Source organism: Streptomyces sp. Z26 (genome assembly GCF_003665095.1).
In the GTDB taxonomy this organism is placed as follows: Bacteria; Actinomycetota; Actinomycetes; order Streptomycetales; family Streptomycetaceae; genus Streptomyces; species Streptomyces phytohabitans.
On record NZ_RCHV01000002.1, the window covers coordinates 5,443,187 to 5,904,559 of the forward strand.

General features: G+C 73.9%; 381 protein-coding genes, 1 tRNA gene, 13 pseudogenes, 2 CRISPR repeat arrays and 2 riboswitches (1 of these 399 running past the window's edge). Of the genes and pseudogenes, 223 read left to right on the forward strand and 172 right to left on the reverse strand.

All coding sequences use genetic code 11. The annotated features are described in order from the left end of the window. Positions 1-48: 48 nt before the first annotated feature. Genes D7M15_RS23570 through D7M15_RS23585 form a run of 4 tightly spaced genes read left to right on the forward strand, consistent with a single transcriptional unit; the run spans position 49 to position 4,997 of the window. Positions 49-1,554: an ABC transporter substrate-binding protein gene (locus D7M15_RS23570; RefSeq protein ID WP_121519337.1), complete on the forward strand. Its 1,506-nt coding sequence runs from the start codon at positions 49-51 to the stop codon at positions 1,552-1,554. Between the two features lie 16 nt (positions 1,555-1,570). Next, positions 1,571-2,503 carry an ABC transporter permease gene (locus D7M15_RS23575; protein WP_240649442.1) on the forward strand — a complete coding sequence of 311 codons (933 nt, stop codon included), beginning with the start codon at positions 1,571-1,573 and terminating at the stop codon, positions 2,501-2,503. Then, positions 2,500-3,339, forward strand: a complete 840-nt coding sequence (locus D7M15_RS23580; protein WP_121519339.1) for an ABC transporter permease subunit — start codon at positions 2,500-2,502, stop codon at positions 3,337-3,339. The genes D7M15_RS23575 and D7M15_RS23580 overlap by 4 nt, the downstream gene beginning before the upstream one ends. Beyond that, a complete protein-coding gene (locus D7M15_RS23585; RefSeq protein WP_121519340.1) occupies positions 3,336-4,997 on the forward strand; it encodes an ATP-binding cassette domain-containing protein in 1,662 nt (553 codons plus the stop codon). The genes D7M15_RS23580 and D7M15_RS23585 overlap by 4 nt, the downstream gene beginning before the upstream one ends. Here D7M15_RS23585 and D7M15_RS23590 read toward each other — a convergent pair. After that, positions 4,994-6,310: a cytochrome P450 gene (locus D7M15_RS23590; RefSeq protein ID WP_121519341.1), complete on the reverse strand. Its 1,317-nt coding sequence runs from the start codon at positions 6,308-6,310 to the stop codon at positions 4,994-4,996. The two genes, D7M15_RS23585 and D7M15_RS23590, sit on opposite strands and share 4 nt — an antisense overlap. A 346-nt stretch (positions 6,311-6,656) precedes the next feature. Here D7M15_RS23590 and D7M15_RS28605 point away from each other — a divergent pair, with 346 nt between their 5' ends. The 5 genes from D7M15_RS28605 to D7M15_RS28610 all read left to right on the forward strand — a co-directional run bounded on the left by D7M15_RS28605 (position 6,657) and on the right by D7M15_RS28610 (position 13,053). Further along, a complete protein-coding gene (locus D7M15_RS28605) occupies positions 6,657-6,833 on the forward strand; it encodes a hypothetical protein (RefSeq protein ID WP_165906319.1) in 177 nt (58 codons plus the stop codon). 145 nt (positions 6,834-6,978) lie between these two features. Continuing rightward, a complete protein-coding gene (locus tag D7M15_RS23595) occupies positions 6,979-8,175 on the forward strand; it encodes a radical SAM protein (protein WP_121521274.1) in 1,197 nt (398 codons plus the stop codon). Next, positions 8,172-9,626 carry an MFS transporter gene (locus D7M15_RS23600; protein WP_121519342.1) on the forward strand — a complete coding sequence of 485 codons (1,455 nt, stop codon included), beginning with the start codon at positions 8,172-8,174 and terminating at the stop codon, positions 9,624-9,626. Before D7M15_RS23595 ends, D7M15_RS23600 begins: the two co-directional genes overlap by 4 nt. Positions 9,627-9,673: 47 nt before the next feature. Next, a complete protein-coding gene (locus tag D7M15_RS23605; protein WP_121519343.1) occupies positions 9,674-11,917 on the forward strand; it encodes a prolyl oligopeptidase family serine peptidase in 2,244 nt (747 codons plus the stop codon). Between the two features lie 5 nt (positions 11,918-11,922). Beyond that, positions 11,923-13,053 carry a glycosyltransferase gene (locus tag D7M15_RS28610; protein WP_165906320.1) on the forward strand — a complete coding sequence of 377 codons (1,131 nt, stop codon included), beginning with the start codon at positions 11,923-11,925 and terminating at the stop codon, positions 13,051-13,053. A 77-nt stretch (positions 13,054-13,130) separates the two neighbouring features. On the opposite strand, the gene D7M15_RS23615 is transcribed toward D7M15_RS28610, so the two are convergent. The 6 genes from D7M15_RS23615 to D7M15_RS23640 are packed head-to-tail and all read right to left on the reverse strand — an operon-like array spanning position 13,131 to position 19,904. Then, a complete protein-coding gene (locus D7M15_RS23615; protein ID WP_121519344.1) occupies positions 13,131-13,727 on the reverse strand; it encodes a GAF domain-containing protein in 597 nt (198 codons plus the stop codon). Then, positions 13,724-14,584: a S8 family serine peptidase gene (locus D7M15_RS23620; RefSeq protein WP_121519345.1), complete on the reverse strand. Its 861-nt coding sequence runs from the start codon at positions 14,582-14,584 to the stop codon at positions 13,724-13,726. The genes D7M15_RS23615 and D7M15_RS23620 overlap by 4 nt, the downstream gene beginning before the upstream one ends. Continuing rightward, on the reverse strand, positions 14,581-17,844 hold the full coding sequence (locus D7M15_RS23625; protein WP_121519346.1) for an adenylate/guanylate cyclase domain-containing protein: 3,264 nt from the start codon (positions 17,842-17,844) through the stop codon (positions 14,581-14,583). Before D7M15_RS23625 ends, D7M15_RS23620 begins: the two co-directional genes overlap by 4 nt. Next, the gene (locus D7M15_RS23630) at positions 17,844-18,053 is read right to left on the reverse strand and encodes an aroma-sacti cluster domain-containing protein (protein ID WP_121519347.1); all 210 of its coding nucleotides are present in this window, start codon (positions 18,051-18,053) and stop codon (positions 17,844-17,846) included. Before D7M15_RS23630 ends, D7M15_RS23625 begins: the two co-directional genes overlap by 1 nt. Next, positions 18,046-18,768 (reverse strand): iron-containing redox enzyme family protein, encoded by a 723-nt coding sequence (locus D7M15_RS23635; protein WP_121519348.1) that lies wholly within the window; start codon positions 18,766-18,768, stop codon positions 18,046-18,048. The genes D7M15_RS23630 and D7M15_RS23635 overlap by 8 nt, the downstream gene beginning before the upstream one ends. Beyond that, positions 18,765-19,904 (reverse strand): radical SAM/SPASM domain-containing protein, encoded by a 1,140-nt coding sequence (locus D7M15_RS23640; protein ID WP_121519349.1) that lies wholly within the window; start codon positions 19,902-19,904, stop codon positions 18,765-18,767. The genes D7M15_RS23635 and D7M15_RS23640 overlap by 4 nt, the downstream gene beginning before the upstream one ends. 452 nt (positions 19,905-20,356) lie before the next feature. Between D7M15_RS23640 and D7M15_RS23645 the strand changes: the two genes are divergently transcribed. Beyond that, positions 20,357-22,312 (forward strand): BTAD domain-containing putative transcriptional regulator, encoded by a 1,956-nt coding sequence (locus D7M15_RS23645; protein ID WP_121519350.1) that lies wholly within the window; start codon positions 20,357-20,359, stop codon positions 22,310-22,312. 62 nt (positions 22,313-22,374) lie between these two features. Here D7M15_RS23645 and D7M15_RS23650 read toward each other — a convergent pair whose 3' ends face one another. Continuing rightward, a complete protein-coding gene (locus tag D7M15_RS23650; protein ID WP_121519351.1) occupies positions 22,375-23,451 on the reverse strand; it encodes a LuxR C-terminal-related transcriptional regulator in 1,077 nt (358 codons plus the stop codon). Positions 23,452-23,586: 135 nt separating this feature from the next. On the opposite strand from D7M15_RS23650, the gene D7M15_RS23655 reads away from it, so the two are divergent. After that, entirely contained in the window at positions 23,587-23,778 is a 192-nt protein-coding gene (locus D7M15_RS23655; RefSeq protein ID WP_121519352.1) for a hypothetical protein, read from the forward strand. 43 nt (positions 23,779-23,821) lie between these two features. On the opposite strand, the gene D7M15_RS23660 is transcribed toward D7M15_RS23655, so the two are convergent. After that, positions 23,822-24,265: a MarR family transcriptional regulator gene (locus D7M15_RS23660; RefSeq protein WP_240649723.1), complete on the reverse strand. Its 444-nt coding sequence runs from the start codon at positions 24,263-24,265 to the stop codon at positions 23,822-23,824. Positions 24,266-24,439: 174 nt separating this feature from the next. Between D7M15_RS23660 and D7M15_RS23665 the strand changes: the two genes are divergently transcribed. After that, complete coding sequence (locus tag D7M15_RS23665; protein ID WP_121519354.1) at positions 24,440-26,530, forward strand: MMPL family transporter; 2,091 nt, start codon at positions 24,440-24,442, stop codon at positions 26,528-26,530. A 19-nt stretch (positions 26,531-26,549) separates the two neighbouring features. Here D7M15_RS23665 and D7M15_RS23670 read toward each other — a convergent pair whose 3' ends face one another. Then, the gene (locus D7M15_RS23670) at positions 26,550-27,173 is read right to left on the reverse strand and encodes a histidine phosphatase family protein (RefSeq protein WP_121519355.1); all 624 of its coding nucleotides are present in this window, start codon (positions 27,171-27,173) and stop codon (positions 26,550-26,552) included. A 185-nt stretch (positions 27,174-27,358) separates the two neighbouring features. After that, a complete protein-coding gene (locus D7M15_RS23675) occupies positions 27,359-28,321 on the reverse strand; it encodes a LysR family transcriptional regulator (protein WP_121519356.1) in 963 nt (320 codons plus the stop codon). A gap of 114 nt (positions 28,322-28,435) precedes the next feature. Here D7M15_RS23675 and D7M15_RS23680 point away from each other — a divergent pair, with 114 nt between their 5' ends. Continuing rightward, a complete protein-coding gene (locus D7M15_RS23680) occupies positions 28,436-28,963 on the forward strand; it encodes a DapH/DapD/GlmU-related protein (RefSeq protein WP_121519357.1) in 528 nt (175 codons plus the stop codon). A 450-nt stretch (positions 28,964-29,413) separates the two neighbouring features. Further along, positions 29,414-29,971, forward strand: a complete 558-nt coding sequence (locus D7M15_RS23690) for a dihydrofolate reductase family protein (protein WP_121519358.1) — start codon at positions 29,414-29,416, stop codon at positions 29,969-29,971. A gap of 54 nt (positions 29,972-30,025) precedes the next feature. Here the strand turns inward: D7M15_RS23690 and D7M15_RS23695 are convergent, their stop codons facing one another. The 10 genes and pseudogenes from D7M15_RS23695 to D7M15_RS23745 form a co-directional block, all read right to left on the reverse strand. Then, on the reverse strand, positions 30,026-30,931 hold the full coding sequence (locus tag D7M15_RS23695; RefSeq protein WP_121519359.1) for a TIGR03620 family F420-dependent LLM class oxidoreductase: 906 nt from the start codon (positions 30,929-30,931) through the stop codon (positions 30,026-30,028). 226 nt (positions 30,932-31,157) lie between these two features. Then, positions 31,158-31,820 carry a dihydrofolate reductase family protein gene (locus D7M15_RS23700; RefSeq protein WP_121519360.1) on the reverse strand — a complete coding sequence of 221 codons (663 nt, stop codon included), beginning with the start codon at positions 31,818-31,820 and terminating at the stop codon, positions 31,158-31,160. A gap of 161 nt (positions 31,821-31,981) precedes the next feature. Beyond that, on the reverse strand, positions 31,982-33,490 hold the full coding sequence (locus D7M15_RS23705) for a cryptochrome/photolyase family protein (protein WP_121519361.1): 1,509 nt from the start codon (positions 33,488-33,490) through the stop codon (positions 31,982-31,984). A gap of 172 nt (positions 33,491-33,662) precedes the next feature. Then, positions 33,663-34,531, reverse strand: a pseudogene (locus tag D7M15_RS23710) (TauD/TfdA family dioxygenase). 84 nt (positions 34,532-34,615) lie between these two features. Beyond that, a complete protein-coding gene (locus D7M15_RS23715; protein ID WP_346428824.1) occupies positions 34,616-44,431 on the reverse strand; it encodes an amino acid adenylation domain-containing protein in 9,816 nt (3,271 codons plus the stop codon). After that, positions 44,428-48,522, reverse strand: coding sequence for a non-ribosomal peptide synthetase (locus D7M15_RS23720; RefSeq protein ID WP_121519362.1), 4,095 nt, complete (start codon positions 48,520-48,522; stop codon positions 44,428-44,430). The genes D7M15_RS23715 and D7M15_RS23720 overlap by 4 nt, the downstream gene beginning before the upstream one ends. Positions 48,523-48,832: 310 nt before the next feature. Then, complete coding sequence (locus D7M15_RS23725; protein ID WP_121519363.1) at positions 48,833-49,147, reverse strand: hypothetical protein; 315 nt, start codon at positions 49,145-49,147, stop codon at positions 48,833-48,835. Between the two features lie 390 nt (positions 49,148-49,537). Next, complete coding sequence (locus D7M15_RS23735; protein ID WP_121519365.1) at positions 49,538-50,593, reverse strand: transcriptional regulator; 1,056 nt, start codon at positions 50,591-50,593, stop codon at positions 49,538-49,540. A gap of 161 nt (positions 50,594-50,754) precedes the next feature. Next, a complete protein-coding gene (locus D7M15_RS23740) occupies positions 50,755-51,720 on the reverse strand; it encodes an amidohydrolase family protein (protein WP_121519366.1) in 966 nt (321 codons plus the stop codon). A 29-nt stretch (positions 51,721-51,749) separates the two neighbouring features. Continuing rightward, complete coding sequence (locus D7M15_RS23745) at positions 51,750-52,469, reverse strand: SDR family oxidoreductase (RefSeq protein WP_121519367.1); 720 nt, start codon at positions 52,467-52,469, stop codon at positions 51,750-51,752. Positions 52,470-52,601: 132 nt separating this feature from the next. Between D7M15_RS23745 and D7M15_RS23750 the strand changes: the two genes are divergently transcribed. After that, entirely contained in the window at positions 52,602-53,321 is a 720-nt protein-coding gene (locus D7M15_RS23750) for a TetR/AcrR family transcriptional regulator (RefSeq protein WP_121519368.1), read from the forward strand. Here the strand turns inward: D7M15_RS23750 and D7M15_RS23755 are convergent. The 6 genes from D7M15_RS23755 to D7M15_RS23780 all read right to left on the reverse strand — a co-directional run bounded on the left by D7M15_RS23755 (position 53,257) and on the right by D7M15_RS23780 (position 60,868). Continuing rightward, on the reverse strand, positions 53,257-53,502 hold the full coding sequence (locus tag D7M15_RS23755) for a hypothetical protein (protein WP_121519369.1): 246 nt from the start codon (positions 53,500-53,502) through the stop codon (positions 53,257-53,259). The genes D7M15_RS23750 and D7M15_RS23755 overlap by 65 nt on opposite strands. 166 nt (positions 53,503-53,668) lie before the next feature. Then, positions 53,669-55,363 (reverse strand): thiamine pyrophosphate-dependent enzyme, encoded by a 1,695-nt coding sequence (locus tag D7M15_RS23760; protein ID WP_121519370.1) that lies wholly within the window; start codon positions 55,361-55,363, stop codon positions 53,669-53,671. Then, positions 55,360-56,631, reverse strand: coding sequence for a cation:proton antiporter (locus D7M15_RS23765; RefSeq protein WP_121519371.1), 1,272 nt, complete (start codon positions 56,629-56,631; stop codon positions 55,360-55,362). Before D7M15_RS23765 ends, D7M15_RS23760 begins: the two co-directional genes overlap by 4 nt. A gap of 13 nt (positions 56,632-56,644) precedes the next feature. Next, entirely contained in the window at positions 56,645-58,087 is a 1,443-nt protein-coding gene (locus D7M15_RS23770) for a cytochrome P450 (protein WP_121521278.1), read from the reverse strand. Then, positions 58,084-59,217 carry an alpha-hydroxy acid oxidase gene (locus tag D7M15_RS23775; RefSeq protein ID WP_121521280.1) on the reverse strand — a complete coding sequence of 378 codons (1,134 nt, stop codon included), beginning with the start codon at positions 59,215-59,217 and terminating at the stop codon, positions 58,084-58,086. The genes D7M15_RS23770 and D7M15_RS23775 overlap by 4 nt, the downstream gene beginning before the upstream one ends. A gap of 10 nt (positions 59,218-59,227) precedes the next feature. Then, positions 59,228-60,868: an FAD-dependent oxidoreductase gene (locus tag D7M15_RS23780; RefSeq protein WP_121519372.1), complete on the reverse strand. Its 1,641-nt coding sequence runs from the start codon at positions 60,866-60,868 to the stop codon at positions 59,228-59,230. Positions 60,869-61,478: 610 nt separating this feature from the next. Between D7M15_RS23780 and D7M15_RS23785 the strand changes: the two genes are divergently transcribed. Further along, positions 61,479-62,264: a D-Ala-D-Ala carboxypeptidase family metallohydrolase gene (locus D7M15_RS23785; protein ID WP_121519373.1), complete on the forward strand. Its 786-nt coding sequence runs from the start codon at positions 61,479-61,481 to the stop codon at positions 62,262-62,264. 183 nt (positions 62,265-62,447) lie between these two features. Here D7M15_RS23785 and D7M15_RS23790 read toward each other — a convergent pair whose 3' ends face one another. The 3 genes from D7M15_RS23790 to D7M15_RS23800 form a co-directional block, all read right to left on the reverse strand. After that, positions 62,448-63,182, reverse strand: coding sequence for a C39 family peptidase (locus D7M15_RS23790; protein WP_121519374.1), 735 nt, complete (start codon positions 63,180-63,182; stop codon positions 62,448-62,450). A gap of 181 nt (positions 63,183-63,363) precedes the next feature. Next, complete coding sequence (locus D7M15_RS23795) at positions 63,364-64,044, reverse strand: peptidoglycan-binding protein (RefSeq protein ID WP_121521282.1); 681 nt, start codon at positions 64,042-64,044, stop codon at positions 63,364-63,366. 352 nt (positions 64,045-64,396) lie between these two features. Further along, complete coding sequence (locus D7M15_RS23800) at positions 64,397-65,386, reverse strand: helix-turn-helix domain-containing protein (protein ID WP_121519375.1); 990 nt, start codon at positions 65,384-65,386, stop codon at positions 64,397-64,399. Positions 65,387-65,767: 381 nt separating this feature from the next. Between D7M15_RS23800 and D7M15_RS23805 the strand changes: the two genes are divergently transcribed. Then, a complete protein-coding gene (locus tag D7M15_RS23805; RefSeq protein WP_240649443.1) occupies positions 65,768-66,313 on the forward strand; it encodes a hypothetical protein in 546 nt (181 codons plus the stop codon). Between the two features lie 110 nt (positions 66,314-66,423). On the opposite strand, the gene D7M15_RS23810 is transcribed toward D7M15_RS23805, so the two are convergent. Then, positions 66,424-68,031, reverse strand: coding sequence for an alpha-amylase family glycosyl hydrolase (locus D7M15_RS23810; protein WP_121519376.1), 1,608 nt, complete (start codon positions 68,029-68,031; stop codon positions 66,424-66,426). Positions 68,032-68,406: 375 nt separating this feature from the next. Between D7M15_RS23810 and D7M15_RS23815 the strand changes: the two genes are divergently transcribed. From D7M15_RS23815 to D7M15_RS23860, 10 genes are all read left to right on the forward strand, one after another. Continuing rightward, positions 68,407-68,715: a nucleotide pyrophosphohydrolase gene (locus D7M15_RS23815; protein WP_240649724.1), complete on the forward strand. Its 309-nt coding sequence runs from the start codon at positions 68,407-68,409 to the stop codon at positions 68,713-68,715. Positions 68,716-68,820: 105 nt separating this feature from the next. Beyond that, positions 68,821-69,285, forward strand: a complete 465-nt coding sequence (locus tag D7M15_RS23820) for a DUF6099 family protein (protein WP_121519378.1) — start codon at positions 68,821-68,823, stop codon at positions 69,283-69,285. A gap of 138 nt (positions 69,286-69,423) precedes the next feature. After that, positions 69,424-70,347 (forward strand): LLM class F420-dependent oxidoreductase, encoded by a 924-nt coding sequence (locus D7M15_RS23825; protein ID WP_121521286.1) that lies wholly within the window; start codon positions 69,424-69,426, stop codon positions 70,345-70,347. Further along, complete coding sequence (mmuM, locus tag D7M15_RS23830; protein WP_121519379.1) at positions 70,344-71,366, forward strand: homocysteine S-methyltransferase; 1,023 nt, start codon at positions 70,344-70,346, stop codon at positions 71,364-71,366. Before D7M15_RS23825 ends, mmuM begins: the two co-directional genes overlap by 4 nt. A gap of 21 nt (positions 71,367-71,387) precedes the next feature. Then, positions 71,388-71,576: a hypothetical protein gene (locus tag D7M15_RS23835; RefSeq protein ID WP_121519380.1), complete on the forward strand. Its 189-nt coding sequence runs from the start codon at positions 71,388-71,390 to the stop codon at positions 71,574-71,576. Positions 71,577-71,688: 112 nt separating this feature from the next. Then, on the forward strand, positions 71,689-72,912 hold the full coding sequence (locus D7M15_RS23840; RefSeq protein ID WP_121521288.1) for an arginine deiminase: 1,224 nt from the start codon (positions 71,689-71,691) through the stop codon (positions 72,910-72,912). A gap of 139 nt (positions 72,913-73,051) precedes the next feature. Then, positions 73,052-74,071 carry an ornithine carbamoyltransferase gene (argF, locus tag D7M15_RS23845; protein ID WP_121519381.1) on the forward strand — a complete coding sequence of 340 codons (1,020 nt, stop codon included), beginning with the start codon at positions 73,052-73,054 and terminating at the stop codon, positions 74,069-74,071. Positions 74,072-74,341: 270 nt separating this feature from the next. After that, positions 74,342-74,926: a hypothetical protein gene (locus D7M15_RS23850; RefSeq protein ID WP_240649444.1), complete on the forward strand. Its 585-nt coding sequence runs from the start codon at positions 74,342-74,344 to the stop codon at positions 74,924-74,926. A 181-nt stretch (positions 74,927-75,107) separates the two neighbouring features. Continuing rightward, positions 75,108-75,935: an enoyl-CoA hydratase family protein gene (locus tag D7M15_RS23855; RefSeq protein ID WP_121519382.1), complete on the forward strand. Its 828-nt coding sequence runs from the start codon at positions 75,108-75,110 to the stop codon at positions 75,933-75,935. Continuing rightward, on the forward strand, positions 75,932-78,268 hold the full coding sequence (locus D7M15_RS23860; RefSeq protein ID WP_165906321.1) for a bifunctional salicylyl-CoA 5-hydroxylase/oxidoreductase: 2,337 nt from the start codon (positions 75,932-75,934) through the stop codon (positions 78,266-78,268). Before D7M15_RS23855 ends, D7M15_RS23860 begins: the two co-directional genes overlap by 4 nt. A gap of 43 nt (positions 78,269-78,311) precedes the next feature. On the opposite strand, the gene D7M15_RS23865 is transcribed toward D7M15_RS23860, so the two are convergent. From D7M15_RS23865 to D7M15_RS23875, 3 genes are all read right to left on the reverse strand, one after another. Further along, complete coding sequence (locus D7M15_RS23865; protein WP_121519384.1) at positions 78,312-78,728, reverse strand: hypothetical protein; 417 nt, start codon at positions 78,726-78,728, stop codon at positions 78,312-78,314. Beyond that, on the reverse strand, positions 78,719-79,171 hold the full coding sequence (locus D7M15_RS23870; RefSeq protein ID WP_121519385.1) for a hypothetical protein: 453 nt from the start codon (positions 79,169-79,171) through the stop codon (positions 78,719-78,721). Before D7M15_RS23870 ends, D7M15_RS23865 begins: the two co-directional genes overlap by 10 nt. A gap of 146 nt (positions 79,172-79,317) precedes the next feature. Next, positions 79,318-79,623, reverse strand: a complete 306-nt coding sequence (locus D7M15_RS23875; protein WP_121519386.1) for a hypothetical protein — start codon at positions 79,621-79,623, stop codon at positions 79,318-79,320. 104 nt (positions 79,624-79,727) lie between these two features. Here D7M15_RS23875 and D7M15_RS23880 point away from each other — a divergent pair, with 104 nt between their 5' ends. From D7M15_RS23880 to D7M15_RS23890, 3 genes and pseudogenes are all read left to right on the forward strand, one after another. Next, positions 79,728-80,558: a helix-turn-helix transcriptional regulator gene (locus tag D7M15_RS23880; protein WP_121521290.1), complete on the forward strand. Its 831-nt coding sequence runs from the start codon at positions 79,728-79,730 to the stop codon at positions 80,556-80,558. Continuing rightward, positions 80,555-80,764: a DUF397 domain-containing protein gene (locus D7M15_RS23885; RefSeq protein ID WP_121519387.1), complete on the forward strand. Its 210-nt coding sequence runs from the start codon at positions 80,555-80,557 to the stop codon at positions 80,762-80,764. Before D7M15_RS23880 ends, D7M15_RS23885 begins: the two co-directional genes overlap by 4 nt. Positions 80,765-80,922: 158 nt before the next feature. Next, positions 80,923-81,131 (forward strand): annotated as a pseudogene (locus D7M15_RS23890) (DUF397 domain-containing protein). A gap of 40 nt (positions 81,132-81,171) precedes the next feature. Here the strand turns inward: D7M15_RS23890 and D7M15_RS23895 are convergent. The 4 genes from D7M15_RS23895 to D7M15_RS23910 form a co-directional block, all read right to left on the reverse strand. Further along, on the reverse strand, positions 81,172-81,528 hold the full coding sequence (locus D7M15_RS23895) for a DUF1801 domain-containing protein (protein WP_121519388.1): 357 nt from the start codon (positions 81,526-81,528) through the stop codon (positions 81,172-81,174). A 46-nt stretch (positions 81,529-81,574) separates the two neighbouring features. Further along, positions 81,575-81,790 carry a DUF3099 domain-containing protein gene (locus D7M15_RS23900; protein WP_121519389.1) on the reverse strand — a complete coding sequence of 72 codons (216 nt, stop codon included), beginning with the start codon at positions 81,788-81,790 and terminating at the stop codon, positions 81,575-81,577. Between the two features lie 31 nt (positions 81,791-81,821). Beyond that, entirely contained in the window at positions 81,822-82,643 is an 822-nt protein-coding gene (locus D7M15_RS23905) for a PaaX family transcriptional regulator C-terminal domain-containing protein (RefSeq protein WP_121519390.1), read from the reverse strand. Between the two features lie 165 nt (positions 82,644-82,808). Continuing rightward, a complete protein-coding gene (locus D7M15_RS23910) occupies positions 82,809-84,536 on the reverse strand; it encodes an AMP-binding protein (RefSeq protein ID WP_121519391.1) in 1,728 nt (575 codons plus the stop codon). A 119-nt stretch (positions 84,537-84,655) separates the two neighbouring features. Between D7M15_RS23910 and D7M15_RS23915 the strand changes: the two genes are divergently transcribed. Next, a complete protein-coding gene (locus D7M15_RS23915; protein ID WP_121519392.1) occupies positions 84,656-85,837 on the forward strand; it encodes an acyl-CoA dehydrogenase family protein in 1,182 nt (393 codons plus the stop codon). Beyond that, positions 85,834-86,247, forward strand: a complete 414-nt coding sequence (locus tag D7M15_RS23920) for a RidA family protein (protein ID WP_121519393.1) — start codon at positions 85,834-85,836, stop codon at positions 86,245-86,247. Before D7M15_RS23915 ends, D7M15_RS23920 begins: the two co-directional genes overlap by 4 nt. 92 nt (positions 86,248-86,339) lie before the next feature. On the opposite strand, the gene D7M15_RS23925 is transcribed toward D7M15_RS23920, so the two are convergent. Next, on the reverse strand, positions 86,340-86,750 hold the full coding sequence (locus tag D7M15_RS23925; RefSeq protein ID WP_121519394.1) for a VOC family protein: 411 nt from the start codon (positions 86,748-86,750) through the stop codon (positions 86,340-86,342). 200 nt (positions 86,751-86,950) lie between these two features. Here D7M15_RS23925 and D7M15_RS23930 point away from each other — a divergent pair, with 200 nt between their 5' ends. Further along, positions 86,951-87,970 carry a hypothetical protein gene (locus tag D7M15_RS23930; protein WP_121519395.1) on the forward strand — a complete coding sequence of 340 codons (1,020 nt, stop codon included), beginning with the start codon at positions 86,951-86,953 and terminating at the stop codon, positions 87,968-87,970. 27 nt (positions 87,971-87,997) lie between these two features. Here D7M15_RS23930 and D7M15_RS23935 read toward each other — a convergent pair whose 3' ends face one another. The 7 genes and pseudogenes from D7M15_RS23935 to D7M15_RS23965 form a co-directional block, all read right to left on the reverse strand. Continuing rightward, a complete protein-coding gene (locus tag D7M15_RS23935) occupies positions 87,998-88,834 on the reverse strand; it encodes an isocitrate lyase/phosphoenolpyruvate mutase family protein (protein WP_240649726.1) in 837 nt (278 codons plus the stop codon). A gap of 68 nt (positions 88,835-88,902) precedes the next feature. Continuing rightward, complete coding sequence (locus D7M15_RS23940; RefSeq protein ID WP_121519397.1) at positions 88,903-89,685, reverse strand: winged helix-turn-helix domain-containing protein; 783 nt, start codon at positions 89,683-89,685, stop codon at positions 88,903-88,905. An 86-nt stretch (positions 89,686-89,771) separates the two neighbouring features. Beyond that, positions 89,772-90,620 (reverse strand): SAM-dependent methyltransferase, encoded by an 849-nt coding sequence (locus D7M15_RS23945; RefSeq protein WP_121519398.1) that lies wholly within the window; start codon positions 90,618-90,620, stop codon positions 89,772-89,774. 161 nt (positions 90,621-90,781) lie between these two features. After that, positions 90,782-92,044, reverse strand: coding sequence for an ornithine--oxo-acid transaminase (gene rocD, locus D7M15_RS23950; RefSeq protein WP_121519399.1), 1,263 nt, complete (start codon positions 92,042-92,044; stop codon positions 90,782-90,784). Further along, complete coding sequence (ddaH, locus tag D7M15_RS23955; protein ID WP_165906322.1) at positions 92,041-92,856, reverse strand: dimethylargininase; 816 nt, start codon at positions 92,854-92,856, stop codon at positions 92,041-92,043. Before ddaH ends, rocD begins: the two co-directional genes overlap by 4 nt. Before the next feature lie 292 nt (positions 92,857-93,148). After that, positions 93,149-93,592: pseudogene (locus D7M15_RS23960) on the reverse strand (Lrp/AsnC family transcriptional regulator); the annotation flags it as partial. A gap of 103 nt (positions 93,593-93,695) precedes the next feature. Continuing rightward, positions 93,696-94,232, reverse strand: a complete 537-nt coding sequence (locus D7M15_RS23965) for an isochorismatase family cysteine hydrolase (protein WP_121519401.1) — start codon at positions 94,230-94,232, stop codon at positions 93,696-93,698. A 182-nt stretch (positions 94,233-94,414) separates the two neighbouring features. On the opposite strand from D7M15_RS23965, the gene D7M15_RS23970 reads away from it, so the two are divergent. Next, a complete protein-coding gene (locus D7M15_RS23970) occupies positions 94,415-96,310 on the forward strand; it encodes a glycoside hydrolase family 15 protein (protein ID WP_121519402.1) in 1,896 nt (631 codons plus the stop codon). A gap of 86 nt (positions 96,311-96,396) precedes the next feature. On the opposite strand, the gene D7M15_RS23975 is transcribed toward D7M15_RS23970, so the two are convergent. Next, complete coding sequence (locus D7M15_RS23975; protein ID WP_240649727.1) at positions 96,397-97,422, reverse strand: glycoside hydrolase family 43 protein; 1,026 nt, start codon at positions 97,420-97,422, stop codon at positions 96,397-96,399. A 380-nt stretch (positions 97,423-97,802) separates the two neighbouring features. On the opposite strand from D7M15_RS23975, the gene D7M15_RS23980 reads away from it, so the two are divergent. Beyond that, positions 97,803-98,213, forward strand: coding sequence for a Rid family hydrolase (locus D7M15_RS23980; protein ID WP_121519403.1), 411 nt, complete (start codon positions 97,803-97,805; stop codon positions 98,211-98,213). Positions 98,214-98,326: 113 nt separating this feature from the next. Here D7M15_RS23980 and D7M15_RS23985 read toward each other — a convergent pair whose 3' ends face one another. The 3 genes from D7M15_RS23985 to D7M15_RS23995 all read right to left on the reverse strand — a co-directional run bounded on the left by D7M15_RS23985 (position 98,327) and on the right by D7M15_RS23995 (position 100,525). Beyond that, positions 98,327-99,061 carry an SDR family oxidoreductase gene (locus tag D7M15_RS23985; protein WP_121519404.1) on the reverse strand — a complete coding sequence of 245 codons (735 nt, stop codon included), beginning with the start codon at positions 99,059-99,061 and terminating at the stop codon, positions 98,327-98,329. Positions 99,062-99,209: 148 nt separating this feature from the next. Then, on the reverse strand, positions 99,210-99,806 hold the full coding sequence (locus D7M15_RS23990) for a TetR/AcrR family transcriptional regulator (RefSeq protein ID WP_165906323.1): 597 nt from the start codon (positions 99,804-99,806) through the stop codon (positions 99,210-99,212). A gap of 74 nt (positions 99,807-99,880) precedes the next feature. Beyond that, a complete protein-coding gene (locus tag D7M15_RS23995) occupies positions 99,881-100,525 on the reverse strand; it encodes a TetR family transcriptional regulator (protein WP_121519406.1) in 645 nt (214 codons plus the stop codon). A gap of 237 nt (positions 100,526-100,762) precedes the next feature. On the opposite strand from D7M15_RS23995, the gene D7M15_RS24000 reads away from it, so the two are divergent. From D7M15_RS24000 to D7M15_RS24015, 4 genes are all read left to right on the forward strand, one after another. After that, positions 100,763-101,701: an alpha/beta fold hydrolase gene (locus D7M15_RS24000; protein WP_165906324.1), complete on the forward strand. Its 939-nt coding sequence runs from the start codon at positions 100,763-100,765 to the stop codon at positions 101,699-101,701. Between the two features lie 31 nt (positions 101,702-101,732). Next, positions 101,733-102,170 carry a hypothetical protein gene (locus tag D7M15_RS24005; protein ID WP_240649445.1) on the forward strand — a complete coding sequence of 146 codons (438 nt, stop codon included), beginning with the start codon at positions 101,733-101,735 and terminating at the stop codon, positions 102,168-102,170. A gap of 170 nt (positions 102,171-102,340) precedes the next feature. Beyond that, on the forward strand, positions 102,341-102,901 hold the full coding sequence (locus D7M15_RS24010) for a hypothetical protein (protein WP_121519408.1): 561 nt from the start codon (positions 102,341-102,343) through the stop codon (positions 102,899-102,901). Positions 102,902-103,129: 228 nt separating this feature from the next. Beyond that, positions 103,130-103,441, forward strand: coding sequence for a hypothetical protein (locus D7M15_RS24015; protein WP_121519409.1), 312 nt, complete (start codon positions 103,130-103,132; stop codon positions 103,439-103,441). A 96-nt stretch (positions 103,442-103,537) separates the two neighbouring features. On the opposite strand, the gene D7M15_RS24020 is transcribed toward D7M15_RS24015, so the two are convergent. The 3 genes from D7M15_RS24020 to D7M15_RS24030 all read right to left on the reverse strand — a co-directional run bounded on the left by D7M15_RS24020 (position 103,538) and on the right by D7M15_RS24030 (position 107,312). Beyond that, positions 103,538-103,885 carry a hypothetical protein gene (locus D7M15_RS24020; RefSeq protein WP_240649446.1) on the reverse strand — a complete coding sequence of 116 codons (348 nt, stop codon included), beginning with the start codon at positions 103,883-103,885 and terminating at the stop codon, positions 103,538-103,540. Positions 103,886-103,987: 102 nt separating this feature from the next. Then, positions 103,988-105,523 carry a gamma-glutamyltransferase gene (locus D7M15_RS24025; RefSeq protein ID WP_121519410.1) on the reverse strand — a complete coding sequence of 512 codons (1,536 nt, stop codon included), beginning with the start codon at positions 105,521-105,523 and terminating at the stop codon, positions 103,988-103,990. A 259-nt stretch (positions 105,524-105,782) separates the two neighbouring features. Then, a complete protein-coding gene (locus tag D7M15_RS24030; RefSeq protein ID WP_121519411.1) occupies positions 105,783-107,312 on the reverse strand; it encodes a UDP-N-acetylglucosamine 1-carboxyvinyltransferase in 1,530 nt (509 codons plus the stop codon). Positions 107,313-107,749: 437 nt separating this feature from the next. On the opposite strand from D7M15_RS24030, the gene acnA reads away from it, so the two are divergent. The 9 genes from acnA (at position 107,750) to dxs (ending at position 121,583) form a co-directional block, all read left to right on the forward strand. Continuing rightward, positions 107,750-110,467 carry an aconitate hydratase AcnA gene (gene acnA, locus D7M15_RS24035; RefSeq protein WP_121519412.1) on the forward strand — a complete coding sequence of 906 codons (2,718 nt, stop codon included), beginning with the start codon at positions 107,750-107,752 and terminating at the stop codon, positions 110,465-110,467. A 368-nt stretch (positions 110,468-110,835) separates the two neighbouring features. Beyond that, a complete protein-coding gene (gene ngcE / locus D7M15_RS24040) occupies positions 110,836-112,257 on the forward strand; it encodes an N-acetylglucosamine/diacetylchitobiose ABC transporter substrate-binding protein (RefSeq protein ID WP_121519413.1) in 1,422 nt (473 codons plus the stop codon). A 117-nt stretch (positions 112,258-112,374) separates the two neighbouring features. Then, positions 112,375-113,451: a sugar ABC transporter permease gene (locus tag D7M15_RS24045; protein WP_121519414.1), complete on the forward strand. Its 1,077-nt coding sequence runs from the start codon at positions 112,375-112,377 to the stop codon at positions 113,449-113,451. 1 nt (position 113,452) lies between these two features. Continuing rightward, on the forward strand, positions 113,453-114,394 hold the full coding sequence (locus D7M15_RS24050; protein WP_121519415.1) for a carbohydrate ABC transporter permease: 942 nt from the start codon (positions 113,453-113,455) through the stop codon (positions 114,392-114,394). Between the two features lie 272 nt (positions 114,395-114,666). Continuing rightward, on the forward strand, positions 114,667-115,887 hold the full coding sequence (locus tag D7M15_RS24055) for an ROK family transcriptional regulator (protein ID WP_121519416.1): 1,221 nt from the start codon (positions 114,667-114,669) through the stop codon (positions 115,885-115,887). Between the two features lie 173 nt (positions 115,888-116,060). Continuing rightward, the gene (locus tag D7M15_RS24060) at positions 116,061-117,143 is read left to right on the forward strand and encodes a substrate-binding domain-containing protein (protein WP_240649728.1); all 1,083 of its coding nucleotides are present in this window, start codon (positions 116,061-116,063) and stop codon (positions 117,141-117,143) included. A 155-nt stretch (positions 117,144-117,298) separates the two neighbouring features. Continuing rightward, the gene (locus D7M15_RS24065) at positions 117,299-118,078 is read left to right on the forward strand and encodes an ATP-binding cassette domain-containing protein (protein ID WP_121519417.1); all 780 of its coding nucleotides are present in this window, start codon (positions 117,299-117,301) and stop codon (positions 118,076-118,078) included. Then, positions 118,075-119,403, forward strand: a complete 1,329-nt coding sequence (locus D7M15_RS24070; protein WP_121519418.1) for a sugar ABC transporter permease — start codon at positions 118,075-118,077, stop codon at positions 119,401-119,403. The genes D7M15_RS24065 and D7M15_RS24070 overlap by 4 nt, the downstream gene beginning before the upstream one ends. Before the next feature lie 239 nt (positions 119,404-119,642). Further along, positions 119,643-121,583 carry a 1-deoxy-D-xylulose-5-phosphate synthase gene (gene dxs / locus D7M15_RS24075; RefSeq protein ID WP_121519419.1) on the forward strand — a complete coding sequence of 647 codons (1,941 nt, stop codon included), beginning with the start codon at positions 119,643-119,645 and terminating at the stop codon, positions 121,581-121,583. A 19-nt stretch (positions 121,584-121,602) separates the two neighbouring features. On the opposite strand, the gene D7M15_RS24080 is transcribed toward dxs, so the two are convergent. Next, entirely contained in the window at positions 121,603-122,487 is an 885-nt protein-coding gene (locus tag D7M15_RS24080) for an IS982 family transposase (RefSeq protein ID WP_121517663.1), read from the reverse strand. A 300-nt stretch (positions 122,488-122,787) separates the two neighbouring features. Here D7M15_RS24080 and D7M15_RS24085 point away from each other — a divergent pair, with 300 nt between their 5' ends. Together D7M15_RS24085 and D7M15_RS24090 are read left to right on the forward strand one after the other, a co-directional pair. Next, complete coding sequence (locus tag D7M15_RS24085; protein WP_240649447.1) at positions 122,788-124,293, forward strand: amino acid permease; 1,506 nt, start codon at positions 122,788-122,790, stop codon at positions 124,291-124,293. Between the two features lie 109 nt (positions 124,294-124,402). Further along, complete coding sequence (locus tag D7M15_RS24090; RefSeq protein ID WP_121519420.1) at positions 124,403-125,920, forward strand: glycosyltransferase family 39 protein; 1,518 nt, start codon at positions 124,403-124,405, stop codon at positions 125,918-125,920. A gap of 9 nt (positions 125,921-125,929) precedes the next feature. On the opposite strand, the gene D7M15_RS24095 is transcribed toward D7M15_RS24090, so the two are convergent. The 6 genes from D7M15_RS24095 to D7M15_RS24120 form a co-directional block, all read right to left on the reverse strand. Then, positions 125,930-126,343, reverse strand: a complete 414-nt coding sequence (locus tag D7M15_RS24095; RefSeq protein ID WP_121519421.1) for an NTP pyrophosphohydrolase — start codon at positions 126,341-126,343, stop codon at positions 125,930-125,932. Between the two features lie 128 nt (positions 126,344-126,471). Further along, the gene (locus D7M15_RS24100) at positions 126,472-128,601 is read right to left on the reverse strand and encodes a 3-hydroxyacyl-CoA dehydrogenase NAD-binding domain-containing protein (protein WP_121519422.1); all 2,130 of its coding nucleotides are present in this window, start codon (positions 128,599-128,601) and stop codon (positions 126,472-126,474) included. Continuing rightward, positions 128,598-129,812 (reverse strand): acetyl-CoA C-acyltransferase, encoded by a 1,215-nt coding sequence (locus D7M15_RS24105; RefSeq protein ID WP_121519423.1) that lies wholly within the window; start codon positions 129,810-129,812, stop codon positions 128,598-128,600. Before D7M15_RS24105 ends, D7M15_RS24100 begins: the two co-directional genes overlap by 4 nt. A 146-nt stretch (positions 129,813-129,958) precedes the next feature. Beyond that, on the reverse strand, positions 129,959-131,233 hold the full coding sequence (locus D7M15_RS24110) for a ribonuclease D (protein WP_121519424.1): 1,275 nt from the start codon (positions 131,231-131,233) through the stop codon (positions 129,959-129,961). An 88-nt stretch (positions 131,234-131,321) separates the two neighbouring features. Next, on the reverse strand, positions 131,322-131,999 hold the full coding sequence (locus D7M15_RS24115) for a response regulator transcription factor (RefSeq protein ID WP_121519425.1): 678 nt from the start codon (positions 131,997-131,999) through the stop codon (positions 131,322-131,324). A gap of 209 nt (positions 132,000-132,208) precedes the next feature. After that, complete coding sequence (locus tag D7M15_RS24120) at positions 132,209-132,877, reverse strand: DUF3000 domain-containing protein (RefSeq protein WP_121519426.1); 669 nt, start codon at positions 132,875-132,877, stop codon at positions 132,209-132,211. Between the two features lie 82 nt (positions 132,878-132,959). On the opposite strand from D7M15_RS24120, the gene hemE reads away from it, so the two are divergent. The 4 genes from hemE (at position 132,960) to D7M15_RS24140 (ending at position 137,519) form a co-directional block, all read left to right on the forward strand. Next, entirely contained in the window at positions 132,960-134,024 is a 1,065-nt protein-coding gene (gene hemE, locus D7M15_RS24125; protein WP_121519427.1) for a uroporphyrinogen decarboxylase, read from the forward strand. A gap of 70 nt (positions 134,025-134,094) precedes the next feature. Beyond that, entirely contained in the window at positions 134,095-135,519 is a 1,425-nt protein-coding gene (gene hemG, locus D7M15_RS24130) for a protoporphyrinogen oxidase (RefSeq protein ID WP_121519428.1), read from the forward strand. Between the two features lie 4 nt (positions 135,520-135,523). After that, positions 135,524-136,240 carry a hydrogen peroxide-dependent heme synthase gene (hemQ, locus tag D7M15_RS24135; RefSeq protein WP_121519429.1) on the forward strand — a complete coding sequence of 239 codons (717 nt, stop codon included), beginning with the start codon at positions 135,524-135,526 and terminating at the stop codon, positions 136,238-136,240. A gap of 253 nt (positions 136,241-136,493) precedes the next feature. After that, on the forward strand, positions 136,494-137,519 hold the full coding sequence (locus D7M15_RS24140) for a hypothetical protein (protein ID WP_121519430.1): 1,026 nt from the start codon (positions 136,494-136,496) through the stop codon (positions 137,517-137,519). On the opposite strand, the gene D7M15_RS24145 is transcribed toward D7M15_RS24140, so the two are convergent. Further along, the gene (locus D7M15_RS24145) at positions 137,486-139,126 is read right to left on the reverse strand and encodes an alpha/beta hydrolase (protein ID WP_121519431.1); all 1,641 of its coding nucleotides are present in this window, start codon (positions 139,124-139,126) and stop codon (positions 137,486-137,488) included. The two genes, D7M15_RS24140 and D7M15_RS24145, sit on opposite strands and share 34 nt — an antisense overlap. A gap of 206 nt (positions 139,127-139,332) precedes the next feature. After that, positions 139,333-140,076, reverse strand: a complete 744-nt coding sequence (locus D7M15_RS24150; RefSeq protein ID WP_121519432.1) for a peptidyl-tRNA hydrolase — start codon at positions 140,074-140,076, stop codon at positions 139,333-139,335. A 99-nt stretch (positions 140,077-140,175) separates the two neighbouring features. Between D7M15_RS24150 and D7M15_RS28785 the strand changes: the two genes are divergently transcribed. Continuing rightward, the gene (locus D7M15_RS28785) at positions 140,176-141,084 is read left to right on the forward strand and encodes an ATP-binding cassette domain-containing protein (RefSeq protein ID WP_121519433.1); all 909 of its coding nucleotides are present in this window, start codon (positions 140,176-140,178) and stop codon (positions 141,082-141,084) included. Beyond that, positions 141,081-141,749, forward strand: coding sequence for an ABC transporter (locus D7M15_RS28790; RefSeq protein WP_121519434.1), 669 nt, complete (start codon positions 141,081-141,083; stop codon positions 141,747-141,749). The genes D7M15_RS28785 and D7M15_RS28790 overlap by 4 nt, the downstream gene beginning before the upstream one ends. Before the next feature lie 83 nt (positions 141,750-141,832). On the opposite strand, the gene D7M15_RS24165 is transcribed toward D7M15_RS28790, so the two are convergent. The 3 genes from D7M15_RS24165 to zapE all read right to left on the reverse strand — a co-directional run bounded on the left by D7M15_RS24165 (position 141,833) and on the right by zapE (position 146,035). Beyond that, positions 141,833-142,873 carry an IS30 family transposase gene (locus D7M15_RS24165; RefSeq protein WP_165906359.1) on the reverse strand — a complete coding sequence of 347 codons (1,041 nt, stop codon included), beginning with the start codon at positions 142,871-142,873 and terminating at the stop codon, positions 141,833-141,835. Between the two features lie 443 nt (positions 142,874-143,316). Then, positions 143,317-144,750, reverse strand: coding sequence for an alkaline phosphatase PhoX (locus tag D7M15_RS24170; protein ID WP_121519435.1), 1,434 nt, complete (start codon positions 144,748-144,750; stop codon positions 143,317-143,319). A 160-nt stretch (positions 144,751-144,910) separates the two neighbouring features. Then, a complete protein-coding gene (gene zapE / locus D7M15_RS24175; protein ID WP_240649448.1) occupies positions 144,911-146,035 on the reverse strand; it encodes a cell division protein ZapE in 1,125 nt (374 codons plus the stop codon). Between the two features lie 66 nt (positions 146,036-146,101). Between zapE and D7M15_RS24180 the strand changes: the two genes are divergently transcribed. From D7M15_RS24180 to msrB, 6 genes are all read left to right on the forward strand, one after another. Beyond that, positions 146,102-146,995, forward strand: a complete 894-nt coding sequence (locus D7M15_RS24180; RefSeq protein ID WP_121519437.1) for a pyrimidine reductase family protein — start codon at positions 146,102-146,104, stop codon at positions 146,993-146,995. A 113-nt stretch (positions 146,996-147,108) separates the two neighbouring features. Continuing rightward, the gene (locus tag D7M15_RS24185; protein ID WP_121521302.1) at positions 147,109-147,582 is read left to right on the forward strand and encodes an indole-3-glycerol phosphate synthase; all 474 of its coding nucleotides are present in this window, start codon (positions 147,109-147,111) and stop codon (positions 147,580-147,582) included. 121 nt (positions 147,583-147,703) lie between these two features. Further along, entirely contained in the window at positions 147,704-148,162 is a 459-nt protein-coding gene (locus tag D7M15_RS24190; protein ID WP_121519438.1) for an Rrf2 family transcriptional regulator, read from the forward strand. A 268-nt stretch (positions 148,163-148,430) separates the two neighbouring features. Beyond that, positions 148,431-149,441, forward strand: coding sequence for a sulfite exporter TauE/SafE family protein (locus tag D7M15_RS24195; protein WP_121519439.1), 1,011 nt, complete (start codon positions 148,431-148,433; stop codon positions 149,439-149,441). A gap of 213 nt (positions 149,442-149,654) precedes the next feature. After that, positions 149,655-151,058 (forward strand): UDP-N-acetylmuramate--L-alanine ligase, encoded by a 1,404-nt coding sequence (gene murC, locus D7M15_RS24200; RefSeq protein WP_240649449.1) that lies wholly within the window; start codon positions 149,655-149,657, stop codon positions 151,056-151,058. Between the two features lie 129 nt (positions 151,059-151,187). After that, a complete protein-coding gene (gene msrB, locus D7M15_RS24205) occupies positions 151,188-151,595 on the forward strand; it encodes a peptide-methionine (R)-S-oxide reductase MsrB (RefSeq protein ID WP_121521306.1) in 408 nt (135 codons plus the stop codon). Between the two features lie 142 nt (positions 151,596-151,737). On the opposite strand, the gene D7M15_RS24210 is transcribed toward msrB, so the two are convergent. Further along, on the reverse strand, positions 151,738-152,940 hold the full coding sequence (locus tag D7M15_RS24210; RefSeq protein ID WP_240649450.1) for a DUF4185 domain-containing protein: 1,203 nt from the start codon (positions 152,938-152,940) through the stop codon (positions 151,738-151,740). Positions 152,941-153,127: 187 nt separating this feature from the next. Here D7M15_RS24210 and D7M15_RS24215 point away from each other — a divergent pair, with 187 nt between their 5' ends. The 6 genes and pseudogenes from D7M15_RS24215 to D7M15_RS24240 all read left to right on the forward strand — a co-directional run. Beyond that, a complete protein-coding gene (locus tag D7M15_RS24215) occupies positions 153,128-154,648 on the forward strand; it encodes an NnrS multi-domain protein (protein ID WP_127201789.1) in 1,521 nt (506 codons plus the stop codon). Between the two features lie 43 nt (positions 154,649-154,691). Further along, positions 154,692-155,354 (forward strand): LysE family translocator, encoded by a 663-nt coding sequence (locus D7M15_RS24220; RefSeq protein WP_121519442.1) that lies wholly within the window; start codon positions 154,692-154,694, stop codon positions 155,352-155,354. Between the two features lie 305 nt (positions 155,355-155,659). Continuing rightward, positions 155,660-156,931: a hypothetical protein gene (locus D7M15_RS24225; RefSeq protein WP_121519443.1), complete on the forward strand. Its 1,272-nt coding sequence runs from the start codon at positions 155,660-155,662 to the stop codon at positions 156,929-156,931. Between the two features lie 23 nt (positions 156,932-156,954). Then, a complete protein-coding gene (locus D7M15_RS24230; protein WP_121519444.1) occupies positions 156,955-157,425 on the forward strand; it encodes a hypothetical protein in 471 nt (156 codons plus the stop codon). Between the two features lie 420 nt (positions 157,426-157,845). Next, positions 157,846-158,922, forward strand: a complete 1,077-nt coding sequence (locus D7M15_RS24235; protein WP_121519445.1) for a protein kinase family protein — start codon at positions 157,846-157,848, stop codon at positions 158,920-158,922. Positions 158,923-158,976: 54 nt separating this feature from the next. After that, positions 158,977-159,123, forward strand: a pseudogene (locus D7M15_RS24240) (IS5/IS1182 family transposase); the annotation flags it as partial. Between the two features lie 8 nt (positions 159,124-159,131). Here the strand turns inward: D7M15_RS24240 and D7M15_RS24245 are convergent. Further along, positions 159,132-159,533 carry an ATP-binding protein gene (locus D7M15_RS24245; protein WP_121519446.1) on the reverse strand — a complete coding sequence of 134 codons (402 nt, stop codon included), beginning with the start codon at positions 159,531-159,533 and terminating at the stop codon, positions 159,132-159,134. Positions 159,534-159,799: 266 nt separating this feature from the next. On the opposite strand from D7M15_RS24245, the gene D7M15_RS24250 reads away from it, so the two are divergent. Together D7M15_RS24250 and D7M15_RS24255 are read left to right on the forward strand one after the other, a co-directional pair. Further along, the gene (locus tag D7M15_RS24250; protein WP_276314472.1) at positions 159,800-160,657 is read left to right on the forward strand and encodes a helix-turn-helix transcriptional regulator; all 858 of its coding nucleotides are present in this window, start codon (positions 159,800-159,802) and stop codon (positions 160,655-160,657) included. Next, on the forward strand, positions 160,654-160,839 hold the full coding sequence (locus D7M15_RS24255; protein WP_121519448.1) for a DUF397 domain-containing protein: 186 nt from the start codon (positions 160,654-160,656) through the stop codon (positions 160,837-160,839). The genes D7M15_RS24250 and D7M15_RS24255 overlap by 4 nt, the downstream gene beginning before the upstream one ends. 12 nt (positions 160,840-160,851) lie before the next feature. On the opposite strand, the gene treZ is transcribed toward D7M15_RS24255, so the two are convergent. Both treZ and D7M15_RS24265 read right to left on the reverse strand, forming a co-directional pair. Then, a complete protein-coding gene (gene treZ, locus D7M15_RS24260) occupies positions 160,852-162,639 on the reverse strand; it encodes a malto-oligosyltrehalose trehalohydrolase (RefSeq protein ID WP_121521308.1) in 1,788 nt (595 codons plus the stop codon). A 78-nt stretch (positions 162,640-162,717) separates the two neighbouring features. Beyond that, the gene (locus D7M15_RS24265; RefSeq protein ID WP_121519449.1) at positions 162,718-163,677 is read right to left on the reverse strand and encodes a GNAT family N-acetyltransferase; all 960 of its coding nucleotides are present in this window, start codon (positions 163,675-163,677) and stop codon (positions 162,718-162,720) included. A gap of 400 nt (positions 163,678-164,077) precedes the next feature. Here D7M15_RS24265 and D7M15_RS24270 point away from each other — a divergent pair, with 400 nt between their 5' ends. Next, positions 164,078-164,623: a DUF1707 and FHA domain-containing protein gene (locus tag D7M15_RS24270; RefSeq protein ID WP_121519450.1), complete on the forward strand. Its 546-nt coding sequence runs from the start codon at positions 164,078-164,080 to the stop codon at positions 164,621-164,623. A gap of 48 nt (positions 164,624-164,671) precedes the next feature. On the opposite strand, the gene treY is transcribed toward D7M15_RS24270, so the two are convergent. Then, positions 164,672-167,140 carry a malto-oligosyltrehalose synthase gene (gene treY, locus D7M15_RS24275; protein ID WP_121521310.1) on the reverse strand — a complete coding sequence of 823 codons (2,469 nt, stop codon included), beginning with the start codon at positions 167,138-167,140 and terminating at the stop codon, positions 164,672-164,674. 195 nt (positions 167,141-167,335) lie between these two features. Continuing rightward, positions 167,336-169,450 (reverse strand): glycogen debranching protein GlgX, encoded by a 2,115-nt coding sequence (gene glgX, locus D7M15_RS24280; RefSeq protein WP_121519451.1) that lies wholly within the window; start codon positions 169,448-169,450, stop codon positions 167,336-167,338. A gap of 260 nt (positions 169,451-169,710) precedes the next feature. Between glgX and D7M15_RS24285 the strand changes: the two genes are divergently transcribed. The 7 genes from D7M15_RS24285 to D7M15_RS24315 all read left to right on the forward strand — a co-directional run bounded on the left by D7M15_RS24285 (position 169,711) and on the right by D7M15_RS24315 (position 177,621). Then, positions 169,711-170,514, forward strand: a complete 804-nt coding sequence (locus D7M15_RS24285) for a Tat pathway signal sequence domain protein (RefSeq protein WP_240649452.1) — start codon at positions 169,711-169,713, stop codon at positions 170,512-170,514. A 146-nt stretch (positions 170,515-170,660) separates the two neighbouring features. After that, positions 170,661-172,019: a copper amine oxidase gene (locus tag D7M15_RS24290; protein WP_121519452.1), complete on the forward strand. Its 1,359-nt coding sequence runs from the start codon at positions 170,661-170,663 to the stop codon at positions 172,017-172,019. A gap of 100 nt (positions 172,020-172,119) precedes the next feature. Further along, positions 172,120-173,412 carry an SAV2148 family HEPN domain-containing protein gene (locus D7M15_RS24295; protein ID WP_121519453.1) on the forward strand — a complete coding sequence of 431 codons (1,293 nt, stop codon included), beginning with the start codon at positions 172,120-172,122 and terminating at the stop codon, positions 173,410-173,412. Between the two features lie 141 nt (positions 173,413-173,553). Then, positions 173,554-174,789: an acyltransferase family protein gene (locus tag D7M15_RS24300; RefSeq protein ID WP_240649453.1), complete on the forward strand. Its 1,236-nt coding sequence runs from the start codon at positions 173,554-173,556 to the stop codon at positions 174,787-174,789. Positions 174,790-174,994: 205 nt separating this feature from the next. Further along, positions 174,995-175,585, forward strand: coding sequence for a TetR/AcrR family transcriptional regulator (locus D7M15_RS24305; RefSeq protein ID WP_121521314.1), 591 nt, complete (start codon positions 174,995-174,997; stop codon positions 175,583-175,585). A 109-nt stretch (positions 175,586-175,694) separates the two neighbouring features. After that, positions 175,695-176,267: a TetR/AcrR family transcriptional regulator gene (locus D7M15_RS24310; RefSeq protein ID WP_121519455.1), complete on the forward strand. Its 573-nt coding sequence runs from the start codon at positions 175,695-175,697 to the stop codon at positions 176,265-176,267. A gap of 142 nt (positions 176,268-176,409) precedes the next feature. After that, on the forward strand, positions 176,410-177,621 hold the full coding sequence (locus tag D7M15_RS24315; protein WP_121519456.1) for a GDSL-type esterase/lipase family protein: 1,212 nt from the start codon (positions 176,410-176,412) through the stop codon (positions 177,619-177,621). Positions 177,622-177,740: 119 nt separating this feature from the next. Here the strand turns inward: D7M15_RS24315 and D7M15_RS24320 are convergent, their stop codons facing one another. Continuing rightward, positions 177,741-180,002 (reverse strand): MMPL family transporter, encoded by a 2,262-nt coding sequence (locus D7M15_RS24320; protein ID WP_240649454.1) that lies wholly within the window; start codon positions 180,000-180,002, stop codon positions 177,741-177,743. 221 nt (positions 180,003-180,223) lie between these two features. On the opposite strand from D7M15_RS24320, the gene D7M15_RS24325 reads away from it, so the two are divergent. Next, on the forward strand, positions 180,224-180,790 hold the full coding sequence (locus tag D7M15_RS24325; RefSeq protein WP_121519457.1) for a DUF1697 domain-containing protein: 567 nt from the start codon (positions 180,224-180,226) through the stop codon (positions 180,788-180,790). 112 nt (positions 180,791-180,902) lie between these two features. Beyond that, complete coding sequence (locus tag D7M15_RS24330) at positions 180,903-181,913, forward strand: NAD-dependent epimerase/dehydratase family protein (RefSeq protein ID WP_121519458.1); 1,011 nt, start codon at positions 180,903-180,905, stop codon at positions 181,911-181,913. Between the two features lie 48 nt (positions 181,914-181,961). Here D7M15_RS24330 and D7M15_RS24335 read toward each other — a convergent pair whose 3' ends face one another. The 7 genes from D7M15_RS24335 to D7M15_RS24365 all read right to left on the reverse strand — a co-directional run bounded on the left by D7M15_RS24335 (position 181,962) and on the right by D7M15_RS24365 (position 188,881). After that, positions 181,962-182,753: a sirohydrochlorin chelatase gene (locus D7M15_RS24335; protein WP_121519459.1), complete on the reverse strand. Its 792-nt coding sequence runs from the start codon at positions 182,751-182,753 to the stop codon at positions 181,962-181,964. Between the two features lie 54 nt (positions 182,754-182,807). Then, the gene (locus D7M15_RS24340; protein ID WP_121519460.1) at positions 182,808-184,175 is read right to left on the reverse strand and encodes a GTP-binding protein; all 1,368 of its coding nucleotides are present in this window, start codon (positions 184,173-184,175) and stop codon (positions 182,808-182,810) included. A 2-nt stretch (positions 184,176-184,177) separates the two neighbouring features. After that, positions 184,178-185,113 carry a sulfate adenylyltransferase subunit CysD gene (cysD, locus tag D7M15_RS24345; RefSeq protein WP_121519461.1) on the reverse strand — a complete coding sequence of 312 codons (936 nt, stop codon included), beginning with the start codon at positions 185,111-185,113 and terminating at the stop codon, positions 184,178-184,180. A gap of 86 nt (positions 185,114-185,199) precedes the next feature. Further along, positions 185,200-185,916, reverse strand: coding sequence for a phosphoadenylyl-sulfate reductase (locus tag D7M15_RS24350; RefSeq protein WP_121519462.1), 717 nt, complete (start codon positions 185,914-185,916; stop codon positions 185,200-185,202). After that, positions 185,913-186,113 (reverse strand): hypothetical protein, encoded by a 201-nt coding sequence (locus D7M15_RS24355; protein ID WP_121519463.1) that lies wholly within the window; start codon positions 186,111-186,113, stop codon positions 185,913-185,915. The genes D7M15_RS24350 and D7M15_RS24355 overlap by 4 nt, the downstream gene beginning before the upstream one ends. Then, a complete protein-coding gene (locus D7M15_RS24360; protein ID WP_121519464.1) occupies positions 186,110-187,807 on the reverse strand; it encodes a nitrite/sulfite reductase in 1,698 nt (565 codons plus the stop codon). Before D7M15_RS24360 ends, D7M15_RS24355 begins: the two co-directional genes overlap by 4 nt. Before the next feature lie 453 nt (positions 187,808-188,260). Next, positions 188,261-188,881 (reverse strand): GNAT family N-acetyltransferase, encoded by a 621-nt coding sequence (locus D7M15_RS24365; RefSeq protein WP_121519465.1) that lies wholly within the window; start codon positions 188,879-188,881, stop codon positions 188,261-188,263. Between the two features lie 297 nt (positions 188,882-189,178). Between D7M15_RS24365 and D7M15_RS24370 the strand changes: the two genes are divergently transcribed. The 9 genes from D7M15_RS24370 (at position 189,179) to D7M15_RS24405 (ending at position 197,773) form a co-directional block, all read left to right on the forward strand. Beyond that, positions 189,179-190,144, forward strand: coding sequence for a carbohydrate kinase (locus tag D7M15_RS24370; protein ID WP_121519466.1), 966 nt, complete (start codon positions 189,179-189,181; stop codon positions 190,142-190,144). Between the two features lie 191 nt (positions 190,145-190,335). Continuing rightward, entirely contained in the window at positions 190,336-191,418 is a 1,083-nt protein-coding gene (locus D7M15_RS24375) for a YihY/virulence factor BrkB family protein (protein ID WP_121521318.1), read from the forward strand. A 107-nt stretch (positions 191,419-191,525) separates the two neighbouring features. Further along, positions 191,526-192,944: an MFS transporter gene (locus D7M15_RS24380; RefSeq protein WP_240649456.1), complete on the forward strand. Its 1,419-nt coding sequence runs from the start codon at positions 191,526-191,528 to the stop codon at positions 192,942-192,944. Between the two features lie 22 nt (positions 192,945-192,966). Next, positions 192,967-193,596: a helix-turn-helix domain-containing protein gene (locus D7M15_RS24385; RefSeq protein WP_121519467.1), complete on the forward strand. Its 630-nt coding sequence runs from the start codon at positions 192,967-192,969 to the stop codon at positions 193,594-193,596. A 123-nt stretch (positions 193,597-193,719) separates the two neighbouring features. Beyond that, the gene (locus D7M15_RS28620) at positions 193,720-193,869 is read left to right on the forward strand and encodes a hypothetical protein (protein ID WP_165906325.1); all 150 of its coding nucleotides are present in this window, start codon (positions 193,720-193,722) and stop codon (positions 193,867-193,869) included. A 92-nt stretch (positions 193,870-193,961) separates the two neighbouring features. Beyond that, positions 193,962-195,167 (forward strand): ribosome small subunit-dependent GTPase A, encoded by a 1,206-nt coding sequence (gene rsgA, locus D7M15_RS24390; protein ID WP_121519468.1) that lies wholly within the window; start codon positions 193,962-193,964, stop codon positions 195,165-195,167. A 25-nt stretch (positions 195,168-195,192) separates the two neighbouring features. Further along, entirely contained in the window at positions 195,193-195,795 is a 603-nt protein-coding gene (locus tag D7M15_RS24395; protein ID WP_121519469.1) for an AAA family ATPase, read from the forward strand. Positions 195,796-195,917: 122 nt separating this feature from the next. Then, positions 195,918-196,484, forward strand: coding sequence for a hypothetical protein (locus D7M15_RS24400; protein WP_121521322.1), 567 nt, complete (start codon positions 195,918-195,920; stop codon positions 196,482-196,484). 170 nt (positions 196,485-196,654) lie between these two features. Then, positions 196,655-197,773, forward strand: coding sequence for an MFS transporter (locus D7M15_RS24405; RefSeq protein WP_121519470.1), 1,119 nt, complete (start codon positions 196,655-196,657; stop codon positions 197,771-197,773). A gap of 38 nt (positions 197,774-197,811) precedes the next feature. Here the strand turns inward: D7M15_RS24405 and D7M15_RS24410 are convergent, their stop codons facing one another. The 3 genes from D7M15_RS24410 to D7M15_RS24420 all read right to left on the reverse strand — a co-directional run bounded on the left by D7M15_RS24410 (position 197,812) and on the right by D7M15_RS24420 (position 199,187). Further along, positions 197,812-198,222: a PGPGW domain-containing protein gene (locus D7M15_RS24410; protein WP_121519471.1), complete on the reverse strand. Its 411-nt coding sequence runs from the start codon at positions 198,220-198,222 to the stop codon at positions 197,812-197,814. A 5-nt stretch (positions 198,223-198,227) separates the two neighbouring features. Continuing rightward, on the reverse strand, positions 198,228-198,461 hold the full coding sequence (locus D7M15_RS24415) for a hypothetical protein (RefSeq protein WP_121519472.1): 234 nt from the start codon (positions 198,459-198,461) through the stop codon (positions 198,228-198,230). 147 nt (positions 198,462-198,608) lie between these two features. Next, the gene (locus tag D7M15_RS24420) at positions 198,609-199,187 is read right to left on the reverse strand and encodes a metallophosphoesterase (RefSeq protein ID WP_121519473.1); all 579 of its coding nucleotides are present in this window, start codon (positions 199,185-199,187) and stop codon (positions 198,609-198,611) included. A gap of 121 nt (positions 199,188-199,308) precedes the next feature. Here D7M15_RS24420 and D7M15_RS24425 point away from each other — a divergent pair, with 121 nt between their 5' ends. Then, positions 199,309-200,874, forward strand: a complete 1,566-nt coding sequence (locus D7M15_RS24425) for an AlkA N-terminal domain-containing protein (RefSeq protein ID WP_121519474.1) — start codon at positions 199,309-199,311, stop codon at positions 200,872-200,874. A 68-nt stretch (positions 200,875-200,942) separates the two neighbouring features. Then, positions 200,943-201,422, forward strand: a complete 480-nt coding sequence (locus tag D7M15_RS24430; RefSeq protein ID WP_121519475.1) for a methylated-DNA--[protein]-cysteine S-methyltransferase — start codon at positions 200,943-200,945, stop codon at positions 201,420-201,422. Positions 201,423-201,456: 34 nt separating this feature from the next. Here D7M15_RS24430 and D7M15_RS24435 read toward each other — a convergent pair whose 3' ends face one another. Beyond that, positions 201,457-201,846: a PPOX class F420-dependent oxidoreductase gene (locus D7M15_RS24435; protein ID WP_121519476.1), complete on the reverse strand. Its 390-nt coding sequence runs from the start codon at positions 201,844-201,846 to the stop codon at positions 201,457-201,459. A 163-nt stretch (positions 201,847-202,009) separates the two neighbouring features. Between D7M15_RS24435 and D7M15_RS29215 the strand changes: the two genes are divergently transcribed. Next, a complete protein-coding gene (locus D7M15_RS29215; RefSeq protein WP_240649457.1) occupies positions 202,010-204,196 on the forward strand; it encodes a protein phosphatase 2C domain-containing protein in 2,187 nt (728 codons plus the stop codon). 84 nt (positions 204,197-204,280) lie between these two features. Here the strand turns inward: D7M15_RS29215 and D7M15_RS24450 are convergent, their stop codons facing one another. The 3 genes from D7M15_RS24450 to D7M15_RS24460 all read right to left on the reverse strand — a co-directional run bounded on the left by D7M15_RS24450 (position 204,281) and on the right by D7M15_RS24460 (position 207,430). Next, positions 204,281-205,393, reverse strand: a complete 1,113-nt coding sequence (locus tag D7M15_RS24450) for a DUF2637 domain-containing protein (RefSeq protein WP_121519477.1) — start codon at positions 205,391-205,393, stop codon at positions 204,281-204,283. A gap of 136 nt (positions 205,394-205,529) precedes the next feature. After that, the gene (locus tag D7M15_RS24455; RefSeq protein WP_121519478.1) at positions 205,530-206,423 is read right to left on the reverse strand and encodes a (2Fe-2S)-binding protein; all 894 of its coding nucleotides are present in this window, start codon (positions 206,421-206,423) and stop codon (positions 205,530-205,532) included. Positions 206,424-206,638: 215 nt separating this feature from the next. Next, positions 206,639-207,430 (reverse strand): hypothetical protein, encoded by a 792-nt coding sequence (locus tag D7M15_RS24460; RefSeq protein ID WP_121521326.1) that lies wholly within the window; start codon positions 207,428-207,430, stop codon positions 206,639-206,641. A gap of 345 nt (positions 207,431-207,775) precedes the next feature. On the opposite strand from D7M15_RS24460, the gene D7M15_RS24465 reads away from it, so the two are divergent. The 9 genes from D7M15_RS24465 (at position 207,776) to D7M15_RS24505 (ending at position 219,824) form a co-directional block, all read left to right on the forward strand. Then, complete coding sequence (locus D7M15_RS24465) at positions 207,776-208,948, forward strand: DUF3344 domain-containing protein (protein ID WP_240649459.1); 1,173 nt, start codon at positions 207,776-207,778, stop codon at positions 208,946-208,948. An 81-nt stretch (positions 208,949-209,029) separates the two neighbouring features. Beyond that, the gene (locus D7M15_RS24470) at positions 209,030-210,409 is read left to right on the forward strand and encodes a glycosyltransferase family 4 protein (protein ID WP_240649460.1); all 1,380 of its coding nucleotides are present in this window, start codon (positions 209,030-209,032) and stop codon (positions 210,407-210,409) included. Further along, the gene (locus tag D7M15_RS24475; protein WP_121519480.1) at positions 210,406-211,989 is read left to right on the forward strand and encodes an exopolysaccharide biosynthesis polyprenyl glycosylphosphotransferase; all 1,584 of its coding nucleotides are present in this window, start codon (positions 210,406-210,408) and stop codon (positions 211,987-211,989) included. Before D7M15_RS24470 ends, D7M15_RS24475 begins: the two co-directional genes overlap by 4 nt. Positions 211,990-212,132: 143 nt before the next feature. After that, positions 212,133-213,512, forward strand: a complete 1,380-nt coding sequence (locus D7M15_RS24480) for an O-antigen ligase family protein (RefSeq protein ID WP_240649730.1) — start codon at positions 212,133-212,135, stop codon at positions 213,510-213,512. Beyond that, entirely contained in the window at positions 213,509-215,356 is a 1,848-nt protein-coding gene (locus D7M15_RS24485; protein WP_206337413.1) for a lipid II flippase MurJ, read from the forward strand. Before D7M15_RS24480 ends, D7M15_RS24485 begins: the two co-directional genes overlap by 4 nt. A gap of 79 nt (positions 215,357-215,435) precedes the next feature. Beyond that, positions 215,436-216,167 (forward strand): polysaccharide deacetylase family protein, encoded by a 732-nt coding sequence (locus D7M15_RS24490; RefSeq protein ID WP_121521334.1) that lies wholly within the window; start codon positions 215,436-215,438, stop codon positions 216,165-216,167. After that, a complete protein-coding gene (locus D7M15_RS24495; protein ID WP_121519481.1) occupies positions 216,164-217,456 on the forward strand; it encodes a glycosyltransferase in 1,293 nt (430 codons plus the stop codon). Before D7M15_RS24490 ends, D7M15_RS24495 begins: the two co-directional genes overlap by 4 nt. Positions 217,457-217,470: 14 nt before the next feature. Then, complete coding sequence (locus tag D7M15_RS28795; RefSeq protein ID WP_206337414.1) at positions 217,471-218,628, forward strand: hypothetical protein; 1,158 nt, start codon at positions 217,471-217,473, stop codon at positions 218,626-218,628. Continuing rightward, positions 218,625-219,824 (forward strand): GNAT family N-acetyltransferase, encoded by a 1,200-nt coding sequence (locus tag D7M15_RS24505; RefSeq protein ID WP_121519482.1) that lies wholly within the window; start codon positions 218,625-218,627, stop codon positions 219,822-219,824. The genes D7M15_RS28795 and D7M15_RS24505 overlap by 4 nt, the downstream gene beginning before the upstream one ends. Positions 219,825-219,874: 50 nt before the next feature. Here the strand turns inward: D7M15_RS24505 and D7M15_RS24510 are convergent, their stop codons facing one another. Continuing rightward, on the reverse strand, positions 219,875-221,197 hold the full coding sequence (locus tag D7M15_RS24510; RefSeq protein ID WP_121519483.1) for a glycosyl hydrolase: 1,323 nt from the start codon (positions 221,195-221,197) through the stop codon (positions 219,875-219,877). Positions 221,198-221,289: 92 nt separating this feature from the next. On the opposite strand from D7M15_RS24510, the gene D7M15_RS24515 reads away from it, so the two are divergent. The 3 genes from D7M15_RS24515 (at position 221,290) to D7M15_RS24525 (ending at position 225,553) form a co-directional block, all read left to right on the forward strand. Next, positions 221,290-222,723, forward strand: coding sequence for an ATP-grasp domain-containing protein (locus tag D7M15_RS24515; protein ID WP_206337415.1), 1,434 nt, complete (start codon positions 221,290-221,292; stop codon positions 222,721-222,723). Next, a complete protein-coding gene (locus D7M15_RS24520; RefSeq protein ID WP_121519484.1) occupies positions 222,708-223,961 on the forward strand; it encodes an NAD(P)-binding domain-containing protein in 1,254 nt (417 codons plus the stop codon). The genes D7M15_RS24515 and D7M15_RS24520 overlap by 16 nt, the downstream gene beginning before the upstream one ends. Positions 223,962-224,101: 140 nt before the next feature. After that, entirely contained in the window at positions 224,102-225,553 is a 1,452-nt protein-coding gene (locus D7M15_RS24525) for an aromatic amino acid ammonia-lyase (protein ID WP_121519485.1), read from the forward strand. A gap of 41 nt (positions 225,554-225,594) precedes the next feature. Here D7M15_RS24525 and D7M15_RS24530 read toward each other — a convergent pair whose 3' ends face one another. From D7M15_RS24530 to D7M15_RS24555, 6 genes are all read right to left on the reverse strand, one after another. After that, positions 225,595-226,911, reverse strand: coding sequence for an alpha-glucosidase/alpha-galactosidase (locus D7M15_RS24530; protein ID WP_121519486.1), 1,317 nt, complete (start codon positions 226,909-226,911; stop codon positions 225,595-225,597). Further along, positions 226,908-228,005 (reverse strand): PfkB family carbohydrate kinase, encoded by a 1,098-nt coding sequence (locus D7M15_RS24535; protein ID WP_121519487.1) that lies wholly within the window; start codon positions 228,003-228,005, stop codon positions 226,908-226,910. The genes D7M15_RS24530 and D7M15_RS24535 overlap by 4 nt, the downstream gene beginning before the upstream one ends. Before the next feature lie 68 nt (positions 228,006-228,073). Further along, positions 228,074-228,973: a carbohydrate ABC transporter permease gene (locus tag D7M15_RS24540; RefSeq protein ID WP_121519488.1), complete on the reverse strand. Its 900-nt coding sequence runs from the start codon at positions 228,971-228,973 to the stop codon at positions 228,074-228,076. Next, positions 228,970-229,965, reverse strand: a complete 996-nt coding sequence (locus tag D7M15_RS24545; RefSeq protein ID WP_121519489.1) for a sugar ABC transporter permease — start codon at positions 229,963-229,965, stop codon at positions 228,970-228,972. Before D7M15_RS24545 ends, D7M15_RS24540 begins: the two co-directional genes overlap by 4 nt. A gap of 121 nt (positions 229,966-230,086) precedes the next feature. Continuing rightward, a complete protein-coding gene (locus D7M15_RS24550) occupies positions 230,087-231,403 on the reverse strand; it encodes an ABC transporter substrate-binding protein (RefSeq protein ID WP_121519490.1) in 1,317 nt (438 codons plus the stop codon). 355 nt (positions 231,404-231,758) lie between these two features. Then, on the reverse strand, positions 231,759-232,586 hold the full coding sequence (locus D7M15_RS24555) for an endo alpha-1,4 polygalactosaminidase (protein WP_121519491.1): 828 nt from the start codon (positions 232,584-232,586) through the stop codon (positions 231,759-231,761). Positions 232,587-232,926: 340 nt separating this feature from the next. On the opposite strand from D7M15_RS24555, the gene D7M15_RS24560 reads away from it, so the two are divergent. After that, positions 232,927-233,679: a DeoR/GlpR family DNA-binding transcription regulator gene (locus D7M15_RS24560; protein ID WP_121519492.1), complete on the forward strand. Its 753-nt coding sequence runs from the start codon at positions 232,927-232,929 to the stop codon at positions 233,677-233,679. A gap of 96 nt (positions 233,680-233,775) precedes the next feature. Here the strand turns inward: D7M15_RS24560 and D7M15_RS24565 are convergent, their stop codons facing one another. The 3 genes from D7M15_RS24565 to D7M15_RS24575 form a co-directional block, all read right to left on the reverse strand. Further along, positions 233,776-234,630 (reverse strand): class II fructose-bisphosphate aldolase, encoded by an 855-nt coding sequence (locus tag D7M15_RS24565; protein WP_121519493.1) that lies wholly within the window; start codon positions 234,628-234,630, stop codon positions 233,776-233,778. Next, positions 234,627-235,523 (reverse strand): sugar isomerase, encoded by an 897-nt coding sequence (locus D7M15_RS24570; RefSeq protein ID WP_121519494.1) that lies wholly within the window; start codon positions 235,521-235,523, stop codon positions 234,627-234,629. The genes D7M15_RS24565 and D7M15_RS24570 overlap by 4 nt, the downstream gene beginning before the upstream one ends. Before the next feature lie 232 nt (positions 235,524-235,755). Continuing rightward, entirely contained in the window at positions 235,756-237,558 is a 1,803-nt protein-coding gene (locus D7M15_RS24575) for a PucR family transcriptional regulator ligand-binding domain-containing protein (RefSeq protein WP_121519495.1), read from the reverse strand. Positions 237,559-237,898: 340 nt separating this feature from the next. On the opposite strand from D7M15_RS24575, the gene D7M15_RS24580 reads away from it, so the two are divergent. The 5 genes from D7M15_RS24580 (at position 237,899) to D7M15_RS24600 (ending at position 244,802) form a co-directional block, all read left to right on the forward strand. Further along, on the forward strand, positions 237,899-238,828 hold the full coding sequence (locus tag D7M15_RS24580) for an FAD binding domain-containing protein (protein WP_121519496.1): 930 nt from the start codon (positions 237,899-237,901) through the stop codon (positions 238,826-238,828). Next, positions 238,819-239,484 carry a (2Fe-2S)-binding protein gene (locus D7M15_RS24585; RefSeq protein WP_121519497.1) on the forward strand — a complete coding sequence of 222 codons (666 nt, stop codon included), beginning with the start codon at positions 238,819-238,821 and terminating at the stop codon, positions 239,482-239,484. The genes D7M15_RS24580 and D7M15_RS24585 overlap by 10 nt, the downstream gene beginning before the upstream one ends. A gap of 5 nt (positions 239,485-239,489) precedes the next feature. Next, a complete protein-coding gene (gene pucD / locus D7M15_RS24590) occupies positions 239,490-241,901 on the forward strand; it encodes a xanthine dehydrogenase subunit D (protein WP_121521336.1) in 2,412 nt (803 codons plus the stop codon). Positions 241,902-242,055: 154 nt separating this feature from the next. After that, on the forward strand, positions 242,056-243,567 hold the full coding sequence (locus tag D7M15_RS24595) for an NCS2 family permease (protein ID WP_121519498.1): 1,512 nt from the start codon (positions 242,056-242,058) through the stop codon (positions 243,565-243,567). A gap of 62 nt (positions 243,568-243,629) precedes the next feature. Then, a complete protein-coding gene (locus D7M15_RS24600) occupies positions 243,630-244,802 on the forward strand; it encodes an XdhC/CoxI family protein (RefSeq protein ID WP_121519499.1) in 1,173 nt (390 codons plus the stop codon). A gap of 97 nt (positions 244,803-244,899) precedes the next feature. Here the strand turns inward: D7M15_RS24600 and D7M15_RS24605 are convergent, their stop codons facing one another. Together D7M15_RS24605 and D7M15_RS24610 are read right to left on the reverse strand one after the other, a co-directional pair. Beyond that, positions 244,900-245,604, reverse strand: coding sequence for a transglycosylase SLT domain-containing protein (locus tag D7M15_RS24605; RefSeq protein WP_346428825.1), 705 nt, complete (start codon positions 245,602-245,604; stop codon positions 244,900-244,902). A 73-nt stretch (positions 245,605-245,677) separates the two neighbouring features. Next, positions 245,678-245,866, reverse strand: a riboswitch (cyclic di-AMP (ydaO/yuaA leader). A 543-nt stretch (positions 245,867-246,409) separates the two neighbouring features. After that, positions 246,410-247,486, reverse strand: coding sequence for an endonuclease/exonuclease/phosphatase family protein (locus tag D7M15_RS24610; protein WP_240649462.1), 1,077 nt, complete (start codon positions 247,484-247,486; stop codon positions 246,410-246,412). Between the two features lie 146 nt (positions 247,487-247,632). Here D7M15_RS24610 and D7M15_RS24615 point away from each other — a divergent pair, with 146 nt between their 5' ends. Next, entirely contained in the window at positions 247,633-248,799 is a 1,167-nt protein-coding gene (locus D7M15_RS24615) for a winged helix DNA-binding domain-containing protein (RefSeq protein ID WP_121519502.1), read from the forward strand. Between the two features lie 159 nt (positions 248,800-248,958). On the opposite strand, the gene D7M15_RS24620 is transcribed toward D7M15_RS24615, so the two are convergent. The 5 genes from D7M15_RS24620 to D7M15_RS24640 all read right to left on the reverse strand — a co-directional run bounded on the left by D7M15_RS24620 (position 248,959) and on the right by D7M15_RS24640 (position 255,361). Next, on the reverse strand, positions 248,959-250,284 hold the full coding sequence (locus D7M15_RS24620; RefSeq protein ID WP_121519503.1) for a M64 family metallopeptidase: 1,326 nt from the start codon (positions 250,282-250,284) through the stop codon (positions 248,959-248,961). A gap of 151 nt (positions 250,285-250,435) precedes the next feature. Continuing rightward, positions 250,436-251,278 carry a hypothetical protein gene (locus D7M15_RS24625; protein ID WP_121519504.1) on the reverse strand — a complete coding sequence of 281 codons (843 nt, stop codon included), beginning with the start codon at positions 251,276-251,278 and terminating at the stop codon, positions 250,436-250,438. Between the two features lie 204 nt (positions 251,279-251,482). Beyond that, positions 251,483-253,261 (reverse strand): glyoxylate carboligase, encoded by a 1,779-nt coding sequence (gene gcl, locus D7M15_RS24630; RefSeq protein ID WP_121521338.1) that lies wholly within the window; start codon positions 253,259-253,261, stop codon positions 251,483-251,485. Positions 253,262-253,469: 208 nt separating this feature from the next. Continuing rightward, positions 253,470-254,360, reverse strand: coding sequence for a 2-hydroxy-3-oxopropionate reductase (locus D7M15_RS24635; RefSeq protein WP_121519505.1), 891 nt, complete (start codon positions 254,358-254,360; stop codon positions 253,470-253,472). A gap of 137 nt (positions 254,361-254,497) precedes the next feature. After that, a complete protein-coding gene (locus D7M15_RS24640; RefSeq protein ID WP_121519506.1) occupies positions 254,498-255,361 on the reverse strand; it encodes a TIM barrel protein in 864 nt (287 codons plus the stop codon). A 313-nt stretch (positions 255,362-255,674) separates the two neighbouring features. On the opposite strand from D7M15_RS24640, the gene D7M15_RS24645 reads away from it, so the two are divergent. The 8 genes from D7M15_RS24645 (at position 255,675) to D7M15_RS24680 (ending at position 263,761) form a co-directional block, all read left to right on the forward strand. Beyond that, positions 255,675-255,947, forward strand: coding sequence for a hypothetical protein (locus D7M15_RS24645; RefSeq protein WP_121519507.1), 273 nt, complete (start codon positions 255,675-255,677; stop codon positions 255,945-255,947). Between the two features lie 110 nt (positions 255,948-256,057). Then, positions 256,058-256,381 carry a helix-turn-helix domain-containing protein gene (locus tag D7M15_RS24650; RefSeq protein WP_121521340.1) on the forward strand — a complete coding sequence of 108 codons (324 nt, stop codon included), beginning with the start codon at positions 256,058-256,060 and terminating at the stop codon, positions 256,379-256,381. A gap of 127 nt (positions 256,382-256,508) precedes the next feature. Next, positions 256,509-257,030: a 2-oxo-4-hydroxy-4-carboxy-5-ureidoimidazoline decarboxylase gene (gene uraD, locus D7M15_RS24655; protein ID WP_121519508.1), complete on the forward strand. Its 522-nt coding sequence runs from the start codon at positions 256,509-256,511 to the stop codon at positions 257,028-257,030. Then, positions 257,027-257,524: a hydroxyisourate hydrolase gene (locus D7M15_RS24660; protein WP_121519509.1), complete on the forward strand. Its 498-nt coding sequence runs from the start codon at positions 257,027-257,029 to the stop codon at positions 257,522-257,524. Before uraD ends, D7M15_RS24660 begins: the two co-directional genes overlap by 4 nt. A gap of 8 nt (positions 257,525-257,532) precedes the next feature. Beyond that, a complete protein-coding gene (pucL, locus tag D7M15_RS24665) occupies positions 257,533-258,498 on the forward strand; it encodes a factor-independent urate hydroxylase (protein ID WP_121519510.1) in 966 nt (321 codons plus the stop codon). Positions 258,499-258,644: 146 nt separating this feature from the next. Beyond that, a complete protein-coding gene (locus D7M15_RS24670; RefSeq protein ID WP_121519511.1) occupies positions 258,645-260,066 on the forward strand; it encodes an 8-oxoguanine deaminase in 1,422 nt (473 codons plus the stop codon). 459 nt (positions 260,067-260,525) lie between these two features. Next, positions 260,526-261,932, forward strand: a complete 1,407-nt coding sequence (locus tag D7M15_RS24675) for a nucleobase:cation symporter-2 family protein (RefSeq protein WP_121519512.1) — start codon at positions 260,526-260,528, stop codon at positions 261,930-261,932. 347 nt (positions 261,933-262,279) lie between these two features. After that, positions 262,280-263,761: an arylsulfatase gene (locus D7M15_RS24680; RefSeq protein ID WP_121519513.1), complete on the forward strand. Its 1,482-nt coding sequence runs from the start codon at positions 262,280-262,282 to the stop codon at positions 263,759-263,761. 25 nt (positions 263,762-263,786) lie between these two features. Here the strand turns inward: D7M15_RS24680 and D7M15_RS24685 are convergent, their stop codons facing one another. Beyond that, entirely contained in the window at positions 263,787-265,925 is a 2,139-nt protein-coding gene (locus D7M15_RS24685) for a SpoIIE family protein phosphatase (protein ID WP_121519514.1), read from the reverse strand. Positions 265,926-266,127: 202 nt separating this feature from the next. Beyond that, positions 266,128-268,188 carry a phospholipase C, phosphocholine-specific gene (locus D7M15_RS24690; RefSeq protein ID WP_121519515.1) on the reverse strand — a complete coding sequence of 687 codons (2,061 nt, stop codon included), beginning with the start codon at positions 268,186-268,188 and terminating at the stop codon, positions 266,128-266,130. A gap of 278 nt (positions 268,189-268,466) precedes the next feature. Between D7M15_RS24690 and D7M15_RS29220 the strand changes: the two genes are divergently transcribed. Further along, positions 268,467-269,735 carry a hypothetical protein gene (locus tag D7M15_RS29220; RefSeq protein WP_240649464.1) on the forward strand — a complete coding sequence of 423 codons (1,269 nt, stop codon included), beginning with the start codon at positions 268,467-268,469 and terminating at the stop codon, positions 269,733-269,735. Between the two features lie 39 nt (positions 269,736-269,774). Continuing rightward, on the forward strand, positions 269,775-270,392 hold the full coding sequence (locus tag D7M15_RS24700; RefSeq protein ID WP_206337416.1) for a M23 family metallopeptidase: 618 nt from the start codon (positions 269,775-269,777) through the stop codon (positions 270,390-270,392). 110 nt (positions 270,393-270,502) lie between these two features. On the opposite strand, the gene D7M15_RS24705 is transcribed toward D7M15_RS24700, so the two are convergent. The 4 genes from D7M15_RS24705 to D7M15_RS24720 form a co-directional block, all read right to left on the reverse strand. Next, positions 270,503-273,565 carry a BTAD domain-containing putative transcriptional regulator gene (locus D7M15_RS24705; protein ID WP_121519516.1) on the reverse strand — a complete coding sequence of 1,021 codons (3,063 nt, stop codon included), beginning with the start codon at positions 273,563-273,565 and terminating at the stop codon, positions 270,503-270,505. A 265-nt stretch (positions 273,566-273,830) separates the two neighbouring features. Then, positions 273,831-275,444, reverse strand: a complete 1,614-nt coding sequence (gene aceB / locus D7M15_RS24710) for a malate synthase A (RefSeq protein WP_121519517.1) — start codon at positions 275,442-275,444, stop codon at positions 273,831-273,833. A 491-nt stretch (positions 275,445-275,935) separates the two neighbouring features. Further along, a complete protein-coding gene (locus D7M15_RS24715; RefSeq protein WP_240649466.1) occupies positions 275,936-276,580 on the reverse strand; it encodes a response regulator transcription factor in 645 nt (214 codons plus the stop codon). Then, positions 276,571-277,710 (reverse strand): histidine kinase, encoded by a 1,140-nt coding sequence (locus D7M15_RS24720; protein WP_121519518.1) that lies wholly within the window; start codon positions 277,708-277,710, stop codon positions 276,571-276,573. The genes D7M15_RS24715 and D7M15_RS24720 overlap by 10 nt, the downstream gene beginning before the upstream one ends. 110 nt (positions 277,711-277,820) lie before the next feature. On the opposite strand from D7M15_RS24720, the gene D7M15_RS24725 reads away from it, so the two are divergent. Then, positions 277,821-278,441 (forward strand): DedA family protein, encoded by a 621-nt coding sequence (locus tag D7M15_RS24725; protein WP_121519519.1) that lies wholly within the window; start codon positions 277,821-277,823, stop codon positions 278,439-278,441. Between the two features lie 51 nt (positions 278,442-278,492). Here the strand turns inward: D7M15_RS24725 and D7M15_RS24730 are convergent, their stop codons facing one another. Continuing rightward, complete coding sequence (locus D7M15_RS24730; RefSeq protein WP_121519520.1) at positions 278,493-279,233, reverse strand: nucleotidyltransferase family protein; 741 nt, start codon at positions 279,231-279,233, stop codon at positions 278,493-278,495. A 273-nt stretch (positions 279,234-279,506) separates the two neighbouring features. Here D7M15_RS24730 and D7M15_RS24735 point away from each other — a divergent pair, with 273 nt between their 5' ends. Further along, complete coding sequence (locus tag D7M15_RS24735) at positions 279,507-279,815, forward strand: DUF5955 family protein (protein ID WP_240649731.1); 309 nt, start codon at positions 279,507-279,509, stop codon at positions 279,813-279,815. A 455-nt stretch (positions 279,816-280,270) separates the two neighbouring features. Here the strand turns inward: D7M15_RS24735 and D7M15_RS24740 are convergent, their stop codons facing one another. Continuing rightward, the gene (locus D7M15_RS24740; protein ID WP_121519522.1) at positions 280,271-281,140 is read right to left on the reverse strand and encodes an IclR family transcriptional regulator; all 870 of its coding nucleotides are present in this window, start codon (positions 281,138-281,140) and stop codon (positions 280,271-280,273) included. A 695-nt stretch (positions 281,141-281,835) separates the two neighbouring features. Here D7M15_RS24740 and allB point away from each other — a divergent pair. The 3 genes from allB to D7M15_RS24755 all read left to right on the forward strand — a co-directional run bounded on the left by allB (position 281,836) and on the right by D7M15_RS24755 (position 285,032). Further along, a complete protein-coding gene (gene allB / locus D7M15_RS24745; RefSeq protein ID WP_121519523.1) occupies positions 281,836-283,215 on the forward strand; it encodes an allantoinase AllB in 1,380 nt (459 codons plus the stop codon). After that, positions 283,212-284,450 carry an allantoicase gene (gene alc, locus D7M15_RS24750; RefSeq protein ID WP_121519524.1) on the forward strand — a complete coding sequence of 413 codons (1,239 nt, stop codon included), beginning with the start codon at positions 283,212-283,214 and terminating at the stop codon, positions 284,448-284,450. The genes allB and alc overlap by 4 nt, the downstream gene beginning before the upstream one ends. Positions 284,451-284,600: 150 nt before the next feature. Next, on the forward strand, positions 284,601-285,032 hold the full coding sequence (locus D7M15_RS24755) for a ribonuclease (RefSeq protein WP_121521346.1): 432 nt from the start codon (positions 284,601-284,603) through the stop codon (positions 285,030-285,032). 128 nt (positions 285,033-285,160) lie between these two features. Here the strand turns inward: D7M15_RS24755 and D7M15_RS24760 are convergent, their stop codons facing one another. From D7M15_RS24760 to D7M15_RS24775, 4 genes are all read right to left on the reverse strand, one after another. After that, positions 285,161-286,522 carry a GH1 family beta-glucosidase gene (locus D7M15_RS24760; RefSeq protein WP_121519525.1) on the reverse strand — a complete coding sequence of 454 codons (1,362 nt, stop codon included), beginning with the start codon at positions 286,520-286,522 and terminating at the stop codon, positions 285,161-285,163. Positions 286,523-286,653: 131 nt separating this feature from the next. Continuing rightward, complete coding sequence (locus D7M15_RS24765; RefSeq protein ID WP_121519526.1) at positions 286,654-287,601, reverse strand: carbohydrate ABC transporter permease; 948 nt, start codon at positions 287,599-287,601, stop codon at positions 286,654-286,656. Then, complete coding sequence (locus D7M15_RS24770; protein WP_121519527.1) at positions 287,594-288,622, reverse strand: sugar ABC transporter permease; 1,029 nt, start codon at positions 288,620-288,622, stop codon at positions 287,594-287,596. The genes D7M15_RS24765 and D7M15_RS24770 overlap by 8 nt, the downstream gene beginning before the upstream one ends. Positions 288,623-288,635: 13 nt before the next feature. Next, positions 288,636-289,901: a sugar ABC transporter substrate-binding protein gene (locus tag D7M15_RS24775; protein ID WP_240649732.1), complete on the reverse strand. Its 1,266-nt coding sequence runs from the start codon at positions 289,899-289,901 to the stop codon at positions 288,636-288,638. A gap of 233 nt (positions 289,902-290,134) precedes the next feature. Between D7M15_RS24775 and D7M15_RS24780 the strand changes: the two genes are divergently transcribed. The 4 genes from D7M15_RS24780 to D7M15_RS24795 all read left to right on the forward strand — a co-directional run bounded on the left by D7M15_RS24780 (position 290,135) and on the right by D7M15_RS24795 (position 293,769). Then, positions 290,135-291,439, forward strand: a complete 1,305-nt coding sequence (locus D7M15_RS24780) for an ROK family protein (protein ID WP_121519529.1) — start codon at positions 290,135-290,137, stop codon at positions 291,437-291,439. A gap of 52 nt (positions 291,440-291,491) precedes the next feature. Next, the gene (locus D7M15_RS24785) at positions 291,492-292,460 is read left to right on the forward strand and encodes a sugar kinase (RefSeq protein ID WP_121519530.1); all 969 of its coding nucleotides are present in this window, start codon (positions 291,492-291,494) and stop codon (positions 292,458-292,460) included. Between the two features lie 63 nt (positions 292,461-292,523). Next, positions 292,524-293,156 carry a bifunctional 4-hydroxy-2-oxoglutarate aldolase/2-dehydro-3-deoxy-phosphogluconate aldolase gene (locus D7M15_RS24790; protein ID WP_121521348.1) on the forward strand — a complete coding sequence of 211 codons (633 nt, stop codon included), beginning with the start codon at positions 292,524-292,526 and terminating at the stop codon, positions 293,154-293,156. A 70-nt stretch (positions 293,157-293,226) separates the two neighbouring features. Continuing rightward, on the forward strand, positions 293,227-293,769 hold the full coding sequence (locus D7M15_RS24795; RefSeq protein ID WP_121519531.1) for a GNAT family N-acetyltransferase: 543 nt from the start codon (positions 293,227-293,229) through the stop codon (positions 293,767-293,769). A 74-nt stretch (positions 293,770-293,843) separates the two neighbouring features. On the opposite strand, the gene D7M15_RS24800 is transcribed toward D7M15_RS24795, so the two are convergent. Genes D7M15_RS24800 through D7M15_RS24810 form a run of 3 tightly spaced genes read right to left on the reverse strand, consistent with a single transcriptional unit; the run spans position 293,844 to position 295,811 of the window. Further along, complete coding sequence (locus D7M15_RS24800; protein ID WP_121519532.1) at positions 293,844-294,671, reverse strand: SAM-dependent methyltransferase; 828 nt, start codon at positions 294,669-294,671, stop codon at positions 293,844-293,846. 34 nt (positions 294,672-294,705) lie between these two features. Next, a complete protein-coding gene (locus tag D7M15_RS24805; RefSeq protein WP_121519533.1) occupies positions 294,706-294,951 on the reverse strand; it encodes a DUF397 domain-containing protein in 246 nt (81 codons plus the stop codon). 2 nt (positions 294,952-294,953) lie between these two features. Beyond that, complete coding sequence (locus D7M15_RS24810; RefSeq protein ID WP_121519534.1) at positions 294,954-295,811, reverse strand: helix-turn-helix transcriptional regulator; 858 nt, start codon at positions 295,809-295,811, stop codon at positions 294,954-294,956. A gap of 213 nt (positions 295,812-296,024) precedes the next feature. Between D7M15_RS24810 and D7M15_RS24815 the strand changes: the two genes are divergently transcribed. The 11 genes and pseudogenes from D7M15_RS24815 to D7M15_RS24865 all read left to right on the forward strand — a co-directional run bounded on the left by D7M15_RS24815 (position 296,025) and on the right by D7M15_RS24865 (position 306,585). Then, positions 296,025-296,483: an ATP-binding protein gene (locus D7M15_RS24815; RefSeq protein WP_240649467.1), complete on the forward strand. Its 459-nt coding sequence runs from the start codon at positions 296,025-296,027 to the stop codon at positions 296,481-296,483. A 330-nt stretch (positions 296,484-296,813) separates the two neighbouring features. Next, positions 296,814-297,550 (forward strand): annotated as a pseudogene (locus D7M15_RS24820) (GntR family transcriptional regulator). A gap of 77 nt (positions 297,551-297,627) precedes the next feature. Further along, complete coding sequence (locus tag D7M15_RS24825) at positions 297,628-298,656, forward strand: sugar ABC transporter substrate-binding protein (protein ID WP_121519535.1); 1,029 nt, start codon at positions 297,628-297,630, stop codon at positions 298,654-298,656. A gap of 143 nt (positions 298,657-298,799) precedes the next feature. Continuing rightward, positions 298,800-299,786, forward strand: a complete 987-nt coding sequence (locus tag D7M15_RS24830) for a sugar ABC transporter substrate-binding protein (protein WP_121519536.1) — start codon at positions 298,800-298,802, stop codon at positions 299,784-299,786. Continuing rightward, entirely contained in the window at positions 299,783-300,835 is a 1,053-nt protein-coding gene (locus D7M15_RS24835; RefSeq protein WP_121519537.1) for an ABC transporter permease, read from the forward strand. The genes D7M15_RS24830 and D7M15_RS24835 overlap by 4 nt, the downstream gene beginning before the upstream one ends. Further along, positions 300,836-301,714, forward strand: coding sequence for an ATP-binding cassette domain-containing protein (locus D7M15_RS24840; protein ID WP_121519538.1), 879 nt, complete (start codon positions 300,836-300,838; stop codon positions 301,712-301,714). It begins immediately after the preceding gene. Positions 301,715-301,914: 200 nt separating this feature from the next. Next, positions 301,915-303,060, forward strand: coding sequence for an ROK family glucokinase (locus tag D7M15_RS24845; protein ID WP_121519539.1), 1,146 nt, complete (start codon positions 301,915-301,917; stop codon positions 303,058-303,060). After that, positions 303,057-303,776 (forward strand): hypothetical protein, encoded by a 720-nt coding sequence (locus tag D7M15_RS24850; protein WP_121519540.1) that lies wholly within the window; start codon positions 303,057-303,059, stop codon positions 303,774-303,776. Before D7M15_RS24845 ends, D7M15_RS24850 begins: the two co-directional genes overlap by 4 nt. Before the next feature lie 74 nt (positions 303,777-303,850). After that, positions 303,851-305,125: a 4-carboxymuconolactone decarboxylase gene (pcaC, locus tag D7M15_RS24855; RefSeq protein WP_121519541.1), complete on the forward strand. Its 1,275-nt coding sequence runs from the start codon at positions 303,851-303,853 to the stop codon at positions 305,123-305,125. Positions 305,126-305,138: 13 nt separating this feature from the next. Further along, the gene (locus D7M15_RS24860) at positions 305,139-305,795 is read left to right on the forward strand and encodes an MBL fold metallo-hydrolase (protein ID WP_121521352.1); all 657 of its coding nucleotides are present in this window, start codon (positions 305,139-305,141) and stop codon (positions 305,793-305,795) included. Positions 305,796-305,805: 10 nt separating this feature from the next. Next, positions 305,806-306,585, forward strand: coding sequence for an exodeoxyribonuclease III (locus D7M15_RS24865; protein WP_121519542.1), 780 nt, complete (start codon positions 305,806-305,808; stop codon positions 306,583-306,585). Positions 306,586-306,633: 48 nt separating this feature from the next. On the opposite strand, the gene D7M15_RS24870 is transcribed toward D7M15_RS24865, so the two are convergent. Further along, the gene (locus tag D7M15_RS24870; protein WP_240649734.1) at positions 306,634-308,472 is read right to left on the reverse strand and encodes an SGNH/GDSL hydrolase family protein; all 1,839 of its coding nucleotides are present in this window, start codon (positions 308,470-308,472) and stop codon (positions 306,634-306,636) included. Positions 308,473-308,899: 427 nt separating this feature from the next. Between D7M15_RS24870 and D7M15_RS24875 the strand changes: the two genes are divergently transcribed. Next, the gene (locus D7M15_RS24875; protein ID WP_121519544.1) at positions 308,900-309,340 is read left to right on the forward strand and encodes a DUF6278 family protein; all 441 of its coding nucleotides are present in this window, start codon (positions 308,900-308,902) and stop codon (positions 309,338-309,340) included. Here the strand turns inward: D7M15_RS24875 and D7M15_RS24880 are convergent. Next, positions 309,316-310,116, reverse strand: a complete 801-nt coding sequence (locus tag D7M15_RS24880) for a hypothetical protein (protein ID WP_240649468.1) — start codon at positions 310,114-310,116, stop codon at positions 309,316-309,318. The genes D7M15_RS24875 and D7M15_RS24880 overlap by 25 nt on opposite strands. 119 nt (positions 310,117-310,235) lie before the next feature. Here D7M15_RS24880 and ggt point away from each other — a divergent pair, with 119 nt between their 5' ends. Beyond that, complete coding sequence (gene ggt / locus D7M15_RS24885) at positions 310,236-312,083, forward strand: gamma-glutamyltransferase (RefSeq protein ID WP_121519545.1); 1,848 nt, start codon at positions 310,236-310,238, stop codon at positions 312,081-312,083. A 26-nt stretch (positions 312,084-312,109) separates the two neighbouring features. After that, positions 312,110-312,944: pseudogene (locus D7M15_RS24890) on the forward strand (IS5 family transposase). A gap of 70 nt (positions 312,945-313,014) precedes the next feature. On the opposite strand, the gene D7M15_RS24895 reads toward D7M15_RS24890, so the two are convergent. After that, positions 313,015-313,746: an SDR family oxidoreductase gene (locus tag D7M15_RS24895; RefSeq protein WP_121519546.1), complete on the reverse strand. Its 732-nt coding sequence runs from the start codon at positions 313,744-313,746 to the stop codon at positions 313,015-313,017. A 70-nt stretch (positions 313,747-313,816) separates the two neighbouring features. On the opposite strand from D7M15_RS24895, the gene D7M15_RS24900 reads away from it, so the two are divergent. Beyond that, the gene (locus D7M15_RS24900) at positions 313,817-314,674 is read left to right on the forward strand and encodes a LysR family transcriptional regulator (RefSeq protein ID WP_121519547.1); all 858 of its coding nucleotides are present in this window, start codon (positions 313,817-313,819) and stop codon (positions 314,672-314,674) included. A 223-nt stretch (positions 314,675-314,897) separates the two neighbouring features. Further along, a pseudogene (locus D7M15_RS29225) lies at positions 314,898-315,264 on the forward strand (IS5/IS1182 family transposase); the annotation flags it as partial. On the opposite strand, the gene D7M15_RS28800 reads toward D7M15_RS29225, so the two are convergent. From D7M15_RS28800 to D7M15_RS24915, 3 genes are all read right to left on the reverse strand, one after another. Continuing rightward, complete coding sequence (locus D7M15_RS28800; RefSeq protein ID WP_206337417.1) at positions 315,212-315,355, reverse strand: hypothetical protein; 144 nt, start codon at positions 315,353-315,355, stop codon at positions 315,212-315,214. The pseudogene D7M15_RS29225 and the gene D7M15_RS28800 sit on opposite strands and share 53 nt — an antisense overlap. Before the next feature lie 225 nt (positions 315,356-315,580). Next, positions 315,581-315,955 (reverse strand): VOC family protein, encoded by a 375-nt coding sequence (locus D7M15_RS24910; protein WP_121519548.1) that lies wholly within the window; start codon positions 315,953-315,955, stop codon positions 315,581-315,583. A gap of 32 nt (positions 315,956-315,987) precedes the next feature. Beyond that, a complete protein-coding gene (locus tag D7M15_RS24915) occupies positions 315,988-316,761 on the reverse strand; it encodes an SDR family oxidoreductase (RefSeq protein WP_121519549.1) in 774 nt (257 codons plus the stop codon). Between the two features lie 85 nt (positions 316,762-316,846). Between D7M15_RS24915 and D7M15_RS24920 the strand changes: the two genes are divergently transcribed. From D7M15_RS24920 to D7M15_RS24935, 4 genes and pseudogenes are all read left to right on the forward strand, one after another. Further along, complete coding sequence (locus tag D7M15_RS24920; protein WP_121519550.1) at positions 316,847-317,425, forward strand: TetR/AcrR family transcriptional regulator; 579 nt, start codon at positions 316,847-316,849, stop codon at positions 317,423-317,425. A gap of 353 nt (positions 317,426-317,778) precedes the next feature. Then, positions 317,779-318,112: direct repeats of the CRISPR family, unit length 29 nt; unit sequence GTGCTCTCCGCGCAGGCGGAGGTGAACCG. Between the two features lie 139 nt (positions 318,113-318,251). Next, a complete protein-coding gene (locus D7M15_RS24925; RefSeq protein WP_121519551.1) occupies positions 318,252-318,692 on the forward strand; it encodes a MarR family transcriptional regulator in 441 nt (146 codons plus the stop codon). Between the two features lie 83 nt (positions 318,693-318,775). Then, positions 318,776-319,663, forward strand: a complete 888-nt coding sequence (locus tag D7M15_RS24930) for an NmrA/HSCARG family protein (RefSeq protein WP_121519552.1) — start codon at positions 318,776-318,778, stop codon at positions 319,661-319,663. 591 nt (positions 319,664-320,254) lie between these two features. Next, a pseudogene (locus tag D7M15_RS24935) lies at positions 320,255-320,740 on the forward strand (IS5 family transposase); the annotation flags it as partial. A gap of 15 nt (positions 320,741-320,755) precedes the next feature. On the opposite strand, the gene D7M15_RS24940 reads toward D7M15_RS24935, so the two are convergent. Then, the gene (locus D7M15_RS24940; protein WP_121519554.1) at positions 320,756-321,709 is read right to left on the reverse strand and encodes an NmrA/HSCARG family protein; all 954 of its coding nucleotides are present in this window, start codon (positions 321,707-321,709) and stop codon (positions 320,756-320,758) included. Between the two features lie 28 nt (positions 321,710-321,737). Beyond that, positions 321,738-322,253, reverse strand: coding sequence for an SRPBCC domain-containing protein (locus tag D7M15_RS24945; RefSeq protein WP_121519555.1), 516 nt, complete (start codon positions 322,251-322,253; stop codon positions 321,738-321,740). Between the two features lie 164 nt (positions 322,254-322,417). Between D7M15_RS24945 and D7M15_RS24950 the strand changes: the two genes are divergently transcribed. Both D7M15_RS24950 and D7M15_RS24955 read left to right on the forward strand, forming a co-directional pair. Continuing rightward, on the forward strand, positions 322,418-323,374 hold the full coding sequence (locus D7M15_RS24950) for a LysR family transcriptional regulator (RefSeq protein WP_121519556.1): 957 nt from the start codon (positions 322,418-322,420) through the stop codon (positions 323,372-323,374). 330 nt (positions 323,375-323,704) lie between these two features. Next, positions 323,705-324,232, forward strand: a pseudogene (locus D7M15_RS24955) (recombinase family protein); the annotation flags it as partial. Positions 324,233-324,532: 300 nt separating this feature from the next. On the opposite strand, the pseudogene D7M15_RS24960 reads toward D7M15_RS24955, so the two are convergent. Then, positions 324,533-324,715 (reverse strand): annotated as a pseudogene (locus D7M15_RS24960) (IS701 family transposase); the annotation flags it as partial. A gap of 53 nt (positions 324,716-324,768) precedes the next feature. After that, positions 324,769-325,365: a TetR/AcrR family transcriptional regulator gene (locus D7M15_RS28625; RefSeq protein ID WP_165906326.1), complete on the reverse strand. Its 597-nt coding sequence runs from the start codon at positions 325,363-325,365 to the stop codon at positions 324,769-324,771. An 84-nt stretch (positions 325,366-325,449) separates the two neighbouring features. Between D7M15_RS28625 and D7M15_RS24975 the strand changes: the two genes are divergently transcribed. From D7M15_RS24975 to D7M15_RS25010, 8 genes and pseudogenes are all read left to right on the forward strand, one after another. After that, positions 325,450-326,208 (forward strand): SDR family oxidoreductase, encoded by a 759-nt coding sequence (locus tag D7M15_RS24975; RefSeq protein ID WP_121519558.1) that lies wholly within the window; start codon positions 325,450-325,452, stop codon positions 326,206-326,208. 325 nt (positions 326,209-326,533) lie between these two features. Continuing rightward, entirely contained in the window at positions 326,534-327,277 is a 744-nt protein-coding gene (locus tag D7M15_RS24980) for an ISAs1 family transposase (RefSeq protein ID WP_121521354.1), read from the forward strand. Positions 327,278-327,295: 18 nt separating this feature from the next. Continuing rightward, a CRISPR array of direct repeats spans positions 327,296-327,812; the repeat unit is 29 nt; unit sequence GTGCTCTCCGCGCAGGCGGAGGTGAACCG. A gap of 43 nt (positions 327,813-327,855) precedes the next feature. Next, a pseudogene (locus D7M15_RS24985) lies at positions 327,856-328,690 on the forward strand (IS5 family transposase). Between the two features lie 300 nt (positions 328,691-328,990). Beyond that, positions 328,991-329,833, forward strand: coding sequence for a nitrilase-related carbon-nitrogen hydrolase (locus tag D7M15_RS24990; protein ID WP_121519559.1), 843 nt, complete (start codon positions 328,991-328,993; stop codon positions 329,831-329,833). Between the two features lie 109 nt (positions 329,834-329,942). Then, a complete protein-coding gene (gene hydA / locus D7M15_RS24995; RefSeq protein WP_121519560.1) occupies positions 329,943-331,340 on the forward strand; it encodes a dihydropyrimidinase in 1,398 nt (465 codons plus the stop codon). Between the two features lie 64 nt (positions 331,341-331,404). Further along, positions 331,405-332,424 carry a TIGR03842 family LLM class F420-dependent oxidoreductase gene (locus tag D7M15_RS25000; protein ID WP_121521356.1) on the forward strand — a complete coding sequence of 340 codons (1,020 nt, stop codon included), beginning with the start codon at positions 331,405-331,407 and terminating at the stop codon, positions 332,422-332,424. A 105-nt stretch (positions 332,425-332,529) separates the two neighbouring features. Continuing rightward, entirely contained in the window at positions 332,530-333,771 is a 1,242-nt protein-coding gene (manD, locus tag D7M15_RS25005; RefSeq protein WP_121521357.1) for a D-mannonate dehydratase ManD, read from the forward strand. 157 nt (positions 333,772-333,928) lie between these two features. Beyond that, on the forward strand, positions 333,929-334,963 hold the full coding sequence (locus tag D7M15_RS25010) for a LacI family DNA-binding transcriptional regulator (protein WP_240649470.1): 1,035 nt from the start codon (positions 333,929-333,931) through the stop codon (positions 334,961-334,963). A 97-nt stretch (positions 334,964-335,060) separates the two neighbouring features. On the opposite strand, the gene D7M15_RS25015 is transcribed toward D7M15_RS25010, so the two are convergent. Next, positions 335,061-335,762 carry a TetR/AcrR family transcriptional regulator C-terminal domain-containing protein gene (locus tag D7M15_RS25015; protein ID WP_121519561.1) on the reverse strand — a complete coding sequence of 234 codons (702 nt, stop codon included), beginning with the start codon at positions 335,760-335,762 and terminating at the stop codon, positions 335,061-335,063. Between the two features lie 60 nt (positions 335,763-335,822). Here D7M15_RS25015 and D7M15_RS25020 point away from each other — a divergent pair, with 60 nt between their 5' ends. The 4 genes from D7M15_RS25020 (at position 335,823) to D7M15_RS25035 (ending at position 341,835) form a co-directional block, all read left to right on the forward strand. Continuing rightward, the gene (locus tag D7M15_RS25020; protein WP_276314473.1) at positions 335,823-337,538 is read left to right on the forward strand and encodes an FAD-dependent monooxygenase; all 1,716 of its coding nucleotides are present in this window, start codon (positions 335,823-335,825) and stop codon (positions 337,536-337,538) included. Positions 337,539-337,585: 47 nt separating this feature from the next. After that, a complete protein-coding gene (locus D7M15_RS25025; protein ID WP_121519562.1) occupies positions 337,586-339,448 on the forward strand; it encodes a gamma-glutamyltransferase in 1,863 nt (620 codons plus the stop codon). A gap of 95 nt (positions 339,449-339,543) precedes the next feature. Beyond that, positions 339,544-340,362 (forward strand): inositol monophosphatase family protein, encoded by an 819-nt coding sequence (locus D7M15_RS25030; protein ID WP_121519563.1) that lies wholly within the window; start codon positions 339,544-339,546, stop codon positions 340,360-340,362. Positions 340,363-340,389: 27 nt separating this feature from the next. Next, a complete protein-coding gene (locus tag D7M15_RS25035; RefSeq protein WP_121519564.1) occupies positions 340,390-341,835 on the forward strand; it encodes an NAD(P)/FAD-dependent oxidoreductase in 1,446 nt (481 codons plus the stop codon). Positions 341,836-342,037: 202 nt separating this feature from the next. Here the strand turns inward: D7M15_RS25035 and D7M15_RS25040 are convergent, their stop codons facing one another. Beyond that, positions 342,038-342,601: a TetR/AcrR family transcriptional regulator gene (locus D7M15_RS25040; RefSeq protein ID WP_121519565.1), complete on the reverse strand. Its 564-nt coding sequence runs from the start codon at positions 342,599-342,601 to the stop codon at positions 342,038-342,040. A gap of 104 nt (positions 342,602-342,705) precedes the next feature. Here D7M15_RS25040 and D7M15_RS25045 point away from each other — a divergent pair, with 104 nt between their 5' ends. Then, entirely contained in the window at positions 342,706-343,638 is a 933-nt protein-coding gene (locus tag D7M15_RS25045) for an NmrA family NAD(P)-binding protein (RefSeq protein WP_121519566.1), read from the forward strand. Positions 343,639-343,672: 34 nt separating this feature from the next. Here D7M15_RS25045 and D7M15_RS29230 read toward each other — a convergent pair. The 3 genes and pseudogenes from D7M15_RS29230 to D7M15_RS25055 form a co-directional block, all read right to left on the reverse strand. Next, positions 343,673-343,888, reverse strand: a pseudogene (locus tag D7M15_RS29230) (Clp protease N-terminal domain-containing protein); the annotation flags it as partial. Positions 343,889-344,158: 270 nt separating this feature from the next. Then, positions 344,159-344,344 (reverse strand): annotated as a pseudogene (locus D7M15_RS29450) (Clp protease N-terminal domain-containing protein); the annotation flags it as partial. Positions 344,345-344,350: 6 nt separating this feature from the next. After that, positions 344,351-344,578 (reverse strand): helix-turn-helix domain-containing protein, encoded by a 228-nt coding sequence (locus D7M15_RS25055; RefSeq protein ID WP_121521363.1) that lies wholly within the window; start codon positions 344,576-344,578, stop codon positions 344,351-344,353. Positions 344,579-344,796: 218 nt separating this feature from the next. On the opposite strand from D7M15_RS25055, the gene D7M15_RS25060 reads away from it, so the two are divergent. Continuing rightward, entirely contained in the window at positions 344,797-345,933 is a 1,137-nt protein-coding gene (locus tag D7M15_RS25060; RefSeq protein WP_121519568.1) for a glycerate kinase, read from the forward strand. A gap of 202 nt (positions 345,934-346,135) precedes the next feature. Here D7M15_RS25060 and pssA read toward each other — a convergent pair whose 3' ends face one another. The 9 genes from pssA to D7M15_RS25105 all read right to left on the reverse strand — a co-directional run bounded on the left by pssA (position 346,136) and on the right by D7M15_RS25105 (position 357,076). Beyond that, entirely contained in the window at positions 346,136-346,981 is an 846-nt protein-coding gene (gene pssA, locus D7M15_RS25065; RefSeq protein ID WP_121519569.1) for a CDP-diacylglycerol--serine O-phosphatidyltransferase, read from the reverse strand. Beyond that, positions 346,968-347,636 (reverse strand): phosphatidylserine decarboxylase, encoded by a 669-nt coding sequence (locus D7M15_RS25070; RefSeq protein WP_121519570.1) that lies wholly within the window; start codon positions 347,634-347,636, stop codon positions 346,968-346,970. Before D7M15_RS25070 ends, pssA begins: the two co-directional genes overlap by 14 nt. A 176-nt stretch (positions 347,637-347,812) precedes the next feature. Then, positions 347,813-349,018 (reverse strand): acyl-CoA dehydrogenase family protein, encoded by a 1,206-nt coding sequence (locus D7M15_RS25075; RefSeq protein ID WP_121519571.1) that lies wholly within the window; start codon positions 349,016-349,018, stop codon positions 347,813-347,815. Between the two features lies 1 nt (position 349,019). Then, positions 349,020-349,544 carry a MaoC family dehydratase gene (locus tag D7M15_RS25080; RefSeq protein WP_121519572.1) on the reverse strand — a complete coding sequence of 175 codons (525 nt, stop codon included), beginning with the start codon at positions 349,542-349,544 and terminating at the stop codon, positions 349,020-349,022. Positions 349,545-349,547: 3 nt separating this feature from the next. Next, positions 349,548-350,519, reverse strand: a complete 972-nt coding sequence (locus D7M15_RS25085; RefSeq protein ID WP_121519573.1) for a CoA ester lyase — start codon at positions 350,517-350,519, stop codon at positions 349,548-349,550. Then, a complete protein-coding gene (locus tag D7M15_RS25090) occupies positions 350,516-352,561 on the reverse strand; it encodes a protein meaA (protein ID WP_121521365.1) in 2,046 nt (681 codons plus the stop codon). Before D7M15_RS25090 ends, D7M15_RS25085 begins: the two co-directional genes overlap by 4 nt. A gap of 2 nt (positions 352,562-352,563) precedes the next feature. After that, entirely contained in the window at positions 352,564-353,970 is a 1,407-nt protein-coding gene (gene ccrA / locus D7M15_RS25095; protein WP_240649472.1) for a crotonyl-CoA carboxylase/reductase, read from the reverse strand. Positions 353,971-354,329: 359 nt separating this feature from the next. After that, positions 354,330-355,112 carry a TetR family transcriptional regulator gene (locus tag D7M15_RS25100; RefSeq protein ID WP_206337418.1) on the reverse strand — a complete coding sequence of 261 codons (783 nt, stop codon included), beginning with the start codon at positions 355,110-355,112 and terminating at the stop codon, positions 354,330-354,332. A 122-nt stretch (positions 355,113-355,234) separates the two neighbouring features. After that, complete coding sequence (locus D7M15_RS25105) at positions 355,235-357,076, reverse strand: 3-hydroxyacyl-CoA dehydrogenase (protein WP_121519575.1); 1,842 nt, start codon at positions 357,074-357,076, stop codon at positions 355,235-355,237. A gap of 584 nt (positions 357,077-357,660) precedes the next feature. Between D7M15_RS25105 and D7M15_RS25110 the strand changes: the two genes are divergently transcribed. After that, on the forward strand, positions 357,661-358,287 hold the full coding sequence (locus tag D7M15_RS25110) for a HEAT repeat domain-containing protein (protein ID WP_240649473.1): 627 nt from the start codon (positions 357,661-357,663) through the stop codon (positions 358,285-358,287). 119 nt (positions 358,288-358,406) lie between these two features. Continuing rightward, on the forward strand, positions 358,407-359,258 hold the full coding sequence (locus D7M15_RS25115) for a formyltransferase family protein (protein WP_121519576.1): 852 nt from the start codon (positions 358,407-358,409) through the stop codon (positions 359,256-359,258). Positions 359,259-359,542: 284 nt separating this feature from the next. On the opposite strand, the gene D7M15_RS25120 is transcribed toward D7M15_RS25115, so the two are convergent. The 3 genes from D7M15_RS25120 to D7M15_RS25130 form a co-directional block, all read right to left on the reverse strand. Beyond that, positions 359,543-360,172 carry a DUF6879 family protein gene (locus D7M15_RS25120; RefSeq protein WP_121519577.1) on the reverse strand — a complete coding sequence of 210 codons (630 nt, stop codon included), beginning with the start codon at positions 360,170-360,172 and terminating at the stop codon, positions 359,543-359,545. Then, positions 360,165-360,437 (reverse strand): hypothetical protein, encoded by a 273-nt coding sequence (locus D7M15_RS25125; RefSeq protein WP_121519578.1) that lies wholly within the window; start codon positions 360,435-360,437, stop codon positions 360,165-360,167. Before D7M15_RS25125 ends, D7M15_RS25120 begins: the two co-directional genes overlap by 8 nt. Before the next feature lie 260 nt (positions 360,438-360,697). After that, positions 360,698-361,306 carry a GNAT family N-acetyltransferase gene (locus tag D7M15_RS25130; protein WP_240649475.1) on the reverse strand — a complete coding sequence of 203 codons (609 nt, stop codon included), beginning with the start codon at positions 361,304-361,306 and terminating at the stop codon, positions 360,698-360,700. 177 nt (positions 361,307-361,483) lie between these two features. Between D7M15_RS25130 and D7M15_RS25135 the strand changes: the two genes are divergently transcribed. The 4 genes from D7M15_RS25135 (at position 361,484) to D7M15_RS25150 (ending at position 365,690) form a co-directional block, all read left to right on the forward strand. After that, positions 361,484-363,076 carry a peptide chain release factor 3 gene (locus tag D7M15_RS25135; RefSeq protein WP_121519579.1) on the forward strand — a complete coding sequence of 531 codons (1,593 nt, stop codon included), beginning with the start codon at positions 361,484-361,486 and terminating at the stop codon, positions 363,074-363,076. A 219-nt stretch (positions 363,077-363,295) separates the two neighbouring features. Beyond that, positions 363,296-363,805 (forward strand): pyridoxamine 5'-phosphate oxidase family protein, encoded by a 510-nt coding sequence (locus D7M15_RS25140; protein WP_121519580.1) that lies wholly within the window; start codon positions 363,296-363,298, stop codon positions 363,803-363,805. Between the two features lie 106 nt (positions 363,806-363,911). Continuing rightward, positions 363,912-364,697, forward strand: a complete 786-nt coding sequence (locus D7M15_RS25145) for a DUF2071 domain-containing protein (RefSeq protein ID WP_121519581.1) — start codon at positions 363,912-363,914, stop codon at positions 364,695-364,697. A gap of 177 nt (positions 364,698-364,874) precedes the next feature. Then, entirely contained in the window at positions 364,875-365,690 is an 816-nt protein-coding gene (locus tag D7M15_RS25150; protein WP_121519582.1) for an SAM-dependent methyltransferase, read from the forward strand. Between the two features lie 37 nt (positions 365,691-365,727). Here D7M15_RS25150 and D7M15_RS25155 read toward each other — a convergent pair whose 3' ends face one another. Then, on the reverse strand, positions 365,728-366,783 hold the full coding sequence (locus D7M15_RS25155; protein ID WP_121519583.1) for an Rv2578c family radical SAM protein: 1,056 nt from the start codon (positions 366,781-366,783) through the stop codon (positions 365,728-365,730). Positions 366,784-366,953: 170 nt separating this feature from the next. Between D7M15_RS25155 and D7M15_RS25160 the strand changes: the two genes are divergently transcribed. The 8 genes from D7M15_RS25160 to D7M15_RS25195 all read left to right on the forward strand — a co-directional run bounded on the left by D7M15_RS25160 (position 366,954) and on the right by D7M15_RS25195 (position 379,156). Then, positions 366,954-367,400, forward strand: a complete 447-nt coding sequence (locus D7M15_RS25160; protein WP_121519584.1) for an SRPBCC family protein — start codon at positions 366,954-366,956, stop codon at positions 367,398-367,400. 367 nt (positions 367,401-367,767) lie between these two features. After that, positions 367,768-370,365, forward strand: a complete 2,598-nt coding sequence (locus tag D7M15_RS25165; RefSeq protein WP_240649476.1) for an MFS transporter — start codon at positions 367,768-367,770, stop codon at positions 370,363-370,365. A 397-nt stretch (positions 370,366-370,762) separates the two neighbouring features. Continuing rightward, on the forward strand, positions 370,763-373,273 hold the full coding sequence (locus D7M15_RS25170) for a SpoIIE family protein phosphatase (RefSeq protein WP_121519585.1): 2,511 nt from the start codon (positions 370,763-370,765) through the stop codon (positions 373,271-373,273). Between the two features lie 62 nt (positions 373,274-373,335). Beyond that, a complete protein-coding gene (locus D7M15_RS25175) occupies positions 373,336-374,142 on the forward strand; it encodes a class I SAM-dependent methyltransferase (RefSeq protein ID WP_121519586.1) in 807 nt (268 codons plus the stop codon). A gap of 75 nt (positions 374,143-374,217) precedes the next feature. Beyond that, on the forward strand, positions 374,218-375,054 hold the full coding sequence (locus tag D7M15_RS25180; protein WP_121519587.1) for a M55 family metallopeptidase: 837 nt from the start codon (positions 374,218-374,220) through the stop codon (positions 375,052-375,054). Then, positions 375,047-376,378, forward strand: coding sequence for a M20/M25/M40 family metallo-hydrolase (locus D7M15_RS25185; RefSeq protein WP_121519588.1), 1,332 nt, complete (start codon positions 375,047-375,049; stop codon positions 376,376-376,378). Before D7M15_RS25180 ends, D7M15_RS25185 begins: the two co-directional genes overlap by 8 nt. A gap of 163 nt (positions 376,379-376,541) precedes the next feature. Continuing rightward, positions 376,542-378,572 carry a prolyl oligopeptidase family serine peptidase gene (locus tag D7M15_RS25190; RefSeq protein WP_121519589.1) on the forward strand — a complete coding sequence of 677 codons (2,031 nt, stop codon included), beginning with the start codon at positions 376,542-376,544 and terminating at the stop codon, positions 378,570-378,572. Between the two features lie 134 nt (positions 378,573-378,706). Further along, positions 378,707-379,156, forward strand: a complete 450-nt coding sequence (locus D7M15_RS25195) for a DinB family protein (protein WP_346428837.1) — start codon at positions 378,707-378,709, stop codon at positions 379,154-379,156. Positions 379,157-379,238: 82 nt separating this feature from the next. On the opposite strand, the gene D7M15_RS25200 is transcribed toward D7M15_RS25195, so the two are convergent. Beyond that, positions 379,239-379,652: a CBS domain-containing protein gene (locus tag D7M15_RS25200; RefSeq protein WP_121519591.1), complete on the reverse strand. Its 414-nt coding sequence runs from the start codon at positions 379,650-379,652 to the stop codon at positions 379,239-379,241. Positions 379,653-379,930: 278 nt separating this feature from the next. Continuing rightward, positions 379,931-380,992: an aminoglycoside phosphotransferase family protein gene (locus D7M15_RS25205; protein WP_121521369.1), complete on the reverse strand. Its 1,062-nt coding sequence runs from the start codon at positions 380,990-380,992 to the stop codon at positions 379,931-379,933. Positions 380,993-381,053: 61 nt separating this feature from the next. On the opposite strand from D7M15_RS25205, the gene D7M15_RS25210 reads away from it, so the two are divergent. The 7 genes from D7M15_RS25210 to D7M15_RS25240 all read left to right on the forward strand — a co-directional run bounded on the left by D7M15_RS25210 (position 381,054) and on the right by D7M15_RS25240 (position 389,902). Then, positions 381,054-381,965 carry an arginase family protein gene (locus D7M15_RS25210; protein ID WP_121519592.1) on the forward strand — a complete coding sequence of 304 codons (912 nt, stop codon included), beginning with the start codon at positions 381,054-381,056 and terminating at the stop codon, positions 381,963-381,965. 258 nt (positions 381,966-382,223) lie between these two features. Continuing rightward, positions 382,224-384,278, forward strand: coding sequence for a DUF5107 domain-containing protein (locus D7M15_RS25215; protein ID WP_240649478.1), 2,055 nt, complete (start codon positions 382,224-382,226; stop codon positions 384,276-384,278). Between the two features lie 482 nt (positions 384,279-384,760). Continuing rightward, positions 384,761-385,522, forward strand: a complete 762-nt coding sequence (locus D7M15_RS25220; protein ID WP_121519594.1) for a DeoR/GlpR family DNA-binding transcription regulator — start codon at positions 384,761-384,763, stop codon at positions 385,520-385,522. A gap of 183 nt (positions 385,523-385,705) precedes the next feature. Further along, on the forward strand, positions 385,706-387,055 hold the full coding sequence (locus D7M15_RS25225) for a sugar ABC transporter substrate-binding protein (RefSeq protein WP_121519595.1): 1,350 nt from the start codon (positions 385,706-385,708) through the stop codon (positions 387,053-387,055). Further along, a complete protein-coding gene (locus D7M15_RS25230; RefSeq protein ID WP_121519596.1) occupies positions 387,055-388,026 on the forward strand; it encodes a sugar ABC transporter permease in 972 nt (323 codons plus the stop codon). The genes D7M15_RS25225 and D7M15_RS25230 overlap by 1 nt, the downstream gene beginning before the upstream one ends. Continuing rightward, positions 388,026-388,916: a carbohydrate ABC transporter permease gene (locus D7M15_RS25235; protein ID WP_121519597.1), complete on the forward strand. Its 891-nt coding sequence runs from the start codon at positions 388,026-388,028 to the stop codon at positions 388,914-388,916. Before D7M15_RS25230 ends, D7M15_RS25235 begins: the two co-directional genes overlap by 1 nt. Beyond that, a complete protein-coding gene (locus D7M15_RS25240; RefSeq protein ID WP_121519598.1) occupies positions 388,913-389,902 on the forward strand; it encodes a zinc-dependent alcohol dehydrogenase family protein in 990 nt (329 codons plus the stop codon). Before D7M15_RS25235 ends, D7M15_RS25240 begins: the two co-directional genes overlap by 4 nt. A gap of 130 nt (positions 389,903-390,032) precedes the next feature. On the opposite strand, the gene D7M15_RS25245 is transcribed toward D7M15_RS25240, so the two are convergent. Both D7M15_RS25245 and D7M15_RS25250 read right to left on the reverse strand, forming a co-directional pair. Next, a complete protein-coding gene (locus D7M15_RS25245) occupies positions 390,033-390,839 on the reverse strand; it encodes a crotonase/enoyl-CoA hydratase family protein (protein ID WP_121519599.1) in 807 nt (268 codons plus the stop codon). Next, positions 390,836-392,611: an acyl-CoA dehydrogenase family protein gene (locus D7M15_RS25250; protein WP_121519600.1), complete on the reverse strand. Its 1,776-nt coding sequence runs from the start codon at positions 392,609-392,611 to the stop codon at positions 390,836-390,838. Before D7M15_RS25250 ends, D7M15_RS25245 begins: the two co-directional genes overlap by 4 nt. A 63-nt stretch (positions 392,612-392,674) precedes the next feature. Between D7M15_RS25250 and D7M15_RS25255 the strand changes: the two genes are divergently transcribed. Further along, positions 392,675-393,526: a PaaX family transcriptional regulator C-terminal domain-containing protein gene (locus tag D7M15_RS25255; protein ID WP_121519601.1), complete on the forward strand. Its 852-nt coding sequence runs from the start codon at positions 392,675-392,677 to the stop codon at positions 393,524-393,526. Between the two features lie 28 nt (positions 393,527-393,554). Further along, positions 393,555-394,478, forward strand: a complete 924-nt coding sequence (locus D7M15_RS25260) for an NADP-dependent oxidoreductase (RefSeq protein ID WP_121519602.1) — start codon at positions 393,555-393,557, stop codon at positions 394,476-394,478. 128 nt (positions 394,479-394,606) lie between these two features. On the opposite strand, the gene D7M15_RS25265 is transcribed toward D7M15_RS25260, so the two are convergent. Both D7M15_RS25265 and D7M15_RS25270 read right to left on the reverse strand, forming a co-directional pair. Then, positions 394,607-394,963: a VOC family protein gene (locus D7M15_RS25265; RefSeq protein WP_121519603.1), complete on the reverse strand. Its 357-nt coding sequence runs from the start codon at positions 394,961-394,963 to the stop codon at positions 394,607-394,609. Between the two features lie 78 nt (positions 394,964-395,041). After that, a complete protein-coding gene (locus D7M15_RS25270; RefSeq protein WP_206337419.1) occupies positions 395,042-396,007 on the reverse strand; it encodes a hypothetical protein in 966 nt (321 codons plus the stop codon). A 179-nt stretch (positions 396,008-396,186) separates the two neighbouring features. Between D7M15_RS25270 and D7M15_RS25275 the strand changes: the two genes are divergently transcribed. After that, positions 396,187-396,741: a DUF402 domain-containing protein gene (locus tag D7M15_RS25275; RefSeq protein ID WP_121521371.1), complete on the forward strand. Its 555-nt coding sequence runs from the start codon at positions 396,187-396,189 to the stop codon at positions 396,739-396,741. A gap of 107 nt (positions 396,742-396,848) precedes the next feature. Here D7M15_RS25275 and D7M15_RS25280 read toward each other — a convergent pair whose 3' ends face one another. Then, entirely contained in the window at positions 396,849-398,735 is a 1,887-nt protein-coding gene (locus D7M15_RS25280; RefSeq protein ID WP_121519604.1) for a family 16 glycoside hydrolase, read from the reverse strand. Between the two features lie 71 nt (positions 398,736-398,806). Then, positions 398,807-401,299, reverse strand: a complete 2,493-nt coding sequence (locus D7M15_RS25285; RefSeq protein ID WP_121519605.1) for a ThuA domain-containing protein — start codon at positions 401,297-401,299, stop codon at positions 398,807-398,809. 221 nt (positions 401,300-401,520) lie between these two features. Here D7M15_RS25285 and D7M15_RS25290 point away from each other — a divergent pair, with 221 nt between their 5' ends. The 5 genes from D7M15_RS25290 (at position 401,521) to D7M15_RS25310 (ending at position 407,316) form a co-directional block, all read left to right on the forward strand. Further along, a complete protein-coding gene (locus D7M15_RS25290) occupies positions 401,521-402,522 on the forward strand; it encodes a multicopper oxidase domain-containing protein (RefSeq protein WP_121519606.1) in 1,002 nt (333 codons plus the stop codon). Between the two features lie 218 nt (positions 402,523-402,740). Next, entirely contained in the window at positions 402,741-403,931 is a 1,191-nt protein-coding gene (locus D7M15_RS25295) for an aminotransferase class I/II-fold pyridoxal phosphate-dependent enzyme (protein WP_276314474.1), read from the forward strand. A gap of 187 nt (positions 403,932-404,118) precedes the next feature. Then, entirely contained in the window at positions 404,119-404,712 is a 594-nt protein-coding gene (locus D7M15_RS25300) for a TetR/AcrR family transcriptional regulator (protein WP_121519608.1), read from the forward strand. Positions 404,713-404,992: 280 nt separating this feature from the next. Further along, positions 404,993-406,258: a family 2 encapsulin nanocompartment cargo protein terpene cyclase gene (locus D7M15_RS25305; protein WP_121519609.1), complete on the forward strand. Its 1,266-nt coding sequence runs from the start codon at positions 404,993-404,995 to the stop codon at positions 406,256-406,258. Positions 406,259-406,431: 173 nt separating this feature from the next. Further along, a complete protein-coding gene (locus D7M15_RS25310) occupies positions 406,432-407,316 on the forward strand; it encodes a geranyl diphosphate 2-C-methyltransferase (protein WP_121519610.1) in 885 nt (294 codons plus the stop codon). Positions 407,317-407,375: 59 nt separating this feature from the next. Here D7M15_RS25310 and D7M15_RS25315 read toward each other — a convergent pair whose 3' ends face one another. Both D7M15_RS25315 and D7M15_RS25320 read right to left on the reverse strand, forming a co-directional pair. Then, positions 407,376-408,050 (reverse strand): VTT domain-containing protein, encoded by a 675-nt coding sequence (locus D7M15_RS25315; RefSeq protein WP_121519611.1) that lies wholly within the window; start codon positions 408,048-408,050, stop codon positions 407,376-407,378. Beyond that, positions 408,047-408,823 (reverse strand): MBL fold metallo-hydrolase, encoded by a 777-nt coding sequence (locus D7M15_RS25320; protein ID WP_121519612.1) that lies wholly within the window; start codon positions 408,821-408,823, stop codon positions 408,047-408,049. Before D7M15_RS25320 ends, D7M15_RS25315 begins: the two co-directional genes overlap by 4 nt. A gap of 330 nt (positions 408,824-409,153) precedes the next feature. On the opposite strand from D7M15_RS25320, the gene D7M15_RS25325 reads away from it, so the two are divergent. Next, the gene (locus D7M15_RS25325; protein WP_121519613.1) at positions 409,154-411,292 is read left to right on the forward strand and encodes a phage holin family protein; all 2,139 of its coding nucleotides are present in this window, start codon (positions 409,154-409,156) and stop codon (positions 411,290-411,292) included. 223 nt (positions 411,293-411,515) lie between these two features. On the opposite strand, the gene D7M15_RS25330 is transcribed toward D7M15_RS25325, so the two are convergent. From D7M15_RS25330 to D7M15_RS25350, 5 genes are all read right to left on the reverse strand, one after another. Then, positions 411,516-412,577, reverse strand: coding sequence for an acyl-CoA desaturase (locus D7M15_RS25330; RefSeq protein WP_121519614.1), 1,062 nt, complete (start codon positions 412,575-412,577; stop codon positions 411,516-411,518). 469 nt (positions 412,578-413,046) lie between these two features. After that, a complete protein-coding gene (locus D7M15_RS25335) occupies positions 413,047-413,952 on the reverse strand; it encodes an ATP-binding cassette domain-containing protein (RefSeq protein ID WP_121519615.1) in 906 nt (301 codons plus the stop codon). Further along, positions 413,949-414,701 (reverse strand): cobalt ECF transporter T component CbiQ, encoded by a 753-nt coding sequence (gene cbiQ / locus D7M15_RS25340; RefSeq protein ID WP_121519616.1) that lies wholly within the window; start codon positions 414,699-414,701, stop codon positions 413,949-413,951. Before cbiQ ends, D7M15_RS25335 begins: the two co-directional genes overlap by 4 nt. Before the next feature lie 6 nt (positions 414,702-414,707). Then, the gene (locus D7M15_RS25345; protein WP_121521373.1) at positions 414,708-415,163 is read right to left on the reverse strand and encodes an energy-coupling factor ABC transporter substrate-binding protein; all 456 of its coding nucleotides are present in this window, start codon (positions 415,161-415,163) and stop codon (positions 414,708-414,710) included. Between the two features lie 104 nt (positions 415,164-415,267). Then, positions 415,268-415,999 (reverse strand): energy-coupling factor ABC transporter permease, encoded by a 732-nt coding sequence (locus D7M15_RS25350; RefSeq protein ID WP_240649480.1) that lies wholly within the window; start codon positions 415,997-415,999, stop codon positions 415,268-415,270. 28 nt (positions 416,000-416,027) lie between these two features. Further along, positions 416,028-416,222, reverse strand: a riboswitch (cobalamin riboswitch). Positions 416,223-416,425: 203 nt separating this feature from the next. Here D7M15_RS25350 and D7M15_RS25355 point away from each other — a divergent pair. Continuing rightward, the gene (locus tag D7M15_RS25355) at positions 416,426-416,731 is read left to right on the forward strand and encodes a 4a-hydroxytetrahydrobiopterin dehydratase (protein ID WP_121519617.1); all 306 of its coding nucleotides are present in this window, start codon (positions 416,426-416,428) and stop codon (positions 416,729-416,731) included. A 200-nt stretch (positions 416,732-416,931) separates the two neighbouring features. Here D7M15_RS25355 and D7M15_RS25360 read toward each other — a convergent pair whose 3' ends face one another. After that, a complete protein-coding gene (locus D7M15_RS25360) occupies positions 416,932-417,585 on the reverse strand; it encodes a fasciclin domain-containing protein (RefSeq protein WP_121519618.1) in 654 nt (217 codons plus the stop codon). A gap of 139 nt (positions 417,586-417,724) precedes the next feature. Continuing rightward, on the reverse strand, positions 417,725-419,425 hold the full coding sequence (locus D7M15_RS25365) for a molybdopterin-dependent oxidoreductase (RefSeq protein WP_121519619.1): 1,701 nt from the start codon (positions 419,423-419,425) through the stop codon (positions 417,725-417,727). A 177-nt stretch (positions 419,426-419,602) separates the two neighbouring features. Between D7M15_RS25365 and D7M15_RS25370 the strand changes: the two genes are divergently transcribed. The 5 genes from D7M15_RS25370 to D7M15_RS25390 are packed head-to-tail and all read left to right on the forward strand — an operon-like array spanning position 419,603 to position 425,205. Beyond that, a complete protein-coding gene (locus D7M15_RS25370; protein ID WP_121519620.1) occupies positions 419,603-420,886 on the forward strand; it encodes an FAD-dependent oxidoreductase in 1,284 nt (427 codons plus the stop codon). A 56-nt stretch (positions 420,887-420,942) separates the two neighbouring features. After that, positions 420,943-421,668: a DUF1365 domain-containing protein gene (locus D7M15_RS25375; RefSeq protein WP_121521375.1), complete on the forward strand. Its 726-nt coding sequence runs from the start codon at positions 420,943-420,945 to the stop codon at positions 421,666-421,668. After that, on the forward strand, positions 421,665-423,005 hold the full coding sequence (locus D7M15_RS25380; RefSeq protein WP_121519621.1) for a cyclopropane-fatty-acyl-phospholipid synthase family protein: 1,341 nt from the start codon (positions 421,665-421,667) through the stop codon (positions 423,003-423,005). The genes D7M15_RS25375 and D7M15_RS25380 overlap by 4 nt, the downstream gene beginning before the upstream one ends. Beyond that, complete coding sequence (locus tag D7M15_RS25385; protein ID WP_121519622.1) at positions 423,002-424,348, forward strand: cyclopropane-fatty-acyl-phospholipid synthase family protein; 1,347 nt, start codon at positions 423,002-423,004, stop codon at positions 424,346-424,348. Before D7M15_RS25380 ends, D7M15_RS25385 begins: the two co-directional genes overlap by 4 nt. Continuing rightward, positions 424,345-425,205 (forward strand): DUF1295 domain-containing protein, encoded by an 861-nt coding sequence (locus D7M15_RS25390; protein ID WP_121519623.1) that lies wholly within the window; start codon positions 424,345-424,347, stop codon positions 425,203-425,205. The genes D7M15_RS25385 and D7M15_RS25390 overlap by 4 nt, the downstream gene beginning before the upstream one ends. A 328-nt stretch (positions 425,206-425,533) precedes the next feature. Here D7M15_RS25390 and D7M15_RS25395 read toward each other — a convergent pair whose 3' ends face one another. The 5 genes from D7M15_RS25395 to D7M15_RS25415 form a co-directional block, all read right to left on the reverse strand. Further along, positions 425,534-428,152: a DUF6185 family protein gene (locus tag D7M15_RS25395; protein WP_240649481.1), complete on the reverse strand. Its 2,619-nt coding sequence runs from the start codon at positions 428,150-428,152 to the stop codon at positions 425,534-425,536. Between the two features lie 325 nt (positions 428,153-428,477). Then, on the reverse strand, positions 428,478-429,239 hold the full coding sequence (locus tag D7M15_RS25400) for an anti-sigma factor (protein ID WP_121519624.1): 762 nt from the start codon (positions 429,237-429,239) through the stop codon (positions 428,478-428,480). Continuing rightward, positions 429,236-429,922 carry a sigma-70 family RNA polymerase sigma factor gene (locus D7M15_RS25405; protein WP_276314493.1) on the reverse strand — a complete coding sequence of 229 codons (687 nt, stop codon included), beginning with the start codon at positions 429,920-429,922 and terminating at the stop codon, positions 429,236-429,238. Before D7M15_RS25405 ends, D7M15_RS25400 begins: the two co-directional genes overlap by 4 nt. Positions 429,923-430,131: 209 nt before the next feature. Further along, positions 430,132-430,959 (reverse strand): aldo/keto reductase, encoded by an 828-nt coding sequence (locus tag D7M15_RS25410; protein WP_121519626.1) that lies wholly within the window; start codon positions 430,957-430,959, stop codon positions 430,132-430,134. Positions 430,960-431,097: 138 nt separating this feature from the next. Continuing rightward, entirely contained in the window at positions 431,098-432,924 is a 1,827-nt protein-coding gene (locus D7M15_RS25415) for an AMP-dependent synthetase/ligase (RefSeq protein WP_121519627.1), read from the reverse strand. A 504-nt stretch (positions 432,925-433,428) separates the two neighbouring features. Between D7M15_RS25415 and D7M15_RS25420 the strand changes: the two genes are divergently transcribed. Beyond that, the gene (locus D7M15_RS25420) at positions 433,429-434,340 is read left to right on the forward strand and encodes a sulfotransferase (RefSeq protein ID WP_121519628.1); all 912 of its coding nucleotides are present in this window, start codon (positions 433,429-433,431) and stop codon (positions 434,338-434,340) included. A gap of 37 nt (positions 434,341-434,377) precedes the next feature. On the opposite strand, the gene fdhD is transcribed toward D7M15_RS25420, so the two are convergent. Next, positions 434,378-435,262 (reverse strand): formate dehydrogenase accessory sulfurtransferase FdhD, encoded by an 885-nt coding sequence (gene fdhD / locus D7M15_RS25425; protein ID WP_121519629.1) that lies wholly within the window; start codon positions 435,260-435,262, stop codon positions 434,378-434,380. A gap of 216 nt (positions 435,263-435,478) precedes the next feature. Here fdhD and D7M15_RS25430 point away from each other — a divergent pair, with 216 nt between their 5' ends. The 20 genes from D7M15_RS25430 to D7M15_RS25525 all read left to right on the forward strand — a co-directional run bounded on the left by D7M15_RS25430 (position 435,479) and on the right by D7M15_RS25525 (position 458,223). Next, on the forward strand, positions 435,479-435,967 hold the full coding sequence (locus tag D7M15_RS25430) for a hypothetical protein (protein WP_121519630.1): 489 nt from the start codon (positions 435,479-435,481) through the stop codon (positions 435,965-435,967). A gap of 277 nt (positions 435,968-436,244) precedes the next feature. Further along, complete coding sequence (locus D7M15_RS25435) at positions 436,245-437,426, forward strand: ROK family transcriptional regulator (protein ID WP_121519631.1); 1,182 nt, start codon at positions 436,245-436,247, stop codon at positions 437,424-437,426. 278 nt (positions 437,427-437,704) lie between these two features. Beyond that, positions 437,705-439,231, forward strand: coding sequence for a sugar ABC transporter ATP-binding protein (locus tag D7M15_RS25440; RefSeq protein WP_121519632.1), 1,527 nt, complete (start codon positions 437,705-437,707; stop codon positions 439,229-439,231). 2 nt (positions 439,232-439,233) lie between these two features. Continuing rightward, on the forward strand, positions 439,234-440,241 hold the full coding sequence (locus tag D7M15_RS25445; RefSeq protein WP_346428826.1) for an ABC transporter permease: 1,008 nt from the start codon (positions 439,234-439,236) through the stop codon (positions 440,239-440,241). Beyond that, the gene (locus D7M15_RS25450) at positions 440,238-441,296 is read left to right on the forward strand and encodes a substrate-binding domain-containing protein (RefSeq protein WP_121519634.1); all 1,059 of its coding nucleotides are present in this window, start codon (positions 440,238-440,240) and stop codon (positions 441,294-441,296) included. The genes D7M15_RS25445 and D7M15_RS25450 overlap by 4 nt, the downstream gene beginning before the upstream one ends. A gap of 30 nt (positions 441,297-441,326) precedes the next feature. Beyond that, on the forward strand, positions 441,327-442,502 hold the full coding sequence (locus D7M15_RS25455) for a Gfo/Idh/MocA family oxidoreductase (RefSeq protein WP_121519635.1): 1,176 nt from the start codon (positions 441,327-441,329) through the stop codon (positions 442,500-442,502). Between the two features lie 95 nt (positions 442,503-442,597). Then, positions 442,598-443,608: a sugar phosphate isomerase/epimerase family protein gene (locus D7M15_RS25460; RefSeq protein ID WP_121519636.1), complete on the forward strand. Its 1,011-nt coding sequence runs from the start codon at positions 442,598-442,600 to the stop codon at positions 443,606-443,608. A gap of 360 nt (positions 443,609-443,968) precedes the next feature. Beyond that, a complete protein-coding gene (locus D7M15_RS25465) occupies positions 443,969-446,401 on the forward strand; it encodes a PQQ-dependent sugar dehydrogenase (protein ID WP_240649482.1) in 2,433 nt (810 codons plus the stop codon). Positions 446,402-446,520: 119 nt separating this feature from the next. Next, on the forward strand, positions 446,521-447,870 hold the full coding sequence (locus D7M15_RS25470) for a ThuA domain-containing protein (RefSeq protein WP_121519638.1): 1,350 nt from the start codon (positions 446,521-446,523) through the stop codon (positions 447,868-447,870). A 263-nt stretch (positions 447,871-448,133) separates the two neighbouring features. Next, positions 448,134-449,246 carry an inositol-3-phosphate synthase gene (locus D7M15_RS25475; RefSeq protein ID WP_240649483.1) on the forward strand — a complete coding sequence of 371 codons (1,113 nt, stop codon included), beginning with the start codon at positions 448,134-448,136 and terminating at the stop codon, positions 449,244-449,246. Then, positions 449,243-450,505, forward strand: a complete 1,263-nt coding sequence (locus D7M15_RS25480) for an SCO3242 family prenyltransferase (RefSeq protein ID WP_346428827.1) — start codon at positions 449,243-449,245, stop codon at positions 450,503-450,505. The genes D7M15_RS25475 and D7M15_RS25480 overlap by 4 nt, the downstream gene beginning before the upstream one ends. Next, complete coding sequence (locus D7M15_RS25485) at positions 450,502-451,404, forward strand: sugar phosphate isomerase/epimerase family protein (RefSeq protein WP_121519641.1); 903 nt, start codon at positions 450,502-450,504, stop codon at positions 451,402-451,404. Before D7M15_RS25480 ends, D7M15_RS25485 begins: the two co-directional genes overlap by 4 nt. Positions 451,405-451,499: 95 nt before the next feature. Then, positions 451,500-452,204, forward strand: a complete 705-nt coding sequence (locus D7M15_RS25490; RefSeq protein WP_121521379.1) for an EboA domain-containing protein — start codon at positions 451,500-451,502, stop codon at positions 452,202-452,204. Continuing rightward, on the forward strand, positions 452,204-453,058 hold the full coding sequence (locus D7M15_RS25495) for a TatD family hydrolase (RefSeq protein WP_121519642.1): 855 nt from the start codon (positions 452,204-452,206) through the stop codon (positions 453,056-453,058). The genes D7M15_RS25490 and D7M15_RS25495 overlap by 1 nt, the downstream gene beginning before the upstream one ends. A 2-nt stretch (positions 453,059-453,060) precedes the next feature. After that, positions 453,061-454,239, forward strand: a complete 1,179-nt coding sequence (gene eboE, locus D7M15_RS25500; RefSeq protein WP_121519643.1) for a metabolite traffic protein EboE — start codon at positions 453,061-453,063, stop codon at positions 454,237-454,239. A 113-nt stretch (positions 454,240-454,352) separates the two neighbouring features. Then, on the forward strand, positions 454,353-455,681 hold the full coding sequence (locus D7M15_RS25505; RefSeq protein WP_240649738.1) for a nucleotide pyrophosphatase/phosphodiesterase family protein: 1,329 nt from the start codon (positions 454,353-454,355) through the stop codon (positions 455,679-455,681). 142 nt (positions 455,682-455,823) lie between these two features. Next, on the forward strand, positions 455,824-456,939 hold the full coding sequence (locus D7M15_RS25510; RefSeq protein WP_121519645.1) for a sugar phosphate isomerase/epimerase: 1,116 nt from the start codon (positions 455,824-455,826) through the stop codon (positions 456,937-456,939). Between the two features lie 174 nt (positions 456,940-457,113). Beyond that, a tRNA-Leu gene (locus D7M15_RS25515) sits at positions 457,114-457,198 on the forward strand. A gap of 213 nt (positions 457,199-457,411) precedes the next feature. Then, entirely contained in the window at positions 457,412-457,741 is a 330-nt protein-coding gene (locus tag D7M15_RS25520) for a ribbon-helix-helix protein, CopG family (RefSeq protein ID WP_206337420.1), read from the forward strand. Then, a complete protein-coding gene (locus tag D7M15_RS25525) occupies positions 457,738-458,223 on the forward strand; it encodes a hypothetical protein (protein WP_206337421.1) in 486 nt (161 codons plus the stop codon). The genes D7M15_RS25520 and D7M15_RS25525 overlap by 4 nt, the downstream gene beginning before the upstream one ends. 680 nt (positions 458,224-458,903) lie before the next feature. On the opposite strand, the gene D7M15_RS25530 is transcribed toward D7M15_RS25525, so the two are convergent. From D7M15_RS25530 to D7M15_RS25540, 3 genes are all read right to left on the reverse strand, one after another. Beyond that, positions 458,904-460,367, reverse strand: coding sequence for an amino acid permease (locus tag D7M15_RS25530; RefSeq protein WP_206337422.1), 1,464 nt, complete (start codon positions 460,365-460,367; stop codon positions 458,904-458,906). Positions 460,368-460,425: 58 nt separating this feature from the next. Next, complete coding sequence (locus D7M15_RS25535; protein WP_121521383.1) at positions 460,426-461,004, reverse strand: MSMEG_1061 family FMN-dependent PPOX-type flavoprotein; 579 nt, start codon at positions 461,002-461,004, stop codon at positions 460,426-460,428. Positions 461,005-461,176: 172 nt separating this feature from the next. Further along, on the reverse strand, positions 461,177-461,373 hold the end of the coding sequence (locus D7M15_RS25540) for an ABC transporter ATP-binding protein (RefSeq protein ID WP_121519648.1). It continues 679 nt past the right edge of the window; the window shows 197 of its 876 coding nt (coding positions 680-876); its start codon lies beyond the right edge, outside the window; the stop codon is at positions 461,177-461,179.

Here is a 461,373-nt window from a genome sequence, read left to right on the forward strand (position 1 = left end):
GGACCGGCACCGGCACCGGCCGTGGGCCGACCGCCCGGAAGGCGCGGGGTGTTGGCCGCCGGGGGAGCGCTGGCGCTCGGCGGGGCGGGGCTGCTCACCGGCTGCGGCGGCGACACCAGGGACGGCGGCGGTGGCGACCGCTTCCGGGCGGCGTTCACCTCGGGCGGCTCGCAGGAGACCCTCGACCCGCACGTCGCGCCCAACTTCGTCGACCAGGCCCGCGCGAAGGCCCTCTACGACACGCTCGGCACGTACGCCGACGACATGTCCGTACGTCCGCGGCTGGCCCGTTCCTGGGAGAGCGACGCGTCGGGCACCCGGTGGCGGGTGCTGCTGCGCGAGGCGTCGTGGCACGACGGGAAGCCGGTGACCGCGAAGGACGTCCTCCACAGCTACCGGCGCGCCGCCGACCCGGAGACCGGCTCGCCCTCGCAGGTGCTGCTGTCGGCGATCGACTTCGACGCCAGCCGGGCGGACGGCGCGCGCTCCGTCGTACTGGTGCTGAAGGCGCCGAACTTCGCGTTCCCCACCGTCTTCGCGGGCCCCGGCACCGAGATCGTGCCGGACGGGACGACGGACTTCCGGAAGCCCGTCGGCTCCGGGCCCTTCACGTACGTCTCGTTCACCCCCGGCGGCACCGCCCGCTACCGCCGCTGGGCGGACCACTGGGACGGCGCCCCGCACGTCGCGGAGCTGGAGATCGTTCCCGCGAACGAGGAGTCGGCGCGGCTCAACGCGCTCCTCTCCGGCCAGGTGCACTACGCCGCCGACATGGCGGGCGCCTCCGTGGAACGGCTGCGGCAGGACGGCGCCACGCGCCTGCTGACCGCGGAACGGGCGACCGCGCAGCAACTCCTGCTGCGTACGGGCCGCGCGCCGTTCGACGACCCCCGGCTGATCCGCGCCGTACGGCTCGGCATCGACCGCGAGGCGCTGGTACGGATCGCGCTCGCCGGGCACGGCGAGCCGGGCGACGACCTGTTCGGGCTGGGCCTGCACGGCTACCCGGAAGGGCTCGCGCCCGAGGAGCGGGACGTGGACGAGGCGCGGCGGCTGGTGCGCGAGGCGGGCGCGGACGGGCTGCGGTTCACGGTGGAGACCAGCTCCGTGGACGCCGCGTGGGAGCCCGCCGCCGACCTGATGGCGCGGCAGCTCGCGGAGGTGGGGCTGCGGATGTCCGTCAACACCCGCGCCTCCAGCACGTACTTCAGCGAGATCCGCACGAAGGGCGTCGCCGCCTTCAACACCACCTCGACGCTGCCCGTCTCCGACTTCCTCCAGCAGCGGGTGCGCGGCGGCGCGGCGCGCAACCAGACGCAGTACGCCTCGGGGAGGTTCGACGCGCTCCTCGACCGGGCCCGTACCACCCGCGACGAGCGGGAGCGGCTCGGTCTGCTCGCGCGCGCCCAGCGGCTGGCGCGCGCCGAGTCGGGGCTGCTGGTCTGGGCGTTCTCCGACGCGAACGACGCGGTCGCCCGCTCCGTACGCGGCCTGCGCGCCGCGCCCCCCAACTCCCGCGACTGGGCCCGCTTCGACCGGGTCCGCGTCGGCTGAGGTGCGCGCGTACGTCGTGCGGCGCTGCCTGTTGGCGCTGCTCCAGTGCCTGGTGGTGCTCGTCGCCGTGTTCGTCGTGGGCACCCGGCTGCCCGGCGACACGGCGGACGTGCTCCGCGGTGAACTCGGCACGCCCGAACAGGTCGAGGCGCTGCGCGCCCGGCTGGGCCTCGACGAGCCCGCGCCCGCGCGCTTCGCGCACTGGCTCGGCCGTCTGTTCACCGGGGACCTCGGCACCTCCCTCACCACGGGCGTGCCCGTCGGGGACGACCTCGGCCGCCGCGCCGGGGTCACGTTGGCGCTGGGCGTGCCCGCGCTGCTGCTCGTCACCGTGCTGGCGCCGCTCGTGGGCACGGTGTCGGGCCTGCGCGAGGGCAGCCGCCCGGACCGGGCGTTGAACGCGGCCGCGCTGGTGCTGCACTCCGTACCGGAGTTCGTGCTCGGGCTGCTGCTCGTCGCGTCGCTGTCGCTGTGGGCGGGGCTGCTGCCCGCCACCGCCGTCGGCATGGAGCCGGGCGACCTGCTGGCGCGGCCCGCCGTACTGGTGCTGCCCGTCACCGTCCTCACCGCGCGCCACCTGTGCGACCTGGCCCGGCAGGTGCGGGCGGGCGTCGCCGCGCAGCGGCACGGCGCGGTCGCCGAGCACCTGCGGCTGCTCGGGCTGCGGGAACGTACGGTCGTGCTGCGCCACGTGCTGCCCGGCGCGCTGGGGGCGGCGGCGCAGCAGTACGCGCGCTGCGTGGAGGGGCTGCTCGGCGGCGCGGTGCTGGTGGAGGCGCTGTTCGGGCTGCGCGGCCTGGGCGACGGCTTCGTGGAGGCCGTGCAGAACCGGGACCTGCCGCTGGTGCAGACGTACGCGCTGCTGTTCGCCGGGACGGCCGTCGCGGTGAACCTGGTGGCGGACCTGGTCGCCCACCGGCTCGCGCCGCGCCGGGAGTTGACGGCGTGAGCGCGCCCGACGGGCCGTACGCGCCGCCCCGCGCGCGGCGCCCCCGCCTCCCGTGGGCCGCCCTGGTGCTGCTGGGCGTGCCGGTGCTCCTCGCCGTACTGGGGCCGCTGCTGTACGGGGGCGACCTCGCCCCGGCGGACGGCGCCCTGCCGTCGCGGCCGCCCGGCGGCCAACACCCTCTCGGCACGGACGTGTTGGGCCGCGACGTGCTGGGGCTCGTGCTCCGGGGCGGCGCGTCGGTGGTGGGCGGCGCCGTCGCGGCGCTCGCGGTGGGCATGGCCGTCGGGGTGCCGCTGGGGCTGCTCGCCGCCGGGCCGAGCCGCCGCCTGGACGAGGTCGTCATGCGTACCTCCGACGTCCTGCTCGCCTTCCCCGGCCTGCTGGTGCTGATGACGCTGGCCGCGACGGGCCACCGCGCGTGGGGCTGGCCGGTCGCGGTCGCCGGGCTGCTCCAGGTCCCGGCCGTCGCCCGGCTCGTACGGGGGGCCGCGCTCGCGCCCGGGGCCCGTACGGTCGTCGAGGCGTTGCGCATGCAGGGCCACGGCTGGGCGTACGTCCAACTGCGGCACCTGGTACGGGAGTCGGCCGGGCCGCTCGCCACGGACGCGGCCGGGCGCTTCACCACCGTGCTGTACCTGCTGGCGTCCGCCAACTTCCTCGGCCTCGGGCTGCCCGCGTCCTCCCCGGACTGGGCCGTGCTGGTCGAGCGCAACCGCGACGCCCTCTTCCTCCAGCCCGCGGCCGTCCTGGTGCCCGCCGGACTGCTGACGGCGCTGTGCGTGGGCGGCAACCTGCTGGTGGACCGGGCTCTCGCGCGCGGCAGGGGGCTCATGTGAAAGGGGAGTACGCGGGCGGCGCCGACGCCGTACCGCTGCTGGAGGTCGACGGGCTCTCGGCGCACGCCGCGTCGGCGGCGCGTCCGCTGCTCGACGGGGTCGGGCTGACCGTACGGCCGTACGGCGTCGTGGCCGTCGTCGGGCCGTCCGGCAGCGGCAAGACCACGCTCGGGCTCGCCGCGCTCGGGGCGTCGCGCGCCGGGGTGCGGCTGGCCGGGCGCGTACGTCTGCACGGCGCGGACCTGCTGGCCCTCGCGCCGCCCGCGCGCCGCGCGGCGCGGGCGGGCCGCGCCGCCCATCTGCCGCAGCACCCGGAGTCGGTGCTCGACCCGGTGCGCCGGGTGGACGGCGTGCTCGCGGAGCTGGCCGGGCTGGCGGGGGCGACCGGTGCGGCGGGTCGCGGCCGCGCCGCGCGCCGGGCCGCCGCCGCGGCGGCCCTCACCGCCGCCGGGCTCGACCCGGCGGCGGTACGGCGGCGCTTCCCGCACCAGCTGTCCGGCGGCCAGCAGCAGCGGGTGGCGCTGGCCTCCGCGCTGGTGACGGGCGCGCGGCTGCTCGTCCTGGACGAGCCCACGAGCGGCCTGGACCCGGACCTCGCGCGCGCCCTCGGCCGTACGCTCCGGGCGCTCGCGGACGACGGCGCGGGCGTCCTGCTGCTCAGCCACGACCTGCCGACGGTGCGCGCCGTCGCGGACCGGGTCGTGGTGCTGGCGGACGGGCGGGCGGTGGACGCGGGCGGTACGGCCGAGGTGCTGGGCGCCGGTACGGCCGGGGGCGCGCCCGCCGCCGTACGCCACCGGACCACGCGGGAACTGCTCGCGGCGGAGCGGCGTACGGCGGCGGGCGGCGCGGCTCGTACGGCGGCGGGCGGCGCGGCTCGTACGGCGGCGGGCCCGGTGGCGGGCGCGCCTCGGCCCGAAGGCGGCACGGCGGCGCGGGTCACGACGGAGGGGGTGACGGCGGTGGGGGTGGCCGTACGCCGCCGGTCCGCCGTACCGCTCGCCGGGCCGGTGACGTTGGCGTTCCCGCCCGGCAGCCGCACCGCGCTGCTCGGCCCGTCCGGCGCGGGCAAGACGACGTTCGCCCGCGTACTGGCCGGGCTGACCGCGCCCACCTCGGGCGAGGTGCGCGAGAACGGGGTGCCGCTGCCCGTCCGCGTCCACCGCCGTCGCGCGACGCAGCGCCGAGCCGTGCAGTACGTGCACCAGAACAGCGCCGACTCCTTCGAGACGCACCGTCCGCTGCTGCCTCAACTCGCGCACACCGCACGTCTGTTGCGCGGCCTCACCCCGGACGCGGCAACCGCCGAGGCGCTCGCGGCGGCGGAGGCGCTCGGCCTCGACGCCGCGCAACTCGCCCGCACCCCGGACCGGTTGTCCGGCGGCCAGCTCCAACGCTGCGCCCTGGTCCGGGCGTTGACGGCGCGTCCCGCGCTGCTGGTGTGCGACGAGGTGACGTCCGCGCTGGACACCGCCGCGCGGGAACGCGTACTCGGCGCGCTGCCCGGCCTGTTGGCCCCGGCGGCGACGGCCCTGCTCCTCGTCAGCCACGACGTGCCCGCCGTACGGGCCGTCGCGCAGGAGGCGGTGGTGTTCGCGGACGGGCGGTGCGTACGGCGGGGCCCGGTGGCCGAGGTGCTGCCCCCGGACATCGGCTAGACGCTGCTCGGCAGCACCGGGAGCGCCGCCAGCCTGCGGTGCAGGTAGCCGCCGCCCCACGTGAGGTCCGACAGCGGGAGGGCGGGCGTGAGACCGGGCCAGCGGGTGAGGAGCGCGGTCAGGGCGAGGGTCAGCTCCAGCCGGGCGAGGGCCGAGCCGGGGCAGTAGTGCGGGCCGAGACCGAAGGTCAGGTGCCGTCCGGCGGTGGCCCGTCCCGGATCGAGGGTGCCCGGGTCGGCGTGGTGGCGCGGGTCGTGGTTGGCGGCTGCGACGGACAGCAGCACGCCGCTGCCCCGGGGGATCACCGTGTCCCCGAACCGTACGTCCGCCAGCGCCACCCGCTTCGTGCTGAACGGGCCGGGGGTGTCCCAGCGCAGCAGCTCGTCCACCGCGCCCGCGACCCGCTCGGGGTCCTCGCGCAGGGACCGCTGCACCTCGGGGTGCTCCAGCAGCGCCACTGTGCTCATGCCGATCGCCTGCACGGTGCTGTCGAACCCGGCCAGCAGCAGCATCGCCAGCAGCGAGGCCACCTCGTCCTCCGCGGCGCCGCCCTGCTCGTGCCAGGCGGCGAGCGTGCGGGACACCACGTCGTCGCCGGGCGCCGCCGTGCGGCGGGCCATCTCCCCGCGGACGAACGCGTCGATGCGGGCGACGCTCGCCTCGACGGCGGCGGGCGTGTACCGGCCCTTGTCCGCGAGGCACGCCACCGGCTCGTACAGGGCGGCCCGTTCCTCCTCCCGTACGCCGAAGATCTCGCACAGCGACCGGAACGCGAGCGGCCGGGCGAAGGACTCCATCAGCTCCACCGGCCCGTCGCCGCGCGCCGCGTCGGCCGCGTCGAGGAGGTCGCGGGCGGCGGTCGCGATGCGCTCCCGGTAGGCGCCCATGCGCGCGGGGCTGAGGGCGGGGGCGGCGAGGCGGCGGATACGGGTGTGGTCCGGCGGGTCGTAGTTGACCAGCGTGACGTCGAGGGCGCGCCGCCGTACCTCCGGGTCGGGCGTACGGCCGCCGCTCAGCGACAGGCGCGGGTCGAGGAAACCGGCCCGTACGTCGTCCGCGCGCGTCACCAGCCAGGCCGGGCGGCCGGACGGCGTCCGTACCCGCGTCACCGGGCAGGTCTCGCGCAGCTCCGTGAGGATCTCGCCCGGCCGGGCCAGGAACGCGGCCCCCAGCGGCTCCGGCAGCGGTTCGGGGGCCGTGCCCCCTCCCGTGCCCGGCCCCGCTCCCGTACGTGGTTCCGGCCGCCGTACCGGGCAGCCCGGCGCGGCGGTGGCGGCGTCCGGCGGGGGTGCGGCGGCGGTCTCGGTGTCCATGCGCGGGCGTCCTCTCGCGGTCGCGTGGCGTGCGGCGGCCACCGTAGGAACGGGCGGTTGCCCGCCAGTTCGGGACCGGTCCGGTTTCGGTATGCGAGCGCCGCCGCCCGATGCCGCCCACCTGCCACCGGTCCACCAGCCGCCCGGCACGCCCCCGTACGCCCGCCGCACCGCTCCCGCCCACCGCCGCACGTCCCCGTACGACCCCCGCACACCGTCCCGACCTGCGGTCTTCACCGGGTGACAACCGGTGCCGAACCGGTGCCGAACCCGGCGCTCCTAACTTCTGGCCCGTCGGCGCCAAGCCGCCACCGTCGTCCCATCGCCCGTCGTATGGAGGACCAGCATGGCTGAGAACACCGAGCCCACCGAGGAGACCCCCGAGGTCGTCGCCCACTCCGCGTCCAGCGTCGCGTGGTGCGGCGTGCACCAGGAGGCGGTCGACGAGCCCGAGGTCGTCGCCCACTCCGAGGAGGGCGAGGACACCCCCTGGTGCGGCGTGCACCAGGAGCACAGCGTCTGATCCGGTCTCCGTGCCGGTCCTCCCCGTCCGCGGCGGCGTACGCGCCGCCGCGGCCGGGGGCCCGGGGCGTTCCCGCCCCAACGTTCCGCCCGCCGTCCTTCCCGGCGCAGTCCGTCCCCGCCACCGCCCCGACCCGGAGGTCGTCGTGTCCGGTACGCATTCCGTTGCCCTTCCCACCGCGGGGGCCCGCCTGATCCGTGCCGACAGGGGGTGGTGGTTCCTGGGCGGCGGCGGCTACGCGCGGATGAAGCCCGGCCAGGTCGAGTCGGACGGCACGCTGCGCCCGTCGGCCGAGCGCTACCTGCGGGAGGCCGGGCTGTACGACGTACGGCCCTACAACTCGTACTCCCTCACCGTGCTCACCAGCACGGACTGCAACCTCGGCTGCGGCTACTGCTTCCAGAACACCGCGCAGGACCCGAAGGGCGGCGCCCGGCCGCCGCGGATCAAGCACGCGCGGCTGACGCACGAGGCCATCGACCAGGTCATGGAGTTCACCCGCGAGCGGATGGCCGCCGCGGAGATGGACCGCCTCGCGCTGCTCCTCTTCGGCGGCGAACCGCTGCTCAACCCGAAGGGCTGCCGCGAACTCCTCACCCGCGCGGGTGAATTGGGGCAGCTGACCGCCTCGATGACGTCCAACGGCGTGCTGTTGACGCCGCTGATCGCCAAGGAGCTGAACGCCGCCGGGCTCAGCTCGGTGCAGGTCACCTTCGACGGCGACCGCGCCGACCACGACACCATCCGCATCAGGCGCTCCGGCGGCGGCACCTTCGACGTGATCATCTCCAACATCGCGCGCGCCATCGAGACGACGTCGCTGCGCTGGATGCTGCGCGTCAACGTCTCGCACCTCAACCAGCCCGGCATGGACGGCCTGTTGGAGCGCCTCGGCGAGAAGCTGGACCCGTCGCGCTGCGGCCTCCACTTCGCCCGCGTCGGCGACGTCGGCGTCGGCTACGCGAACAACCTGATGCACGAGGACGGCCTCGTCTCCGACTTCGTACGCTGGCACGCCCGCGCCCTCGAACTGGGCTTCTCCGTCGCCCGCCCCCGCGCCCACGTCCCCTGCCAGGCCTGCTCGTTCGCGGACGGCCGGTACGGCGCCGTCGTCAACGCCGACGGTGTGCTGGCGAGTTGCTGGGAGACGGCGGGCAAGCCCGGCATGGAGGTCGGGACCGTCGCGGACGGCTACCTCGGCGCCGAGGAGACCGAGGGCCGCTGGGTCAGCTGCCACGACCACTACCAGTACGACGAGGAGGCCGCGGTCCGCGCCTCGTTCCAGGACCGGGTCGACGCGGGCGTCCTGGACTGCCTGAACGCCGTGGGGCGGCTGGGATGAGAGCCGCCGGCGTCCTGCGGACCAACGCCGACTTCCGCCGCTTCTGGCTCAGCACGACGCTGTCCACGCTCGGTTCGCAGCTGTCGTTGCTGGCGTTCCCGCTGCTGGTGCTCTCCATCGGGGGCAGCGCGGCACAGGCCGGTACGGTCGCGACCTGCTCGCTGGTGACCCGTACGGTGCTGCGGCTCCCGGCCGGGCACCTCGCGGACCGCGTCGACCGGCGGATGATCATGGTCGGCGCGGATCTGGTCCGCTTCACCGCGCTGGCCAGCATCCCGCTGGTCGCCGCGGTGGACGAGCTGGGGCAGGCGCAGCTCCTGTGCGTCGCGGTGATCGAGGGGGCGGCCACCGCGGTGTTCGCGCCCGCGGCCACCATCGCCGTACGCGACGTGGTGCCGGAGAAGGACCTGACCGACGCGTTGAGCCGCAACCAGGCGGCGGTGGCGTCGAGTTCGCTGATCGGACCGTTCCTCGGGGGCTGGCTGTTCACGCTCGACCCGATCCTGCCGTTCGCGGTGGACGCGGGCACGTACGCGGTCTCCGCCGTACTGCTGCTGCGCATCGCCCGGCGGCAGCCCGAGGAGGCCGTCGGCGCCGAACGCGACAACCGGCTCACCGCCGGGCTGCGCTGGCTCGGCGGGCAGCGCGCGCTGCTCGCCGCGCTGGTCTTCGCCGCGGGCATCAACGTCGTCTCGGCGGCGGCGCAGACCACCATGGTGGTCTCGCTGCGCCAGAGCGGCGCCAGCGGCGCCGCGATCGGCGCGGTGATGGGCTGCGCGGGAGTCGGCGCGCTGCTCGGCGCGGCGGCGGCGGCGCGGCTGATCAAACGGATACCGGCGTCCCGGCTGTTCCTGCTCATCGGCTTCGTCTGGGCGCTCGGGCTGGCCGTCTTCTCCCGCACCGACGACCCGTGGCTGATCGGCCCGGTCCTGGTCGTCATCGTCTTCTTCAGCCCGCCCGCCGGGATCGTGGTGGGCCGCGCCACGCTGGTGCTCGCGCCGCGCGACCTGCTCGGCCGGGTCAGTACGGCCACGGGGCTGATGATGGCCGGACTCGCCTCCCTCGGCCCGGTCCTGGCCGGTTCGTTCGTCGACCGGCTCGGGGCGAGCAGCACCTGGCTGGCCCTGGCCGGCACCGCCGCGGTCGTCACCCTGCTGTCCGCGGTGCCGCTGCTGCGGGAGACCTCGCTCGACGACGACGGCACGGGCGGCGACGCGGGCGACGCGGACGCGGGCGGCTCGGCCGCCGACCGCCGCGCCGCTCCCGAGGCGGTCGGGCCGGTCGAGGCGCGCCCCCTCCGGGCCGCCGACGCCGAGCCGGAAGTCGTGCTGCACGCCGACGACGCGCGGCGGGCCGGGGACGTACGGGCGCCGGACGGCGTACGGGACGCGGACCGCGCGCCGGACGCCGCTCCCACCGACCCCCCGCCGGAACCGCGCGACGCCCGCTGACCCGCGCCCACCCCGCAGCGACCGAACGCCCTCCCTGGAGCGCCGCGATGACCGTGTCCCCGCCCCGCGACGCCGCGCCCGCGCAGGCCCGGCGCGGCTACCCGCCCGCTCCCCGCAGCGGCCCGGTGGAGGTGCTCCACGGGCGGCCCGTCGCGGACCCGTACCGCTGGCTGGAGGACCCGGACACCCCGGCGACCGCCGCCTGGCGCGCGGCCCAGGACCGGGTGTTCGCCGCCGAACGGGCGTCCTGGCCGCGCCTGGACGAGCTGCGCGGATGGCTCGCGGAACGGCTCGCGGGCGGCGGCGCGAGCCCGCCCGCGCCGCGCGGGGAACGGGAGTTCCACCTGCTGCGGGAGCCGGGCCGCGACCTGTCGGTGCTCGCCGTACGCGAGGGCGGCCGTACGCGCGTCCTCCTCGACCCGCTCGCCGCCGACCCGTCCGGCACGACCGTGATCGACGCGTGGGAACCGTCCTGGGAGGGCACGCGCGTCGCCGTCCAGACCTCCTCGGGCGGCACCGAACGGTCGCTGCTGCGCGTCCTCGACGTGGCGACCGGCGCCGTGCTGGACGGCCCGGTGGACCGGGTGCGCCGCTCGCCCGTGGCGTGGCTGCCGGGCGGCCGCCACTTCTACTACGTGCGGCGGCTCCCGTACGGCGGGACCGGGACCGGGACCGGGACCGAGCGCGGCGCGGCCCGGCGCGTCCTGCTGCGCGAGGTCGGCACCCCGGCCGACCGGGACGTGGAGGTGTTCGGCGCAGGGCGCCCCGCGACCCAGTACTACACGGTGGCCACCGCACCCGACGGGCGGCTGCTCGTCGTCGGCGCCAGCGAGGGGACCGAGCCCCGCACCGAGCTGTGGACCGCCGACCTGACGGCGTGCCCGCCGGACCGGCCCCGCCTGCGCCCGTTCGGCGGGCACGCCGACGGCCGTACCGCCGTACGCCTCCGCGCGGGCGGCGGCCCGCTGCTGCTGCGCACCACCGCGGGCGCGCCGCGCGGCCGGATCGCCGTGGCCGACCCGTACGAACCGGCCGACGCGTCCGAACCGGCCGAACCGGCCGACCCCGGCGCGGCTTCGGACGCGGCCCCGGACGGCTGGCGGACCCTCGTCCCGGAGGAGCCCGGCACGGTCCTCCAGGACGTCGCGGTGCTGGACGGCCCGGAGCTGCCGCGCCCGCTGCTGGCGGTCGTACGGACCCGGCACGCCGTCTGCGAACTGGCGCTGCGCGACGCCCTCACCGGCGCCCCGGCGGGCACCGTCCCGCTGCCCGGGCAGGGGACCGTCACCGGGCTGACGGCCCGTCCGGAGCCGGGCCACGAGGCGTGGTTCGCGTACACCGACCACGTCACGCCCACCACCGTCCTGCACTACGACGCCCGCACCGGCCGCCTGCGGCCGTGGGCCGGTGCCCCGCCCGCCGTGCCCGGCACGGACGGCGTCGCCGTCACCCAGGAGGTGGCGCGCGCCGGGGACGGCACGCCGGTCCGGCTGTTCGTGCTGTCGCCCACCGGCCGTCCGGACCGGCCGCGCCCGACCGTGCTCACCGGCTACGGCGGCTTCGGCGCCGCCATGACCCCCGGCTTCACCCCGCAGGCCCTGCCGTGGGTGCGGGCGGGCGGCGTGTACGCGGTGGCCTGCGTACGCGGCGGGGGAGAGGAGGGCGCCGAGTGGCACCGGGCGGGGGCGGGCGCCCACAAGGCCGTGTCGTTCGGGGACTTCGAGGCCGCCGCCGACCACCTGCTGCGCGACGGCTGGGCGGCGCCGGGACGCCTCGGCGTGCTCGGCAGCTCCGGCGGCGGGCTGCTGGCGGGGGCGGCGCTGACCCGCCGCCCGGAGGCGTACGCGGCCGTGGTGTGCGCCGCGCCGCTGCTCGACATGGTGCGCTACGAGCTGTCCGGGATGGGCCCGAGCTGGCGCGACGAGTACGGCAGCGCCGCCGACCCGGACGACCTGGCGCGGCTGCTGGGCTACTCCCCGTACCACCGGGTCCGCGCGGGCGCCCGCTACCCGGCGGTGCTGCTCGCCGTCTTCGACGGCGACTCCCGCGTCGACCCGCTGCACGCCCGGAAGATGTGCGCCGCGCTCCAGTGGGCGGGCCCGGACGGCGCGCCCGTCGTGCTGCGCGCCGAGAGCGGCGTCGGGCACGGCGCCCGCGGCGCCGCGCGCAGCGCCGGGCTGTACGCGGACGTGATGGCGTTCTTCGCCCGCCACCTGGGCCTCGACCCGGGCCCCGGGCTCCGTACGGGCGCCGACCCGGGTCGACCGGACCTCCGTACGACGAAGGGCTGACCGCGATGAAGGTGCTGCTGTGCCCGCTGGGCGACCCGGGCTACCTCTACCCGGCGCTCGCCGTCGGCCGTGAGCTGCGCCGCCGGTCGCACGACGTCCGGGTGTTGACCGGTACGGGCGGCGCGCCCGCGGTGGCCGCGGCGGGCCTGGACGCGTCGGTGACCGCCGACGCCACCGCGCTGTCGGTGTCGCACTGGACGGTGCGCGGGGAGGCCCAGTACGCCGAAGTGGCCGCGGAGGCACGGCGGTCGCGGCCCGACGTGCTGCTCACCTCGGTGCTGTGCCACGGCGCGCTGGTCGCGGCCGAGGCCGCGGGCGTGCCCGTGGTGGTCCTCGGTCTGGCGGCGCACCTGTGGCCGTACCGGGACGGGCCGGAGGCGCCGGACGCGCGGAGCCGCACCTGGCGGCTGACCGAGACGCTGAAGCACCACGCGGCCGTGCGCGACGCCGCCGGGCTCGCCCCCCGGCCCGGGCGGGCGCCGGACGCGCCGCTGCTGGGCGACGCGTTCCTGCTGCGCGGCCACCCGCTGCTGGAGGTGTCGGGCGCCGAACTCCCGCCGTCCGTACGGCACGTGGGCCCCTGCTGGTGGGAGCCGGACGCGCCGCCGGAGGCCGCCCCGCCGGAGCCGCTCCCGGACGACCGGCCGCTGGCGTACGTCCACCTCGGCCGTACCTTCGGCGGCGGCAGCCTCTGGCCGCGCCTCAACGCGGCGTTCACCGGGGGCACCCACCGGGGCGTCGTCGAACTGGGCCGCTCCGCACCGGCCGAGGCCGACCCGGGCGCCGACCTCGTCGTCGGGCGGCGGCCCTGGATGGGGCCGCTGCTCGCCCGCGCCGAGGTCGTCCTCACCAACGCGACGTCCGCCCCCGTACTGGGCGCCCTGCTGTACGGCCACCCGCTGCTCGTCGCCCCCAACGGCTCCGAGCAGCAGGTCCTCGCCGCCGCCTGCCTGCGCGCCGGGGTCGCCCGGCGGCTGCCCGAACCGGACGCCGGGGACGGCGCGTTGCGCGCGGCCGTCACGGCGGCGGCGGGCGACGCGGCGCTGCGGGCGCGGGCGGCGGAGGTCGGCGGTCTGCTCGCCGACGGCAAGAGCGAGGCCCGCGCCGCCGACGCGGTGGAGACCGCCGCCCGCTGACCCGTACGCAGCACGCCCCGACGGGCCGGTCGCCACCCCGGCGACCGGCCCGTCCTCGTACCGTCTCCCGCTCCGGGTCAGCCCCGGGGCGGCGCCCCCTCCAGCACGTCCCGCAGCGCCGACACCAGCTCCAGGCTCCGCGCCCGTACGGCGGCCGGAGCCGGTTCCTCGCGCCGCTCCGTGACGACCGCGAGGGCCGCCGCGGCCTGGCGGGCGAAGAGGGCCAGCAGGTCCAGTTCGGAGAGGCTGGAACGGGACTGCTCGGCCGGGTCCAGCACCTCCAGCACCCCCAGCACCCGGTCGTGGTGGGCGAGGGGCGCCGCCATCAGCGCGTCCGGCACGTAACCGGTGTCCTCCGCCACGTCCTTGGCGAACATCCCCTGCTCCCGCAGGTCGTCCGCGACCATCGGCTCGCCGGAGACGAGCACCCAGCCCGCCAGGCCGCGCCCCGCCGGGAAGCGGGACCCCACCAGGAACTCCTCGCCCTCCCCGGAGACCGCCTGGAAGACCAGCTCCCCGGCGGCCTCGTCGTGCAGCAGCACGGAGCTGGCGGCGGCCCCGAAGATGGCCCGCGCCGTCTCCACGACGGACTGGAGCAGTTCGCGTTCGGCGCTGCCGGGCCGGGTCGCGGGGGCCGTACTGGCCGCGGGTACGAGGCCGTGGGTCTGGCTCATGATTCACCTCGGGTTCCTGGGTCGCCGATGGTCACGTTCGCGGCGGAGAGGTAGAGCGCGTGCTTGATCTGGAACGGCGTCAGCTTCGGGTGGCTGCCGAGCAGGCGGGCGCACATCCCCGCGATGAACGGGGTGGCGAAGCTGTTCCCGGTCGTACGGATGGTCTTGCCGCCGGTCCACGCCACCCGCACGTTCTGGCCGGGGGCGAAGAACTCCACCGGCGGGGCCGGGTTGTAGAGGAAGAGGCCGGGGTCGTCCTCGCGGTGCGTGCCGACGGAGACGACCGACGAGAACCGCCAGGGGAAGCTCTCCACCGGTGTGTTGTGCGCGGACGCCACCAGCGTCGTACCGGTGAAGAACGCCTGGTCCGCGAGGGCCCGCAGGGACTCCAGGAACTTCGGACGGGTCGTGGACAGGCTCAGGTTGACCACGTCGAAGCCCTGGTCGACGGCCCAGCGCAGCCCGGTCAGGAGCGCGTCGCCGGTGCCGGTGAAGCCCTCCCCGAGGACCCGCACGCTGTACAGCGAGCAGCCCGGCGCCACCCGCCGTACGATCCCCGCGCACGCCGTGCCGTGGCCGCAGCCGTCGCCCTCGCCGTCGGGCAGCGGGCCGCTGTCCACGACGTGGGGGGCGCCGTCGGCGTCCGCGGTCACCTCGTACGAGCCCTGGAGCGGGCCGACCACCGGGTGCCCGGACTCCACGCCCGTGTCCACCACGCAGACCCGTACGCCCGTGCCGTCCGACCAGGCCCACGGGTCGGCCGGGACCTCCGGCACGGTGTCGGCCGTCAGGGTCAGTTCGTCGGGGGTGCGGTCGCGCAGGCTCCAGGTGAGCCCTCCTGCCGTCCCGGCCGTCATGGTGTCCCGCCTTTCCGCGCGTCCGTCGGACCGGTCTCCCGGCCCTCCGCCACGCTGCTCCCCGCCGCTCGCCCCGCCGGTCCGTCGACCGCGGTCCCGTCCCGTGCCGTCCCGTTCTCCGGCGTCCCGGCCGCCGCGGCGCTGTCCGCGGCGAACGCCGTCGCGCGGTCCGCGCCCAGCCGGTGCCCTTTCGCCGTGAAGTGCCGCAGCGCCGTACGGGCCTCGCGCGCCGCCTCGCCGGGCAGGCCCAGCGTGCGCAGCGTCCGCGCGAGGTCCAGGGCGGCGGTGCCGCGTACGACCGGCGAGTCCGTGTCGCCCGCGACGGCGGTGGCCCGTACGGCGCGGGCGCGCGCCTCGTCCGCCCGCCCGGCGAGCGCCAGGGCGCGGGCCCGCAGCCCGTGCGCGTCGGCGGACTCGGCGGGCGGCAGGTCCGCGTCCGCCGGGTCCGGCAGGGCCAGCGCCTCCGCCGGGTCGCCGCCGTCCAGCAGGGTCCGCGCCCGGTCCCGGGCGATGCCCGGGAGGGCGCCCTCGGCGCCGAGTTCGCGCCCCGCCCGCGCGGCCTCCGCGAGCAGCCCGAGGCGGCGTTCGGGCGTGCCCGCGAGGGCCTCGACCTCCGCCGCGAACAGCGGGATGAAGAGCGCGCCCTCCGCGTAGCCCAGCCCGTCGGCCAGCCGTTCCGCCTCCGCCAGCCGCTCCCGCGCCTCCGCGTACCGGCCCCGGAGCGCCAGCAGCACGGCCAACGGGCAGGTCAGCGTGGCCCGTACGGTCGGCCGCCCCGCGCCGTGCGCGGCCAGCAGCTCCGCGCAGCGCGCCACGGCGTCCGCGACGGGTGTCGGGCCGCGCCACAGGGAGATCCCGGCGGCGCCGAGGGCGAGGGCGCGTTCCGGCTCGGCGTCCGCCCGGTCGGCGTGCTCCAACGCCCGGCGCAGCAGCGCCTCGGCCTCCGCGTGGCGGCCGCGCCGCTGGCGGTCCTGGGCGAGGCGCACGCAGGCGCGGGCGACGCCCCGGTCGTCGCCCGCCGCCTCGAACAGCGGCAACGCGGTCGCGGCGACCTCGGCGGCGGAGCCGTGCCGGGGGTCGAGCGCGGTGAGCGCGAGCCGGGCGTGCGCGGAGCCGTACCGGTCGCCGGCGCGTTCCGCGTCGGCCAGCGCCCCGGCCAACAGCTCGCGCCCGCGCGCCGGTTCGCCGCGCGCGACCTTGGTCTCGCCGAGGCCCCGGGCGGCCTCGGCGGCGGCCGGTTCGCCGGGCGCGGCCAGGTCGAGGGCCTGGCCGAGCAGGTCGTCGGCCCACGGCAGGTCGGAACGGGCCAGGGCGGCCGTACCGGCGCGGGCGAGCAGCGCGGCGGCCCGGGCCCGCAGCGCGTCGGTGTCGCCGTCGTGGGTGCCCAGTTCGGCGCGCAGCCGGTGGGCGCGCGCGAGGTGGTTGCCGACGGCGGCGTCCGCGCCCGCGTGACGGCCGAGGACGCGGGCGGCGTCCTCGTGGTGCCGGGCGCGCACCTTCTTGGCCATCCCCCGGTACGCGGTCTCCTGCACCAGGCCGCTGCCGAACCGGAGTTCGGCCCCGGCGACCGGGCCGCGCCCGCCCGTCTCGATCAGCCGCCGCCGTACCAGCCCGCGCAGCGTCGCGGCGGACTCGCCCGGCACGCCGGGTACGGCGCCGTCGCCGGGACCGGCGGCCAGCTCCGTGAGGTCCGTACGGCGGAACTCGCGGCCCAGTACGGCGGCGAGCTGGAGCAGGGCGCGTTCCTCGGGCGGCAGCGCGTCGATACGGGCGCCGAGCAGCGCGTGCACGGTCACCGGCAGGTCGTCGTCGCCCTCGGCGGCCAGCGCCGTGAGGTGCTCCAGGTAGAGGGGGTTGCCCTCGGCGCGGTCCAGCGCGCCCTCCAGCACCCCGTGCCGGTGGGCCGCCACCTCGACGAGCCCGCCGGCGAGTTCGGCGGACTCCTCCCGGGTCAGCGGGGTGAGCATCAGGGAGGCGGCGCGCATCCGGCCGCTGCCCCAGCCGGGGCGGGTCTCCAGCAGCTCGGGGCGGGCGGCGCACACCAGGGCCACGGGGGCGCGGTCGAGTTCGTCGAGCAGCCGGGCGGCCATGTCGAGCAGCGGTTCGGCGGCCCAGTGGCAGTCGTCCAGGACGAGCACCACGGGCCGTTCCCGGGACAGGCCGTCCAGCAGGCAGGCCAGGGCCATCACGGTGTCGTCCGTGGAGGGGCTGGGCGTGCCGTCCGCGAGCAGCCCGGAACGCAGCAGCCGCAGCGCCTGGTCGGCCTCGGCGCGTTCCGCGCCGGGCAGCCCGGCGAGCCCGGCGTCCTCCCCGACGGTGTCGAGGATGTGCCGTACGGCCTCCGCGAGCGGCGCGAGGGTGCCGGTCTCGCCGTACGGGCGGCAGCGGCCCGCGCCGTACGCCGGGCAGTCCCGCAGCCACTCGCGCAGCAGCCGGGTCTTGCCGAGCCCGGCCTCGCCGTAGACGGTCACCAGGTACGACGCCGGGTCGGCCGCCAACTTGCCGAGCAGCAGGCGGAGTTCGGCGAGTTCCTGGGAGCGGCCGACGAACGGGGTGTCGAAGCGGCGCATGCGCTCCGGGTCGTCCTCGTGGAGGCCGAGCAGACGGCGCGCCGGGAGGGCGGCGGCGACGCCCTTGAGCGCCAGCGAACCGGCGGGCTCCGTGACGGCGGACGGGCCCGCCGCGTCCGCCGTGTCGGGCCCGATCAGGACCTCGCCCGCCCCGGCGTGCTGCTCCAGCCGGGCGGCGATGTTCACCACCTCGCCGGAGACCAGGGCCTGCCGCGCGGCGGGGTCGATGCCCGCCACGACCTCGCCGGTGTTGACGCCGATGCGGACGGCGAGCCGTACGCCGTGCTCCCGTTCCAGGTCGGCGTTGAGCACGTCGAGGCCGGTGACCATGGCGTGGGCGGCGGCCAGGGCGCGGCGCGCGTCGTCCTCGTGGCGCGCGGGTACGCCGAAGACGGCCATCACGGCGTCACCGATGAACTTCTCGACGGTGCCGCCGTGTTCCTCGATACGGGCGCGCATCAGCGCGAAGTACCGCAGCGTGACGGTCCGCAGCGTCTCCGGGTCGAGCCGCCCGGACAGCGCGGTGGAGCCGACGAGGTCGCAGAAGACGACGGTCACCACACGGCGTTCCTCGACGGCCGCCGTGTCCGCCGCGGCCTCGCAGGCGGCGCCGCAGCGGGGGCAGAACGCGGCGCCGTCGGGCGGCGGTTCGGGGCAGCGGGGGCACCGCACCGGGGCGGGGGCGGTCATCAGAACAGCGCTCCGCCCGCGATCTCGCCGTGCGCCTGCACCTCGGGCTCGGCCGCGTCCAGGCGTTCCTTGAGACCGAGCAGCAGCGTCAGTTCCTCGGCGCTCAGCCCCTGGAGCACCGCGCGCTGCTCGGGCGACAGGGAGTGCAGCGGGAAACCGGCGTCCTCCAGCGCGTGGAGCGGGCCGAGGGCGTGCGCGTGGTCACTCATGGGGGGTCTCCTGAACGGTTGGGGCCTCGGCGATCCGGTCGAACAGCTCGGCGAGCGCGGTGACCGTGTGCAGCGCGCTGACGGCGACCAGGGAGCGCTGGGCGGCGTCCAGCGGGAGCGTGCCGAGCAGCCGTGCCAGGTCGGCGCTGTGCCCGCCGTCGAGATCGGCGTGCAGCCGTACGGTCTCGAACGCGGCGGGCGGCAGCCCCGTGCGCCGCGCCAGCAGCCCGGCGAGGCCGGGGGCGGGGGCGTTGCCCTCCAGCACGGTCACGTAGCCGAGGAGGGCCACGGGGTGGGCGTACTCGATCCAGTAGTGCTGCGCGCCGACGAGCGCGGCGACCGCCGGGGGCGGGGTGGAGCCGGTCAGTTCCCCGGGCGGCCAGCCGGCGGCCTCGGCGTCGGACAGCAGCCAGTCGTCGTGGCCGCGTTCCTCCTCGGCGTGCGCCCGCAGGTACGCGGCGAGGGGCGCCGCCACCGGGTCGCCGGTGCGTTCCCCGCAGCGGTCGGCGGCCCGTTCCAGCAGCGGGACGGAGGCGCGGATGACCTGGTGCATGGCGCGCAGGTAGTGCCGGTAGCGGCCGGTGAGGCCGTCGTCGTCGCGCCACACGCGGGCGGCGGCGGTGCGCAGCACGGGCCGTACGAGGGCGAGTTGGAGGCCGAGGGCGGTGGCGTCGGTGGGCTCGGGGGCCGTGGGGGTGTGCGTCGGAACACTCATGCCGTGGCCTCCCGGGGGGCGCGTACGGCGCCGTCGCCGTCACGGCCACCGCCGCCGAGCAGCACCAGCGGCGCGTACGGGGCGCTGCCGTACCGCCGCAGCAGCACCGCCGCCCCCGCCTCGCGCTGGAGCCGCGCGCCGAGGGCGTCCACGGCCCCGGCCGCCGGGCGGGAGCCGGTCCGTACGGCGGCGGCCAGGTCGTCCCCGGCCAGACCGCGGCAGTCCGCGCACGAGGTGGTGCCGGAGGTGCGCAGGGCGCGCAGCACGGGGGAGTCCTGGCAGCGCCGCCGTACGTCCGGCCAGCCGTCCTCGGCGACGTGCCCGAGGCGCAGGTGCTCCGGTACGGGGCGGGTGTCGACCACGCGCTGGTTGCAGCAGGCGACCACCGTGCCGTCGAAGGCGACGACCGGCCAGGCGGCCATGGCGCAGGGCGAGGGCGCGGCGTCGGCCGCCGGAGTCCCGTCCGCCGCCGGAACGCCGTCCGCCGAAGTCCCGTCCCTCGTACCGCCGTTCAGCCCGCCGACGTTCGACACGGTGCCCGCGCCCGCCCAGGCGGCCGCCCGTCCAACGGGCCGCACGTGGTTCACGAGCATGGCCACCCGGTCCGCGAACTCGGCGCGCACGGCCGCCGTGATTTCCGCCAGATAGGGGTCGTCCACGGAATTCCCCGTGAGATGGAAACTCACGTCGATTCCGCTGTCCTCGAGGATGTGTACGGCGCGGAAAACATCGGCCCGCGGTATTTCCCGTTCGTGGAAGACGTCGAGGCTCGCGGAGAAATGCGCGACGTGCCGCAACGCCCGTAGGACGCGGTCGGGGACCCGGCCCCCGGACGCGAAGAACATGCCGCTGAGCACCGCCGTACGCGTCCCGGCCGCCGTCGCGCGCTCCGCGAGGTCGGCCACGAGGGCGGGCAGCAGCAGCGGCTCGCCGCCGGTGAGCATCAGGACGTCCGGGCGGTCCGCGGGCGTGAAGCCGCCGACGAAGCGGCGCAGCGCGGCGGCCGGGGTGTCCTCGCCGCGCGGCCCGGACGAGGTGGAGCAGTGTGCGCAGCTCAGCGGGCAGCGCCGGGTGAGCGTGGCGAGCAGCCCGGCGGCCGGAACCGGCCGCCGTTCGATGATCTCCGCCAGCCGCATCGTCACCTCCAACGGTCGCCTGGGCGTGCGGCGTCAGGGTGTGCGGCGCCGGTTCGGTCGCGGTTCGCGTCCGGTTCGGGGGCGGTACGCCGACGCCACGCGGCCCGCTCGCGAACCCCGGGTACGGCGTCCGCGCTCCGTGCTCCGGGGCTGCGGGACGCGCGTAGAGCCCGAACTGCGGGGCGTTACGGGAGGTTTTGCCGCTCCCTGCGACCTTTCTCCAGGTGGGTACGTTGCTGCATGCACCTTGAGCCACCCCCGCGCCCGTAGCTCCCCAACGGCCGTGTGGGCATGCTGTGAAGACCCAAGGAATTCCCCGGAATTTCCAGAGTATTCAGGGCACCTTCGTGGACCCGCTCGGGTCTCGACCGCTCATCGGAGGCTCTCGTGCACAGATATCCCGCTCCCGCCCGCCATGCCGACGACACCGGCTGGGGAAAGGGCTGAGGGAAATGGCCGGCACTTTCACGGAGAGCCGTACGCGGGAAGCGTTTCCGGAAAGTCCCCGGGAGCCGGACGGTGTCCCCGCCGACGCGACGTCCGCCCTCCTCCGGCTCGACCTCCTCGGCCCCCTGCGGGCGGCCCGGGGCGGACTGCCCCTGCCGCTCGGCCCGTTGAAGCAACGCCTCGTCCTGGCGGCCCTGCTCACCCGCCCCAACGCGCCGGTCTCCCTGGAGGAGTTGACCGACGCCGTGTGGCCGGACGACCCGCCGCGCACCGCGCGCAAGAACCTCCAGGTGTACGTGTCGACGCTGCGCCGCGTGCTCGACCCGCGCGACCTCGGCCGCCTGCATCACGGCCCCGGCGGCTACGTCCTGCACCTCACCGCCGACGAGTGCGACTCCCTCCGCTTCGACGAGCTGGCCCGCCGCGGCGACGCCGAGCTGCGCGCCGGGGCGCCCTGCCCCGCCGCCCGGCTCTACCGCGAGGCCCTCGACCTGTGGCGGCACGACCCGCTGTGCGACCTCGCCGCCCGCGCCGAGGTGCTGCGCGACGCCGTCGCCCGACTGCACTCCCGGCGCCTGGCCGTCTACGAGGCGTGGGCCGAGGCGCAGTTGGAGACCGGCGAGCCCGCCCCGGTCGCCGAGAGCGTCGGGGAGATGGTCGCCCGCCACCCGCTGCGCGAACGCCTCCGCTCCGCCCAACTCCTCGCCCTGCACCGGGTGGGCCGCCGTACGGAGGCGCTGGCCGCGTACGACGACTGCCGTCAGCAGCTCTCCCGCGAGCTGGGCCTGGAACCGGGCGCCGCCCTCCAGCGCGCCTACCGCTCCCTGCTGGAGGACGAGGCCGCGCCCCGTACCCGCGGCGCCCCCGCCGGGCCCCGGCTGCTGCCGCCGCCGCTCGCGGACTTCACCGGCCGCGACCGCGAGACGGAGGAGGTCGCCGCGCGCCTCGGCCGCGAGGGCGGGCCGCCGGTGCTGCTGACCGGTCCGGCGGGGGTCGGCAAGACGGCCCTGGCGGTACGGGTCGCGCACCGCGTCGCCGCCCACTACCCCGACGGTGTGGTCGCCGCCCGGCTGTGCGCCGAGGACGGCACCGCCCGCCCGTGGGCGTCGGTGCTGGCGGAGCTGGCCCGCGCCCTCGGCTGCCCCGAGCGGCTGCCCGCCGACCGGGAGGAGGCGGCGACCGTCTGGCGCTCCTGGCTGTCCGGGCGCCGGATCCTGCTGCTCCTCGACGACGCGCCAGACGCCGCCGCGCTCGCCCCGCTGCTGCCGCCCGCGGGCACCGCCGCCGCACTGGTCACCTCGCGTGGTCGGCTGCCCTGTCTGGAGCCCGCCGACCGGACCGAACTCCCGCCGCTCACCGCCGAGGAGGCCCGCGCGCTGCTCGCCCGGATCGTCGGCCGGGACCGGGTGGAGGCCGAACCGGCCGCCGCCGCGCGGATCGCCGCCGCCGCCGGGCTGCTCCCGTTCGCGCTGCGGGCGGGCGCCAACCGGCTGTCCGTACTGCGGCACATGCCGCTCGGCCGCTACGCCGACCGGCTGGAGCAACCGGCCGAGGCGCTCGACGAGTTGGCGTCCGGCGGCCTCGGCGTACGGTCCCGGCTGGCGAGCAGCTGGCACCGGCTGCCCGCGCCCGCCCGCGCGACGCTGTACGGCCTGGCGGCGCTGCCGGGGCGCGCGTTCACCCTGCTGGATGCCGCCCGCGCGCTGGGGCTGGACCCGCGCGGCGCGCAGCGCGCCCTGGAGGAGCTGATCGACGTCGGCGTGCTCGCCGCGCCCGACCTGCCGGAGTACGCCGCGTCGGTACCGGCGGAGTACGCCGTGCCCGAACCGGAGGTGGTCGCGCACGCGGCCGGGCCGTGGCCGGGCCGTCCCGAGGAGTCCGACCACTACGAACTGCCCTGGCTCACCCTGCTGTTCGCCCGCGAGCAGGCGGCCGCACGGGGCGCCCCGTGCCCGGCGTAGCCGCCCCCCGCGGCACCGGCCCGCCCCCGGCGGCGCCGACGGCCCGGCCCCGTGCCGGGCCGTCAGCCGCCGGGCTGGGCGGGGGCGGGGCCGGAGGACTCCACCCGGGCCAGGTACCCGGCCTGGAAGCGGCTGGCCGCGCCGAGCTGCTCCATGATCTCCGCGATGTGCTTGCGGCAGGTGCGCAGCGACATCCCCAGCCGCCGGGCGACCATCTCGTCCTTCATGCCCTCAGCGAGCAGCCGTACGATCGCCTGCTTCACCTCGTCCCGTACCGGGCTCTCCGTCCACGCCGGGTGGTACGGCTCCGCGAGCGACCAGGCGTGGTCGAAGGTCGCGCACAGGTACGCGACCGTGGACGGGTCCTGGATCACGACGGCCGCGTCCGGGTCGTCCTGGTGCGGTATGAGCACGGTCTCGCCGTCGAACGCGACCATCCGGCCGAAGAGTTCGCTGAGCGTCCTGATCTCCGCGCCCTCGTCGGTCATCCGGCGCGCGTACTCCTGCGTCGGCAGGTGGTAGCGGGCGGTGTGCTGGTAGAGGGTGCGCATCCGCACGCCGCGCCGCAGCATGTCCCGGTCGCGGATGTACGCCTGCTCCAGCAGCGCGGGGGAGCGACCGCCGCCGGGGTGGCAGGTGCGGACCTCCTGGGCGCACCGGATGGTCGCCTCGGTGATCATGCCGACGACGGTCTGGAGGTCGGTGACCACCGTCAGCGGGGTACGCCCCTGCCGCCGCCGCTGGCCCTCCGCGTAGAACGGGGTGAGCAGGGCGAGTTCGCCGCGCAGCCGGTCGATCTCGGCGAGCTGGCGCCGCAGCGCGGCCTCCTGCGGCGCGACCAGCGCGGCGATCGCCGCGTCCGGCGCGACCGGCACCAGCAGGTCGGGGTCGTCGGGCAGGCGGCGCAGGAGCAGCAGGCCGGTGAGCGTCGTCACCGCCGACGCCGTACGCGCCTCCGGCAGGCCCAGCGCCTCCCCGAGCGTGCGTGCCGCGCACACGCCGTGGTCGCTCACCCAGCGGAAGACGCGGACGGCGTCCTCGGACAGCTGCGCGACGGCCGTCGGGCCACCCCCGGTCACCGTCGGCCGTTCCCCCCGTTCCGGGTCCGGCGGCGGTCCGTTCTCCCCGTCACCGCTCATCCGGCCCCCTCGTCTCCCTCGACCGCTCGTCCCTGTCGGACACTCGTCCCTGTCGGTCACGCCTCATCTCCCGCACTGGTGAACATTGTTCAGTCGCACGGTGGAGTTCCCCATCCGCTCCCAGAAGGATTCATCGTGAAACCAATCACAGACGCGCTCTGCGAGCTCCGGGACCTCCTCGCGCGTCTCGCGGGTGCCCCCTTCCGGCCCGAGCGGTACGCCCCGGGCGACGACGGGACGTACGCGCGGGAGGTGCTCAACCAGCCGCCCCGACCCGTACGCGCCGTCGAGGACGGTGCCCCGCGCGCGCCCACCCCGCACTGGTGAGCGGTGCCGCCGGGGCGGCACCGCCGGGCCGTCGGAGGGGCCGTCAGGTGGGCGGGAGGCGTTCGCGGTCGAGGTTGTCGTTGAGTTCCGCCAGGAAGCGCAGCACGGTGCGGAGTTCGTCCGCCGTGAAGCGCGCCCGGGCCGCGTCGGTGTGCGTGGCGAGCGGGCGGAACGAGTCCCGGGCGACGGCGCGTCCGGCGGGCGCGTAGTGCAGGTGCACGACACGGCCGTCGGCGGGGTCCCGTACGCGCCGGATGTGCCCGGAGTCCTCCAGCCGCCGGAGGCAGGCGCTGACGGCGCCGGAGGTGAGGTTGAGGTGTTCGCGCAGCCTGCCGGGGGTGAGCGGGCCGCCCCGGCCGTCGCCGTCGAGGACGGCGACGAGCGCCTGCACGTCGGTGTGGTGCAGCCCCTGGGTGTGCGCGAACTCCTGGGCGACGCGGTTGAACGAGGCGTTCAGGCGGCGCAGTTGGACGGCGAACGCGTACAGGTCGGTGGGCGCGTCCGGGTCCTGTCCGGCGGCCGCGCGGGAGGGGGCGGGCGCCGGTTCGTCTGGGGGTGTCTCCACGTGCCCAGGATAATATCTCTCAATGATTGAGATACCTTGGTGGTGGCGGGGACCCGCTCCGCCGGGCCACCGCCCCCGCAGGCACCGAGGACGACCATGACCGCACCCCCGCGTTCCGCCCGCCGCCCGCCGCGCGGACTCCTGCCCGCCGTCCTCCTCGTCGTCTGGCTCGCCCTCGCCGGGGTCGTCGGCCCGTACGCCGGGAAGCTCGGCGAGGTCGCCATCAACGACCAGGCCGCGTTCCTCCCGCGCACCGCCGAGTCGACGCGGGCGCTGGAGCGGCAGGAGGCGTTCCAGGACGACCGCACCGTCCCCGCCGTCGTCGTGTGGACGGCCGACGACGGCACCGTGACCGCCGCGCAGCGGCGTGCCGCCGACCGGGTCCTCGCCGGACTGGCCGGACGCCCCGGCGTGACGGGCACGCCCCCGCCCGCCGTGCCCGCCGAGGACGGCGAGGCACTCCAGGGCGTCGTCCAGCTCCGCGCGGACCTGGGCGAACGTACCGGCGACGCCGTCGAGGAGATCCGTACGGCCGCCGCCCGCGTACCCGGCGCCGAGGCGCGGCTCGCCGGACCCGCCGCCACGCAGGCCGACCTGGGCGACGCCTTCGCGGGCGTCGACGGACTGCTGGTGGTGGTCGCGCTGTCGGTGGTGCTGCTGATCCTGCTGCTCGTCTACCGCAGCGTGCTGCTCCCGCTCGTCGTCATCCTCACCGCCGTGTTCGCGCTGTCGCTGGCGAGCGCCGTGGTGTACGCCCTGGCCGAACGGGACGCCGTCCGCGTCGACGGCCAGGTGCAGGGCATCCTCTCGATCCTCGTCATCGGCGCCGCCACCGACTACGCCCTGCTGATCTCCGCCCGCTTCCGCGAGGAACTGGCCGCGGGCGGCGACCGGTCGACGGCGATGCGGGCCGCCGTACGGCGCTCCACCGGCGCCGTCGTCGCCAGCGCCGCCACCGTCGGGCTGGGGCTCCTCACGCTGCTGCTCAGCGACCTGTCCAACAACCGCGCGCTCGGGCCCGTCGGCGCCGTCGGCATCGTCTGCGCCGTGGCCGCCGCGCTGACGTTCCTGCCCGCCGCGCTGGCGCTGCTCGGCCGCGCCGCCTACTGGCCGTCCCGCCCCCGCCGGGCCGCCGACCCCGCCGACCCCGGCACCTCGGGGCGCGGCGTGTGGCCGCGCGTCGCGGCGCTGGTGGACCGCGCGCCGCGCCGGGTCTGGGCCGGGACCCTCGCCGTACTGCTGGCCTGCGCCGCGTTCGCACCCCAACTCAAGGCGGACGGCGTCCCGTTGAGCGAGATCTTCGTCGACGACGCGCCGTCCGTCGCCGCCCAGGAGGAGCTGGCGGAGCACTTCCCCGGCGGCTCCGGCAACCCCGCCGTCGTCATCGCGGACGCCGCCGCGACCGAACCCGTCCTGCGGGCGGCGCGCGGCACCGCCGGGGTGTCCGCCGCCGCGCCCGCCACCGGACCCGGCGGACGCGAACCCCTCACCGTGGACGGCCGGTTCCTGGCGGACGTGACCCTCGCCGACCCGGCGGACAGCGACGCCGCGCAACGCACCGTCCAGCGCCTGCGCGCCGCAGTGCACGCGGTGCCCGACGCGGAGGCAGTCGTCGGCGGCTACACCGCGCAGCAGTACGACACGCAGCGCACCGCCGAACGCGACCGCGCGCTCATCGCCCCCGTCGTCCTCGCCGTCATCCTGCTCGTCCTCGCCCTGCTGCTGCGCTCGCTGCTGCTGCCGGTGCTGCTCGTCGTGACGGTCGCGCTCAACTTCGCGGCCACGCTGGGGGTTTCGGCGCTCGTCTTCGAGCACGTCCTCGGCTTCGGCGGTACGGACGCCTCGGTGCCGCTCTACGGCTTCGTGTTCCTCGTCGCCCTCGGCGTCGACTACAACATCTTCCTGATGACCCGCGTCCGCGAGGAGTCCCTGCGCCGCGGCACCCGCTTCGGCGTGCTGAAGGGCCTGACCGCCACCGGCGGCGTGATCACCTCCGCCGGGGTGGTGCTCGCGGCGACCTTCGCCGCGCTGGGGGTGATCCCGCTGGCGTTCCTCGTGCAGATCGCGTTCATCGTCGCGTTCGGGGTGCTGCTCGACACCCTGGTCGTACGGTCCCTGCTGGTCCCCGCGCTCGTACGGGACATCGGGCCGCGCGTGTGGTGGCCGGGAGCGCCGGACCGGCGGTGACCGTACGCGGTCGGCGGGGTCAGGGGGCGTCCGGCACGGGCACGTTGTACGCGAGGAGGGACCAGCCGCCGTCGTCGCGCCGACGGACCGTCGTCACCGCGCAGTTGGCCATCGACGGGAACACCCGGCGGTAGTCCGACGGCGGGATGCCGAGCATCGCGCACAGGCACAGCCGCAGCAGCGTGTTGTGCGCGACGACCAGCACGCCGCCCGGCCCCGCGGCCAGCTCCCGCAGCGCGTCCGTCGCCCGTGCCACCGCCGCCCGCGGGTCCTCGCCGCCGGGCAGCGCGACCGTACCCGGATCGCGTTCGAACGCGGCGTGCTCCGCGCCGAACGCCCGCCGCATCTCGTCGCGCGTCAGCCCCTCACCGCGCCCGAAGTCCACCTCCCGCAGCCGCGCGTCGGCCACCGGCGGTCGGCCCGTCGCCTCCGCCGCGGGCCCGGCCGTCTCCCGGCAGCGGCCCAGCGGCGAGCAGCGCACGGCCGACAGCGCGCCGCGCCCCGCCGCACCGGCCGCCCAGCGGCCGAGCGCGCGGGCCTGTTCGCGCCCGCGCGGGGTGAGGGCGACGTCGCTGCTGCCCGCGTAACGGTTCTCCGCGTGCCAGACGGTCTCGCCGTGCCGGGCGAGGAACAGCTCCGTCACCGGGCACCCCCGACGAGCGCGCGCTCCGCGAGCGCGGCGGGCAGCCAGTCCCGCGCGCGCAGCGCGCCGACGAGGCGGTGGTACGACTCCAGCATCCGCGGGTGCTCCCTCTCGCGTGGTTCGTTGGTGGCGCGTGCCCGCACCATGGCACGCCCGGGGCGGCGAGCCATGGCGCGGGCACGGGGCTAGTTCGTGCCCGCTGGTTCGGTTGTCCGGTCAGCGGCCCCCACCCACTCCGGCGCCCACACGTCCTGCGGGCACCGCGGGCCCGCGGTGCCCAGGTAGGCGCGCAGCGCGGTCAGTACGGGGTGCTGGTCTCCGCTGCGGAAGAGCAGCACGTGCGGGTAGACCGGGGTCGGGTCGCTCAGCGGGATGCGCCGGAGGTCGTGGGCCCGGGGCCACAGGTAGCGGTCCCCGCGCCCCACGAGGGTGGCCAGGGAGTTCGACTCCGCCAGCGTGTCCATCAGGGCCTCGGGACCGAAGTCGGGGCCGAGCGCGTCGATGCTCAGGCCGAAGGCTCCGGACAGGCTCCGGTAGAAGGCCGCCCATTCCGTGCCCGGCGTGATCCCCGGGATCCAGATGCGGTGACCGGCCAGTTCCGCGGGACGGACGTGGGTCGCGTCGGCCAGCGGGTGGCCGGGGCCGACCAGGAGCTCCAGGGGCGCGTCCATCAGCCGTTCGACGCTGATCCCGGCCGGGACCTGGTCGGCCGCCAGCGCACGGAAGGACGCGTCGACCGTCCCTTCGAGCACCGCCTGGGCGGCCTGGGCGGCGTTCTCCGAGCTCAGCCTGACCACGTCCAGTTCCCGCTCGGGATGGGAGCGGTGGAACCGGTAGACGGCCTGCGCCGGGGAGATACGGCGGTTGAGCACGTCGACGCGCAGGGGACGGCTCCCGGGACGCACGGCCTGCTCGGCCTGCTCGACGACCACCAGGACCTTCTTCGCGTACGGCAGGAAGACCTGCCCGTCCGGGCTCGGCCGCGAGCCTCGGGAGGTCCGCACCAGGAGCATGACCCCTAGGTGCCGCTCCAGGGCCGCGATCCGTTTGGAGACCGCCTGCTGGCTGATGCCCAACTCGTCTGCCGCGGCCTGGAAGTGCCCGGTCTCGGCGACGGTCACGAACGTCCGCAGCGCTTCGGCATCCACGTCGCCACCCTACTTCCACAACGAGAAGTTGTTACTGGGGCGGCGCGGAGTTGTTTGATCGCGTGCTCCGCGCGGTGGTGGGATCCGCGTATGTCCACTCGCACAGACCACGTCATGTATGTCCGGACACCCGAGTTCACGCGCCACGCGGAGCGGATCGCGGTGGTGACCGATGCGACGTCCCGGCTGAACGTGCTTCCGTTCAGCGACACGGAAGGCCGCGGAGAACTACTCTCAGTTGTCTTCGGCGGTCCGCTACCGCCGTCGGTGACGATCTACCCGCCGTTCTTCACCGAGTACGGGCTGAACACGACGTTCGGGGAGAACGTCTTCGTCAACCAGGGGTGCACCTTCATGGACAAGGGAGGCATCCGTATCGGGAACGGCGTCATGATCGCCCCGAAGGTCAGCCTCATCACCGGAGGCCATCCGCTGCCCCTGGGGGAGCGCCGCGAGTACCTCTCCTACGCCCCGATCGTCATCGAGGACGACGTCTGGATCGGGACGGCCGTGGTGGTCACGCAAGGGGTGACCATCGGCGCCGGTGCGGTGGTCGCCGCCGGCGCGGTGGTCACTCGCGATGTCCCCGCCGGCACCGTCGCCGCGGGAGTGCCCGCCCGGGTGATCAAGAAGATCGACTGAGCCCGGCCGAGCCGTACGCCCGGGTGCGCGGTACCTCGGCGGTCTGATCCTGATGCTTCGTCACCCCCGGCTCGCCGACCGGCAGGGGGAGCGCGTACGACCTCTGCCGCCCTCCAGCGCCGGTCGTCGTCGGGGCAGGCCGTGGGCCGATCGGCGCCGCACTGTGGAGGCGATCGTCTTCCGGTACCGCACCGGTACTCCTTTCGGAGACAAGGCTTGCTCCTCCCGCGCGATCCGAGGGGTGCTCAAGGCCCGTGGCATCACCGAGGTCCCTGAACGGCGTGACCAGCAGCACCGTCGCCGCCTGGTTCCGCAGGCGGGCGTCCGCCGAAGTCCGAGCCAGTGTGGTCGAGCGTTCCTTCGCCCGCCCCGAACAGCGGCGGGGCCCGGCTACGAGGCTCGCGATCGTCCCTCGCATTAGGGTGAGGACGGCGAGGAAGGGAGCCGGTCATGGCGAAGCTGGTCTACGCCTCGAACATGTCGCTCGACGGCTGCACCGAGGACGCGCGCGGTGCCTTCGACTGGGCCCCGCCGGACGACGACGTGTTCGTGTCCATCACCGGCCTCATGCGGTCCGCGCGTACGTACCTCTACGGGCGGCGCATGTACGAGACGCTCGCCGTCTGGGAGACCGCCCCCGCCCTGGCCGCGCGGTCCGACCTCACGGCCGACTACGCCGACGCGTGGCAGACCGCGGAGAAGGTCGTCTACTCCTCGACGCTCGCCGAGCCGTCCACCACGAGGACGCGGCTGGAACGGCACTTCGCCCCCGACGCCGTACGCGACCTGAAGAACGCCGCCACCGGAGACCTCCTGGTCGGCGGCCCGCACCTCGCCGCGCAGGCGCTCGCCGCCGGACTGGTCGACGAAGTGGCCCTGTACGTCTGGCCCGTCGTCCTCGGCGGGGGCAACCCGGCGCTGCCGACGGACGTACGCGCCGACCTCGTACTCGTCGACGAGCACCGGTTCGGCAACGGCGTCGTGCACCTGCGCTACGGCGTCAGCTGACCGCTCGGGGCACCGCCCGGCCCCGGCCGTGGGCCGGCCGGAGCCGGGCGTGCGTCAGCCGCCGACGAGGGCGGGCGCCAGCGCCCGCCAGTCCGCGGCGGGCACGTCGAACGGCGACTCCGTCAGCATCTGCACGCACACGTGGTCCGCGCCCGCCGCGTGGTGCTCGCGTACGCGCCGCAGGATCTCCGCCTCGTCGCCCCAGGCGATCAGCGCCTCGGCGAGCCGGTCGGAGCCGCCACGGACGAGGTCGCTCTCGTCGAAGCCGCCGCGCAGCCAGTTGTTGCGGTAGTTGGGCAGGCCGCTGTAGATCTCCAGGTGCGCGTGGGCGCGGCGCAGCGCCGTCTCGCGGTCCGTGGTGAGGACCGCCCCCAGCTCCACGGCCACGATCCGGTCCGGCCCCAGGGCCTCCCGTACGGCGGCGGTCTGTTCGGGCGTCACCAGGTACGGGTGGCTGCCGTCCGCCAGTTCGCGGGCGACCTCCAGCATGCGGGGGCCGAGGGCCGCGACGAGGACCGGCGGCCGGGGCTCCCCGGACTCGGCGGCGAGGAACGTCGCGTCCCCCATCGCCGTCAGGTAGTCCCGCATCGCGGCCACCGGCCGCGCGTAGGTGCCGCCGCGCGCCTTCTCCACCAACGGCCGGTGACTGACGCCGAGTCCGAGGACGAAGCGCCCGCCGTACGCGGCGGACAGCGTGCGGGACGCCGCGTTGGCGGCGACCGCGTCGCGCGCCCAGATGTTGGCGATGCCGGTCGCGACCCGCATCCGCCGTGTCCCGGCCAGCAGCAGTCCGGCGCCGGTGAACGCCTCCCTGCCGTACGCCTCCCCGGCCCACAGCGTGCCCCAGCCCTGCTCGTCCAGTTCGGCGGCGGTCTCGGTGGCCGCCGCCGGGGGCAGCGCGTTCAGGCCGTCGGTCCAGATCCCGACCGGGCCGAGCCCGGCCTCCTCAGCCGTCGTCACTCTCCGCCTCTTCCGGCCGGGTCCCGCAGGGCGGCTCGCTGCCGCCGGCGCCCCGGACCTGGCCCGACCGTACGGGTCGCCCGCGCCCGCGCACCAGAGCGCGGCGGCCGGACCGGGCGGCGTGTCGCGGACGACGCGACCCGGCTCGGCCGGGTCGACGCGCGGACGGGCCGGGACCCGCCCCGACCCGTCACGCGCGCGGCGCCCGACTCCCGTACCGTGCGGTTCACTTCCGCCAGTACAGGTGGTGCGTCACCCCGCTGGGGCTGGGCGCCACGTCGCGGTGGAAGCGGTCGAGCAGGTCGTCGGGGGAGTCCCAGAGGCGCACCCCGGTGCCCAGCTCCAGCGGTGACACCGCGACGTGCAGGGTGTCGACGAGGTCCGCGTCGAGGAACTGGCGGATGGTGGTGGCCCCGCCCCCGAGCCGAACGTCCCGGCCGTCAGCCGCCTCGCGGGCGCGGGCGAGGACGTCGGCGGGTTCGCCCGACACGAAGTGGAACGTCGTGTCGGACAGCGTGAACGACGGGCGCTCGTGGTGCGTCAGCACGAACACCGGTGTGTGGAACGGGGGTTCGTCGCCCCACCAGCCCTGCCACTCGTGGTCCTGCCAGGGGCCGCGCTGCGGGCCGAACTTGTTGCGGCCCATGATCTCCGCGCCGATGTTGTGGGTGAAGTCGCGGGTCAGGTAGTCGTCCAGGCCGCGGCTGCCGCCGGGTTCGGTGCGGTTGGGCCAGCTCGCGGTGGCGCCCGCCCAGGCGAACATCCGGCCGGGGTCGACGTGGCCGAAGGGGCGTTCCAGGGTCTGGTCCTCGCCCGCGGCGATCCCGTCGCTGGACACGTTGAAGTTCTGGACCCGCAACAGCTGGGGTCGGGGCGGGCGCTGGGACACGGTTTCCTCCTGGTGCACGGCGCCGGGTGGCGCGTACGCGTGACGGTGGTGAGTGGGGTGGACGGTCGTGCAGACTCCCCGCGCCCCCGGAACTCATCGCCGCCCCGCCCGCGTACGCCCCGAGCCCGTACGCCCCACCCACACCCCCGCCGTGCGGCCCCTCACGGCGGCCCGTCCCCGGCCTCCTCCCGCTCGCGCAGCAGCTCCGCGAGGTCGTTCAGCCGGTCCAGCTGGGCGGCCGGGCGCGCGGTCCGGTGGTTGTGGGCGAGGCGGGCGCGGTGGCGGTGCACGAAGGCCCAGTACCCGGCGGTGTACGGGCAGGCGCGCGCGCCGGTCCGCTCCGTGGGCCGGTACGCGCACGGGCCGCACAGGTCGCTCATCCGGTTGATGTAGGCGCCGCCCGAGGTGTACGGCTTGGTGGTCATCAGGCCGCCGTCGGCGTACTGCGACATCCCCACCACGTTCGGCAGCATCACCCAGTCGTAGCCGTCGACGAAGCTCCGGTGGAACCAGTCGGTGACGGCCGCCGGGTCCCAGCCGCGCTGGAGGGCGTAGCCGCCGAGCACCATCAGCCGGGGGATGTGGTGCGTCCAGCCGGTGTCGCGGACCTGCGCGAGGACCGTGCCGAGGCAGCGGGCGGTCACCGCGTCGGCGTCCAGCTCCAGGAACCAGTCGGGCAACGGGGCGTGGTGGCGCAGCGCGTTGCGGTGCCGGTAGTCCTCACCGAAGTGCCAGTAGAGGTGCCACACGTACTCGCGCCAGCCCGCGACCTGCCGTACGAACCCCTCGGTGCTCGCGAGCGCCGCGTCACCGGCGCGCCAGGCCGCCTCCGCCGCCTCGACGCACTCGGCCGGGTCCAGCAGGCCGAGGTTGAGGGCGGCCGACAGCAGGCTGTGCGCCAGCACCGGGTCCCCGGCCAGCATGGCGTCCTCGTGCGGCCCGAAGGCGGGCAGCCGGTCGTGGACGAAGCGGCGCAGCGCGGCGCGCGCCTCGCGGCGGGTCGCGGGGAAGAGGCGCGGCCCGTCGCGGCCGACGAACGCCACGTCCCCGTCCCGTTCCCACCGGTCCAGGTCGCGCCGCACCTCCTCGTCGATCGCGTCCTCGTCCGGGCGCCACGGCGCGGGTGCGCCGAGGGTCGCGGCGCCGCGCGGGGGCGGCTCGCGGTTGTCGTGGTCCAGGTTCCAGCGGCCCCCGGCGGGTTCGTCGCCCTCCATGAGGAGGTCGTGGGAGCGGCGGACCCCGCGGTAGAAGTCCTCCATGAGCAGCCGCCGGGAGCCGCGGCCCGCCGCCCACCGCGCGAAGTCGCCGTGCGGTACGAGGAATCCGCGGGCCGGGAGCACCGTCACCCGTTCCAGGTCCTCCGCGAGCGCCAGGGCGGCGCGGGACGTGGGGTGGAAGACGGTGACGTCGGCGTCGCCCACCGCCTCGCGGAGCCCCTCGCGGTACGTCTCCGCCCGTACATACCGCATGCGGTCGCCCAGTTCGGCGGCGCGGTGCCGCATCGCGGAGAGCACCAGGTGGGCCTTGGCGCGGTGGAACCGGCGGCGCCGGAACACCGACTTCGCCTCCACCATCACCAGCGGCGCGTCCCGCGCCGGGCCGCCGTCGCGCGGGTCGAGGAAGTGCGGGCCGAGCTGGTCCCCGAAGAACCAGTGTGCGGGCGGGGGCATGCGCGTCGACCTCCAGCCGGCCGCGGCCGGACTCCGTACGGTACGACCGCCGTGCCGCGGCCGTACCGTGTCAACGCGTGCGGCGGCCCGCCGTTGCGAGGTCCGCGGCGATTTCCGCGCCGCGTCGCCCGCCCGTACCAGCCGCCGCGTACCCGCCGGGGCGCCCGGTGGCTCAGCCCTTGAGCGGCCCGCCGTTGATCGCGACGCGGCGGCCGTAGCGCGTACGGGGGTAGTAGTCGTACGTCGCGTGGTGCTGCACGCAGCGGTTGTCCCAGAACACCAGCGTGTTCGGGGCCCAACGGACCCGGCAGCTCAGCATCGGGCGCTGGTTGGCGACGGCGAACAGCATGCCGAGGAGCGCGTCGCTCTCGTCGGCGGAGAGCTGCGGGACGCGGGAGGTGTACGCCTGGTTGACGTAGAGGATCGGGCGGTCGGTCTCGGGGTGCCGTACGACGAGCGGGTGCTCGTTCACCGGGACCTCGTAGTCCGGCGGGATGGTGTAGCCGCGGAAGCTCTGCGCGCCGTCGTGGACGGCGGTGAGGCCGTCGAGGAGGCCGCGCATCGTGGGCGACAGCATCTCGTAGGCCAGGTGCATGTTGGCGAAGAGGGTGTCGCCGCCGCTGCCGCCGTCGGGGGTCTCGGTGATGTAGAGCATCGAGCCGAGGGACGGTTCGAGGTCGGCGGTGCCGTCGGCGTGCCAGGCGTTGCCCGCGACGTTGGCGGCGGCGGCCGTGGTGCGGATGTCCAGCACGTAGGGGTCGCCCTCGGGCGGCGGCGGGTTGACGGGGCGCAGCTCGCCGAAGTGGGCGGCGAAGCGCTTGTGTTCCTCGACGGTGATCTCCTGGTCGCGGAAGACCAGCACGTGGTGGTCGAGGAACGCCGTCCGCACCTCGGCCAGTTGCGCGTCCGTCAGCCGCGCCAGATCCACGCCGGAGACCTCGGCGCCGATGACGGGCGTCAGCGGGGACACGGCGAGTGTCGCGTAGTCGCGCGGGGGCGGGTGGTGACGGCTTCGAGCGCTTCGAGTTCGTAGGGCTCCATCGCGTACTCCTCGGTGGGTGGGTCCGGCTCGGGGTCGGGCTCGGAGGGTCCGGCTTGGGGTGGGGCGGTCAGGGGCGGGGCCGGTCAGGGGCGCGGGTGCGCGGCGGTCTCCGGGCCGGGGGCCGCCGGGGTCGGACGCGACCGTGCGACGGCCGCTTCGATGTCCGCCGCGACGGTCGCGGCGTACGGCGGGCGGACGAGCCCGTAGTGCGTCGTGCCGAGCACCTCCGTGCCCGCGCCGTCCGGCAGGTGGGCGTGCCAGCGGGCGCGGCGCTCGCGCGGTGGGCCGAGCGGGGGCAGGCCCTCGACGGGCTCCCGGGCCAGCCACAGCCGGGTGGGTGTCGTGGTGATCCGGGGCAGCCGGTGGCCGTCCATGCTGCGGAGGTTGTCGAGGCAGCAGCGGGCGAGGCGGTCCGCGTAGGCGCGTCCGCGCGCACCCGTACCGTTCCCGTCCGTCCCGTCGCCCGCGCCGCTCCCGTCGCCGGAGCCCAACTCGGCGGCGAACAGGGTCTTCAGCTGGGTCTCGTCGTACTCCCGGTACACCGCGCCGCTGCCCGGCGACGGGGGGTCCAGCAGGTGCAGCGACCGCACCCGGCCGCCGTACGCCCCGGCTCCGCTTCCCGTTCCGTTTCCGTTCCCCGCTGCGGCTGCGGCTGCGGCTGCGGCTGCGGTCTCCGCCTCCGCCGCCATGCCCGCGGCCACCCACGCACCGAACGACCAGCCGGCCAGGTGGTGGCGCCACCCCGTACCGGGGAACCGGGCGTGCAGGGCGGCGAGATAGTGCCGGGCCCGTTCGTCGATGCTCCAGCGCGGGTGGTCCGGGTCGCGCAGCGCCGGGTCCGCGATCAGGGCGACGGTCAGCCGCGGGTCGAGCGCGGACACCAGCGCGCGGTACGCCTGCACGTCGCCGCCGACCGGGTGCACCAGGCACAGGACGTCGTCGCCGGTGCCCTCCTGCCACACCTCGACGGGTACGGGCGCCGCTCCCGGTGGGGGCGGGACCGGCGTGCCCGCGTCGGCTAGGCGGTCCAGGATCTCGTTGAGGCTGACGCGGTGGCTGAGCGAGGCGAGGTCGAGCTCGACGCCGAGGTGCTGCTCCACCGTGTCGATCAGGCTGAGCAGCAGCAGGGAGTCGGCCCCCATGTCGTACAGCGAGGCGTCCGGGTCGAGCCCGTCCAGGCCCAGCCATCCGCACAGCTCCGCCGTCACCAGCTCCCACGCGGAGCGTTCCGGCGCGGGCCGTTCCGCTCCCGCTTCCGCTCCTCGTTCCGCTCCCGGTTCCGTTCGCGGTTCCGGTTCGGGACGGGCGGGGCCGGTCGGCGCGGGTGCGGCGCCCGCGTAGAAGACGCGGGACGCCGCCACGTCCGTGGCCGACACCAGCAGGTGCGGCAGCCCCAGCCCGACCGCGCGGCCGAAGACCCGCTGCCCCTCCGCGACGGTCAGCCCCACCGACAGGTGCGCCTGGTGCCGCGCGTCGCCACCCAGGGCCCGTACGGCCATGCCCGTCTCCCGCCACACGTCCCACGCGAGGGTGAGCCGCGCGGTGCCGTCGCCGTACGGGGCGCTGCACCCGGTGGCGTACGGCGTGCTGGGCGGGGCGTCGTACGCCGGGTCGTGGTGGGCGAAGGCGTCGAGGAGCGCGTTCCCGGCGGCGTAGTCGAACTGCCCGACGCCGCCCAGGTGGGCGGACATGGACGAGCAGTAGACGGCGAGCGACGGCGCGTGCTCCGCGATCAGCCGCTCCGCCAGCAGCGCCCCGCGCAGCTTCGGCGCGAGGGCCCGCCGCATGGCGGCGGCGTCGCGGCGCGCGGTCAGCCCGCCCGCGCCGGTGCCCGCCGCGTGCACGACGGACGCCAGCCCGTACGGGCGCGCGGCGACGCGGGCGGCGATCCGGGCGGCGAGCGCGTCGAGCGGCTCGTCCGCGAGGTCGCCCGCGACGAGGTCCACGCGGTCGGCCCAGGGGGCCAGCGCCTCCGGCGGCTCCGGGCGGCGCGACAGCAGCAGCACGCGCCCGGCGGTGTGGGTGAGCAGCCACTCCGCGAGGGCGGTGCCCAGCCCGCCGGTACCGCCGAGCACCACGTGGTCCCCGCGCGCGTCGGCGGGCCACACGGCGCCGGTCCCGGCGGCGGGCCCGGGGTCCGTGACGGGGAGGACGGCCTGTTCCCACCAGTGGCCCCCGCGCAGCGCCAACTGCCGTGGCAGCGCCTCGCGTTCGGCCCCGGCGAGCAGCGCGGCCAGCTGCCGCGCCCAGCCGTCCGGCCCGGGTACGGCGACGTCCACCCAGTGCCCGTACGGCGCGCCCTCCTGCGGCGCGACCTCCGTGACCCCGGCCAGCAGCGCGCCCTCCGGCCTGGTGACGCCGCCGAGCACGGGCCGCGCCCCGTACGACAGCCACCACGGCCGCAGCAGCGCCGCGTACGGGGTGCCGCTCACGGCCCGTACCAGCGCGGCGGGCGTGTCGAGGCAGGCGCGGGACGCCCGGTCGAGGACGGCGGCGGAGACGGGACCGTCGAGGGCGAGGGGCAGCGCGTGCACCCAGTCGACGCGGTCGGGCGCCGCCGTACCTTCGCCGTCGCTGTCGTCGTTGCCGGGCGTGTCTCCGGCGAACGCGTCGAGCACCAGGCGGAGTTGGGCCGGGTCCACGGGGTCCGCGCGGAACCGGTCGGTGCCGGTACGGGCGAACTCCGCGCCCTCCGCCCCCTCGACCCGTACGACGCGACCGCCCGTGGCGGCGAACGCGTCGGCCAGCGCCGGGTCCGCGGGCCCCTCGGTGACCAGGACCACCGCGCGCGTCGGGCCGACGCCGGTGCCCGCGCCCGCTGCGGTGGTGGCGCGGCGCAGCCGCACCCACTGCGGCTGGTGCAGCCACTCGGCCTCGGGCCGCCGTTCCGGCACCGCGACCCCGGTGTCCGGCGCCCCCGCCGACCGTACGGACCCCGCGTCCCGTACCGCCCCCGCCGACCGTGCGGCCGCCCGCGCGAAGTCGTGGTCCGTCAGGTCGAACGCCGGGGGCGGGAAGTCCCACGGCGCCTGCGCCGGGCCCTCCGGCCACGCCACCGCGCGACCCGCCAGCCACACCCCGGCGAGGTCCGCCGCGGTCCGGCCCTCGGCGGGTACGGGTGGCGCGGACGTGTCCGCCTCGGCGCGGGTCGTGTTCTCCGTACGGAGCCAGGCGACGGCCGCCCGCGCGTCGGGGCAGACCGCGCCCCGGCGCAGCCGCCCGTGCGCGCGGCCCGCCTGGAGGTGGCGCAGGACCTGCCCGTACGCGTCGGGGCGGCGCTCCAGGTAGTCCGCGATCCGGGCGGCGTCCGCCCGGAGTTGGGGCTCACCGGCGGCCGACAGCACGAGCAGCGGCACGGCCCCGGCGACCCGCACGCCGCCCGTACCAGCACCCGCGCCCGCCGCCGCGTGCGCCGGGGCGACCGCCGTCGTGGGCACCGCGTCCGCCGTGGTGCCCGCCTCCAGCACCACGTGCGCGTTCGTGCCGCCGATGCCGAAGCTGCTCACGGCGGCCACCCGCTCCCGTTCCGGCGGCCAGGGCGCGGCCTCCGTCGGGACGTGGAACGGCGCGGGGTCGGGGCCGATCTCCGGGTTGAACGCGCGGAAGCCGGGGGTCGGCGGTACGACGCCGTGGTGCACCGCGAGCACCGCGCGCACGAGGCCCACCGCCCCGGCGGCGGCGCCCAGATGGCCGATCTGACTCTTCACGGAACTGAGCGCGCAGCTCTCCGGCGCGGTCGTGCCGAGCGCCTGCCGCAGCGCGTCCGCCTCGACGGGGTCGCCGAGCCGGGTGCCGGTGCCGTGCGCCTCCACGTACGCGACGTCCGCGCCCGTACGCCCGCTGCGGCGCAGCGCCGTACGGATCGCCGCGCGCTGGCCCGCGACGGACGGCGCGCTGTAACTGAGCTTCGCGGCACCGTCGTTGTTCACGGCGGACCCGGTGAGCACCGCGTAGACGGTGTCCCCGTCGCGCCGCGCGCGGGACAGCGGCTTCAGCACGAGCACGGCGGCGCCGCTGCCGCCGACGGTCCCGGCGGCGTCGTCGCTGAAGGGGCGGCAGCGGCCGTCGGGGGAGAAGATGTGCTGCGGGCGGTAGCGGTAGCCGTCCGACAGGGTGGGGTCGACGAGGACGCCGCCCGCGAGCATCACGTCGGCGTCGCCGCGCCGCAGCAGGTCCGCCGCGAGGTGCACCGCCACCAGCGAACTGGAGCACGCCGTCTGCGTGGTGAGGGCGGGGCCGGTGAGCCCGAGGTGGTACGCGGCCTTGGTGGCGAGGAAGTCCTTGTCGTGGTGGAGCGCCAGTTGGAAGCCGTCGGGGAGCGCGGCGGGGTCGCCCTCGCGCAGCATGGACTGGAAGTACGTGTTCTCGCCCGCGCCCGCGACCAGCCCGACGCGCACGGCGCCCGTGTCCCCGACGCCCGCGTGCGCGAGCGCCTCCACGCAGGTCATCAGCAGGTGCCGCTGCTGCGGGTCCATCAGCCGCGCCTCCTGCGGGCTGATCCCGAAGCGGCCGGGGTCGAAGGCGAGCATGCCGTCGAGCTGGCTGCGGGCGCCGACCAGGCCCGGGGACGCGTCGAAGTGCTCGATGCCGCTTCGGCCCGTGGTGACCAGGTCCCAGAAGGCGGCCAGGTCGGGGGCGCCGGGCGCCCGTACGGCCATCCCGACGACGGCCGTCGCCTCGTCCGCCGGGCCCGCTCCGTGCGCCGTACGGGTGCCGGTCTCCGTGCCCGTGTCCCCGGCCGTCCCCTCCGCGTCACCCGCGCCGTCCGGGCCCTGCCCGTCCACGAGGCGCGCCAACTGCCGTGGTGTGACGTGCTCGAAGAGGTCCGCGACGGTGAGCCGCAGCCCGAGCCCGGCGGTGAGGCGCAGATGGAAGCGCATCAGGTCGAGGCTGGAGGCGCCCGCCTCGAAGTACGTCTCGTCGGGGCCGACGGGTGACCCCGTCGCCTCCTCGAACGCGGCGACGAGCGCCGACTCCCTTACGGACAGGGCCTGTTCGCGCCCTCCCGCGCCGTGAGTCGTACGGTCCGGGGTGCCGTCCGCGTACGGTTCCCGCGCCGGGGCGCGCAGCGCCGCCTCGCGGTCCAGCTTGCCGCTCGGCGTACGGGGCAGCTCCGCGAGCAGCCGGAAGCGGTCGACGCGTACGTGCGCGGGCAGCAGCCCCGCCAGGTGTCGCCGCAGGTCGGCGGGGGTGGGCGCGGCGTCGTCGCGGCAGCGCAGGCACGCCACCAGCTCCCGCCCGTCGACGGCGACGACGGCCCCGACGACCGCCGGGTGGCGCAGCAGCGCGGCCTCGACCTGGCCGGGCTCCAACCGGTGGCCGCTGACCTTGAGTTGGTCGTCGGCGCGGCCGAGGAAGTGCAGCAGCCCGTCCGTGTCGAACGCGGCGCGGTCGCCGCTGCGGTAGAACAGCCCCTCGGCGTACGGGAGTCGGGTGAAGCGGCGGACGTTCAGGCCGTCGTCGTCGGCGCTCTCCGGCCCGCCCGCCCCGGGCTCCTCCAGATAGCAGGGGGTGTCGATCACGCCGCCGATGAGCAGCTCGCCGGGGCAGCCCGCCGGTACGGGCAGGCCCGCCTCGTCCACGACGTGCAGCACCGCGCCGTCGACGGGCGTGCCGATGGCGGGCCGGTCCGGCCAGAGCGCGGGGTCGCCGTCGAGCCGCAGGCCGCTGACGACATGGGTCTCCGTCGGCCCGTAGTGGTTGAACAGCCGCGCGCCGGGCATGCCCGCGAACCAGCGCCGTACGGCCGGGGTGCACACCAACTGCTCCCCGGCGGTCACCACTTCGCGGAGTCGGGACGGGTGGCGGCCCAGGTGCGCGCCGTGTTCGGCGAGCATCTGGAGGGCCACGAACGGCAGGTACAGGCGCTCGATCCCGGCCGACTCCAACCGCTCCAGCAGCGCCGGTACGTCCTGCCGCCAGCCGGGCCGCACGAGGTGCAGGCAGCCGCCCACGCACAGCGTGCCGAAGACCTCCTGGAACGACACGTCGAACGACAGCATCGAGAACTGCTGCGTCGCCGCCGCGCCGCCGGGCCCGTCCGAACTCTCCTGCCACCGCAGCAGGTTGCACAGTGTCCGGTCGTACACCCGTACCCCCTTGGGCGTCCCGGTCGAGCCCGAGGTGAAGAGGGTGTAGAGCGGCCGGGCGCCGTCGTGGGGGACGGGCGCGCGGGCGGGACCGGAGGTGCCCGGGGAGAGGGTGACGGTGAGGCGCGGCACACCGCCGGGGTCCACGGCGTCGAACGCCGAACCGCCGCCGTTCGCGGGCCCGTTCGCCGTCGCGTCGTCCGGCGGCAGCAGCACGCAGAGCGGTGCCGTACGGTCCAGGATCTGCCGCAGCAGCGCGGGCGGGTACGAGGGGTCGAGCGGTACGGCCGTCAGGTTGAGCCGGGCCAGGGCCAGCAGCGCCACCACGTGCGCGGCGGACGGTTCCATGAACAGCGCGACGTGGCACGGCTGTTCGCCGCCGGGCACGTCGTACGTGGCCAGCAGCTCGGCGGCGAGCGCCTCGGCCATACCGTCCAACGTGCCGTAGTCGACCGGCCCTTCGGCCGTCATCAGCGCCGGAGCGGCGGGCGTACGGGCGACCTGCCGGGCGAAGCCCTCCGCGACGGTGCTCCAGCCGGGCGCGCCCACCGCGCCGCGACCTGGCGTGGGCAGCGCGTGCCGGTGCCCCGCGACGACCTCGGCCGGGGTCGCGTCCGCGGTCGGGTCTCCGGTGAGCGCGGCCAGGCCCCGCCGGAACAGCGCGTCGGCGGCGGCCGCCTCCGCCTCGGTGAAGTGCTCCCGGGCGTACTCCCACAACAGCGCCAGCCCGTCGGGCCGTTCGACCACCGACAGCGTCAGGGGGCACTTGGCCTCGGCGGGCACCGGCCACCGCGGCGACGTGACGCAGCCGGGCAGCGTCAGCGCGCCGAAGTCGGTGTTCTCCAGCACGAAGAGGAAGTCGAACGGCGGCCCGCCGCCCGCCTTCCCGGGCCGCCCGTGCAGCACGTCGGCGAGCGCGACGTCCTGCCGTTCCAGCACCGTACGGGCGTCGCGGGCCAGGAGCAGCAGCTGTTCGCGCAGCGCGCCGAGCGGGGACACGGCGAGGGGGAGCAGCACGGTGTTGGCGAACATGCCGACGCTGTCCTCGAACTCCCGCACCGGCCGCTGGGCGACGGGCGCCGCGACCCGGAGCCGGGTGCGGCCGGTCACCCCGTACAGCGCCCACGCGTACACGGCGAGCAGCAACGGGAAGCGTGTCAGGCCCAGTTCGGCGCAGAGCCGGTCGAGGGCGTCACGCCCGTGCCCGGTCAGCTCCGTGTGCAGCAGCCCGGCACCGGGCTCCGCCGCCGGGTGGGCGGCGCGGAGGGCCGGGGTCTCGGTGGTGTCGGCCAACCGGGCGTGGTGGGCGAGGAGTTTGTCGCGCTGCGCGGCGTAGGCGGCGCCGGACCGCCACGCCTCCTGCCAGACGGCGAAGTCCAACGGGGTGGGCGCGGCGGCCTGTTCGGCCTCGGGGCCCGCCGCGTTTCCCGGGTGCCCGGCGCTGAGCGCGTCGGCGTACGCCCGTGACAGGTCGTGCAGCAGCACGTTCAGGGACCAGCCGTCCACGGCGACGTGGTGCAGATGCAGCAGCAGCGTCCCGCCCGCCGCCGTCGGGAGGAGCGTCGCGCGCAGCATCCGGGGCCGCGCCAGGTCGAACGGCTCCGCGAAGAACGCGTCCTCCGCCGCGCCCGAGCCCGCTTCCGCCGCGCCGTCGGGCTCCACCCACGGGTCGTACGCCTCGCCCACCACCTGGAGCAGCCCGTCCGCCGACGCCTCGAAGCCCGTGCGCAGCGCCGGGTGCCGCGCGCACAGCAGCCGCAGCCCCGTACGCAGCGCCGTACGGTCCACCGCGCCGTCGAGGGCGAACGCCAGCCGCACGTCGTACGCGCGCGAGTGCGGGGAACGCTGCTGGATCAGCCACAGGCGCTGCTGCTCGCCGGTCGCGGGCGCGCTGCGCGCACCCGCCGCGGTCACGGCCGGGTACGCGGGCCCGGTGTCGTCCCCGGCCGCCTCGACGGCGGCGGCCAGCGCGGCGAGGTCGCCGTCGAGTACGGCGCTCTGCGGCAGGTCGCGACCCCAGCGGCGCCGGATCTCGAAGCGCAGCCGCAGCGCCTTCAACGAGTCGCCGCCGCACGCGACCCAGGTGTCGCCCGGTCGCGGGTCGGGCAACTCCAGTACGCGGGCGGCCAGTTCCAGCACCTCGGCCAGTACGGCGCCGTCCCCGTCGGCCGTCGCCCCGTGCCGTCGCCCGTCGTCGTCCGGCCGCCAGGGCGGGTCCGTACGGGCCAGCAGCGCCGCCTGGTCGACCTTGCCGTTGGCGGTCAGCGGCAGCGCCTCCAGCCGGTGCAGCCGGTGCGGACGCATGTAGGCGGGCAGTACGGCTCCCAGGTGCCCGTCGAACTCCTCCCAGGTCAGCCCCGGGTCCACGACGACGAAGGCCAGCAGCTCGTTCGGCCCCTCCCCGCCGTCGTCACTCCCACCGCCGCCCGCGCGCCGCGTGCACACGTACGCCTGCCGCACCGCCGGGTGGGTACGTATCCGCTGCTCCAACTCGCCCGGCTCGACGCGGAATCCGCGCACCTTCACCTGCCGGTCCACGCGCCCGACGTACGTCACGTCGCCCTGCGCGTCGCGCCGTACGAGGTCCCCGGTGCGGTAGTGGAGCACGGGCCGACCGTCCGGCCCGGCGAGGTGGACGAAGCGCCGCGCGGTCTCCTCCGGCAGGTCGACGTACCCGGCGGCGACGCCCGTCCCCGACAGCAGCAGCTCGGCGACCTCGCCGGGGGCCGCCGTACGCGTGGTGCCCGGGACGACGAGGGCGGTGCCGGTCTCCGGGAGCGGGCGCCCGATCGGCACGACCGGCGCGTCGAAGTCGCGCGGGACGGGGTGGCAGAGCGCGAAGGTCGTGCACTCGGTCGGCCCGTAGACGTTGTGGAGCTGCGTGCGGCTGTCGGCGTTGTGGCGGTACCAGGCGCGCACCACACGGCTGTTGAGCTGTTCGCCGCCCACGAGCAGCTGCCCGAGGCCCGCGAAGCACGCGGGCACGGCCCGCACCACCGCGTCGAACAGCGCCGTCGTCACGAACGCCGTGTCGACCCGCTCCCGCAGCAGCGTCTCCGCCAGCCGCTCCGGCGACTGGACGTCGGCGTCCGGCACGACGACGCAGCAGCCGCCGGTCAGCAGCGGCACCCACACCTCGAAACTCAGCGCGTCGAACGCCGGGTTGGCGAGGCAGGCGTACCGCGCGCCGGGCTCCAGCCGTACGTAGCCGGGTCGGGCCAGCCGCAGCACGCCCGCGTCCCGTACGGCGACGCCCTTGGGGCGGCCCGTCGTACCGGACGTGTAGAAGAGGAACGAGACCTCCGGCGCGGTGACCGGCGGCAGCGGCGCCCCCGTACGCCCGTCCACGTCCGAGCCCTCACCCTCGTCCGCCGTCAGCAGCGCCGCCGACGCCACCGTCCCCACCCCCGGCGGGAGTTGGTCCGGCGCCGCCTCCCCGGTGTGCACGAGCAGCGCCGCGCCGGAGTCGGTGAGGACGTGGTCCCGCCGGTCCGGCGGGCTCTGCGCGTCCAGCGGGACGACGCGGGCGCCGAGCCGCAGCACCCCGAGCAGCACGCAGACCAGCTGCCAGGAACGCGGCAGCCCCACGGCCACGGCGTCCCCGTGCCGCACCCCGCGCGCCGCCAGCGCGGCGGCGACGCGCGCGGCGGTGGCGTCGAGGGCGGCGTGGTCGAGCGTACGGGCGCCGTCGCGGACGGCGGGCGCGTGCGGCGTACGTCGGGACTGCTCGTACACGGCGCGGGCGAGACCGGGCGCGGTGGCCGGGACGGACGGCGTGGACGGTACGGGGGTGGCGGGAGTGCGCATCATGCCTCGGGCGTCGTGGTGGCCGTCGCGGTCGGGGTGCCGAGCCGGGCGAGTTCCTCGGTGATCAACTCGGCGATACGGGGAACCCGTTCGCCCTCCAGCACGTCCCAGTGGCCGCCGTCCACCCGCTCGACGCGCAGCCCGGCACCGGCCCGCGCGTGCCAGAAGCCGCGCTGCTCCTCCTCCGCGGCGGCGGCCTCCGCCGGGTCCGCCGCGTCGGCGTCGGCCTGGACGAGGAGCAGCGGCGCGTCCGACGTACGGGGGGTGTGGTCGCGGGCGGCGGCCCGGTTCCGGTTGTACGTGTGGAAGTACCGGTCGATCTGCGCGTCGTCGATGCCCGGGTACATGCCGTTGAAGCGCACCAGCTTGTCCCGGAACTCCGCCGCCTCCACCGGCGCGAACGCCGCCCGCTTCGCCTCGTCGTCCGTCGCGTGCGTGTCCAGCAGCAGCACGGCGACCCGCCGGTGCCCGCGCGCCGCCAGCAGACGGCCCATCTCGTGCGCGACGAGCCCGCCGTACGACAGCCCGCACAGCACCAGGCTCTCGTCGGGGTCGGCGCGTACGAGCGCCAGATAGCGTTCCGCCATCGCCTCCACTGAAGTCAACGGCTCCTCACCGGCGTTGAGGCCCGGCGCCTGCACGCCCTGCACCGCGAAGCGGTCGGGGAGAGCCGTCGCCAACGGCAGGTAGCAGAAGGCCGTACCGCCCGCCGGATGGACGCACACCACGCGCCCGGCACCGCCGCCGTCGCCCGCCCGGAACTCGATCAGCGAGTCGTCGCCGGTCGGCACGCCCGTACGGACGCGGGCGGCGAGCCGTTCGATGGTGGGGTGCTCCAACACCTCCCGGATGGGCAGCTCGTGGCCGAGCTGTTCGCGGACGAGGTGCGCGACCTTGATGGCGGAGAGGGAGGTGCCGCCGACGGCGAAGAAGTCGTCGGTGATGCCGATGCCGGGGTGCACCAGCACCTGCCGCCAGATCCGGTACAGCGCCATCTCCACGTGGTCGCGCGGCGCCTGCGTGTTGACCTGCGCGGGCAGCGCGGCGCGGGCCCGTTCCAGCAGCGCCGCGCGGTCCAGCTTGCCGCTGCGGTTCAACGGCAGCCGCGCGAACTCCGCGAACCGCGCCGGGATCATGTGGTCCGGCAGCCGGTCCGCCAGCGCCGCCCGCCACTCGTGGTGCGCGAGCGGCGGCCCGTCGCGGCCCACCCCCGCGACCAGCACGGTGTCGCCCGCCGGTCCCCGGTCCGCGAGCACGGCGGCCTCGGTGACGCCGGGCAGCTCCCGTAGGGCCGCCGCCACCTCGCCCGGCTCGATGCGGAAGCCGCGCAGTTTGACCTGGTCGTCGGCGCGGCCCACGAACTCGTAGTTGCCGTCCGGGAGCAGGCGTGCCAGGTCGCCGGTGCGGTAGACGCGGGCGTCCGGGTGCGGGGCTCGGTTCGCCGCTCCGTCCGGGCCCGGCCCGTCGGCGAACAGGTCCGCCTCTGGCAGGAAGCGTTCCTCGGTCAGGTCGGGCCGGTTCAGGTAGCCGCGGGCCACCCCGGCCCCGCCGATGTACACCTCGCCGGTCACGCCGGGCGGCACCGGCCGCCGCCGCCCGTCGAGCAGGTGGATGCGCGTGTTGTCGACGGGGCGGCCGATGGGCGCCCGCCGGTCGAGGTCGCGCGGTTCGTTGTACGTGATGCTGTAGACGGTGGTCTCGGTCGGCCCGTAGACGTAGCAGATCCGCAGGTCCGGCAGGACCTCCCGGAGCCGGTGCAGCGTCCGTTCCGGCAGCGGCTCCGCGCCGGTCGCGAGCTGCCGCAGCGCGAGGCCGCGCAGCCGCGCCCGCGAGTCCTCGTCGATCCACGCGACGTACGACGCGGGCAGCCACGCGTGCACGATCGCGTGCGCGCGCAGCCACGCCATCAACTCCTCGGGGGAGCCGCGCAGTTCCTCCGGTACGAGGTGGAGCGCCGCCCCGGTGGTGAGCGGTACGAAGAGTTCGTGCACGGACGCGTCGAAGCCGATGCTCGCCCAGCAGGAGGAGGCTTCGTCGGGCGTCGCGCCGTAGTGGTGCAGCCAGTTGTCCAGGAGGTTGACAACGTTGCCGTGGGTGACCGCGACGCCCTTCGGGCGGCCGGTCGAGCCGGAGGTGTAGATCACGTACGCGAGGTCGGACGACCCGACCGCCACCCCGGGCGTGCCGTCGCCGTCCGCCGCCTCCGCCTCGACGGCCGCCAACGGCAGCACCGCCGCCGACTCCGGCCAGGCGTCGGCCCGTTCGCTTTGGTCGGTCCGTTCGCCCCGGTCGGTGAGGACCAGCGCGGGCGTCGCCTCCTCGACGATCACCGCGAGCCGCCCGTACGGCTGCCCCGGGTCCAGCGGCAGGTAGGCCGCCCCCGCCTTCAGCACGCCCCAGACGCCGACCAGCAGGTCGACCGTACGGCCGCAGTGCAGCCCCACGACGTCCCCGCGCCGTACGCCCCGACCCAGCAGCGCACGCGCCAGGCGGTCGGACCGCCGGTCCAACCCGGCGTAGTCCAGTCGTACGCCGTCCGCCACCACGGCCGCCGCCCCCGGCCGCTCCCGTACCTGCCGCGCGAGACGCTCCAACAGGCCGGGGGAGGCGGCGAGTCCGGTGGTACGTCCGGTGCCCGCCGCGCGCAGCCGTTCCCGCTCGTCGTCGTCCAGGAGGTCGTACTCCGCGACCGCGCGTTCCGGGTGCGCCGCCAACTGCCGCAGCACACGCGTCAGACAGCGGGCGTGCCCGCGTACGGTCTCGGCGTCGAACAGGTCCCGCGCGTAGTCGAGATGGCCCGTCACCCCGCCGTCCTCCTCGTGCACGGACAGCGTGTAGTCGAACTTCGCGGGCGCCAACTCCACGGGCAGCGGCTGCACTTCGGTCCCGTGCAGCCGTAGGGCGCCCTGCTGCGTCGTGCCCCACGCGAGCATGGTCTGGAACAGCGGCCCGTACGCCAGGCTGCGGCGCGGGTTCACCGCCTCCACCACCCGCTCGAACGGCAGGTCCTGGTGGTCGAGCGCCCCGCGCAGCGACGCCCGCACCCGGCCCAGCGCCTCGGCGCCCGTCGGCTCGCCGGACAGGTCGACGCGGTGGGCGAGGGAGTTGACGAAGAAGCCGATCAGCCGCGCCGCCTCGGGCCCGCGCCGTCCCGCCACCGGGATGCCCGTGACGGTGTCCGGCTCGCCGGACAACCGGGACAGCAGGATGTGCCACCCGGTCAGTACGGCCGTGAACAGCGTGCACCGCTCCCGGCGCGCGACGGCCCGCAGCGCGGCCGTGGTCTCCGCGTCGAGACGTACGGGCACCCGGCCGCCCCGGTGGCTCTGCCGCGGCGGTCGCGGCCGGTCCGCGGGGAGGGCGAGCAGCGCGGGGGCGCCGTCGAGGCGGTCCCGCCAGTACGCCGCCTGCGCGGCGGCCTCCGGGCCCTCCGCCCAGGCCCGCTGCCGGGCGCAGTGCGCGGCGAACGTCGTGGGGAGCGGCGGCAGCGGCTCCGTACGGGCGCCGCCCGCGTGCGCGCCGTCGGCGTGCGGGCCGTCCGCCCCGGTCTCCGCCCGGTACGCGTCGTACAGGGCGCCCACCTCGCCCAGCATGACCTCCATGGACCCGCCGTCGAAGACGGAGTGGTGCAGGGTCAGCAGCAGCGCGTGGTGCTCGGGCGCCAGGACCAGCAGCCGCCCCCGCGCCAACGGCCCGTGCCGCAGGTCGAACGGGATGTCGCACTCGTCACGCTGCCGGTCCGCGAGCCGCGCCGCCGGGTCGGGGTCGGCCGAGACGTCCTCGACCGCCAGCGCGAACCCGCTGTCCGCCGGTACGGTCTCCTGCCGCGCCTCGCCGTCCACCGTGACGAAGCGCGTGCGCAGGGTCTCGTGCCGGGCCGCCACGGCGTCCAGCGCGCGGGCGAGCAGCGCCCGGTCCAGCGGGCCCCGTACGGAGAACGCCATCGCCTCGTTGTACGCCGTCCCCTCGCCCTCCGTCTGCGCCAGGGTCCACAACCGCTGCTGTCCGAAGGACAGCGGGGGGAGGGCGCGGGGGCCGGGCGGCTCCGGCGAGGGCGTACGGGAAAGGGTGCGGGGCGTGCGTGTTGCCGACAAGAGCGGCCCTTCCGGCGTGCTGTGGACGGTCGGTTCAGGAGGTGGCCGAGCGCGGGTGGCACGGCCCCTCGTGAAGGCCGCCGGAGCCAATCATTGGACCGAGCTTTTCACCCTGTCAATGGTCGCCTTGGTCACTCTCCGTACGATCGGGGTGCGTCATGGCCCCTTTGCGTCATACGGCCGTCACGCTGCGGTCACGCCGAACGCCCCGCCGACGCGCGGTCGGCGGGGTGGTCGGGACGGTCGGGGCGGTGGTCGGCGGGCTCCGGGGGGCGTTTCCGCTGGGTTCCCGGAGCCCGTCAGCCGTACGTCAGGACGGCGAGCCCGGCTCGGAACCGGGACCGCGTTCGCGATGCGGGTCGATGTCGGTGTCCGGGGCGGGCAACGGGGGCAGCTGCGCCGGGTCGTCCGTCCGCAGGGCCGGGCCGTGCGGGGTGTTCGGACTCGCGAAACCGGGGCTGGCGAACCCCGGGCTGTCGTACCCGTGACTCTCGAACTCGGGGCTCGCGAAAGCCGGCGCGGAGAAGTCCGGGGTGGAGAACTCCGGCGTGAACGCGTCCCCGTCCCCGCCGCCGTCGGGCTGCCCCTGGGGCTGCTGCCGGGCGTCCTGCTCGTCCTGCGCCATCGTGCGACCTCCGAACCTGCGTGGGTTTGCCGGAGGCCCCGAAGGGCATCCGTGCCTCTCGAACGTCACGCCACGCGCACCCGCACCACGCGGGACACGCATGGCACACGGCTTCCCCACGGGGCGCCGTCCCGAACCCCGCACGGGAGACCTTCTTCTCCCCAACTCCCCCTCCACCGGCGCAAAACGGAGCATCACGCCCCCGCCGTCCACGTACCGTCCGCAGCACGCAAGGAGCCCGTTCCCGATGAAGCTCTTCGTCATCGCCGCACTGATCATGCTGATCGTCCTGTACGTGTCGATCCGCAACCGCCGCCGCTGATCCCCGCACCCGCACCCCGCACCCGCCCCGCCCCGCCCCGGGGCCGCGATCTCGCGGCCCCGCTCGCGTCAGACCGCCACGACGGCGGGAGCGACGACGCGTGCGCGCTCGTACAGGCCACGGGCGGCCTGGTTCTTGAGGTACGGGCGGATGTGCCCGCACATGCCCGCGATCCGTGCGTCGACCCGCCCGGACTGGACCATCGGGTAGTCGTCCAGGGCCGCGTGCCAGGTCTCGCACGCGGCCTCCAGGTGCCCGACGGCGAGTTGCCGTTCCGCGAGGATCGTGCGCTCCTTCACGCGGGTGCGCCGGTAGATGCCGTACCGCTGCCGGTCGGACTCCTGCATCGCCGCCACCGCGCCGTGCGTGTCGCCCAGTTCGAAACGCACCTGGCTCGTGTGGTAGCTGAGCGAGGCCGGATCGTACGAGCCGAACACCCTGCCGCGTGACTCCGCGCGTTCCATCGCGTGCTCCGCGCCCCTCAGGTGGGCGAGGGCGGCCCGCCGCTCGCCGATCTGGGCTGCGGCGTGGGCCTGTTGACCGGCGAGGAAGGCGCGCATACGGGGACCCGCCTGCGGCGAGGCCGCCGCGGCGGCGTCGGCGAGGCGCATGGCGACCTTCCCGTGCCGCAGGTCCACGGCTTGCACGCTCATGCCCCGCAGCGTCGTGCAGTACGTGAGGTGGTCCTCGGAGGCCCCGGCCAGTTCCAGCGCTTTGAGGTAGTACCGCTGGGCCAAGCCGTGCACTCCCTCGTCCACGGCCATGTAGCCGGTGAGGTAGCACAGGTCGGAGGCGGCCGACATCATCGCCTTGCGGACGTGCTCGGTGGCGTCGGCCCGGAGGTACGGGGCCACCGTGTTCACGAGGAAGGCCGCCGCCATCGGCCGGGCGTGACGGCCCCCGAACTGGTCGTCCAGTTCGGACACGCGCTCCGTCATGGCGACGACCATGTCCACCTCGGCCGTCCCGACCCGGCGTGTGATGCCGGTCTGCGCGGCCTCCATGCGCCCCACCACGTCCGGCCAGCCGGGAACGGTCACCGCGACGGAGAACAGGCCCGCGCTGAGAACACTGCGTCGTGCCGGGTCCACGTCCTGCCTCCCGAGGTCGACCGGAACCTGCACGCTAGCCGGACGGCCGATCGACGCGAAAGCGGGCGAAACCGGCCAGCCGTCGTGCCCGGGATTCGACAAGGGCCCCGATCTGCTCTTCGCGGTCACTACGGCGACCGCGCGTACCCCTCCGCCGCCCACCGTCCGGCCCGAGCCGCCCCCGGCCGGGGCGCTCAGCCCGTTGCCGGGTCGTCGGTCGTGCCGGTGCCCCGGTGTCTGTCCGTCCACCCCAGGACCCGCCGCGCCGTGCCGCCGAACAGCGCGGTCCTCTCCGACGGGGAGAGCTCCACGTGGTCGAGCAGGTAGTGGAGCCCCTGGGCGTACGAGTGGTAGCCGGGGTACCTCGGCACCTCCGGAAAGCCGTGGAGACGGCCGAAGACGCGGTGCTGGTCCGTCGCCCACATGCACCGGCCGACGCCGAACGCGTCGAGCACCCGTTCCAGCGGGGGCCGGAGGTCCGGGTACGGGTACGGCGCGGTCGACAGGGTGGGCGCGCCCGACAGCTTGACGGAGACGTTCGGGAGTTCCGCGAGCTTCAGGAGTTCCCCGAGGTCGTGCCACGGCGGGTCGTCGGCGGGCATGTAGGGCGGCTGGTGGAGCCCGAAGTGGTCGACGACGAGGGGGAGGGACGGGTGCGCCCGCGCCACCGCGGCCAGGTCGGGGAGGTGTCCCGGGCCCAGGAAGCACACCGGTACGCCGTGGGTCTCCGCGGCGTCCAGCATGTCCTCGTACGCCCCGGACCGCAGCCGCTCGATGTTGTCGGGCGGCCACGCCGTGGTGAGGCGCAGCCCCAGTACGCCGGGTTGCTCCGCGACGCGTGCCACCAGCCCCGCCGCTCCGGGGTCGGAGGCCGAGGGCCCGGCGGTCGACGACTCGGCCGCTCCGGCCGCGATCTCGTCGTAGTCGAGCACCGTCGCCAGACGGTCCGGGTGCCGGGCGACCGCGGCCCGGCAGCGCGCGGCGGGGGCGCAGTGGGCTTCGCTCATCAGGACGGCCGCGTCGACACCCGCGGCGTCCAACTGCGCCAGCAGCAGCTCGGTTTGAAGGTCCGCGAAGGACTCCTCGCCGTGCTCCCACGGGTTCCGCGGGCTCGGCAGATGCAGGTGCGCGTCGATGATCTCCGCGTGTGGTGCCTTCACTGTGGTGCCTCTCTTCGTCGGGAAGTCCGTTACGCGGCGCGGGAGTTCAGGCCGAGGCCGCCGGAGACGAGCAGGTCGTCGCCGGTGATGTACGCGGAGCCTTCGGACGCGAGGAAGGCGACCGCCTCGGCCACGTCGGCGGCCGCTCCGGCCCGGCCCAGGGGGACGTCCGCGCCCCAGGCGGCGACCGCTTCCGCGGAGATGCCCAACCTGCCGTACGCCGGGGTGTCGATCAGTCCGGGGCTCACCGCGTTGACGCGGATGCGGCGGGGGGCGAGTTCGAGGGCGGCGGCTCGCATCATCGGCAGCAGCGCGCCCTTGGCGGCCGTCATGGCGGCCCCCAGCCCGTCGCCGCCCGCGCCGACCGTGAACACCACGGACGCGCCCTCGTTGAGCAGGGGAAGGGCTTTCTGGAGGGTGAAGAAGGTGCCCTTGACGTTGATGTCGAAGAGGGCGTCGAAGGCGGCTTCGTCGACGGACGCGATCGGGCCGGGCCGGGAGACGCCCGCGTTGAGGTGGAGCAGGTCGAGCGAGCCGAGGTGTGCGCGGGCGTGCTCCACGGCCCGTTCGATGTCGGCGAGCGAGGCGGCGTCGGCACGTACGGCGACGACGTCCGGTGGCAGGTCGGCCTGGTCGACGCCGTCGCGGCCGGTGACCATGACGCGGTGGCCGCGTGAGTGGAGCAGTTCCGCGGTGGCCTTGCCGATCCCGCTGGTTCCGCCGGTGATGAGTGCTGTCTTCGCTGGCACGGCTCGTTCTCCTCGCTGGTGATCCGCCTGTCGACCTTCGTCGGCGACCTGAGTGGCAACCTACGCCTACCTGGCAGTGACTGCCAAGCATGCATGTGCTGCCAGTATGGCAGGCCACGCTAGGCTGGGGGCATGACGCAGGGGACACCGGCCGAGCAGGGGACGCCGGACAGGGCGACGGCGGGCAAGAGGACGGCGGCACCCACGCTGTGGGACCGCACGCGGCAGCTGGCCGTTCAGGAGATCCTGCGAACGGCGTTGCGCCTGTTCGACGAGCAGGGGTACGAGGCCACGACCATCGCGCAGATCGCCCGCGAGGCCGGTGTCTCCCAACGCACCCTCTTCCGCTACTTCGGTACGAAGGAGGACCTCCTCGGCGGCAACCAGGAGGAGTTCGTGACCCTCATGACGGAGACCGTCCGCGCACACGCCGGGGAGGGCGACGCGTGGAGCGCGTTGCGCGCGGCCTTCGAGAGCGCACTGTCGCTGCACGAGAGTCCCGAGGACGCGTTGCAGCGGTTCCGTCTGGTGCACCGCACCGACTCGTTGCGCGCGGGCTACCTGGGCAAACGCGTACGCTGCCAGGAGGAGTTGCTGCCCCTGGTCGAAGCCCGACTCGGTTCCTCGCGCGCGGACCGGGCGCGGGCCCGCGCCGTCGTCGCGACGTCCTTCGCCTGCTTCGACGCCGCGTCCGCGACCTGGGTCGAGAACGACGGGCGGGGCGACATCCTGGACCTGTACGACCAGTGCCTGGCGGCGGTCCGCGGCGAGGAGGCGGGGAACGGCGTCAGCCCCAGTGCCGCGCCACTTCCGTCGCCATCCCCGCCGCGGCCGTCAACGCGCCGCCGGTGAAGAGCGCCAGCAGGCAGCCGCTGCCCCCGCCCCCGCCGGAGCGCTTCTGCTCGGCGACGCGCTCGACCTCCGGCATACCGCCCGCGTGGTACGCGTCGCCCAGCTCGCGGCCCGCGCAGTAACCGCACTTCCACCCACCGAACGCGGCCTCCTCGCGGCCGCACTTCGGACACACCGACATGGCGTTCCTCCCCCGACGGTTCCCATCCCGGCGCACCAGGCTAGGGACGCGCACATCCCTCCGGTAGGTCGCGAACAAGCCGGTCGCGGAACGACGCGCGTCCGCCGTGCGCGTCACGGGCGCGGGCCTCGTACGCGAGCCCCGGGGAGGGCCGCCCGGAAACCGATCAGGTCCGTACGGAGCCCGGGTCGCCGCCCAGGAGCAGGGGCCAGACACTGGGCATCTCCCCGACGGGGACCTCGATCAGTGACGGTCCCCGCTCCCCGGCGGCGTCCCGCAACGCGCCCGCGAGGTGGTCCGGGGTGCGGGCGCGGACGCCGGGGACGCCGAACGACTCCGCGAGCCGGACGAAGTCGACCGGGGACAGGTCGCTGCCGAGGAAGCGGCCCTCGAACTCGTCGGCCTGGATGCGTCGTACGTTGCCGTACGCGCTGTCGTTGAAGACGACGGCCGTGACCCCGATGTCGTACCGCCGGGCGGTGGCGAGTTCCTGCATGTTCCAGCCGAAGCCGCCGTCGCCGTTGAGGGAGACCACGACGCGGTCGGGGTGGGCGACCTTCACGCCGAGGGCGGAGGGGTAGCCGTAGCCGAGGGTGCCCTGGTAGCCGGGGGTGAGGAAGGTGCCGGGGCGGTGTACGGGGTAGCCGACGGAGGCCAGATAGCCCACCTGCGTCAGCTCGTTGACGAGGAAGCCGTCGTCCGGGATCGCCTCGCGCAGCGCCCGTACCCAGCCCCACTGCGGTTCGACGCCGCGTACGCGCTCCGCGCAGCGGGCCCGTACGGCGGCGAGGTCCTCGGGCCGCCACCCCGGGTCCGTACCGGCCGCGCCGTCCCCGTCCCGCGCGGGCGCGTCCGGCAGGGCGGCGCGGATCTCCGCCAGCGCCACCCCGGCGTCGGCGCACAGGGTCAGTCGCGCGGCACGGGGCGCGCCGAGGTCGGCGGGATCGGCGTTCACGAGCAGTACGGCCGCGTCCGGCGCGGTGGGCAGCGCCGTACCGCGCGGTGACACGAAGCGGCTGCCGACGACCAGCACCACGTCCGCCCGCGGCAGCAGGGTGGGTGCGGCCAGGGCCGGGTACGCCAGCGGGTGGGCGGCGGGGATCGCGCCGCCGGCGTTGCGGCTCGTGACCACCGGTGCGGCCAGCGCCTCGGCCAGATCGGTGAGCGCGTCGCCCGCGCGGGCCGCCAGCACGCCGCCGCCCGCGTACAGCAGGGGCCGCCGCGCCGATGCGAGCACGGCGGCGATCTCCGCGACGGCGGCGGCCCGCTCCTCCGCGCCCGCGTCGGTGCCCCTACCCGTGCCGGTGTCACGGCCCGGTTCCGGTGCCACGTCCGCCTTCGCGGCCAGTACGTCCGCCGGCACGGTCAGCGCGACGGGCCGTGGACGCCCGCGCCGCGACTCCCGTACGGCCCGGTGGACGAGGCCCGGGATGCCGCCGGGGTCGGCGGCGCGGCCGGACCACTTGGTGACCGAGGCCAACGTCCCGTCCTGGTCCGGGAGTTCGTGCAGCATGCCCAGCCCGCGCCCGGCCAGGTGCGAGGGGATGTCGGCGGCCACGCACAGCATCGGGGACGAGCAGGCGTAGCCGGTGGCCACGGCGGGCAGCGCGTTGAGCACGCCCGGCCCGGGGACGACGAGGCAGACGCCGGGCCGGTCGCTCGTACGGGAGTACGCCTCCGCCATGTGGGCGGCGCCCTGCTCGTGCCGGGCGGCGAGGTACGTGATCGGGTCCGGGTCGCCGGTCGTACGAGCCAACGCGTCCAGTACGTGGTCGAGTTGCACGCCGGGCACGCCGAACACGTGCCGTACGCCCTCCCGCCGCAGCTGCGCGACGAGCGCCTCCGCTCCGGTGAGCCTCATGTCGGGACCGCCTCCTTGGCGTCGTGCTGTCCGGCGGAACCGCGGAACGCGGCCTCGCGCCGGTCCAGCCAGTTGAGGACCGGGACCGTCATCACGGTGGTGACGAGGGCGACGAGCACCAGGACGGTGAACAGCGCCTGGTTGACGATCCCGGCGGTGAGGCCGATGTTGAGGGCGATGAGCTGCATCAGTCCGCGGGCGTTCATCAGGGCGCCGACCCGGACCGCCACGTCGGGCCGTTCGCCGCGCAGCCGGGCCGCCGCCCAGCAGCCGCCGAACTTCCCGACGACCGCCAGCACGACCGCCCCGGCGCCGAACGCCAGCACCGCGGGGTCGCCGAAGACGTCGAACTCGGTGTTCAGCCCCGAGTACGTGAAGAACATCGGCACGAACACCACCTGCGTCACGGACTGGGTGGCGCGTACGACCCGTTCGGACTCCTCGCCGCCGGGCATGGCCATGCCGACGCAGAACGCGCCGAACACCGCGTACAGCTCGATGACGTCGGTGAACCAGGCCGCGCCGAACAGCACGGCGACCGTCACCAGCAGCCGCGTGTCGGGGTCCAGGCCCGGCCGCTCCATGGCCCAGGCGAGCAGCCGCCGCCCGACGAGGAGCAGCAGCGCCAGGAACAGCAGCGACCCGCCGACCGCCTTGACCACGGGCCCCGGTTCGCCCGAGGCCGCGCTCAGCACCCCGGCGAGCATGATCCAGGCGACCACGTCGTCGGTGGCGCCCGAGGCCAGGGACAGGGAGCCGAACCGGGTCCCGGCCAGCCCCCGTTCGGTGATGATCCGGGCGAGCATCGGGAACGCGGTGATGGCGAGGGCGACGCCGACGAACGCGGCGGTCACCGTGACCGACACGCCGTCGACGTAGATCGGCACGTGTCCGTGCGCGAAGACGGTCAGGCCCACGCCGAACAGCAGCGGCAGCAGGACACCCGCCGAGGAGACGGCGACGGCGGTCCCGGCCAGCCCGCGTCCCGCGTGCGCGCGGAAGGCGTGGCCCGCGGCGAACATCAACGTGACGAGGCCGATCTGCCCGGCCACGTACAGCACCGGTTTCAGCTCCGCGGGGAAGACGGCGTCGGAGGCGCCGGGCGCCACCAGGCCGAACAGCGACGGTCCGAGCAGCACCCCGGCGATCATCTCGCCGACCACCGGCGGTTGGCCGAACCGGCCCGCCACCCGGACGACGACCCGGCAGGTGAGCAGGATCACCACGGCGGCGGCGAAGAAGGCGGGGGCGAGTTCCGTGGGAGTCATGTCCTACGCCTCCTCAACGGCGGCCGGGCGCCGCGGGGGCCGGGCCCCCGGACGCCTCGGCGAAGTAGTCGCGGCACAGGCCCTGCCGCCGGGCGTCCCACACCATGTAGCTGCCGAGCACGAGCTGGGCGAGACTGCGCGGGACCGCGGCCCAGCGGTCGCCCTGACGCATGGCCGCGAGCCGGACCCGTACGGCGGGCGCGGGGGCGTCCGTACGGGGGACCAGCAGGCAGGGGCCGCGGCTCGGCAGCGACCGGGTGTGCTCCGCCGAGGAGCGCAGCACGAAGCGGCGCAGCACCTCCTCGGCCGCGACCCGCATGGTGAGGACGGCGAAACCCCGGGCTGGGCAGGGCCGGTTGGCCGTGACGCCGAACGGGATGTGGGCGGTGGGCCGGGTGGCGTCCGACAGCCACCGGTCGGGGTCGAAGCCGTCGGCGGCGAGGGCGCGCGAGCCCTGGTACTCGGGGTAGTTGAAGAGGAGTACGGAGCCCGTGGGGAGGGCGGGGCCGTCCTCGCGGGGGATCTCCCCGGTGGTGATGCGGTGGGCGACGCCGAACAGCGGGAAGTGCTGCATCGTCTCGCTGATCACCCGGTCCAGGAGGTCCGTGTCCGCCGGGCCGACCCCGTCCGTCCCGTTCACCGGGACGCGGTCCTGCACCTCCGGGTGGGTGGCGAGGGCCAGCAGCAGGTGCGCCATGCCCTCGGACATCTGCACGACGGCGGTGTTGAAGAACGTGCCCTGGAGGTACCACGCCCGCTCCTCGTCCGTCAGCAGCGCGGGCAGCGGCACCGGCGGCGGGTCGTGCGCGAGCCGGTCGCGCAGGTACGCGGTGAGCCGGTCGCGCCGGTCCATGTGCCGCAGCCCGGTGCACTTGAGGGCGGTGACGACGTCGTCGGCGTTCCCGACGATCAGGTCCCGCGCGTGGCGGGGGCAGGGCGCGCGGAAGACCACCTCGTAGTAGACCTCCGCCCAGACCGGCATCATCAGGTCGCGCAGCCGTACGGCGTGTGTCCGTTCCGTACGGGAGGTGGCGTCGCCGGGGCGGTGCGGTCCGGCGGTCTCGTCCAGCACCCGGCGGGTGCAGCGGGTGACGAGTTCGGTCCACTCCTCGCGGGACAGCCCGGCCAGGATCTGCCGGGTGGTGCGGGCCACGTCGTCGTAGCGCGGGCCCGCCTCCAGGTGTTCCTGGTGCACCTGTGGGCCGGGGGAGAGCCAGTACCAGAACAGGTCGGACAGGGCGGCGCCGCGGCTGCGCCCGTTCGCCGCGGGATGCCCGTACACCCGCTTGAACTCCCGCGCGGGCACCTCGCGTCCGGGCGCCGGGACGCCCTCCTCGCCGTTGACGAGGGCGAAGATGCGGACGCGCAGGGCGACCACGGCCCGCGGCAGCCACGACGGCAGGGTCGCCACCAGCGCCACGGCCACGACGGCGGCGAGCCACCCGGCGGCGGTCACGAGAGCACCCCGCCGTGTCCGGGGCCGTACGAGGGCCTGCTGGGCCACCCCGCACCCCAGCCCGGCGGGCGTACGAGGTCCGGGGTCAGCTCGTGCGACCCGGCCGCGCCGCACAGGGCCAGGGTGTCCACCAGCTCCTCGCGCAGCAGCTCCAGCATGCGGCGCACGCCCTGCTCCCCGTCGGCCGCCAGCGCCCACATCACCGGTCGGCCGACGCCCACCGCGCGGGCGCCCAGGGCGAGCGCCTTCACGATGTCCGTACCGCGCCGTACCCCGCCGTCCAGCAGCACCGGGACCCGGTCCCCGACGGCCGCGACGATCTCCGGCAGCAGTTCCAACGTGGCCGGAACGGTGTCCAGTTGGCGCCCGCCGTGGTTGGACAGCAGCAGCCCGTCCGCGCCGTGCCGTACGGCGAGCCGCGCGTCCTCCGGGTGCAGCACGCCCTTCAGCAGGATCGGCAGGTCGGTGATCGTGCGCAGCCAGGCGACGTGTTCCCAGGACAGCTCCGGGGACATGGCGATCTGGCGTACGTGTCCGCGCTCGCCGTCGCGCAGGTCGACCAGGTTCTCGCAGCGCATCCCGGCGGGCAGGTCGTGGAAGCCGTTGCGGCGGTTGCGTTCGCTCGCCCCGAGGACCGGGGAGTCGACGGTGACCACGAGGGCGGCGCAACCGGCGTCGGTGGCGCGGCGCACCAGTGCTTCGGTGATCTCCCGTTCCGGCTGGATGTAGAGCTGGAACCAGAGCGGCGCCGGGCCGCCGTCCGGGGCCGCCGCGCGCGCGGCCTCGGCGATCTCGCCGACGGCCACGGTCGACGCCATGCTGACGATCAAGATGGCGCCCGCCGCTGCGGCGGCCCGCGCGGTCGCCAACTCCCCTTCGGGCACGAGGAGTTTGTGGAACGCCGTCGGGGACAGCAGCACCGGCAGCTCCGTCCGGCTCCCGAGCAGCGTCACGCCGAGGTCGCCCACGGCCCGGCCGCGCAACGCCCGCGGCAGCAGCCGGGTCCCGGTGAAGGCCGCCTCGTTGGCCCGTACGGTGATCTCGTCGCGTGCGCCGCCCGCGATGAAGTCGGCGTACACGGGGTCGAGTTTGTCCTGTGCCGCGGCCTCGAAGTCGCGTACGGAGAACATCACCGCCGCCTCACCGCCCCGTACCGACGGAACCCGTACCGACGGCGCCCGGCGTCCCGCCGTCCGCCGCACCCGCCCGGTCGGCCTGGCGCGCGAAGAAGGCCGCGAGCGGGGCGCGGTGGGCGTCCGGGTGGTCCCACTCGTTCTCCAGGTTCTCGGCCACGTGGTGGGTGCCGAGCAGTTCGCCGCCCCGGTAGTGGCGGACCACCGGGTGCAGGTACGCGGCGTCGAACGCCTCGTCGGCGGCGTTCTGCGCGGTGCGGCGCACCGTGATGTCGAACGGGTCGACCTTGTCGTGGTCGGGCCCGTACTCCAGCGTCACCAGGTAGCAGTCGCCGCGCGCGGTGAGCGCGCCGTCGTGCGCGTACGCGACGGGCACCTCTTCGTGGTAGCGGGCCCGCTCACCGGGCTCCACCACGATCAGGTCCCCGAGCACGGCGAACTGCTGCCACAGTGCCGAACTCCGGTTGACCCGCGCCACGACGGCGTCGGTCAGCGCGGCCGGGTCCGGGTCGAGGTCGCGGTGCGGCCAGGGTGTGTCGTGGTGGCGTTCGTCGAGGATGTGGCCGAGGGCGCGCACGGCGTAGCGGAAGCCGTGGATGAAGCCGCCGGTGGACTTCTTGAAGTCGCGCTGCTGCATGAGGGTGCCCGCGAAGTAGAGGCCGGGGACGTTCACGGACTCGTACGCGGAGGTGAGCGCGGCGAAGCGGTCGTCGATGACCAGCTCCGGACGGCAGTCCGGGGCGAACACCGAGGCGTCGAAGCGGAATCCGGTGCAGACGATGACGCGGTCGTAGCGCAGCTCCTTCACCACCTCGTCGGCGCGGGAGAAGCTGAAGCGGACGCGGTACGCGGGGCCGTGGCCGTTGCTGCCGTCGCCGTCCTTCTCGATGGCCAGGACGTGGCCGTCCAGCAGGGCGTTCTGCGACTTGAGCTGGTAGGTGTCGAGGAAGTTGTTGTTCACGGCGCGGATGTGGCCCACGTAGTGCGTGTTCCAGGCCATCCGGATCGAGGACGGGCCCGCCACGTGGATCACGGCGGCCGTCTCCACGAGGTGGTCGGCGGTCTCCATGGCGGAGTTGCCCTTGCCGAGGATCAGCACGCGCTTGTCGGTGAACTCCTCGGCGTCCACCGACACGTCGCGGTACTCCTCGGCCGTTTCGATCCCCGGTATGTCGGGCGTACGGGACAGGCTCACGCCCGTGGCCATCACCACGCGCCGGGCGCGGTGCTCGTGCCCGTGCTGGTCGGTGACGGTGAAGCCGTCGCCGTCACGCGCGATCCGGGTGACGCGGGTGTCGTACGCGATGTCGAGGTCGGACTTCTCGGCGAAGTCGGCGAGGTAGCGGACGAGGTCGTCGGCGTGCGGGAAGTAGCGTTTGCTGTAGTGGCCGAACAGGAGGTCCGGGTCCGAGGAGACGAGGGAGTTCCAGTCCATGCGGAGGTTCAACTCCGGGTCGGACGTGCCGTTGTGGATCTTGTTGATGGAGATCAGCTTGCGGTGGCGGGGGAACGTGCGGAAGAACGTGCCGGCGGAGTCCCCGGCCTCCAGGACGCGGTAGCTGTGGCCCGCCTCCTTGAGCTGCCGGGCGAGCTGGAGTCCGGCGGGTCCGCCGCCGATCACGAGGTGGTCGAGGGGTGCGTTCTGCACGGTGTCGTCCTTTCGGTGGGTGGGGGCGCGGGCAACGGCCGTGTGCGTACGGGGTGCGCGCGGGTGCCGTGCGTGACGGCACGCGGGCGCGGGGCGGCGCGGTACGTGGCTGGTGCGGGATGGCGCGTGACGGGCGGCGCCGGGCGTACGGGACCGGGGCGACGGCCGGTTTCCGGGCAGGCGTGGCCGACGCGGCGGGTACGAGGGGCGCACCGGTGGTGGGTGGAGGGTGCGGTGACGGGGGGGGTGACGGGGGCCGGAGCCCGCGCGGGCCGGGGCGCGCGACGGGACCTGGCGGGGCCTGACGGTGCGTCAGGTGGAGCTAGGGGGCGCTGCCCCAGGCGGGGGAGGGTGGGGGCGAGGGTGCTCTGCGTGACGGAAGGGGCATGGCGGAACCCTTCGGGAAACAAGCGTTATTGAAACCTCAATGAGCACGGTAATAACGGGAGTTGGGCTTTGACAACCCCGCCTCGGCAGTCCCACGGGCCCCGTCGGAGGACGGCCGTTGCGGAGCGGGATCAACTATTTGTTGAGATTCCATTGACAGCGGACGGCGGGCCCGCGAAGCTCCGGCGTTGACCATGGCATCCACCGAGCGGAGTTCCCCCACATGACATCCCGTTCCAGCACGGTACTCGTGTCCGCCCTCGCCGGCGTCGGCCTGATGTTCGCCGCCCCGGCGTCCGCCAGCCCCGCGCCCACCGCTTCCCCCGCTCCCGCGGCCAAGACGGCCGCCAAGTCCCCGGCCGCCGTCGACGGCTGCTACACCTGGAGCGGCACCCTCAAGGAGGGCTCGTCCGGCGAGGCCGTACGGCAGCTCCAGATCAGAGTCGCGGGCTACCCGGGCTCCGGCGGCGACATCGCCATCGACGGCCAGTTCGGCGCCGCCACCAAGGCCGCCGTGACCCGCTTCCAGCAGGCGTACGGGCTGGGCGCCGACGGGATCGCGGGTTCGGCCACGTTCAACAAGATCTACGCGCTCCAGGACGACGACTGCTCGCCCGTCAACTTCGACTACGGCGAGCTGAACAACTGCAACTCCGACTGGTCCGGCGGCAAGGTCAGCGCCGCCACGGCGAAGGCCAACGCCCTCGTCACCATGTGGAAGCTCCAGGCCATGCGGCACGCGATGGGCGACAAGCCGATCACGGTCAACGGCGGCTTCCGCAGCGTCACCTGCAACAGCAACGTCGGCGGCGCCGCCAACAGCCGCCACATGTACGGCCACGCGGCCGACCTGGGTGCCGGTTCGCAGGGCTTCTGCGCGCTGGCCCTCCAGGCGCGCAACCACGGCTTCGGTGAGATCCTCGGCCCGGGTTACCCCGGCCACGACGACCACACCCACGTCGCGGGCGGTGGCGGCCAGTTCTGGTCCGCCCCCAGCTGCGGCATGTGACACCACGGCGGCACCGCACCACCCGTAGCACCAGCTTGACCCCGCATCACCAGCTCCACCCGCAGCACCGCTCCGGCCGGTCGTGAACCGCTCCCGAACCGGCCGGAGCGCGCACGCGGAACGGCCCCGGGCGACAGGACGTCGCCCGGGGCCGTTCCCCTACTCCCGTACGTACGCGGGTGGTCAGGCCGCGTAGCCCTTCGGGGGGATGAGGGTGGCGAGCTGGTCGAAGGAGAGCCAGTAGATCTGGTTGCCGCCGAACGACGCGGGGTCCGCGATGAGGACGGTGCGGTTGGCGTCGTCGTAGCCGATCACGCTGAAGTAGTGGTAGATCGTCTGGTCCGACGGGTAGCCGGGGGGCTGGTTGCCGGGCGGGGCGACGATGTTGGTGACCAGCGGGTAGTTGTTGTCGATGTCGAGGACGACGTCGTTCCACAGCAGGTCCTTCTGGGCCTGGCTGGGCGGGTCGTTCGGCATCTCCTTCGTCTCGTACCAGCCGGTGCCGAGGTTCGCGTTGAGCACGCCCGTGACCTGGCTGATGTGGTCCGTACCCGCCTCGGTGGTGCCCAGCTGCGCGGCCAGCGCGGACTGGCTCGGGGGCGCCACGCGGGCGGAGAGGGCGATGCGCGTGGCGGCGGGGCCGCACCAGTAACCGGTCTCCTGCACCTGGTAGTCGACGTCGAGGGTGTGCGCGCTGGCGGTGCGTACCCCGTCGATCCGCAGGCGGGTGCCGGGCTCGTTCTGCCCGCTGACGACGGCCGTACCGGCCCGTGAGCCATCGGTCAGCACCTGCACGGCGGGCGGGCGGCCCGTACCGGAGTCGGAGGCGGTGCCGGAGTCGGCGAGGGCGGCGCCGGGTACGGCGAGCGCGCCGACGGCGGCCAGGGCGACGGCGGTGGACACGAGTCTCTTGCGCATGGGGACTCCCGGGAGGGGTGTGGGGGACGGTACGCGGCGGACTTCACGGAACGGGTGCGGGTGCGGGTGCGGGTGCGCGTGCGGAACGTTCGCGGGTGCGGCCGTACGGAACGGAACGGGACCCGCCCGCCCGGACGCCCGCACGGGGCTCCGGTACGCGGACGGGTCCCGCGACGGTCCGTCAGGGGATCGGCGGCACCGTGGGGCCCTCGGCCGCGAGCAGGTCGCGGGCGAACTGCTCCCACTGCGCGTACCGGTCCGGGTACGCCGACCGCTGCACCGCCTGGCAGACCTCACCGGGCGGCCTGGTCTCCCAGTTCGCGATCTGGATCAGACCGGGGTTGCTGCCGAACGGGGCCACGCCGTAGAACGACTTCGACGAGGTGGGGACGTCGGTGATCTGCTCGGGCGTGCCCCAGCCGGTGCTCGGGCGCTGCTGGAATATGCCCAGCGAGTCGTGGTCCACGGGCACCAGGTAGTTGACGAACTTCGACTCCTGCATGGCCGTCATCAGCGCGATGACCTGGCCCTGCTCGGAGATGTTCGCACCCTTGCCGACACCGATGACGGTGCGGGCGTTGGCCAGCTCCTCCGGGCCGAGGTCGAGCGCCGTACGGAACGTCTGGCGCAGTTCGGAGTCCGGCGCCTGCTGGAGGGCCCGCGCGGTCGCGGCGTCGACCGAGCCGGTACGCGGCAGGCCGTGCCGCGCCTGGAACGCCTCCAGGCCGTGGCCGGGCGCCGCGGCGGACGCGGAGTGCGAGTCGGCGGCCTGGACGGTGCCGGGTGCGGAGAACAGCGCGCCGACGGCGACGACGGAGGCCGCGAGGGCAGTACGGCGGGAAAGGGAACGGGAAGTGCGCAACGCCACTCCTTCGGTAGGACGTCGAACGTCCCGGGCCGTACGCGCGTGCGCTCGCGCCCTCGCACGCACCGGAGTCCGCCCGGTCGTGGCCGACCGGCACGGCGGTGTTCGCGGGGGCGGTACTGCAACGTCGCGCGGGGCGGCCGTCGGGACGCAGAGCGGTGGGGGGATGCGTGTGCAACAGCGCGCACAGCTTCGGCTCGCGGGGAGCGCGGGCGCAAGGGATGAAAGCCCAGACTTACCACCGCGCCTGCGCCGGTGGTGACCCGGCGACCGTTCCCGTACGGGTGCCTCCCGCGTACCGCGTGCGTCCGCCCCGGTCACGTACCGCCCCGGTCACGTACCCGCCCGGTCACGTACCGCCGCGCCCGGCGCTGCGCAGCAGGGCGCGGCCCTCGGCCGTCGCCACGTGGAACGAACGGCCCGCCCTGCGGACCGTCGTGACCAGACCGGCCGCCCGCAGCACCTTCACGTGCTGGCTGACGGCGGGGTGCGTCACGGCCAGGGCGCGGGCGAGTTCGACGGTGGAGGCGCCCGTACGGGACGCCCGCAGCACGGCGGCGCGCGTGTGCCCGAGGAGCGGGCCCAGCGGACCGTCGTCCGGGCGCTCCGCGGCGGCGGGGCGGGACCAGTCCACGTCGTGCTCGATGGGGTAGACGAGGACCGGCGGGAGGTCGTCGTCGGCCAGGGTGATGGGCGTGGGCCAGCAGAAGAACGACGGTTGCAGGGTGAGCCCCCGCCCGTCCAGCCGCAGGTCGTGGTCCACCGGGTAGTCGGCCTCCAGCACGGGCGGACGCCAGCGGAAACGCGGCCCCAGACCGGCCAACAGCCCGTCCGTACCGCCGTCGAGGAGGCTGTGCAGCCGTACGATCCGGTCCGCGTCGACGTGCGCGTGGATGCGCTGCCAGAACGGGGCCAGCGCCTCCAGGTGGTACGTGTGGAACGCCTGCCCCAGCCGCCGGAGCGTGTCGCCGTCGCCGCCCGCCAGGGACTCCGCCCAGTCCGGCAGCCGCCGCGACGCGGCCACCCGCGACAGGTCGCTGCGCAGCCGGGGCGGAGGCGTGCGGACGAGGGTGTCGACGGCGGCCTGGAGGCTGTCGCAGTCGCCGTAGGTCGGCGTGAGAAAGTCGGGGGAGCAGCCGTGCGGCGGCAGGAGGGGGGACAGCAACCGGCAGCTTTCGGACAGCCGGGGTCTCGCCCATCGCCGCCACTCCCCGAACACCCGGGCGCCGTCCCGGCGTTGGAGGGTCTGCACGCTGTTGCTGATCTCCCACATGTGGTCCGGCCCGGAGGCGACCCGTACCCGCGCCAGGTCCTCGGACGTGAAGTACACGCGCAGCATCGGCCCGCCTCTCCCCCTGTGCTCCCCGTGCGCCCGCACCGTCCTGCCCGGTACGGACCGCCGCCGCCCGTGCCGCGTACGCGGGCGCCCGTACGCAGGCGTCCGTACGCGGAACGGCGCGTGCGGACCAGGCGACCTTTGCCGGGAGGGCGCTGTCAAGACCCCGTCGGGGACTCCGGTCAGGTCCCCGGAAGGGCGCGGCGGATCGCGGGCGCGCGGCGTCTTTGGCGTGCAGACGGATAGGCGTGCGGGCTTCGACCTTGTATTTTCCTGACGAACGGCCGTACGGACCGGGCGGTCTCGCCGGGACGTCGCGGCCGTGGCCGTGCCGGGCGGTCCTGCCGGTACGGGAGCACGCACCCCCACACAAGGAGACTTGTCATGCGCAAGATGATCCGAAGACTGGCCGCGTCCACCCTCGCCGCCGCCGTGGTCTTCAGCTTCCCCGTGGTGGCCAGCGCCGCCGAGGCCGCTCCCGCCCCCGCCGCCGCCCAGGCCGCGCAGCCCTCCGCCGAACCGGCCCCGCCCGGCGGCTTCCAGACCGGCCACTACCCCGAGGTCGACGCCCCCGCCGCGCCGCGCGCGGACGAGGCCCAGGTCGCGGCGTGGTCGTACCACATCACCGCTTCCTGCGCGGGCTACGAGGGCGCGATACGTCAGGGCGCCAACTACTGGGGCGAGGCCCAGGAGACGTCCGGCAGCGGCACCCCCGTCGAGTGCACCGGCGGCTACGTGCCGGACTGCGGCATCAGCAACGCCGTCGGCTGCAACTGGGGCATGGGCCAGCGGATCATGCTCTCCACCATGGTGAGCGACTTCGCGCTGCTCTCCGCCCACGAGTTCGGCCACAACTGGTACGGGCACTCGGACCCCGGCTGCGCGAGCTGGGCGAGCGCGTACGACGTCATGCGGCCGACGATGTGTTGACCTGCTGTTCCTAGCCGAACGGGGGCGGGTCGGGCGCGTGGAGCGCCCGGCCCGCCTCTCCGTTCACCCGGCGCCGGGGAGCGCCTGGGGAGCGGCCAGGGGGCACGCCGTCACAGGGCGAAGACGCCGTACCCGAAGCCCTCCGCCGCCACCCCCTCCGCCGTCAACGTCACCCCGGCCACCTCCAGCGGGCGCGCCGAGTCCGGGACGCCGCCCGGAACGGGCGCGGTGGCCGCCCGGCGGCCCGGGTTGACCACGACCAGGTGGGTGCCGCCGCGCCGGTACACGAACGGGTAACCCTCGTGCAGCACCTCCACCCCGCCCGCCGGACCCAGCGCGGGAGTCGCCCGGCGCAGCGTGACCAGGCGGCGTACGGCGTGCAGCAGCGACTTCTCGTCGGCGCGCTGCGAGGCCACGTCCGGGCGACCCGGGTCCGGGTCCAGCGGCAGGTAGTACGCGTCGGGCGGCGCCGTGGAGAAGCCCGCGCCCGGTGAGGCGTCCCACTGCATGGGCGTGCGGCAGCCCGCGCGGTTGTACCCCGGCTCCAGCGCGCTGCCCTCGTGGTCGGGCAGCCCCGGCACGTACCGCATGCCGATCTCGTCGCCGTAGTAGATGGCGGGCAGCGACGGCCAGGTGAGCTGGAACGCGAACGCGGCGGGCAGTTGCTCGCGCGTGCGCGGGCCGCAGGCCAGCCGTGAGTAGTCGTGGTTGGCGGTGGGCAGCGCGGTGTGGCCGGTGTCGCCGATACGGTCGCTCGCCGCGCGCCACGCGTCGGTGAACGCCCGGGTCGTGCCCCGCGCCTCGGCGTCGAAGAAGCAGCGCGCCTCGCCCCAGCGCGCGTGCTCCGTGCCCTCCCCGGTGCCCCACAGCGAGCGCATCGGCAGCCCGTCGGTCCCGCCGCCGAACTGGAGGAAGAAGTCCGCGTGGAAGCCCGCCGGGACCGACACGGCGGGGTCGCCCCACTCGGCGAGCAGCGCCGCGTGCGGGTGCTCCCGGTCCAGCCAGCCGCGCAGCTCCCGCCACAGCCGCCCCGTCTCCACATGCCCCGGGTCGTCCTTGACCAGGGACGACGCCATGTCCACGCGGAAGCCGGAGACGCCGGTCGCCAGCCAGTGGTCCATCACGTCGCGCAGCGCCCGCCGGTTGGCGCGCGGGCCGTCGGCGTCCACGGGCTGCCGCCAGGGCTGGGCCGGGTCCGTACGGGCGAAGCCGAAGTTGAGGGCGGGCTGCGAGTCGAAGAAGTTCGGCAGGTAGAAGCCGGGGCGGCGGCCCGGTGAGGGCACGTACGCGGCGGGCACGGCGGCGTCCTGCGGCGCCCACACGTACCGCCCGTCCGAGGGGTCGTCGGCCGCCGCCCGGAACCACGGGTGCCGGTCCGAGGTGTGCCCCGGCACCAGGTCCAGCAGGACGCGGATGCCGTGGGCCCGGGCGGCCTCGACGAGCGCGGCCAGGTCGTCGTCGGTGCCGTAGCGGGGGGCGGTGGTGAAGTAGTCGGAGACGTCGTAGCCCGCGTCGCGGAACGGGGAGGCGAAGCACGGGTTCAGCCAGACGGCGTTGACGCCCAGCCAGACGAGGTATTCGAGATGGGCGGCGATCCCGGCGAAGTCGCCCACGCCGTCGCCGTCGGAGTCGGCGAAGCTCTGCGGATAGATCTGGTAGAAGACGGCGTCGGCGAGCCAGGACAGCGCGGGGGTCCCGGCTGCGGTGCGGTTCGTCATGGCGCGGGGGTGCCTTCCGGTCAGGGGGCGGGCCGTTCAGGGGGGTGAGTGACCATCACCGACCGTACCCACGGGGTACGACAGCGACGCCCGGGAGCGGCGCCGCTCCGGAGCGTTCCGGCGCGGTGCGGCGCGCAACGGGGGCGCGTCGTACGGCGGTTGGGTTCCCGTGGGGTGTCCCCGTCGTACGTCGGTGTCTCCCGGACGGGTCCTGGCGGCGGCGGGGCGGGGGAGTGGTACTGGTAGACCTGGGGCGTGAGTGAACTTCCCGAGGCCGCGCCCTCTTCCGTACCCGCATCCTCCGCCGTACCGACGTCCTCCACCCCGTCCGCTCCGCCCGCCGAGGGGCACACGGTCGCCGCGCTCCAGCGCAGGCTGGCGGAGTTCGCCGTGGCCCGCGACTGGGGGCGGTACCACACGCCGAAGAACCTGGCCGCCGCGCTGAGCGTCGAGGCCGGGGAGCTGGTGGAGATCTTCCAGTGGCTCACGCCCGAGGAGTCGGCGCGCGTGATGGCGGACCCGGCGTCCGGCGCGCGGGTGGAGGACGAGGTGGCCGACGTCCTCGCGTATCTCCTCCAGTTCTGCGAGGTGTTGGGGATCGACGCGCTCGCGGCGCTCTCCGCGAAGATCGACAGGAACGAGAAGCGTTTCCCGGCACCGGGAAACGGTCACTCTATGGAATGACCGAGTTATTCACAGGTCCCGGATTATCCACAGATTTCCCAAACTCCCTGGCGTGTACGGCCGTTACTGGTCACGCTGGGTAGTGACCAGTGGAGGGGGACGACCATGGACGCAGCTCGCCTGATCGAGGCCACCAGGCACGCGCTCGCCCAGTGCGCGAGCCTGCCGGAGATCATCGCGGAGGCGTGGCAGGCACAGGCGCTGGTGGAGGCCGTCGGGACGCGGTTGGCCGTCAGCGGCCCGCCGGTGGTGCGCGCGGAGGCCGTCGCGCTGAGCGAGGCGGGCAAACGCGGCTGCGGTTCCCTTCAGATACCCGGGCAGCGCACGGAGGACGTACGGGCGGCGCGCCTGTCGGCGGTCCGGGAGCCGCGCTGCGTGCTGCTCCAACTGGGCGGCCTGCTCGGGGAGTCGGGCGTCGCGCTGGTCGGCGTGGCGGTGGCCGCCGAGGAGGAGGGGTTGTACTGGCAGTGCCTGGAGGCCATCGACGCCGCCGACGAGTCCGGCGACCGGGTCGCGGGCATGCTGCGCAGACTCGCGCTGCCGGAGAGGGGCGGAGGGGAGGAGGAGTGACGCGCCGCGTACGGTGCGCCGGGCCCGCCGCGTCCGGCACGACCGCCGCGCCTGCCGTACCAGCCGCGCCTGCCGTCCCCGCCGTCCCCGCCCGGGGCGAGGGGGCGCCGCGGGGGCGCGGGAGGCAGGATGGACCGCATGGACCTGCGTATCTTCACCGAACCCCAGCAAGGCGCCGACTACGACACCCTGCTCCGCGTCGCCAAGGCCACCGAGGAGCTGGGCTTCGACGCCTTCTTCCGCTCCGACCACTACCTGGTCATGGGCGACGGCGACGGCCTGCCGGGACCGACCGACGCCTGGATCACCCTCGCCGGACTGGCCCGCGAGACCAGCCGTATCCGCCTGGGCACGCTGATGACCGCCGGCACCTTCCGGCTCCCCGGCCCGCTGGCCATCCAGGTCGCGCAGGTGGACGCCATGTCGGGCGGTCGGGTCGAGTTCGGCCTCGGCTCCGGGTGGTACGAGGCGGAGCACACGGCGTACGGAATCCCGTTCCCCGGCGAGAAGTTCGCGCGGCTGGAGGAGCAGCTGGAGATCGTCACCGGGCTGTGGGGGACGCCCGAGGGCGAGACCTTCGGCTTCGAGGGCGAGCACTACCGCCTCGCGGACTCCCCCGCGCTGCCCAAGCCCGCCCAGTCGAAGGTGCCGGTGCTGGTCGGCGGTCTCGGTCCGAAGCGCACGCCACGGCTCGCGGCCCGGTTCGCCGACGAGTTCAACGTGCCGTTCGCGTCGCTGGCGGACTCGGAGCGGCAGTTCGGGCGGGTGCGCGACGCCCTGGCGGAGCAGGGCCGCAAGGCGGAGGACATGGTGTTCTCCAACGCGCTGGTGGCGTGCGTGGGCAGGGACGAGGCCGAGCTGGCCCGCCGGGCACGGGCCATCGGGCGCGAGGTGTCGGAGCTGCGGGAGAACGGGCTCGCGGGGACGCCCGCCGAAGTGGTGGACCGGATCGGCCGGTTCGGGGACATCGGCGCCTCCCGGATCTACCTCCAGATCCTCGACCTGCACGACCTCGACCACCTGGAGCTGATCGCCGACCAGGTGCAGTCCGCACTGGGATGACGGGGCCGGGACCGGGGCGCGACCCCGCGCCGGAGCCCGCGCCCCGGCCGGGCCCGTACGGCTCCCTGGCGCGGGCGCTGGCCGACGGACCGCTCCTGCTCGACGGCGGGCTCTCCAACGAACTGGAGGCGTACGGCTGCGACCTGTCCGACACGCTCTGGTCCGCGCGTCTCCTCGTCGACGACCCGGACCGGATCACGGCGGCGCACCGGGCGTACGTACGGGCGGGCGCACGGGTGTTGATCACCGCCAGCTACCAGGCGTCGTTCGAGGGCTTCGCGCGCAGGGGTCTGGACCGGGGGCGGGCGGCGGCGATGTTCGGCCGGAGCGTACGGCTGGCGCGGGCCGCCGCGGACGACGCCCCCGGCCCCGGCGCGGGTGCCGCGTCCGGCGGCGCCGCGGGGCCGGTGTGGGTGGCGGGGTCGGTCGGGCCGTACGGGGCGGTGCTCGCGGACGGCAGCGAGTACCGCGGCCGGTACGGCCTGACCGTACGGGAGTTGGAGCGCTTCCACCGGCCGCGGGTGGCGGCCCTCGCCGCCGCCGGGCCGGACGTGCTGGCCCTCGAGACCGTGCCCGACCTGCGGGAGGCGGAGGCGCTGCTGCGGGCGGTACGCGGCTGCGGCGTCCCGGTCTGGCTCAGCTACACCGTCGCGGGCGGCCGTACGCGCGCGGGCCAGCCGCTGGACGAGGCGTTCGACGTCGCGGCGGGCCGGGACGAGGTGATCGCCGTCGGCGTCAACTGCTGCGCGGCGGAGGAGGTCGACCACGCCGTGGAGATCGCCGCCGCCCGCACCGGCAAGCCGGTCGTCGCCTACCCCAACAGCGGCGAGAGCTGGGACCCGCGGCGGCAGGCGTGGCACGGCGCGGCGAGCTTCGCGCCCCGCCGCGTGCACGGCTGGCTGGCGCGCGGCGCCCGGCTGGTCGGCGGCTGCTGCCGCGTCGGCCCGCACGACGTCGCCGCGTTGGGGCGGGCGATGGCCACGACGGAACCACCGGGCGCGGACGCGGCCGTCGGCTGAGGCGGGGCGCGCGCACCGGACGTGCGCGGGGACGCGTTCCTGACCCGCCACCGGTGCGCCCCGGGCGCCGACCGCCCCGGGGAGAGCGCCGGAGCGCCCGGCCTGGTGGCGCTGGACCGGCTCGCGGACGCTGAGCCGCCGCGGCGCGTGCGCGAGGCCGTGTCCGCCGTGTCGGCGCGGGAGTCGGAGCCGGTCGGCCCCCGGCGGTGACCGGTACGGACCCGGGTGGCGCGGCGGCCGTACGGTGTCCGCCCGGTCACCGTACGGCCGCCGTGTGATGTACACGCTGGGCTACGCCGCCGACCTCGGACAGGATGGCTCCATGGGATTCCATGTCGACTCCGAAACCGGACGGCTCCGCCGCGTCATCCTGCACCGGCCGGACCTAGAGCTGAAGCGGCTCACCCCCACGAACAAGGACGACCTCCTGTTCGACGACGTCCTGTGGGTGCGCCGCGCCCGGCAGGAGCACGACGGGCTGGCCGACGCGCTGCGCGACCGGGGCGTGCAGGTGCACCTCTTCGGTGACCTGCTGGCCGAGACGCTGGCCGTCCCGGCGGCCCGTTCGCTGGTGCTGGACCGCGTCTTCGACGAGCGGGAGTACGGGCCGCTCGCCACCGGCCATCTGCGGGCCGCCTTCGACGCGCTGCCGCTCCCCGAGCTGACGCAGGCGCTCATCGGGGGCATGACCAAACGGGAGTACCTGGCCGGGCACGCGGAGCCGACGTCCGTGCGGTTCCACGTGATGGAGCTGGACGACTTCCTCCTCGCGCCGCTGCCCAACCACCTCTTCACCCGCGACACCTCGGCGTGGGTCTACGACGGCGTGTCCATCAACGACATGCGCTGGCCCGCCCGCCGCCGCGAGACGGTGCACTTCGAGGCCATCTACAAGCACCACCCGCTGTTCACCGCGAACGACTTCCGTTTCTGGTCCGAGGGCCACGTCTCGTACCCGTCGACCATCGAGGGCGGCGACGTGCTGGTGATCGGGAACGGCGCGGTGCTCGTCGGGATGAGTGAGCGGACCACGCCGCAGGCCGTGGAGACGCTGGCGCGCGGCCTGTTCGAGGCGGGCTCGGCGCGCACGATCGTGGCGTTGGACATGCCGAAGCGGCGGGCGTTCATGCACCTGGACACGGTGATGACGATGATCGACGGAGATACGTTCAGCCAGTACGCCGGACTCGGCATGCTCCGCTCGTACACCATCGAACCCGGCGCCGAGCCGCACGAGTTGAAGGTCACCGACCACCCGCCGGAGCACATGCACCGGGCGATCGCCGCCGCGCTCGGCCTGGACCGGGTGCGGGTGCTGACCGCGACGCAGGACGTGCACGCCGCCGAGCGCGAGCAGTGGGACGACGGCTGCAACGTGCTGGCCATAGAGCCGGGCGTGGTCCTGGCGTACGACCGGAACGTCACCACCAACACGTACCTGCGCAAGCAGGGCATCGAGGTGCTGGAGGTACAGGGCGGGGAGCTGGGCCGGGGGAGGGGCGGGCCGCGCTGCATGAGCTGTCCCGTCGAGCGGGACGCGGTGTAGGCGCCGAAGGCCGTGGCGGGTCCGGGCGGCGGGTCCGGTACCTCTCGCCCGGTTCCTGTCGCCCGGGGCGCTGTATAGCAATACGGTGTGACGTATATGCTTACGTCGTCGTCCCCGTCCGCGATCGAGGAGCCGTCCCGTGGCGATTGACCTCGCAGGCCGCCATTTCCTGAAGGAGGTGGACTTCACCCCGGAGGAGTTCCGCCACCTGATCGACCTCGCCGCCGAGCTGAAGGCGGAGCGCCGGGCGGGAACGGAGCGGCAGCGGCTCCGTTCCCGCACCGTGGCGCTGATCTTCGAGAAGGCGTCGACGCGTACGCGCTGCGCCTTCGAGGTGGCGGCGGCCCAGCAGGGCGCCGCCACCACCTACCTCGACCCGTCCGGCTCGCACATCGGCCGCAAGGAGTCGGCGCGCGACACGGCGCGGGTGCTGGGGCGGATGTACGACGCGGTGGAGTTCCGCGGCAGCGCGCAGGCGACGGTGGAGGAGTTGGCCGCGCACGCCGGGGTGCCCGTCTACAACGGTCTGACCGACGACTGGCACCCGACCCAGACGCTCGCCGACATGCTCACCATGACCGAGCACGGCACCCGCCCCCTGGACCGCACGCGGTACGCGTTCCTCGGCGACGCCCGCAGCAACATGGGCAACTCCACCCTGGTCACCGCCGCCCTGCTGGGCATGGACGTACGGATCGTCGCCCCCCGCGCGCTGTGGCCCCGCGAGCCGGTCGTCGCGCGGGCCCGCGCGCTCGCGGAGCGGAGCGGCGCGCGCGTCACGCTCACCGACGACGTGGCCGAGGGCGTACGCGGCGCCGACTTCGTCGCCACCGACGTGTGGGTGTCGATGGGCGAGCCCGCGGCGGCGTGGGACGAGCGGATCGGACTGCTGCGGCCGTACGCCGTGACCATGGACGTCCTCCGCGCCACCGGCAACGACGACGTGCGCTTCCTGCACTGCCTGCCCGCCTTCCACGACCTCGGTACGGAGGTGGGCCGTGAGATCCACGAGCGCTACGGGCTGGAGGCGCTGGAGGTCACCGACGAGGTCTTCGAGTCCGGGCACTCCGTCGTCTTCGACCAGGCGGAGAACCGCATGCACACCATCAAGGCGGTGCTGGTCGCGACCCTGGCGGGCGCGGGTACGGACGCGGCCTGACCCGCGAGCCCCGCTGGCTGGCCGGTCGGCCGCCGCGGCCCCGGCGGAGGCGCGCGTTCCGCGCGGACGGCCTCGTTCCACATGCCCGCCGTGCGTCCGGACACGGGGCGCCATGTCCCCCGTTGTCACCCCGGGTGCAGAGGTGGGACCGGTGAAAGTTCGTCAGCGGGCTGTGAGTCGGGGTGCGGGTGCGCCACCATGAGGCCGCTCGCCGGAACGGTTGATCCGTTCCGGCGACAGGCAGCCTTCCCCCCACGTGAAGGAGGCGACATGTCTCTGCTGTCGAACACGAGCCGTCGCGTCAGGATGTCCCTGGCCGCGACGGCGGCCGGTGGTCTTCTCGCCGCCGGTGCGGTGGTCGTCCCCGCCGCCGCGAACCCCGCTCCCGCGCAGGCCCCCGCCGCCACCCAGCAGGCGCAGACGAAGGCCGCGCTCACGCCGCAGGAGGTGCTGAACCGGGCCAGCACCTGGCTGACGGCGAACAACGGCGCGCAGGTCCCGTACAGCCAGACCCAGACGTGGTCGGACGGGTACCGCCAGGACTGCTCCGGCTACGTCTCGATGGCGCTCAAGCTCCCGGCGCCCGGCCCCAACACCGTGGGCCTCGCCGGTGACCGCGGGCTGACCACGCCCATCGCGCTCGGCAACCTCAAGGCCGGTGACCTGCTGATCGACGCGGACGGCTCGAACACCACGCGCCACGTGGTGATCTTCGAGAAGTGGACCGACGCCTCGCACACGGCCTACAAGGCGTACGAGCAGCGCGGCGGCCACGGCACGGACCACCGCACGCTGACGTACGGGCTGGACGCCGGCAGCGAGTACAAGCCGTACCGCCCCGTGAAGCTCCAGTGACGCGGGGCTCCTCCGGGAGCCCGTACGCGCCACCGCGACGCCCCGGACCCGGGCAGGGTCCGGGGCGTCGCCGTGTCCGGGGACGTGTACGGGCTCCCGTCGCATATCGCGCGCCGATGACGACAGTCACGGAACGGTGATACGTTCGCAGGGCAGATCCGCGTCCGAGAGGCAGGACAGCATGAGCCCGTTCACCGGTTCCGTGCCCGCCGCCGAGCGGTGGGAGCACCTGAGGGTCACCGAGGACGACGGCACCGTGACCGTCACCCTCGACCGGCCCGACAAGCTCAACGCCCTGACCTTCGGCGCCTACGCCGACCTGCGCGACCTGCTGGCCGAGCTGTCCCGTACGAGGCGGGCCCGCGCGCTCGTGCTCGGCGGTGAGGGGCGCGGCTTCTGCTCCGGCGGCGACGTCGACGAGATCATCGGCGCCACCCTCGCGATGGACACCGGCCAGCTGCTCGACTTCAACCGGATGACCGGGCAGGTCGTACGGGCGCTCCGCGAGGCGCCGTTCCCCGTGGTCGCCGCCGTGCACGGGGTGGCCGCGGGCGCGGGCGCCGTCCTCGCGCTCGCCGCGGACTTCCGCGTCGCGGACCCCACCGCCCGCTTCGCGTTCCTCTTCACCCGCGTCGGGCTGTCCGGCGGCGACATGGGCGCCGCGTACCTGCTGCCGCGCGTCGTGGGCCTCGGCCACGCCACCCGCATCCTGATGCTGGGCGAGCCGGTACGCGCCCCGGAGGCCGAACGCATCGGCCTGATCAGCCAGTTGGCCGACGAGGGCGGCGTACGGGACGCGGCCGACGCGCTGGCCCGGCGGCTCGCGGAGGGCCCCGCCCTCGCGCACGCGCAGACGAAGGCGCTGCTCACCGCCGAGTTGGACATGCCGCTGGCCGCCGCCGTCGAACTGGACGCGTCGACACAGGCGTTGCTGATGAACAGCGGGGACTACGCCGAGTTCCACGCCGCGTTCACCGCGAAGCGGCCCCCGAAGTGGCAGGGCAGGTGACGGCGCCCGGGGCGGGTACGGGCCCGGCGCGGGCCGCCCGCGTCGCCGTGATCGGCGGCGGCCCCGGCGGGCTCTACGCCGCCGCCCTCCTCAAGCGCCTCGACCCCGCCCGCGAGGTCACCGTCCACGAACGGAACGCCCCCGACGAGACGTTCGGCTTCGGCGTCGTCCTCTCCGACGAGACCCTCGGCGGCATCGAGCACGCGGACCCGGTCGTGTACGCGGCGCTCCGCGACGAGTTCGTACGTTGGGACGACATCCGCGTCACGCACCGCGGGCGCACCCTCACCTCCGGCGGCCACGGCTTCTCCGCCCTCGGCCGCCGCCGCCTGCTGGCCGTCCTGCACGCGCGCTGCCGCGAGCTGGGCGTACGCCTGCGGTTCCGTACGGAGGCGCCGCCCGCCGCCGAACTCGCCCTGGACCACGACCTGGTGGTCGCCGCCGACGGCGTGCACAGCGCCACCCGCCGCGCGCACGCCGACGTGTTCGGGCCGCGTCTGACCACGCACCGCTGCCGCTACGTCTGGCTCGCCGCCGACTTCGCGCTGGACGCGTTCCGCTTCGAGATCGCGGAAACGCCGTACGGCGTCGCCCAGTTGCACGCGTACCCGTACGAGGCCCCCGCGCCCGACGGCCCGACCGGCGCCCGGGACGGCGCCTCCACCATCATCGTCGAGATGCGCGAGGAGGTCTGGCGGGCCGCCGGGCTGGACACGCTCGACGAGGCGGCGTCCGCCGCGTACTGCGCGAAGCTGTTCCCCGAGACCCTCGGCGGACGCCCGCTGCGCGGCAACGACTCGCGGTGGACCGCGTTCCGCACCGTCGTCAACGACCGCTGGTCGCACGGGAACACGGTCCTCCTCGGCGACGCCGCGCACACCGCGCACTTCTCCATCGGCTCCGGTACCAAGCTCGCCGTCGAGGACGCCCTCGCGCTCGCCGCCTGTCTGGAGGAGCAGCCCGACGTACCCACCGCGCTCGCCGCGTACGAGGCGGAACGGCGCCCCGTCGTCACCTCCACGCAGCGGGCGGCGCGGGCCAGCCTGGAGTGGTTCGAGGACCTGGGCACGTACGTGGGGCAGCCGCCGCGCCGCTTCGCGTTCAACCTGCTGACCCGCAGCCGCCGGGTCACCCACGACAACCTGCGGCTGCGCGATCCCGCTTTCGTCGCCGAGGTGGAGCGGGAACAGGGGGTGCCGGAGGGCACGCCGCCGATGTTCACCCCGTTCCGGCTGGGCGGGCTGACGCTGCGCAACCGCGTCGTCGTCTCCGCCATGGACATGTACTCGGCGGAGGACGGCGTACCCGGCGACTTCCACCTCGTCCACCTCGGCGCCCGCGCGCTCGGCGGCGCCGGACTGGTCATGACCGAGATGGTCTGCGTCTCACCCGAGGGCCGCATCACACCCGGCTGCACCGGCCTCTGGAACGACCAACAGGCCGCGCACTGGCGCCGGATCACCGACTTCGTCCACACGCAGACCCCCGGCACCGCCCTCGGCGTCCAGCTCGGACACTCCGGCCGCAAGGGCTCCACCCGCCTCATGTGGGAGGGCATGGACGACCCGCTGCCCGACGGCAACTGGCCGCTCGCCGCCGCCTCCCCGCTCCCGTACCGGCCGGGCGTTAGCCAGACCCCGCGTGAACTGACCCGCGCCGAACTGGCCGCGATCCGCACGCAGTTCACCGACGCGGCACGGCGCGCCGCCGGTGCCGGGTTCGACCTGCTCGAACTGCACTGCGCCCACGGCTACCTGCTGTCCGGCTTCCTCTCCCCGCTGACGAACCGGCGCACCGACGTGTACGGCGGCGACCTCACCGGACGGCTCCGCTTCCCCCTGGAGGTGCTCGACGCCGTACGCGAGGTGTGGCCCGCCGACCGCCCGCTGACCGTACGCGTCTCCGCCACCGACTGGGCCGACGGCGGCATCTCCGCCGAGGACGCGCTCGCCGTCGCCGCCGCGCTGGCCGAGCACGGCGCCGCCGCCGTCGACGTCTCCACCGGGCAGGTCGTCTCCGACGAACGGCCCGACCACGGGCGCTCGTACCAGACGCCGTACGCCGACCGCATCCGCAACGCCCTCGGTGTGCCCGTCGTCGCCGTCGGCGCCCTCTCCTCCTGGGACGACGTCAACTCCCTGATCCTCGCGGGCCGCGCCGACCTGTGCGCCCTCGGCCGCCCGCACCTCTACGACCCGCACTGGACGCTGCACGCCGCCGCCGACCAGGGCTACGAGGGGCCGGGCGCCCCCTGGCCACGGCAGTACGCGGCGGGCAGCCGCAAGCCACCGACGGGCCGCACGGACGGGCCGAAGCCACGGCTCGCGCTGTAGCGCGGGTTGTCGTGGGGGCGTGCGGTGCTGTGGGGGTGTGGGGTCAGGGGCGGGTGCGGCGGGGGACGCACCAGTTGTCGAGGGTGTCGGTGAGCCAGGCGAGGCTGACGCGGTATTCGCGGGCGAGGCGGGTGGCGGAGGTGCCTGCTTCGTAGCGTGCGGTGACGTGGGTGCGGTCGCGGAGGAAGTCGGCGCGTGCGGCGCGTACTTGGGCGTGGGTGCGGGGTTGTGCGGCGCGGCCTTTGAAGACGTGGGCGGTGGGGCGGCGTTGGGTTTCGGGTTCGTGTGCGGGGCGGCGGGGGACGCCCCAGGTGTCGAGTTGGTTGCGTAGCCAGGTCGGGGAGACGCCGTAGTCGGCGGCGATCCGGCTGACGGGTTCGCGGGCGTGGTAGCGGCCGGTGATCGTCTCCCGGTCCGCGCGGGCCGCCTCACGCGCGGCGGGGTGCGACCTCAGCGCCACGGGACCACCTCCGTCGCCGCGTACAGGGGGTGTGCCAACCCGCCGATCCGGTGCACCACCGGCTCCGGCTCGACCCTTCGTACGTGCTCGGCGGTCCACCGCGTGGGGCGCGCGGTGAAGGCGTAGGCGCAGTCGGTGTCGGTGAAGGCGGCGAGGACGGGGACACCGTCCTTGAGCTGCCGCCGTGCCTCGTACTGCGCGGTCAAGTCGGCGGCCCAGGTGCGGAGTTCGGTGGGGCAGTCCGGTGCGGGTGTGGTGGTCTCGGTGCGCATGCCGGGCCGTACCCACGGGGAGGTCGTCGGGTCGGGATCCAGGAGGTCCGCGACGCGTACGGCTTGGCCCCGTAGCCAGCGCAGGGCGAGTACGGGGGAGAGGGTCCGGCACGTGGCGACGACGTACTCGGCGTACTCCCCGGTGCCGTAGACCGGACCCCGGGCGCGCACCTCCGCGCAGTAGCGGGCGGGAGGTCCGCCGTCGGTGGCCGAGCCCGCAACAGGCGTACGAGGTACGGGGGTTCGTGCCGCGTCCCAGGCCGCTCGGAGCCACCGGGGCCTCCGCAAGGGGGAACGACCGCGCGATGCCGGGAGGTTCACAGCACCTCACCCCGACTCCGGGCGTTGCAGCGGGCGTTCAGCGCACTGAGGCACTCCCTCGGGTCCGCCAGCCGCACCCCTTCCGGGGGCGCCTCCCACTCCCTCGGGTCCGCCAGCCGCACCCCTTCCGGGGGCGCCTCCCACTCCCTCCCGCCACCGACCGGCCGCAGCGCCCAGAACGGGCCGATGGTTCCGCGGAACTCACCGATCCGGTCCTGGTGGGTGGTGTCCACCACGAGCGTTCCGACGTTGGGCAGGGTGGGAGGTTCCTGCCGATGGGCAGGACCGGACTCACCGGACATGACCGCTCCTCTCCGTAGTGATTCCACTACCAAGCGGCATCAGGGTGACCTAGTCTGAGAAGCCGCTCAACGTGTCAGGAACGACAGAAAAGTTGGTGACGGCGTTGGTCAACCGCAAGGAGTTGCACCCCGACAGCAGTCCGCAGGCCGCTTTCGGCGCGCAACTGCGCAGAGCCCGCGAGGGGAAGGGCTGGAAGCAGGAGGATCTGGCCGCGGAGATGGAGTATTCGAGTACGCACATCTCGGCCGTGGAAACCGGACGCAAAATGCCAACCTCGCGGTTCTCGCGCAGCGCTGACCGGGCGTTGGGCGTCGGAGACCTGTTCCAGCGCAAGTGGCGCGAACTCAGTCACGGCATCCTGCTGGAGGGCTTCTCGGAGTACGTGGGGTACGAGGGCCGGGCGGTCGAGATCCGGCTGTACGAGATCGGCATCATCCCCGGCCTGTTGCAGACCCCGGACTACGCACGCGTGCTGGCGGACAGCGCGGTGCAGCGGGGCGCGATCACACCTGAACAGGCCGATGAGCGGGTGGCGTTCCTGCTCGAACGGCAACAGGCGCTGGAACGAACGCGCCCACCCATGGTGTTCGTGGTGATGGACGAGAGCTGCGTCCGCAGGACGATCGGTGGCTCGGCGCTCATGGAAGCGCAGTTGGAACGGCTGACGGAGTTCGCGGCCCGCCCGAACACGGTGCTCCAGGTGGCACCGTTCGACATGGGCGAGCGGCGCACGTTCGACCTACCCGTTTACCTCTTGACGCTCAGCGATAGGTCGATGCTTGCGTACGCCGAATCGCAGGCGCAGGGACATCTTGACCGGGAGACCTCGGGTGTCGTACCGATGCTGAACGCCTACCATCAGCTACAGGCCGAAGCGCTCTCCCAAGCGTCCTCCGTGGCCATGATCCAACAGTTACGAAAGGGCACCCCATGACGACTGAGACCCCGCGTTGGTTCACGTCTTCGTACAGCAACAACGGCGGTGCTTGCGTCGAGGTTGCCGCGAACTTCGTCGCGTCGCGGGGCGTGGTCCCGGTCCGTGACTCGAAGGTCCCGGCCGGCCCGGTGTTGGCCGTCCCCGCCGCTTCCTTCGCCGCGTTCGTGTCGGGCGTGGCGGGTGGAGAGTTCGGCGCGGTCTGAGACCGTCGCCCGTAGCCGCAGCGGAGCCCTGTCCCGTGTGGGACGGGGCTCCGTGCTGTCATCTCCGCCCCAGCGGGCGGGAGTTGAGGCCGTCTGTTCAGGTAGGTGCGAAGCGGCCTACGCTCGGACCTGAGCTTCTGCGACGGAAGGGCAATCCCGTGACGACCGAACCCCCGCGTTGGTTCACCTCTTCGTACAGCAGCAACGGTGGCCAGTGCGTGGAGGTGGCCGTGAACGTTGTCGCGTCGCGCGGCGTGGTCCCCGTCCGTGACTCGAAGTTCCGTCCGGCCCGGTGTTGGCCGTCCCCGCCGCGTCGTTCGCCGCCTTCGTGACGGCAGTGGCGGACGGCGGGTTCGGCGTCGTCTGAGGCTGTCGGCCGGAAGGTCTATGTCGGCTGGGACGCGGGCTCAGGCGTCGGCGTGCTTCCTCGACGCGGTGGCAAGCCGCGTCACGAGCTGGTCCGGGGCCGGTTTGTGCGGCGGGAAGGTGACGCCGGTCTTGCTCGCCGTGAGGCCCTTCGCCGCGATCTCCTCGGCATGCTCCGAGATCGCCGGGGCGAGGAAGTACACCCCGATCTTCTTGCTGAACGCCGCGTAGCTCGCCACGACCTTGCCGCGCATCCGGAACCCCGGCATGTCGTACGCCACCATCTCCTCCGCGTCCGGGAGGGCCTCGCCCAGGAGGTCTCGGAGGCGCTGGAGAGCCGGGCGGAACGCCTCCGGTGCGGCAGCGATGTAGGAGTCGTGGTCAGGGACGGTCGCCATGGCTGTGCCTTCCTCCGGGGAGAGGAAACTCTAGCCGTGCGGCCGGTCACCGTGCGGGGTCGTCGTCCTCGTCCCACCAACTGTCGTCCGGTTCCCGCCTGTTGCCGACGATCGCGGCCACCGGGGGGATCACCATCGCGACCACGCACATGCCGACCGCGACCGGGACCGACCAGAACCGGACCACGGACCACGCGCCGACGAAGAGGGTGAGGCAGACCGCCATCAGCGCGAAGTAGCGCCTGCGCCGCCGTGCGTACACCCCTCCACCGTACGCCCGCACCAGCGCCCCGCTACCCGGCCGCGCGCAGTTGCGCCGGGTAGCCCGCGCCCGCGTCGCGCAGCCGGTCGTGCAGTCCCGCGAAGACCCGCGCCGACCGTTCGCCTGGCCAGTCCGGCGGCAGCAGCCGCGCGGGCAGGCCGGGGTCGGCGTACGGCAGGCGGCGCCAGGCGTCCAGGGCCAGCAGGTAGTCGCGGTACGCGTCCTCCGCCGGTACGCGTCGCCGCCGCGCCCACGTGCGCAGCACCGGTTCGTGCGCCGCGAGGAACTCCTCGTGCAGTTCCCCGATCGCCGTCAGGTCCCACCAGCGGGCGACGGCCTCGCCGGTCGGCTCGAACCCGGCGTGCGTACCCCGGAACAGGTCGACGTACGGGGTGAGTTCGAGCCGTCGCAGCGCGTGCCGCGTCTCGTCCTCCAGGTGGGACGGGGCGATCCAGACGCCCGGCGCCGCGTTGCCGAAGCCGAGCCGGGCCAGGCGTGAGCGCAGGACGTGCCGCCGTCCGCGTTCGGTCTCCGGTACGGAGAACACGGCGAGCAGCCAGTCGCCGTCGGGTCGTGGCGGGGCGTAGATGCGCCGGTCGCCGTCCTCCAGCAGTTCGCGGGCGGCGGGCGAGGGCGCGTATCCGGCGGAGCCGCCGCTCGCGCGCGCGGACACGAGCAGTCCGCGTCGCTTCAGCCGCGACACGGCGGACCGTACGGACGGCGGGTCGACGCCGACGCTGCCGAGGAGGCGGATCAGCGCGGCGACCGGCACGGTGCCGTCCGGCGCGAACTCGCGCCCGTACGCGCCGTAGAACGTGACGATGAGGGAGCCGGGTGAAGGGTGCTGTGCCACGCGGTCACTCTAGGGACTGTCTGCTGACGAGCGTCGTCCCCAGCGGGGTGCCGGCGGTGGTCGGTGCGTGCGGCCGCAAGGCGGAGGGGCGTCCTCGCAGCGGGCTGCGTGGATGTTCCGACAACGCGGCGGACGTGCTGCCGGGCGCCTCCGGCAAGGCGGGATTCAGCAGGCGGGACCAGGGGCGGCACCGGGCGCCGTCCCGTCCGCGCGCAACCGGAAGCGCTGGAGCTTGCCGGTGGGCGTGCGGGGCAGGGAGTCCGCGAACACGATCTCCCGCGGGCACTTGTACGGCGTCAGCTCCGCCGCGGTGAACTCCCGCAGGCGGTCCGCGGTTTCACTCCCACGGGGGGTGCCGTCACGCAGCACCACGTGTGCCACGACGGACTGGCCGCGTCGCGCGTCGGGTCGTCCGACGACGGCCGCCTCCAGCACGTCGGGGTGGCGCAGCAGGGCGTTCTCGACCTCGGGACCGGCGATGTTGTACCCGGCGGAGATGATCATGTCGTCCGCGCGGGCGACGTACCGGAAGTAGCCGTCGGGCTCCCGTACGTACGTGTCGCCGGTGAGGTTCCAGCCGTCGTGCACGTACTCGCGCTGCCGCTCGTCGTCCAGGTACCGGCAGCCGACGGGTCCGCGCACGGCGAGCAGGCCCGGTTCGCCGTCCGGTACGGGCGTCACGCGGTCCGCAGCGACGACGCGCGCCTCGAAGCCGGGCACGGGGACGCCCGTACGGCCGGGGCGGATCGCGTCGTCGGCGGCGGAGACGAAGATGTGCAGCATCTCGGTGGCGCCGATGCCGTCGATGAGCTTCAGGCCGGTGCGTTCGTGCCAGGCGTGCCAGGTGCCCTCGGGCAGGTTCTCGCCCGCGGAGACGCAGCGGCGCAGCGACGACACGTCGTACGGTTGCCCGTCCCCGTCCGTCGCGCCCTCGCCGTCGTCCCCGTCCGCCCCGCCCGTCCCGCCCGTCCCGTCCGCCCCGGGCGTACCGAGGCGGTCCAGCATGCCCCGGTACGCCGTCGGGGCCGTGAACAGCACGGAGATCCGGTGCCGCCGCACCGCCTCCAGCATCTGCCCCGGCCCGTTCCACTGCTCCAGCACGGCGGCGGCGCCCGCCCGCAGCGGGAACACCACCAGCCCGCCCAGTCCGAACGTGAAGCCCAGCGGCGGGCTGCCCGCGAACAGGTCGTCCTCGCGCGGTCGCAGCACGTGCGCCGAGAAGGTGTCGGCGATCGCCAGCACGTCGCGGTGGAAGTGCGCGCAGCCCTTCGGACGGCCGGTGGTGCCGGAGGTGAACGCGATGAGCGCCACGTCGTCGGCGGCCGTCGGCACCGCCTCGTACCGGTCGGGGTGGTGCGCGGCGCGGCGCAACAGGTCGTCCGGGCCCTCGCCGCCGTACGCGGTCACGCGCAGCCCCGGTACGTCCGCCTTCACCAGGTCGTCGAGGGCGCGGGCGTCGCACAGGGCGTGGTCGACGCGCGCGAGGTCGCAGAGGGTGCGCAGCTCCTGGGGGCGATGCGCGGCGAGCACGGTGACCGCGACCGCGCCCGCCTTCATCACGGCCAGCCAGCAGGCCGCGAGCCACGGTGTGGTGGGGCCGCGCAGCAGCACGCGGTTGCCGGGGAGCACGCCGAGGTCGTCGGTGAGGACGTGCGCGATCCGGTCGACGTGGGCGCGCAGCTCCTCGTACGTCCAGTCCACGCCGTCGCCGGTGAACGCGCGGCGGTCGCCGCCGAGCCGCCCGAGGGTGCCGTCGAGGAGTTCGGCGCCGCAGTTGAGCCGGTCGGGGTAGTCCAGGCCGGGCAGCCCGAAGGTCAGCCGGGGCCACTCGCCGGGCGGCGGCAGGTGGTCGCGGGCGAAGGTGTCGACATGGGCTGACGGGCTGAGCTGCATGGCGGTCGTGCCCCCTTCGGCGGTGCGGAAGGCGGTGGTTCCCGGCGTGCCGGCGTCCCGATGAGCGTAACGTGTTGGTGACGACAGTCAACGGGCCGCGATAAGGAAGGGCGTTGCCGATGCGGGCGTTCGCGCTGGAACCGGAGCAGCAGGAATGGTGCGCGGAACTGCGCACGCTCGCCACCGAACGGCTCCGCCCCCTCACCACCGGGCACGCGGAGGGCGACGGCAAGAGCCAGGGCCCCGGCGAGGGCGACGGGCAGCGGCCCGGCGCGGGCGGCGTGAACCGCCCGCTGGTCGCCGCCCTCGGCGACCTCGGCCTCCTCGCCCGCGTCTTCCCGTCCGGCGGCGCCCCCGCGTCCGCCCTGGACCTGTGCCTGCTGCGGGAGTCCCTGGCGTACGGCTGCACCGAGGCCGAGACCGCGCTCGCCCTCCAGGGCCTCGGCGCGTACCCGGTGGTGCGTTCCGGTACGGACGCGCAGCGTGCCCGCTGGCTGCCGGAGGTCGCCGCCGGACGGGCCGTCGCCGCCTTCGCGCTGAGCGAGCCCGGCGCGGGCTCCGACGCGGCGGCGCTGACGCTGGCCGCCCGCCCGGACGGGGCCGGGGGCTGGCGGCTGACCGGCACGAAGACCTGGATCTCCAACGCCCCGCACGCCGACTTCTACTCCGTCTTCGCCCGCACCGGGGAGGCGCCGGGCGCGCGCGGCGTCACCGCGTTCCTGGTGCCCGCCGACCGGCCCGGCCTCACCGGCGAGCCGCTGGACATGCTCTCCCCGCACCCCATCGGCACCCTCCACTTCGACGCGGTGCCGGTCGCGGCGGCGGACGTGCTGGGCGAGCCCGGCGGGGGCTTCGGTGTCGCGATGCGCACCCTCGACCTGTTCCGGCCCAGCGTCGGCGCCTTCGCGGTCGGCATGGCGCAGGCCGCCCTGGACGCCGCGCTCGCCCACGCCGCCCGGCGCGAGGCGTTCGGCGGCACCCTCCGGGACCTCCAGGCGGTGTCGCACCAGCTGGCCGAGACCGCCACGCGCGTGGAGTCCGCCCGGCTGCTGGTGTACGCGGCGGCCGCCGCGTACGACCGGGGTGACGAGGGCATCGCCCGGCGCGCCGCCATGGCGAAGCTGCACGCCACCGAGACCGCGCAGTACGCCGTCGACACCGCCGTGCAGATCCACGGCGCCGCCGCCCTCCAGCGCGGCCACCTCCTCGAACACCTCTACCGCGAGGTCCGCGCCCCCCGCATCTACGAGGGCGCCACCGAGGTGCAGCGCTCGATCATCGCGAAGGAGCTGTACCGGTGAGCCTCCACCGCACCAACCCCGAGGGCCTCGCGCCCCCCGCCGGTTTCTCGCACGCCGTCACCGCCACCGGGAACCGGCTGGTGTTCCTCGCCGGGCAGACCGCGCTGAACGCGGACGGCGTGATCGAGGGCGACGGCCTCACCGCCCAGTTCGACCGGGCCCTCGGCAACCTGCTGGCCGCGCTCCACGCCTCCGGCGGCACCCCGGCCGACCTCACCCGCGTCACCGTCTACACCACCGACGTGGCCGCGTACCGCGCGCGGGCCGCCGCCCTCGGCCGGGTCTGGCGGGCGCACGCCGGGCGCGACTACCCGGCGATGGCACTGATCGGGGTCGTACGCCTCTGGGACGAGGAGGCGCTGGTGGAACTGGACGGCATCGCGGTGCTGGACGACCCGGCGACGCCGTAGCACCTGCCGCCCGGCACGCCCGCGCCCGCCGTACGGCCCCCGTGGCGTCGTACGGCGGGCGCGGCGCGCGGGCGGCCCTCCCGTGGGACCGCTCAGCCCTGGGCGGCGGACATGTCCATCCACATGAACTCCCAGAGGTGGCCGTCCAGGTCGTAGACCGCCCGCCCGTACATGAAGCCCTCGTCCATCGGCTCCCGCACGGCCTGGGCGCCGTTCGCCAACGCGCTGTCGGCGAGCGCGTCGACGACCTCGCGGCTCTCCACGCCCAGACAGACGGTGGACCCCGTCGTCTTGTGGGCGTCGGCGACCTCCTTCGTCGTGAACGTCTGGAAGAACGACTCGACGAGCAGCATCGCGTGGATGCCGTTGTCCTCGTCGATCACCATCGACGCCGCGTTGTCGTCGCTGAACTGCTCGTTGAAGGAGAATCCCAGCTTGGTGAAGAACTCCCGGGAACGGGCGAGGTCCTTCACGGGGAGGTTCACGAAGATCGCCTTGGACATCGTTCTTCTCGTCTCTCTCGGTGCCCGCTCCGCTGCGGGCTCACGAAAGGACAGACGGCCCTCCCGCGCAGAACTCATCGGTCCGCGCGGGACGATGTGTAGCAACACCGAAACGATGCGCCCGCAACCACTCGTTCCGGGCCGCCCGCCGGTGCCACGATGCCCCTTCGGGGAACCGACACTCTGGGGAACGACCTGCGATGACGACCACACGGGACAACCTGCTGCGGGGCTCGGGCGACGCGCGCGCCGGGCTGCTGCTGCTCCTGTACGGCGCGGTGGTGCTCGCCTGGACCGTCCACGGCGGCTGGACGGGGTCCGCGCCCCTCGGGGACCTGCTGCTGGTGCTCGTCGACGCGTCCGTGCCCGCGCCGCCCGCGTACCTCGGCCCGTACGAGTGGGTGGCCGCCGCGGCCCTGATCACCGTCGGCGTGCTCGGCCTGCGGGGCGCGCCCGCCGCGCGGGGCGGGGCCGTGCTGCTCGGCGGCCTGCTGCTGGCGCTGTCGCTGCGCGAGACGGCGGGGCTGCTGGACGCCACGTACCGCGAGTCGTTCTTCGCCACCGGCATGGGCCGGTGGGCGCTGGCCACCCGGGTGCTGGGGCTGGCCGTCGCCGTCGCGGTGCTCGTCCTGACGCTCTCCCCGCGCGGCCGGGGCGCGTCCCGGCCGGAGGGTCGCGAACCGGGCCCGCCGGAGGGGCGCGGGCACCGGGCGGCCGGTGTCCTGCTGACCGTGCAGGGGCTGGCGAACACGGGCTGGTTCGCGTACAACGCCCATCTGCTGTGGGACGCCGGGAAGCTGGGGCACGGCGGCTACGTGCGCGTCGTCGTCGACCCCACTGTCCTCGCCGACCGCGTCGGCTACGGCACGAACGTCACCTTCTACGAGGCGGCCCTCGCCTGCGCCCTCCTCGCGGTGGGCCCGCTGCTGGTGCTGCGCCCGCGTGCGGCGCGGGGCGCGGCGCTCGTCCTCGCGGGCATCCTGCTGTACGTCGCCGTGCGCGGTGTCGTCGCGCTGGGCACGGTCGGGGAGTTCAGCCCGTACCTCCAGGAGGACGCCGCCGTGCTGCGGCTCGCCACGCTCGCCTTCGCGCTGGTCACCGCGTTGGTCACGTTGACGAGCACCGCGCGGGCCGCCGACCCGGCGGACGTGCCCGGCGGCGCGTACGCCCCGCCCGCCCCCGGCGACCACGGTCAGCCGCACGTGGGCGCGGGGCGCTGACGGGCCGTACGCCGGCGCGTGGCGCGCTCAGCCCGCCGCGCCGCCCGGGGCTTCCCACGGCTCCGCCCACGACTGCGCCTCCGCGTAGTCCGGCACCGGTCCGGGGTCGGCGTCCGGGTCGCGCACCCACCGGGCCAGGTCGACGGCCTGCCGTACGGCGGCGCGGAACAGCGACGAGCCGCAGCTGACGCGCCGTACGCCCAGCTCGGCCAGCCGCTCGTACGTGTGCCGGGCGGGCGCGAACAGCACGTTCAGGGGCGTGTCCGGAACCCCCGCACCGGCCGCGCGCAGGCCGTCCACGAGCGCCGCGACGTCCGCGTCGGCCACCAGCGCGGGGACGAACACCCCGTCGGCGCCCGCCCCGACGTACGCGCGCGCCCGTGCCAGCGCGGCCGGGACGGTGGGCTCGGCGCCGGACCAGTGGGTGTCCGTACGGGCGTTGAGGAACAGTCCGGGTGCCGCCTCCCGCACCGCGCGCAGCACCGCGCACTGCCGGGCCACGGGGACGAGGGTGCCGTCGGGGCGGCCGTCCTCCAGGTTGATCCCCGCGACGCCCGCCTCCGCCAACTCGGCTGCGAGGTAAGCCACTTCGGCCGGGTCCGAGCTGAAGCCGCCCTCGACGTCGACGCTCACCGGCACGGGCAGCCGGGCCAGCCGCGTGCCCAGCGCCAGCGTCTCCGCCCGCGCCGCGCCCGCCCCGTCCGGCAGCCCGGCCGCCGCGGCGACGCCGAGGCTGGTCGTGCCCACGGCCTCGAAACCGGCGCGGTGCAGGGCGGCGGCCGAGGCGTGGTCCCAGGCGTTCGGCAGCAGCAGCGGCCGGTCGCGGTGGTGCAGCGCCCGGAACGCCGCCGCGCGCGACGGCACACCCCGACCCGCGCCCGTACGCGCACCCGCGCCCGTACCGGCGGCGCCCGTCGCGCCGTCCCGCGCGCTCACGCCCGGCCCCGGCCCGGCGCCGTACGGGCGTCGTCCCCGCCGCCGAGCGCCGCCAGCACCTCCGGCGCCACGCCCAGCGCGCCGAGCGCGTCCAGCCCGCGCGGGGTCACGCGCAGGGCCCGCGCGGTACCGACGCGCGCGCACCAGCCGTCCGCCAGGGCGTACGCGCACAGGGCGGCGCCCGCCTGCCCGGCGAGGTGCGTGCGGCGTTCCGTCCAGTCCAGGCAGGCGCGGGCGACGGGCCGCCCGCCGGGCCGGGGAGCGAACTCCACGCCCCGCCGCCGGAACCACGCCAGCCCCGCGTCCGTCACCGCGAACCCCGCCGACTCCGCCAGCAGACCGCGCCGCAGCAGCGCGTCGGTGAGCCCCACGCCGAGACCGCCCGCGAGGTGGTCGTAGCAGGTGCGGGCGCGGGCCATGGCCGCGTCGGCCGAGGCGCGCCGCAGCCCGCGCGGGCCCGGCGGTACGGGCGGTGGACCGGCGTGCGCGGCCAGGTCCTCGACGAGCTGGGCGAGGCCGGGGTCGGCGAGGCGTACGTACCGGTGCCGACCCTGCCGGACCTCCGCGAGCAGCCCGCCGCCCACCAGCCGGTCGAGGTGCCCGCTGGCGGTGGGCGCCGCCACTCCCGCCAGCCGCGCCAACTCGCCCGCCGTCCAGGCCCGTCCGTCCAGCAGCGCCAGGCAGAAGCGGGCCCGCGTCGGGTCGGCCAGCAGTCCCGCCAGCCGCGCGAGCGCGGGCGCGGAGCCGCCCGCCGTGTCCCCGTACCGTGGTGCGTCCATCCGCCCATGGTGCGCCCGGCACGTTTCGGCCGCCGCCGAACGGTCGCGGGCGGGGCCCTGGCGGAACGGTTCCGCGGTGGCGCGCGCTACGGCTTGCGGAGCAGGCCGCCGTACTCGTAGATGCTCTTGTCGCGTTCCGTCGCGCCCACGTACGGCGCCAGCTCCGGGTCCACCGCGGCGAGCGGCGGCTGGTCGGGGTCCGGGCGCCAGTCGACCAGGTTCACCAGGCCAGGGGCGACCGGCTCCAGCCCGTCGAGGAACGCGTCGACCTCGCCGGGCGTGCGCGTCCGCCAGGGGATGCCCTTGCCGGAGATGTGCGCGCTCATGGCGGCGCCCGTGTCCGGGTCGTCGGCCACGACCTGCGACAGACCGAGGTAACTGCCGGGCGCCGCGCGGTCGATGACGGTGCGCAGGACCCGGCGGGGGTCGTCCGCGTCGGTCAGGTGGTGCACGACGGAGAGGAACAGCACCGCCACCGGCTCGTCGAAGTCGATGAGGCGCGCGACGTCCTCGTGCGCCAGTACGGACTCCTGGTCGCGCATGTCCGCGGTGATCACGGAGGTGGTGTCGGCGGCGAGCCGCGCGTGCCCGTGGGTGAGCACGACCGGGTCGATGTCGACGTACACGACGTGCGCGTCCGGCACGAAGCGCCGCGCGACCTGGTGCACGTTGTCGTTCGTGGGGAGGCCGCAGCCCATGTCGAGGAACTGGCGGATACCGGCCTCCTGCGCGAGGTGGCGCACCAGCCGGTAGAGGAACTGCCGGTTCTGCCGGGCCACGTCCACGCACTGCGGGAAGGTCGGCAGGGTGCCGACGAGGAACCGCCGGTCGACCTCGTAGTTGTCCTTGCCGCCGAGCATCCACCCGTAGGCCCTGGCCGAGGTCGGCACTCCCTCGGCGCCCGGGGTGGCCCCGGTCCGGTCGTCGCTGGCCATGTCGCGTCCTCCGGCCGCTCGGGGCCCGGCGTCGGTCGGGCCCGCTTCCGTGCAGCCTACCCGCGTACGCCGTAGGGGAGTTGACGGGATGTCGGCCGCCGACGGTACGCGGCGCGGGTCAGCGCGGGCCGCCGGGGGTGCCGGGGCCCGCGCCCGAGGGCCTACTCCGCCAGCACCCGTTCCAGGGCGGTCAGCGCCGAGCGCAGCTCGTCCACCGTGATCGTCAGCGGCGGAGCCAGCCGGATCGTCGAACCGTGCGTGTCCTTCACCAACACGCCCTCCGCCAGCAGCCGTTCGCTGACCTCGCGGCCCGTGCCGACCGCCGGGTCGACGTCCACGCCCGCCCACAGGCCGCGTACGCGGTACCCGACGACGCCGCGCCCGGTCAGCGCCGACAGCCCCTCGACCAGTACGGCCTCCAGGTCCCGCGCGCGCCGCTGGTACTCGCCGGTGCGCAGCAGGTCCACGACCGCCGAACCGACCGCCGCCGCCAGCGGGTTGCCGCCGAACGTCGAACCGTGCTCGCCCGGCCGCAGCACCGCCATCACCTCGCGCCGCCCCACCACCGCCGACACCGGGACGATGCCGCCGCCCAGCGCCTTGCCCAGCAGCAGCAGGTCCGGCAGCACCGACTCGTGGTCGACGGCGAGGGTCGTGCCCGTACGGCCCAGCCCGGACTGGATCTCGTCCGCGATGAACAGGGTGTTCGTACGCCGGGTCAGCTCCCGTACGCCCGCGAGGTAGCCGTCCGACGGGATGAGCACGCCCGCCTCGCCCTGGATCGGCTCGATCAGCACGGCCGCCGTCGTCTCGTCGACGGCCGCCTCCAGCGCGGCCAGGTCGTCGTACGGCACGGTGCGGAAGCCGGGCGTGAACGGGCCGAAGCCGTCCCGGGCCGTGGGATCGTCGGAGAAGCTGACGATGGTGGTCGTGCGGCCGTGGAAGTTGCCGCCCGCCACGACGATCGTGGCCTGGTCGGCGGGGACGCCCTTCACCTCGTACGCCCACTTGCGGGCGATCTTGATGCCGCTCTCCACGGCCTCCGCGCCCGTGTTCATCGGCAGCGTCACGTCCAGGCCGGTCAGGGCGGCCAGGCCCTCCGCGAAGCCCGCGAGGCGGTCGTGGTGGAAGGCGCGCGAGGTCAGCGTGACCTGGTCCAGCTGCTGCCGGGCCGCGTCGAGGAGGGTGGGGTGCCGGTGGCCGAAGTTGAGCGCGGAGTACCCGGCGAGCAGGTCGAGGTAGCGCCGCCCCTCCACGTCCTCGACCCACACGCCCTCGGCGCGGGCCACGACGACGGGCAGCGGGTGGTAGTTGTGCGCGACGGCGGTGTCCTCGGCGCGGATCAGCTCCGCCGAGGATCGCGCGCCGCCGTCCGTGGGGCCGGAACCGTTCGCCGTACGGGAGGGAGCTGGGGTCGTGGTCATGCGGAACGGACCTCCTGGGTGCAGCACTTGATGCCGCCACCGGCCTTGTGCAGTTCGGACAGGTCGACGGGGACGGGGACGTAGCCGTGTGCGGACAGCTGCTCGACCAGCCCCTCCGCCTGCGGCGCGACCACGACGTGGCGGCCGTCGGAGACGGAGTTGAGGCCGAACGCGAGCGCGTCCTCGCGCGTCGCGAGGAGCGCGTCGGGGAACAGTCCGCGCAGCACCTCGCGGCTGCCGGGGGAGAAGGCCCCGGGGTAGTAGCAGACGTTCTCGTCGTCGAGGGCGAAGAGGGCCGTGTCCAGGTGGTAGAAGTACGGGTCGGTCAGGCGCAGCCCGACCGTCGGCACCCCCAGCAGCTCCTGTGCCTCGTGGTGCGCGGTGAGCGTGGTGCGGAATCCCGTACCGGCCAGCACCCAGCGGCCCGCGGGCACGAGGTCGCCCTCGCCCTCGCTGACCGTCTCGGGCATGTGCACGTCGAACCCCGCGGCCTTGAACCACGCCTGGAACGCGGCCGCCTCGGGCCGCCGTTCCTCGGCGTGGAAGCGCGCGCCGAGCACCCGCCCGCCGAGCGTGACCGCGCCGTTCGCGGCGAACACCATGTCGGGCAGGCCGGGCACCGGCTCCACGGTGTCCACCGTGTGCCCCAGTTCGCGGTAGGTGTCGGCCAGGCGCGTCCACTGGGCGAGCGCCAGGGCGCGGTCGACTCCGCCGTCGACCCGCATCCACGGGTTGATGGCGTAGCGCACGTCGAAGTGCCGGGGCTCGCAGAGGAGATAGCGGCGCCGGCGCGCGACACGGGAGGTCTTCACCAGAGGGCGTCCTCTCGTCGAAGGGATTGCCTCAACGGTAGGAACGCCGGGCTGGCGGCCACAAGCGGCGAGGATTGCGCGTACGCGCACGGATCGTGCGTCGCGGGCGCCCTCAGTGGCGCTTCTTTGCGTGCGGCCGACCACGGCCGCCGCGCGGCCCCGGTACGTCGCGCGGACCGGGGCCGTCGCCCGTCGCCCGTACGGGTGGCGGGCCGGGCGCGTCCGCCGCCGCGGCGGCGTCGGGGCCGGTGACACCGTCCGGTCCCGCGACCGCGCCGCCCTCCGTGCCGACGGGCAGCAGGTGGCTCAGCACGATCACGCTGTTCGTCCAGTGCACGAACGGCTCCGCCCGGATGCGCTCCAGCACCTCCTCGAAGTGCTCGATGTCGGCGGCCCGGATGTGCAGCAGCGCGTCCGCGTCCCCCGTGACCGTCATGGCGCCCACCACCTCCGGGTACGTACGGGCCACCTCCGCCATCCGGCGCGGCGGCGCCGCCCCCTCGCAGTGCACCTCGACGTACGCCTCGGTGCGCCAGCCCAGCGCGCCCGGCCGGACGAGCGCGGTGAACCCGGTGATCACGTCCGCCTCGCGCATCCGGTCGACGCGCCGCTTCACGGCGGCGGGGGACAGGTCGACCTCGCGGCCGATCTCCACGAAACTCGTCCTGGCGTTGGCCACGAGCGCCGAGAGGATCTTGCGGTCGAGGTCGTCGAGGGTGAGCGGCCGGTGCGTCATGCCGGAGTGGCTACCCAGCGCGGGGCCCGTCCGCACGGCCGGCCCGCGCCCGGGGCACGGACCGGCCGCCGTCAGACCCGGCCGCCGTCAGACGCGACCGCCGTCAGAACTCGATCTCGTCGGCCGGGACGACGGCTGCCCGCATGTTGCGTTCCATCATGGTGAGCGCCGCGGGGGCCAGGTCGTCGTGGATGTGCGCGACCGCGTCCTTCGGCACGCTCACCCGCAGGTGGCGGATGTGCGCGTCGAGAGCCGAGTAGAGGACGCACTGCTCCGTCACCTGACCGGTGAGGACCACGTGGTCCACACCCAGGCGCGTCAGCAGATAGCCGAGCGGCGTCTCGTAGAAGATCGAGTGCCGCGCCTTCACCACGAACAGCGAGTCCGCGTCCGGCTGGACCGGCCGGACCAGCTCGGACCGGGGGCCCGCCAGCGCCTTGTCGAGGATCTCGCCGTGGTGGGAGCGCCATTCGCCGAAGTTGTCGTTGACGTAGACGACGGGCACCCCGGTGGCCCGAGCCCGTTCGAGCAGGCGGACGACCCGCGGCAGCGCCGAGCGGACGGAGGGGATGAGCAGTTCCGCGTCCGCGTGCTCGTAGGTGTTGATCATGTCGATCACGATCAGCGCGCTTTTCCTCATGCCGCCGATGCTGCCACCCCGCCGCGGGCCGCCCCCGCAAGCCGGGGCGCGGGTGTCGGTACGGCGGGAAGCCGCCCGGTTCTGGCATACCGGTGCGGGGAACGCGCCCCGCGTACCCGCCCCGCCGGGGCGTGCCCCACCGGTGCCCGCCACCGGTGCGAACGGAGGAGGAACACCGCCGGATGAGCGAGCACTTCACGGACGACGACGCCCACCAGCCGTACCTGCCCGTCGCCGAACACGGACTGATCGGCGACCTGCGCACGGCGGCACTCGTCGGCACGGACGGGCGCGTCGACTGGTTCTGCGCCCCCCGGTTCGACTCGCCCAGCGTCTTCGGCGCGCTGCTCGACGCCGACCGCGGCGGCTGCTGGCGGATCGACGCGACCCGTGAGGTCGCCACCCACCAGCAGTTCTACGTGCCCGACACCAACATCCTGGTGACGCGCGTGCTCACCCGGGACGGCATGGTCGAACTCCAGGACTTCATGCCCGTGCTGCGCGCCCGCGACCCGGAGCATCGGCAGCGACTCGTACGGCGCGTCAGCTGCGTACGGGGCCGGATGCGGCTGCGTACGCGGATCACCCCGGGCTTCGACTACGCCCGCGCGCCGCACACGGCGGTCGCGCACGGGAACGCCGTGGAGTTCCGCTCCGGCGACGCGCGGATCACGGTGCGCGGCACCGTACCGCTGGAGGTCGTCGGTGAACCGGCGGCGGCGTGCGGGGAGTTCGAGCTGCGGCAGGGGGAGGAGGCGCTGTTCGTCCTGGAGTGCGGAGCCCCGGAGGGCGGAGCCCGGGCGGAGGTGACGTCGGGCGAGGTGGCCGAACTCTTCGACGGGACCGTGCGGTTCTGGCGTACGTGGCTCTCCCGGTCGGCGTACACCGGCCGTTGGCGGGAGACGGTGCACCGCTCCGCGCTGACGCTGAAGCTGCTCACGCACGAGCCGAGCGGCGCCGTCGTGGCGGCCCCGACGCTCGGCCTGCCCGAGGTGGAGGGCGGCGAACGGAACTGGGACTACCGCTACGTCTGGCCCCGCGACGCCGCCTTCTCGCTCTACGCGCTGCTGCGCCTCGGCTTCACGGACGAGGCGGAGGCGTTCGTCGCCTGGCTGACCCGCTGCCTCGGTGACGCCGGCGGTGACTCCGAAGCCGACGGGGACGGCGGCGGGGAGGGCACGGGGGAAGGCCCCCTGCGCGCGCTGTACTCCATCGACGGCGTGCCCGCGCCGGACGAGCGGATCCTCGACCACCTGCACGGCTACCGCGGCGCGTCCCCCGTACGGCTGGGCAACGGCGCGTCCGGCCAGTGCCAACTCGACGTCTACGGCGAGATCGTGGACTCCATCTACCTCTTCGACAAGCACGGTTCCGGCATCTCCCACCGGACGTGGCAGGACCTGCGCCGGGTGCTGGACTGGCTGCTGGAGCACTGGGACCGCCCGGACGAGTCGATCTGGGAGGCCCGTGTCGGGCGCCGCAACCACACCTTCTCGCGCCTGATGAGCTGGGTGGCCGTCGAACGGATGGTGCGCATGGCGCGCCGCCGCGGACTGCCCGCCGACCTGGAACGCTGGTGCCGCGTGCGGGACGAGATCCACGAGCAGATCATGGAACGCGGCTGGAACCCCGAACTGGGCGCTTTCGTGCAGGAGTTGGCGGACGAGGGCGGCGAGCCGACGGCCGTGCTCGACGCGTCGCTGCTCCTGATGCCGATGGTGAAGTTCCTGTCCCCGACCGACCCCCTGTTCACCTCGACGATGGACGCGGTACGGCGGGGGCTGGTGACGGACTCGCTCGTCTTCCGCTACGACCCCGACGCCGCGCCGGACGGACTGGACGGCGAGGAGGGCACGTTCTCGCTCTGCTCGTTCTGGTGGGTGGAGGCCCTGACCCGCGGCGGGCACGTGGACGAGGCGCGGCTGGCGCTGGAGAAGATGTTCACCTACTCCAACCACGTGGGCCTCTACGGTGAGCAGATCGCCGTCACCGGGCAGCAGTTGGGGAACTTCCCGCAGGCGTTCACGCATCTCGCGCTGATCAGCGCGGCCGTCAACCTGGACCGCGCGATGAGTTGAGCGCGGAGCTTCCAACGCGGGTGATCAGGCCTTGAGTTGGGCCGGTGGTCGGGCGCGGGCGGCACCGCCCGCGCCCGACCGGCGCGTCACTCGAAGAACTTGAGACTCCAGCCGGTGTCACTCGTCGGCCCCGGCACGTTCGCCCGCCGGTAGGTGGTGTCGCCCCACCAGGTGAACGTGCCGGTGTACCAGTAGCGGTTCCCCCACTCGTACGGCGTCCCCTTCGGCACCGCGTGGAACATCAGCGGGAACCGGGGCCCGGCGGGCGGGCTGGTGCCGATGTCGCCGTCGAGGAGGACGAACGTGTGGTGCCCGGGGCCGTTCACGTGCAGCGTCGGGTCCCAACCGGCCATCATGGTGTCGCGGTTGGAGCCGAAGAGGCAGCCGTTCGACTTGTACCAGTCCCAGACGTACGTCGGGTCGCCGCCCGCGCGCAGCCGCAGGTCCGCGAGGCAGTACTGCTCGCTCCAGCTCCCGTTCGCGGAGTAGACCACGTGCAGCTGCCCGTTCGGGTCCCGTACGGCCTCCGGCGCCTCGTTGATGAACGGGTCACCGACGACGCGTTCCCAGGGCTCGCGCGGCTGGGAGATGACGTATCGGGGGCCGGTCGGCGTGGTCGGGTCGCTCATCGCCACGAGGTACAGGTTCTGCTCCACGTTGGTGTCGCCCGCCCACCCCGACCAGAGGAACCAGCGCCGCCCCTCGAAGGTGAACAGCGTGCCGTCGACGGCCCACTTGTCGTCCGGCAGGGCCAGCTTCGACGCGGCGCCGTAACCGCTGTCCGGTCCGGCCGAGTGGATCACGTACATGCGGTGGGCCGGGCCGCGACCGGCGGAGAAGTAGATGTAGTAGCGCCCGCCGTCGCGGACGATCTCGGGTGCCCAGACCTCGCCCAGGTTCCCGGCGTCGGACCAGACGGTCCGCGCGGGCGCCCCGGCCAGCTCCTCGGTCGACGGCGCCTGGCGTACGACGATCGCGCCGCCCGTCGACTGCGCGGACACGTACGTACTCCCCACGCGGAGCACGCTGGGGTCGGCCGCGCGCAGCGTGGTCTGCCCGGCCTCGGCCTCGCCGGGGACGGTGAGGAGGGCGGCGGCCAGCAGCGCGGTGATCCCCGCGGCGGTCAGGCGGAGCGGCGAGCGGACGCGTCCGGTGCGGGTGCGTCCGATGCGGAGGCGTCTCGTACGGCTGTCTCTCGGGCGGGTGCGTCTCACGTCCACGGTCCACGGTCCTTCGCTCGGCTCCGGCGGGTGCGGAGCGGTGGGGAGAAAGGCGGTGCGCAGAAGAGGTGCGGAGGAGGTACGGGCCGAAGGGGCGTCGGCCGCGCCTCCGGGGTGCCGAATGTGCCGCATCGCGGCAAAGCACGACACTCGCAGCTTCCAGCGTTGTAACGGACATGTCAATACGCGCGGTGACGCCCGCTCGCGAGGGCGGCCCCGGCGCGCGGGAAACCCCGGTGCGTACGGGCGCCACGCCGGTCAGACTCGGGGCCATGACGGAGAAGATCACCCGTATCAACCCCGAGCCCCTGCACGAGATGCCCGGCTACCACCACGTCACCGTGGTCGAGGCGGGCCGTACGGCTCATCTCGCCGGGCAGTGCCCACTCGGCCGGAACGGCGACCTCGTCGGCCCCGGTTCCCCCGAAGCGCAGGTCGACCAGGTCGTCGCGAACGCGCTCACCGCCCTCGCCGCGGTGCGCGCCCGGCCGGAGCACGTCGTGCGGTCGGTCGTCTACGTACGGAGCGAGGACCGCGAGGTGCTCGCCGCCGTCTGGAGCCGACTGACCGCCTCCGCCCTCGGCTCCGCCTTCACCACCGCCAGCACGCTCCTGGGCGTCGCCCAACTCGGCTTCCCCGGACAGCTCGTCGAGGTGGACCTCACCGCGGCGCTGCCCGACTGACGCCGTACGCACGGCCCCGGGGCGCCGTGGCCCCCGCCGGTCCGGTTCGCGGTCCGGTTCGCGGTCCGGTTCGCGGTCCGGCGGGGGCTCGGCGCTTCTCGCGCCCGCGCGTCTCACACCTGCGCGTACCCGCCGTCGGCGTGGAACTCGGCGCCGTTGACGTAACTCGACGCGTCCGAGGCGAGGAACGTCGTCAGGGCGGCGATCTCCTCGGGGTCGGCGAGCCGACCGAGGGGGATGTCGGCCTCGGCCTGCCGGAGCACCTCCGACGGCACCAGCTCCAGCAGGCCCGCGGTGCGCGTGGCGCCGGGGGACACGACGTTGACGCGGAAGCCCTGGGCGCGGGCGTCGCGGGCCCAACCGCGGGCGAGGGTGCGGATGGCGGCCTTGGAGGCGCCGTAGACCTCCAGTCCCGGATCGGGCCGGGTCGCCGCCGTCGAACCGGTCAGGATCACCGAGGCGTTGTCACCGAGCAGGGGCAGCGCCTGCTGGACGGTGAAGATCGTGCCCTTGACGTTGGTGGCGAAGATCGAGTCGATCACCTCCTCCGTCACCTCCCCGAGCGGGGCGGCGGTACCGATACCGGCGTTGGCGACCAGTACGTCGACGCGTCCGGCCCGTTCACGCACGGTCTCGTAGAACGCGTCGAGCTGCGACGGCACCGACGCGTCGCAGACCACGCTGGTCACGCCGGACCCGAGCGCGGTGACCGCGGCGTCGAGCGCGTCCTTCCGGCGGCCCGTGACGAACACCGTGGCGCCCTCGTCGCGGAACGCGCGCGCGGTCGCGTACCCGATGCCGCTGCTCGCTCCGGTGACCACGGCGATCTTGTTCTCCAGCACGCCCATGGCGGCCTCCTCAAGTTATGAACCGATAGGTCCATAACCATAACCCGAATATGGACCGTACGGTCAAGATCGTGCCCGTGCGATGGCCGTACGCGTACCGGGGCGGTCGCGGGAACGGGTGGTACGGGTCGCGGTCGGCGCGGCGCCGCTACCGCGCGGGGGCGGGCAGCAGCCGGTCCAGGACGGCACGCGCCGTCGCGGTCAGCGTGTCGACGTCCACGCCGGTGCGCCCGAGGCTGAGGATGCCGAGCTGTGCGACGAGGAGCGCGCGAGCGGCCTCGGCGGGATCGACGTCGGGGTCGAGGTCGCCCTCGTTCCGGGCGCGCTCCAACGCCGCGACGAGGACGGTGGTGAGCGCGGCGTAGCTGCGGCGGGCCTCGGCGGCGACCTCCGGGGTGCCGGTCGCCAGCTCGGCGTTGCTGTTGGCCAGCAGGCAGCCCCGGCGCGCGGCCGCACCGGTCGGGTCGCCCGCCGGGCCGAGCACGAACTCGCGCACCACGTCGATGCCGCGCGCCGCGGAGTCCACGCGGGCGCGCAGGGTCGACAGGTTCGCGTCGTCGTAGTCGCGCAACACCCGGAGGAACAGGGCGCGTTTGTCCCCGAACGCCCCGTAGAGGCTGCCCTTGCCGAGCCCGCTGACGCGCAGCAGGTCGGCCATCGACGTCGCCGCGTAGCCCTTGTCCCAGAACTCGTCGCGGACGGCGAGCAGCACGCGACTTTCGTCGAACTCACGAGGCCGGACCATCCGTCCAGGGTACTGGTTCTGGACCGTACGGGCCGCAACGGATTCCGGGGCCGGGGGCTCGCGGTGCCGTGTGCTCAGTCGCCCGGCGCCGTGCCGGATGCGGGCAGGACGACGGGCCGCAGCAGTGCGGTGAGGTGCTCGGCCAGTGTCGCGGGGGCCATCGCGGCGACGGCGCCCTCGCGGATCACGTACCGGCTGAAGGTGACGCCCAGCAGTACCGCCGCGATCAGGTCGACGCGCGCGTCCACGTCGGGGCCGTCGAGCACGTCGCGGTACGCCGCCCTGCTGTGCTCCTGCATCGCCGAGTAGAGCCGGGTGGCCGTCGGGTCGTTGGCGGCGGCGCTGCGGATCAGGGCCACGAAGGGGTCGTCGGCGTCCGCGGTCTCCATGCGGTCCACGTACGCGCGCGCGATCCGTTCCGGCAGGGTCGCGGGGTCGCCCGCGAGGGCCGCGCCGAGCCGCTGCGGGCCGGGGATCGCCGCCAGGAACAGGCGTTCCTTCGTGCCGAAGTGGCGCATCACCAGGCCGTGGGTCACCCCGGCGCGGGCGGCGACGCGGCGGATGGTCATACGGCTGTAGCCGTGCGCGTTCAGCTCGGCGCGCGCCGCATCGAGGATCGCGCCGCGGCTCGCCTCCGGGTCGCGCCGCCGTCGCCCGGCGGGCGGTCCGGTCGCCGCGCGCCGCGTGGGGTCCGCGTCCCCGTCTCCGTTCGTGGTCACGCGCTTAGTGTACGGGTGGTCATTGGTGGTGGGCGCGTGCTAGCTTCGCTAATGACCAAGTGGTCATTAGCGGTGCCGCCCAGTCGCCGCGCGCCCCGACCGCGCTCGACCGGGCCGGGCCAACGGCCGTACGGCGTACGGGAGTCGGCGGCTCCGGCGGGCCGCGCCGCTCCGACCACGTACGACCGTCCCGTACGGGCGAGACCCGCACGGGCGCACGGAAAGCAGGGCAGCCCCATGGCTCGGACACCGGCACCACCCGTCCCCGCGACCCCCGCCCCGGCGGAACCCGCGCACCGCCTCACCGGCATGACCCGCCACGACGTCACCGTCGACGGACACCGCGTCAGCGTCCACGTGGCGGGCAACGGCCCGGAGACCGTCATGCTCGTCCCCGGCATACCGGACTCCTCGGCCGTCTACCGCGGCCAGGTCCCCGGCCTCCTCCGGGCCGGGTACCGGGTGATCGCGCCGGACCTGCTCGGCCAGGGCGACTCGGACCTGCCCGCCACCGTCGCCGCCTACACCGTCGCGCGGGACGAGCGGCGCCTGTGGGCCGTGGCCGACGCGCTCGGCGCCGACACGTTCCACCTCGTCGGGCACGACCGGGGCGCCGCGTCCACCTGGTCGATGGCCGCGCGCCGCCCGGACCGGGTGAAGTCCCACGTGGCCCTGTCCATCGGCCACCCCGGCGCGCGCGAGGCCGCGGGCTACGAGCAGAAGCAGCTGTCCTGGTACATGCTGCGGCTGCTCTTCCCCGACGCCGAGGAATGGCTCCGGGGCGAGGCCGAGGGCGAGGGCGGGCCGTGGTCCACGTTCCGCTGGTGGGTCGGTGACCACCCGGAGGCCGACGCCTGGATCAGCGACCTGGAACGACCGGGCGCCGTCACGGCGATGCTGGCCTTCTACCACGCCAACATCCACCCGGTGCACGGCTCGATGAGCCCCGTCCCCAGGGTCTCCGTACCGGTCCTCGGCATCTGGCCGACCGGCGACCGCTACAGCGGCCTGGAACAGCTCGCGCGCTCGGGGGAGTGGGTCGACGGGCCGTGGCGCTTCGAACGCCTCCAGGGCGCCGGGCACTTCCTCCAGCTCGACCGCCCGGACGCGGTCACGCGCCTCATCCTCGAACACACCGAGGCGTACCGGCACCGCACCCCGGCACCCGCCACCTGAACACCGGACGGGGCCCGGCCACAATGGGGCCGTGAGCCCCGCCCCGCATGCCCCCCGCCCCGCCGCCGACGGCGCCCGCCGCCCGTCGCGGTGGGCCCCCGCCCGCTGGAAGCCGGTGGGTCTGCTGCTCGCGGGCGCGCTCCTGGCCACCTGCTGCCACGCCGTACTGCGCTGGCCCCGGACCGACGTCGTCCACCGCAGCACGGACGCCGCCACCGGACGCTACGACGACGACTCGCGCCACCACGCGGGACTGGTCCGGAAGCGCACCCTCTCCGGCAGTACGTCGTACACGCTGGTCGTCGGCCGCGACCCGGGCCTCTCGTACGGGCACGCCCTGCCCGTCTCCCCGTACCTCGCGGAGCAGGGCGTCGGGGACACCGACTGGACGGCGGCGGGCGTCCGCGTCGAATTCACCACGGGGCACGCCCTGTTCGTCCCCGCGTCCGCCTTCACCCACGGCCGGTAGGGACGTCCGTGGGCGGCCACCAGCGCCGTTTGTTACCGACCGCGGACAAGATCAGGCGAACCGCGTGGGGCCCGCGGACCCTCTTACGGGGTGCAACGCAAAGCGGTCGCCCGACCGTCCAGCGGGAACGGGCGGAGGCGGCCGCGTGACCACCTGTAGGGGGATTCACCATGACCACTCGTCGTACCGTACGCGCCGCCGGGCTCGTCGCTCTCGCCGCTGCCGCGGCGCTCTCACTGACCGCGTACCAGAGCGGGAGCAGCGAGGCCTCCGCCGCCCCGGTGACGAAGGGCTCCGTCTCCGTGACCGAGGCGGGGGCACCGGTCGGCAGCGAGACCCTGGTCGACGGCAGCACCGCCGAGATCACGAAGCTCGGCGACCTGCACTACCGCGCCGAGATCGTCAGCGACGGCGCGGTGGTGGCCACGATGGAGGCGGACGGCCACGACGCCGGGCTCGACGCCAACGCCATGTACGTCGTTCTCGGCGTGGACGGAGAGATCCACTCCTGGACCGGTGGCGAGCACACCGGGGCGGGCACGCACGAGATCGCGGGCGGCTGGACCGCCGAGGTGACGAAGCTCGGCGAGCAGCACTACCGCGCGGACATCCTCGACGGCGAGGGCGCGGTGGTGGCCACGATGGAGGCGGACGGCAAGGACGCCGGGCTCGACGCCAACGACTCGTACATCGTGCTCAGCACGCGCGGTCTGATCAGCGCCCACGTGTAGGCACCCGCACGTCACGGAGGGGCCGTCCGCAGCACTGCGCGGGCGGCCCCTCCGCCGTGGTGCGGCCCGTCACGGTGAGGCGTCGGGGCACCGACCGGACTGCCGGTTTCGCGGTCGAAATGCCTGTTTGCCATTAAAAGTCCATTATGGAAGCCTTCCCCGGGCATGGCAGGCAGCAGACACCGGAGCCGCCGTCCGCAGCGGACGGGCGGCCTTGCAACCGTGGAGATGAGCAGCGTGGCGACTTCCTTGCAGCACCAACCGCACACCGGACACGACCACGTGCACGGGGAGGGCTGTGGGCACGTGGCGGTCCCGCACGGCGACCACGTCGACTACGCGCACGACGGTCATCTGCACCGCCCGCACGAGGAGCACGCCGACGAGTGCGAGGCCGGTGGCCATCAGGAGCACGCCGGGCACGACCACGTGCACGGGGAGGGCTGTGGGCACGTGGCGGTCCCGCACGGCGACCACGTCGACTACGTGCACGACGGCCACCGCCACGCGGCGCACGACGGCCACTGGGACGACCACTGACCCCGCCCCGCACTTGAAGCGTGAACACGCGTCGCGCCCCCACCGACCGTCGGACGGGGGCGCGACGCGTGTGCCGTACGCCCGAACCGCCGCCCGTCAGTTGCTCCCGGACGAGGCCGGCCCCACAGCCTCCATCCAGTCGCGGACCTCGCGAGCACCGCGGAGTCTCACCACTTCGACGCCGAGCCGCGCGGTCCCGGCCACCTGCCGGGAGTAACGCGGCCGGTTATCCCGGTACTTACGAATCGCCGTGCGCAGGAGCGATCGACGTCTGAAGAACGCTTTGCGCCAGGTCAGTCGACGGGCCTGCGCGCTGTCCTCGCGGCCGGTGAGCTGGCGCAGGCTCCGACGCACGATCCGGTACACGATCAGGGGGAGCGGGAAGTCGAGCCATACGAGTACGTCGGCGCGGTGCCAGACCACGTCGGCGAACTCAAGCGCCACAAAGCCCTCACCACCCGCTACAACAAACGCGCCCGCCACTAGACAGCCATGGGCACCCTCGCCTGCCTCCAACTCTGGCTCCCGTGACTTTGCGGACACGCCCTAGGCATGGATCGGGGGGAGGCCGTAGCGACTGACGGCCAGATATGTTTCCGGGGTGGCCGCCTCGAGAAGACCTTCGTCACCCGTCAGGTCGAGCTCCGGTTCCTCGGGACGGCGTAGTAGGTCGCTCCAGTCGCTCGTCGCTCCACGCTCGTAGGCTTCCCGGAGAAGGGAGCGCAGCCGGGGGCCGGCTTCCTCCCGCTGTTCGTGGACAATCCGCCGCTGGGTGAGTCGCAGCTCGTCCTGAGCGTCTTCGCTGCCCCGCTCGTCGACGGCCAGCTGATTCTCGGCGCGCAGCCCCGGGGTACGCCAAGTGATCGCGAGATCTTCCTCGTGGAGGCGCGCGCAGACGGCGAACAGCTTCCGGGACATACCGAGATGTACCTCGGTGCTGGGGATGCGACAGGTGAGGAAGTCGTCAATCCCCCAGGAACGGATCTGGGCACGTGGGAGGTGTGACTTGCCGTGAAGTGCCGCTCCGCGGAGGTCGGCCCGCATGGCGAGGTTGCTATCGTCCTTCTCCAGCGGCGTGGTCAGTCCGTAGCGTCGGTGGCGCGAAGCGCGGTCGGCCAGCACCGGCACCGTGCGCAACTGCGAGGGCGACGCGGAGCGCAGCGCCAGGTAGACGAGCATTTGGGCGCGGGCCGCGCCGATGAGCGCGTTGTCGTTCTCGCCGAGGTGGTCTTCGAGGTTGCCCTCGCCCACCGCTGCCTCGCCGTCGGGGGTGGATCCGGCCGGGGGAAGGGGTGGCTGGCCGGGGTGCAGCGCGTGGTCGATGGTCAGAAAGAGGTCGGCCCCAGGCCGCATGGCGGCTCCGACCAGGACGCTGCGGTGCGCGTACGAGCCCAGGACCTTGCTCCCGGCCTCCAGCTGCGCCCACCCGTCGCGCAAGGTTTTGAAGTCGCAGATACCGCCCTTGGCCTCGATCAGCCAGTACGCTTTCTCCGCCTCGTGCCGTCCCCACAGGTCCGGCAGCTTCCTCTTGGGGTCCTTGAAGGTGGCACTCAGGGCGGGGACGGGGCCGCCGAGTTCGAGGTGCTCGGTCTGCCCCAGACCCAGCAGCGAGCGGCAGACCCACTCGGTCATCGTCATGCCCAGCTGGTAGGCGGCAGCGCTCTTTGCGGTGCGCTCGGCGCCGTACGCGTAGACCGGGTTCAACGTCAGGCGCCGGCCCGTGGCACCCGGCACGCGGGGCTGATGCTCGAAGGGGTGCGCACCTAGATAGGCGTACAACGGGGCGACTCGGGCGACGAGCTCCCCATGTGTGTACTGCGGCTGGTTCTGCAGGTGCGGGGTGATGTCGCGGCCGACCTCAGTGGCCGCCTTGATGATCTCCCGCCACGTGGTGGTCGGGGCATACCAGCCGTCCGCCTTCGGGAACCCGTCCGTTGCGCTCCACGCCTTGTGCTCGGCCGTTCGCCACTGCTTCCTGGGCTTGGCCGCGGGCCCGTTACGAAACAGCACCGGTATGTCGAAGCTGTCGGCGTAGGTGAGTGGCGGCTCGTCGGGGACGTGGGCGGGGATCATCGGCGTCATGGGACAACCCTGGCACGAGCCTCGACGCCCCTGGGGCGGACGCTGCGAGGTTGCTTCGTGATAACTCTGCGTGAAGGCTGACGGCCGCTCAGGTCGGCCTGACGCGTCGTCGATTATGCAAGATCATCTTGCACATGTGTTGCACAAGGCACTGAAAAAACAGTGATCAGCGACGGGCCTGGAAGCTGAGTATTCGCAGCTCAGATGGCATGCTGCGGTGTTGTGCCCCTCGAGTCCAAGGGGCACAACACCCGGCCGATCAGATGTCGCGGAACGTCTCGATCTGCGCGCCCACCTGGTTCAGGCGCTCCGCCAGGTCCTCGTAGCCGCGGTTGATGACGTAGACGTTGCGCAGCACCGACGTGCCCTCGGCCGCCATCATGGCGAGGAGGACGACCACCGCGGGCCGCAGCGCGGGCGGGCACATCATCTCGGCGGCGCGCCAGCGGATCGGGCCGTCGACCAGGACCCGGTGCGGGTCGAGGAGTTGGAGGCGCCCGCCGAGGCGGTTGAGGTCGGTGAGGTAGATCGCGCGGTTGTCGTAGACCCAGTCGTGGATCAGCGTCTGCCCCTGCGCCGTCGCCGCGATGGCGGCGAAGAACGGGACGTTGTCGATGTTGAGGCCGGGGAACGGCATCGGGTGGATCTTGTCGATGGGCGCCTCCAGCTTCGAGGGCCGCACGGTCAGGTCGGTCAGGCGTGTACGGCCGTTGTCCGCCGCGTACTCCGGCGTGCGGTCGTAGTCGAGGCCCATCTCCTCCAGCACGGCGAGTTCGATCTCCAGGAACTCCACCGGCACGCGGCGCACGGTCAGTTCGGACTCCGTGACGACGGCGGCCGTGAGCAGGCTCATCGCCTCGACCGGGTCCTCGGAGGGGGAGTAGTCGACGTCCACGTCGATCCGCGCGACGCCGTGCACGGTGAGGCTGGTGGTGCCGATGCCCTCGACGCGTACGCCCAACTGCTCCAGGAAGAAGCACAGGTCCTGGACCATGTAGTTGGACGACGCGTTGCGGATGACGGTGACGCCCGGGTGGCGGGCGGCGGCGAGGAGCGCGTTCTCGGTCACGGTGTCGCCGCGCTCGGTCAGCACGATGGGGCGGTCGGGGGCGACGGAACGGTCCACCTGTGCGTGGTAGATGCCCTCGGTCGCGGTGATGTCGAGGCCGAACCGGCGCAGCGCGATCATGTGCGGCTGCACGGTACGGGTGCCGAGGTCGCAGCCGCCCGCGTACGGGAGGCGGAAGCGTTCGGTGCGGTGCAGCAGCGGCCCGAGGAACATGATGATGCTGCGCGTACGGCGGGCCGCGTCCGCGTCGATGGCCGCCATGTCCAGCTCGGCGGGCGGCACGATCTCCAGGTCGGCGCCCTCGTTGACCCAACGGGTGCGCACGCCGATGGAGTTGAGCACCTCCAGGATGCGGTAGACCTCCTCGATCCGGGCGACCCTGCGCAGCACGGTGCGGCCGGAGTTGAGGAGCGAGGCGCAAAGGAGCGCGACGCAGGCGTTCTTGCTGGTCTTCACGTCGATGCTGCCGGACAACTGCCGCCCGCCGACGACCCGGAGGTGCATCGGGCCGGAGTAGCCGAGCGAGACGATCTCGCTGTCGAGGGCCTCCGAGATGCGCGCGATCATCTCAAGGCTGATGTTCTGATTGCCTCGCTCGATACGGTGGACCGCGCTCTGGCTGGTCCCCAACGCCTCCGCGAGTTGTGCCTGTGTCCAGCCGCGGTGCTGACGGGCATCGCGGATCAAGTGCCCGATGCGGGCGAGGTAATCGTCGCTCATACAGAAGACGGTATCTCAGATGTGAGATAGAGGCGCCACCGGAGAGGCTGTTCGGGTGACCCGGGAGCGGTGGTGCCGCGTCGTCGCCGGAAGGTCAACGGGTGGCCGTACGGGTGCGGTTGGGGCACCGCGCGCCCGTCGCCGTCGGGCCCGTCGACCCGGGGGCGGCCCGGCGCGGTCGCGCCGTACCCACCCCCGTACGGTTCGCCGCGCCCGCGCCGGGTACCCGCCCCGCGGGAAACCATGCCCCTCCGGGGTCGCCGGGGCGACCGGCCGGGCGGGGCCGGGCATGACCGTGCGGTGGTCGTGTACTAGAGTTATCTCGACATCGAGATACCTGTCGAAGGCGCACACGCCACCGTCCGGTAGTAAGGCTTGCCTAACCAAGCCGCGCTCACCATAGCGGATCGGCAATTCATGCATTGAAGGAGACTGTCGTGTCGGCGAACAGCTTCGACGCCCGCAGCACGCTGCCGGTGGGCGACGAGTCGTACGAGATCTTCAGGCTGGACAAGGTGGAAGGCTCCGCACGCCTCCCTTACAGCCTCAAGGTGCTGCTGGAGAACCTGCTCCGCACGGAGGACGGCGCGAACATCACCGCCGACCACATCCGCGCGCTGGGCGGCTGGGACCCGAACGCGGAGCCCAGCCGGGAGATCCAGTTCACGCCGGCCCGCGTGATCATGCAGGACTTCACCGGCGTGCCCTGCGTCGTGGACCTGGCCACCATGCGCGAGGCCGTCAAGGAGCTGGGCGGCGACGCCGAGCGCATCAACCCGCTGGCCCCCGCCGAGCTGGTCATCGACCACTCCGTCGTCGCCGACCGCTTCGGCACGCCCGAGGCGTTCAGCCAGAACGTGGACCTGGAGTACGGCCGCAACCGCGAGCGCTACCAGTTCCTGCGCTGGGGCCAGACCGCCTTCGACGAGTTCAAGGTCGTCCCGCCCGGCACCGGCATCGTCCACCAGGTGAACATCGAGCACCTGGCCCGCACGGTCATGGTCCGCAACGGCCAGGCGTACCCGGACACCCTCGTCGGCACCGACTCGCACACCACCATGGTGAACGGCCTCGGCGTCCTCGGCTGGGGCGTCGGCGGCATCGAGGCCGAGGCGGCCATGCTCGGCCAGCCCGTGTCGATGCTCATCCCGCGCGTCGTCGGCTTCAAGCTCCGCGGCGAGCTGCCCACCGGCACCACCGCCACCGACCTGGTGCTGACCATCACCGAGATGCTCCGCGAGCACGGCGTGGTCGGCAAGTTCGTCGAGTTCTACGGCGAGGGCGTCGCCTCCGTGCCGCTGGCGAACCGCGCCACGATCGGCAACATGTCGCCGGAGTTCGGCTCCACCGCCGCGATGTTCCCGATCGACGGTGAGACCGTCAACTACCTCCGCCTCACCGGCCGTTCCGAGCAGCAGCTCGCGCTCGTCGAGGCGTACGCGAAGGCGCAGGGCCTCTGGCACGACCCGGCGAACGAGCCGGTCTTCTCCGAGTACCTGGAGCTGGACCTCGCCACCGTCGTGCCGTCCATCGCCGGTCCGAAGCGCCCGCAGGACCGGATCGCGCTGTCCGACGCCAAGGCGAAGTTCGGCAAGGACGTGCGGAACTACGTCAGCGACGCCGACCAGGACGAGGCGGGCAAGGAGTCCTTCCCCGCCTCCGACGCCCCCGCCGTCTCCAACGGCGTGCCGACCAAGCCGAGCCAGGTCACCGGCCCGGACGGCAAGGTGTACGAGATCGACCACGGCGCGGTCGTCGTCGCCGCGATCACCTCCTGCACCAACACCTCCAACCCGTCCGTCATGGTCGGCGCGGCGCTGCTGGCGAAGAAGGCCGTCGAGAAGGGCCTGACCCGCAAGCCGTGGGTCAAGACGACCCTCGCGCCCGGCTCCCAGGTCGTCATGGACTACTACGACCGCGCGGGCCTCACCCCGTACCTCGACAAGCTGGGCTTCAACCTCGTCGGCTACGGCTGCACCACCTGCATCGGCAACTCCGGCCCGCTGCCGGAGGAGATCTCCGCCGCCGTCAACGACAACGACCTGGCCGTCGCCGCCGTCCTCTCCGGCAACCGGAACTTCGAGGGCCGCATCAACCCCGACGTCAAGATGAACTACCTGGCGTCGCCCCCGCTGGTCGTCGCGTACGCCCTGGCGGGCTCCATGAAGGTGGACATCACCACCGAGGCGCTCGGCACCGACCAGGACGGCAAGCCCGTCTACCTCAGCGACATCTGGCCCTCCGAGCAGGAGGTCGAGGAGGTCGTCGCGGGCGCGATCGGGCAGGAGATGTTCGCGAACAGCTACGCCGACGTGTTCGCCGGCGACGCCCAGTGGAAGGCGCTGCCCATCCCGACGGGCAACACCTTCGAGTGGGACGCGGAGTCCACGTACGTCCGCAAGCCCCCGTACTTCGACGGCATGGGCGAGCGGCCCGAGCCCGTCGTGGACATCGAGGGCGCGCGCGTGCTGGCCAAGCTCGGGGACTCGGTCACCACCGACCACATCTCCCCGGCCGGTGCCATCAAGGCGGACTCGCCTGCGGGCACGTACCTCACGGAACACGGCGTGGAGCGCCGCGACTTCAACTCGTACGGCTCGCGCCGCGGCAACCACGAGGTCATGATCCGCGGTACGTTCGCCAACATCCGGCTGCGGAACCAGATCGCGCCCGGCACCGAGGGCGGCTTCACCCGCGACTTCACCCAGGACGGCGGGCCGGTCACCTCGATCTACGACGCCTCGCAGAGCTACCAGTCCCAGGGCATCCCGCTGGTCGTCCTCGCGGGCAAGGAGTACGGCTCCGGCTCGTCCCGCGACTGGGCGGCCAAGGGCACGCGCCTGCTGGGCGTACGGGCGGTCGTCGCCGAGTCGTACGAGCGCATCCACCGTTCGAACCTGATCGGAATGGGCGTGCTGCCGCTCCAGTTCCCGGCGGGCGCCACGGCGGAATCGCTGGGGCTCACGGGTGAGGAGACGTTCTCCGTGACGGGTGTGACCGCGCTGAACGACTCCATTCCGGAGACGGTCAAGGTGACGACGGACAGCGGCGTCGAGTTCGACGCGAAGCTCCGGATCGACACGCCCGGCGAGGCGGACTACTACCGGAACGGCGGAATCCTCCAGTACGTGCTGCGGTCGCTCATCCAGCGCTGACAGCCTGCGGATTCACCGGTCGTACCCGGCGCCGCGCCCCCTCGTCGGGGGGCGCGGCGCCGTCGTATGTCCGTGAGGTCTCAACTAGGGAAAGACTGATGACCTAAGTTGTCTTCGATCTTGCCCCCTCGGCGACGAGTGGACTATACCTGTCGGCACCTTGCGTGAGCCTCCACACAGCGGGCGGGTCCCTACGGCACGATCCAGCTGCACGCGATATCCAGCCAGACGCAGAAATCCAGACGCAGAATCCAGCTCCACACAGCATGACCCAGCTTCAAATGACCCGCGGTGCCGGACCTTTCGCCCGTCAGCGAGCCGACGGACCGATACACCGCCTGAGTCCTGGAGAAGGCGAGGACTTGAGCATGGGATTGACCTCCGATGTCAACCGTCGTGACGTGATCAAGCGCGCCGGTGCGCTCGGCCTGGTGGCGGTGCCCGGTATGACGGCGCTCTCCGGCTGCGCCAGCGGTGGCGGCGACGACAACAAGGACAAGGTCGACAAGGGGGAGAAGACCAAGGACAATCCGCTCGGCGTCAACGAGAAGGCCGGACTCGAAGTCGTCATCTTCAACGGCGGATTCGGTGACCAGTACGCGCTCGACGCCGAGAAGGTCTACTCCGACTCGTACGGCAAGGTCACCCACTCCAAGACGCAGAAGATCCGCACCAAGATGCAGCCGCGGATGGTCAAGGGAAACCCGCCGGACGTCATCAACAATTCCGGCGCCGAGAACATGGACATCGCCAGTCTGATCGACGACAAGCAGGTCTCCGACCTCGAAACGCTGCTCGATTCCCCGTCGCTCTTCGACCCGTCGAAGAAGGTGCGCGACCTGATGATGCCGGGCACCGTCGAGAAGGGCACGTTCGGCGACGACAAGATGTACCAGCTGAACTACGCGTACACGGTGTACGGCACGTGGTTCTCGCAGAAGGCGCTCGACGGGCTGGAGGTCGAGTACCCGAAGACCTGGGACGAGATGCTGGCCGTCTGCGCCAAGGCCAAGAAGTCCGGGATGGCGGGCTGGACGTACGCGGGCAAGCACCCGTACTACTTCGCGTTCACGATCTACCCGTTCATCGGGAAGATCGGCGGCCAGGACGTCCTCAAGGCGATCGACAACCTGGAGCCGAACGCCTGGAAGCAGGACGCCGTGAAGAAGGCGTTCGAGGCGTACTACGAGCTGCGCGCCAAGGACTACATCCTCAAGGGCACGCCCGGCATCGACCACATCCAGTCGCAGACCCAGTGGACCAAGGGGAACGCGCTGTTCATCCCGAACGGCTCCTGGGTGGAGAACGAGGCCAAGTCGACCACGCCGAAGGACTTCGGCATGACGGTCATGCCGCCCACCGGCCTCGACAAGTCCGACGCCATGCCGTTCGAGACGCTGTGGGCCGAGGCCAGCGAGCCGTTCTTCGTGCCCGCGAAGGCGAAGAACGTCGAGGGCGGCATGGAGTTCCTGCGCGTGATGATGGGCAAGGAGGCCACGCAGAACTTCACCAAGCAGGTGTCGTCGCTGACCTGCGTGAAGGGTGCCGCCGACGGCCTCCAGCTGAGCCCCGGACTGGCCTCCGCCAAGAAGGCGCTGGACGCGGCGGGCGACAACATCGTCAGCCCGCGGCTGCCCGACTGGTACCTCACGCTCCACAAGGAGAAGGTCGGCGGCGCCATCGCGGCGATGATGGCCGGTGACATCAAGCCGGACGAGGCGATGAAGCGGGCGCAGCAGGCCGCCGACGAGGTGGCCAAGGACGACTCCGTCAAGAAGTACAAGCGCTGATCCCTCCGCGCGCCGGGCCCGGTCCCCTCGACCGGGCCCGCCGCGCGGTCGGCGGACGCGGCGGATCAGCGGACCATCGGTTTCATCGGTGCCAACGGGAGTACGGAGCGGGGCGGCATGGCGAATGACGTGCGGGCAGTGGACACGGAACCCACTGGACCGGCACCACGCAAGGACGCGCGGCGCGCGTCCTTCGGGGACTACCTCCTGTTCGCGGCGACACTCGTGCTGCCGCCCCGGTTCACCCCGGAGCGGGTGAGATACGACCGGCGCTACCGCACGTTGGACAAGTACCGCTTCATCTGCTGGTTCCTGCTGGCCCCGGTCGTGCTCTACGCGGTGCTGGTCATCTCGCCGTTCTTCCAGGCGTTCTACTACTCGCTGACGGACTGGTCCGGATTCAGCAGCGAGTTCAGCTTCGTCGGCCTGGACAACTACGAGCGGATGCTCGACGACTCGGACTTCTGGGCCTCCGTCAAGAACAGCCTGCTGCTGCTGATCGTGGCGCCGTTGGCGACCCTCGGACTGGGCCTGTTCTTCGCGTTCATGCTCCAGGCGGGCGGTCGGCACCGTAAGTCGGAGGCGATCTCCGGTGTGCGCGGCGCGAAGTTCTACAAGGTCGTGTACTTCTTCCCGCAGGTGCTCTCGGTCGCCATCATCGGCGTCGTCTGGGGCGCCATGTACGACCCCATCACCGGCCCGATCAACGAGGTGCTGCGCACCGCCGGGCTGGAGTCCTGGACGCAGAACTGGCTGGCGAACCCGGACATCGCCATGCTGTGCGTGCTGTTCGTCCTCTGCTGGATGTTCATCGGCTTCTACGTGGTGCTGTTCTCCGCCGCGATGGGCTCCGTACCGAAGGACATCTACGAGGCGGCGCTGCTCGACGGCGCCAGCCGCCCGACGACGTTCTTCCGTGTCACGCTCCCGCTGATCTGGGACACCGTGCACACGGGCTGGATCTACATGGGCATCCAGGCGCTCGACGCGTTCGCCATCGTCCACATCATGACGATCAACGCGGGCGGTCCGGGTAACAGCACCCTGGTCACGCCGGTCTACCTCTACAAGAAGGCGTTCGACTCGGGCCAGGCGGGCTACGCCACGGCGGTGGGCGTCGTGCTGCTGATCATCACGATGATCTTCGCGGCGGTCATGATGCTGTTCAACAGGCGCGAGCGGATCGAGTACTGAGATGAGCGGGGAGATTCAGGTGACGAGCGCGACGCAGCGCACACGGGACGACCGGTCCGCCGACGTGGTCGGGAAGGCACCGGCCCCCGCCCCGGCGAAACCGGCGCGCGACGCCCAGGGCGTGACGCTGAACGTCTTCTCCAACGCCTTTCTCGTGCTGTGGGTGGTGATGGCGGCGGGCCCGCTGGTGTGGGTGATGGTCAACTCCCTGCGGGAGTCGTCCGACATCACCGGCAGTCCGTTCGGCTGGCCCACCTCGCTGAGTTTCGAGAACTTCACGAACGCGTGGTCCGACGCGAACATCGGCAAGTACGCGCTCAACTCCCTCATCATCCTGTGCGGTTCGCTGCCGGGCACGATGCTGCTGGGGTCGATGGCGGCGTACGTGATCGCCCGCTTCACCTTCCGCGGGAACCGCGTCGTCTACATGCTGTTCGCGGGCGGGATGATGTTCCCGATCATCCTGGCGGTCGTGCCGCTGTTCTTCGTCATGGACAACTTCGCGCTGCTGGACACCCGGCACGGGATCATCCTGGCGTACATCGCGTACTCGCTGCCGTTCACGACGTTCTTCATGACCTCCTTCTTCCGCACCCTGCCCGGCAGCGTCGCGGAGGCGGCGCTGATCGACGGGGCGTCGCACACGCGCACGTTCTTCCAGATCATGCTGCCGATGGCGAAGCCCGGCCTGATCAGCATCGGGATCTTCAACTTCCTCGGCCAGTGGAACCAGTACTTCCTGCCGCTCGCCCTGAACTCCACCGACCCCGACAAGGCGCTCCTCACGCAGGGCCTCGCGGAGCTGTCGGTGAACCAGGGGTACGAGGGCGACTGGGGCGCGCTGTTCGCGGGGCTGACCATCGCGATGCTGCCGATCCTGCTGGTGTACATGGTGTTCCAGCGCCAGGTGCAGGAGGGGCTGACGGCGGGCGCCGTGAAGTAGCCCGCGACGGCGCCGTCAACTAACGGACCCAAGCGAGGCACGCGTACCGACCGGGCTTCCGGCTCCGCCACCGGGGGCCCGGTCCGTTATGCCCGCTCACCCCGGTTTGTAGACCCACATATGAGCGACGACCCCGCTCAAGGTCTTGACGGGAGAGAACCCTTACGGCTGTGCTTAGGGTTCATATGTTGGAAACGGGTCGTACCCCACTGCCGTGGTGCGGCCGACGGGACGGTCGTCGTGCCGGCCGTCGAGGCGGGAGTGGTTCAGACGTGGAGACTCCGGGATCGCAGTCCTCGCTGCACCGGGCAAACTTGGAGCGGGTCGTGCGGGCCGTACGGCTGGCGGGCTCGCTCACGCAGGCCGAGATCGCCCGTTCCACGGGCCTGTCGGCCGCGACGGTCTCCAACATCGTCCGGGAGTTGAAGGACGGCGGCACGGTCGACGTGACGCCCACGTCGGCGGGCGGGCGGCGGGCGCGCAGCGTCTCGCTCTCCGGTGACGCCGGGATCGTCGTCGGCGTCGACTTCGGCCACTCGCACCTCCGCGTCGCCGTCGGCAACCTGGCGCACCAGGTGCTGGCCGAGGAGGCCGAGCCGTTCGACGTGGACTCCTCGTCGTCCGAGGGCTTCGACCGCGCCGAGGAGCTGGTCGAGCGGCTGATCGCGACCACCGGCGTGGGCCGTGACAAGGTCATCGGCGTCGGCCTGGGCGTCCCCGGCCCGATCGACGTGGAGACCGGCGCGCTCGGCTCCACCGCGATCCTGCCCGGCTGGACCGGGACCCGGCCGCGCGAGGAGCTGGCCGCCCGGCTCGGCGTGCCGGTGCACGTGGACAACGACGCGAACCTCGGCGCCCTCGGCGAGCAGGTCTGGGGGAGCGGGCGCGGCGCGGGCGACCTCGCGTACATCAAGATCGGCAGCGGTGTCGGCGCCGGACTGGTCATCAACGGGCAGATCTACCGCGGTCCCGGCGGCACCGCCGGGGAGATAGGGCACATCACGCTCGACGAGTCCGGCCCGGTCTGCCGCTGCGGCAACCGCGGCTGCCTGGAGACGTTCACCGCCGCGCGCTACGTGCTGCCGCTGCTCAACTCCAGCCACGGGCCCGACATCACGATGCCCAAGGTCGTACGGCTCGCCCGCGACGGGGACCCGGGCTGCCGACGGCTCGTCGCGGACATAGGGCGCCACATCGGCAGCGGCGTCGCGAACCTGTGCAACCTGCTGAACCCCAGCCGCGTCGTGCTCGGCGGCGACCTCGCGGAGGCCGGGGACCTGGTCCTGGACCCCGTACGCGACTCCGTGGCGCGTTACGCGATCCCCAGCGCGGCCCGGCAGCTGACCGTCGCTCCGGGGACGCTGGGCGGCCGTGCGGAGGTGCTGGGGTCGCTCGCGCTGGTGCTCAGCGAGATGGGCGACTCGACGCTGCTCGACTCGGCGGTCCCGGCGGGCGGCGCGGCCGCCCCACCCGCCGCGTCGGCTCCGGTGTGAGACCGCGCGGGTACTCCCCGTACCCGTTGTGCGTTCATGGTGATAACGAATGGCATCGTTGCCGTCTCGTTAAGGATTTACTTCTTGACGATGACAGTGGCTGCGAGTTGACTTCCAGCCACCTCGGCCGCAAGGACGCGGCCTCGTCAGGGAGGTTGACACCCATGAACGCAATGACGCGCCGCGTCGTCATTGGCACGGCCGCCATCTCGATGGCTCTGACCCTCTCCGCCTGTGGCGAAGCGGGCGGCGGGGACGACGACGGTGGCAGCGACAACAACTTGATCGGCCTGCTGCTGCCCGAGAACAAGACGACCCGCTACGAGACCTTCGACCGCCCGCTGATGGAGGCGAAGATCAAGGAGCTGTGTTCGGACTGCGAGGTCAAGTACAACAACGCCTCGCAGGACACCGAGCTCCAGAAGAGGCAGTTCGACGCGCTCGTCACGCAGGGCGTCAAGACGATCATCCTCGACGCCGTCGACGCCACCGCGACCAAGTCGTGGGTCGACCAGGCCGCGAAGAAGGACGTCAAGGTCGTCGCGTACGACCGGCTGGCCGAGGGTGACGTCGCCGCGTACGTCTCGTACGACAACGAGAAGATCGGCGAGCTCCAGGGCCAGGGCCTGGTCGAGGCGCTCGGGGACGACGCGAAGAACTCCAACGTCGTGATGATCAACGGCTCGCCCACCGACCCGAACGCCGCGCTGTTCAAGAAGGGCGCCCACACCGTCCTGGACAAGCAGGTCAAGAAGGTCGTCTACGAGCAGGACATCCCGGACTGGTCGCCGGACGAGGCCAACAAGAAGATGGCCGCCGCGATCACCTCGCTCGGCAAGGACGGCTTCGAGGGCGTCTACTCCGCGAACGACGGCATGGCCGGTGGCATCGCCACCGCCCTCAGCAAGGCCGGGGTCAAGGACGTGCCGCTGGGCGGCCAGGACGCCGAACTCGCCGGTCTCCAGCGCGTGGTGAGCGACCAGCAGAGCTTCACGATCTACAAGGCGATCAAGCCGGAGGCCGAGACGACCGCCTCCATCGCCGTCGCGCTGCACGAGGGCAAGGGCATCGACGAGTTCGCGCCCACCACCGTGGACAGCAAGAGCAAGGAGGGCATCCCCGCCAAGCTCTACGGCGCGAAGATCGTGAACAAGGACAACATCAAGGACACGATCCTCAAGGACAAGGTCTACAAGGCGAGCCAGATCTGCACCAAGCAGTTCGCCTCCGCCTGCAAGTCCGCCGGCATCCAGTGACCTGCCGCCCGCCCGCCACGCGCGGGCGGGCGTTTCCCCCGTGCCGTCGGCGGTGACCGCCCCGGTGCGCCACGACCACGTATGTCCATGGGGCCCGCCCCCGCCCGTACGCGCGTACGGGCGGCTGCGGCCCCGCACAGATCGGAGTTGGCCCAGTGCCGAACGAACCCGTGCTGGCGTTGCGCGGGGTCTCGAAGCGGTTCGGTGCCGTTCAGGCGCTCACCGACGTAGACCTTGAGATCCGTCCCGGCGAGGTCGTCGCCCTCGTCGGCGACAACGGCGCCGGCAAGTCCACACTCGTCAAGACGATCGCGGGCGTGCACCCGATCGACGACGGTGCCATCGAGTGGAACGGCAGGCCGGTCCAGATCCAGCGACCGCACGACGCGCAGGAACTGGGCGTGGCCACCGTCTACCAGGACCTGGCCCTCTGCGACAACCTCGACGTCGTCGCCAACCTCTTCCTCGGCAGCGAGCTGCGCACCGCGACCGTGCTGGACGAGGTCGCGATGGAGAAGCGCGCCAAGGAGCTGCTGGACACGCTGTCCATCCGCATCCCCAGCGTCCGTATCCCCGTCGCCTCGCTCTCCGGCGGTCAGCGGCAGGTCGTCGCCATCGCCCGCGCGCTGATCGGCGACCCCCAGGTGGTCATCCTCGACGAGCCGACGGCAGCCCTGGGCGTCGAGCAGACCGCGCAGGTGCTGGACCTGGTGGAGCGGCTGCGTGAACGCGGCCTCGCCACCCTGCTCATCAGCCACAACATGGCCGACGTGCAGGCCGTCGCGGACCGCGTCGCGGTGCTGCGCCTCGGCCGCAACAACGGTGTCTTCTCCGTGCAGGACACCTCCCACGAAGAGATCATCGCCGCGATCACCGGTGCCTCGGACAACGCGGTGACCCGTCGCCAGGCGCGTACGACGGAGGCGTCGAAATGAGTGACCTCAAGAAGACCGCGCCGGACCCGGAGACCCCGGCCGCCGACGTGAACGAGGACGTGAGCGGGGACGTGAAGGTGGCCGCCGTGTCGCCCACCGGCGCCGTCGACCCGCGGCTGCTCGTACGGGAGCAGGGCTTCAAGGGCTACGCGAACGACTTCGTCCGCCGGGTGCGCGGCGGTGAACTGGGCTCGCTGCCCGTCATCGTGGGCCTGATCATCATCGCGGTGGTCTTCCAGTCGCTGAACGACAGCTTCCTCTCCGCGAGCAGCCTCAGCAACATCGGCGTCTACACCGCGGGCCTGGGCATCATGGCCGTCGGTGTCACGTTCGTGCTGCTGCTCGGTGAGATCGACCTGTCCATCGGTTCGGTGGCGGGTGTCGGCGCCGCGCTGTGGGCCGTGCTCAGCGTCACGCACGAGATGAACGACTGGCTGTCCGTCGTCATCGCGATCGCCGTCGGCGGGCTCATCGGGCTCGTGCACGGCGTCTTCTTCGCGAAGGTCGGCGTGCCCGCGTTCGTCGTCACCCTCGCCGGGTTCCTCGGCTGGAGCGGCCTCCAGATCTGGCTGATGGGCGACGAGGGCACCATCAACACCCCGACGGGCAGCATCGTCGAGGACCTGTCCGGCTACTACTTCGCGGACAAGGCCGCCGCGTACGCCGTCGCGACCGTCGCCGTCCTCGCGTACCTCGGCTCGCTCCTGCTCGACGCCAAGCGCCGCCGCGCCGCCGCGCTGCCGCACCGCCCGACGAGCGAGATCGCGCTCCGTACGGGCGTCATCGCCGTCATCGCGTTCGCCGTCGCCTACGTGCTGAACGAGCCCGCGGGCGCCCGCGGACTGCCCCTCGCGCTGGTGATCTTCCTGGTCATCGTCGTGCTCGCGGACTTCGTGGCCCGCCGCACCACGTACGGCCGTCAGATCTTCGCCGTCGGCGGCAACGCGGAGGCCGCCCGCCGGGCCGGTATCAACGTCGACAAGATCAGGATCACCGTCTTCGGCATCGCGGGCACGCTCGCCGCGGTCGGCGGCCTGTTCATCGCCAGCCAGTCCGGTGGTGCCAGCAAGAGCCTCGGCGCGGGCAACATGCTGATGAACGTGATCGCCGCGGCCGTCATCGGCGGCACCAGCCTCTTCGGTGGCCGGGGCAACATCTGGTCGGCGCTGCTCGGCGCCCTGGTGATCATCTCGATCCAGCAGGGCCTCAACCTCCAGGGCATGGAGAGCGAGGTCCAGTTCATGATCACCGGCGCGGTGCTGCTCGCCGCCGTCGTGATCGACTCGGTGTCGCGCCGTACGCAGAAGACCGCCGGACGAACGTAGCCGGACCCCGCGGCACCCCCGGATCGCGTCCGTACCGTACCTGACCAGTACGGGCGCATGTGCCCGGCACCCTCGCGGTGCCGGGCACAGCCATGTCCGGAACGGCCGGTGGGCGCCCGCGTGACCGGTATCGCACGTTCCGCCGAACCAGCCGGATGAACACCCCGGCGGGCGGAACACTAGACTCGCGGAATCGCACACACCTCGCGGCACAGGCTCGACAGCACTAGGAGGCACGGGTGGCGCTGCTGACCCGCATCACGGGACCGCGCGATCTGGACCGGCTCAGCACGGAGCAGCTGGAGCAACTGGCGGAGGAGGTGCGCACCTTCCTCGTGGAGTCCGTCGCCAAGACCGGCGGGCATCTCGGACCCAACCTGGGCGTGGTCGAGCTGACCATCGCCCTGCACCGCGTGTTCCACTCGCCCGCCGACCGGGTCCTGTGGGACACCGGCCACCAGAGCTACGTGCACAAGCTGCTGACCGGCCGCCAGGACTTCTCCGCGCTGCGTACGAGGGGCGGCCTGTCCGGCTACCCGTCGCGCGCCGAGTCCGAGCACGACGTCATCGAGAACTCGCACGCCTCGACCGTACTCGGCTGGGCCGACGGCCTCGCCAAGGCCAACCAGCTGCGGCGCACCGGCGACCACGTCGCCGCCGTCATCGGCGACGGCGCCCTCACCGGCGGCATGGCCTGGGAGGCGCTCAACAACATCGCGGCCGCCAAGGACCGCCCGCTGGTCATCGTCGTGAACGACAACGAGCGCTCGTACGCCCCGACCATCGGCGGCCTCGCGGACCACCTCGCCACCCTCCGTACCACCGACGGCTACGAGCGCTTCCTCGCCCGCGGGAAGGAGGTGCTCAACCGGACGCCCGTCGTCGGCAAGCCGCTCTACGAGACGCTGCACGGCGCGAAGAAGGGCTTCAAGGACATGGTCGCGCCGCAGGGCATGTTCGAGGACCTGGGACTGAAGTACGTCGGCCCGATCGACGGGCACGACATCGCCGCCGTCGAGTCCGCGCTCCAGCGCGCGAAGCGCTTCGGCGGCCCGGTCATCGTGCACTGCCTCACGGAGAAGGGCCGCGGCTACCAGCCCGCCCGGCAGGACGAGGCCGACCAGTTCCACGCCGTCGGCGTGATCCACCCGGACACCGGGCTGCCCGTCAAGTCCTCGGGCGCCGACTGGACCTCGGTGTTCGGCGAGGAGATGGTGAAGCTCGGCCGCGAGCGGGAGGACGTCGTGGCGATCACGGCGGCCATGATGCGGCCGACGGGCCTGCACGCGTTCGCGGAGGCGTTCCCCGAGCGCGTGTACGACGTGGGCATCGCCGAGCAGCACGCCGCGGTCTCCGCCGCCGGTCTGGCGACGGGCGGGCTGCACCCGGTGTTCGCGGTGTACGCCACGTTCCTGAACCGCGCGTTCGACCAGGTGCTGATGGACGTGGCGCTGCACCGGTGCGGCGTGACGTTCGTCCTCGACCGGGCGGGCGTCACCGGCTCCGACGGCGCCTCGCACAACGGCATGTGGGACATGTCGATCCTCCAGTGCGTGCCGGGGCTGCGGCTCGCCGCGCCGCGCGACGCCGACCAGCTGCGGGCGCAGCTGCGGGAGGCCGTGGAGGTGGACGACGCGCCCACGGTGGTCCGTTACTCGAAGGGCGCCGTCGGCCCCGCCGTACCGGCCGTCGACCGCGTCGGCGGCATGGACGTGCTCCGCGCCGCCGGGTGCGACGACCCGGACGTGCTGCTCGTGTCCGTCGGCGCGCTGGCGCCCATGTGCCTGGACGTCGCGGACCTGCTCGACAAGCAGGGCATCTCGACGACCGTGGTGGACCCGCGCTGGGTCAAGCCGGTGGACGAGGCGCTGGCGCCGCTCGCGGACGGGCACCGCGCGGTCGTCACGGTGGAGGACAACAGCCGTGCCGGGGGCGTCGGTTCGGCGGTCGCGCAGGCGCTGCGGGACGCGGGGGTGGACGTGCCGCTGCGGGACTTCGGCATCCCGGCCCGCTTCCTGGACCACGCCTCGCGCAAGGAGGTGCTGGCCGAGATCGGCCTGACCGCGCCCGACATCGCCCGCCAGGTGACCGGCCTGGTGGCGCGGATCGGCGGCCGCGACGGCCGGTTCGACGGGGCCGGCGCGGAGACGGAGTCCGAGGCGGAGCGGGCGCGCGACTAGATGAATGAGTCCGATGTCTTCAGTGGTCGTAGGCGATCAGTGATCGTTTGATGGGTGCGCCGGTGGTCCAGTTGTGCCAGATGCCGGCGGCGAGGGCGAGGAGTCGTTGTCCGGTGCGGGCGAAGACTCCGGCCGGGGTTCTGCCGCCGTGTTGTTCGAGGCTGAGCTGGCCTTTGAGGGTGTCGATGACGGCTTCGATCCACTGGCGGACCCGGGCGATCTTCCCGTGCCGGACCGGTTCGTCCTTGCGGTCCGGCCGCACCAGGTGTGCGCCGAGCCGCTCGGCGACGAACGCTTCGAACTCCTTGCCCGCGAAGCCCTTGTCCGCGAGGATCACCTGCCCTTGGCGGACGAGGTGGTGTTCGCGTTCCAGGAGCGCGGTCATCACCTCCCGTTCGCCGAGTTTCGGGTTGGCCAGGCACCAGGTGACAGGCATGCCCTCGGCGGTGGTGACCAGGTAGAGGCGGAAGCCCCAGAAGAAGCGGGAGTGGCTGCGGCAGAAGCCGTAGCCGCAGTGCCCGGCCAGGTCGGAGCGTTTGACGGTCTCGCGGGAGGCCGCGCAGGGCAGCGGGGTGGAGTCGATCAGCCGCAGGTCGTCGTTCCAGGTCGGCACCTGCCTGGCCAGTGCCTCGATCACGCGGCTGATGAGCGGACCTGCGGCGTTGAGGCGCTTGTTGTAGGCGGACTGTTGGGGCAGGTAGCGGAAGAGGTGGCCGAGGCGGGCGTGGGCGAAGCGGATCCAGTGCCGGGTCGAGGGGAACCCGAGGAGGACCTGGGCCACGGCCAGGCACATCAGTTCGGCGTCCGTCAGCTTCGGCGGTCGCCCGATCCGGCGACAAGGCGCCACGTGGTCGTCGATGAACACGTACAGTGCCGCCAGAAGGGCGTCCAGGTTTGTCTTCACACACTGACCAACGGGCGCCCTTCGCCATGGTCGCGACCAGGACGGACATCGGACTCACTCATCTAGGCGGTGTCCTGGCCACCCGTACGACCGGTGTGACCGGGCCCGTCCCCGCGTACGGGGGCGGGCCCGGCCGCCGTACGGAGCCGTGCCCGTACGCCGCCCGCGCGGTCCGTACGGGGTCCGTCCCTCCGCGCCGGTGTAGCCCCTTCGTGTGAAGGAATCCTTCTTGGTGGTGTAGCGGCCGCCTCGTCCCCGTGTCGGGACGACGATGGCCGCCTGTCGACCACGGAGGTACGGATGGGCAAGGACATGGAGGCGGGACGCCGCGGGTCCGGAGGGCTGTTCCGGACCAAGAGCGTCGAGCAGTCGATCCGGGACACCGAGGAACCCGAGCACAGGCTGACGCGGTCGCTGTCCGCGTTCGACCTGACGGTCTTCGGTGTCGGCGTCATCATCGGCACCGGGATCTTCGTCCTCACCGGTTCCGTCGCGAAGGACACCGCGGGCCCGGCCGTGGCGATCTCCTTCGCCATCTCGGGCGCGGTCTGCGCCCTGGCGGCCCTGTGCTACGCGGAGTTCGCCTCGACGGTGCCGGTCGCGGGCAGCGCGTACACCTTCTCGTACGCCTCCCTCGGCGAGTTCCCGGCGTGGATCATCGGCTGGGACCTGGTGCTGGAACTCGCCCTCGCCACGGCGGTGGTGGCCGTCGGCTGGTCCGGGTACGTGCGGTCGCTGATGGACACCGCGGGCCTGGAACTGCCGACGGTGCTCCAGGGGCCGTCCGCGACCGACGGGTTCAGCTTCGACCTGCTGGCGGCGCTGCTGGTGCTCGTGCTCACCGTCGTCCTGCTGCTGGGCATGAAGCTCTCCGCGCGGGTCACGGCCGTCGTGGTGGCGATCAAGGTGACGGTGGTGCTGGTCGTCATCGTGGCCGGGGCGTTCCTGGTGAAGGCCGACAACTACAGCCCGTTCGTGCCCGAGTCGAAGGGGAACGTCAGCGGCTCCGGCTTCGACGCCCCGCTGATCCAGCTGCTGGCGGGCTACGAGCCCACGACCTTCGGCGTGCAGGGCATCTTCACGGCGGCGTCCGTGGTGTTCTTCGCCTTCATCGGCTTCGACGTCGTCGCCACGGCCGCCGAGGAGACGAAGGACCCGCCGCGCGACATGCCGCGTGGCATCCTCGGCTCGCTCCTCATCTGCACCGTGCTCTACATCGCCGTCGCCCTCGTCGTCACCGGCATGCAGAACTACACGCAGCTGAGCGTCGACGCGCCGCTCGCCGACGCGTTCAAGTCCACGGGGCACCCGGTGTTCGCCGGGCTCATCAGCTTCGGCGCCGCCGTCGGCCTCACGACGGTCTGCCTCATCCTGCTGCTGGGCCAGAGCCGGGTGTTCTTCGCGATGAGCCGCGACGGGCTGCTGCCGCGCCTCTTCTCGCGGGTGCACCCGCGCTTCGGGACGCCGTACCGCTCGACGGTGCTGCTGGGCGGGCTGGTCGCGGTGGTCGCCGGGTTCACCAGCATCGAGGAGCTGGCGAGCCTGGTGAACATCGGGACGCTGTTCGCGTTCTCCGTCGTCGCGCTCGGCGTGGTCATCCTCCGCCGTACGCGCCCCGACCTGCCGCGCGCGTTCCGTACGCCGTGGGTGCCGGTGCTGCCGGTCGTGTCGGTGGCCGCCTCGGTGTGGCTGATGCTGAACCTGTCGGGGGAGACGTGGCTGCGGTTCGGCGTCTGGATGGTGGTCGGCGTCGTCGTGTACTTCGCGTACGGGCGGTCGCGCAGCCGCATGAACGCGCGCGGTTGATCGCGTACGGCCGATGAACGCGTACGGCTGACGGCGCGTACGGGCGGGCCGGGTCCGGTGGACGGACCCGGCCCGCCCGTACGTCCGCCGCGGCAGTAGGTTGACCGGCATGCATGCACGTGCCGCCGAGTCGCGGGCTCCGAAGCCGGGAACGGGAACGGGGAAGGGACCGCGACCGGGCCCGCGGCTGCTCCCGGGGGCGGGGACGACCGCGCCCCGTACGGCGTTCTGGGCGCGGCTGCTGCCCGTACTGGCCGTGCTGGCCGTCCTCACCAGACTGCCGTCCTTCCTGCGTACGGTGTGGAACCCGGACGAGGGCTTCCTCGCCACCCAGGCACGCCAACTCGCGGACGGCGGCGCCCTCTACGACACCGTCGTCGACCGCAAGCCCCCCGTCCTGCCGTGGCTCTACCGCGGCGCCTTCGCCGTCTTCGGCGACGAGTCGCTGTGGCCGCTGCGCGCCGCAGCGGTGGTCGCCGTCGTGGTGACGGCGGCGTGCGTCGCGTCCCTCGCGCGGGGCCGCTGGGGCGACCGGGGGGCGTACGTCGCGGGCGTGCTGACGGTGCTCACGTCCATCGGGCTCAACCCGGAGGACACGCAGGCGGCGACGTTCGAGGTGTTCATGCTGCCGTGCACCGCCGCCGCCGTGTGGTGCGCGGACCGCCGCCACTGGGCCTGGGCGGGTGCCGCCGCCGCAGCCGCCACCCTCACCAAGCAGACGGGCGGCGCCGTACTGCTGCCGGTCCTCTTCCTCCTCTGGCACTCCCGCGCGGGAGTGCGGCCGCTGGCGCGCGTGCTCGCGGCGTACGCGCTCCCGATGGGCGCCGTCGCGGTCGCCTTCGGCGTCGGCCGCTTCGCGTACTGGACGGCGACCGGCTCCGGCTCGTACGCCTCCGTGGAGGGCGCCGTCGGCCTCGCCGTGCTGCGCGGCGCCGGGAACGCCAGCCTGCTCGTCGTCGCCTGCCTGCCGCTGCTCGCGGCCCTCGCGTACGTGGTGTGGGTACGGCGTCGGCCGCTCGCGGTGCCGGAGCTGTGGGTGTGGCTGGCCGCGTCGGGAGTCGCGGTGGCGGTCGGCTTCCAGTTCTACGGCCACTACTACCTCCAACTCGTGCCGCCGCTCGCCCTGTTGGGCACCGCCGCCCTGATGGAGCTGCGGCCGCGCCCGGTCACGGCGGCGCTCGCCGCGACGGCGGTGCTGGCCGCCGGGTACGTCGTCTGGGGCGTCGTCCTGCCGCGCCCCGAACTGGCCCACGCGCAGCGGGTCGCCGCCGAGCTGAAGGAGCGGACGGACCCCGGCGACCCCGTACTCGTCTGGGGCATGCACCCGGAGGACTACTGGCTCGCCGACCGCACCCCCGCCTCCCGCTTCCTCACGGCGGGCTTCCTCACGAACTACAGCGGCGGGCGCGGCGGCGTACGCGTGGCCGAGCGGTACGGGATGCCGGGCAGCTGGCGCGCGTTCGAACGGGACCTGGCCGAGCGGCCTCCGGAGGTCATCGTGGACGACTCGCGCGGGAAGCCGTACCGGCTGGCGCGCATCCCGACCCTGCGGAACCATGTCGCGGCGCACTACGAGTGGGTGACGACGGTCGACGGCGCGGTGTTCTACGCGCGCGTCCGGGACTGACCGGGCCGCCTACTCCGCGCCCCCGCGCCCCGCCTCCGGGCGTACCGCCCGCGGCCCGGCCACCTCGGCACCCAACTCCCGTACGCGCGCCCGCAGCTCCCGGTCGGCCGTCACCACGACGCAGACCCGGCCGGGCGCACCCGCCTCGGACCCCGCCGCCGCGCGGACCAGTTCCACGATCGCGTCGTCACCGCTCCCGGGCGCCGCCACCGTCCGTACGCCGGGCACCGACGGCAGCGCCCGCGCCGCGCCCTCCACGACCAGCACCACCTCGGCCGGTCCCGGGTGCTCCGCCGTACCGTCGGCGGCGTACGGCACGAGCCGGTCGCGCAGCCGTTCCGCCGCGCCGTACCGGTCGCGCCACCAGCCGTCGGGCACCGAGCCCACGACGTTCGCCGCGTCCACCACGAGGAGTGTCGCCAACCCGCCCGCCTCCCGCTCCCGCTCCCGTACACCGTGCCGTCCCGTTCCGCTCGCGGCCGGGTACGCGGCAGGGGGCACGCCCGCCGAGCGGACGCGCCCCCTGCCGTTCCTGCCGTACGGCGCGGGTCCTACGCCGGGACGCTCGCCACGCCCGGCTCCAGGAACCGCTTGCCCGAGACGCGCTCGCTGACACCCTCGCGGTCCAGGTACGGGGTGACGCCGCCCAGGTGGAACGGCCAGCCCGCACCGGTGATCAGGCACAGGTCGATGTCCTGGGCCTCCGCGACGACGCCCTCGTCGAGCATGATCCGCAGCTCCTCCGCGATGGCGTTCAGCGCGCGGTCGCGGACCTGCTCCTCCGTCAGCACGGTGTCGCCCGTCCGGAACAGCGCGGCCACCTCCGGGTCCAGCTCCGGCTTGCCGGAGTCGTACACGTAGAGGTTCCGCTTGCCGGCCTCGACGACCCGGCCGAGGTTCTCGGAGACGCCGAAGCGGTCCGGGAAGGCCGCGTTCAGGGTGCCCGCGACATGGTGGGCGACCGCCGGGCCGACCAGCTCCAGCAGCACGATCGGCGACATCGGCAGGCCCAGCGGCGCCAGCGCGCGGTCCGCGACGTCGACGGGGGTGCCCTCGTCGATGGAGCCCAGCACCTCACCGAGGAAGCGGGTCAGCACGCGGTTGACGACGAACGCCGGGGCGTCCTTCACCAGGACGGCCGTCTTCTTCAGCGACTTCGCGACCGTGAACGCGGTGGCCAGCGTCGCGTCGTCCGTACGCTCGCCGCGCACGATCTCCAGCAGCGGCAGCACGGCCACCGGGTTGAAGAAGTGGAAACCGACGACCCGCTCCGGGTGCCGCAGCTTCGACGCCATCTCGGAGACCGAGAGCGACGAGGTGTTCGTGGCGAGCACGGCGTGCTCCGGCACGACCGCCTCGACCTCCGCGAAGACCTGCTGCTTGACGCCCATCTCCTCGAAGACGGCCTCGATGACGAAGTCCGCGTCCGAGAACGCCTCCGCCTTGTCCAGCGAGCCGGTCACCAGGGCCTTCAGGCGGTTCGCCTTGTCCTGCCCGACCCGGCCCTTGAGCAGCAGCTTGTCGATCTCCTCGTGGACGTAGCCCACGCCCTTGTCGACCCGCTCCCGGTCGATGTCGGTCAGCACGACCGGCACCTCCAGGCGGCGCGCGAACAGCAGCGCCAACTGGCTGGCCATCAGGCCCGCGCCGACCACGCCGACCTTGGTGACGGGCCGCGCGAGCTTCTTGTCCGGCGCGCCCGCGGGCCGCTTGGCGCGCTTCTGCACGAGGTTGAACGCGTAGATGCCGCTGCGCAGTTCGCCGCCCATGATGAGGTCCGCGAGCGCGTGGTCCTCCGCGTCGAACCCGGCGCGCAGGTCGCCGTTCTTCGCGGCCGCGATGATGTCCAGCGCGCGGTACGCGGCGGGCGCGGCGCCGTGCACCTTGCCGTCCGCGATGCCCCGGCCGCGCTCGACGGCCGCGTCCCAGCCCTCGGCGCGGTCGATCTCGGCGCGTACGACCTCCACGTCGCCCTTGAGGACCTGGGCGGTCCACTTCAGGGACTCCTCCAGGAAGTCGGCGCCCTCGAAGATCGCGTCCGCGATGCCCAGTTCGTAGACCTGGCGGCCCTTGAGCTGCTTGTTCTGGTTCAGGGAGTTCTCGATGATGACGTCGACCGCGCGGTCGGCGCCGATCAGGTTCGGCAGCAGCGCGCAGCCGCCCCATCCGGGCACCAGGCCGAGGAAGACCTCCGGCAGCGAGAACGCCGGGATGGCCGCGCTGACCGTGCGGTACGCGCAGTGCAGCCCCGCCTCGACGCCGCCGCCCATCGCCGCGCCGTTGTAGTACGCGAACGTGGGCACCGCCAGCGCGGACAGCCGGGCGAACACGGCGTGCCCGCCCTGCCCGATGGCCAGCGCGTCCTCGTGCCGCTTCAGCAGCTCGACGCCCTTGAGATCGGCGCCCACCGCGAAGATGAACGGCTTGCCGGTCAGGCCGACGCCCACGACGTCGCCCGCCGCGGCCTCCGCCTCGACCTGGTCGAGCGCCGCGTCCAGGTTCGCCAGCGACTGCGGCCCGAACGTGGTCGGCTTGGTGTGGTCCAGCCCGTTGTCGAGCGTGACCAGCGCGAACCGCCCGGCCCCGTACGGCAGGTCGAGGTGGCGTACGTGCGCCTGCGTGACGACCTCGTCGGGGAACAGCTCGGCCGCTCCCTTGAGAAGCTCGGCGGTCTTGCTCACTTGCCCTCCCAGTGGGGGTTCTCCCAGATGACGGTCCCGCCCATGCCGAAGCCGACGCACATGGTGGTCAGCCCGTAACGCACCTGCGGCTGCTCCTCGAACTGCCGCGCCAGCTGCGTCATCAGCCGTACGCCGGAGGAGGCCAGCGGGTGGCCGAACGCGATGGCGCCGCCGTACTGGTTGACGCGCGGGTCGTCGTCCGCGATGCCGTAGTGGTCCAGCAGCGCGAGGACCTGGACCGCGAACGCCTCGTTGACCTCGAAGAGGCCGATGTCACCGATCGTCAGACCGGCCTTCTTCAGCGCCTTCTCCGTGGACGGCACCGGGCCGATGCCCATGACCTCCGGGGCGACACCCGCGAAGGCGTAGCTGACCAGCCGCATCCGTACGGGCAGGCCCAGCTCCACGGCGGTGTCCTCGGCGGCGAGCAGCGAGGCGGTGGCGCCGTCGTTGAGCCCGGCGGCGTTGCCCGGGGTGACCCGGCCGTGCGCGCGGAACGGTGTCTTCAGCCCGGCCAGGCTCTCCAGCGTGGTGCCGGGGCGCATCGGCTCGTCGGCGGTGGCGAGGCCCCAACCGGTCTCCCCGGCCTCCTCGTTGGTGCGGCGCACCGAGATCGGCACGAGGTCCTGCTGGATCTGCCCGTTGGCGTAGGCCTTCGCGGCCTTCTCCTGGCTGCGCGCGGCGTACTCGTCGGCGCGCTGCCGGGTCAGCTCGGGGAAGCGGTCGTGCAGGTTCTCCGCGGTCATGCCCATGAACAGCGCGGACTGGTCGACCAGCTTCTCGGACACGAAGCGCGGGTTGGGGTCGACGCCCTCGCCCATGGGGTGCCTGCCCATGTGCTCGACGCCGCCCGCCACCACGACGTCGTACGCGCCGAAGGAGAGGGAGCCCGCGGTGGTGGTGACGGCGGTCATCGCACCGGCGCACATCCGGTCCACCGAGTAGCCCGGCACGGTCTCCGGCAGCCCGGCGAGGATGCCCGCCGTACGGCCCAGGGTGAGGCCCTGGTCGCCGATCTGCGTGGTGGCGGCGACGGCCACCTCGTCGATCCGCTCGGGGGGCAGTCCGGGGTTGCGGCGCAGCAGCTCACGGATGCACTTGACGATCATGTCGTCGGCGCGGGTCTCGTGGTAGATCCCCTTGGGGCCCGCCTTGCCGAAGGGGGTTCGGACGCCGTCGACGAAGACGACGTCCCTAGCGGTACGAGGCACGTTGGCTCTCCTCCAGGTGCGGTGGTGACGCCGTACGGCGCGCTTCCCGGGGCCATGCTACTTGTCGGTAACACCCTGGCAAGAGCCGCCCGCAGTGAAGGGCGGCACACCCCGGTACGGGGGGCCGCCCTCCGTCGCGCGGGCCGTCAGTCCGCCGTCGGGGCCACCGCGCCCAGGGACTCCGTCAGCCCCGCGGCGGTCTGCTCGATCTGCCACTCGCGGGCGCCGTACGCGCGTAGCGCCGCCACGACCCCGGCCTCCGACGCGTCCTGGGGCGGCTCCCAGCACAGCCGCCGCACGGTGTCGGGGGCCAGCAGGTTCTCCTGCGGCATGTCGACCTCCTCCGCGCGCGCGGTCACCACCGCGCGCGCCGCCGCGAGCCGCGCCGCCGCGTCCGGGTCCTTGTCCGCCCACGAGCGGGGCGGCGGCGGACCGTTCAACGAGGGCCCCTGCTGCGGCAGTTCGGAGTCCGGCAGCGCCCGCGCCCGTTCCACCGCCGCCTGCCACTGCTCCAGCTGACGGCGGCCCATGCGGTGCCCGTAGCCGGGCAGGGCGGCCAGGGCCTGGCCGTTCGCGGGCATGCCGAGCGCCGCCTCGACGATCGCCAGGTCGGAGAGGACCTTCCCGGGGGACACGTCCCGCTTCTGCGCGACCAGGTCCCGGGCGGTCCACAGCTCCCGTACCACGGCCATCTGCCGCCGCCTGCGCACCTTGTGCATCCCGGAGGTGCGCCGCCACGGGTCCTTGCGGGGCGGCGCGGGCGGCGCCGCCGCGATGGCGGCGAACTCCTGGAGCGCCCAGTCGAGCTTGCCCTGCCCCCGCAGCTCCTCCTCCAGCGCGTCCCGCAGGTCGACGAGCAGCTCGACGTCCAGCGCCGCGTACCGCAGCCAGGGGTCGGGCAGCGGCCGGGTCGACCAGTCGACGGCGGAGTGGCCCTTCTCCAGGGCGTACCCGAGGACGTTCTCGACCATCGCGCCCAGGCCCACGCGGGCGAACCCGGCGAGTCGACCGGCCAGTTCGGTGTCGAAGAGGCGCTCCGGGACCATGCCTATCTCGCGCAGGCACGGCAGGTCCTGGGTGGCCGCGTGGAGCACCCACTCGGTGTCGCGCAGCACCGCGCACAGCCCCGACAGGTCCGGGCAGGCGACCGGGTCGACGAGGGCGCTGCCCGCGCCCTCGCGGCGCAGCTGGATCAGGTACGCGCGCTGCCCGTAGCGGTAGCCCGACGCGCGCTCGGCGTCCACGGCGACCGGACCCGTCCCGGCGGCGAACGCCGCGACCGTCCGCTCCAGCTCCGCCGCGTCCGAGATCACCGGGGGGATGCCCTCGCGCGGCTCCAGCAGGGGGACCGGCGCCGGGCTCCGGTCCTCGGAGGGGGCCTGAGCTGCGTTTGCTGATGCGGTCTCTTGGGCGTCGGTCACCGGACCAGGGTAGCTGTGCGCTCGCGATATGAAGCGCCCGCCGACGGAACGTTACGTCGGCGGGCGCTCCACGCGGGTGGACGGTGCGTCAGTGGATGATGCCGGTACGGAGGGCGACGGCGACCATCCCGGCCCGGTCGCCCGTGCCGAGCTTGCGCGCGATCCGGGCGAGGTGGCTCTTCACGGTCAGCGCGGAGAGGCCCATGGAGACGCCGATCGCCTTGTTCGACTGGCCCTCCGCCACCAGCCGCAGCACCTCGACCTCGCGGCCGGAGAGCTCGCGGTGCCCGCCCGGGTGGCCGGGGCCGCCCGGACCGCCGCCGGGGCGGCGGTGCATGCGGGCGGCCGCGGCGCCGATGGGGGCGGCGCCGTGCCGGTGGGGGAGCATGCCGCCGAGGTTGTTGCGGGTGCCGGTGACGACGTAGCCCTTGACGCCGCCGGCGAGGGCGTTGCGTACGGCGCCGATGTCGTCGGCGGCGGAGAGGGCGAGGCCGTTGGGCCAGCCCGCGGCGCGGGTCTCGGACAGGAGCGTGAGCCCGGAGCCGTCGGGCAGGTGGACATCTGCCACGCAGATGTCACGTGGGTTGGCGACTCGTGGGCGGGCCTCCGCGATCGACGACGCCTCGATCACGTCCCGTACACCCAACGCCCAGAGGTGGCGGGTCACGGTGGAACGCACTCGGGGGTCTGCCACGACGACCATGGCCGTCGGCTTGTTCGGGCGGTAGGCGACCAGGCTTGTGGGGTGCTCGAGGAGAACAGACACCGGGCCTCCTGGGGGAGTGGCGGGGGGAGGGGAGCCGGCTCGACGGACACGCGCCGTGCGACGACGGGACGAGCCGGACTTTCCCTGTGGAAGGGTCACAGAGTCCTTCGGCAGCCGGTCCGGGGGGCTTTAGAGAATGATCACGAATCAGTGATAACAAATGGTGCAATTCGGACAGTCGCTCGATCTGTCCGGCTCGACACGCCTGGTCAGGCGGGGTGCGGACCGCGCCGCTGCGGCAGTGGTACGACCGCGCCGCCCTCGCCGGGCCCCGGCGGCAACCCCGCGCACAGACACAACACGTCGCACCACGCGGCGAGGTGGGGCGCGAGGTCCGGCACCGCGTCCGGACGCCCGGAGGGCCGCAACGGGCTCCAACTGGCGCGCACCTCCAGCTCGCTCTGCGGCGTACGGTCCGCCATGCCGCCGAAGAAGTACGAGCCCGAGCGCGTCACCGTGCCGCTCGCCGCCCCGTACGCCACCGACCGCCCCTCCAGCGCGCCCGTCAACCAGGACCAGGTCACGTCCGGCAGCAGCGGGTCGGACGCCATCTCCGGGTCCAGCTCCACCCGCCCCAGCGTCACCACCCGGAACGTGCCGTCCCAGGAGTCCTGCCCGTCCGGGTCGTGGAGCAGCACGAAGCGCCCGTCGGCCAGGTCCTCCTCGCCGTACTCGACCGTCGCCTCCAGCGCGTACGCGAAGGGCGCGAGCCGCTTCGGCGCGGGGAGGGGGGAGAGCCGTACCTCCGGCCTGTGCCGTACGGCGTCCAGCGCCGCGACGGCCGTACGGAAGGCGGGCGGGGGGCCGCTCCCGTCGCCGTCGTCCGGACCCCCGGTGCCGCCGGTGCTTCCCGCCGTTCGTGTTCGCGCCGCTGCCATGGGCGGAAAGAGTAGGCGCAGCCGGTGGCCTCCGCCGGTAGGGACACGAACCGGCCCTCCGCAGCGTGCGAAACTTCGGGTTGTGAGTGCCAACGACCGCCCCACGGGCCCGCCGACAGCCACCCGCGACTCCGCCTTCCTGAAAGCCTGCCGCCGCGAACCGGTGCCGCACACCCCGGTGTGGTTCATGCGGCAGGCCGGGCGGTCGCTGCCCGAGTACCGGAAGGCGCGTGAGGGCACGGCCATGCTGGAGTCGTGCATGCGGCCCGACCTGGTCACCGAGATCACGCTCCAGCCCGTACGCCGCCACCGCGTCGACGCCGCCATCTACTTCAGCGACATCGTCGTACCGCTCAAGGCGATCGGCGTCGACCTGGACATCAAGCCCGGCGTCGGACCCGTCGTCGAGAAGCCGATCCGCTCCCGCGCGGACCTCGCGCGGCTGCGCCCGCTGGAGCCGGACGACGTGGCGTACGTCGCCGAGGCCGTCGGGATGCTCACCGGGGAACTGGGCGCGACGCCGCTGATCGGCTTCGCGGGCGCCCCGTTCACCCTCGCCAGCTACCTGGTCGAGGGCGGGCCCTCGCGCAACCACGAGCACACCAAGGCGCTGATGTACGGCGACCCGCAGCTCTGGGCCGACCTGCTGGACCGGCTCGCGGACATCACCGCCGCCTTCCTGCGCGTGCAGATCGAGGCGGGCGCCTCCGCCGTGCAGCTCTTCGACTCGTGGGCGGGCGCGCTCCGCCCCCGCGACTACCGCGAGACGGTGCTGCCCGCCTCCGCCAAGGTCTTCGACGCGGTCGCCGGATACGGCGTCCCCCGCATCCACTTCGGCGTCGGCACCGGCGAACTCCTCGGCCTGATGGGCACCGCGGGCGCGGACGTCGTCGGCGCCGACTGGCGCGTACCGCTCGATGAGGCGGCCCGGCGCGTCGGCCCCGGCAAGGCCGTACAGGGAAACCTCGACCCCGCCGTGCTGTTCGCCCCGCGCGAGGCCGTCGAGGCGCAGGCGGCGCAGGTGCTGGAGGCGGCGCGCGGACTCGACGGCCACATCTTCAACCTCGGCCACGGCGTCCTCCCGGCCACCGACCCGGACGCCCTGACCCGGCTCGTCGCGTACGTGCACGAGGCCACCGCGCGCTGAACCGTACGGGCCCACACGCCCGCCGGTGACCGCCCGCCGGGCGTCGGCGGGCCTCTGCGAGAGTGGGCCCATGCACGTGATCGTGATCGGCGGCGGCATCGCCGGACTGGCCGCCGCCCACCGCCTCCTCCTGGGCGGCGCCCGGGTGACGCTGCTGGAGGCGTCGCCGCGGCTCGGCGGGAAACTGCGCGTCGGGGAGGTGGCGGGCGTCGCCGTCGACCTCGGCGCCGAGTCGATGCTCGCCCGCCGCCCCGAGGGCGTCGACCTGGCGCGCGCCGTCGGCCTCGGCGACGCGCTCCAGCCGCCCGCCACCGCGGGCGCGACCGTCTGGACGCGCGGCGCCCTGCGCCCCATGCCGCGCGGGCACGTCATGGGCGTGCCCGGCGACCCCGCCGCGCTGGACGGGGTGGTGTCGCCGGAGGGCGTCGCGCGCATCGCGCGGGACGCGGAGCTGCCCGCCACGGAGGTCGGCGAGGACGTGGCCGTCGGCCGTTACGTCGCGGAGCGGCTGGGCCGCGAGGTCGTGGACCGGCTGGTGGAACCGCTGCTCGGCGGGGTGTACGCGGGTGACGCGTACCGGCTGTCGATGCGGGCCGCCGTACCGCAGCTGTACGAGGCGGCGCGCGCCGGACGTTCCCTGCTGGCGGGCGTCCGCGCGCTCCAGGAGCGGCAGGCGGCGGCCGCCGCCCCGGCGGGGCCCGTCTTCATGGGCGTCGACGGCGGCGTCGGGCGGCTGCCCGCCGCGACGGCCGAGGCGTGCCGGGCGGCGGGCGCGGACCTGCGTACGGGCACGGCGGTACGCGCGCTGCGCCGTACCGGCGGCCCGGACGGCGGCGGCGCGGGCTGGCGCGTGGAGACGGACGACGGCGGGGCCGTCGGCGCGCTCACCGCCGACGCCGTGGTCCTCGCCGTGCCCGCCCCGGCCGCCGCCCGGCTGCTCGCGGCGGAGGCGCCCGCGGCGGCCGCCGAACTGGCCGCCGTGGAGTACGCGTCGATGGCCGTCGTGACGCTCGCCTTCCGGCGCGCGGACCTGGCCGCCGTACCGCCCGGCAGCGGCTTCCTGGTGCCCCCGGTGGACGGCCGGACGATCAAGGCGTCCACGTTCTCCGCCAACAAGTGGGCCTGGAGCGCCGAGCGGGACCCGGACCTGTTCGTCCTGCGCACCTCCGTCGGGCGGTACGGCGAGGAGGACCGACTCCGGTGCGACGACGCCGAGTTGGTGTCCGCGTCGCGCCGCGACCTGGCGGCCGCCGCCGGGATCGCGGCCGAGCCCGTGGACACGCGGGTGACCCGCTGGGACGACGGCCTGCCGCAGTACGTGGTGGGGCACCTGGACCGCGTCGCCCGGGTCCGCGACCTCGTCGCCGCGCTGCCCGGACTGGCCGTGTGCGGCGCCGCGTACGACGGCGTCGGCATCCCGGCGTGCGTCGCGAGCGCGCGCCGTGCGGCCGACGAGACCCTGGCGCGGGGGGACGGCGCGGGCGCGGGACAATGACCGCATGACTGGTGCACCGGAGAAGATCCCGAACGCGGGCAAGAAGGCCAAGGACCTCAACGAGACCATCCGCTACACCCTGTGGTCGGTCTTCCGGCTGCGCGACGTGCTGCCCGACGACCGGGCCGGGTGGGCGGACGAGGTCGAGGAGCTGTACGCGCAGCTGGCCGCGAAGGACGTGACCGTACGCGGCACGTACGACGTGTCCGGGCTCCGCGCCGACGCGGACGTCATGATCTGGTGGCACTCGGCCACGGCCGACGCGCTCCAGGACGCGTACAACCGCTTCCGCCGCACCCGGCTGGGCCGCGGCCTGGAGCCGGTGTGGTCGAACATGGCGCTGCACCGGCCCGCGGAGTTCAACAAGGCGCACATCCCGGCCTTCCTGGCCGACGAGGAGCCGCGCGACTACATCTGCGTGTACCCGTTCGTGCGCTCCTACGACTGGTACCTGCTCGCCGACGAGGACCGCCGCCGGATGCTCGCCGAGCACGGCAAGATGGCGCGCGGCTACGCGGACGTGCGCGCCAACACCGTCGCCTCCTTCGCGCTGGGCGACTACGAGTGGCTGCTCGCGTTCGAGGCCGACGAACTGCACCGGATCGTGGACCTGATGCGTCATCTGCGGGCGTCCGAGGCGCGGTTGCACGTGCGCGAGGAGGTGCCGTTCTACACCGGGCGCCGCAAGCCCGTCGCGGAGCTGGTCGCCGGACTCGCCTGACCCGCCCGGCGACCGGCCCGTACGCGCGTCGCTTCGCCCGTTCCGCACGTGCGCCGTTCCGGTCCCGCACGCGGGCCGGAACGCGTCCCTCCGCACCCTGGTCCCGGGGGCGCGGACCTCGGTACGATGGGCCTCCCCCCACCGGCAAGTCCGTTCGCCTCATGGGCCGTTGAGGCGCGGAGCGCCGAGCCGCGCCCTGCCGTACGGTGCGCGCCGCGCCCGCGTCCGGCAGGCCCCGGAGAAGGGGGAACCCATGACCGGTCGGGGCGATCCGCGCGGCGCCGGGTTCGCCACCCCGTGGCCGCTGCGGCACAACCCGCACGTGGCGGAGGCGCGCGAGGCCGCGCTCGGCTGGCTCGGCGCCTTCGGGCTGCTCCGGGACGAGGACGCCGCCGCCGACTTCACCGAACTGCGGCTGGCCGAGGCCGCCGGATGGCTCTACCCGTTCGCCGGGCCCGAGGACAGCGCGACGGCGGCGCAGATGCTGGGCTGGTGCCTGCTGCCCTCCGGCGGCCGACCCGACCGCGTCGCGGGCGGCGACCCCCGGCGGACCGCGGAGATCGCGGGCGCGCTCATCGGCATCGTGCACGGCGAGCCCGTACCGGCCGCGCGCCGCTCGCCCGCCGTCACGGCCTTCGCGGACCTGTGGGGGCGGATGGCGGGCGGCATGTCGCCGCGCCTGCGGGGGCGGCTCCGCCACCACTGGGCCGGGTACTTCTCCGCGCGCGCCACCGCCGCCGCCGACCACGCCACCGGGTACGCCCACGCCGACCTCGACGCGTACCTCGCCTTCCGCGCCGACACCGTGTGCGCGTACGGGCAGTTGGACCTCGCCGAGCAGTGGGGCGGCGCCGAGGTGCCCGCGCAGCTGTGGCACCACCCGGCGCTGGCCCGCGTACGGCGGCTGGGCGCGGACCTGGCGGCCGTCGCGTCGGACACGGCGGAACCGGCGCGGGCGCGGGGCGGCGACGGGCGCGGCGACAGGGGCGGGCCGCCCGACGTCGTACGCGTCGTCGCGGCCACCCGCCACTGCACCCGGCCCGAGGCCGTGCGGCACGCCTCCGTACTCGCGCGGCGCAAGGTCGCCGAACTCGTCGCGCTGGAGGAACGGGCCCTGCCCCGGCTGCTGTCCGGCCTCGACGAGCGGCACCGCGACGCCGTACTCGGCTACCCGCAGCTCGTCCACCACCGCGTCGTCGCCGCCCGCGCCTGGGGGCGCGTGTCCCACCCCGGCGTACGCGCGGCTCAGCCCGCGCCGCCGCCCAGCGGGGCGCCGTAGTCCGCGCGGGGCGCGGCGTGCGGCGCGCACTCGGTGCCGCGCGCGGGGGTGCGGCCGTGCAGCAGGTACGCCTCCAGGTGCCGGTTGACGCACGCGTTCGGGCCACCCGCGACGCCGTGCGAGCCCGCGCCGCGCTCCGTCACCAGCGACGAGCCCGGCAGTCGCCGCCGGGTCTCCAGCGCGCCGTCGTACGGCGTCGCCCCGTCGCGCGACGCGGCCAGCAGCAGCACCGGCGGCAGGGCGCCGGGCGCGGCGCCCACGTCGACGGGGCGGGAGGGGCGCGTCGGCCAGTAGGCGCAGGGCAGGTTCATGCGCAGGTTCTCCCAGGTGTTCATGGGGGAGTCCGCGGCGGACGCGTCGTTGTCGCGGTCCCAGCGTCGCCAGTCGCGCGGCCAGGGGGCGTCGGCGCACTCGACGGCGTTGTACGCGGCGTTGCCGTTCTCCCGCGCGGTCGCCGCCGACGTGCCCTTCTCCGGGGCGACGAGGGCGAGCAGCCGTGCCCGGTCGCCCCGCCGGTACTCCGCCAGCGCCGCCGCGTGCTCCGCCCACGCCTGGTCGGTGTAGACCACGTCGAAGAAGTCGGTGACCAGCTCGCGGGAGCCGACGCGGCGGTCCGCGCCGCGCCGGTCGCGGTCGACGCCGTCGCGCGCGGCGTCGAACGCCCGCTGCACGCGGGCGGGCGTCGCGCCGAGCCCGTACGTGGAGTGGTGCCGGGCCACCCAGCGCTTCCAGTCGTGCCAGCGGCGCTCGAAGGCGGCGTTCTGGTCGAGGTTCGCGCGGTACCAGATCCTCCGCGGGTCCGGGTTCACGACGCTGTCCAGCACGAGGCGGCGTACGTGCCCGGGGAAGAGGGTGGCGTAGACGGACCCGAGGTAGGTGCCGTACGAGACGCCGAGGTAGTTGAGCTTCGGCGCGCCCAGCGCCGCCCGCAGCACGTCGAGGTCGCGGGCGTTGTCCGCCGTGGTGAAGTGCTCCAGCCGGTCGCCCTGGGAACGGGCGCAGCCCCGCGCGTACGCGGCGGCCCGCTCCCGCAGCGCGCGCTCGTCCGCCGCCGACGGCCGCCGCGGCGAACGGTCCGGCCCCGCGCCGAAGTCCGCCGGGTCCGCGCACGACACGGGCGCGGACGGGCCGACGCCGCGCGGCGCGTACCCCACCAGGTCGTAGCTCCGCTGGAGGTGCTTCCAGACGCCGCCCAGCCGCGTGCCGTAGAGCGGGAAACGCAGGCCGTTGCCGCCGGGGCCGCCGGGGTTGTAGAGCAGCGGACCCTGGTGGCGGCCCTCGCCGGTGGCGCGGTTGCGGCTGACGGTGAGGGACAGCTGCTCGCCGTGCGGCTCCGCGTAGTCGAGCGGCACGCGTACGGTGCCGCACCTGTCGGGCACCGGCTCCCCGCCCGCGGCCGGGCACGCGCCCCAGGTGATGCCGCGCGTCCGCGCCGCGCGGGCGGCGGCGCGGACGCCGCGCGCGTCGGCGGCGGTGTGCGCCGCCGCGGGGGCCGCCGCGCGCGCGGGCGACGGGTCGCGGGTGGCGGGGGCGCTGCCCGCCGGGGCGACGGCGGCCGCCGTCAGGGCCAGGGCGCCGAGCACCCCGTGGAAGGCGACTGCGCGCACGTGTGTCCTCGTTCCTCTGCGGTCCCGGTGCGGGCGGACACGGGGGATGCTCGGCGTGGGGGCCGTACGGGTCGCGCACCGGCGGGCGGTGTCGCCCGAATGCCCCCGAAGCGGGGAGCCGGTGCGCCCGAACGCCGCACGCCTGTCCGGCCGCCCGCACCCCCGGCGAACGGGCGTACGGACGTCCCGCGCCGGCGGGCGCGCGGTCAGCCACGCGGCAACCCCGGATGGTCCGCCACCACCGTGGACGAGCCGGGCGCGACCTCCGTGAACCCCGCGTCCCGTACGACGGGCAGCCCCGAACCGGCCAGCCGCGCCCAGGAGTTCGCGTCCGCCGTACGGACCGCCAGTGGGAAGCCCGCGTCCCGCCAGGCCGTACGGGTCGCCGCCGACAGCCCCCACCACGCGTACTGCGCCGCGTGCCCCGCCTGCGCCATCGCCTTCCCCGCCGACATCCGCAGCTCCGGGTTGAGCCACAGCACCGGCGTCCCCGCGGCGGGCGGGCCCGGCGGCTCGGCGTCCGCCAGGTCGGTGCCGGAGACCTGGAGCCGGGCCAGGTCGCGGGGCCAGGCGTCGACGGGCACGGGCGGGTAGGCGCGCACCTCGGCGCTCCGCCCGTGCACGGTGACGCCCGGCAGCGCCTCCGCCCGCCGCCACTCCGCCCCGCGCGCGCGGCGCACGACCTTGCGGATGCCGCGCTCCTCCCAGAGCCGTACGAGCCCGTGCCAGTCGCCACCCCCGTCCGCCGTACGCGGGTCCGCGAGCAGCGTCAGCACCGCGCGGGCGGCGGTCTCCAGCGCGTCGGTGCGGGCGGGCGGCGCGGCACGTTCGACGCGGACGACGAGGGGGAGCGCGTAACGGCCGTACGGGTCGCCGTCCTGCGGGTCGTCGGTCTGCGGGCCTTCGTCCTGCGGATCGGCGGGCCGGGACGGCGGTACGGGTGCGCTCACGCGCCAAGTCTGCCAGCAGGCCCGTGGGGGGCACCGACCACCGCGACCACCACCACACGGACGACGCCAGGTGGCAGCCACCCCCTAGGGTGGTCCGCCATGAGACTGCGCGGCGTCGGGAAGCGCCACCGACCCGGCGGCCCCTGGGTGTTGCGCGGCGTCGACGCGGAGCTGCCGGAGGCCGCCGTGCTCCGGGCCGAGGGCGCCAACGGCAGCGGCAAGTCGACGCTGCTGCGGCTGCTCGCGGGCATCGACGCGCCGTCCGCCGGGCGGATCACCGGACGGCCGCGCCCCACCGCGTACGTGCCCGAACGCTTCCCCGCCACGCTGCCGTTCACCGCCGCCGGGTACCTCACCCACCAGGCGCGCACCCGCGGCCTGCGCCGAGGCGCGGCGGAACGGGCCGCGGGCGAGTGGCTGGAGCGCCTCGGCGCGGGCGGCCACGCCCGTACGCCGATGGCCGAACTGTCCAAGGGCGGCGGCCAGAAGGTCGCCGTCGCCCAGGCCCTGCTGGCCGCGCCCCGGCTGCTGGTGCTCGACGAGGCGTGGACGGGGCTGGACGTGGCGGCGCGCGCGGAACTGGACCGGGCCGTCGCCGAGCGGGTCGCGGACGGCGCGACCGTCGTCTACGTGGACCACGACCCGCGGCGCCTGGCGGGCTTCGTGCACACCCTGTTGCGGGTCGCCGGTACGGAGGTCGCCGCGGTGCCCGGCCCCGCGCGGGACGGAGCGGCCCCGGCCGCCCCCGGCGCCGGGACGGCGGGCCGGGTAGCCGTCACCGTGACCGGTCCGCCCGGCGCCACCTGGCCGCCCGTACCGCCCGGCGCGTCCGCCCCGGAGGCGGGCCCGGACGGCGCGCTGCGGCTCACCGTCCCGGCGGCCCACTCGGACGCGCTGCTGCGCGCCCTCCTCGCCGCCCGCCCGCCGTGGCACGTACGCGCCGTGGAGCCCCTTCCCGTGCCCGACCCCGCCGCGGGCGCCGACCCGGCGGGCGGTGCCCGGCCGTGACCGCGCTCGTCCGCTACCAGCTCGCCCTGCTGCTGCGCGCGCAACGCTGGCTGCCCCCGCTGCTCCTGTACGTGGCCGCGCTCGGCGTCGGCGTCCAGGTGGGTCGGCCGGTGCTGGACTCGCTCGGCTTCGCCGCGGCCGTGCTGCTGCCCGTGGCCGCCTGGCTGGTACGGGTCTGCGTGACGGGCGAGCCGGAGGCCGCGCGGCACTGCGCCGCCGCCGCGCTGGGGCCCGGCCGCACGCATCTGGCGGGCGTGCTGGCGGCGTTGACCGCGTCGGCGGTGCTCGGCGCGGCCGGTACGGGTGTGGTGGCGCTGGTGAGTGACGCGCACGCGACGGACGGGAGCACGCCCGTGCCGCTGGGGCCCGCCGTGGGCGCGGGCCTGCTCGCGGCGCTCGCCTGCGCCCTGTCGGGCACGGCGGTGGGCGTGCTCTGCAACCGGCCGCTGGTGCACGGCACGGGCTGGGCGGTGAGCGCGACGGTGTCGGCGGTGACGCTGGCGCTCGTCGCGGCGGGCTCGCCCGCGAACGCCGCGGTCGGCGGGCTGGTGACGGCGTCGCGGGAGGGGTCCGTACCGGCGCCGTGGCTGCCGCTCGCGCTGTCCGCCGGGGCGGCGGCGCTGGCGGCGGCGGTGGCCTGCGCGCTGTCCTCGCGCAGACGCTGACGCCGTACGGCCCCACGGACGCCCACACGCCCGCGGGCCTCGCCGTACTTGGGTTCGAGGGGTCGTTGCAACACCACTTGGTTTTAGGTGGTGAGTAGATCACGTAGACGCTCGGCTGGGGTATCCCAGCCGAGCGTCTTGCGTGGGCGTCCGTTGAGTTCCTGGGCGACGTGTTCGAGGTCTTCGGGGCTGTGCGCGCTCAGATCGGTGCCCTTGGGGAAGTACTGGCGGAGCAGTCCGTTGGTGTTCTCGTTGGAGCCGCGTTGCCAGGGGGATGCCGGGGCGCAGAAGTAGACGGGCATGTCGGTGGCCGTGCTGAACTGCTTGTGGCGTGCCATCTCGCTGCCCTGGTCCCAGGTGAGGGAGCCGCGCAGGTGGGCGGGCAGGGTCTGGACCGTGGTGACGAGGCCGTCGCGGACGGTCTCGGCGTCGTGGGCTCCGCCCGGCAGGTGGACCAGCATGGTGTAGCGGGTGCTGCGCTCGACCAGGGTGGCGATCGCGGAACGGCCGTTTGCGCCGATGATCAGGTCGCCTTCCCAGTGACCGGGCACGGCCCGGTCCTCGACGTCGGCGGGCCGGTCGCTGATCATGATCATCGGGTCGTTGAACCGCGGTGTGCGCCGCTGGGGGTCCCGGCGTGGTTTGCGGCGGGTCCGGCCGGAGCGGATGGCTGCCTGTACTTCCCGCTTCAGGCCGCCGCGAGCCTGGAAATACAGCGCCTGGTAGATCGTTTCCACGCTCACCCGCATGCTCTCGTCGTCGGGATGTTCCCTGCGTAGAGCGTGGCAGATCTGTTCCGGTGACCACCGCCTGCGCAGTCCGTCCTTCACGAAGCGTCGCAGCCGTCCCTCGCGCAGCAGCTTGCGGTCCTTGGGCCGGGGCCTGCGCGAGGCGGCCGCCCGGTGGGCCGCGTAGGGCTGGTAGCCCTCGCTGCCCGAGTTCGCGTCGATCTCCCGCTTGACGGTGCTCGCCGACCGTCCCAGGGCCCGTCCGATCGCCCGCAGCGACGTGCCTGTCGCGCGCAGATCGCGGATCCGTTCACGCTCGGCCAGTGTCAGAAACCGCGGGTCGAGCTGCTTGTCCAGGGCCGTCAGGCCCACCGGTGCTGTGGTCACACCGCACATCGTGACGGTCCCGGTGGCGTAGTCGACACGGCGCCCGTCGGCATAAGTGCGCGAAGAACTGGTCTTCTTGACGCCCCAGTCCCAGTCCTTGGCCGTGCGCTCGTTCACACCAACCTGCCGGGCCGCCACCCGCCGTGCGACACCAGCGGCCCGAAGCCGCTCGTACTCGTCACGCCCGGGATGCCGGCGCGGCAGACGCACCGAAATCCGTCCGGCCTTCCGAGCCCAACCGAAAGCCGTGTTCCGGTTCACCCCCAGCTCACGCGCCACCACGGTCACATTCCCCACGACATCCAGCCGCGCAAGGAAACGCTCCCTCAACCCTGCAAGATCATCACGCCCAACAGCCACGGTCCTCGCAACTCCCACAGATCGCAGGTGTTGCGAGGACCGTTAGAACCCAAGCGGACGGGGGCCCGCGGACGTGTCCGTACGGCTGCGGGTCAGTGGCGCCAGGGGCCCGTCACCGCGAACGTGGTGCCCGGCGTGTAGCAGTTCACGTACATCGTCCGGCAGTCCGGGGAGAAGGTGACGCCCGCGAACTCACCCCACGCCGGTTCCTCCGGCGTGCCGATGTCCTGCCTGCCGCGCGCCATCGGGTAGACCTTGCCGCGCCGCGTCAGCCCGAACACGTGCTGCGCCCCCTCGCCGTCCTCGCACACCATCAGGCCGCCGCTGGGCGCCAGACAGATGTTGTCCGGCTCCTCGCCCGGCAGCTGGAGGTCGGTGTCGGGGCCGAAGACGACGACCAGGGTGAGGTGGTTGCCCTCCGGGTCGTAGCGCCAGATCTGGCCGTAGTGGTCGGCGGCGGAACCCTCGTCGCTCTTGGCGAAGCTGGAGACGAAGTAGACGCACCGGCCGCCCCAGTAGCAGCCCTCCAGCTTCTGGGCGTGCGTCATGCCCTTGCGGCCGAAGTCCTGGTGCCGGATGGGCGTTTCGCGCGCCAGCGGGTCCGGGACCTCGACCCACTCGATGCCGTGGAACGTACGGCCGGTCTCCTGCACCACCGACAGGTCCGCGACGCCCGGCACGCGCATGGCCTCCAGCCTGCCGCCCGCGCGCAGCGAGTCGAAGCCGCCTCGGGGGCGCTTCGGCAGGAAGCGGTAGAAGAGGCCGAAGGGCGACTCGAACGCGTCCTCCGTCTCGTACACCACGCCGGTGCCCGGGTCGATGGCGATCGCCTCGTGCTGGAAGCGGCCCATGGCGGTGAGCGGCTCCGGCACCGTGCGGTGCCGGTCCCCGAACGGGACCTCGAAGATGAAGCCGTGGTCCTTGGTGTAGCCCTCCTCCCCGGCCTTGAACTCCGTCTCCTCGCACGTCAGCCAGGTGTTCCAGAGGGTGTGGCCGCCCGCGCAGTTGGTGGAGGTTCCCGCGATGCCGACGCGCTCCTGGCGTACGTCGTTGTCCCCGTCCAGCTCCAGGACGGTGCAGCCGCCCTTGCCCTCCGGGTCGTACGTCAGCCCGTCCACGGTGGGGACGCCGATCTTCGCGTCCATACGGTTCTCGTGGTTGCGCACCAGCCACACCGAGTCGTGGCCCTGGCCACGGCCGCGCGCGCGGGCGTGCTCCTCGTGCCGGTGCCCCCCGCCGTGGCCGTGGCCACCGGAGAAGGCGGCCATGCCGTCGTGGTTGCTGGGCACCTTGCCCTCGCCGGAGCGGAGGTCGTCGCCCTCGCGGGACAGCACCTTGTACCGGAACCCCTTGGGCAGGTCCAGCACGCCGTCCGGGTCCTCGACGAGGGGGCCGTAGCCGTCACCCCCGCCCGTTCCCTGGGCCTGCGCCGTACCGGCGAAGACCTCCGGGATGCTCCCCGCGAACGCGATGCCCGCTCCCAAGACACCTGATTTCGCGAGAACTTCACGTCGTGTTGTGCTCATGGACACTCCCTGTTGGCGGACAGGACGTTCGGATCACGTGTGTGTACCACGTACGGGAGCGGTCGAACACCAGGCGGGCCAGGTGCGTCTCCGCGCGTCGCGGCGTACCCCCTGACCGGCCCTGCCCCGCGCGGCGGTGTCGGCGACCGCCGAAAAGCCCTCAGTCCGCGCCGAGCCGCTCGCCGTCGCGGGCGAGCGCGGTGAGCCGGGACACGGCCCGGAAGTACTTCTTGCGGTAGCCGCCGGTCAGCATCTCCTCGCCGAACAGCGCGTCGAACGGGACGCCGCTCGCCAGTACGGGCACCTCCCGGTCGTACAGCCGGTCCGCCAGCACCACCAGCCGCAGCGCCGTCGCCTGGTCGGGCACCGGCCGTACGTCCGTGAGGCACACGGCGGACAGCCCGTCCACCAGGGCGCCGTAGCGGCTGGGGTGGACCGTCGCCAGATGGGCGAGGAGCGCGGGGAAGTCGTCGAGGGCGGCGCCCGGCACGGCGTGCGCGGCGCGGACCACGCGCGCGGTGTCCGCCGGGGCCGGTGCCTCCGGCAGGCCGCGGTGGCGGTAGTCCTCGCCGTCGATGCGCAGCGAGCGGAAGTGCGCCGAGAGGCCCTGGATCTCGCGCAGGAAGTCGGCGGAGGCGAAACGGCCCTCACCGAGCCTGCCGGGCAGCGTGTTGGACGTCGCCGCCAGCGCCACACCCGCCTCCACGAGCCTGCCGAGGAGCGACGACACCAGGACGGTGTCGCCCGGGTCGTCCAGCTCGAACTCGTCGATGCACAGCAGCGCGTGGCCGCTCAGCGTGGTCACCGCCTGCTGGAAGCCGAGCGCCCCGACGAGGTGCGTCAGCTCCACGAACGTGCCGAACGCCTTCCGCTCCGCCGGTGCGGGCGCGGCGTGCCAGAGGGAGGCGAGGAGGTGGGTCTTGCCGACGCCGTAGCCGCCGTCGAGGTACACGCCGCGCGGTCCGCCGCCCGTACCGGCCGCCCGTCGGGCGCCCCCGCCGTCCCGCCGCAGCCAGCGCCGCAACCCGCTGCCGGAACCGCTCCCGGCGCCCGTGCCGCCGCCCGTACCGAGCCCGGCGGCGAAGGCGCTCAGCACCTCGACGGCCTCGCGCTGGCTGGGCCGCCCGGGGTCCGGGACGTACGTCGCGAAGCGGACCGAGTCGAAGCGCGGCGGCGGCACCATCGCGGCGACGAGCCGCTCGGCGGGCACCCGGGGGTGGCGGGCGCAGAGGGAGAGTGGCGCGGTGGACGGGGGACCGGAGGTCGGGGAGGCGGGCGTGGGCACGCGCCTCATGCTACGGCGCGTCAACAAGGCGGTGCGGTGTCGGTACGGCATGCCACACTGCCGGTCATGCGACGCCTGTTCCCCTCCCCGTCCCCCGCCGCCCGCCCCGCCGACCAGCGACTTCACGACGGCGGCGGTGCCGACGGGGGCGGCGGCGCGGACGACGCGGGCGGCGGGTGGAGCCTCGACGCGCTCGCGGACGCGTACGCCTACCCGGCGGCGCCCCGGCGCTGGCTGCGCGCGAACATGGTCGGCTCCCTCGACGGCGCCGCCCACCACGGCGGCCGCTCGAAGCCCCTCTCGTCCGCCGCCGACATGCGGGTCTTCGGTGTGCTGCGCGCGCTGGCGGACGTGGTGGTCGTGGGCGCCGGGACCGTACGGCACGAGGGTTACCGCCCGGCGCGCAGCCGTCCGGCGTTCGCGGCCCGGCGTGCGGCGGCCGGGCAGGGACCGGCACCGGCGATCGCGGTGGTGAGCGGGAGCCTCCGACTCGACTTCGGGCGGCCGCTGTTCACGGAGCCCGCCGTGCCGACGCTCGTACTGACCGGTGCCGCCGCCCCGGCGGACCGGGTGGCGGCGGCGCGCGCGGCGGGCGTCGAGGTGCTGGTGGCGGGCGAGGGCGAGGACGTCGACCCGGCGCGGGTGGTCGGGGTGTTGGCGGAGCGGGGGCTGACGAGGCAGCTGACGGAGGGCGGGCCGCGGCTGCTGGGGCAGTTCGCCGCGGCCGGGGTACTCGACGAGCTGTGCCTCGCGGTATCGCCCCGCGTGGCGCTGGGCGGCGCGCCCCGGGTGATGGAGGGGCCGGAGGTGGCGGTGCCCGCGGAGTACGTACTGGAGTCGGTGCTGGAGGAGGAGGGCTTCCTGTTCACCCGTTACCTCCGGGCGGGCCCGGAAGGGGGTCGCGGGACGCCGGAGGGCCCGGGTCCGGGGACGACGAGCGCGCCCGAATCAGCGGAATAACGTCTTCCGCTTAACCTCGATCGGGCAGACTGAGGCAAGCAGACCCGTGTGACCACGGGGAAGAATGGTTTCTGTAGGGGTCCGCTGGCCTCGTGGAAGAGAAGGGCACCTCCGTGTTCACGTCCGTGTTGATGATCGAGAAGCCGCTGGTGTCCGCCGATGTGGAGCTCGTCACCACCCTGCACGGGGACGAGCCGGTCTCCTTCGTCGTCCTCATGCAGCCGCGCGGCGATCAGGACCGGCTGCTGCGCGCCCTCGACGACGTCGCCCTCGGCGAACTGGAGGACGCGGTGCACGAGGGCGACGAGCCGGAGGGCGACGAGGCGGTCCGGCCCGCGCGGCTCGCGCTGGAGCACTCGCTGAAGGCCCTCCGGGAGACCGGCGCCGGGGCGGACGGGCAGATCATCGAGAAGCACCCGCTCGACGTGCTGACCTCCGTCGTCGCGGACACCCGCGCGGACGAGGTGATCGTGCTGACGGCGCCTCACCTCGTCGAGGAGTTCTTCCACCGGGACTGGGCCTCGCGCGCCCGGCACCGGGTGGGCGTGCCGGTGCTGAAGCTGTTCGCGCACTCCGACGACGACTGAGCCCGTACGGGCCGTACGGCACGCGGGTCGGCACCGGCCCGCGTGCCGTACGTACGCCTCCCGCGCCCGCCGGGTCAGGGGGACGGGCACCAACACGCCCGCCGTGCCGGATAATGTCCCTATGCGGATCTCGGCGAAAGCGGACTACGCGGTACGTGCCGCGCTGGAACTGGCTGCCGCGGGCGACAGCCACCCCGTCAAGGCCGAGGCCATCGCGCTGGCCCAGGGCATCCCGCACAAGTTCCTGGAAGGCATCCTCAACGACATGCGGCGCGGTGGTCTCGTCGTCAGCCAGCGCGGTGGCAAGGGCGGTTACCGCCTGGCGGCGCCCGCGAACACCATCACCATCGCCGACGTGATCCGCGAGGTCGAGGGCCCGCTGGTGTCCGTACGGGGCGCCCGTCCGCCGGAGCTGAGCTACACCGGGCCCGCGGAGTCGCTGCTGCCGCTCTGGGTCGCCGTACGCGCCAACGTCCGCGCCATCCTCGGCGAGGTCACGCTGGCCGACGTGGCGGCGGCGTCGCTGCCGCCGCGGGTGCTGTCGCTGGCCGACAACCCGGCCGCCTGGACCAACCCCTGACACCGGCCGCGGGGCGCTCGGAGCCCCGCCGTGGGAGCCGTCGTACGGGCCGCCGGGTCCGGCTTCATCCGGGCGCAGTCCTGCCGTAGCGCTGCCGTATCCCTGCCGTTACGTGTGGAGTACGGCCCTGACCTGCGACGTCTCGTATCCCGGACGCGTTGTCCCACATGTTTGACCGCATGCTGAACGCCGCTTGCCACCCCGGGGCGGCGCGGGCACGCTATTCCTGGTTAATCACTAGGAATGCTAGGGAATCGCGAGGGCGGGCATGCGGACACTGATCGTGCTGGCACTGGCCGGGCTCGGTGCCCAGCTGGTGGACGGCAGCCTGGGCATGGCGTACGGCGTCACCTCGACGAGCCTGCTGCTGGCCGTCGGCACCAATCCGGCCGCCGCCTCCGCGACCGTGCACCTGGCGGAGATAGGTACGACGCTCGCGTCCGGGGCGTCGCACTGGAGGTTCGGGAACGTCGACTGGAAGGTCGTCGGGCGCATCGGCGTACCGGGCGCGGTCGGCGCCTTCGCCGGTGCCTCGTTCCTGTCGAACCTCTCCACCGAGACCGCCGAGCCCGTGATGGCGCTCATCCTGCTCAGCCTCGGCATCTACGTCCTCACGCGCTTCACGCTCGCCGGGCTCCCCACCACCAACCTGGACAAGCCGCTGCGCAAGCGTTTCCTGTCGCCCCTCGGCCTCTTCGCCGGGTTCGTCGACGCGACCGGCGGTGGTGGCTGGGGCCCGGTGGGCACCCCGGCGCTGCTGGCCAGCGGGCGGATGGAACCGCGCAAGGTGATCGGGTCGATCGACACCAGCGAGTTCCTCGTCTCCGTCGCCGCCAGCCTCGGCTTCCTCGCCGGGCTCGGCTCCGAGGGCATCGACGCCACCTGGGTCGCCGCGCTGCTGATCGGCGGCGTGATCGCCGCGCCGATCGCCGCGTGGCTCGTCCGGCACATCCCGCCGCGCGTGCTCGGCTCCGCCGTCGGCGGCGTGATCATCCTCACCAACTCCCGCACCCTGCTGCGCAGCGACTGGGTGGACGCGAGCGAGTTCGTCGTCTGGACCGTGTACCTCGCGGTCTACGCCCTCTGGGCCGTCGCCGTCACCCACTCCGTACGGGAGCACCTGCGCGCCGAGGCCGCGTCTCGGGCCGCCGCGGCGGCGGGCGACGAAGCCGGGACCGGTGCGCGCGGTGAGGGGCAGGTCGCCGCGGCGGCCGGGGCCGGGGGCCGTGACGACTCGGCGGACCCGGACGAGCCGCGGGGGCCGACCGCGAAGGTCTGAGCGCCCGCGAACGCCCACGCCTCGACGCGCGCGGCGCCCCCGGCCCGGGGCGCCGCCCGCGCGTACGTCCTGCCGCGCGTACGTCCCCGCGCCCGCGCCCGCCGCCCCCGCGACGCACCGCCACGGCGTGGCCCCGCACCGCATAGGCTGGTTCCCGCGCGCGGCCCCGTACGGCCCGCGCCCGCGCATCCGTACGACCTGGGAGCCCCCGCGATGACCGCCGTGAACGCCGAGCCGCCGCCCGCCATGGAACGTCCGCACTTCATCGGCATCGGCGGCGCCGGGATGTCCGGCATCGCGAAGATCCTCACCCAGCGCGGCGCCCGCGTCGCCGGGAGCGACGCCCGCGAGTCGGAGAGCGTCGCCGCGCTGCGCGCGCTGGGCGCCACCGTCCACCTCGGCCACGCCGCCGGGCATCTCGCCGACGACGCCAGCTGCGTCGTCGTGTCCAGCGCCATCCGCGCCGACAACCCGGAGCTGGCGGCGGCGAAGGAGCGGAACGTGCCCGTCGTGCACCGTTCCGACGCGCTCGCCGCCCTGATGGAGGGCCTGCGCCCGCTCGCCGTCGCCGGTACGCACGGCAAGACCACCACCACCTCGATGCTCGCCGTCAGCCTGCGCACCCTCGGGCTGGCCCCGTCGTACGCGATCGGCGGCGACCTCGACGTCCCCGGCTCCAACGCCGACCACGGCGGCGGCGAGATCTTCGTCGCGGAGGCGGACGAGAGCGACCGCAGTTTCCACAAGTACGCGCCCGAGGTCGCGATCATCCTCAACGTGGAGTTGGACCACCACGCCAACTACGCGTCCATGGACGAGATCCACGACTCCTTCGCCACCTTCGTGGACCGGGTGCGCCCCGGCGGCACCCTCGTCGTCTCCGCCGACCAGCAGGGCGCCCGGGAACTGACCGCGCGCGTACGGGGACGGGACGGGCTCCGCGTCCGTACGTACGGCGAGGCCGAGGACGCCGACGTACGCGTCCTGGAGATCGTGCCGCACGGCCTGACCAGCGAGGTCACCGTCGTGCTCGACGGCGAGCGGCTGACGTTCGCGGTGTCCGTGCCCGGCCGCCACTACGCGCTCAACGCCGTCGCCGCCCTCACCGCGGGTGTCGCCCTGGGTGTGCCCGCGCCGGAGCTGGCCGCCGCGCTCCGCTCGTACACGGGCGTGAACCGCCGCCTCCAGCTCAAGGGCGAGGCGAACGGCGCGCAGGTCATCGACTCGTACGCGCACCACCCCACCGAGATGGTCGCCGACCTGGAGGCCGTACGCGGCGCCGCGACCGGGGGCCGGGTGCTGGTCCTCTTCCAGCCGCACCTCTTCAGCCGTACGCAGGAGCTGGGCGCGGAGATGGGGGCCGCGCTGGCGCTGGCCGACGCCTCGGTGGTGCTGGACATCTACCCGGCGCGCGAGGACCCGATCCCCGGCGTCACCAGCGACGTCATCATCGACGCGGCGCGGGCCGCGGGCGCCGACACGCACCGGGCGCCGAGCCGGGAGGCGGCGCCGGAGCTGGTCGCGGGAATGACGAAGCCCGGTGATCTCGTTCTCACCATGGGCGCGGGCGACGTCACCGAACTCGGCCCGCTGATCCTCGACCGGCTCGCGGACTGACGGCGGGCGGGCGGGGACCGGCGGACACCGGGGGACCGGCGCCCGCGTGCGTCACGTACGCGGGCACCCGCGTACCGACGACGACCCGACGACCTCATGAACGACCTGCGGAGCGAACGGAGCACGGCCATGGCGTACGACGTCGACAAGCCGGACGAGCAGTGGCGCGCGGAGCTGACGCCCGAGGAGTACCGGGTGCTGCGCGAGGCCGGTACGGAACGGGCGTTCACCGGTGAGTACACGGACACGAAGACGACGGGTGTGTACGGCTGCCGCGCCTGCGGTGCCGAACTCTTCCGCTCCGACACGAAGTTCGCGTCGCACTGCGGGTGGCCGTCCTTCTACGACCCCGCCGACAGCGCGGCCGTCGAGCTGATCAGCGACCGCTCCATGGGCATGGTCCGCACCGAGGTCCGCTGCGCGACCTGCGGCTCCCACCTGGGGCACGTCTTCGAGGGCGAGGGCTACCCGACGCCGACGGACCAGCGGTACTGCATCAACTCCGTCTCGCTCCGCCTCGTCCCCACCGAGGACTGAGCCGCCCCGCCCCGCCCCGCCCCGCGCCCTGGGCCCTGGGGTTGGCCCCCGCCGACTGGGGCCGCCGGATGGCGCGGGGCGGCGCGGTCGCGTCCGCCGGGGCGCGCGGGCGGATGGCGCGGCGCCCCGGACCCGTACGGCGTCAGCTGCCGAAGCCTCGTACGCGGTGCTGCATCACGCGGTACGGCCAGTTCGCGTCCGTGTTCCACTGGCTCACCGACAGGTGCAGGTCGTCCAGCGTCGAACCCGGGATGATGTAGCCGCCGTAGAGCTGCGCGACGTGCGCGTCGTCCTCCTCACCCCAGGCGCCGCCCCAGACCAGGGTGCGGCGGTAGGCGGCGTACAGGTCGGAGGTCGGGGTGTCCATGATGATGCCGTCGATGCGGTAGTCACCCGCGTTGAACCACGTCAGCACCCACTTGCCGCCCAGTGGCCGCAGACACAACTCGCCGAAGGCGCCCTCCAGTACGGGCGTCGCCGGGTTGCCCCAGGCCCAGGTGCCGTCCCGGTGTCCCCACGGCTCGTACGCGGCCGGGTCGGTGACGCGATCGGCGCGTACCCGGTTGAGGATCACCGGCCTGCTGCGGGTGAACGACGTCGAGTACACGTACACCCAGCCGTCGTTCCCCAACCCCCAGCTCAGGCACTGGAACAGGCCGCCGTCGCGGTCGGCGGCGAACTTCGCGCCGGTGTGCGTCCAGGTGGCGCCCGAGTCGTCCGAGCGCCAGATCTCGGTCCACACGACGTTGCCGAGGCCCTTGTTGACCATCACGTGCAGGAACATGCTGCCGCCGATGGTGATCACGTCCGACGGCAGCACCGTGGAGAACTCCGGGTTGTCGTGCTCGTACGGCCACAGCTGCTGCGCCGCCTCACCGCCCACCGCGCCGGACCAGGTGACGCCCGCGTTCAGGTCGGTGGTCGTCGACCAGAGCGCGACCGGCGAACGCCACCAACCGCCGCCCACCACCGCGTTCTCGAAGGTGTCACCGAAGACGTAGAGGGTGCGCCCGTCGGGCGTACGGGCCGGGATGCCGAGGTCCGTGGCCTCCATCCGGAAGCGGGTGGTGAGGCCCGGACCGGTGAGGTCCGCGACCTTCCGCACCTCCAGTGCCCGGGTGCCCGGCGCCCCCGGCGCCTGCGCGCGGGGTCTGCGCACCGGCACTTCCGTACGTCCCACGGCGCGGGCCGTCGCGGCCCCGCTCGCCGCGAGCAGCCCACCGGTGGCCACGGCGCCCGCGGCGGCCCGGAGCAGCGTCGCGCGGCTCACGCCGGGGGCGACGGACGTTGCGGCGGGTGAAGTCGGCTGCGGGGCAGGGGTGTTGGCGCGACCGACGTACGGCATGTGGGGGGCTCCTCTGCGGTGCGAGCGGATTCCCTCCGCTCGGGAAATCGATTTCAGCGAGAGTCGTACAGGCCGATCCGGCCGTCAATGCCGCGAACACCGCCCGCCGTTGCCCCGCTGCCGGTCTAAGGTGACCGCACGCCGACACGGGGGAGGACGGGTGCTGCGGAGGCGGTTCGACCGGCGGGTGCTGGCACTCGTCGAGGTGCGCGGCGGAGAACGCGGCAGGGACGACGCCAAGTCGGCCTGCGAGGCGCGCGGTTGGCGGGTCGTGGACGCGTACGAGCGGGGCACGGGTGCCACCGCCGGGGTGCTGACGCCCGAACCGGGCGCGTGGCTGCTGTCCGTGGAGATCGGCCTCTACGGCGCCGTCCGCCGCGCCGAACGCGGCGCCGCCTGGCGGGTGCAGCGCCTGGCGCGTACCGCCAGCCTGGAGATGTACGTACGCCGCGCCGAACTCCTGCACGCCGACCGCGAGTTGCTCCCGGTCTGGCACGCCCACACCACCGCCCACCGGCCCGCGCCGCCCCCGCGCCCCGCCGCGCGCGCGGAGGTGTGGGCGTACCGGCTGGCCCGGCTCCGGGCGCGGCGGCTGGAGCGTCTGCGTCGCTTTCACGTCGGCGTGCTCGTCAGCGGCACGCCATCGGAGGCGCGTCGGCTTGCTCGGATGCCGCACGCGAACTCACCGAGGCACGAATGTGTGGATGTGCTCTCGGAGGAAGGGATTGACCATAGCCAGAGGCGATTGCTCTGGGAGGACGACGTCCGGCGACGGCTCGCGGGCCTGGCCCTCTGGCTGTTGGTGATGGCGCTGGCTGCGCTCGTAGCCAGGGACAGCGGTGCGGTGGTGTGGACGCTGGCAACGGGCCTCGCGGTTGTGGCTTTCGGCGGCGCCGTCATGGTCGGTGTGAGGCTGTGGGACGTCCTGCCCACATGGCTGGCAGTCTCCTTCGTCACCGGTCTCGCCGCGTTCGTCCTCGTCTGGACAGTGGGCGCCGGGGACAGCCCTGGGTTGGATCGCGGACAGACGTTCGGCGCTCTGGCTCATGCGTTCATCGGCCTCGGTCTGTGGCTACTGGTGCGGCAGTGGACATGGGGCGACTGGTTTGCCGTCGTCGTCCCCGTGCTCGCCACCTTCATCGTGTCCGCGTTGCTCACTGCTGGCTCGGTGAATCATGCTCTGTACGCGGAGAGCTTGTCGCTTTCGCCTGAGGCTCTGGATGTGACGAGCTTCTGGCGATTCGTCGCCGCGCTTGCGCTGTTCCGAGCGGTGGACCCGGTCCTGTTGGTGCCTGCTGTCTACGGCTTCGCCAAGCACTTCCACTACCTGCGTAACGAACGTGCATGGCTGGGCGTTGCCGTCGTCGCGCTCGTCGGTTGTTCGGCCGCCGTGGTCGGCATCGTCCTGGAATCCGCCGACCGCGCCGCCCGCGACACGATCGCGGCGGCCGAGCAACGCACCCAGCCACCCCCGTACTTCGGCGTCACGCCGGAGTGGACGTGCGTCCAGCCGGTCGTCCCCGTACGCGAACTGCCGGGACAGGGCGGCGTGTTGCGCCCGCAGCGGCCCTACGTCTCGTTCGGCGTCGCGGGCGGCGACGTCGTCCTGTGGGACACCGCCACCGACGGGCCGCTGAAGCTGCCCGCCGACCGGGTCCGCCTCGTACCGGTGGACACGCCGCGCGCCCCGTGCCCCGCGTCACCCTGAAATCGCTGGCACGGCGCCGGGGCCCGCACCCAGGATGGCGCGCATGTACGACTCCCTGCTGCCGTTCCTCGGCGCCTGCCTGCTCATCGCCCTGTCGCCCGGCCCGAGCACCGTCCTGATCATCCGCAACTCCCTGCGCGGCCGCCGTACCGGCATGCTCACCGTCCTCGGCAACGAGACCGGCGTCTTCGTGTGGGGCCTCGTCGCGGCTTTCGGCCTGTCGGCGCTGCTGGCGGCGTCCGAGGCGGCGTACGACGTGCTGCGCTTCGTGGGTGCCGGGGTGCTGATCGTCTTCGGCGTGCAGGCGATACGGGCGGCCCGGCGCGGCGACGGTACGGGCCCCGCCCCGTACGCGGACGCGAGCACGGGCGGGGACGGGGGCGGGAGCGGCGCGGCGGCCGAGTCGCGTGCGGGGCGTCGCGCGTACCGCGCGGGCCTCCTGATGAACCTGGCCAACCCGAAGGCCGCCCTCTTCGCGATGTCGTTCCTGCCGCAGTTCGTGCCGTCCGGCGCTCCCCAACTCCCCGCGATGGTGGGCCTGGCGGCGCTCTGGGCGGTCTTCGAGGTCGGCTACTACGCCACGTACGTGTGGGGCGTCGGCCGCCTGAAGCGCCTCCTCACCCGCCCCCGCGTGCACCGCCGCCTGGAGCAGGTCTCGGGCGGTGTCCTCCTGGCCCTCGGCGCCCGCCTCGCCCTGGAGGGCTGACGGCCCCGGCTGCCTAATTGGCCCGGGTGAGCGTTGTTGGCCTGCGGGCGGGAGCAATCTCGCTGACCTGCGGTTTCCAGAACGGCTCGCCTGTCCGGAGCTTCTCGGGGAAGTGAAGGCGTTCGTGGACCACGACCTTTGCCGGTCGTGTCACCGCTGTCTTCCGGAAGCGGATCAGCGGCGGGCGTTTGAGCGCCCGCCGCCCGCTGATCCTGCTGCGGGCAGCGGAACTTGGGGAAGGGGTCTCTACAGGTGCACGAGTGCTTCATCTATGGTCATCGGGAAACGGCTATACGGGGGTTGCCATGGGCTTGATCACTTCTCTCTCCATTGAGGAATTCCTCAGCCTGCCGTTTCCGGTCCCCTCGGTCGGCGGCTACGCCGGCCTGGTCTTCTTGATCTCTCGGACGGCCGACGCACCGGAGTTGCAGAAGAGGTTTTTCAGGGAGTGGGCTGACATCCACGATGTCACCGCGCGCCACGTAGGGGTGGTCATCCCGAGCCCGTGGGAGGAACTGCGGCTGGGGCGACTGGCCCGCTGGGGCAGCGGGTCAGTGCAGGTTCGCGTGCGCGGAGTGCGACGGATCGTTGGCCGGGATGGCCCCAATCCATCGAGTTCCTGGTATCCGGACGGGCTGCGTCCAGAAGGGGAGTGGCAGACTCACGTGCACGTGCACACCGCGGCCGTCGACTTCCTGCCGAGGAGACCAGTTGACCATCAGAGCGACCTCACCCGCACTGTCAGTGACATGCAGGAATTCTTCGGGATCTCTGAGGCGCTGCTCCCGTGTGCGGTGGTGGTATGCCTGAGCGAGCAACAGGCCGTCGCCGTCGCGCTCGAGAACGATGACAGCGTATATGGGCTGCTCAAGCAAACGAAATCCCAGGCAGAGGATCACCTGGCGGAACTTCGGCGCTACGACGCGGATATCGCGGCAGCCGAAGACGAGTTGAGGATCGCCAGAGTGCCCCTCGACGTCAACATAGCGGAGGCCTGCCGTGCCGCGACGGCAGCCGAACGCGGCGCGGACGTGGCGCTCAGGGCCTGGCACGACGAGCGGGATGAGGCAGTAGACGTCCTGGCCCGCTTCGGCGGGACGCGGACTGACCACGACGGCCAGTTGTGCCGCCGGGTAAGCGAGGTGCTGGCCAGCGGAATGCCACTCACCGGCAATGTTCAGGAGGCAGTGCAGGAAGTCATGCGTTTGTTTGATTCGCCGAACGTGGCGTTCCTGAGGCTGCCGAGCAAGATCCCGCGTATTCAGGAACTCCGCGAGGAGTACCTCGAGAAGCGGCAGGCCCATCGCGAGGCCAACCGGCGTCTGGATGCAGCCGAGAATGCCGCTAGGCACGCCCTGACCCCGTTCGAGAGCTGGATTGAAAGCCTCAAAGTGGAACGGAACAACGCTGTCAACGGGCCATGGCTCGCGGCCGCCGTGGCGGCCGCGAGCCAGTCCCTCGGGCTGCAACCAGCCGGAGCGCACGGGCTGCTGTCCTGGCGGCGCCTTACCTGGCCGGTCACGGTCTGGAAGCGGCCGGAGCAGAACCTGCCGATCTTCAGCCGCGCGCGCTCATGACGGCTCCCGCATCCCAACCACCGGTGCCCGCAGCGGGGTTCGCACCCCTGATAGGTGCGCAAGTTGCGGACGAACGCGTTCGGAAGGACTCGCTCGAGCAGCGCGGGATCGCCGTCATCTCCAGTGCGGGAACCCTCGTCGCTATCGTCCTTGGGTTCCTGTCCCTCACGAGACTCGGCGACGCCGAGCGCATGCCGTCGGTGGCGCTTGGCCTACTCATCGGGACCTTGGTCGTGCTGACCGCCGCCTCCGCACTGGGGCTGCTCATCAATCTCCCCAGGCCCCTGCCGGTGGTGGAACTTCACGACCTGATCGGGCAGCGCGATGCCGCAGCGCCCCAGACAGAGTTGGCGTTCCAATGCACGCTGCTGGTGACCCTGCGCCAGCACAACCGCGGGTGCGCGCGGCGGCTCTTCGGGGCGCTCCTGCTGGAAGTCCTAGCGCTGGCCATGATGGCAGGTAGCGCGCTGCGCATCTTGTGGCCGGCACTGTGAGGGGACGCGTTGACCGTGGCGGACGGCGCGGGGTATCCGACGGCGCGGACCTGCGTGCGCGTCGCAGGGGAAGCGGCCGAGCTGGCCGTCGCCGCTGCGGACGAGGCGATGAGCGCCGTGTGCCGCAGCCGCACACCATCGCGCTGGACGAGGACGTGCGCGCCGCGCACCAAGAGGCAAATGCTACCGGGCGGTTCGCGGGCTGGGTACGGCAGGCGGCGGCCGACCCGGACGAGCCGGAACACGTGCCTCGCAACTTCGCGCGGCGGGCCGCCCACCACGTCGTACAGGCACAGGTAGTCGCCGGGGTGCACGACGAGATCGAACGTCTACGTCGGCAAGTTACCGAGGGACGTGCCGTGAGACTGTACCGGGGAATCGCAGACCGTACCGGTGGAGGCAACAGTGAACGTCCGTGACATGTCGCGCGGTTCGCGTCTCACCGCCCATAGCGCCGTCTCCACAGCCTTGGCCATGTTCAGCGATCGCTCCCTGCACGAGCTCGTAGACACGGCCGTGGCGATCGGAGCAGGCATCGGCGGGGAGTCGGCCCTGCTGGAGGTCGCCGGAACCCCGGTCTTCGTCAAGCGGGTGCCCCTCACCGACTTGGAGAGGCAGCCCGAGCACGTCCGGTCCACGGCGAACCTGTTCGACCTGCCCGTGTTCTTCCACTACGGCGTCGGCGCCGTCGGCGGACCGGGCTTCGGGGCCTGGAGAGAGCTCGCCGTACACACCACGACAACGGACTGGGTGCTCGCGGCGACGTATGAGGGCTTCCCGCTGATGTATCACTGGAGGGTGCTGCCCGACTCGACACTCCTGCCCGAGGAACTGGCCGACATCGAACGGGCTGTTGCCTACTGGGGCGACGGATCAGCGGTGCGCCACCGGATCGAGGCCCTCCAGCAGTCCTCGGCGAGCGTCGTGCTGTTCCTGGAGTACATCCCGCAGAACCTGCACCAGTGGCTGGGCACTCAGGTCGAAGCCGGCGACGAGGCCGCAGACCGGGCCTGCTCCATGGTGGAGAGGGAACTGGCAGCTGGTATCTCGTTCATGAACAACCGCGGGCTCCTGCATTTCGACGCGCACTTCGAGAACATCCTGACCGACGGCCAGCGCCTCTACTTCGCGGACTACGGCCTCGCAATCTCCTCTCAGTTCGAACTGTCGCAGGACGAGGCCGACTTCTTCGACCGGCACCAGACCTACGATCGCTGTTACACCGCTACGTATCTGGTGAACTGGCTGATCACCGCTCTGTTCGGATACCAGAGGGGAGACCAGGATGGTCGCTACGAGCTGGTGCGCGCCTACGCAGAGGGCAGGCGCCCCACCGGAATCCCAGAAGAGGCCGCAGCGATTCTCGCCCGGCACGCGCCGATCGCGGCCGTGATATCAGACTTCAACCGCAAGTTCCAGCGCGAGAGCAGGCAGACCCCCTATCCGCTGGACGAGATCCGACGGATCGGCCGCATGTGCAGCACATCAGTCGGTTGACGGACCTACAAGACAGATGCCACCTGGCGTTGGGACCCAACGAGACGTGACATCCGCCACCACTGGACCATCGAACGCACCATGGCCTGGCTCGCCGGCTGCCGCCGCCTCTACCGATGCTACGAACGCAAGGCCGACCACTTCCTCGCCTTCACCAGCATCGCCTGCACCCTCATCTGCTATCGCAGACTCACCAAATGAGACGGCTTCTAAGTCCCCGTGCCGACCTTGAGCCGCGCCCACACGGTCTTCCCGATCCCGTAGGGGCGTTCCGACACCCCCCACTCCGCCGCCAGCGCGGCCACGAGCAGCAGCCCGCGCCCGCACTCCGCGTCCGGTCCGGGCCGTTCCGCGGGCACACGCGGCCGGTCCCGGCACGCGTCGCTCACCTCCAGCCGGAGCACGCCGTCCCCGCTGAGCGAGGCTCGCGACTGGACATCGCGGTCCGGCGGATTCGTCGCGTGGCGTACGGAGTTGGTGACCAGTTCGGAGAGTACGAGTTCGGCCGTCTCGACATCCTCCGGCGCGACCCCCCAAGCATCGAGCTGAGCACGTAGCGCATGCCGCGCGCGCTGCGCCCCGTGAGCTGTGCGCGGAAGTGTTACGCACATCTGTCGTGTGTCGGCGGAAGTAGCGGGTTCATTCCAGCGCACGAGTCGTCCCCTTTGGCGAGTTCGGGCATAAGCAAGCACGCTCGTCAGGTGCTTTGAGTGACGAACTGGCTTCGCTAAGTAGCATGCTTGCACATCGAATAAAGTGCAAGCCTTGCAGATTGGGGAAGTTGCGAGCCTTGTTTCGGTAAGTAGGATGCTGCGGTGACGTGCTCGCTGGAGGGGGTCGAGTGGGAGTAGAGCAGCAGCCGACAGTGCGACGTCGAGTGCTTGGAACCAATCTCCGACGGCTCCGCGAGGACCGCGAGTTGCTGCTGGAGGACGCAGCCGAGCAACTGAGTTGCCACGCCGCCAAGATCAGCCGTATCGAGTCGGGCCGCAGTGGGATTCGTCCGCTTGATCTCAAAGCGCTGCTGGACCTCTACGGCGTCGAGGGTGCTCGTGAGCGGGAAGGTTGGTTGGCTCTCGCCCGCGACGGTAGGAGGCAGCGCTGGTGGAGGGTGTTGGAAGACCGGTTGCCTCAAGACTTCCTGGACTTGATCGGTCTTGAGGACGAAGTGGCGGAGTGCCGTGGCTGGCAGCCCGGCGTGGTGCCCGGATTGCTCCAGACCGTGGACTACGCCACCGCAGTCATCCGAGGAGGTGCCGCCGGGCCGCTTACCGAGGAGCAGCGGACCAGACTCCAGGTGCGCATGGAGCGTCAGAAGGTCCTCAACAGGACCGAGCCCGACCCACTCAAGGTCTGGCTGGTGCTGGGTGAAGCGGCGCTTCGGCAAGAGGTGGGCGGCAGAACCGTCCTACGTGGTCAACTGCTGCGGCTGGTCGACGTAGCTCAGCTTCCGAACGTGACTTTGCAGGTACTACCCTTCACCGCAGGGGCGTACATGGGTGGCCCGGCTCCCTTCCTGATGTACCAGTTCCCACCGCCTTCCGGTCTGGACGTGGTGCTTCTGGAGAACCTCACGAGCCATGCGTACCTGGAGGCTCCGGCAGACACTGCGCACTACGGCAGCGTCTTCGATCACCTCCGGGCTGCGGCCCTGAGTCCCCTCGACTCGCAGGCACTGCTTGGCTCCCTCGCGGAGGAATTGGCCGTCCACACTCAGGAAGGTGCTTCGGGATGACCGGTCGGGATCGTGGCTGGCGCAAGAGCAGTTACAGCATGCAGAACGGGGAGTGCCTGGAGCTGCGTGACGCTGGAGGAGCTGTGTTCGTGCGGGATTCGAAGTGGGGTGGGGTGGCTCCGTTGGCGTTCGGGTCCGCCGCGTGGCGGGCGTTCGTCGTGCTCGCGCGCGAGCGTGCGTGAGGCGTCGCGGGCTCAGCGCAGGACCGCCGCCGACTCCGGGGGGAGGGTCAGTACGCCGTCGTAGTGGGTGGCCGACGGGGCCCAGGCGGTGAGGAGTTCGGTCGGCGGGTGGGGGAAGGGGATCTCCGCCGTACGGTCGGGGGAGAGGTTGACGGCCGTGTGCAGGGGGCCGTTGTGGAGGACCAGCCAGCGGGCCGACTCGTCGTACGTCACCCGCGCCTCGCCCAGCGCCGCGTGCGCCTGCGCCGGGTGGGCGCGGCGGAGCGCGAGCAGGGTGCGGTGCCAGGCCAACAGGGCGCGGTGCGGGGGGCGTTCGGGCTCGGCCCAGTCCAGGCAGGAGGCGTCGCGGGTGGCCGGGTCCTGCGGGTCCGGTACGTCCTCGGCGGCCCAGCCGTGGTCGGCGAACTCCCGCCGCCGCCCCGTCCGTACGGCCTCCGCGAGGACCGGGTCCGGGTGGTCGGTGAAGTACCGCCAGGGCGTACGGGCGCCCCACTCCTCGCCCATGAACAGCATCGGCGTCTGCGGGGACAGCAGCACCAGGGCGGCCGCGCACGCGAGCAGGCCGGGGGAGTGGGTGGCCGCGACGCGGTCCCCGAGGGCCCGGTTGCCGATCTGGTCGTGGTTCTGCGCGTACGCGACGAGGCGGTGCGCGCCGATCACGGGCACGCCCGGCAGCCCAGCCCCTCGCGGCCCCGGCGTCAGGGGCGCGCCGTGGCGTCTGCCGCGGAACGACGAGTACGTGCCGTCGTGGAAGAAGCCGCCCGCCAGCGTCGTGGCGAGTGCGCCGAGCGGCGCGGTGGCGAAGTCGGCGTAGTAGCCGTGGGATTCGCCGGTCACGGCGGTGTGCAGGGCGTGGTGGAAGTCGTCGTTCCACTGCCCGTGCACGCCGTGCCCGTGCAGGGCGCGGGGCGCGGTCGTCCTCGGGTCGTTGAGGTCGGACTCCGCGACGAGGAAGAGCGGCCGCCCGGTGCGTGCGGCCAACCTGTCGACAGCGGCGGAGAGTTGGGCGAGGAAGTGTTCGGCGCGCGTGTCGGCGAGGGCGTGCACCGCGTCCAACCGCAGCCCGTCCAACCGGTAGTCGTCGAGGAACGCCAGGGCGCTGCCCGTCAGATACGCGCGCACCTCGTCCGAGCCGGGCCCGTCGAGGTTGACGGCGTCGCCCCAGGGCGTACGGTGCCGGTCGGTGAAGTACGGCCCGAACGCCGGGAGATGGTTCCCGTACGGGCCCAGGTGGTTGTGGACGACGTCCAGCACCACGCCGAGTCCCGCCCCGTGCGCCGCGTCCACGAACCGCTTCAGCCCGTCGGGCCCCCCGTACGGCTCGTGCACCGCCCACGGCGCGACCCCGTCGTAACCCCAGCCGTGGCGGCCGGGGAACGGGGAGACGGGCATCAACTCGACGTGCGTGACGCCGAGTTCGGCCAGGTGCGGCAGCCGTTCGCGGGCGGCGTCGAACGTGCCGTCGGCGGTGAACGTGCCGACGTGCAGCTCGTACAGCACCGCCCCCGCCAGCGGGGCGCCCCGCCACGGGTGCCGCCACGCGTACGCGTCGTGGTCGACGACCGCGCCGAGCCCGCCCGGCCCGTCCGGCAGGCGGCGCGCACGCGGGTCGGGCAGGGGCGGGCCGCCGTCCAGCGCGAAGCCGTAGCGGGCGCCGGGCCGCGCCGCCGCTGCCGCCTCCGCGCCCGCCGTCCACCAGCCCGCCCGCTCCGGGGCGCCGTCCCGGCTCATGGGGTGCTCGCTCCCTTCGAGCAGCAGCGTGACCCGGTCCGCCAGTGGTGCCCACACCTCGAAAAGCATGGGCACCATGCTGCGGCAGTACACCCCGCCGCGCCACGGTGACGGGCCGTCACGGCGAACACGGCGACCGGAGCGGGCTCAGCCGGTGGTCGCCCCCGGCGGCGTCATGCAGTAGCGGTGCTGCACGACGGGATACCCCGCCTTCGCGAACGTCGCCGCCATCGGCGCGTTCCCCAGGTCCGTGCTGGCCGCGATCGTCTCCGCGCCCTCGCCCACCAACTGGTGGGTGCAGGCGGCCAGCAGGTCGTACGCGTACCCGCGCCCGCGCTGCTCCGGTACGACCCCGACGAACGCCGCGCACGGCCCGCTCGGGATCAGCCCCGGCACGTGCAGCCCGACCGTCTCGCCGTCGGGCGTGTACGCGACCCGCCACCACGCGCGCGGTGACGACATCCGCAGCAGGTGCTCCAGGTCCTCCCGCGCGGCCTCGTCCACGGCCGCCGCCGGGTCGGCGGCCGCCGCGAGGGCGTGCCGGGCGTGCGCGTCGAGGGTGCCGTGGGTGACGCGGCGCAGCACGTCCAGCACGGCGCCGTCGTCGGGTTCGGGCCGGAGGTCGAGCCGGGCGGGCAGTGCGGGCAGTCCGTCGGCGGTGGTCCACTCGTAGCGGAAGCGCTCGACCAGCGGCCGGTAACCGGCCGCCTCCGCCGCGCCGATCCGGGCCTCCGCCGCCAGGCGTGTGGCGGGCGCGTCGCGCCAGCCGGGCGGCAGCACCAGCTCGTACTCGACGCGGGGCGTCGCCTCGCGCAGCAGCCGTACGGCGGCGTCGTGCTCGCCGGGTGCGAAGTCGAACCAGTCGAGGAGGTGCGGTTCCGTGGCGCCGGGCGGCGCCCAGAATGCGGCGCGCGCGACCGTACGGCCGTCGCGGAGGGCGACCCAGGTCCAGTCGGGCCGGTACTCGCCGCCCTCGGCGACGGTGCCGTACGGGCGGCCGAGCAGCGCGCGGCCGACCAGGTGCTGGTCGTCGAGGGAGGCGTCGAGGGAGGTGAAGAGGGTGCGCGCGTCGGTCGCGGTGAGCGCGCGGACGACCGGATCGGTCATGGTGCGGGGTCCTTCCGGAAGGCGTGCGGGCGCTCCCGGTCAGGGGTGGGTGGACGCCCGGGGTACGGGGCGGGAGCGCGGAGGGGTGCTGCGGTGCATCGGGCTCTCGCCTCCTTCCGGTTCCGTCGCGGGCGTGGGAGCACCGTAACGGCCTCTCGGCGCGCGCGTCCACGGCGTTTCCGCGTACGGGCCCTGGTGCGGCCACGGCCACCGGCCCGCGCCGTACGGGCGGCACGCCGCGTACGCTCCGCTCGCGGCCCACCGGAACCGGAACGATACGGTTCGCTGTCTGTACCGGTCAGGACCGAACCGACCGGTGCGGCCCCGATGTTGACCGATCCCGGGCCCTCGCGCGGTCGGCAGCCTGGACAGGATTTCCCGGCCTACGGAGAATGAGCCGATGACCCCACTCGAACACCGTGCGCAGCCCCCGCGGGTGTCGGACGCCGACCGGGAGCGGGCGCTGGAGGTGCTGCGCGAGAGCGCGGTGGCGGGACGGGTCTCGCAGGACACGTTCCTGCGCAGGATGGAGGTGATCCTCCAGGCACACCAGTACGACGAGCTGGACGCGGCGGTCGGGGACCTGCACACGCGCAGGCGGGGTACGCGGCGGCTGTTCCAGGCGATCGGCGCGCTGTCGGCGTTCCCGGTGATGGTGCGCAGCGCGTGGCAGAAGGAACGGTTGCCCGAACTGCTGCTGCCGCAGCCCGGCCCGTACCCGCTGTCCATCGGGCGGGCGCCCGGCTCGATGCTGCGGCTCAACGACTTCTCCGTCTCCCGTCTGCACGCCCAGCTGCGCAGCACGGGCGACGGCTGGACCCTGCGCGACCTCGGGTCCAGCAACGGCACGTGGGTCAACGGGCGCCGGGTGACGGGCTCCGCCGTCGTGAAGCCGGGCGACGAGGTGCGCTTCGGGCAGGTCGGGTACCGGCTGACGGCACCCTGACCCGACCCGATCGCGCCCCCGTACGCCTGTTACGCGCCCGTACGCCCCTCAGTCCCGTACGAGCAGCGCCACCGGCCCGCCGTCCAGCAGCTTCGCCACCGCCACCGGACCGCCGCCGCCCACCACGCGGTCCGCGAGCAGGTCGCGCCAGCGCCCCTCGGGCAGCGGCAGCACGGTGTCCCGCCAGCCGCCCGCCTCGTGCAGCCGCCGCGCCAGCCGCGTGACGACGGGCACGACCGCGCCGGTGCGGACGAACGCCACGCAGTGCGCGGCGGCGTCGCCCGTGGCGCGCAGCGGCGCGTAGGAGGCGGTGTCGAGGAACAGGTCGGGGCGTTCGCGGCGCAGCAGCAGCGCCGTACGGGTCAGCCGCAGCTTCTCCCCGTCCTCCCCGTTCCCGTCCTCGGCGTCCTCACCGGGCCCCGTCCCCGTCCCCGGGACGCCCAACTCGCCCGGCGGGCGCCGGTTGTCGGGGTCGACGAGCGCCCGGTACGTGCGCTCCGTGCCCTGGTACAGGTCCGGCACCCCCGGCATCGTCAGCTGGAGCAGCGCCATGCCCAGCCGGTTGGCGCGGACGTACGGCCGCGCCTCGGCGGCCCACTGGGCCAGCGCGCGGCGGGCCGGGTCGCGCGGCCCCGCCGCCGCCAGGTCCGCCACCACGTCCGTGACGGTGTCCTCGTACGCCTCGTCCCGTGCCGTCCAGCTCGTCCGCAGCGCCGCCTCGCGCACCGCCTTGAGCAGCGCGCCCGTGAGCCTTTCCGCGTCCGGGGTGCCCAGCGCGAGCGCCGTCTGCCAGGCGGACCACACCAGGTGCGGGTCGGGCGCCGGGCCACCCCCGCGCGGGGGCGCTCCGGCGACGGCCGTCAGCAGCGCGCGCCACCGGGCGGGGCACTCGGTGAGCGCCGCGACGGCCGCGCGCGCGTCGGCGCTGCGCTTCGTGTCGTGCGTGGACAGCACGGTGGCGGTGGTCGGCCAGTCGCGCTGCACCCGCGCGCAGTACGCGTGGAACTCCTCCGGCGACACGTGCGGGCGGCCCGGGTCGCCGCCCACCTCGCACGCGGACAGCAGCGGCGTGTACCGGTAGAACGCCGTGTCCTCCACCGACTTCGCCCGCAGCGCCGACGCCACCTGCGCGAAGCGCGCCACGAAGTCGCGCGGCGCCGGCCCGTCGCCGAGCCGCCCCAGCGCCAGGTCCCGTACGACGTCCACCGCCTCGGCCTCCCGCGCGTCCCCGTACGCCGCCGTGACCGCCGCCCGCGCCCCCTCCGCCGCCGTCTCCAGCAGCCGCGTGTCCGTCTGACCGGCGGGCCCGCCCGCGGTGGCGTACGGGCGGTACACCGGCAGCCGTACGAGCACCTCGCGCAGCGCCGTACGGAGCACCGGCGGCGCGTGGTCGCGCAGCCCCAGCCCGGCGGCCTCCTCGCAGGCGCGTACGGCGGCGCGGGTGAGGCGGTCGGTCTCGGCGGCGAGGTCGCCGGTCAGCACCCGGTACGCGGCGCGCCGCACGGTGGCGGGCCAGTCGCCGCCACGGTCGGCGGGCGCGGCGGTGAAGTCCCGGTGCAGCGCGACGAGTTCGGCGTGCCCGAGCGGGTCGGTGAACAGGCCGTCGACGCGGTGCAGGGCGTCGTAGCCGGTGGTGCCGTCGACCGGCCAGCAGGCGGGCAGCGTCTCGTCGCGGGCGAGGATCTTCTCGACGACCGTCCACCGGCCGCCGGTCGCCGCGTGCAGGCGGCGCAGGTAGCCGGTGGGGTCGGCGAGCCCGTCCGGGTGGTCGACGCGCAACCCGTCCGCCACGCCCTCGCGGAGCAGCCGCAGCACGGTGGCGTGCGTCGCGTCGAAGACGTCCGGGTCCTCCACGCGCAGGCCGATCAGCTCCGAAACGGTGAAGAAGCGCCGGTAGTTCAGCTCGCTGCGGGCCAGCCGCCACCACGCCAGCCGGTAGTGCTGGGCGTCCAGCAGCTCCGGCAACGGCAGCCCGGCGGTGCCCTCCCGCAGCGGGAGGACGTGCGGCCCGTAGCGCAGCACGGGGCCGTCCCGGTCGGCGTCCCCACCGCCGTCCGCACCGCCGCCGTCCACGCGCAGCGCGTCCGTCTCCGCGCGCAGCGGCCCGCCCAGCACGGGCAGCAGCACCCGCCCACCGCCCGCCTCCCAGTCGACGTCGAACCAGCGCGCGTACGGTGACTCCGGTCCGTCCCGCAGCGTCTCCCACAGCGGCCGGTTGAGCCGTACGTCGGCGGGCACCGCCATGTGGTTCGGCACGATGTCCAGGACCAGCCCCAGCCCGTGCCGCCGCGCCGTGCCCGAGAGCGCGCGGAGGCCGCGCTCGCCGCCCAGTTCGGCGCGTACGGAGCCGTGGTCGGTGACGTCGTAGCCGTGCGCCGAGCCGGGCACGGCGGTCAGCACGGGGGAGAGGTGCAGATGTGACACGCCGAGCCGGGCGAGGCGCGGCACGGCCTCCTCGGCGGCGGCGAACGGGAACTCCGGCCGGAGCTGGAGCCGGTACGTGGCGGTCGGTGTCATACGCGCCTTCGTACCCCGGCCCGCGCGGCCGCCACGCGCGGCCACGCGCGCGGTGCGCGTCTTCCAGCCGTCCGGCGCCCCCGCGACGGGTCCGGTCCGTGGCCGGAACCGCCCGCACCGCACGCCACCGGACCCGCGCGCGCCCCCGTACGCGCCCCCTTCGCCGTACGGGCGCCGGGGGCGTGGGCGCCGCCGTCAGCCGGGCCGCTGGAGGACCACCAGGCTGCGGTCCGTCAGCGTCAGCCGGTCACCCGCGGCGACCTTGCGGCCGCCCCCGACCGGGACGGGCTCCTCCAGCGCCGTGTCCACGACGACCTGCCACCGCGGCCCGAGCCCGGCCGGGACGGTGAAGTCCAGCGGCGCGTGCCAGGCGTGGACCATCAGCAGGAACGAGTCGTCCGCAACGCGTTCCCCGCGCGGTCCCGGCTCGGAGATCGCGCTGCCGTTGAGGAACACCGTCAGCGACTTCGCCTGCGCCTCCTGCCAGTCCCGTTGCGTCATCGCCCCGCCCTGCGGTGTGAACCAGGCGATGTCCGACAGTTCGTCGTGCGTGCCCTCCACCGGTCGCCCGTGGAAGAAGCGCCGCCGCCGGAAGACGGGGTGCTCGCGGCGCAGCCGCACCATGGCGGTGACGAACGCGCACATGCCGTCCGGCTCGCCCACCTCCGGCCAGCGCACCCAGGACACCTCGCTGTCCTGGCAGTACGCGTTGTTGTTGCCGCCCTGCGTACGGCCGAACTCGTCGCCGTGGCTCAGCATCGGCACGCCCTGCGACAGCATCAGCGTGGCGAGGAAGTTGCGGGCCTGACGGCGCCGCAGCCGGAGCACCGCCGGGTCGTCGGTGGGGCCCTCGGCGCCGCAGTTCCAGGACCGGTTGTGGCTCTCGCCGTCGCGGTTCTGCTCGCCGTTCGTCTCGTTGTGCTTGCCGTCGTAGGAGACGAGGTCGTGCAGGGTGAAGCCGTCGTGGCAGGTGACGAAGTTGATGGAGGCGAGCGGGCGCCGCCCGTCGTCCTGGTAGAGGTCGGAGGAGCCGGTGAGCCGGTAGCCGAACTCGGCCAGCGTGCGCGGCTCGCCGCGCCACAGGTCCCGTACGGTGTCGCGGTAGCGGCCGTTCCACTCGGTCCACAGCGGTGGGAAGTTGCCCACCTGGTAGCCGCCCTCGCCCACGTCCCAGGGCTCCGCGATGAGCTTGACCTGGCTGACGACCGGGTCCTGCTGCACCAGGTCGAAGAACGACGACAGCCGGTCCACCTCGTGGAACTGCCGGGCCAGGGTGGCCGCCAGGTCGAAGCGGAAGCCGTCCACGTGCATCTCCGTCACCCAGTACCGCAGCGAGTCCATGATCAGCTGGAGCACGTGCGGGCTGCGCATCAGCAGGGAGTTGCCGGTGCCGGTGGTGTCCGTGTAGTAGCGCGGGTCGTCCGCGAGGCGGTAGTACGACGCGTTGTCCAGGCCGCGGAACGACAGCGTGGGTCCCAGGTGGTTGCCCTCGGCCGTGTGGTTGTAGACCACGTCGAGGATCACCTCGATCCCGGCCTCGTGCAGGGCCCGTACGGCCTGCTTGAACTCCAGCACCTGCTGGCCCCGGTCGCCCCAGGAGGCGTACGCGTTGTGCGGGGCGAAGTAGCCGAGGGTGTTGTAGCCCCAGTAGTTGGCCAGTCCGCTGTCCGCGAGCCGGTGGTCCGTCACGAACTGGTGCACCGGCATCAGTTCCAGCGCCGTCACCCCGAGCCGGGTCAGGTGGTCGATGACGGCGGGGTGCGCGAGCGCCGCGTACGTGCCGCGCAGTTCCCGCGGCAGCTCGGGGTGCAGCATCGTGAGGCCCTTCACGTGGGCCTCGTAGAGCACCGTGCGGTGGTAGTCGGTGCGCGGCAGCCGGTCGTTGCCCCAGTCGAAGTACGGGTTGACGACCACCGCGGAGACGGTGTGCGGCGCCGAGTCGAGGTCGTTGCGCCGCTCGGGCGCGTCGAAGCGGTAGCCGTAGACGGCCTCGTGCCAGTCGATGCGGCCGCTGACGGCCTTGGCGTACGGGTCGAGCAGCAGCTTGGCGCTGTTGCAGCGCCGCCCGCGCTCCGGCTCGTACGGGCCGTGCACGCGGAAGCCGTAGCGCTGGCCGGGCATCACCCCCGGCAGGTAGGCGTGACGGACGAAGGCGTCGGACTCGCGCAGCTCGACGGCGGTCTCGGAGCCGTCCTCGTGCAGCAGGCACAGCTCGACGCGGTCGGCGGCCTCGGAGAAGACGGCGAAGTTCGTGCCCGCGCCGTCGTAGGTGGCGCCAAGCGGATACGCGTGTCCCGGCCAGACCTGCATGCGAAGACTCTTCCACTGAGGAGGGTGGGGGCGCCGCGTACGCACGAGCGGGGTGCCGTACGCGGGGTGCGCGTCGCGCGCACCGTGCCGGACGAATGCGACGGAACGGTGCCTATCGTCCCATCGCCTTCGCTGCGCGGTGGATTCACCGCATCTCCCTTCGCTCACGCGGAACCCCGGTCCGCCTCGTCCCGTCCTGCTGGGTGGCCGCACAAGAGTATGCAGGCAAATAGGGCATAAAAGGAAACAAGGGGGAGTAAGTGCGCATAAGACTGCGTCGCCATCTGGGGAAGGTGGTGGCGGGCTCGGCGATCGCCGTGACCTGCACCGCCATGATGGTCGCGGTGACCCTCCCGGGCGGCGCCTCCGGCGACGACGGGAACGGGGGCGGCGGGGGGAACGGGCAGGACGGCGGGACCGCGTCGGCCGAACAGCACCCGGCGACCGTCGAGGAGGCGCCCGAGGAGGGTGAGAAGGGCACCGGGCGCGACCCGCTGACCGAGGACGAACGGGAGCGGGCCGCGAAGCTCGCCCTCGACCGCGACCTCCGCGAGCGCGGCGAGGGCGTCGAGGGGGACAAGGGCGCCCAGCCGCTCACCACCGACCTGGTCGAGCCCGAGCCGTCGGAGGTCGGCCGCGCGGACGCCCCGCGCCGAGCCGACGTGTCCTACTACGACTACGCCGACGACACGTTCGTCACCCGGACCGTCAACCTCGACACGGGGAAGGTCGAGCACGACGGCGCCCAGCGCGGCGTACAGCCACCGCCCACCCGGCCCGAGGCCCGCGAGGCCGCCGCGCTGCTGCTGGAGAGCCCGCGAGGGGCGGAACTGAAGCGCGACTACGAGCACGCCATGGGGAAGCCCCTCACCTCCGCCGGGCAGTTGGACGTCACCGGCTACGTCTACCGCGTCGACACGGAGAACGCGGGCGCCGACGGGATGCGCGAGTGCGGGAAGCACCGCTGCGTACGGCTGTTCACGCGGGCCGACGGCGGTCCGTGGATCGACACCCGCCGGTTCGTCGTCGACCTGAGCGCCCGCACCGTCGGCCGACTGGGCTGAACCCCCGGGCGCCTCCCGGGCCTTCACCGGCCGGACGCCGGAGCCGCGACGGCCACCCTCGGCCGCTCCCGACGGCTCCCGGGCGCCTCCGGCCGTACGGGGCGACTCCCGCCCCACCACCGTGACCTCTGTCAGGAGACCGCACCATGCGCGAACCGCGCGACCCGCAGCACCCGCCCACCCCGCGCCGCCGCCTCCGCCTCGGCCGCGCCGCCCGCAGCCGCACCGGCGCCGCCCTCGCGGCCACCGCGCTGCTCGGCGCCTCGCTCGCCGCCGCGGGGCCGGCGGGCGCGGCCCCGGCCGCGCCGGCGGCGGCGGCCGCCCCCGCCTGCAGCGAGGCGTACCGCATCGAGCAGAAGCTCGACGGCGGCACCACCTGGCGCATGTGCTGGCACTACGAGGGCTACTCCGGCCTGGTGCTCGACGACATCTCGTACCAGCCCGCGGGCGAGCCCGCCCCCATCAAGATCCTCACGTCCGCGAAGCTCGGCCAGATCCACGTGCCGTACGACGACGGGCAGGCCGAGTACGACGACCTCACCGGCGCCGGGTTCGCCCAGGGGCTGCTGAAGATGGACCCGGCCGAGTGCCCCGGCGGCAGCATCAAGACCGTCAGCGTGCCGGGCACCGGCGAGGAGCGGCCCCCGAAGGTCAAGGGCCTGTGCGCGACCACCCGGGCGCGCGGCCACGCGTACCGCATGACGGACCCCGAGAGCAGCAAGGTCTACCAGGCGCAGTCACGCGACCTGCTGGTCTACACGGTCAACCAGACCGGCTGGTACGAGTACATCACCGAGTGGCGGTTCGCCTCCGACGGCACCATCACCAGCCAGGTCGGCGCCACCGGCACCCTCGCCCCCGACGACTACGACGCGGGTGACGGCCGCGGCTGGCCCATCGGCAAGCGGTCCAGCGACTACGCCACCAGCCACGCGCACAACGTCTTCTGGCGGCTCAACTTCGGCCTGGACGGCTCCCCCAAGAGCCGCGTCGAGCAGTACGACTCGAAGACCACCACCCGCCCCGGCGGCACCCCCACCACGAAGACCACGCGCACGAAGGTCACCAAGGAACTGGCCGGGGACGCGGCGCCGCACCGCTGGTGGCGCGTGGTGAGCGAGGCGGGGCGCAACAAGGACGGCCACCCGCGCAGTTACGAGATCGTCCCCGGCCACACCGACAAGTACGCCGGACGTAGCTACACCAAGCACGACGTCTACTTCACCGACTACCGGAAGTGCGAACAGTTCGCCAGCCACAACGTCCGCGACTGCGGGCGCGGCGGCGGCAAGAGCGTCGACAAGTGGGTGAACGGGCAGACCCTCAAGCACCCCGTCACCTGGGTCAACATCGGCTTCCACCACATCGCCAGGGACGAGGACCAGGACCCCATGCCCGTGCACTGGCAGGGCTTCCAGCTCGCGCCGCGCGACGTGACCGCGATGAACCCGCTGACGCCGAAGGAGCTGTCCGGACACAACGGGCACCACACGCCCCAGGGTTAGCCGGAGAATTGGTGAGGACTCGACGGAGCCGGTCGCGCCGTCACCCGGGTGCAGTAGTCTTCCTTGATCGAACAACAGGGTCCTGGAAGGCGGTGCGCAGGTGGGCTCGGGAGGGCTTGAACTCCCTCCAGGTGAGGGCGACGACGGCGCGGCGGAAGCCGTCGAGGCGCCCTCCGGCGCGGTGTCACTGGCACGCCCCATGGAGATCGGCGCGGACCTGGACTGGGGCGCGGACGCGTGGACGGAGGTCCGCACCCGCGCGCAGCGGGCCGGACGCGCGTACATCTGGCTCAACCTCGTCGAACAGCGCCTGCGCGCGGTCGTCGCGGCCGTGCTGCGGCCGATATACGAGCCCGTGCACGGCGACGAGTGGGTCGTCGCCGCGGCCGGACCGGCCGGGCAGGAGTGGGTCCAACGGGCGGTCGCCGTCCGCGAGGTGAGCAGACGCAAGGGCTATCTGCTGGACCCCGCGGACGACACCGTCCTGTCGTTCCTGACCCTCCCGCAGCTGCGCGAGCTGATGGTGCAGCACTGGCCGTGCTTCGAGCCGTACTTCGACGAGCGGCGCGAGGTCGAACTCGCCCTGGACGAGCTGGAGGTGGCGCGCAGCGCCGTCGCCCGCAACCGCGCGCTGTCGGAGACGGTGCTGGCGCAGGCGGAACGCATGTCGTCCCGGCTGCTGGAGCTGCTGAGCACGCCCGGCAGCGCCGCCGCGCCGTCCGCGCGGCTGCCCGCCGACGCGCTGGAGCAGCTGGTCGGGGACCGCTTCGGGGACGTGGTGGGCGTGCACTCCGACCGGGTACGGCTCCAGCGGCAGCTGCCCGCCGAGGACCTGTTCGGCGGGGCGCGGCGGCTCGACGCGCTGGGCATCGGGCTCAACCTGCTGGTGCAGAACTACAGCGGTCGGCGGCTGGTCCGGCTGGCCGAGTCGGGCTGCCGGGTCCGGCTGCTGTTCCTCAACCCGGCCAGCTCCGCCGTACGCCGCCGGGAACGGGAACTGGGCCTGAAGAAAGGCGAGTTGAGCCGTTCCGTGGAGACGAACATCCTGCACATGCGGCGGGTGCGGGCGCGGCTGCGGGACCCCGCCGCGTTCGAGATCAACGTCTTCGACGAGACCCCGCGCTTCACCGCGTACCTGGTCGACGGCCACAGCCCGGACGCCCTCGCGGTCGTGCAGACGTACCTGCGGCGCGTACGGGGTATGGAGGCGCCGGTGTTCGTGCTGCGGGGCGGCGGCGGGCGGCGGCTCGTGCAGGGGCCGGGCGAGACGGGCGGCCCGGCGACCGGTACGGGCCTGCGGAGCCGGATGCCCGTCGAGGAGGAGCACGGCCTCTTCGACATGTACCGCGAGGAGTTCGAGTCGGTCTGGACCGACTCCCGGCCCGTGTCCTGAAGCGGCGGGCGCCACGGCCCGCGCGCCGCCCCGACCAGCCGCGCGGCGGGTTACGGTGGCCGGTACACGCAGTCCGTACGGCGTCCACGGCACGCTCGCGCGGACCGGCCGCCCGGCGGGTGGCCGCACGACGCTGGAGGTGTGCCGCCGACGATGCAGGGCCCGCACGCGTACGGACCGCTCCCGCCGGAGAACGGCCGGGGGCAGCAGGAGCCGGGTGAGCGGCGACCGGGGCGACCGGAGCCGGAGGACGTGCGGGAACGCGGGCCCGGGGGCGCGCGGGAGCCTGGGCGGGACCCGTTCTTCGACAACGCGAAGTACCTCGCCGTCGTCCTCGTCGCGTGCGCCCACTCCTGGGAGCCGTACCTGTCGGACAGCCGCGTGGCGACGGCGCTCTACCTGTTCGTCTACGCCTTCCACATGCCCGCGTTCATCGTCGTCTCCGGCCACTTCTCGCGCGGCTTCGACCTCGGCCCGCGCCGGGCGCGCCGCCTGCTCGCCGGGGTGCTCGCGCCGTACGTCGTCTTCGAGTGCGCGTACGCCCTCTTCCGCCGCTGGGCCCACGACGACCCGACGTACCCGGTCAGCCTGACCGACCCGTACTTCCTCGACTGGTTCCTCGTCGCGCTGTTCGTGTGGCGGCTCACCACCCCGGTGTGGCGGACGCTGCGGTGGCCGCTGCCCGTCGCGCTCGCGCTGGCCGTGCTGGCCGAGGTCACCCCGGACGTCGGCCCGGACCTGGACCTCCAGCGGGTGCTCCAGTTCCTGCCGTTCTTCGTGCTCGGACTGGTCCTGGAACCACGCCACTTCGCGCGCGTACGCCGTCCCGTGGTGCGTCGGGCCGCGGTGCCGGTGGCCGCGGCGGCGCTCGCGTGCGCGTACTGGGCCGCGCCCCGGATGAACCACGCGTGGCTCTACCACCGCGACAGCGGCCAGGAGTTGGGCGTCCCCGCGGCGTACGGCGCGGCGATGGCGCTCGGCCTGTTCTGCTGCTCGCTGGTGCTGACGGTGTGCTTCCTGGCGTGGGTGCCGGGGCGCCGTACGTGGTTCACGGTGCTGGGCGGGGGCACGCTGTACGGCTTCCTGCTGCACGGGTTCCTGGTGAAGGGCTCGCTCTGGTGGGGCTGGTACGACACGGGCTGGCCGCGGACGCCGTTCGGCATGGTCGTGGTGACGCTGGTGGCGGGGGCGGTGGTGACGGCGCTGTGCACGGCGCCCGTACGCCGGGCGTTCCGGTGCGTGGTGGAGCCGCGCGTGGACTGGCTGTTCCGGCCGGACCCGGTCGCGCAGGCGCGGCGGCGCGTGCGGGCCGGCGACGCCGAGGTGCCGACCGGCGGACGGGAACCGGCGGGGCGCGGGGCGGGCCGGGCGGGCTGACGGCGGGCTGGCGGGGGAGCGGTACGGGCGCGCGGGAGCGCGGACTTGGCCGTCGCCGCGCGCTCTGGCATCATGGCGGGCAAGCGGAGCGACGCTCCGCTAAACCCTACGGGGTGCGGCGCCGGACGGCAAGCACGGGGTGTGCGGGCGTACGGCGCGGGCGGACAGGTGGACGAGAGGGAGCGGTGCGGTGGGCGGCGGCGAGATCGAAGACGGCGACGGGGGCGCGGTCCGTACGCCCCGGCCCAAGCGGGCCGACGCCCGGCGCAACGAGGCGACGCTGCTCGACGCCGCCGCCGCGGTCTTCGTGACCTCCGGAGTGGAGGCGCCCGTACGGGACATCGCGGCCCGCGCCGGGGTCGGCATGGGCACGATCTACCGGCACTTCCCCACCCGCGCGGACCTCGTCATCGCCGTCTACCGGCACCAGATCGAGGCGTGCGCCGAGGCGGGCCCCGCGTTCCTCGCGAGCGCCGCCACCCCGCACGAGGCGCTGCGGCGCTGGATCGACCTGTTCGTCGACTTCCTCGTCACGAAGCACGGGCTGGCGACCGCGTTCCAGTCGGACAGCACGGGCTTCGACACGCTGCACGCGTACTTCCTCGACCGCCTCATGCCGGTCTGCGCGGAGCTGCTCGACGCGGCCGCCGCCGCCGGTGAGATCCGCGGCGACCTGGAGGCGTACGAGCTGATGCGCGCGGTCGGGAACCTCTGCGTGGGCGCCGACAGCGACGACCGCTACGACGCGCGCCGGATGGTCGTCCTCCTCGTCGACGGGCTCCGCCGCCAGGACTGACCGCGCCCGGCGCCGTCCCGGGCGCGCCCTCCTGCCTGAAGCATCTTTCGATTTGCCTAAAGTCTTTAGGTAACCCCATAATGCTTTCAGGTACGGAAGGGAGTACGCCATGGCACGCGCCGGACTGACCCCGGAACGGCTCACCCGGGCCGGGGCCGAGCTGGCCGACGAGACGGGTTTCGACCAGGTGACCGTCTCGGCGGTGGCCCGGCGGTTCGACGTCAAGGTCGCGAGCCTCTACTCGCACGTCAGAAGCTCGCAGGACCTGCGCACCCGGATCACCCTCCTCGCCCTGGAGGAGCTGGCCGACCGGTGCGCCGACGCCCTGGCCGGACGGTCCGGGCGGGACGCGCTGACCGCGTTCGCGCACGTCTACCGCGACTACGCCCGCGAGCACCCCGGCCGCTACGAGGCGGCCCGCGCCCGCCTCACCCCCGAGGAGGCCGCCGCGAGCGCCGGGGTCAGGCACGCGCGGATGACGCGCGCGATCCTGCGCGGCTACGACCTGGTGGAGCCCGAACAGACGCACGCCGTGCGGATGTTGGGCAGCGTCTTCCACGGCTACGTCAGCCTGGAGGCCGGGGGCGGCTTCAGCCACAGCGCCCCGGACTCGGACGAGAGCTGGGCCCGCGTCCTCGACGCCCTCGACGCCCTGCTGCGGCACTGGCCCACCGCGCCCTGACCGGGCCCCGCCCGCACCCGTACCGCACGTACCGCCCGCACCCGTGACGCCCGCACGGCACCACCCGTACCCCGGCCGGGGTAGCGGGGCGGTCCGTGCCGCCCCGAACAGCGCCCCCGCGAGACAGGTGGGAGACCACACCATGGACACCACGCACGACCTGACCACCACCCCCCTCACCACCGCGCTGGTACGCGGCGCCCTCGAACTGGAGCGCACGCCCCACGGCCTGCTCCCGCACCGGCTGCCCGCGCGCGCCCGCGCCCAGTGCGACGACGGCCAGTTGGCGATGGTCGAGTCCCAGCCCTCCGGCGTACGGGTCGCCTTCCGCACCCGCGCGACCGTCGTCGAGCTGGACACCCTGCCCACCAAGCGCGTCTACCCGGGCCTGCCCCCGCGCCCGGAGGGCCGCTACGAACTGCACGTCGACGGCCGCCCGTTCGACCGCGTCACCGCGCACGGCGGCAACACCCTGACGATCGACATGGCCGCCGGCAGCAGCGCGTACGCGGCGGGCTCCGCCGTCACGCTCCGGTTCGACGGGCTGCCCGGGGGCGGGGACGCGAAGGACGTCGAACTCTGGCTGCCGCACAACGAGACGACCGAACTCGTCGCCCTGCGCACCGACGCGCCCGTCGCGCCCCTGCCCGACCGGGGGCGCAAGGTGTGGCTGCACCACGGCAGTTCGATCAGTCAGGGCTCCAACGCCGTGGACCCCACCGGGATCTGGCCCGTGGTCGCGGCCCGGCTCGGCGGCGCGGAGCTGGTCAACCTCGGCTTCGGCGGCAGCGCGCTGCTCGACCCGTTCACCGCGCGTACCCTGCGGGACACCCCGGCCGACCTGGTCAGCGTCAAGATCGGCATCAACGTCGTCAACGCCGACCTGATGCGGCTGCGCGCCTTCGGCCCCGCCGTGCACGGCTTCCTCGACACCGTCCGCGAGGGCCACCCGGACGTGCCGCTGCTCGTCGTCTCCCCGCTGCACTGCCCGGTGCACGAGGACACCCCCGGTCCCTGCGCGTTCGACACGGACGCGCTGGCCGAGGGGCGGGTCGCCTTCCGCGCCACCGGCGATCCGGCCGAACGGGCCGCGGGCAAGCTGACGTTGGGCGTCGTACGGGAGGAGCTGGCACGCGTCGTCGGGCAACGCGCGGCGGACGACCCGCACCTGCACCTGCTGGACGGCGAACGCCTCTACGGCCCGGCCGACTTCGCGGAACTGCCGCTCCCCGACGCCCTGCACCCCGACGCCGCCGCCCACCGCCGTATCGGCGAGCGCTTCGCGGCGTACGCGTTCGCGGCGGACGGCCCGTTCGGCGGCGCCGACCGAGCCGTGGCCGACCGGGCGGGCTGAGCCGTACGGGCCGTGCCGGGCCCCCGTACGGACGGGTGCGGGGCCGGACCCACCCCCGTGGAGTCCGGCCCCGCGCCCGGCGGTCGGCCCGCGTCACGCGCCGCGCCGCGCCCGCCCGTTCACACCCGTACGGCGGGCCCGTCCGCGCCCCGGTCCGCGACCGGAGGGGTGTCCCGCGCGGCGGGCACGGCCTCGTCGTGCGTCAGGTCGGGGAGCCAGTCCAGCCACCGCGGCAGGTACCAGTTGCGCTCGCCGAGCAGCACCATCACGGCGGGCAGCAGCACCCCGCGGATGACCGTCGCGTCGATGAGGACGGCGGCGGCCAGGCCCACGCCCATCTGCTTCATGCTCTGCATGGACAGCGTCCCGAAGATCGCGAAGACCGCGACCATGATGACGGCGGCGCTGGTGACGACACCGGCCGTGGTGATCACCCCGTGCCGTACGGCGTCCGCCGTGTCCCGTCCGGCCGTACGGGCCTCGCGGACACGGGAGACCACGAACACGTGGTAGTCCATGCTCAGCCCGAAGAGGATCACGAAGAGGAACAGCGGCAGCCAGGAGATGATCGCCCCGATGCCCTCCGCGCCGACCAGCCCGGCGCCCCAGCCGTGTTGGAAGACGACCGTGAGGATGCCGTAGGCCGCGCCGACCGACAGCAGGTTCAGCACGATCGACGTGACCGCGATGGTCAGCGAGCGGAACGACAGCAGCATCAGCGCGAAGGCGAAGAGGACGACGAAGGCGAAGACCGGCGCGACGGCGCCCACCAGTCGGTCGTTGAAGTCCTTCGAGGCGGCGACCGACCCGCCGATGGGCGCCTCCACGCCGTCCACCCGCCCCAGGGTGGCCGGGCGCACCTCGTCGCGCAGGACGGCGAGGCTGCGCTCCGCCTTCGCCTGGTCGGACCCGCCGACCAGCGGGACCTCGATGGTGGCGACGTTCTCCCGCTCGTGCGTGACGACCTCCACCGGGCCCCGCGACGCGCCCTCGCTGACCGCGCGGGCGCGGAAGTCCGCCAGGGCGGCGCGTACGGGCGGGGCGTCGATGTCGTCGGCCCGCACCACCACGCGTGCCGGGTCGGAGCCGCCCGGGAACGCGGCGTCGACCCGCTCGTACGTCCCCACGATCGGCAGCGAGTCACCGAACTCCTGGTCCAGCGTGAGGTTCGCGGTGTTCATGCCGACCGCCGGTACGGCGACCGCCGCGAGCACGCCCGCCGCCAGTACGACGGCCGTACGCGGGCGGCGCAGCACCCGGTCCAGTACGGCGCGCCACACGCGGCTCTCCCCGCTCCCGCCCGCCGGGCCGCGCTTGAGCCGCGCCAGGAACGGCACCCGGCCCTTCTCGACGCGCTCCCCGAGCAGCGACAGCAGCGCGGGCAGCACCGTCACGGAGCCCACCATGGCGACGGCGACGACCATCAGCGACGCCAGGCCCATCCCCTCGAACTCCGCGAGGCCGGTGAACAGCATGCCGCTCATCGCCACGATCACCGTCACACCGGAGATCAGCACGGCCCGCCCCGAGGTGGCGGCGGCGATGTCCAGCGCGGTGCGCGCGTCCCGGCCGCGGGCCCGCTCCTCCCGTTCGCGGCGCAGGTAGAAGAGGCAGTAGTCGACGCCGACGGCCAGACCGACCAGCAGCATCACGGAGTTGGCGGTCTCCGTCATCGGCTGGAACCGGCTGGCGACCCCCATCAGCCCCATCGTGGCCATGATCGCGGTGAGGGCCAGCAGCACCGGCAGCAGCGCGGCGACCAGCGCGCCGAACGCGATCAGCAGGATGCCGAACGCGACGGGCACCGCCGAGAACTCGGCCTGCCGGAAGTCCGCGCCGAAGGCGTCGTCGAACGTCTTGTTCATGCTCGCGTCGCCGATCTCCTCGATCCGCAGCGTGCCCTCGTGGTCCTCCCGCACGTCCCGCACGGCGTCCAGCACCGGCTGCACGCGGTCGCCCGCCGTCTCCGGATCGCCGCGCATGTCGAAGTGGACGAGCGCGCTGCGCCCGTCCGCCGAGACCGTGCCCGTCTCGTACGGGGAGGTCGGCGCCGTCGTCTCGCCGGTCTCCCGTACCGCCGCGACCACCTGCTCGACGGCACGGCGGAACTCGGCGGACGTGGCCTTCGGCCCGTCCGGCCCGGACTGCACGAGCACCGACTCACCGGCCGGTTCCTCCAGCCCGGCGTCCTCCACGACGCGCATCGTGTCGCCGGTCTCGGTGCCCGGCAGCTGCTCGCTGCCGCTCAGCTCCCGGGTGCCGCTCGCGGCACCGGCGGCCATCGCCAGCACCACGAACAGCACCCAGATCCCCACGGCGGCCAGCCGGTGCCGGACGCTCCAACTCCCGGCTCTGGCGGCGATCCCGCGTTTCCCGTCCACAGCTGTGCCCCCTCGCACGCGGTGGCCGCCGACTGCCGCCACCCCCGCACAAGACGCTAGGACCGGGGGCCGCCGGGCTCCATCCTGCTGTCCGGTGAGCCGGGGGGCAGCCCGCTACACCCTTCGAAGGGAGCGGACCCTACCTGGGTACGTGAGGTGCCCCTTACACGTACCTTCCCGTGGGCACACGCCGTGTCAGAACAACCGCATAGGGTGCGAGGATGACTACTTACGCGGCATTACTGCGCGGGATCAACGTGGGTGGCCACAGGAAGATCCCGATGGCGGAGCTGAGGGACCTGATGAAGGCCCTGGGCTGGACCGACGTACGTACCTACCTCCAGAGCGGCAACGCGGTGTTCACCACGCCCGGACCGGACTGCGGCCCCGGCGGGGGCGACGGCGGGCGGGAGGAGCCGCCCCGGTCGCGGCTGGAGCGCGCCATCGCAGGGCACTTCGGGTTCGAGGTGCCCTGCCTGGTGCGTACGCACGAGGAGTTGCGCGCGACCGCGGACGCCTGCCCGTACCCGGCGGCCGAGTTGGACCCGGCGAAGCTGCTCGTCCTCTTCCTCGACGGGACGCCCGACCCGGCGCACTTCGCGTCGGTCGACCCCGGGACGTACGCCCCGGACACGTTCGCGCACATCGGTGACGCGGTGTACTGCTACTTCCCCGACGGCATGGGACGCAGCAAGCTCGCCGACGCGCTGGGCGCGGTCCGCCCGCAGCTCACGGCGACGGGGCGGAACTGGCGCACGGTCACCAAGCTGATCGAGCTGACGGCGTGAACGGCCGGGGCGGCACCGGCCGTTCGGGCGGCGGCGCGCGTTGCGCCGAGAGCGATTCCGCTGTCGGCGTGCGGGACCCCCACGGGCCGTGCCCGTGGGGCAGGCTCGCCCCATGAGACTTCTGGTGCTGGGCGGGACGGAGTTCGTGGGCCGCGCCGTGGTGGAGGAAGCGCTGGCGCGCGGGTGGGCGGTGACGGTCCTCAACCGCGGCCGCCACCCCGTGCCGGACGGCGTGACGGCGCTGCGCGGCGACCGTACGGGCGGCGCCGCCGGGCTCGCCGCGCTGCGCGGGGCCTCGGAGGCGGACGGGGGCGGCTGGGACGCCGTCGTCGACACCTGGTCCGGCGCCCCCTCGGCGGTACGGGACGCGGCGGGACTGCTGGCCGGGCACGCCGAGCGGTACGCGTACGTGTCGAGCTGCTCCGTGTACCCGCTGCCGGGCCCGCCCGGCCAGGACGAGGCCGCAGCGGTGGTGGCCGCCTCGCCCGACGCGGCCGCCACCGACTACGCCGCCGACAAGCGCGGCGGCGAACTGGCCGCGCTCGCCGCCTTCGGCGCGGACCGCGCCCTGCTCGTGCGGGCCGGGCTGATCCTCGGCCCGTACGAGAACATCGGCCGCCTGCCCTGGTGGCTCACCCGCGTCGCGCGCGGCGGCGACGTGCTCGCGCCGGGGCCGCGCGACCTCGGCCTCCAGTACGTGGACGCGCGGGACCTCGCCGCCTGGACGCTGGACGCCCTGGCGGCGGGGCGGAGCGGCCCGTACAACCTGGTCGGCCCGCCAGGGGTGACGACGACGGGCGCGCTCCTCGACGCCTGCGTCGCCGCCACCGGCTCCGGCGCGCGGCTGTGCTGGACGGAGCCGCACGTGATCGAGGCGGCGGGCGTCGAGCCGTGGACGGAGCTGCCGGTGTGGCTGCCGCCGGGGCCGCTGTACGACTCGTTGCACCGGCTGGACGTGTCGAAGGCGCTGACGGCGGGCCTGCGGTGCCGTCCGGTGGCGGAGACCGTACGGGACACCTGGCGGTGGCTGGAGGGGCTCGGCGGCGCGGCGCCGCAGCGGCCCGACCGGCCCGCGCCGGGCCTGGACCCGGAGCGGGAGGCGGCGGTGCTGGCGGCGCGCTGAGCGGGCGCACGGGGGCGCCGTGCGGTGCGAGCGGGCTGACCGGGGGCTCTACGCGGGCCGCGCGTACGGCCGTTCGGCCGCCGACGCCTGCCCGTGCCGCAGCAGCACCAGCCGGGCCAGCTCCGGGGCCGCGCCGAGGACCGGCGCCAGCAGGTCGGCGCCGCCCTCCCGCGCGCCCTCCGCGATCCGGTCCGGCAGCCGCCCCGGCGCGATGACGTACGGCGCGACGACCACCCGCGCGGCGCCCGCCGCCCGGAGCGCGCGCACCGCGTCGGCCGTACCGGGCGGTGAGGCGGAGGCGAACGCGGGTCGCACGGCGCACCAACCAGCGGTACGCCGCCACTCCCGCGCGACGTCGGCGATCACCGCGTTCGCCTCCGGGTCCGAGGAGCCCGCCGAGGCCAGGACGACCCCGGTCGAGCCGTTGCGGTGGCGGCCCCCACCGGGGGTGGCGCCCGCCGGGTCCGCCTCGCGCAGCCGCCGCTCCAACGCCCGTACGAGCAGCGGGTGCGGGCCCAGCACCGGCGCCTGCCGCACCTCCGGCAGCGGCAGCCGCGCCGCCGACTCCCGCAGCACGGACGGGAGATCGGACTTGGCGTGGAACGCGCGCGTCAGCAGCAGCGGCAGCGCCACCACGTCCCGTACGCCCTCCGCCGCCAGCCGTTCCAGCGCCCGCGGCACGCTCGGCGCGCAGAAGTCGAGGTACGCGACCTCGACCCGCAGCCCCGGCCGCTCCGCCCGCACCCGCGCGCACAGCGCCGTCACCGTCGCGGCGTGCCGCGGGTCGCGGCTGCCGTGCGCGACGACCAGCAGGGCCGGGGCGGCGGACGGGCTGTGCACGGGCGGTCTCCTCCGGTGTCGGGTGGTGGTCGGGTTCTGGTCGCGGCAGTGGGCCTAGAAGTCCCAGCCCTCGTCGTCCGCCGCGGCCTCCGCCTCCTTGACGTCCCGCGCCGCCTCCGCGAAGGCGTCACCGGCCATCCCCGCCGTCAGCGTGGTGCCGTCGGCCGGGTCGATCAGCAGGAACGAGCCGGTGCGGCGCGAGTCGGCGTACGCGTCGATGGGCAGCGCCTCCGCCGTACGCAGCACCACGCGCCCGATGTCGTTCGCCACCAGCTCGCCCGGCACCGGGTGCTGCGACAGGTCGTCCAGCGTCAGCCGCGACGGGATGTCCTTCACGATCGCCTTCACCGTGCGCGTCGCGTGCTTCAACAGCACCCGGTCGCCCGGCTTCAGCGGCCGGTCCGCGACATGGCACACGGTCGCCGTCTGGTCCTGGCTCGGCCGTACGGACGCCTGCGCCGGGGCGATCAGGTCGCCGCGCGAGATGTCCAGGTCGTCCGCGAGCCGCAACGTCACCGACTGCGGGGCCCAGGCCACGTCCACGGACTGGCCGAGCGCGTCGATGCCCTCGACGGTGCTCGTACGGCCCGAGGGGAGCACCGTGATCCGGTCGCCCGTACGGAACACGCCGGAGGCGATCTGACCCGCGTAGCCGCGGTAGTCGGGCAGCTCCGGCGTCTGCGGCCGGATCACGTACTGCACCGGGAAACGGGCCGGGTCGCCGGACGGGTCGTGGGACACCGGGACGGTCTCCAGGTGCTCCAGGACGGTGGGCCCGCCGTACCAGTCCATCCGCGCCGACGCCGTCACCACGTTGTCGCCCTGGAGGGCGGAGATGGGGATGGCGGTGATCTCCGGGACGCCCAACTCGCCCGCGTACCGCGTGAACTCCGCCGCGATGGCGGCGAAGACGCCCTCCCGGTAGTCGACGAGGTCCATCTTGTTGACGGCCAGGACGACGTGCGGGACGCGCAGCAGCGCGGCGACGGCCGCGTGGCGGCGGGTCTGCTCCACGACGCCGTTACGGGCGTCGACGAGGACGACGGCCAGCTCCGCCGTGGAGGCACCGGTGACCATGTTGCGCGTGTACTGCACGTGGCCGGGAGTGTCCGCGAGGATGAAGCGGCGCCGGGGAGTGGCGAAGTAGCGGTAGGCGACGTCGATGGTGATGCCCTGCTCCCGCTCGGCGCGCAGGCCGTCGGTGAGCAGCGCGAGGTCCGGCGCGTCCTGGCCCCGGTCCAACGACGCCCGCTCCACCGCCTCCAACTGGTCCGTGAGCACGGACTTGGAGTCGTGCAGCAGTCGCCCGACCAGGGTGGACTTGCCGTCGTCCACCGATCCGGCGGTGGCGAAACGCAGCAGCGAGGTCGCGGCCAGCGCGGCGTCGCCCGTGTCGATGGTGCTCGTACCCGTGGAACTCATGGTCAGAAGTACCCCTCGCGTTTCCGGTCTTCCATGGCGGCTTCGGAGAGTTTGTCATCCGCTCGGGTGGCGCCGCGTTCGGTGAGGCGGGAGGCGGTGATCTCGGTGATGACCTTGTCGATGGTGTCGGCGTGGGAGTCGACGGCTCCGGTGCAGGACATGTCGCCGACGGTGCGGTAGCGGACGTGGCGTGTCTGGAGGGTTTCGTGGTCGTGGGGGCCACCCCAGTCGCCGGGGGCGAGCCACATGCCGTGGCGGTGGAAGACCTGGCGGGTGTGGGCGTAGTAGATGGTGGGGAGTTCGATCTTCTCGTGGGCGATGTACTGCCAGACGTCGAGTTCGGTCCAGTTGGAGAGGGGGAAGACGCGGACGTGTTCGCCGGGGGAGTGGCGGCCGTTGTAGAGCTGCCAGAGTTCGGGGCGTTGGCGTCGGGGGTTCCAGGTGCCGAATTCGTCGCGGAGGGAGAAGACGCGTTCTTTGGCGCGGGCTTTCTCCTCGTCGCGGCGTCCGCCGCCGAAGACGGCGTCGAAGCGGTGGGTGGTGATGGTGTCGAGGAGGGGGAGGGTTTGGAGGGGGTTGCGGGTGCCGTCGGGGCGTTCGCGGAGGCGTCCGTCGTCGATGTAGTCCTGGACGTGGGCGATGTGGAGGCGGAGGTTGTGGTGGGCGGCTTGGTGGTCGCGGTGGTGGAGGACTTCGGGGAAGTTGTGTCCGGTGTCGACGTGGAGGAGGGAGAAGGGCAGGGGTGCGGGGGCGAAGGCCTTGAGGGCGAGGTGGAGCATGACGATGGAGTCCTTGCCTCCGGAGTAGAGGATCACGGGGCGTTCGAACTCGCCCGCGACCTCCCGGAAGATGTGGACCGCCTCCGACTCCAACACCTCCAGATGCGACAACCCGTACGGGCTGCCCGTCTCCCCCGCCCGTACGGTCGCGGTCGTCATGCGCGTCCCCTTCATCCGCTGCTCCCCATGTCCCTGCTGCGTCCTCCCGCCGCGGCCCCGGGGGCCGCCCGCTCCCACGCGCGTCCTCAGAGGTGCAGCCCGCACTCGTTCTTGCCGAAGCCCGCCCAGCGCCCCGCGCGCGCGTCCTCGCCGTCCCGTACGCGACGGGTGCACGGCGCGCAGCCGATCGAGGCGTAACCGTCGGACAGCAGCGGGTTGGTGAGGACGCCGTGCTCCGCGACGTACGCGTCCACGTCGGCCTGCGTCCAGCGCGCGATCGGCGCGATCTTCACCTTCTGCCGCCGCTCGTCCCAGCCGACGACCGGGGTGAGGGAACGGGCCGGGGACTCGTCACGGCGCAGTCCGGTGGCCCAGGCGTCGTACGCCCCCAGGCCCTCCTCCAGCGGCTCGACCTTGCGCATGGCGCAGCACAGGTCCGGGTTGCGTCCGTGCAGCCGGGGCCCGTACTGCGCGTCCTGCTCGGCCACGCTCTGCCGCGGGGTCAGGGTGATCACCTCGACGTCCATCACCGCTGCCACCGCGTCCCGGGTGCCGATGGTCTCCGGGAAGTGGTAGCCGGTGTCGAGGAACAGCACGTGGACGCCGGGCAGCGCGCGCGAGGCCAGGTGCGCGACCACCGCGTCCTCCATGGACGAGGTGACGCAGAAGCGCTTACCGAACGTGTCCGCCGCCCAGCGCAGCACCTCCGACGCGGGCGCGTCCTCCAACTCCCGGCCCGCCGCGAGGGCGAGCCGACGGTGGTGCGCGGCGGATGTCTCCTGGGATTCCTGAACGGTCGTCATGGGGTGGTGCCCCCTTCGCTGCCGGGTGCCTCGCGCCGCAGGCCCTTGGCCAGCAGCCCGAGGAAGGAGAGGGTGAACGCGCGGTTGCAGGACGCGCACTCCCACGGGGAGCCGCCCCGCGGGGCCTCCGCCTCGGAGGGACGCAGGTCCTCGTCACCGCAGTACGGGCAGTAGAACGGCGCGGCGCGCTCGGTCACTTGAGCGCCCCTTCGTCCGCGCGTGCCGCCCACTGCGCGAACCGTTCGCCGTCCGTGCGCTGTTCCTGGAAGGCGCGCAGCACGCGCTCGACGTAGTCGGGGAGTTCGTCGGCGGTGACCTTCAGGCCGCGGACCTTGCGGCCGAAGCCGGGCTCCATGCCGAGGGAGCCGCCCAGGTGCACCTGGTAGCCCTCGACCTGCTCGCCGGAGCCGTCGGTGACCAACTGCCCCTTGAGGCCGATGTCCGCGACCTGGATACGGGCGCAGGAGTTGGGGCAGCCGTTGACGTTGATGGTGACCGGCTCGTCGAACTCCGGGAGCCGCTGCTCCAGTTCGTCGATCAGGTCCATGCCGCGCTGCTTGGTCTCGACGATCGCCAGCTTGCAGAACTCCAGCCCGGTGCAGGCCATCGTGCCCCGCCGGAAGGCGGACGGCGCGCTGCTCAGACCGAGCGCCGACAGGCCCTCGCGCAGCGACGCGACCTCCTCCTCCGGGACGTCGAGGACCAGCATCTTCTGCTCGACGGTCGTACGGACCCGCCCGGAGCCGTGCGCCTCGGCCAGGTCCGCGATCTTGCCGAGCGTCGCACCGTCCACGCGGCCCACGCGCGGCGCGAAGCCCACGTAGAACCGGCCGTCGCGCTGCTCGTGCACGCCCACGTGGTCCCGCCAGCGCTGGAGCGGCTGGTCGGGGGCGGGGCCGTCGTCGAGCGTACGGAGCAGGTACTCGCTCTCCAGCACCCGCCGGAACTTCTCCGGGCCCCAGTCCGCCACCAGGAACTTCAGCCGGGCGCGGGTGCGCAGCCGCCGGTAGCCGTAGTCGCGGAAGATCGAGACGACGCCCTCGTGGACGTCGGCCACGTCCTCCAACGGCACCCAGGCGCCCAGCCGTACGCCGATCTTCGGGTTCGTCGACAGGCCGCCGCCGACCCACACGTCGAACCCCGGGCCCAGCTCGGGGTGTTCGACGCCGACGAACGCCACGTCGTTGATCTCGTGCGCCACGTCCAGCAGCGGCGAACCGGAGACGGCCGTCTTGAACTTCCGCGGCAGGTTCGAGTACGCCTTGTTGCCGACGATCCGGCGGGTGATCTCGTCGACGGCGGGCGTGCCGTCGATGATCTCGTCCTTGGCGATACCGGCCACCGGCGAGCCGAGGACGACGCGCGGGGTGTCGCCGCACGCCTCGGTCGTGGACAGGCCGACGCCCTCCAGCCGCCGCCAGATCTCCGGCACGTCCTCGATCCGGATCCAGTGGAACTGCACGTTCTGCCGGTTGGTGATGTCGGCCGTCCCGCGCGCGAACTCCTGCGAGATCTCCCCGATCACCCGCAGTTGACGCGTCGTGAGCGCGCCGCCGTCGATCCGTACGCGCATCATGAAGAACTCGTCGTCCAGCTCCTCCGGCTCCAGCACGGCCGTCTTGCCGCCGCTGATCCCGGGCTTGCGCTGGGTGTAGAGGCCCCACCACCGCATCCGGCCGCGCAGGTCGGCGCCGTCGATCGAGTCGAAATCGCCGTGTGCGTAGATCGTCTCGATGCGTGTCCGTACGTTGAGACCGTCGTCGTCCTTCTTGGTCTGCTCGTTGCCGTTGAGCGGGGTGAAGTGCCCGGCGGCCCACTGGCCCTCACCGCGGTGGCGGCTCACCTTGCGGCGGGGCCGTTCGGCGGCGGGAGTCTGGGGGGAGTCGGCCATGGCGGATACGTCCTTCGGCTCCGGGACTGACGGTGGCGGGAGAGCTGCCGCTCCGGGCCGCGAGGTACGGACGGCGGGGTGGCCGAGGCCGTACCAGGGCAGCACGCGTGACCTGCGGACACATGACGCACGGGGGCGACGCGGGCAGGGGCGCGACAGGTTCTCGGAAGAGCACGGGCCCACACCGATGGGGGCGGCTCAGGGGGACGGCGGTGCTGGGACTGTCAGCCCGCCGGACACATCGCGCTGGACATGCGTCCGAGGTCGACGTGGCGTCGACTCACCAGGGCGATTCCAGCTCGGGACATGGGTGAAAGCCTGACACGGTGCTCCGTGGCCAGTCCACCACAATCCATCATATGGACATCTCGGTCCCGTATGCCGGGATGGTGCCGGAGTGGTACGCCGCCGACCTCGGGCTTCGTGCTCCGGGCTTCGTGCTCCGGCGCCGCGTCAGTACGCCCCGGGCCACGGACCGGGCGGCGCGGTCGAGGGCTCCTCGGCCGTGGTGGTGGCGTGGAGCCGGAAGCCGCGCCGCCGGTAGTTCGCCAGCGCGTGCGGCCCGTCCTTGCTGCACGTGTGCACCCACACCCGGCCCGTCGCCGTACGGCCGTCCCACCGCGTGGCCAGGTCCCAGGCGCGCGCCGTGCCGTACGACAGCAGGTGCGCGCCGACGCGGCGGCCGCGGAAGGCGGGGAGCAGGCCGAAGTAGCTGATCTCGACCGCTCCGTCGACCGCGCCGGCACCCGCGTCCCCGTCCCCGTTCCCGTCCGCGCCGTCGCCCGAGCCGTCCAGTTCGATGAACCCGGCGGGCGTCCCGCGGTCGTACGCCACCCACGTCTCGACGCCGGGCCGTTCCAGGAAGGCGCGCCACCGCGCGTGGTCCCAGCCGAGCCGGTCCGTCCAGGTGACGTCGCCGCCGACGGCCGTGTAGAGGAACCGGCTGAACTCCGGGCTGGGCACCTCGGCGCGGATGATCCGTATGGCGGACAGGGTGTCCGGGATGTGGGCGGGTACGAGATCCGCCGGGGACCGCTGCTCCAGCCACCACGTGGTGACGCCGACCGTCGACATGGCGGCAGTGTAGGACTCCCGCCCGGCGGCCCGGCGCGGACCGTACGACCGCGCGCGCGTGCCCGCTTCCCGTGCCCCGCGTGCCCGAGTGCTGCGAGGGTCCCCGGACGCGTTGACTTCGGGAAACGGGCCTGCTGAACTCGGCGGGGACCTCTGTGCCCGCGCCCGTACGGGCCCCTGTCCGCACCCCGGACCACGTGTCCGCCGGGCCGTCCGCGGCACCACCGCGGCACCTGGACCACCGCACCACCGCACGACCCGCACCACCGCACCGACGCCCGCAGCTGAAAGGCCGCCATGACCGCTCCCTCCGCCGCCCCCGTCGCCGTGCTCGGTGAATGCGTGGCCGACGCCTTCGTCACCCCGGCGCCCGCGAGCACGCCCCCGGGTACGGCCGCCCTGGGACTCGAAGCGCTGCCAGGCGGCGGTCCGGCGAACACGGCCGTGGCCCTCTCCCGGCTCGGCACCCCCACGCGCTTCCTCGCGCGCCTCTCCGCCGACGTCTTCGGCCGCCTCTTCCGCGAGCACCTCGACAAGTCGGGCGTCGACCTCGGCGCGACGGTCACCGCCCGCGAGTCCAGCACCCTGGCCGTGGCCGACCTCGACGACGAGGGCCGCGCGGACTACTCCTTCTACGCCGAGGGCGCCGCCGACTGGCAGTGGACCCCCGAGGAGCTGGCCGAGGCCGCCCGCGCACCGGTCTCCTGCCTGCACACCGGCTCGCTGGCGCTCGTCCGCCCGCCCGGCGGCGCGCACGTCGAGGACCTGCTCGCGGACGTACGGCAGCGGGCCACCGTCTCCCTCGACCCGAACGTGCGCCCCCTGCTCGTCGACCCCGCCGACTACCGCGCGCGCCTCCCGCACTGGTGCGCCGCCGCCGACATCCTGCGCCTGTCGGACGACGACCTCGCCCACCTCCGTCCCGGTGAGACGCCCGAGGCCGCCGCCGACTTCTTCCACGGCCACGGGACGCGGCTCGTCGTGATCACCCTCGGTGCCGAGGGCGTGTTCGCCTCCCTCGACGGGAAGCGGCTGCGCGTACCGGCGCCGCGCGTCGACGTGGTGGACACGGTCGGCGCGGGCGACTCGTTCATGGCGGGCTTCCTGCACGCGCTGCACCGCGACGGCGTCCTCGGCGGCCGCCTCGACGGGCTCGGCACGGACGGGGTGGAGGCCGCGCTGGCCCTCGGTACGCGGGTGGCGGCGGCCGTCTGCGCCGTACGCGGCGCCAACCCGCCCTGGCAGCACGAACTGGAGGCGTGACCAGCGCCCGCCGTCCCGCCCCGTCACCCGTCCTCGCCCCCCGCCCCGTCCTCCGGGGCGGGGGGTGCGTGGCGTACGGGTGCGCCCGTGGCGGCTAGTTTGGGGAAGTGCGAGCAGCCCACGAATCCCCCGAGCAACCGTCCGGCGCGGTCCCGGCACCCCCACCGCCGGGAAAGCGCTCCTCGGACGCCCTGCGCCGGGCCCGCGCCGTCTACCGGAACGTGCCCAAACGCAAACTCGCGTGGCTGCTGCTCAAGGACACCGTCAACTCCTGCCTGGAGCACCGGGTGGTGGGGCTGGCCGCCGAGGCGGCCTTCTTCACGCTGATCTCCATCCCGCCGCTGCTGCTCGGCATGGTCGGGATGCTCGGCTACCTCGACGCCTGGTTCGGTCTCGACACGATCGACTCGATCCGGCGCAACTTCCTCGACGCCGCGCAGGCCGTCCTCTCCGACCGGGGCGTCGACGAGATCGCCCGCCCGCTCATCGACGACGTGACCGAGGGCGGACGGCCCGACGTGATCTCGCTCGGCTTCGCCCTCGCCCTGTGGTCCGGGTCCCGCGCGGTGAACGTCTTCATCGACACCATCACCGTCATGTACGGGCTCGACGGCCACCGCGGCATCGTCGCGACCCGGCTGCTGGCCTTCGCGCTGTACGTGGCGGCGCTCGTCATCGGCCTCGTCGCCTTCCCGCTGATGGTGGCGGGCCCCGACGCGGCCGTACGGCTGCTGCCGGAGACCGAGCGGCTGGTGCAGACGTTCTACTGGCCGGTGGTGCTGATCCTGTCGATCGTCTTCCTGACGACGCTGTACCACGTGTCCGTCCCCGTGCGGTCGCCCTGGCGCGAGGACGTGCCGGGCGCGCTCGTCGCGCTGGTGATGTGGGTCGTCGGCAGCTTCCTGCTGCGCGTCTACCTCACGAACACCGTGGAGGGCCCGACGATCTACGGTTCCCTCGCCGCCCCCGTCGCCGTCCTGCTGTGGATCGGGATCTCCGCGTTCGCCGTACTCGTCGGGGCCGCCGTGAACGCCGCCATCGACCACGTCTGGCCGTCCGTCGCCACGGCCGCCGCGCGCCGCGCCACCGAGCGGGCGCGCGAGGAGGTCGCGGCGGAGGTCGTCGCGGCGGCGGCCGCGCGGCGCGCGATGCGCGACGCGGAGGGCGAGGGGAACGAGGTCCCGCCCGCGGAGTTCCCGGAGCGCTGGACCCGCTTCCTGCCGCCCGGCGACGTACGGGCGCGGCTGAGGGCTCGGGCGCGCGACCGCGAGTGAGGCGCGGGCAGGACGCGGGCGGGCGGGGTGCGGCGGCGGGCCGTCGCGCGAGGCAGCGTCAAATAGTTGTTTGACGGTCGCCGCTCCCGCGCCGCACACTCGCCTCCGTGACCCCTGACCCTGACCCGGGCCCGGCCGACCCCGGCTCCGCCCCGGCACCCTCCGGCGGCCCGCCGCGTCACCCGCTGCGCGGGCTGCTGCGCCACCGCGCGTTCCTGCACCTCGGAGTGGGCCGCTGCCTGACCTACTTCGCCAACGCCATGGCGCCCCTCGCGCTCGCCTTCGCCGTCCTCGACCTCGGCGGCTCCGCCGTGGAGGTCGGCCTCGTCGTCGGCGCGCGCTCCCTCGCCAACGCCGCGCTGCTCCTCCTCGGCGGCCTCCTCGCGGACCGGCTGCCGCGCGCCGTCGTCCTCCAGGGCGCGAGCCTCGCCGCCGCGCTGGCCCAGGGCGCCGTCGCCGCGACGCTGCTCCTCGACGTCGCCACCCTGCCCGTGCTGGTGCTGCTCAGCGTCGTGAACGGCGCCGTCTCCGCCGTCTCCGTCCCGGCCGCCGCCGCGCTGCTCCCGCAGACGGTGCCGCCGGGCGAGCTGCGCGCGGCCAACGCGCTGGCCCGCATGGGCCTCAACGGCGGCATCATCGCGGGCGCCTCCCTCGGCGGCGCGCTCACCGCCGTCGTCGACCCCGGCTGGGGCCTCGCCTGCAACGCCGTCACCTTCGTCGCCGCCTCGGCCGCGTACCGCGCGACGGCCCGCGCCCTCCCCGCCCCCGCGCGCCCGGCCCCCGCCGCGGCGGCCGTGGACGGGGCGGAGTCCGTACGGGCGCGGTCGTGGCGGGAGATGCGCGAGGGCTGGACGGAGTTCACGTCCCGTACGTGGGTGTGGGTCGTCGTGTCGCAGTTCTTCGTCGTCAACGCGGTCTCCGCGGGCGGCATCCAGGTCCTCGGCCCGACCGTCGCCGACAGCACCTTCGGCCGTACGGCGTGGGGCTTCGTCCTGGCCACGCAGATGGCCGGGGCGTTGGTGGGCGGCGTCGTCGTGGCCCGGACACGGGCGCGGCACATGCTGCGGATCGGCGTCGCGGTGGTGGCGCTCGACGCGCTGCCGCTGGTCGCGCTCGCCCAGTCGTCGGACGTGGCGCTCCTGATGGCGGCGATGTTCGTGAACGGTGTCGCGATCGAGCAGTTCTGCGTGGCCTGGGACCTGTCGCTCCAGGAGAACATCCCGCAGGACCGCCTCGCGCGCGTCTACTCGTACGACGCCCTCGGTTCGATGCTCGCGCTGCCCGTGGGGGAGATGCTGGTGGGCCCGTTGTCCGAACGGGTCGGGGTGCGCCCGACGCTGCTCGGCGGTGTCGCGCTGGTCGCGGCGGTGACGGCGGCGGCGCTGTGCAGCAGGGACGTACGGGCGCTGACGACCGGCTCCGGGACGGTGGCGGCGTCGGGGGCCGGTCCCGGCGCCGCGACCGGCCCCGGCAAGGGGGACCCGTCCGCCGAGGGACCGGAGGCGACCGCCTTTGACCGGATTTGATCAGCCCCCGCATACTGAGCCGATGCCCGCCGCCTCCCGCCCGCCGCGTACCCGCGACGACGCCGCCGACGACGTGGTCGGGCTCCGCGTCCTCGCCCACCCCCTGCGGCTGCGCCTGCTGTCGCTGCTGACGGGCCGCGCGTACAGCGCCGCCGAGGCCGCGCGGGAACTGGACCAGACCCAGGCCAACGTCAGCTACCACCTGCGCAGGCTCCGTAACGCCGGACTCGTCGACCTCGTCGAGGAGGTGGGCGTGCGCGGCGGCACCGCCAAGCGCTACCGGCACGACCCCGGGAGCGGCGACCGGCTCGCCCCCGGCGGCCCCGCCGCGTACCCGGCCGTCGCCGCCGCCCTCGCGGAGGAGCTCCGCCGCCGGGCCGCCGACCGCGTACCGGACAGCGAGGGCGCCCTCACCGATGCCGAACTGTGGCTCGACCCCGCCGACTGGCACGGCATCCGGGCGCGGGCGCGGGCCCTCGGGGAGGAGCTGCACGCGGCGGCCCGCGCGCCGGAGGCGGCCCTCGCGGACGCGGTACGGGTGAGCGCCACGGTCGTGCTGTTCGAGATGGTCGCGGACGGCCACGGCGGGGCGCGTCCCGCCGGTGCGCCGGAGCACGCCGCTTCACCGGAGCACGAGGGGCCCGCGGAATAACCGCTGGCGTGCCGTACGGCGCCCCGCCTACGCTGCCGTGAGGCGCGCCGGGCGACGGCGCGACCGCCCGTACGGCGCACCGCGCGTACGGGGCACGAGGACGTGTGGAGGGAGGTGCGGACCGTGACGACGACGACTGTCGTCGCCGTGGACGCCGCCGACGTGCGGCGCTCCGCCGACGCGACCACCACCGGGCACCGCACCACGGCGCGGAAGCCCGCCGAGCGTAAGCCCGCTCCCCACCACCTCCCGTGGTCCCCGGCTGACGCCTGACCCCTCGCGACGCACCGCGCCGACCCGCGCCCGCGCCCGAGCCGGTCCGCGCGCGTACGGCGGGGGACCGCCCTCCCGAAGGGTCCTCCCGTATGCGTGAGTCCGCCGCACCGCACGGCCGCTCCGACACCACCCGCACCACCCGCACCCCCGGGGCCGGCCCGGCCTCCGGCACCACCACCGATCCCGACGCCGCCCTGGCCGCGTACGGCTGGGACACCCACTTCGCCGACGCCTTCGCCCCGTACCGCACCGGCCCGGCGCCCGACACCGGCAGCGGGCGCGCCCTCCGGCCCGCCCGCGTCGTACGTGTCGACCGCGGGCGCTGCGACGCCGTCACCGCGCACGGCCCCGTACGCGCCGCCACCGCCGACGTGGCCACGGCCGACCCGACGCGCGCCCTGTGCACGGGCGACTGGGTCGTGCTGGCCACCGACGCGGCGGGCGGGCACCGGGTACGGGCGGTGCTCCCGCGCCGTACCGCCTTCGTACGGTCCACCTCCTCCCAGCGCACCGAGGGGCAGGTGCTCGCCGCCAACGTCGACCACACCCTGATCGCCGTCTCCCTCGCCGTCGAACCGGACCTCGGCCGCGTGGAGCGGTTCGTGTCGCTCGCGTGGGCGGGCGGCGCGCAGCCGCTCGTCGTCCTCACCAAGGCCGACCTGGTGCCGGACCCGGACACGCTCGACCAACTCCTCGCGGACACCGAGGAGTCGGCGCCCGGCGTCCAGGTGCTCGCCGTCAGCGCCGAGACCGGGGAGGGCGTGGACGTGCTGGCCGCCGTGCTGACGGCGGGTACGACCGCGCTGCTCGGCCAGTCCGGCGCGGGCAAGTCGACGCTCGCCAACGCCCTGGTGGGGCGCGACGCGCAGGAGGTGCGGCGGACCCGGAACAGCGACGGCAAGGGCCGCCACACCACGACCACCCGCGACCTGCTGCCGCTGCCGGGCGGCGGCGTGCTGATCGACACCCCCGGCCTGCGCGGCGTCGGCCTGTGGGACGCCGACGAGGGGGTCGGCCGGGCGTTCTCCGACATCGAGGCACTGGCCGCTGACTGCCGCTTCCACGACTGCGCCCACGACACCGAACCGGGCTGCGCCGTCCTCGCCGCCGTCGACGAGGGCGCGCTGCCCCACCGCAGGCTCGACAGCTACCGCAAGCTGCTCCGCGAGAACGCCCGCCTCGCCGCCCGTACGGACGCCCGGCTACGGGCCGAACGGAAGCAGGAGTTCAAGCGGCGGCAGGCGCTGGGGCGGCACATGACGGAGCGGAAGCGGGGTGCGGGCGGCAGGCCGTAGAAGCGGGCACCGGTAGCGTGGGCCCATGCTGATCTGGATCAACGGCCCCTTCGGGGGCGGGAAGACGCACACCGCCTGCGAACTGCGTCGGCGGCTCCCGGGCAGTGTCGTCTCCGACCCCGAACAGCTCGGCATGGGCCTGCACCGGATGCTCCCGCCGCACGCGCGCGACGACTTCCAGGAGTACGCCGCGTGGCGGCACGGCGTGCGCGAGATGCTGGACGTGGCGCTGCGGCGGCACCGGCACGGGCCGGTCATCGTGCCCATGACGGTCGTCGACCCGGTCTGCTTCGCGGACACCGTCGGTCGGCTCCGGGCCGACGGCCACGACGTGCGTCACGTCGCGCTCCTCGCGGAACGGGAGACCGTGCACCGCCGCCTGCGCGGCCGGGGACTCGCGGGGCTGCGCGACGAGGGGTGGGCGAGGGAACGGGTGGACCGGTGCCTGGAGGCGCTGGCGCGGCCGGAGTTCGCCGAGCACGTCGTCACGGACGGGCGGTCCGTACGGGAGGTCGCCGAGGCCGTCGCGGAGTCGGCGGGCCTGGGGCTGGCGCCGAGCGGGGACGGCAGGGTGCGGCGGGGGCTGCGGCGGGCGCGGGTGACGTTGCGGCACGTACGGCTCGGCTGAGGCGAACGGTGAGCGCTACGGACGGCAGGGACGGCAGGGACGGTACGGGCGCCGCGCGCGGTACGGGTGGGGCTCCCGGTGCCGCGCGGTCCGGCGGTGCCTTCGGGCCGCGGCAGTTCCAACTGGTCCTGCTGCGCCGCATGGCCGACTTCCAGCCCGACCGCGTCGAGGCCGCCCTGCGCGAACTCGGCGCCGCGCGCGCCGACCTGCGCGACGCCCACCGCCGCTGGCAGGCCATGCTGCGCTCGCCGCGCGGCCGGGGCGCCGCCGCCCGCTACCGTTCCGTGCTCGGCCCGCCCGAGGCCGTCGTGCCGCGCCGCGTCGGCGACCTCGACTGCGAGGCGCTGACCTGGCGCATGCCGCTCTGGCCCGACCTGCGGTTCGAGGTGATGTGCGCGAGGGGCGGCGGCCCCGTCTGGAACGAGTGGCTGGTACGCGCCCCGGACGCGCCCGCGCCCCCGCTCCGTACGGTCGAGGACCTGGTCCCCTGGTCCTGCACCGTGGACGAGGTCGCCCGCGCCCACGCCCCCGCCCGCCCGCTGGAGGGCTCCGCTCCGACGCGCTGGGGGCTGGAGTTCCACGCGCCGGACGCCGAGGGGCGGCGGCACCGGGTCGTGGCCGAGTTCACGTGGGGGCTGCTCCAACGCCTGCCGGACGTACGGCCGTCGCCCGACGCGCCCGAGGCCTGACGCCCGACGCCCGACGCCCGACGCCCGACGTGCGGTCCCTCCCGTACGGGAACGCCCGGCGGTAGCCTGGGCGGATGACGCGACGACGACATTGATCCACCCCCACGGCGAGGCTGGCGCGCACGCTTTACGCCTCCGCCTTCCTGGAGGACCTGGTCCTCCTCTACCCGGTGTACGCGCTGCTGTTCGCGGACGCCGGGCTCTCCGCCGCGCAGATCTCCTCGCTGTTCGCCCTCTGGTCGGCCACGTCGGTCGCCCTGGAGGTGCCGTCCGGGCTGTGGGCGGACCGCTGTTCGCGCCGCCGCCTGCTGGTGCTCGCGCCGCTGGTGACCGGCACGGGGTTCGCGCTGTGGACGTTCTGGCCGTCGTACGGCTCGTTCGCGGCGGGCTTCGTGCTGTGGGGCGCGGGCGGTTCGCTGCGGTCCGGCACCGTACAGGCGCTGGTCTACGAGGAGTTGGCGCGCGTCGGTGACACGGCCGCGTACGCGCGGCTCGCCGGTCGCGCGCGGAGCGCGGGCACGTCGGCGGAGATGGCGGCGACGGCGCTCGCCGCCCCGGTCGTCGCCGCGGGCGGGCACCGCGCGGCGGGCGTCGCCAGCGTGCTGGTGTGCGTGGCGGGTGCGGCGGTGGCGCTCCGCTTCCCGGAGCGGCGCGCACTCCCCGGCCGCGCCGGTGCCGTACCGCCCGACGCGGAGTCGCCCGACCCGGAGCCGCCCGGCGTCGAACCGGCTCCCGGCATGCGGCGGTTGCTCCGTGCGGGCCTGGCCGAGGTGCGTGGCTCGCGCGCCGCCTCGCGCGCGCTGCTCCTCGCGTCGGTGCTGGCGGGGCTGCTGGCGTACGAGGAGTACGTGCCGCTGCTCGCCGTCTCCACCGGCGCGGCCGACGCCACCGTGCCGCTGCTGCTCCTCGCCGTCTCCACGGGCGCCCTGGTCGGCGGCTGGTACGCGGGCCGGGGCGCGCGCCTGCTGGCGCCGGGCCTCGCGGCGGCCGCCTGCGCGCTCGCCTGCGGCGCGCTGAGCGGCCATCCGGCCGGGCTGCTGCTGGTCGGCGCCGCGTACGGGCTGGGGAACTGGGCGGAGGCCACGGCCGAGGCCCGGCTCCAGGACCGGCTCACCGACCGTACGCGCGCCACCGTCGGCTCCCTGGCGGGGCTGGGCGCGGAGGCCGTCTCGGTGCTGGTGTTCGCCGGCTACGCGCTCGGCTCGGCCTGGTCGCCGCCGGGGCCGCTGCTCGCGCTGGTGGCGGTCGCGTACCTGGCCCTGGCGTGGGCGCTGCGGCGCCGGGCGTGAGCGGCGGGGGACCCGGCGCAGGACCGCCCCGCCGCCCGTCACGGGGAACGGCGGCGGGCCCGGGCGTTGCGGTGGCTCCACCACAGCAGGCCCAGCAGGATGCACCCGGAGAGGATCAGGCCAGCGCCGGTCGCCCAGCCGCCGAGCGGCAGTTCGGGCCGTACGCCCCACACGACGCCCGCCGCGAGGAGCGCCAGCCCGGCGAGTACGGAGCCCGCGATCCGCAGGGGCGTGGCGACGCTCTCCTCGGCGGCGCGCAGGGCGCGGGCCCGCGCCGGTTCCACGTGCCGTTCCAGCGCGGGCACCTCGCGGGCGAGCAGCACCAGGCCCGCGAACACGAGCAGCAGACCCGGTCCCGGCAGCACCAGCAGGGCGACCCCGACGAGCAGCAGGACCGTGCCCGCCGTCAGGACGACCAGCCGCCGGACCGAACCGCGGAGTACGGGCACGGGGGTCAGGCGTGGTCGACGAGTTCGCCGCGGCCCTTCATGCGGGCGCAGTGGGCGCAGCAGAAGAACTCGCCCGCCGCCTCCAGCCCGTGCCCGAGAATGCGGCACTGGCAGTTGTCGCAGATGGGCGCGAGCCGGTGGGCGGCGCACTCCAGGCTGTCGAAGACGTGCACGGCGCCCGCCGTGCGTACCTCGAAGGACATCGCGTAGTCGTTGTTGCAGACCTCGCACACGGCCATGGCGGAACCACTTCTCTCTGGCGGGGATGGGGGATGTGCGCGTCCGGGCACCCGCGGCACACCGCCGCGGAACTCCCGTACGCCGGGGCCCAGGAGACCCCACGGGCCGTACGGCCGCCGCCGCGCCGGGCCGACGCCCCGGCCCGATCACCCGTCCGGTCGAGACCCGGTCCGGCGGCGTACGGGGCGGTCGCCGTCGCCCGTACGGGCGCCCGCACGGGACGTCGCGCGCGGCGGCAGACGGTGCAGCCGGACGTCGGCCAGCCGGGTACCCCGCGCCTCCGCCGTCATGTACGTGCAGTACGGCTCCCGCCGACGGTCCGTCGGGGAGCCCGGGTTGAGCAGCCGGAGGCCGTTCGCGGCCGTCGTGTCCCAGGGGATGTGGCTGTGCCCGAAGACGAGCACGTCGGCGTCCGGGAAGCGGTCGGCGCAACGCTCCTCGCGCTCCCGCGCCGCCCCGGTCTCGTGCACGACGGCGAACCGGACGCCGCCCAGCTCCGCGTACGCCACCTCGGGCAGCCGCGCGCGCAGCTCCGGGCCGTCGTTGTTGCCGTGGACCGCGACGAGGCGGTGGGCGCGCGCCGTGAGCAGGTCGAGGGTGGCGGTGTCGACCCAGTCGCCCGCGTGGATGACGGCGTCGGCCTCGTCGACGCGGGCGAGGAGTTCGTCGGGCAGGGCGCGGGCCCGGCGCGGGAGGTGGGTGTCGGACGTCAGCAGCAGGCGCACGGCTCCACCGTACGAGCCGGGCGCGCGGGCGGGTCGCGTACGGGCCGCGCGCGCCGGGGGCACGGTCATGTCCGATTCCCGCCAGTGGCGGGGTCGGCGCGGGCGCACACTGGAGGGCGTGATGACCGAAGACAGCAGGTACGAGGCCGTACGCAGCCGGGACGCGCGCTTCGACGGCGTGTTCTTCCTCGGCGTGACGACCACCGGGATCTACTGCCGTCCCAGTTGCCCTGCGGTCACCCCGAAACGCGCCCACGTCCGCTACTACGCGACCGCCGCCGGAGCCCAGGGCGCGGGCTTCCGCGCCTGCCGCCGCTGCCGCCCCGACGCGGTGCCCGGCTCCCCGGAGTGGGACGTACGGGCCGACGTCGTCGGACGTGCCATGCGCATGATCGCCGACGGTGTCGTCGACCGCGAGGGCGTCGCCGGGCTCGCGTCCCGGCTCGGCTACAGCGCCCGCCAGGTCCAGCGCCAGCTGACCGCCGAGGTCGGCGCCGGGCCGGTCGCGCTCGCCCGCGCCCAGCGCGCGCACACCGCGCGCGTGCTGCTCCAGACGACGCCGCTGGCGGTCACGGAGATCGCGTTCGCGGCCGGGTTCGCGAGCGTGCGGCAGTTCAACGACACCGTGCGGGAGATCTACGCGACGACCCCGAGCGGGCTGCGCGCCGCCCGCCGCGGCGGACTCGGCTCGGCGGGGCCGCCCGTACCGCTCACGCCCGACGGCGTCGGAGCGGGGGCGCCCGCCGCCGGGGTGCCGCTGCGGCTGGCGTACCGCGGGCCGTACGACACCGCCCGCCTCTTCGACTTCCTCGAACGGCGCGCGGTCACCGGAGTGGAGGAGGTACGGCATGCCGCGCGCGGGCGCACGTACCGGCGGACGCTGTCCCTCACGCACGCCCCCGGCGTCGTCGAGGTCGACGAGCGCGCCCGGGGCACCGCGACCGGCGGACACGGCTGGCTCGAAGCCCGGCTGCGCCTCGCGGACCTGCGGGACCTGACGACCGCCGTGCGGCGCGTACGGCGCCTGTTCGACCTGGACGCCGACCCGTACGCCGTCGCGGAACGGCTCGCGGGCGACCCGCTGCTCGGCCACCTGGTGGCCGCCGCCCCCGGACTGCGCTCGCCGGGCGCCGCCGACCCGCACGAACTCGCCGTACGCGCCGTCCTCGGGCAGCAGGTCACCGTGGGGGCCGCGCGCGGGTTGGCGGGGACGCTCGTCGCCGCGTACGGGAAGCCGCTGGCCGCGCCCGACGGCGCGCTCACGCACCTGTTCCCGGCGGCGGACACGCTCGCGGACGCGGCGTTCGGCGAACTCGGCATGCCGGGGAGCCGCAAGCGGACCCTGCGCACCGTCTGCGCCGCGCTCGCCGACGGCACCGTCGTCCTCGACCCCGGCGCCGACCGGGAGGAGGCCGAACGCGGGCTGCGCGCCCTGACCGGCATCGGCCCGTGGACCGCCGGATACGTGCGGATGCGCGCCCTCGGGGACCCGGACGTGTTCCTCCCCGGCGACGCGGGCGTACGGCACGGCCTCGCCGCCGTCGGCGCGGACGCGCGGCACGCGGACGGCTGGCGGCCGTGGCGCTCGTACGCGCTGCACCACCTCTGGAACGCCGCCGGGCCGCCCGCGCCGCCGCCCGCCGGGCCGTCCGGTGCGGGCAACAGGCCGCGCACGCCGCGCGGTTGAGCCACCGACCGCGCAACCCACCCCCCCCGGTGCCCGCCGTGGCGCACCGACGACGAGGAGACCCACCGATGCTCTACACCACCCACCCCAGCCCCCTCGGCGAACTGCTCCTCGCCGGGCCCGAACCCCGCGCCCTCGCGTCCGTCACCGTGCCCGGCCAGAAGGGCGGCGCCACGGTGCGCCCGGACTGGCGCCGGGACGACACCGCGTTCGCGGCCGCCGCGGAACAGTTCGACGCGTACTTCGCGGGCGAACTCAAGGAGTTCGACCTGCGGTTGGCCACCAGCGGCTCCGACTTCCGCGAGCGGGTGTGGGCGGCGCTGGACGAGATCCCGTACGGCGCGACCGTCACGTACGGGCGGCTGGCGGCCATGGCGGGCGTCGACCCGCGCGCCGTACGGGCGGTGGGCGGCGCCGTCGGCGCCAACCCGCTCACCGTCGTCCACCCCTGCCACCGCGTCATCGGCGCCAACGGCTCGCTCACCGGCTACGCGGGCGGCCTCGACCGCAAGCGGCGGCTGCTCACCCTGGAGGGCGCGCTGCTGTGAGGCGCCCCTCCCGACCGCCCCGGCGGGTCCCGCGTCAGGCGTCGTCGAGGCTCCAGCTGTGTATCCAACGGGGGTGGACCCGGATCACCTCCTCGCTGAAGTGGGCGCCCAACCCGTGCGGCCCGGTGAGCAGTTCGGCCTCGCCGCGTATCTCCACACCCCGTACGCGCCACGGGGACACGCTCACGACGTCGTCCACGACGAGCGCCAGCCGCGGGTTGGTCTGGAGGTTGCGCCACTTCTTCGTGGTGCCCATGGCGTAGCCGCCGATCAGGAGGGTGCCGTCGTCCTGCGGGAAGTAGCCGACCGGGTTCGCCTGCGGCCGCCCGTCGGGGTCCACCGTCGCGAGCCGCCCCAGGGGCTGTGTGGCGAGATAGGCGCGTTCAGCCGTGGTGAACGCCCTGTTGCGTGAGATGTCGGTCATGCGCCCAGCGTCACATCTCCGGAGCGTGAACGCACCGGCTCACGGTGGTACGTACGGTGCGCACGGTGCGTACGCGGTGCGCGCACCGGCCGTGCGGTCGGCCCCACGGAGCGGGAATCGGCGGTCGGGGAGTCCGCGCGGGCGCCTTCGGGACAATGGGCGCATGAGCGATGAGGGGGAGCGGCCCGGTCCGCGACGCACGCACCAACAGGGCGACTGGTGGTCGGAGTTGTACGACGCGGAGACCCCGGACACCGGGCGCGCGTCGACGGGGGACACGCTCGACGACCGCTTCGCCTCGGTGACCCGCACGGTCGGCGGCGCGGGCCCGCGCGGCGCCGAACCGCCGCGACGGGAGCCCCGTTCCGCCTCCCGGAGCGACACCGACACCGTCTACGACCGTGAGGCCGACGACGGTGGCGTCTTCGACCGCGAGGCGGGCACCGACACCGTCTACGACCGCGAGGCGGGCACCGACACCGTCTACGACCGTGAGGCGGACGAGGGCGAGGTCGACGACCGCGGCGGTGCGGGCCGCGCCGGTTCGGAGCCCAGGGGCCGGGGCGCGGAGGAGCGGTCCGCGGCGGAGCCCGCGCCGCCGCCCGCGTCGGAGTGGGAGTGGTTCCGCGAGGGCGACGGAGGGCGCGAGCCCCGGGAGTCGTCCGGGCCGGAGCCCGAGGCCGGTACGGGACGCCCGCCCGTACGCGTACCCGCCGCGCGCCGCGAGCCGGAGCGGCCCGAGCCCGAGCGCCCCGAACCGCCGCGCGCGGCCCCGCCCGCCGTACCCCCGCCCGCCCCGAGGCCCGCCTCGGCCGCGCCGTCCGCTCCGCCCTCCGCGCCGTCCTGGCCCGCCGCGCCCGTACCGCCGCCCGCCGAGGGCGACGGTGTCGCGGACCCCCGTACGGGACGGCCGCAGGACGGGCCGGTGGCGCCGGGCCGGTTCGCCTGGCAGGGCGGGAGCACCGGCGGGAACGGCTGGGTGACGGCGGACGAGGCGCGCGACGTGCCCGTACCGGACGCCGTACCGCCCGCAGACCCGCGCCGGGAGCCGGAACCGGACCCCGAACCGGAGCCTGTGGACCGCCCCGAGTCGCCCGCGGAGGAGACCACCAGGTTGCGCCGGTTCGCCTGGGAGCCCGGTGGAACGCTGGGCGGGAACGACGAGTCGGCCCCCGAGTGGTCCGGCACGGGCGGCGGGTCCGTGCCCCCGCCCGTACCGGCCGACGCCCCCGCCGCCGCCCTACCGGAACCGGAACCGGAACCGGACGGAGCGCCCGGCCCGGACGCCACCGCCGCCCAACCGCCCACCCCCGGCGGGCCGTCGGCGCCCGCCCCCGACGCCGAAGGCACCCCCGACATGCTTCCGCCCACCGTCTGCCCGCCGCGGCCCGACCCCGTGGAGCCGTGGACGCGGCGCGCCGAGCCCGGCGAGCCGTGGGCCGCCGACCCCACCGCGCTGTCCGACCTGGTGCCCGACACCGAGCTGGACGGCGCGCGGCACGGCCCGCTCGCCGTCCGCGCCGCCTCCCTGCGCGGCGACCTCGCGCGCGAGCGCGGCGAGCCGCGCGGCGACGCGATGCTCGTCGCCCGCTTCGGCGCGGGGGACAACGCGCTGCTGCTCGTCGCCGTCGCCACCGGCGCGGGCCCCGCGCCCGGCGCGCACCGCGCGGCCCGCGAGGCGTGCCACTCCATCGGTGAGGCGATCGGCCGCAGCCACGCGCGGCTCGCGGAGGACGTCAGGGCGGGGCAGAAGGCCGCGCTCAAGTCCGGGCTCAAACGGCTCATCGACCGCAGTCACGGTCGGCTGCGCGCCCAGGCGGCGGCACTCGGCCTGGAGCCCGGCGAGCACAGCTCCGACCTGCGCTGCCTGCTGCTCCCGGCCGATCCCGACTGCCGTACGCGCGTGTTCTTCGGCATCGGCTCCGGCGGCCTCTTCCGGCTGCGCGACGGCGTCTGGCAGGACATCGAGCCGCGGGTCCCGGGCGGCCCCCCGCCGGGGCTGGCGCCCGGCCCGGAGGCTTCGGTCCCGCCCCTGCCGGACCCGCGTCCGACGATGAACCTCGGCATCACCCGGCGCGAGGCGCGCGCCCGCCAGGAGGAGGCCGAGCCGGAGCCGTTCCGGTTCCGCGCCTCGGTCGCCCGGCCCGGTGACACGCTGCTGCTGTGCAGCGCCGGCCTCGCCGAACCCCTGCGCGCCTCCTCGCACTTCGCGGACCGGCTCGCCGCCCGCTGGGGGCAGGAGCCCGGCGCCCCGGACCTGGCCGCGTTCCTGGTGGAGGTCCAGCAGGGGGGCGCGGACGACGACGGGTACGGCGAGGACCGTACGGCCGCCGCGGTCTGGGAGGCGTAGACCACCCCACGCGCGGACGCCCGTACGCGGGGTGCGTACGGGCGTCCGGTGCTTCGGGGCGCGGGCCCGGTCGGGCCGATGGGCTCAGCCGAACTGCCGCTCGATCTGGGCCAGTTTCTCCTCCAGCGAGTCGAGCCGCGGGCTCGCCGGGTTCGCCAGGTCCTCGTCGCGGGTGTCCTGCCCGCCCTTCGGCTCCTTCCCGCGCGCGTCGTGCCCGCGCGTGCCGTGGTCGTCCGGCCCGGCCTGGAGCGCGGGCCGCGCGCTCCCGCCGCCCGCCTGCTGCGCACCGGCCGCCGCCACGCCGCCCGCCGGTGCGGGCAGGCTCGTGGCCAACTCCCGTTCGACGGCCACCGTCGGCGCGCCGCGCCCCCGGTGCCAGAGCCGCGCCTGCCGGTGCTGCCGGTGCAGCGCCTTGATCCGGGCGCGTTCCAACTTGTCGTGGTCCCGCCGCCGTTGGCGTTCGTCCTCGCGTCGCCGCCGGTCCTCGCGGACCTCGTCGACGGCCTCGTCCAGCGTCCGTACGCCCTCCAGCAGCATCAGCGACCAGGCGCGGTACGTCTCACGCGGCGCGCGCAGCCACCGTACGATCCGGATCTGCGGCAACGGGCGGGGCACCAGGCCCTGTTCGCGGAGCGCGGCCCGCCGGGTCTGCTTGAGCGCGCGGTCGAAGAGGATGGCCGCCGACAGCGACATCCCGGCGAAGAACTGCGGTGCTCCCGCGTGTTCGTCGCCCCGGGGCGCGTGCACCCAGTTGAACCAGGCGGCCGCCGCAGCGAACGCCCAGACCAGCAGCCGCGATCCGAGCGACGCGTCGCCGTGGCTCGCCTCGCGCACGGCGATGACTGCGGAGAACATCGCCGCGCCGTCCAGCCCGAACGGGACCAGGTACTCCCAGCCGCCGGACAGGTTGAGGTTCTGCCGCCCGAAGCCGACGAGGCCGTGGAACGACAGGGCCGCGGCGACCCCCGCGCAGCAGAAGAGGAGGACGTAGGAGGCCATGGCGTAGACCCCCTCCTTACGGCGGCGGCGCTCCTCCATGCGCTCCCAGGAGTCGGTCTGCGCGCCGCCCTGCTCACCGCTGCCCCCGCCGCCCCGCCCGCCGCGTCCGCGCGCCAGCACGACGACGGCCACCAGGGCGAACACGAGCAGTACGGCGCTCGGCAGCACCCAGTTCAGGGGTATGTCCGTCATTGTCATGGGGGATGTCCCTTGCCCTTGCGTCGGTGTCGCGGAGCATCCTGACGGAACGGTGCGCCGCCGCAGGCGTTTTCCCCGCAAGTCGCCGCCAACGGGCGTCACCCGACGCGGATCAGGGCGTTCTCCGTCGAACTGGCTAGCGTGTGCGGGCCGTTCGCTCGATTCTTTCGGCGTCGCAGGTGCGCGGACACGTCCCGCAGGCGTCGTCGGGGCGGAGGGTGTAGTAGAAGCAGCAGCTGGCCCGGTCCCGGGTCGGCAGCGCCTCGCCCGCGGGCCCGCGCAGCTCCCGGAAGGCCGCGCCGCGCGTGTACGGCGGAGTGCCGCCGGGCAGCAGCAGCCCGGCCTCGGTCACGGCCCGCCGCTCCTCGCCGACCAGCGTGCCGAGGTGCCACAGCCCCTCGGCGAGGTCGTCGGTCGCCGTACCCCACAGCGCCCGCCGCCCGCGCCGCATCCGCGGCCCGAACGCGTCCAGCACCGGCCCGAGGTGCCCGGCCACGGACGTACGGACCTCCGCGCGCAGCGCCGCCTCGTCCGGTACGGTGCGCGCGCCGGGGAGCACCGCCGCCGGGTCGCCGGGGAGGCACGCGAAGTCCCGTACGGATACGGCGAGTCGGCCGCGCGCCGGGTGGAACGAGACGGATTCCGGGGGGAGTCGGGGCACCCGGCGGTGCAGGAACCAGGGGGTGGTGACGAGCAGGCAGACGGGCCACACGTACCGGTGCAGCGCGAATCCGGCGACGACGTCGGGGCGCGCCTCCCGGCCGTGGTCGCGTACGACCTGCTCGGCGTCGTACGTGAGGAAGGCGTCCAACGTCGGCCCGTCCGTGGCCAGTTGGACGGCGGACACCCAGCCGTCACCGGTCGGCGGCACGGCGCTCTCGACGACGAGCGGGTCGGGGAGCACCTCGGCCAGCCGGGCGTACGCGGCGGCGACCGGCGACTGCCCGGGGGAGGGAACGGGAGCGGGAACGGCAGGGGAAACGGGAGCGGGCGGAGTGGCGGGAGTGGGTGCGGACGCGGGGACGGGCATGAGGCGGCCACCGGTTCGACGGGTGAAGGCAGGTAAGGCTTACCTTACCCCGAGGGGTCCGCTCCGCCACCCCCACGCGTACGCGTTCCGTGGCGAGGGGCGCCCGGCGCCACGTACGGAGGCCGCCGCGCGCGGGGCGCGCGAGCGGCGTACCCGACGCGCCCGCCGGGGTGGCGCCGTCGCGCGCCGTCGACGCGCCGCGCTCCGGGGCCCGTTCAGGCGTCAGCGAGCTGCGGCTCCAGCCAGACGGGGACGCCGCCGAGCAGCCGGAACAGGCGCCGCGCCTCCGCCCGCAGCCGGGTGGCCTCCTCGGCCTTCGGGGAGTGGGCGTCGGCCAGGGCGACCAGCGCCGGTGCCATGCCGACGAGGAAGCCGAGGCGCTCGCGCAGGTGCAGCGACTCGCTGAACCCGTGGCGTGCCTCGGCCAGTTCGCCGTCCCGCAGTGCCAGCCCGGCGAGATGGCGCCACGTGAACGAGCGCAGCAGCGTGTTGCCGTGGGCGGTGGCGCCCGCGTGGGCGCGGCGGTAAGCGGCCTTCGCCGCCTGCGGGTTGTCGCCCAGGTTCTCCGCCACGAGGCCGCGCCGGAAGTCCAGCAGCGCGCGCCCCTCCGACGTCGGCGCGAGCAGCGCGGCCGCCCTGCCGAGTGCCGCGCGGGCCTCGTCGGCGCGGTCGCGCGCCTTCAGCACGGTCGACGCGTACGCCAGGTGCCCGCGCTCGCACGCCGCCGTGCCGCGTTCGTCGTCGTCCCGCGCCACCGCCTCCGCCGTGCGGAGCGCGTCCTCCGCCGCCGCCCAGCCCTGCGCCGTGTACATGCAGCGCTCGACGAGGAGTGCCGCCCTGTGCTGCGCCGCCGCGAACTCGCCCGCCGCGCGCGGTTCGAGCAGTGCGGCCGCGTCGTCCCAGCAGCCGCGCGAACGCAGCCGCCACACGGCCCGTTCCGACGGGGTGTCCCCGCCGAACGTGGCCGGAGGTTGCTCCTCGGCCTCCCGTACAACCGGACGTGACATGGCGGTCTCCGCCACAGTGCCCTCCCCAAGCGCGCCGTCGAGCCGGATCGTGAAACGCATCACAGCACGAACCGGGGCACCCCGCCAAGAGAAAGTGTGAAGCGATTCACAAAGTTTTACTCTTGGTGGCCGTCTGCCAAGTCCTCAGCGACGCGTGCCAGGTGGGAGCGGCGGAGCCGTTCGCCGAGCGCCGGGGCGGGGTGTCGGGGAGCCCCACCGAACAGAATGGTTATGCGACTAATCATCCGCAGCTGCGGCATGACATGAAGCTTGCGTGGCTTACGTGATTTTCACCATTCCTTCTGTCACGGTTTGCCCCGATCCATACGAGATTTCGGAGGCGTCGTGCGTCGAGTCACGGGTAAGAGCCGGGTGTTCAGCGGCCGTACCGGCAGCAGCCGGGCCACCTGGAGCGTGCTGTGCTCGCTGGCGGTACTGGCCGTCCCCGCGGCCGCCGTCGCCGCGCCGCCCGCTCCCGCCGCCGCACCCGCCCCCGGCGCGGACCCCGGCCGCGTCCCCTTCACCAGCCGCTACGAGGCCGTGCAGCACGGCGGCATCGTCCGCGCCGCCAACTCGGCGGTCACCTGCGTGCGTACGGCCGTCAGCGGCGCCCCCGGCTGCCCCGACCCGCGCACGGGCGGCGCGGGCCGCAACGGCGACTACGAGCTGACGTACGTCGACGTGGACCGCGACCGCAACACGTACAACTCCAGCCGCGCCCGCCTGAGTCTGCCCACCGGCTCGAAGGTCAGCCACGCCCGCCTGTACTGGGGCGGCAACCTGCGCGTCGGCGAGCAGAAGCCCGCGAAGGACAACGGCCGCGTGCTCCTCGCCGAGGAGGGCGGCAGCTACAAGGAGGTCCGCGCCGACTCGGTCGCGCACCGCACCACCGGCGCGTGGGACGCGTACGCGGCCTCGGCGGACGTCACGAAGCTGGTGCGGCGCAGCGGTTCGGGCGCGTACACCGTCGGGCAGCTGAACGTCGCCAAGGGCCACTCCCGCGCGGGCGCCTGGGGCGGCTGGACGCTCGTCGTCGCGTACGAGAACCCGCGCGAGCCGCTGCGCCGCCTCGCCCTGTGGGACGGCCGCACCGCGACCGCCGCCGTCGAGGGCACCCGTTCGCTGCGCGTCGACGGGTTCCGCGTGCCGCGCGGCGCCCGGGGCAGCGTGGGGCTGGTCGCGTACAACGGCGACCGGGGCGCGACCGGCGACTCGGTGACCGTGGGGCGTACGGGCGGCCGCGCACCGGGCGTACGGCTGCACGACGCGGCCAACCCCGCGACGGACGTGCTGAACTCGACGATCTCCGACCACGGCCGCACGGACGGCGCCGGGCGTGAGCCCGCGCACCCGAACACCCTCGGCCTCGACTCCGACGTCATGGACCTGACGCCCGCCCTCCGGGACGGCGCGGACGGTTCCGGACTGACCTTCCGCTTCCGTTCCGGCGCCGAGGGCTACCAGCTGGGGGCGCTGTTCCTCCAGGCCCGCGTCCCGGACCGCGCCTCCGGGCGCTGACCCCGCGCGCGGTCCGCGTGACACCCGCGTGACCGTACGTCCGCTCCGACTCCCGTTCCTTCCGCATGTGGAGAGGTACGCGTGCAGCGACTCCTTCGACACAGCCAACGGTTGACCGTGCTCCACGTCGCCCAGCCCACCACGGGCGGCGTGGCCCGCGTCGTGGCCCAACTGGCGCGCGCCCAACGCCGGGACGGCCACCGCGTCCTCGTCGCCTGCCCGCCCGACGGCCCGCTGAGCGCCGCCGCCGGGGCGGCCGGGGCGGAGGTGCTGCCCTGGCGGGCGGTCCGCGAACCGGGCCCCGGGCTGGCGCGGGAGGTGGCCGACGTGGCCCGGCTCGTCCGCGACACCGGCCCGGACCTGGTGCACGCGCACAGCGCCAAGGCGGGGCTGGCCGCGCGGCTCGCGGTGCGCGGCCGTACGCCCACCGTGTACCAGCCGCACGCCTGGCCGTTCGAGGCGGTCACCGGCACGCGCGGCGCGCTCGCGCTCCGCTGGGAGCGCCACGCCGCCCGCTGGGCCGCGCGCGTGCTGTGCGTGAGCGACGCCGAACGGCGGCGCGGGGAGCACTCCGGCGTACGCGCCGACTGGGCGCTGGTGCGCAACGGCGTCGACACCGCCCACTTCCGCCCCACCGGCCCCTCGGAACGCCGCGCCGCCCGCGCGCGCCTGCGCGCCGAGCACGGCATGCCCGAACGCGGGCCGCTCGTCGTGTGCGTGGGGCGGCTCTGCCGCCAGAAGGGCCAGGACGTGCTGCTGCGCGCCTGGCCCGCGATCGCGGCGCGGGTGCCCGGCGCGCGGCTCGCTTTCGTCGGCGACGGACCGGAACGGCGCGCGCTGCACCGGCTCGCGGACGGGCCGTCCGTGGCCGGGCGGCTGGACGCGTACGGCGGCGCGGGTGCGGGACCGGGCAGGGGCGCGTACGGCGTGGGCGCGCGGGCCGGGACCGTACGCGGGGGAGCGCCCCCGGCGACCGGCGGGCGACCGCTGTTCGCGGGGGAGAGCGACGACGCCGGGTTCTGGTACGCGGCGGCCGACCTCGTCGTCCAGCCCTCGCGCTGGGAGGGCATGGCGCTGGCGCCCCTGGAGGCGATGGCCTGCGGGCGGCCCGTCGTGCTGAGCGACGTCGACGGCGCGGGCGAGAGCCTGCCGCCGGGGCACGCCGGGCCGTGCCTCGTACGGCCGGACGAGCCGGGCGAACTCGCCGGGGCCGTCGGCCGGTTGCTCGCGGACGTACCGCTGCGGACACGGCTCGGCCGGGAGGCGCGGGAGCACGTGCGCGCGGAGCACGACCTGCGCGAGACGACGGCGGCCGTACTGGCGCTGTACGGCGAGGTGTTGGGGGTGGACGCCGCCGCGCTCACCGGGTCCGACGCCTCCGACGAGCCCGACGGGCCCGACAGGGCTGCGGACACGGCGGCGACGCCGTGGCCCGCTCGCGAAGGGGCGGGCGGCAGATGACGGTCGAGAGCACCGGCGCGGTGGGCACCGAGGCGCCGGACACGGACGTACCCGACGCGGGGCCGCCCGGCGCCGCCGGACCGGACACCGCGCCCGCACGCGCGGCGGCCCCGGCCCGCGTCGTGCCCGGCCCGCGCCCCGCACCGGCGCGGGACGCGCGGGCGCCCCGGCGGCACGCCGGGGCCGCGGCGCTCGCCGCCGTGGACTGCGCGGCCGCCGTCGTGGCCGCGCTCGTCGCCTGCGGCGCCGACGGACGCGCCCTCCTCCCCCTCGCCCCCGCCCTCCCCGCGCTGCTGCTCCTGCACGCGCGCGGCGGCCTCTACCGCCCGGTCCTCCTGCCCTCCGCGCTCGACGAACTGCCGCTGCTGCTCGGCCGGTCCGTGCTGACGTGGTGCGTGGCGACGACGTTCGCGGCCGCCGTACGCCCCGGCGCACCCGTCGGCTGGGCCGGGCTGGTCGCCCTCGTGGCGCTCCACGTGACGGCGGGCTGCGCGGGTCGCGGCGCCGTCCACCTCGCGCGCCGCCGCGCCCACCGCCGCAGCCCGCGCGCCACCCTCGTGGTCGGTACGGGGGTCGCGGTACGGCGGGTGGCCGCCGTACTGCACGAGCACCCCGAGTACGGCCTGCGCCCGGTGGGCCTCGCCGACCCGGCGCACCCGACCCCGACCCCCACCTCGGCCCCGACGCACCCGCACGTCCGGGCGCGGGCGGGCGCGACACCCGTGCCGCGCACCCCGGACCCCGTGCTGCGCACCCCGGACGAGGTCGTGCGCGCCGTCGTGCAGAACGCCGTGACCGACGCGGTCGTCACCCGCGCGTACGACGGCGACCCGCAGGACGCCACACTCGCCCTGCTCTGCGCCGAACTCGGCTGCACCGTCTGGCTGGTGGACACCGCACCCGCCTCCGGCACCGCCGTGTGGCGGCGGCACGAGGGCGCCCCGTACGGGCACCTGTGGGGCTTCGGCTGCGTACGCCTGGCCCCGGCGCCGCGCCGCCGGGCGGCACGTGCGGGCAAGCGCGCGCTGGACGTCGCCGTCGCCGCCCTCTGCCTGGTGCTGGCGTCACCGCTGCTGCTGGCGTGCGCGCTGGCCGTACGGATCGCGGACGGGCCGGGCGTCCTCTTCCGGCAGGAGCGCACGGGCGGGGGGTCGCGGGCGTTCGTGATGCTGAAGTTCCGGACGCTGGCGCCCGTGGACGAGCACGAGTCGGCGACGCACTGGAACATCGCGGGCGACCGGCGGCTGAGCCCCGTGGGCCGCTTCCTGCGGCGCACCTCGCTGGACGAGCTGCCGCAGCTGTGGAACGTACTGCGCGGCGACATGAGCCTCGTCGGGCCGCGCCCCGAACGCCCCTTCTACGTCCAGCAGTTCAGCCAGGCGCACGCCGGGTACGCCGCGCGCCACCGGATGCCCGCGGGCGTCACCGGGCTGTCCCAGGTGAACGGTCTGCGCGGCGACACCTCCATCGAGGACCGGGCCCGTCTCGACAACCACTACATCGACACCTGGTCGTTCTGGCAGGACGTCCGCATCCTGCTGCGTACGGCGAGCACCCTGCTGCGTCCCGGGGGCGGCTGACGGTGACCACGGAACGGACCACCGGGACGGCGTGCGACACGGCCCCCGCCGCCCCCTCCGCCGCACCGGCGCCTCCTCGGGTGCCCGCCGCGCGCGCGGGGCACGCCGTGCGCCCCCGCGCGGCGTACGGACCGCCGCCCACGGTGGTGGCGTACGCGCCCGTACTGCCCGCGCTGGCCACCGTCCTGCTGCTCTGCGTCCCCACGGCCGGACCCGACCCCGGCGCCGCCGCCACCTCGCGGATCACGCCCGCCGACGCCGCCTCCGCCGTGCTCGTGCTGTGCTGCGCGGTCACCGTCCTGCGCGGCGGACGGCGGGTGCTGAGCCCCGCCGCCGCGGTCGTACTCGCCGCGCCCGCCGTGGCGTTCGGGCTGGCGGCGGCCGTCGCGGCCGACCCGTACGCCGGGCTGACCGGCTTCTGCCGCTACGCGCAGGTCTTCGTCCTGCTGCCCGCCTCGCTCGTGCTGCTGCTCCGCTCGCGGCGCGACTTCCGGCTGGTGGCGGGCGCCATGGTGGTCCTGGCGCTGGTGCAGGGCGCGATCGGCGTCCACCAGTACGCGACGGGCACGGGCGCCTCGTACGCGGGACGCCCGGTGCGGGCGGTCGGCACGTTCGGGGCGCTCGACGTGATGGGCATGTCCACGGTGGTCGCGTACGGGACGGTGGTGGCGCTCGCCTTCGCGCTCGCGCCGCCCGCGGGCGCGCCCCGCTGGTTCCGTGGTGCCGCGCTGGGCTGCGCGGCGGCGCTCGCGGTGCCGCTGGCGGTGTCGTTCAGCCGGGGCGCGTGGATCGCCACCGGGCTGGCGGCGCTCGTGATGCTGCTGCTCACCGGCGTACGCCGCGCGCTGCGGGTGCTGGCGGTCGTGCTCGCCGCCGCCGTGGTGCTGGTCGGCGGCGCCGGGGTCGGCACCGAGCTGATCGGCGAGCGGCTGAGCAGCATCACCCGGGTGACGGCGGCGCCTGACCGCTCCGTCACCGACCGGTACGCGATGTGGGACGCGGCGGTGAGCATGTGGCGCGACGCCCCGGTGGCGGGCGTCGGACTGAAGGGCTTCCCCGAACACCGGGACGGGCACGCCTCGTTGGGGCTGTCCTCGGGCAGCGACACGGCGGGCGCGGGCCAGGACTTCCAGCGGGAGCCGCTCCTGTCGCCGCACAACATGTACCTGCTGCTGCTCAGCGAACAGGGCCTCGCCGGCCTGACGCTCGTCGCGGGCAGCTGGGCCGCGCTGCTGGCGGCCGGGGCGCGGCGGCTCCTGCGGACGCGGCACGCGACACGCGGGCACGGCGGAGAGGACGGGGACGGCGGGGTCCCCGGGGGCCGGGGCTGCGGCCTGGCCGCCGTGGGGCTGCTGGTCTGGCAGGGCGTGGACTTCCTCTACGCGGACATCGGCGGGCCCTCCACCGTGCTGACCGGTGTGCTGCTCGGGCTGGCCGCCTGGTGGGCGTTCGCGCCCGCCGCGGTCGCGCCGCGAGGCGCCGGACCGGGCGGGTACGGCCCGCTCCCGAAGGGCGCGCCGTGACGGCGCCGCGCGGCACGGCCGCCGCGCCCGGCGGGCCCGACGCCTCCGGTGTGCCCGAGGTGTCCGCGTCCGCCGCGTCCGCGTCCGCCGTCGAACCGGCGCGCGAGCGGGGCGGGTTCATCGCCCGCGCCGCCGCCGTCACGGCCGCGCTCACGGCGGCGGGCGCGCTGGCCGGGCTCGTACGCGACCAGACCCTCGCGCACCTCTTCGGCGCGGGCGCCGCCACCGACGCGTTCCTGGTCTCGTGGACGCTCCCCGAGGTCGCCGCGACGCTCCTCATCGAGGACGCCATGGCGCTCGTCCTGGTGCCCGCGTTCAGCCTCGCCCTCTCCCGCCGCGCCGCGACGGCCGTGTCGGCCACACCCGCCACCGAGCGCCCCACCGGGCCCGCCGCGTACGAGGACCCGTCCGCCGTCCCCGACCCCGTACGCGCCCTGCTGGCCGCCACCCTGCCCCGGCTGCTGCTCGTGCTCGGCTGCCTCGCCGCGCTGCTCGCCGCCGGGGCGCCGCTCCTCGTCGACCTGCTCGCCCCCGGGCTGCCGGAGCGCGGTACGGCGGTGGACTGCACGCGGCTGACGGCGTTGACGGTGCTGACGTTCGGCACCGCCGGGTACTTCAGCGCCGCGCTCCGCGCGCACCGGCGCTTCGTACCGCCCGCCGCCATCTACACCGCGTACAACGTCGGCATCGTCGCCACCGTGTGCGTGCTGCACACGGCGTGGGGCGTACGCGCCGCGGCGGCGGGGGTGGCACTCGGCGGGGCGCTGATGGTGCTCGTGCAACTCCCCGCGTTCCTGCGGGCGCTGCCCGTCCGGAACGCCTCCGCGCGCGCGGAGAGCGGAAACCACGATGGCCTCGCGCGCGGGGAGGGCGAGAAAAACGTTCCCGCGCACCCCGCGGACGCACTCTCCGCCGCCGGAGCGGTGGTCGTCCCCGTGGTGCTGTTCGCCCTCACCCGGCAGGCGCAGGTGCTGGTCGAGCGCTTCCTCGCCTCCTCGCTGCCCGCCGGAGCGATCTCGCACCTCAACTACGCGCAGAAGGTCGCGCAGATCCCCATGGTGCTGTCGCTGATGCTGTGCACCGTCACGTTCCCGGTGGTCGCCCGCGCGCTCGCGGACGGCGAACCGGAACGGGCCCGCAGCCGCGTACGCCGCGACCTGACGCTGGCCGCGCTCGTCGTGCTGCTCGGCGCCGCGTACGTCGTCGCGTACGCCCCCCAGATCGTCGAACTCCTCTTCCAGCGCGGCGCCTTCACCGCCGCCGACACCGCCGCCACCGCCTCCGTGATGCGGGTCTACGCGCTGGGCCTGCTCGGGCACAGTCTCGTCGGGGCGCTGGTGCGGCCGTACTTCTCGGCGGGCAGGCCGACCTGGTACCCGGCCGGGGCGATGGCCGCCGGGCTGCTCGTCACCGTCGTCGCCGGGGCGCTGACCGCCGGGCCGTGGGGCGTGTACGGGATCGCCGCCGCCAACGCCGCCGGGATCACCCTCACCGCGGGGCTGCTGCTGCGCGCCCTCGACGCGACGCCGGACCACGCGCCCGCGCGCGCGTCCCGGGACGGGCACGGGCCCGTACGGCGCGCGCGGTACGCCCGTTCCCCGCTGCCCGTGCCCGTCGGGCTGGGCACCGTCCTGCCGACGCTCGCCCGGCTGCTGCTGGCCACCGCCGTGGCCGCCACGGCGGGCTGGGCGGTCGCCCCGCTGTGCGGCGCGGCGCTGCCGTCCGCCGCGGCGGGCGCCCTGGTCGTCCCGGCCGTCTTCGGGGTGACCGCCTTCGCCGCGGGAGTGCCCGAGGTCCCGCAGCTGCTGTCCACCGCCACCCGGAGGTTCCGCCATGACCGCTGACCGGACGACGACCCCGCCACCCGCCCCCGCGCACACCCCGGAATCCGCCGCCACCGGGCGGCCCCGCCCGTGGCTGCTGATGTACCACTCCGTGTCCGACGGCCTCCACGACCCGTACCGCATCGCCGTCTCCCCGGACCGTCTGCGCCGCCAGCTGCGCTGGCTCCGCGCGCGCGGGTTGCGCGGCGTGGGCGTCGCCGAGCTGCTGCGCGCGCGGGCGGCCGGGCACGGCGCCGGGCTCGTGGGGCTGACCTTCGACGACGGCTACCAGGACTTCCTCGACGAGGCCGTCCCGCTGCTCCTCGAACACGGCTGCACGGCCACGGTGTTCGTCCTCCCCGGCCTGCTCGGCGGCAGCAACACCTGGGACCCGCTGGGCCCCCGCCGCCCGCTGCTCACCGAACCGGCCATCCGGGCGGCGGCCGGGGCCGGGATGGAGATCGGCTCGCACGGGCTGCTGCACCGCGACCTGACCGGGGCGGACGACGACGTGCTGCGCGAGGAGACCGCCCGCAGCCGCGCGCTGCTGACGGCCGTCACCGGCGGCCCGGTGGCGGGTTTCTGCTACCCGTACGGCACGGTCGACGCCCGCGCCGTACGCGCCGTACGGGACGCCGGTTACGCGTACGCCTGCGCCATCGACCCCGGCCCCCTCACCGGCCCGCACGCACTGCCGCGCGCGCACGTGGGCGAGCGGGACACCGGCTGGCGGCTGACGCTCAAGCGGCGCCTGCACCCCCTCCGGCGCCGGGCGGGCACCGCGCGCGCGGCGGCGGATCCCGTACGCGGCGGGGCGGGGGCCGGACGATGAGGGTCCTCCAGGTCATCACCGGCCTCGCGGCGGGCGGCGCCGAGCAGCAACTCCGGCTGCTGCTGCGGCACCTGCCCGTGGAGTGCGACGTGGTCACGCTCACCAACCCCGGCCGGGTCGCCGACGGCATCCGCGCCGACGGCACGCGCGTCATCGACCTCGGCATGCGCGGCAACCGAGACCTGACCGCGCTGCCGCGCCTCACCGGCCTGATCCGCGCGGGGGGATATGACCTCGTGCACACGCACCTGTACCGCGCCTGCGTCTACGGCAGGACCGCCGCACGCCTCGCGGGCGTACGGTCGGTCGCCACCGAACACTCCCTCGGGGACGGGCAGATCGAGGGCCGCCCGCTGAACGGCGGAAACCGCGCGCTGTACCTCGCCACCGAACGGTTCGGCGGGACCACCGTCGCCGTGTCCGCCACCGTCGCGGACCGGCTGCGCCGCTGGGGCGTCCCCGACCACCGCGTCCACCTGGTGCCGAACGGGATCGACGGGCGCCGCCTCGCCTTCGACCCGGCCGCGCGCGCCACCGTACGCGCCCGGCTCGGCGTCCCACCCGACGCGGTGGTCGTCGGCGGTGTCGGACGCCTCGTCCCCGGCAAGCGCTTCGACACGCTGCTGCGGGCCCTGCCGCGACTCCCGTACGTGCGGCTGCTGCTCGTCGGTGACGGGCCCGAACGGGACGCCCTGCGGCGGCTCGCGACGGACCTGGGCCTCGCGGACCGGCTGCTGCTGCCCGGCGAGTGCGACGGCGCGGAGGAACCCCCGTACGGGGACGGCGCGGGGCCGGGCGCCACCACCGCGTGGCCGCCGCGGCTGCCCGGGCTCCTCTCCGCCATGGACCTGTTCGTGTCGCCGTCCACGCAGGAGTCGTTCGGGCTGTCCGTCGTGGAGGCGCTGGCGTCCGGGCTGCCCGTGCTCCACCGGGCCTGCCCCGCCGTGGAGGAGGCACCGGCCGAGGAGGCGCCGGGCGCGCGGCGCGTCGGCCCCGGGCCCGACGCGCTGGCGGACGCCGTCCTCGGCGAACTCGCCTCCGGGCTCCGACGCCTGCCGGTGCCGCGGCTGGTGGAGCGCTACGACGTCACGCGCAGCGCGGACGGACTGATGTCCGTGTACGAGCGCGCTCTCGCCTCCCCTCCGCGCGGGCGCCCCGCCCGCGCGGAGCGGCACACCCCCACGGCGGCGGCGACCCGGAATCCGCGCCCCGCGCGCGCGGAGGGCATCCCGCGCCGTATCCGTCGTACCCGCCGTCCGCTCCGGACGACCGACACAGCCGAAAGGTGAGCACTGTGAGCACCGTGGGCACTGCCCCGCCGGAGACGGCCGAGCCGGACGCCGACACGTCCCCGCCGCCCGCACCCCGGCCCCCGCGTCCCCCGCGCCGCGTCCTCGCGCGCCTGCGGCGCATCCTGCGCACCCTCCGGCCGCCCCGGCGCCCGCGCCTGCACGAGCGGCTCCGCGTACGGCGCCGTACGTCGGGACGGCCGCGCGTACGGGTCCGGGTGCCGCTCCCGCCCGTCCGCCGCCTCCGGCGCGTACGCCCGCCGCGCTGGTGGCCGCTGGCCGCGTGCGTCGCCCTGGGCGCCGCCGGGGGAGCGGCGTACGGACAGTTCACGCCGCCGAGCTACAGCGCCACCAGCTACGTCGCCGTCGTGCCCGCCAAGAACGCCGACCCGGCGTCCGCCCTCGGCTTCGCCCAGGCGTACGGCCGGATCGCCACCGGCGGCGCCGTACTGGCCGGTGCGCGCGCGGAGACCGGAAAGCCGCTGAGCGTGCTGGAGAAGGACGTCCAGGCGGTCACGTCACCGGACGCGCCGCTGATCGAGATCAGCGGTACGGCCGCCCGCCCGGCGGGGGCCGCCACCGTCGCCAACGCGGTGGCCGGTTCGCTCACCCGCGTCGCCAACCGGAGCGCCGAGCGGACGGAGGTGCGGCTGACCGTCTTCGCCGCCGCGCGCGCGCCGAGCGCGCCGAGTTCGCCGTCCACGCCGCTGGCCGTCGCGGTGGGCGGCTGCGCGGGCGGCCTCTGCGGCGCCCTGCTGCTGCTCGTACGTCCCACGCGGCGCGCGCGGGACGACGACCGCTGGGACGGGGCGGGCGGTCACGGCGGCGAGGGCGGGCAGCGGGCGGACCACCTGCCGCCCGCACCGTCCCCCACGCCCTCACCCGCACCCGTACCGGAGCCGACCGCGCCGCGGCCGGACGACGGCGCACCGGCCGCCGACGGGGCGGCGCCGACCGCCGCACGGGAGACCTCCGCGTCCGGCACCTCCGCGCCAGGGACCTCCGCTTCGGGCACCGGCACCGGCCTGGCCCGCCAGGCGCGGCGGCGCGTACCGATGCGGGAACTGCGCAGGCAGCGGCTGGAGTCCGGCTCCCGCCGCGCCCCAGGGAACGTCGCAGACGCGGCGGCCACCGGCACCGCCACCGGCTCCACGGCGGTGGAGCGCCGATGACCAGCACACCCGCCCCCGCCCGCACCCCCGCCCCGGCGACCCCGGTCACCACCACCGTGACGACCACGGCGACGCTCTGCCGCGACCCGGCCGCGTTCGCCGCGCTCGCGCCCGAGTGGGACGCCCTGTACGCCCGTTGCCCCGGCGCCACCCCCTTCCAGACGCACGCCTGGCTGCACTCGTGGTGGCTGTCGTACGGCGTACGCGGACGCCTGCGGCTGCTGCTCGTGCGCAGCGGCGGCCGCCTCGTGGGCGTGGCGCCGCTGATGTGCGTGTACCGGCCGTTCCCCGTACTGGTGCCCCTCGGCGGGGACATCACCGACTTCCTCGACGTGCTCGTGGACGCCGACCGGGCCGACGTCGCGCTGCGCGCCATGGAGCGCGGCCTGCGCCGGGCGGCGCGCGGCGCGCTCGTGGACCTGCGGGAGGTACGGCCCGGGGGAGCCGCCGAACGGCTCCACAACCGCTGGCAGGGCGCGCGCCGACGGCTGGACGACTCCGTCTGCCTCGAACTCCCCGGCGTGCCCCTCGAGGACCTGCTCCGGCGCATGCCCGGCACCAGCGCCCGCCGGACCCGCGGGAAGCTCCGCAGGCTCGCCCGCCTCGACCTCGAGGAACGGGACGTGCCGCAGGCCGAGGTCGCGTCGGCCGTCGCCACCCTGCTGCGCCTGCACGGCCTCCAGTGGCGGGGCCGCGGGCTGACGCCCGAGCACGGCAGGCGGCGGTTCGCCGAGCACCTGTCCCGCGCGGCCGTCCGCATGGTCGGCAACGGGGACGCGGTGCTCACCGAGTACCGGGTCGGGGGCGAGGTGCTGGCCACCGACATGACGCTGACGTCGGCGGAGCTGTCCGGCGGCTACCTGTACGGCGCCCACCCCGCGCTCCGCGCCAAGGCGGACATCACGTCGATGCTGCTGCGCCACGACGCGCGGCTCGCGTCGGAGAGCGGCCGCCGCGTGCTGAGCATGCTGCGCGGCACCGAGCCGTACAAGCGCCACTGGCGGCCCGTCGAGGTCACCAACCGGCGCCTGCTGCTGGCCCGTTCGGAACTGGCGCCGCTGCTGCGGCTGTACGCGGGGCTGCTGACCGTACGGCGGCGCCTCGGCCGGGCCGTACGCGAGCACGGCCCGGCCCTGGTCGCCCTGCGCGCGCGGCTGCGCGCACACCGCCCGCGCGCCTTCCGGGCGGACGCGTGAGGGCGGGCGCCGCCGCCCCGCGCGGCCGCGGCCCGGCCGCCGCGCCGGGGTCAGCCGCCGTGGCGGAAGCAGAACCGGCCGCCGCCGAGCAGCTTCTCGACCCACTCACCGAGGTTCAGGCAGAACTCCCGGCCGGCGGGGTGCTCGGGCTTCCACTCCGGCGAACCGCTCGGCCGCGCCTCCGGCGTGCTGGGCGTCGGAGTGGGCGTGGGCGTCGGGGTGGGCGTGGGTGTGGGGGTCGGCTTCGGGGTCGGCCGGGGCTCGGGCGCGGACATCAACGCGCGGAACACCTCGGTCGAGTCCGGGTTGCGCCCGCACCGCCACACGCCGTGCGGGCAGTAGTCGGTGATGGTGTGGTAGACGGGCCGGTGCTTGCGCATCCAGCCGAGCATCCCGCGTACGTACGCGGGATTGTCGCCGCCGCGGAAAAGGCCCCACTCCGGGTACGAGACGGGTTTCCCGTGCCGCGCCGCGAAATCCACCTGGTGCTGGAGACCGTACGGCTGGCGGACGTGCTCGGCGAATTTCCCGCCCGGCGGCTGGTCGTAGGAGTCCATTCCGACGATGTCCACGTAACGGTCGCCCGGGTAGCATTTCGTCCAGCCGATCGCGTCCTCTCCGCGCGACGGGGCGAAATCGAAACGGAACCTCTGCCCCGGCACCGCGCGCATCGCGGTCACGACGCGTCGCCAGTACGCCTTCCACGCCTTCGGGTCGGGCGCGCAGCGGTGCGTGTACGTGACGCCGTTCATCTCCCAGCCCGGGACGAGCACGGTGTCCGCGAGGCCGAGCGCGACGAGCCGTTCGGCCAGCGTGCGGAAGTGCCGGTCGAACCGGCCGTCCGCGCCCGCCCGGAGCAGCCGTGCGACCTCGGCGTCGGGCACGCCCTCCTCGTTCCGCTCCAGCAGCGGCACGTTCAGCACGAACAGGCGGTCCGCGCGCGCGTGGCGCCACTTCGCCCAGGGGCGGAGGAAGTCCGGCTCGCCCTCGATGTTGGACCACAGGTCGCCCGGCAGGTACGTGTGCCCCACGCGCGGTTCACGGCCGTCCAGCCACCGCTTCAGGCCCGCCATGCGCCGTACCCCCTCGGGTCCGGAGCCCAGGAACGCGCCGAACGGCACGTCACGCGCCGCCCGTTCGGCGCTCCCGTCGGCGGGGCCGCCCGCGGGCGCGCCCGGTGCGCCTCCGGCGGGCCGCTGCCTTTCCCCGCCGGGGAGTTCCCCGGTATCGGCGGAAAGCGAAGCGGAATCCCGTGCCGTGCCTTTCCCGTCGGTCCGGCCGTGCTCGGGAACAGGGAGCGCGGTGGTGACGAGCAGACCGGCGGTGAGGGCGCCGAGACAGGCGCCCGTCACGGCCCAGGGCCTGTACGGCATGGTGACTCCTTCGGGAGTGTGATCCGTTCGGCGGTTCCTTTCCGCGACAGTAGACAGCGGAGCCGTTCCACGGACTCCCGGAATGCCCTCTGATGGCCCGAACGAGAACGCCGTCGCCCGCACGGCCCAGCGCGCCGCCCGTTCCCGCCCCGCCCGCTCCGGCCCCGCCCGCGTTGGACACCGCCGTGCCCGCCCTGCTGCTGCGCCTCGACCCGAACCCGTTCCACCACGGCACCCTCGGCGCCGTCAGGTCGCTGGGGCGGGCCGGGGTGGAGGTGCACGCGTTCGTGGAGTCCGCGCGCGATCCCGCCGGGCACTCCCGCCACCTGCGGCGGGCGTACGCGATGCCGCGTGGCGCCGTCACGGCGGAACGGCTCGCCACGGTGCTGCGTCGGACGGCGCGGCTGATCGGGCGGCCCGCGGTGCTCGTGCCGATGGACGACCTGAGCGCCGTGCTCGCCCCCCGGGCGGCCGCGCGCGCGGGCGGCCGTTTCCTGCTGCCCGACCTGCCCGACCTGCCCGACCTGCCCGGCGGCCTCGCCGAACGGGTCGCGGACAAGGAGGCGTTGGCCGCGCTCTGCCGCCTGCTGGACATCCCGCACCCGCGCACGGTGGTGCCCGGGGACGCGGCGGAGGCCGCCGCCGCGACCCGCGCGCTCGGCCCGCCCGTGGTGGCGAAGTGGAGCCGCCCGTGGCTGCTGCCGGGCGCGGCGTCGGGCCTGCGCAGCACCACGCTGGTACGCGATCCGGACGAGGCGCGGCGGCTGTTCGCGCGCGGCCGGGAGGCGGGCAGCAGGCTGCTGCTCCAGGCGCGGGTGCCGGGCGGGCGCGACGCCGACTGGTTCTTCCACGGGTGCCGCACCGCCGACGGCTGGCTGGGCGGCGGCGCCGGACGGAAGGACCTGGCCTGGCCCACGGGCGCCGGACTGACCGCCGTCGGCAGCCGCCTGCCGAACCCGGCGGTGGAGGAGACCGCCGACCGGCTCGCGGCGCACCTCGGCTACCGCGGCATCCTCGACCTGGACTTCCGCTTCGACCCCGGCACAGGCACGTACCACCTGCTGGACTTCAACCCCCGCCCCGGCGCCCAGTTCCGGATCTTCGCGGACGACGGTCCGGGCGGCACCGGCCTGGACGTCGTACGCGCCCTGCACCTGGATCTCACCGGCCGGGCGGCCACCGCGCGCGCGGCGGCCGAACCGCGCGGTGCGCGGGTGTTCGTCGCGGAGAACTACGCGCTGCTGTCCGCCCTTTCGGCACCCCTGGACCTGGCCCGCGCGGTACGGGGGCCCGCGGGCATGCGTACGCGCCGGGAGGGCGCCTGGTTCGCGGGGGACGACCCGGCGCCGTTCGCCGCGATGGCGTGGGCCTGGGGCGGCCACGGCGTCCGGAAGGGGCTGCGCCGCCTGGCGCGGCGTCACCGTACGGACGGCGCGCCCGCCGTCCCCCGAGCGACCCCACAGACCGCACCCACCGCACCCACCGCAACGACGAAGGACGGGAACCAGCCATGCTCGACCTGCTAGTGGTGGGCGCCGGCCCCTACGGGCTGTCCATCGCCTCCCACGCCGCCGCCTCCGGCCTGGACGTCCGGGTGCTGGGCCGCCCGATGGCCTCCTGGCGGGACCACATGCCGCGCGGGATGCTCCTCAAGTCCGAGCCGTGGTCGTCCAACCTGTCCGACCCGGCGGGGGCCCACACCTTCGGCGCCTACTGCGCCACCCTCGGCGTCCGCGCGGAGCACGGCAGTCCGCCGCCCGTCGGCACGTTCACCGACTACGGCATGTGGTTCGCGGAACGCGCCGCGCCGCCCGTCGAGGAACGCGAGGTGACCGCCGTACGGCCCGCCGCGCGGGGGGCGGGTTTCCGGGTCGAGACGGCGGACGGCGACGTGCTGCACGCCCGTACGGTGGCGCTGGCCGTCGGCGTACTGCCGTTCACGCACCTGCCGAAGCCGCTGCGCGGCTTCCCGCCCGAGCTGGTGTCGCACAGCGTCCGGCACAGCGACCTGGCCGCGTTCGCCGGGCGGGACGTCACCGTGGTCGGCGCCGGGCAGGCCGCCCTGGAGACCGCCACGCTGCTGGCCGAGCACGGGGCCGCCGTCCGCCTCGTCGCCCGCACCGGACGGCTCGGCTGGAACACGCCGCCGCAGCCCCTCGAACGCGGCCTGCTGCGTTCCCTCCGCGACCCGCACAGCGGGCTCGGCACCGGCTGGCCGAGCTGGGTGTGGTCCGAGGCGCCGCAGGCCGTACGGGCGCTGCCCGGCGGCCTGCGCAGCCGCATCGTGGGGCGCGCGCTCGGCCCCGCCGGGGCGTGGTGGCTGCGCGAGCGCTTCGAGTCCGCCGTACCGACCCTGCTCGGGCACCGGCTGGTCGCGGCCGCCCCCGTGGACGGCGGGGTACGGCTCCGGCTGGCCGGGGCCGGGGGCGCGCGGTCGGTGCTGGAGACCGGGCACGTGATCGCCGCGACCGGCTTCGCGCCCGGCCTCGGTCGGCTGCGGATGCTGGACCCCGCCCTGCGGGCCGGGCTGCGGACGGTGGCGGGGAGCCGGGCCCCCGAACTGGACGGCCGCTTCCGGTCGTCGTGGCCCGGCCTGTACTTCGCGGGCCTGCTGGCCGCGCCGTCGTTCGGGCCCGCGATGCGCTTCGTGCACGGGGCGTCGTTCACGGCGGCGCGGCTGGTGGAGGGCGTACGGCGGGAGGGCGTACGACGGGAGCGCGGCGGCGCCCGTACGGCGCGGGAGCGCGTGCCCGCGCACGCGTAGCGCCCGCCGCGCGCGGTGCGTACGGGCCCCGGGCCGGTGACCGTGCCGGTGGCCCGCACGGGACCGCCGCACCCTCCTTGTCAGCGTCGATCAGGAGTTACATGATCGTCGGAATGACGTCCTGACGAGGAGGGGTGCCGATGAGCGACTCCAGCCGCATCCTGATCCGCGGCTCCGGACTGAGGTGTGCCGACGTGGTCCGGGTGGCCCGGCGCAGCGCGTGGCTGAAACTGACCCCCGACGCCCTCAACCGGGCGGGCCGCAGCTACGAGTTGGCCGTCGAGCTGGGCACGAAGGGCGCCGTGTACGGCCGGACGACCGGTGTCGGCGCCAACCGCCACATCGTCGTCGACCCCGACGCCGCCGACCTGCACGGGCTGCGCCTGCTGCGCAGCCACGCCGGGGGCACCGGCGACCCGCTGCCCGACGACGCCGTGCGCGCCGTGATGGCGATCCGCCTCAACCAGCTCGCCGCCGCCGGGAGCGGCGTCCACCCGCGTCTGCTGCGTGCGTTGGAGACGGCGCTGCGGGTGGGCGCGCTGCCGCTGGTCCACCAGCGGGGCGCGATCGGCACCGGCGACCTGACCGCGCTGGCCGAGATCGGCCTGACGCTGGCGGGCGAACTGCCCTGGGAGTCCGGTGGGATCGACCCCGTCGCGATCAGTCCGGGTGACGCCCTCGCGTTCATCTCCAGCAACGCCGCGACCCTCGCCGAGGCCGTCCTGTGCTGGCACGACCTGTCCCGCGTACTGGCCGCGAGCCATGTCGTGACCGCGCTGACGTTCTGCGCGCTGCGCGGCTCGGTCGAGGCGTACGACGCCCGCGTGCACGCCGCGCGCCCGCACCCCGGCGCCGTACGGTGCGCGGGCGAGATGCGCAGGCTGCTCACCTCCGGCGGCGACCTGCTGCCCGGCAAGCGCCTCCAGGACCCGTTCGGACTGCGGGCCTTCCCGCAGGTGCAGGGGCCCGCGCTGGAGGCCGCCGCCCAGGTCGAACGGGTCCTCCAGGTCGACCTGAACGCGGCGGCCGAGAACCCGTTCATCGACGCCGAGACGCAACTCGCCTACCACCACGGCCAGTTCTCCACCGCGCAGGTGGCCCTCGCCTTCGACCACCTGCGCGCCACGCTGCACCACATCGCGGAACTCTCCGCCGCCCGCCTGAGCGACCTCGTCGAACCGGACCTCAGCGACCTGCCGCCGTTCCTCGCCGAGGGGCCCGCGGGCAGCTCCGGCTTCATGATCCTGGAGTACGTCGCCCACGACGCCCTCGGGACGCTGCGGCACGCGGCCGGGCCGGTCACGTTGGGCACGGCGGTGATCTCCCGCGGCCTGGAGGACCACGCCAGCTTCTCCACCCACGCCGTACGCAGCACGGTGGTCGCCACCGCCGCGTACCGCACCGTGCTGGCGTGCGAACTGCTCGGCGCGGTACGGGCGTTGCGCATGTCCGGCGTCGAACTGCCCGACACGCCGCTGCGCGAGGCGTTCCGGCTGGCCGACGAGGGGCTGCCGCACGTCGTCCACGACCATCCGCTGAGCGCCGAGATCCACCGCGCCGAGCAGCTGCTGGACCGCCTCGCCGCGCTGTGACCCCCACGGCTGTACGACGCCCAACCGCCGTGTGCCGCCCGTCAGTTGCCCAGCAGGGCCCGCAACTCCGGCTGTAGCAGGTCTCCGTGGGCGCGCACGAGGTCGTCGCACAGGTCCCAGATGCGTTCCACCGGCAGCGCGGCGGCCGTCGCCGGGTCGGCCATCGCCGCGTGCCGTACGTGGCGGGGATCGCCGTCGGTGGCGGCGCGCACGGTCAGCTCGTTGACGTTCACGTACGAGCGGTTGAGCGCGGCGCACTGCGGCGGCAGGGCGTCGACGCGGGTGGGCTGCACGCCCTGCGCGTCGACCAGGCAGGGCACCTCGACGACGGCGGACGACGGGAGTTCGTCGATCAGGCCGCGGTTGGGCACGTTCCCGTAGACGGTGCGCGGGGTGCCGGTGACGACGCTGTGGACGATCTGCGGCGCGTACTCCATGGTGCCCTCGACCGGCAGCGGGCGGCCCGCGGCGAGCGCGGCGCGGGTCTGCTCGTAGCTGGCGGTGTTCTCGTCGGTGATGTCCAGGTACGCGCCGACGGGCAGCCGAAGCCGCGCCACCTCGCTGTCGTGGTGCAGGTACCAGGGGACGTACTCGGCGGAGTGCTCGCTCGTCTCCGTCGGGTAGTGCCCGAGCCGCCGGTACATGTCGACGCGCACCCGGCGCAGCAGCTGCGGGTCCCGGGTGATCGCCTCGTCCAGCAGCGGGTAGAGGTCCCGGCCGTCCGCGCGGTGCTCGAAACGCAGCACCCACGCCTGGTGGTTGACGCCCGCGGCGAGGTACGACACGTCCTCGTACGCGACGCCGACCAGGCGTGACAGGTCCTGCATCGTCCAGTACACGGAGTGGCACAGCCCGACGGCGCGCAGCCGGGGCGCGATCCGGTGCAGGTACATGACGTTCATCGCCATGGGGTTGGTGTAGTTCAGCAGCAGGGCGTCCGGGCAGACCTCCGCCATGTCGGCGGCGAGCGCGCGGAGCACCGGGAAGGTGCGCAGGGCGCGGAAGATCCCGCCCACACCGAGGGTGTCCCCGATGGTCTGCCGCAGCCCGTGGCGGGCGGGCACGTCGAAGTCCGTACGGGTCGCCTCGGCCATGCCTACCTGGATCATGTTGACGACGAAGTCCGCGCCCTCCAGCGCCTCGCGGCGGTCCAGGTGCGCGGTGACGACGGGGGAGGCGCCCCGTTCGGCGGCGATGTGGCGGGCGGCGCCCTCGGCGGTGGCGAGCCGTTCGGGGTGGATGTCGTGCAGCGCGATACGTGCGTCGCGCAGCTCGGGGAAGGCGAACAGGTCGGCGAGCAGGCCCTGGGTGAAGACGACGCTGCCCGCGCCCACGAAAACGATCTTTGTGCCGGTCATCGGTCGTTCCTCTGCTTCGGGTGGTGCGGTTGCTTCGGGTGGTGCGGTGCGTCCGGATCTCCCGGTCCGGGATCGGGGCCCGGGTCGGCCCCGCCGGGGGCGGGCGCCGGGGGCCGGGCCGCCGCGCCGACGGCCTCCGGCCAGTCGGGCTGCGCGGCGGTGCCGCCGTGCGCACGCGTGGAGAGCGCGCCGCAGGCGGCGGCGATCTCCAGCGCGCGGGCGGTGTCCTCGCCGCGCAGCACGGCGGCGAGGAAGCCCGCGTCGAAGCTGTCGCCCGCGCCGACGGCGTCGAGCGGTTCGACGGGAACGGGCGCCGTGTGCCACGTACGGGTGCCGTCGTGCGCGAGCGCGCCCTCCGCGCCGTTCTTCACGGCGACGAGCGGCCCGTGCCCGGCCAGCAGGGCGGCCGTCGCCGCCAGGCCGTCCTCCGTACGGGGACCGCCGCCCGTGCCGCCGTCCGCACCGGTGGTGGTGAGGGCGGCGGCCAGGGCGCGGGCCTCGGCGGCGTTCGGCAGCAGCACGTCGGTGTGGCGCAGCACCGGGGCGAGCAGCCGCGCGTCCCAGCGCCCGTCCGGGTCGTCGTTGGTGTCCAGCGACGTGGTCGCGCCGCCCGCGCGCGCGGCGCGGAACAGTTCCGGCAGGGCGCGCGCCAGCCGCGGCAGCAGGAAGAACGACGCCGCGTGCACGTGCCGGGCCCCGGCCAGCAGCCGTTCCGGCACGTCGTACGGGCCGGTCGCGGGCAGCGTGCCCGGCGCGGTGAGGATCGCCCGGTCGGCGCCACGCGTGAGGACGGTGGTCAGCGGCGTGGGCAGCTCCGGGTCGACGGTCAACGCGCCGGTGTCGACGCCCCGTTCGGCCAGGGCCTGCCGTACGAACGCGCCCGCCGCGTCCGCCCCCACGCGCCCAGCGAACGCCACCCGCAGCCCCAGCCGCGCCGCGCCGCACGCGGCGATGGCGGCGGAGCCGCCGAGCACCAGACGGCCGTACGGCACGAGTTGCTCGCGCTGGCCGAAGGCGAGGGCGTCCGGCAGGGGGCCGACGACGACGTCCGGGTTGGCGTCGCCGATGACGAGCAGGTCGAAGGGTGGAGACATGGCGGTTCCTGGGTCCTGTCCTGGTGCGGAGGGGAGTCGGCGGGTACGGGTGGGCGGCGGGCGCGGCGTCAGCCCTTCAGCCCGCTGCTGGTGAGGGACTGGATGAACGTCTTCTGCGCCAGCAGGAACGCCACCAGCACGGGCAGTACGGTGACGACGTTCCCCGCCATCACCGCCGACCACCGGGTGTGGTGCTGCCCCTGGAACGTGGTGAGGCCGAGCTGGAGCGTGTACTGCGTGTCGTGGTTGATCGCGATCAGCGGCCAGGTCAGGTCGTTCCAGGTGGACAGGAACGTCAGCACCGCCACCGTCGCCAGCGCGGGCCGCGCCAGCGGCAGCACGATGGAGCACAGCACGCGCAGCCGCGAACAGCCGTCGATCCACGCCGCCTCCTCCATCTCCCGTGGCAGGGAGAGGAAGAACTGCCGGAAGAGGAACACCGCGAACGGCGTCACCAGCGCGGGCACGATCAGCGCGCCCAGGGTGTCGATCAGCCCGAGCCGCTTCATCACCAGGAACGTCGGGATCATCGTCAACTGGAACGGGATGACCATCGTCGCCAGCATCAGCCCCAGCAGCACCCGCGACCCGGCGAAGCGCATCCGCGCGAACGCGTACCCGCCGAGCGAGCCCAGCAGCAGGTTCGAGAGGACCGCGACAGCCGACACCACGAGGGAGTTGGCGAACCAGCGGGGGAACATCGCGTTCCCCAGCACGTAGCGGTAGCCGCCGAGGTCGACGCTCTCCGGCCAGAGCGCGGGCGGGAAGCGGTTGATCTCCGCGTTCGTCATCACGGAGCTGAGCAGCAGCCACAGCAGCGGCAGCGCGAACGCCAGCGCCAGCGGAGCCAGCACCAGGTGCCACGGGCTGAACGGGAGCCGCCGCGCGCGCGGGCCGCGTACGGGGGACCGGCCGGTGCGCGGGGCGGGGCCGGCCGCCTTCCGCGCGGGCGTCACGTGGGTGGTCATCGTGCGGCCTCCTCGCCGGTCGCGCCGGTACGGGTCGTCGCCTTCGCCGCGCCCGCCTCCGCGCGCGCCTGCCGCCACCGCACGAGGCGGAGCGCGCCGCCCGCCGCGAAGAGGGCGACGGCCAGCACGTACGCGGCGGCCGCGCCGTACCCGGCGGTGAACGTGCGGAACGCCTGCTCCCAGACGAAGTACACGATCACCGTGGTCGAGCCGAGCGGCCCGCCCTTCGTCGTCACGTACACCAGGTCGAACACCTGGAGCGCCTGGATGAACTGCCACAGCAGCAGGAAGACACCGACCGGCGCGAGCGTGGGCAGCGTGACGTGCCGCAGCACGTGCCACCGGCCCGCGCCGTCCAGCCGCGCGGCCTCCACCAGCTCCGGCGGCACGTCCTGGAGCGCGGCCAGCAGCACCACGACGCAGAAGCCGACGCCGCTCCACAGCGAGATCAGCACCAGCAGGTACAGCGCCTGGTCCGGGTCCCCGAGGAAGCCCTGCGGGGAGATCCCGAACTGGTGCAGCAGCGAGTTGGCCGCGCCGAACTGCGGGTCGAGGATGAACGAGAACAGCACGCCCTGCGCCGTCGCCGACACCACGAACGGGATGAACACCAGCGTCCGATACAGCCCGATCAGCCGGATGCGGCGGTTCAGCGCCAGCGCCAGCACGAGTCCGCCCGCCAGGCTGAGCGGCACGTACAGGCCCGCGTACACGAGGGTGTTGCGTACGGCGGTGTGGAAGTTCGGGTCCTCCGCCAGCGCGCGGTAGTTGTCCACGCCGACCCAGCGGCCCGGCGTGACGAGGTCGTCCGCGCGGAACGACAGCAGCAGCGACCAGACCACCGGCACGATGCCCAGCCCCAGGATCACCAGCGTGGCGGGCGCGGTGAACGTCCAGGCGGCGGCGGCCTCGCGGCGGGCCCGCCGGGTGCGGGTACGGCGCCGGGCGGCGGCGGCCGGTTCGAGGGTGAGGGGACGCGGCACCCTCACCATGACGGCCGTCCCGCCCGTACGCGGGACCCGGCGGTACGGGGGCGGTGCGCCCGCTTCCGTACGGCGGCCCGCTTCGTTCGCTCTGCTCGCATCGTGGCCTTCCTCATCGTCGGACCACCCCTCACCGGGGGATCAGCAGGGCGGCGTCGGCCTTGTCGGCGCACCGGCGCAGCGCGTCGGCGGGGCTGCGCTTCCCGAGCAGCACCGCGACGACCGCCTCGCCCAGCGCCTGGGAGATCTGCGGGTACGCGGGGTGCACCGGCCGCACCCGCGCCGTCTCCAGCGCCTTCGTGAACACCGGCAGCCCCTCCGTACGGGCCGCGTGCCGCCGCCACCGGGGGAGCCGTTCGGCGGCGGCGCTCAGCGGCAGGCTGCCCGCCGCGACGCCCCAGCGGGCGTCCCGTTCCGGCTGGATCATCCAGCGGACGAACTCGACGGCGGCGCGGGAGCGCGCCGAGCCGTTGTCGAAGACGGTCCAGGTGTCCGGGCCGGAGATGGTGACGGGCGGCCCGCCGTAGCCGGGCAGCGGCACGACGCCGTAGTCGACGCCCGCGCCGGTGATGTCCGGCAGCTGCCACGGGCCGGTGGCCACCATGGCCATCCGGCCGCCCAGGAACACCTGGTACATCTGCTCGCCGCCGGGCTTCGGGTCCACGTACACGCTCCGGTCGCGCGCCAGCCGCTCCAGCGTCTCCAGGGCGCGCACGCCCTGGCGGGCGAAGCCGATGCTCCGGCCGTCGTCGCCGATCACGTCGCCGCCCAGGTCCCAGACCATCGGCCAGATCCGCCACACGGTGTCCTCGTCGCCCGTGCCCGGCCAGCCCGTACCGAAGACGCCCCGACCCGTGTCGGTCAGCCGCCGCGCCGTCGCGACGAACTCGTCCCAGGACCAGCCCGGTTCGGGGAAGGGCACGCCCGCCGCGCGGAACAGCTTCTTGTTGTAGACGACGCACAGCGCGTCGAGCAGGGCGGGCGCGGCCCGCAGCCGACCGTTCAGGGTGACGGCCTCGCGCGCGGCGGGCCAGTAGCCGCTCCAGGGGGTGGCGCCGCCGCGCAGCGCGTCGGTGAGGTCGACGACGCTGGGGCTGCGGGCGACGCTGGCGAGGTCCGAGCCGAAGACGTAGGCGATGTCCGGGAACGAGCCGGACGCGAGCGCCGCCGTCACCTTCTGGAGCATGGCGTCCGCGATGACGCCCCCGCCGCCCGCGTCCACGCGGATACGGGGGTGCGTCCGGTTGAAGTCCGCCACCAGCTCCTCGACGGCCTTGCGGCCCGTGTCGCTCTGCCCGTGCCACAGCTCGACGGTGACCTTGCCGTCGGGGCCGACCCCGTCGGAGGCGCCCGACGCGCACCCGGCGAGCAGCGGCGCACCCGCGACGGCCGGAGCGAGCGCGGCGGCGCCGCGCAGCAACCGGCGCCGGGACGGGGTACGGGGCATGGCGGGCTCCTTACGGCGGGTGGGGTGCGGGTGTGCCGGTGCCGCTGGTGGGTCCGGCGGGCCCGGGGCCGGCGGTGCGTTCCGGTGCGGGGTGGTGGCGGGAGGCCGCGGCGGGGGCGCGGCGCCCGGGGGGAGCGCGGGCGTCCCGCGCGGGGGAGGCGTGCGCGCGCGGTCGTCCCGTGGAGGAGGGCCGCGCTCCCCGTACCCTCCGGGCGCGGAGGACGGGCGCGGAGGCGTACGGGAAGGGCGTACGGGAGGCGGCGTCGGCGGGCACGTACGCACCGTGCCCGCCGGGGTGGCGCGCGCCGGGAAGGCACGCCGCCGGTGGCCCGTGCGGGCCGTGGCGGAGGGGGCGTCAGCAGGTGCGGTGGACGTACGCCCCGCTGTCCGGAGTGGTGACGTCCATGTCGCGGCGCACGATGCTCAGCGTGTCGCCGTGGGACGCGCAGGCGTCGTTCAGGCCCTCGTCCGTGTACTCGACGACGACCACGTGGTCGTCGAAGGCGTCGGCGTAGTCGCCGCACTCCTTCCACTGGCCGCACTCCTCCGCGACGGCGAAGTCGAGGCCCGTCTCGTCGCGGCTGTCGGCCAGCTCCACCGTGTTCTTCTGGGCGGCGGCCAGGCCCCGCTCGTGCGCGTGGTCGGACAGCAGCTTGGCGAACGCCTTGGCGTCCTCGGCCGACAGCAGGTCCTGGGAACGGGTGTAGCTGTCGTAGTTGTCCGGCTCGATCGCGTCGAAGCCCTTGTCGGCGCAGCCGTCCGTCCAGGCGTTGACCCGCTCGGCGACGCGCTCCCGCTTCTCCGGCGTACCGATGTCCAGGAGCGCCTCATCCCAGTCCGGATCGATGACGACCTCGCCGTCCGCGTCCCGCAGCAGCAGGTCGTCGGGCCAGTCGTCGTCCTCGCCGGGCTGGACCTGGAAGGCGTTGATGTAGCAGATGTTGTAGAGGCCGGAGGCCGGGGTCGCCGTACGGTCCCGGCTGACGACCTCGGTGCCGGAGGGCGGGTCGTACGGGCCGCCGATCTGGTAGTCGAATCCGACGCCGGGCTCCGGCAGTGCCGGTTCGGCGGCGCTCGCGCTCGACTGGGTGTTGGTGACGATCCCGGTGGCGACGAGCGCCGAGGCGGCGAGGGCGGCGGCGGCCCAGGAGCGACGGCGGCGCAGGGCGTGGCTGGCAGGCATGGTGTGCTGCTCCATCGATCGCGGATACGGCCCCGCCTCGGACGACGCGGCCGTGCACGCGTTCCTGGCGACTCTGGCCGGGCTCGGGACGGCGTCCGCTACCGGCTGGGCGTACCTCTACGGTGCCGGGTGACACCACCCTGGGCACTGGCAGGATCAAAGCGCGTCCCGCCGCGTACGTCAAGAGCGCGAACCTGAGCAGATGTGCAGAAACGCGCAAGGCGCGGCCCGGGGCACCTGTCCGGGGCAAGCGCGCCACGCGCCCACCGGCCGGGCTCACGGGCAGGTCAGACGCGGGAAAGGGAACCGTGCGCGGCTGATCAGGGCTACACTCGGTGACATGCTCAAGAGTGATCGCTTGACCCGGATCATCGACCACGTGGCCGCCGAGGGCAGCGTGGACGTCCAGGGCCTGGTCGGCCTGCTGGGCGTGTCCGGCGCGACCGTACGCCGCGACCTCCAGGAGCTGCACGAGCGCGGCATGCTGCAACGCACCCACGGCGGCGCCGTCACCGCCGCGTTCGAGCAGCCGCTGCGGCACCGCGCGGGGCGGCAGCGCGTCGAGAAGCAGCGCATCGCGGCCGCCGCGGCGGCCCTGGTGCCCGACGGCGCCGTCGTCGGCCTCACCGGCGGCACCACGGTCACCGAGGTCGCGCGGGCGCTGGCGGGACGCACCGGCATCACCGTCGTCACGAACGCGGTGAACATCGCCGCCGACGTCGTCGTCCGCCCCGACACGCAGCTCGTCGTCATCGGCGGCAACGCCCGCTCGCAGAGCTACGAGCTGGTGGGCCCGGTCGCGGAGCGGGTCCTCGACGAGTACCACCTCGACATCAGCTTCATCGGCGTCGACGGGCTGACCGTACGGCGCGGTTGCAGCACCCACGACGAGCTGGAGGCGCACACCGACCGCGCGTTCCTGCGCAACAGCACGCGCACCGTGGCCGTCGCCGACCACACGAAGATCGGCCGGGTCACGTTCGCCCGGATCTGCCCCGTCACGGACATCAGCACCGTCGTCACGGACGGCGCGGCCGACGAGACGGAGACGGCGGCGATCCGCGCGCTGGGCGTCGAGGTGCTCACCGTCTGACCGGCGCGCACGGTCCGGCGCGCGCCGTCCGCCCACCGGGCCCGTGCGCGCGCCGCCCGGCGCCGGCGGCCGACCCCCGTACGGCCGCCGGGCCGGTCACAGGGCGGACGCGCCGCCCGCCGCCCCCAGCACGCCGAGGACGCGGGCGACCTCGTCGGCCATCGCCGCGCGCGCGGGCGCCAGATACCGCCGGGGGTCGACCAGCGCGGGCTCCCGGGCGAGCACGTCCCGTACGGCGCCGGTGAAGACCGCGTTAAGGTGCGTCGACAGGTTGATCTTGCGCATCCCGGCGGCCACCGCCGCGGCGAGCGTGTCGTCCGGCACGCCCGACGAGCCGTGCAGCACGAGCGGCACCGGCACCGCCTCGCGCAGCCGCGCGACCAGCGCGAGATCCAGTTCGGCGCGGCGCTCGGTCATCGCGTGCGACGAGCCGACCGCGACGGCCAGGGCGTCCACACCGGTCCGCTCGACGAAGCGGGCGGCCTCCTCCGGGTCGGTACGGACCCCGGGCGCGTGCGCGCCGTCCTTGCCGCCGACCTCGCCCAGCTCGGCCTCCACCCAGACGCCCCGTTCGTGGCACCACCCGGTGAGGGCGCGGGTGCGTTCGACGTTCTCCGCCCAGGGCAGCCGCGCGCCGTCGTACATCACCGAGGTGAAGCCCGACTCGACCGCCTCCCGCACCAGTTCGGGCCGGGTCGCGTGGTCCAGGTGCAGGGACGCGGGCGTGCCGGTGGCGGCGACGGCCGCCGCGGCCGCCGCGGCGAGCGGGCGCAGCGCGCCCCGGTACGCCACGGCGTTCTCGCTCACCTGCACCACGACGGCGGCGTCCGCCTGCGCGGCCCCGGCGAGGACCGCCTCCAGCTGCTCCAGCAGGACGGCGTTGAAGGCGCCGACGCCGTGCCGCCCGTCCTCCGCCGCGCGCAGCAGGGCGCCCGTTCCGACCAGCGTCACGACGCGTCCTCCAGCACCACGGAACGGGTCAGGTGCGGCGGGTTGTCCACGTCGCGGCCCAGCCCGGCGGCCAGCTCCGCGGCGACCCGCTGGGCCCTGACCAGTTCCGCGAGCGGGTCCAGGCCCGACGGCCGTACGAGGTGCGCGCCGGTCGCCGCGATCTGCCCGTCGAGGCCCGGCGGCAGCGCGCCCGCGCCCAGCGGCCAGACGGCGCGGCCGGGGGCGGCGATGCCGATGGGGCCGTGCCGGTACTCCATCGCCGGGTACGACTCGGTCCACCACGCGGCGGCCTCCCGCACCTTGAGCGCGGCCTCGCGGGCCAGCCCGTACGTCCAGCCCGTGCCGAGGAACGTGATCTGCTCCGCCGCCAGCAGCGCCGGGTCCAGCTCCGCGGTCACCGCCGTCTCGGCGTCGCGCACGGCGGCGGTCAGGTCCTCGCCGAGGTGGGCGCGGAGGAGGACGAGCTGCGAGGTGGGGAAGCGGGTCTGCACGACGGAGCGTTCGTCGGCGAAGTCCAGGACGACGGCGTCGTCGGCCAGTTCCCCGGCGGGCGAGTCCGGCACCGCGGTCACCACGGTGGCGCGGACCCGGCCGCGCACGCGCTCCAGCGCGTGCAGCACCTCGGTGGTGGTGCCGGACCGGGTCAGCGCGAGCACCCGGTCGTACTCCCGGTCCAGCGGCGCCTCGGACGCGGCGAACGCGTCGGTGCGGCCGTGCCCGGCGGCCTCGCGCAGCGCGGCGTACGACTGCGCCATGAACCACGAGGTGCCGCAGCCGACCACCGCCACCCGCTCCCCGTGCCGGGGGAGCGCGGGCGCGTGGCGTGGCAGCAGGTCCACGGCCCGCCGCCAGCAGGCGGGCTGCGAAGCGATCTCGTCGGCGGTGTGCGACATGGGCTCTCCTACGACGTGTGACGTGGGGCCGGGCCCCTGACATGCGCGATGCGCAGAAGTGCGCAGACGCTCTGCTCAAAGTTGAGCATATTTCGTTGTTCTATCAGAAGCGCGCAGGGGAAGCGAGGGCGCACGGCGGGAGCGCGGGGCGCGCGGACGGGTACGGGCACGGGTACGGGTTCGGTCGGCGCGTACGCGAGGCGGCCCGCGCGAGGGTGGCGGCGCGGGGTGGTCAGCTGATGCGCAGGGCCAGGAAGAAGTCGAGCTTGTCCTCCAGCCGCGACAGGTCACGGCCCGTCAACTGCTCGATGCGGCCCATCCGGTAGCGCAGGGTGTTGACGTGCAGGTGCAGCCGCGCCGCGCACCGCGTCCACGAGCCGTCGGCCGCGAGGAACGCCTCCAGCGTCGGGATCAGCTCGGCCCGGTGCCGCCGGTCGTAGTCGCGCAACGGGTCCAGCAGCCGCGCGGTGAAGGCGCGACGCACGTCGTCCGGTACGAACGGCAGCAGCAGCACGTGCGAGGCCAGCTCCTCGTGCCCGGCCGCGCAGACCGCGCCCCGCCGGGCCGCCGCCACCCGGCGCGCGTGCCGGGCCTCCTCCAGCGCGCCGCGCAGGCCCTCGGCGGAACGCACCGCCGCGCTCACCCCGAGCGTCAGCCGACCGTCCCCGGCGAGCCCGCGCTCCATCGGCTCGCGCACACCCGCCAGCAGCGCGCCCGCGACGATCCCCGGCGCGACGGACCCGGCGCCGCGCTCGCCGCCCTCGGCGCCGCCCCCGCCCGTACCGGAGCCCCCGCCCGCGCCCCCGCCCGTACCGCCGCCGTCCCCGTCCCCGTCCGCCGGTGCGGGCAGCGGCACCAGCGCGACGGCCTCCCCGCCCGTGTGCGCCACCGCGACCCCGTCGGCCGCCCCGGCCCCGCCCGGCTCCGCCGGGCAGGCCCCGGCGAGCACCTCCTCCAGCAGCGCCCGCGCGACGGGCCCGGTCTCCACCGGGGCGCCGCCGTCGTCGCCCGTGCCCCACTCGACGCGCGCCACCACGACCTGCCAGTGCGGCGCCGCCGCGCCCGATCCCGGCAGCAGTACGGGCGCCGCGCCCCGCAGCCGCGCCGCCGTCTCCGCGGGCGCCGCGCCGGACTGCACCAGCTCCAGCACCTCCTGGGCGAGCCGCCGCCGTACGGCGCGGGAGGCGTCGTGGCGTTCGCGTTCCACGGCGATCAGCTGGGTGACGCCGTCCAGCAGGTCGAGCCGTTCGGCGGGCCAGTCGCCCGTGTCGGCCTCGACGGCGAGCAGCCAGTCGGAGAGCGCCGTCCCGCGCGGGTCGCCGTCCGTGCCGGTGCGGACGGGGAAGAGGGCGTACGCGGCGCCGTCCACCGTCGCGCGGTACGGCCCGGGGTGCCCGGTGCGTACGCCCGCCAGGTGCTCGCCCGCGAGCCGCGCCCGTACGGCGCCGGGCAGTGCGGCCACCCCGTCCGCCCGGCCCGCCGCGCCCCCGCCCGTACCCGTGCTCCGGCCCGCCACCTGCCGCCCCGTCGGGGACAGCACCCACGCCCGCAGGTCCAGGTCGGAGTCGAGGAGGTCCAGCACCGCGTCCGCGCCGCCGCCCGCCGGTCCGGCGGACATCAGCCGCCGGTGCCGGTCCACGACCGCCGCCAGGTCGACCGCCCGCTCCGTCGACACCTGCCGCACCACGTGCTCGGTGACGGTGGCGAACGCGACGTCCTCGTCCACCGCGAACAGCGGCAGCCGGTGCCGCGCGCAGGCCGCGACCAGGTCGTCCGGTACGGACCCCAGTTCCGCCTCGCCCGCGGCCAGCCCCGCCACCCCGGCCGTCGCCAGGACGCGGACGAAGGGCTCGGAGTCGGCGGGCGTACGGCGCCACGCGAGGCCGGTGAGGACCAGTTCGCCGCCGGAGAGGTAGCGGCTGGGGTCCCGCAGGTCGGTGGTCATCACGCCGCGCACCGTGCGGTCCAGCTCCGTACCGCCGCCGAGCAGCCGCAGCCCGAGCGAGCCGCTGTCGAGGAGTGCGCGGAGCCGCATGTCGTCGCCCGCCGTTCCGTTGCGTGAGGGCCGTGTGTGCTGGCGTGTTTGTCGGCGTGCGTGCCGGGTGCCCGTGCCGGTGCGCCCGTACGGGGAGTGCCGGTGCCGGAGTGCCGGGGTACGAGGCGCCGGGTCGCCGCTTTCGTGGGAATCTACAAGACCGGGCGTTCGGGTGGTCAAGCGCTTCATGGTTTCGGTGACTGCACCGGGACACGCGCGCCTCGGTCTACTGGGGCGCACCGCCGTGAACGGCACCTGGACGGTTCCCCGCGCCACCCGCCCGGGAACCGGCCCCGGCCACCCGCCGTACCGCCCGAGAGCGACCGGAGAAGAGACACCCATGGAGTTCCTGCGCCCCGCCGGCTGGGAGGAAGCGCTCGCCGCCAAGGCCGCGCACCCCTCGGCCGTCCCCATCGCGGGCGGCACCGACGTGATGGTCGAGTTGAACTTCGACCACCGGCGGCCCGCGCACCTGCTGGACCTGAACCGGATCGGTGAGCTGTACGACTGGGAGGTCGGCGCGGACCACGTGCGCCTCGGCGCGGCCGTGCCGTACTCCGCGATCATCGAGCACCTCGCCGCCGAACTGCCCGGCCTCGCCCTCGCGGCGCACACCGTCGGCTCCCCGCAGATCCGCAACCGCGGCAGCGTCGGCGGCAACCTCGGTGCCGCCTCGCCCGCCGGTGACGCCCACCCCGCGCTGCTCGCGGCGGGCGCGGAGGTGGAGGCGGAGTCCGTACGGGGGACGCGGCTGATCCCGGTCGACGAGTTCTTCACCGGCGTGAAGCGGAACGCGCTCGCGGACGACGAGTTGATCCGCGCGGTGCGCATCGCGCGCGCGGACGGGCCGCAGCAGTTCTCGAAGGTCGGCACGCGGAACGCGATGGTCATCGCCGTGTGCGCGTTCGGCCTGGCGCTGCACCCGCGTACCCGCACGGTCCGTACGGGCATCGGCTCCGCCGCGCCCACCCCGGTGCGGGCCCGCGTGGCGGAGGACTTCCTGAACGCGGCGCTGGAGGAGGGCGGCTTCTGGGACAGCGGCCGTACGCTCACGCCGTCCGTCGCCCGGCAGTTCGCCGAGCTGGCCGCCGGCGCGTGCGACCCGATCGACGACGTGCGCGGCAGCGCGCGCTACCGCCGCCACGCGGTGTCCGTGATGGCCCGGCGGACGCTGGGCTGGACCTGGGAGAGCTACCGCGCCGGTACGGGCACGGCCGCCCCCGCGCGCGGTGACGGAGACGACGCAGAAGGAGGTGCGCGGTGCGCGTGACATTCCGCGTGAACGGACGCCCGTACGAGGCCGACGACGTGTGGGAGGGCGAGTCCCTGCTGTACGTGCTGCGGGAGCGGATGGGCCTGCCCGGTTCGAAGAACGCGTGCGAGCAGGGCGAGTGCGGCTCCTGCACCGTACGGCTCGACGGCGCGCCCGTCTGCGCCTGCCTCGTCGCGGCGGGTCAGGTGGAGGGGCGCGAGGTCGTCACCGTGGAGGGGCTGGCGGACTTCGCCCGCGAGCGCACCGCCCGCGCGTGCGGTACCGGCGCGTGCGGCGGGGTGACGGAAAGCGAACCGGAGAGCGCCACGACGGGCGGCGGTACGTCCGTGGACGCCGCCCGCCGCTGGGAGGCGCGGCCCGCCGGGCCGGACGCCGGACTGGCGCCGGTGCAGCGGGCGTTCATCGACGCGGGCGCCGTCCAGTGCGGCTTCTGCACGCCCGGCCTGCTGGTCGCCGCCGACGAACTGATCGAACGGAACCCGCAGCCCTCGGACGCCGACATCCGCGAGGCGCTCTCCGGCAACCTCTGCCGCTGCACCGGCTACGAGAAGATCCTCGACGCCGTCCGCCTGGCCGCCGCCCGAGGCGACGCCGAACCCGCCGGGGCCCCCGGCGGCCACGGCACCCCCGGAACCCACGGAACGGGAGCGTGAGCGCCGTGAACGGAGTCACCCGTACGCCCACCAGCCTCTCCCAGGGCAGCCGCACCCGCGGCGGCATCGGCGAGTCGACGCTGCGCCCGGACGGCACCCTCAAGGTCACCGGCGAGTTCGCGTACGCCTCCGACATGTGGCACGAGGACATGGTCTGGGGCCACACCCTCCGCAGCCCGCACGCGCACGCGGAGATCGTCTCCGTCGACACCACCGAGGCGCTGCGGCAGCCCGGTGTGCACGCCGTGCTGACGTACGACGACCTGCCCGCCGAGGTGCGGCACTACGGCCTGGAGATCCAGGACACCCCCGTCCTCGCCCACGGCCGGGTCCGGCACCACGGCGAGCCCGTGGCCGTCGTGGCCGCCGACCACCCGGAGACGGCGCGCCGCGCCGCGGCGAAGATCCGCGTCGAGTACGCCGAACTGCCCGTCGTCCACGACGAGGAGTCCGCGACGGCGCCCGGCGCGCCGCTGCTGCACCCCGGCCGCGACGACCACCACGCCGGGCACGTGCCGCACCCGAACGTCGTGCACCGCCAGCCCATCGTCCGGGGCGACGCGGCGGCGGCCGCCGCGCGCGCGGACGTGGTGGTGACCGGCGAGTACGAGGTCGGGATGCAGGACCAGGCGTTCCTCGGCCCGGAGTCCGGCCTCGCGGTGCCCGCGGAGGACGGCGGCGTCGACCTGTACGTGGCCACGCAGTGGCTCCACGCCGACCTGCGGCAGATCGCGCCCGTCCTGGGGCTGCCCGAGGACAAGGTGCGGATGACGCTGTCCGGGGTGGGCGGCGCGTTCGGCGGGCGCGAGGACCTGTCGATGCAGATCCACGCGTGCCTGCTGGCGCTGCGCACCGGGCGGCCGGTGAAGATGGTCTACAACCGCTTCGAGTCGTTCTTCGGGCACGTGCACCGGCACCCGGCGAAGCTCCGGTACGAGCACGGCGCGACCCGCGACGGCCGCCTCACGCACATGCGGTGCCGCATCGTGCTGGACGGCGGCGCGTACGCCTCGTCCTCGCCCGCCGTCGTCGGCAACGCCTCGTCGTTGGCGGTCGGGCCGTACGTCGTCGACGACGTCGAGATCGAGGCCGTCGCGCTCTACACCAACAACCCCCCGTGCGGCGCCATGCGCGGCTTCGGCGCCGTACAGGCGTGCTTCGCGTACGAGGCGCAGATGGACCGGCTCGCGGCCGAACTCGGCCTGGACCCGGTCGAGTTCCGGCAGCGGAACGCCATGTCGCAGGGCAGCGTGCTGCCGACGGGCCAGGAGGTCGACTCCCCGGCGCCCGTCGCCGAGATCCTGCGCCGCGTCAAGGCCATGCCGCTGCCGCCCGCCCGCCAGTGGGAGACCGCGGGCGGCGACGGCACCGCCGCGGACGTACGGGCGCTGCCCGGCGGCCTGTCCAACACCACGCACGGCGAGGGCGTCGTACGGGGTGTGGGCTACGCGGTCGGCATCAAGAACGTCGGTTTCTCCGAGGGCTTCGACGACTACTCCACCGCCCGCGTCCGCCTGGAGGTCGTGGCCGGGGAGCCGGTCGCCACCGTGCACACCGCGATGGCCGAGGTCGGGCAGGGCGGCATCACCGTGCACGCGCAGATCGCCCGTACGGAGCTGGGCGTCACCCAGGTCAGCATCCTGCCCGCCGACACCCGTGTCGGCTCGGCCGGTTCGACGTCGGCGTCGCGTCAGACGTACGTCACCGGCGGCGCCGTGAAGCACGCCTGCGCGGCCGTGCGCGAACAGGTCCTGCGGCTCGGCCGGGAGCGCTTCGGCGCCCACCACCCGGCGTGGGCCACCGCCGAACTCCTGCTGGAGGGCGGCAAGGTGGTCACCGACGGCGGCGAGGTGCTGGCGTCCCTCGCGGACGTCGTGGAGGGCGAGACGCTGGAGGCCGACCTGGAGTGGCGGCACCGGCCCACCGAACCGTTCGACCTGCGTACGGGGCAGGGGCGCGGGCACGTGCAGTACAGCTTCGCCGCGCACCGCGCCGTCGTCGAGGTCGACACCGAACTCGGTCTGGTCAAGGTCGTGGAGCTGGCCTGCGCCCAGGACGTCGGCAAGGCGCTCAACCCGCAGTCCGTCGTCGGCCAGATCCAGGGCGGTACGACGCAGGGCCTGGGCCTCGCCGTCATGGAGGAGATCGTCGTGGACCCGGCGGCGAAGGTGCGCAACCCGTCCTTCACCGACTACCTGATCCCCACCATCCTCGACACGCCGACCATCCCCGTCGACGTGCTCGAACTGGCCGACGAGCACGCCCCGTACGGCCTGCGCGGTGCCGGGGAGGCGCCCACGCTGTCCTCCACCCCGGCGGTCGTGGCCGCGATCCGGCAGGCCACGGGGCTGGCGCTGCGCCGGGTGCCCGTACGGCCGGAGCACCTCACGGTCGACCCGCCGCAGGGGCAGCCGTAGGCACGGTCCGCACCACCCCGCACCACCCACAGGACCGACTCCCTCCGGGGAGCGGTCACCGCGTCTCGGGCCGTCCCCCGGGTCGTGCGTATCCCACGCCCCGCGCACGCAGCGTGCGCGCGGGTGCCCCCGTGAACCTTTGGGAGAGGCACACATGACCCAGTCGCACACCGGACAGGACCGGGGCCGGGAACGAGGACGGGACCGGGCCCGCGACCCGGAGCCGGACCCGGGGCGGGGAGGGCCGCCCGCCGGGCGGTCCCGGCTCGACCGGTGCTTCCGGATCACCGCCCGGGGCAGCACCGTCGCGCGGGAGGTGCGCGGCGGCGTCACCACCTTCATGGCGATGTGCTACATCCTGCTGCTCAACCCGGTGATCCTGTCCGTGCCCGACGCCACCGGCGCCCAGCTCGACGCGGGCCAGCTGACGACGGCCACGGCGTTCGCCGCCGCCGTCACCACCCTCGCCATGGGCGTCCTCGGCAACGTGCCGCTCGCCCTCGCCGCCGGGCTGAGCGTCTCCGCCGTCGTCGCGTTCCAGGTCGCGCCCGAGATGACCTGGGCCAACGCGATGGCCATGTGCGTCGTCTACGGCGGCGTGATCATCCTGCTCGTCGCCACCGGCATGCGGGAACTGATCATGAACGCCATCCCGCTGGCCCTGAAGCACGCCATCACCATGGGCATCGGCCTGTTCGTGTGCCTCATCGGACTCGTCCAGGCGGGCTTCGTGACCAGCATGGACGGGCCCGGCGGCGTCGCGGGCGAGAAGCCCGTGCAGCTCGGCGTGCACGACCAGCTGACCGGCTGGCCCGTCCTCTGCTTCGCCGTCACCGTGCTGCTGATCTTCCTGCTCCAGGTGCGCCGGGTGCCCGGCGCCATCCTCGTCGGGATCGTCGGCGGCACCGTACTGGCCGCCGCCGTGCACCAACTCACCGGCATGACGCGGAAGGACTGGGGCGGCCTCAACGCGCCCGAGATCTCCGGCTCCCTGGTCAGCGCCCCCGACTTCGGCCTGTTCGGCGACGTGTCCTTCCGGGGCATGGCGGACGTCGGCGGCGTCACCGTCGCCGTGATCGTCTTCACCCTCGTCCTGGCCGGGTTCTTCGACGCCATGGGCACGATCATCGGCATCGGCCAGCAGGCCGACCTCGTCGACTCCGACGGCCGCATGCCCGGCCTCAGCCGGGCCCTCGCGATCGACGGCGCGGGCGGTGTCCTCGGCGGCGTCGCGGGCGCGTCCGGGCAGACCGTCTTCGTGGAGTCGACCGCGGGCGTCGGGGACGGCGCCCGTACGGGCCTCGCCAGCGTCGTCACCGGACTGGGCTTCACGCTGTGCCTGTTCTTCACCCCGCTGGCGCAGGTCATCCCCACCCAGGTCGCCGCCGCCGCGCTGGTCGTCATCGGGTCGATGATGATGAGCAACGCGCGGCACATCGACTGGAACGACCCCGCCACCTCGATCCCCGTCTTCCTGACGACGGTGCTGATGCCGTTCACGTACTCCATCACCGCGGGCATCGCCGCCGGGGTGATCGCGTACGTGGCGATCAAGGCCGTCGAGGGCAGGTGGCGCGAACCGGGCTGGCTGATGTGGCTGCTCGCGGTCGTGTTCCTCGTGTACTTCTCGCTCGGCCCCATCGAGGGCTGGCTGGGCGTGCGCTGACCGGGGCAGGCGACCCGTACGGACCCGTACGGCCCGCGCGACGGATGGAAGGAGCGGAGCGGATGTTGGACGTGGCGGCGGAACTGGACCGCTGGTGCCGCGAGGGCCGGGACTTCGCGGTGGCCACCGTCGTGGCGGTCGGCGGCAGCGCGCCGCGGTTGCCGGGCGCCGCGCTGGCCGTGGACGCCGCCGGGACGGTGGTGGGCAGCGTCTCCGGGGGCTGCGTGGAGGGCGCGGTGTACGAGCTGTGCCGGGACGCGCTGCGCGACGGGCGGCCCGTACGGGAGCGCTACGGGTTCGCGGCGCCCGACGGTGGCCGAGGCGACGCCGACGATCCGTTCGCGGTGGGCCTGACCTGCGGCGGCACCCTCGACGTCCTGGTCGTGCCGGTCGCCGCGGACGCCCCCTGGCGCGCGGTCGTGGCGGACGCGGTGTCCGCCGCGGCCGACGGCGGTCCCGTCGCCCTCGCCCGCGTCGTCTCCGGCCCCGACGCGCTGCTCGGCCGGGCCCTGCGGGTCCGCCCGGACGGCACGTACGCGGGTGGGCTCGGTGCCGCCGGGGCGCTGGACCGGGTGGCCGCCGCCGAGGCGGCCGCGCTGCTCGCGGCGGGCCGTACGGGCACGGTGCGCGTCGGCGCGGACGGCGGCCGGTGCGGCGAACCGGTGACGCTCTTCGTGGAGTCGTGCGCGCCGCCGCCGCGGATGCTGGTGTTCGGCGCCGTGGACTTCGCGGCGGCGCTCACGCGCGCCGCGCGCTTCGTGGGCTACCGGGTGACGGTGTGCGACGCGCGGCCGGTGTTCGCGACTGCCGCGCGGTTCCCGGACGCGGACGAGGTCGTCGTCGACTGGCCGCACCGCCACCTGGACGCCACCGAGGTGGACGCCCGCACCGTGGTGTGCGTGCTGACGCACGACGCGAAGTTCGACGTGCCGCTGCTGGAACGGGCGTTGCGGCTGCCCGTCGCGTACGTCGGCGCGATGGGGTCCCGCCGTACGCACGACGACCGGCTGGCCCGGCTGCGCCGAGCGGGCCTGACGGAACGGGAGTTGGCGCGGCTGCGCTCACCGATCGGGCTGGACCTGGGCGCGCGTACGCCGGAGGAGACGGCGCTGTCCATCGTGGCGGAGGTCGTGGCCGACCGGCACGGCGGCACGGGCGTCCCGCTCACCGGGGCGCGTGCGCCGATCCACCGCGACCCGGGGGAGGCGGGCGTACGTACCGGCTCGTACGCCTGACCCGCCGGGGCGCGCGGCGCGGCCCCGGACACACGGACTGCCCGCCACCGGGGGTGCGACGGGCAGTCCGCGGGTGGCCGCCGGGGGAGCGGCCGACTCAGTACGGGCCGTCGACGTTGTCGATCGAACCGTACGTCTGCGCCGCGTAGTTGCACGCGGCGACGATGTTCGCGACGGGGTCGCGCTGGTCGAAGGCCGTGCCGGCCACGTGGTACGCGTCGAAGGTCGGCTTGATGATCTGGAGCAGGCCGATGGAGGGCGTGCCGTTCCGCGCGTTGGAGTCCCAGTTGTTGGTGGCGTCGGGGTCGCCGCCGGACTCGCGCAGGATGTTGCGGTGGATGCCCTCGTAGCTGCCGGGGATGCCCTCCCGGGCCATCACTTCGAGGGCCTCGTCGATCCAGCCGTCCAGGTCGGTCGACTGCGTGCGCCGTACGCCGTCGGCGCCGGTGCCCGGGTCCGTGGCGCCGGCCCGGTCGGCGGACGCCGTGGCGCCGCCGGTGGCGAGGGTGAGGCGCTGGCCGGGCACGATCGTGTGCGGGTCGGCGCCGATGGTGTCGCGGTTCGCCGCGTAGACGGCGGACCAGCCGCCCTCGACGTCGTTCCGGTCGGCGATCAGGTGCAGGGTGTCGCCGTCGACGACGGTGTACGCGTCCCGCGCCTCGGAGCGGGCCGGGGCGTGGGCGGGGGCCTGCGCCGAACTCCGCTCGGACGCCTGGGTCTTGGCGGCGGAATGCGCGGGGGCGGCGTGTGCGGTGCCCGTGAGAACGGGCGCGGCGATTCCCGCGCCACCCGCGGCGATCACGAGGGAGATCCGGGAGACGTGCCGGGAACGGGATGGGGTGCGCGGTCGTCGATGGCGGCCACGAGACATAGCGGTGTCCTCTCCTGGCGCCTGCGAGGTGAGCTGTCGGATTCGGGCTGGAGTTGCCCGGCCATTCCTCCGTCGTCCCCTTTGCATGGGTGACGAGAAGAGGCATGGCTTCACCCCAAGCCGGACCGTGTCGCCGCGGCCCGGCACGTACCTGGTTCCCCCGCTCCTGCCGGATGAGTGGTGCGAACTGCCCTCGCCGGGCGGCAGGATTCGGCGCCCCGGTCCAGGGCTCCCACCGTTCACGGGGGCGGGAGCGAGGGTTACACAAGCACATCGGTCGCACCCCGACAAGCTTTCGGATTCCGGCTTCCCCGGCTTTCGCGAGGCTTTTCTCCGGGCGCGTCGACGCTGCGCGTCGGATCTCTCTCCGAGCGTGAGAAAGGCGAATACGGGCGCGGCGTGAATCCACCCCGGAAAACGGTGACTTGGTGATTCCTCGACAAGGCGCGGACGGCGGGGGAAGACCGATCCCGCTGCCGGTGTGACTCCGGACACAGGCGTTCCGGGAAAGCGGGCGCGTCCGCTTATGGGCGAGAATTCCCCGCATCAACGGATGGGACACGGAATCGCCCTGCGGGAATGTCGGCACATGTCACCCGATTCCGCCCGATGGGCGGACCGTGCGCGACGGGCTTCCGCGTCGACCCCACCCGTGGAGGACGCGACGCAGCCCCGCGCGGTTGCGCGTGGACGGCCTCCGTGGCGGCGCCCGGCCGCGTACGGGCCGGTCCGGGACTCAGCCCCGGTCGTCGTAGAACTGGAGGTCCACCAGCAGCGCCCGGTGGTCCGACCCGTCCAGGTCCAGGAACTGCGCGTCCGCCGCCTCGAACTCCTCACTCAGCAGCACGTGGTCGATCTGCGCGCCCAGCGGCGGCGCCGTCAGCGAGGGCCAGGTCGGTGTGCGCGACTGCCCCTGGAGCCGGGCCGCGTCCCGCAGGCCCGTGTCCAGGACGGCGCGGAACGCCGCGTGGTCCTGACCGGAGTTGAAGTCCCCGGCGAGCAGCGTCGGGCCGTCCGCGCGGGCGGCGTACGCGCGGAGCCGGTCCAGTTCCCGATTCCAGGTCGTCACCCCGTTCGGCACGGGCGGCATCGGATGCGCCACCTGCACCCGTACGTCGCGCCCGGCGATGTCCACCACCGCGCCGGGCATGGCCAGTTCACCCGGTACGGGCGGGGTGCTGCGCAGCGGGAACGTGCTGAGCAGCGCCGAGCCGTCCGCGCCGTTCCCGTCCGCGATCACCCGGTGCGGGTACGCCTCCCGCAGCTCGGCCGTACGCAGCCGCGCCGCGCACCGCCGGTCGCACTCCTGCACCGACACCAGCTGCGGGCGCTCCCGGCGCACCGTGGCCAGCAGCGAGGACGTGGCCTCGCCGTACTCCAGGTTCGCCGTCAGCATCCGGAACCGCGCCGTCGGCGGCTGTTCGCGCGGCAGCGGCGCGTCGGGCCCGTACGGCAGGACGAACCACCCCGTCGCCGCCAGCACCACCACCGCCCACAGCGTCACGAACCAGCGCCGCCCGAGCACGGCCGCGAGCAGCGCCAGCCAGCCAGGGGCGAGGAACCACGGCAGGAACGCCAGCAGTTGGGGTACGGGCGTCGGCCCGTCGGCGTCGGCGGCGCGGAACGCGAGCGGCACGGTGACGGGCACCAGCAGCAGCACCGCGAGCCGGGCGAGCGCGCGTCCCCGCCGCCCGCGCCCGGCCCGGCGCGCCGCCGCCACCGGCCCGCGCGGGGCGGGTCCGGCGCCGTCCGGTGGCCGTAGTTCGGGAGGTGTCTCACCTCGGTACTCGTAGTCGTCCTGCCCCGTGCGCACGCCCCCGATGGTGCCCTACCCCGCCCACCAGCGGCGCGACGGGGCCACCGCGCGCATGTCGCGCCGGGCGCGCGGCGCGGGAAGCACCGGGCGCGCGGCCGGGTCGCGGCACGGGAGCGTCCTCGACGGGCCGTACCGTCGGCCGCATGGCGACCACCCCGCATCCCGCACCCGCCCCCGAACTGTCCACCCGGACGCTCAACCGGGCGACCCTCGCACGGCAACTCCTGCTGCGCCGCGCCGACATGGACGCCGCCGAGGCCGTGGAGCACCTGGTGGGCCTCCAGACACAGGTGCCCGGCAACCACTACACCGCGCTGTGGAGCAGGCTGGCCGGGTTCGACGCCGAGGACTTCTCACGCCGCTTCGCCGAGCGGGAGTTCGTCCGGCTCAGCATGATGCGCTGCACCCTCCACACCGTCACCGCGCGGGACGCGCTCGCGCTGCGGCCCCTCGTGCAGGCGCCGCAGGACCGGTCGCTGAAGTCGTCGTTCGGCGGGCGGCTGGCGGGTGTGGACCCGGAGGCGGTGGCCGTACGGTCGCGCGAGCTGCTGGAGGAGCGGCCCCTCGGCACGGGCGAGCTGGGCGAGCTGCTCGCCGCCGAGTGGCCCGACACCCCGCCGCGGGCCCTGGGGATGGTCGCCCGCCACCTGCTGCCGCTGGTGCAGGTGCCGCCGCGCGGCCTGTGGCGTACGGGCGGTGCCGCCCGGCACACCACCGCCGAGCACTGGCTGGGCGCGCCGCTCGCCGGGAGCGGGGACTCCCGCGTACGGCCGGACCCGGACGCGTTCGTGCTGCGCTACCTCGCGGCGTTCGGGCCCGCGTCCGTACGGGACGCGCAGACGTGGAGCGGGCTGACCCGGCTGCGGGAGGTGGTGGAGCGGCACCGGCCCGAACTGGCCGTGTTCCGCGACGGGTCGGGCACCGAGCTGTACGACCTGCCGGACGCGCCGCGCCCCGACGCGGACGTGCCCGCGCCGCCGCGCTTCCTGCCGGAGTTCGACAACGTCTTCATCGGTCACAAGGACCGCTCCCGCGTCGTCGCGCGGGACGACCTGCGGCTCTTCTGGACGGGCTACGCGGCGAAGCCCGTCTTCCTCTCCGACGGCTTCCTGCGCGGCACCTGGCGGATCGACACCGACGCCGGGACAGCCACGGGCCGGGAACGGGCGGTGCTGGCGCTGAAGCCGTTCGCGCCCCTGCCACGCGCCGGGCGCGACGAGCTGGCGGCGGAGGGGACGGCGCTGCTCGCGTTCCACGCGCCGGGCGCGGACCACGACGTGCGCTGGGAGCCGCCGTACGCGGACGGCTGAGGCGGTCGCGCCGTACGCGGGCCGCGCCGCGGCAAGATCGCGCCGACCGTTCCCGAGGCGCTGTGGACCCCGGGACGCGCCGGTGCCCGTACGGCCGTGGGGCACGCCGTACGGGCACCGGTCCCGCGGAACCCGCGGGCCGTCACGTGGGGGGCGGGATCAGCCCTCGACGTTCCAGCTGAGCGACTTCGTCAGCTCCTTGCGGAGGGCGGGGGAGCGCACGGCGTCGGTGGGGTCGGTCGCCTTCGCGGTCAGCTTGTGGCTGCCCCCGTCCGGCACGACGGCGGCGAGCCGCACGGTGCGGTCGCCCCGCAGGTCCTTCAGCTCCTTGCCGTCCAGGTACCAGCGCAGGTCCGTCTTCGGCGCGTCCCCGGTCCGTTCCTGCACGCCGACGGTGACGCTGTCGTCCGCGCCGAGCGCCTTGGTCGTACGGGTCTCGCTGGTGAGCGCGGGCGCGTGCCGGTGGAATCCGGCGATCATGGCCTCCCGGCCGACGACGCTGAACTCGCGGCCCAGCGTGCGCATGATCGAGTCCTCGCTCGGCCGGTACAGCCCGCGCGTGTGGTACGCCGCGCCCTCGTACGCGCCGATGGTGCCGCCGTCCGGCGTCGACTCGCCCAGCCACTGGGCCCACTTGGTGCCGTTCTGGCCCAGCTCGTCGGCGGTGTGGACGGTGGTGTTGACGTCGCCGGTCTCCTCGCCCGTGTACTCGGACTCCTCGTACGCGTACTCGTCCGCGAGGTGGCCCAGCGAGTGGCCCGTCTCGTGGATGGCGATCTGGCCCGCCTGCTCGTTGCCGCCCGAGTGGGTGGCTATGCCGTCGTAGCCGACGCCGTTCTGGACGCCGCTGTAACCGGCGCCGCCGTACTTGCTGCTGTTGGCGATGACGATGACGAGGTCCGCCGCGGGCGCCTTCGCCGCGTACGACTCCACCTTGGCGGTGTCCACGCAGAGCAGCCGCTCGGTGTTGTCGCACCAGAAGTGCGAGTCGAGCGCGGTCTTCTTCACGGCGCCCTGGTCGGGGTCGCCGGAGACGCCGGACTCCTGCGAGACGGCGTCGACGGCCCAGACGTTGAACGACTTCTGGTACGTCGTGTACGGCTCGACGTCCGCCAGCGCCGTCCAGCTCTCCTTGGCGTCGGTGTGGAACTGCTCCAGCTCGCCCTCGGTGTAGCCGTCACCGATGATCGCGATGTCGAGCTTGTCGCCGGTCCCGCCGTTCTCGACGATGGGCGTCACGTCGCCGTCCCCGGCGACGGAGCCGGAGCCGCTGAAGCGCTTCGGCATGGCCGCGGGGATCTCGACCTGGCGGGGGTGGGACTCGGGGCCGTCGAAGTACTCGACGCGCTGCGTGCCCCGGTCGGACTGCTGCGCGGAGTCGGAGGGCGGCGCGGCCTGGCCGGGTACGGCCAGTGCGATGCCGAGCGCGGCGACGGCGGTCACTCCGGCCGCCGCTCCGATCCGGACGGTGCGGGCTCTGCGCACGGGGTGCTCCTGTGGTGTGGGGGATCCAGCTGATGCCACAGAGAACTAAAGAAGACAGGTATGTACCTGTCAACGAAACGGACGGTCATCTCCGGATGCCGTCCTTCCGCGCGGGCCCCGGCCCCGCGGCGGCCCGCCGTACGGGCGCGGCTCAGGCGACCGTACGGATCAGCTCGTCCGCCGGGTCGTTCACCGGCTGCGGGGTGCCCGTCAGGTCCAGCACGAACAGCGCCAGCGACAGCTCGTCGGCGCGGTGGCGCGCCTCGCGCGAGTAGCCCGCGAGGGAGAAGCAGACGGCGGTGGCGGACTCGTTGAGGCCGTTGAGCCACAGCGTCTCGATGTCGCGCAGCGTCGTCGGCGTCGTCGTCGGGTCGACGTGCGCCACCACCTCGGGCCCGCGCAGGTCCACGCCGGACGCCGGGCGGTTGCCCGCGACGCGGACCTCGGCGAAGCCGAGCCACCGCAGGTACTGCGCCGACGCCGTCTTCGCGTCCTGCGCCGTCCGGATGGTCACCGGCCGGAACGCCGGGCGCCGGGCCGGGGGCCCGCCCGCCGCGGGCGTACGGGGCCGGGACCGGGGCGGCTGCGGCGTGCGGCGTGACGGGGAGGCGTCGCCGTCCGGCCGCCCGCCCCGCGGCTCCTCGCCACGGGGCTCCTCGGCACGGGGCCGCTCGGCGTGCGCGGGCTCGGCGGGGGGCGGCGCCGCCTGGCGGGGCGCGGCCGGGCGTACGCCCGGCGCGGCGACCGGCACGCGCACCGTCGTCCCGCACGCGCAGCCGAACTCCGGCTGCGGCCACTCGTCGAGCCGCCCGCAGCTCGCGCACCGTACCGGCACCCACGAGCCCGCCCACGTACGGTGCTCCACCCGCACCGGCACCCCGCCGCTGAGCAGCGGCAGGCTGATCGGGGCGCCGCACGCGCACGGGTAGTGGGGAGGCGCGTACGTGTGCTCACGGCGGCAGGTGGGACAGCGCACGGACACGCTCTCGGCCATCTCGGCGGCTCCAGCGGGGAGTCGGAAAGGGGGTGACGCGGGGTCGTAGCCCATCGTCCCCGACGAGAAGGGGTTTACGAAGAGGAACGTGACAGAAACGTCAATGCGGTCGGTGGCGACGGCGCGGTCGCGTACGGTGGCCCCCCACGGCCCGCCGTACGCGACCCGCCGCCCCGCCGGCGCCGGGCCCCCGCGCCGCGCGGTTCAGGCCAGCGGCAGGACCGCCGTCGGCGCGTGGCCCGGCTCGGTGGCCAGCTCCTCGAACTCGCGCACCCCGGCGAGGTCCCCGCCGCTCATGGCGATGTTGGTGACACGTTCCAGCACCGCCTCCACCACGACCGGCACCCGGTGCTCGGCGGCGAGCTTCCTCGCCTCCTCGAACGCGGGCAGCAGCCCGTCCGGTTCGGTGACCCGCAGCGCCTTGCAGCCCAGGCCCTCCGCGACCCGCACGTGGTCGACGCCGTAGCCGCCCAGCTCGGGGGCGTTGACGTTGTCGAACGCCAACGACACCTCGTAGTCCATGTCGAACGCGCGCTGCGCCTGCCGGATCAGTCCGAGGTACGAGTTGTTCACCAGCACGTGCACGTACGGGATGTGGAACTGCGCGCCCACCGCCAGCTCCTCGATCATGAACTGGAAGTCGTAGTCCCCGGACAGCGCGACCACGCTCGCCTCCGGCTCCGCCGTGGCCACCCCGAGCGCCGCCGGGACGGTCCAGCCCAGCGGCCCCGCCTGGCCGCAGTTGATCCAGTGCCGCGGGCGGTAGACGTGCAGGAACTGCGCGCCCGCGATCTGCGACAGGCCGATCGTCGACACGTAGCGGGTCTCCGGCCCGAACGCGCGGTTCATCTCCTCGTACACGCGCTGCGGCTTGATCGGCACCTGGTCGAAGTGCGTGCGCCGCTGCAACGTGGCCTTGCGGCGCCGGGCGCCGTCCGCCCACTCCGTGCGGTCCGGCAGCGTGCCCGACTCCCGTGCCTCGCGGGCGAGTTCGACGAACAGGCGGAGGGCGGCGCCCGCGTCGGAGGCGATCGCGTAGTCGGGCGGGAAGATCTTCCCGAGCTGCGTCGGCTCGATGTCGACGTGCACGAACGTACGGCCCGCCGTGTACGTCTCCAGCGCGCCCGTGTGCCGGTTGGCCCAGCGGTTGCCGATGCCGAGGACGAAGTCCGACTCCAGGAACGTGGCGTTGCCGTACCGGTGGGACGTCTGGAGGCCGACCATGCCCGCGTTCAGCGGGTGGTCGTCGGGGAGGACGCCCCAGCCCATCAGCGTCGGGACGACGGGGACGCCGGTGAGCTCGGCGAACTCGGTGAGCAGCGCGGCGGCGTCCGCGTTGATCACGCCGCCGCCCGCGACGATCAGCGGGCGCTCGGCGGCGGCCAGCATCGCCATCGCCTTCGCCGCCTGGGCGCGCGTCGCGGCGGGCCGGTACACCGGCAGCGGCTCGTACGTCTCCGGGTCGAACTCGATCTCCGTCAGCTGCACGTCCAGCGGCAGGTCCACCAGCACCGGGCCCGGCCGCCCCGACCGCATCAGGTGGAACGCCTCCTGGAACACGCCCGGGACCTGTGCCGCCTCCCGTACCGTCGTCGCCCTCTTCGTCACGGGCGCGGCGATCGACGCGATGTCGACGGCCTGGAAGTCCTCCTTGTGCAGGACCGCCGTGGGCGCCTGCCCGGTGACGCACAGGATGGGCACGGAGTCGCCGAGCGCCGAGTACAGACCGGTGATCATGTCCGTACCGGCGGGGCCCGAAGTGCCCACGCACACGCCGATGTTGCCCGCCCTGGCGCGGGTGTAGCCCTCCGCCATGTGGGACGCGCCCTCGACGTGGCGGGCGAGCGTGTGCCGGACGCCACCGGCGGCGCGCAGTGCGGCGTAGAAGGGATTGATGGCGGCGCCGGGCACACCGAAGGCGGTGTCGACGCCTTCGCGCTTGAGGATCTCGACTGCCGCGCGGGCAGCGGTCATTCGGGCCATGGCGTACTCCTGTACGGGCACCGGCCGCGCCCTCGCCGGGGTGGCGGGGCGGGCGGTGCCGAGGCTGGAAGGGCGGGGCGGGGGAAGCGGGGGAGGCATCCGGACGGCGGCGCCTCGGGCGCGACAGGGCAGGTGTCGGCGCCGCCGTCCGGACGTACGGGGGGAGGGGGCCCGGTGCCGGGGCGTACGGCCGCCCTCCCGCGGGTCGTCAGACGCGGCTGCCGGACAGCCGCTCCACGCCGCGCAGCAGCGCGGAGTGGTCGAGGCCGCCGTCGCCCTGCGCGCGGAGCGCGGCGACGAGACCGGCGACGACGCTGCCGACGGGGAGCGCGGCGCCCACCTCGCGGGCGGCGTCGCTGACGATGCCCATGTCCTTGTGGTGCAGGTCGACGCGGAAGCCGGGCGCGAAGTCGCGGCCCTTGAAGTTCGCCTTCTTCCGCTCCAGCACCGTCGACCCGGCCAGCCCGCCGCCGAGCACGTCGAGGGCGGCGTCGAGGTCCACGCCGGACTTCTCCAGGAAGACGACGGCCTCCGCGCACGCCTGGAGGTTGACCGCGACGATCAGCTGGTTGGCGGCCTTCACCGTCTGCCCGGCGCCGTGCGGGCCGCACCGTACGACGGTCTTCCCCAGCGCGTCGAGGATCGGCCGGGCCCGGTCGAAGTCGGCCCGCTCGCCGCCGACCATGATGGAGAGCACCGCCTCGACGGCGCCCGCCTCCCCGCCGGACACGGGCGCGTCCAGCACGTCGACCCCGTACTCCGCCGCGGCCTTCGCCAGGTCCACCGAGGTCTGCGGGGTGATCGAGGACATGTCGACGAGCAGCGTGCCGCGCCGTACGTTCGCGAGGATGCCGTCCGGCCCGTACGCCACCGCCTCCACCTGGGGCGACGCCGGGACCATGGTGATCACCACGTCGGCGTCGCGGACGGCCTCGGCGATCGAGGCCGCGGCCGTGCCGCCCGCGGCGGCGAGCCGGTCCAGCTTGGCCTGCTCCAGGGTGTGGCCGGTGACGTCGTAGCCCGCCTCGATCAGGTTCTCGGCCATGGGGGAGCCCATGATGCCCAGGCCGATCCAGGCGATCTTCGGGAGCGTGCTCATGAGGGTGCCTTTCGGAAGTGGCGTACGGGGAGCGGGAGTCGCGGGGGCGTGCCGTACGGGCGCGGAAGTCGCGGGCGCGGGCGTACGGGGCGCGGGCGTACGGTCGGGCTGCGGCGGGGTCGGTCGGGCGGGGACGGTCAGGCGTCCGGGAGCGGCCGGGGAGCCGCCGTGAGCCAGCCGAAGGCGGCGGCGCTCGGGGCGTCGCCGGGTTTGTACTCCAGCCCGATCCGGCCCTCGTAACCGGCGGCGGTGAGCCGCCCGAGGAGGTCCGCGAAGTCCAGCCCGCCGGTGCCGGGGGCGCCGCGCCCGGGGCAGTCGGCGATCTGCACGTGGCCGGTCACGGGCGTGTACGTGTCGATGACCCGGTGCAGGTCCTCGCCGTTCCGCGCCAGGTGGTAGAGGTCCATCAGGAACCGCGCGTTGTCCAGCCCGGTCGCCGCGTTGACGGCGTCCACGGCCTCCACGGCCCGCGGCGCGCTCACCAGGGGGTAGTCCGGGGACTCCGCTGCGTTGAGCGCCTCCACCAGCAGCACCGCGCCGATCCGGTCGGCGGCGCGGGCCGCCAGCGCCAGGTTGTCCAGGGCGAGGGCGTCCTGTTCGGCGGCGGGGACACCGGCGACGCGGTTGCCGTAGAGGGCGTTGAGGGCCGTGCAGCCGACGGACGCGGCGAAGGAGGCGGCGACGTCCACGTTCGCCCGGAACCGCTCGGACTCCTCGCCCGGCAGCGACAGGGCGCCGCGGTCGGGGCCGGGCAGCCGACCGGCGTAGAAGTTCAGGCCGGTCAGCCGGGTGCCCGCGGTGTCGAGCGCGGCGTGGAGCGCGTCCAGCTCGGCGGGCGGCGGCACGGGCGCGTCGACCCAGGGCCACCACAGCTCGACGTCGGTGAACCCGGCGGCGGCAGCGGCGGCGGGCCGCTCCAGCAGCGGCAGTTCGGTGAAGAGGATCGACAGGTTGACGGTGAACCGGTGGTTCGCGCCGCCGACCTCTGCGAGGGGGGCCACGGTGATCGTGCTCCCTTCCGTTCATCGACTTCCATAATGTGGAAGTAAGTTTCTGCTTGTTGGAACAGTGCGATGCGGAGGTCGACGCTGTCAAGGGGTGCCGCGCGGCACCGTGCGACGCGGCGCACCCGCGTCCGTACGGTGCGAGCGCCCAACTGCCGCCGCTGTGGGGGCGGTTGACGCGACCGGGCACGGCGGAGGCGAGCCGCGCGGGGCGGTCATAGACTCCGCCCTGGAGCGCAGTGCCCCGGTTGTGCCCTCCCGTGAGGCCGACTGAGGAGAAACGCAGGTCATGGGCTAGGGAGGCCGCAGGGTGCGACTGAAGGTGGAGTTCACGACCGAGCCGTTCGACCTCGACGAGGCGCCCCGGCACGCGGTCGTCGCACGGGAGACCGTGCAGGGCGCGGGGCTGGACGCGGTGGACGTCGGGCCGTTCGGCAACACCGCGGAGGGCGCCGCCGACGACGTGCTCGCCGCCGTGCAGGCGATGCTCAGCCGCAGCCTCGCGGCCGGTGCGACGCGGGTGTCCGTCCAGGTCAACGTCCTACCCGCGGACGGCGGTACGGACGGCGGTGCGGGCGCGTGACGGAGGCGGAGGGCGGCGCGGTCGAGGACGGCGCGGCGGAAGGCGGCGCGGGGCGACGGCCGTTCGCGGACGACCCGTTCGTGCGCGCGGTGAAGCCCCTGGTGGACGCGATGGGCGGCGAGCTGGTCGCGCCCGCCGAGGCCGGGGGTGACGACGTCGTGCTGGCCTGGGAGGGCGCGGACGTGGTGGCCGTACGGCTGCCGCACCTGTCCGACTCCCTGGACCACATCCTGGCCGAGCTGGAGCGGCGCCACGGGATGCCCCTGGCCGAACTGGACCGGAAGACGAAGCAGTCGGTGGTGCGCGTCCTGGAGACACGGGGCGCGTTCACGGTGCGGCACGGGGTGGAGACCGTCGCGGGCGCGCTCGGGGTGTCCCGCTTCACCGTCTACAACTACCTGAACCGCGAGAACGCGGCGAAGGAGAACGGCTAGGCGGTCCGCCCGCGAAGCGCCGCCGGGGGCGGGAGTTCTCCGAGAGTTTCAACAAAGTGTTGACGCCGTGTCCGGTGAGGACTTAGCTGTTCCCAGCCCGAACCGCTGTCCGGCCTCGGAGGCTCCCGTGACGTCGACCCCCACCACCGGTCTGACCTGGCTCAACACCGCCGAGGCGGACGACGTGCGCGCCGCGCTGCGCGAGGTGTGCGCCTCGTCCGCGTGGGTCGGCGGCGTACTGGCCCGGCGTCCGTACGCCGACACCGCCGCGCTGCACCGCGCCGCCGACTCGGCCGTCGCCGGGCTCGGCGCGGACGACCTGGCCGAGGCCATGGCGGCACACCCGCCCATCGGCCGACCGAAGCCCGGCGACCCGGCGTCCACGCGGGAACAGCGCGGGATGGCGGGCGCGTCCGAGGAGTTGAGGGCGGAGATGCTCGAACTCAACCTGGCGTACCAGGAACGGTTCGGCCACGTGTTCCTCATCTGCGCCACCGGACTGACGGGGGAGCAGATGCGCGACGCCGTACGGGAGCGTCTCGGCAACCCGCCGGAGCGCGAGTGGGAGGCCGTACGGTCCGAACTCTCGAAGATCAACCGCATCCGGCTGACCCGCCTCGCCGACGCACCCGAAGGAGCACCGTCATGAGCGTCGCCCCGCCCACCGGCCGTCCGACGCTGGTGTCCACGCACATCCTGGACACCAGCGTCGGACGGCCCGCCGCAGGGGTCGCCGTCGAGCTGTCCGTACGCGACGGCGCGGACGGCGGCTGGACGCCCTACGGCGCGTCCGCGACCGACGCGGACGGCCGCTGCGCGGACTTCGCCGCGCTGCCGCCCGGCACCGGGCAGGCGCGGCTCACGTTCGCCACCGGCCCGTACCTCGCCGCCCGCGCGGGCGGTCCGGGGCGGGGCGCGGAGCGGGACCAGCAGGACCCATCGCAGACCGACACGACCCACACCGGCCAGGCAGCCGGGGAACGGCAGGACGCCCCCCGCATCAGGGACAGCGCCCCCGAGGAGGGGGAACGCGGCAGTTTCTTCCCGGAGGTGACCGTGGCCTTCACGGTCGAGCCGGGCGAGCACTACCACGTACCGCTGCTGCTCAACCCGTACGGCTACTCCGTGTACCGAGGGAGCTGACACCCGACATGCCCACGATTCTCGGCCAGAACCAGTACGGCAAGGCGGAGAACCGCGTCGTCAAGATCACGCGGGACGGCGCGGTCCACCACATCAGGGACCTGAACGTCTCCGTCGCCCTCTCCGGCGACATGGACGACGTCCACTACTCCGGTTCCAACGCCCACGTGCTGCCGACCGACACCACGAAGAACACCGTGTACGCCTTCGCGAAGCAGCACGGCATCGCGTCGCCCGAGCAGTTCGGGACCGCGCTCGCCCGGCACTTCGTGACCAGCCAGGAGGCGATACGCCGGGCGCGGATACGCGTCGAGGAGTACGCCTGGGAGCGCGTCGACACCACCGCGTCGGAGGCCGCGTCCGGGGCCGGTTCCGCGTCCGGCGGCGACGGCGGGCCGCGGCACTCGTTCGTCCGCAAGGGACAGGAGACGCGCACCGCGCAGATCACGTACGACGGCGACCGGTGGGAGATCCTCTCCGGACTCACCGGGCTGACGGTCCTCAACTCCACCGACTCCGAGTTCAGCGGCTACGTCAAGGACGCGTACACCACCCTCCCCGAGGACCACGACCGCATCCTCGCCACCGACGTCACCGCCGTCTGGCGGCACGACACGGCGGACGGCGACGGCACCGCGCCGGACGGCGGCGTACGGGACTGGGACGAGTCGTACGTCCGCGCCAAGGCGCACATGCTGCGCGCGTTCGCCGAGACGTACTCGCTGTCGCTCCAGCAGACGCTCTACCAGATGGGCGCGCGCGTCATCGACCACTGCGCGGGGATCGACGAGATCCGCTTCTCCATGCCCAACAAGCACCACTTCCGCGTCGACCTCGCCCCCTTCGGGCTGACGAACGACGCGGCCGACGGCGCCGTCTACTACGCGGCGGACCGTCCGTACGGTCTCATCGAGGCCACTGTGCTGCGTGACGGCGCCGAGCCGCGCATCCCGGTGGACATGACCAACCTCTGAGCCCGCGAGGCCCCGGTACGCGGTCGGGTGCGCCCACCGCGCACCCCGGCGCCCGGAGCGGCCCCGCCGCCGTACCGCCCGCTCCGGCACCCGCGCCACCGTGGCCCCGCCGTGCCCACCCGCCGACGAGAACGAGGAACCCCCTCATGGCAGACAGCCCCCATCCGACGGACCCGCCGGGCAGCACCGCGGCCGTCACCCGCACCGTCATCGAGAACTGCGCCGTCGCGACCGTCGACGCGGCCGACACCGAGTACGCCACCGGTCACGTCGTCGTCGCCGGCGACCGCGTCGAGTCCGTGGGCGCGGGCCCGGCCCCGGCCGGACTCCCCGACGTCGTACGCCGGATCGACGGCACCGGCCACCTCGCCACCCCCGGCCTGGTCAACACGCACCACCACTTCTACCAGTGGCTCACCCGCGGACTCGCCCAGGACTCCCACCTGTTCGACTGGCTGGTGACGCTCTACCCGACGTGGGCGCGGATCGACGAACCCATGGTGTACGCGGGCGCCCGCGGCTCCCTGGCGATGCTCGCCCGGGGCGGCGTGACGACGGCCGCCGACCACCACTACATCTTCCCGCGCGGCTCCGGCGACCTGCTCGGCGCGGAGATCCGGGCCGCCCGCGAGACCGGCGTACGGTTCACGGCCGCGCGCGGCTCCATGGACCGGGGCGTCTCGGACGGCGGGCTGCCGCCGGACTTCGCCGTCGAGTCCACCGAGGAGGCGCTGCGGGCCACCGAGGAGGCCGTCGACCGGCACCACGACGCGTCGTTCGGTTCGATGCTGCACATCGCGGTCGCGCCCTGCTCCCCGTTCTCCGTCTCCACCGACCTGATGCGCGAGGCCGCCGCGCTGGCCAGGCGCAAGGGCGTACGGCTGCACACCCACGGCTCGGAGACGGTGGAGGAGGAGAAGTTCTGCCACGAGCTGTTCGGGATGGGGCCCACCGACTACTTCGAGTCGACCGGCTGGCTCGGCGACGACGTGTGGATGGCCCACTGCGTGCACATGAACGACGCGGACGTCGCGGCGTTCGCGCGCAGCGGTACGGGCGTCGCGCACTGCCCGTCGTCCAACGCGCGGCTGGCGGCGGGCATCGCGCGGGTGCCGGACATGCTGGCGGCGGGCGTACCCGTGGGGCTCGGCGTGGACGGCACCGCGTCCAACGAGTCCGGCGAACTCCACACCGAGCTGCGCAACGCGCTCCTCGTCAACCGCCTCGGACGGCACCGCGAACGGGCGCTGACGGCACGTCAGGCGCTGCGCCTGGGCACGTACGGCGGGGCGCGGGTCCTCGGCCGCGCCGACGAGATCGGCTCCCTCGAACCGGGCAAGCTCGCGGACCTGGTGCTGTGGAAGCTCGACGGGATCGGCCACTCGTCGATCGCGGACCCGGTCGCCGCGCTGGTGCTGGGCGCCGCCGCCCCCGTGACGCTGTCGCTGGTCGGCGGCCGTCCGGTGGTGGAGGACGGGCGGCTGCTGACGGTCGACGAGGACGACGTCGCGCGGGACGCGCGGCACCAGGCGGAACGGCTGGCGCGGATCGCGGCCGACGCGGACTGACCGGCCGCGCGTACGGGCCGGTCCATGGACCGGCCCGCACACCGACTCCGGCCGGGGGGACGGCCCCGGCCGGGTCCGGGCAGCCCGTGGGGCCGCCCGGACGGCCGTTCCCGGGGCGCGCGCGCAGGCGCGGCGCCCCGGGGACGGGCCGCCGCTCCGCCACCGGGCGAGCGGCACCCGTACGGGGACCGCGCGGGGGCAGCCGCGCACCCCGGGCCCGTATCCCGCACGCGGCACCCCGTCTCCGTACCGCCGCGGCGGCACCAGGTGCCCCCGGCAGCACGGCACCTCGGTACCCCGGCCGTGGCGGGCGGGCCACCGGCACCACCCCGGGCGCGACGCACCACCACCGCACACGGGACCACCGCGCACGAGCACGCGTACGTGTGCGGCGCGGCTCCCCCTCCCTGAAACCGCGTGCCGCCACCGGCACCCGTTCAACCGACAGGAGGAACCGGCGTGGCCAAGACGCCCAGGTTCACCGCGCACCGCAGCACTCCCGACGGCGCCGACGCGGCGCCCGGGACCCCGGCGGAGAAGCATCCCGTCGACCGGACCCTGCCGCCGTTCCGCCTCGTCACCGCCGGGCTCCAGCACGTGGCGGCGATGTACGCGGGCGTGGTCGCGCCGCCGCTGGTCGTCGGCACGGCCGTCGGCCTGTCCGTCACCGAACTGACCTTCCTCATGGGCGCCAGCCTCTTCACGGCGGGCATCGCCACGCTCCTCCAGACGCTGGGCGTCTGGCGGATCGGCGCCCGGCTCCCGTTCGTCAACGGCGTTACCTTCGCCGGGGTCGCGCCCATGCTCGCCATCGTCGACTCCCGGCCGGGCGACGACGCGCTGCCGGTGATCTTCGGCGCCGTACTGGTCGCGGGAGCGCTGGGCTTCCTCGTCGCGCCCTACTTCAGCAGGCTGGTGCGCTTCTTCCCGCCGGTCGTCACCGGCACCGTGATCACCCTGATCGGGATCTCGCTGCTGCCCGTCGCGTTCGGCTGGGCGCAGGGCGGCGACGCCGCCGCGGCCGACTACGGCGCCCCGAAGAACATCGCGACGGCCGCCGCCACCCTCCTCCTCGTCCTCCTGCTGCGCCGCTTCACCCGCGGCTTCGTCCGGCAGATCGCCGTCCTCCTCGGCCTGCTCGTCGGTACGGTCGCCGCCGTACCGCTGGGCCTGACCGACTTCGGCGCGCTCGACGCGGCCGACCCGGTGGGCTTCCCGACGCCGTTCCACTTCGGGGCGCCGCAGTTCTCCGCCGCCGCGATCGTCTCCATGTGCGTCGTGATGCTCGTGTCGATGACCGAATCCACCGCCGACATGCTGGCCCTCGGGGAGATCGTCGAACGGCCCGCCGACGAACGGACGATCGCCGCCGGGCTGCGCGCCGACACCCTCGGCTCGTTCGTCAGCCCCTTCTTCAACGGCTTCACGTGCAGCGCCTTCGCGCAGAACATCGGTCTCGTCGCGATGACGGGCGTACGCAGCCGGTTCGTCGTCGCGGCGGGCGGCGGCATCCTCGTGCTGCTGGGGCTCTGCCCGCTCGCCGCGGCGCTCGTCGCCACCGTGCCGCTGCCGGTGCTCGGCGGGGCGGGCGTGGTGCTGTTCGGGTCGGTCGCGGCGAGCGGCATCCAGACGCTCGTACGGGCCGGACTCGACCGCGACGACAACGTGCTGATCGTCGCCGTCTCCCTCGGCGTCGGCATCATCCCGATCACCGCCGACGGCTTCTACCACGCCTTCCCGGAGAGCGCCCGGATCGTCCTCGACTCCGGGATATCCACCGGCTGCGTCACGGCGATCGCCCTCAACCTCCTCTTCCACCACATCGGGCACCGCCCCGCCGTCCCCGCGCCCCGCACCGGCGGCTGAGCCGCCCACCGGCCGCCGGGGTGCCGCACCTCACACCCGCGCCCGCGCCGTACGGCGGGACGGACGGCCCGCGTCCCGCACCCCCGCCGCGATGTGGCCCGGCTCACCCGCCCCACGGGCAACAGTGCAGGCCAGCGGCCCGTGGCCGGTCCCGTTCGGCTACGAAAACGTATCGATACGGACCTGCCGGGCGCCCCCGCGCACGCGCCGACCGCCTCCCGTACGCCAGGTCCGGGCCGTTCCCGGGCCCGCGCGAGGGGCCGTCGGGGCAATCGGAGGCGCGACGGAGGCAACCGAAACGTGGGTGAAGATGATCCTTCAGCGTGAAGCCCTGAAGGAGCCACGACGTGCACGCCACCAGCAGCCGCCGCCAGATACTGACCGGGTCCGCCGCCGCGCTGGGACTCGCCGGATTCACCGCGGCGGTCACCGCGCTCGCCGACGACACCGGCGCCACCACCGCCCGCACGTCCGCGCCCGACCTCAAGCCGCGCCGCCGCCCCCACCTCGTCGTGATCGTCGCCGACGACCTGGGCTCCGGCGAGCTGGGCGCCTACGGCCAGCGGCTGATCTCCACCCCGCGGATGGACGAACTGGCCGCCGGGGGCCTCCGCTTCACGCACGCCTACGCCGCCGCCCCCGTCTGCGCCCCGTCCCGCTGCTCGATGCTCACCGGCCTGCACAGCGGCCACGCGGCGGTCCGCTCCAACCCGTTCCACGCCGGGCAGGCGCCGCTGGGCGACGGCGACACCACGTTCGCGGAGGTGCTGCGCGGGCGCGGCTACCGTACGGCCTGCATCGGCAAGTGGGGCTTCGGACCGGAACTCCCCGACCAGGCCAGCCACCCCAACCGGCGCGGTTTCGACGAGTTCTACGGCTACATCGGGCACGGCCGCGCCCACGACTACTACCCCGAGAGCCTCTGGGACAACGGCCGCCGGACGGTGCTCACCGCCAACGCGCACGAGGCCCGCGGCACGTACGCCCCCGAGCTGTTCCGCCGCCGCGCCCTGGACTTCGTCTCGCGGAACGCGTCCGGCGACGCGCCCTTCCTGCTGTACGTCGCGCCCAACGTGCCGCACGCGCCGAGCCGCGCGGTGGAGCCCGCCGAGTACGCCCGCCGCCTCTGGTCACCGGCGAACAAGGGCCACGCCGCCCAGGTGGGCCAACTCGACACGCTCGTCGGGGACCTCGTCGACCGACTGCGCGCCGAGGGCCTCGAACGGGACACGGTCCTGCTGCTCACCAGCGACAACGGCCCGCACGAGGAGGGCGGCGCCGACCCGGACCAGTTCCGGGCGACCGGCGACCTCCGCGGCTACAAGCGGAACCTCTACGAGGGCGGCATCCGCGTCCCGCTCATCGCGTGGGCACCCGGCCGGATCGAGCCCGGCGCGGTGTCCCACCGCCCGACCCCGCTCACCGACCTGCTGCCCACCCTCGCCGAACTGGGCGGCGCCGACGCGCCGGACGGCATCGACGGGCTGTCCGTGGCGGGCCTGATGGGCGCCGGAGGGAGACCCGAGGCACACCGCTACCTCTACTGGTTCCGGAACGACCCGCACGCGACACCGCGCGCCCAGGCCGCCGACCGGGGGCGCGGGCTGCGGGTCTGCGAGGCGCTGCGGCAGGGGGAGTGGAAGCTCGTACGGTTCGCGCCCGGCCGCGACCGTACGGCGCCGGACCACCTCTGGGACGTCGAGCTGTACAACCTGCGGAAGGACCCCGGCGAGCGGCACGACGTGGCCGGGCGCCACCCGCGGATCGTGGCGGGGATGCTGCGGCAGCTGAAGGACGCCTGGACGGACCGGCCGCCGGTACGCGTCTGAGGCGGCGCACCTCGGGGCGTACGCCTCAGCCGGGACCGCCGTCGGAGCCGTCGCCGTCCCCACCCCCGGGGGCGCCGCCCCGGAACTCGCACCACACGCACTTCCCCGTGCCGCGCGACTCCACGCCCCACACATCCGCGAGCTGGTCCACCAGCAGCAGCCCCCGCCCCGCCTGCGACGAGTCGGCCGGTGCGCGCAGCTGCGGGTGCGTGCTCGACAGGTCCGTCACCTCCACCCGCACCCGGGGCTCCGCCCCGGCCATCGGATAGACGGTGACGAGCGCCTCCCCGTCGGTGTGCAGCAGCGCGTTGGTGGCCAGCTCGTCCGTCACCAGCTCCACGTCGTCCGCCCGCGCGCCCGCCGCCCACGACCGGGCCGCCGACCGCACCATGTGCCGTACGGCCGCCAGCCCCTCCGGGTCGCCCGCCGCGAGCCGCTGCCGCAGCCGCCGCCCCGGCTGCGAGACGGCCGTCGCGTCGCGGTGCAGCAGCACCAGCGCCATGTCGTCGACGCCCTTCGCCTGCGCGGAACGCCCGCACAGCCGGTCGGCCAGCGCCTCCATGTCGCCCGCGGCCGCGCCGGGCGGCGCCATCTCCCGTACGCGTTCGGCGAGCGCCCCGATCCCGTCGTCCAGGTCGCGTCCCGGCTCCTCGACCAGGCCGTCGGTGAACATCACCAGCATCTCGCCCGGCTCCATCTCCATGGCCGTCACCGGGTACTCCAGCTGCCCGAAGTACGCCGACAGCCCCAGCGGCATGGCCCCCAGCACCGGGAACGGGCGGCAGCGCCCGTCGGGTCGGCGCAGCAGCGGCGTGAGATGACCCGCCCGCACCATCCGGACCCAGCCGCTCGCCGGGTCTGCCTCCGCGTACAGGCAGGTCGCGAACCGGCCGGTGTCCAGGTCGTTGAGGAAGACCGACGCCCGCGCCATCACCGCCGACGCCGAGTGCCCCTCGGTCGCGTACGCCCGCAGCACGATCCGCAGCTGACCCATCACGGCGGCGGCGTGCGTATCGTGGCCCTGCACGTCGCCCACGACGGCGGCGACCTTCCCGCCGGGCAGCGGGATCACGTCGTACCAGTCGCCGCCGATGTCCCGGCCCTGCCGCGCCGACCGGTAGCGGACGGCGGCCCGTAGGCCGGGGACGCTGGGCAGCGAGTGCGGCAGCATGGCCTGCTGGAGCCCCTCGGCCAGCTCGTGCTCCTGCTCGAAGAGGAGCGCGCGTTGCAGGCTCTGCGCGATGCTGGCGGTCAGCGCGGTGAGCAGGGTCCGCTCCTCGGCGGTGAACGGGTGCCGCCCCCGGTAGAGCAGCCCGATCGCGCCGATCGCCCCGGCCTGCGCGATCAGCGGCAGATAGGCGGCGGCGGAGGCGCCGACGCTCTCCACGTACGGCCAGACGTGCGGGTAGCGGACGGCGAAGTCCTCGCGCGAGACGACGTACCGGGGGGTGAGGGTGCGCACCACCTCGCTGAGCGGCAGCGGGTCGTCGAGCCGGGTCAGCACCAGCTCCGGCGGATGTTCCGTGCCCGAGTCGCCGATCAGCCGGAGGCGGCCGTCCTCCACCATGCCCACGACCACGTCGATCGCGCCGAGCTGCTCCAGGCCGGGCGACCGCTCCAGCGCGCCGAGCACCTCCTCGACCGTACGGGCGTGGGCCAGCGCCGCCGTCGTACGCTCCACCACCCCCGCCTGCCGCAGCCGCTCCGCGTCCGGGGCGGGCCGGGCGGCGGGCTGGCTCAGCTCCTCGGTGGCGTCGCGGAGGATGCCGATGACGCGGTACGGGCGGCCCGTCGTGTCCCGCTGGATGCTGCCCTGGCTGTGCGTCCAGCGGATGGAGCCGTCCCGGCGGCGGCACCGGAAGTAGACGCCGTACCGCGGCCGTCCGCTCATGATCGCCTGCGTCACCTGCGCCTCCAGGCGGGCGGCCTCGGCGGCGGGGACGCGCTTGGTGAAGCAGAAGGGGTCCCCGTCGTAGTCCTCGGGGTCGATGTCCACGACCTCCAGCGCGGAACGGTCCAGGTGCAGGTAGCCGCGTTCGAGGTCCCAGTCGAAGCAGCCGCTGTGGTTCAGCGTGAGGGCGGTGTCCGCGTCGGCGGGCCAGCGCCCGCCGCCCGGCGGCGTGGCGCTTTCCGGCGGTCGGCGTCCGTCTTCGTCAGCGTGCATACCGGGCACCCGGGGAGGTCACGGGCGCCCGGCGGTACGCGCGCGTGGTCCGTCGGTCGTCACCCTGACACTTTATGCAGATGTTCAGCCGTTTTGCCCAGAGAGGTGACGGGACCAGTTTCAGCCACCGGGAGTCGCCCCGGGGGCCGCCACCGGACCCGTCACCCGTCTCGTCGGTCGCCTTCCCGGCCGCCCCCGGCCGTCAGGCGGTGAGCAGCGCCGGGTCGCTGACGCCCGGCTTCCCGTTCTCCACGTGCCCGGCGAACCGGCGCAGCCACGCGCCGCCGGTGTCCGCCGTCACCTCCAGGTCGTACCAGCGGGCGTCGCCCTGGAGCGCCACCTTCCGCACCACGCGCCCGCCCGCGGGCACCCGCTCCGTGAGCCCCTCGCCGCCGTACGCGTCCGTCACGGTGAGCGCGCACTCCTCCGCGCCCGCGTTCGTCAGCGTCAGCTCCACGGCGCCGCCGTCCTCCGCGACGTGCCGCGCCGTGACCTCCGGGCCCGCCGTGCCGCCGGGACCGCGGAAGGTGCGCAGGAAACCGTTCGGGCCGTGCACGGTCAGGTCGTACGCGCCGTCGGTGCCCGCCGTGTGCCAGGCGTCGGACAGCTCCTTGCCCGCCTCGGCGGTGTACGTCCACGGCCCGTCCGTGCGGTTCCCCGACGTCACGCAGAAGCACGCGCCCGCCGCGTCCCCCGGGGCGAAGGTCAGCGTGACGCGGCCCGCGTCCGGCGTCACCTCCGTGTCCACGCGCGGCGCGTACGGCAACGGCCGCATCGGCCGCGAACCGGCCTCCTGCCGGGGCAGTTCGCCCCGCTCGGGCGGCACCGGCACGTAGTCGGGGTGCCGGTCGCGGTCCGGCGGCTCGTACGCGGCGGTGTCGGGCAGGTCGGCCGGTGCCGTGTCCTTCAGGCCGAAGTCGAAGGCGGAGGTGAGGTCGCCGCAGACCGCCCGCCGCCAGGGCGAGATGTTCGGCTCCTCGACGCCGAACCGGCGCTCCATGAAGCGGATCAGCGACGTGTGGTCGAACGTCTCCGAGCACACGTAGCCACCGGTGCTCCACGGCGACACCACGAGCGTCGGCACGCGCTGCCCCAGCCCGTACGGTCCGGCGGCGAAGCCGCCGTCGCCGGGGAAGTGGTCGAGGGCGGTGTCCACGGTGGAGGCGCCGCGGTCGGCGGAGGCGGGCGGGTAGGGCGGCAGCACGTGGTCGAAGTAGCCGTCGTTCTCGTCGTACGTGATGAAGAGCGCCGTACGGGCCCACACCTCCGGGTCCGCGGTGAGCGCGTCGAGCAGCCGGGCGATGTACCAGGCGCCGTAGTTCGCGGGCCAGTTGGGATGCTCGGTGAACGCCTCGGGGGCGGCGACCCAGGAGACCTGCGGCAGCTTCCCGGCCTTGACGTCGGCGGTGAGCGCGTCGAAGTAGCCCTCGCCCTTCCGCGCGTCGGTGCCGGTGCGGGCCTTGTCGTACAGGGGGTCGCCGGGCCGCGCGTTCCGGTACTTGTTGAAGTACAGCAGCGAGTTGTCCCCGTAGTTGCCCCGGTAGGCGTCGTCGATCCAGCCCCAGCCGCCGTCGGCGTCGAGGCCGTCGCCGATGTCCTGGTAGATCTTCCACGACACCCCGGCCTGCTCCAGCCGCTCCGGGTACGTCGTCCAGTCGTACCCCTTCTCGGCGTTGTCGAGCACGGGGCCGCCGCCCTTGCCGTCGTTGCCGGTGTGGCCCGTCCACATGTAGTAGCGGTTGGGGTCCGTGGCGCCGATGAGCGAGCAGTGGTAGGCGTCGCACACGGTGAACGCGTCGGCCAGCGCGTAGTGGAACGGGATGTCGCCGCGCGTCAGGTACGCCATCGTGCCCGGCGACTTGGCGGGCACCCACCGGTCGTACCGGCCGCCGTTCCACGCGTCGTGACCACCCGCCCAGTCGTGGTTGAGGCCCGCGATGAAGCGCATGCCGAGGTCCTCGGCGTCCGGGTGGTACGGCAGCAGGTCCTTGGCGCCGTCGGACTGGTGCCACACGTCCTTGCCCGCGCCGGGGGTCGCCGGACGCGGGTCGCCGAAGCCGCGTACGCCGCGCAGCGCGCCGAAGTAGTGGTCAAAGGAACGGTTCTCCTGCATCAGCACGACGATGTGCTCCACGTCCTCGATCGTGCCCGCCCGTCGGCTCGCGGGGATCGCGGCGGCGCGCGTGATGCTCTGCGACAGGGCGGCGAAGCCCGCACTCGCGCCCGCGATCTGGAGGAAGCGGCGCCGGTTGATGTCAGGCATGGGGACTGGACCTCTCGGTGGGGAGTGGCGAAACGGTCGTCAGCGCAGTGTTCAAGACCAGCGGCGCGGAGGGAAGGGGAGGTGTCGCGCGCCTGAAGCGGCATCGTGGGGAAGGAGAACAGGCGGGCGGCTGCTGCCGCGCGGCGCGGGTGGGGTGGGGAGCGGCGAGCACACGGGCGGGTACGGGGGTGGGGGAGCCGTGAGGACGGGGAGGGGACGGGGGCGCGGCGCGGTGAAAAGGCGTGGCGGCGCCGGGGCGGGGCGCGGATGATGGCCGGATGCTCCCGCGGACAGCGCAGGCCGACCCGTTCACCGAGATCGCCTGCGACGAGTCCGGATACGAGGGGGAGAACCTCGCCGGGGGCAACACCGACGTCTTCGCCCACGCGGGCGTTGTCGTCACGACCGCCCTGGCGGCCCGTACCGTACGGGAGTTGCGCCACCGCATCCGGTCCCCCGCCGAGGAGTACAAGGCCAACCACCTGCTCCGCGAGAAGCACCGCCCGGTCCTCGAATGGCTGCTGGGCCCCGCCGGGCCGCTGCTCGGCAACGCCCGCGTGCACCTCACCGACAAGGCGTACTCCGCCGTCGGCCGCGTCACCGACCTGCTGCTGGGCGCGGAGCCTGGCCTGACGGCGGGCGGCGCGGAGCACGCCGGGCACGTCGGGGGCGCGGACCCCCGGCCGGACCCCGCCGCCCGCGCCCGCCTGCGCGCCGCCGTCGCGGCGGCCGGGCCCGGCCGCGACCCGCGGGCGCGCGGCGCCGCCGTGCTGCTCCGCCGGGAGGGGCCGCGCGCCCTCGGGGACGAGGGGTGGCGCGCCTTCGTCGCGGCGGGGAACGAGCTGATGCGCACCCGCTGCCGTACGGAGGAAGCCGACCCCGTCGCCGCCTTCTTCGACCTGCTCGACGCGCTCCGCCGTACGACCGGGGCCGCGTCCGGGTCGGGGGCCGGGCGCGGGTCCGTGGCCGATGCCGTCGCGGCCGTACGCCCGGTGCTGGAACGGCTCGCGCGCGGACGCCCGTACGCGGAGGCGTACCGGGCGGGGCTGCCCGCGCGGCCCGACGACGGCATGCCCGTGCTCGACCCGCTGTTCCCGGCGCTGCTGCGCACCGTCGAGCAGTGGCACGCGGACGGCGGCGGCGCCGTCCGCGTGGTGCACGACCGGCAGAACCAGCTCACGCCCGAACGCGTCGCGCTGCTGCGGGAGTTCCCCCGTACCGCCGCCGGGCCGGGGGACGCGGCGGCAGCCGGGTACGGGGGCGCGCGGCCCGCGTTCGCGGAGCTGCTGCTCGTACGGGCCGGTACGGACGCCCGCGTCCAACTCGCCGACTTCCTCGCGGGCACCGCCCGCAAGATCGCCTCCGAGGAGCTGAACGGGCGCGGCGACGCACGGCTCTCCGCCCTGCTCCGCCCGTACGTCGCCCCCTCCTCCTGCTGGGCCGCGCCCGCCCCGTTCTGGCCCGTACGTGCCGCGTCGACCACCGGCTCGCCCGGCGTGCCGCCCGCCGGACCGGAATGTATGCGCTTTGTATGCCCGCCGCCTTGAATCGGTCGCCACCGACGACAAGACGACAAGGGGAGAGGCATGCAGAGACATTTCCGCCGGCTGACGGCCGCGATCGGCGTGGCCGCCGCCGTGGCGGTCGCGGCTCCGGCCGCCGTCGCGGCCGCGGGGGACGACGGCCCCGCCGTCGCCGGGAAGGGCCCCGCGAAGTCCGGCCTGACCGCCGCCCAGGAACTGGCCAGGCCCGCGTTCAAGATGCCGTTCCGCTGCAACCAGACCTGGGTCGGCAGCAACTGGAGCGGGCACAGTCCCGCCCACTCCATCGACTGGAACCACTACGACGCCGACGGCAACATGGACGACCTCGGCCGCGTCGTACTCGCCAGCGCCCCCGGCACGGTCTCCGCGTCGTACTACTCGACCGGCGACGGCTACGGCAACACCGTCGTCATCGACCACGGCGACGGCTGGCAGACCCGTTACGCGCACCTGAAGACCCGCGCCGTCTCGCGCGGCGACCGGGTCGGCCAGGGGCAGAAGGTCGGGCAGGTCGGCGCGACCTCCGCCACCGGCGACTTCACCCCGCACCTGCACTACGAGCAGATCCACGGCGGGTCCGTCGTCGTCTCCGTCGTGCAGGGCGTCACCTGGGGTGACTTCCTCAAGCGCGAGCAGGTCAGCCGCAACAACTGCGGCTGACCGCGTACGACGTACGTGTGCCGACCGCCGCCACGGGGGCCGCGGTCGGCACCGTCCGTACGGCCGTGCCGTACGGGGGCCGTGCCCGGCGCGGCGCGGTACGGCGCGCTTCAGCGCAGCGAGCGCAGCTTCGCGTGCACCGCCTCCGCCTGGTCCCGCACCTCCAACCGGCGCCACGTCGAGAGCGAACGGTGGAAGTAGCGGCGCGCCGTGTGCTCCCGGCCCGTCGTACTGTGCAACTCGCCCAACAGGCACGCCACACTCGCCTCCGCCCGCCGGTCACCGAGCTGCTGCTGCACGGCCAGCGCGTCGACCAGCAGTGCCGACGCCTTCCGTGCGTTGCCCTGGCGCAGGCACAGCTCCCCGACGCTCTGCTGCACGTACGCGGCGCAGTGCGCGTCGGCCAACTCGTCGAAGATGCCGAGCGCGCGCTCCAACTCCCCGTGCGCGGCCTGCGGTTCACCGCGCAGCTCGTGGAGTACGGCGATCCGCCGCCGTACCTGCGCCTCCCGGTGCCGGTCGCCCAGCTCCCGCGACAGCTCCAGCGCGTCCGCGAGCCACGGCGCCGCCGCGTCCGGGTCGCGGCGCTCCAGCCACACGGAGGCGACCGCGTTGTGGGCGACGGCCCCGCCGTGCCGGTCGTCCGCCTCGCCGAAACCGCGCAGCGCGTCCGCGAACGCGCCCAGCGCGTCGTCCAACCTGCCGACCACCCGGTACACCGAGCCGGAGCCCACCGCGGCGACCGCCTCCCCCGACCGGTGACCCAGCGCGGCGAAGAGCGCGCGGGAGGTCTCGAACGCGTCCAGCGCGTCGTCGTACCGGTCCTGGTAGAGGTGCAGCTGACCCAGGTTGCGCAGCAGCGCCGCCGCGCGCGTGTCTGACGGCGCGTCACCGTACGAGGGCGGGCCGGCCGGCGCGTGGGGCGGGGTGGTGGGGGACGTGGGTGTGCGGGGCGCGGATGTCGTGGTCGGGAGCTTCGTGGTCGGGGGCGTGTGGGGCGGGGATGTGCGGGTGGGGGCCGGAGGCGTGGGGTCGTACGGCGTCGGGCCGGGGGAGGGGGCGCGCATCGCGTCGAGCACGAGCCGGTGCGTACGCAGCCAGTCCCCGTAGTAGCCGCGCATGTCGAAGAAGCCCGCCAGCTCGATCGCCAGATCGGCGGCGTGCGCCACGTGCCCGTCGCGCAGCGCCGACTCCACGGCGGCGACCAGCACGCGCCGCTCCGTCTCCAGCCACTCCACGGGCCGCGCCCGCACCGTGTCCGCGAGGGCGCGCGCGGGCCCCGCCGGGGCGACCGGCTCCCCGAGGACACCGAGGAAGCGCGTCGGCATCGCCTCGTTCGCACACCGGGCGAGCGCGATCAGGGCGTCGAGGACGCGCAACCGGCGGCGCCGCCGTACGCCCGGGCCCTCCGCGTCGGTCAACTCCTGTGCGTAGCAGCGCAACAGGTCGTGGATGCGGTAGCGCTGGAGGCCCAGCCGGTCCGTGCCCACCACCTCGACGAGATGCTCGTCGAGCAGTGTCTCCAGACCGCCCGCGGCCGTCTCCGCGCGGCCCGTCGCCACCGCCACCAGCCAACCCGGCAGCGCCTCGTCGGCCAGCTCACCGAAGACGCGGAACGCCCGCGCGGCCGACTCGGGCAGGTGGCGGTAGCTCAGCTCGGCGCTGGCGCGCACCTCCAACTCGCCCGTCTGGAGCTGGTCGAGTCGTCCGCGCTCGTCGTGCAGGAAGTCCGCCAGGGCGCCGACGGTCCAGCCCGGCCGGTTCGCCAGCCGGGAACCGGCGATCCGTACGGCCAGCGGCAGCGAGCCGCAGCCCGCCAGCACCCGGTCCGCCTCGGAGCGCTCCGCACGCAGCCGGTCCGTACCGACGATCGCGCCGAGCAGGGCGCGGGCGTCCTCCGGCGTCAGCACCCCCAGCTGGGTGTGGAACGCGGGCAGCGCGGGCATCCGGCGGCGCGAGCTGACGAGCACCGCCGAACCGCCCGTACCCGGCAGCAGCGGGCCCACCTGCGCCCCGCCCGCGGCGTCGTCGAGGACGAGCAGGAACCGGCGCTGCGCCAGCCGCGACCGGAACAGCGCCGCACGCTCGCCCAACTCGGCGGGGACGGCACTGTCGATGACGCCCAGACCGCGCAGCATCTCCGCCAGCACGTCGGCCGGGTCGCGCGGCTGGTCGCTCAGGCCACCCAGGTCGACGTACAGCTGACCGTCCGGGAACGCCTCCCGCACCCGGTGCGCCACGTGCACCGTCAACGTGGACTTCCCGGACCCCGGCGGGCCCGACACGACGGCGACCACCGGCTGCCGACCGGCCGTGGACAGCAGGCGCTCCAGTACGCCGACCTCCTCCGCCCGGCCGGTGAAGTCCGGTACGTCCATGGGGAGTTGGCACACCGGGCCGAGCGCCGGGGTGCGCCTCCGGCCCACGTACCCGTTGATCGCGTCCCCGACCGCGCGCAACGGCGCGCTCGGCTCGACCCCCAACTCGGCGGCGAGGGTCTGCTCCGCCTCCGCGTACGCCGCGCGCGCCTCCGAGGCGCGGCCCGAGTCGTGCAGCGCGTGGACGAGCATCCGCCACAGGTCCTCCCGCAGCGGGTCCTGCGCCAGCCGGGAACGCAGCTCCGCGACGAGCGGCGCGTACTCGCCCAGGCGCAGGCGCACCTCGAGGCACCTGTCGACCGCGAGGGAACGCAGCTCCTCGATCCGGGTGACGGCCGGGTCCCACACCACGCTCGGCGGCAGGTCCTGGAGCACTCCGCCCCGCCAGAGGCCGAGGGCCGCCTCGTAACCGCGCAGCGCGGACTCGTCGTCACCCCGGTCGGCGTCCGCGCGGGCCCGGGACAGCAGGTCCTCGAACAGCGTCATGTCGACGTCACCGGGGGCGACTTCCAACGCGTAGCCCGACGGCTCCGTCCGCAGTCCGTCCGTCGGCACCCCGGCCGCGGACAGCGCCTGCCGCAGGCTGCGCACGTACGTCCGTACGTTGGCGACCGCGGAACGGGGCGCGCCGCCCGGCCACAGCACCTCCGTCAGCACGTCCACCGAGACGAAGCCGCTGGGCTGCAACAGCAGCGTGGCCAGGACGGCCCTCGGCTTCGGCCCGCCGACACGGACCGGTGCACCGCCCACCCGCACCTGGAGCGACCCCAGGACGCCGAACGTCGGCTCCCCCATCCGCGTGCCTCCGCGTAACAGTCCGCAACTGCGGCGCAGCGTACTGGTACGCGGCGGCGGTCGAACAGGGTTCCCCGGATCTCCCCTCCGTCTCTCCCGTCTCTCCCGACTCGCGGCGCCGCCGTCGCGGGCTGTCGAAGGGCCTGAGAGGGGGCCTGTGAACGGGGCTGTGAAGGGGACTGTCGTGGGGCCGTCGGCCGGGCCGGGCGGGGCGGCCCGGTGCGGGGCCGTCGTACGGACCAGGTACGACGGCCCCCTCGGTGGGTCACTCCAGCAGCTCGTACGCGGGCAGCGTCAGGAACTCCACGTACTCCGTGTCCAGCGACACCTTCAGCAACAGGTCGTGCGCCTGCTCCCAGCGGCCCGCGGCGAACTCCTCCGCGCCCGACTCGGCGCGGATCGCCGCGAGATCCTCGTCCGCGACGCGCCGCACCAGCTCCGGCGTGACGGTCTCGCCGGTGTCCAGCACGACGCCCGCGTTCACCCACTGCCATATCTGCGAACGCGAGATCTCGGCCGTGGCCGCGTCCTCCATCAGCCCGAAGATCGCCACGGCACCCATACCGCGCAGCCACGCCTCGATGTAACGGGTGCCCACCTGCACGGCGTTGCGCAGCCCGGCGTACGTCGGCCTGGCGTCCAGCGAGTCCACCGCCGTCAACTCCGCCGCCTCGACCCGCACCTCCGCACGGAGCCGGTCCTTCTGGTGCGGCCGGTCGCCCAGCACCGCGTCGAACGACTCCCGCGCGACGGGCACCAGATCCGGGTGCGCCACCCAGGAACCGTCGAAGCCGTCGGCCGCCTCGCGGTCCTTGTCGGCGCGCACCTTGGCGAGCGCCTGCTCGTTGGCCTCCGGGTCGCGCCGGTTCGGGATGAACGCCGCCATGCCGCCGATGGCGTGCGCCCCACGGCGGTGGCAGGTGCGTACGAGGAGTTCCGTGTAGGCGCGCATGAACGGTGCGGTCATCGTCACCGCGTTGCGGTCCGGCAGCACGTAACGCGGGCCGCCGTCACGGAAGTTCTTCACGATGGAGAAGAGGTAGTCCCAGCGGCCGGCGTTGAGTCCGGCGGCGTGGTCGCGCAGCTCGTACAGGATCTCGTCCATCTCGTACGCCGCCGTGATCGTCTCGATCAGCACGGTGGCGCGGATGGTGCCCTGCGGGATGTCGCAGTACTCCTGGGCGAAGACGAACACCTCGTTCCACAGCCGTGCCTCGCGGTACGACTCGGTCTTGGGGAGGTAGAAGTACGGGCCCTTGCCCAGGTCCAGCAGACGGCGCGCGTTGCGGAGGAAGTACAGCCCGAAGTCGACCAGCGCGCCGGGCACCGGGCGGCCGTCGACCCGCAGGTGGCGCTCGTCCAGGTGCCAGCCGCGCGGCCGGGCCACGACGGTGGCCAGCTCGTCGGCGGGGCGCAGCGCGTACGACTTGCCGCGCTCGTCGGTGAAGTCGATGCGGCGTTCGTACGCGTCCGTGAGGTTGAGCTGGCCTCCGATGACGTTCTCCCAGGTGGGCGCGGAGGCGTCCTCGAAGTCGGCGAGCCAGACGCGGGCGCCGGAGTTGAGCGCGTTGACCGTCATCTTGCGGTCGGTGGGACCGGTGATCTCCACCCGGCGGTCCGTGAGCGCCTCGGGGGCCGGGGCCACGCTCCAGTCCGCGGCGCGGATGTCGGCGGTCTCGGGGCGGAAGTCGAGCGTGCTGGTGCGTGCGATCTCGTCGCGCCGCTCGGCGCGCGCGGCGAGCAGCTCGTCGCGGCGGGGCGTGAAACGGCGGTGCAGCTCGGCGAGGAAGGCGAGCGCCGCTTCGGTCAGCACCTCGTCCTGCCGCGCTACGGGCGCGGCGTCCACGACGACCGGGTGGGACGGTGCTGCTGCGGACATGTGCGGTCACTCCTTCGGGACGTGCATCGGACGGGAACAGCCCTGGACGGGAACAGCCCTGGTTGGGCCGGCCCGGACGGGGACGGCCTGACGGACCCGCTGCGGAACGGTCTCGCCGGGCCGCCCCGAGGTGGACCGACCGGCGACGGCGGATGGCACGACCGCCGGGTCGCCCCTGCCGGCCGGCACGGGGTGCCGGGCGGGCCAGGGCTCCGAGGTACGGTCGCGGGCGCCGCCGCACGGTACTCCGCTTCTGACCAGTGGAGACTAGTTTCCTCATGGTGGAACTTCAATAGTTTGTTGATGTCGAGAGATTCTCCACATCCCACCGTGCCCCCAGGTGGCGCCGAGTGCCACCAACGTGACGCTGCGGGCTGCGGTCGCGAGGGTATGGAGGTGCGGGAATGTCAGGGGCGGGTGCGTGAGGTGCGTGCGGGTGGCCGGTGTGGTCAGGGTGGCCGTCAGGAGTGGGTGTGCTGAGCCGGTCGGGCTCAGGAACCGAGATAACGCAGCACGGCGAGTACCCGTCTGCTGTACCCCTCGGCATCCGACAGCCCGAGCTTGTCGAAGATCGAGTTGCTGTACTTCTCCACCGCGCTCCGCGAGACGTGTATCCGCGTCGCGATCGCCGCGTTCGTGTGGCCCTGGGCCATCAGGTCGAGCACCTCGCCCTCCCGAGGGGTGAGTCGCCGCAACGGATCGGTGTGTGTGCTGCGTGCGACGAGGCGGCGTACCACCTCCGGGTCGAACGCCGTACGTCCCGACGCGACCCGCGTCAGCGCGTCCAGAAACTCGTCCACCTCCACCACGCGGTCCTTGAGCAGATACCCGACGGACTGCGTGTTCCGCTCCAGCAGCTCGGAGGCGTACCTCTTCTCCACGTACTGCGACAGCACCAGCACGCCCACCTCCGGATGTTGGGCCCGTATCCGCAGGGCCGCGCGCAGGCCTTCGTCGGTGTGGGTCGGCGGCATCCGGACGTCCACCACCGCCACGTCCGGTGGGTCCGCCGCCACCGCGGCGAGCAGCGCTTCGGCGTCACCGACCGCCGCCGTCACCTCGTGGCCCTCGTCGGCGAGCAGTCGCGCCAACCCCTCGCGCAGCAGGGTCGAGTCGTCCGCCAGGATCAGTCGCACGGCAGCTCCGCGGTGAGTACGGTCGGCCCACCCTGCGGGCTGTCCACCAGCAGCTGTCCGTCCAGGGCGGCCACGCGCCGGGCCAGCCCGAGCAGGCCACCACCTCCGGGGTCGGCGCCGCCACGACCGTCGTCCTCGACCCGGACCCGCAGCTTGCCCGGGTGCCGGGTGACCCGCACCTCGGCTCTGCCTGCCTCGGCGTGTTTGGCGGCGTTGGTCACGGCCTCGCTGACGACGAAGTACGCGACCGTGCGGACCGTCTCCGAGGGCTCGGCGCCGAGGTCGACCCGGAGCCGTACGGGCAGCACGGATCTTTCCGCCACCGTCTCCAGGGCCGCGTGCAGACCTGCCTCGTCCAGCACCGCCGGGTACAGCCGCCAGGCCACGTCGCGGAGTTCGTCGAGTGCGCGCAGGGCTTCCTCGTGCGCCTGTTGTACGAGGTCGGCGGAGTGTTCGGGGTCCTTGCTGCGTCTCGCCCGTGCCAGCAGTATGCCGAGAGCCACGACCTGCTGCTGTATGCCGTCGTGCAGATAGCGTTCGATGCGGCGCCGCTCGTCGTGCACCGCGTTGAGCACCCCGGCCCGGGTGCTGGCCAGTTGGGCGATCCGGTGCTCCAGCCGGGCCCGCTCGTCGGGCCCGAGGTTCCTCCGCGCCAGCCCCACGTCCAGCGAGGCGACTCCGTGCAGTCCCTGCACGGACAGGAAGATGCCGAAGAGGCCGCCCAGCCCGGACGTGACGACCTCAGCGGTGTGGTCGACGTCCATGACGGTCCACATCCACAGCGGGAACGTGCCGTAGACCGTCGCCAGCATCAGTGTGCCCAACACCAGCCCGTCGAGCAGACCCACCGTCCAGCGCACGGCGACGAATCGCAGCGCCCGGTCGGGGGAGTACGAGACCGTGACCAGCTCCGGTGCGGCGTCCCTCAACCGGCGACGTGCCAGCTGGGCCAGCGGAACGGCGGCCGCGCCCACCCGGTCCAGCACCGCGCGCTTGCCGCGCCGCGAGCCCAGCACGGGCAGCAGGCACATGCCCGCGAGGAGCGTGAACGGCAGCTCGATGAGGGCGTGGGACACGCTCGCCAGCGCACCGCACACCACCCGGACCGTCCTGCTCCGCTGCTTCAACATGCCAGCAACGCTAGCGAGGGCCGGGATTCGGCGGACTGCGGTTTTCCACAGGATTGTTGTGCGGTCATCATGATGGTGGTGGCGGCCCGCGGTTTCCTAGCGTGGAGCGCATGATCGAAGAATGGGCCATGGGCCTCATGGAGTCGATGGGAGCCGTCGGCGCGGGTGTGGCGATCGCGTTGGAGAACCTGTTCCCGCCGCTCCCCAGCGAACTGATCCTGCCGCTCGCCGGATTCACCGCCAGCCAGGGCGACATGAACCTGCTAGCGGCCGTCGTCTGCACCACTCTGGGCGCGCTGGTCGGGGCGTACGCCTTCTACGGCATCGGCGCGCTCCTCGGCCGCGACCGTGCGGTCGCACTGGCGGTGCGGCTCCCGCTGCTGAGACTCTCCGACATCGAGCGGACGGAGTCGTGGTTCGAGCGACACGGCACCAAGGCCGTCTTCCTGGGCCGGATGGTCCCGCTCTTCCGTAGTTTCATCTCGCTGCCCGCAGGGGTGTCACGGATGCCGGTCCTGACGTTCGGGCTGCTGACCGCGTTCGGCAGCCTGATATGGAACTCCCTTTTCATCCTCGGTGGTTACGCGCTGGGGGAGAACTGGCACCGCGTCACCGACTACGTGAGTGCGTATTCCAAGGCGGTCCTGGCGGTGGTGGTGCTGGGCGTGGCCGTGTTCGCGGTGACGCGGCTGCTGAGAACGGGCCGGGGCAGTCGACGGGCATCCCGCTGAGAGCGAGTACGGGCGCCGGGGCGCTGTCGTGAGCGGCGGGCCCGATCCCCTTCAGGGCGAGAGCAGGCGGAGGTCCTCCGGGGTGTCGATGTCGGCGGCGTCGGCGACGTCACCGCACTCCACCAGGGCCAACTCCCCAGCATGAGCCTGGAGATAGACCCGGGCGCCCCGGTCGCCGGAGGCCTCCCGCAGCACGCCGGGCCAGTGGTCCGCGCCCAGCAGCACGGGGTGCCCGCGCCGCCCGCCGTACGAGGCGGCGGCGAGGACGTCGGGGGAGTGGCCGACGGTGTGCAGGAGCCGGGCGACGGCGGCCGGGGTGATCCCCGGCTGGTCGACGAGGAAGACGAGCACGGCGGAGGGCGCGGCGGCCGAGCGGAACGTGGCAGCGGCAGGAGCGGCGGAGGGAGGTACGGGCTCCAGAGCGGGAGGGGGTGCTGGCGAGGGCGCTGCTGCCGTGTCGGCATCGCTGAGGGAGGTGAGACCGAGGTGCAGTGAACCGCCCATGCCCTGCTGCCAGTCGGGGTTGTCAAGAAGCACGCATCCGGTCAGATCCGCCTCGTCCCGTACGTGATCCGCGGCGGCGCCCAGAACCACGTGGACGGCGGGGGCGCAGCCGCCCTCCCTGAGGACGCGGACAGCGTGCTCCACGAGTGGCCGACCGCGGTGCGGCAGCAGCGCCTTGGGGCGTCCACCCAGGCGCCGTCCGCCTCCGGCGGCCAACAGCAGGGCGGCGACGGGTCGCGGGGCGTCCGCGGCGGGGGTGTCGGGGCGGGGTGTCTCCGGTGGGGCCATGGGCCCTTTGTACGCCCCGCGCTGGGGGCGTACGCCGACGCGCGGGACGTACGTCTGGATTGAGCCAGGAAGCGGAGGGGGCAACGGATGGGATGGCAGAGGCAGTTGGTGACTGTGTGGCATGAGGTGATAACAATTACGGCCGGAATTTCGCCCTCCGTGTGGCGGGGTGCGCGGAGAGTGGCGTTAACTGTGCCAACCTCTCGCGCCGGACTGCCGGGGCGGAGGCCGAAGTGATACCCGTGGGGGGAGATCGCGTTGCGAAGCGAGACTGTGGGGCAGCGGACGCTGGCAGTCGGCCATGAGGAACCGCGTACGGACGCCCTGACGAGGTCGGTGGACCGCCTGCGTCGTGCACTGGACGCACATCCTGCGCGTTTGCCGGATCGGCAGACCGCGGAGGAGGAGTTGGCACTCCTGGCCTCGATGGCTCGAGGAGGCGCGCCGGACGTGCTGAGGCTGCGTCGTTCACTGTTGGTGGTCGCCTCGGCGCTGGGCTCCGTCAGTGCGCTGGCCGCACCGTTGGCCGAACTGCGGAGGGAGACGGAAGCGGCCTGCGACGCCGCACGTGCGGACGCCTGAAGCGGCAGGGCCGGGCGGCGGGGAGACGGGGGCGTACGCCGGAGGCCGAAGCGTACGGGTGTGGTGCTGAGGGTTGAGGGTGCGGCATCCGGCAAGGTGCCCGGCCTCCGCCGAACGCCGGTCCGGAAGCGCGGTACCTCGGTGTCCCAGCTTCGGCGATCCGGACGGCTCCGGTTCCCTCGTCGATCGGCGTGATCGTTCCGGCCCGCACGGTGCGGTCACCGGGCGCGGGCGAGCGGGCTGGGGAGTCGCTCACCCGCTGCCGGTCGACTCGTCAACGGGCGCTGAGCGACCGGTCAACACTGCTTCCGCCCCTGGCTGTTCGAGCGGCTGACCGTTGGTGGCGGAACGGTGGCATCGGGCGATATCGGTGTCGAGCGGGGCCTCGCGCGAGGGGGCGGGCCGCGTGCCCGAGGGCTGCCCTCTGCGTGTAACGGGGGCCGTTCGTGGGTGCGTCAGACGGTGGGCGGCTGCTCGGCGTCCGCCGTACGGGGGCGGCGTGGTGCAGTCGTGGCCGCCGCGCCCATGGGGGTGCCCGTGGCGGCGAGGGCGGCGGACAGTTCCGCCGCGACCTCGCGCAGCACCGGGACGAACTTGTCCGTGGCCGCCTCGGTCAGCCGCCCGGAGGGGCCGGAGATGGAGACGGCGGCGGCGCTCGGCGCGTCGGGGACGGGTACGGCGATGCAACGGACGCCGATTTCCTGCTCGTTGTCGTCCATCGCGTACCCCACCTCCCGTACGTGTGCCAGCGCGTCCAGGAAGCCGTCCGCCGTCGTGAGGGTCTTCTCGGTGGCGGCGGGCATCCCCGTGCGGGCCAGCAGCGCCCGTACCTGGTCCGCGGGTGTGTGCGCCAGCAGCGCCTTGCCGACGCCGGTCGAGTGCGGCAGGACGCGGCGGCCGACCTCGGTGAACATGCGCATGGAGTGGCGTGACGGCACCTGCGCCACGTAGACGACCTCGTCGCCGTCTAGTAGCGCCATGTTGGCCGTCTCGCCGGTCTCCTCGACCAGCCGGGCCAGATGGGGCCGGGCCCAGGTCCCGAGGAGACGTGACGAGGTCTCGCCGAGGCGGATCAGCCGGGGGCCGAGGGCGTAACGGCGGTTGGGTTGCTGCCGTACGTAGCCGCAGGCGACGAGGGTGCGCATCAGACGGTGGATGGTGGGCAGAGGAAGGCCGCTGCTTGCGGAGAGTTCGCTGAGGCCGACCTCGCCGCCGGCGTCGGCCATGCGTTCCAGCAGGTCGAAGGCGCGCTCCAACGACTGGACGCCGCCGGAGGAGGAAGGGGAGGGGGTCGCGGCGGACTTGCGCTCGGCGGACGGCGGCACTTCGCGTTCCTTTCCTGCGGGTGGGGCGCATGCTACCGGCGGCACGGGGTGCGGCCGGGCGCCGCCGATGCGGTCGTCCGCCGGGGCGACGGCCGGGTCACGCCCGAGCCGGACGGGCAGCAGGCGACGTGGAGCGGGACCTCCGCATTCTACTTTCCGGAAGAGGGATTCCCCGTCCCGGAAACTGTGACGCCTTGACGGGGGAGGGGAGGAGGATGAAGACTTCTCAACAGAACGTTGAAGTTCCACCCTGCGGAAGTCCGCTGACGAGCCCGCTGGCGACTCCGGTGGCAGCCCCGGTGGAGCCGCGCGCTCGGCCGCCGGACCGGGCGCCGGGAAGCGCCGGGCGCCTGGACGGAGCGCCCACCGGTGGCCCGTAGCCAGCACACCGGCACGAGCAGCACGCCGACCCAGCAGCACCCAGGTTCCAGCACCGCACCAGCACCAGTACACCCGGCACCAGTACACCCGGCACCAGTACCACCCCGGCACCGGCAGGACGCCAACCGCACGCCGACGCCGACAGTCAGCACGCAGGCCTCCGTCGCACACCGGAAGCGATCCCACGGCGGATACCCCGCAGGGTCGCACCCGGACGGGGCCCGGAACAGAACGCGCGCCCGCCAGAAGATCTGCCGGAAGATCCGTCAGCAGACCGGAAGACAGAAACCGGAAGACAGAAGAGGAGAGCCGCCTTGATCGACGCGCCGCTCGTGCTGCGGTCCACCCGCGTCAGCACCCCCGAGGGGATACGCGCCGCGACGGTCGTCGTCGCCGACGGCCGGATCGCGGACGTGCTGCCGTACGACGCCCGCGTCCCGGCGGACACCACCGCCGGGTCTGACGACCCCGCCGGACCCGACGCCCCCCGGGTGGCCGACCTCGGCGACGACGTGCTGCTGCCCGGCCTCGTCGACACCCACGTCCACGTCAACGACCCGGGCCGCACCGAGTGGGAGGGCTTCTACAGCGCCACCCGCGCCGCGGCCGCGGGCGGTGTCACCACGCTCGTCGACATGCCGCTCAACTCCTTGCCGCCCACCACCGAGGTGGCGGCGCTGCGGACCAAGCGCGGCGTGGCACGCGGCAAGGCGCACGTCGACACCGGCTTCTGGGGCGGCGCCGTCCCCGGGAACGTGGCCGACCTGCGCCCCCTCCACGAGGCGGGCGTCTTCGGTTTCAAGTGCTTCCTGTCGCCGTCCGGCGTCGACGAGTTCCCGCCGCTGGACCCGGCGGGGTTGGAGTCGGCGCTCGCGGAGATCGCGTCGTTCGACGGACTGCTGATCGTCCACGCGGAGGACCCGGACCGGCTCGCAGCGGCCTCGCCGCCGACCGGTGGCCGCTACGCCGACTTCCTCGCCTCCCGCCCGCGCGGTGCCGAGACCGACGCGATCGCGCGGCTCGTCGACGCCGCGGCCCGGTTCGACGCCCGGGTGCACGTGCTGCACCTGTCGGCCGCCGACGCCCTGCCGCTGATCGCGGCGGCGCAGCGGGACGGCGTACGGGTCACGGCGGAGACGTGTCCGCACTTCCTGACGCTGACGGCCGAGGAAGTGCCGGACGGTGCCACCGAGTTCAAGTGCTGCCCGCCGATCCGCGAACGCGCCAACCAGGACGCCCTGTGGCAGGGCCTGGCCGACGGCACCGTGAGCTGTGTGGTCTCCGACCACTCGCCGTGCACCGCCGAGTTGAAGACCGCCGACTTCGGTTCGGCGTGGGGCGGCATCTCGTCGCTCCAACTGGGCCTGCCCGCCGTGTGGACCGAGGCGCGGCGCCGTGGCCACGGCCTGGACGACGTGGTGCGGTGGATGTCCGCCGGACCGGCCGCCCTCGCGGGCCTCAGCGCCAAGGGAGCCATCGCGCCGGGCCGCGACGCGGACTTCGCCGTGTTCGCGCCCGAGGAGACGTTCACGGTGGACCCGGCCGTGCTGCACCACCGGAACCAGGTCACCGCGTACGCCGGTCGCACGCTGCACGGCGTCGTACGGTCCAGCTGGCTGCGCGGCGTGCAGATCGCGGACCACGGACAGCCCCTCCGGAAGACCGGCCGCCTGATCGAAAGGACGACGTCTTGACCGCCAGCCCCACCCCCGCGGACCCCACCCCCGCGGACCCCTCTCGCACCCCCGCCCCCACGCCCACGTCCACCCCGGCGGACCCCACGCCGGCGGACTCGACCCCCGCGGACTTCGCGCCGCCCCGCTACACCGGCGACGCGCGCCCGTACTCCGGCGGCGACCCGTACGGCGACTACCGCGCCCCCGACGCCGGTTTCCCCTTCGCGGACCTCCCCGACCTGGCGGATCGTCGGCTCGGCGCCAGCGTGATCGCGGCGAACGACGAGTTCTTCGCGGAGCGCGAGAACCTGCTGCGCCCGGAGGCGCCGGAGTTCGACCCCGAGCGCTTCGGCCACAAGGGGAAGATCATGGACGGCTGGGAGACGCGCCGCAGGCGCGGTGTCTCCGCCGAGGCCCCGCACCCGGAGGACGGCGTGTACGACTGGGCGCTGGTACGGCTCGGCGCTCCGGGCGTGGTCGAGGGGGTCGTCGTCGACACCGCGCACTTCCGCGGCAACTACCCGCAGGCCGTGTCCGTGGAGGCCACCTCCCTGCAGGGGGCACCGGGTCCGGAGGAGCTGCACGCGGACGGTGTCGAGTGGACCGAGCTGGTGCCCCGCACCCCGGTGGGCGGCCACGCGGCGAACGGCTTCGCCGTCTCCGTAGGGCGCCGCTTCACGCACGTACGGCTGCGGCAGTATCCGGACGGCGGCGTCGCGCGCCTCCGCGTCCACGGTCGGGTGGCCCCCGACCCGGCGTGGCTGGCGGCGCTGGGCACCTTCGACCTCGTCGCGCTGGAGAACGGCGGCACCGCCGTCGACGCCTCCGACCGCTTCTACTCGCCCGCCACCAACACCGTGCGGCCGGGCCGTTCGCGCAAGATGGACGAGGGCTGGGAGACGCGGCGCCGGCGCGACAAGGGCAACGACTGGATCCGGTACGTGCTCGCGGAGGAGGCCGTGATCCGGGCCGTGGAGATCGACACCGGATATCTGAAGGGCAACGCCGCCGGTTGGGCGACACTCACCGCGGAGGAGCCGGGCGAGGACGGTGGCGGGTACGAACTGCTGCCGCCCACCCTCCTCCAGCCCGACACGGTGCACCGCTTCGTGCTGTCCGAGCCGCGGCCGGTGACGCGGGTGCGGCTGGACATCCACCCCGACGGGGGCATAGCGCGGCTGCGTCTCCACGGTTCCCTCACGGAGGCGGGCGCGGCGCGACTGGCGGCCCGGCACCGTCAACTCACCGGCTGAGCAGGCAGGGTGACGACTCGTCAGGTACGGCGCCGGAGTACGGGCGGGGGCGTCCAGGGCGCCGACGACTCGCTCTGTGTGCACGGCCGCTGACAGGGAATTCACGGAGACGCCATTGACATGACTTCTACGCGCGTCACCATGGAGGGCATGAATTTCCCCCCACAGATCACCCGTATCGGCGCTGTCGCCGCCCTGTCCGCCGCCCTTCTCGCGGGCGGTCCCGCGGTGGCCGCGCAGGCCGCCCCGTCCGCTCCGGCCAGTGCCGTCACCCTGTCCGCCCCGTCCGTGCTCGACGTCGGCGAGATCTGCCACTCGGAGCTGCCGACCGAGGCCCACGACACGCTCGACCTCATCGAGGAGGGCGGCCCGTACCCGTACCCGCAGGACGGCACCGTCTTCGAGAACCGCGAGGGCATCCTGCCGGACCAGAGCGAGGGCTACTACCACGAGTACACCGTCGAGACGCCGGGCTCGGACGACCGTGGCGCGCGCCGCATCGTGACCGGTGACAAGGAGCAGGAGGACTACTACACGGCGGACCACTACGAGTCGTTCGACCTCGTCGACCACTCCTGCTGACAGCGGACGTTCCGGCCGCACGGCCGCGCACACCGCACAGCAGCACACCGCACAGCCGTCACCGCGCACCCGGTCCCGGTGGGGGACGTCGACGTCCCCCACCGGGACCGGGTGTCGGCAGGTGGGTGCTACGCCGCCCCGCGCGCGCGGCGCCTGTGCGCGCGGACGATGTCGGCGTAGCGGTGGCCGCTCCCCTTCACCGTCCGGCGCTGGGTGGCGTAGTCGACGTGGACGAGGCCGAAGCGCTTGTCGTAGCCGTACGCCCACTCGAAGTTGTCCAGCAGGGACCAGGCGAAGTAGCCCTCCAGCGGCACCCCCTCGCGTACGGCGCGGGCGCACGCCGCGAGGTGTTCCTCCAGGTAGCGCGTGCGGTCCGGGTCGTCGACCTGCCCGTCGGGGCCGACTGCGTCGGGGTACGCGGAGCCGTTCTCGGTGACGAAGAGGCGCCGGGCGCCGTAGTCGTCGGTGATCCGGTGCAGGGTCTTCGTCAGGCCCTCCGCGTGGACCTCCCAGTCCATGGCGGTACGGCGTACGCCCGGCAGCCGTACGCCACGCGCCCGCGGCGGCGGACCGGTGGGGTCGTCGGCGACGACGTTGCGGAAGTAGTAGTTGAGGCCCAGCCAGTCGAGGGGCGCCGCGATGGTCTCCAGGTCCCCGTCGCGCAGGGGGAGTTCCACGCCGTACAGCTCGACCATGTCCTGCGGGTAGCCGCGCCCGTGGAGGGCGTCCATCCACCAGCGGTTGGTGTGCCCGTCGGCGCGTACGGCGGCGGCGACGTCCGCGTCGCGGGCGGTGGCGGGCTCGCAGTGGGTGAGGTTGTTGACGATGCCGACCTCGGCGTTCGGGACGGCCGCCCGGATCGCCTGCACGGCGAGGCCGTGGCCGAGGTGCAGGTGCACGGAGGCGCGTACGGCGGCGGTGATGTCGGTGAGCCCCGGCGCCATGACGCCGTCGAGGTGGCCGATCCAGGCGGAGCACAGCGGCTCGTTGAGGGTGGCCCAGTGCGTGATCCGGTCGCCCAGTCGGTCGGCCACGGCGGCGGCGTAGGCGCCGAACGCCTCGGCGGTGTCCCGCGCGGGCCAGCCGCCGCGGTCCTGGAGGGCCTGCGGCAGGTCCCAGTGGTAGAGCGTGGGGAAGGGCGTGATGCCCGCCTCCAGCAGGGCGTCGGTCAGCCGGTCGTAGAAGGCGAGCCCGCGCTCGTTGACGGGGCCGTCGCCGCCGGGGACGACGCGCGGCCAGGCGATCGAGAAGCGGTACGCGTCCACGCCGAGCTGCCCCATCAGGGCCAGGTCCTCGGGCCAGCGGTGGTAGTGGTCGCAGGCGGTGTCACCGGTGTCGCCGTTCTCGATCTTGCCGGGGGTGTGCGAGAACGTGTCCCAGATGGACGGCGCGCGGCCGTCCTCGTCGACGGCGCCCTCGATCTGGTACGCGGCGGTGGCCACGCCCCAGCGGAAGTCGGCGGGGAACGAGAGGGGGAAGTGCTCGGTCACGGACGGCCTTTCTCACGGGTGTGCGGCTTGCTCGGTACGTGCGGTGCGGTGCGGGCGCCGCACGGGTGCGGGTACGGGTGGTGCGCGGGAAGCGGAGCCCGGAGCCCGGCCCGGTCCCCGCCCGCCGGGGGCTACTTGACGGCCCCGGCGGTCAGCCCCGCGACGAGGTAGCGCTGGAGCAGCAGGAACCCGGCGACGATCGGCACGCTCGCGACGAGCGAGGCGGCCATGACCTGGTTCCAGTACACCTGCGTCTGCGTCGCGTAGCCCTGGAGCCCGATGGCCAGCGTGCGGGTCTCGCCGTTGGTCATGACCGAGGCGAAGAGGACCTCGCCCCACGCGGTCATGAACGAGTAGACGGTGACGGCGACGATCCCCGGTGTCGCGGCGGGCACCACCACGCGGAACAGCGCGCCGAGCGGACCGCAGCCGTCCACGAGCGCCGCCTCGTCGAGGTCGCGGGGGATCGAGTCGAAGTAGCCGACGAGCATCCAGATCGAGAACGGCAGGGTGAAGGTGAGGTACGTGAGGATCAGCGCGCCGCGCGAGCCGTACAGCGCGATGCCGGTGGTGTTGCCGATGTTGACGAAGATCAGGAACAGCGGCAGCAGGAAGAGGATGCCCGGGAACATCTGCGTGGACAGCACGGTGACGGTGAAGACCCGCCTGCCGCGGAAGCGGTGGCGGCTCACGGCGTACGCCGCGAAGACCGCGATGACCACCGAGCAGACCGTCGCCGCGCCCGCCACGGTCAGCGAGTTGAGGAAGTAGCGGGCGAGCGGGACGGTCTCCCAGATGTCGAGGTACGGCTGGACCGTCAGGTCGCCGGGGAACCAGCGGAACGACCCGGTGACGTCGTCCAGCGTCTTCAGCGAGCTGCTGAGCATCACGTACACGGGCGTCGCCGTGAACACCGCCAGCAGCGTGAGCACGATCCGCCGCGTCCACACGAACGACCGCGGCGGCGCGGTCGGCGACCGGCGTACGGGCTCGCGGCGCGCGCCGACGCGCGGTGTGCGCGCGCCCGGCGCCTTGCGCACCGCCGTGCGGGCGTCGGCGGTGGGAGCGGTGTCAGCCATCGTGTTTCCTCCCCCGGCCGGTGACCAGCAGATAGCCCGCCGTCACCACCAGCAGGAACAGCAGGAGCAGCACCGACATGGCGGAGCCCGCGCCGAAGTCCCAGGTGGCGAACGACGATTGGTAGATGTGCAGGGAGATCAGGTCCGCCGACTCGGGTGGCGCCTTGCCGAACAGCAGGTACGGCACGTTGAAGTCGTTGAACGTCCAGAGGAAGAGGACGAGCACCAGGACCTGGTTCACCGGTCGGAGCGACGGCAGCGTGATCCGCCGCAGCTGCTGCCGGATCCCGGCCCCGTCCACCTGCGCCGCCTCGTACAGCTCGCGCGGGATGTTCTGGAGCGCCGCCATCAGGATCAGGAACGCGAACGGCCAGGTGCGCCAGACGGACACCACGACGAGCGACACGAAGCTGTTGTCCCCGATCAGCCAGAACGTGGGGCTGTCGGTGAGCCCCAACTGCTCGTGCAGGACGTGGTTCACCAGCCCGTTGTCCCGCTGGAGCATGAACGACCAGGTGATCACGGCGGCGTAGACGGGAAGCGCGTACGGGACGAGGAACAGCGCGCGGAGCAGCCCGCGCCCCCGGAAGTTCTCCTGCATCAGTACCGCCGCCGCCATGCCGACGACCCAGGCGAGGCCGACGGAGAGGACGGTGAAGGCGCACGTCACCCCGAACGAGCGGAGCAGGGCCTCCCCGACGGGCGCGTCGAAATCCACGGCGACCCGGAAGTTGGCCAGGCCCGCCCAGGGGGCGTCGCCCCAGGTGCGGATGTACTGCTGGGTCAGCTCCTTGAAGCTCATCACGATGCCGACGGCCATCGGGACGAGGTGGACGAGGAGTTCCAGCAGCAGCGCCGGGAGCAGCAGCAGGTACGGCAGCCCGGCGCGGCGCAGCCGTGCGGGCAGGCGTGGACGGGGGCGGGAGCGGCGGCCCGGCTCGGGCCCGTCGGCGGGCGCCGCGTCGCCGGGGTGCGGCGGGTGCGGCGGGTGCGGCGGGTGCGGGGTGTCGAGCGCGGTCATCGGCGGCCCGACCTCACTTCTGCATCTGCTGCTGGGCCTCGGTCAGCCGGTCCCGTACGGCCCCGGTGCCGACCTTCCTGCCCGAGGCGGCCTCCGCGAACAGCTCCTTCATCGCGGTGCCGACGAGCGTCTCGAACTTCGACTCGTCCGGGACCTGCGGCAGCGGCGCCGACGAGTTGGTCAGCACCTCGCGCAGCACCTTCAGGTCGGGCGTCTCGAACGCCGCGTCCTGCTGCGCCGCCACGACGGGCGGGATCGCGCCGTACGTGCCGTTGAGCGTCTTCTGCTCCTCGTCGGACGTCATGAACTTCACGAACTCCAACGCGCCGTCGAGGTTGTCGGTGTTCTTGAAGACCGCCAGGTTGATGCCCGCGACCATGGAGTTGACGGCGCGGTCGCCGGTCGCGTCCGCGTCCCGCGTCGGTACGGGTGCCACGCCGTACTCGTCGGGCTTCATGCCGTGCGACTTGAGCGACGAGGCCGCGGCCTGCCACAGCAGCATCCCGGCCTTGCCGGTGGCGAAGTCGCGTACGGACTCGTTCTTGCCGTACTCGGCGTTGCCCTCGGCGGCGATCCCGTCCGAGGCGAGCAGGTCGACGTACTGCTTGACGGCCGCGACGTTCCCCGGCCCGTCGAAGGTGGGCTTGCCGGAGGAGTCGAAGAAGTCGGCGCCGTGCTGCTTGCCGAAGACGAAGGCGTGGTGGGCGTTCTCCACCGGGTTGCCGCCCTCGACGGCGAGTCCGTGGCGGCCGTCGCGGGTCAGCTTCCGGCCGACGTCGACGAACTCGTCCCAGGTGGCGGGCGGTTCGTCGATACCGGCGTCGCGGAACATCTGCTTGTTGTAGTAGAGCCCGTACGCGAGGGAGTAGAGCGGTACGGCGGCGGGCGGCTTGCCCTTCGCCCCGGCGGCGGCGAGCGCGGCGGGGGTGAACCGGTCCTCGCCACCGATCCGTTCGAGGTTCTTCGCGTCCCACGGCAGGAGGGCGCCGGTGGCCTGGAGCGAGGCGGACCAGGTGTTGCCGATGTTGAGCACGTCGGGCCCCTGGCCCGAGGAGGTGGCGGCGAGGATGCGGTCGAGGAGGCTGTCCCAGGGCACGACCTCCAGCTTGACCCGGATGCCGGTCTCCTTCTCGAACTTCTCCAGTTCGGGCGTGAGCACCTTCTTGTCGTGCTCCAGGCTGCTGCCCTGGTTGCTGGCCCAGTAGGTCAGTTCCTTCGGCTTCTCGTTGCTGCCCTCGTCGCTGGTGCTGGTGCCGCCGCCGCACGCCGTGGCCGCCATGCTCAGCGCGCACACGGCGGCGACTGCGGCGGTTCTGCGGAGGGCTGGGCGGCCTGGGGCGGATCGGCGTGCACGCATGGTCAGTTGACCCCTCTCCGGGGTTGCCGTCTTCGGGTGTTGAAGGAGGGACACCCTTTAATTCAAGCCGTGAGTTAAGTGGTGAAAGAGGGTCGCGTCAAGAGTCCCGGCAGAGATAGGTTGTCGGCTGGGCGAAGTGCGACGTGAGGAGCCCGATGGCGGAGCGGAGCAGGCGCACGGTGCGCGATCTGCGGCGCACCAACCGCGCGGCGGTGCTGCGCCGGATCTACTTCGACGGCCCCCTCAGCCGCCAGGAACTGGGCCCGCTGACCGCCCTCAGCTCCGGCTCGGTGAGCAACGTGGTGACCGACCTGCTCGGCGTCGGACTGCTGGAGGAGGCCGGGTCCGTCGAGTCGGACGGCGGCCGCCCGCGCACCCTGCTGCGCGTCGCCCCCGGCGCCGGCAGCCTGATCGGCGTGGACGTGGGGGAGACCCGGGTCCGCGTCGAGCTGTTCGACCTGGCCCTCACCGAGATCGCCCGCGCGGAACGCCCGCTGGACGACGCCGGGCACGACGTCGACCGCGTCGTACGGCACGTGCTGGACGGCCTCGCGGACGTTCTCGACCGGGCCGCACCGGATGCCGCGCCGCCCGCCGCACCGCCCGCCGGTCCCCTCGTCGGCGTCGGTGTCGGCGTGCCCGGCATCGTCGACCACGGCACGCCCGGCGGCACGGTCGTGCACGGCCAGACCGTCGGTTGGGACGCCGTACCCCTGGAGGAGCTGCTCCGCCGGGGCCTGCGCGCCGAGTTGCCCGGCCTCCCGCCGGACGTGCCGCTGCTGCTGGACAACGGCGCGCGCACCATGGGCCAGGCCGAGATGTGGTTCGGCGCGGGCCGCGGCGCGCGCGACGCCGTGGTCGCCCTCATCGGCTCCGGCGTCGGCGCCTGCGTCGTCGCCGACGGGGTGCCGTACGGCGGCGCCACCAGCAGCGCGGGCGAGTGGGGGCACACCGTCCTGGACCTGCGCGGCCGCCGCTGCCGGTGCGGCGCGCGCGGCTGCCTGGAGGCGTACGTGGGGGCGGGCGCCGTACTGGAGCGCTGGCGGGCGGCGGGCGGGGCGCCACGCGGCGCGGACGAGGAGTCGGCGCTCGCCGCGCTCCTCGCGGACGACGGCGGTGCGGCGGCGGCCGTACTGGAGGAGACCGCGGAGTACCTGGGCGCGGGCATCGCGGACCTCGTCAACCTGTTCAACCCCGAGCGGATCGTCCTCGGCGGCTGGGCCGGGCTGCTGCTCGGCCCCCGGCTGCTGCCCGTCGTACGCTCCACGGCGGCGGCGTACGCGCTCCGTCACCCGGCCGCGCGTACCACCATCGAACTGGGCATGCTGGGGCCGGACGCGGTCACCGTCGGGGCGGCGACCCTGCCGCTCCGACGGTTCCTGGACGAGGGCGGACGGAAGGAAGGTCACCCGAGGGAAGCGCTGTCAGTGGTGCCCGGTAGCGTTCGCCACCGGGCGTGAGGCTTTCAGGGGCACGTGAGGCCGTCAGGGGGCGGCAGTGGGGAGGAAGCCGGTGGGCACCGGACCGGAGGTCGTCACCTGCGGGGAGGCGATGCTGCTGATGCTCGCGGAGCCAGGGGTCCCGCTGGACAGGGCGGAGCACTTCAGACGCTCGATCGCGGGCGCCGAGTCGAACGTCGCGTCGGGACTGGCCCGCCTCGGGCACCGTACGCGCTGGCTCGGCCGCGTCGGCGCGGACCCCGCGGGCGAGGCGGTGCTGCGGCAGCTGCGCGCGGACGGCGTGGACGTGTCGTGGGCGGGCGTCGACCCGCACGCGCCCACGGGCCTCCTGCTGCGCGACAGCCATCCGCAGCGCGGCATCGACGTGCAGTACTACCGGGCGGGTTCGGCCGCCTCCCGGCTGGCGCCGGAGCACATCCGGCCCGAGCAGCTGGCCGGGGCGCGGGTGCTGCACCTCTCCGGGATCACGCCGATGCTGTCGGAGTCCGCGGCCGAGGCCGTGTGGCGCCTCGTGGAGCTGGCGCGGAGCGCGGGCATCGCGATCTCCTTCGACCCCAACGTCCGCCTGAAGCTGGGCACTCCGCACGAGTGGATGCACTCGGCGGGCCCGCTGCTGCGCGAGGCCGACCTGGTGCTGGCGGGCGAGGACGAGCTGGAGCTGCTGCTCGGCGGCGGCGCCGACGAGTGCGCCCGCGCCCTCCTCGAACTGGGCCGCACCAGCGCCGTCGTGATCAAGCGCCGGGACCACTCGGCGACGGCCGTCAGCGAGGGCGGCAGCTGGGACCAGCGGGCCTTCGCCGTACGGATCACCGACCCGGTCGGCGCGGGCGACGCCTTCGCCGCGGGCTGGCTCTCCGGCTGGCTGCGCGGCGAGGGCCCGCAACGGGCGCTGGCCGAGGCGGCCTGTGTGGCGGCGCTGGCGGTGCAGACCGCGGCGGACACCGACGGGCTGCCCACCGCGGACGTACGGGACCGCGCGCTGCACGCGTTCCTGGAGGGCGGCGACCCGGTCCAGCGCTGACCAGCCGATGTGACCGACCCGGTCACCGCGGCCGGGTCCGACCGGAAGGGGCGTTCCACCACCGTGTACCGCTGGGAAATCACCCGCGCCGCGCTCGAACAGCGCGTCGTCGCCATCGTGCGCGCCGACAGCTACGAGCGCGCCACGACGCTCGCCGACACCCTCCTGCGGGGCGGCATCACCTGTCTGGAGATCTCCCTCACCACCCCGTTCGCGCTGGAGGCCGTGGGCACCCTCCAGCGGGAGACCGGCGACGACGCGGTGATCGGCGCGGGCACCGTGCTCGACGCGGCCGCCGCGCGGATGGCCGTCGACGCGGGCGCCCGCTTCCTCGTCTCGCCGAGCCTCGACGCGGAGGTGATCCGTACGGGGCACCGGTACGGCGTGCCCGTCTTCCCCGGCGTCGCCACCCCCGGCGAGATCGTCACCGCGCTGGAGCTGGGGGCGGACGCGCTGAAGCTGTTCCCCGCCTCGGCCGTCTCGCCCGGCTGGGTCAGGGACGTACGGGCCGCGCTGCCGCAGGCGGCGCTCGTGCCCACCGGCGGGGTCACGCCGGAGGCGGCCCCGGACTGGATCGCGGCGGGCGCCGTCGCGTGCGGCATGGGCGCCGCGCTGTCCGAGGGGGACCGGACGACCGTCGCCAAGCGGGTCGCCCGGCTGCTGAGCCGGCTGGAGGAAGCCGACGGGACCCCGTGACGTACGAGGCACGCGCCGGGTGCCGCCACCCCGCGGGGTGGAGTCGGCCCGGACGGAAGGAGGGCGCGGCATGAGGATCACCGAGTGCCGGGAAGACGACGTGGAGCTGCTGGACCGTCATCTGCCGTCCCCTGACGGCCCGTTCCGGCACGCCCGGAGCTACGCGCGCCACCTGGACCGTTCCGGCACCCTCCTCGTCGCCTGGCGCGACGGCGGCACCGCGTCGGCGCCCGGGGACGCGGACCGGCTGCCGGTCGGCAGCTGCGAGGTGCGCTGGCAGGGCTGCGAGGCGCCGGAGGTGAGGTGGGCGCACCCGGACTGCCCGGAGATCCGCGGCCTCGGCCTGTGGCCGGAGGTGCCGCGGGCCGAGAGCGCGGGCACCGCGCTGGTCGGCGCGGCGGAGCGGGTCGTACGGGAGCGGGGGCACGCCGCGGTCGGCCTCGGCGTGGAGAAGAACAACCCGCGGGCGGAGGCGCTCTACCGGCACCTCGGGTACGAGCCGTCCGTCGCGTACCTCTTCTGCTGGTCCTACGAGGACGCGGACGGCGTCGCCCACCAGGTGGCCGACGCCTGCACGTTTATGGTCAAGCGGCTGCGCGACACCGCCCCGTGACGCGAAGCGCGGGCCGTACGGAGCCCCCCGGCCCGTACGGCCCGCGCGGCCGCGACGACGTACCCGCGCGGGCCCTACGGCTTGCGCGCCACGCCCGCCCACAGCGACGCCTCGGCGTCCGTCACGTCCGCCAGCGAGTCGTCGCCGTCCGGCCGCCAGCGGTGCGCCACGACGATGCCGGGGTCCACCAGCTCCAGCCCGTCGAAGAAGCGGGTGACCTCGCTCCGGTCGCGGGCCTGGCCGTCCTTCATGCCGCGCGAGTGACGGCTCAGCGTGCCCGTCATCCGTTCCCAGGTCTCCGGGTCCAGCTCGGCGGTGACGTGCGACAGCATCAGGTAGCTCCCCGAGGGCAGGGCACCGACCAGGGCGTCGACGATCTCGTACGGCTTGTCCTTGTCGGTGATGAAGTGCATCAGCGCCATCAGCGACAGCGCCACCGGCTGCCCGAAGTCGAGCGTCCGGTGCAGCTCCGGCGAGGAGAGGATGCTCTCGGGGTCCTTGGCGTCCGCGTGCAGGTAGACGGTGCGGCCCTCCGGGGCGCTCTCCAGCAGCGCCTCGGAGTACGTGAGCACGATCGGGTCGTTGTCCGCGTACACGACGCGGGTCTCCGGCGCGACGGCCTGCGTCACCTGGTGCATGTTCGGCTCGGTCGGTATGCCCGCGCCGATGTCGAGGAACTGCCGTACGCCCGCCTCCGCGGCGAGCCAGCCCGCGGCGCGGCGCATGAACCAGCGGTTGACGCGGGCGCAGGTCCGTACGTTCGGCCAGAGGGAGATGACGGCCTCGGCCGCCTCCTCGTCGACGCCGTAGTGCGTCTTGCCGCCGAGGAAGTAGTCGTACATGCGCGCCGAGTGCGGGGTCGTGGTGTCGATCTCGTCGCGCGGAAAGCTGTAGCCGGTCATGGGCGTGGCCCCTCCGTGGAGCACTCGGTCGGGCTCAGGTCAGCAGGAAGTCGGCGTCGCCGTTCTTGGCGCCTTCGATGAACGTCTCGATCTCGTGCGGCGTGTATATCAGGGCCGGTCCGTCCGGGTCGTTGGACTGCCGCAACGCCACCCGCCCGTCGGTGAGTTTGAGCGCCTCCACGCAGTTGCCGCCGTTGGTGCCGCTCCACGGCTTGTGCCAGCCGTGCGCCCCCAGCTCCCTGGCGGGCATGCCGTTGTAGATGTGGTCCCTGCGGTCCATGGTCAGAGCTCCTTGCGCAAGTCACCGAGGATGCGCTCGGTGTCACCTAGCGGCGCGGCCTGCGCGCCCATCCGGTCCAGCGCCTCCAAGTAGGCGACGGTGTCGGGGCGTTCGTCGTGGTAGACGGCGCCCGTCAGGCTCTCGGTGTAGACGATGTCCGGAAGCTCCGGGATGTCGAACCGAAAGAGCTGGAAAGGGCCGAACATGCCGGGATGCGGACCGGTGGCGTACGGCAGGATCTGCAACGTGACGTTGGACGTCGCGGCGGCCGCGGCCAGCCGGTCGAGCTGGGCGCGCATCACCTCGGGCCCGCCGACGGGTCGGCGCAGCACCGTCTCGTCGATCACGGCCCACAGGCGCGGCGGGGACGGCCGGGTGAGCAGCGACTGGCGTTCCATGCGCAGCGCGACGCGGCGGTCCAGCTCCTCGGCCGGGGCCGTGGGGAAGCCGACGCGCAGCAGGGCCCGCGCGTAGTCCGCGGTCTGGAGCAGCCCGGGGACGCAGTGCGGCTCGTACGCGCGGATGAGGTTCGCCGACTCCTCCAGGCTGACGTAGAGGCTGAACCAGGTGGGGAGCACGTCGCGGAAGCGGTGCCACCAGCCGGGGTTGCCCGCCTCCTCGACCAGGGAGAGGAACGAGCCGGTCTCCGACTCGGGGACGTCGTAGACCTGGAGGAGCTTCTCCACGTAGACCGGCTTCAGGCCGACGTCGGCCTTCTCCATCCGGCGGATCGTGGTCTGGTTGACGCTCAGTGCCCTGGCGGCCTGTTCGAAGCTGACGCCCGCCCGTTCCCGCAGGTCCCTGAGGCGCAGGCCGAGGACGATCTGTCCGACGGTCGGCGCCGAGCGCGCTTCCGGCACCGCGGTCACCTCCTGGCCCGAGTCGCGACGGTCTTTGAGCAGTCAACTGTTCTTTACACCAGCAGTGTTACACGCTCACCAGGGTTCGAACAGTCTGCGAGGTCTATTATGCAATTCGCAGAACGCCCCTTGCCTTATGCCCCGTGCGCGGTGGATAGTTGACCCTGGACGTTCGCAAGCCCGGATCATCCGAGGATGGAAGGCGGAGTGGCCGTGGCCCTACCTCGTGGCACCACGGTGCTCGCGCTCCCGCAGGAGGACGGCGCGGACACCGAACTGCTGTGGGCGGGCTTCGAACTGCCCGCGTGCGGGACCTCCGTGGAGGACGCGCGGCGCCGCGTGCACCGGCAGCTGCGCCGCTGGGCCTTCCCGCAGGACGTCTGCGACACCGCCCAGCTGCTGGTCTCGGAGCTGTTCACCAACGCCGTCCTGCACAGCGACAGTTCACGGATCAGCTGCCTGATGCACGGCGGCGGCACCCGGTTGCGGATCGAGATCCACGACCAGGGGAGCGAGTCGGCCGTGCCGTTGCCCTGCTGGGCGACACCCGAGGACGAGCACGGACGCGGTCTGCTGCTGGTCGACACCCTCTCCGAGGAGTGGGGCGTCGACCGTACGGGGGAGGACGGGGGCCGTGTGGTCTGGGTGGAGCTGGGTCCCATCTCCACCTGACGGACACGGGGGTCGGTACGGGACGGGGGGCCGTACCGACCGGGGACGCCGAGGCGGCTGACGCCGGAGCGCCCGAGGAGGGGGAACGGAGCCCACGGGGGAAACACGGGGGCCGTTCCGGGCCCGGAGCCTCGTCCCGGGTCGGGAACGGGCGCGTGGCAGGGGTCGTACGTGCCGTGGGGGGCGTCGTACGGCCCCTGCTCGTGCGCGTCGCCCGCCCAGGGGACCCGCGCCGGTGGCGTCGCGTCGCGTTGTCCGGACAATCGGACGTACGGCTTTCCGGGTCCCGGGCCACGGGTTACGCTCACGCAGGTGGCCAAGAAGGAACCGGTGGACCTCCCGCTGAGCGTGGACCGCAACAGCCCGGTCCCGCTCTACTTCCAGCTCTCGCAGCAGCTCGAAGCCGCCATCTCGCGGGGGACCTCGCACCCGGCGGCCTCCTCGGCAACGAGATCGAGCTGGCCGCCCGCCTCGGCCTCTCCCGCCCCACCGTCCGCCAGGCGATACAGGCCCTGGTCGACAAGGGCCTGCTCGTCCGCCGCCGTGGCATCGGCACCCAGGTCGTGCAAAGCCGGATCCGTCGGCCGCTGGAGCTGAGCAGCCTCTACGACGACCTGGAGGCCGCCGGCCAACAGCCCGCGACCCGGGTGCTCCGGGTGGAGAACCAGGAGGTGGACGCCGAGGCCGCCGCCGCGCTCGGCCTCGCGGAGGGCACCGAGGTGCGCGTACTGGAGCGGCTGCGCATGACGCGCGGCGAGCCCATCGCGTACCTCCGCAACCACCTGCCGGTCGACGTGGTGAAGACCGAGGCGGACGAGCTGGAGCGCACCGGGCTGTACCGGCTGATGCGCGGCGCCGGGATCACGCTGCACAGCGCCCGCCAGTCGGTCGGGGCGCGCGCCGCCTCGGCGGCGGAGGCGGAGCTGCTGGAGGAGCGGCGGGGGGCGCCGCTGCTGACGATGCAGCGGACGACGTTCGACGACACGGGGCGGGTGGTGGAGTACGGCTCGCACCTGTACCGGGCGTCGCGCTACTCGTTCGACTTCCAGCTGCTCGTCCGCGGCTGACCCGGCGCACCGGCCCCGAGCCGTACGGGGACGGCAGGACCATTGACGCCGCCACGGCGCCGGGCTAGAACTCCGCCATGGTGCAACGGCGTACAACGCGACGGAGTACGGCCCGGCGGCGTACCGCGCGCACGGCGGCAGTCCTGGTGACCGCGGCGCTCCTCGCCGCGGGGTGCAGCAGCACCGGCGGGAAGAAGGCGGCGGAACGGGAGTCGGGCGCGGGCGGCGGCAAGGGCGTGGACACGCCCCGGATGGACATCGCGATGGTGTCGCACTCCGGCGACGGCGACACGTTCTGGGACATCGTGCAGAGCGGCGCGAAGCAGGCGGCGGTCAAGGACAACGTCCGCCTCGACTACTCCCACGACGAGGCCGGGCCGCAGCAGGCGCAGCTGGTGCAGACCGCCATCGACAAGAAGGTCGACGGGCTCGTCGTCACCCTCGCCAAGCCCGACGCGGTCGGCCCCGCCGTACGGAAGGCCGTCGAGGCGGGCATCCCCGTGGTCACCATCAACTCCGGCGCCGAGCACTCCGCGAAGCTCGGCGCGCTCTCCCACATCGGCCAGGACGAGAAGATCGCGGGCGAGGCCGTCGGCGCCGAACTGAACGCGCGCGGGCACGAGAAGGCGCTCTGCCTCATCCACGAGCAGGGCAACGTCTCCCTCGACGAGCGCTGCGCGGGCGTCGCCGACACCTTCGACGGCGAGGTCGACAACCTCAACGTCGACGGTACGAACATGCCCGACGTCGAGTCGTCCGTGACCGCGAAGCTCCAGTCGGACGAGGACGTCGACACCGTCGTCGCGCTCGGCGCCCCGTTCGCGGCCACCGCCGCCAAGGCCGCGGACGCCACCGGCAGCGAGGCCGAGATCAACACCTTCGACCTGAACGCCAAGGTCGTCGCCGGACTCAAGGACGGCACCATCGGCTTCGCCGTCGACCAGCAGCCGTACCTCCAGGGCTACGAGGCGGTCGACGCGCTGTGGCTGCACGCGTACAACGCGAACGAGCTGGGCGGCGGCCGACCCGTGCTCACCGGCCCGGCGATCGTGACGGAGAAGGACGTGCCGCGGCTGGAGAAGTACACCGGGCGTGGGACCCGGTGAGGGACCGCCCGGCGGCGGTGCCCGATACTGTTCGGCAGTTCCGCAGCGATCACGAGGACGACCTGCGGCTCCCCCCGTGTCGAGAGGTCGGGTCACCCGTGTCCACTGAGCAGTACGTACGCCGCCGTCCCCGCCGGTCGCGGATGCTCTCGGCGGCGGTGGCCGCGGCCGTGACCGCCGTCGCGCTCGCGGGGTGCAGCAGCACCGGCGGCAAGCGCGCCGAGGAGGAGCGCGCCGCCGACGCCGGGGGCCGCTCGGCGGTGAACACCCCGCGCTGGAAGGTCGCCATGGTCACCCACTCGGGAGACGGCGACACGTACTGGGACATCGTGCAGAGCGGCGCCAAGCAGGCGGCGGTCAAGGACAACATCGAGTTCCTCTACGCGCACGACGAGGAGGCCGGGCGGCAGGCGCAGCTCGTCCAGTCGATGATCGACAAGAAGGTCGACGGGCTGATCGTCACGCTCGCCAAGCCGGACGCCATGAAGGGCGTCGTCGCGAAGGCCGCCAAGGCGGGCATCCCGGTGATCACGATCAACTCCGGCCAGGAGAAGTCGAAGGAGTTCGGCGCCCTCACCCACATCGGCCAGGACGAGACCGTCGCCGGTGAGGCCGTCGGCACCGAACTCAACGAGCAGGGCCGCAAGAACGCCCTCTGCGTCCTGCACGAGCAGGGCAACGTCGGCCACGAGCAGCGCTGCGACGGCGTCGAGAAGACCTTCGACGGCAAGCTGAAGAAGCTCTACGTGGACGGCACCAACATGCCCGACGTGCAGTCGTCCGTGACCGCGAAGCTCCAGTCGGACGAGGACGTCGACACCGTCGTCACCCTCGGCGCCCCCTTCGCGGCCACCGCCGTCAAGGCCGCCGAGGAGGCCGACAGCGACGCCCGTACGGTCACGTTCGACCTGAACGCCAAGGTCGTCGCCGGGCTGGAGGACGGCTCGATCGGCTTCGCCGTCGACCAGCAGCCGTACCTCCAGGGCTACGAGGCCGTGGACCTCATGTGGCTCCACCGCTACAACGCCGACATGCTCGGCGGCGGCAAGCCGGTCCTCACCGGCCCGCAGATCCTCACCAAGAAGGACGCGCCCGAGCTGGCCGACTACACGGAACGGGGCACGCGATGACCGCCACGTCCTCGACGAAGGAGAGCGCGGAGGAGCTGGACGAGCGGCTGGTGCGCCGGTCGCTCGTACGCGGCGCGATGAGCCGCCCCGAACTGGGCGCGGTGGTCGGGGCGCTCGCCGTCTTCGTCTTCTTCTCCGTCGTCGCCGACAGCTTCCTGGAGACGTCCAGCCTCTCCACGGTGCTGTACGCGTCGTCCACCATCGGGATCATGGCGGTGCCGGTGGCGCTGCTGATGATCGGCGGCGAGTTCGACCTGTCGACGGGCGTCATGGTGACCAGCTCGGCGCTGGTCTCGTCGATGTTCAGCTACCAGATGACGGCCAACGTGTGGGTCGGCATCGGCGTCTCGCTGCTCGTCACGCTCGCCATCGGCGTCTTCAACGGCGTGATGCTGAGCCGTACGAAGCTGCCGAGCTTCATCATCACGCTCGGCACCTTCCTCATGCTGACGGGCCTCAACCTCGGCCTCACCAAGCAGATCAGCGGCACCGTGTCGACCAAGAGCATCAGCGACATGGAGGGCTTCCCCGCGGCGCAGAAGGTCTTCGCGTCCCAACTGACCCTCTTCGACGTGGACTTCCAGGTCACCATCCTGTGGTGGTTCGGCCTGGTCGCCGTCGCCACCTGGGTCCTGCTGCGCACCCGCGCCGGGAACTGGATCTTCGCCGTCGGCGGCGGCTCCGACGCGGCCCGCGCGGTCGGCGTCCCCGTCGCCCGTACGAAGATCGGCCTCTACATGGGCGTGGCGCTGGCCGCCTGGATCTCCGGCCAGCACCTGCTGTTCAACTACGACGTCGTGCAGTCCGGCGAGGGCGTCGGCAACGAGCTGATCTACATCGCCGCGGCCGTCATCGGCGGCTGTCTCCTCACCGGCGGCTACGGCTCCGCGGTCGGCGCGGCGGTCGGCGCGTTCATCTTCGGCATGACGAGCAAGGGCATCGTGTACGCGCAGTGGGAGCCGGACTGGTTCAAGTTCTTCCTGGGGGCGATGCTGCTGCTCGCGACCCTGCTGAACGCGTGGATTCGAAAGCGTGCGGAGGCGAGCTGAGTGAGCGCCCTGATCGAGCTGACCGACGTCAGCAAGCAGTACGGCCACATCAAGGCCCTCGACGCGGTCTCGCTGGAGGTGCACCCGGGGGAGATCACCTGCGTCCTCGGTGACAACGGCGCGGGCAAGTCGACCCTCATCAAGATCATCGCGGGGCTGCACCGGCACGACGCGGGCAGCTTCACCGTCGAGGGCGAGGAGACCCGCCTCGGCTCCCCGCGCGAGGCCCTGGACCGGGGCATCGCCACCGTCTACCAGGACCTGGCCGTCGTCCCCCTGATGCCGGTCTGGCGGAACTTCTTCCTCGGCTCCGAACCCACCGTCGGCCGCGGCCCGTTCGCCCGCCTCGACGTGGCCCACATGCGCCGTACGACCCACGCGGCGCTGCTGCGCATGGGCATCGACCTGCGCGACGTGGACCAGCCGATCGGCACCCTCTCCGGCGGTGAGCGGCAGTGCGTGGCGATCGCCCGCGCCGTCCACTTCGGCGCCAAGGTGCTGGTCCTGGACGAGCCGACGGCGGCGCTCGGCGTGAAGCAGTCCGGCGTCGTCCTGAAGTACGTGGCCAACGCCCGCGACCAGGGCCTCGGCGTCGTGCTGATCACGCACAACCCGCACCACGCGTACCTGGTGGGCGACCGCTTCGTCCTGCTGAAGCGCGGCGCCATGGCGGGCAGCCACGCCCGCGCGGACATCACCCTGGACGAGCTGACGCGCCAGATGGCGGGCGGCAGCGAGCTGGACCAGCTCAGCCACGAGCTGGGCGGCCGGGCGGCGCCGGGAGCCGCCGCCGAGGTGAGCGCGGCGGCCGGTACGGGCGGGGGCGCGGACGGCGCCGGGGAGACGCCCGCCCCGCCGGAGAAGCCCGCGGCGGAGTGACGGGAGGGCGGCCCCGGGCCCGTACGACCGCGCGGCGGAGTACGGGCGGGGCCGCCCCGCCACTCGTGGCACAATCGGCTCGCGGGCTCTCATGCCACCACCGACCGACCGCCGAGACCACGCAGAGACGAGACGACCGTGCGCGTACCCACTCGCAGCCGTCCGCGCATCACCTCCGCAGCGGAGGCGGGTGCCGGAGCGTGAGCATCTACCGCGAGCGTGCGTACAGCCGGACCTCACCCAGCGCGAGCGTCCTGCGGACGGTGAGCACGCGGGAACGGCGTTCGCACCTGTCCGCGCCCCGAGTGCCGACCGTCGGCATCGACATCGGCGGCACCAAGGTGATGGCGGGCGTCGTCGACGCCGACGGGAACATCCTGGAGAAGGTCCGCGCGGAGACGCCGGAGAAGTCCAAGAGCCCGAAGGTCGTCGAGGACACCATCGTCGAGCTGGTGCTCGACCTGTCCGACCGGCACGACGTGCACGCCGTCGGCATCGGCGCCGCCGGCTGGGTGGACGCGGACCGCTCCCGCGTGCTCTTCGCGCCCCATCTCGCGTGGCGCGACGAGCCGTTGAAGGACGCGCTGACGATGCGCCTCGCGGTGCCGGTGATGGTCGACAACGACGCCAACACCGCCGCCTGGGGCGAGTGGCGCTTCGGCGCGGGCCGGGGCGAGGACCACCTCGTGATGATCACCCTCGGCACCGGCATCGGCGGCGCGATACTGGAGGACGGCCGCGTCAAGCGCGGCAAGTACGGCGTCGCGGGCGAGTTCGGGCACATGCAGGTCGTGCCCGGCGGCCACCGCTGCCCGTGCGGGAACCGCGGCTGCTGGGAGCAGTACAGCTCCGGCAACGCGCTCGTCCGCGAGGCCCGCGAGCTGGCCGCCGCGGAGTCCCCGGTGGCGTACGGGATCATCGCCCGCACCGGCGGCCACCCGGCGGACATCACCGGGCCGATGATCACCGAGCTGGCGCGGCAGGGCGACGCGATGTGCGTCGAGCTGCTCCAGGACATCGGGCAGTGGCTCGGCATCGGCATCGCCAACCTCGCCGCCGCGCTCGACCCGTCGTGCTTCGTCATCGGCGGCGGCGTCAGCGCGGCCGACGAACTCCTCATCGACCCCGCCCGCGACGCGTTCCGCCGCCACCTCACCGGCCGCGGCTACCGCCCCGAGGCCCGCGTCGCCAAGGCCCAGCTCGGCCCGGAGGCGGGCATGGTCGGCGCCGCCGACCTGGCGCGGCTGGTCGCCCGCCGCTTCCGGCGGGCGAACCGGCGGCGGCTGGAGCGGTACGAGATGTACGAGCGCGCCGCGGACAACCTCCGCCGGGCGGTGGGCCAGTGAACGCCGCGCCCGGCACCCGTACCGGCCCCGCCGAGCCCGGCGACGACCCCGTGGCGGAGCACGCCGGGGAGCGCACGGGCGCGCCCGCGGGGCAGGAACCTCCGGGGGACGGGCCCGCGGCGGGCGGGCCACCGGCCGGTGGCCCGGCGCAGCCGTACGCCTCCGGGCCGCCGCCCGAGCGCGGCTCCCCGCAGTGGCTGCGGCGCCGCCTCGTCACCCTCGCGGTGGTCTTCCTGCTGATCGCCATTCCCGCGGGCTATCTGGTCATGTCCGCGTTCGTCAGCCGGGACACGGGCCGCTCGAAGGCCCGCGAGGTGACCCTCACCAGCCTGTACTGGCACTGGCCGAGCCGCGTGCAGCAGCGGATCTACGACGTGGACGTGCCCGACCACGCGCGCAACGTCGCGTACTACGAGCAGAACTCGTGGAAGGTCAGCTCCCTGCACACGCAGTTCCGCGTCCAGCACCGCAAGCTCGACGCGTTTCTGACGTCCGTCGGCTCCTCGCGCTCCGCGCTGAAGGAGGGCTGGCGGAACGGCGTCACCAAGGAGCACGGCGACGAGGTCGGCTGGGACTTCGAGGCGGGGGAGCACCGTTACTGGGGCATGGTGCACCAGCGTTCCAAGGGCACCCCGGAGCTGGAGATCACGGTCGACACCTCCACGCCGAAGGCCACGGTGTACGTCGTCTCGACCGTACGGTTCCGCGGACCGTAGCCGGACGCCGGTTCCGGACGGGTCAATTCCGGGGCCGTGCGGCGAACCGGCACAACCCTCGATAGCGTGAACGGGTGAGCGAGACGAAGACCCTCCAGCACCGGACCGACGGCCCGGACGACGCCCCGCTGCTCGTCCTGGGGCCCGCGCTGGGCGCCACCTGGCACATGTGGGACCGGCAGATCCCCGAACTGACCAGGCACTGGCGCGTCCTGCGTTTCGACCTGCCGGGCCACGGCGGCGCCCCCGCGCACCCCGCCGCGGCGACGGCCGACTACGCGCAGCGGCTGCTCGCGACCCTGGACGCGCTCGGTGTCGACCGCTTCGGCTACGCGGGCTGCTCCCTCGGCGGCGCGATCGGCGCGCGGCTCGCGCTGGACCACCCGGGGCGCGTCTCGTCGCTCGCCCTGCTGTCCAGCTCCGCGCGGCACGGCACCCCCGACTCGTGGCGGCAGCGCGGCGTGGTCGTGCGCACCAACGGGCTGGAACCGATCGCCGGTTCCACGCCCGAGCGCTGGTTCACGACGGCCTTCGCGGCGGCCCAGCCAGCGATCGTCGAGTGGGCCGTGCAGATGGTCCGTACGACCGACCCCGGCTGCTACATCGCCGCCTGCGAGGCGCTGGCCGCGTTCGACATCCGTACGGAGCTGTCGCGCATCGGCGTGCCCACGCTGGTGGTGGCCGGTGCCGACGACGAGGCCACGCCGCCCGCCGACGCCCGTGCCCTGGTCGCCGGGATACCCGACGCCCGCCTCGCGATCGTCCCCGGCGCCTCGCACCTGGTGCCGGTCGAGCAGCCCGGCGCCGTCACCGAACTGCTCATCCGCCATCTGACCACCACCTGGCAGCAGTCCCCGGCGGGCCCGCCCGCCCCGGCGCCCGTGCTCGCGCCCGCGCCCCCGCAGGCGTCCGTGATCGCGGAGTTGGAGGCGGCGGAGACGCCGTTCGCGCGCCCCGACCCGTACGACGCGGGCATGAAGGTACGCCGCGAGGTGCTGGGCGACGCCCACGTGGACCGCGCCGCCGCCAACGCGGACGACTTCACGCAGGACTTCCAGGACTTCGTCACGCGCTACGCCTGGGGCGAGGTCTGGACGCGGCCCGGCATCGACCGCCGTACCCGCTCGGTGGCCACCCTCACCGCGCTGACCGCCCGCGGGCACTACGACGAACTGGCCTTCCACACGCGCGCCGCGCTCCGCAACGGCCTCACCCCCGCGGAGATCAAGGAGGTCCTGCTGCACGCGGGCGTGTACTGCGGCGTGCCGGCCGCCAACACCGCGTTCGCCGTGGCCCAGCGGGTGATACGGGAGGAGACGGCGCCCGAGGCGGAGGGTTCCGGCGCGTAGCACAATGGCGCGCATGGAACTCACGAAGAAGGGCCACGCGTGCGTGCGCCTGACCAAGGACGGCGGCACGCTGGTCATCGACCCGGGCGCGTTCAGCGAGCCGGACGCGGCGATCGGCGCGGACGCCGTCCTGGTCACCCACGAGCACCCGGACCACTTCGACGAGGGGCGGCTGCGGGCCGCCCTGGAGGCGAACCCGGCGGCGGAGCTGTGGACGTTGGCCAGCGTCGCGGAGCAGGTCGCGGCGGCCTTCCCGGGGCGCGTCCACACGGTGGGGCACGGCGACACGTTCACCGCGGCGGGCTTCGACGTCGAGGTGCACGGCGAGCTGCACGCGGTGATCCACCCGGACATCCCGCGCGTCACCAACGTCGGCTACCTCGTGGAGGGTTCGGTCTTCCACCCCGGCGACGCCCTCACCGTCCCCGGCCGCCCCGTCGACACGCTGCTGCTGCCGGTGCACGCCCCCTGGAACAAGGTCGGGGAGATCGTCGACTACCTCCGCGAGGTGCGGCCCCGGCAGGCGTACGACGTCCACGACGGGCTCCTCGGCGACTTCGGGCACGCCGTCTACGGGCGGCTGCTGGGCCCCGGCGGCCCGGGGGTCGGCGGCGCCGAGCACACCCGGCTGGAACCGGGCTCGACCGTGCCTGTCAGTGCCGGGCGGTAGGTTGCCCCGTATGCGAATCGCGACCTGGAACGTCAACTCGGTCACCGCCAGGCTGCCCAGGGTGCTGGCCTGGCTCGAATCCTCGGGCACGGACGTCTTGTGCCTCCAGGAGCTGAAGTGCTCCGCCGAGGCGTTCCCCGCCGAGCAGCTCCGCGAGCTGGGCTACGAGGCGGTGGTGAACGCCTCGGGCAGATGGAACGGCGTGGCGGTCGTCTCCCGCGTCGGCCTCGCGGACCCGGTCGTGGGCCTGCCGGACGGCCCGGCGTACGACGGGGCGCAGGAGCCGCGCGCGGTGGCCGCCACGTGCGGCGGGGTCCGCGTCTGGTCGGTGTACGTGCCGAACGGCCGCGAGGTCGGCCACGCCCACTTCGGTTACAAGCTGGAGTGGCTGGAGGCGCTGCGCAAGGCCGCCGCGCCCGACGCGGCGGGGGACCTGCCGTTCGCGGTGCTCGGCGACTTCAACGTGGCGCCGACCGACGCCGACGTCTGGGACATCGCCCGCTTCGACGGCGCCACGCACGTCACGGCCGAGGAGCGCGGCGCGCTCGCGGCGCTCCGCGACACCGGCCTGGCGGACGTGCTGCCGAGACCCCTGAAGTACGACCACCCGTTCTCGTACTGGGACTACCGGGAGCTGGGCTTCCCGAAGAACAAGGGCATGCGCATCGACCTCGTCTACGGCAACGGGCCGTTCGAGGCCGCCGTCCGCGACGCGTACGTGGACCGGGAGGAGCGCAAGGGCAAGGGGGCGTCCGACCACGCGCCGGTGGTCGTGGACCTGGAGCCGTAGGACGGCGGTCCCGGGGGCCGCGCGCCCCCGGGACCACCGCCCGCCGCGTCACGGCGTGCGCGCTCCGGGCGCCGCGTACGGACCGGGTCCCTCCGCCGGGACGAGCGCGCGCAGGTCGACGGACTCGCCGAGCGCACGCAACCCGGCGTCCCCCGGGTGCAGATGGTCGCCGCTGTCGTACGCCGCGCGCATCCGGTCCGGGCGGTCCGGGTCGCGCAGCACCCGGTCGAAGTCGAGCACGGCGTCGAAGGCGCCGCCGCTGTCCCGGACGAACGCGTTGACCTCCGCGCGCCGCGCGTCGACCTCCGCCGAGCAGTCGGGGAAGCCGCCGCACGGCGCGATGGTGGCGCCCACCACCCGCAGGCCGCGTTCCCGCGCGCGGTCGGCGATCGCCCGCATGCCCGCGATCACCTCGTCCGGGCCGGTGCCCCAGCGCACGTCGTTGACGCCCTCGAACAGCACCAGGGTGCGGACGCCGGTCTGCCCCAGCACGTCGCGTTCCAGCCGGTGCTGCGCGCTGACGCCGCCCGTGTCGGTGCTGATGCCGTCCCCGGTGTAGCGGTCGGTGACGACGCGGTTCGCGGAGATCCCGTGGTTCAGCACGGCGTACGCGGGGATGGCCGCGTCCCGCCCGCCGTCCCCCGACGGCCCGTCGTCCCGGGCCAGCAGCCGCCGCGCCAGCACGTCGGGCCAGCGGGCGTTGGCGCCCGGCGTCGACTTGACCCCGTCGGTGATCGAGTCGCCCAGCGTCACCACGGCGCCGTGCCCGCCGCGCACGTCCACGCCGGTGAGCAGCGGCCAGGTGTGCAGCACCCCGGTGTACGGCGCACCGCCCCGGTCGCGCGTACGGTCGCCGCTGCCCGGCTCGCTCAGATACGACTGCTGCAACGCCTCGGTGTGCACCGGGGCCGCCGCCACCGGCTCCGGCAGATGGATGCTGACCAGCAGGTTCGTGTCCGCGGGCACATCGAGGCCGACCGGGTCGCTGTACGCCTGCGCGCCCGCCGGGATCGACACCCCGGCCCGCCCGTCGAAGCGCAGCGGCACCGGCAGCGCGCGGGCCGCCGCGCCCTCGCCCTGGACGGCGACGGAGGCGGCGCCGACGCGTACGGGTGCGGCGGCGAAGGTGTTCTCCAGCCGTACGCGCGTCTCCGGCCCGCCCGTCGAGGTGTGCACGACCAGCCGCAGCGTCTGGTCGTGCCAGGTGCCGACGCTCGGGTAGCCCGCGGTGCTCGTCGACCAGGTGCCCGTCCAGCCGGGCGCGCCGGACCGCACCGCCACGGCGAAGACGTGCAGGTCGCCCTGGGGGCCCGGGTCGGCGGGCAGGGTGAGCGACGCGAGGGCGCGGCCGCGCGCGACGGGCACGGTCACCGCGTACACCTTGACCTTGCCGAACCGCTGCCCGCCGCCCGAGTTGAGGTGCGGCAGCGCGACCGCCTTGGTGGCGAGCGGGCCGCCGCGCCAGTCGGGGGCCCGCAGCAGGTACGGGGAGGAGCCGCCGTCGGCGTAGCGCACCGTGCCGGTGCCGCTGACCTCGGTGCCGACGGCGTCCGGCGAGGTGGCCGCGACCAGCAGGGAGACGGCGTCGCCGCGCCCCGCCAGCCGTACGCGCTGCCCGTCCGCGCGGACGTTGTCCGGCGTGCCGGGCGCGCGGTCCGGCCAGCGCAGCCGCGCGCCGTCGAGGTCGAGGGCGCGTCCGGGGGTCCAGCCCGCCGCGGTGAGGTCCTGCGCGGAGAGGGAGTTGCCCGCGCCGTCGAAGTCGGCGGCGGTCGGGTCGGCGTCGTCACTGACGGCGCGGTTGTCGAAGTACCGCTCCAGCGGGAGCGGTCCGGCGGGGCGGGCCGGTGCGTCCGGCGCCGCGGGGGCCGCCGCCGCGTGGCCGGACAGGGGGGTGAGGAGGGTCAGCAGGGTGAGAACGAACGCGGTCACGGTGCTCCACAGACATCTGCGCACGTGTGTGCCCTTTCGCCGGTTCCAGTGCGTGGTGTGCCGTGTCTTTCCGGCGTCGTCGCCGGTGCTCGCCGGTGTCGTCGGTGCTTGCCGGTGTTTCGCCGGTCTCCCTCGCGGGGGCCGTCGTGGTGCCGTCGCTCTGCTCAGCGTGCACGGTGCCGCGCGGACCCGCACGGCCGGTCGCCGCCGTGCCGTGCCGACCGCCGTGCGGGGTCGTGGGGAAGGGGGTGCGCGATCGCGCGTGGTGCGGTGGGTGCGGGTGTGCCGCGGGTGGGACGCGCCGTACCGTACGGGAGCGCGCCGCCGTCGTACGACGGCCGCGCCCTGTGGCGCTCCGGGTACCCCGGATGCCACTCTGACGTGTATGAACATCCCCTTCCTGGACAACTGGCGCAAGAGGAACGGGGAGGACGGCGGTGTCGCCCTGTCGGACGCCCTCTCCGGCGACCCCGAGGGCGTCTCCCAACTCCTGTCCGAGTGCGAGCTGCTGCGCGACCAGGCGAGACGCTCGGGGGTGGAACTCGACGACACGGCCGACTCGTTGGCCGCGCTCGACCAGCTCGTGCCGCGCTGGCGCGACGACCCCGAGGTGGCGCAGTGGCTCGGCGCGGACGCCGGGCTCTACCTGGGCACGGTGATCGTCCGTACGGTGCCGGGCTCGGCCTGGACGCTGCGGTCGGACGGGCAGCCGGTCGTACGGCTGGCGTCAGGGCGGGAGATGGACGTGCTGGAGGACGGCCGCTCCTGGGCGGAGACGGGCACGCCGGAGCTGGCGCAGAGCTACGCGGAGGACGCCGAGGACTGAGACTTCCCCGCGTCCCCGCGCCGCCGCCCGCGGCGTGTGGCGGTGGTGGGCGGCGCCTTGCTGGTCGCGGTGCGGGTGACGTCGGCGACCAGTTCGACCACGTCGGGGCCGTACGCCTGCGAGTTGACGACCTTCAGCAGCAGGCAGAAGTCGCCGTCCAGGCCGTGCTTGCGGGCGAGCTTCTCGTGGTGGCGGGCGAGGTAGCGGGCGGCGGCCTGGTTGGTGATGGAGCGTTGGCCGCAGAAGAGGAAGACGGGGCGGCTGCCGGGCGCCGCCTGGCCCGCGGTGAGCCGGGCGAGGAGGACGTACTCGGCGGTGCCGTTCTCCAGCGCGTACCGTTCGCCGCCGATGCTGAACGCGCCCCGGTCGGGGCCCGGTTCCATCTCGGTGTTCACGGCGACGCCGGGCAGCAGGGACTGGAGGTGGGCGGCCATGCGCCGGTTGGCGACGGGGCCGCCGACGCAGAACTCGGTGCGGTCCCCGAAGCCCTGGTGCGCGGAGTCGTGGGCCACGATGTCGGCGTGCGCGTCGCAGTCCTTGACGAGGGCGGAGAGTTCGAGGAGGGCGAAGACGTCGTGCCGGGCGACGGCCCAGTCGCTCGTACCGGCGTCGCGGTTGACGACGAGGACGCACTCGGAGTTGTCGGGGAGCCCGAGGAAGCGCTGTCGGCGGCGGAGCCTGCGGCGCCACAGGTACGTACGGGCCAGCCAGCCCACGGTGCCCGCGACACCGGCCACCAGGACGCCGAGCACGATCTCGCGCAGGTTCTCCGTCATGGCTTGGAGCGTACATGTCACCCGTCATCCGCGGCGGGTGCTCGGCGTACGGCGACGCGTGCTGACGCGCCCCGCGGTACGGGCTACGCTGCGCGCCACGACGAACCTTGGAGGTCCGGATGCGCCGCCGCCCCACCCGCGTACCGTCCCTGCTGACCGCCCTCGCGGTGGTCGGCGCGCTCACGGCCGCGGCCGTGCCGGGCTCCGGCCCCGACGCGGACCCGGCCGCCGCCGCGCGCGGCTCCGGGCCGCCGCCCAAGTCGCCGGTGGCCGTGGGCTCCGGCGGCGCCGTCGCCAGCGTCGACCCGGACGCCTCGGCCGCCGGGATCGAGGTGCTGCGGCGTGGCGGCAACGCCGTGGACGCCGCCGTCGCGACCGCCGCCGCGCTCGGCGTCACCGAGCCGTACTCCGCGGGCGTCGGTGGCGGCGGGTACTTCGTCCACTACGACGCCCGCACCGGCCGCGTCCACACCCTCGACGGGCGCGAGCGCGCCCCGCTCACGGCGGACGCGGACCTGTTCCTGGAGGACGGCGAGCCGATCCCCTTCGAGGACGCCGTGACCAGCGGCCTCAGCGTCGGCACCCCCGGCACCCCGGCCACGTGGGAGGAGGCGCTGGACAGATGGGGCACCACCTCGCTCCGTACGGCGCTGCGCCCCGCCGAGCGGCTGGCCCGCGACGGGTTCACGGTGGACGGGACCTTCCGCCAGCAGACCGCGGACAACGAGGACCGCTTCCGCGACTTCCCCGCGAGCGCCGAACTCTTCCTCCCTGGCGGGAAGTTGCCGAAGGTTGGCGCCACCTTCCGCAACCCCGACCTGGCCCGCACGTACCAGCGGCTGGCCCGGGACGGCGCCGACGCGCTATACGAGGGCGAGCTGGGCCGCGACGTCGTCCGCACCGTACGGAAGCCGCCCGTCGCGCCCGGCGCCGACCGCGAGGTGCGGCCGGGCGACCTGCGCCGGGCTGACCTGCGCGACTACCGCGTACGGGACCAGAAGCCGACCCGGATCGACTACCGCGGCCTGGACGTGTACGGCATGGCGCCGTCGTCGTCCGGGGGTACGACCGTGGGGGAGGCGCTCAACATCCTGGAGCGCTACGAGCCCCGCGCGGGCACGCGCCGTACGGACACGAGGTCCCGCGACGCGCTGCACCGCTACCTGGAGGCCAGCCGGATCGCGTTCGCGGACCGGGGCCGCTGGGTCGGTGACCCCGAGCACGAGGACGTGCCCACGCGCGGCCTGCTGTCGCAGCGCTTCGCCGACGCGCGCGGCTGCCTGATCCAGGACGACAAGGCCCTCACCAGCCCGCTCGCGCCCGGCGACCCGCGGCACCCGGAGCGGTGCGGCACGTACGGGAAGGCGGCGCCGCTGACGTACGAGGGCGAGAGCACCACGCACCTGACGACCGCCGACCGGTGGGGGAACGTCGTCTCGTACACCCTCACCATCGAGCAGACCGGCGGCAGCGGCATCACCGTGCCCGACCGGGGCTTCCTGCTCAACAACGAGCTGACGGACTTCTCGTTCGCGCCCGCCGACCCCGACGTGCCGGACCCGAACCTGCCGGGCCCGGGGAAGCGCCCCCGTTCCTCGATGTCCCCGACGATCGTGCTGAAGGACGGCGAACCGGCCTTCGCGCTCGGCTCGCCCGGCGGCTCCACCATCATCACCACCGTGCTCCAGACGCTGCTCCACCACGTCGACGGCGGCCTGCCGCTGCACGAGGCGATCGCCGCGCCGCGCGCCAGTCAGCGCAACGCCGCCGAGACGGAGCTGGAGCCGGGGCTGTGGGACAGCCCCGTGCGCGCCGAACTGGAGGCGCTGGGCCACCGGTTCAAGGCCAACCCGGAGATCGGCGCGGCCACCGGCGTGCAGCGGCTGAGCGACGGCCGCTGGCTCGCGGCGGCGGAGAAGGACCGGCGCGGCGGCGGCTCCGCCCGCGTCGTCCACCCCCGGCGCTAGGCGGTGTCTTCAAATGATCACCCGTGATGGATCATGGTGTCGTGATACGTCGTCATGAACTGTCGGATGCCGAGTGGGAGTTCGTCCGGCCGTTGCTGCCCGAGTCGTTGCGGGGCGGAAGCGGTTGGACGATCGCAGGGGGCTGAACGGGATCGTGTGGAAGTTCCGGACGGGGACTGCCTGGCGGGACGTGCCTGAGCGTTACGGGCCTTGGGTCACACTCCATACGCGTTTTCGCAGGTGGGCGGCGGACGGGACGTTCGACCGGATGCTGCGGGCCGCGCAGGTCAAGGCGGACGCGGCGGGCGACATCGAGTGGCTGGTGTCGGTCGATTCCACGGTCGTCCGGGCCCACCAGCATGCGGCGGGGGCTCGGAAAGGGGGCTCCGCGACCCGGCCCTCGGTCGGTCCAGAGGCGGCCTGACCAGCAAGATCCACCTGGCCTGCGATGGCAGGGGCCGTCCGCTCGGCTTCGTTGTCACGGGCGGCAACACCAACGACTGCACCCGGTTCACCGCCGTGATGGAAGGGATCCGCGTGCCCCGACTCGGACCGGGACGACCCCGCGTCCGGCCCGATCACGTCCTGGGCGACAAGGGCTACAGCTCGAAGGCGATCCGCGCCTGGCTCCGCCGCCGCGGCATACCCCACACGATCCCGGAACGGGCCGACCAGATAGTCAACCGGGCCCGGCGAGGCCGCCCGCCGGGCTTCGACCGTGAGGCGTACAAGCACCGCAACGTCGTGGAACGATGCTTCAACCGCCTCAAGCAGTGGCGCGGCATCGCCACCCGCTACGACAAATCCGCCCAGTTCTATGAAGCAGCCGTCACCCTCGCATCGCTCCTGATGTGGGCGTGACATTTGACGACAGAACCTAGTGGCTTGGCTGACCGCCACTACCCCGTCCCTCGGTTGCCTGACAGGCAGCTCACCAGGGAACTGGGCCGTGCTCGTCGAAGAAGCCGCCGGTTGGCCCGTCATCGGGCAGCGTGGCCAGTCGGACGACCACGGCCGCGCCGTCGGCGGCGGTGCGGGTGAGGCCGGGGAACGCGGTGGTGAAATCGGTCGCACACGGCCCCGGGTCGGCGGCGTTGACCAGCATGTTACGGCCGCGCAGTTCCTTGGCGTACTGCACGGTCAGCGAGTTGAGTGCGGTCTTGGAGGGGACGTACGCGGCCAACGGGGGCCGGGTCGTGAAGTAGTCCTCGGGATCGGTCATCCGGGCGATCGAGCCCAGTCCACTGCTGACATTGACGATCCGGGCGGAGGGGGAACGGGCGAGCAGCGGCAGCATCGTGGTGGTCACGCTGATCACGCCGAACACGTTGGTCTCGAACACCTCCCGTACAGCGGCCAGTTCGACACTGCCGGGGCTCTGGGCGGCGAGGTCGCCAGAGATGCCCGCGTTGTTGACCAGGATGTCCAGCCGACCGAAGCGCTCCTCGATCCAGTGGGCGGCGGATAGGACGCTGGCGCGGTCGGTGACGTCCAGGGTGACCGGGTACACCCCCGAGCCCAGGTCGGCTGCGGCCGCCGCACCACGGTCCGGGTCGCGCGAGGCCAGCAGGACGTTCATGCCGAGCGAGGCGAGCCGGGCTGCGACCTCGCGCCCGATGCCCTTGTTGGCACCGGTGACCAGGGCAGTCGTGGTTTCTGTCATGCGTTGAGCCAACCACGGGGGCGGCCGGGAGTTCCAACACCGACCAGGTACGCAGCGATACCGTACGGGTATGGAAAGACTTGAGGTCCGCGAACTCGTCTACTTCACCGCCGTAGCCGAGGAACTGCACTTCGGTCGCGCGGCTGCCCGGCTGGGGATGGCCCAACCGCCGCTCTCCCGCGCCATTCAGCAGCTCGAACGACGGCTGGGCGTCACCCTGTTGGAACGGGGCAATCGCCGGGTCGCACTGACCGAGGCAGGGGCCGTCCTGCTCCGCGAGGGCCGTACGGTGCTCGACGCCTCGGCGGCCGCGGCGCGTCGCACCCAGCGAGCCGGCCGCGCCGACCCGCGACTGGTCCTGGTCATCAAACCGGGCGGCGACGGTGGCCTGCTGCCCGCGGTCCTCGACACCTATCAGGCTGAGCCGGGTGCGCTGCCGGTCGAGCTGGTGTGCAGCTTCGGCGAGCGTGAGGTCCTCCTGCGGGAGGGGCGTGCCGACGCCGCCCTGCTGCACCGCCCCCACCACGACCTCACCGGCCTGGACACCCAGGACCTCCTGACCGAGACTCAGCTTCTCGTGATACCGAGTTCGCATCGCCTCGCGGACCGTTCCCGGGTCTGCCTGAACGACCTCGACGAGGAGCCCCTGCCGCGCTGGCCGGGCGTACCTGAAGGTGGCTCACGCGGACCCGAGGTTCACGACCTTGGGCAGCTTCTCCACCTCATCGCCTTGCGCCGCATGGTCGCCGTCCTCCCCTCCTCCATCCGCGATCAGCTCCGCGACGACCTGGTCGCCGTCCCCGTCGACGATGCCGAGCCCACCACGCTCGTCCTCGCCTGGCCCGAGCACGCCACCTCCCCGGCCCTGGCCGCCTTCGTTCGCGCGGCCACCGCCGTGGCGGTCAAGGCGACGGACCACGGCGGATAGAACGAGGAGGCACGCGGGGTGGAAGAGGCCCTCGCCCATGCTCGCGGGCCTGCGAACACCAGCGACGGGTACGTGGACGAAACGCGCGCTGCCCGCCCTCGCTCGGCAGACGCCGAAGCGGAAGCAGTGCACCGAGGAGAACCGCTGTCGTCCGCAGCGTTCCAGAAGACGAGCCGGTGCTCTCCGCGTAGGCGGAGGTGAACCAACGCTCGTGCCTCGCAGCAACGACGTCACCCAGCTGATGCCGCTGCTGGGCATGATCCCGCCGGTTCGCGGACGGATCGGTCATCTAGGGGGCAAACCTGACTCACTGTTCGCCGCGTGGCTACGCCCACGACATCTGCCGCGATCAGCTTCGAGATCGTGGCGTCGTACCGGCCATCACGCGCCGAAACACCCGGCAAGGTAAAAGACTTGGCGTCTACGGACGGGTCGTGGAGCGGGCCCTCGCCTGGCTGCACGGCATCAGTCGACTCCGCGTCCGCCGGAAACGTCGAGTCGACATCCACGAATCCTTCCTCAAGCTGGCTCGCTGCCTCATGCAGCCTGTTCGGCGAGATCCAATTCGGCGGCGTGGAGGAAGGCGGTGACCTTGCCCGGCATGTCGAGGGTGACAGGCAGCTCCGGGGCGCGGGCATTCTCCTCGATGGTGGTGTGGTCGGGCAGGAAGTCGGCGAGCACCGTGCGGAGCGCGCGCCGCGGCTGACGCCGTGGTCGCGTGTGAGGATGACGATTGGAGCGGCCTTCCAGGTACGCGGTGAGTACAGCATCGGTCTTCGCGACCGTCGCGGTGGGGCGTCGTCCGTCCTTGCTGTTCTTGGCCTCGGCGGCACGCAGTCCGTCGTAGTTCAGTCCGTGTTGTGGATGCGCGGCGCGAGGCGGTCCTGGTGGAGGGCGTCGAGCACGTCAAGGACGGGTCGAGCGTAGGCAGAAGGGGTGCCCGGCTGGGCTGGCGTAGACGCGGCTACCGGTGTGGGTTTCCGGGGGGATCCCGTCGGTGGGCCGCAGTCGGGTGGCGCCAGCGTCGGTGGCAGTGCGATCGGCGGTTGCGAGTTCGTCGACGCCGAAGTCGAGATGCACCTGCTGGGGGGTGCCCTCCGGCCAGTTTGGTGGGATGTGTCCGGGAGCAGACTGGACGACGATGACTGGGAGGCCGGGGGCCTGAATGAAGTGGTGGGTCGGCGTGGGGGTGAGGGAGCCGCCGAGTAGCCGGTGCCAGAAGGAGCTTTCTTTCTCGATGTCGGCGGCGTCGATGATCACGGAGGTCAGGGTGATGGGCATGAGGGTGTCCTGTTCGTGCTGTCTGTGGTTGTTCAGACGGTCGGGATGATGCCGCCGTCGACGCGGAACTGTGCTCCGGTGAGCCATTTCGCGCGGCTGGAGGCGAGGAAGGCGATCATTTCGGCGACGTCTTCGGGGTCACCGGGGCGTCCCATGGGGACCTTCAGGTGGTTCACGATCTGCTGCGTGACTTCCTCAGTGGCCACGCCCTGCGCCTCGGCCAAGTGCCGGAGGTGCGCGGTGGCGCCGTCGGTGACGACGAAGCCGGGCAAGACGCAGACCACTCGCACCCCGTGCTCGCCAACCTCGGTGGCCAGTTCGCGGCTGTAGGTGTTGAGCGCGGCCTTGGCGGCGGCGTAGGAGCCCTCGGTGCGCTGAGGCAGTTGACTGGCGATCGAGGAGATGTGCACGACGACGCCGGAGCCCCGCTCGACCATTCCTGGCACCAGAGCGCGGTCCAGGCGCACGGCGCTGAGGAGGTTCATCTCCAGGTCCGCTTGCCATGACTCGTCCGACCGGCTCAGGGTCGGCGTCGGGGCGCTCGCGGCGCCCGCGTTGTTGACGAGCACGTCCACGCCGCCTACGTGGTCGATGACCCGGCGGCCGAGGTCGGCCACGCCCTGCTGCGTGGAGAGGTCCGCTGTCAGGAAGGTGGCACCGCTGCCCTCCTCGGGCTGGCTGCGGGACGCCGTCAGCACGGTCGCGCCTGCGGCGACGAAGCGGCACACGGTCGCTGCGCCCAGGCCCCGGCTGCCGCCGGTGACCAGCACCCGCAGTCCGGACAGGCTCTCGTCGGTGTTCGGCATGGGGAGTCTCCTCCGTAAGATGAACCTGACTCCGGAAACGATACACGTAAACGGAGTTCAACTCACCTTACGGAGGAGACTCCCCATGCCGCCCTCACGCCCCATGCGCGCCGACGCACGACGCAATCGCGAGGCACTGCTGTCCGCAGCCCGCCAAGCCTTCCTCGACGCCGACACCGACGCACACGTCGAGGACATCGCCCGCAACGCCGGCGTCGCCATCGGAACGCTCTACCGCCACTTCGAAACCCGCGAAGCGCTAATCGAAGAGGTCTACCGCAAAGAGGTCGACGACCTATGCGCTGCACCCGGTGACCTTCTGAAAGAACACACACCCGAGGAGGCCCTGCGACGCTTCCTCCTGCTCCTCGTGGACCACGCGGCGGTGGGCAAGGGAATGTCCAGCGTGCTCGAAAGCATCATGGCGACGGACTCACCGGTCTTCGACGACGCACGCACCCGTATGGCACGCGCCCTCTCCCTGCTACTCGATGCCGGCAGCACGGCTGGCACCATCCGCGACGACGTCACAGGCTCCACGCTGCTGCGCGCGCTGGGCGGCATCTGCGGAATGCGTGCCACCGACGGCTGGCTGGTCGAGGCCCGACAGATCACTACCCTCCTCTTCGACGGCCTGCGAAACCGCACCCCACAGTCACCCTGAGCCAAAGGTCCGCACGCCGTAGACCGTCGACCAGACCACGCCCGTCACTACTGCGGACGAGCAGGGTGCGGTGCCTTAAGCGCGGACAGGCGGGCGACGTCCTCGTCCCGGATACGGCTGCTCCAGGCCCCGCTCCTTACCCCACAACCGCGGATCGACCGGACAACAGGGGCCACACACAAGCTCGTTCGCCGACATGCACGCCAGCGCCCCCCACTGACAACAGACCCCGACCAGCCACAGCTCGCCGAAACCAGGCCTACACTCCGCCCATGCCTCACCCCCACGACAGCACCAGACTCCACAACTGCAAAGAGAACGCAAAGCCCCTATAACGGGCCAGGTCAGAAAGGGTGCTCTCCGCGCAGGCGGAGGTGAACCGCTGATCGTCCCGACGTCCGCTTCACGGCTCGTGTGCTCTCCGCGCAGGCGGAGGTGAACCGTCGCCCCGCTCCGCCCGCCGATCGAAGGACCAGTGCTCTCCGCGCAGGCGGGGGTGAACCGGAGCAAACCATGGACGTACGGCAGCTCACCCTGTGCTCTCCGCGCAGGCGGAGGTGAACCGATGCCCGCTTCGCCGAGGGATTCGCACAGGCCGTGCTCTCCGCGCAGGCGGAGGTGAACCGTGATCTTGCGAGGTTCGCGGGGCGGTTCGTCCGTGCTCTCCGCGCAGGCGGAGGTGAACCGATCTCGAAGTCGTCGTCGTAGAGCACCGCGCCGTGCGAGTGCCGGGCCGGGCTCGCGGAGGTATGCATCTCCTGGTGAGTGGCGCAGTTCGCCGGTCCGCGGCCAGTAGGCTGTTCGTCATAGGACCGGGGAGGTCAGCGTGGACTATGGCGACAAGCTCTTCTGGCTCTCGGTGGTGATTCAACGCAAGTACGCGCAGATCTGCGCCGAGTTCGACCTGACCCCCTCGCAGGCCACGCTGCTCTGCGCAGTCAGGGACGAGCCGCGGCAGATGGCTGACCTCGCCGCGTCGTTGGGCATGACTAAGAACGCATTGAGCCAGCTGGTCGATCGCACCGCGCGGCGCGAGCTGGTCGGTCGGGAAAGCTCGGCTCAGGACCGACGGGTCGTCATGCTCGGTGTGACGCCCACGGGGAAGGTGCTCGCCGAGGCCGTTTACGCCGAGGTCGCCAAGCGCCTGCCCGAGATCACGAGGAACCTTGACGCTGACGACCAGCGCGACTTCGAGCGCGTGGCCACCGCCATCGTGGACACCTCGGACCTCTCTTCGCCCGCCTCGAACCAACCCATCACATCGTGAGGTCTCGTCACATCCACGCCTTGACGAAGTTCATGCCGTGAACTAATTTCGTTCACACCACGAACTAGTGAAGGGTCGCAGCGATGGGCAAGAAGAGCGGCACGATCGCAGTCTTCGGCGCGACGGGGCAGCAGGGCGGGGCGGTCGTCGACGCGCTGCTAGACCACAAGGCGCGGGTGCGGGCTCTGGTCCGCGACCCGCAGTCCGACCGGGCGCAGGCGCTGACCGCCCGCGGCGTCGAGCTGGCGGCCGCCCGGACCGACGACCCGGCGTCGCTGGCCGCCGCGCTAGCGGCGGTCGAGGGGTTCTACTTCATGACCCCGGAGGCGAACAGCCTCGAAGAGGTCGAGGCGGAGATCCGCATCGGTACCGCGCTCGTCGACGCGGCGGCAGAGGCGGGCGTCCCGCATGTCGTGTTCAACTCGGTCTTCGGAGCGGACCGGGAGCGGGGTGTGCCGCACCACGACTCGAAGCACGCGATCGAGGAGTACCTGAGGAAGTCCGGCCTCAGGGCCTCGATGGTCCGCGCGACCGCCTTCATGGAGAACTTCGCGAGCGTGCTGGCACCGTGCCTGGAGCACGGGGAGATCGTGCTGAGGATGCCGCTGCCGGAGGACGCGGCCCTGAAGATGATCTCGATCAGGGACATTGGCCGGGTCGCCGCCGCGCTCCTGCTCGACATCGCGGAGGCGCCCGGCGGAGCCGTCGAGCTCGTCGGTGACGAGCTGACGGGCCCACAGATCGCCTCGGCGTTCGGCGCCCGCGCCGGGCTCCCGGCACGGTACGAGGCCCTCCCGTTGAGCGTGCTTCCCACCGACCTCGACAGGGTGATGTTCCGTGAGTTCGCGAACGCGGCGGAACACCCCGGGGACCTCGCGGTGGTGCGCTCGATCGAGCCGGCCGCCCTGGACCTGGCCGAGTGGATCCGGGCCATCGGCTGGACCGCGCCCACGAACGTGGCTGGTTCCTGAGCCTCCGGCCGCGATGAACGCCCGCGATCGTGCCCACGGTCTCGGCGCTCCGGGCACGGCAACGCATCCGCCAACGGGTGAAGTAGTCACGAAGCTCTCGGGGCGTGCCCGAGGCCGACACCGGCACACTGGTTGTCGGGAGGCCGCCAGTCGACGTCGAGGTAGAGATCCACGCCGAGGAGGGTCCGGGCCGCCAACCAAAAGGCCTCACCGACTACGCCCGCGAGGCCGCCGCGCCAGCCTCTGGGCCCGTATAGCGGATGGCCGGAACAGGCTTGACCGTGCCGGCCATCCGCAATGGTGCTCGGCGCGTCTCTGGCACGCCGCTGACGCATTGTTTCCGTCTGACCAGAGGCAGATCGACTTCATTGAATATGGCCGTCTACCTCATGTCTCACCGAATCTGATCCACCGCAGTTCAACGCCGCTCAGCATGGATCAGAATCAGTGAGAGCCCACGCTGGGTCACCGGCGACGAGGTCTACTGCGGTGAGACCCTCACCTGAGTGCCGAGCTGGACAGGCGTCAGGCTGGCCTCGCTGACGTGAAGCAGAGCCTCGTCGCCCGCTTGGTGGAGGTGGTGCAGGAGGTGAGGGCCTGGGCCGCTCGCGGGGTGGGTTCACCACCAAGCTCCACCTGAGTGCGGACGGCTGCTGCCGCCCGCTGTCGCTGATCGTCGCTCCTGCACAACGGGCGGACTGCCCGCAGTTCGAGCCCGTGCTGGAGAAGATCCGCGTCCCTCGCGCCGGGCCGGGAAGGCCACGCAAGAAGCCCGACAGCGTCGCGGCGGACAAGGCTTACAGCAACGGCCCGTGCCGCGAGTACCTGCGGCGACGGGGCATCCGCCACTCGATCCCGGAGAAGACCGACAGCCAGGCCGCCCGCCGGCGCAAAGGGTCACGCGGCGGACGGCCACCTGGCTTCGACACAGAGCGGTACAAGAAACGCAACACCGTCGAACGGGCAATCAACCGGCTCAAGCAGGCCAGAGCGGTAGCCACCCGCTACGACAAACGCGGCTACGTCTTTCAGGGACCGCGACTGCCGCCGCCCTCCCTCATCTGGCTCCGTTCATGATCGACCGGACAGATCCTAGACGCCGAAGGCGACCCGCTCCCCGCGCCAGCCGGTGTTGCGGACGAACTGTTCCCAGGTCAGCGTGTTGGGATCGATGCGTCGGCTCCACTGGAGGTCGCGGTCGCTGCGGAAGTATCCGAACTCCACCGCGTACTCGACCATGCCGATAGTCTCGTCGGCTGCCAAAGGATTCACGCCCAGCTCAGGGAAGTACTTCAGAAGGCCTTCGCGCGTGTAGGCGTTGCGGTACTCGGCCTTGAGTCCGGTAACACGGGAGAACGTCTCGACCATCTCAGCCGGGGAGATCAGATCACCGACGACCGGTAGCCAGGCGCCGCGGTAGGTGTCGGGGTTGGAGAACACCTCCAGAACGGCGGGGCCGGCCGCGGTGAGCGGGTCCACGAACGGGACGCGGAAGTCCTCGGGGAAGTAGAAGGGCATGACCACCGTGTCACCGTCGACGTGCGGGACGTAATACTCCAGCGCATTGGTGTAGTAGAACGCGAGCGACACGAAGGTGTGCGCGATCGGCAGAGTCCGAATGTGCTCGGCGACGAGCGCCTTGTCGGTGAAGTGCGGCGCCCATTTTGTGCCCGACGTCCTCTCCTCGACGTTCTCCAGGGTGCTGAAGACGACGTGACCTACTCCGGCTTCGGCTGCGGCATCAGCAAGTTGGCTCCCGATGAGGTACTCCTCGGAGTCGGGCGGCAGGAGGGGCGGCGTCATCAGGAAAGCTCCCTCGGCCGATCCGAACGCGTCCACGAGCTCGCGCTGGTGGCCCGGCGCGAGGGGAACCTCGGCAATCTCCGCCCCCATCCCCACCAAGCCTCGGGCCTGGGCAGAATCGGCGTTCCGGGTCAGGGCTCGCACGCGGAAACTGCCGCTCTCGAGCAAGGACGTGGCGACGCTTCTGCCCTGCTTGCTGGTCGCACCCGCGACGACGATCAACGGCTTACTGGTCTCAGGCATCGTGCACTCCTCTTGTGTATGTTCTGGGTCAGGCGCGGGCGGCGCTGATCAGTCCGTCCAGCCATGCCTGGTGGCCGTTGAGCATCGGGTTCGGGCGCTCGTCGGCCAGCGCAGCAGCGGGTTGTCCGATCTGCGTCTCCTGGGTGAGGACGCGGACCCGGCCGCCGGGCAGGTCCTCGACCAGCCAGGCGTGCAGCACGTCGAGCCGCTCCTCGGAGGTGCCGTCCTGCTTCGCGGTCCACGACAGGCGGCCGGGAACGCCGTCGGCCGGGGTCAGGAACTCCGTGACGAGCGCGGCCAGTTGCGGGAAGCCGAAGGTTCCGAAGCTGAAGGCGAGGCCGTCCTTGAGCTGCGGGCCGCCGCCCTCGGGGAAGGAGATGTCGGCGACGTTGTCGTAGTAGCCCTCCCACTCGGAGGTGTCGGTCAAGAAGCGCCAGACCTGGACGGCGGTGAGGCCGGTCACGATGACCTCGTTCGAGACGAAGTTGTCGCCGGCGCCGGGGAGGTAGCGCTCGGGCCAGGTGATCGCGTTCTGCGTGGCCATGCGGGGCCTTTCACGGGCGGGGAGAGCTCCAGCGTCTCGGCCGGAGAAGTGTGCCGCCACTCGGCGACGTCTTCGAAGGTAGACCCGCAATCCATCGGCATACCAATAGGTGAGCCGATGGTGGATATCGGATTCCCGATTTATGGAACGGCTACTCTTTCCTCATGAAGAACCAGACGCGCGCCGCGGGCCAGGAGACCCCAGCGCCCGCCACCGCCGGCACGCAGCTTCCGCCGCACGCGGACCTCAACCTCCTGCGCACCTTCCTCGCCGTCCACCGCACCGGCTCCTTCACTGCTGCCGCCCCCCGGCTCGGCCTGTCCCAGCCCACGGTGACCGCGCAGATCCGCACCCTGGAGCAGCAGATCGGGCGCGAGTTGTTCACCCGCCTCCCGCGCGGGGTCGACCCCACCCCCCACGCCCACGAACTGGCCGCACGGATCGCCGCCCCACTCGACGCGCTCGCCGCCCTGGAGGACACCGCGGCCACGGCCGGACCGGTGCACCTGGCAGGCCCCTCGGAGTTGCTGTGCGTACGGGTCCTGCCGGCCCTGGCCCCGCTCGTCACCGAAGGCGTCCAGCTGCGGGTGACCCAGGGACTGCCCGAACCGCTCATCGAGGAGATGCGTGCCGGCCGCCACGACCTCGTCATCGCCACCCGGCGCCCCCGCGGCCGCGCCTGGGAGTCCGTCCCCCTCACCGACGAGGAGTATGTCCTGGTCGCCGCCCCCGCCTGGGCTGAGCACGTCGGCGGACACACGCAGAGTGGTGACCTGTGTGCCGCCCTGCGCGAGGTCCCGATGGTCACCTACGCCGAAGACCTGCCCATCATCCGCCGCTACTGGCGCACCGTCTTCGCAAAGCAGCACACCGCCCGCGCCGCCATCACTGTTCCCAACCTCTACGCCGTCCTCTCCGCGGTCAACGCCGGCGCCGGCTACAGCGTCCTGCCCCGCTCCCTGTGCCAGGAGCACCTCGACGCCGGCCGCCTGGCCCCCCTGCATGACCCGGAAGAGGCTCCCCTGAACACGCTCTTCCTGCTCCAGCACCCCGGCGCCAAGGCCAACCCCGACGTGTCGCGCGTCCGCGAACGACTACAGGAAGCCGCCCGCACCTGGTAGCCGCAACGCGCCCCGCCGCACACGGCGACGCAGCACGCGCCATGAGGACACCGCAGCAGCTCCAGAAAACCTTCGTTCTCTGAAGATCCGCCCTCGCCAGCCACAGAGGCCCGCAAGGCCTTCAAAAACCCCTTCAAATACCTGGGTCATTCAAGAACCCCGGACCACCGATTTCTGGCATGACCCGGGTTCATGACGACCACTCAGGAGCCCGCGGACGGCGCAGAGGTGCTTGCCGCCGAGCCGCTCGTCCGCACCTAGATCAAAATCGGGTACGCCCGGGTGTCGACCGGCGGGCAGAAGCTGGAGCGGTAGCGCAACGCCGCCGGGTGCCGGAAGATCTTCGCTGACAAGAAGTCTGGCAAGGACGCCCTGCGTCCCGAACTGAAGGCGTGCCACGCGTTCCTCGATCCGGGTGACACACTCGTCATCCCCTCGCTCGACCGCTACCGCCGCAGCCTCCAGGACCCCATCAACATGGCCGCCGAGCTGCGCGAGCGCGGTATCGGTTTCACGTCGCTGCACGAGAACCTGAACAACACCACCCCCGGCGGTCGGCTCGTCTTCCACGTCTTCGCCGCGCTCGCGGAGTTCATCCGCGAACTCATCGTCATCGGCACCAAGGAGGGCCTGGCCGCCGCACGCGCCCGCGGCCGGTTCGGCGGACGCCCCAGCGTCGCCACCGCGGAGATCATCTGCGCCGCGCGCGACCTGCTGCCCGACCCGGGCCGCTCGATCACCTCGATCGCCAAGCTGCTGGGCGTCCCCCTGGGCACCCTCTACAACCACATCCCGGACCTGCGCGAGCTGCGGGCCGGCGCCGTCCCCCCCCTTCAGCTCGAAGCTCCCGCGCGGTAGGCGAATCCGGGGAAGATCAATCTCACCGGCACTTTCTGTACCTCAACTACTCACACCCGGAGTACGTGCAGTGCTCTCCGCGCAGGCGGAGGTGAACCGGTGCTGGCCGGGGCGAACGCCAACCTCGCGGCGTGCTCTCCGCGCAGGCGGAGGTGCCCCGCCGCGGATGGCCGACTGGGCCGAACTGCTGTGGTGCTCTCCGTGCAGGCGGAGGTAACTCGCCCCACCCCGCGCGCTTGCTCGCGCTCCTCCAGCGCTCTCCGCGCAGGCGGAGGTGACCCGGTGGGGGCAGGCAAATCAGCCGGCCTCCTCGGCCACCGTCCAGCCGTTCTTGCGCTCCAACGGCGCCAGCAGGCCCCGCATGTACGCGAGTGCCGACTCCCGCGACTCACTCCGCGCGAACCGGCGAGCAAGCCGCTCGTGCAACCCCGCCAACCCGTCCGACCAGCGACGAGCATCAACCTCGGATATCTCCCCACCCATGAACGGATCAACGAGCAAACCCGACAACCATCACGCTAACCACCGTTGCAGTACTAGATCGCGTCGAGTCCCGCGGCGGTGAGGGCGGCGTCGGCCGCGTCGCGCAGGACCGAGGCGTCCATGCTGGCTTCCGTCAGGGCTTCCATGCCGCGCAGGACGGCCAGAAGGTGGTGGGCGGTGCGGCGGGCGTCGCGGTCGGCGGGGATGCCGCCGGCGGCCTGGCCGTTCTCGACCTCGGCCTGCAGCAGCTCAGCGATGGTTGTGAACGTGCGCTGGGCCTTGGCCGCGACCTCGCTGTTCGTCGCGGCCAGTTCTGCGGTCGACTTCGCGAGCAGGCAGGCCCGCTGCGGCGCGGGAGTATCGCCGACGGCGGCCACCGCGTGGAACAGGGCGCGAAGCCGCTCGGCCGACGACGAGTTCGAGCCGCTGAGCCTGGCGCGCAGGCCAGCGGTGGCGTTGTCGCAGTAGCCGTCGAGGACCCGCTGGAACAGTGCCTGTTTGTCGCCGAAGGCGCCGTACAAGCTGCCTTTGCCCAGGCCGGTCGCCTGCGTCAGGTCGCCAAGCGATGTCGCCGCGAACCCGGACGTCCAGAACGCCTCGGTCGCGGAGCGCAGTACCTGCTGTTCGTCGAACTTGCGGGGACGTGCCACGTGATCAAGATATTTATTCTGGACCGCTCGGTCAACATGTGCTTGTATCTGACCGGACGGTCCATAATAGTGAGGGAGCAAGACATGACCGAGCTCGACGGCAAGGTTGCCCTGGTGACCGGGGGAGCGACTGGCATCGGCCTGGCGGCGGCGACCCTGTTCGCGGCCGAGGGCGCGAAGGTCTTCATCACCGGCCGCCGGCAGGCTGAGCTGGAGCAGGCCGCCACGGCGATCGGTGCCACCGCGATCCGCGGCGACATCGCCGACCTGGCCGACCTGGACGCGATCGCGGCCCGGATCGGCGAGACCGCCGGGCGCCTCGACGTGCTGTTCGCCAACGCGGGCGGCGGCGACGCGCTGGCCTCGATCACCGAGCTGCGGCCGGATAGCTTCGACTTCACCTTCGGCGTCAACGTGCGCGGGACGGTGTTCACCGTGCAGAAGATGCTGCCGTTGATGCCGGACGGCTCGTCGATCGTGGTGACCGGTTCGACCTCGGCCAGCCGGGGGAACGCGGGCTTCGGCGCTTACTCGGCCTCGAAGGCGGCGGTCCGACAGTTCGCCCGGGTCTGGGCTGCGGAACTGGCCTCGCGCGGCATCCGGGTCAACGTGCTGGTCCCGGGCCCGACGGACACGCCTGGCCTGCGTAGCATCGCCGGGGATCCGGCGCACGTCCCTGCCCTCCTTGAGCAGATGGCCGCCAGCACGCCGCTGCGCCGGGTCGCGAACCCGGCCGAGATCGCGCAGGCCGCGCTCTTCCTGGCGAGCGGGCGGTCGAGCTTCATGACCGGCAGCGAGCTGTTCGCCGACGGCGGCGAGGTGCAGGTCTTCCCGGCCGTGTAGTACGGGCCCGGGTCTGTCCTGTGGACCTGGGGATGGCCGTCATGGCCTGCGGGGCAGACCTCAGTCGTCGGCAGGCTGACAGGTGGCGAGTGCCGCGTCGCTGTCCGGATCGACTCGATCGTCGCCTTTGAAGCCCCCGAAGCTTGAAAACAGGCTCTGACCACCAACCGCACGACGCCCGCCAGGCAGGTCAGGACAGCGTCCGGCTCCTCCCCTCACGCCGGCCAGCCTCACCTCGGCCGGGAGGCGCTCACCAGCAGCGTGTCCGCGTCCCCGGGCAGCCTCTCCACTCCGATTCGGGTCAACCCCGCCTGATCGCAGAGCGTTGTCCACACGTGCTCCTGGAGCACCCAGCGGCGCCACGTCCCTGGCAGCCATCGCCCGCTTCGCCACCGATATCGACCCCGACCTGCGGGAACGACTCGGGCTGACCTCCAGTACGCCGAACGCCTCCACCCTGGGGCGGCTCCTGGCCTGCCTGAACGGTGACGCGCTCGACGACGCCCTGGGTGCCTGGCTCACCCGGCACGCCGCCGACCCGGTCGAGGAGGCCGGCGACACCCTGGTCGGCCTGGCCGTCGACGACAAGACGGTGCGCGGATCCCGCACCGACGGCCGGGCCGTCCATCTGCTCGCCGCCGCACTGCACACCTGCCGGACCGTGATCGCCCAGCGCCAGATCACCACGAAGAGCAACGAAATCCCCGCCTTCGCCCCGCTGCTGGACCGGATCGACCTGCGCGGCCCCGTCGTCACCGCCGACGCGATGCACACCCAGCGCGTCCATGCCGAACACTTGAAACGCGGACAGGCGGGCGACGTCCTCGTCCCGGATACGGCTGCTCCAGGCCCCGCTCCTTACCCCACAACCGCGGATCGACCGGACAACAGGGGTCACACACAAGCTCGTTCGCCGACATGCACGCCAGCGCCCCCCCCCACTGACAACAGACCCCGACCAGCCACAGCTCGCCGAAACCAGGCCTACACTCCGCTCATGCCTCGCCCCCGCGACGCCCACGACAGCCCCAAACTCCACAACTGCAAAGAGAACGCAAAGCCCCTATAACGGGCCAGGTCAGAAAGGGTGCTCTCCGCGCAGGCGGAGGTGAACCGTGGGATGAGTTCTGCGCGCTGCTCGAACTCCCGTGCTCTCCGCGCAGGCGGAGGTGAACCGTTACGTGTGGACCAGACGAAGGCTCAACTCTTGTGCTCTCCGCGCAGGCGGAGGTGAACCGCCGTCACCGCGAAGCAAGCCGAACTCGAACAGGTGCTCTCCGCGCAGGCGGAGGTGAACCGAACACGGGCGCCCCGGCGCCGGAGCTGCACATGTGCTCTCCGCGCAGGCGGAGGTGAACCGTCGCCCAGGCGAACGCCGCCCTCGGCCAAGCCGTGCTCTCCGCGCAGGCGGAGGTGAACCGGCGCGGTCCGTCAGCAACGCGACCTTGCGGTGGTGCTCTCCGCGCAGGCGGAGGTGAACCGGTCTTCAAGGTCCGCGGCGGCGTGAAGACCAAGTGCTCTCCGCGCAGGCGGAGGTGAACCGCCACCGTCCGTGAGGCCGATCTCGCGCCCGCGGTGCTCTCCGCGCAGGCGGAGGTGAACCGGCTCCTCTGTGGCCTAGGCGGTGTCTTCAAATGATCACCCGTGATGGATCATGGTGTCGTGATACGTCGTCATGAACTGTCGGATGCCGAGTGGGAGTTCGTCCGGCCGTTGCTGCCCGAGTCGTTGCGGGGCGGAAGCGGTTGGACGATCGCAGGGGGCTGAACGGGATCGTGTGGAAGTTCCGGACGGGGACTGCCTGGCGGGACGTGCCTGAGCGTTACGGGCCTTGGGCCACACTCCATACGCGTTTTCGCAGGTGGGCGGCGGACGGGACGTTCGACCGGATGCTGCGGGCCGCGCAGGTCAAGGCGGACGCGGCGGGCGACATCGAGTGGCTGGTGTCGGTCGATTCCACGGTCGTCCGGGCCCACCAGCATGCGGCGGGGGCTCGAAAAGGGGGCTCCGCGACCCGGCCCTCGGTCGGTCCAGAGGCGGCCTGACCAGCAAGATCCACCTGGCCTGCGATGGCAGGGGCCGTCCGCTCGGCTTCGTTGTCACGGGCGGCAACACCAACGACTGCACCCGGTTCACCGCCGTGATGGAAGGGATCCGCGTGCCCCGACTCGGACCGGGACGACCCCGCGTCCGGCCCGATCACGTCCTGGGCGACAAGGGCTACAGCTCGAAGGCGATCCGCGCCTGGCTCCGCCGCCGCGGCATACCCCACACGATCCCGGAACGGGCCGACCAGTTAGCCAACCGGGCCCGGCGAGGCCGCCCGCCGGGCTTCGACCGTGAGGCGTACAAGCACCGCAACGTCGTGGAACGATGCTTCAACCGCCTCAAGCAGTGGCGCGGCATCGCCACCCGCTACGACAAATCCGCCCAGTTCTATGAAGCAGCCGTCACCCTCGCATCGCTCCTGATGTGGGCGTGACATTTGACGACAGAACCTAGGCGATGTCCGGCGCGAGCCCGTACGGCGCCCCGGCACGGATCACAGGGTCCGCGCCGGGGCGCCGTCGCGTGCCGCACGGGTACGGACCGGGCACCACGGGTACGGATCGGACAAGCGGCGCGGACCGGTGGTCACCCGGACGGGCCGCGCCGATGCCCTTGCCACGCCCGTAAGCGGCAATTACGGTCACATGCCTACGCGCGACCACGTGACCCGCCGCCGATCCACGCGGATCTACGCGGGTCACGCCAGGCTGACGTCCGTACGAAGGAGCTGCCCATGCCCGATGTCGTACGCGCCGCACTCGTGCAGGCGACCTGGACCGGCGACACCGAATCGATGATCGCGAAGCACGAGGAGCACGCCCGCGAGGCGGCCCGGCAGGGCGCGCGGATCATCGGGTTCCAGGAGGTCTTCAACGCCCCGTACTTCTGCCAGGTCCAGGAGACCGAGCACTACCGGTGGGCGGAGCGGGTCCCGGACGGGCCGACCGTACGGCGGATGAGCGAGCTGGCGCGCGAGACCGGGATGGTCGTCGTCGTGCCCGTTTTCGAGGTCGAGCAGTCCGGCCACTACTACAACACCGCCGCCGTCATCGACGCCGACGGCACGGTGCTCGGCACGTACCGCAAGCACCACATCCCCCAACTCCACGGCTTCTGGGAGAAGTTCTACTTCCGGCCCGGCAACCTGGGCTGGCCCGTCTTCGACACCGCAGTCGGCCGGGTCGGCGTCTACATCTGCTACGACCGCCACTTCCCCGAGGGCTGGCGCGCGTTGGGCCTGGCCGGGGCGCAGCTCGTCTACAACCCGTCGGCCACCTCCCGCGGCCTCTCCTCGCACCTCTGGCGGCTGGAGCAGCCCGCGGCGGCCGTCGCCAACGCGTACTACGTCGCGGCCATCAACCGCGTCGGCGTCGAGGAGTACGGCGACAACGACTTCTACGGCACCAGCTACTTCGTCGACCCGCGCGGCCAGCTCGTGGGCGCGCCCGCCAGCGACACGGCGGAGGAACTCCTCGTCCGCGACCTCGACCTGGGCCTCATCGACGAGGTGCGGCAGCAGTGGGCGTTCTACCGCGACCGGCGCCCCGACGCGTACGACGGCCTGGTGCGGCCGTGACCGGCGCCGGGGGCGCGGCGCCGTGCGCCGCGCGGCCCGGAGCCACGGCGCGGGCAGGGGACGCCGCGCGGACCGGAACCATCCAGGACACCCGAGGGAGTGCCCGACCGTGAGCCGTACCGTCATCCGCAACGGACTCGTCGTCACCGCCAGCGACGAGACGCACGCCGACGTACTGATCGAGGACGGGCGGATCGCCGCCCTCGCCGCGCAGGGCAGCGCGTACGCCGGGAGCTGGACGGCGGACGACGTCCTCGACGCGACCGGGAGGTACGTGCTGCCGGGCGGCGTCGACGCGCACACCCACATGGACTTCCCGTTCGGCGGGACCTTCTCCTCCGACACGTTCGAGACCGGCACCCGGGCCGCCGCCTGGGGCGGCACCACGACGATCGTCGACTTCGCCGTGCAGACCCGGGGGTACGCGCTGCGCGAGGGGCTGGACAAGTGGCACGCGAAGGCCGACGCGCAGTGCGCGATCGACTACGCCTTCCACATGATCCTCTCCGACGTCAACGACGGCACCCTCAAGGAGATGGACCTGCTCGTCGAGGAGGGCATCACCTCGTTCAAGCTGTTCATGGCCTACCCCGGCGTCGTCTACAGCGACGACGGCCAGATCCTGCGCGCCATGCAGCGCACCGCCGCCAACGGCGGGCTCACCATGGTGCACGCCGAGAACGGCATCGCCATCGACGTGCTCGTCGAGCAGGCCCTCGCGGAGGGCCGCACCGACCCCCGTCACCACGGCGAGGTACGGAAGGTGCTGCTGGAGTCGGAGGCCACGCACCGGGCGATCCAGCTGGCCCGGGTGGCCGGTTCGCCGCTGTACGTCGTGCACGTGTCGGCCGACGCGGCCGTGGCCGAGCTGGCCGCCGCCCGCGACAAGGACCTCCCGGTCTTCGGCGAGACCTGCCCGCAGTACCTCTTCCTGTCCACCGACAACCTCGCGGAGCCCGACTTCGAGGGCGCGAAGTACGTGTGCAGCACGCCGCTGCGGCCGCACGAGCACCAGGCGGCGCTCTGGCGGGGGCTGCGGACGAACGACCTCCAGGTGGTCTCCACCGACCACTGCCCGTTCTGCTTCAGCGGCCAGAAGGAGCTGGGGCGCGGGGACTTCTCGAAGATCCCGAACGGGCTGCCCGGCGTCGAGCACCGCATGGACCTGCTGCACCAGGCCGTACTGGACGGCCACATCAGCCGCCGCCGCTGGATCGAGCTGGCGTCGGCCGCCCCCGCCCGGATGTTCGGGCTGTATCCCAAGAAGGGGACGCTCGCGCCCGGTTCGGACGCCGACGTGGTCATCTACGACCCCACCGCCGAGCAGACCCTCTCTGCCGAGACCCACCACATGAACGTCGACTACTCGGTGTACGAGGGGAAGCGCGTCACGGGCCGCGTGGAGACGGTCCTCTCGCGCGGCACGCGCGTGCTGGACCGCGGGACGTACGTCGGCCGGGCCGGGCACGGCCAGTACACCCCGCGCGGTCTCTGCCAGTACCTCTGACCGCCCGTACGCCCCCCCTCACCCGCCACCCGCACCACCGAACGGAGAAGTGACGCCCATGAGCATGGACTTCGGGCTGGTCCTCCAGACCGACCCGCCGGGCGCGGCCACCGTGGCCCTGATGCGGCGGGCGGAACGCCGGGGCTTCCGCTACGGCTGGACGTTCGACTCGGCGGTGCTGTGGCAGGAGCCGTTCGTCATCCACAGCCGCATCCTGGCCCACACCCGGCGGCTCGTGGTCGGCCCGATGGTGACCAACCCCGGCACGCGTTCCCTGGAGGTCACCGCGTCGACGTTCGCGACGCTCAACGAGATGTACGGCAACCGCACCGTCTGCGGCATCGGCCGCGGCGACTCCGCGATGCGGGTCGCCGGACGGCGGCCGAACACGTTGGCGCGGGTCGGTGAGGCCATGTCCGTCATCCGCGACCTGGCCGAGGGCCGCGAGGCGGAGGTGGACGGGCACCCCGTGCGCATCCCGTGGATCAAGGACGGCAGGCTGCCGGTGTGGATGGCGGCGTACGGGCCGAAGGCGCTCGCGCTGGCGGGCCGGGAGGCGGACGGCTTCATCCTCCAGCTGGCCGACCCGTACCTGACGGAGTGGATGGTGAAGGCGGTCCGTACGGCGGCGTCCGACGCGGGCCGCGACCCGGACGAGGTCACCGTGTGCGTGGCCGCGCCCGCGTACGTCACGGACGACTCCCCGGAGGCGCTGGCGCACGCGCGGGACCAGTGCCGCTGGTTCGGCGGCATGGTCGGCAACCACGTGGCCGACCTGGTGGCGCGCTACGGCACGGACTCCGCGCTCGTACCGGAGGCGCTGACGTCGTACATCGCGTCCCGCGAGGGCTACGACTACGCGCACCACGGGCGCGCGGACAACCCGGACACGGCCTTCGTCACCGACGAGGTCGTGGACCGCTTCTGCCTGCTCGGTCCCGCCGAGGCGCACATCGAGAAGCTGCGGGCGCTGCGGGCGCTGGGCGTGGACCAGTTCGCGGTGTACGCGATGCACGACGCGAAGGAGATCACGATCGACGCGTACGGCGCCGACGTGATCCCGGCGCTCGTCCGGGAGCCGTGACCACCACGCACCCACCGGGGTGAGCGGGCGCGTACGGTGTGCTGGTCGCCGCGCGAAAGCCGGGTGACCCGCCCGCACGACGCACCCGCCCCGGAGGAGTACGGCATGAGGATCACCGCCGCCGAGACCCTTGTCAGCAGCCCCGGCCGCAACTTCGTCACCCTCCGCGTCACCACCGACGACGGCCTCACGGGACTCGGGGACGCGACCCTCAACGGCCGGGAACTCGCCGTCGAGTCCTACCTGCGCGAGCACCTCGTGCCGCTGCTGATCGGCCGCGACGCGCACGCGATCGAGGACACCTGGCAGTACCTCTACCGCGGCGCGTACTGGCGGCGCGGCCCCGTCACCATGGCCGCGATCGCCGCCGTCGACACCGCCCTGTGGGACATCAAGGCCAAGGCCGCGGGCATGCCCCTCTACCAGCTCCTCGGCGGCGCCTCCCGCACCGGCGCCCTCGCGTACGGGCACGCCTCCGGGCGCGACCTGCCCGAGCTGTTCGACTCGATCCGCGCCCATCTCGACGCGGGCTACCGCGCGTTGCGCGTGCAGAGCGGCATCCCCGGCCTCGACACCGTCTACGGCGTCGCCTCCTCGCCCGCCGCCCCCGGCGACCGCTACGACTACGAGCCCGCCCGCCGCACCGGCGACGCCCACCCGCGCCCGACCGTGGAGGTCTGGGACACCCGCGCGTACCTGCGCCACATGCCGCGCGTCTTCGAGGCCGTACGCAACGAGTTCGGCCCGGAGCTGCCGCTGCTGCACGACGGGCACCACCGCATGACGCCCGTGCAGGCGGCGCGGCTCGGCCGGGACCTGGAGCCGTACGACCTGTTCTGGCTGGAGGACGCCACCCCCGGCGAGGACCAGTCGGCGCTGCGGCTGATCCGCGAGCACACGGTGACGCCGCTCGCCATCGGTGAGGTGTTCAACTCGGTGCACGACTACACGACGTTGCTGCACGAGCGGCTCATCGACTACGTGCGGTCCGCCGTGACGCACGCGGGCGGCGTCACCGGCATGCGCCGCCTCCTCGACCACGCCGCCGTGTACGGCATCCGCTCCGGGCTGCACGGGCCCACGGACATCTCCCCGGTGGGCATGGCCGCGGCACTCCATCTCGACCTGGCCGTGCACAACTTCGGCATCCAGGAGTACATGCGGCACTCCACCGAGACCATGGAGGTCTTCCGCACCTCGTACACCTTCACCAAGGGCGCCCTGCACCCCGGCGACGGGCCGGGGCTCGGCGTGGAGTACGACGACGAGGCGGCGGCGGCCTTCCCGTACACCCCGGCGTACCTGCCGGTGAACCGGCTGGCCGACGGCAGCGTGCACGACTGGTGAGGCGGGCCGCGCTCCCGGTTGCCGGAGCCGCGTCCGTGGCGCTCCCGCCGCCCGCCGCCTATCGTGACTGGCCCCGGCGCGGGCGGCACACGGCCGCCCCGCACCCGACGGATCGGCACGGCATGACGGCGTACGCGGCGGCCCGCGCGGGGCGGGTGTGACGGGCGAGCCGCGGGTGACGATCCGCGACGTGGCCGCGCGCGCGGGGGTGTCGCGCGCCGCCGTGTCCCTGGCGTTCAACGACAAGCCCGGCGTCTCCGCGGCGACCCGCGCCCGCATCCTCGGCGTGGCGCGCGACATGGGCTGGGAGCCGAACCGTTCGGCGCAGGCGCGGAAGCGGGCCGGTACGGGCACCGTGGGGCTGGCCATCTGCCGACCCGCGCGGCAGCTCGGACTGGAGCCGTTCTACATGGAGTTCATCTCCGGTATCGAGAGCGTCCTCAACGAGCGGTCCAGCGCGCTGCTGCTGCGCCTCGTACGGGACGTGGACGAGGAGGTCGAACTCCAGCGGCACTGGTGGCGGTCCGGCCAGATCGCCGGTTCGATCCTGGTCGACCTCCGTCAACAGGACGCGCGCGTCGTCGAGTTGCCCCGGATCGGGCTGCCCGCCGTCGCGGTCGGGCACCCGGACCTGGCGGGGCCGTTCCCGGCGGTGTGGACGGACGACGCCTCGGCCGTCGCCGAGGCCGTGCGCTACCTCGCGGCCCTCGGCCACACCTCCGTCGCCCGGGTCGGCGGCCACGCCGAACTGGGGCACAGCGCCCTCCGTACCGAGGCGTTCGCCCGTACGCTGCGCGCGCTCGACCTGAGCCCCGACCTCCAGGTCGCCACGGACTTCTCCGGCGAGCAGGGTGCCAGCGCCACCCGCGCGCTGCTGTCCGGCGCCGTACGGCCGACCGCGATCATCTACGACAACGACGTGATGGCCGTCGCCGGGCTCTCCGTGGCCGGTGAGATGGGGCTGCGCGTACCGTCCGACCTGTCGCTGCTGGCCTGGGACGACTCCCAGCTCTGCGGGCTGACGCAGCCGAGGCTGTCGGCGATGAGCCACGACGTGCACGCCTTCGGCGCGGACGTCGCCCGCCGCCTGTTCGCGCTGCTCGCGGGGGAGGGCGCGGTGTCGCGCCCGGCGCGGACGCCGGTGCTCACGCCCCGGGGCTCCACCGGGCCGCCGCCGCGCCGGACCGTCTGAGGGGCCGTCCGGGACGTACGTCCCAGGGAGGCGCGTGCGCGGTGCGTCGCCGCGCGGGTCAACCGCCCTTTTCCGCGGGCCCGTTGGTGGGCCGCCGCTACGGCCTCCCCACCGCGCCGTCCACGTCGGCGGCGAGTCCGCGCAGCAGCAGCCGCAGCCCGTACGCGAAGCGCGCGCCGAAGTCCGGCTCGGTGACCAGGTCCGCGAGCGGCGCCAGATGCGGGTGGTCGCCGGTCCGCAGCGCCGCGTGGAGGCGGTCGGCGGCGGCGGTCAGGCGGTCGTGCGGGGGAGCGGCGGCCTGCTCCTCCAGGGTGTGCCCGACGGTGTAGTCGATGACGGTGAACGCCGCCCGGAGCGCGTCCTCGGGTGGCAGTCCCGCGTCGGTCAGCACCCGGACGAAGTGGTCCGCGAAGCCGAGGGTGTGCGGGCCGACGGAGTGCGCGCCCGCGTGCACGCGGGCGCCGTCGCGGTGGCGCAGCAGGGCGAGGCGGAGCCGTCCGGCGAGTTCGGCGACCCGGTCGGGCCAGTCGAGGTCGGGCGGCAGCGGGTCGGCGCACCCGGCGAGCAGGGCCTCGGCCATGTCGTCGAGCAGGTCCCGCTTGGTGGCGAAGTGGCCGTACAGCGTGCCCGCGCGGACGTCCAGCGCCTCCGCGAGCCGGCGCATCGTCAGGGCGTCGAGCCCCACCTCGTCCAGCAGCTCGACGGCGACCGCCACGACCCGTCCCCGGTCGACCAGCGGCGGCCGTCCCCGACGCCTGCGCGGGGGGCCCTCGACCGGGGTGTTTGACGGACCGCTCATGCGAGGGGACACTAGCAGCGCATTAAATGAACGCTGTTCGGAAAAGAGCGGGGAGTCCCTGTGCGCACCACGGCGGAAGCACACGCACGCAGCGAAACGGAAGCGGGAACGGAGGCACGCGCCACAGCGCGTACCGGTGGCGGCGCGGAACCCGACGCGGACGTCGTCGTCGCGGGCGGCGGGCCCACCGGCCTGATGCTCGCCGCCGAACTGGCCCTGGCGGGCGTACGCGTACGGGTGCTGGAACGGCGCCCCTCCCGGCAGCGGGACTCGCGGGCGCTCATTCTCCACCCGCGCAGCCTGGAGGTCCTGGACCTGCGGGGGATCGCGGACCGCTTCCTGGCACGCGGCCGTACGGTCCCCACCGGCCACTTCGCGGGACTCGGCACCCGGCTGGACTTCTCCGCGCTGGACTCCCGGCACGGCCGCACCCTGCTGCTGGCGCAGACGCACACGGAAGAGCTGCTGGAGGAACGCGCGCGCGAGCTGGGCGCCGAGGTGGCGCGCGGGCACGAGGTCACCGCCGTACGCCCGACCGGCGACGGCGCCGCCGTGGAGGTCTCCGCGCGCGGGACGGCGGGCGCGTACACGCTGCGGGCCGCGTACGTCGTGGGCTGCGACGGCGGACGCAGCGCCGTACGGGAGGCGGCGGGCATCGGATTCCCGGGCACGGACGAGACGTTGAGCGGGATGCTGGGCGACTTCGCCCGTACCGACCCGGACGCCCTGGCGGCGGCCGCGGGCACCGACGTGCTCGCCGTACCGCTCGGCGGGGGCGTCACCCGCTTCGTGCTCGTGGACGCCGAACGGATGCGGGTGTCGAGCCGGGAGCCGGTGACGGAGGAGGAGTTCCGGGCGGCGCTGCGGCGGACGGCGGGCACCACGTTCGGCGTCGGGGAGCCGCGCTGGCTGTCCCGCTTCGGGAACGCGACGCGGCTGGCCGCGACGTACCGCGCGGGGCGCGTGCTCGTCGCGGGCGACGCCGCGCACGTCCACTTCCCCGCCGCCGGTCAGGGCCTCAACGCGGGACTCCAGGACGCGGCGAACCTCGGCTGGAAGCTCGCCGCCGAGGTCGCGGGCTGGGCGCCACCGGGACTCCTGGACAGCTACGACGCCGAACGGCGCCCGGTGGGCGAGGAGTTGACGGCGAACACCCGGGCCCAGACGCTGCTGTTCGAGCTGACCCGGATGCCCGCCTACCGCGAGGCGGCCGCCGCGCTGCGCGGCGTGCTCGACGGCCTCCTCCGTCTCCCGGAGGCCAACCGCCACCTCGCCGCGACGGTCTCCGGGCTGGGCACCGCGTACCCGCCCGGCGACGGCCCCGGCGCCCACCCGCTGACGGGCAGCCGCGTCCCGGACGTGGCGCTCACGACGGCGGACGGTACGGCCACCCGCGTGCACGGGCTGCTGCGCGAGGGGAGGTTCGCCCTCCTCCGGCTCGCGGCGGACGGCGAGCAGGGCGGCGAACGGGACGGAGACTCGGGCCGTGACAGCGGCGGCGACGTGGGCGGCGGGCGGGTGCGCGCGGTGACCGCCACCGGGTACGAGGCCAACCCCCGGCTGGACGGTGTCACCGAGCTGCTCGTACGCCCCGACGGGCACGTCGCCTGGGCGACCGGGCAGCCCGCGGGCCCGTCCCGTACGGCCGCGCGGGCGCAGGCGCTGGCGTCCTGGACCGGAACGGGAACCGGGAACGGAGCCGGAACCGGAAGCGCGCTCGGCGCCGGAAGCGGAACGGACGGCGCGGTGCCCGGCGCGGTGCCCGCCTCCGGCTGAACGCCCGCCCGTGGTCGGGCCCGGCCCCCACTGGGCAGGATGCCCCCATGGTCACCACGCGCCCCACCCTCCAGGGCACCTTCGGCATGGCGTCCTCCACCCACTGGCTCGCCTCGCAGACGGCGCTCGCCGTCCTGGAGGACGGCGGCAACGCCTTCGACGCCGCCGTCGCCGCGGGCTTCGTCCTCCAGGTCGTCGAACCGCACCTGAACGGCCCGGCGGGCGAGGTGCCCGTCCTCGTCGCGCCGGGCGACGGCCGCCCCGTACGGGTGCTGTGCGGCCAGGGCGTCGCGCCCGCCCACGCCACCCCCGCCTACTACACGGGCCTCGGGCTGGACCTGGTGCCCGGCACGGGCCCGTTGGCCGCGGCCGTCCCCGGCGCGTTCGACGCCTGGCTGGTGCTCCTGCGCGACTACGGCACCAGGTCGCTGGAGGGGGTGCTGACGTACGCGATCGGGTACGCCGAGAACGGCCACCCGGCGGTCGAACGGGTCGGCGCGACCGTGGAGTCCGTCCGCGGTCTCTTCGAGGAGGAGTGGACGGCCTCCGCCGCGCTGTACCTTCCCGGCGGCCGCGCCCCCGCCCCCGGCGCCCTGCTGCGGAACCCGGCGCTGGCCCGCACCTGGCGCCGCCTGCTGGCCGAGGCGCGGGCGGCGGGCGCCGACCGGGAGGCGCAGCTGGAGGCGGCCCGCCGGGCCTGGCGTACGGGCTTCGTCGCGGAGGCGCTCGTCCGCGCCGCCGCCCGGCCCACCATGGACAGCAGCGGCGAGCGCCACGCCGGGACCCTCGATGGCGACGACCTCGCGGGCTGGGAGGCGACGTACGAGGACCCCGTGACGCTGCCCTGGTGGCACGGCTGGACCGTGTGCAAGGCGGCGGGCTGGTCCCAGGGGCCGTCCCTGCTCCAGCAGTTGGCGCTGCTGCCGGACGACCCGGCGGACTGGGAGGCGTACGGCGACGGGACCCGTGGCGGGGACGCGTACGCCGAGCCGAACGCCGAGCAGCTGCACCGCCAGGTCGAGGGCGTGAAGCTGGCCATGGCCGACCGGGAGTCCTGGTACGGCGACGCGGCGGGCGCCGCCACCGTGCCGCTCGACGCCCTGCTGGCCCGTCCGTACACCGCCGCCCGCCGCGCCCTCGTCGGCGGCGCCGCCTCGTACGAGCTGCGCCCCGGCCACCCCGGCGGCCGTACGCCCCGACTCCCGCACCACGTACGGGAGGTGGCGTCGGCGGAGGCCGCCGCCGACGCGCACCGGCCGGTGGCGGCGGGCACCGGGGAGCCGACGGTCGGCGGGGACGGGGTGACGCGCGGCGACACGTGCCACGTGGACGTCGTCGACCGCTGGGGCAACATGGTCAGCGCCACGCCCAGCGGCGGCTGGCTCCAGTCGAACCCGGTCGTGCCCGAACTGGGCTTCCCGCTGGGCACGCGGCTCCAGATGGCGTGGCTGGAGCCCGGATTGCCCAACACCCTCACCCCAGGGCGCCGCCCCCGCACCACCCTCTCGCCGTCGCTGGCGCTGCGGGACGGGGTGCCGGTCATGGCCTTCGGGACGCCCGGCGGCGACCAGCAGGACCAGTGGCAGCTGCACTTCCTGGTCGAACTGGCGCGGCGCCCGCTCGTACGCGGCGGTCCCGACCTCCAGGGCGCCATCGACGCGCCCGCCTGGCACACGGAGGCGTTCCCCGGCTCGTTCCACCCACGGGTGGCGCGGCCCGGCAGCGTCACCGTGGAGTCCCGCGTCGGCGCCGACGTCGTCGCCGGGCTGCGCCGCCGCGGGCACCGCGTGACGGTCGGGCCACCCTGGTCGGAGGGGCGGCTGTGCGCCGTCGCGCGCGACCCGGGGACGGGCGTGCTGAGCGCGGCGGCCAACCCGCGCGGCGCGCAGGGCTACGCGGTGGGGCGTTGAACGGCGGCCCGCGCGACCGTCGCGTCGCCGTGCGGACACCGGTCGTCCACCCGTACTTCAGTACCGGCGGCGGACGTTCGTGCTTCCATGGACGGATGATCGATGACGCGCTCGTCTTTGGTGCCGAGGAAGCCGTACGGAAGGCCGTCGCGGCGGAAGTCATGCCGCGCTGGCGGCAGTTGGCCGACCACGAGGTGGTGGAGAAGAACGGGCCGCACGACCTGGTGACCGTCGCCGACCGGTCCGCCGAGGAGCACCTGACGCGGTCGCTGACCGGGCTGCTGCCCGGCTCGGTGGTCGTCGGGGAGGAGGCCGTGCACGCGGACCCGGGCGTGTACGAGGCGTTGCGCGGCTCCGACCCGGTGTGGATCGTCGACCCGGTGGACGGCACGCGCCAGTTCGTCCGCGGGGAGAGCGGCTTCTGCACGCTGGTCGCCCTCGCCCGGCACGGCGAGCTGCTGGCGTCCTGGACGTACGCGCCCGTGCTGGAGCAGATGGCCATCGCGCGCCGCCGGGGCGGGGCGTTGCTCAACGGTGACGTGCTGCGGGCCGGTTCGCCCGCCGCGGACGCGGTCCTCGAAGTGGCCACCTCCCACCCGGACTACACCGACGACGCGCAGAAGGAGGCTCTGGCCGCGCTGGTGACGCCGGAGACGGAGCCGCGCCCCTGCGGCTCCGCCGGGCTGGAGTACCTGGACGTCGCCCGTGGCGCCCTCGACGCCGTCGCCTTCACCTGGGAGAACGCCTGGGACCACGCGGCGGGGCTGCTGCTGGTGGCGGAGGCGGGCGGCGCGAGCGGCACGCTCACCGGCGAACCGTTCCGGCTCGCGGGCGGCAACGCGCTGCCGTTCACCGCCGCGCGGGACGCCCGGACCGTGCGGCGTATCCTGGCCCTGCTTCAGCGCCGAAGCTGAGCTCGTGCTGCGAGGGGAGAGCCGAGAGTGCCGTCGATCCGGGACGCGGTGGTGGTGGGAGCGGGCCCCAACGGGCTGACGGCGGCGGTCGAACTGGCCCGCCGAGGCTTCTCGGTGGAGCTGTTCGAGGCGCTCGACACGGTCGGCGGCGGGTCCCGTACGGAGGAGCTGACGCTCCCCGGCTTCCGGCACGACCCGTGCGCCGCCGCGCACCCGCTGGGCGTCAACTCGCCCGCGTTCCGCGACATGCCGCTCGACCGGTACGGGCTGGAGTGGCTGCACTCCGACCTGCCGATGGCGCACCCGTTCCCGGACGGCACCGCCGCCGTGCTCGCCCGTTCCGTGGCCGAGACGGCCGCCTCGCTCGGGCCGCGCGACGCGGGCGCGTACCGGCGGCTGGTCGAGCCGTTCCTGCCGCACTGGGACCGGCTCGCGGCGGACTTCCTGGGGTTGGGCTCGGCGTTCAACGGGGGCCTGCCGCGCGCCCCGTTTGGGCTGGCGCGCTTCGGGCTGACCGGGCTCCAGCCCGCGTCGTGGGTCGGCCGCCGCTTCCGGGACGAGAAGGCGCGCGGGCTGCTCGCCGGGCTCGCGGCGCACGTGATCGCGCCCACCAGCACCTTCGCCACCGCCGGGATCAGCCTGGTGTTCGCGCTCGCCGGGCACGCCCGCGGCTGGCCGGTGGCGCGCGGCGGGTCGCAGTCGGTCGCGGACGCGCTCGCCGGATACCTGCGGGATCTCGGCGGCGTCGTCCACACCGGCGTCGAGGTGAAGCGGCTGGACGAGCTGCCGCCCGCCCGCGCGTACGTCTTCGACACCTCCCCGACGGCGCTGGCGCGTATCGCGGGGCTGGGGCACGCGTACGCCGGATACCGGTACGGGCCCAGTCTGTTCAAGATCGACTACGCGCTGGACGGGCCCGTGCCGTGGACCGCCGAGGAGGCCCGGCGGGCGACGACCGTGCACGTCGCGCCGACGGCCGGGGCGATCGACGACGCGATGCGGCGCGCCACGGACGGGCGGGACCCGGACCGGCCGTTCCTCATCACCGTCCAGCCCGGGGTCGCGGACCCGACGCGGGCGCCGGAGGGCAAGCACACGTTCTGGGCGTACGGGCACGTGCCCAACGGCTGGGAGGGCGACGCGACCGACGTCGTGGAACGCCAGCTGGAGCGCTTCGCGCCCGGCTTCCGTGACCTCGTCCTCGCCCGCGCCACCGCGGGGCCGCCCCAACTCGCCGCCCGCAACGCCAACTACGTCGGCGGCGACATCGCCTGCGGCGCCGCCTCCGGCCTCCAGCTCCTGCTGCGGCCGCGCCTCGCCCGCGTCCCGTACGCGACGGCGCACCCCGCCGTCTACCTCTGCTCCTCCGCGACCCCGCCGGGGCCCGGCGTGCACGGCATGTCGGGCCACCACGCGGCACGCGCGGTGTGGCGGCGGCTGCGCGCCAACGGGCGTACGGGCGCGGGGGTCTGACGGGGGAGCGGGCGGGCGCGCCCGCCCCCTTCGCGGCTAGGCGGTGTCCGGGCGGTCTCCTCGGGCTCGCGACGACGGCTACGGCACCTCGACGCGTTGTCGGAGTCGTCCGTGTACGGCCCGGTACGAGGACGATCCTCCGCCTTGCGCCGCACCGCATCCGACGCCGCGAGCCACCCCTCAAGGACCGCCCGGACACCACCTAAGGGCTGAGCCCGTCCACCGCCAGCCGGAACAGCCGGTCCGCGGCCGCCGTCGGGTCGGCGTGGTGCTCCGTGGCCAGCACGATGCCGACGATCAGCGCGATCAGGTCGCCCGCCGTGACGGCCTCCGCGACCGCCCCGTCCCGTACGGCGCGGCGCAGCAGCGGCTCCGCGGCCCGTTCCACGGCGGCCGAGCAGCTGTTCTCGTGCACCGGGTGCGGCTCCTCCGTGTCGTCCCGCATCAGCGCGGGCGCGAGGCCCCGGGCGGCGACGCAGTACGCGACGACGTGGTCGAGCCACTCCAGCAGCACGTCCCGGCTGTCGCCCGTGCCGTCCAACTCCTCGGCGCGCACCCGTAGCGCGTCGATCCGCTCCAGGGAGACCGCCTGGAGCAGCGCCCGACGGGTGGGGAAGTGGCGGCGGACGGTGGCCGAACCGACCCCGGCGGTACGGGCGATCTGCTCCAGCGAGGCGGCGGCGCCGTGCGCGGCGACCTCCTCCTCCGCGACGGCGAGGATGCGCGCGTAGTTGCGCCGCGCGTCGGCGCGCTGCCGGTCGGCCATGGCGTCAGCTCCAGGATTGCTAAGTGGCGGGGTCCGCCGTATCGTACCCGGAACGTAAACGGCGGGCCCCGCCGTTTCTTGCGCGAGCACTCCGAGGAGCCACCATGCCCACCGACCCCACCTCCGCACCCGTACTCGTCACCGGTGCCACCGGCCGCCAGGGCGGCGCCACCCTCTGCGCCCTGCGCGCGGCGGACGTCCCCGTACGGGCCCTCGTCCGCGACCCGCACACCGACCGTGCGCAAGCCGTCGCGGCACTCGGTGCCGAACTGGTCACCGGGCACCTGCACGACCGCGACTCCGTCGTACGGGCCGCCGAGGGCGCCCGCGCCGTCTTCTCCGTGCAGATGCCCGCCATGGACGCCGACGGCGGCTTCGACTTCGCCGGCGAGATCACCCAGGGCACCAACCTGATCGAGGGCGCGAAGGCCGCGGGCGTACGGCAGTTCGTGCACACCTCCACCGTCGGCGCCGGGCAGCACGTCGACGTGCCCGAGTGGGAGCGGGACGGCTGGGCGGAACGCATCCCCAGCCTGGTCGCCAAGAGCACCCTCCAGGACCGGCTCCGCGCCGCCGACTTCCCCCGCTGGACGCTGCTCAAGCCGGCCACGTTCATGGACAACTTCCTGCCGTCCATGGGATTCCTCTTCCCGCGCGGCGTCGCGGGCGGCCTGGTCAGCGTCCTGCGCCCGGACACCCGGGTCTCCCTCGTGGCGGTCGACGACATCGGGAACGCCGCGGCCGCCGCCCTCACCGACCCCGACCGCTTCCACCGGGTCGAACTGGAGCTGGCGAGCGACCACCTCTCCATGACGGAGATCACCGGGGTCCTCTCCCGCGTCCTCGGCGTACCGCTCGCCGTGCCCGACATGACCGAGGCGGAGGCCGTCGCCGCGGGCATGCCGCCCATGGGGGCCACGCACGAGTGGCTGAACGTGGTGGAGCAGCCGGGGCGCCCCGCGTACGCGCGTGAACTCGGCCTCGCCGTCACGCCGTTCGAGACGTGGGCGCGGGAGCACCTGCGCGCCGACGCCTGACGCCCCGCGCCGCCCGTTCCGCCCCCCGGTGCCGTCAGGCGGCCTCGCGGCGGTCCGCCAGGACCTCCGCGCGGGCCCGCCCCGGGGCGACGTCGAGGTGGGCGAAGACGGCGCGCGTGAGCCGGTCGTCGGAGCGGAGCAGCCCCAGCACCACGTGCTCCACACCGATGCGCCGGTCCCGCAGGGCCACCGCCTCCCGCAGTGACAGCTCCAGCGCCTTCCTCGCCCGCGGCGCGAACGGGATGTGCCCCTTCCCGGACGCGGCCCCGCCCCCGCGCGGCGCGGTACGGTCGCCGCTCCCGCCGCCCTCGCCGCGCAGCCGTTCCAGTGCCGAGAGCGGCCACGGCTTCCCCGGCTCCCGGTCCCGCGCGGCCTCCGGGCCCGGCCCGTCCAGCGCGCCGGGCCCGAACGTCGCCTCGGTACGGCGGCGGATCTCGTCCAGGTCGATGCCGAACGCCCGCAGGGCCGCCGCGTCCTCCGGCCCCAGCCCGTCCGCCCCGCCGCCCGCCACGCGGGACACGGCGGTACGGCAGGACTCCCGCGTCACCCCGAGCCGTACGAGCGTCGCGGCGCCCGGTTCGTCGGGGTGGCGCAGCGCCGCGAGCAGCAGGTGCTCGGTGCCGATCCGCTCGTGCCGCAGCGCGCGGGCCTCCTCCTGGGCGCCGACCACCACGTCGCGCGCCTCCCCGCTGAATCGCTCGAACATGCCCGTCTACCTCCTGGAGTGCTTCTTGTGCACGGCCTGCCTGCTGACCCCCAGCGCGGTCCCGATCTCCTCCCAGGACCAGCCCTGTCCGCGCGCGCTCGCCACCTGGAGCGCCTCCAGCCGCTCGACGAGGCGCCGCAGCGCGGCGACCGCGCGCAGCCCGACCCGCGGGTCGCGGTCGGCGGCGGCCTGCGCGGCGTTCAGCGCGTCGTCGGCGTCGCGTCCGTTCCGCACGCCGCCCGTCCCCTCGGCTCCGGTGCGTGTGTCGGGGGCCTTCCGTACGTCTTCCGCGTCCGGTTGGTCGCGGGCGTCCGTCTGTCCGGTCATGCGTGTCAACCTAGGATGACAGAACGGTGCTGTCAACCCTGATTGACGCGCTGGTGGTCGCCGTGGCCCATGGCGGATAGGGTCTGGGCGGCGCGACTGCCTGTTCGACAGCAAGGGACGACTCAATGGCTCACTCTGGGCGCGTGCTGATCGCCGCGGACAAGTTCAAGGGATCGCTGACGGCCGTGGAGGTCGCCGAGCACGTCACGGCGGGCCTGCGCCGGGAACGTCCGGACCTCCGGATCGAGGCGCTCCCGGTCGCCGACGGCGGCGACGGCACGGTGGCCGCGGCGGTCGCGGCGGGCTTCGAACGGCGCGAGGTGGACGTGACCGGTCCGCTCGGCGCCACCGTCACGGCGGCGTACGCGCTGAGAGAGGACACCGCCGTCGTCGAGATGGCCGAGGCGTCCGGGCTCCAGCTGATGCCGCCGGGCGTGTACGCGCCCCTGACCGCGACCACGTACGGCACCGGCGAGGTGCTGCTCGCGGCGATCGCGGCGGGCGCCCGTACGGTCGTCCTCGGCGTCGGCGGCTCGGCCACCACGGACGGCGGCGCGGGCATGCTCCAGGCGCTGGGCGCCGACTTCCGTGACGAGGACGGCGACCCGGTCGCGCACGGCGGCGGCCCCCTGCGCGACATGGTGAGCGCCGACCTGACCGGCCTCGACGACCGGCTGAAGGACGTACGGATCGTCCTCGCCAGCGACGTCGACAACCCCCTGACCGGGCCGGAGGGCGCCCCCGCCGTCTACGGGCCGCAGAAGGGCGCCGGTGAACAGGACGTCGCGATGCTCGAGGCGGGCCTCGCCCGCTTCGCCGAGGTGCTCACCACGGCCCTCGGCCCCGAGGCGGCCCGCGCCGCCGAGTCGCCCGGCGCGGGCGCGGCGGGCGGCATCGGCTTCGGCGCGCTCGTCGGGCTCGGCGCGGTCTTCCGGCCCGGCATCGAGGTGCTGCTCGACGTGCTGGGATTCGCGGAGGCGCTGGACCGGGCGGACCTCGTCATCACCGGCGAGGGGTCGCTCGACGAGCAGACCCTGCACGGGAAGGCCCCGGCGGGCGTGGCCGCGGCGGCGCGCGCGGCCGGGAAGCCGGTGGTCGCGGTGTGCGGCCGGATCACCATCGGCAAGCCGGAGTTGGAGAAGGCGGGCATCGACGCGGCGTACCCGCTGACGTCCGTGGAGAGCGACCCGGCGGTGTGCATGGCCGAGGCCGGGCCGCTGCTGGAACGTATCGCCGCCCAGGTCGCGGCCGACCGCCTGTAGTTCCGGGGGCCCGCGCCCCCGCCGCCGTACGCCCGCTCCGGCCCGTACCGGAGCGGGCGTACGCGTGCCGGGCCCGATCCCGTACCGCCCGACTCCCGTACCGGCGGGGACGGTCGGCGGACACGGCGAAGGGCCCGGACGACGGTCGTGGAAACCGTCGTCCGGGCCCTTCGGACGTGTCGTCCGGGCGGGTGCCGGTGGGTCAGCCCTGCGCCGCGGCCCGTGCCTCGCGGCGGTGGTCGCGGAAGGCGTTGACCCGGCGGGCCGTCGCGAACAGCGGGATCACCGCGCCCAGCACCACCTGGAGCGCGCAGCCCGTCTGGAGGAGCAGTTCACCGCCGGGCGCGTCGAACGCCCACGCCACCAGCATCCCGATGCTGAGCACGATCCAGCTGAGCATCGCCCCGGCGAGGCGACCGCGCGGCTTCGGGTACTCGACGCGGCTCACCATCAGCCAGGCGACGCCGATGATGGCCAGCAACGTCGGTACGAACGGCAGCTCCAGCAGCACGATCGACACGACGGTGAGCGCCCCGAACGGGCTGGGCATGCCCTGGAAGATGCCGTCTCTCAGGGTCACGCACGAGAAGCGGGCCAGCCGCAGGATGACGGCCAGCAGCACCACCACGGCGGCGACCACCGAGACCCGCTGGTGCGCGTCGTTGGCGACCATGCCCCAGACGGCCACGAAGTACGCGGGGGCCAGCCCGAAGCTGATCAGGTCGGAGAGGTTGTCCAGCTCGGCGCCCATCGGCGAGCTGCGCAGCTTGCGCGCGACCAGGCCGTCGAACAGGTCGAAGACCGAGGCGAGCAGCATCAGGATGACCGCGCTGGCCGCGCTGTGCCGCGCCATGCCGCCGTCCTCGTTGCCCGCGAGGTGCGGGATGAGGACGCCGGTGGTCGTGAAGTAGACCGCCAGGAAGCCGCAGGTGGCGTTCCCCAGGGTGAGGGTGTCCGCTATCGAGAGCCGCATGGAGAGCGGCATCTCGTCGTCGTCCTCCTCCTCCGGGACCCAGCCGGACTTCCTGTCCGGATCAGTCACGGTCAAGGCGCGTCACCCCCGCGGTCGTGGTCTGGCCGACCTCGACGGCGACCTCGACCCCCTGCGGCAGGTAGACGTCGACCCGGGAGCCGAAGCGGATGAGGCCGATGCGCTCGCCCTGTTCGAGCTTGGCGCCCTGCGACACGTACGGCACGATGCGGCGGGCCACGGTCCCGGCGATCTGGATCATCTCGATGTCGCCCAGCTCGGTGTCGAAGTGCCAGACGACGCGCTCGTTGTGCTCGCTCTCCTTGTTGAACGCCGGTACGAAGCCGCCGGGTACGTGCTCCACGGAGGTCACCGTGCCCGCCAGGGGCGCCCGGTTGACGTGGACGTTCAGCGGGCTCATGAAGATCGCGACGCGCGTCCGGCCGTCCTGCCACGGCATGATGCTCTGCACCACGCCGTCGGCGGGGGAGATCACGCGACCCTCGGTGATCTCACGCTCGGGGTCGCGGAAGAACCACAGCATGCCCGCCGCGAGCGCGGTGGCGGGCACGGCCACCGCCGCCGCGCGCCCCGACCGGCGGGACCGGGCGAGGCTGACGGCCGCGGTGGCCACGGTCGGAAGAAGCCACGGCGACGCTCCGCGTGCGAGCCGGACGCGACCGCTGAGTGCGGAGGCGCCATCACTGGAAGCAGAGGATGGGCTGTGGGGCATGGGAGACCTTCGTCGGCGGAGGGTTCCGCAATGGAGGGACTGCGGGTATTCCGGAATGTTATCGGTTACGGGTGGCAACTGGGCAAGCCAGTGGGCCAGTCCGTCGGTCGATGTCGCTGTCCGGTCGTGTGCCCCGCCGCGCGGAGTTCATCCCGGTACCACCCCGGAACGGGCAGTCACCCCTGGAAGCGGTACTCCTCCAGCAGGCGGCGCCCGACGATCATTTTCTGGATCTCGGCGGTTCCTTCGCCGATCAGGAGCATCGGCGCCTCGCGGTAGAGGCGCTCGATCTCGTACTCCTTGGAGAAACCGTACCCGCCGTGGATGCGGAACGCGTCCTCCACGACCTCCTTGCAGTACTCGGATGCGAGATATTTGGCCATTCCGGCTTCCAGGTCGTTGCGTTGACCCGAGTCCTTCTTGCGCGCGGCGCCCACCATCAATGCGTGCGCGGCCTCGACCTTCGTCGCCATCTCCGCCAGCTTGAACTGGATCGCCTGGTGCTGCGCGATCGCCTTCCCGAACGTGTGGCGCTGCTGCGCGTACGCGATGCCCAGCTCGAACGCCCGCTGGGCGACGCCGCAACCGCGCGCGGCGACGTTGACGCGGCCGACCTCGACGCCGTCCATCATCTGGTAGAAGCCGCGTCCGGTGGTGCCGCCGAGGACGCGGTCGCGCGGCACCCGCAGTCCGTCCATGATCAACTCGGTGGTGTCGACGCCCTTGTAGCCCATCTTGTCGATCTTGCCGGGGATCGTCAGGCCCGGCTTCACCTCACCGAAGCCCGGCTCCTTCTCCACCAGGAACGTCGTCATCGACCGGTGCGGAGCCGTACCTTCCGGATGTCCCTCGTCCGTCCGGCACAACACCGCGACCAGGGAGGACGAACCGCCGTTCGTCAGCCACATCTTCTGCCCGTCCAGCACGTACGCGTCGCCGTCCGGCACGCCCTTCGACGTGATCGCCGACACGTCCGAGCCGAGCCCCGGCTCGGACATGGAGAACGCGCCGCGCGTCTCGCCCGTCGCCATCCGTGGCAGGAAGTGGTCCTTCTGCTCCCGCGTGCCGTGCTGCTTCAGCATGTACGCCACGATGAAGTGCGTGTTGACGATGCCCGACACGCTCATCCAGCCGCGTGCCAGCTCCTCCACGCACAGCGCGTACGTGAGCAGCGACTCCCCGAGGCCACCGTACTCCTCCGGGATCATCAGGCCGAACAGGCCCAGCTCCCGCAGGCCCTCGACGATCTCCGTCGGGTACTCGTCGCGGTGCTCCAACTCCGTCGCGACCGGGAGGATCTCCTTGTCGACGAATCCCCTTACAGTGGTGACGATCTCTTGCTGGACCTCCGTCAGGCCCTCGGTGCGCGCGAGGCGTCCCATGTCACCGCTCTCCCTTCCCGGGCGTCTCCCGGAGTTCCGGGCGGCCCGGCTGCTCGCCGCCGCGCGCCTCGACGTACGCCGCCGTCGGCACCATCACCTTGCGCCGGAAGACGCAGACGAGGGTGCCGTCCTGGTTGTAGCCCTTCGTCTCCACGTGCACGATCCCGCGGTCGTCCTTGGACCGGGACGGGGTCTTGCCGAGGACGGTCGTCTCGCCGTACAGGGTGTCGCCGTGGAACGTGGGCGCCACGTGCCGCAGCGACTCGATCTCCAGGTTGGCGATGGCCTTGCCCGACACGTCCGGCACGGACATGCCGAGCAGCAGCGAGTACACGTAGTTCCCGACCACCACGTTCCGGCCGAAGTCCGTGGTCCGCTCGGCGTAGTGGGCGTCCAGGTGCAACGGGTGGTGGTTCATCGTGAGGAGGCAGAACAGGTGGTCGTCGTACTCGGTGACCGTCTTGCCCGGCCAGTGCTTGTAGACGTCCCCGACGTCGAACTCCTCGTAGGTGCGGCCGAATCGCATCGCTCACGCCTCCGTCGGGGGCTCGAAGACGGACGTACGCGTCAGGCCGGCGGCCCGGCCCTTGCCGGCGACGACCAGCGCCATCTTGCGGCTGGCCTCGTCGATCATCTCGTCGCCGATCATGGCGGAGCCCTTCCGGCCACCCGCCTCGGAGGTGAACCACTCGTACGCGTCGAGGATCAACTCGGCGTGGTCGTAGTCCTCCTGGGACGGCGAGAAGATCTCGTTCGACGCCTCCACCTGACCCGGGTGCAGCACCCACTTGCCGTCGAAGCCCAGCGCGGCGGCACGCCGTGCCACCTCGCGGTAGCCGTCCACGTTCCGGATCTGGAGGTACGGGCCGTCGATCGCCTGGAGGTCGTGCGCGCGGGCGGCCATCAGGATGCGCATGAGGATGTAGTGGTAGGCGTCGGCCGGGTAGCCGGGCGGCTGCTCACCGACGACCAGGGACTTCATGTTGATGGACGCCATGAAGTCGGCGGGCCCGAAGATGATCGTCTCCAGCCGGGGTGACGCGGCGGCGATGGCGTCGACGTTGATCAGGCCCCGGGCGTTCTCGATCTGCGCCTCGATGCCGATCCGGCCGACCTCCAGCCCGACGGTCTTCTCGATCTGCGTGAGCAGCAGGTCGAGCGCCTGCACCTGCTGCGCGTCCTGCACCTTGGGCAGCATGACGCAGTCCAGATTCGCGCCCGCGCCCTCGACGACGGTGATCACGTCGCGGTACGTCCAGTGCGTCGTCCAGTCGTTGACCCGTACGACACGTGTCTTGCCGGTCCAGTCGCCCTCGTTGAGCGCCTTCACGATCGTGTGCCGCGCCCCCTCCTTGGCGAGCGGCGCGCACGCGTCCTCCAGGTCGAGGAACACCTGGTCCGCGGGGAGTCCCTGGGCCTTCTCCAGGAAACGGGGGTTGCTGCCGGGCACGGCCAGGCAGGAACGCCGCGGGCGGAGCCGGTTGACGAGCGGGCCGGTCATGCGGGGACCTCCAGGGGGTCGAGCTGGTGGGCGGTGCGGATCTGGTCGACGATACGGCCGATGATCTCCGTGATCCCGAAGTCCCTCGGCGTGAACACGGCCGCCACCCCGGCGGCCCGCAGCGCCTCCGCGTCGGCGGACGGGATGATGCCGCCGACGACGACGGGCAGGTCCCCGGCGTCCGCGGCCCGCAGCCGTGCCAGCACGTCGGGGACGAGTTGGGCGTGCGAGCCGGACAGGATGGACAGGCCGACGCAGTGCACGTCCTCCGCGACGGCCGCGGTGACGATCTGCTCGGGGGTGAGCCGGATGCCCTGGTAGACGACCTCGAACCCGGCGTCGCGGGCGCGTACGGCGATCTGCTCGGCGCCGTTGCTGTGCCCGTCCAGGCCCGGCTTGCCGACCAGCAGCCGCAGCCTGCCGCCCGCGCCGAGCCCCAGGTCGGCGGCGGTACGGGTGACGGCGTCGCGGACGCGTGCCAGCTGCGAGCCGTGCTCGGGGGCGACGGCCAGCGGCGCCCCGGCCACGCCCGTCGGCGCGCGGAACTCCCCGAACACCTCGCGCAGCGCCTCCGCCCACTCGCCGGTGGTGACGCCCGCGCGGGCGCACTCCAGGGTGGGCTCCATCAGGTTGGTGTCACCGCCCGCGGCGTCCGCGAGCAGCCGCAGCGCCTTCGCGGCGCGTGCCTCGTCGCGGGCCGCGCGCCAGTCGCGTACGGACCCGGCGACGCGCGCCTCGTTGGCCGGGTCGACGGTCATGATGGCGGTGTCGAGGTCGGCGGTCAGCGGGCTGGGCTCGGTGCCCTCGTAGCAGTTGACGCCGACGATCTTCTCCTCGCCGGACTCGATGCGGGCCCGGCGCTCCGCGTGCGAGGCGACGAGCTGCGACTTGAGGTAGCCGGACTCGACGGCGGCCATCGCGCCGCCCAGCTCCTCGATGTGGTCGATCTCCGCGAGCGCGGCGGCGGTCAGCTCCTCGACCTTCGCCTCGACGACGTGCGACCCGGCGAACAGGTCGTCGTACTCCAGCAGGTCGCTCTCGTGCGCCAGCACCTGCTGGACCCGCAGCGACCACTGCTGGTCCCAGGGCCGGGGGAGGCCCAACGCCTCGTTCCAGGCGGGGAGTTGGACGGCGCGGGCGCGCGCGTCGCGGGAGAGGGTGACGGCCAGCATCTCCAGCACGATGCGCTGCACGTTGTTCTCCGGCTGCGCCTCGGTCAGGCCGAGGGAGTTGACCTGCACGCCGTAGCGGAAGCGCCGCTGCCGCGGGTCCTCGATCCCGTAGCGCTCGCGGGTGACCTGGTCCCAGATGCGGCCGAAGGCGCGCATCTTGCACATCTCCTCGACGAAGCGGACGCCCGCGTTGACGAAGAACGAGATGCGGCCGACCACGTCCGCCCGCCGCTCCTCGGGCACCTGCCCGGAGGCGAACACCGAGTCCAGTACGGCGATGGCCGTGGACATGGCGTACGCGATCTCCTGGACGGGCGTCGCCCCCGCCTCCTGGAGGTGGTAGCTGCAGATGTTGATCGGGTTCCACCGGGGGATGTGGTGGACGGTGTACGCGATCATGTCCGTGGTCAGCCGGAGGCTGGGGACGGGCGGGAAGACGTGCGTGCCGCGCGACAGGTACTCCTTGACGATGTCGTTCTGCGTCGTCCCCTGGAGCGCCGACACCTCCGCGCCCTGCTCCTCGGCGACCACCTGGTAGAGCGCCAGCAGCCACATCGCGGTGGCGTTGATGGTCATCGAGGTGTTCGTGCGGTCCAGCGGGATGTCCTGGAACAGCCGCCGCATGTCCCCGACGTGGGACACCGGGACCCCGACGCGGCCCACCTCGCCGCGCGCGAGGACGTGGTCCGGGTCGTAGCCGGTCTGGGTCGGCAGGTCGAACGCCACGGACAGGCCGGTCTGGCCCTTGGCGAGGTTCCGCCGGTACAGCGCGTTGGACGCCTCGGCGGTGGAGTGCCCCGCGTACGTCCGCATCAGCCAGGGCCGGTCGCGCTTCCTCGGTGCGCCCGAGGCGGGCTGGTCGTTCGGCACGGTCACACGCTCCGGATGCTCTGGTCGTCGCGCCCGGCCGCCGTACCCGCGTCCGCCGTCGGCCCGTGCGGGGTGTCGTCGCGGAAGCGGTCGAGGGCGTCGGCGTGCCGGGCGCGCAGCTCCGGGTCGCGGACGCCGAGCCCCTCCTCCGGGGCCAGGGTGAGCACGCCGACCTTGCCCTGGTGGAGGTTGCGGTGCACGTCGTACGCCGCCTGACCGGTGTCCTCCAGCCGGTACGTCTTCGACAGCGTCGGATGGATCTTGCCCTTGGCGATGAGGCGGTTGGCCTCCCACGCCTCGCGGTAGTTGGCGAAGTGCGAGCCGACGATCCGCTTCAGCGACATCCACAGGTAGCGGTTGTCGTACTCGTGGCTGTAGCCCGAGGTGGAGGCGCAGGTGACGATGGTGCCGCCCTTGCGGGTGACGTACACGCTGGCGCCGAACGTCTCACGGCCCGGGTGCTCGAAGACGATGTCCACGTCCTCCCCGCCGGTCAGTTCGCGGATGTCCGAGCCGAACCGCTTCCACTCCTTGGGGTCCTGGTGGTGCTCGTCCTTCCAGAAGCGGTAGTCACGCGCGCTGCGGTCGATGATCGCCTCGGCGCCCATGCGGCGGCAGATGTCCGCCTTCTGCTCGCTGGACACGACGCAGATGGGGTTGGCGCCCCCGGCCAGCGCGAACTGCGTGGCGTAGCTGCCGAGCCCGCCGCTCGCGCCCCAGATCAGCACGTTGTCGCCCTGCTTCATGCCCGCGCCGTTGCGCGAGACCAGCTGCCGGTACGCGGTGGAGTTGACCAGTCCGGGCGAGGCCGCCTCCTCCCAGGAGAGGTGGCGGGGCTTGGGCATCAGCTGGTTGGTCTTGACGAGCGCGATCTCGGCGAGCCCGCCGAAGTTGGTCTCGAAGCCCCAGATCCGCTGCTCCGGGTCGAGCATCGTGTCGTTGTGCCCGTCGGAGCTCTCCAACTCGACGGAGAGGCAGTGCGCGACGACCTCGTCGCCTGGCTTCCACGAGTTGACGCCCGCGCCCGTACGCAGCACGACGCCCGCGAGGTCGGAGCCGATGACGTGGTACGGCAGGTCGTGGCGCTCGGCGAGCGGCGAGGTGCGCCCGTAGCGCTCCAGGAAGGCGAAGGTGGAGACCGGTTCGAAGATCGAGGTCCACACCGAGTTGTAGTTGACCGAGGAGGCCATCACGGCCACCAGGGCCTCGCCCGGCCCGAGTTCGGGCACCGGGACCTCGTCCAGGTGGAGCGACTCGCGCGGGTCCTTGTCCCTGCTGGCCCGCCCGTCGAACATCCCGGCCTCGTCCTTGTGCACGGTCACCGCGCGGTACGACCGGGGGAGGTCCAGGTGGGCGAAGTCTTCCGCTGTCGTGTCGGACGCGAGGATCGCGTCGAGGATGTTGTTCACGGTTGTGCCTCCGTCGTAGCGCGTGAGGGAGTACGCCTGAGGGACGTCTGTGCTGAGGCAGTGCCGTCGGCTGGCGGTTTCTGTCCTGTGCCGGAGCGGGTGGCTCCCGTGCTGCGCGCCGGTCGGGCGCGCGGTGTGCCTGTGACGCAGGCGTCCGGACGGGCACGGAGTGCGGCCGTGGGGACAGCGCCCGGACTGGCCTCACCGTATGACACCCAGTGCCGCGAGGCAAGACACTCGGTGCCAGCAATTTCTCTCGTATGGCACGCGCCGCGCACGGATGAGCGCGCGGCCCCGAGGGGGTCCGCGCGCTCATCCGCCTGCTGCCACCGTCCGGGCTGCCGCCCGGAACCCTCCGCTCAGTGCTTGCGGAGCGCCTCCTGGATGGAGCTCATGATGTCCGCCAACGGCGCGTCCGTACGGGCCACCGTCACCAGCACCTCGCCCCGCCGCTCCGTCTCCGCCGCACGCGAACGCCCGCCGTGCGCCGCCTGGTTGGCGCCGAAGCCGGTGCCGAAGGTCTCCCGTACGATCGCGAACGCGTGGTCCAGCTGAGCCTCCACGTCACCCACCGCGCCCCCGCGCAGCCAGCGCCGCAGCACGTGGTTGTGCGCGCTCACCACCGCCGACGCCGCGACCTCCGCGAGCAGCGGCTCGTCGAAGTCGCTGACGCCGTCGCCGTGCGCCGCCTCGTCGAAGTGCCCCAGCAGGTAACGCGTGAACAGCCGCTCGTAGCGCGCCACGGACGCGATCTCGCGCTCGCGGAGCGCCGGCACCTCACGGGTCAGCTTGTAGCGCTCCACACTCGCCCGCGGCGAGGAGGCGTACATCCGCATGACCTCCTTGATGCCACGGCACACCGTGTCCAACGGGTGCTCGTGCGCGGGCGCCGCCTCCAGCACGGCCTGGGCCCGTACGAGCGTCTCGTCGTGGTCCGGGAAGATCGCCTCTTCCTTGGAGCGGAAGTGCCGGAAGAACGTACGGCGCGCGACGCCCGCGCGGGCGGCGATCTCGTCGACCGTCGTCCCCTCGTACCCCTTCGTCGCGAACAGCTCCATCGCCGCCGCCGCCAGGTCCCGGCGCAGTTTCAGCCGTTGCGACGTGGCGGCGGGGGTACGGGAAGGCTTCACGGTCTCCGGCATGTGGTGCACGCTACACGTTGTGACCTGGCCTGTCGGCGGATCGTTCGCGCGCGGATCAAGGAGCCCGCCCCAGCCCGCGCCGGGTGTGCCCGGACCGTGCCAGGGTCCGGGCCGACCGTCCGTCACCGCCGCGCGTACTCGCGGAAACCCCGGCCCGTTTTGCGCCCCAGGCACCCCGCCGCGACCAGGTGTTCCAGCAGCGGCGCGGGGGCCAGACCGGGGTCGCGGAACTCCGTGTGCAGCCCCCGCTCGATCGCCAGCGACACGTCCAGGCCGACCACGTCGAGGAGTTCGAACGGGCCCATCGGGTAGCCGCCGCCGAGCTTCATCGCGGCGTCGATCTCGTCCAGCGAGGCGTAGTGCTCCTGGACCATCTTGACCGCGTTGTTGAGGTACGGGAACAGCAGCGCGTTCACGATGAAGCCCGCCCGGTCGCCGCAGTCCACGGGGTGCTTGCGCAGCGTGCCGCACACCTCCCGCACCGTCGCGTGCGCCTCGTCGGAGGTGAGGACCGTACGGACCACCTCGACGAGCCGCATCGCGGGCGCCGGGTTGAAGAAGTGCATGCCCACCACGTCGCGCGGTCGCGAGGTGGCCCGCGCGCACGCGACGACCGGCAGCGACGACGTGGTCGTGGCGAGCACCGCGCCGTCCCGGCAGATGCCGTCGAGGGCGGCGAACAGCTCCCGCTTCACGTCCAGTTGCTCCGCCACCGCCTCCACCGCCAGGTCCACGTCGGCGAGCGCCGTCAGCGTCCCCGACGTCGTCAGCCGGGCCAGCGCCGTGTCACGCGCCTCCGCCGTGAGCCGCCCCTTCGCCACCTGGCGGTCCAGCGACTTCGTCACGCGCCCCTTCGCCGCCCCGGCCTTCTCCGCGCTCCGCGCGGCCAGCACCACCGAATAGCCCGCCTTGACGAAGACCTCCGCGATCCCCGCCGCCATCGTGCCGGAGCCGACGACGCCGACGGAGCCGACCGTACGGGCCGCCGCCGTGCCGTCCGCCGGGTCGGGGGTCTCCGCGTCCGGGACGGTCTCGGCGCTGCCGGGGGCGGCGTACGTGTAGAAACCGCGCCCGGACTTGCGGCCGTTGAGGCCCGCGTCGCTCAACTGCCGCAGCACCGGGGCCGGTGCGTGCAGCCGGTCGTGCGACGAGGCGTACATCGCGTCCAGCACGGTGCGCGCGGTGTCGATGCCGATCAGGTCCAGCAGCGCGAGCGGGCCCATCGGCAGCCCGCAGCCCAGCCGCATGGCGGCGTCGATGTCCTCGCGGGTGGCGTACCGGGACTCGTACATCGCGGCGGCCTGGTTGAGGTAGCCGAACAGCAGCCCGTCAGCGACGAATCCGGGCCGGTCGCCGACGGCGATCGGGTCCTTGCCCAGCTCGCGGGCGAGCCGGGTGACGGCGGCGACCGCCTCCGGGGCGGTCAGCACCGACGAGACGACCTCGACGAGGCGCATCGCGGGCGCCGGGTTGAAGAAGTGCAGGCCCAGGACGCGTTCGGGCCGGTCGGAGTCGGCGGCGAGCCGCGTCACGGAGAGCGCGTTGGTGCCCGTGGCGAGGATCGTGCCCGGCTTGACGACCGCGTCCAGGGCGGCGAACACCTGGCACTTGGTGTCGTAGTCCTCCGGCACGACCTCGATCACCAGGTCCGCCTCGGCGGCGGCCCGCAGGTCGGGGAACGTACGGAACCGGGCGAGCGCGTCGCGCCTTTCGGCCTCCGTCAGCCGCTCGCGGCGCACCGCGCGCGCGGTCGACGTCTCCAGGGCGGTCACGGCCCGGCGTGCCGCGTCGGGGTCGGTGTCGATGCCGATCACCTCGCGTCCGGCGCGGGTGAGGACGTCGGCGATGCCGGTGCCCATCGTGCCGAGGCCGACGACGGCGACCGTGCCGAGCACGGGCGCGTCGGCGGAGGTTTCCGCGGGGGTCGCGGCGGGGGAGGGGGCGGTGAGGGAGGGACTGTCCATCACGGGACTCCAGAGGGTCGTGACACATGTCCCCGCGCGAAGGCGCGGCGGGGCGTGGCGGTTACGGGCGGGCCGCGCGAACGGGCGCGCGGCGCGGCTCAGTTGCGGGGCCGAACCAGTCCGCGGCCCTGTCCCGGGGCCGCGACCGACTGCGTGGTCGCCAGACCGACTGCACTCTCGGCGGCTGCGTCACCAAACCGCCTGAGCGGGGATACCGCTCTGATGAGCAGGCTAACCGGCCGGTAACAAGAACGCCAGAGGTACGCCGATGTGAGCTGTGCCGCTCCCCGTGATCGCCCGCGGGCACACCGGACGGCGGCGCGAACGGGATCGGCGGTGGAACGGAGGGAGCGGTACGGGCGTACGGGACGCCTCCCGGCGGGCGTGCGGGACGCGCCGGGCCCGTGGGAGGCGGGCGGCGCCGAGGTTCGGGGGAGATGTGGGTGAAGCGAGGTGTGGAGGGGGCGGGACTGTGAAGACGCCCGCAAGTGGGCGCGTGCGCTCCGCAATTGCCCGGAACAGGCCGTACCGATGCTCTGGACGCCGCTCCGATCTGCGGTTCAATGAAATGTGAAGGGGGCTTCATGGCGAGCGGTGGACGGACCCGACAGCAAGACGGAAGTGAATTCGCGGCGCTCCTGCGGCGGGTACGTGCCGAGGCGGTGACCCCGGAGGCGACGGCCGACTGCGCCGAGCTGGTCGCCCTCGCGCGCGACGGCGGCCCCGAGTCACGGGACACGCTGGCCGACGTACTGGCGGAGACCCAACGGCCCCTGTGGGCACGGGAGGTGGCCTCGTTCGCGCTCGGGTGCGCGGGGGACCGGAGGGCCTTCGAGACGCTGATCTTCCTGCTCAACTACCGCGACCCCGTACGCGGCGCGACCGCCGCCCACGCGCTCGTACGCCTCGGGGACCCGCGCACCGCGCGCGCGGCGGCGGCACTCGCCACGAACGAGCTGCGGACGGCGTACGCGCTGCACCCCGTACGGCTGCTGGTCGCGCTGCGCGCGCCCGAGTCCGTGCCGACCCTGGTCGGCGTCCTCTCCCGGCTGCTCGAACGGCCCGTACCGCACTGGCCCGTCGCGCTCGCCTGCGTCGAGGGGCTGGGCCGCATCGGGGACGCGCGCGCCCGCCCGGTCCTCCGCGAGGCCGCCAACCACCACCGCCTCCGCGCCGCCGCCCACGCGGCGCTGGCGCGCGCGGGCGGCTGACGCGCCGCGTCGCCGTCGCCGGTTCCGGTGTCGGCGCGGATTCCGCGTGACGGGTGAACTCCCTTCACCTGAAAGGGGGTTCGCGTGCCACGGCGCACGGCGGTGGCGATACTGGCGCCATGGCGAACGTGGCTGTCCTCTCCTACTCCGCCGACGGCTTCGCGGCCGTCCACGACGCGTGCGCGGCGCTCGGCCACGTACCCGTCGTGTACGCCCACTCCCGCTCCCTGCGGCCCCGGCGCCCCGCCCGCGCGCCGGGCGACGTGGCGGACATCGTGGCGGGCATCCCCGCCGGAACGGACCTGCTCCTCCCCGCCGACGCCGACGGTCTCACCCGCGCCCTCTCCGCGTACGACCTCGACCTGCTGATCTGCAACGGCTTCTCCTGGCGGCTCCCCCGCGCGCTGCTGGACCTCCCCCGGCACGGCGCGCTCAACGTGCACACGTCGCTGCTGCCCCGCCACCGCGGGCCCCTCCCGCTGCACTGGGCGATCCGCGACGGCGACCCCGAGACCGGCGTGACCGTGCACCGCATGGCGGAGACCTTCGACACCGGCCCCGTCCTCGCCCGCCGGGGCGGCGTCACACTGGCCGACGAGATCGACCCCGACGCCCTCTTCCGCGAACTGGCCGAGGTGACACGGGAGTTGCTGAAGGACGCGGTGCCGCGCGCGCTCGCCGGTGACCCGGGGGAGCCGCAGGACGAGTCCGCCGCGAGCTACGCGGGATGGATGGAGCGGGAGTTCTCCCTCGTCGACTGGTCCGCTCCCCGGCTCCGTACGCACCACCAGGTCCGTACGTTCCGCTTCGGCGTGCCCGGACCGCCGGGCCCGGTCGCACGCGTCGGCGGGGAGTGGCGCGCCCTGCTGCGGACCCGTACGGAGCCGGGGGCCGGTGTCCGCGTCGAGTGCGGCGACGGGCCGCTGTGGATCGTCGAGTCCGTGCCGACGGAGCCGCCCGACCACTGGTGACCGGCGCCGCCACGGCTGCCCCGCCACCCGGCCGTGCCCGCCGTCACGGCTCCCGCCGCTGCTCCGTCCGCTCCAGCACCCGCGCCCGCAGACTCCGCGCACGGTCGTCCGGGAACGCGGCGAGCGCCCGCGCCACGTCACGCGCGGAGCCCGACAGTTCCGCGCGGCTGTCGTGGCGGTGCGAGCCGCCCGGCGGGTGCGCGGCGCGGTGCCGGTCGTCGCCACCGTCACCGCTGTCACCGGTCTTGCCGCCGGTACGGGCGTCGGCCGGGCTGTCGGTGCCGCTAACGGTGGCACTCCAGGCGCGGCGGGGGCAGTGTGGCGATCTCGCGCCGGAAGTAGGAGGCGAGGTCCTCCCCACCGGCGTAGAGCCCGCTCACGTACCGGACGTACCGCTCGACGGCCTCCGGGTCCACGTGCCGCACGGCTCCCACCAGGACGCCACGGCTGTCGTACAGCACCCGGTAGAGCGTGTCCCGGCCGACGGAGACCAGCTCGGGGAGCGGCGCGCCCGCCTCCCGGTCCGCCACGTCCGCGGGGGTGACGACCCGGATCCGGTCGCCGTGCTCCGCCCGCAGCGCGAGGAGGTGCAACTCCCATTGCAGATAAGCCGTCAGGGGCTCCCCGACCACGCGCACACGGTGGAACACCGTCCCGTGGAGCGCGTTCTCCCGTGCCGCCTGCCGGAGGCCCGGACGTTCCTTTTCCATGAGGCGGAGGGATTCCGCCCAATCACCTCGCGCCGTGGCGTCCCAGCTGGCGAAACCCGGTTCCTCGAAGGACTGTTGCCGTTCCAGTTTCCAGGAATCCCCGCCGGAGAGCAGCCGTCTCCGGAAGTCGGCGCGATAAGTGGGCAGATCGAGTTCTTCCCCTGTCGCGGATTCCAGGAGATCGCGGATTTCGACGTCACGCATCAGGGATGTCCTTCTTCGCCGAGCGCATCATCCTGCCGGGAATGACGACGAGTCTCTCGTCGTCGGCGATCACCACGCCCTCGGGCAGGCGGGACGCGTACGAAGTGGTGAGATCGCGTCCGATGACGGCGACGTCGCCGTTGTTCTGCTCCCAGATGTCCGGGCAGCCGTCCTGCCCTCCGGTGCACTGGAGTTCCCTCGCCGACTTCCCCAGTCGACGGGCGAATAACGCCGAGGAATCCGCTTCCCAACCCCGTACTGCCATCCCCCACACCTCTCCCGGTCGCTACGGAGTGTAGGTGATCCGTGTCACATGGTGCAACCGTGAGGATGTCATGTACGGGCACTACCGGGAGGTTGTCCGAAAAGCTCCGGGAGCGTCTCTTCGCGGTGGTGAACAAAGCGTCCGGAGAGGGGAATCCGCGGTTATCCCGTGGAAGGTCGCGGAATTGGCGGGCGGGCGCCGTACGCGCGAACCCGTCCGCACCGGCGCGCGCCCCCTGGCCGTTCCCGCGCTGCCCTGCGTCAGCGGAGGCGGGGCCGTGCCTGCGGGGCGCTGGGCACGCCGCGGGAGTACGCGTCCCCGCGCGGGCGCTGCTCCGGCACCCGGTGCAGCCCGTGCACGTACCGCACCTCCGGTACGGCCGCCCCGTCCACCTCGTGCGTCGCCCGCGCCCCGTCCGGGGTCCAGCCCGCGCGCGCGTAGAAGCGCCGGGCGCGGGTGTTGCCCTCCACGACCCACAGCAAGAGGCGCGCGTAGCCGACGCGTTCGGCGCGTCCGAGCACCGCGCCCATCAGCGCGAGCCCGGTGCCGGTGCCGACACGTTCCGGCAGCAGGTACAGCGCGTACAACTCGCCGTCCGCCGCGCCTCCGGGGGGCGGGCCGTCGTCCGGCCGGTACGGGCCCAGCGCCGCCCAGCCGGTGACGTGTCCGGCGTCGTCCTCCGCGACCAGGTTCGTGATCACGCCGCGCGTGCGCGCGAACAGCGCCCTGCGCCGCCCCGCGTCGCGGTCCGGTGACAGGGCGTCCAGATACGCCTGCGGCATCAGTCCCGCGTACGCGTACTGCCAGCTCCGTACGCGCAGTGTGGCCACGGCGTCGATGTCGTCCTCGGCCATCTCCCGTATCCGCATGCGCGCGATGTTCGCACTCCGCGCGCGCGGAGTGCGAACCGGTATCCGTACGGGCCCCGTCCGTACGGTTCCGGTGCCCTCCGCCGGGCCGCCCGGGGGCGGTGCGGGGCCGGTGCGGAGGTACGGTTCCCGGATGAGTGCACAGCGGACGGACCAGACCGACGGGCGGCGGGCGCGGTGAGCGGGGACACGACGGAAGAGGCGGCCCGGCGGCGTACGTTCGCGGTGATCAGCCACCCCGACGCGGGCAAGTCGACGCTCACGGAGGCGCTGGCGCTGCACGCGCACGCCATCACCTCGGCGGGCGCGGTGCACGGCAAGTCCGGGCGGCGCGGAGTGTCCTCCGACTGGATGGAGATGGAGCAGGCGCGCGGCATCTCGGTCACGTCCGCGGTGCTCCAGTTCCCGCACCGGGGGCAGGTGATGAACCTGCTGGACACCCCCGGCCACGCCGACTTCTCCGAGGACACGTACCGCGTGCTCGCCGCCGTCGACTGCGCGGTGATGCTCGTCGACGCCGCCAAGGGGCTGGAGGAGCAGACGCGCAAGCTGTTCGACGTCTGCCGCCACCGCGGCGTCCCAGTGATCACCTTCATCAACAAGTGGGACCGGCCGGGCCGGGACGCGCTGGAGCTGCTGGACGAGATCGAGAGCGAGTTCCGGCTCAAGCCCACCCCGGTGACCTGGCCCGTGGGCGGACCGGGCCACATGCGCGGCCTGGTCGACGTACGCGACCCCGACCGCATGCTGCGCTACACGCGGGCACCCGGCGGCGCCAAGGAGGCCGTCGAGGAGGTGCTCGACGCGGCCGAGGCGGAGCAGGCCGTCGGCGCCGACTGGGAGCAGGCGGTCGAGGAACTGTCGCTGCTGCGGGAGACCGGCGGCACGTACGACCCGGAGTCGTTCCTGGCGGGCAAGTCCACCCCCGTCTTCTTCGGCGCGGCGATCTCCAACATCGGCGTACGGCTGCTGCTGGACGCCGTCGTCGACATGGCCCCCGCGCCCGGACCGCGCCCGCTGGCCGACGGCGGGGAACGGCCGCTGGACGCGCCGTTCTCCGGGCTGGTGTTCAAGGTGCAGGCGAACATGGACCGTTCGCACCGCGACCGCATCGCGTTCGTGCGGGTCTGCTCGGGCGTCTTCGAGCGCGGCATGACGGTGACCCGGGCCGCGACCGGCAAGCCGTTCGCCACCAAGTACGCGCACAGCGTCTTCGGGCAGGACCGCTCGTCGCTGGAGACCGCCTACCCGGGGGACGTCGTCGGACTGGTCAACGCCGGTGCCCTGCGCGTCGGCGACACCCTCTACGCGGAGCGGAAGGCGGTCTTCCCGGGGATGCCGACGTTCGCGCCGGAGCACTTCTCCGTGGTGCGCCCGGTCGACATCGGGCGCACGAAGCAGTTCCGCCGGGGCATCGCGCAGCTGGACGAGGAGGGCGTGGTCCAGGTGCTGGTCTCGGACCGGCGCGGGGAGCAGGCGCCGGTGCTGGCGGCGGTGGGACCGATGCAGTTCGACGTGGTGCAGCACCGGATGGAGAACGAGTTCACCGCGCCCGTACGGCTCGAACCGCTCCCGTACTCCGCCGCGCGGGCGACGGACGCGGTGGGCGCCGAGCAGCTGAACAAGTCGCGGCTGGTGCACGGCGAGGCGATGCACCGCGCGCGCGACGGGGTGTGGCTGGGGCTGTTCCCGAGCAAGTGGCACATCAGCTCGTTCGAGCGGGAGTTCCCGGACAGTCCGCTGGAGGCACTGATCGCGGCCCACGAGTAGCACGCGGGCCGCGAGTGGCCGCCGGGCGGGGGCGCCGCCCGGGTGCGGCGCGCTGTCGCCTGTCGTGAGTACGGATCCGGGAGCGGCCGGAAACTCATCGCTCCGCGCGCGGTGAAATGGCCCCCTGTCCGCGTGCGAAGTCGTCCACCGCGCGCGCGGAGCGCGATTTCCCGCGGATACCCGACAGGGGGTGTCCGTTTCGGGGGTGACGATGGCGCCATGACGACCAGTTGGGCCGACTTCGCCTCGGCCGCACCCGCGCACGCCGCACTCGTACGGAAGCGCTTCGGCGCGCACCGGCACCACGTACTGGCCACCCTGCGCGCCGACGGCTCGCCACGCGTCACCGGCCTGGAGGCGGACATCAGCGGCGGCGAACTGTGGCTCGGCATGATGCCCGGCTCCCGCAAGGCGCTCGACCTGCGGCGCGATCCCCGTTTCGCGCTGCACGCCAACCCCGGCGCGGGTACGGAGATGGAGGACGGCGACGTGCGGGTCGCGGGCCGGGCCGTGGAGGTGACCGACCCGGGAACGCTGGCGCGCTACGCGGACGCGGCGCCGGAGGGGGAGCGCCCGGAGGTCTTCCACCTGTTCCGCGCGGATCTGACGGAGGTGGTGCGCACGTACCTCGTGCTCCCCGACATGTGCCTCGACGTCTGGCGGCCGGGCGCCCCCCTGCGGACCCTCCGGCGGGGGAACGACGACGCCCCCGCGCGCGAGGACCCGTGACGGGGGTGTGAGCGGCGGGCTCCGACGGGAGCACGCGCGTGCCGGGCGGCGGAAGGGGAACGGACCCGGCGGTGGCCGTCCCCCGGCGCTCTGCGAGTCTGGCCCCGTGCCCCGCACACCACCGAGCCGTACGCCCCCGGGCGGGCCGCCGGAGCCCGTCACCGCCGATCCCCCCGGTGCCGTCGCCAGCCCGCTGCTCACGCAGTCCTGGCTCGATCTCGCCTTCCTGCACTGGGCGGTGGCGCCCGAGGACGTCGTGGGACTGCTCCCGCCGGACGCGGTGCCCGACACGTTCGACGGCGCGACGTACGTGGGGCTGGTCGCGTTCCGCATGCACCGCGTGGGGTGGCTGCGGCTCCCCGGTGTGCCGTACCTCGGCACCTTCCCCGAGACCAACGTCCGCCTCTACTCGGTCGACGCCCACGGTCGGCGCGGTGTGGTCTTCCGCTCCCTGGACGCCTCGCGCCTGGTGCCGGTGCTGATGGGCCGGACCGGTTTCGGGCTGCCGTACGTGTGGTCGCGGATGTCCGTGCGCGACGCGGGCGACACCGTCACGTACGCCAGCTCCCGGCGTTGGCCGGGACCGCGCGGCGCGCACTGCCGGATCACGGTGTGCAAAGGGGAACGGATCGCGGAGCCGACGGAGTTGGAGCACTTCCTGACTGCGCGCTGGGGCATGCACAGCGCGTTCCTCGGCCGCTCCCTCTACCTGCCGAACGTCCACCCGCGCTGGCCCCTGCACCGTGCCGCACTGGTCCGGTGCGACGAGGACCTGGTCGCGGCCGCGGGACTGCCCGCGCCCTCGGGGGAGCCGGTGAGCGTGCTGTACTCGCCCGGCGTCCCGGTGCGCTTCGGCCGCCCCGCGCGCCCCGCGGGTATCCCGACGTCCTGAGCCCGTGGCGGCCGTTCCCGCCAGCAACGGCATATGCCAACCCGTCGGAGTCCGTCGTGGCCGTCCCCGAAGCGTGCAAGCGTGGTCGCCCGCGCACCGCGCACCGCGTACCGAACAGCGCGTACCGCACGGCGCACCGCTCACCGCACAGCGACGAAGGACGATGAGGACCACCCGATGACGCAATCCGAGGACACACCGCCGCGCACCTCCACGGGAGCCCTCGACGTCTCCGTGCCGCACTCCGCCCGGATCTGGAACTACTGGCTGGGCGGCAAGGACAACTACGAGGTGGACCGCGTCGCGGGGGAGGCGTACAAGCAGGTCTACCCCGATATCGAGTACATGGCCCGCGCCGCCCGGGACTTCCTCACCCGCGCCGTCGCCCACCTGGCGGGCGAGGTGGGCGTACGCCAGTTCCTCGACATCGGCACCGGCCTGCCCGCGGCGGACAACACCCACCAGGTCGCCCTGCGCAGCTCGCCGGACTGCCGCGTGGTCTACGTCGACAACGACCCCATGGTCCTCACCCACGCCCGCGCGATCCTCACCGACCCGACCGGGGCCGGCACCCCGCGCGTGACCTACGTCGACGCCGACGTGCACGCACCGGAGCACATCCTCGAAACGGCGCGCCGCCACCTCGACTTCGAGCAGCCCGTCGCCCTGATGCTGATGGGCATCCTCGGGCACGTCGACAGCTACGACGAGGCCCGTTCCATCGTCGCCCGCCTCCTCGAACCCCTGCCGTCCGGCAGCTATCTGGTGCTCTACGAGAGCACCGACGGCGACGCCGAACTGCGGGACGCCCAGCAGGGCTACGACGACGGCGGCTCGATCCCGTACCGCCTGCGGAGCGTCGAGCAGATGACGCGGTACTTCGACGGCCTCGACCTCGTCGAGCCGGGGATCGCGTCCTGCTCGCACTGGCGCGCGCCGATCGCGCCGCCACGGGAGGCGATGACCTTCGGGGGAGTGGGCCGCAAGCCCTGACCGGCGGACCGGCCGTCCGGGGCGGGTGGCCCGGTCCTCAGAGCAGCGTCAACTGCTGCGCGTGCACGCCCTCGTCGGGCGCGTCGTCGTCCGTACCGCCCCCGCCCCCGCCGCCCCGCCCCGGGTGCCCCGGCGGCAGCCGGTGCGCGCCGGGGGAGGCGGGCCCGATGCCGTACTCGGTGGCCAGCTCGTGCACCTGTCCGGTGACGCGCCGCTGGTACCACTTCGGGGCGTACGCGCCGTCCGCGTACAGCGCCTCGTAGTGCCGTACGAGCCCCGGGTGGTGGCGGCCGAGCCACCGCGTGTACCACTCGCGCGCCCCCGGCCGCAGGTGCAGCGTCAGCGGTGTGACGGAGGTGGCCCCGGCGGCGGCCACGGCCCGTACGGTCGCGCGCAGTTGGGCCGGGGAGTCGCTGAGGAACGGGAGGACCGGGGCCATCAGGACGCCGCACGGTATGCCGTGCTCCGCGAGCGTGCGGACGACGTCCAGACGGCGCTCGGGGGCGGGCGTGCCCGGTTCGACGGAGCGCCACAGCTCCTCGTCGGTGAAGCCGACGGAGACGGAGACGCCGACGTCCGCGACGGCCGCGGCGGAGCGCAGCAGGGCCAGGTCGCGCAGGATCAGCGTGCCCTTGGTGAGGATCGAGAACGGGTTGGCGTGGTCGCGCAGCGCGGTGAGGATGCCGGGCATCAACGAATACCGGCCTTCCGCCCGTTGGTAGCAGTCGACGTTCGTGCCCATCGCGATGTGCTCGCCCTGCCAGCGGCGCGCGCCGAGTTCGCGGCGGAGCAGGGCGGGCGCGTTCACCTTGACGACGATCTGTGAGTCGAAGCCCGCCCCGGTGTCCAGGTCGAGGTAGCGGTGGGTGTTGCGCGCGAAGCAGTAGACGCACGCGTGCGTGCAGCCCCGGTACGGGTTGACGGTCCATTCGAACGGCATCCGGGAGGCCCCCGGCACCCGGTTCACGATCGAGCGCGCGCGGACCTCGTGGAAGGTGACGCCCCGGAACTCGGGGGTGTCGAACGTACGGGTGACGACCTCACTGCCGAAGAGCGCGGCCGGGCCGTCGCCGTTCAGGTTGTCCCAGCGCATGCGGTCCTCCTTGGTGGTCCCGGGTGGTCCGGACGATGCCGTGAATAGAACACCTGTTCCCATGCTAGCGGTCAACCCGGATTTTGGCGGGGGCGGCGCGGGTGGTTGGCTGGGCCCGGGTCGCCGGGGGCGAGCGCGACCGGACACAGGCGACGACCACAGGAGGAGCGATGGGGCAGGTCGAGGCGGCCACCCAGCGGGAGATCAAGGCGAAGCCGGAGGACGTCTTCGGCGCCCTGGCCGACTACGCCGGGACCCGGGGGAAGGTGCTGCCGCAGCACTTCAGCGAGTACGAGGTGCGCGAGGGCGGCGACGGCGAGGGCACCCTCGTCCACTGGAAGCTCCAGGCGACGAGCAAGAGGGTGCGCGACTGCCTCCTCGACGTCACGGAACCGGCCGACGGCGAACTCGTCGAGAAGGACCGCAACTCCTCGATGGTCACCACCTGGCGCGTCACCCCGGGCGCGGAGGCGGGCGCGTCGCGCGTCACCGTGACGACGGTGTGGGACGGCGCGGGCGGCATCGGCGGCTTCTTCGAGAAGACCTTCGCGCCCAAGGGCCTCGCGCGCATCCACGACGAGGTCCTCGCCAACCTGGCGGCCGAGACGGAGAAGTAGACCGGGCGGGTCCGTACGGCCGCGTAGGCCGCTGTACGGACCCGAACGGGCCTGACACGCAACGGAGTCGGGCGCGGGTCGGGGAACGCCGGGCGGTGGTGCGCCGGTGCCCCCGACGCCGTCCGGGTACTCCCCCCGAGTAGTCGTACGCTCACCGGATCGGGTGGTCTTCGCGGGGTCGGGGCGTACGCCGGTCGCGTCCGCCCCCGTCGCGAAAGCCCCTGATGAGCGCCCGACAGGAGCCCGGGGCAACGGAGTTGGGGCGGCGGAAGCGCCCCCTCCGGTGGCCCTGTCGCGACTTGCTGCCCCTTGTGGCTTGGTGCGAGAAATATGCGCACTTGGCGACTCGGGGCAGGGAGTGAATGTGATGGGCGGGACCACGCTGGAGAGCGCCAGCGACCCGGCGTGGCCCGCGGCCGTCGAGGTCACCCTGGAGATCCCCGACTACGGGACGCCCGCGCGCCGTACGGCCGGTGGCGCGGGCGCGGACCTCGGTACGGGCGCGGGCGCGGGCTTCTTCGCCGACGGCGGGGACGTCGTGGGCGACACCCACGGACCGCACGGCACGGGCGACGGCCCCGGGGGCCCGGCGCTGCGCGGCGGCGCGGCCGTACCGCCGCCGCGCGAACCGGCCGAGGCGTCACCGGCCGGGCTCAGCCCGCGCCGCGTGCGGGTCGTCGTCTTCGTCCTCATGCTCGCGATGCTGCTCGCCGCGCTGGAGCAGACGATCGTCGCCACCGCGCTCCCCGAGATCGTCGGTGACCTGCACGGCCTGGACCGGATGTCCTGGGCCGTCACCTCGTACCTGCTCGCCGCCACCATCGGGCTGCCCGTCTACGGGAAGCTGGGCGACCTCTTCGGGCGCAAGGGCGTCTTCCTCTTCGCGATCGTCGTCTTCGTCATCGGCTCCGGACTGGCGGGCTGGTCGCGGTCGATGAGCGAGCTGATCGCGTTCCGCGCCGTGCAGGGCGTCGGCGCGGGCGGCCTGATGATCGGCGTCCAGGCGATCATCGCGGACATCGTCCCGCCCCGTGCGCGCGCCCGCTACATGGGCGTGGTCGGCGCCGCGTTCGGGCTCGCGTCGGTCGCGGGACCGCTGCTCGGCGGCTGGTTCACGGACGAGATGTCCTGGCGCTGGTGCTTCTACGTCAACGTGCCCTTCGGCCTCGTCACCCTCGTCGTCACCGCCGTCGTGCTCAAGCTCCCCGCCCCCGGCGGCCGTCCGCGCCTCGACGTGCTCGGCGCGCTGCTGCTCGCCGCGTTCTCCACCTGCCTGGTGCTGCTGACCAGTTGGGGCGGCACCGAGTACGACTGGGACGACCCGGTCGTCCTCGGCCTCGGCGCGGGGGCGGTCGCCAGCGGCGTGCTGTTCTTCGTCGCGGAGCACTTCGCGCGCGAACCGGTCATCCCGCTGCGGCTGTTCCGCGACTCCGTCTTCAACCTCACCGGGCTGATCGGCGCCGTCGTCGGCGTCGCCCTCTTCGGCGCCGCCAGCTACCTGCCGAGCTACCTCCAGATGGTCGACGGCGCCAGCGCCACCGAGTCGGGGCTGCTCATGCTCCCGATGATGGGCGGGCTCGTCGTTGCCTCCATGGTCTCCGGCCAACTCATCTCGCGCAGCGGCCGCTACCGCCTCTGGCCGATCCTCGGCTGCGCCCTGTCGGCTGCGGGCATGTGGCTGCTGTCCGGGCTGGAGGCGGACACCAGCCGCACCACGTACAGCGTCTGGATGGCGGTCCTCGGCCTCGGTGTCGGCTGCGTGCTGCCGGTGCTGATCCTCGCCGTGCAGAACTCCGTACCGGTCGCCGACCTCGGCACGGCCACCAGCGCCAACAACTACTTCCGCCAGATCGGCGGCAGCGTCGGCGCCGCCGTCTTCGGCACCCTCTTCACCCACCGCCTCGCGGATGCCCTCGCACGCGAACTGCCGCGCGACGCCCAGGAGTCGGGCGGCGCTGCGGGCGCGGAGCTGCCCGACCCGGAGGCGCTCACCCCGGCGCTGGTGCACGCGCTGCCGGACCCGCTGCGCGAGGCGTACGTGCTGGCGTACGCGGACGCGATGCCGCGCATCTTCCTGTACCTCGTGCCGGTGCTCGTCCTCGGGCTCCTGCTCGCCTTCCTGCTCAAGGAGAAACCACTGGTGTCCCAGACCACCCCCGTGCCCGAGGCCCGTTCCGGAGTCGACCCGCTCACGGCCCCGTACGGCGCCGGAGTGCCCGTCTGCGGCACCGTGCAGCACCACGACGGCACGACGGTGCCGCGCGCCGCGCTGACCCTCATCGACACCGGGGGACGGCAGGTCGGGCGCGGCGCGACGGGGGACGACGGCCGGTACGCGCTCGGTACGCCGGGCCCCGGGGCGTACGTCCTGATCGCCGCGGCGGGCGGGCACCAGCCGCAGGCCGTCAGCGTGACCGTCGCGGAACGCCCCGTCGAGCTGGACCTGGTGCTCGGCGGCGCGGGCCGTCTGGCGGGCTGCGTGCAGACCGCGGACGGTACGCCGGTGCGCGACGCGGCGGTGACCCTGACCGACGTGCGGGGCGAGGTCGTCGCCTCGACCCGCAGCGGGTCGGACGGCACGTACGTGCTCGGTGAACTCGTCGCGGGCGAGTACACGTTGGCGGCCAGCGCGCCCGCCTACCGCCCCTCGGCGCAGCCGGTGACCGTGCACGCCGCGCGGGAGACGCGGCTCGACGTCGAGCTGGCGGGCGGCGCGGTGCTGCGTGGCACCGTCCGCGCGCGCGGCGGCCGCCCGGTCGAGGACGCGCGGGTGACGCTGCTCGACGCTGCGGGCAACGTGGTGGACACCGCGACCACGGAGGCGGACGGCAACTTCCGCTTCGTGGACCTGTCCTCCGGCGAGTACACGGTGATCGCCGCGGGCTACCCGCCGGTCGCCACGGTGCTGCACATCGCGGGCGGCGGCCGTACGGAGCGGGACCTCCAACTCGGCCACGAGGACTGACCTCCCGGCCGCTCGCGCCGACCTCCGACCGGGTGCCGCCGGTGTCCGGCCGTGCCCCGTCAACCCCCCTCGCCCGGGGCGTCCGCAGCCTGCCGCGGACGCCCCGGGCACACGTCTGCCTCCCCGCCCGCCACGCCGTCCGCCCCGCGTGCGCCCCTCTCCGCGCGCCCCCCAGCGGGCCGCCGACCTCGGCCGTACCCCGGTCCGTACGTGCCGCCGCCGGTTCTCCTGGGGCGCAGGGGGCGCACGGGGCGCTCCGGCGCACCACCTCTTCGGGCGATGCCCCACGTACCGCGGCGCGTCGCCGTACGGTGGACCCTCATCGCGGGTGGGGAGAACCGCGCCTCGTGACTCCTGCCTCCCGGCTCCGAACGGGGGGCCCTCCGGAGAGGTTTCGATGGAACGCGCACGCGCAGGACAGCACGCACAGGACAGGACGGACCCGACCGCCGACGAACCCGGGCGGTTACCGCTCGCCGTCGCCGTGATCGACGGGGAGGGACGCGTCTCCCACTGGAGCACCGGGGCGCGCAGACTCTTCGGCGTGACCCGCGAGGACGCGGTCGGGGCGCCCGCGGACGAACTGATGCCGGTCTCGGGGGCGTTCGGGGCACTCTCGTACGCCGTGGCGGGGCGGGCCCACGTCAGCGAGCCGGGCAGCGGGTCCGGCGACGTGCTGTGGTGGGCGTACCCGCTGGTCGGGAAGGGGCCCGAGCGGATACTCGTCCTCGCGGCGGACACGGCGCGGCTGCGGACGCGCGCGGGCGGCGCGAGACCCGACGGAACGGACGCGGACGAGGGCCCGGTCACGGGAGGGAGCACGGGCGGCGGGGACGCCGCCGGGCACGAGCGGGTCGCCCCCGGCTTCGCGCTGCACACCGACTTCCCCGACTCGGCCGCGCTGGCCGCCCGCCTCCCCGAGATCCTGCCCAGCATGAGCACGCGCGACAGCGCGCGCATCGCGGCACAGGTACTCGAACTCGGCTACCCCGTACTGGACATCAGCCGCCACGAACGCGTCCCCCTCACCCCCGACTGGGGCGTTCCCCGCCGCGTCGAACGCCGCGCCCGGCAGCGACGCGCCGTCGCGCCCGCGGCGACCGAAGCGGCCGGGAGCGAGCTCGCCGGGACCGGGACCGCCCGGACCGAATCCGCCTCCGCGCGCGCGGCGGAGGAGAAACCGGTGTCCGACCTCGAACACGCCGCCGTACGCGAGCGCCTGGAGTTCCTCAACGAGGTCAGCGGAGCCATCGGCACCTCCCTCGACCTGGCGCGCACCATCGAGGAGGTCAGCCGGGCCGTGGTGCCGCGCTTCACCGACGTCGCGGGCACGTACCTGCGCGAACAGGTCGTCGCGGGCGAGGGCTTCCCGGACGGCCCGCCCGACACCACCACCCCGTGGCACCGGGTGGCGCTGGAGCACATGGACGAGCCGGGCCGCTGGGACGACGTCGTGCCGGTGGGCGAGTCGATGCCGTTCCCCGCGCACACGCCGTTCTTCCGGTGCATGACCACCGGCGAGCCCGTCCTCGTGCCGCGCATCAGCGAGGAGGCGGGCCACGCCATCGCCGCGCAGTTCGAGAAGCGCGACATCAGCCCGCTGATCACCCACCGTTCGATGCTCGTCGTGCCCCTCAAGGCGCGGAACGTGGTGCTGGGCTTCATGATCCTGCTGCGCCACCGGGAACGCGCCGAGTTCAACGACATGGACCGCGTCACCGGCGCCGAACTCGCCGCCCGCGCCGGGCTCGTGCTCGACAACGCCCGTATGTACACGCACCAGGAGCACGTGGCCGAGACGCTCCAGGACAGCATGCTGCCGCGGGTCGCGCCCCGCACGCCGGGCTGTGACACCGCCACCCGCTACCTGCCGGGCACGTGGCTGGGCCGGGTCGGCGGCGACTGGTTCGACACCGTCAAGCTGCCCGGTTCCCGTACGGCACTCGTGGTCGGCGACGTGATGGGCCACGGCCTGAACTCGGCGGCCATGATGGGCCAGTTGCGTACGGCCGTGCAGACGATGGCCGTACTCGAACTGCCGCCCGCGCAGCTGCTCCGCAATCTCGACGACCTCGCCCAACGCCTCGGCGACGGCTACCTCGCCACCTGCCTGTACGCCGTCTACGACCCCGTCGCCAACGAGCTGCGCATCGCCAACGCCGGTCACGTGCCGCCCGTGCTCGTCCGCGCCGAGTGCGGCACCGGTGAGCTGCTGGACCTGCCCACGGGGGTGCCGATCGGGGTCGGCTCGGTGCCGTTCGAGACGGTGACCGTACCCGTGGCGCCGGGCGACCGGCTCGTGCTGTGCACCGACGGGCTGGTCGAGATGCGCGGCGCCGACATCGCGGAGGGGCTCGCCGCGCTCTGCGAGTCCGCGGCGCACCCGGCCGCCTCCATGGACGACGCCTGCGACACGATCATCCGCGAGCTGGCCCGCCGTACGTCCACGCCGCTGGACGGCCGCAAGGACGACGTGGCGCTGCTGATGGCCCGGCTGAACGGCATCGGGGAACAGGACGTCGCCACCTGGTCGTTCGACGCGCGGCCCCGCGAGGTGCGCGGCGCCCGCGCCCGTACGCGCGCGCAGCTCACCCGGTGGGCGCTGCCGGAGGAGGCGGTGGACACCACGGAGCTGCTGGTCAGCGAGCTGGTGACGAACGCCGTACGGCACGCGCGGGGGGACCGCGTCCAGGTGCGGCTGGTGCGTTCGGCGTCGCTCCAGTGCGAGGTGTCCGACGAGGACCACGCCCCGCCGGTGCTGCGGGAGTCCGGCGGCGAGGACGACGCCGAGGGTGGTGGGCCGGGCCGCGGGCTGCGGGTGGTGGCGCGGCTCGCACGGGAGTGGGGGACGAGCCGTACGCCGGACGGCAAGACGGTCTGGTTCGAACAGGCGCTCCCGACTGGGTGAGCGCGGGGGCGGGTATGTAGACGTACACACGTTCCGCGTACGCCGACAGACGGGAGACCCGTATGCACCCGAACCCGGTGAACGACCCGAACCTCTCGGAGGACGACCCGGTGCTCAGCCTCGCCAGCCGCGCGGGGCAGACGCCGAACGCCCTGGCGTGGGAGAACTTCTGGCGGGACGCGCCGCCGGAGGAGCACACGGTGTTCTGGGACGCGCCGCAGGAACGCACCGGCGCCGTCCATCTGCCGCTCCTCGCGCCGTACTTCGGCGGCGGGCGCCCGGTGGTGGACGTCGGGTGCGGGAACGGTTCGGTGACGCGCTTCCTCGCCGGTCACTACGGGCGGGTGATCGGCGTGGACGTGTCGGCGGAGGCCGTGTCGCGGGCGCGCGACGCGGCCAGCGGCGACGAGGGCGCGGGCACCGCGCTGGCGTTCCGGCAGCTGGACGCGACGGACATCGAGGCGGTGGGCGGGCTCCGTACGGAACTGGCGGGAGACGCCGACGTGTACGTACGCGGGGTGCTGCACCAGTGCTCGCCGGGCGACCGCCCGCGTCTCGCGGCGTCGGTGGCGGCGCTGGTGGGGGAGCGGGGACGGGTCTTCGTGGTGGAGCCCGCGGCGGAGGGCGGCGCGGCGCTGACCGCGCTGAGCCAGCGCGCGGAGGGACCGCCGTCGGCGCTCGCGGCCGTCCTCGCGCACGGCATACGGCCGATGGAGATGCCGGACGAGTCGCTGCCCGCGCTGTTCGGCACGGCCGGTCTGGACGTCCTGGCGCGGGGTGCCGTGCCGCTCGCCCTGACGGTCGTCGGACCGGACGGGGAGTCGGCCGAAGTCGCGTCGAACTGGCTGGTCGCGGGGCGGAACGGGTGACCGCGAGTGGTCTGGACCACGGGAGTTTTCCACAGGGGTTTTGCCGTGATTGGTGACCGCGTAACGTGACGCGACATGAGCAAGATCCTGATCTCCGCGGACATGGAGGGCGCCACGGGTGTCACCTGGCCCGCCGACGTGCTGCCAGGGACACCGCAGTGGGAGCGCTGCCGCCCGATGTTCACCTCCGACGTCAACGCGGCGATCGTCGGCTTCCTCGCCGGAGGGGCCGACGAGGTGCTGGTCAACGAGGCGCACTGGTCCATGCGCAACCTGCTGCTGGAGCAGTTGGACGACCGGGCGCAGATGCTGACCGGGCGGCACAAGTCGTTGAGCATGGTCGAGGGCGTGCAGCACGGCGACGTGGACGGCATCGCCTTCGTGGGTTACCACACGGGGGCGGGCAGCGAGGGCGTCCTCGCCCACACCTATCTGGCCAACTCCCTGACGGGCGTGTGGGTGGATGGCGTGCGCGCCAGCGAGGGCCTGCTCAACTCCCTGGTCGTCGCGGAGTACGGGGTGCCGGTGGTGCTCGTCACCGGTGACGACCTCGCGTGCGAGGACGCCAAGGGGTACGCGCCCGCGGCCCGTACGGTCGCCGTCAAGGACCACGTCTCGCGGTACGCGGCGGTGTGCCGCACCCCCGCCCGTACCGCCCGGGACATCACCGCGGCCGCCCGCGACGCCGCCGCGCTCGCGGTGCGGCACGAGCCGGTGGCGCGCGGACCGCACGAGGTGGAGATCGAGTTCGACGCCGAGCACCTGGTGGGCGCGGCCACCGTGGTGCCCGGGGTGGAGCGCACCGGCGAGCGCCGCGTGGCGTACACCTCTCCGACGATGTACGAAGGCATCCGGTGCTTCAAGGCGGTCACGACCGTCGTCTCGTCCGCGGTGGAGGAGCAGTATGGCTGACGCGCACATCGACCGGCAGGCCCTGGACGAGGTCGTCACCTTCACCTCGGACCTGATCCGCATGGACACCACCAACAAGGGCGGTGGCGACGGCGTCGAGCGGCAGGCCGCCGAGTACGTCGCGGAGCGCCTCGCCGACGTCGGCCTGGAGCCGACCCTGCTGGAGAAGGCACCGGACCGTACGAACGTGGTGGCGCGCGTCGAGGGCACCGACCCGTCGGCGCCCGCGCTGCTGCTGCACGGCCACCTCGACGTGGTGCCCGCCGAGCCCGCCGACTGGACCGTGCACCCCTTCTCCGGGGAGATCCGCGACGGCGTCGTCTGGGGCCGAGGCGCCATCGACATGAAGAACGCCGACGCGATGGCGCTGGCCGTCGTACGCGCGTGGGCGCGGGCGGGCGTCCGACCCCGCCGGGACGTCGTGCTGGCCTTCACAGCCGACGAGGAGGACAGCGCCGCGTACGGCTCGGGCTTCCTCACCGAGCGGCACCCCGAGCTGTTCGAGGGCTGCACCGAGGGGATCAGCGAGTCCGGCGCGTTCACCTTCCACGCGGACGGCGGCCTCCGCCTCTACCCCGTCGCCGCGGGTGAACGCGGCACGGGCTGGCTGAAGCTGACGGCCACGGGCCGCGCGGGCCACGGATCGAAGGTCAACCGCGCGAACGCCGTCAGCAGGCTCGCCGCCGCCGTCACCCGGATCGGCGAGCACGAGTGGCCGGTCCGGCTCACCCCGACCGTACGGGCCGCGCTGACGGAGCTGGCCCGGCTGCACGGCCTGGACGGGCCGGGGCCGGACGCCACGGACGCGGACGTGGACGGCCTGCTGACGAAACTCGGTCCCGCCGCGAAGCTCGTCGAGCCGACCGTGCGCAACAGCTCCAACCCGACGATCCTGGAGGCGGGTTACAAGCTCAACGTCATCCCGGGCAGCGCCACGGGCTACGTGGACGGCCGGATGCTGCCGGGCGCCGAGGACGAGTTCCGGGCCACGCTGGACGAGCTGACCGGGCCCGACGTCGACTGGGAGTTCCACCACCGGGAGGTGCCGCTCCAGGCACCCGTGGACTCCCCGACGTTCGCGACGCTGTGCGAGTCGCTGGAGCACTTCGACCCGGGCGCGCACGCCGTGCCGTACTGCATGTCGGGCGGCACCGACGCCAAGCAGTTCTCCCGGCTGGGCATCGAGGGGTACGGCTTCACGCCTCTGCGGCTCCCGCCCGGCTTCGACTACCAGGCGTTGTTCCACGGCGTGGACGAACGGGTGCCGGTGGACGCCCTGCACTTCGGCGTGCGCGTGCTCGACCGGGCGCTGCTCGCGCTGTAGCCGGAGGCGGGGCGGCCGCCGCCCGGCCACGTGCCCCGCCTCCGCCACCCGGCACCGTCCGCCTCCGCCCCCAGACCCTGCCCCCGTGACCCGCTCCCGTACCGCCGGGGACGGCACCGACCCCGCCCCGCCCGCACCAGACACCCCTGGAGACTGACTGCACATGGCGACCACCCGTGCTGAGACCGGCCAGGCCCCGTACGGCAGTTGGCCGTCCCCGATCGACGCGGCACTCGTGGCCGCGCGGGACGGCCGCCCCGAGTTCCTCGACGCGGTCGGCGACGAAGTGTGGTGGACGGAGCCCCGCCCGGAGGAGGGCGGGCGGCGCGCCCTGATGCGCCTCGGCGCGGATCGCTCCGCCCCGGCGGAGTCGGTGCTGCCGCCACCGTGGAACGTGCGCAACCGCTACATCGAGTACGGCGGCACCCCCTGGGCGGGCGCACCGCGCGCCGAGGGCGGCCCGCTCGTGGTGTTCACCCACTTCGACGACCAGCGGCTGTACGCCTTCGCCCCCGACGACCCGGCGACCCCGCCCTGGCCGCTCACCCCCGTCTCCGCCGTCGGCGGCGGCCTCCGCTGGTGCGACCCGGTGCTGCGCCCGTCGCTCGGCGTGGTGGTCTGCGTGCTGGAGGAGTTCACCGGCGAGGGCCAGACCGACCTCCGGCGGCTGCCCGTCTCCGTCCCGCTCGACGGCTCCGCCGCCGAAGACCGCACCCGCGTCGTCGAACTCACCGGCGCCACTCACCGGTTCGTCACCGGCCCGCGCTTCTCCCCGGACGGACGGCAGGCCGCCTGGCTCGCCTGGGACCACCCGTCGATGCCCTGGGACGGTTCCCTGCTCCGGCTCGCCCGGGTCACCGCGGACGGCGCGTTCACCGACGTCCGCACGGTCGCGGGCGGCCCCGACGAGTCCGTGGCGCAGGTCGAGTGGGCGGCCGACGGCTCGCTGCTGTTCGCCACGGACCGTACGGGCTGGTGGAACGTGCACCGGCTGGACCCGGCGAGCGGCGAGCCGGTCAACCTCTGCCCGCGTGGGGAGGAGTTCGCCGGGGGCCTGTGGAAGGTCGGCCAGCGCTGGTTCGCGCCCCTGCCCAGCGGACTGGTCGCCGTCGTCCACGGGCTCGGAGAGATGGTGCTCGGCATCCTCGACCCGGCCACCGGCGAGCTGGTGGACGCCGCCGGGCCGTGGACCGAGTGGGCGCCCGCGCTGGGCGTGTGCGGCACGCGGGTCACGGGGGTCGCGACCGGTACCCGCAGCGCGTTCGAGGTAGTGGAGCTGGACACCGGGACCGGGCACACCCGCGTCGTCGGCGCCGCCCACCGGGACCCGGTGGACCCGGCGTACTACCCGGAGCCGCAGATCCGCACCTTCTCCGGCCCCGGCGGCCGTGACGTCCACGCGCACGTGTACCCGCCGCACCACCCCGACCTCACCGCCCCCGAGGGCACCCTCCCGCCGTACGTGGTGTGGGTGCACGGCGGGCCCAACAGCCGGGCGCCGCTGGTCCTGGACCTGGAGATCGCGTACTTCACCTCGCGGGGCATCGGCGTCGCGGAGGTCAACTACGGCGGCTCGACGGGCTACGGCCGGGAGTACCGCAACCGGCTGCGCGAGCAGTGGGGCGTGGTGGACGTCGACGACTGCGCCGCGGTCGCGCTCGCGCTGGCCGACGAGGGCGTCGCGGACCGCTCCCGGCTCGCGATCCGCGGCGGCAGCGCCGGTGGTTGGACGGGCGCGGCCTCGATCACCTCGCCCGCCGCCGAGGGCGTCTACGCCTGCGCCACCATCCTCTACCCGATCCTCGACCTGGAGGGCTGGGCGGAGGGCGAGACCCACGACTTCGAGTCGCAGTACCTGGAGTCGCTGATCGGGCCGCTCGCCGACACCCGCGCGCGCTACCGCGACCGTTCCCCGTCCCGGCGCGCGGACCGGGTCGACGCCCCGTTCCTGCTGATGGCGGGGCTGGACGACGTGATCTGCCCGCCCGTGCAGTGCGACCGCTTCGTGGCGGAGGTACGGGAGCGGGCGGCGGGAGCGGCGGTCGGCCACGCGTACCTCACGTTCGAGGGCGAGGGGCACGGCTTCCGGCGGGCGGACACCATCATCCGCGCGGTCGAGTCCGAACTGGCCCTCTACATCGACACGTTCGGGCTGGACCGGGACGACGTGCCCCCGCTGGAGCTGCACGGGTGACCGGGCCGGAGCGGGGACAGGGGTAGGGGCGGCGCCAGGCCCCGGAGCCCGCCGGGGAGGCACCCGGTGCCGTCGCGCCGCGCGGTGAGCCGGGACCCGCGGTCTCCGACCCGAGGGAACTGCTCGCGGCCCAGCTGGAGTTCCACCGGGACACGCTGCTGTGGAAGCTGTCCGGACTGTCCGAGGCCCAGCTGCGGACGAGCGGACTGCCCTCCGGCTGGACGCCCCTGGAGCTGCTGTGGCACCTGCTCCATGTCGAACGGCGCTGGCTCTGCTGGGGTTTCCGGGCGGAGCCCGTGCCCGACCCGTGGGCGGACGACGGCCCGGACGGCCGCTGGCGGGTGCCCGACGGCATGACCACCGAGGCGGTCCTCGTCCGCTTCCGGGAGCAGCGGGAGCGTTCACGCGCGATCGTCGCGGGCGCCCCGCTGGCGGAACGGGCCGCGGTCGGCGGCCGGTTCGCCACCCCGGCGGAGGCCCCCACGCTGGGCTGGGTGCTGTGCCATCTGCTCCAGGAGTACGCGCGCCACGTCGGCCAGCTGGACGTCGTACGGGAGCTGGCCGACGGCGCGGTCGGGGAGTGAACGGCCGGTCCCGGGCGGGCGCCTACCGGGCGGGCGCCTACCGGGCGGGAGCCGGGCGAGGCGGCGGCGTCCGGCGGCCGCGTCAGGTGTAGACGCTCCCGACGAACGAGGCGATCTGGCTGTCGGACAGATGGTGCGCGAGGTCCGCCTCGCTGATCATGCCGACGAGCCGCTTGTCCTCGATCACCGGAAGCCGCCGGATCTGGTGCGTCCGCATCTCCTCCAGCACCTCGTCGATCCCGGCGTCGGCGTCGATCCAGCGCGGCGTGCCCCGTACCAGGTCGCCCGTGGTCATCCGGGACGGGTCCTGACCGTGCGAGACGCAGCCGATCACGATGTCGCGGTCGGTGAGGATGCCGCACATCCGCCCGTCGGCGTCGCTGACGGGGAGCGCCCCCACGTCCAGCCGCCGCATCAGCTGCGCGGCGCGGTCCAGGGTCTCGGTCGCGGGAATCGACTGCGCACCGGGGTGCATGATGTCTGCGGCGGTCGTCATGGCGCGTCTCCTCGGATGCTCGGGCCCCGGCGTTCCGGGGCCTCGGTCGGGGACTGCTCAGGGAGCCCTACGGGCACGGGCGGTACGGGTCCGGAGGCCCGCCGGTCGTCGGCCGTGCGTCAGTCCATCGTCGCGCGACGGGCGCGAGCCGCAACCACGGAGACGTTTCCGCACGTCGGGCCGGGTGCGCCCGCCGACCACCGACCACCGCAGGCCGACCACCGCCCACCGACCACCGCGCCCCGCGCGCCGCTCCCGCCCATCGCGCCCTCCCGGGCTCAGAGCCCCGCCACGTCCGCCAGCGTCCGGGCCTGCGCCATCATCACGACACTGCGTGCCAGGTCCTCGTCCTCCACGACGGACCACAGCAGGTACTCGACGTGCCGGGCCACGGCCCAGGCGCGTACCCGCCAGGCGTCCTCCCCGAGCCGCTCCGCGACCAGCGCCGTCCGGTGCGCGAGCACCGCCCGCGGATCGGGCCGCGCGAACGGGTCGTCGACCTGCTCGACCAGCGGCCACGGGTCGAAGGCCGGATCGCCGGTGATCGGCTTGGGGTCGATCGCCAGCCACGGGCGGCGCCGCGCCGCGAGCACGTTGCCGGGGTTGAAGTCGCCGTGCAGCAGCACCTCCCGCGCGGCGGAGCCGGGCAGTTCGCGCAGCAGCCGCGCGCCCAGCCGGAACAGTCCCGTGTCGATGCCGTCCGGCCACCGCCGCGCGGCCCGCTCCTCCGCGAGGTCCGCCCACGCGAGGGTGACGTCGGTGAGCGGCGCGTACCCGGCTCCGGCGGGGACCGGTACGGACCACAGCTCGCGCAGTACGTCGGTGGCGGCCGTCAGCCGCTCGTCGGCCGGGAGACCGTGGGCGCGGCCCAACTCGGTGCCGGGGTCGCAGCGTTCCAGCAGGAGCGCGTACGTGGTGGGGTCCGCCTCGTACACGCGCGCCGCGCCGCGCCCCGCCCAGAGCCGCAGCGCGTCCGCCTCGCCCACGGCCTCGGGGTGCGGCCAGGTCACCTTCAGTACGGCGGGCGCGGTGCCGCCCCGCCCCGGGCCCCCGGCGTCGTCCGGCCGCCAGGCGGGCGCCGCCCACGAGCAGCTGCCGCCGTGGAACGGCGTGCCCAGCCGCAGCCCCCAGCGTTCCCGCAACTCCTCGATCGTGGCGGGCAGTCGGGCCAGCCAGGCACGTCCGGCGTCGTGCCGCCCCATCGCGGCGACCACGGGCAGGGACGCGGGGACGCGCCCGCCCCACCGTGGGTCCGCCCCGTCGGGGACCGGCGCCCCGGCGGGCGAGGGCGCCCCGTCGGACGTGGTGGGCGCGGGTGACCGGGACGGTACGGGCGGCATGTCACGCATCCTCGCAGCCCCGACACGTACGCCACCGCGCCGGTCGGCGGAGAATGTCCCCATGTCACGCCGACTCGTACTCCTCGACGCACCCTCCAACCTCGGCCTCCGCCCGCCCGCCCCCGGCACCGTGCCCGGCTGCGCCAAGCTGGCCGGCGCCCTGCGCGACCAGGGGCTGGCCCGGCGCCTCGGCGCGACCGAGGGCGGTGTGGTCGTGCCGCCCCGCTACGACCGCGGCGCCTGGCGGCCCGGCGACGGCGTGTTCCACGCGGCGGAACTCGCCGCGTACAGCCGCCGCCTGGCCGACCGCGTCGAGCGCCACGTACGGGACGGTGACTTCCCCGTGGTCCTCGGCGGCGACTGCTCCATCGTGCTCGGCTCGTCGCTCGCGCTGCGCCGCGTCGGCCGCTACGGACTGGCCTACCTGGACGGCCACGACGACTTCCGCCACCCGGGCAACGCGCCCGGCGGCGTCGGCGCCGCCGGGGGCGAGGACGTGGCCCTGGTGACCGGCCGCGGCCAGGCCGACCTGACGGACCTGGAGGGGTTGCGGCCGTACGTACGCGACGAGGACGTCGCGCTCCTCGGCCTGCGCGACGCGGAGAACGAACCGGACAACTGCTTCGAGGAACTCGCCCGACTCGACATCCACCACGCCCCCGTCGCGACCGTTCGGGCGCGCGGCCCCGAGGAGACCGCCCGCGCCGCGCTCCAGCGCGTCGCCGCCCCCGAACTGGAGGGATTCTGGCTGCACATGGACGCCGACGTGCTCGACCCCGGTGTGCTTCCCGCCGTGGACAGCGACGAGCCGGGCGGGCTGGGTGTCGAGGAAGTACGGGCCCTGCTGCGGCCGTTGGCGGCGTCACCGCGGTGCGCGGGGTTCCAGCTGACGATCTACGACCCGGACCGCGACCCGGACGGCGACGGCGCGGCGCTCCTCGCGGACCTGCTGGAGTCGGTCCTCGCGGAGTGAACGGCGGGGTGAACGGCGGAGTGCGCGGCGCGGGGAACGACGGCGCGTACGGGCGGTCCCCGCGCAGCGCACGGGACCCACGCACCGCACGGCCCCCGCGCACCGTACGGGACCCGCGCCGCGCGGCCCCGTACGCCCGGCTCACGACTTGACCAAAGGGAGGGAGAAGCAACGTCCAGGGCTTGCCTGGAAGGGCTGTTCAACCCGCGGCCGAACGTGTTCCATGGTCATCCGGGGGTCCCGCACGGGCGGCGGCCCGTGGGAGAGAGCGAGGCCGCCGTGGGCCGCACGACCGTTCGCAGCAGCAGTCTGACCCTGCCCGTGGCGCCCGTCGGACCGGAGAACCCGCTGCCGCCGCTGTTCCCCCTCGACGAGGCGCACACCCTGGAGGAGGGCGAACGGGCCGCGCTCCCCTCGTCGATGGCGCGCCAGGTGGGGTACGAACCGCTGCGTTCCGTGCTGCCGACCCGCGTCCTCGACGGTTACGGGCGTGACCGCTCGCCGTGCGCCGTCGGCACCCTCGTGATCGAGAGCGACCGGCTGCGGGCCACCGTGCTGCCGGGCTTCGGCGGCCGCGTGTACTCCCTCCACCACAAGCCCACCGGCCGGGAGTTGCTGTACGCGAACCCGGTGTTCCAGCCCGCGGACTTCGCGTTGAACGGTGCCTGGTTCTCCGGCGGCATCGAGTGGAACATCGGCGCCACCGGCCACACCACGTTCTCCTGCGCGCCCGTGCACGCGGCGGTCGTCCCCGCGCCGGACGGCGGGGAGATGCTGCGGCTGTGGGAGTGGGAGCGGCTGCGCGACACCCCGTTCCAGGTCGACCTGTGGCTGCCGGAGGGCTCCGACTTCCTCCACGTCGGGGCCCGCATCCGCAATCCCCACGACCGCACGGTGCCCGTCTACTGGTGGTCGAACATCGCCGTCCCCGAGGACGAGCGCACCCGGGTGCTGGTGCCCGCCGAGGAGACCTGGCACTTCGGGTACGAGCGCAGCCTCCGCCGTATCCCCGTGCCGCACTGGCGGGACGCGGACCGCAGCTATCCGCTGCGCAGCGAGTTCCCCGCCGACTTCTTCTACGAGGTGCCCACCGAGGCCCGCAAGTGGATCGCGTCGCTCGACGGGGACGGCCGGGGCCTCGTCCAGACCTCCACCGATCTGCTGCGCGGCCGGAAGCTGTTCGTGTGGGGGCACGGTCCCGGCGGCCGCCGCTGGCAGCGGTGGCTGACCGAGCCGGGCACGCCCGGCTACGCCGAGATCCAGGCGGGGCTGGCGCGCACGCAGCTGGAGCACGTACCGCTGGAGGCGGGGGACGAGTTCGCGTGGCTGGAGGCGTACGGCCCGCTGGACGCCGACGCGGCCACCGTACACGGCGACGACTGGGGCGCCGCACGCGCCGAGGTGGAGGAACGCCTGGAGGCGGCGCTGCCCCGGGTGGACGTGGAGGCGGCGTACGCCGCGTGGCGCCCGTACGCCGACACCGACCCCGCCGGGCCGCTGCTCGCCACCGGCTCCGGCTGGGGCGCGCTGGAGGTGGCGCGCGGCGGGCACCGGCTGCCGGGCACCCCGTTCCCCGCGGAGCTGCTGGGGGAGGAGCAGCAGCCGTGGCTCCAGCTGCTGGAGACGGGGCGGCTGCCCGGCGAGGTACGGGCCGCGCCGGGGCGCGGGAGCCCGGACGGCGACCCGGACGCGCCGGAGCGGGACGGTACGCCGCCCGGCGCGACGCTGGTCTCGGCGGCCTGGCGCGACCAGCTGGAGTGCGCGCCGTCGGGGCCGGTGACCGACTACCACCTGGGCATCGCGCAGTGGCACGCCGGTGACCACGCGCAGGCGGTACGCAGCTGGGAGCGTTCCTGCGCCGCCGCCGAGTCCCCGTGGGCGCTGCGCTGCCTCGCGGTGGCCGACGCGTACGACGCGGCGGCGGGACTGCACCCGCAGCGCGCGGCCGACCGCTTCCTGGCGGCGGTGGCGCTCGTCGCCGACGGGCCCGCGCTGGCCGCGCTGGTCCGCGAGGCGGTCCCCGTGCTGCTCGCCGCGGACCGGCCCGCCGATGCCCGCGCGGTCCTCGACCGGCTGCCGGACGAGGAGCGGGCACGCGGGCGCTGCCGCCTGCTGCACGCCCGTGTGCTGGTCGCCGAGGGCGACGTGGCGGGGGCGCGGGCGGTCTTCACGGAGGGCGGCGGCTTCGAGGTCGACGACCTGCGGGAGGGCGACGAGGTCCTCAACGAGACGTGGAAGGCGATCACGGACGATCCGATACCGGATCGGTACGAGTTCCGGATGCGCCCCGCCCAGGGGCCGTCCGGCACGTAGCGGGTCCGGACTCGGGCCGAACCCCGGGCCCGGGTCCGGCCCGTTCGGCCTCCGCCGTCCGGGCCGGGCGGCGTACGGTCCGTACGGGCGTCCCTGCCCGGTGCCGCGTCGCGCGGTGCCGGGCAGGCCCGTTCTCCCGGGGCGGTACGGGTCCGGGAGCCCCGGCCGGGGACGGGGTGAGGTGTGCCGTGATGCCCTGACCTGGGCACGGCTGCCCGGACCGGGACGCGCACTCGGATAAACCTCGGACTTGCGCCGCAGACGCCAAACGGGCAACGGAATGCGCCAAACGGGCAGTGGTTCACATCGCCCCGTGGCCCGTTTCCCTTGGTGTGGCGGCTTTTCCGGCCGTCGGGAAGTGGTCACAAGCGGGCACGATCCCGTGTGCTTCAAGCCTGGCAGCTGTGACCTGTCACATGTACAACTCTTCACACGGCCCGAACGGGCACCACGACGCCCGAACGGAAAGGAGGCGTAGCCTCATGAGCGCGGAAGAGCGACAGCGGGAGATCGTCGGAGCGGCCCGTCGCAGCGGTTCCGTGGATGTCGCGGAGCTCGCCGCCGAGCTGGGTGTCGCACGGGAAACGGTCCGCCGTGACCTGCGGGTGCTCGAATCGCACGGTCTGCTCCGGCGCACGCACGGCGGCGCCTACCCGGTGGAGAGCGCGGGGTTCGAGACCACCCTCGCGTTCCGCACCACCATGCACGTGCCGGAGAAGCGCCGTATCGCCGCCGCGGCGGCCGAACTGCTGGGCGAGGCCGAGACGGTCTTCGTCGACGAGGGCTTCACCCCGCAGCTCATCGCCGAGGCCCTGCCGCGCGACCGGCACCTCACCGTGGTCACCGCCTCCCTCGCGGCGGCGGGCGCGCTCGCCGAACACGACGGCTTCACCGTGCTGTTGCTCGGTGGCCGGGTGCGCGGCGGGACGCTGGCCACGGTCGACCACTGGACCACGAAGATGCTCTCCGGTTTCGTCATCGACCTGGCGTACATCGGAGCCAACGGCATCTCCCGCGACCACGGCCTGACCACCCCCGATCCGGCCGTGAGCGAAGTCAAGTCCCAGGCGATCCGCGCGGCGCGCAGACGCGTGTTCGCGGGGATACACACCAAGTTCGCCGCGGTCAGTTTCTGCCGCTTCGCCGAGGTCGGCGACTTCGAAGCGATCGTGACCTCGACGGGTCTGTCCGCTTCGGAAGCGCATCGTTACTCGCTCCAAGGACCGCAGGTCATCCGGGTCTGACACCCCGACATGGCCCTCGGCGCGCAGGCCCGTTACCCGAGCTTCCGCCTTCCTCGGCTACCGTTCGCGGTCCGTACTCCCGAACACACCTTCGGGGTACGGCGGTGCGACACCGGCAGAACCGCACCACGCACAGCAAGAACAGCACAAAGCCCCTCATCCCAGTAGAAAACGGAGCAGGACATGCGCAGCCAGAGTAGAAAACCAGCGCGTGCATTCATCGCCGTAGCGGCAGCAGGAAGCCTCCTGGCAGCGTGCAGCGGAGCGGGGGGCGGGGGGTCGGACGACGACTCGATCAACGTCCTCATGGTCAACAACCCGCAGATGGCCGATCTGCAGAAGCTGACCGCCAAGCACTTCACGAAGGACACCGGCATCAAGGTGAACTTCACCGTCATGCCGGAGAACGAGGTCCGCGACAAGATCAGCCAGGACTTCTCCAACCAGGCCGGGCAGTACGACGTCGCCACGGTCAGCAACTACGAAGTCCCGATCTACGCGAAGAACGAGTGGCTGCACGCCCTCGACCCGTACATGTCCGAGGACAAGAAGTTCGCCCCCGAGGACATCCTCACGCCGATGCAGGTGTCCCTGAGCGGCGAGGACGGCAAGACGTACGGCACGCCCTTCTACGGTGAGTCCTCCTTCCTGATGTACCGGAAGGACCTCTTCGACAAGGCGGGCCTGAAGATGCCCGAGAAGCCCACCTGGACCGAGGTCGCCGACCTGGCCGCCAAGGTGGAGGGCTCCAAGAAGGGCCTCGCGGGCATCTGTCTGCGCGGTCTCCCCGGCTGGGGCGAGGTCATCGCGCCGCTGACGAGCGTCGTGAACACCATGGGCGGCACCTGGTTCAACAAGGACTGGGAGGCGCAGCTGGAGTCGCCCGAGTTCAAGAAGGCCACCAAGTTCTACGTGGACCTCGTCCGCCAGCACGGCGAGGCCGGCGCGGCCCAGTCCGGCTACGCGGAGTGCCTGAACAACATGACCCAGGGCAAGACCGCGATGTGGTACGACGCCACCGCCGGCGCCGGTTCCCTGGAGGCCAAGGGCTCCCCGGTCAAGGGCAAGATCGGCTACGTCCCGGCCCCGGTCGAGAAGACCAAGAGCTCCGGCTGGCTGTACACCTGGGCGTGGGCCATGCAGAAGGCCTCCGGCAACGCGGACAACGCGTGGAAGTTCATCTCCTGGGCCTCCAGCAAGGAGTACGAGAAGCTCGTCGGCAAGGAGATCGGCTGGGCCAACGTCCCCGCCGGCAAGCGCGCCTCCACCTACGAGATCCCCGAGTACCAGAAGGACGCCAAGGCGTTCTACGAGGTCACGCACGACGCCATCGACAAGGCCGACCCGCGTAACCCGGGTGTCCAGGAGCGTCCCGCGCCCGGCATCCAGTTCGTCGGCATCCCCGAGTTCACCGACCTCGGCACCAAGGTCTCGCAGGAGATCAGCGCCGCGATCGCCGGGAAGCAGTCCGTCGACGACGCCCTCGCGAAGTCGCAGAAGCTGGCCGAGAAGGTAGGCAAGGAGTACCAGTGATGAGCGCGCCCCCGGCGGCCCCCGCGCCGCCCGCCGCCTCGACCGAGGCGTCGTCGCCACCGGTCGCCTCGAAGAGCCCGGCACTCAAGGCCTGGGCGACCAGGGCACCCCTGATGCCCGCCCTCGTCTTCCTGATCGTCGTCACCCAGCTGCCCTTCGTGGCCACGCTCGTGACCTCGATGTTCGACTGGAACTCCCTCCGGCCGGACGACCGGCACTTCACCGGTCTGAGCAACTACAGCACCGTCCTGTCCAACGCGGAGGTGCGGGAGTCGGTCGTCACGACGGCGATCCTCACCGCCGTGGTCGTGCTGGTCAGCATCCTGATCGGGCTGCTGCTCGCGCTGCTGCTGGACCGTACGTTCAAGGGCCGCGGCATCGTCCGCACCATGCTGATCGCGCCGTTCCTGATCGTGCCGGTCGCGGCGGCCCTGCTGTGGAAGCACGTGCTCTACAACCCCGAGTACGGCCTCTTCAACGGTCTGATCAACGCGGCCGCGGGTGTCGTCGGCATCGACGACCCGGTGCAGCCGGAGTGGGTCACGGACATGCCGCTGATCGCGGTGCAGACGGCCCTCATCTGGCAGTGGACGCCGTTCATGATGCTGATCCTGCTGGCGGGCCTCCAGAGCCGCCCGGGTGAGCTGATCGAGGCGGCCAAGCTGGACGGTGCCAGCAACTGGCAGATCTTCCGCTTCCTCACGCTGCCGCACCTGCGCCGGTACCTCGAACTGGGCGCCCTGCTCGGCTCGATCTACATCGTGCAGAACTTCGACGCGGTCTTCACGATCACCAAGGGCGGGCTCGGTACGGCCAACCTGCCGTACACGATCTACGAGACGTTCTACAACGCGCACGAGTACGGCGAGGCGTCCGCCACCGGCGTCGTCGTGGTGATCGGTTCGATCGCCATCGCCACCTTCGCCCTGCGCGTGGTGTCGTCCCTGTTCAGCGAGGAGGTGTCCCGGTAATGGCTGCGACTCTGACGGCGCCCGCCAAGAGCGGTGCCAAGGGCCCCGTGCCGCAGTTGGTGCGCCAGGCCCGCCGGCGCAACGCCGCCCTGGGGATGGCCGCCTGGATCCTCGGCATCCTGTTCGTCCTGCCGGTCGTGTGGATGGCGCTGACCTCGTTCCACTCGGAGCCGGACGCCGCCACCAACCCGCCGTCCCTGACGGCACCGCTCACCCTCGACGGGTACCGGGAGTTCTTCGGCGCCGGTGGGGGCAACAGCCCCTGGCCGCCGCTGACCAACTCGATGACGGCGTCCGTGATGTCCACGCTCTTCGTGCTGATCCTGGCGTTCCCGGCGGCGTACGCGCTGTCGATCCGCCCGGTGAAGAAGTGGACGGACGTGCTGTTCTTCTTCCTGTCCACCAAGATGCTGCCGGTGGTCGCCGGGCTCCTGCCCATCTATCTCTTCGCCAAAGAGACCAACATGCTGGACAACATCTGGCTGCTGGTCATCCTCTACACGTCGATGAACCTGCCGATCGCCGTGTGGATGATGCAGTCCTTCCTGGCGGAGGTACCGGTCGCGATCATCGAGGCCGCGCAGATCGACGGCGCCAAGCTGCCGACGATCCTGCTCCGCGTCATCGCCCCCATCGCCGGTCCCGGCATGGCGGCGACCGCACTGATCTGCTTCATCTTCAGCTGGAACGAGATGCTGTTCGCGCAGGTGCTCACCGGGGTGGTGGCGCAGACCGCCCCCGTGTTCCTGACTAGCATGATCACCAGCCAGGGTCTCTTCCTGGCCAAGGTGTGCGCCGCGTCGCTCGCCATCTCCCTGCCGGTGCTGGCCGCCGGGTTCGCCGCCCAGGACAAGCTGGTCCAGGGCCTGTCGCTAGGAGCAGTCAAATGAAGGCCGCACTCGTCGAATCGCCCGGGAAGGTCACGCTCACCACGGTGCCCGACCCGACTCCGGGACCGCGCGAAGTGGTCGTGGACGTGGCCGCCTGCGGGCTGTGCGGCACCGACCTGCACATCATGCAGGGCGAGTTCGCGCCGTCGCTGCCGATCGTTCCCGGACACGAGTTCGCGGGCGAGATCGTGGGCATCGGCACGGAGGTCACCGAGCTGTCCGTCGGGGACCGGGTGGCGGTCGACCCGTCGTTGTACTGCTACGAGTGTCGCCACTGCCGTAACGGCCACAACAACATGTGCGACAACTGGGCCGCCATCGGCGTCACCACGGCGGGCGGCGCGGCGGAGTACGCCGTGGCCCCGGTCGCGAACTGCGTGCGGCTGCCCGAGCACGTGCGGACGCAGGACGCCGCGCTCATCGAGCCGCTGTCCTGCGCGGTACGCGGCTACGACGTGCTCAAGAGCCAGCTCGGCTCGCGGGTCCTCATCTACGGCTCCGGCACCATGGGCCTGATGATGCTGGAGCTGGCGAAGCTGACCGGCGCCGCCTCCGTCGACGTGCTGGACCTCAACGCCGAGCGGCTGGCCACGGCCAGCAAGCTGGGTTGCTCCGGTACGGCGGCGAACGCGGACGAGTTCGACCGGCCGCGCGGCTGGGACCTCGTGGTGGACTGCACCGGCAACGGCGCGGCGATCCAGGACGGTCTGGGGCGCGTCGCCAAGGCGGGTACGTTCCTCCAGTTCGGCGTCTCGGACTACGCGACGCGGGCCACCATCGAGCCGTACAAGATCTACAACCAGGAGATCACCATCACCGGCTCGATGGCCGTCCTGCACAGCTACGAGCGCGCCGCGGACCTGTTCGCGGCCGGCGTGCTGGACCCGGACGTGTTCATCAGCGACCGGCTGCCGCTGTCCGACTACCCGCAGGCGCTGAACGCGTTCGCGGCGGGTGTCGGCCGGAAGATCGTGGTGGTGCCGTAACGGCGCCGTCGCGGTGACGCGGTGACCCGCTCCAGGGCGGGCGCCGCACGGTGGCGGGGCCGCCGTGCCGGGAAGGGGACGGCACGGCGGCCCTTCTGCGTGCCGCGACGGAGGTACGGGGGTCGGCGGGCTACGGGTCCGGCGGCCCCTCCGCCGTCTCCGCCGCTTCCGGCGGCTCCCACGCGGGGGCGCCGTGCCGCCCCTCGCCCGCCGCGAACCGGGCGGCACCCTCCAGGCCGCGCGCCAACACGCGTTCCCCGTGGGCGAGTTCGACGGCGAGGGCGTCCGCCTCCGGCAGCCCCTCCTGGTCGAGCAGCGACGCGCGGTCGCCGCGCAGGCAGTCCTGCGGCAACCGGGCCAGTTCGGCGGCGAGTTCCTCGGCGGCCGTACGCGCCCGCCCGTCCGGCACCAGGCGGTTGGCCAGCCCTATCGCGTACGCCTCGGACGCGGGCACCGGCCGTCCGGTGAGGATCATGTCCATGGCGCGGGACGCCCCGATCAGCCGGGGGAGCCGTACGGTGCCACCGTCCACCAGCGGCACGCCCCAGCGGCGGCAGAACACACCGAACACGGCGCTCTCCTCGGCCACCCGCAGGTCGCACCAGAGCGCCAACTCCAGCCCGCCCGCGACCGCGTGGCCGCTCACCGCCGCGACGACCGGCTTGCCCAGCCGCAGCCGGGTCGGGCCCATGGGCCCGTCGCCGTCCGCCGCCACCCGGTTCCCGCGCGGGGTGCCCGCCGCCTTGAGGTCGGCGCCCGCGCAGAACGTGCCGCCCTCGCCCCAGAGCACGGCGACCCGCGTGGTGGCGTCCGCGTCGAAGGCGCGGAACGCGTCCGCGAGCGCGGCGGCGGTCGCGCCGTCCACGGCGTTGCGGGCGCCGGGACGGGCGAGGACGACGGTGTGGACGGGCCCGTTCCGCTCGACCCGCACGGTCATACGGCCGCCCGTACGCGCCCGCCGCCCGCACCCGTCGGCGCTTCGGCCGCTCCCTCCGTACGCGCCCGGCGCAGCACCGCGCCGAAGTCCGTGCCCGAGGGCAGCGTCCCGAACGTCCGCCCCCAGTCGCCGCCCAGCCTGGAGGCGCAGAACGCGTCCGCGACCGCATCCGCGCCGTGCCGTACGAGGAGCGCGCCCTGGAGCACCAGCGTCATGCGCTCCGCCAGCCCCCGCGCCCCGAGTTGGGCGTCCTCCGGTCCGGCCGCGGCGAGCCCGGCCAGCTCCGTGCGGAGCGCGGCCACCGCCGCGTCCAGCCGCCGGTCGGCTCCGGCGGCGAGGTCCACCTCCGCCAAGTACGCGTCCAGGGCGCCGGGTTCGCGGGTGAGGGCGCGCAGCACGTCGAGCGCGGCGACGTTCCCCGAGCCCTCCCAGAGGGAGAGCAGCGGCGCCTCGCGGTAGAGCCGGGGCATGCCGGACTCCTCGACGTAGCCGTTGCCGCCGAGGCACTCCAGGGCCTCCGCCGCGTGCGCGCTGCCGCGCTTGCACACCCAGAACTTGGCCGCCGCCAGGCCCAGTCGGCGCAGCGCCGCCTCGCCCGCGTCCCCGGCCCGCGCCCGGTCCAGCGCGGCGGCGAGCCGCAGCCCGAGGACGGTCGCGGCCTCCGACTCCAAGGCGAGGTCCGCCAACACGTTCCGCATCAGGGGCTGTTCGGCCAGCGTCGCGCCGAACGCCCGCCGGTGCGCGGTGTGGTGGAGCGCCTGCCGCAGTCCGACGCGCATGCCCGCCGCGGAGCCGAGAACGCAGTCGAGCCGGGTGACGTTGACCATCTCGACGATGGTGCGGACACCGCGCCCGGGTGGGCCGACGCGCCAGGCGAGGGCGTCCTCGTACTCGATCTCGGCGGAGGCGTTCGAGCGGTTGCCCAGCTTGTCCTTGAGGCGCTGGAGCCGCAGCCCGTTGCGGGTGCCGTCGGGCAGCACGCGGGGGAGGAGGAAGCAGGTCGGGCCCTCCTCCGTACGGGCCAGGGTGAGGAAGACGTCGCTCATCGGGGCCGAGGTGAACCACTTGTGCCCGGTGATCCGGTACGGTTCCGCGCCGCCGCCCCCGCTGCCGTACGGGCCGCCGCCGTCCGCCGGGGACGGCACCGCGCGCGTGGTGTTGGCGCGCACGTCCGAACCGCCCTGCTTCTCCGTCATCGACATCCCGGCGACGAGCCCGGCCTTGCCCAGTGGCGGGCGGAGCCCGAAGTCGTAGGCGCGGGCGGCGAGAAGCGGTTCGTACGCCGCGGCGAGGCCCGGTTCCGCGCGGAGCGCGGGCACCGCCGCGTACGTCATGGAGACGGGGCAGCTGTGCCCGGCCTCCGCCTGCGTCCACACGTAGAACTTCGCCGCGCGCAGCAGGTGCGCGTCCCCGCGCGGCTCCGCCCAGGGCGCGGCGTGCAGCCCGTGCTCGACCGCCGTGGCCATCAGCCGGTGCCACGCGGGGTCGAACTCCACCTCGTCGACGCGGTGCCCGTACCGGTCGTGCGTGTGCAGCCGCGGCGGCCGCTCCTCCACGCTCCGGGCCAGCTCCTGCACCTCCCGCGAACCGGCGAGCGCGCCGAGCCGCAGCACCTCGGCGGCGGCCTCCGCGCGCGGGTCCGGGCCGTCGGCGGCGGCCTCGCGCCGGTCCGCGCCGAACCGCCGGAGGGCCTCCAGCAGCGCCGGTTCGTCGGCCGTGCTGAAGTCGGTCAGCGGCGGCGCCTGGTTGAAGACCTCGTGGGTGGTGGGCATGGCGCCGACGTTACGCCTCTTCGATGCGCGCGGTGAAGACGTAACGAGTAGAATTCCGGACAGATGAACGAGTACGCGAGCGAGGACGCCGCGGCCGCCCGCGGGACCCTCGCGCTCCGGCCGCTCACCGCCCGTTCCATCGTCCTGAGCACCCTGCTCGGGCACCATCCGCCGCGCCTGCCCGTACGGGCGCTGGTCCGCGTCGGGGAGCTGTTCGACGTGGCCGAGGGCACCGTGCGGGTGGCGCTCTCCCGCATGGTCGCCGCCGGTGACCTGGAGCAGCGCGACGGCGCCTACGGCCTCACCGCGCGCCTGCTGGCCCGGCAGACCCGGCAGGACGACAGCCGTTCGCCGCGCCTGCGCGGCTGGGACGGGCGGTGGGAGATCGCCCTCGTCACCGCCGAGCGGCGGTCACCGGCCGAGCGCGCGGCCCTGCGGCAGACGATGACCGGGCTCCGGCTGGCCGAGCTGCGCGAGGGCAGCTGGCTGCGGCCCGCCAACCTGGAGCGCCCGCACCCGCCGCTGGTACGCGCCCAGTGCTCGCTGTTCACGGGCACGCCGGAGGAGGACCCGGCGGAGCTGGTCGCCGCCCTGTGGGACCTGGACGGCTGGGCCTCGCACGCCCGCGCGCTGACGGCGGCGCTGGACGGCGCGGCGGACCTCGCGGAGCGGTTCACGATCGCGGCGGCCGTCGTACGCCATCTGCTCGCCGACCCCGTGCTCCCCGAACGGCTGCTGCCCCCGGACTGGCCGGGCGCCCGGCTGCGCGACCGCTACGGCGCGTTCGAGGGCGAACTGGCCGAGGCGCTGCGGCGGTTCGTGGCCCCGGTGGGCGGTGCCCGGCCCGCGGGGGCGGCGCGGGCGCCGGGGGAGCCGTACGGCATGCGGGGGACGGTCGGCCGCCGACGGGAATGATCACGCGCGGCGGCCCGTTGCCGCCCGTATGAAAGCAATCGTGACAGAAGGCTACGAAGGCCCCGACGGCCTCCGGCTCACCGACCGCCCCGACCCCAAGGTGGCCCCCGACCAGGTCCTCGTCCGGGTGCGGGCGGCGGGCGTGAACCCCGTCGACTGGAAGATCGCGGACGGCGCGCTCGACGCCCTCTTCGACACGCACTTCCCGCTCGTACCCGGCTGGGACGTGGCGGGCGTCGTCGCCGAAGTGGGCCTGGACGCCACGGAGTTCGCCGTGGGCGACGAGGTGATCGGCTATGTGCGCCGGGACGACGTGCAGCACGGCACTTACGCCGAACTGGTCGCCGCGCCCGTACGGACCCTCGCCCGCAAGCCGTCCGCGCTCGACTGGCGGCAGGCCGCCGGGCTGCCGCTCGCCGGGCTCACCGCGTACCAGGCGCTGGACCGCGTCGGCGTGGGCGACGGCGACACCGTGCTGGTGCACGCGGCGGCGGGCGGGGTCGGTTCGCTGGCCGTGCAGATCGCCGTCGCGCGCGGCGCGCGGGTCGTGGGGACGGCCAGCGAGCGCAACCACGACTTCCTGCGCTCCCTCGGCGCCGAACCCGTCGTGTACGGCGACGGCCTCGCGGACCGCGTACGGGCCCTGGCGCCCGACGGGATCGACGCCGCGCTGGACTTCGTCGGCGGCGACGCGGTCGCGGTGTCGCAGGGGCTCCTGCGGCGGCCGGAACGCGTCGCGTCCGTCGTGGGCCCCGACGTGAAGGCCCTCGGCGGCCACCTGGTGTGGGTACGGCCCGACCCGGCGGACCTCGCGGCGCTCGCGGACCTGGCCGACGCGGGGAAGCTGACCGTGCACGTCGACCGCGCGCTGCCGCTCGCGGAGGCGGCCGACGCGTGGCGGCTGAGCAGGGAGGGCCGCACCCGGGGCAAGATCGTCCTCGACGTGGGCTGAACGGACGTCGAACAGACCCGGGCGTCGAACAGACCCGGGCGTCGAGCGGACCCCGGCGGGCCGTACGGGCCTTACGGGCCTTACGGGCCACGGACGGTACGGGTCACGGGCGGTGCGGCCCGCGCGGGTCAGCCGCCCGTGGCCTGCCGGTCCACGTACTCGAAGACCGACCCGTCGGGGTGGCGGGCGATCAGCGTGCGACCGGCGGGGGACGGCTGCGGGCCCGCGATGATCTCGGCGCCCACCGTCCGCAGGTCGGTCACCGCGTCGTCCACGTCCCGGACCGCGAGCGTGGCGGTGATCTTCCGCAGGATGTCGAGGTGCTCCTGCGGTCCGCTCATCAGGAAGAAGGGGCCGACCGCCGCCACCGACACCGGCCCGCTCCGGAACCGCGCCGCCTCCGCGTCCGTGAGCTTCTCGTACACCGGAATCGCGGCGTCCAGATCATCGACGCACACCCGCAGCGAGGTCCCCAGAATCTCCATGCTGGCAGGGTAGTTGATGACGCGCACGAGGTCAGCGGCATGGCGTGAACGCCCGGTGGAGAGGGCGCGGGGTCCGCGTCAGGGCCTGCCCGCGGGCGCCCGCAGCCCGTCGCCGCGGTCCTCCCCGGCCCACCCCGCCGCGCCCCGCGCGCCCGTCGTCGCGGGCGTACCCCCGTACGGCCAGCGCAGCAGCGCGCCCAGACCGCCGGGCGGCAGTCCGGCGGGGGTCCCGGGGGCCACCTCCCCGGGGTGCACGCAGACGGTGTCGGCGCCCGTCGCCGCGGCCGCGCGCAGCAGCGCGTCGGAGGCGCGGGCGCTGAACGGGTGCGGGCCGCCGAGGTGTTCGGCGTCCCCGGGGTCGATCGCGAGCTGGTCCGGGCTCTCCCCGACCCACACCTCGCGGTGGACGTCCGCGCCGCCGGGGCGTATCAGGAGCGCGTCGATACGGCCCTCGCGCGCGGCGTCGACGAGGGAGTGCACGTTGTCGGCGGACCACACGTGCCCGTTGTCCGTGGGCAGCCGCCCGGCCAGGAAGCGGTCCATCAGGGTCGCGGCGTGCTGCCGTGCCCGTACGCCCCGCGGGTGGTGCGCCAGCAGCTCCAGCAGCGGGCCGGTGCGCGGCAGCGCCTCCCAGTGGGCGCGCGCGGGGGCGTCCGGGTCGTCGCCGGGCGGCGGCGCGGCCAGTGCCCGTACCAGCACCACCTCGCCGTGCGCGGCGAACAGCGCGAGGCCCGTCGGCGCGGGGGCGCTCCCCTCCGCGTCGGCGTCCGGGCTCCCGTCGGCGCTGCCCTCCGCGTTCCCGTCCGCGCCGGGAACGGTCTCCCCGGCGGCCGTCGCGGCCACGGCCACGCCGTCGGCGAGCGCGTGGTGCACCGCGCGGCAGGTGGCCGGATCGGCGCCCTGCCGCAGCAGGCGGGCGCAGACGTCGTCCACGCGCGCGCGGTGGCGGGAGTGTCCGGGGTCCGGGGCGGCGGGGGCGCCGAGGTAGACCGAGGCCCACGGGCCCGGCCGGTCGAAGAGCGGGCTGAGGAACCCGAGCCGCATCGCTGCCTCCTCGCTGACGGCATCTCGCCCCGGACGCGTACCCGGTGACGCGTGTCCGACACGGAGGGGCGCGGGGAGGGCGTACGGGGAGCGGCCCACGGGCGCCGTGCGGGGCGTACGCGAGCGGGCCGTACGAAATACGGGTGCGCCGCCCGCGCCCCGTCACCGAGGCTGGCCCCATGGACGCAGCCGACCCCGCCCGTACCCCCGACCGCACCGCCCCCACCACCCCCGCCGTGCTCGCCGAGGGCGCCCCCGTCACGGTCACCCTCCGCAAACCCGGGCGGCACGACGTCCGTTACCCCGCGACGGCCGTACGCGACGACGGGACGCACGCCGTCGTACGCGCCCCGTGGGCGGGCCCGCCCGTGCGGGACCTCGGGTTCACGCGCTTCGAGCGCGGCGACGTGTTCACCGAGCACTACTGGCGTGACCGCTGGTACGCGGTGAAGGAGGTGCGCGACGCCGGAGGCGTGCTGAAGGGCTGGTACTGCGACATGACGCGCCCCGCCCGGGTCACGGACGGGGCGCTGGAGATCACCGATCTGGAACTGGACCTGTGGGTGTCCGCGGACGGTAGGCGGGTGCTGCGGCTGGACGAGGACGAGTTCCTCGCGAGCGGCCTGCCCGAGGGCGACCCCGAGGCCGCCGTACGGGCCCGCCGCGCGCAGGACGAGCTGGCGGCGCTGGCCCGTACGGACGGCCTCGCCGTCCTCACCGGCCACGACGGGTGACGGCCGCCGTTTCGCCCCCGACGCACAGCGACCGCCCCCGGCCTCGCCGGGAGCGGTCACCGCGGGTCACCGGTACGCGGTCGCCCGCGCGCCGGTGACCCCCGTGCTCACAGCGGCCTGATCCGCACGTCCCGGTACGAGACGGTGTCCGACGCGCTGTGCGCCTGGAGCCCGATGTAGCCGGTCTTGTGCTGCCGCCCGTCCGTACCCGGGTCGTCGTCGCGGGGCGGGGAGAACAGCTGGCCCGCCGCGTTGTCGAACTCGTTGATCAGCCGACCGTTGCGGAACACCGAGTAGTGCTGTCCTTCGACCCGCACTTCGTAGTCGTTCCACAGCCCCTTCGGCATGGCCATCGAGTCACCGTAGCCGACGAGGTCGAAGCCGTACGCGGAACCGGTCTTGTACTGGTCGCCGCCCTTCCCGTCGTAGATCTGCATCTCGTGCCCGTACTTGATCGCCACCCACTCCGGGCGCGACTCGTCCGGGTGGTCGTGCACGTCCGGGAAACGCACGAAGACACCGGTGTTGGCGCGGGTGTCGCCCGACGCGTCGTCACGGAACTGGAGGCGCAGGGAGAAGTCGCCGAACTTCTTCTCCGGGAACATCAGCATCCCCATGCCCTCCTTCTCCCGGCTGCTGGTGAGGACACCGTTGGACTTCCGGTCGAAGCCGCCGCCGCCGACGTGCTCCCAGCGGGCGAACGACTTCTCCGTCCCGTCGTAGACCTTCTCGTACGGCGCGGAGCCCTTGGCGCCGACGTCGGAGCGCTTGGCCGCGTCGCGGATGGCCGCCCGCTCCTCCTTGTCGATCACGTCGTCGGTGACGAGACGGTCGGTGACCGCCGAGACGTGGTGCCGGAACGCCTGCTTGCTGCCCCACTTCCCCTCGTCCTCGATCAGTTCGTTGACCAGGCAGCCGTTGGGGGTCACCCGGTTGGGCACACCGGCCTGCTCGTCACCGACGACGACCAGCGGGCGCCCGTCCCGTTCGGGGCAGACGGGGTCCGGCTCGGTCGGCTTCTCGACGACGGTGAAGGTGACGGAGGCGACCTCGGAGGAGTTGCCCGAGTTGTCCGTCGCGCGGTAGTCGACGGTGTGCTCGCCCACCGCGTGCACCATGAACGGCTCGGTGTACGCCGTGAACTCGCCGCCGTTCACCGCGTACTCGACGGAGGCCACCCCCGACGCGTCGTCCGTCGCGGTCAGCGTGACCGTCGCCATGGTGACGTACTCGCCGTCCGGAGTCTGCTCGCCGTCGACCTTCGAGGTCACCTCCGGCGGCGTCGTGTCACCCGTCGGCGGCTCGGCGACCGTGAACGACACGGACTTCTCCTCCGACACGTTCCCGGCCTTGTCGGTGGCGCGGTACCGCACGGTGTGCTCACCGAGCGCGTCCACCACGACCGGCGCGGTGTACGCGGCGAACTCCCCGTCGTCCAGGGCGTACTCGACGCTCTCCACGCCCGACGAGTCGTCCGTGGCGGCCAGCGAGACGGTCGCGCTGCCCAGGTACGCGCCCGAGCTGTCCTGCCGCCCGTTCACGTCCGCCGTCGGCACCGGCGCCGTGGTGTCCTCGCCGCCGTCGCCGGTGACCACCAGCTCGCCCTGCATGGCGCTGTGGCCGGGGAGCGCGCAGTAGAAGTGGTACGTGCCGGGGGAGAGGGTCACGGACACCTCGTGGCGCCCGTTGTTGGCGTCGTTCGGGTTGGCGAGGATGTTGACCTGGACGTCGGAGTTGTAGTCCGGGTCGCCCGTCGTGAACGTCAACGTGTGCGGCATGGCGGTCGTGTTGCCCGTCGCCGCGCTGTTCTCGAAGACGAGCGTCGCCTCGCCCGCCACCGCCGTGGTGGGCGCCGACGCGTACTCGGTGATGCTGTCGCCCGCCGTCCAGGTGAGCACCTGCGCGGCGGCCTGCTTCTCCCCGCCGGGCGGCTGCTGCGCCTGCGCGGACGGGCCCAGGGTGAGGGTCAGGGTGGCCAGGACGAGCGTCATCATGGCCGCCAGGGTCCGGCGTACGGAACGGGGTGGCCGTCCGCGCCGCGGAGTGCTTCCGGGTCGTCTTCCTGTCATCGCTTGCCGCCTCCCGCGGAGTGCTGCCTGCCGAGGGTCTCCGAGGCCAGCGGTGTCGGCGGCCCTCCCTCGTACGTGACGCGCCAGAGCGCGGATTCGCCGTCCGCGGTGAAGAACCCGCGGCCGTAGTCCTGGACGTAGAGGACGCCGTCGGCGCCGAACTTCCAGTCCATCAGGTTGCGGATGCCGCCGTCGCCCGCCGGGACGATGCTGTCCAGGCTCTCGGCGTGCACCGGCAGTCCGCCGCCGCCCGCGTTGGACGGGTCCATGAGGAGGGCGTTGCGCGGCTGGTCACCGTCGTAGAAGTCGCCGATGAACCACTTGCCGTCCCAGTACGACGGCCACTTGACCTTGCTGTTGCTGGCCTCGTCGAAGCGGTAGACCGGGCCGGTCATCGCCGCCTGGCCGCCGCCCTTGAGCCACGGCAGCCGCAGTTGCTGCTCGTCCAGCTTGTAGCTGGGCACGCCGTCGGCGTTCCGCGGGAAGTCCGGGGCGCCGCCCTGCGGCGAGTACCAGACGTTGTTGTCGCGGGCCGGCGGCAGCTTCACCAGGCCGTCGTTGTTGGGCGAGTCGTTCCTGAGGTCGCCGCAGTCGTACCAGTCCAGCGGCTTGGTCGGGTCGGGCAGGTTCCGGTCGCGGTACGGCTGCCGGTTGCCCATGCAGTACGGCCAGCCCTGGTTGCCCGCCGAGGTGATCACGGCGAACGTGTCGTACTTCGCCGGTCCCCACGTGGTGCTGGGCTCGCCCGCGTCGGGGCCGACCCAGCCCGCGTACAGCCAGTCCGTCTCCGGGTCGACGCTGATGCGCGCCGGGTTGCGGACGCCCATCACGTAGATCTCGGCGCGGGTCTTGCCGCCGCCCTCCTCCTTGCCGGTGAAGAGGTTGCCCGCGGGGACCGTGTACGTGCCGTCGGTCTCCGGGTGGATGCGGAGGATCTTGCCGTTGAGGTTGTTGGTGTTGCCCGCGGTGCGGCGCGCGTCGGCGAAGGAGACGCCGCCGAAGTCGGGCTCGGGGTTGTTGCCCGAGTAACCGTCGCTGAACTGCGAGGAGTTGTTGTCGCCGGTGGCGATGTAGAGGTTGCCCTTCGAGTCCCAGGCCATGCCGCCGCCCGCGTGGCAGCAGCTGTGGATCTGCACCGGCCAGCTCAGCAGCACCTTCTCGGAGGCGGTGTCGAGCTTGTTCGTCGTCAGGTTCATCTTGAAGCGCGAGACGCGGCGTTCGGCCATGTGCGCCGTACGGTCGATCTTCGCGTGCGGGGTCCAGTGCAGGTAGAGCAGACCGTTGCTGAGGAAGTCCGGGTCGAGCGCGATGCCGAGCAGGCCCTCCTCGTTCTTGATCAGCTCGTCGCCGCCGCCCTTGTTGCCGAAGACGTCGAGCGTGCCCGCCTTCGTGACCTCGCCCGTCTTCGGGTCCCAGACGTGCAGGGTGCCGAAGCCGAGGCCCATCTTCGGGTCGTTCCAGTCGGTGACCACGGGGGACGACGCCATGCCGCCGCCGCGCCCGATGGAGACGACCCGGCCGTCGTCCGCGACCGCCAGGCCGTGCGGCTCGCCGATCTGGTCGAGCTGGTCCGGCTGGTTGGGCTCGGTGACCCGGGTCGCCTTGTAGTTGGCGGTGATGGTGGCCTTGCAGTCGGCGCGCGCCAGCCGCGTCGTCCACTGGAGGGCGCCGCCGAGGTGCTGGCGGAAGTTGGACTCGCGGAAGCTCGCCGCGGTGCCGCCCATGCCGGTGTAGAACGACCGGCCGCCCTCGTAGTCGCGGCACCAGGAGACGGGGTGGTCCCAGCCGTTGGCGCCCTCGCCCGGGTCGTACGTGCTCTCCCGTACGCGGGCGACGGTGTGCACCTTGCCGCTCGGGTTCCGCTTCCAGTTGAACCAGGTGTCGTTGCGCGCCCACTCCAGCGGCAGGTTCCGCGTCGCGGGGTGGACCCGGTCGCCGACCTCGACGGTCGCCTTCTGCGGTCCGGTCGGGCCGCCCTCGGCGGGTCGGCCGCCGATCAGACCGGTGAACCAGTCGCTGCCGGGCTCGACGCGGGCCGCGTCGTGCAGGCCGACGAAGCCGCCACCGGAGGCGATGTAGCCGGTGAACGCCTCCTCCTGGGCGTCGCTGAGGAGGTCGCCGTCCGCGGAGAGGAACACCACGGCGTTGAACTTCTTGAGCTTCTTGGTCGTGAACGTCCCCGGATCGTCGGTCACTTCGGTGGTGAAGCGCCGCTCGGCGGGTCCCTCGCGGCCGATCTCCCCGATCGCCGTGACGGCCGCGCCGGTGACGTCCTCCGGCGCGTCCGCGCCGTGGAAGACGAGGACGCGTGCCTCCTCGGAGCCGGGAGGCTGCTGCCTGGGCTCGGATCGTTGTTCGGAGCTGTGCTCCGGTCTCTGTTCGGAACTGCCGCCGACATCGTTATCGGTGCGCGCGTTGGCGGGTGCCCCCGCCAGCAGCGACGCGGTGATGGTGGCGGCCAGTGCCAGAACGTGTGCTCGGCGCCGCATAGTTCGCACACCTCTCGTAGGTGACTTGCAACGCCCCAGGAAGCTAAACGACTTTTGCCGGGACGCCAATGGCTATGACCGAAATCAACGGAACTTTGTCCAGAGGGTGGTCAAACTATCGAGCGCTTCCTAGCATGACTGGCCGAAACGTCATGGAAGTCGGCGGAGTCGGTCGCGAACCGGCGGCCGCAGCTCGTGAGATGACCGAGGAAGGTATCCGCATGGCGCGATCACGCTTCTCCCGGCGGGCGTTCACCGGTGGCGCGGCGCTGGCCGCGCTCACGCCGGCCGGACTGGCCACGGCCAACACCGCCGAAGCGAGTACGGTCCGGCCCGCCTCGGCGGCGCGGCCGATGGCCGCCGGGGAGACCCGGCTCATCACGATGTACATCGAGGAACTGCCCGACGGGCAGCTCGGATACGGCCTCAAGCCCGGCGAAGCCAGCGTCCCCGGCCCGCTGTTGGAGATGTACGAGGGCGACACCCTGCACATCGAGGTCGTCAACACCCTGGACGTGGACGCGAGTCTGCACGTCCACGGCGTGGACTACGAGATCGACAGCGACGGCACGCACATGACCGACAGCGTGGTCGCCCCCGGCAAGAAGCGGCTCTACACCTGGAAGTCGCACGCCCCCGGCAAGCGCGCGGACGGCACGTACATGCCCGGCAGCGCGGGCTACTGGCACTACCACGACCACGCCGTGGGCACCCACCACGGCACCGGCGGCGTGCAGAAGGGCCTCTACGGCGGGCTGATCGTACGGCGCAAGGGCGACCCCGTACCGGACCGTCAGTTCACCTGCGTCTTCAACGACATGACGATCAACAACCGGACCGGCAAGCCGGGTGACGACACGCCCAACTTCACGGCCAAGCAGGGTGAACGGTGCGAGTTCCTGGTGATCACGCACGGCGAGTTCTACCACACGTTCCACGTGCACGGTCACCGCTGGGCGGACAACCGTACGGGCCTGCTGACCGGCCCCGACGACCCGAGCGCCGTCGTCGACAACAAGATCTGCGGGCCCGGTGACTCGTTCGGCTTCCAGGTCGTCGCGGGCGAGCACGTCGGGCCGGGGGAGTGGATGTACCACTGCCACGTCCAGAGCCACGCCGACATGGGCATGGCCGGTCTCTTCGTGGTGACGGACGAGGACGGCAACGTGCCGGGCGGCGGTGGCGGCCACGACTCCGGCGGTGGCGGCGGCCACGACCACTGAGCCCGCCGCGGCGCGGGAACGTGACGGCCGCCGCGTACGGCCGCCGGGGACGCCGTGGGGGCGCCCCCGGCGGCCGAACGGCCCCTCCGCGCGCGCGGAGGGGCCGTTCGGCCCGGAGGGCGGGCGGAAACGGGCGGCGGGCGGTGCGTACGGAGGGCGAGTGCGTACGGTGCGCCCGCCGCGTCGCGTACCCCCGCGTACCGGACATCCGTGCCACAGTGGCGCGTGACGCGCGCAGCCGCGCGCGGACGACCGCGGCACGGCGGAGGCGGGTTCCGATGCGGCACACCGACGTGACGACGGCCGCGTGCGGCTACTGGCGCCGCCGCGGCCTCCCCACCACGCCCGGCCAGGTCGTCACCGCGCCCGGCGCCCCGCTCCTGCTGCTCGCGCTCCTCGCCGCGACCGGCCCCGCCACCTCCGCCACCCCCGGCGCCGTGCTGCTGCCCCGCCCCGCCGCCTCCTGGCACGCGCCGCCGGCGCGGTCGCTGGGGCGGCCGGTGCACCACGTGCCGGTGCCCGCCGAGTGCGGCGGGGTGCCCGACCCGTTCGCGCTGCTGGAGACCGTACGGCGGGCCCGCGCCGCCGGTGGCGACCCGCGCCTCCTCGTCGTCTCCGTCGCCGACGACCCCACCGGCACCACCGTCCCGCCCGAGCTGCTGCACGAGGTGTGCGAGGCGGCCGTCGGCGAGGGGCTCCTCGTCGTCAGCGACGAGACGTGGCGGGACACCGTCCACGACCGGCACGGCACCGTCGTCGTCAGCCCCGCCGAGATGGTCGGGGACGGCCACGCGGACTCCGTCGTCGTCCTGGCCGGGCTGGACGCCTTACCGCTGCCGCCCGGCGCGGGCGCGGGCGTCGCGCGCCTCCCGGACAGCGCGCGGGGGCGGGCGCTCGGCGCGCGCGTACGCGAGATCCTGGCCGCCCTCCACGCCGACCCGCACGGCCCGGACGCCGAGTCGGCGGCCGAGGCGCTGGCCGAACCCCCGCGGGTACGGGAGCGGCGGGCGGCCGGGGCGCTGCGGCACGGGGCGTTCGCCGCCGCCCTGCACGACGCGTTCACGGAGGCGGGGGCGCTGTGCCGCCCACCGCGCGTGGGCCGCCACTTGTACGCGGACCTGGAGCAGTCGCGCGCGCGGCTCGCGGCCCACGGGGTCGGGGACGCGGCGGCGCTGGAGGCCGAACTCGTCCGCAGGTGGGGCCCGTACGCCGTCGGCGGGCACCGCTTCGGCGACGACCCGAGGGGCCTGCGGGTACGGGTGTCCACGGAGGTGCTGGCCGCGCGTACGCCCGCCGCCGCGTACCCGGGCCCGGCGGGGGAGGCGGGGCCGCCGCTGCGGCTCCCCGGCGTCCCCGAGGCGCTCGGCGCGGTGCGCGCCGCGCTCGCGGACCTGCTCGGCGCGGACTGACGCGCGGCGCCTCGCCCCGGCGCCGAGGGGGCCGTACGGGCGGGCCCCGGCGGCGCGGGCGCGAACTCGCGCAGGTCGGGTGGGGTACGGGGGCGGGCACAGTCGGGACGGCCGTCCCGTTTGCCGGGCCTCCCCGCCGGGCAGCCCGGATGTCGATGCCGTGCTGTCGCCGTCCCCAGGAGGCCCCGTGACGAACCGCCCGCCCCTGCGCGCCGACGCGCGACGCAACCGGGGCCACGTACTGGCGGTGGCGGCCGAGGCGTTCGCGACCGAGGGGCTGTCCGTGCCCGTGCACGAGATCGCCCGCCGGGCGGGCGTCGGCACCGGCACCGTGAGCCGCCACTTCCCCGCCAAGGAGGACCTGTACGCGGCGGTCCTGCGCGCGCGGATCGAGGAACTGGCCGCCGAGGCCGACCTCCTGGCGCAGCGCGAGGAACCGGGCGCGGCCTTCTTCCGGTTCGTCGCCGTGGTGGTACGCGCCGGGGCCGCCCACCGCGGACTGGCCGAACAGCTCGCCGCGACCGCCGGGGACCCGGGGGCCCAGCACGAACGGATGGCCCTCGACGTGCTGTCCGACCGTACGGACAGCCTGCTGGAGGGTGCCCAGAAGGCGGGCGCCGTACGGGCCGACGTCGCGCTCGCCGACGTGCAGTCGCTGATGGCCGCCTGCATGGGCCGAGGTGACGGACCCGCGCTCGAACCGCTCATCGCGGTCGTCAACGACGGGCTGCGCGCGGGGGAGTGCGGCCGCTCCCTCCGCCCGCTCACGGCCCGGCCGTAGCGAACGGGCGCCCGGAAAAGGGCAGTTCGGGGACGGTTCGGGTGAACGGCGGGACCGGGACAGTACGTCATTCGTTCCTCGGATAAACCCTGTGACGTACAAGAACACCGCATCGAGGTAACTCCGGCGCTCGAACGGGCTGGGGCGCGTACGCCGGTCGTAGTGTGGCGAAGGCAGTGCACGGATTCCCGTGATTCGCCCGCATCATCCCCTCGGTCGTCCGGTGTGCCCGTACGCCCGCGACCGGGGGCGGCCCGCCCAACTCACCTAGGAGCCATGGATGTTCGATCCGGGGCCTTCTCCGCTGCCCGGCCCGCCCGCCGTCCCCGTGCCGCCCGCGCGGCCCGTTCCCGCCGTCCCCGTGGGCGGGCCCGTGGCCGTCGGGGAGGGCGACGCCGGGGCGTGCGGCGGCGGATCGGCCGCCGCGCACGAGGTGGCGGACTCCGCCGCGGTGCGGCAGCCGGGCGCCGTACTGGCACGCCTCCTGCGCGGGCCCAGCGGCCTCGGCACGGCCGGGCTGCACCCCGGCAGGCCGGTCCCGGCGGAGGAGCCCGCGTCGTCCGCCGAGGGGGAGGCCGTCCCGGGGCTCTACCACCACCCCGTGCCGGAGCCGGACCCCGCGCGGGTGGCGGAGGTCGGCCGCCGGATCAGGGAGTGGGCGGTCGACGAGGTGCGGGCCGTCCCGCCGGAGTGGGAGGACCAGTTCGACGGCTTCTCCGTCGCCTCGTACATGGTCGCGTGCCACCCCGACGCGCCCACCGTGGACCACCTGATGGTGGCGACGCGGCTGATGGTCGCGGAGAACGCGGTCGACGACTGCTACTGCGAGGACCACGGCGGTTCGCCCGTCGGCCTCGGCAGCAGGCTGCTGCTGGCGCACACGGCGCTCGACGCGCTGCACACCACGGCGGAGTACGAGCCGCCCTGGCACGAGTCGTTGGAGTCGGACGCGCCGCGTCGCGCGTACCGCTCCGCGATGGCGTACTTCCTGCGGCACGCCAGCCCCTCGCAGGCCGACCGCTACCGGCACGACATGGGCCGCCTCCACCTCGGCTACCTCGCGGAGGCCGCCTGGGCGCAGGCGGAGCACGTGCCCGAGGTCTGGGAGTACCTGGCGATGCGCCAGTTCAACAACTTCCGCCCCTGCCCCACGATCACCGACACCGTCGGCGGGTACGAACTCCCCGCCGACCTGCACGCCCGCCCCGCCATGCAGCGGATCATCGCCCTCGGCGGCAACGCCACGACGATCGTCAACGACCTGTACTCCTACACCAAGGAGCTGAGAAGTCCCGGCCTGCACCTGAACCTGCCCGTGGTGATCGCGGAACGCGAGGGACTGTCCGAACGGGACGCGTACCTCAAGGCGATCGACGTCCACAACGAGCTGATGCACGCCTTCGAGGCGGAGTCCGCCGCCCTCGCCGCCGCGTGCCCGTCCCCGACCGTCCTGCGCTTCCTGCGCGGGGTGGCCGCCTGGATCGACGGCAACCACCACTGGCACCGCACGAACACCTTCCGCTACAGCCTGCCCGACTTCCTGTAGCGCCCCCCGTCCGCGCCACCCGCGCCGACGCACCAACCGTCACCCGCGCCACCGCGCTCACCCCTGCCCGCACCCCCTGCCCGTACCCACGCCTGCCCTCGACACCGCACGCACCACCCACCGGGCAGTACGCACCACCCACCACCCGAGAGAACCGTAGAAAGGACCACTGCGTGACCAGCACGAAGTTCACCGACGTCGAGACCCCCTCCGCGTTCGTCCCCGCGCCGTCGTCGCCGTACCAGGACGACATCGCCCGCTACTGGGACCAGGAGGCCAGGCCGGTGAACCTGCGTCTCGGGGACGTCGACGGCCTCTACCACCACCACTACGGCGTCGGAGAGGTCGACCACGCCGCCCTCGGGAAGGTCGGTGACGGCGACTACGAGCAGCGGCTCATCGCGGAGCTGCACCGCCTGGAGTCGGCCCAGACCGGCGTGCTGCTCGACCACCTCGGTGACATCGGCCGCGAGGACACGCTGGTGGACGCCGGGTGCGGTCGCGGCGGTTCGATGGTCATGGCCCACCAGCGGTTCGGCTGCTCCGTCGAGGGCGTCACGCTCTCCGCCAAGCAGGCCGACTTCGTCCAGCAGCGCTCCCTCGACCTGGGCATCGAGGACCGGGTGCGGGCCCGCGTCTGCAACATGCTCGCCACGCCGTTCGAGTCCGGCACGGCGGCGGCCTCGTGGAACAACGAGTCGAGCATGTACGTCGACCTGGACGACCTCTTCGCCGAGCACTCCCGCGTCCTGCGCACCGGCGGCCGCTACGTCACCATCACCGGCTGCTGGAACCCGCGTTACGGGCAGCCCTCGAAGTGGGTCTCGCAGATCAACGCGCACTTCGAGTGCAACATCCACTCCCGCCGGGAGTACCTCCGCGCGATGGCCGACAACCGCCTCGTGCCGACGGCCGTCGTGGACCTGACGGCGGACACGCTGCCGTACTGGGAGCTGCGGGCCACCTCGTCGCTGGTCACCGGCATCGAGGAGGCGTTCATCAACTCGTACAAGGACGGCTCCTTCCAGTACCTGCTGATCGCGGCCGACCGGGTCTGACGGCCGGGTACGGCCGCGTACGGCGGCAGGGGCCGGGTCCGTCGGCGGGGGACCCGGCCTCAGCCGCGCCGTCCGCCGCCGCGCCGTCCCCCGCCGCGGACCCGGCGCCACACCGTGGGCGCCGCGCTCACCAGCACCGTCAGGCCGACCGCGGCGGCGACGCCCTGCCACGGCTCGGGGAAGAGGGAGCCGCCCGCGACGCCGATCAGCTGGTACGTCGCCGCCCACGCCAGGCACGCCGGCACGTCCCCGCGGACGAAGTCCCGCAGCCGCATCCGGGACATGAGGCACGCCAGCATCACCGGGATGCGCCCCGCGGGCACCAGCCGCGACACCACCAGCACGGTCACCCCGTGCCGGTCGAGCTTCTCGCGGGCCTGTTCCAGCCGCTCCGGCGCCGCCCGTTCGCGCAGCTGCTCCAGCCAGCGCGAGCCGTTGCGGGAACGCATACCGCGCTGCCCCAGCCAGTACAGCCCGACGTCGCCCAGGAACGCGGCGGCGGCCGCCACCCCGAACTCCAGCAGCAGCCACAGCGCCGGGGCGCCCTGGTGGAACGCGACCACCGCCGCGCCGCTGACCAGCGCGCCCGTGGGCACCACCGGCACCAGCGACCCCACGACCACCAGCAGGAACAGCGACGGGTAGCCGACCGCCTCCGGCGACGTCTCCACCGGCACGGCCCGCGCCGCCAGCGCGACCCCCGCCAGCAGCCCACCGTCGGGCCCGCCGCTCATACGGAGGGCTCCAGCCGCGCGGTCTCCCCGTGCCGCAGCCGGTGCACCCGTACGCGCGGGGCGAGTTCCGCCGCGAGCCGGACGAACTCGTCGCCGGGCGCGTGGAACTCGTGCGGTCTGACCGCGTCCATGCCGATCGGCCAGTACGTGCCGTAGTGCACCGGCACGGCGCTGCGCGGCGCCAGCCGGGCGAGCGCCTGCGCCGCCCGCCCCGGGTCCAGATGCCCCTCGCCCAGGTACGGTCCCCAGCCGCCGACCGGCAGCAGCGCCACGTCCACGGCGCCGACCGCGTCGGCCATGCCGTCGAACAGGCCGGTGTCCCCGGCGAAGTACGTACGGGCCTCGCCCTCCACCACGTACCCGAGCGCGGGCGCGTGGTGCGTCCCGTACGGCAGCCTGCGCCCGTCGTGGGCGGCGGGCACCGCGTGCACCCGTACGGCGCCGGAGCGCACCACGTCGCCGGGGGCCACCTCGACCAGGTCGAGCAGGGTCTCCAGCCGCCGCAGTCCGGCCAGCGCGCGCCGGGCGCCGCGCGGCAGCACGACCCGGGTGCCGGGCGGCAGCCGGTTGAGGGAGCCCAGGTGCAGGTGGTCGGCGTGCAGATGGGAGACGAGTACGAGGTCGGCGCGCGTCGCCGACACGGGTGGCAGCGCGCCGCGCCGTCTGCGCAGGTGCGCCAGGCGCCGTACGAGCAGCGGATCCGTGAGGACGGTGACGCCCGAGTCGCGGACCGTCGCGGTGGCATGCCCCCACCACGTGACCTCCACCGGCACGCGCGCTCCTCCCGCCCGCGGACGCGCCCCGGCCGGACGACGCCGCTCACCCTCAGACTCTAGGCCCTGTCCGCCACCTCTCGGCCTGGTCACGGACGACGCCATGTGCCCGGCAGCCCCGAGCGACGTCCGGCCGACGCCCCGCCGCGTCCCCGCCGGTACCGGCCGGGCGCCCCGTAGGGGTCGGAATCGGGGTGAACTCCGACGCTCCCGGCGCCCGCACTGTGAAAAAGTGGGCGATGTCGCGCCCGCCGCGTCCCGTACGCCACCACCGCGTGCGCCGTGCGCGGACGCGGCGGCGCGTGACCGGAACGTGAGGAGAACGACCGCGTGCGACTGCGTCTGCCACCCTGGCGCGCCGTGGGCAGCGCCGTCCTCCGCGTGCTCGCGGTGTGGGCGGTGGGCACCCTGACGATGCTGCTGCTCGCGGCGGGACTGCCCGACTTCCGGCTCCAGTCGGCCGACGGCGACAGCGCCACCCGTATCGCCGTGACGGCCGCCGTCGGCGCGGGCGCCTTCGGGCTGCTGAGCGCGCTGGTCTGGCCGCTGCTGGTCCGCGCGTTGCTGCTGGTGCCCGCGTTGGTGCTGGGGCTGTTGGTGTTCTTCCTGAACGGTTCCCTCTTCTGGCTCGCGCTGCGCGTCACCCCGGACCGCGGCGACGTCAACCCGGAGACGGCCGTCGTGGTCGCCGCCGTGATGTCCGCGGCCTCCTCCGCCACGAGCACGTTCCTCGCCGTACGGGACGACGGCGCGTACCGCCGCAGGCTGGCCCGGCTCGCCGGTCGCCGCCGTCGCCGGGAGGGGACGGCGGGCCCGGTGGACGACGCTCCGGGCGTCCTCTTCCTCCAGCTCGACGGCCTCGGCCACGAGGTGCTGCGCGAGGCCACCGAGGGCGAGCACCCGGTGATGCCCACGGTCGCCGCGCTGCGCGCCGGGACCCACCGGCTGACCCGCTGGCGCACCGACTGGTCCAGCCAGACCGGCGCCAGCCAGCTGGGCATCCTGCACGGCAGCAACCACGACGTGCCCGCCTTCCGTTGGTACGAGAAGGAGACCGGCGAGGTCATGGTGAGCAACCGGCCCAGCTGCGCCGCCGAGCTCCAGCGCCGGGCCGTCGCCCGCGCCGGGACGTACGGGCTGCTGGAGACGGACGGCGCCAGCCGCGGCAACCTCTTCAGCGGCGGCGCCCGGCAACTCGCCCTGGTGCTCTCGGTGTCGGCCCGCCGGGGCCGCGAGACCCGGTCCCGCGCCGGGTACTTCGCGTACTTCTCCGACCCGGCGAACGCCACCCGCACCGCCGTCTCCTATGTCGCCGAACTGTTCCGCGAGGTGTTCCAGTCCCTGCGCGCGCGGCTGCGCCGCGAGACGCCGCGGGTGCCGCGCGGCGGGGTGTACCCGTTCCTGCGGGCGTTCGTCACCGTCGTGCAGCGCGACGTGGTGGTGGCCGCGGTCGTCGGCGACGTGCTCGGCGGGCGCGCCTCCGTCTACGCCGACCTCGTCGGCTACGACGAGGTGGCGCACCACTCCGGTCCGCGCGGCCGGGACACCCGGCAGGTGCTGCGCGGCCTCGACCGCGCCGTACGCATGATCGTCAAGGCGACCGAGCACGCGCCGCGCCCGTACCGCGTGGTGCTCCTCTCCGACCACGGCCAGAGCGCCGGGCAGACCTTCGAGGACGCGTACGGGCTGTCCCTGGAGGACCTCGTCCGCGCGGGCTGCGGGCTGCCGGTGTCGCGCCGCGCCGGGCGCACCTCCAGCGGCGCCGAGGCGCGGGAGGCGGCACGCGCCGCGCTGCACCGCCCGGAGGAGCCGGGCCGGTCCCGGCTCACCGGCCGCCGACGCGGCCAGGACCGGCCGCCGCGCGGGCACGGGCCGGTGGTGCTGGCGTCGGGCAACCTGGCGCTCGTCTCGTTCCCCGACGTGCCCGGACGGATGGCGCGCGAGGCGATCGACGCCCGGCACCCGGCGCTCCTCCCGGCGCTCGCGGACCATCCGGGCGTCGGCTTCCTGCTCGTACGGAGCGACGCGTACGGGCCGGTGGTGATCGGCGCGGGCGGGCGCGAACTCCGCCTGGACACCGGGGAGGTGACCGGCGGCGGTGACCCGCTGGCGCCCTTCGGGCCGGGGGCGGCGGACGCGGTGCGGCGTACGGCGGGCTTCCCGCACGCCGCCGACATCATGGTCAACTCGCGCGTCGACCCGGCCACCGGGGAGGTGCACGCCTTCGAGGACCAGATCGGGTCGCACGGCGGGCTGGGCGGGGAGCAGAACGAGGCGTTCCTGCTGTCGCCGCTGCGGTTGTCCCCGCCGGTCGCCTCCGGTGAACTCGTCGGCGCCGAGCAGGTGCACCGCGTGCTGCGCCGCTGGCTGCGCGAGGCCCGCCGTACGCCCGGCGTGCGGCACGCGCACCCGCTCGCGGAGGCGCGGGGCGACGACGGGCGCACGGCGGCGGGGGAACGGGTCGGCTGACGGGCGGGGCGCGGCGTACGGCCGGACCGGGGCGTACGGAGGTCGGCCCGGCGATCCCCGGCCCCCGTACCGCGAGCGGCCCCTCGGAAACGGCGAGCGGGCCGGTACGTGCGTACCGGCCCGCTTCCCCGTTCCTCGATGGTGGCCGACGGGCCCCGGGGGTGTGGCCCGTCGGCGGACTGGGGCGGTCGCCCGTGACCCGGGGGTCAGGCGTCCGCGGTGGTCAGGCGTCCGCGGTGGCGGCGGCGCGCTCCCGGATGGGGGCGCCGACCTCTTCGAGGTGCCGCAGCGCCTCGCGCCAGGACTGGATGAGCCCGGTCTCGTGGTACGGGACGTCCAGCTCGGCGCAGAACTCGCGCACGATCACCTGCGCCTTGCCCAGGTGCGGGCTCGGCATGCTCGGGAAGAGGTGGTGCTCGATCTGGTAGTTCAGGCCGCCCATCAGGTTGTTGATGAACCAGCTGCCCTTGACGTTCCGCGACGTGAGCACCTGCTTGCGCAGGAAGTCCGGACGGTCGTCGCCGCGCAGCGTGGGCATGCCCTTGTGGTTCGGCGCGAACATGGAGCCGAGGTAGACGCCGAACACCGCCTGGTGCATCAGCAGGAAGGCGATGCCCATGCCGACCGGGAGGGTCAGGAAGATCGCCGCGAGGTAGGCGCCGAAGTGCGCGAACATCAGGCCGCCCTCGGCCCAGCGCCGCTTCAGGTACGGCTGGCGCAGCGCGCGCAGACCGGAGACGTGGAGGTTGAAGCCCTCCAGCGTGAGCAGCGGGAAGAAGATCTTGCCCTGGTGGCGGCCGACGAACAGCGCCAGGCCCTTCGCCTCGCGGGCCTGCTCCTGCGACCAGACGAGGATGTCGGGCGCGACGTCCGGGTCCAGCTCCTCGTGGTTCGGGTTGGCGTGGTGGCGGGTGTGCTTGTTCATCCACCAGCCGTAGGACATGCCGATGCCCAGGTTGCCGACGAGGAGGCCGCCGATGTCCGTCGGGCGGCGCTTCGTGAACACCTGGCAGTGGGCCAGGTCGTGGGCGAGGAGCGCCAACTGCCCGAAGCTGGCCGCGAGCACCACCGCGACGGCCAGCTGCCACCAGCTCTCGCCGACGGCGAAGAACAGCACCCAGCCCAGCACGAAGGCCAGGCCGACGAGCGTGAACCGCAGCGTGTAGTAGCCGGGTCGGCGCTTCATCAGACCCGCTTCGTTGATCCGGCGGGAGAGTCGGGCGAAATCGCTGCCCTGGCCTGGCACGCGCTCCCGCGCGGGCGGTCCTTCGGTGCTTGTCGTCATGGGAGCAGCCTGCCGTGCCCGGCACCACTGGTGACAGCCGCGCAGCACGTCTCTTCCTATGGGGGCACACCACACCTTGAAGAGGGGGGCTGGCTACACTCCGAAATCCCCCCGGCTGCTGTATCCTCCGCCGCCCTCGCGGTGAAGTCGCAGGTCGGACGCGGGGTTACGCCCGTACGTCGGAAACATCCGTACGGGCGACGCCATTCCCGACCTTACGGGACGTGTGCGGATGTGCCACCGGAATTCGTACGAACGGTGAGCGCCGGGGCGTGCGCGCGGGCGGGCCCTGCCGGGCTCCTGCCCCCGTTCCGCCCGGGTATCCGTCCCGGGCCGGGGCAACCGGCCGCCGCGCGGCGGAACGCTCCCGGCGCGCGCCGTTCCGACGCGCCGCCCCACGCCTCAACGTCCCGCGCGTCCGCGCCCGTTCGAGCCCCCAGCGCCCGACGCCCCGCGCGCGCCCGCCCGTTCAGCCGCCCGCCGTACTGCTCCAGCGCGCCAGCTCCTCCGGAGTGCGCGGCGCCGCCTCGCCCGCCTCCAGCAGGCCGTGCGCGCGCAGCGCCGCGGCCACCGCCGCCGACCACGGCGTACGCAGCCCGGCTGCCGCCAACAGCTCGCGGTCGACGAGGAGTTCGGCGGCCGGTCCGGTACGCGGCCCGCCCGGCGCGAGGACCGCGGCGTCGTCGGCCCAGCGCAGCGCCAGGTCCACGTCGTGGGTGGCCATCACGACGGTCGTGCCCGCGTCCCGCAGCCCGTCCAGCACCTCCAGCAACCGCTCCTGGCCGTGCGGGTCCAGGCCCGCGGTCGGCTCGTCGAGGATCAGCGCGCGCGGCCGCATCGCCACGGCGCCCGCGAGGGCGGCGCGTTTGCGCTGCCCGTACGACAGCAGGTGCGTGGGCCGGTCGCGCAGTTCCGCGATGCCGAGCGCGGTGAGCGCGTCCGTGACCCGGGCGCGTACCTCGTCCTCCGGCAGTCCCTGGTTCATCGGCCCGAAGGAGACGTCCTGCTCCACGGAGGCCGCGAACAGCTGGTCGTCCGGGTCCTGCACCACCAGCTGCACCGTGCCGCGCAGCCGGGTCAGGCCCGCGCGGTCGTACGCGACCGGGTCGCCCGCCAGGCGCAGTCGGCCGGAGGAGCACCGCAGGCCGCCGCTGAGGAGGCGCAGCAGGGTGGTCTTGCCGCTGCCGTTCCGTCCGAGGAGCGCCAGTGAACGGCCCGCCGGGACGGCGAAGTCCACGTCCCGCAGGACCGCGGGCCCTTCGTCGTACGCGTACGACGCGCCGACGAGCTCCACCAGCGGGACCGCCGGTACCGGTGGCGGTTCGGGCCGCGGCCCCTGGTCGGGGTGTGCTCCGGGGGACGTGCCCGTGGTCATGTGACGAGCCCTTCCAGTACGAGGGTGAGCGCCGTGACGCCCGCCAGCAGGGCGGCCGTCGCGGTCAGGAAGCGGCCGGAGACGCGCGTCGCGGGCACGAGCACGCGCAGCGTGCCGTCGTAGCCGCGACCGGCCAGCCCCGTCTGGAGCCGACCGGCCCGGTCGAAGGCCCGCACGAACGCGGTGGCGCCCAGCCCCGCGAGTGAACGCCACCGCGCGGCGCGGCTGTTGTGGCCCAGCCGGGCCGCCTGCGCCTGCCCGACGCGGGAGACGGAGTCGAGCAGCAGGAAGCTCATGCGGTACGTGACGAGCGCGACGTCGACGACCGCGGGCGGCACCCCGGCCCGTACGAGCCGGGGCACCACGTCGGACACCGGGGTGGTGAACGCGAACAGCAGCAGCCCGAGCGAGGCCGCCGACGTTCGCAGCAGCAACTGTGTCGCGTGCGCGGGCCCCGCCGGGTCGAGGGCCACCAGGCCGCCGCCGGGGCCGCCCACACGGAACAGCAGCGGCACCGCGCCGGTGACGCAGAAGCCGAGCGGCAGGCGGAACGCCCGCCACAACCGCCGTACGGGCACCCCCGCCGGGCCCAGCAGCACGGCGAGGGTGGCCGCGGCCACCAGCGGGGCGCCCGGCCAGGCCGGGAGGGTGATCGCCAGGACCGTCAGGCCCAGGCCGAGCACCGCCTTCTCCAGGGGGTGGCGGTGGCGCCAGCGGCTGCTGTGCGCCGCCGCGTCGATCGGCAGCACGCGGCGCTACGGGCGCGGGCCGTCGCCGCCGCCCGCGCCGGGGCCCGGGTCCGGGCCGGGGCCCCCGACGGCGCCCGGAACGGGGGCTGTCGCGTCCCCCGGGCCCCCGTCCGTAACGGCTCCCGTACCCGTACCGGCTCCCGCACCGCCGTCCGCCGCGACCGCCGTCGCGCCCTGGCGGCGGCCCCGGTGGAGCCCGAAGTAGTACGCCAACACGCCCGCGCCGAGCGCCGCTTGGAGCGCGAACAGCGCCGACTCGATCTCGCCGGACGGCGGTTCGTACAGCGGCGTGAACCACGGCTCGTAGTCCGGGTCGTTCTCCGTCACGGCGGTCTCCGCCTGCGCGTCGGCACCGGCGAACGGCTCCTCCTCGCCCTCCCCGAGCCCCAGCGCGAGCGGCAGCACCGCCAGCGCCGCGACGGCCAGCAGGAGCAGCGCGTTGATCCGCCCGCCGCGGCTCAATCGGCGTGCGCCGCGCGGCCGTTCCGTCGTACGGGGCGTGTCCGCGGCGTCCGTACCGGTGGCCGTGTCCGTACCGGCGTTCCCGTTCCCGTGGTCCTCGCGCATCACGCCACCCGCTTCCGCTGCCGGTCCTGGCCCTGCTCGTCGCCCTGCTGCCCGTCCTGACGCGCGTTCCCGCGCGCGAACACCCCGAGTCGGATCAGCTCACCCGCGCTGGACTGGCTGAGCAGCCGCATCACGAGCACGGTGAGCAGACCCTCGCTGACCGCCAACGGGATCTGCGTGACGGCGAAGATGCCGCCGAACTTCGCCAGCGCGCCCGGCACTCCGCTGCCCGGGTCGGGGAAGGCGAGCGCGAGCTGCACGCTCGTGACGCAGTACGTGCTCAGGTCGGCGGCGAACGCGCCCGCGAACACGGCCACCATCAGCGGCAGTCCGAGGCGCCGCACCAGCCGGTACAGCCCGTAGCCGACCCAGGGGCCGACCACCGCCATCGAGAAGACGTTCGCGCCGAGCGTGGTGAGGCCGCCGTGGGCCAGCAACAGCGCCTGGAACAGCAGGGTGATCGTGCCGAGCACCGCCATCACCGGCGGCCGGAACAGGATCGCGCCCAGTCCCGTACCCGTCGGATGGGAGCAACTCCCCGTCACGGACGGGATCTTGAGCGCGGACAGGACGAACGTGAAGGCGCCCGAGGCGCCCAGCAGCAGCGTGCTCTCCGGATGTTCCCGCACCTCGCGGGTGAGGACACGGACACCGTGGACGACGAACGGGGCGGACGCGGCGGTCCAGGCGACCGCGTGCAACGGGGGCAGATACCCCTCGGCTATATGCATGGCAGGGAAGACCTCTCCAGCACCTCGTGGATGGACAGCGCACCCTGGCCGGTCTCCTGGCTGACGGGTCGTGCCGCCCTGGCTCCGCCTTCCCGGACCCCGCGGTCTCCCGTGGCGTCCAGTGGCCTCCCCGGAGGGATGGAGCCGGACTTCCCGATCACAGTGGCGAGGGCCGCACCGGTCTTCCACCGGTTTCCCGAACACCAAGGCCCAGCGACAGTAGCCCCGCCCGGTGGCCACCACAACCGCCACCCCGTCGGACGGGCACGGTCGCTCCCGCGCGGCGCCCCGTACGCGTGGCACCCTGGGGCCCGTACCGAGGCACCGCGCACGCACCGAGGCGCCGCGCGTACGTGACGGGGCGCCGCGCGGACGGCGCGGCCCCGCGTACGTACCGACGGAGCCGGAACCGACGGAGGGACCCGTATGGCACCCGAACCGCTGACGCCGGAGCAGACCGAGCAGGCCCTCGCGGAGTTGCCCGGCTGGCGGGCCGCCGACGGGCGGCTGGTGCGGGAGTACGCCTTCGGCGGGCATCTGCCCGCGGCCGCCATGGTCGTCCATGTGGCCGCGATCCAGGAGGAGTTGAACCACCACTCCGACCTCGCGCTGGGCTACGCCACGCTGGGCGTGTCGGTGAACACCCACAGCGTGGGCGGCCGCGTCACGGAGCTGGACGTGGCGTTGGCCCGCCGGATCGAGGAGATCGCGGCGGGCCACGGGGCGAGCTGAGTCACGGGCGGCGCGGGCGGTACGGCCCGCGCGGCCCGACGGAGCTCCTCAGCCAGTACGGTCCCCGGCGCCTACGGAACGGTCCGCCGGGGGCCTCCCAGCCGGACCCTGGGGAAGGGGTCCGGGCCGCCGTCACCGGCGGCGTCGAACGGCCGCCACGGCGGCACCGGTGGGCCCGGCGCCGCCGTCGCGGGCGGGGATCACTTCTCCGGCATCAGCACCGTGTCGACGAGGTACACGGTGGCGTTGGCCGTCGGCACGTTGCCGCAGACGACGGTGGAGTTGTCGTTCACCTTGTACTCCTCGCCGGAGCCCGCGGTCTTCAGGTCGCTCTTCTGAAGCGTCGGGTACGTGCCGCTCTCCAGGTCCTTCGGCGCCAGCTTCTTGCCGACGACGTGGTAGGTCAGCACGTCGGTGAGCATCTTCTTGTCGCTCAGCACGGCGTTGAGGTCCTTCTCGGGGATCTTCTCGAACGCGGCGTTGGTGGGCGCGAACACCGTGATGTTCTCGGCGTTGTTGAGCGTGTCCACCAGACCGGCCTTCTTGACCGCGGTGACGAGCGTCGACAGCTCCGGGTTGTTGGAGGCCGCGGTCGCCACCGGGTCCTTCGCCATCCCGTCGAAGCTGCCCTTGCCCGACTCCGGCACCGAGGCACAGCCCGGACCAAACGGCTTGGCGCCCGCCTGCTGCGCGTCCTCCGTCGGCTCCTCCGACTTCTGCTCCTTCTGCTCGCTGGAGCTGGAGTCGGACTTCTTGTCGTCGTCGTCGTCCGAGCCGCAGGCGGTGAGCGCCAGGGGCAGGGTGAGGGCGGCGACGGCGGCGATGGCGCTACGGCGGAAACGGTTGGACATCATCAGAATGCTCCTTGTACGTGTCTTGTGCTCAGAAAACTGCTGAACCGGTTCACTCGCTCAGCTGGGACTGCGGATCTGGGGGGAGCAGTCGCGGTGCGTGGCGCGCGCCCGGGTGGCGCGCCCGCGTACCGGACCGTGGTCACTCCACGCTGACCACCACCGAATGCCGCCCTGTGGCGCCGTCGGGTACGGTCCCGACGCGCTCGGAGGTCTGTGTGTAGCCCGTACGGTCCGTCGCACGGACGTGGAGGGTGTGCGAGCCGGGGGTGGCGGGCCATTCCCACACCCACTGGCGCCAGGTGTCGCGGCTGTCCTCGTCGGCCAGCCGGGCCCGCTGCCAGGCGCCGTCGTCGACCCGCACCTCGACCTTGTCGATGCCGGTGTGCTGCGCCCAGGCGACGCCCGCGACCGCGACCTTCCCGGCCTTGACCTGGCCGAACGACTTGGGTGTGTCGATCCGGGACTGGGTCTTGATCGGCGCCTTCTCCGACCAGTTCCGCTTCACCCAGTACGTGTCGTAGTCGTCGAAGGTGGTCAGCTCCAGGTCCTCCAGCCACTTGCAGGCGGACACGTAGCCGTACAGGCCGGGGACCAGCATCCGGACCGGGAAGCCGTGCTCGAAGGGCAGCGGCTCGCCGTTCATGCCGACCGCGAGCATCGCGTCGCGGCCGTCCATGACGGTCTCCACCGGTGAGCCGAGCGTCATGCCGTCCACCGAGCGCGCCACCAGCTGGTCGGCGGGTCCGCCGCGTGACGGGGGCCGTACGCCCGCCTCGCGCAGCAGCTCCGCGAGGGGGACGCCGAGCCAGCGGGCGTTGCCCGCGTACTTGCCGCCGACCTCGTTGGAGACGCAGGTCATGGTGATCACGCGCTCGACCAGCTCGCGTTCCAGCAGGTCGTCGTACGTCACCTCGACCGGGGTCGTGACGCCCTTGCCGTGGATGCGGAGCTTCCAGCCGTCGGCGCTGACCTTGGGGACGACGAGGGCGGTGTCGACGCGGTAGAAGTCGGCGTTCGGCGTGAAGTACGGGCTGACGCCGCGGACGCCGAGGTCCGCGCCGCGCGGGACCGGCGCCGCCTTCGAGGCCGGGGTGGGCAGCCGTACCGCGTCGCGGGAGGCGACGGCCTCGGCGCCGCGCCGCGAGTTGAGGGTGCGGCCGACGGCGCCCGCGCCCGCGGACACCACGGCGACACCGCCCGCGGCGACGACGAACCCGCGGCGGTCGAACGCGCCGGGGGACCCGAGGGGGTGCTCCTCCGCGGGCTTGTCGGGCCCCTCGGCCTCGTCCTCGTCGGTGTCCGCCGTGACCCGCCCGGCTCCCGCTTGCGCCGTGCCGCGAGCCGCCAGCAGTCCGGACAGCAGGTACAGCGTGGCCGCGCCCGCGAGCGCGCCCACCACCGACGGCAGCGGGTCGAACGTCTCCGCCTTCGGACGGCTCAGCGCGGCGGCCCCGCCGACCAGGCCGAAGACCAGGACGCCCGCCGCGCCCGCCCGCCGGTGGCGCAGGGCCAGGCAGCCGAGGACGACGGCGAAGAGGACGAGCAGCGCCAAGATGCCGAGTTGGAGGACGAGCTTGTCGTTCGTCCCGAAGTTCCGTACGGCGAACTCCTTCAGCGGCGTCGGCGTCCGGTCGATGACCGCTCCGCCCACCGCCACCACCGGGTTCGCCTCGCGGCGCACGAGGACCGACGCCAGCTCGGCCACGCCCAGCGCGCAGGCGCCGCTCAGCAGCCCGGCGGCCGCGCCGAGCGCGGGCCGCAGCGCGCGGCGCGCCCAGCCGGTACGGCGGGCTGCCGCCGTCGGTTCCGTCGCTTCCCTGGTCTCGCTCACACCCCCCATTCGGGGCCGGTGATCCCCCGGATTGGTCTGTCATCAAAACGAGTGGGAACTCGTGCGTACGTCGGATAGCCGCTGGTGACGGGCGTACGTCGGGACCAATCCACGGCCACGTCGGCACCGAATACCCAGTCGGGGCACGTGCCCCGGCAGTGGTGTCGACACCGGGCAGGGAGCGCAATGACGGAGCGAAGGCGGCGTACGGCCGTGATCGGCAGCGGTGTGGCGGGGCTGACCGCCGCGTACATACTGCGCACCGCCCACCACGTGACGCTGTACGAGGCCGACGCGCGGCTCGGCGGGCACGCGCACACGCACGACCTGGTCGGCCCGGACGGCCGTAGCCGCGGTGTCGACTCGGGCTTCATCGTGCACAACGACCGGACGTACCCGCTGCTGCGCCGCCTCTTCGCGGAACTGGGCGTCGCCACGCAGGAGTCGGAGATGAGCATGTCGGTGCGCTGCGAGGGCTGCGGCCTGGAGTACGCGGGGGCCCGCGGCCCGCGCGGCCTCCTCGCCCAGCCCCGCAACGTCCTCCGCGGCAGCTACCTGCGGATGCTCGCGGAGGTGCCCCGCTTCCACCGTGAGGCGAAGCGGCTGCTGGAGCGGGAACCGGAGGAGGAGGAGGAGGGGCCGCTCCGCACGCTGGGCGAGTTCCTCACCGACGGCCGTTACTCCCCGTACTTCACGGCGCACTTCGCCGTCCCGCTGGTCTCCGCCGTCTGGTCCTGCCCGCCGGGCACCGCCCTGAGCTACCCGGCGCGCTACCTCTTCCGCTTCCTCGCCCACCACGGCATGCTCGGCGTCCGCGGTTCGCCGACGTGGCGCACGGTGACCGGTGGTTCCCGCGACTACGTGGAGCGGGTCGGCAAGCAGCTGGACACCGTCCGTACGGACACGCCCGTCCGGACGGTGGAGCGGCACGCGTCCGGGGTGCGGATCGTCACCGACGACGGCGGCGCGCACGAGCACGACGCCGTCGTCCTCGCCGTCCACCCCGACCAGGCGCTGCGGCTCCTCGCGGACGCCACCGCGGAGGAACGGGCGGTGCTCGGCGCGTTCCGCTACTCCCGCAACGAGACGCTGCTGCACACCGACACCTCCGTGCTGCCCCGCAGCCCCGGCGCCGCCGCGTCCTGGAACTACCTGCTGCCCGACTGCGGGCCCGCCGCCCACCAGGTGCGGATCAGCTACGACATGAACCGGCTCCAGCGGCTCGACGCCCCCGAGCGGTACGTCGTCACGCTCGGCGCCGGTGACGCCGTCGACCCGGCCCGGGTCCGCGCCCGCATGGTGTACGAACACCCCGTCTACACCCCGGAGTCCGTCGCCGCGCAACGGCGGCTGCCCGCGCTGAGCGGCCCCGTCACCGCGTACGCCGGGGCCTACCACGGCTGGGGCTTCCACGAGGACGGCTGCCGTTCCGGGGTCCACGCCGCCGAGGCGCTCGGGGTGCGCTGGTGACGGCGGAGCGGCCCGTAGCGGCGGAGCCGGGTACGGCGGAGGAGGCGGGTCCCTCGGTGCCCGCCCTCTACCGCTGCGTGGTCTCGCACACCCGCTCCCGGCCGCTGCGCCACCACTTCCGGCACCGCACGTACCTGTGGTTCGTCGACCTGGACCGGCTGCCGCGACTGCCCCGCGCGCTGCGCCCGCTGGCCCGCTTCGACGCCCGCGACCACTTCGGCGGCACCGCGCCGGACATCCGCACCGGCCTCGACCGGTTCCTCGCCGCCCAGGGCGTACGGGACGCGGACGGGCCGGTGCTGATGCTGGCGCACGCGCGGGTCCTCGGCCACGTCTTCAACCCGCTGACCCTGTACTGGTGCCACCGCGCCGACGGCTCGCCCAGCTGCGTCGTCGCGGAGGTCCACAACACGTACGGCGAACGCCACTGCTACCTGCTGCGCCCCGACGGACGCGACACCGCCGAGGCCGACAAGGAGCTGTACGTCTCGCCGTTCTTCCCCGTCGACGGCCGCTACCGCATGAGGCTCCCGGAGCCCGCGCGGACGCTCGACCTCACCGTGCGGCTGCACCGGGACGGCGGTACGACGCCGTTCACCGCCGCCGTACGCGGGGACCGCCACCCGGCGACCCCGACCGGCCTGCTGCGCGCCGCCGTGCGGCACCGCTGGTCCACCGCAGCCGTGTCCGCGGCCATCCGCTTCCACGGCATACGGCTCTACCTGCGCGGACTGCCCGTCCAGCCGCGCCCCCGACACCGGACCCAGGAGGGTATGGAGTGAGCGTCACCCCGTCATCACCCGGCCGCACCACCCGGCCGGAGCCCCGCCGCGCCACCCGGCCGGACCGGAGCACCGGCGGCGAGCCCCGCGCCGCCGCCGGCGACCCGAGCGGGAACCCGCTCGACCGCTGGCCCGACGTCACCGGGCCGCCGCCGGGCGGCGCGCTGCGCGCGGCCGTCACCGAGCGGCTCGTCCGGCACGCCTTCTCGCGGCTGCCGCTGCGCGTACGGCTGCCGGACGGCCGGACGCTCGGGCTCGGCGGCCCGCTGCTGGAGCTGCGCGACCCCGACGCGTTCCACCGCAGGGTGGGCGCGCACGGGCTGATCGGCTTCGGCGAGTCGTACATGGCGGGCGAGTGGGACGCGCCCGACCTGGTCGGCGTGCTCACCGTCTTCGCCGACCACGTCGGCACCCTGGTGCCCGCGCCGCTCCAGCGGCTGCGCGGGGTGTGGGCCCGGCGGCAGCCGAAGGACCAGCGGAACACGGTGACCGGCTCCCGCAGCAACATCCAGCGGCACTACGACCTGTCGAACGACCTGTTCGCGCTCTTCCTCGACCCGACCATGTCGTACTCCTCCGCCGTCTTCCAGACGTTCCCCGCCACCCACGCCCAACTGCCCGCCGCCCAGCACCGCAAGATCGACCGGCTGCTGGACCTGGCGGAGGTCGGCCCCGGCACCCGGCTGCTGGAGATCGGCACGGGCTGGGGCGAGTTGGCCGTACGGGCCGCCGAACGCGGCGCCTCCGTCGTCTCCGTCACCCTCTCCGGGGAGCAGCGGAGCCTCGCGCTGGAACGGGTACGGGACGCGGGCGTGGAAGACCGCGTCCAGGTGCTGCTGTCCGACTACCGCGAGCTGACCGGGGAGTACGACGCCGTGGTCAGCGTCGAGATGATCGAGGCCGTCGGCGCGGAGTTCTGGCCGGAGTTCTTCGGCGTGCTCGACCGGCGGCTGAAGCCGGGCGGACGGGCCGCGCTCCAGGCCATCACCATGCCGCACGACCGGATGCTCGCCACCTTGAACACCCACACCTGGATCCAGAAGTACGTCTTCCCCGGCGGCATGCTGCCGTCCGTCGAGGCCATCGAGCGCGTCACGCGGGACCGCACGGCGCTGGACCTCGTCCGCTCGGACGGTTTCGGCCCGCACTACGCGGAGACCCTGCGGCTGTGGCGCGAGGGCTTCCACTCGTCCGCCGCCGAGGTGCGGAGCCTCGGCTTCGACGACATCTTCCAGCGGATGTGGGACCTCTACCTCGCCTACTCCGAGGCCGGGTTCCGCTCCGGCTACCTCGACGTACGCCAACTGCTGTTCCAGAAGGGGGAGGTGACCGCGTGAGCGGCGCGGCACACCGGCTCACCGACGCCCTCGGGCAACTCCTCGGCGCGCCGCCGCCCGTACGCCTGCGCGCCTGGGACGGCAGCACCGCCGGGCCCGTGGACGCGCCCCTGGTTGTGCTCCGCTCCCGGCGCGCGCTGCGCCGCCTGCTGTGGCAGCCCGGCGAACTCGGCCTGGCGCAGGCGTACCTGGCGGGGGAGGTCGACGTCGAGGGCGACCTCACCGAGGCGCTGCGCACCCTGTGGCGGGCCGGGCGCGAGCAGGGCCTGCGCCCGCCGCGCCTCACCGCGGCGCAGCGGCTGCGCGCCGCCGCCCTCCTGCTGCGCCTCGGCGCCGTCGGACCCCGCCCGCGCCCACCGGCCGCGCCGTACGCCCGCCTCGACGGCGCGCTGCACAGCCGGACGCGGGACCGGGCGGCGATCAGCCACCACTACGACCTCGGCAACGACTTCTACGCGCTGCTCCTCGACCCGTCCATGGCGTACTCCTGCGCGTACTGGACCCGGGACGACGACCCCGGCTACGGCCTGGCCGACGCCCAGCGCGACAAGCTCGAACTCGTCTGCCGCAAGCTCGCGTTGACCCCCGGCGCCCGCCTCCTCGACATCGGCTGCGGCTGGGGCGCCCTGGCCCTGCACGCGGCGGCGGAGCACGGCGCGCGGGTCACCGCCGTCACCCTCTCCACCGAGCAGGCCGCGGCCGTACGGGGCCGGGTGCGCGAACGCGGGCTGGAGCACCTGGTGGAGGTGCGCCGCTGCGACTACCGCGACCTGGACGCGGCGGGCTACGACGCGGTGTCCACCATCGAGATGGGCGAACACGTCGGGGACGCCGAGTACCCGGGCTTCGCCGCCACCCTCCACCGGGCGCTCCGGCCCGGCGGACGGCTGCTGGTGCAGCAGATGTCGCGGGGCGCGTACGAGCCGGGCGGCGGCGCGTTCATCGGGACGTACATCGCGCCCGACATGCACATGCGGCCGCTCGGCGGCACCGTGTCGCTGCTGGAGGACGCCGGTCTGGAGGTGCGCGGCACCGAGTCGCTGCGCGAGCACTACGTGCGGACCGTACGGGAGTGGCACCGGACGCTGGAGAGCCGCTGGGAGGCGTTCGTCGCGCTGGCGGGGGAGCCGACGGCGCGGGTGTGGCGGCTGTACCTCGTCGGCGGCGCCCTCTCGTTCGAGGAGGGCCGGATGGGCGTGGACCAGATACTCGCCGTACGGCCCGGCCCGGTCGGGGAGAGCGGGGTCACGGGGACCCCCGGCGCCTGGTACGCGTTCGGGGGCCGGACCGGTGAGGACGGCACGGAGGAACGTGCGGAGGAGAGCGGGGTGGGGGCGGTATGAGCGGCTTCCCGTGGGGTGCCCTCGGCACCAACACGGCGGTGGCGGCGGCGGTCGCGCTGGCGGTGCTGCTGGTGACGTTCGGCATCGGGGTCGCCAAGGGCGCGCACCGGGTCGTGGACATCGCCTGGGGTACGGCGTTCGCGGCGGTCGCCGTCACCACGTACACCCTGTCGGCGGACGAGGGCGGCGCCGGGCAGCGGCTGCTGCTGACCGTGCTCACCGCGGTCTGGGGCCTGCGGCTGTCCCTGCACATCGCGTGGCGTTCGCGCGGCAAGGGCGAGGACCCGCGCTACGCGCGGATGCTCGGCCGCTCCGGCATCCGGCACCCCGCGCTGCGCGCCCTGCTGCTGGTGTATTTGCCGCAGGCGGCGCTGGTCTGGTTGATCTCCCTGCCGGTGCAGGCCGGGCAGTACGCGGGCACGCCCTCCGGGGCGGCGCTCGCCGTGGCGGTCGCGGGCGCGGCCGTCTGGTGCGTCGGGCTGTTCTTCGAGGGGGTCGGCGACCTCCAGCTGGCGCGGTTCACCGCCGACCCGGCGCACCGCGGTCAGGTCATGGACCGGGGTCTGTGGCGCCTCACCCGGCACCCGAACTACTTCGGTGACTTCTGCGTCTGGTGGGGCCTGTACCTGGTGGCCGCCGCAGGACTCGTCGACGCCGGACACCCGGGCGTCGCCGCGCTCGGACTGCCCGCGCCCGCCCTGATGAGCTACCTGCTGATCGCGGGCAGCGGCAAGCGGCTGCTGGAACGGCACATGGCGGACCGCCCCGGCTTCGCCGCGTACGCCGCCCGCACCAGCGGCTTCTTCCCGCTGCCACCGCGCGAGGACGCCGACCCCGCCGCGGGCCCCCGGCCCTGAGGCCCGCCCGGGACCGGGGAGCCCGGCCCGTACACGTACGGGCGCGGGCGGTAGCCCGGCGCATTTTCCTCCAGCGCGGAGGAGCCGGTCTCGCCGCCGCATTGTGCCCCGAAGCCGAAGCGGGTGTTCTCCTCCTCACGTGTCTGACCGGTGCTGATGGCTCCGGAGCGTCGCACCAGGGAACGTCGAGTAGGAGGAGGGACGAGCACGATGTCCGTGTCGGTCAGAACCGCTCGCACGACGTTGCCGTTGGCGGGTTCAAGAGCGGTCGGACAGTGGATATCTTCAAGCACGTCCCTCAGCCCCGACGCACCTGGGTAGGCGCGTTCTAGGGAGGGTTGCCTTCGGTGCCGCCACCACTCTCGTTGGGGCTCCGCTCGATCAGGATCATCGGCTCGTTGCCCTTGAGCTGCTGCCAGATGGTGACCAGCGCCACGATCTGGGCGACCAGGAACGCCACCTGCACCGACGCCGTACGCCACTGGTAGAGGGACAGGAGCAGGCCCGCTCTGGTCGGCCAGTAGCGCCTCTCCCCACGGAAAGTGTCGATGTCCATCGCGACTCCGGTCAGAGTGAGCACTAGCAGCGTGAGGCTCAGATTGAGCGGCCAGTTGTTGATGGGTTGGTCGACCATCCAGTCACCGGCCCACTGCACGAACACCGGAGCCGCGTAGGCGAGTGCCAGCCCGAAGGCGCGGACCGGACCGCGTCGTCCGGGCAGGACCCGCCACAGCGCGCCTAGCGTGAAACCGGCGCCAATCCAGATGAGTTCCACCTCCAGCGCGTGCATCACGGTCTCGGCGAGTCCAAAGCGCTGAAAGTACTTCTCGCCCCATTGATCCCCACGCACCTGATTGGCCCAGGTCAATATCACCACTGCGGGCACCGAGAAAAGTGCGGTGAGACGTGCGGCTCGCCAGGCGTTATCCCATGAGGTGCCCTGTGGCCCCCAAGCCAGGGCCAGTTCCACCGGGCTGATGGATGCGGGAAGCCGTATCCAGGTGCGTGGCAGGCCCGATGGCGGGGCGGGGTGCGGTAGCCGGTGCAGCCGGTCCAGTTCGCGTTCCAATTTGGAGCGGTTCTCGTCCTGCTGGCCCTGTTCCAGTCGGCGCAGTTGGGCGTGCAACTCCCGGTGCTGGCGCGCCGCCCTCAGCAGGTGCTGCCGGTCGGGTTCCTTCACCAGTTCGTGCAGCCTGTGGCCCGAGGACAGCTTCCGGTACAGGATCGCGCGCTTGGTGCCGAGAGCGAGTAGACCTGTCAGGGCGAGCCAGAGCGCCAGCATGGGAAGCAGGGGCAGCGGGACACCCGCGTACCAGCCGACCACCGGCCCGACGGAGTAGATGAAGAAGACCTTCAAAATGCACAGGTCTGCCGGTGTGGGGACTACAGCCTGGGGATTGGCCGTCGCCTTGGCACGGGCCCGCAGTAGGGCCAGGATCGCCAGCGACGGGCACCACCACCAGAGGCTGCCGCCGTAGAACCAGTCCAGCCAGTCGACGGGAAACCAGCGCAGGTCGTTGAAGACCGCCGTCACGTGCCGTAGCCCGTAGAGATCGTTTCCGTTGCGCCTACTGAGCCAGCTTTGGTGCTCCCACAGGTTTTCCGCAGCCCAGACGCTCACCGTGGTGACAACCGTGGATCCCGCGATCAGAGCGGCGAGCAGGCTGTGCGGGAAGCGGCCCCACGGCCGTCCGGCCACTGGGGCATCGAGAGCGCGCCACAGCCGTAGCAACGACGCCACTGCACCCACGAGCCAGATGAGAATCACGCACGCGCAGGCCATGGCGAACGCCACCATGGCGTGGGTCTCCTGAAAGTGGTGCGCCTCGTCGGGGAAGTTCTCCCAGTCGAGCAAGAGCTGGGAGGGCAAGGCCAGCCAATGGGGGCGACACACCACCACGGTCACGTAGCCGGTGGCGGCGGCGACGAGACCGCCGGCGGTCCGTCCGGGTCTGCCGAACACGCACAGCGCGAGACCGGTAAGGACGGTGAGCCCGAAGTGCAGTGGGATGCGTTGATCTCTCATCCAGTACGGGCCCGTGCTCTGCTCAGCGAGATAACCCAGTGCGGGGCTCGCGAGGAGTTGGACGACGGAAATCGCGAACGTCAGCCAGCCCACGGACAACAGATTGCGGACGGTACGGACCTCCGAGTCGGCGCGCGGGGTGGTGGCTGGGGTGCGACGCACTGTGCGGACCACGACCAGGAGCAGGACGAGAAACACCACCTGCAGCAGTAGCCAGAGCAACGCGTCCACGACGAACCAGGGTTGGTTGCTCCACCGTGCCGCCGAAGCCTTGGCAGCCGGCGGTTGCAGGGTGACCCGCACCTCCGGAGGCGCACCGCCCGGCTTCGCCGTGCTCCAGGTGAGGTCGGTGGTGGCGCCCGATGTCGGCGAGGAGGAGACGCTCCGAGCGGCTCTTCCGCCCAGATCGACAGTGATCTCCTGCCACCAGGAGTCGTCCAAAGCGGACGGGCGGACCAGTTCCAGGTTCCACAGCCGAGGGTGGACGGTGAGTTTCCAGGGCCCGAACTCGCGGGTGCCGAGAGCGACCACCCAGGTCATGACTCGCTGGTCGACCGTCACCCACTTCTTCCCGACGGTCACTTTCGGCGCCCTGGTGCGCCCCTCCGTATCCCGGAACGCGTCGTCGTCGGGAGACCGCAGCAGACACCGCATCGCCGTCCGGTGCCGCTCCGTGTCCCCGTTCAGCAGGAGGTCCGACGCCTGGCTCCAGGACTTGGGCACCTTGATGGTGAGGCGCCCCTCGGCCTTGCTGTAGTTCTCGTCCTCGTGTGTGAACCGGACCGATGCGGTGGCTCGAACCGACTTCAACTGTCCGGTGTTGCAGACGTCGTCCGCTGCTCGGGCGGGCGCGGCGGGCAGCAGACAGAGGAGCGTGGCCGCGGACCACAGAAACAGAACGTGCCTCAGCCGCCTCAACAAGACCCCCACTCGTCCGCCCTGGGCAGTGAGACCCATACCCCGGTCGCGGACCACGACTCGGCCCCGGGGAAATTGCTCATGAGCGCTGCAACGCTGGTGGGTTGACGATGGTGAGGACCTCCGTGCGGAGCTGTCCGGAGACGTACCGCACGGAGGTCGACCAGGGTCTGATCGGTAGGTCCCGTCTTGCTCGCGGTGCCCGGTGCGTACCACCGCTGTCCAAGGCGCCCACGTAGCTCACCACGAAAGGGCGCCCTCCGCCTTACGGCTGCACGCACCGACCACCGCCAACACCGTACGGTGGCTGACGCCCTGTCAGGCGGCCCTACGCCGTGGCGAACTCCATCAGCGCCACCGGGTCGGACGTCGGCTGCGCCGAACCGCCCGCCGGTTCCACCGTGATGCCCATGCCCGAGGCGTCCCCGACCGGTCCGTCCATCAGGACCGTCTCGGCCGCCGCGGGGGACTCCAGCAGGCCCGCCGGGCGCATGTCCCCGGCGCTGTCGCTGAACCACAGCTGGTACACCTTGCCGCTCGGCGCCTCCGGCAGCCCCGCCGCGAAGAACGCGGCCCGGTCGGCGTCCCGCGACACCACCACCGAGGCCGACGCCCCGGTCGGCAGCTTCCCCGTCGTCACCTTCGCGTCCGGCGCGGCCAGCACCTCGGCGAGACGTTCGGCCCGCCGATCGCCCGCGTCCGCGCGCTGCCGCGCCTCGTCGGCCTCCTGGTGCTGCCAGACGGCCACGCCGCCCAGGCCCGCGACCGCCGCCAGCACGGCGGCCAGCGCGAAGCGCGGCAGCGCGCGCAGCCGCCCGCCGGACCATCCGCCGGAACGTGCCTGCTGCGGCACGCGCGGCGGCTCCTGCCGTACGGTCTGGATCTCGCGCAGCACCCGCTGCCGCATCTCCGGCGGTGGCACGGCGGAGACGGCCAGCCCGAGCCGTTCGGTGGTCGCGGTCAGCTCCCGAACCTCCTGCGCGCAGGACGGGCAGTCGGCCATGTGCCGTTCGAACTCGACGCGTTCGGGGTCCGGCAGCGCGTGCACGCTGTAGGCGCCGGTCAGTGTGTGCAGGTCGGCGGCGATCATACGCTCACTCCCAGGCAGTCGCGCAGACGGATCAGGCCGTCCCGCAGCCGTGTCTTCACGGTCCCCAGCGGCAGCGCCAGCAGCTCGGCGACCTCACGATAGGTGTGACCCTGGTAGTACGCCAGGTTCACGGACTGGCGCTGCACCTCGGTGAGCGTACGCATGCAGCGGCGTACCTGCTCTCGTTCCAGCCGTGCCTCGACCTGCTCGGTGACCTCGTCGAAGGCCGGGGTCTGGTCCAGCAGCGCGGCCCGGTACTCGCGGTCGCTCGCCGCCTGCGCCGACCGCACCCGGTCCACGGCGCGGCGGTGCGCGAGGGTGAGCACCCAGGACATGGCACTGCCCTTGTCCGGGCGGAAACCGGAGGCGCAGCGCCAGACCTCCATCAGGACCTCCTGTGCCACCTCCTCCGACTGCGCCGGGTCGCGCAGCACGCTGCGCACGAGACCCAGTACGGGGCCCGCCACGGCGTCGTACACCGAGGCGAACGCGTCCTGGTCGCCGCGCGCCACCCGCGCCAGCAGCTCCGCGAGGTCCGGAGCGGCCTCCTGGCTCGCGGCGAGATCGGGGGAAGCCCTCATGCGCGCTTCCTCCCCGGAGGTGTGCCGGGTGGCGCCGCGGGGTCGGGCCGCGTGCGGCCGCGGGCGGTGACAGGACTCATGCTTCCTCCGGGTGCCGGCGATCGTGCGTGCCCATCGTGGGGGACGCGCAACGATGATTCGTCGCCGCGCGCCGTACGGATTGGTATACGCCTCCCGGGGCACCCGGTCGGGTCGTACCACGCGGCGGGGGTCGGGCGGGGTGCGTGCGGCGTGCCTCGTGCGGGGGCCGTACACGCGCAGAGCCGCCGCCCGCGGGTGCGGGCGGCGGCTCTGCGGGACGCGGGTTGCCGCTAGTTCACCGTCTCCGGGTCGTCCCCGAGCCGGGCGTCCCGGTTGAGCGCCGCGACGGCGTCGAGGTCCGCCTGGTCCAGCTCGAAGCCGAACACGTCGATGTTCTCCCGGATGCGGGACGGGGTGACCGACTTGGGGATCACCACGTTCCCCAGCTGGAGGTGCCAGCGCAGCACGACCTGCGCCACCGTACGGCCGTGCTTCCGCGCCAGCTCCTGGAGCACCGGCTCGCTGAGCAGGTCCTTGCCCTGGCCGAGCGGCGACCACGCCTCCGTCGCGATGCCGTGGTCCGCGTGGTAGGCGCGCGGCACGGACTGCTGGAGGTGCGGGTGCAGCTCGATCTGGTTGACCGCGGGGACGACGCCGCTGTTCTCGGCCAGCCGCTGGAGGTGCGCGGGGTGGAAGTTGGAGACGCCGATCGCCCTGGCGCGGCCGTCGGCGTGGATCTTCTCGAACGCCTTCCACGTGTCGACGTACTTGCCGACCGCGGGCCTCGGCCAGTGGATGAGGTACAGGTCGACGTGGTCCAGGCCGAGCTTGTCGAGGGAGGTGTCGAACGCGCGGAGCGTGCTGTCGTACCCCTGGTCGGCGTTCCACAGCTTCGTCGTGACGAACAGCTCCGAGCGGGGGACCCCGGCGGTGGCCAGCGCCCGGCCGGTGCCCTTCTCGTTGCCGTAGATCGCGGCGGTGTCGATGCTGCGGTAACCGGCCTCCAACGCGGTGGTCACCGCGCTCGTCGCCTCGTCGTCCGGCACCTGCCAGACGCCGAAGCCGAGCTGCGGCATGGTCACGCCGTTGTTGAGCGTGAGGGTGGGGACGCTGCTCAAGGGGAATCCGTCCTTCTTCGCTGTCGGGGAGGGTTGCGGTGTCCACGGGGTACAACGACCGGCGGCCCGCCGCGATTCCCCGCGGCCCCCGCGCGGGCGTGCGCCCGTGCTCCGGCCGGGTGCCCGCGTGGGCGGACGTCATCCCTGGTAGAGGGCCTCGATCTCCACCGCGTACGCCTTCTCGATCGCCTTCCGCTTCAGCTTCAGCGACGGCGTGAGGAGTCCCTGCTCCTCGGTGAACTGCGCCGCCAGGATGCGGAACGTACGGATGGACTCCGCCTGCGACACCTGCGTGTTCGCGGCCACCACCGCGCGCCGGACCTCCGACTCCAGGTCTTCGTCGTGCACCAGCTCCACCGGGCCGAGCTGCGGCTTCTCCCGCATGGTCAGCCAGTGCGTCACGGCCTCCTGGTCCAGGGTGACCAGCGCGGAGACGTACGGGCGGTCGTTGCCGACGACGATGCACTGCGCGACCAGGGGGTGCGAGCGGACCCGTTCCTCCAGTCCGGCGGGCGCCAGCGACTTGCCGCTGGACGTCACCAGGATCTCCTTCTTGCGCCCGGTGATCGTCAGGTAGCCGTCCTCGTCCAGCGAGCCGAGGTCGCCGGTGGCCAGCCAGCCGTCGCGCAGCGTCTCCTCGGTGGACACGCGGTCGTTGAGGTAGCCCTGGAACACCTGGCCGCCGTTCAGCCACACCTCGCCGTCGTCGGCGATCCGCACGGTGGTGCCGGGGATGGGCAGCCCCACGGTGCCGAAGCGGGTCTGCTCGGGCGGGTTGGCCGCCGCGGCGGCGGTCGACTCGGTCAGGCCGTAGCCCTCGAAGATGCGGATGCCCGCGCCGTCGAAGAACAGCCCCAGCCGTCGTTCCATCGCGCTGCCGCCGGACATCGCGTGCTTGCAGCGGCCGCCCAGCGCCTCGCGCAGCTTCACGTACACGAACCGGTCGAACAGCTGGTGCCGCATCCGCAGCGACGCTCCGGGCCCCGCGCCGGTGCCGAACGCCTTGTGCTCGGTGGCCTCCGCGTACCGCACCGCCGCGTCCACGGCCTTGTCGAACGGGCCCAGTCTGCCTTCGAGTTCGGCCTTGCGGCGGGCGGCGGCGAAGACCTTCTCGAAGATGTACGGCACGGCCAGGATGAAGCTCGGCCGGAACGCCACCAGGTCGGGCAGCAGCGCGGCGGCGCTCAGCTGCGGCTGATGGCCGAGCTTGACCCGGCCCCGTACGGCGGCGATCTCGACCATCCGCCCGAAGACGTGGGCGAGCGGCAGGAACAGCAGGGTGGACGCCTCGTCGCCGGGCTTCGAGTGGAAGACCGGTTCGTAGCGCCGGACGATGTTGTCGGTCTCGGCCATGAAGTTGGCGTGCGAGATGACGCAGCCCTTGGGGCGGCCGGTGGTGCCGGAGGTGTAGATGACGGTGGCGACGGTGTCGGGGGTGAGCGCGAGCCGGTGCCGGTGGACGACGTCGTCCTCGATGTGGGCGCCCGCCGCGACGAGCTCGCCCTCCGCGTCCGAGTCGAGCTGCCACAGCCGCTTGAGCCGCGGCAGCCGGTCGATGACGGAGCCGATCGTCATCGCGTGGTCCTCGTGCTCGACGACCGCGGCGGAGACCCCCGCGTCGTGCAGCATCCAGTAGACCTGCTCGGCCGAGGACGTGGGGTAGAGGGGCACGGGCTGGGCGCCGACCGACCAGAGGGCGAAGTCGAAGAGGGTCCACTCGTACCGCGTACGGGACATGATCGCCACGCGGTCCCCGAACCGCACCCCCTGCGCCAGGAGGCCCTTCGCCAGCGCCAGCACCTGGTCCCGGAACTCACCCGAGGTCACGTCCCGCCACTGCCCGTCGGCGCCCTTGCGCGCCATGGCGACCCGGTCGGGGTCCTCGGCCGCGTGGTCGAAGACGGCGTCCGCCAGGCCGCCGACCCGGGGCTCCGTCGCCGAGGCGGGAACGGTGATCTCGTGCAATGGTCCGGCTCCTCCTGCAAGGGCACAGCGCGGTGACGTTATCCGAAACGCCACCCGGACGGGAGGGGCATCGCGCCCGGCCGGTGGCGCAATCACGGGCACAACGGGCGGCGGGCGGCGGGTCGTCGCAGCCCACCCGTGGGATCTGCACCGAACCTCCGCCCGGTGGGGCGGCGGCGCGGGGGCCCGTGGTACGGGCTCCGATTGTCGGTTGCGGGCGTCCTCCCGTCCACACCGTGGGCGCGGCCCGTACGGCGCCCCGGCGCACCCGGGCCCGTGAGGGGGATCCGCGTACTCCCCGGGGCGCGCCCGCGTACGGGACGCGCGCGGGCGTACGGCCGTCCGGCGGACGCGGACGGTCCGCCGACGCCCTTCCGCCACCTCGGCGACACCATCCGTTCGTGTCCGTCACCTGGGATGGCCCTCTGCGACCACGCGGGCACGCGTCGGGGCCGCACGGGCACGGGGGCACCGTACGGAAGGCACGGAGAAAGGGCGTCACCCATGCGCGACCCGCGCAGGATCACCGTCGGCAAGGGAATCCGCCGTCGCGGACGGCTGATCGCCGCCGCGTTGCGGCCGCCGGGCGGGGCCGTGCCGCACGGCGGTACGGAGGGCGGGGCGCGGGCCGTGCCCGACCACTCGCGGAAGGGTGAGGGCTACGTCGCGCCGCGCGCGTCCCGGCTGGTGCCGTCGCCCGTCTTCCTGCTGTCCCCGGTCCGCTCCGGGTCGACGCTGCTGCGCGTCATCCTCAACAGCCACCCGGAGATCCGCGCCCCGCACGAGATGCACCTGCGTACGGTCAACGTCCGGATGGGCCGCGAGTTCACCCCCGGCGCGATGCGCGAACTCGACCTGGACAAGGACGAGTTGGAGCACCTGCTCTGGGACCGCGTGCTCCACCTGGAACTGGAGCGCAGCGGCAAGAGGCTGATCGTCGACAAGACCCCGCCCAACACGCTGATGTGGCGCCGACTGCACCGCTGCTGGCCCGAGGCGCGCTACGTCTTCCTGCTGCGGCACCCGGCGGCGATCGTCACCTCTCTGGTGAACCGCCGGAGCGAGCCGGACCTGGAGCAGATCCACGCCGAGGTGGGCGAGTACGCCGAGCGGCTGGAGGAGGCGCGCGGGCTGCTCGACGGGCACACCGTCCACTACGAGCGGCTCACCGCCGAGCCCGAGCGGGCCACCCGCGACCTCTGCCGCTACCTCGGCGTGGAGTGGGACCCGGGGATGCTGGAGTACGGGCAGCAGGACCACGGCGGGTTCCGCCCGCACATCGGGGACTGGAGCAGCAACATCAAGTCCGGCCGCATCCAGGCCGCCCGCCCGGCCGACGCGGCGGTGGAGCTGCCGCCGGAGCTGGCGCGGATCGCGACGGCGTGGGGCTACGGCGCGGGGGACGCGGCGGGCTGACCACCCGCGCGTCCGGGCTCGTGCGCGCGCACGCCCGTCACGCCCCGGACGGCTCGGCGGGTTCGGCCGCCTCGGCTGGTTCGTCGTCGAGGCCGAGGCGCCACCCGCCCGCGTACACGTTCATCGACCCGCCGCGCAGGAACCCCACCAGCGTCAGGCCCGTCTCGGCGGCCAGGTCGACGGCGAGCGACGACGGCGCGGAGACCGCCGCCAGCGCCGGGATGCCCGCCATCACGGCCTTCTGCGCCAGCTCGAACGACGCCCGCCCGGACACCAGCAGCAGCGCGGAGGTGAGCGGCAGCGCGCCGTCCCGCAGGGCGTCGCCGACGAGCTTGTCGACGGCGTTGTGGCGGCCGACGTCCTCCCGTACGCCGAGCAGCTCGCCGTCCGCGGTGAACAGCGCGGCCGCGTGCAGCCCGCCCGTACGGTCGAAGACGCGCTGCGCCGCGCGCAGCCGGTCGGGCAGCAGCGTCAGGGTGTCCGGGGCGATGCGGAACGGCGCGTGGCCGCCGGTCTCCGCCGCGGGCCAGCGCGTACGGGTGCGTACGGCGTCGAGGCTGGCCTTGCCGCAGAGGCCGCAGGAGGACGTGGTGTAGACGTTCCGCTCCAGGGTGATGTCCGGGAGGGGGACGTCGGGGGCGAGGCGGACGTCCACGACGTTGTACGTGTTGGCGCCGTCCGCGGTGGCGCCCGCGCAGTACGCGATGCCGGTCACCTCGTCCTTCGCGCCGACGACGCCCTCGCTGACGAGGAACCCGGCGGCGAGCGAGAAGTCGTCGCCGGGGGTGCGCATGGTGATCGCGAGCGGCTTCCCGTTCAGCCGGATCTCCAGCGGCTCCTCGGCGACGAGGGTGTCGGGCCGCGTCGACACGGCACCGTCCCGTACGCGGATGACGCGGCGGCGCTCGGTGACCCGGCCCATGGCGCTCACTCCCGTGACTGAACTCGGACTGGCAGGAACTGGCGGACTCGCGGCTGCCCGCCCCGTACGGAGGTGCCGCGCCGCCGCGGGTCCATTGTCCCGTACGGGGCGGGACGCGCGGGGCGGTCGTAGGCTGCCGGGAGGAGCGCGCGCCGGTACGGGCACGGGCGGCGCGGCACGAACCGGAACGAGTGCGAACGGGGAGGGCGACGGCCGATGGGGGAGCGCGACCGGCCGCTGGCGGTCTTCGACCTGGACGGCACGCTGTCCGACACCCGCCACCGGCTGCACCACGTCGAGTCGGCGCCGCGCGACTGGAACGCCTTCTTCCGCGCGGCGGACGCCGATCCGCCGCTGCCGGCGGGGGTGGCGCTGGCCCGCGAGTGGGCGGAGCGCTGCGACCTCGGCTACGTCACCGGCCGTCCCGAGCGCTGCCGTAGCGCGACGCTGCGCTGGCTCACCGAGCAGGGCCTGCCCGCGGGCGAGTTGTGGATGCGCGGCGCCTCGGACCGGCGCCCGGCGCGGGTGACGAAGCCGGAGCTGCTGGGGCGGCTGGCGGCCCGCCGTACGGTCGCCGTGGTGGTGGACGACGACGCGCAGGTCTGCGCCGCGTACCGGAGGGCGGGCTTCCGGGTGATCCGCGCCGACTGGATGCCGCCCGCCGAGGAGTTGGGGCGGGCGCAGCAGGAGCACGGCCGCACCTGAGCGGGGGCGGCCGTACCGGAGCCGCGCGGTGCGGGTGGGGCGTGTGGTGCCGTACGGTCCCGGTCGGTGAGCGGCGCGCGCATCTTTGTCCTGGAACTGGAGAAAGTCAGATTGATTTCCGCGTAACTTCTTCCCAGGGTGGGTCGGCGCTGCTACGTTTCCCGTGCAATCCCGACGTCACGGCGGCCCGAAACCGCCCCCGGCGCACGGGATACGAGCCAGGGACCGGTTCCCCGTTCCGGAAGCCGCAGGGGGAGGGAGGGGCAGCGTGAGGCGCATGACAGCTCGTCCGGCGAACGCGCACCAGGCGCGGCTCCTCCGGCTGCTGCGCGACAGCGGCCCCAACTCCCGTGCCCAGCTGGGCGACGAGGTCGACCTCTCGCGGTCGAAGCTCGCCGTCGAGGTGGACCGGCTGCTGGAGACCGGCCTCGTCGTCGCCAACGGGCTCGCCGCCTCGCGCGGCGGACGCCGCTCGCACAACATCCGGCTCGCCCCCGGACTCCGCTTCCTCGGCATCGACATCGGCGCCACCTCGGTCGACGTCGCCGTGACCAACGCGGAGTTGGAGATCCTCGGCCACCTGACCCACCCGATGGACGTACGGGACGGGCCAGTCGCGGTCTTCGACCAGGTGCTGGCCATGGTCGGCAAGCTGCGGGACTCCGGGGTCGCGGAGGGCTTCGACGGCGCCGGGATCGGCGTCCCCGGGCCCGTACGGTTCCCCGAGGGGGTGCCGGTGGCGCCGCCCATCATGCCGGGCTGGGACGGCTTCCCCGTACGGGAGGCGCTCAGCCAGGAGTTGGGCTGCCCCGTCATGGTCGACAACGACGTGAACCTCATGGCCATGGGCGAGCAGCAGGCGGGCGTCGCGCGCTCCGTGCAGGACTTCTTCTGCGTGAAGATCGGCACCGGCATCGGCTGCGGCATCGTCGTCGGCGGCGAGGTCCACCGGGGTACGACCGGCAGCGCGGGCGACATCGGGCACATCCAGGTCGCACCCGACGGACGCCAGTGCGCCTGCGGCAACCGCGGCTGCCTGGAGGCGCACTTCAGCGGGGCCGCGCTGGCCCGTGACGCGGAGGCCGCGGCGCGGGACGAGCGGTCGCCCGAACTCTCCGGCAGGCTGGCCGCGTCCGGCCGCCTGACGGGCGCCGACGTCGCCGCCGCCGCGGCCGCGGGCGACGTGGTCTCCCTCGACCTGATCCGCGAGGGCGGGGCCCGTACGGGCCAGGTCATCGCCGGACTGGTCAGCTTCTTCAATCCCGGCCTGGTGGTGATCGGCGGCGGTGTCACCGGCCTCGGGCACACCCTGCTCGCCAGCATCCGCACCCAGGTCTACCGCCAGTCGCTGCCGCTGGCGACCGGCAACCTCCCCATCGTCCTCGGTGAGTTGGGCCAGGCCGCCGGAGTGACCGGCGCCGCCCGCCTCATCAGCGACCACCTGTTCTCCCCGGCCTGACGGTCGGGGGCCCGAGGGCGCACAGCCCCGACGGCACGCACGGCACGCACGGCACACGTACGGCAACTCGCGCGACCCGGCGGCGTACGGCCCGGGGCCGCACCGCACGGACAGCACCACGCGCCACCGCAGTTCACCGCGTCACCCGCAGTTCCCGTGAGTCACCCCCCGCGTCACCGCCCGCAGCACCGCACCGTACGGGTCACCGCACCCGTCCACCCGTTCCGTACCGCAGCCCGTTCCCCACCCCGCTCTGCCCGCACGCACGGAGGCCCGCCATGGCTCCACTGCTCACGATGACAGGCATCACCAAGACGTTCCCCGGCGTGCGCGCGCTCGACGGTGTGGACCTGGAGGTCGCACCCGGCGAAGTGCACTGCCTACTCGGCCAGAACGGCGCCGGGAAGTCGACCCTGATCAAGGTGCTCGCCGGTGCCCACCAGCCCGACGAGGGCGAGATCCGCTGGCAGGGCGAGGCCGTACGGCTCGGCACGCCCATCGCCGCCATGCGCCTCGGCATCGCCACCATCTACCAGGAACTCGACCTGGTGGAGCACCTGTCGGTGACCGAGAACGTCTTCCTCGGCCACGAGGTCGCCAGCCGCGGCTTCATCAGGACGCGCGACGCCCAGAAGCGCACGGCCGCCCTCCTCGCCCGGCTCGGCCACCCGGAGATCGACCCCGGCACGCTCGTGGGCACCCTCCCGGCCGCGGGCCAGCAGATCGTGTCGATGGCGCGCGCCCTCTCGCACGAGGTGCGGCTCATCGTCATGGACGAGCCGTCGGCCGCCCTCGACCCGGACGAGGTCGACAACCTCTTCCGCATCGTCGAGGACCTGACCGCCGACGGCGTCGCCGTCGTCTACATCTCGCACCGGCTGGAGGAGATCCGCCGCATCGGCGACCGCGTGTCCGTGCTCAAGGACGGCCGGGTCGCCGCGGGCGGCCTGCCCGCCAAGGAGACGGACACCGGCAAGGTCGTCGCGCTGATGACCGGCCGCGACATCCAGTACGTCTTCCCCGAACGGCCCGCCGCCACCGCGGAGCCCACCGCCGGGGCCGCCGACGACGTCCCGCAGCCGGTGCTGCGGGCCGAAGGGCTGGCGCGCGAGGGCGAGTTCGAGCCCCTGGACCTGGAACTGCGGCCGGGCGAGATCGTCGGTCTCGCGGGTCTGGTCGGCTCCGGCCGGTCGGAGATCCTGGAGACCGTGTTCGGCGCGCGCCGCCCCAGCGCGGGCCGCGTCGTGGTGGACGGCAAGCCGCTGCGGCCCGGTTCGGTGCTGTCCGCCGTGCGGGCGGGCATCGGTCTCGCGCCCGAGGAACGCAAGTCGCAGGCGCTGCTGCTGCTGGAGTCCGTCACCCGCAACGTCTCCGTGTCGTCCCTGCCGCGCTTCTCCCGCGGCGGCTGGCTGGACCGTACCGCCGAACGCGGCGCCGCCCACGCCGCGACCCGCGACCTCTCGCTCAGCCCCGACGACCCGGACCGCCCGGTGCGCACGTTCTCCGGCGGCAACCAGCAGAAGGTCGTCCTCGCCCGCTGGCTGCTGCGCGACTGCCGCGTGCTGCTGCTGGACGAGCCCACGCGCGGCGTCGACGTCGGCGCCCGCTCCGAGCTGTACGCCCTCATCCGCCGCCTGGCGGACGAGGGGAAGGCCGTCCTGCTGGTGTCCAGCGAGGTGCCGGAGGTGCTCGGTCTGGCCGACCGGGTGCTGGTGCTGCGCGAGGGACGGGTCGTCCACACGGCTCCCGCCCGGGAGCTGGACGAGCACCGCGTACTCGATCTCGTCATGGAAGGAACCCCGTAGTGTTGAGCACCGCGACCAGCCCGGGGAAGGGGAGCACCCCGCCGCCCCCGGAGAAGTCCAAGGCGAGAGCGGTCGCGCCCCGCCTGGACCTGCACCACGTGTCCCTCTTCGCCGTCCTGGCCGTGCTCGCGCTGGTCGGCGGACTCACCAAGCCGGACGAGTTCCTGAGCACGGACAACCTCCAGCTGATCCTCACCCAGGCGTCGGTCATCGGCGTCGTCACGGTCGGCGTCACCTTCGTCATCATCGGCGGCGGCATCGACCTGTCGGTCGGCGCGATCGTCGCGCTCGCCTCCGTCTGGGCCACCACGGTGGCCACCCAGGAGTACGGGCTCGCGGGCATGCTGTTCTGCTCGCTGGTCGTGGGGCTGGGCTGCGGGCTCGTCAACGGCGTGCTCGTCGCGTACGGGCCGATGGTCCCGTTCATCGCGACCCTCGCGATGCTGGCGTCCGCGCGCGGTCTCGCCGAGCAGCTGAGCGACGGCAAGACGCAGGTCGTCACCGTCGAGCCGGTGCTCGACCTGGGGCTGCCCGACAGCTACGTGCTGGGCGTGCCGCCGCTGGTGATGATCTTCGCGGTGGTCGGCGCGGTCGGCTGGCTGGTGCTGAACCGCACCACGTTCGGCCGCCGCACCGTCGCGGTCGGCGGCAACCCGGAGGCGTCCCGGCTCGCGGGCATCGCCGTGAAGCGGCAGCGGCTGCTGCTCTACCTGCTGTCCGGACTCTGCTGCGGCATCGCCGCGTTCATGCTCATCGTGCTCACCGGCTCCGGCCAGAACACCAACGGCAACCTCTACGAACTGGACGCCATCGCCGCCGCGATCATCGGCGGCACGCTGCTCAGCGGCGGGCGCGGCACCATCACCGGCTCCGTGCTCGGTGTGCTCGTCTTCACCACCATCACCAACCTCTTCGCACTCAACAACCTCCAGAGCGACGTCCAGCAGATCGCCAAGGGCGCGATCATCGTCGCGGCCGTCCTGGTACAGAAGGGTCGTACCTCACCATGAGAGAGATCTCGCGCACCTCCCCCCTGCGGTCCTCCCGGAGAAACCTCCTCTTCGGGACCGCCGCCGCCGGAGCCCTGCTCGCCACGGGGTGCACCAGCAACGAGAACAACGACGACTCGGAGACCAACAACGAGCCCGCGGACTCCGCCGCGAAGCCCGGCAAGAAGGTCACCATCGGCTACGCCGGGCCGCAGGCCGACCACGGCTGGCTGAACGCCATCAACGAGCAGGGCAAGAAGCGCGCCGAGAGCTACGAGGACGTGACCCTCGTCAGCACCGAGGGCTCCAACGACACGGCGCAGCAGATCGGCCAGATCGAGACGCTGATCAACAAGAAGGTCGACGTCCTGGTCATCCTGCCCGCCGACGGCAAGGCGCTGACGCGCGTCGGGCTGAAGGCGATGCGCGCGGGCATACCCGTCGTCAACCTCGACCGGATCTTCAACTCCCCGCAGGCGTACCGCTGCTGGATCGGCGGCGACAACTACGGCATGGGCCTCAACGCCGGGCGCTACATCGGCGAGCAGCTCAAGGACAAGAAGAACGCCAAGGTCGTCGAGCTGGCCGGGCTGGACAACCTCGAACTGACCGGCGACCGCACCCGCGGCTTCGACGACGCGCTGAAGAACTACCCGAACATCAAGAAGGTCGCCCGCCAGGCCGCCGAGTTCACCGTGGAGTCCGGCCAGGAGAAGATGGCCGCCCTCCTCCAGGCCGAGTCCTCCTTCGACGCGCTGTGGAACCACGACGACGACCAGGGAGTCGGTGCCGACCGCGCGATCAAGCAGGCGGGCCGCGACGAGTTCCTGATGGTCGGCGGCGCCGGTTCGAAGCGCGTCATGGACGCCATCAAGGCCGACAACTCCGTCATCAAGGCCACCGTGCTCTACCCGCCGACGATGGCCGCGTCCGCCATCGACCTCGCCCGCGCGCTGGGCCAGGGCAAGGGCGTCAGCGGCCTCGCCGAGCTGGAGATCCCCGCGTCGATGACGCTCTACTCCGCCGTCGTGACCAAGGAAAACGTCGACGAGTACCTGCCGATCGGCTTCAACTGACCGGTCCGTTCCCGTACGGGGAGGAGCTTCATGCTGAACGACACCGCCGCACCCGCTCTGGGCGTGGGGATGGTCGGTTACGCCTTCATGGGCGCGGCCCACTCGCAGGGCTGGCGCACCGTGGGCAGGGTCTTCGACCTGCCGCTGGCCCCCGTGATGAGCGCCGTGTGCGGCCGCGACCCGGCCGCCGTACGGGAGGCCGCCGACCGGCTCGGCTGGGCCGCCGCCGAGACCGACTGGCGTTCCCTCCTGGCCCGTGACGACGTGCAGCTCGTGGACATCTGCACGCCGGGCTCCAGCCACGCCGAGATCGCCGTCGCCGCCCTGGAGGCGGGCAAGCACGTGCTGTGCGAGAAGCCGCTCGCCAACACCGTGGCGGAGGCCGAGGCGATGGCCGACGCGGCGCGGCGTGCCCGCGAACGCGGCCAGCGCGCGATGGTCGGCTTCAACTACCGCCGGGTGCCCGCCCTCGCGCTCGCCCGCCGCATGGTGGCCGAGGGGCGGCTGGGGACGCTGCGGCACGTACGGGTGCACTACCTCCAGGACTGGCTGGTGGACCCGGCGTTCCCGCTCGCCTGGCGGCTCCAGCGGGACCAGGCGGGCTCCGGCGCGCTCGGCGACCTCGGGGCGCACGCGATCGACCTGGCGCAGCACCTGACGGGCGAGTACCTGACGGGGGTGTCGGCGCAGACGGAGACGTTCGTGACCGAACGCCCGCTGCCCGGCGGCCCGGACGGTGCCGCCGACGGCCGGCTCGGCACGGTGACGGTCGACGACGCCGCCGTCTTCAACGGGCGCCTCGCCTCGGGCGCGTTGGCCTCCTTCGAGGTCAGCCGGGTGGCGGCGGGCCGCAAGAACGCGTTGACGGTGGAGTTGAACGGCACCCTGGGCTCCCTGTCGTTCGATCTGGAGCGGCTGAACGAGCTGCACTTCCACGACGAGACGCTGGACGCCGCCGAGGCGGGCTTCCGGCGTGTCCTGGTCACGGAGGACAGCCACCCGTACCTGGAGGCGTGGTGGCCGCCGGGCCACGGGCTGGGCTACGAGCACACGTTCACGCACCAGGCCCGCGACCTGCTGCACGCCATCGCCACCGGCACGGACCCGAGCCCGTCCTTCGAGGACGGGCTGCGGGTGCAGCGGGTGCTGGCGGCGGTGGAGGAGAGCGCCGCGAAGAACAGCGTCCACACGCCCGTACTCAACTAGCCGGTGAGGGGACGGGGTTCCGGTCCGGGACCCCGCCCCGTACGGCCGGGAAGCACGTACGCACGCACGGAAACGTACGCACAGAGAGGTGCACGATGCCGCGATCCTTCACGCTGTTCACCGGGCAGTGGGCCGACCTGCCACTGGAGGAGGTCTGTCGGCTGGCCCGCGACTTCGGCTACGACGGGCTCGAACTGGCCTGCTGGGGCGACCACTTCGAGGTGGATCGGGCGCTCGCCGAGCCCGGGTACCTGGAGGGGCGGCACCAGCTCCTGGAGAAGTACGGGCTGAAGTGCTGGGCCCTCTCCAACCACCTGGTCGGCCAGGCCGTCTGCGACAACCCGATCGACGAGCGGCACCAGGCCATCGTGCCCGCCCGCATCTGGGGCGACGGCGAGCCCGAGGGCGTACGGCGGCGGGCGGCGGCCGAGATGGCCGACACGGCGCGGGCCGCGGCGGCGTTCGGGGTGCGTACGGTCGTCGGGTTCACGGGCTCGTCGATCTGGCACCTGGTGGCGATGTTCCCGCCGGTGCCGCCGCACATGATCGAGCGCGGCTACGAGGACTTCGCCGAACGCTGGAACCCGGTGCTGGACGTCTTCGACGCGGAGGGCGTCCGCTTCGCGCACGAGGTGCACCCCAGCGAGATCGCGTACGACTACTGGACGACGCACCGCGCGCTGGAGGCGGTCGGCCACCGGCCCGCGTTCGGGCTGAACTTCGACCCGAGCCACTTCGTGTGGCAGGACCTCGACCCGGTGAACTTCCTCTACGACTTCCGCGACCGGATCTACCACGTCGACTGCAAGGAGGCCCGCCGCCGCCTCGACGGCCGCAACGGCCGGCTCGGTTCCCACCTGCCGTGGGGCGACCCGCGGCGCGGCTGGGACTTCGTGTCGGCCGGGCACGGCGACGTGGCCTGGGAGGACGTGTTCCGGATGCTGCGTTCCATCGGCTACGACGGGCCCGTGTCCGTCGAGTGGGAGGACGCGGGCATGGACAGGCTCCAGGGGGCGCCGGAGGCGCTGCGGCGGCTGAAGGCGTTCGACTACGAGCCGCCCACCGCGTCGTTCGACGCGGCGTTCGGCGGATCCGACGACAGCTGACGGCCGACCGCCGACACCGGTGAAGGGGCGGTCCACGCCCGGTCGTCGACGACGGCCGCGGACGGCGGCCGCCCCTCACCGGGACTTTGTCCCGCCCCTGGAAGAAGTCCACTTCCGAATTTGTGAAAGGGGTTTCCGAACTGGACGAAGATGGCTACGGTCCTTGATGTGTACGGGGCATGACCACTCTCCGCGCCCCCCTCGCACGGCACCCGCCCCCGTACACGCCACGCACACCCGGCAACTCGAAGCACACCCGCACCACGGGCCCTGTCCCGGAATCCGGCGCGACGGCGCGCGCCTGTGCCAGGCACGACGGTCACGACTTCCGTCATCCGCTGACGTCCCAGGAGGACACGCGTGCACAGGAAGAACCACAAACTGAGAATGCGCCTCGCGGTCTTCGCGAGCGCCCTGCTCGTCGGCGGCCTCACCGCGGGGGTCACGCCCAGCCAGGCGGCCCCCGCGCACGACGGCGACCACGCCGCCGCGGCCGACTTCCAGCAGGTCACCCTGGCGAAGGGCGAGCCCGAGATGGGCGAGCCCATGACGATGGCCGTGCTCCCGGACAAGTCCGTGCTGCACACCTCCCGCGACGGCACGCTCCGGCGCACCGACGAGGGCGGCACCACCTCCGTGGCCGCCCGCATCCCGGTCTACTCGCACGACGAGGAGGGCCTCCAGGGCGTCGGCGTCGACCCGGGCTTCACCGAGAATCGTTTCGTCTACCTCTACTACGCGCCGCCGCTCGACACCCCCTCCGGGGACGCCCCGGAGACCGGCACCGCCGAGGACTTCGCGAAGTTCGACGGCGTGAACCGCCTCTCCCGCTTCGTCCTCAACGAGGACGGCACCCTCGACACCGGCAGCGAGACCAAGGTCCTCGACGTGCCCGCCAGCCGCGGCATCTGCTGCCACGTCGGCGGCGACATCGCCTTCGACGGCGACGGCAACCTGCTGCTGTCCACGGGCGACGACGGCAACCCGTTCCAGTCGGACGGCTTCACGCCCATCGACGAACGCGCCGACCGCAACCCGGCGTTCGACTCGCAGCGCTCCGCGGGCAACACCAACGACCTGCGCGGCAAGATCCTGCGCATCAAGGTGAAGGACGACGGCAGCTACGACGTGCCGGAGGGCAACCTCTTCGCGCCCGGCACCGAGAAGACCCGGCCCGAGATCTACGCCATGGGCTTCCGCAACCCCTTCCGGCTGTCCGTCGACAAGCCGACCGGCACCATCTACGTCGGTGACTACGGCCCCGACTCCGGCACCGCCGACCCCGCCCGCGGCCCCTCCGGCCAGGTGGAGTTCAACCGCGTGACCGAGCCCGGCAACTACGGCTGGCCGTACTGCACCGGCAAGAACGACGCGTACGTCGACTACGACTTCGCCACCAAGACCTCCGGCTCCGCCTTCGACTGCGCCGCCCCGCGCAACGACTCCCCGCGCAACACCGGCCTCACGGAGCTGCCCGCCGCCAAGCCCGCGTGGATCCCGTACGACGGGGCGTCCGTGCCGGAGTTCGGCGACGGCTCCGAGTCCCCGATGGGCGGCCCGGTCTACCGCTACGACGCGGACCTGGACTCGGCCGTGAAGTTCCCCGAGGAGTACGACGGCGACTTCTTCGCGGGCGAGTTCGGGCGCAAGTGGATCAAGCGCATCGAGCAGGGCGACGACGGCTCCGTGACCTCCATCAACGACTTCCCCTGGCAGGGCACGCAGGTGATGGACCTGGAGTTCGGCCCGGACGGCGCGCTCTACGTCCTCGACTACGGCACCGGCTACTTCAACGGCGACCAGAACTCGGCGCTCTACCGCATCGAGAACGCCACCGACGGCCACGCACCCGTCGTCGAGGCCTCGGCCGCCACCACCAGCGGGCAGGCACCGCTCGACGTGGCCTTCTCCGCCGAGGGCACGGACGCCGACGGCGACGCGCTCAGCTACGCCTGGGACTTCGGTGACGGCGCCACCGGAGAGGGCACCGAGCCCACGCACACGTACCAGGAGAACGGCACGTACACCGCGACCGTGACCGCCACCGACGCCACCGGGCTCACCGGCAGCGCCTCGGTCTACGTCACCGTGGGCAACACCGCGCCGACGGTGGAGATCCAGACGCCGGTCGACGGCAAGCCGTTCAGCTTCGGCGACGCCATCCCGTTCGAGGTGAAGGTCACCGACCCCGAGGACACGGAGATCGACTGCTCCAAGGTGAAGATCACGTTCATCATCGGGCACGACTCGCACGGGCACCCGCAGACGTCCGCGAACGGCTGCACCGGCACGCTCCAGACCAGCGCCGACGGTGAGCACGACCCCAACGCGAACATCTTCGGCGTACTCGACGCGGAGTACACCGACAACGGCGCCAACGGCCAACCCGCCCTGACCACGCACGCGCAGGGCACGCTCCAGCCCGAGCACCGGCAGGCCGAGCACTTCACCACGTCCGCCGACGGCGTCACCACCGGTGACTCCGAGGGCGCCGAGGGCGGCAAGGCCGTCACCGACGTGGCGGACGGCCAGTGGATCTCGTTCAGCCCGTACGCGCCCGGCGGCGTGACCGAGCTGTCCGCGCGGGTCAAGGCGACCGGCGAGGGCTCGATCGAGGTACGCGCGGGCGCCGCCGACGGCACGCTCGTGGGCACCGTACCGGTCGCCGCGGGCGACGGCTGGCAGGACGTGAAGGCGGCGCTGGACGGCGCGCCGGACGACGCGTCGACCCTGACGTTCGTCTTCAAGGGCGCCGGGTTCAGCTTCGACAGCTTCACCGTGACCGGCGACTGACACCAGCGCGGCGAACGCAGTGACACGAGGGGGCCGTACGGACCCGGACGGGCAGCCGCCCGCGACCGTACGGCCCCGCCCCCCAGCTCGCAGAGACCCGCAGAGAAAGGGAGTGACGCATGCAGCGCACAGCACGCCTGGCGGTCATCGCGGCGGCACTGCTCCTCGGCTCCACCGCCCTGCCCGCCGGACACGCCGCGGAACGCGGCGCCGCCGAGGGCGAGAACGTCCTGGTCTTCTCCAAGACCGCCGGATTCCGCCACGACTCCATCCCCGACGGCATCGAGACCGTGCGGCAGCTGGGCGAGGAGAACGGCTTCACGGTCGACGCGACCGAGGACGCCGCCCAGTTCACCCCGGAGAACCTCGCCCGCTACGACGCCGTGGTGTGGCTCTCCACGACCGGCGACGTGCTCGACGACGCGCAGCAGGCGGCGTTCGAGGAGTACGTGCGCGGGGGCGGCGGCTACGCCGGGGTCCACGCGGCGGCCGACACCGAGTACGACTGGCCCTGGTACGGGCAGCTCGCCGGCACGTGGTTCGACTCGCACCCGGCCATCCAGGAGGCCACCGTCCGCGTCGAGGACCACGACCACCCGGCGACCGCGCACCTCCAGGACGAGTGGGTGCGCACCGACGAGCTGTACAACTACCGCGCCAACCCCCGCGCCCGGACGCACGTGCTCGCCACGCTCGACGAGTCGACGTACGACGGCGGCAACATGGGCGAGGACCACCCCATCACCTGGTGCCACGCCTTCGACGGCGGCCGGTCGTTCTACACCGGGCTCGGCCACACCAAGGAGTCGTACGCCGAACCGGACTTCCGGCAGCACCTGCTCGGCGGCATCCGGTACGCGACCGGCGCCGCCGACGCTGACTGCTCGCCCCCGGACGGCGCCGAGGAGCCCGGGTACACGCCGATCTTCGACGGCACCTCGCTGGACGGCTGGAAGCAGGCCGGGCCCGGCTCGTTCGAGCTGAACGGCGACGGGACGATGACGACGACCGGCGGCATGGGGCTGCTCTGGTACGAGGCGAAGGAGTACCCCGCGTACTCCCTGAAGCTCGACTGGAAGATGGCCGGTGACGACAACTCCGGTGTCTTCGTGGGCTTCCCGGCCTCCGACGACCCGTGGACGGCCGTGGACAACGGCTACGAGGTGCAGATCGACGCCACCGACGCCGAGGACCGTACGACGGGCGCCGTCTACACCTTCCAGTCCGCCGACATCGCGGCGCGCGACGCCGCGCTGAACCCGCCGGGGGAGTGGAACGCGTACGAACTCGTCGTCGAGGGCGAGCGCCTGCGGATCTACCTCAACGACGTGCTGATCAACGACTTCACCAACACCGACCCCGCCCGCAGCCTCACCGACGGCTACTTCGGACTCCAGAACCACGGGGCCGACGACGAGGTCGCGTTCCGGAACGTACGGGTGAAGGAGCTGACACCGCCGGTACGTTAGGTCCGGACCAATCCGCGGCCGGTCCTCCCAGGTCCGCCGCCGGTGGCCCGAGGGGGGCCGCCCGCGGCGCCGGCGACGGGTGGGGAGAACGCCGACTCCCCACCCGCCGCTCCCGGCACCACCCGGAGCGGAACGGTTGGACGGGCGGCCGGATGGGCAGGGCGGCTCGTGAGCCGTGCGGCGGCCACGGGACGGCCACCCGCCGGAACCGACGAAGAAACAGGCCCCCACCACGGCAGAGAGCAACCACAGGGAGGCAGGACGTGACCGAGGAACGCACAGGAGTCTGGCTCGTCGGAGCGCGCGGCTCCGTCGCCACCACCGTCATAGCCGGCTGCGCGGCCGTCGCCGCCGGACTCCACCCGCCCACCGGGATGGTCACCGCGACCAACCCGTTCGCGGACAGCGGGCTGCCGCCCCTGGAGACCCTCGTCTTCGGGGGCCACGACACGTCCCCCACGCCGCTGCCCAAGCGCGCCGAGGAACTCGTCACCTCCGGCGCCCTCCCGTACGGCCTCCCCGCCACCCTCCGCGCCGAACTCACCGCCGCCGACGAGGCCGTACGCCCCGGCGGCCCCGGCCCGGACGACCCGCGCGGCGAGGACGAGCTGATCGCCGCCTTCGCCGCCGACATCGACGCCTTCCGCGCCGCGCACGGGCTCGCCCGGGTCGTCGTGGTCAACGTCGCCACCACCGAGGCCGCGCCCGTCCCCGGCGACACCGCCCTCCCCTCCAGCTCCCTCTACGCGGCGGCCGCCCTGCGCGCGGGCTGCCCGTACGTCAACTTCACCCCGTCCACCGGCCTCCACCACCCCCGGTTGCGCACGGCCGCGGCCGAGGCGGGCGTGCCGTACGCGGGCCGCGACGGCAAGACCGGGCAGACGCTGCTGCGTTCCGTGCTGGCGCCGATGTTCGCGCAGCGCGCCCTGGCCGTACGCGCCTGGTCCGGCACCAACCTGCTCGGCGGCGGCGACGGCGCGGCCCTCACCGACCCCGGCGCGGCGGCGGCGAAGAACGCGGGCAAGGCGCGCGTCCTCTCCGACACCCTCGGCGAACTGCCGCAGGGCGACGTGCACATCGACGACGTACCGGCGCTGGGCGACATGAAGACCGCCTGGGACCACGTCGCGTTCGACGGCTTCCTCGGCTCCCGGATGATCCTCCAGACCATCTGGCAGGGCTGCGACTCGGCACTCGCCGCGCCCCTCGTCCTGGACCTCGCGCGGCTGCTCGCCCGCGCCCAGGAGGCGGGCCTCAGCGGTCCGGTCGACGGCCTCGGCTTCTACTTCAAGGACCCCGACACCGGGTCCAGCGCGCTGCCCGAGCAGTGGCGCGCACTGCTGTCCCTCGCCGCCCGCCTCCGGGCGCGTCCGTGAACGGCCCCACACGGACGGCCGCGGTGCTGGCGGCGGGGGCGCTCGTGGCGGCGTCCGCCGCCCTGGCGGCGCGCGGGCGCGCACGACGCGTCCCGCGCGCCGCCGGACGCCTCTCCGCCGGACGTCCCGCCGCCGGGCGCGTGGCGGCGGGGCCCGGGGCGGACACGGCACCGCGTACGGTCTCCGTGCCGCGTACGGGCCGCGCGCTCCCCGTGGACCCGGGCCCGGACGCGGGCAGCTCCGCGCCGCCCCCCGCGGTCTGCGCCGCCCCCGGCGCGCCGCCCGGCGGGCGGGCCGCGGCGTGGGCGCGACTGCTGCGCGTCTCCGCGCTGTTCACCGTCCCCGGCGACGCCCTCGCCGGAGCCGCCGCCGCGTCCCGCGCGCCCAACCGGGGCACGCTGGCCGCCGTCGGCGCCTCCCTCTGCCTGTACGAGGCGGGGATGGCGCTCAACGACTGGGCGGACCGGCACATCGACGCCGTGGAACGCCCCGAACGCCCGCTGCCCTCCGGGCGGATCAGCCCGCCGGAGGCCCTCGCCGCCGCCGCGGCGCTGACCGCCGCGGGCCTCGGCTGCGCGGCGGCGGCCGGACGCACCGCGTTCGGTACGGCCACGGTGCTGGCCGGTGCGGTGTGGGCGTACGACCTCGGGCTGAAGCACACCCCGGCGGGCCCGGCCGCGATGGCCGCCGCCCGCTCCCTGGACCTGCTGCTGGGCGCGGTGGCGACGGGCGCGGCGCACCCGGACGCAGGTGCGGCGGACAGGGGCCGTACGGGCGCGCCGCCCCCCGACACCCCGCGCGCGGCGGCCCGTTCGGCCGCGCGGGGCGCCGCCCCCGCCGCCGCCCTGCTCGGCGCGCACACCCTGGCCGTCACCACCGTGTCGCGGCGCGAGACGGTGGGCGGGTCGACGGCGCTGCCGCTCGGCGCGCTGGCCGCCGTCGCGGCGGTCGCCCACGTCGCCGCCCGCCCGCCCGCGCGGGCCCCCGGCCCGTCCGCCGCTCCCGGCCCGGCCGCCCCCGACCCCGCCACCGTGCTCCTCGCCGCCGCCTACGCGGCCACCGCCGCCCGCCCCCTCGCGCACGCCGCGCTCAACCCGTCGCCGCCGCTGTACCAGCGGGCGGTCGGCGGCGGCATCCGCGCCATGATCCCGTTGCAGGCCGTGCTCGCCGCGCGCGCCGGTTCCCCGCGCACCGCCGTGCCGCTGCTCGCGCTGCTGCCGCTGGCCCGGCTGCTGTCCAGGAAGGTGAGCCCCACATGACCCCGCCCGCTGCGCTGCGGCTGGCCTACGGCACCAACGGCCTGGCCGACCTGCGGCTCGACGACGCTCTCGACGTGCTCGCCGGACTCGGCTACGACGGCGTCGGCCTGACCCTCGACCACATGCACCTCGACCCGCTCGCGCCCGGACTGGCCGCGCGTACGGCCGCCGTCGCCCGCGCGCTGGAGCGGCACGGCCTCTCCGTCACCGTCGAGACCGGCGCCCGCTACGTCCTCGACCCGCGCCGTAAGCACGGCCCGACCCTCCTCGACCCCGAACCGGACGGCCGCGCCGCCCGTACGGCCCTGCTGTGCACGGCCGTACGCGTCGCCGCCGACCTCGGCGCGCACGCCGTGCACTGCTTCAGCGGCGTCACCCCCGCCGGGACCTCCGACGACGCGGCCTGGCAGCGGCTCGCGGGCGGCCTGGGCACCGTGCTGGAGGCGGCCGACGCGGCGGGCGTGCCGCTGGCCGTCGAGCCCGAACCGGGGCACCTCGTGGGCGACCTGGCCGGTTTCCACCGGCTGCGTACGCTCCTCGGCGACCCCGACGGCCTGGGCCTCACCCTGGACCTCGGCCACTGCCAGTGCCTCGAACCGGACCCGCCCGAGAAGTGCGTACGCGCCGCCGCGCCCTGGCTGCGGCACGTGCAGATCGAGGACATGCGGCGCGGCACGCACGAGCACCTGCCGTTCGGGGAGGGCGAGATGGACTTCCCACCGATCCTCGCGGCGCTGCGCGACGTGGGCTACGACGGCCTCGTCACCGTCGAGCTGCCCCGCCACTCGCACGCCGGGCCGGCCATGGCGGAGGAGTCCGTACGGTTCCTGCGCGCGGCGGAGGCGGCCCCGCCCGCGCCGCCGGTGGCCGTACGCGCCGGGGCGGAGCAGCCGTGCTGAGCGCGGCGGGCGACGTCCCGGGGGAGCGCGCACGGGAGGGTCGCGCCGCCGACGCGCACGCGGGCGAGGAGAGCGCCCGGCTCGGCGCGGCGGCGCTGGAGGCGTCGCTGCGGCAGCGCCTCGACGCCGGGGCCCGCGCCTGGCTGGACGGCGCGCTCGCGGACGCGCGGCGGGCCGCCGCCACCGGCCCGGAGCCCGCGGCCGACGCGGCCCCCGGGGCCCGACGGCCGCTGCCCGCCTGGGAGTTGGCGTTCGCCGCCGCGGGCCGCCACTGCCGCGCCGCCGCCACGGGCGCCGCACCCGCACCCGCTCCCGTACCCGAAGCGGCCGACGCCGCCCGGGTGCTCCTCCTGCACGCCGCCCGGCCCGACACCGGCACGCTCACCCGCCTCTACACCCGCGGCAGCGCCGCCGAACGCCGCGCCGTGCTCGTCGCGCTGCCGTGGCTGCCGGTCGACGACGACGGCGTGCCGCTCGTCGAGGACGCCCTTCGCGCCAACGACACGCGGCTGGTCGCCGCCGCCGTCGGCCCGTACGCCGCCGCGCGCCTCGGCGCGCACGCCTGGCGGCAGGCGATCCTCAAGTGCCTGTTCACCGGGGTGCCCGTGACCGCCGTCGCGGGCCTGGCCGAACGGGCCGCGGGCGACGCCGAACTCGCCCGCATGCTCCGCGACTACGCCGCCGAACGGGCCGCCGCGGGCCGCCCCGTACCCGACGACCTGCACCACGTGCTGGCGCTCACGGAGACCCACGCCGGGAACGGCACCGACGCCGCACCCCACGAGGAGACGAGGTCCTGATGCGCATCTTCGACCCCCACATCCACATGACCTCGCGGACCACCGACGACTACGCCGCCATGCACGCGTCCGGCGTCCGCGCCCTCGTCGAGCCGTCCTTCTGGCTCGGCCAGCCCCGTACGGCCCCCGAGACGTTCTACGACTACTTCGACGCGCTCCTCGGCTGGGAGCCGTTCCGCGCCGCCCAGCACGGCATCGCCCACCACTGCACCCTCGCCCTCAACCCCAAGGAGGCCAACGACCCGCGCTGCCTCCCCGTCCTCGACGAACTGCCGCGCTACCTCGTCAAGGACTCCGTCGTCGCCGTCGGCGAGATCGGCTACGACTCGATGACCCCCGCCGAGGACGAGGCCCTCGCCGCCCAGCTCCAACTCGCCGCCGACCACGGCCTCCCCGCCCTCGTCCACACCCCGCACCGCGACAAGGCCGCGGGCCTCGCCCGTACGGTCGACGCCGTGCGGGAGTCCGCCCTCGACCCCTCGTGGGTGCTCCTCGACCACCTCAACGAGACGACCGTGGCGGCCGCCGCCGACAGCGGCAGCTGGCTCGGCTTCTCCATCTACCCCGACACCAAGATGGACGAGCACCGCATGGTCCGCGTCCTGCGCGCGTACCCCTGGCTGATGGACCGCGTCCTGGTCAACTCGGCCGCCGACTGGGGCAACAGCGACCCGCTGAAGACCCGCGCCGTCGCCGACGCCATGCTCACCGACGGCTTCACCGAGGACGACGTGGACCGGGTGCTGTGGCGCAACCCCGTCGCGTTCTACGGCCTCAGCGGCCGACTCGACCTCGACGTGGCGCCGCCGGAGGCCACCCACGAGGGCAACTCGCTGCTGCGCGGCGGTGAGTGACGGTGCGCTTCCGGCATCCGGACGGCTCCACCGTCCACCTCTCGTACTGCACCAACGTGCACGCGGCGGAGGACCTCGACGGCGTACTGGCGCAGCTGGGCGCGTACGCCGAGCCCGTACGGCGGCGGCTGCACCGCGACCGGCTCGGCATCGGCCTGTGGCTGGCCCGCGACGCCGCCCACGACCTGACCTCCGACCCGGCCGCGCTGCGCCGCCTGCGCGGCGAGCTGGACGCGCGCGGCCTGGAGGTCGTCACGCTGAACGGCTTCCCGTACCAGGGCTTCGGCGACGAGTACGTGAAGTACCGCGTGTACCGGCCCGACTGGACCGAACCCGACCGGCTGGAGCACACCGCCGACCTCGCCCGGCTGCTGGCCGCGCTGCTCCCCGACGACATCACCGAGGGCACCGTCTCCACCCTGCCGCTCGCCTGGCGCACCGGCTTCGACGCGGAGCGCCGCCGTACCGCGCTCGACGCGCTGTGCGCCCTCGCCCGGCAGCTCGACGCGCTGGAGGAGCTGACCGGTCGCAGCATCCGCGTCGGCCTCGAACCCGAACCCGGCTGCACCGTCGAGACCACCGCCGACGCCATCGAGGCGCTGACCGGCGAGGGCGCGCCGCCCGCGCACCGTATCGGCGTGTGCGTCGACACCTGCCACCTCGCCACCTCCTTCGAGGACCCGGAGCAGGCGCTGCCCGCCCTCGGCCGCGCCGGCCTGCCCGTCGTCAAGGCACAGCTGTCGGCGGCGCTGCACGCCGAGGAGCCGCACCGGCCCGACGTACGCGCCGCCCTGGCGGAGTTCGCCGAGCCGCGCTTCCTGCACCAGACCCGGGTCCGTACGGGCGCCGGGCCGCGCGCCACCGACGACCTCGACGAGGCCCTCACCTCCGGGGCGCTGCCCACCGAGGCGCCGTGGCGCGCCCACTTCCACGTCCCGCTGCACGCCCCGCTCAGCCCGCCGCTCACCGCCACGGTGGACGAACTGCGGGCGTCGCTGGGCCAGTTGGTGGGCGGCGACACGCCGCTGACCCACCACCTGGAGGTGGAGACGTACACCTGGCAGGCGCTGCCCGCCGGGCTCCGCCCGCGCACCCGCGCGCAACTGGCCGACGGGATCGCGGCCGAACTGGGCGTCGCCCGCGACCTGCTGACCGACCTCGGGCTCAAGGAGCTGCCATGACCGACCCCACCGCCGCGGACACCGCCGGAGCCCCCGCCGACGCCGAGGCCCCCGCCGCGCACCCCCTCCTCGTCCTCGACGTCGTCGGGCTCACCCCCCGCCTCCTCGCCCACATGCCGCGGCTGCGGGCGCTCGCGGACTCCGGCTCGTACGCCCCGCTGGGCACCGTGCTGCCCGCCGTCACCTGCGCCGCGCAGTCCACGTTCCTCACCGGGCTGCCGCCGTCCGGGCACGGCATCGTCGGCAACGGCTGGTACTTCCGCGAGCTGGGCGACGTCCTGCTGTGGCGCCAGCACAACGCGCTCGTCGGCGGCGAGAAGCTGTGGGACGCCGCCCGCGCCGTACGCCCCGACTACACCGTCGCCAACGTCTGCTGGTGGTACGCGATGGGCGCCGACACCGACTGGACCGTCACCCCCCGGCCCGTCTACTACGCCGACGGCCGCAAGGAACCCGACTGCTACACCCGGCCGCCCGCGCTGCACGACGAACTCACCGACACCCTCGGCACGTTCCCCCTCTTCACGTTCTGGGGCCCCGGCGCCGACCTCACCTCCTCGCAGTGGATCATCGACGCGACCCGCCACCTGCTGCGCACCCGTCACCCCGACCTCGCCCTCTGCTACGTACCGCACCTCGACTACGACCTCCAGCGCTACGGCCCCGACGACCCCCGCGCCCGCGCCGCCGCCACCGCCCTCGACGCGGCGCTCGCCCCGCTGCTGGACGACGCGGAGGCGGAGGGCCGTACGGTCGTCGCCCTGTCCGAGTACGGCATCACGCCCGTCTCCCGGCCCGTGCACATCAACCGCGCGCTGCGCCGCGCCGGGCTGCTGGAGGTGCACACCCAGGACGGCATGGAGTACCTGGACCCGTGGACGTCCCGCGCGTTCGCCGTCAGCGACCACCAGATCTCGCACGTCTACGTGCGCCGCCCCGAGGACCTGCCCGCCGTACGCGCCGCCCTCGACGGTCTCGACGGCCTCGCCGAACTCCTCGACGAGGACGGCAAGAAGGCCCAGGGCCTCGACCACCCCCGCGCCGGGGAACTCGTCGCCGTGGCCGAGCCCGACTCCTGGTTCACCTACTACTACTGGCTGGACGACGCCCGCGCCCCCGACTTCGCCCAGCTCGTGGAGATCCACCGCAAGCCCGGCTACGACCCGGCCGAGCTGTTCATGGACCCCGAGGACCCGTACGTACGGCTGCGCGCCGCCACCGCGCTCGCCCGCAAGAAGTCCGGGATGCGCTACCGCATGGCGGTCGTACCGCTGGACGCCTCGCCCGTACGCGGCAGCCACGGGCGGCTGCCCGACAGCGAGGACGAGGGCCCGGTGATCCTCTGCTCCCGCCCCGGTGTCGTCACCGGCACCGTCGACGCCACCGAGGTCAAGGGGCTGCTGCTTGACCTCGCCCTCGACTCCCCGCGTACGGCGCCCTGAAGCACGGGCGCTCCGCCGTACGCCCGTGGGCCCGCGCGTAGGGACGCCCGCACGCCGTCACGTCCGGAGCGCCCGTACGCCCGTACGCCCGACCCCCCATGCACGACGCCCTGCACCCACCACGCACGACAGGAGACGCGTCATGACCCAGGACCCGCAGCACACCACCGGCTCCTCCCGCGGCACCTCCCGCCGCAGATCCGCCGACACCGACCTCGACCGCCGGCTCCGCCGCCGCGGCTTCCTCGGCGTCGCCGCCGGGACCACCGCCGCCGCGCTGCTCGGCACCGCCACCACCGAGGCCGCCGCCGCGCCCGCCCACAAGCCCGGTCACGGTCACCACGCGCCGAAGAAGCCCGCCGTGCCGCGCGGACGGCTCGGCATCCAGCTCTACACGCTGCGCGACCAGGTCCAGTCCCTCGGCTTCGAGCGGGTCTTCGAGGAGTTGGCGCGCTACGACTACGACGAGGTCGAGTTCGCCGGGTACACCCAGGGCACCGGCGACATCAGCCTCAAGCGGCTGCGCGGCCTGCTGCGCGACAACGGCCTCTCCCCGGTCGGCAGCCACGTCGGCTACCACGCCGACGGCGGCGACCCCGGCGCGTACACCTTCGCCACCCAGCTGGACAAGGTCCTCGACGACGCGGCGGCACTCGGCATCCCGCACGTCGGCACCCCCGCCAGCCCCAACCGCTACGGCAACACGGTCGACGCGTGGAAGCGCGCCGCCGAGGAGTTCAACACGTACGGCGCCGCCGCCCGCGCGCGCGGCCTGAAGTTCTACCAGCACAACCACGCCGACGAGTTCGGCTTCGCCGAGGACCAGCCGGACGTACGCCTCTACGACGTGCTCCTCGCCGAGACCGACCCCGCGCTGGTGTACCTGGAGATGGACATCTACTGGGCGTACGCCGGGCAGTACAAGTACAGCACCCGCCCCGACGGCACCCCCGCCCCCTTCGAACCGCTCGACTACGTACTCGACGCGCCGCACCGCTTCCCGCTGTTCCACGTCAAGGACGGCGAACACGACGAGACCAACCCCGACGGCTACCGCATGGTCGACGTCGGGGACGGCGACATCGACTACCGCCGCTTCCTGGAACGCGTCGGCAGCGTCCCCGGCGGACGCCGCCGCCACCACTGGATCGTGGAACGGGACGACGCGGTCGACCCCGCCGCCAACCCGGCCGGTTCCCTGAGCACCGCCCGCCGCTCCAGCGGACACCTCCGCTCCCTGCGCGTACGCGGCTGCTGACACCACCCCGGCCCGGTGGTGACGGGGCGGCCCCCACCCCGTCACCACCCTCCGTTCTCGTCTGCTGACTTTCCGTCGCCGGGTGGCCGCCGGGTTTACGCAGGTGAGAACCACGCCGAAGACTTGGTATGGTGGTCCGCGTCGCCGCAGCGGTACGCACCGCGCGGTTCACCTGTCCGGGTGGCGGAATGGCAGACGCGCTAGCTTGAGGTGCTAGTGCCCTTTATCGGGCGTGGGGGTTCAAGTCCCCCCTCGGACACCGAAGAAGACCCCAGCTCCGCTGGGGTCTTCGCCGTTTCCGGACGCTGGCGTGCCCGGCCGCGCGCCCGAACCGATGAACGCCCCCTGCCGCAGCTGAGGTGGATGGGTGGGGGTTGCGGAGAAGGGGTGCCGGGGAGAGGAGGCATGCCCGCTTGCTCCCCCTCGAGTAACTGACTTCGCGCTGGCGTCATACGCGTATTACGATGTCTTCGTGGCAAAGACGCGCATCAGCATCAGCTTGGAACAGGACCAAGCCGAACGCATCAGGCAGCACGCGGAGAGGGCGGGCATGGACGTCTCGGCCTACCTGGTGCATGCCGCGACGCGCCAGATGGCCGAGAGCGATGCCATAGAGGAACAGTTCGCCGAGGTGGATGCACTCATCGCCCGGGCGGAGCGGGCGGCGGACGGGCTGCCCGCCGAACCCCCCTCGGAATCGGCAGCGGAACTGACGGAGCAGGAACGCCGCGAGGTCGAGGAGGCTCTGGGTCTCGTCGAAGGTCGGGACCGGCAAGGCCGCCGTCCGGGACATGCCGCGTGAGCCATCGGGTGCCGGTCTACGACACCGGCATGCTCATCGCACTCACCGACCGCAAGGCGAAGGCGGTCGCTCTCCACGAGGGACTGCGCACGGTCGCACACCGGGCGCTGGTGCTCGGACCGGTCCTCGCCCAGGTATGGCGTCCCCAGCCGGCGCTGGTGCACGCCCTGTCCGGCATCCTGAAGGACTGCACAGTCCCTCAGGCCCGTACGTCCGAGCCGCCCATGCGGGAGACGAAGTCGGGCCGTCCGGAGTGTCTGGCCTGCGCGACGGGTCCGGACCTCGCAGACTGGCGGCGCATCGCTACGGCGCTGGGGCAGGCGGTCCTGCCGGCGAAGAAACGGCCGGACGCCGTGGACGCCTGGGTGGCCCTGGCGGCGGCCCGGCACGGCAGCGCGGTGATCTTCACCACCGACCCGGGGGACATCCACGCCTACCTGACAGTTCTCGCGCCGACGGACGTGCACGTGGTTGCCGTCTGACGCCCGGGACCTCGGCGATGAGGGGACGCTGTCGATGCGCGCTGGTCGCTCCAGCGGGGTCCGGCGGCGAGCGGCGCACATGCGGTGAACGAGCCGCGTAGGCAGGAGTGGGGAGCGGGCTCGGTCCCACGCGGACGGGGGCCGTCGCGAGGTGGAGGAACCTCCTTCCCCGCGAGGGGAGATGGGTGAGGTTCGACCATCAGCCTGCGGCCGGCCCCGTCGGCGCGGAGCCGGCGCCACGGCGTTCGCGCTTCCGCAGCACCCACTCCCGCAGCGTCGCCCGGTTGATGCCCAGGTCAGCGGCAATGCTCTGGTACGTCGCCCCGGGCGTCGACTCGTACAAAGGCCACGGCTTCGGCCTTGAACCCGTCCGCATGGTCCTTCATCGTCATCGGCGGTTTTCTCGTTTCCTCCGGATCAAGCAGATCCAGTATCCGAATGTCCGCCACTCAAGGGGAGGCCCCAAGACTCCCTTCTCCTCGCGTCGGAAGCGGTGACGCCATCCATGAGATCCATCAACGGCTCCACCGGAATTGCCATCTGGCGTCCCACCGCTTCGCAACGCGGAAGCGTACGCAGGCTGGGCCACGCGACCTGTGGAGAGTGCGCACCTGACGGCCGCCCCCGAAACCGGCTGCCGGTCCGACGCTGCCGACCGGGCCCCTTCACGCGGGTGGCGCCTACGAGTTGGCGTTCTCCGCCGCGCGCGCCCGCTCGGCACCGTCCGTGCCGCTGTCGCTGCCGCCGGGGCGGTGCAGGGCCAGGCCGATGCCCAGGGCCAGGACGCCGACGATCGTCGACATGATCATCTGCTCCCGGCCGTCGTCGTCGTAGAACATGTAGCCGACGACGAAGAGGATGAGGGCGATCGTCGCGTACGTGAGGTACGGGAACAGCCACATCTTCACCGTGTGCCGCTCCGGCATGTCCCGCTCGATGATCCGCCGCAGCTTCAGCTGCGAGAAGCAGATCACCAGCCACACGAAGAGGGCGACCGCGCCCGAGGAGTTCAGCAGGAACGTGAACACCGTGTCCGGCGACGTGTAGTTGAAGATCACCGCGACGAAGCCGAAGGCGACCGACGCCCAGATCGCCGCCGCCGGTACGCCCCGGGAGCTGGTACGCGCGAACGCGGCCGGTGCGTCGCCCCGCTTGCCGAGCGAGAACGCCATTCGGGAGGCCGTGTAGAGGCCGGAGTTGAGGCAGGACAGGACGGCCGACACGATGATGACGTCCATGATGACCTCGGCGTGCGGGATGTCGATCTGGTTCAGCGCCGCGACGTACGAGCCCTCGTCGGCGAGCTTGTCCGAGTTCCACGGCACGAGGGTGACGACCAGCAGCATCGAGCCGAGGTAGAAGATGCCGATGCGCCAGATGACGCTGTTGGTGGCGCGGGAGACCATCTTCGCGGGCTCCGCGGACTCGCCCGCCGCGAGCGTGACGATCTCGCTGCCCATGAACGAGAAGATCACCAGCAGCATGCCGGAGAGCACGGCCCCGGGCCCGTTCGGGAGGAAGCCGTCGTGGCCGGTGAGGTTCTCCGTGCCGACCGACTCCGTACCGGGCAGCAGACCGAACACCGCGAGGCCCGCGACGACGATGAACGCGCCGATCGCGACGACCTTGATGCCCGCGAACCAGAACTCGAACTCGCCGTACGAGCCGACCGACACGAGGTTCGTCGCCGTCAGCACGATCATGACGAGCAGGGACCACGCCCACTGCGGTACGGCCGGGACCCAGCCGGTGAGGATGGCCGCGGCGGCGGTCGCCTCGACAGCGAGGACCACGACCCAGAAGAACCAGTACAGCCAGCCGATGGTGAAGCCCGCCCAGCGGCCCAGCGCGCGGTCCGCGTACTCCGAGAAGGAGCCGGACGTCGGGCTGGCCGCGGCCATCTCGCCGAGCATCCGCATGACCAGCACGACCATGAGACCGGCCAGTGCGTACGAGATCAGGATGCCCGGTCCGGCCTCGGCGATACCGGCGCTGGAGCCGACGAACAGCCCGGCGCCGATCACCCCGCCGATGGCGATCATCGACAGGTGCCGGTTCTTCAGCCCGGCCTGGAGCTGGTCGCCCGGCGGGCCGTCGGCCTCCTTGCCGCGGAGCTCCTCATCGGACCTCTTGGTGGTGCTCATTTCCGACTCCTCACAGCAAGGTGCCGTGGTCATGCTCAACGGCACAGTGCGGGTGAGCCTAAGTACGGGGTCGCCGTCGGTCGACCTCGGGGGTGCCCGCACCTGTCGTGGGCACGGCACTAACTGGGGGATTGTCCGGAATGCCGACGTCCCGTGCGGTGTCCCAGAGCCCGGAGCGGTGCAGGGACTGCGCGCAGTGACGGTAGATCTCGTCGATCTCCACGAGTACGGCGAGCTTCGGGCGGCGGTCCCCGACCGTCATGGCGTCGAAGAACGGGGCGTCGGTGAGGACGCGGGCCCGGCCGTTGACGCGGAGGACGTCGCGGCTGCCGGGAACGAGGTGCAGCAGGCCCGCGTACGGGTTGTCGAGGAGGTTGTGGAGGCTGTCGCCGCGCCGGTTGCCCGGGGTCTCCGGCAGCGCCAGGCTGCCCGCGTCGACGACGTGGACGAAGCCCGGGGCGCCGCCGCGCGGGGACACGTCGCAGCGGCCGTCCGCGTCGGAGGTCGCGAGCAGGCAGAACGGGGAGCGGGCGAGGACGTCCGTGTCGTCGTCGGTGAGCCGGTCGTGGACCTTGTCGATGACGATCGGGTGCGGTTCACCCAGCAGTTCGCGCAGCTCGGCGCGGGACCGCAGCACGGTCGTGCCGACGCCGTCGCCGTCGCCGTAGGGAACGGATGGGCCGGTGGGCGTGGTCGGCGCGGTGGCGGCGCCGGTGGTGCGGGGCACGTGGACTCCAGTGGTGGTCGGGCCGGGGCGGTACGGGGACGGGTTGACGGGCCCGGTACGGGCGTACGGGCGCGGGCCGGTGTCAGCCCGCCGACCGCCCGGCCCGTACGCCCCGCGCGGCGCGCGTCTCCGCGGCGGCGCGCCCGCCCCGTTCCGCGTCCCGTACGTGGTGCCGCCCCTTCGGCAGCATCAGCGGGCGGCCCGACACCGGGTCCTCGATGATGCGGCTGTCCAGGCCGAACACCGCGCGTACGGTCTCCTCCGTCAGCACCTCGTCCG

Excerpts from the sequence above, each read along its gene's own strand:
- D7M15_RS23590 (WP_121519341.1), bottom strand. The coding sequence starts at position 6,310 with ATGGACACCGAGACCGCCGCCGCACCCCCGCCGGACGCCGCCACCGCC.
- D7M15_RS28605 (WP_165906319.1), top strand. The coding sequence starts at position 6,657 with ATGGCTGAGAACACCGAGCCCACCGAGGAGACCCCCGAGGTCGTCGCC.
- D7M15_RS23600 (WP_121519342.1), top strand. The coding sequence starts at position 8,172 with ATGAGAGCCGCCGGCGTCCTGCGGACCAACGCCGACTTCCGCCGCTTC.
- D7M15_RS23605 (WP_121519343.1), top strand. The coding sequence starts at position 9,674 with ATGACCGTGTCCCCGCCCCGCGACGCCGCGCCCGCGCAGGCCCGGCGC.
- D7M15_RS28610 (WP_165906320.1), top strand. The coding sequence starts at position 11,923 with ATGAAGGTGCTGCTGTGCCCGCTGGGCGACCCGGGCTACCTCTACCCG.
- D7M15_RS23615 (WP_121519344.1), bottom strand. The coding sequence starts at position 13,727 with ATGAGCCAGACCCACGGCCTCGTACCCGCGGCCAGTACGGCCCCCGCG.
- D7M15_RS23620 (WP_121519345.1), bottom strand. The coding sequence starts at position 14,584 with ATGACGGCCGGGACGGCAGGAGGGCTCACCTGGAGCCTGCGCGACCGC.
- D7M15_RS23625 (WP_121519346.1), bottom strand. The coding sequence starts at position 17,844 with ATGACCGCCCCCGCCCCGGTGCGGTGCCCCCGCTGCCCCGAACCGCCG.
- D7M15_RS23630 (WP_121519347.1), bottom strand. The coding sequence starts at position 18,053 with ATGAGTGACCACGCGCACGCCCTCGGCCCGCTCCACGCGCTGGAGGAC.
- D7M15_RS23635 (WP_121519348.1), bottom strand. The coding sequence starts at position 18,768 with ATGAGTGTTCCGACGCACACCCCCACGGCCCCCGAGCCCACCGACGCC.
- D7M15_RS23640 (WP_121519349.1), bottom strand. The coding sequence starts at position 19,904 with ATGCGGCTGGCGGAGATCATCGAACGGCGGCCGGTTCCGGCCGCCGGG.
- D7M15_RS23645 (WP_121519350.1), top strand. The coding sequence starts at position 20,357 with ATGGCCGGCACTTTCACGGAGAGCCGTACGCGGGAAGCGTTTCCGGAA.
- D7M15_RS23650 (WP_121519351.1), bottom strand. The coding sequence starts at position 23,451 with ATGAGCGGTGACGGGGAGAACGGACCGCCGCCGGACCCGGAACGGGGG.
- D7M15_RS23665 (WP_121519354.1), top strand. The coding sequence starts at position 24,440 with ATGACCGCACCCCCGCGTTCCGCCCGCCGCCCGCCGCGCGGACTCCTG.
- D7M15_RS23680 (WP_121519357.1), top strand. The coding sequence starts at position 28,436 with ATGTATGTCCGGACACCCGAGTTCACGCGCCACGCGGAGCGGATCGCG.
- D7M15_RS23690 (WP_121519358.1), top strand. The coding sequence starts at position 29,414 with ATGGCGAAGCTGGTCTACGCCTCGAACATGTCGCTCGACGGCTGCACC.
- D7M15_RS23705 (WP_121519361.1), bottom strand. The coding sequence starts at position 33,490 with ATGCCCCCGCCCGCACACTGGTTCTTCGGGGACCAGCTCGGCCCGCAC.
- D7M15_RS23715 (WP_346428824.1), bottom strand. The coding sequence starts at position 44,431 with ATGATGCGCACTCCCGCCACCCCCGTACCGTCCACGCCGTCCGTCCCG.
- D7M15_RS23725 (WP_121519363.1), bottom strand. The coding sequence starts at position 49,147 with ATGGCGCAGGACGAGCAGGACGCCCGGCAGCAGCCCCAGGGGCAGCCC.
- D7M15_RS23750 (WP_121519368.1), top strand. The coding sequence starts at position 52,602 with ATGACGCAGGGGACACCGGCCGAGCAGGGGACGCCGGACAGGGCGACG.
- D7M15_RS23755 (WP_121519369.1), bottom strand. The coding sequence starts at position 53,502 with ATGTCGGTGTGTCCGAAGTGCGGCCGCGAGGAGGCCGCGTTCGGTGGG.
- D7M15_RS23760 (WP_121519370.1), bottom strand. The coding sequence starts at position 55,363 with ATGAGGCTCACCGGAGCGGAGGCGCTCGTCGCGCAGCTGCGGCGGGAG.
- D7M15_RS23765 (WP_121519371.1), bottom strand. The coding sequence starts at position 56,631 with ATGACTCCCACGGAACTCGCCCCCGCCTTCTTCGCCGCCGCCGTGGTG.
- D7M15_RS23775 (WP_121521280.1), bottom strand. The coding sequence starts at position 59,217 with ATGTTCTCCGTACGCGACTTCGAGGCCGCGGCACAGGACAAACTCGAC.
- D7M15_RS23785 (WP_121519373.1), top strand. The coding sequence starts at position 61,479 with ATGACATCCCGTTCCAGCACGGTACTCGTGTCCGCCCTCGCCGGCGTC.
- D7M15_RS23790 (WP_121519374.1), bottom strand. The coding sequence starts at position 63,182 with ATGCGCAAGAGACTCGTGTCCACCGCCGTCGCCCTGGCCGCCGTCGGC.
- D7M15_RS23800 (WP_121519375.1), bottom strand. The coding sequence starts at position 65,386 with ATGCTGCGCGTGTACTTCACGTCCGAGGACCTGGCGCGGGTACGGGTC.
- D7M15_RS23805 (WP_240649443.1), top strand. The coding sequence starts at position 65,768 with ATGCGCAAGATGATCCGAAGACTGGCCGCGTCCACCCTCGCCGCCGCC.
- D7M15_RS23810 (WP_121519376.1), bottom strand. The coding sequence starts at position 68,031 with ATGACGAACCGCACCGCAGCCGGGACCCCCGCGCTGTCCTGGCTCGCC.
- D7M15_RS23820 (WP_121519378.1), top strand. The coding sequence starts at position 68,821 with ATGGACGCAGCTCGCCTGATCGAGGCCACCAGGCACGCGCTCGCCCAG.
- D7M15_RS23825 (WP_121521286.1), top strand. The coding sequence starts at position 69,424 with ATGGACCTGCGTATCTTCACCGAACCCCAGCAAGGCGCCGACTACGAC.
- mmuM (WP_121519379.1), top strand. The coding sequence starts at position 70,344 with ATGACGGGGCCGGGACCGGGGCGCGACCCCGCGCCGGAGCCCGCGCCC.
- D7M15_RS23840 (WP_121521288.1), top strand. The coding sequence starts at position 71,689 with ATGGGATTCCATGTCGACTCCGAAACCGGACGGCTCCGCCGCGTCATC.
- D7M15_RS23850 (WP_240649444.1), top strand. The coding sequence starts at position 74,342 with ATGTCTCTGCTGTCGAACACGAGCCGTCGCGTCAGGATGTCCCTGGCC.
- D7M15_RS23855 (WP_121519382.1), top strand. The coding sequence starts at position 75,108 with ATGAGCCCGTTCACCGGTTCCGTGCCCGCCGCCGAGCGGTGGGAGCAC.
- D7M15_RS23875 (WP_121519386.1), bottom strand. The coding sequence starts at position 79,623 with ATGTCCGGTGAGTCCGGTCCTGCCCATCGGCAGGAACCTCCCACCCTG.
- D7M15_RS23885 (WP_121519387.1), top strand. The coding sequence starts at position 80,555 with ATGACGACTGAGACCCCGCGTTGGTTCACGTCTTCGTACAGCAACAAC.
- D7M15_RS23895 (WP_121519388.1), bottom strand. The coding sequence starts at position 81,528 with ATGGCGACCGTCCCTGACCACGACTCCTACATCGCTGCCGCACCGGAG.
- D7M15_RS23910 (WP_121519391.1), bottom strand. The coding sequence starts at position 84,536 with ATGCAGCTCAGCCCGTCAGCCCATGTCGACACCTTCGCCCGCGACCAC.
- D7M15_RS23915 (WP_121519392.1), top strand. The coding sequence starts at position 84,656 with ATGCGGGCGTTCGCGCTGGAACCGGAGCAGCAGGAATGGTGCGCGGAA.
- D7M15_RS23925 (WP_121519394.1), bottom strand. The coding sequence starts at position 86,750 with ATGTCCAAGGCGATCTTCGTGAACCTCCCCGTGAAGGACCTCGCCCGT.
- D7M15_RS23930 (WP_121519395.1), top strand. The coding sequence starts at position 86,951 with ATGACGACCACACGGGACAACCTGCTGCGGGGCTCGGGCGACGCGCGC.
- D7M15_RS23940 (WP_121519397.1), bottom strand. The coding sequence starts at position 89,685 with ATGGACGCACCACGGTACGGGGACACGGCGGGCGGCTCCGCGCCCGCG.
- D7M15_RS23945 (WP_121519398.1), bottom strand. The coding sequence starts at position 90,620 with ATGGCCAGCGACGACCGGACCGGGGCCACCCCGGGCGCCGAGGGAGTG.
- rocD (WP_121519399.1), bottom strand. The coding sequence starts at position 92,044 with ATGACCACGACCCCAGCTCCCTCCCGTACGGCGAACGGTTCCGGCCCC.
- D7M15_RS23965 (WP_121519401.1), bottom strand. The coding sequence starts at position 94,232 with ATGAGGAAAAGCGCGCTGATCGTGATCGACATGATCAACACCTACGAG.
- D7M15_RS23970 (WP_121519402.1), top strand. The coding sequence starts at position 94,415 with ATGAGCGAGCACTTCACGGACGACGACGCCCACCAGCCGTACCTGCCC.
- D7M15_RS23980 (WP_121519403.1), top strand. The coding sequence starts at position 97,803 with ATGACGGAGAAGATCACCCGTATCAACCCCGAGCCCCTGCACGAGATG.
- D7M15_RS23985 (WP_121519404.1), bottom strand. The coding sequence starts at position 99,061 with ATGGGCGTGCTGGAGAACAAGATCGCCGTGGTCACCGGAGCGAGCAGC.
- D7M15_RS23990 (WP_165906323.1), bottom strand. The coding sequence starts at position 99,806 with ATGGTCCGGCCTCGTGAGTTCGACGAAAGTCGCGTGCTGCTCGCCGTC.
- D7M15_RS24000 (WP_165906324.1), top strand. The coding sequence starts at position 100,763 with ATGGCTCGGACACCGGCACCACCCGTCCCCGCGACCCCCGCCCCGGCG.
- D7M15_RS24010 (WP_121519408.1), top strand. The coding sequence starts at position 102,341 with ATGACCACTCGTCGTACCGTACGCGCCGCCGGGCTCGTCGCTCTCGCC.
- D7M15_RS24015 (WP_121519409.1), top strand. The coding sequence starts at position 103,130 with ATGAGCAGCGTGGCGACTTCCTTGCAGCACCAACCGCACACCGGACAC.
- D7M15_RS24025 (WP_121519410.1), bottom strand. The coding sequence starts at position 105,523 with ATGACGCCGATGATCCCCGCCCACGTCCCCGACGAGCCGCCACTCACC.
- D7M15_RS24030 (WP_121519411.1), bottom strand. The coding sequence starts at position 107,312 with ATGAGCGACGATTACCTCGCCCGCATCGGGCACTTGATCCGCGATGCC.
- ngcE (WP_121519413.1), top strand. The coding sequence starts at position 110,836 with ATGGGATTGACCTCCGATGTCAACCGTCGTGACGTGATCAAGCGCGCC.
- D7M15_RS24045 (WP_121519414.1), top strand. The coding sequence starts at position 112,375 with ATGGCGAATGACGTGCGGGCAGTGGACACGGAACCCACTGGACCGGCA.
- D7M15_RS24050 (WP_121519415.1), top strand. The coding sequence starts at position 113,453 with ATGAGCGGGGAGATTCAGGTGACGAGCGCGACGCAGCGCACACGGGAC.
- D7M15_RS24060 (WP_240649728.1), top strand. The coding sequence starts at position 116,061 with ATGACGCGCCGCGTCGTCATTGGCACGGCCGCCATCTCGATGGCTCTG.
- D7M15_RS24070 (WP_121519418.1), top strand. The coding sequence starts at position 118,075 with ATGAGTGACCTCAAGAAGACCGCGCCGGACCCGGAGACCCCGGCCGCC.
- D7M15_RS24085 (WP_240649447.1), top strand. The coding sequence starts at position 122,788 with ATGGGCAAGGACATGGAGGCGGGACGCCGCGGGTCCGGAGGGCTGTTC.
- D7M15_RS24090 (WP_121519420.1), top strand. The coding sequence starts at position 124,403 with ATGCATGCACGTGCCGCCGAGTCGCGGGCTCCGAAGCCGGGAACGGGA.
- D7M15_RS24120 (WP_121519426.1), bottom strand. The coding sequence starts at position 132,877 with ATGGCAGCGGCGCGAACACGAACGGCGGGAAGCACCGGCGGCACCGGG.
- hemG (WP_121519428.1), top strand. The coding sequence starts at position 134,095 with ATGCACGTGATCGTGATCGGCGGCGGCATCGCCGGACTGGCCGCCGCC.
- hemQ (WP_121519429.1), top strand. The coding sequence starts at position 135,524 with ATGACTGGTGCACCGGAGAAGATCCCGAACGCGGGCAAGAAGGCCAAG.
- D7M15_RS24140 (WP_121519430.1), top strand. The coding sequence starts at position 136,494 with ATGACCGGTCGGGGCGATCCGCGCGGCGCCGGGTTCGCCACCCCGTGG.
- D7M15_RS28785 (WP_121519433.1), top strand. The coding sequence starts at position 140,176 with ATGAGACTGCGCGGCGTCGGGAAGCGCCACCGACCCGGCGGCCCCTGG.
- D7M15_RS24165 (WP_165906359.1), bottom strand. The coding sequence starts at position 142,873 with ATGTGCGGTGTGACCACAGCACCGGTGGGCCTGACGGCCCTGGACAAG.
- D7M15_RS24170 (WP_121519435.1), bottom strand. The coding sequence starts at position 144,750 with ATGAGCACAACACGACGTGAAGTTCTCGCGAAATCAGGTGTCTTGGGA.
- D7M15_RS24180 (WP_121519437.1), top strand. The coding sequence starts at position 146,102 with ATGCGACGCCTGTTCCCCTCCCCGTCCCCCGCCGCCCGCCCCGCCGAC.
- D7M15_RS24190 (WP_121519438.1), top strand. The coding sequence starts at position 147,704 with ATGCGGATCTCGGCGAAAGCGGACTACGCGGTACGTGCCGCGCTGGAA.
- D7M15_RS24195 (WP_121519439.1), top strand. The coding sequence starts at position 148,431 with ATGCGGACACTGATCGTGCTGGCACTGGCCGGGCTCGGTGCCCAGCTG.
- murC (WP_240649449.1), top strand. The coding sequence starts at position 149,655 with ATGACCGCCGTGAACGCCGAGCCGCCGCCCGCCATGGAACGTCCGCAC.
- msrB (WP_121521306.1), top strand. The coding sequence starts at position 151,188 with ATGGCGTACGACGTCGACAAGCCGGACGAGCAGTGGCGCGCGGAGCTG.
- D7M15_RS24210 (WP_240649450.1), bottom strand. The coding sequence starts at position 152,940 with ATGCCGTACGTCGGTCGCGCCAACACCCCTGCCCCGCAGCCGACTTCA.
- D7M15_RS24220 (WP_121519442.1), top strand. The coding sequence starts at position 154,692 with ATGTACGACTCCCTGCTGCCGTTCCTCGGCGCCTGCCTGCTCATCGCC.
- D7M15_RS24225 (WP_121519443.1), top strand. The coding sequence starts at position 155,660 with ATGGGCTTGATCACTTCTCTCTCCATTGAGGAATTCCTCAGCCTGCCG.
- D7M15_RS24235 (WP_121519445.1), top strand. The coding sequence starts at position 157,846 with ATGTCGCGCGGTTCGCGTCTCACCGCCCATAGCGCCGTCTCCACAGCC.
- D7M15_RS24245 (WP_121519446.1), bottom strand. The coding sequence starts at position 159,533 with ATGTGCGTAACACTTCCGCGCACAGCTCACGGGGCGCAGCGCGCGCGG.
- D7M15_RS24255 (WP_121519448.1), top strand. The coding sequence starts at position 160,654 with ATGACCGGTCGGGATCGTGGCTGGCGCAAGAGCAGTTACAGCATGCAG.
- treZ (WP_121521308.1), bottom strand. The coding sequence starts at position 162,639 with ATGCTTTTCGAGGTGTGGGCACCACTGGCGGACCGGGTCACGCTGCTG.
- D7M15_RS24265 (WP_121519449.1), bottom strand. The coding sequence starts at position 163,677 with ATGACCGATCCGGTCGTCCGCGCGCTCACCGCGACCGACGCGCGCACC.
- D7M15_RS24270 (WP_121519450.1), top strand. The coding sequence starts at position 164,078 with ATGACCCCACTCGAACACCGTGCGCAGCCCCCGCGGGTGTCGGACGCC.
- treY (WP_121521310.1), bottom strand. The coding sequence starts at position 167,140 with ATGACACCGACCGCCACGTACCGGCTCCAGCTCCGGCCGGAGTTCCCG.
- glgX (WP_121519451.1), bottom strand. The coding sequence starts at position 169,450 with ATGCAGGTCTGGCCGGGACACGCGTATCCGCTTGGCGCCACCTACGAC.
- D7M15_RS24290 (WP_121519452.1), top strand. The coding sequence starts at position 170,661 with ATGCGCGAACCGCGCGACCCGCAGCACCCGCCCACCCCGCGCCGCCGC.
- D7M15_RS24310 (WP_121519455.1), top strand. The coding sequence starts at position 175,695 with ATGGCACGCGCCGGACTGACCCCGGAACGGCTCACCCGGGCCGGGGCC.
- D7M15_RS24315 (WP_121519456.1), top strand. The coding sequence starts at position 176,410 with ATGGACACCACGCACGACCTGACCACCACCCCCCTCACCACCGCGCTG.
- D7M15_RS24325 (WP_121519457.1), top strand. The coding sequence starts at position 180,224 with ATGACTACTTACGCGGCATTACTGCGCGGGATCAACGTGGGTGGCCAC.
- D7M15_RS24330 (WP_121519458.1), top strand. The coding sequence starts at position 180,903 with ATGAGACTTCTGGTGCTGGGCGGGACGGAGTTCGTGGGCCGCGCCGTG.
- D7M15_RS24340 (WP_121519460.1), bottom strand. The coding sequence starts at position 184,175 with ATGAGTTCCACGGGTACGAGCACCATCGACACGGGCGACGCCGCGCTG.
- cysD (WP_121519461.1), bottom strand. The coding sequence starts at position 185,113 with ATGACGACCGCGACCGTACGGGCGGGGGAGACGGGCAGCCCGTACGGG.
- D7M15_RS24350 (WP_121519462.1), bottom strand. The coding sequence starts at position 185,916 with ATGACGACCGTTCAGGAATCCCAGGAGACATCCGCCGCGCACCACCGT.
- D7M15_RS24360 (WP_121519464.1), bottom strand. The coding sequence starts at position 187,807 with ATGGCCGACTCCCCCCAGACTCCCGCCGCCGAACGGCCCCGCCGCAAG.
- D7M15_RS24365 (WP_121519465.1), bottom strand. The coding sequence starts at position 188,881 with ATGTCGACGGTCGGCGTCACCACGTGGTGGCTGGAGCAGCGGTCCCCG.
- D7M15_RS24370 (WP_121519466.1), top strand. The coding sequence starts at position 189,179 with ATGACCGCTCCCTCCGCCGCCCCCGTCGCCGTGCTCGGTGAATGCGTG.
- D7M15_RS24385 (WP_121519467.1), top strand. The coding sequence starts at position 192,967 with ATGCCCGCCGCCTCCCGCCCGCCGCGTACCCGCGACGACGCCGCCGAC.
- rsgA (WP_121519468.1), top strand. The coding sequence starts at position 193,962 with ATGCGTGAGTCCGCCGCACCGCACGGCCGCTCCGACACCACCCGCACC.
- D7M15_RS24395 (WP_121519469.1), top strand. The coding sequence starts at position 195,193 with ATGCTGATCTGGATCAACGGCCCCTTCGGGGGCGGGAAGACGCACACC.
- D7M15_RS24415 (WP_121519472.1), bottom strand. The coding sequence starts at position 198,461 with ATGGCCGTGTGCGAGGTCTGCAACAACGACTACGCGATGTCCTTCGAG.
- D7M15_RS24425 (WP_121519474.1), top strand. The coding sequence starts at position 199,309 with ATGACCGAAGACAGCAGGTACGAGGCCGTACGCAGCCGGGACGCGCGC.
- D7M15_RS24430 (WP_121519475.1), top strand. The coding sequence starts at position 200,943 with ATGCTCTACACCACCCACCCCAGCCCCCTCGGCGAACTGCTCCTCGCC.
- D7M15_RS24435 (WP_121519476.1), bottom strand. The coding sequence starts at position 201,846 with ATGACCGACATCTCACGCAACAGGGCGTTCACCACGGCTGAACGCGCC.
- D7M15_RS29215 (WP_240649457.1), top strand. The coding sequence starts at position 202,010 with ATGAGCGATGAGGGGGAGCGGCCCGGTCCGCGACGCACGCACCAACAG.
- D7M15_RS24450 (WP_121519477.1), bottom strand. The coding sequence starts at position 205,393 with ATGACAATGACGGACATACCCCTGAACTGGGTGCTGCCGAGCGCCGTA.
- D7M15_RS24455 (WP_121519478.1), bottom strand. The coding sequence starts at position 206,423 with ATGCCCGTCCCCGCGTCCGCACCCACTCCCGCCACTCCGCCCGCTCCC.
- D7M15_RS24460 (WP_121521326.1), bottom strand. The coding sequence starts at position 207,430 with ATGTCACGTCCGGTTGTACGGGAGGCCGAGGAGCAACCTCCGGCCACG.
- D7M15_RS24475 (WP_121519480.1), top strand. The coding sequence starts at position 210,406 with ATGACGGTCGAGAGCACCGGCGCGGTGGGCACCGAGGCGCCGGACACG.
- D7M15_RS24490 (WP_121521334.1), top strand. The coding sequence starts at position 215,436 with ATGTACCACTCCGTGTCCGACGGCCTCCACGACCCGTACCGCATCGCC.
- D7M15_RS24495 (WP_121519481.1), top strand. The coding sequence starts at position 216,164 with ATGAGGGTCCTCCAGGTCATCACCGGCCTCGCGGCGGGCGGCGCCGAG.
- D7M15_RS24505 (WP_121519482.1), top strand. The coding sequence starts at position 218,625 with ATGACCAGCACACCCGCCCCCGCCCGCACCCCCGCCCCGGCGACCCCG.
- D7M15_RS24510 (WP_121519483.1), bottom strand. The coding sequence starts at position 221,197 with ATGCCGTACAGGCCCTGGGCCGTGACGGGCGCCTGTCTCGGCGCCCTC.
- D7M15_RS24515 (WP_206337415.1), top strand. The coding sequence starts at position 221,290 with ATGGCCCGAACGAGAACGCCGTCGCCCGCACGGCCCAGCGCGCCGCCC.
- D7M15_RS24520 (WP_121519484.1), top strand. The coding sequence starts at position 222,708 with ATGCTCGACCTGCTAGTGGTGGGCGCCGGCCCCTACGGGCTGTCCATC.
- D7M15_RS24525 (WP_121519485.1), top strand. The coding sequence starts at position 224,102 with ATGAGCGACTCCAGCCGCATCCTGATCCGCGGCTCCGGACTGAGGTGT.
- D7M15_RS24530 (WP_121519486.1), bottom strand. The coding sequence starts at position 226,911 with ATGACCGGCACAAAGATCGTTTTCGTGGGCGCGGGCAGCGTCGTCTTC.
- D7M15_RS24535 (WP_121519487.1), bottom strand. The coding sequence starts at position 228,005 with ATGTCTCCACCCTTCGACCTGCTCGTCATCGGCGACGCCAACCCGGAC.
- D7M15_RS24540 (WP_121519488.1), bottom strand. The coding sequence starts at position 228,973 with ATGACCACCCACGTGACGCCCGCGCGGAAGGCGGCCGGCCCCGCCCCG.
- D7M15_RS24545 (WP_121519489.1), bottom strand. The coding sequence starts at position 229,965 with ATGGTGAGGGTGCCGCGTCCCCTCACCCTCGAACCGGCCGCCGCCGCC.
- D7M15_RS24550 (WP_121519490.1), bottom strand. The coding sequence starts at position 231,403 with ATGCCCCGTACCCCGTCCCGGCGCCGGTTGCTGCGCGGCGCCGCCGCG.
- D7M15_RS24555 (WP_121519491.1), bottom strand. The coding sequence starts at position 232,586 with ATGCCTGCCAGCCACGCCCTGCGCCGCCGTCGCTCCTGGGCCGCCGCC.
- D7M15_RS24560 (WP_121519492.1), top strand. The coding sequence starts at position 232,927 with ATGCTCAAGAGTGATCGCTTGACCCGGATCATCGACCACGTGGCCGCC.
- D7M15_RS24570 (WP_121519494.1), bottom strand. The coding sequence starts at position 235,523 with ATGTCGCACACCGCCGACGAGATCGCTTCGCAGCCCGCCTGCTGGCGG.
- D7M15_RS24575 (WP_121519495.1), bottom strand. The coding sequence starts at position 237,558 with ATGCGGCTCCGCGCACTCCTCGACAGCGGCTCGCTCGGGCTGCGGCTG.
- D7M15_RS24580 (WP_121519496.1), top strand. The coding sequence starts at position 237,899 with ATGGAGTTCCTGCGCCCCGCCGGCTGGGAGGAAGCGCTCGCCGCCAAG.
- D7M15_RS24595 (WP_121519498.1), top strand. The coding sequence starts at position 242,056 with ATGACCCAGTCGCACACCGGACAGGACCGGGGCCGGGAACGAGGACGG.
- D7M15_RS24600 (WP_121519499.1), top strand. The coding sequence starts at position 243,630 with ATGTTGGACGTGGCGGCGGAACTGGACCGCTGGTGCCGCGAGGGCCGG.
- D7M15_RS24615 (WP_121519502.1), top strand. The coding sequence starts at position 247,633 with ATGGCGACCACCCCGCATCCCGCACCCGCCCCCGAACTGTCCACCCGG.
- D7M15_RS24625 (WP_121519504.1), bottom strand. The coding sequence starts at position 251,278 with ATGGCCGAGAGCGTGTCCGTGCGCTGTCCCACCTGCCGCCGTGAGCAC.
- gcl (WP_121521338.1), bottom strand. The coding sequence starts at position 253,261 with ATGGCCCGAATGACCGCTGCCCGCGCGGCAGTCGAGATCCTCAAGCGC.
- D7M15_RS24635 (WP_121519505.1), bottom strand. The coding sequence starts at position 254,360 with ATGAGCACGCTCCCGAAGATCGCCTGGATCGGCCTGGGCATCATGGGC.
- D7M15_RS24650 (WP_121521340.1), top strand. The coding sequence starts at position 256,058 with ATGGGCGGCGAGCTGGTCGCGCCCGCCGAGGCCGGGGGTGACGACGTC.
- D7M15_RS24660 (WP_121519509.1), top strand. The coding sequence starts at position 257,027 with ATGAGCGTCGCCCCGCCCACCGGCCGTCCGACGCTGGTGTCCACGCAC.
- pucL (WP_121519510.1), top strand. The coding sequence starts at position 257,533 with ATGCCCACGATTCTCGGCCAGAACCAGTACGGCAAGGCGGAGAACCGC.
- D7M15_RS24670 (WP_121519511.1), top strand. The coding sequence starts at position 258,645 with ATGGCAGACAGCCCCCATCCGACGGACCCGCCGGGCAGCACCGCGGCC.
- D7M15_RS24685 (WP_121519514.1), bottom strand. The coding sequence starts at position 265,925 with ATGCACGCTGACGAAGACGGACGCCGACCGCCGGAAAGCGCCACGCCG.
- D7M15_RS24690 (WP_121519515.1), bottom strand. The coding sequence starts at position 268,188 with ATGCCTGACATCAACCGGCGCCGCTTCCTCCAGATCGCGGGCGCGAGT.
- D7M15_RS29220 (WP_240649464.1), top strand. The coding sequence starts at position 268,467 with ATGCTCCCGCGGACAGCGCAGGCCGACCCGTTCACCGAGATCGCCTGC.
- D7M15_RS24700 (WP_206337416.1), top strand. The coding sequence starts at position 269,775 with ATGCAGAGACATTTCCGCCGGCTGACGGCCGCGATCGGCGTGGCCGCC.
- D7M15_RS24705 (WP_121519516.1), bottom strand. The coding sequence starts at position 273,565 with ATGGGGGAGCCGACGTTCGGCGTCCTGGGGTCGCTCCAGGTGCGGGTG.
- aceB (WP_121519517.1), bottom strand. The coding sequence starts at position 275,444 with ATGTCCGCAGCAGCACCGTCCCACCCGGTCGTCGTGGACGCCGCGCCC.
- D7M15_RS24720 (WP_121519518.1), bottom strand. The coding sequence starts at position 277,710 with ATGTTGAAGCAGCGGAGCAGGACGGTCCGGGTGGTGTGCGGTGCGCTG.
- D7M15_RS24725 (WP_121519519.1), top strand. The coding sequence starts at position 277,821 with ATGATCGAAGAATGGGCCATGGGCCTCATGGAGTCGATGGGAGCCGTC.
- D7M15_RS24730 (WP_121519520.1), bottom strand. The coding sequence starts at position 279,233 with ATGGCCCCACCGGAGACACCCCGCCCCGACACCCCCGCCGCGGACGCC.
- D7M15_RS24755 (WP_121521346.1), top strand. The coding sequence starts at position 284,601 with ATGAATTTCCCCCCACAGATCACCCGTATCGGCGCTGTCGCCGCCCTG.
- D7M15_RS24765 (WP_121519526.1), bottom strand. The coding sequence starts at position 287,601 with ATGGCTGACACCGCTCCCACCGCCGACGCCCGCACGGCGGTGCGCAAG.
- D7M15_RS24770 (WP_121519527.1), bottom strand. The coding sequence starts at position 288,622 with ATGACCGCGCTCGACACCCCGCACCCGCCGCACCCGCCGCACCCGCCG.
- D7M15_RS24775 (WP_240649732.1), bottom strand. The coding sequence starts at position 289,901 with ATGGCGGCCACGGCGTGCGGCGGCGGCACCAGCACCAGCGACGAGGGC.
- D7M15_RS24780 (WP_121519529.1), top strand. The coding sequence starts at position 290,135 with ATGGCGGAGCGGAGCAGGCGCACGGTGCGCGATCTGCGGCGCACCAAC.
- D7M15_RS24795 (WP_121519531.1), top strand. The coding sequence starts at position 293,227 with ATGAGGATCACCGAGTGCCGGGAAGACGACGTGGAGCTGCTGGACCGT.
- D7M15_RS24800 (WP_121519532.1), bottom strand. The coding sequence starts at position 294,671 with ATGACCGGCTACAGCTTTCCGCGCGACGAGATCGACACCACGACCCCG.
- D7M15_RS24805 (WP_121519533.1), bottom strand. The coding sequence starts at position 294,951 with ATGGACCGCAGGGACCACATCTACAACGGCATGCCCGCCAGGGAGCTG.
- D7M15_RS24825 (WP_121519535.1), top strand. The coding sequence starts at position 297,628 with ATGGTGCAACGGCGTACAACGCGACGGAGTACGGCCCGGCGGCGTACC.
- D7M15_RS24830 (WP_121519536.1), top strand. The coding sequence starts at position 298,800 with ATGCTCTCGGCGGCGGTGGCCGCGGCCGTGACCGCCGTCGCGCTCGCG.
- D7M15_RS24835 (WP_121519537.1), top strand. The coding sequence starts at position 299,783 with ATGACCGCCACGTCCTCGACGAAGGAGAGCGCGGAGGAGCTGGACGAG.
- D7M15_RS24860 (WP_121521352.1), top strand. The coding sequence starts at position 305,139 with ATGGAACTCACGAAGAAGGGCCACGCGTGCGTGCGCCTGACCAAGGAC.
- D7M15_RS24865 (WP_121519542.1), top strand. The coding sequence starts at position 305,806 with ATGCGAATCGCGACCTGGAACGTCAACTCGGTCACCGCCAGGCTGCCC.
- D7M15_RS24875 (WP_121519544.1), top strand. The coding sequence starts at position 308,900 with ATGAACATCCCCTTCCTGGACAACTGGCGCAAGAGGAACGGGGAGGAC.
- D7M15_RS24880 (WP_240649468.1), bottom strand. The coding sequence starts at position 310,116 with ATGACGGAGAACCTGCGCGAGATCGTGCTCGGCGTCCTGGTGGCCGGT.
- ggt (WP_121519545.1), top strand. The coding sequence starts at position 310,236 with ATGCGCCGCCGCCCCACCCGCGTACCGTCCCTGCTGACCGCCCTCGCG.
- D7M15_RS24895 (WP_121519546.1), bottom strand. The coding sequence starts at position 313,746 with ATGACAGAAACCACGACTGCCCTGGTCACCGGTGCCAACAAGGGCATC.
- D7M15_RS24900 (WP_121519547.1), top strand. The coding sequence starts at position 313,817 with ATGGAAAGACTTGAGGTCCGCGAACTCGTCTACTTCACCGCCGTAGCC.
- D7M15_RS24910 (WP_121519548.1), bottom strand. The coding sequence starts at position 315,955 with ATGCCCATCACCCTGACCTCCGTGATCATCGACGCCGCCGACATCGAG.
- D7M15_RS24915 (WP_121519549.1), bottom strand. The coding sequence starts at position 316,761 with ATGCCGAACACCGACGAGAGCCTGTCCGGACTGCGGGTGCTGGTCACC.
- D7M15_RS24920 (WP_121519550.1), top strand. The coding sequence starts at position 316,847 with ATGCCGCCCTCACGCCCCATGCGCGCCGACGCACGACGCAATCGCGAG.
- D7M15_RS24930 (WP_121519552.1), top strand. The coding sequence starts at position 318,776 with ATGGGCAAGAAGAGCGGCACGATCGCAGTCTTCGGCGCGACGGGGCAG.
- D7M15_RS24940 (WP_121519554.1), bottom strand. The coding sequence starts at position 321,709 with ATGCCTGAGACCAGTAAGCCGTTGATCGTCGTCGCGGGTGCGACCAGC.
- D7M15_RS24945 (WP_121519555.1), bottom strand. The coding sequence starts at position 322,253 with ATGGCCACGCAGAACGCGATCACCTGGCCCGAGCGCTACCTCCCCGGC.
- D7M15_RS24950 (WP_121519556.1), top strand. The coding sequence starts at position 322,418 with ATGAAGAACCAGACGCGCGCCGCGGGCCAGGAGACCCCAGCGCCCGCC.
- D7M15_RS24975 (WP_121519558.1), top strand. The coding sequence starts at position 325,450 with ATGACCGAGCTCGACGGCAAGGTTGCCCTGGTGACCGGGGGAGCGACT.
- D7M15_RS24990 (WP_121519559.1), top strand. The coding sequence starts at position 328,991 with ATGCCCGATGTCGTACGCGCCGCACTCGTGCAGGCGACCTGGACCGGC.
- D7M15_RS25000 (WP_121521356.1), top strand. The coding sequence starts at position 331,405 with ATGGACTTCGGGCTGGTCCTCCAGACCGACCCGCCGGGCGCGGCCACC.
- manD (WP_121521357.1), top strand. The coding sequence starts at position 332,530 with ATGAGGATCACCGCCGCCGAGACCCTTGTCAGCAGCCCCGGCCGCAAC.
- D7M15_RS25015 (WP_121519561.1), bottom strand. The coding sequence starts at position 335,762 with ATGAGCGGTCCGTCAAACACCCCGGTCGAGGGCCCCCCGCGCAGGCGT.
- D7M15_RS25025 (WP_121519562.1), top strand. The coding sequence starts at position 337,586 with ATGGTCACCACGCGCCCCACCCTCCAGGGCACCTTCGGCATGGCGTCC.
- D7M15_RS25030 (WP_121519563.1), top strand. The coding sequence starts at position 339,544 with ATGATCGATGACGCGCTCGTCTTTGGTGCCGAGGAAGCCGTACGGAAG.
- D7M15_RS25040 (WP_121519565.1), bottom strand. The coding sequence starts at position 342,601 with ATGGCCGACCGGCAGCGCGCCGACGCGCGGCGCAACTACGCGCGCATC.
- D7M15_RS25045 (WP_121519566.1), top strand. The coding sequence starts at position 342,706 with ATGCCCACCGACCCCACCTCCGCACCCGTACTCGTCACCGGTGCCACC.
- D7M15_RS25060 (WP_121519568.1), top strand. The coding sequence starts at position 344,797 with ATGGCTCACTCTGGGCGCGTGCTGATCGCCGCGGACAAGTTCAAGGGA.
- D7M15_RS25070 (WP_121519570.1), bottom strand. The coding sequence starts at position 347,636 with ATGCCCCACAGCCCATCCTCTGCTTCCAGTGATGGCGCCTCCGCACTC.
- D7M15_RS25075 (WP_121519571.1), bottom strand. The coding sequence starts at position 349,018 with ATGGGACGCCTCGCGCGCACCGAGGGCCTGACGGAGGTCCAGCAAGAG.
- D7M15_RS25080 (WP_121519572.1), bottom strand. The coding sequence starts at position 349,544 with ATGCGATTCGGCCGCACCTACGAGGAGTTCGACGTCGGGGACGTCTAC.
- D7M15_RS25085 (WP_121519573.1), bottom strand. The coding sequence starts at position 350,519 with ATGACCGGCCCGCTCGTCAACCGGCTCCGCCCGCGGCGTTCCTGCCTG.
- D7M15_RS25100 (WP_206337418.1), bottom strand. The coding sequence starts at position 355,112 with ATGCCGGAGACCGTGAAGCCTTCCCGTACCCCCGCCGCCACGTCGCAA.
- D7M15_RS25105 (WP_121519575.1), bottom strand. The coding sequence starts at position 357,076 with ATGGACAGTCCCTCCCTCACCGCCCCCTCCCCCGCCGCGACCCCCGCG.
- D7M15_RS25110 (WP_240649473.1), top strand. The coding sequence starts at position 357,661 with ATGGCGAGCGGTGGACGGACCCGACAGCAAGACGGAAGTGAATTCGCG.
- D7M15_RS25115 (WP_121519576.1), top strand. The coding sequence starts at position 358,407 with ATGGCGAACGTGGCTGTCCTCTCCTACTCCGCCGACGGCTTCGCGGCC.
- D7M15_RS25120 (WP_121519577.1), bottom strand. The coding sequence starts at position 360,172 with ATGCGTGACGTCGAAATCCGCGATCTCCTGGAATCCGCGACAGGGGAA.
- D7M15_RS25125 (WP_121519578.1), bottom strand. The coding sequence starts at position 360,437 with ATGGCAGTACGGGGTTGGGAAGCGGATTCCTCGGCGTTATTCGCCCGT.
- D7M15_RS25130 (WP_240649475.1), bottom strand. The coding sequence starts at position 361,306 with ATGCGGATACGGGAGATGGCCGAGGACGACATCGACGCCGTGGCCACA.
- D7M15_RS25140 (WP_121519580.1), top strand. The coding sequence starts at position 363,296 with ATGACGACCAGTTGGGCCGACTTCGCCTCGGCCGCACCCGCGCACGCC.
- D7M15_RS25150 (WP_121519582.1), top strand. The coding sequence starts at position 364,875 with ATGACGCAATCCGAGGACACACCGCCGCGCACCTCCACGGGAGCCCTC.
- D7M15_RS25155 (WP_121519583.1), bottom strand. The coding sequence starts at position 366,783 with ATGCGCTGGGACAACCTGAACGGCGACGGCCCGGCCGCGCTCTTCGGC.
- D7M15_RS25160 (WP_121519584.1), top strand. The coding sequence starts at position 366,954 with ATGGGGCAGGTCGAGGCGGCCACCCAGCGGGAGATCAAGGCGAAGCCG.
- D7M15_RS25165 (WP_240649476.1), top strand. The coding sequence starts at position 367,768 with ATGGGCGGGACCACGCTGGAGAGCGCCAGCGACCCGGCGTGGCCCGCG.
- D7M15_RS25170 (WP_121519585.1), top strand. The coding sequence starts at position 370,763 with ATGGAACGCGCACGCGCAGGACAGCACGCACAGGACAGGACGGACCCG.
- D7M15_RS25175 (WP_121519586.1), top strand. The coding sequence starts at position 373,336 with ATGCACCCGAACCCGGTGAACGACCCGAACCTCTCGGAGGACGACCCG.
- D7M15_RS25180 (WP_121519587.1), top strand. The coding sequence starts at position 374,218 with ATGAGCAAGATCCTGATCTCCGCGGACATGGAGGGCGCCACGGGTGTC.
- D7M15_RS25185 (WP_121519588.1), top strand. The coding sequence starts at position 375,047 with ATGGCTGACGCGCACATCGACCGGCAGGCCCTGGACGAGGTCGTCACC.
- D7M15_RS25190 (WP_121519589.1), top strand. The coding sequence starts at position 376,542 with ATGGCGACCACCCGTGCTGAGACCGGCCAGGCCCCGTACGGCAGTTGG.
- D7M15_RS25200 (WP_121519591.1), bottom strand. The coding sequence starts at position 379,652 with ATGACGACCGCCGCAGACATCATGCACCCCGGTGCGCAGTCGATTCCC.
- D7M15_RS25205 (WP_121521369.1), bottom strand. The coding sequence starts at position 380,992 with ATGCCGCCCGTACCGTCCCGGTCACCCGCGCCCACCACGTCCGACGGG.
- D7M15_RS25210 (WP_121519592.1), top strand. The coding sequence starts at position 381,054 with ATGTCACGCCGACTCGTACTCCTCGACGCACCCTCCAACCTCGGCCTC.
- D7M15_RS25220 (WP_121519594.1), top strand. The coding sequence starts at position 384,761 with ATGAGCGCGGAAGAGCGACAGCGGGAGATCGTCGGAGCGGCCCGTCGC.
- D7M15_RS25225 (WP_121519595.1), top strand. The coding sequence starts at position 385,706 with ATGCGCAGCCAGAGTAGAAAACCAGCGCGTGCATTCATCGCCGTAGCG.
- D7M15_RS25230 (WP_121519596.1), top strand. The coding sequence starts at position 387,055 with ATGAGCGCGCCCCCGGCGGCCCCCGCGCCGCCCGCCGCCTCGACCGAG.
- D7M15_RS25235 (WP_121519597.1), top strand. The coding sequence starts at position 388,026 with ATGGCTGCGACTCTGACGGCGCCCGCCAAGAGCGGTGCCAAGGGCCCC.
- D7M15_RS25240 (WP_121519598.1), top strand. The coding sequence starts at position 388,913 with ATGAAGGCCGCACTCGTCGAATCGCCCGGGAAGGTCACGCTCACCACG.
- D7M15_RS25245 (WP_121519599.1), bottom strand. The coding sequence starts at position 390,839 with ATGACCGTGCGGGTCGAGCGGAACGGGCCCGTCCACACCGTCGTCCTC.
- D7M15_RS25250 (WP_121519600.1), bottom strand. The coding sequence starts at position 392,611 with ATGCCCACCACCCACGAGGTCTTCAACCAGGCGCCGCCGCTGACCGAC.
- D7M15_RS25255 (WP_121519601.1), top strand. The coding sequence starts at position 392,675 with ATGAACGAGTACGCGAGCGAGGACGCCGCGGCCGCCCGCGGGACCCTC.
- D7M15_RS25260 (WP_121519602.1), top strand. The coding sequence starts at position 393,555 with ATGAAAGCAATCGTGACAGAAGGCTACGAAGGCCCCGACGGCCTCCGG.
- D7M15_RS25265 (WP_121519603.1), bottom strand. The coding sequence starts at position 394,963 with ATGGAGATTCTGGGGACCTCGCTGCGGGTGTGCGTCGATGATCTGGAC.
- D7M15_RS25270 (WP_206337419.1), bottom strand. The coding sequence starts at position 396,007 with ATGCGGCTCGGGTTCCTCAGCCCGCTCTTCGACCGGCCGGGCCCGTGG.
- D7M15_RS25275 (WP_121521371.1), top strand. The coding sequence starts at position 396,187 with ATGGACGCAGCCGACCCCGCCCGTACCCCCGACCGCACCGCCCCCACC.
- D7M15_RS25280 (WP_121519604.1), bottom strand. The coding sequence starts at position 398,735 with ATGATGACGCTCGTCCTGGCCACCCTGACCCTCACCCTGGGCCCGTCC.
- D7M15_RS25285 (WP_121519605.1), bottom strand. The coding sequence starts at position 401,299 with ATGCGGCGCCGAGCACACGTTCTGGCACTGGCCGCCACCATCACCGCG.
- D7M15_RS25290 (WP_121519606.1), top strand. The coding sequence starts at position 401,521 with ATGGCGCGATCACGCTTCTCCCGGCGGGCGTTCACCGGTGGCGCGGCG.
- D7M15_RS25305 (WP_121519609.1), top strand. The coding sequence starts at position 404,993 with ATGTTCGATCCGGGGCCTTCTCCGCTGCCCGGCCCGCCCGCCGTCCCC.
- D7M15_RS25315 (WP_121519611.1), bottom strand. The coding sequence starts at position 408,050 with ATGAGCGGCGGGCCCGACGGTGGGCTGCTGGCGGGGGTCGCGCTGGCG.
- D7M15_RS25330 (WP_121519614.1), bottom strand. The coding sequence starts at position 412,577 with ATGACGACAAGCACCGAAGGACCGCCCGCGCGGGAGCGCGTGCCAGGC.
- D7M15_RS25335 (WP_121519615.1), bottom strand. The coding sequence starts at position 413,952 with ATGACCACGGGCACGTCCCCCGGAGCACACCCCGACCAGGGGCCGCGG.
- D7M15_RS25350 (WP_240649480.1), bottom strand. The coding sequence starts at position 415,999 with ATGCATATAGCCGAGGGGTATCTGCCCCCGTTGCACGCGGTCGCCTGG.
- D7M15_RS25355 (WP_121519617.1), top strand. The coding sequence starts at position 416,426 with ATGGCACCCGAACCGCTGACGCCGGAGCAGACCGAGCAGGCCCTCGCG.
- D7M15_RS25360 (WP_121519618.1), bottom strand. The coding sequence starts at position 417,585 with ATGATGTCCAACCGTTTCCGCCGTAGCGCCATCGCCGCCGTCGCCGCC.
- D7M15_RS25365 (WP_121519619.1), bottom strand. The coding sequence starts at position 419,425 with ATGGGGGGTGTGAGCGAGACCAGGGAAGCGACGGAACCGACGGCGGCA.
- D7M15_RS25370 (WP_121519620.1), top strand. The coding sequence starts at position 419,603 with ATGACGGAGCGAAGGCGGCGTACGGCCGTGATCGGCAGCGGTGTGGCG.
- D7M15_RS25390 (WP_121519623.1), top strand. The coding sequence starts at position 424,345 with ATGAGCGGCTTCCCGTGGGGTGCCCTCGGCACCAACACGGCGGTGGCG.
- D7M15_RS25400 (WP_121519624.1), bottom strand. The coding sequence starts at position 429,239 with ATGATCGCCGCCGACCTGCACACACTGACCGGCGCCTACAGCGTGCAC.
- D7M15_RS25420 (WP_121519628.1), top strand. The coding sequence starts at position 433,429 with ATGCGCGACCCGCGCAGGATCACCGTCGGCAAGGGAATCCGCCGTCGC.
- fdhD (WP_121519629.1), bottom strand. The coding sequence starts at position 435,262 with ATGGGCCGGGTCACCGAGCGCCGCCGCGTCATCCGCGTACGGGACGGT.
- D7M15_RS25430 (WP_121519630.1), top strand. The coding sequence starts at position 435,479 with ATGGGGGAGCGCGACCGGCCGCTGGCGGTCTTCGACCTGGACGGCACG.
- D7M15_RS25435 (WP_121519631.1), top strand. The coding sequence starts at position 436,245 with ATGACAGCTCGTCCGGCGAACGCGCACCAGGCGCGGCTCCTCCGGCTG.
- D7M15_RS25440 (WP_121519632.1), top strand. The coding sequence starts at position 437,705 with ATGGCTCCACTGCTCACGATGACAGGCATCACCAAGACGTTCCCCGGC.
- D7M15_RS25450 (WP_121519634.1), top strand. The coding sequence starts at position 440,238 with ATGAGAGAGATCTCGCGCACCTCCCCCCTGCGGTCCTCCCGGAGAAAC.
- D7M15_RS25455 (WP_121519635.1), top strand. The coding sequence starts at position 441,327 with ATGCTGAACGACACCGCCGCACCCGCTCTGGGCGTGGGGATGGTCGGT.
- D7M15_RS25460 (WP_121519636.1), top strand. The coding sequence starts at position 442,598 with ATGCCGCGATCCTTCACGCTGTTCACCGGGCAGTGGGCCGACCTGCCA.
- D7M15_RS25470 (WP_121519638.1), top strand. The coding sequence starts at position 446,521 with ATGCAGCGCACAGCACGCCTGGCGGTCATCGCGGCGGCACTGCTCCTC.
- D7M15_RS25485 (WP_121519641.1), top strand. The coding sequence starts at position 450,502 with ATGACCCCGCCCGCTGCGCTGCGGCTGGCCTACGGCACCAACGGCCTG.
- D7M15_RS25495 (WP_121519642.1), top strand. The coding sequence starts at position 452,204 with ATGCGCATCTTCGACCCCCACATCCACATGACCTCGCGGACCACCGAC.
- D7M15_RS25505 (WP_240649738.1), top strand. The coding sequence starts at position 454,353 with ATGCCGCGGCTGCGGGCGCTCGCGGACTCCGGCTCGTACGCCCCGCTG.
- D7M15_RS25510 (WP_121519645.1), top strand. The coding sequence starts at position 455,824 with ATGACCCAGGACCCGCAGCACACCACCGGCTCCTCCCGCGGCACCTCC.
- D7M15_RS25530 (WP_206337422.1), bottom strand. The coding sequence starts at position 460,367 with ATGAGCACCACCAAGAGGTCCGATGAGGAGCTCCGCGGCAAGGAGGCC.